The following is a 453650-nucleotide window of genomic DNA, read 5'->3' on the forward strand; positions in this document are numbered from 1 at the left end:
AACCGTCGCGTGTTGTTGACGGTCGCGGGGCAGGCGATCGTGCGGCAGGCCCGCGTGGTGCTGGGCGAGGCGCAGCGCCTGCTGGCGCTCGCCGTCGAGGGGCGCGGCTCGCCGCTGACCGGACGGCTGGTGCTGGCCGCGATCCAGACGCTCGGGCCCTACTATTTCCCCCTGGTCTTGCGGCTGCTGCGCCAGGAATTCCCCCTGCTGACGCTGGCACTCAGCGAGGCGCGCACCGCCGAGATCCTCGACGGGCTGCGCGACGGGCGCATCGATGCGGCCCTGGTGTCCCTGCCGGTCGCGGCCTCCGGGCTCACCGTCTCGCCGCTTTTCGTCGAGCCGTTCCGGCTCGCCTGCCCGGTGGACCACGCCTTCGCCCAGGGCGCCCCGCCGCGGGCGGAAAATCTGAACGGGCCGGACCTGCTGCTGCTCGATGAGGGCAATTGCCTGCGCGACCAGACCATCGCCGCCTGTGGCACCCTGCGCGGCGCGGGCCGCCACGCCACGAGCCTCGAGACCCTGCGCTCGATGGTGGCGGCGGGCGCCGGCTATACCCTGATCCCGGCGCTCGCAATTCCCTCCGGCCCCGATCCGACGGGGCTCACGGTGGTGCGCCACTTCGAGGGTGAGGGCCCCGGCCGCACCCTGGCCCTGGCATGGCGTTCCAGCGATCCGCGGGCGGCGGGTCTTGCGCATCTCGCGGCCTTCTTCCGGGCGCACGCCCCGCCCGGCACCGCCGCCTGCCGGGAGGATGAGGCCTATGGTGCGCTACCGTCCGGCGAGCGGGAACGGTGGACGGCCTGAGCTCGCCGCGAGGGCGACGTTTCTCAGGGCAGTAGCTCGAAGCCGCTTGGCGGCTTCGCGGCGCGAAGAGCGCCGCGCGGAGCGGGCCTTTCAGGATTGAGGTCCGGAAAGGCATCGAGCGGAGCGAAAGCCTGAGGCCGCGGAGGCGGCCGCCGGCACTTGAGGCCGAAATCGAAGACGACGGCGATCGCTTCAAGCGATCGCCGTGACAGTTCGGGGAAGAGCGTGTAGCGCGAGCCTCGCGCGATTCGTCTCCCTTCCCCCGCGCACCCAGCATCCAAGCCCGTGCCCGAGACCCGCACTCTCCTGCGCTGGGCGGCGCTCGTCGCCGTCTCGGCCGCTCTCGCTTACGGCTTGAGCCGCGCGCATTTCCCCGCCGCCTTCCTCCTCGGGCCGATGCTCGCCGCGATCGCCTTCGGGGTGCGCGGCGCCGGGCTCTCGCTCGGCCGACCGCTCTTCCTGGCGGCCCAAGCGGTGATCGGCTGCCTCGTCGCCCGCTCCGCGACTACCGAGATCGCCGCGACCCTGCGCGAGGACGGGCTCATCATCCTCGCGGTGGTCGGCGTGACGGTCGCGGCCGGGGCGCTCACCGGGCTGGCGCTCACGCGGCTGCGGGTCCTGCCCGGCACGACCGCGGCCTGGGGCTCCTCGCCGGGCGGGGCTGCGGCGATGGTGGCGATGGCGGAGGATTACGGCGCCGACCCGCGGCTGGTGGCGTTCATGCAATACGTGCGGGTCGCCGCCGTGGTGCTCTCGGCCTCGCTCGCCGCACGCCTTCTGGCCGACGTCGCCGGCCCGTCCGGTGCGAGCGCGCCCGGCGAGACGTGGAGCTGGTCCGGCCTCGCGGCGACGATCGCCGTCGCCGCCGCCGGGTTCGGCCTCGCCTCGCTGCTGCGGTTGCCCTCCGCCCCCCTGATCGGCCCGATGCTGCTCGGCGCGGGCCTGCATGCCGCCGGTCTCATCGACATTGCCTTGCCCGCGCCGGTGCTCGATGCGGCCTATGCGGCGATCGGCTGGTATGTCGGCCTGCGCTTCAACCGGCGCACCCTGGACGAGACGCTCCACGCGCTGCCGGGCGTGCTGACGGCGACCATCGGGATCATCCTGCTCTGCGGCGTCTGGGCCTGGGTGCTGACCCACTGGCTCCCGATCGATTTCCTCACCGCCTTCCTGGCCACCAGTCCCGGCGGGCTCGATTCGGTGGCGATCATCGCCGTCGGCTCGCGGGTCGACGTGTCCTTCGTGCTGGCGGTGCAGACCCTGCGCCTGTTCGTCGTGCTGGCGACCGGCCCGATCCTCGCCAAATGGATCGCCCGGGCGGTTCCGGGAGAGAGACCGTGACCGCGCTCTACCTCGCCTTCCTGAATTCCTGGCGCGGCCTCGTCCATGGCGGGCGCACCGAGCGGGCGGTCCGGCTCGAACTCGTCCTGCTGGCGCTCGGCCTGCCCGTAGCGCTCGCGCTCGGCGGCCACCTGTGGGTGCGGGTGGCGCTCATCGCCAGCCTGCTGCTGATGCTCGGGGCGGAACTCCTCAACACCGCAATCGAGAAGCTCTGCGACCACCTCCACCCCGGCCATCACGAGCGAATCGGCATCGTGAAGGATCTGGCCTCGGCGGGCGCGTTCCTGACGCAGGTCATCGCCGCCCTGATCTGGGGCGCCGCCGTGATCGACCGGTTCTAGAGCATCCTCCCGAAGTCAGCGGTCAGCCGTCTTCCTGCTCGCTCCAGACGGCCCAAGTGCCGGCAAACAGGGTGGCCGCGATCACGACCCACAGGCCGGTCCTGCCGACCTGATCGAGCAGCCACGCATGGACCGTGGAGAAGCCGAGATTCAAGGCGCAGTCGAGCACGCCGAGATAGAGCGACAGCGCCAGAAGCGCGACGGCGAAAGGGCGGCTCATCGATCCTCCGTCTCCTTCCAGAGGGCCCAGGCCCCCGCGAACACCATCATCCCGATCAGAAGGCGCATCCCCGTATGGCCGATCCGGTCGAGAAGCCACGCATGGGCGGCGGACAGGCTCAAGTCCAGCATCCATCCCCATGCCGTCAGGATCACGGCAATGGCGACGACAATGAGGATTTTTGTCCAGACCGGCATGGCTGCCGCGCTAGCACGTTTGTACAGGTCCGCCGAGCGACACAGGTGACACTTCGCCACAAGTCCTGTGAAAAATGGTGCGCATTTCGACACATCTGCCGCAATCAACGCTCCACTCGACTGGCTTCGGTCGGCAGATCGGCACCATTGTACCTTTTGTTATTGCTCGCGACGGGGACCCGACAGCGTCGGGCGCGTTGGGACCGGGGCCCTCGCGGAGCCGTCCGCGCCCTTTCGAGCCCATCGAGTTGTCTCACATTTCCGTGAAGAACGCATGGCAATCCTCTTCATCGCCGACACCCATTTCGGCGACGCCCGGCTCGTCGAGCGCCGGCGAACCGGCTTCGCTTCGGTGGAGGCCCATGACGAGGCGCTGATCACCCGCTGGAATGCGCGGGTCGGGCCAGAGGACGAGATCTGGCATCTCGGCGATTTTGCTGCCCATGCGAGCCGCGAGCACTGCGCCCGCGTCTTCGCCCGGCTCAACGGCATCAAGCGGCTGGTGCGCGGCAACCACGACAGCAACCGCGTGCTCGATCTCCCCTGGGCCGAGCCGCCGGTGGAGAGTGTCCGCATTTCGGCGCAGGACGAGGCGGGTCGGACATGGCGGCTGTTCCTGGCGCATTACGCCCACCGCGCCTGGCCCGGCCTGTGGCGCGAGACGCGCCACCTCTACGGCCACACCCACGCGACGCTTCCCGACACCACCCGCTCCTGCGATGTCGGCGTCGATGCCTGGGATTTTTCGCCGGTCGGTCTCACGGAGATCGTGGCGCGGCAGGATGCGGCGACGCTGGTGCCGGAGGAACTGGCGGCGTGGGCGATGCGCTGACGGCCGTTCTCAGTACCGCGTCAGCGGCATCGCCTCGATCACCGTCTCGGACAGACCTCGCCGCTCCAATGAGCGGCCGAGCGCCGGGTTGAGCCCGGCCCCGCCGGTGAACACGGCGCAGGCGGGCGGCGCGTCGAGCGCGTGCGCGGGCATCTCGCCGAGAAGCTGGATCACCCGGCGGGCGATGGCCGGAGCCGGGTCGATCCAGGTGACCGGCCAGGGCGCGAGGCTCTCGAAGCGGGGCAGCAGCAGCGGGTAGTGGGTGCAAGAAAGGCAGACCACATCGGTGCGCGCGCCGCCAGCGCCCTCCACGAAACAGGGCGCAATCTCGGCCAGGATCGCCGCGTCCGAGACCGGCTCGCCGGCCATCTCGGCCTCGGCGTAGCCCGCGAGGTTCTTGGAGCCCACCAGCGTCACGGCGCAATCGCCCGCGAAGTTTGCCACGAGATCGTGGGTATAGGCCCGCGCCACGGTGCCGGGGGTGGCGAGCAGGGAGATGAGGCGGCTGCGCGTCAGCGCGGCGGCCGGCTTGATCGGCGGCACCACGCCGACGAAGGGCGTGACGAAGCGCTGGCGCAGGGCCGGCAGCACCAGCGTCGAGGCGGTGTTGCAGGCGATGACCACGAGGTCGGGCGCGTGGCGCAGGAGCAGCCGCTCCATCACCGCGATCACCCGCGCCACCAGCCGTTCCTCGGTCAGGGCACCGTAGGGGAAAGCCGCGTCGTCGGCGGCGTAGACATAGGCCGCGTCCGGGCGGGCACGGCGCACCTGTTCCAGCACGGTCAGGCCGCCGAGGCCGGAATCGAAGACGAGGATGATCGGCTGCGCATTCTGCGCCGGCAACGCCGCCGAAAGGGTCGCCCCTGCCATCAGATCGATCCGCATCACCGCCGCCCGGGCTCGCGCATCCATGGAAACCGTGGGGCAGCGAGTGTCCGTCGGCGACGGTTAAGGACATCTCACTGCGGCTGCAAAAAGGCTGCGGCTCCGGCGAAGGCGGCGTCAGGTGCGACAAGGGGTGCGACGAACAGCTTGGCGGGCCTCTGCGTTGTCAGACGACATTCGGCGTCTATTTTCGGCGCATAACGGAGGAAGAGATTCCGACAATGGCAGCCGGCGCAGCACGTCTCACCCATCCTGAGCGCGGCGCGGCCTTCCCGCCGCCCCCGCTCGACGCCCGCCCGATCGACCGCGACGCCTGGATCGCGGCCTTCCGCACGGTCCGCGACGAGACCGAGCGGCGCGCCGCCCCGCTCTCGCCCGAGGATCAGCAGATCCAGTCGATGGAGGATGCGAGCCCGACCAAGTGGCACAGGGCGCACACGACGTGGTTCTTCGAGCAGTTCCTGCTGCGCGAGCACCTGCCGGGCTACGCCATCTACGACGAGCGCCTGCACTACCTGTTCAATTCCTATTACGTGCAGGCCGGCCCGCGGCAGCCGCGCTTCATGCGCGGGATGATCACCCGGCCGACCACAGTGGAGACCGCCGCCTACCGCATCCATGTGGATCGCGCGGTGACGGTGTGGCTGCGCGAAACCGCGGACGAGGCATTGGAGCGCGCGCTGCCGATCCTGGAGATCGGCCTCTATCATGAGCAGCAGCATCAGGAGCTGATGTTCACCGACATCCTGCACGCCTTCGCGCAGAACCCCCTCGATCCCGTCTACGACGCGGGCTGGTCGATGCCCAATGCGCAGGCAAGCGTGGGCAAGGTTGCCCTTGAAAGAGGCATCACCCAGATCGGCCATGACGGCCAGGGCTTCGCCTTCGACAACGAGAGCCCGCGCCACGATGTGCTGATGCTTGGCTCGACCGTCGACCGCGGCCTCGTGACGAACCGCGACTGGCTCGCCTTCATGGCGGATGGCGGATACGCGCGGCCCGAGCTGTGGCTCAACGAGGGCTGGCTCTGCGTGCAGCGCGAGGGCTGGGAGGCGCCGGGCTACTGGCGCCGGGATGACGAAAGCTGGTCGATGATGTCGCTCGCCGGCCGCAAGGCCGTCGATCCGGCCGCGCCCGTCACCCATGTCAGCTACTTCGAGGCCGACGCCTATGCCCGCTGGGCGGGCCGCGACCTGCCGACGGAAGCCGAGTGGGAGGTCGCCGCCCGCGACGGCCTCATCGACGACGCCTTCGGCCTCGTCTGGCAATGGACCCGCAGCGCCTACGGCCCCTATCCCGGCTACCGCCCGGTGGCGGGCGCGCTCGGCGAGTACAATGGCAAGTTCATGTCGAGCCAATACGTGCTGCGCGGCGCGTCGGTCGCGACGCCGGACGGGCATGCACGGGCCGGCTACCGCAACTTCTTCTACCCGCACCAACGCTGGCAGTTCACCGGCCTGCGACTCGCCGACGCGCGAGGCTGATGCTCCGCCTCGCCCCCCATCCTCCCGCGGTCCCGGAGTAAGCCTTTGACGATCGACCCCCGCCTGACGGCATCGAGCCCCGCCGCACCCATCTCCGAGAATGGCCTGTTCCTGGCCGATGTCTGGGACGGGCTCGGCGCGAGCCCGAAGGTGCTGCCGGCCAAGTATTTCTACGATGCCGCCGGCTCCGCGTTGTTCGAGCAGATCACCGTCCTGCCGGAATACTACCCGACCCGGACGGAGCTCGGCATCCTCGACGCGCGCGGCCCCGACATCGCCGCCCTGGTGCCGGAGGGCGCGGCCCTCGTCGAGTTCGGCAGCGGCTCGACCGCCAAGCTGCGGTGCCTGCTGCGGCACCTGCCGGGGCTCTCGGCCTATCTCCCCGTCGATGTTTCGGGCGAATTCCTGCGCGAACAGGCCGAGGCCTTGCGCGGGGACTTCCCCGGTCTCACCGTCGAGCCGGTGGTGGCCGACTTCACCCGAGCCTTCGCCCTGCCGGAAGGCTTCGGCGGGCGGGCGCTCGCCGGCTTCTTCCCCGGTTCGACCATCGGCAATTTCGAGCCCGGTGAGGCCGCCCGCCTGCTCGAGGTGTTCGGCCGCATCCTGGGCGCGGGCGCGACCCTCGTGCTCGGCGTCGATCTCGTGAAGGACCGGGCGGTGCTGGAAGCGGCCTATGACGACGCGGCCGGGGTCACGGCGGCGTTCAACCTCAACCTGATCACCCGCATCAACCGCGAACTCGACGGCGAAATCGATCCGGACAGCTTCACGCACCGGGCCTTCTTCAACGCGGCGGCCTCGCGCATCGAGATGCATCTCGTCAGCCGCCGGGCGCAGACCATGCGCGTGGCCGGACGCAGCTTCGCCTTCGCGGAGGGTGAGTCGATCCACACCGAGAACAGCTACAAGTACACCCTCGACAGCTTCCGGGCGCTCGCCGCCCGCGCCGGCTGGGCCTCGCTCGAAGCCTGGACCGACCCGGACGGATGGTTCTCGGTCCACGCCCTGCGGCGGGACGCCTAGGACGCCGTTCGACGAATCGGCCACCGGTTCGTCGGAAGAACGCGCGTCACAGCACAGGTTTGGAGGCGTGACCCGACCCCCCATGGTCGGGCACGTCTCTCGGCGCGGCCCGCCGGCCGCCGCGTCCGAGGCGGGGTCCGTGCGGCATTCCGACGTGCCGCACACGCACCGATCCCATCCCGGCCCGCGCCCGAGACGACCTCAGGCTGTAAAGCAAGATCGATAGAATCCGCGGTATCGAAACGATCAAAAATCAGTTTTTGCGTGGCGTTGTCGCCCCAGGGTTCGCCGCACGGTCCGCGGCATGCCAGGGGCAAGTCATGGTCGAAACCAGCACCTCCGAGAAGTCCGACAGCAGCTTGATCAATGCTGTACTCGCCCCCAACAAGTGGGACGCGAATACACTCAATTACGGCTTCCAAATTCAGGACATCGACCAGAACGGCATCTCGGACTTCAACGAAGGGCAGTGGCGCGGCTTCTACGAATCAATTTTCGACAACATTTCGAGTTTCACGAATCTGAATTTCCGTGAGACCTCGTTCGAGGAATCGACGCTCGGGCAAATCCTGACCGTTGGTGGCGGCGGGTCTTCGTTCGACCCGCATCAGGGAATGCCCCAGGGTAATACCCACACGTCGGTCGGGATCGGGGGCACCGTCGCAGGGGCCTCGGACGTGGTCTTCCGGGGGCAATGGTCGGAGGTCTGGTATCACGAGATCGGCCACAGCCTCGGCCTCGATCACCCGTTCGAGAGGCCGGGCGCTATCGCGGGCGTCCGATCGGATGCCGATCTGGGCACCAACTTCATCAACTCGTCGCTCTACACCGTCATGTCGTACAGCCCTTTCGCATGGGGCGAGGACAATCCGTGGACAACGGCCAAGGACGCCGGCAAGACCTTCCTGAACGCGTCGGTCGGCTCCTACATGCCCCTCGACATCGCCGCCCTGCAGCACCTGTACGGGGCCAAGGCAGCCAATACGGGCGACACCGTCTACACGTTCGGTGACGATCTCCGGACGAATGCCGGCTTCAACACCATCTGGGACACCGGCGGCGACGACACGATCCAGTATGTCGGCACGAGCCGCGCCAAGATCGATCTGCGCGCCGCGACCCTGCAGGACGAGATCGGCGGCGGCGGCTTCCTCTCCACCTCGGAGACGCTGACCGGCGGGTTCCTCGTCGCCAACGGCGTCGCGATCGAGGCGGCGATCGGCGGCGCGAAGGACGACATCCTGCACGGGCAGGAGCTGAACAACCTCCTGATCGGCAACGCCGGGAATGACAGGCTCTTCGGCCATGCCGGCGACGACCTGCTCGACGGCGGCACGGGCAGCGACCGGCTCGACGGCGGTGAGGGGAACGACCAAGCGCGCTTCTCGGGCGGGAGCCAGGACTACGCGATCGTCTACAACGCGAATGCGCATGAAGATGTCTTCACGATCAAGCACATCGCCTCGGGCGCGATCGACACCCTGACCTCGATCGAGTCCCTGGTCTTCAACGACACCGTGCTCGGTTCGCACGCTCTGTTCGCCAATCTCGAAGCCCAGTACGGGCCGATCGCGGCCGGCGATCCGTCGAGCCTTCAAGTGACGCTGTCGCCGGGTGCGGACGACCCGCTCCCCACCGACATCGGCGACATCGATGGCGCCTTCGCCGCCAGCGCGAAGGCCGTCTTCAACGATCTCGACGGCGGCTCCTGGCAGCGGGTGTTCGATTTCGGCAACGGCCCCGACAGCGACAACGTCTATCTCGGGCAGATCGACACCTCGAGCGACATGCAGTTCACGATCTTCAACGGCAACCAATTCGCCAGCATCATCGCCTACGGCGCGATCGAGGAAGGCCGGGAGGCCATCTGGGCCGTCGATGTCGATGCCGTCGGCTGGATGCGCCTGTTCAAGGACGGTGAACTCCTGGCGGAAGGCCAGGGCATCGTGCCGCGCGATATCGATCGGGCGAACGAATTCGTCGGCAAGTCCAACTGGGGGGCGGACACGCCGCTGATCGGCGAGGTCAGCGAACTGACGGTCACCTCGCACAACCCCATCCCGGAGATCGACGGCGCCTTCCAGGTCTCCGCAGACGTTCGGTTCGACGACCTCGGCAGCGGCTTCTATCAGCGCGTTTTCGACACCGGCAACGGCCCTGACAGCGACAACATCTGGCTCGGACAGGTCGATAACGGGGACGACATGGCGTTCGAGATCCTCACCGGCTCGACCAAGCACCGCATCACCGCTCTGGACACGATCGTCGAGGGCGAGACCGCGAAGTGGCAGGCCAGCGTCGACGAGGGCGGCATGATGCGCCTGTTCAAGAACGACCACCTCGTGGCCGAGGGGCAGGGGGCCGTCCCGCTCGATGTCGAGCGGACGAGTGATCTGGTCGGCCAGTCCAACTGGTGGTGGGACACGCAGCTCGCCGGCAAGGTCCGCGACCTGCTCTTCGCCTGATCCTCCGCGTCGGAACCAAGACCGAGAGCGGTGCGCGCCGCCCCGAGGCGATCTCCGGGGCGGCGCGCGGCTATCTTAAAGCCGGCAGGCGCCCGACAGCGCCTCGTTCTCGGCCTGCGTGAACAGCCGCGAGCGAACGTGGAAGCGCTTCTCGCGGCCGTTCTCGAGCGAGAACATACCGCCGCGGCCGGGCACCACGTCGAGCATGATGTGGGTGTGCTTCCAGACTTCGAACTGCGAGCGCGAGATGAAGAAGTCCGCGCCGCCGACTTGGCCGAGATGCACGTCGCCGTCGCTCGTGATGAAGTCGCCCACGGGGTAGCACATCGGCGAGGAGCCGTCGCAGCACCCGCCGGACTGGTGGAACATCACCGGGCCGTATTCGGCCTTGAGCTCCTCGATCAGCGCCAAAGCCGCGGGCGTCGCGGTGACCCGCAGGGGCGTGCCGGCATTGTCCGCCTGTTCGGCGGTGACGGGCTCGATCCGCTCGGACTGGGGGCTCGCGGACTCGCTCATAGCTTCCTCTCCTGATGGGTTTTGTCTGGTTATCTGAGGCCGGGCCAGCGGATATCCATGTGGCTGGACGTGCGGCCGAGGATAGCAGACGAAGCCCGGCCCGAACCGTCTGAGACGGCTTGGTCTCTCAGAGTGCCTCACAAAACGCTCGACCGCCGACCGTCGCCTTTCTGGGCACGGCGGCGCAGCGGGAGTTTTGTGAGAGACACTCACACACGCTCAGGTGGCGTGAGCGCGACCGGCCCGACTTTTGCGAACTCGGGCGAAACGTCCGTGTGGCGAAAAGATCCGCCGAGGATTCGCGATGTCTCAGCCCGCCCCCGATTGCGCCGCGCCCGCGGTGAAGACGACCTGCCCCTATTGCGGCGTCGGCTGCGGCGTCCTCGCGACCCCGGACGGACAGGGCGGCGTGGCGATCGCGGGCGATCCCGAGCATCCGGCGAATTTCGGCCGCCTCTGCTCCAAGGGTTCGGCGCTCGGCGAGACGGTCGATCTCGAGGACCGGCTGCTCGCCCCGACCGTCGATGGCCAGACCGTGACCTGGGAGGGCGCGCTCGGCACCGTGGCCGGGGGCCTGAGGCGGATCGCCGAGCAGCACGGGCCGGATGCGATCGCCTTCTACCTCTCGGGCCAGATCCTGACCGAGGATTACTACGTCGCCAACAAGCTGGCGAAGGGCTTCCTCGGCACGCCGCATGTCGACACCAATTCGCGGCTCTGCATGTCCTCGGCGGTCGCCGCCCACCGCCGCGCCTTCGGCTCCGACACGGTACCCGGCTGCTACGAGGATCTCGACGAGGCCGACCTGATCGTGCTCGTCGGCTCCAACGCGGCGTGGTGCCACCCGATCCTGTTCCGCCGCATGGTCGATGCGCGCACCAAGCGCGGCACCAAGATCGTCACCGTCGATCCGCGCCGCACGCAGACCGGCGAGGAGGCCGACCTGCATCTCGGCCTCCAGCCCGGCACCGATTCCGCGCTGTTCTCCGGCCTGCTCGCCTATCTGGCCGGACAGGCCAAGCTCGACGGGCGCTTCATCGAGGAGCACACCGCCGGCTTCGAGGGCGCCCTGGAGCGCGCCCGTCAGATCGCGCCGGACGTTGCCGCCACCGCCCGCGCCACGGGTTTGGCCGAGGCCGACGTGCAGGCCTTCTTCGAGCTGTTCGCCCGGACGAAGCGGGTCGTCACCGCCTTCAGCCAGGGGGCCAACCAGTCGGCGCAGGGCACCGACAAGGGCAACGCCATCATCAACTGCCATCTCGCCACCGGGCGGATCGGCCAGCCGGGCATGGGCCCGCTTTCGCTCACCGGCCAGCCCAACGCCATGGGCGGGCGCGAGGTCGGCGGCTTGGCCAACATGCTGGCCGCCCACATGCACTTCGCCCCCGAGGAGGTGGACCGGGTGCGCCGCTTCTGGAAGGCGCCCAACATCATCACCGGCGAGGGCATGAAGGCGGTCGCGCTGTTCGAGGCCATCGAGCGGGGGAAGATCAAGGCGCTGTGGGTGATCGGCACCAACCCGCTCGTCTCGATGCCGCGGGCCGACCGCATCCGCGAGGCGCTTCATGGGCTCGACCTCTATGTCGTCTCGGAAGCCGTCGCGAACAGCGACAGCGCCTGCGCGACGGGCAAAAAAACCGTGCTGCTGCCGGCCCTCGCTTGGGGCGAGAAGGACGGCACGGTGACGAATTCCGAGCGCCGCATCTCGCGCCAGCGCGCCTTCCTGAAGGCGCCGGGGCAGGCGCGGGCCGATTGGGCGATCCTCTGCGACGTCGCCCGCCGCCTCGGCCATGGCGAGGCCTTCGCCTACAATTCCGCCGTCGACATCTTCCGCGAGCACGCCGCGCTCTCGGCCTTCGAGAATGAGGGCACCCGCGACTTCGACCTCGGCGGCCTCGCCGAAATCGACCGGCGCGCCTACGACCTGCACCTGCCGATGCAGTGGCCGGTGCCGAAGCGCGGCCCGGATGCGAAGAAGGGCCGCGCCCGGCTCTTCGCCGATGGGCGCTTCTACACCTTCGATCAACGCGCCCGCTTCGTCGCCGTGCAGCCGCCCGCGCTGGCGCAGCCCGTGACCGCCGCACGCCCGCAGGTGCTCAACACCGGCCGCATCCGCGACCACTGGCACACCATGACCCGCACGGGCAAAAGCCAGCGCCTCTCGGCCCACCGCGCCGTACCTTTCGTCGAAATCCATCCCGACGACGCCGCCCGCTACCGCCTGAACGACGGGGGATTTGCCCGCGTCGCGACCGATCTCGGCAGCACGATCCTCGAAGTCATGGTGACGGACGCCGTTCTGCCGGGCTCGATCTTCGTGCCGATGCACTGGAGCGACATGACCGCCTCGGACGGGCGCGCGGCGGCGCTCGCCCGCGGCATCCCCGATCCGGTCTCGGGCCAGCCCGAACTGAAGGCGACCCCGGCCTCCGTCGAGGCCGTGGCCTACCGCTCCCGCGGCTACCTGCTGACGCGGGACGCCCAGGCGGCCTCGGCCGGCTGGTGGTGGGCGCGGGCGACCGTCTCCGGCGGCTCGGGCCTGATCTTCGCGACGCAGGAGGGCTCGCGGGAGATGGCTCTTTCCGTGCGCGGGATGTTCCCCGGCCACGAACTGGCCGAGTACGTCGATCACGCCCGCGGGCTCTACCGCTGCGCCGTCTATCGCGACGACCGCCTCGTTGCCGCGCTCGCTGTCGCGCCGGGCGACCGGCGGCCGGATTGGGAACTCGCCAAGGGGGTGTTTGCCGCCCCCGATATCGAGGCGATCGACCGGCGCACCCTGCTCTCGGGCCGGGCGGCGACCGCTTCGGCCGGTCCGGTGGTCTGCGCCTGCCACGGCGTCGGGCTCGACGTCATCACCGCGACCATCGCCGCCGGGGCCGGCTCGGTCGAGGCGGTGGGTGCGGCCTGCAAGGCAGGAACGAATTGCGGCTCATGCATCCCTGAGATCCGCAAGCTCCTGTCGCCGACGCTTGCGCGTAGCGCCGCGTAGGCGCAGTTTTCAGGTTCTCCGTCCCACTCTCGCCCCGTTCCTGAGGTGCTGCAAAGCAGCCTCGGCGGATGGGCGAGGCGGACCGGACCCCTGAGTCGAGTCGCACACAAAGACCATGAGCACGCCCCGCCAACCCCGCGAAACCCGCGCCGGCCTCGAGCCGCTGGCGGTGCTACCCGTGTTCGTGCCGCTCCAGGACAAGCGGGCGGTGCTCGCCGGCTCCAATGGCGGCGCGCCCTGGAAGGTGAAGCTGCTCGCCGCCGCCGGCGCGCGGGTCGATGTCTATGCCGAGGCGCCGAGCGAGGAGTTGCGCGGCGTGCCGGCCGAGATCGCCGCCGGCTCGGTGACCCTGCACGAGCGCCGCTGGACCCCGGAAGACCTACAGGGCGCGGCCTTCGCCATCGGCGCCATGGAGGACGAGGACGATTGCATCGCCTTCGTCGCGGCAGCACGCGCGGCCGGAGCCATCGTCAACGCCGTCGATCGGCCGCATCTGTGCGACGTGAAGTTCGGCGCCATCGTCAACCGCTCGCCGCTTGTCGTCGGCATCTCGACCGAAGGCGCCGCCCCGGTCTTCGGGCAGACGGTGCGCGCGCGCATCGAGGCGATGCTGCCGCGCGGCTTCAAGCACTGGGTCGCCGCCGCCCGCGACTGGCGCGAGGCGGTCTCGGCCCGCTTCCACGGCTTCTCCGAGCGGCGCGGCTTCTGGGAGCGCTTCACCGACCGCGCCTTCGCCGAACCGGACCGCACGCCGACGGAAGCCGACCTCGCCGACCTGATGGGTCAGGCCGAGGCGCTGCCGCTTGGCGGCGCGGTGACCCTGGTCGGGGCCGGGCCGGGCGATGCGGAACTCCTCACCCTCAAGGCCCTGCGGGCCCTGCGCAACGCCGACGTGATCCTCTACGACGACCTCGTCGCCCCCGAGATCCTCGATTATGCCCGCCGCGAGGCGCGGACCATGCTGGTCGGCAAGACCGGCCACGGCCCCTCCTGCCGCCAGGACGACATCAACGCGCTGATGGTCTCGCTGGCCAAATCCGGCAAGCAGGTGGTGCGGCTGAAATCCGGCGACCCGCTCGTCTTCGGCCGGGCCGGCGAGGAGATCGAGGCCTGCGAGGCCGCGGGCATTCCCTGCACCATCGTCCCCGGCGTCAGCGCGGCGCAGGGCGCGGCGGCGGCCCTCGGCGTCTCCCTGACCCATCGCGACGCGGCCCGGCGCCTGCAATTCGTCACCGGCCATGACCGGCGCGGCGCGCTGCCGGAGGATCTGAACTGGAGCGCGCTCGCCGACCGCAGCGTCACCACCGTGGTCTACATGCCCAAGCGCACGCTCCGCGTCTTGCTGGAGCGGGCGGTCGCCGAGGGGTTGGCGCCCGACACGCCGGCCCTCGTCGTGTTCAACGCGACCCGCGCCAAGCAGGCGACGGTGGCCGGCACCGCCGCCGACCTTGCGGAACGCGTCGAGGCCTCGGGGCTCGAAGGCCCGGCGCTCTTGATGGTCGGCGAAGCCCTACGCCGGCACAACGCCCGCGGCGCGGACCGGGCCGTCGAGATCCGGGCCGAAGCCTCCTGAACCGGCTGCAAAGGCTCCGCGCGACCGGTCGCCTTGCGGCGTCGCGCGGGCTTGCGGCACGCCCCGGCTCTGTGATGTGAGGGTGTTGCCCGACACGCTCGAACCGCCGCTTTCCCTTCGGCGATGCCATGGGTCGGGCCATTTCCACGCGGCCGCCGCGCCGGTCGGGCCGCCTCCACCGACACGCCTTCGAGGCCCTCATGCGTCCGTCCCGCAGCGTTCTCCTGCCGCTTGCCGCCTTCGTGGCCGGCCTCGTGGCGATCTCCGTCGCGCTGGTGATGACGCTGGTGCCGCAGCATCCGCAGAGCGGCCCGAGCGGCATCGGCGGTCCCTTCACCCTGGTGAACCAGGACGGCGCGACGGTCAGCGAGCGCGATTTTGCCGGCAAGCCCTACCTGATGTTCTTCGGCTTCACCCACTGCCCCGACGTCTGCCCGACCACATTGCAGCAGATCAGCGACGTGCTGGCGGCGCTCGGCCCCAAGGCGGACGCGCTGAAGGTCGCCTTCGTCAGCGTCGATCCTGAGCGCGATACGCCCGCCTCGCTCAAGACCTACCTGTCGAGCTTCGATCCGCGCATCACCGGCCTCACCGGCAGCCCCGAGCAGGTGGCGGCGACGGTCAAGACCTTCCGCGCCTACGCCAAGAAGGTGCCGAGTTCGAGCGGCGACTACACGATGGAGCACACCGCGCTCGTCTACCTGATGGACGCCCGCAACGGCTTCGTCGGCGCGGTCAACCTCAACCGGCCGGCAGCGGACACGGCGGCGGAGCTGTCGAAGCGGATCTGATGCCGCCGGCCGGGCGCCGCGCGAGCGCTCCCGTGCGGGAGGTGCGGGCCAGCCCGTGCTCGGTCTTGTTCCAGCGGTGCGGGTGCCGCGCCAGCTCGAACACGGCGAGCCACGCCGCGAGACTGCCGAGAAGGAAGTAGGCCGGCAACAGCAGCACGAGCGGTATGAGATCGAACCATCCGCGCCGGAGGCAGCCGACGAGGCCGGGTAGGTACATCGCCGCAAGCCCGCCGAGGAACACCGTCGCGGAGGCCGCCCGCTTGACGATGGCGAGGCTGTCGCCGTCCGCGGCCGGGATGATCAGGTCGGCAAGGCCGCCGAGCAGCATGAACGGATAGAACAGGGCCGAGATCACGGTGCCGGGCAGAAGCGCCAGCACGCACAGGCTCTCCGCCGCGCCGAGCCGGCGATAGAGGTCGAGCGGGCGCCGGCCGTGGGTGAAGCTGGTCTGCAAAAAACCCTTCATCCAGCGGGTGCGCTGGCGCAGCCACTTGCGCGGGTGGGCGAGCGCCTCCTCGAAGGTCGCGCTCGGCAGGTCGCCGACATGGTAGCCCGCGAGCGCCATGCGCAGGCCGAGATCGGCATCCTCGGTGACGTTCCAGGCATCCCAGCCGTGGAGCTTGCGCAGGACGCCGGTGCGGAAATGCGTCGAGGTGCCCCCGAGCGGCGTCGGCATCCGCCAGGCGGCCAGGGCCGGGCCGAGCACGTCGAACAGAGCCGCGTACTCGATGGCAAACAGGCGCGGCAGCCAGCCATCGCCGTGATTGTCGATCACGAGGCGGCCCTGGAGGCAGGCGGTCGTGGCCGGCGCGCGGGCGAACAGCGTCGCGGCGAGGCGAAGCTGTTCGGGCGAGATCACATCCTCCGCGTCGTAGACCACGAGGTGCTCGCCGCGGGCGAGCGGCAGGACCACGTTCAGCGCCCGCGGCTTGGTGCGCGGCATCCCCTCCGGCACGGTGACGATCTCGAAGCGGGCCGGGAGCGGGGTCGCGCGGAACGCCGCGGCGGTCTCGTGGTCGTCGGCCTCCAGCAGGAACTTGATGTCGAGCTTGGCCGCCGGATAGTCGAGCCGGCGCAAGGCTCCCAGAAGACGCGGCACCACCGGCGCCTCCCGGTAGAGCGCGACGAGGATCGTGTAGGTCGGCAGCGCGTCGTCCGTCAGTAGCACCGGTCTTGGCTCGGACACATCGGCGCGCACGATCTCGGCGGCTCCGATCGCGGCTGCGGCGAGGCGGAAGGTCAGCAGGGCCAGCATCAGACCCTGCACCAGCAGCAGCAGGACGAAGCCCGACGCCGTCGGGAGGCGGGCGAGCAGGACGACGAGGGCGAGCACGCCGCCGGCCAAAGCCAGGTCGACCGCCAGCGGACCGGGCCGGCAGGACCACTCGGGACGAAGACGCCCCAGAGTCTCCGAAGCGTCCTCGGCGATGGCAGCCCCGTTCCGGGCGAACAGGGCCTGCCGCAGGGCCGTCGGCGTCGTGATGGCCGGAGGCTGTGCCAGCCGGTCCGCCGCCGCGATCAGTCGCGCCACCGCGGCGCCGCGCGGTGCCGCGACGACGGTTTCGCCCCCCTCGGAGACCGCGAGCGGCGCGGCACCGGAGATGAGACAGCGTGCGTACGGAACGCCCTCGCCGATCGCGAGCGGCCCGTCGAGAAAGGTCGCTCCGAGCCGGCGGGCGAGCGCGCGGTAGAACGCCTCCTCGGAGAGAAGCCCCTCGTTGAGAAGGGTCGTGGCGGCGTCGGTGCCGCAGCGACGGGCGATGATCGCGGCCCGGCTCAGCGTCTCGAGGGGCACGCCCTCGGCGGCGAGGAAGCCGATTTCCGGCGGGAGCGGAGCGGCCCGGCTGCTCCGACGGCGGTCGAGGTCGGACAGGGCAACGGCTTCCCGCGGGCCCGCGCCGTGCTAGGGAGAGGCATGGGCCAGGACCTCTCCATGGACGTGTATTGTTCCGAACCGACAACCCAAGGGTCAATCCGCCACCACAGGATGCGGCGGGTAATGGCAGCAACCGTCATCGCTTTATTAACCAATGTTGCACAGGCACAACAGTCGTCCAACCCGGCGGCCCCGTCGGTCAGCATTCCGAATTTCTGGAATCCCCGGGCCCGCGGCGAGCGGGTCGAGGCGCCGCAGACGGGGCGGGCGATTCGGTTCATGACCGATGACGAGTTCCCGCCGCTCCATTTCGCGGGCCCCGACGGCGCGCCGACCGGCTTTGCCGTGGAACTCGCCCGCGCGGTCTGCGAGCGGCTGACGGTGATGTGCACGGTGCAGGCGCGCCGCTTCGACACGCTGCTCGATGCGCTCGCCGATAAGCAGGGCGACGTGGTGGCCGCCGCGGTGCCCCTGACGCCGGGGCTGCGCGCGCGATTCCTGGCGACGCGGCCCTATTTCCGCTGGCCGGCCCGGTTCATTGCCCGCAAGGACCGCAGCCTGCCCGACCCCTCGGCGACCACACTCGCGGGGCGGAGCGTCGGCCTCGTCGAGGGCAGCGCCCACGAGGCCTATCTGAAGGCGTTTTTCCCCAACGCCACGCGAAAGACCTTCACCGATCTCTCGGCGGCCCAAAGCGCGCTCAAGCGCGGCGAGGTCGAGTACCTGTTCGCCGACGGCTTGAGCCTCGCGCTCTGGCTGAACGGCCAGGAGGCCGAGAACTGCTGCGCCTATTCCGGCGGCAATTATCTCGAGAATCGCTATTTCGGCGAAGGCATCGGCTTCGTCACCCGCACCGAGGACGCGGCGTTGGCCCGCGCCCTCGACGACGCATTGCAGCGGGTGTGGGACGACGGGAAATATGCCGAGCTGTATCTTCGATTTTTTCCGGTCAGTCCGTTCTGACGCGGTCCCGATCGTGGCACCTGTCGCCAAGCGGTGCCGTTCTCTAGTTTGAGACGCGAATCGAACTCGAACGCAGGACCGAGGGGAGTGCCTGAATGCCGAAGCCGTACAGCACACCACCCGCGAAGGGGCGGCAGCAGATCGGGAACGCACACCATCTTCATCAGGGCAGCGAGCTGACCTCGGAGCGGCGACAGAAGCTCGCCCTCAACCGGTTCACCTATAGCGGCGGTTTCGACGGCTTCGAGGGCCGCATGATCCTGACCCGCATGGAGACGGACGGCTCGGACCGCAAGAAATAGCCGTCCGCGCCCGAGAGCCGTATCCGACCTGAGGGCATCAGGCCGGCGTCTCCAGGCCTTTGCTTCAACGCGCATTCTTTCGCCGAACCGGCATCCAGTTCGTCGGAAAGCGCTCGAGCGCTCGCGTCAGACGCGGCAGAGTTTTACGCGTGACCTCTCGCTCGCTCGTCCCAGCGGGCCGAGATGAGTGTCGTTGAAACCGCTGACGTATTTCAGCCCGTATCCCACGGCGCGGTCGAGCCCGATATGCGCCAGCCAGACGAGCGCCAGTCCGGCCGCCATCGCATTCCCGAGCCCTAATGAGGCTGCCAGCAGCAAAAGCGGGAATACGGTCGTGTGAGCGGCGTTGTAGCTCGCCGCGCCGATTCGGGGACCGGCCAGATACCCGATCATGCTGAGGTCGGGGAGCAGGATGAGGGCCGCCAGGAGCCACCAGGACTGCCCCGCCCAGGCATAGCCGGCGAGGGCACAGACGAGCAGCGCCGCCCCCTCGATCCTGAGAAGCCAACGTGGGGCCCCCGCACATCACCCGACATCGGAAGATCCTCGCTGGCGGCCATTCGTCCGCAGGGTAGGCCGCCGAGGAACGCTTGCCAATCGAAGCTTTACCGCTCCGATCAACCAGACGTTCAGCGCCGCCCGGCCACTCGCTTCATCCCGCCGCCGCGTGACGCGCCGGTGTTCTCCTCGAACAGCTCGGCGAGCTTTTCCGTCATCGCGCCGCCGAGTTCCTCGGCATCGATGATCGTCACGGCGCGGCGGTAGTAGCGCGTCACATCGTGGCCGATGCCGATGGCCAGAAGTTCGACCGGCGAGCGGGTCTCGATCTCCTCGATCATGTAGCGCAGGTGGCGCTCGAGGTAGTTTCCGGGATTGACCGAGAGCGTCGAGTCATCGACCGGCGCGCCGTCGGAGATCACCATCAGGATGCGGCGCTGCTCCGGCCGCGCCAGCAGGCGCTTGTGGGCCCAGTCCAGGGCCTCGCCGTCGATGTTCTCCTTCAGGAGCCCCTCGCGCATCATCAGCCCGAGGTTCTTGCGCGCACGGCGCCACGGGGCGTCGGCGGACTTGTAGATGATGTGGCGCAGGTCGTTGAGGCGGCCGGGGGCGGGCGGCTTGCCGCCGGCGAGCCACGCCTCGCGGGACTGGCCGCCCTTCCAGGCGCGGGTGGTGAAGCCGAGAATCTCGACCTTCACGCCGCAGCGCTCCAGCGTGCGCGCGAGGATGTCGGCGCAGGTCGCGGCCACAGTGATCGGGCGCCCGCGCATCGAGCCGGAATTGTCGAGCAGCAGCGTGACCACCGTGTCGCGGAAGTCGGTGTCCTTCTCCTGCTTGAAAGAGAGCGGCTGGAACGGGTCGGTGACGACGCGAACGAGGCGGGCCGGATCGAGCTGGCCCTCTTCGAGATCGAAGTCCCAGGCGCGGCTCTGCTGCGCCAGCAGGCGGCGCTGGAGGCGGTTGGCGAGGCGGCCGACGACGCCCTGAAGGTGGGCGAGCTGCTTGTCGAGATAGCTGCGCAGGCGCGCGAGTTCCTCGGCGTCACACAGATCCTCGGCCTCGACGGTCTCGTCGAAGCGCGGATTGTAGACCTTGTAGTCGGGGCCGGTGCGCTCATTGCCACGCTGGCTCGGGGGGCGCCAGGATTCGGAAGCCTCCTCCGATTCCGCATCCTCAGCCTCTTCCGGCAGCTCGCCGGAGGGGGCGTCCGCGGATTCGGTGGCGCCCTCGTCGAGTTCGTCGGTGGCCTCGTCGGTCACCTCGATCTCGGCACGGTCGCCCTGGCTCTGCTCCTCCGCCTCGCCCTCGCTCGGCTGCTGCGAGTCGTCCTGAGCCTGGTTCTCGTCCTCGTCGCTCTCGTCGTCCTGATCGAGGGGCGTCTCGTCGGCCATGTCGAGGGAGGAGAGCAGGTCGCGCACGGAGCGGGCGAAACTGCGCTGGTTCTCGAGCGAACCGAGCAATCCGTCGAGGTTCTTGCCGGCGCGTGCCTCGATATGCTCGCGCCACAGCTCGACGATCCGGGCGGCGGCGGGCGGCGGCTTCTGGCCGGTGAGGCGCTCGCGCACCATCAGCGCGACGGCATCCTCCATCGGCGCGTCGGCCCGGTCGGTGATGTTCTCGTACTTGCCGCCGCGGTGGTAGCGGTCCTCCAGCATCGCGGTGATGTTGGCGGCCACGCCGTCCAGGCGGCGCGAGCCGATCGCCTCGACGCGCGCCTGCTCGACCGCATCGTAGACCGCGCGGGCGGCCGCGTTGTCGGGGGCGAGGCGGCGGTGGACGCTGGTGTCATGGCAGCCGAGGCGCAAGGCCATGGAATCGGAATGCCCGCGCAAGATCGCCGCGTCCTCGGAGGTGATCCGCCGGGTCGGCTCCGGCAGGCGCGCCTTGTCGCCGATCAGCGCCGGCCGGTCGCTGGCATAGGTGACCTCGATGTCGGGCCGCTTGGCGATGGCGCGCAGGCAGCCGGCCACCGAGCGCTTCAGCGGCTCGGCGCCCGGTTCCTTGCGGTCGCCGGTCTTGGGGCGGTTGGTCAGGGCCATATCTTCGCGGACGCCACCGGATCGAGTTCGGAGGCCCGGCCGGGGGATCGCCCCCGGTCACGGGGAGAGGGGCGCCGTCCCCGCCACACGCCGCGCGTGGACGGGGACGCCACCGTCAGATCAGCTCAAGGCGACGTTGAGCGCGCTCTCGGGCAGCTCCTTGCCGAAGGCGCGCTGGTAGAACTCGGCCACCAGTGGCCGCTCCAGCTCGTCGCACTTGTTGAGGAACGTCACCCGGAAGGCGAAGCCGATATCGCGGAAGATGTCGGCGTTCTCGGCCCAGGTGATGACCGTGCGCGGGCTCATCACGGTCGAAAGGTCGCCGTTCATGAACGCGTTGCGGGTCAGATCGGCCACGCGCACCATCCGGCTCACCGTGTCGCGCCCGCTCTCGTTCTGGTAGTGCGGCGACTTCGAGAGCACGATGTCGACCTCACGGTCGTGCGGCAGGTAGTTCAGCGTCGTCACGATCGACCAGCGGTCCATCTGACCCTGGTTGATCTGCTGCGTGCCGTGATAGAGGCCGGACGTGTCGCCGAGGCCGACCGTGTTGGCGGTGGCGAACAGGCGGAAGCCCGGATGCGGGCGGATGACGCGCTTCTGGTCGAGCAGGGTCAGGCGGCCGGACAGCTCCAGCACGCGCTGGATCACGAACATCACGTCGGGGCGGCCGGCATCGTACTCGTCGAAGACGAGGGCGACGTTGTTCTGCAAGGCCCAGGGCAGGATGCCGTCCTGGAAGGCGGTGACCTGCTTGCCGTCCTTCAGGACGATGGCGTCCTTGCCGACGAGGTCGATGCGCGAGACGTGGCTGTCGAGGTTGATCCGGATGCAGGGCCAGTTCAGCCGTGCGGCGACCTGCTCGATATGCGTCGACTTGCCGGTGCCGTGATAGCCGGTGACCATCACGCGGCGGTTCCGGGCGAAGCCCGCCAGGATCGACAGCGTCGTCTCCCGGTCGAAGATGTAATCCGGATCGAGATCCGGCACATGCTCCTCGGGCTCGGAATAGGCCGGCACCTTCAGGTCGAGGTCGATGCCGAACACCTCGCGGACGGAAACCTGGCGGTCGGGCAGGGAAGCGGGCGTTTCGTCAGACAGCATACGGAACCTCATCGGGGCGGCCGGGAGCGGGCGTGAACCCGCGCGACCGCGCTTTCAATCGTCACTCACCTGCCGGGCGGCCCACAGGGAAGCGGGCGGATGTCTTCCTTAATCGCCGCCCCTCGGCATCGCCAAGGGGGCTCAGCCAGAAAGAAGCCTCGGCGAGAAGAACGGTTCATCCGGGGAAGCCGGCTTCACGAGGAAGCGGTCTCCGGGAAATATAGGGCACGCGCGGACATTTGCCGCCCCACCCGCCGCCGGGCGGACCGGCTTTCGGCGCATTGCCCGTTCGCGGCAGCGCCGTCGCCCCCTCGTAGCGGCATCCGTGACGGTCCGGGCGGGTCAGCACAGCCCGGCGGCGCGCAGCACGTCGTGGGCGCGGATGATGTCGCGCAGGCGCTCCTCGAAGGAGCGGTCGCCGCCATTGGCGTCCGGGTGGAAGCGCTTCACCAGCGTCTTGTACTGCGCCTTGATCGCCGCGGTATCGGCCGCCTCGTCGAGCCCCATCACGTCGAGCGCCTTGCGCACCGCCGCCGAATGGCGCGGACGCTGCGGCTCCGGCTCGGCCTGACGCCGGCCCGCCGCCCCGCCGCCGACGCCGTTCGCCCGCAGGATGCCCAGCGGGTCGGCATAGGCCCAATCCCGCTCGGCCTCGGGCTGGGCGCCCTTTGCCCCCTTTGCCTTGCCCTCGGCCGCGGCGGCGGCCGCGTTCATGCCCATCGACCATGTCGGCCGATGGCCGATGATCGCATCCTTCTGGTAGGCTTCGACCGCGGCGTCGTTCATGCCGTCGAAGTAGTTGTAGGAGGCGTTGTAGGCGCGCACGTGGTCGATGCAGAAGCGCCAGTACTGTCCCTCCTGCCGGCGGCCCTTGGGGGCGCGGTAGAGGCCGGGATGGGTGCAGCCCTCCGCCTCGCAGGACGCCTCGGCCGTGGCCGCACCGGCCTTCGCGCGCGCGCCGGCCTTCGCCCCCGTCTTCGCTCCCGGCTTGGGATCGTCACAGGTCGGCTTGATACGGATGCGGTCGAACAGCGGCGAGTTGAGATCCATGACGGGCCGATTATGAGGGGCGGAGGCGCCGACGAAAAGGCCGTCGGGCCTGATGCCGCATGCATCGATCCGGGGTTGACGCTTTTGTGCCGGGACCGCGCCGGGCAAACGCCTCCGACACAGGGCCGAAACACGGCCGTAGCGCGTCCCTTCACAGCGAGGACATGATGACCGGAACTCTCAAGGACTGGATCGCCGGGCGCCTGGAGGCCGAGTTGGCACCGACCGCGCTCGATGTCACCGACGAGTCGCACCTGCATGCCGGCCATTCCGGCGCCCGGCCGGAGGGCGAGACCCATTTCCGGCTCGATGTCGTCTCGGCGGCCTTCGAGGGGAAAAGCCGGGTCGACCGCCACCGGATCGTCAACGGGCTTCTCGACGAGGCCTTCCAGCGCGGACTGCACGCTCTCGCGGTGCGGGCCCGGACGCCGGGCGAGGCCGGTTGAGGGCCGACGGGCCGGTCAAGGAAGGGAACCCGCCGTGGCGCTTCAATGCACGCCGCAGATCGAGATCGACGAGGCCGAGCTCGAGGAGGCGTTCGTGCGCGCCTCGGGCCCGGGCGGACAGAACGTCAACAAGCTGTCCACGGCGGTGCAGCTGCGCTTCGACGTGCGCCGCTCCCGCAGCCTGCCCGATGCCGTGGCGGTGCGGCTGATGCGGCTCGCCGGCCGGCGCCTGACGGGGGAGGGCGTGCTCGTCATCAACGCCCAGCGGTTCCGCACGCAGGAGCGCAACCGGGCCGATGCCCGCGAACGGCTCGCGGCGCTGGTGGCGGAAGCGGCAGTGCCGCCGACGCCGCGCCGCGCCACCCGGCCGACGCTGGCCTCGAAGAAGCGGCGCCTCGACGAGAAGAGCCGCCGCAGCAGCGTCAAACGGCTGCGCGGCGGCCCTGGGGACGATTGACGGCTAGCCGAGCGTCAGCGCGCGGCGCGAACGGTCGCCGTCGGCCTTGCCTCCGGATGCGCGTCGGGCTGCGGGGCCGCGACGCCGGACACGTAGGGCGTGTCCTTGAGCAGGACCGTGAGCACCAGCGCGACCACCGCCAGCAGCGCCGCGAGTCCGGCCGGGAACAGGAAGGCCTTCTCGCCGTACCAGCCGTGCAGGAAGCCGCCCATCACCGCGCCCGTGCTGAGGGCGCCCCAGAGCGGCGCCTGCAGCCAGAACGAGGGGTTGGGCTTGTGCAGGATCAGGTTGGCGATGCCCGCGCCGAAGCGCACCACCGTTCCGGTGACGTAGGTGATGGCAAGGCTGCGGCCCGCCTCGTCCTGCAGCGTCGCGTTCTGGATGCCGAGCGCCAGCACGATCGGGTAGGCGTGGAGCGGGAAGGCCGTGGTGCCGAACGGGACGAACAGGCCGATCGCAAACAGCACCGCCTGTATGCTCAGCAGGACCGAGAGCCGGAACCGGCCGGACCAGGCTGCGATCAGCGTGCCGATGCAGGCGCCGAAGCAGAACAGCGCGATCACGCTGGCGAACCGGGTGGTGCCGTCCCAGTCGAAGCCCGAGACGGCCACGCCGAAGCGCGTGGTGTTGCCGCTCATGAACGACATGAAGAGCTGGGAGAATTCGAGGAAGCCGATCGAGTCGGCGGCACCTGCGGTGCCTGCGAGCATCAGCGCAATTGGGACACGTGTCACCGGACTTGCCGGAAAGGCCTTGTTCGACTCGTCAGCCATCGGTTCCTCTGATGTTGCTCCGCAGCACAACGGTATTACGGCTGTCCGGTTGCGTCCATTGCACCGGCGCGGATCAAGTGTTTGTGTAGGATTAAGATCCGCCCCGGCACGTTAGACTTCCTTTGGCACCGAATGGCCGCCGGGCGCATCTCGGCGATGTTCAGACGCGCCTGCGCGGCCGCCGCTCGCAGGTAGGTGTCGGCATGGGCGTAGCGCCCGTCGGCCCCGAGCACGACGCCCGATTCCTCCGGTTGCGGCGATTGGACGGTGAAGGCGGCCAGCCCGCCGGGCCGCAAGACGCGGGCTATTCCAGACAGCGCCGACGTCAAATCCCCCAGATAGATGAAGACGTCCGCGGCCACGACCAGGTCGGCGGAAGCCTCGGGCTCGGCGGCGAGGAACGTGACGAGGTCGGCCTCGGCGAGGCGCTCGTAGAGACCGGTGCGGCCGGCCAGCGCCAGCATGGCGGGGGAGAGGTCGCAGCCCGCCAGACGCCCGACCCGGCCCGACAGCGCCCGCCCCATCAGACCCGTGCCGCAGCCGAGATCGAGCCCGTTCGAGAAGTGTTGCGGCGCACCACGCGCGTTAGGCCGCGGCAGCGCGTCGAGGGCCGCGAGCATCAACGCCGGCCCGCAATAGCCGAGTTCGTCCACGAGATGCCGTTCGAAGCGCGGCGCGTAACCGTCGAACAGCGCCCGAACATAGGCCGGCGTGATCGCGGCGAGCGCATCGCCCCCGCCGAGCGCGGCGAGATGCAGGCGGCTGCCGAGCGTGTCCTCCGGGTCGAAGTCCAGCGCCCGCTCGAAAGCGGACAGCGCCGCCTGCCGGTCGGCCGCGTCGCGGCTCTGTCCGAACACGGTTTCGCGGGCACGCCCGAGCAGGAACCAAGCGGGCGCGTAGCCGGGCGCACGTTCCAGCACCTGCTCCGCCATCTCCGCCGCCCCGGCGGGGTCGTCCTCGGCGAGGCAGGCCTCGGCATAGGCGTAGCGGCGGTCGGCGAGCAGATCGCCGGAGGAAAGCTGTCGGGACATCGTGCGTTAGCGGCCTTGGGAAACCTCCGCCCTATATCCCGGCCGATGTCGCAGCGCGCCTCCGATCTCCTCACCCTGACCCGCGAGGGCCTCTACTGCCCGCTCGGGCGCTTTCACGTCGATCCGACGCATCCCGTCGAGCGGGCGCTGATCACCCACGGCCATGCCGACCACGCCCGCGCCGGCCACGGCACGGTGCTGGCCACGCCTGAGACCCTGCGGATCATGGCCGTGCGCTACGGCGAGGACTTTTGTGCCTCGCGCCAGGAGGCGCGGCTCGGCGAACGGATGCGGATCGGCGACGTCACCGTGTTCTTCGCCCCCGCCGGGCATGTGCTGGGATCGGCGCAGATCGCCATCGAGCGCGAGGGCAAGGGGCCGAGACAGCGCATCGTCGTCTCGGGCGATTACAAGCGCGCCCCCGATCCGACCTGCCTGCCGTTCGAAGTGGTGCCCTGCGACGTGTTCATCACCGAGGCCACCTTCGGCCTGCCGGTCTTCCGCCATCCCGACACGCGGGGCGAGGTGCGCAAGCTGATCGACTCGGTGACGCTGTTTCCCGAGCGCGCCCACATCGTCGGCGCCTATGCACTCGGCAAGGCGCAGCGGGTGATGGCGCTGCTGCGCGAGGAGGGCTGGGACCGGCCGATCCATCTGCACGGGGCGATGGAGAAGCTGACCGAACTCTACAAGCGAGAGGGTGTGCCACTCGGCGAGACGCCGAAGGTGGCGGCCGCCGACCGGAAGACCCTGCACGGCGCCATCGTGCTCTGTCCCCCTTCCTCGATTCAGGATCTGTGGTCGCGCAAATTCCCCGATCCGGTCACCGCCTTCGCCTCCGGCTGGATGCGGGTGCGCGCCCGCGCCCGGCAGAAGGGCGTCGAGCTGCCGCTCGTCATCTCCGACCATTCCGACTGGCCGGACCTGTGCCGGACGATCCTCGATACGGGGGCCGAGGAGGTCTGGGTGACGCACGGCCAGGAGGACGCGCTCGTGCATTGGTGCGGCACGCGCGGCATCCGCGCCAAGCCGCTGCATCTGCTCGGCTACGGCGACGACGGCGAGGCCGAGCCCGATCCGGGACATGATTCGAAGATGGAGGAAGCCTCGTCGTGAACGACTTCGCCCATCTTCTCGATCGCCTCGCCTACGAGCCGCGCCGCAACGCCAAGCTGCGCCTGCTCCAGGATTTCTTCGTCGGCACCCCGGACCCGGAGCGCGGCTGGGCGCTCGCCGCCATGACCGGCGGCCTCACCTTCCGCGAGGCCAAGCCGGCGCTGATCCGCGGGCTGGTGGAAGAGCGGGTCGATCCGGTGCTGTTCGCGCTCTCGCACAATTATGTGGGCGATCTCGCCGAGACCACGGCGCTGATCTGGCCTGGGCCGGGTGAAAACCCTCCCCCCTCTGCGGGGGAGGGTGCCCGCGGAGCGGGCGGGAGAGGGGCTGGCGCGGCCTTTCCAGAAGCGTCGCTCCCCTCACCCGCCCCCCTTCGGGGGCCACCCTCTCCCGCAGAGGGGAGAGGGAATGCCGTCGGCCCAGGCCACAACAACCCGCCGCCCTCCGTGCCCACCCTCGCCGAAGTCGTCGAAACCCTCGCCACCACCCCGAAGCGCGAACTGCCGCAGCATCTGGCCGGCTGGCTCGACGCCCTCGACGAGACCGGGCGCTGGGCGCTGCTCAAGCTCGTCACCGGAAACCTGCGCGTCGGCGTCTCGGCGCGCCTCGCCAAGACGGCGGTCGGCGTGCTCGGCGGGCACGAGGCGGATGCGGTCGAGGAGGTCTGGCACGGGCTCAAACCGCCCTACACCGAGCTGTTCGCCTGGGTGGAAGGGCGCGGCGAACGGCCGGAGAGCCGCAACCCGGCCCCGTTCCGCCCCCCGATGCTCTCGCATCCGGTCGAGGAGTTCGAAGACCTCGACAAGCTCGAGCCCGAAGCCTTCTCGGTGGAGTGGAAATGGGACGGCATCCGCGTCCAGCTCGCGGGCGGGCGCGATGGTCAGGGCCGGCAGGTCCAGAAGGTCTATTCGCGCACCGGCGAGGACATCTCCGACGCATTCCCCGACCTCGCCGAGGCGATCACCTTCGAGGGTGCGATCGATGGCGAGTTGCTGATCCTGCGTGAGGGGCGCGTCCAGAGCTTCAACGTGCTCCAGCAGCGGCTCAACCGAAAGGCGGTGACGGGCAAGCTCCTGGACGAGTTCCCTGCCCATATCCGCGCATACGACGTGCTCTCCGCCGAGGGCGAGGACTTGCGCCCGCTGCCTTTCGCCGAGCGCCGCCCCCGGCTGGAAGCCCTGGTGCAGCGGCTCGATCATGCCCGGATCGACCTCTCGCCGCTCGTCCCCTTCGCCACCTGGGACGAGGTCGCCGCCGCCCGCGCCGACCCGGCTTCGGCGGGGGCAGGCGCGGATGCCGACGCCATCGAGGGCGTGATGCTGAAGCGGCTCAACAGCCCCTACCTGCCCGGCCGCCCCAAGGGCCCGTGGTGGAAGTGGAAGCGCGAGCCCTACGTGGTCGATGCGGTGATGATGTACGCCCAGCGCGGCCACGGGAAGCGCTCGTCCTTCTATTCGGACTACACCTTCGGCTGCTGGCGCGAGGGGGCGGAGGGCGAGGAGCTGGTGCCCGTCGGCAAGGCCTATCACGGCTTCACCGATGCCGAGCTGCAAAAGCTCGACCGCTATGTCCGCAACCACACCACCAAGCGCTTCGGCCCGGTGCGCGAGGTCGCCTATGGGCGCGAGGCCGGGCTGGTGCTGGAGATCGCCTTCGAGGGCGTGCAGCGCTCGACCCGGCACAAATCGGGCGTGGCGATGCGCTTCCCCCGCGTCAGCCGCATCCGCTGGGATAAGCCGGCGGCGGAGGCCGACCGGGTCGATGTGCTGGAACGGATTCTGGCGCGCGGCGAACGCGAGGTCGCGCCGGGCGCGGCCATGGAGGCATCGGAATGAGGCAATCTGGAAAGATCGGGCCGCTCGAAGACTTCTCGGCCGGGGACGTGACGCGGCAGGCGAGTGCGCGGGTGACGGTCGCGACGCCCGGCCCCGGCTTCACGGAGATCACCGAGGCGGTGGCGGGTTTCGTCGCGGAGAGCGACCTCCGCTCCGGCCTCGTCAGCGTGTTCTGCCGGCACACCTCGGCCTCGCTGACGATCCAGGAGAACGCCGACCCGGATGTGCGCGTCGATCTGATGACCGCGCTGGACGGCTTCGCGCCCCGCCACGGGCAGTATGTCCACGGCATGGAGGGGCCGGACGACATGCCCGCCCATATCCGCACGATGGTGACCGATTCGGGCCTCACCATCCCCCTGCGCGACGGTCGCCTCGCCCTGGGCACGTGGCAGGGGATCTACCTGATCGAGCACCGCGACCGCGGCCATCGGCGGGAGATCGTGCTGCACGTCGTCGGTGCGTGAGAGGAAATTTTATTACATAAGTTGGGGCGGGAAGTCTTGATACTTGACGCCGAGCTTTTCTAGCATCAGAAGTTGTGGCGGGCTTTTATTTTAGAGAATTTGACATGAAACGTTTAATATTCTTGTTCGACGGGACGTGGAATTCTGCAGCAACCGGCCGATTTGTGGACATAACAAATATATTTCGCATGAACTTGGCAATAAGCCGAAGTGCCACTCCCGATATCCCACAAATAACATTTTATGCGCCCGGCCCTGGAAACAGAGGAGTATTTGACAAAGAAATGGGTGGATTATTTGGCCAGGGCCTAGATCAAATTATTCGGGAGGCATATGTAAATCTAAGCTCCAATTATGAAGATCATGACGAAATATTAATATTCGGATATTCTCGTGGAAGCATTGCTGCACGAGCTCTTACTTGTTTGATTGCGGAATCAGGACTGCTAAAGCCTCAGCAACTACATAGGCTTGCATCCGTGTGGAATCGGTTTATCGACATAAATTCCGGAAAGATTTCCTCTGAACATCCGTCTGAGGTTCACAGCCACGTACATCGCAACGTGCGCATCAAGTTCGTTGGCTTATTCGATAGTGTGCTCGGGCGCGGACACAAATCTCCAAATCGATTTTCCCAACTTGTTTTTAAAAACAATACGGTTAGCCCAATAGTCGACAGGGGAGTCCACATTCTTTCAATCGATGACAATAAAAAAATTTTCAAGCCGATGATTTGGGGTGCAAGAGAAAGCAAGCAGAAAATCGAGCAAATTTGGATGCCTGGCGTTCACAGCGACATAGGCGGCTATGGAGTTCCTAATTTGATTGGAATATCTTCACTCTTGACGATGATTTCCAAGGTAAAATCTACTGGTGTAGCTTTCAATCAACACTTTCTCGATGCAATGATACGAAAAATTGAAGAAGTCAACAATATGGAAATTAGATCAGAGCGTGAAGATATTTTCGGGAAAATCTTACGCTCAGCCTGTCGTACACCAGGCGACTCGCAACACTTGGAGAAGAAACACCCTTTACTAGATGCCATCTATAACAAAAAGTTCATAGTCAAACGCAGAAGAAGAGCATACAACCATAAATATCTCTCTCCGTTTTTAGAACTTGAGCCAGAGAAAAATGAGTATACAGATTTGATCATAAATAGTGTCGAGGCAGCAATAGCGCGCACATAGTTAGCTATATTGACATTTTGGCTTAAAAAAACTTAACAGTGCGGGCTGTGCCAATATTAGTGCGGCCCGAAAACCATCTGCCGAGTACATTTGCACGATAATAATCGATACAATCCCGATGATCGCTTGATATTTACAAAACAATATATGCATGAGTGTGGTCGAGCACGGTAACCGCGGCCATCGGCGGGAGATCGCGCTGCACGCCGTCGGCGCGTGATCCGTTTCAGCGCCGGATCAGGATCACGCCGCCGACGAGCAGGGCGACGCCGATCAGACGCGGACCGTCGAGAGGGCGCTGGGCGAGACCCATCCAGCCGAAATGATCGAAGGTGACCGAGGCGAACATCTGCCCGGCCACGAGCAGCGCGATGAAGGCCGCCGCACCGAGCTGCGGCACGAGGACGATGGCCAGGCCGATGAAGAGCGCGCCGAACAGGCCCCCGCTCCAGGCCCACCACGGCACCCGCGCCGCCACGCTCGCCGCAGGCAGGGGATCGCGCAGGGCCAGAGCGAGCAGCGCCATGCAGGCGAGGCCGGCGGCGTAGCTGGCAAAACCGGCCCAGGCCGCGGAGCCGAGATCGGCGCGCAGGCGGGCATTCAGCACCTGCTGGACGACGATGCTGACGCCCGCCGCGACGGCGAGGAGGGAAGGGAGCAGGAGACGGAGCATCGGTCTCGGCCTCTGGCAAACCTTCGATCGGCCGGGTCGCTGAGGCGACCCGGCTCACGGGATCGTCTGGAAGCCGAACAGGATGCTCAGCGCCGCTCGATCAGCGGATCAGCGGTCGCTCAGCAGCAGGTAGAGCGCGTGGATCGAGCCCGGTAGGTAGAACAGCAGGCAGAGCAGGATGTTGAAGAGGAATTGAATCCCGAATCCATGCGTCATCAGCACCGAGATCGGCGGCAGGAAGAACGCGATCAGGATCTTGATCAGGCTCGACAACGGGACACTCCGGTTCGCTGAGTACGGTCGGGCGGTGAACGAAAGCGGAGCGGTTCGGTTCCGCACGCGGCGCAGTCCTCCCCCCCAGGGGCTTGCCCTGAGGGGAGGGCGCAGGGCGCGTTACGCCGCCTGCTTCAGCGCATCGTAGAAGCGCCCCCCGGACTCGGCCATCGACACGAGGTTGTCCGGCGGGGTGAAGCGGGCGCCGTGCCGGGCTTCGAGCCCGCGGGCCAGTTCCACGAACGTCCCCGCGCCCATGAAGTCGATGTAGGAGAGCGCGCCCCCGGTGAACGGAGCGAAGCCGAAGCCGAGGATCGAGCCGACATCCGCCTCGCGCGGATCGGTCACCACACCTTCCTGCACCGTGCGGGCGGCTTCCAGCGCCTGCACCATGAGGAAGCGGTGCTTCAGCTCCGCCACGTCGATGCTGTCGGGGTCGAGCCGGTTCGGCTGGATCTCGGCGAGCCCCGGCCAGAGCGTCTTCTGGCCGCCCTCGGGATAGTCGTAGAAGCCGCGCTTGTTCTTGCGGCCGAGGCGGCCATGCGTCTCGACCATCGCGGTCAGGAGCCGCTTCTGATCCGGATCGACGGCGCCCTCGCCGAGCTGCGCCTCGGTCGCGCGCATGATCTTGAGGCCGAGATCGAGCGCCACCTCGTCGTTGAGCGAGAGCGGGCCGACCGGCATGCCGGCCATCCGCGCCACGTTCTCGATCATCGCCGGGGGCACGCCCTCGGCGAACATCTTGTGGCCCTCCTGGATGTAGGCGAGCACGCAGCGGTTGGCGAAGAAGCCGCGGGAATCGTTGACGACGATGCCGGTCTTCTTGATCGCACGCACGTAGTCGAGGGCGGTGGCCACGGCGCGGTCGCCGGTCTGGTTGCCGCGGATGATCTCCACGAGCAGCATCTTCTCCACCGGCGAGAAGAAATGGATGCCGACGAACTGCTCGGGCCGCTTCGAGGTCTGGGCGAGGCCGGAGATCGGCAGGGTCGAGGTGTTCGAGGCGAAGATCGCGTGCGCCGGCAGCGCGGCCTCGACCTTGGCGATCACCTCGGCCTTCACCCGCGGATCCTCGAACACCGCCTCGATCACGAGATCGCAATCGGACAGGGCGCCGTAATCGGGCGTGGCGGTGATGCGGGCGAGCAGGGCGTCACGGTCGGCGGTCTTGGCCTTGCCGCGGTTGATCTGCCCGGTGATGAGCTTGTGGCAATGCGCCTTGCCGGCGTCGGCCGCCTCTTGGTCGCGGTCGATCAGCACGACCTCCATCCCGGCCTGCGCCGTGACGTAGGCGATGCCCGCGCCCATGAAGCCGGCGCCGATGATGCCGACCCGACCGATCTTGCTCGGCTCGATATCCTTCGGGCGGCGGGCGCCCTTGTTGATCTCGCCCATGGAGATGAACAGGGTGCGGATCATCGCCTGCGCTTCCTTGGTGCGCAGGATATGGGCGAAGTAGCGGCTCTCGACCCTGAGGCCGAGATCCATCGGCAGTTGCAGGCCCTCGTAGACCGAGGCCAGGATCGCCTTGGCGGCGGGATAATTGTCGTGGGTCTCGCGGCGGTAGATCGCGTTGGCCGGTGGCCAGATCATCATGCCGGCGGGCGAGTAAACCTTGCCGGAGGGTGCCTTGAACTTCGGCACGTCCCAGGGGGCGACCGCCGAGCCGCCCTCGCGGATCCAGGCCTTGGCCCGCTCGACGATTTCCGCAGCCGGGGCGACGGCGTGGGCCAGCCCCATATTCTTGGCCATGAGCGCGCGGATCTGCTCGCCCTTGAACAGCATCTGCAACGCATCGCCGGTCTGCATCAGCCGGGCCACGCGCTGGGTGCCGCCGCCGCCGGGGAACAGGCCGACCTTGATCTCGGGCAGGCCGACGCGGGTCTTGTCGTCATCGGCGAGCACCCGGTGATGGCAGGACAGCGCCAGCTCGAAGGCCCCGCCGAGGCAGAGGCCGTGCACCGCCGCGGCGAACGGCTTGCCGCAGGTTTCGAGCTTGCGGAAGACGAGGCTGAGGCGGCGGGAGCCTTCGAAGAAGTGGTGCATGGCCACCTCCTCACCCTCGACCGCCTTGAGGCGCTCGTACTCGACGCCGAGGCCCTGGAGCATGGTGAGATCGGCGCCGCCGGAGAAGTTGTTCTTCCCCGAGACGATGACGCAGCCCTTGATAGCCTCGTCGGCGACGACCGCGTCGATGATGCGGTCCAACTCGTCCATCACCTCCATGGTGATGACGTTCATGGAACGGCCCGGCATGTCCCAGGTCGCCAGCGCGATGCCGTCGGCATCGGTCTCGAAGCGGAAATTCTCGGTGGCGGTCATCGCGGAACCTCGGAGGAAATTAGCTTGGCCGTATCGGAATCTTAAGGGGGCGAGGGCGTCATGGGGGATGCAACGGGTGCGCGATTGGCCCCGTCTCTCCACACCAGACCCCAGACGGATCATGAAGACGGACGCCCGACCGCGAACCGCCTGCCGAGCCTGCCGCGACGGTGCGGATCTCGACTTTTCCTTCACCATGGCCTTCCAGCCCATCGTCGACGTCGCCAATGCGCGCGTCTGGGGCTACGAGGCGCTGGTGCGCGGACCGGACGGCGAATCCGCCGGCTCGATCCTGTCGCGGGTCACCGACGAGACGCTCTACCGCTTCGATCAAGCGGCGCGGGTCAAGGCGATCGAACTCGCCGGCCGCCTGTTCCCGCCCGGCAGCGACACCAAGCTGTCGATCAACTTCATGCCGAACGCCGTCTACGAGCCGGCGGCCTGCATCCGCGCCTCGCTGGAGGCCGCCCGCCGCGTCGGCTTCGACAACGGGCGCCTCAATTTCGAATTCACCGAGAACGAGCGCTTCAACGACATCGCCCATGTCCAGCGCATCGTCACGGAGTACCGGCGGCAGGGCTTCTTCACGGCGCTCGATGATTTCGGCGCCGGCTATGCCGGTCTCGGCCTGCTGGCCAATTTCCGCCCGGACCTCATCAAGATCGATATGGAGCTCGTGCGCGGCATCGATGCGGATGCCGGGCGCCGGACCATCGTCGCGGGCATCAACCAGATCGCGCGGGCGCTCGGCGTCGCGGTGATCGCCGAGGGCATCGAAACCGCGGCCGAGGCCGAGGCGCTGCACGGCCTCGGCATCGACCTGCTGCAGGGCTACCACTTCGCCCGCCCGGCACTGGAAGCCCTGCCGCCGGTCGCCGGCTTCGCGGCCGACGGCGCGCCGGCGAAGCGCGTCGCCTGACGCTCTCCTTCCGAAGCTGTCCGTCGCACCGCTCATCCTCAAGCCTCCGCTCGCTGAGTTGACTGTTTACTTGGCGGGCGTCGGCATGCCGCCGGGCAGGCCGCCCGGTGCGCCGCCGGTCTGATCGCTGGCAGCCGCCAGCGTCAGCATGTTCAGGAGCCGGGTCACCACCGCCTGCGAGAGCAGGTTCACCTCCGACTTCGGGTCGGCGTTGACGGCCTGGAACTTCTGGTAGGTCTTGTCCTCGTAGATCTTGTCGAGTTCCTTCAGCTCGTCGAGGCTGAACTTGTCGGCATATTGCTTGGACAGACCTTCGAGCAGCTCCTTGCGCTGCTTGTCGAACTCGGCCTTGGCCTCCTTGCGCACCTTCTCGGCCTTGTCCTCGGGCATGGTCGAGACGGTCTTCTCGAGAGCGCCGCCGAAGCCGGTATCGAGGTTCTTCAGAACCGTCTTCTCGGTCAGCTTGGTGGCGACGGCGAGCTTGTCCGCGTTGTCGTCGGCCCGCGCCGCGAGCGGCAGGGCCAGCACGAGGGCGAGGCACAGGGCGGCTTTTGTCGACTTCATCGTGGCGTTTCTCCCATGGGTGTTCTGAGACCGCACCCGATCGAAAAGGGTGCGGCGTGGGAGGGCCTTAGAGCCGTTCCCGATCGCGTTGCAATCGGGAACGGCTTCAAGTCTTCGATGCCGCGCTCCCGTTCGCCAAACCGGCATCCACTTTGGCGAAGAGCGTTCCGGCAGCGATGGCAGGGCAGGGCGGCGGCGTGACGCCGCCCGCCGCGATCACACCCGCTCGATGATCGTCGCGGTGCCCATGCCGGCGCCGATGCAGAGGGTGACGAGCGCCCGTTCCTTGCCGGTGCGCTCCAACTCGTCGAGCACGGTGCCGAGGATCATCGCGCCCGTGGCACCCAGCGGATGGCCCATGGCGATCGCGCCGCCATTGACGTTCACCTTCGCCGGGTCGAGGTCGAAGGCCTGCTGGAAGCGCAGGACCACCGAGGCGAAGGCCTCGTTGATCTCGAACAGGTCGATGTCGGACAGGCTCATGCCGGCCCGCGCCAGCACCTTCCTCGTGACATCGACCGGGCCGGTCAGCATCAGCGCCGGATCGGAGCCGATATTGGCGAAGGCCCGGATGCGGGCGCGGGGCCGCAGGCCCGCGGCGTCGCCGGCCTCGCGCGAGCCGAGCAGCACCGCCGCCGCGCCGTCCACGATGCCCGACGAGTTGCCGGCGTGGTGGACGTGATTGACGGCCTCGACATCCGGGTGGGCATCGACGGCCACGGCGTCGAAGCCGCCCATCTGGCCCATCTGCACGAAGGAGGCCTTCAGGCTCGCCAGCGACTGCATGTCGGTGGTCGGCCGCATGTGTTCGTCGCGGTCGAGCAGGGTGATGCCGTTGATGTCCTTCACCGGCACGACCGAGTTCCGGAACAGGCCCTCGTCCCAGGATTTGGCCGAGCGCTTCTGCGACTCGACGGCGTAGGCGTCGCAATCGTCGCGGCTGAAGCCGTATTTGGTGGCGATGAGGTCGGCCGAGACGCCCTGCGGCATGAAGTAGGATTTGACCGCGATCGCCGGATCGACCGGCCAGGCGCCGCCCGAGGCACCGAGGCCGACGCGGCTCATCGATTCGACGCCGCCGCCGACGGTGAGGTCGTGCTGGCCGGCCATGACCTGCGCGGCGGCGAAGTTGATGGCGTCGAGGCCGGAGGCGCAGAAGCGGTTGATCTGCACGCCCGGCACGTGGTTGCCGTAATCGGCCACCAGGGCCGCCGCGCGGGCGATGTCGCCGCCGGCCTCGCCGACCGGATCGACGCAGCCGAGCACCACGTCGTCCACCTGCCGCGTGTCGAGCCCGTTGCGGTCCTTCAGGGCGCGAAGCGCCGTTTCCGCCAGGCGGAGCGCCGTCACCTCGTGCAGCGAGCCGTCCGGCTTGCCGCGGCCGCGAGGGGTGCGGACGTGATCGTAGATGTAGGCCTCGGGCATATGCGCTTCCTCGTGTCCTTCATCGCTGCCGCGGTCACCCTCTCCCGCCAAGGGAAGAGGGTTGGTGCCCGGCTTTAAAACGCCTCGGCCGGCAGGGCCATGGTGGTCTCGGCGCCGACCTTGATCCGCGCGAGGCGCAGGCTGGTCTCCGGCAGCATCCGCTCCATGAAGAAGCGGCCGAGCACGAGCTTGGCGTCCATCCGCTCGATGTCGCCCCCCTCGGCCTTCTTGGCGAGGGCCGCCTTGGCGATCTTGGCCCACATGTAACCCAGCACGACCTGACCCAGCAGGTGCATCAGGTCGGTGGCGGCGGCGCCCGCATTGTCGGGCTTCGAGAAGGCGTTCTGCATCAGCCACATCACCGCGGCCTGGAGGTCGTTGAGCGCCGGCTGGAGCGGGGCGACGAAGGGCTGCATCGCCTCGTCCTCGCCGTGGTCCTTGATGAAGCTCTGCACCTCGGTGAGGAAGGCCATCATCGCCCGGCCGCCGTCTTTCGGCAGCTTGCGGCCGATCAGGTCCATGGCCTGGATGCCGTTGGCGCCCTCGTAGATCATGGCGATGCGAGCATCGCGCACGAACTGCGACATGCCCCATTCCTCGACATAGCCGTGGCCGCCGAACATCTGCTGCGCCTCGACCGCGTTGGCAAAGCCCCAGTCGGTCAGCACGCCCTTCACCACCGGGGTCATCAGGCCGAGCATGTCCTCGGCCGCCTGCCGCTGGGCAGCGTCCTGCGAGCGGTGAGCGATGTCGGAATTGAGCGCCGTCCAGAGCATGAGGGCGCGCCCCGCCTCGTTGAAGGCGCGGATCTGCATCAGCGTGCGGCGCACGTCCGGGTGGACGATGATCGGGTCGGCAGCCTTGTCCGGCGCCTTCGCGCCGGTGAGTGCGCGGCCCTGGAGCCGCTCCTGCGCATAGGCGACCGCGTTCTGGTAGGCGGCCTCGGACTGGCCGAGCCCCTGGACGCCGACGGCGAGGCGGGCCTCGTTCATCATGACGAACATCGCGGCCAGGCCGCGGTTCTCCTGGCCCACGAGCCAGCCCTTCGCCCCGTCGTAGTTCATCACGCAGGTGGAATTGGCGTGGATGCCCATCTTGTGCTCGATCGAGCCGCAGGTCACCGCGTTGCGCTCGCCCACGGAGCCGTCCGCGTTCACGAGGAACTTCGGCACCACGAACAGCGAGATGCCCTTGGTGCCCGACGGCGCGCCGTCGATGCGGGCGATGACGAGGTGGACGATGTTCTCCGACAGGTCGTGCTCGCCCGCCGAGATGAAAATCTTGGTGCCGGTGAGGCTGTAGGAGCCGTCGCCGTTGGGCACCGCCTTGGTCTTCAGCAGCCCCAGATCCGTGCCGCAATGCGGCTCGGTGAGGTTCATGGTGCCGGTCCAGGTGCCCTCAACCATCTTGGGCAGGTAGGTCGTCTTCTGCTCCTGCGAGCCGTGGACGAGCAGAGCGGCGATCGCCCCCTGCGTCAGGCCGGGATACATGCTGAGCGCGAGGTTCGCGCCGGAGACGAATTCCTGCATCGCCGTGTTGAGCACGTGCGGCAGGCCCTGGCCGCCGAACTCCTCGGGGATCGACAGGCCCATCCAGCCGCCGGCGGCGTAGGCATCGTAGGCCGCCTTGAAGCCCTTCGGCGTCACGACGCTGCCGTCGTCGCGGCGAGTGCAGCCCTCCCGGTCGCCGGACAGGTTCAGCGGCGCGAACACTTCACCCGCGAGCTTGCCGCCTTCGCTGAGCACTGCCTGGGCCAGGTCGGCGGAGGCATCGGCGAAGCCGGGGAGATTGTCGTAGCGGTGGATCGCGAGAACGTCGTTGAGGAGGAACAGGGTGTCCTCAACCGGGGCCCGGTAGCTCGGCATCGCGTCAGCCTCCCGCATCATTTTTGAAGTGAGCCGCACCGGTTCGCCCGGCTCCGACCTTCGATAGTTCATATGTAAACTATCTCCGGACGGCTTCGCAAGGCCGGCACGATACGACCCGCCCAAGTTGTCTCGCCTGCGACCGAAGGACCACCGTCGCGCGCCATTCACGCGTGTCCCGGAAAAGCGAGGCCATTCCGTCGCGCGCTTAACCAAGCATTTACCAAGAATGGAAAAGGTCGTTCCAGTCCGATCCGCAGCCCGCCGTTTCACGCCTTGCGCGAAACGATGGTCCGCCGGGCACCGGAAGCCGCCGACTTCGGATCTCCGCGAGATGAAACAGACTGCCCCGATCAGCCTCGACAGCTTCGACCCGGAGGTACTCGCGGCTGCCCGCGAGGTCGCCCGGCGAGCGGGGGTGCCGCTGGAGAGCTGGATCGCCTCGGTGGCGACGCCCGACCCGGTCAAGCCGGGCCCGCGGCGGCGCCGTGCGGATGCGACGCCCCAGGCCCGGGAGACCGGCGCAGAGCCAGCCCGGCAGGTCGGAGGCCGGGCGCCGGAAAAGGCACCCGCTTCACGCAAGGACGGGCCGCAGCACAAGCGCCGGGAGGCCGGTCAGGGCGCTCCGGAGGCCGAGGCCCCGGAAACGAGGTCGCTCGAAGCTTCGATCGGCGCGATGATGCGGCGGCTCGACGCCCTCGACCGCTCGATCAGCCAGGAGCGCGAGGCGTCCAAGGCCGATGCCGCCCGGATGATCGGCGAGATCGAGGCGCGGCTGACCACGGCCCGCCCGCCCGCCGCACCGGAGATGATCGCCGGCCGCATCGCCGACATCGAACGCAAGATGGGCGAGATCGCCGGCCAGCTCGACACGCCGCGTCCGCTGGGTCGGCGCGGGCGCCCGCTCGCCACCGAGGTCCGCGATGCGGTCGCCGAGGTGCGCCGCCGCCAGCGCGAGCTGGAAGCCGGCATCGCCGAATGGAACGCCGCCAGCGCAGCCGCGCCGCAAGACGGCCCGGCCGCCCTTTCGGTGACGCAGGCCGAGGCCGAGTCCGGCCAGGAGCCGTCCCCGGCCATCGCCGAACTGCAACGCGAGACGAACCGGCTGCGCGACGCGCTCGGCGGCCTCGCCACCGGCCGCGACGTGAGCGAGCTGGAGCAGACCATGCAGACGGTCGCCAGCGACTTGCAGCGGGCCCGCGCGCCGCAGGAACTCGCCGCCATCGCTGCACCGGTCGAGCTGATGCGCCTCCAAGTGGAGCGGATCGCCGAAGACGTGGCGGACAACGTTCACGCCCGCATCGCGGGTGAGGTGGAGCGCCTGGCCGGGAAGGTCGATGCCGTCCTCTCCGGCGCTCTCTCCGGCCCGGCCGACCAGAGCGCCCTCGACGGCGTGTTCCGTGAACTCGACGAGATCCGCCGCCTCGTGGCCTCTCTGGCGGGGCCGGAGCGGATCCAAAGCCTCGCCCAGGGCGTGCAGGCGATCAGTGCCCAGATCACCCAGCTCCAGCGGGACGAGGATGCGGGCATCGCCACCCTCAAGCCGCTGCTGGAGGAGATCCGCGGCGAGCTGAAGGCGCCCGATTCCGCCCGCGAACTCCCCGGCGCGCTGCTCGGACGTTTCGAGGCGCTCGCCGAGCGGCTCGACGGGGCCGAGGCCGGCTCCGTCGGCGAGCTGATCGAGCGGCTCGAAGGCGTGGCCGAAAAGGTCGATCGTGTCAGCGCGGGCGGCAGCGGGCTCGATGCCCTGGAAAGCCATGTCCTCGCCCTGGCGAGCCGGCTCGAAACGCCGCGCGACACCGATCCGGCCGTGGCGCGCCTCGAGCGCTCCATGGGCGACCTGCTCTCCCAGGTCACGGCCCTGCGCAACGGAACCGATCTCGAGGCCACCGTCGCGCATGCGGTCCGTGAGGCCATCGCGGGCTCGGCCGCCCCGCTCGCGGCCGGCGGCGGGTTCGACCTGCTGCGAGCCGATCTCGCCGAAATGCGGGCGAACCAGAAGGGCGCGGACCAGCGCCTCCAATCGACGATGGAAGGCGTGCAGGCGGTGCTGATGCGGCTGAGCGAGCAGCTCGACCGCACCATGACCTCGTCCGCCGCACTCACCGCCGCCCAGGAGCGCGCGCCCGTCGTGCTGTCCTCGGCCGAGCGCGTCGATCCCGAGCGCGTCTCGCATGAGCGCCCGCCTGCCCCGAGGACGGCTGCCCAGCCATCGGTTCAGAACCTTGCACGCCCGAACCGCACCGCCTCCCCCGCCGAGGCCGGCGGGACGGAGGCGAACCGCGTGTCCGACGAGTTGCTGGAGCCCGGCGCGGGCCGGCCCGGCCCCAGCCGCCCGGCCGCGCCGGAGGCGAGCCCCACCGCGACGGGCGGCGCCGACATCAAGACGAGCTTCATCGCCGCCGCGCGCCGCGCGGCGCAGGCGGCCCAGGCCGAATCGACATCCGAGGCGCCGCTGACGGCGCGCCTGCGCGACAAGGTCGCCCCGGCCCGCGTGCCGGGCGCGGAGACGACGCCGCTCTCGCGGATCCGCGGTGCCCTCGACAGCCGCCGCCGCACGCTCCTGCTCGGCCTCGCCGCCGTGGTGCTGGCGCTCGGCGCCTACCAAGCCTTCCTCGCGGGCAAGGGCGCCCCGACCGCCGACGCGGCCGCGCCGGAGGCCCGTCCGGTGGCGAGCACCGCCCCGGCGGCCTCCGACACCACCGCGAGCCGCACCGAGACCACGGCCGAGCAAGGCGCCTCCACCGGGGCGCAGGCGTCACAGGCCCAAGCTTCGTCCGAGACGTCCCCTCAGGCCGGAACCTCCGCCCCGACGACGCCCGACCCGGCGACGACCCAATCCATCGCCGAGACGAAATCGGCGCCGGCCAAGCGCGGGCTGCCCCAGGTCGCGGGCATGAACACGCTCGGCCCCGATCTCGCCGGCCTGCCGCCGGCCCTGGCCAAGCTCAAGCAGGATGCGCTCGACGGCGACGGCGCTGCGGTCTGGGAGATCGCCTCCCGCGAGGCCGAGGGCCGGGGCATGACCCGCGACCTCGCGATCGCGGCCAAGCTCTACGAGCGGCTCGCGAATGCCGGCTACGCACCGGCGCAGTTCAAGGTCGGCAACGCCTACGAGAAGGGCTCGGGCGTGGTCCGGGACATCGAGAAGGCGAAGGCCTGGTACGGCCGTGCGGCGGATCAAGGCAATATCCGCGCGATGCACAACCTCGCCGTGTTGCATGCCGAGAACCCGGCGGCCAACGGCAAGGCGGATTTCGTCACCGCCGCGAACGCCTTCCGCCGGGCGGCGGAACACGGGGTACGCGACAGCCAGTACAACCTCGCCGTGCTCTACGCCCGCGGCCTCGGCGTCGGGCAGGATCTCGTCCAGTCCTATCTCTGGTTCTCGGCCGCTGCCATACAGGGGGACCAGGAAGCGGGCCGCAAGCGGGACGAAGTCGCCGCCAAGCTCTCGCCGAAGGATCTCACCGAGGCCAAGAGCCTCGCCGCGGGCTTCCGGGCGAAAACCGTCGATCCGGCCGCGAACGAGGCCCCGTCCCAGAAGGCCACCGCCGCCGCGGGGATGTCCCTGATGGGCGCGCCGTCACCGGGCATGCCGAACGCCACGCCCCCCTCGACGCCGAAGCGCTTCGGGGTCTGAGCGGCACCGAGCCCCCGTCGGCAGACACGGCATCACGGCTCTGAAAACAGGCCGCGTTCCCCAGGGGAGCGCGGCCTTTCTCGTTGTCGCCCCCGGCAATTGCCGGCATCCGCCATCGAAAGGGTTCGGCGGAGCCGCACGCGATTTCACAGGCTCCGGCTGCATCTTCGGCTCGCCGGGCGAGACCCAATCCCGCCCCGCCGCGAATGGCACTCCGGCAGAGATCAGGCCATCAGCCGTAAGCCGGACAGTCTGCTGAGCGCGTCAGCATTTCTATTATACGTCCGAGTAATGATTTTAATCCCTACAGAATAAATTATATTTCTATGGATTAAAATTTATCACATTATTGTGTTTTAACACACTTCCCCCCGTGGATTTGCATGGTAACTGTGCTCTTGCTTGGAAATTAAGCGGCAATTGAACACAAGAGGAGCACACCATGCTGCGCTTTGCATCATACGCCTCCGTCCTCCTGCTTGCGTTCGCGACCACGGTGACGCCGGTCGCGGCGCAGTCGGCTCGGGCGAAGAAGGGAACGTGGACCGCGCTGCCGTCGCAGGTTGTACCGCCGGCCCCGTCCTACATCGCCAATGGCGGCTTCGGCGCGCTTCCGCTCGCAGCGGGCAACCGGTCGGGCTACTGCGACATCGTGGTGAAGCGGGGCGGCGGGAATCCGACCCAGGACATGACCGGTTCGATCGGCCACGCGAAGAGCTACCAGGCCGGCGGCGGCGGCCCGGCCCGCCAGCGGGTCTGCTCGCGCTAAACGCCGCGATGCTTAGAATTAGGAAGAGAACGGCGCTCCTCGGTTCGAGGGGCGCCGTTTTGCGTCAGACCAGCGGTGCCATCTCCGCCTGACGCGCCGGCTTCTGCATCCCCGGCTTCTCGTAGGCCGCGACGTCGAAATCGTCGCTCGGGATGCGGACGAGGAAGCGCTCGGCCATCTCGAACATCAGGATGTCGGGGCGCACCCGCTCGACGTAACCCCAGTCGATGCTGGACGACCAGACGAAGTGCATCTCGCGGAACGTCTCGGCGAGGAAGCTGGTCAGCATGATCGGCGCGAAATGCGCGTAGGAATCCCCGAACAGCACCAGGGTCCGCGGGTCGGCCTGAGGGGAGAGGTTCCGGTAGATGACGTGGGCGCCGACATGGAGGTCGCCCGCCCGGCCCTCCGCCTCGTAGGACTCGACGAGCGGGCTCGCATAGGCGCGTGAGGCGTCGCGATGCACCGCCCAGTTCACCACCGTCTCCCGCGGCCGGTCGGGCAGCTTGTCGCCGAGATCCCACAACCCGTCATGGGGAAAGCGCGGCCGCTCGGCGATATCGGGCGGCGCCACGGCGCCGCAGGCCCGCAGCAGCGCCCGGCACGCGATCAGGCAGCCCTCATAGGTCCAGTGCGAATCGGTGCGGCGGTAGAGCGGTTCCGCCCCGTCGCGGGCGGCACGCAGGGGCGCGACGAGATCGACGAAACCGCTCATCCGGTCGAGCCGGCGGGCGAGCCGCCGGGCCGGCGACAGCCGCGCGTCGTAATCGAGGTCGAGGGTGCGGTCGTCGTAGACCGAGAGCTTTTCCGGCACGATGGTGTGGATGTAGCGGATGCCGAGCGCCTGGGCGCGGGCGGCGCGCGCCTCGATCAGCCGCGCCCAGCGGCGCAGATGCCACCATCCGGCGAGCGAGCGCCGGTATTGCAGGAGCACCCCGTTGGTGCCCCCGATCAGGAACAGCCATCCGTCGCGTCCCCGGTGGATGATCTCTCTCTTCCTGCGGGCCATGGCAGCTTCCTAGACGCAGCTCGACCGGCTGAACAGCGCAGCCACACCACAGCCCGCCCGCTGGATACGCGCTCCCGCCGCGCCATCTTGCTCGGACCCGCGCCGGACGCCCCGGCCTCGACCGAGAGTTCAAAGCGTTGCCCGAGCCCGCCCCCCTGATCCTGACCGTGCAGATGGACGAGGCGGCCTTCGCCACCTTCGACGGTTTGCGGCGGCGGCATTTTCCCGAAGCGCTGAACCACATTCCCGCCCATGCGACGCTGTTCCACCACCTGCCGGGAGAGGATACGGCGGGCGTGACCGAGACGGTGGCGGCACTCGCTCGCACGCAAGCCGCACCGGAGGTCGCGGTGACGGGGGTGCGCTTCACCGGGCGCGGCGTCGCCTACGCTCTGGAATCGGATGCGTTGTCCGCCTTCCGCCAGCGGGTCGCGGCGGCGTTCCGCGATCATCTCACGGCGCAGGATCGGCAGGGCTGGCGCCCGCACGTCACCGTGCAGAACAAGGTCGCCCCCGAGACCGCCCGCGCGCTGCATGCCGCCCTGGCCCAGGACTTCGAACCTTCGCACTTCCGTGCACCGGGCGTGCTGCTATGGCGTTATCTCGGCGGCCCGTGGGAGCGGGTCGCCACCATCGCATTCGGGGATGCGGCATGAGACTACCCGGTATCGCCCGCACCGGCGGGGGCGCCCTCTGGCGCGGATCGTCCGCCGTCTGGCTGCGGCTTCACCTCAACGAGGTCGGGCCGCTGGTCTCGCTGCTTCTCGTCAGCACCCTCGGCTACGGCTTCTTCGCGCTCGCCCGCGAGGTCGGCGAAGGCTCGACCGCCGCCCTCGACCGCAAGATCCTGCTCGGCTTGCGCAACCCCGCCGACCTGTCCGACCCGCTCGGGCCGGCGTGGCTGGAGGAGGCGATGCGCGACATCACCGGCTGGGGCAGCGTCGTCACCATCGTGTTCCTCACGGCGGCGGCGGTGATCTACCTCGCGCTCTCCGGCCGGCGGCGCGTCGCGGTGTTCGTGCTGGCCGCCGTCGGCGGCGGCGAGGCGGTCTCGACGGTGCTCAAGCTGTTCTACCACCGCCCCCGGCCCGACCTCGTGCCGCACGGCATGGACGTGTTCACGGCGAGCTTCCCGTCGGGCCACGCGATGATGTCGGCGATCGCTTACCTCACGCTCGCGACTTTGCTCGCCCGCGTCGAGCGGCGGCACAGCGTCAAGGCGCTGATGCTGGCGCTCGGCATCGGGATGACGGTGCTGGTCGGCTTCAGCCGGGTCTATCTCGGCGTGCATTGGCCGAGCGACGTGGTGGCGGGCTGGTGCGTCGGCGCCGCCTGGGCGGCCCTGTGCTGGTTCGTCGCGCTCCAACTCCAGCGCCGGGGCGAGGTGGAGGATCCCGATCCGACACCGGCCTCGACCGGCCCGGGCCAGCTTAAAGGAACCTCCGCGCCGGGCTGACGCGTTCCGGCCTCGTGCTCGCAAGGCACGTGATCAGCAAGGCCGGAATCCTGTCATGAGCGACGACCCCCACCTGTCCCGGCGCCTCCTTCTCGCGGGCGGCGCCGGCCTCACCGGCGCGGCCCTCGGCCTCGGCGGGGGCGCGCGGGCCGCCTCCGGTGCACCGGCACGCTCGGTGCCGGCCGATACCGGCGCGGTTCAGGGCGACCGGATCGTCTTCCCGAACTGGCGCGATTCCGGCGACGCGCCACCCCCGCCGCCGCCCGCGCCGATGCCGCCCTCCGAGCGGGTCGGCTTCGCCATCGTCGGGCTCGGGCGCCTGAGCCTGGAGGAAATCCTCCCGGCCTTCGGCGAGGCGAAGAAGGCGAAGGTCGTCGCGCTGATGTCGGGCTCGCCCGAGAAGGCGCGGCTCACGGCGGCGCAGTACGGCATCCCGGCCGAGGCGATCTACGGCTACGACCAGTGGGACCGGCTCAAGGCCAACCCCGCGGTCAAGGCGGTCTACATCGTCACGCCGAACGGCCTGCACCGGGACAACGTGCTGGCCGCCGCGAGCGCGGGCAAGCACGTGCTGTGCGAGAAGCCGATGGCGAACACGTCGGCCGAGGCGCAGGAGATGGTCGAGGCCTGCCACAAAGCCGGCGTCAAACTGATGATCGCCTATCGCTGCCAGTACGAGCCGTTCAACCGCGAGGTGGTGCGGCTCGCCCGCTCCGGGGAGTTCGGGCGCGTGAAGATGGTGGAGGCGTTCAACGGCCAGACCACGGCGCTGCCCGAGCAGTGGCGCCTGCGCAAGGCGCTCGCAGGCGGCGGGGCGCTGCCCGATATCGGCCTCTACTGCCTCAACGGGGTGCGGGCGCTGCTCGGCGAGGAGCCGGTCTCGATCCAGGCGCAGATCGTCACGCCCGAGAACGATCCGCGCTTCAAGGAGGTCGAGGAGAGCGTCGCCTTCACGCTCCGTTTCCCCTCCGGGGTGATCGCGCAATGCGGCACCAGCTACGGCGTCCACGAGAGCCGGTCGCTCCGGGTCCACACGACGGGCGGCTCGCTCGATCTGGCAAACGCCTTCGCCTATCGCGGCCAGCGCCTCACCATCGCCCACCGCGAGGGCAGCCACGTCCAGCGCGACGAGCCGGTGCTGACGCACAAGAACCAGTTCGCGCTCGAACTCGACCACATGGCCGCGTGCATCCTGGCCGATCGCCGCCCCCGCACCCCCGGCGAGGAGGGCTTGCAGGATATGATCCTGATGGAGGCGATCTACGCCGCCGCCCGCTCCGGCCAGCCCGTCACGGTCGGCCCGCTCGCGGGAACGGGGCAGGGGACCGATGCGACGCGGGGTCCGGCGCTGGAGGAGAAGTAACGCCGCGTCCGGTCTGTCGCTTCGGGGATAAGACGTCCCGAGGCGGCAGCGCCTGGAGCATCGTCCCGAAAGGTGGCTGCCGGCTTTCGGAAAAAGATGATGCAAAAACAAATGGCGAGAGCATCGTCCTGGATCCGATATCCAGGACGATGCTCTCGCGTTCAATCGCCCCAGCGCACGAACAGCCCGATGGCGATGATGACGAGGATGGCGAGCAGCCACGCCTCGCCCACGGTCAGCGCATAGGCGAGCAGGCCGAAAAAGCCGAGGGCGATGCCGAGCATGGTCGCGACGGCGACGGGGTTCATGGCGGGTGGTTTTTATCGCTGGGATCGGGGCCCGGCGCCTTTGGAGCGCCGGACTTCATAACGACCGAGATAAGGCGGTATCAGGCCGCCTGAAGGGCCGACGCGACGCGTGCGAGCGACGGCAAACCCTTCACCGGGCCGATCGCGGCGAGCGTCGGGGCGCCGCGCAGCAGGGCACGGCCGGCCGCGCGCACATGCTCGACCTCGACCGCATCGACCTTGGCGATCAGCTCCTGCGGCGGGATCACCCGACCCCAGGCGAGAAGCTGGCGGGCGTTGCGCTCGATGCGCCCGCCCGGCGTTTCCAGGGCGGTGAGCAGGGACACCTTGAGCTGGGCCTTGGCCCGGGCGAGTTCGGCCGCGTCGAGCCGCTCCGCCGCCTCGCGGGTGGTGGCGATGGTGACATCGACGAGTTCGGCCAGATCCGCGCCCGAGGTGCCGGCACCAATGCCGAATAGGCCGCAATCGTTGAAGGGCCAGTGGAAGGCCTGGATGTCGTAGGCGAGCCCGCGGGTCTCGCGCACCTCGTGCCAGAGCCGCGAAGTGAGGCCGCCGCCGAGCACCTGGGAGAACAGGTGGAGCGCGTAATAGCCATCGTCGCGGAAGGAGAGACCGGGCAGGCCAAGCACCAGGTTGGCCTGTTCGAGCCGCTTCTGCATCCGCCGCTCGCCGCCGCCGTAGACGCCGGCCACGGCCGGGGGCGCCGCCACGGGCTTCAGGGCGCCGAAATGGCGCTCGGCCGCCTCGACGATCTCGGCATGCTCCACCGCCCCGGCGGCGGCGAGCACCATGCGCTCGGGCACGTATTCGCGGGCGATATAGGCTTCGATCGCGGCGCGGTCGAAGCTCTGGATCGTCTCGGGCCGGCCCAGGATCGGCCGGCCGATCGGCTGATCGGGGAAGGCCGTCTCGATGAAGGCGTCATAGACGACGTCGTCGGGCGTATCCTCGACCGCCGCATATTCCTGAAGGATCACGCCCTTCTCGCGGGCGAGTTCGCCCGCCTCGAAAACGGAGCGGGTGAGGATGTCGCCGAGCACGTCGAGGGCCACACCCGCATCCTCGCCGAGCACCCGCGCGGTGTAGCTCGTGCTCTCGGTGCTCGTGGCCGCATTGATCTCGCCGCCGACATTCTCGATGTCCTCGGCGATCTTCCGGGCCGAGCGCGTCGCCGTGCCCTTGAACGCCATGTGCTCGATCATGTGGCTGAGCCCGTGCTCGTCCGGCCGTTCGTGCCGCGAGCCCGCCCCGACCCAGACGCCGAGCGTGGCGGTGGCAACACCGGGGATCGTCTCGGTGGCGACGGTCAGGCCGTTATCGAGCCGGCTGACGGTGAGGCCGGGCGAGGCGCCGAAGGTCGAGAAATGCTGGTTCATGCAAACTCCGATCGATCCCTGCGTGATGCGGAGATCGTCTCCGCTCGGATGCCGCGCAGGCTCGATGGGATCGCCCCGGCCCTGACGGTCCGGAACGGCCCCGTTGCGTATCAATGTCGCTCACGCAACTCCCGTTGCACTGCCACCGCCGGAACGGTCAGCAACCGGAAGCTGAGTGACGCGGTCTCAAGCGCCGCGCGTGATGCGGGCGTGGTCCGTGATGTAGCGCTCGATCACGGCCTGATCGTTGGCGAGGTTCGCCACCGTCTCGGGCCGGGTCATCAGTTCGGCGAGGTGGGGCGGCAGAACCGGGCGCCCGCCGCCGGTCGCCTGCGAGACCGCATCCGGGAATTTGGCGGGGTGCGCGGTGGCCAGCGCCACGACCGGGGTGGCCGGATCCTTCTCCAGCAGCCGGCGGCCGGCGCGCACGCCGATGGCGCTATGCGGATCGAGCACGAGGCCGGTCCGGCGGTAGGTGCCGGCGATCTCCTCCACCACGTCCGGCTCCCGCACGGCGGTCGCGTCGAACTCGTCGCGCACGGTTGCCAGCACCTCGGGGCTCAGCGAGAACCCGCCCGACTGCTTCAGACCGGCCATCAGGCGGCCGAGCGCGGAGGCATCACGGCCCAAAGCCTCGAACAGCAGCCGCTCGAAGTTCGAGGAGATCTGGATGTCCATAGAGGGCGAGGTCGTCGGCTGCACGCCGCGCGGCTCGTAGCTGCCGTGCTCCAGGGCGCGGGCCAGGATGTCGTTGGCGTTGGTGCCGATCATCAGCCGCTCGATCGGCAGGCCCATCCGCTTGGCGACCCAGCCGGCGAGGATGTCGCCGAAGTTGCCGGTCGGCACCGCGAAGGACACCTTTCGGTGCGGGGCGCCGAGCGCCACGGCGCTGGTGAAGTAGTAGACGGTCTGCGCGGCGACGCGGGCCCAGTTGATCGAGTTGACGCCCGAGAGCTTCACCGTGTCGGCGAAGTCGCCGTGCTGGAACATCGCCTTCACGATGTTCTGGCAATCGTCAAAATTGCCGTCGATGGCGAGGGCGTGGACGTTCGGCGCGTTCACCGTCGTCATCTGCCGGCGCTGCACCTCCGAGACGCGGCCGTGCGGAAACAGGATGAACACGTCGACCTGATCGAGCCCCTTGAAGGCCTCGACCGCGGCACTGCCCGTATCGCCCGAAGTCGCGCCGACGATGGTGGCGCGGCCACCCTTCTGGCGCAGCACGTAATCCATCAGCCGCCCGAGGAGCTGCATCGCCACGTCCTTGAACGCGAGCGTCGGCCCGTGAAACAGCTCCATCAGGAACAGGTTGTCGTCGATCTGGGTGAGCGGGCAGATCGCCGGATGGCGGAAGGTGGCGTAGGCCGCCTCGATCATTTCATCGAGCGCGTCGTCCGGAATCTCGCCGTCGATGAGCGGGCGCAGCACGCGCTTGGCCACCTCGGCGTAGCGCATGCCGGCAAAGCCCGCGATCTCGGCACGGCTGATCTGCGGCCAGCTCTCGGGCACGTAGAGACCGCCGTCGCGGGCGAGGCCGGCGAGCAGCGCATCGGAAAAGCTCAAGGGCGCAGCGGCGCCGCGGGTCGAGACGTGCAGCAAAGATGCCTCCGGGAAGGCGCTCCCTCTACACGATCGATTCGGCCGTGTCGAAGCGGGGCCGGATCGGTTTCTCACATCTGCAGCGTCAAACCTTCTCGCCCGGCGCCTTCTTCAAGTGACAGCCGGTGATGCGCCACTGGCCGTCGGCCTGACGCTGGAGCGTGTAGAGCGCGACCCAATCGATGCCGGCCTCGTCCTGAAGGCTCAGGCCTTGGGCCAGTTCGTCCTCGCCGGTCGTCTCGGTCGCCTCGAAGCGGTAGCTGCGCGGGCGCAGGACCGGGGCGTAGCCCTTCGCGACCATGGCGATGAAGGTTTCGGCCGAGGGAAACAGGTTGCGGACCTGCGGCGCGGCCTCGGCATAGGCCGCCGCGGCGTCGCTTCGGCGGAAGGCCTCGATCTGCCGCTCGATGGTGGCACGCGCCGCATCGCGGGCCGCATCGTCGGCCCGGACCGCGGCCGATGTCAGAAAAACCAATAGAAAGACGGCGACGGCACGCATCGGGAGCCCTCCGCATCTCTTTTCGCGAGTCTTAGCCGCGAGGGTCTGGTTGTCCCCGCAGGCTCACGATCGGAGCAACATGCGGGCCAACGCCGTCAACCGGCCTTCGGGTCCGCCGGATCGTACAAGCGCTTCCACGCGAACACCGAAAAGACGCCGATCAGGCAGGCGGCGATGCCGAACCATGTGAAGGCGTATTGCAGGTGGTTGTTCGGCAGATCGACGCGGAGCTGTCCGCCGCGGGGCCAGCCGCCGGGATTCGGCGTCGCGTCGGCCTCGATCAGGTAGGGGGCGACATTCGTGAGATGGCGGGCGGCGCTGATGCCGGGGATGTCGCGGGTGAACCATGCATCACGCTTCGGATCGGATTCCGGCACGAACAGCGTGCGGGTCTCGCTCGCGCGCAGCATGCCGGTCACCGTCGCCGCGCCCGCGACCTGACCGGCGGCGCGGTCCTCCGGGCGCTTCAACTCGGTCGGCACGAAGCCGCGGTTGATCAGGATGGTCGTCCCGTCGTCGCGCTGGAGCGGGGTGATGACATAGAAGCCCTGGAGCGCCCGGCCGGGCTCGCCCGGTGCCAACCCATGCACCAGGGTCTCCTTGTCGTGCAGGAAGGTGCCGCGCGTCTGCACCCGGCTGAACTCGTCGGCCTTCGCGTCCCATTCCCCGAAGGGGGGAGGGTCGGCCGGCGGCTCGGCCTGCGAGCGCTCGACGATGCGGGCGATCAGCGCCTCCTTCTCGCTCTTGCGGGCCAACTGCCAGGTCCCGAGACCGAGCAGGATCGCGAGGCAGACCAGGGCCGCGAGGCCCGGCGCCCACAGGCTGCGCAGGCGCGCGCTTCGCTCGGTCGAGGACAAGGCGGCCACTAGCGGAAGCGCCCCTGCGCGGCCTTGTTGGCGAATTGGACGGCGGCGAGCAGCCCCTTCAGCGGGCGCACCAGAGCCAAGCTCAGGCCGATGGCGAGGCTGCCGGCGACGAGGGCGTGGACCCAGACCGGCGGCTCGTAGGTGATCTCCATCCACAGGGCCATGCCGACGACGACGAAGCCGGTGATCGACATCACGAAGAAGGCCGGCCCGTCCGCGGAATCGAAGGCGGAGAAGTCCTGGCCGCAGACCTCGCAGGCCGGTTTGACGGCGAGGAAGCCCTTGAACAGGTGGCCCTCGCCGCAGGCGGGGCAGCGCCCCCGCAGGCCCGTCGCGATCGGGGAGGGGGGCGGATTCGTAGCGGTTCGGCTCAAGGGATGCTCCTCGCTGTCCGCCGGTATGGTGCAACGGACGGCACGCCGCACGTGAAAAAGGGCGGCTCGCGCCGCCCTTCAGGGTTGCCGCCCGAGCAGGGCGGCGGAGGCTGTCGGCTCGACCCGTTAGTGGGCCGCACCGCCGGCGCCCGCGCCCCAGACGTAGATGGCGGCGAACAGGAACAGCCACACCACGTCGACGAAGTGCCAGTACCAAGCGGCGAACTCGAAGCCGAGATGCTGCTTCGGGGTGAAGTCACCCTGGTAGGTGCGCAGCAGGCAGACGGCGAGGAAGATCGTGCCGATGATGACGTGGGCGCCGTGGAAGCCCGTCGCCATGAAGAAGGTCGCCGAGTAGATCGAGCCCGAGAAGCCGAAATGGGCGTGGGCGTACTCGTAGGCCTGGCAGGCGGTGAACAGCACACCGAGGATGATGGTCAGCCACAGGCCGTATTTCAGGCCCTTGCGGTCGCCATGCAGCAGGGCGTGGTGAGCCCAGGTCACGGTGGTGCCCGAGGTGAGCAGGATCAGGGTGTTGAGGAGCGGCAGGTGCCAGGGGTCGAACGCCTCGATGCCCTTCGGCGGCCACATGCCGCCGGTGAACTCGACACGCTGGGGCTGGATCGGGTCGGCGGTGTAGAGCGCGGCCTCGAAATAGGCCCAGAACCACGCCACGAAAAACATCACCTCGGAGGCGATGAACATGATCATGCCGTAGCGGTGGTGAAGCTGGACGACGCGGGTGTGGTCGCCGGAATTGGCCTCGTGCGTGACGTCGCGCCACCACGACAGCATCGTGTAGAGCACGCCGAGTGTGCCGGCGCCGAACACGTAGGGGCCGATGGCGAGGCCGCCCGCGGAGAGACCCTTCATCCAGAAGACGGCGCCGAACGCCATCAGGAACCCGGAGAACGCGCCCAGCAGCGGCCACGGGCTCGGGTTGATGATGTGGTAATCGTGGTTCTTGGCGTGCGCCCCGGCCATCGCAATGGTTCTCCCTCAGCCCTTGCCCGTCACCGCCTGACGGCCGGGCCCTGTTGCCTTGGAGGTCCGGCGGGACCGGACCTCGGTTGAAAACCCTCTACTGCGGCGGTCGCGCCATTGTCACGCTTGGCCGCCGCTTCGCCCCTCAAAAGTTGCGGGTGGCGGCGGGTTTGGCCGCCTCCGCCACCGGCGCACCGTTCTTCGAAGGGTAGTAGGTGTAGGACAGCGTCATCTCCGAGAGATCGCCGATATCCGGATCCTTGCGCAGGGCCGGATCGACGTAGAACACCAGCGGGAATTCCGCCGACTCGCCGGGCTGCAACGTGTGCTCGTCGAAGCAGAAGCACTGCACCTTGACGAAGTAGCTGCCCATCAGGTCGGGCTGCACGTTGAACACGGCGATGCCGGCCGCGGGTGCCGGGCCGGTATTCGTCACCTTGAAGAACACCGTCGCCGTCTGGCCGGGCACGGCCTCGACCCGCGACTGCTCCGGCTGGAAGCGCCAGGACAGGTTCTTCGAGACGTTGGTATCGAAGCGCACCGAGACCGGAGCCAGGGCCTCGCCGGTCGGAGCGGAGGGCGCGGCGCCGACGAGGGGCGTGCCGTTGAAGCCGGTCGCCTTGCAGAACATCGAATAGAGCGGCGCCGAGACGGCCGCGAGGCCGCCCATGCCGAGCACGACGCCCGCACAGGCGAGCACGGTCCAGCGCGTGCCGCGGGCCGCCTGTTTCTGCCTCTCGCCCATATTCGTCATCGGGTCACGCCTTCAGAGCGGCCGTTGCAGGATCTGCGGACCGAGCTTGGCAATCGTCAGCACGAAGAACAACAGCACCAGGGCGCCCAAAGTCAGGGCGATGGCGACCGAGCGCTTGCGGCGGGTCTTGGCCTCCTCCGGGGTCAGCGGACGGATCCCTTCGGGGAGATCGGACATGGCGGGCCTCACGCTGCGACCGCGCGGAACAATCCAAGTCCCTGCTCGGCGAGCAGCGCCGAGAAGAGCAGGAACAGGTAGAGGATCGAGAAGGCGAACAGGCCCATCGCCGCCTTGCGCTCGGGCTCGCCCTCACGCAGCCGGTAGACCTGGACCGCGCCGGCCAGCATGCCGAGGCCGCCGAGCACGCCGACGACGGCGTAGAGCCAGCCGCCGAAGCCGAGCCAGACCGGCACGAGGGCGAGCGGTGCGAGGACCAGGGAGTACCCAACGATCTGGCGGCGGGTGGAATCCGGGCCGGCGACGTTCGGCATCATCGGGATGCCGGCACGGGCGTATTCACCGCTCTTCACCAGCGCCAGCGCCCAGAAATGCGGCGGCGTCCAGATGAAGATGATCGCGAACAGGACCAGCGACTCGATGCCGACATGGCCGGTCACCGCCGCCTGGCCCACCACCGGGGGGAGGGCGCCGGCGGCACCGCCGATGACGATGTTCTGCGCGGTCGCCCGCTTCAGCCACATCGAGTAGATCACGGCGTAGAACACGATGGTGAAGGCGAGCAGCCCCGCGGCGAGCCAGTTCGAGGCCAGCCCGAGGATCAGCACCGAGCCGACCGACAGGACGATGCCGAAGGCCAGCGCCTCGTCGGGGCGGATGCGCCCGTCCGGGATCGGACGCTTGGCGGTGCGGGTCATCAGCGCGTCGATGTCTGCGTCCCACCACATGTTGAGGCAACCCGAGGCGCCGGCGCCCACGGCGATCATCAGCAGCGAGATCGCCGCGATCACCGGGTTTACGGTGGCATCCGAGACCACCATGCCGACGAGCGCGGTGAAGATGACGAGCACCATCACCCGCGGCTTCAGCAGGGCGAAGAAGTCGGAGACCTCGCCGCCGGCAGCGGGGGAGAACGACGCGGGGCCGGTGCCGGCGCTCAGGCTGTTCGACAGGCTCGTCATGGAAACCGTGCTCTGACGCTTGTTCTGATGTGTTCAAAGGTCTTCGGATCGCGCCGTTCGTGGCGCCGCCCTTTTCGGGAGGCCTCGCCCAAGGGGTGGGAGGCCTCCGGGAAAGAGCGAGGACCGCCGGGGCGGTCCTCGCGATCTTCGGTTTTCGTCCCGCCCTTAGTGGGCCGGCTCGTCGACGATCTTGGGGAGCGTCTCGAACTGGTGGAAGGGCGGGGGCGAGGAGAGGGTCCATTCCAGGGTGGTGGCACCCTCGCCCCACGGATTGTCCGCAGCACGGGTCTTGGAGCGGAAGGCCAGCACGATGCCGATCACGAAGACGATCATGCTGAGGGCGAAGACGTGACCGCCCAGGGTCGCGACCTTGTGCCAGCCGGCGAAGGCCTCCGGATAGTCGGCGTAGCGACGCGGCATACCGGCCAGACCCAGGAAGTGCATCGGGAAGAACAGGACGTTCGCGCCGATGAAGGCCAGCCAGAAGTGCAGCTTGCCGGCCCATTCCGGGATGACGTGGCCGGTCATTTTCGGGAACCAGTAGTAGATACCGGCGAAGATGATGAACACGGCGCCGAGCGAGAGCACGTAGTGGAAGTGCGCCACGACGTAGTAGGTGTCGTGCAGGTACTTATCGACCGAGGAGTTCGCGAGCACGACGCCGGTGACGCCGCCGACCGTGAACAGGAAGATGAAGCCCACTGCCCAGTGCATCGCCGCGGTGAAGCGGATCGAACCGCCCCACATCGTCGCGATCCAGGAGAAGATCTTCACGCCCGTGGGCACCGCGATCACCATGGTCGCGAAGACGAAGTAGGACTGCGTCTGGAGCGACAGGCCGACGGTGTACATGTGGTGGGCCCACACGACGAAGCCGACGACGCCGATGGCGACCATGGCGTAGGCCATGGCGAGGTAGCCGAAGACGGGCTTGCGCGAGAAGGTGGCGATGATGTGCGAGACGATGCCGAAGGCCGGCAGGATCATCACGTACACTTCGGGGTGGCCGAAGAACCAGAACAGGTGCTGGTAGAGCACCGGATCGCCGCCGCCCTCGGGGGCGAAGAAGGTGGTGCCGAAGTTACGGTCGGTGAGCAGCATCGTGATCGCACCGGCGAGAACCGGGAGCGACAGGAGCAGCAGGAAGGCGGTGACGAGTTCGGCCCAGGCGAAGAGCGGCATCTTGTGCAGCGTCATGCCGGGGGCGCGCATGTTGAGGATGGTGGTGATGAAGTTGATCGCGCCCAGGATCGAGCCCGCACCGGCGAGGTGGAGCGAGAAGATCGCGAAATCGACCGCCGGGCCGGGATGGCCGGCCGAGGAGGAGAGCGGCGGGTAGACGGTCCAGCCGGTGCCCGCGCCGGTCGCGCCGGGCGAACCCTCGACGAACAGCGAGCAGAGGAGGCAGGCGAAGCCCGACACCGTCAGCCAGAACGAGACGTTGTTCATCCGCGGGAAGGCCATGTCCGGCGCGCCGATCATCAGCGGGACGAACCAGTTGCCGAAGCCGCCGATGAGGGCGGGCATCACCATGAAGAACACCATGATGAGGCCGTGGCCGGTGACGAACACGTTGTAGGTCGCCGGGTTGGAGAAGTACTGGAGCCCCGGCTCCTCCATCTCCATGCGGATGCCGAAGGACAGGAACGCACCGATGATGCCCGCCATGAAGGCGAAGATCAGGTAGAGCGTGCCGATGTCCTTGTGGTTCGTCGAGAGGAACCAGCGGGAGAAGAAGGAGGGCTTATGGTCGTGGCGGGCGTCATGCCCGGCATGTGCTGTGGCGGTGGCCATCGATCCTTGCCTTAATCAGATGTCTGTCGCCTCTGGCGAAGGGAGATCCGGCCGGCGCGTGCCGGCCCGGAGAAGCGTCAGCGGGCGTCCGCGAGGCGCGCGCCGTTGTCGATCGCGGCGTACTTGGTCTTCGCCTCGGTCAGCCAGTCGGCGTAGGCCTGCTCGCTGACCACGCGCACGGTGATCGGCATGTAGGCGTGACGGGCGCCGCACAGCTCGGAGCACTGGCCGTGATAGGTGCCCTCGCGGTCGGCCTTGAACCACCACTGGTTCAGGCGTCCGGGGATCGCGTCGATCTTGCCGCCGAAGGAGGGGATCGCCCAGGAGTGGATGACGTCGTCGGAGGTGACTTGCACCTTCACGACCTTGCCGACGGGGATGACCATGTCGTTGTCGGTCGCGAGCAGCTTCGGCTGCTGCTCCTCATCGACGTTCGCGTCGAAGGTGAAGCCGCCCTTGTCGCCCTCGGCCGGGTAGACGTAGGACCAATACCACGCATGGCCGACGACCTTGACCACGAGGTCGGCCTTCGGGTCCGAGAGCTGCGTGCGCAGGGTGCGGAACGAGGGGATCGCCACCGCCACGAGGATCAGGACCGGGATGATGGTCCAGGCCACCTCGATCGCCGTGTTGTGCGTGGTGCGCGACGGCGTCGGGTTCGTCTTCTCGTTGAACTTGAAGATGCAGTAGAGAATGAGAACGAGAACGAAGACCGAGATCGCGAAGGCGATCCAGTGCAGCCCGTGCTCGAAGTTGAGGAGGTCAGCGGCCTCGGCCGTGACCGGTATCTGACGGCTCATCTGCCACGGCTCGGGCTGACCGATACCGGCCGCGAGAGCGGAGGAGGACGAACCGAGGAGAGCGCCGAACGCGGCGAGCCCCCACGATAACCGATGTTGCGCCTGCGTCGTCCGCATGTCCCCGCTTGGCTCCCCTGGTGCCTATGGTTTGTTTGCCCTTGAATTTGCCGACGAGCGTCGCAAATCCCAGAACTGCCCGATCGTATCGCGGGCCTTGCCGGTTCCGGCGTGACCGTGTCGCTGCCGGATGGGCGGTTGCGACGTAGAACCATACTGATCAAAAAACCGCAACCACAACAGCGCCCCCAAGCGTCGCTTGGACGCGGTATCAGGGTTGCGCAGCGGGCAATTTGGCTGCCTCTGGGGATACGGATGCAGGACGTCGGCGCAAAACCTGAGCAAGAAGCCGGAGATGACTTCGGCGCGGGCGGTCCCGCGACGTCGGTCAAGGTCGGAACACTCGTCGTTGCCTATGACGCGCCCGAGGCGCGGCCCGACTCCCGGGCGCTGGCCGTCGAGATGCCGGTCAACGTCGTCTACGGCACCGTCCCCTACGCGGTGATGATGCTGACCCCGGCCGATCTCGAAGATTTCGCCTACGGTTTCAGCCTCACCGAGGGCGTGATCGAGACGCCCGACGAGATCCGCGGCGTCACCGTGGAGCCCGGTGAGGGCGGGCTGAGGCTGCTGGTCGATCTCGCTCCGGGGCGGCTTCGCGAGCACCTCGCCCGCAAGCGCGCGATCAGCGGGCGCACCGGCTGCGGCGTCTGCGGCATCGAGGATCTCGCCGCCCTGCCGATTGCCCGGACCCGCTCCGGCAAGGGCCCGCAGGTGACGCTGGCGGCGATCCAGACGGCGCTGACCGCCCTCTCGGACCGTCAGAGACTGAACCGGGAGACGCGCGCGGTCCACGCGGCCGGATGGGCCGGCCTCGACGGTTCGCTACTGGCGGTGCGCGAGGATGTCGGCCGCCACAATGCTCTGGATAAGTGCATCGGCGCACTGCTGCGCCAGGGCGTGCGGGCGGACGAGGGTTTTCTCGTCATCACCAGCCGCTGCTCCTTCGAGATGGCGGAGAAGGCCGCAAGCCTCGGCGCCTCGGTGCTGGTGGCGATCTCCGCCCCGACCTCGCTCGCGATCGAGCGGGCGCGCTGCCACGACATGACGCTCTGCGCCATCGCCCGCTCGGACACCCTGACCGTATTCTCGGGGCGCGAGCGGCTGATCCTGGCCGGGGAGGGCGGCTGAGCCGCGCCATCCCGGACGACCCCCTTACTCGGCGCCGCTCGCCTCACCGGTGCCGCCGGGGACGATTGTCGCCCCGCCGATCACCCGCACGTTCTTGCGCGGACCGTCGGCCGGCGGATCCTGCCAGCCCTTGCCGGCGGCCGGCTTCGACTCGGCAGTCTTCGTGGCGTCCTTAGCGAGCTCCGGCTTTGCGGCCTCAGTCTTCGTGTCGGCCTTGCCGGTTTCGGGCCGGGGCTCGCTCAACTTCGGCTCGACCGCCTTGGCTTCCTTCGTCTCCGTCTTGTCCCGCTCGGTCTTAGCGGCGGGGGTCATCGCGGGCGAACCAGACCGGAGCGAGGGCTCCGGAGCCGTCGGGGCAATGCGGGCCTGGGACGGCAGCTTGGGGGTAGGGGCGGTCCGGGCCGCCGCGCGGCGAGGTTGCTCGGAGCGGGTCGCCACATCCGGATTGACGCCGAGGGGATTGGCGTCCGGCCGTGTGGCTGGGGGTACGCGCTCGGCCCGCACCGCGCTGCGCTCGCCGCCGGGCGGGGTCGCGCGCAGACCGGGAACGGAGGGGATGTCGGCGGGCGGCATGATGCGCTCGGCCTCGCGGACCGGACGGCGCGGACGCATGTCCTCCTCGGTCCAGCCGTAGCCGGGCGCCGCCGGGCGAACACGGTCGGACGGATAGTAGACGCCGCCGAGCGGTTCGCGCCCGATCACGTCGCCCTCGCGGGCATCGACCACGAGCCGCACGCGCTGGCCGCGCGGGCCCGTCGCCTCCACGCGGTAGTTCCGCCCGTCGTAACGGGGACGGCCGATCTCGGAGAAGCCGCGATCGCGCAGGTCATCGACGACCTCGCGCGACGGCAGCAGGCCGTCATCCTCGAGGTAGCCAACCCGTGGCGGCCCGTAGATCTCACGGTAGAAGCCCTGGGCGGCAGCAGCCTGCAGGCCGGCGCCGGACAGGAGCGCGGCAAGGAGGCCGAATCCGAGACCGCGACGCAAAGCCGCTCTCGTGGTTCGACCTTTGGCGTGACGGCTCGAAGCCATAGGGACCTCTCGAACCAAGCTGTGCAGAAGAAGAGGAAAGTCCCGGGAGCCCGCTGTTGATCGCGGGTCCCCCGGCGTCACGGCAGACGCATCCCCGCATTCCTTCCGTGCCGGCAAGGTTTTCTAAACGGTTGATTGGGGCGACATTGCGAACCGACCCGGAACCTGCCAGTGCCATTGTCGTGACGCAGTGCCGCCCGGCACGCGCCCTCCCATCTGGACCAGGCCGAGAGACGGGTGCGCTGCGCGTATCCGAGGCATGTTCAAAAGGTCAGCGACGGGGGTCAGCGGCCCCTTGCTGGAATGAATGAAATCTGGCAACGTCCACCTATAGGACAGCAAGACTGTCCCATTTGTCGTGCTTGGCCGTCGGGCCGGCTTTGGGGATCCATCACGTGGTCGACGTGACGTCCGAACGAGCTGAGAAACCGGTGACCGTCGAGGCGATCCGGGCGAGCGCCGGCTGAACAAGCCGGAGCTTCAGCCCGCGGGTTGGCGGGCGATTCCGGCAGGAAGAACCTGACCCCACCCGACTCGGTATAAAGTAGGCGGCAGCCCGGACACCGACGGTGTCACGGGCACGAAACATGCTCGCATGCGGGCAGGGTCGGAGATGTGCGGACGATGCGTGAAATCCCGTCTGAGCTGTCGTTGCCGGTCATGAACGGCGAGCAAGCCGCGCCGTCGCGCGCTGGCGCCACGCCGATGATCGTGCGCGACCCGGCCCTTCCTGCGGCCGAAGGCGCCTACAACCCCGCTCACGAGCGTGATGCCTGCGGCGTCGGCTTCGTTGCGGACATGCATGATCGGCGCAGCCACGCCATCGTCCAGCAGGGTCTCAAGATCCTCGAGAACATCGACCACCGCGGCGCGGTCGGTGCCGACCCGACCATGGGCGACGGCTGCGGCATCCTCACCCAGATCCCGCACGGCTTCTTCTCGGAGGAATGCTCGCGCCTCGGCTTCGAGCTGCCCCCCGCCGGCCAGTACGCCATCGGCCAGTTCTTCCTGCCGAAGGCGGAGGAGGCCCGCGCCAGCATCGAGGCGATCGTCGAGAAGACGCTGTCCGACGAGGGCCTGCCGCTGCTGGGCTGGCGCGACGTGCCCGTCGATTCCGCCGATCTCGGCAAGGCCGTGAAGGAGACCGAGCCGCATCACCGGCAGGTTTTCATCGGCTGCCCGGCCAGCGTCACCGATCAGGACGCCTTCGAGCGGCGCGTCTACATCGCCCGCAAGGTGATCTCGAACAAGGTCTACGGCCTCGAAGACGAGCGCGTGAAGGCGTTCTACCCCGTCTCCGTGTCGAGCCGGACCATCGTCTACAAGGGCATGGTGCTCGTGCACCAGCTCGGCCATTACTATCTCGACCTGAAGGATCCGCGCTTCGTCTCGGCGCTGGCGCTCGTCCACCAGCGCTTCGCCACCAACACCTTCCCGACCTGGCGCCTGTCGCACCCCTACCGGATGGTCGCGCATAACGGCGAGATCAACACGCTGCGCGGCAACGTGAACTGGATGGCCGCGCGCCAGGCCAGCGTCGATTCCGAATTGTTCGGCAACGACATCTCGAAGCTCTGGCCGATCTCCTACGAGGGCCAGTCCGACACCGCCTGTTTCGACAACGCCCTCGAATTCCTCGTGGCCGGCGGCTACTCGCTCGCCCACGCGATGATGATGCTGATCCCGGAAGCCTGGGCCGGCAACCCGCTGATGAGCGAGGAGCGGCGCGCCTTCTACGAGTACCACGCCGCCCTGATGGAGCCGTGGGACGGCCCGGCGGCGGTCGCCTTCACCGACGGACGCCAGATCGGCGCGACCCTCGACCGGAACGGCCTGCGCCCGGCCCGCTACATCGTCACCGATGACGGCCTCGTCGTGCTCGCCTCCGAGATGGGCGTGCTGCCGATCCCCGATGAGAAGATCGTCCAGTCCTGGCGCCTGCAGCCGGGCCGGATGCTGCTGATCGATCTGGAGAAGGGCCGCATCGTCTCCGACGAGGAGATCAAGGGCGAGCTGGCCTCCGCGCACCCCTATGCCGAGTGGGTGAAGAACACCCAGATCGTGCTGGAGGAGCTGCACCCGATCCAGCCGCGGGCCTCGCGCACGGACGTGTCCCTGCTCGATCGCCAGCAGGCCTTCGGCTACACCCAGGAAGACCTCAAGCTGCTCATGGCCCCCATGGCCGTGACCGGCCAGGAGGCGGTCGGCTCCATGGGTTCGGACACGCCGCTCTCGGCGCTCTCCGACAAGCCGAAGCTGCTCTACACCTATTTCAAGCAGAACTTCGCGCAGGTCACCAACCCGCCGATCGACCCGATCCGCGAGGAGGCCGTGATGAGCCTCGTCTCGTTCATCGGCCCGCGCCCGAACCTTCTGGACATGGAGGGCGCCTCCCGCCGCAAGCGGCTCGAGGTGCGCCAGCCGATCCTGACGAACGGCGACCTCGAGAAGATCCGCTCGATCTCGCATTTCGAGGACCGCTTCGACACCAAGACCCTCGACATCACCTTCGCGGCCGAATCCGGCGCGGCGGCGATGGAGGGCGCGCTCGATCGCCTGTGCGACCGGGCCGAGGTCGCGGTGCGCGGCGGCTACAACATCATCATCCTGTCGGACCGCATGGTCGGGCCGGACCGCATCCCGATCCCAGCGCTGCTCGCGACCGCGGCCGTGCACAACTACCTGATCCGCAAGGGGCTTCGCACCTCGGTCGGCCTCGTGGTCGAGTCGGGTGAGCCGCGCGAGGTGCACCACTTCGCCTGTCTCGCGGGCTACGGCGCGGAAGCCGTGAACCCCTACCTCGCCTTCGAGACGCTGATCGCGATGAAGGACGAGTTCCCGCCGGACCTGACCAACGACGAGATCGTCTACCGCTACATCAAGTCGATCGATAAGGGCCTGCTCAAGGTCATGTCCAAGATGGGCATTTCGACCTACCAGTCCTATTGCGGCGCGCAGATTTTCGACGCGATCGGCCTGAACTCGGACTTCGTGGCCAAGGACTTCTTCGGCACGGCGACGACGGTCGAGGGCATCGGCATGGGCGAGGTCGCCCAGGAGACGACCCTGCGCCATCAGGACGCCTTCGGCGACGCCCCGATCTACCGCAACGCCCTCGATGTCGGCGGCGAGTACGCCTACCGCCTGCGCGGTGAGACCCATACCTGGACGCCCGACACCGTGGCGACGCTGCAGCACGCGGTGCGTCTCGGCGCGGCCGATCGCTACCGCGAATACGCCCGGCTGGTGAACGAGCAGGAGAACCACCTCAAGACCCTGCGCGGCCTGTTCCGGATCAAGACCGCCGCCGATCTCGGTCGCGCGCCGGTCGACATCGCGGCGGTCGAGCCGGCCTCCGAGATCGTCAAGCGCTTCGCCACGGGCGCGATGTCCTACGGGTCGATCTCGAAGGAGGCGCACGAGACGCTGGCCATCGCCATGAACTCGTTCGGCGGTCGCTCGAACTCGGGCGAGGGCGGCGAGGAGCCGCGCCGGTTCATCACCGGACCGGACGGGCGCTCGCGCCGCTCGGCGATCAAGCAGGTGGCCTCGGGCCGTTTCGGCGTCACCACCGAGTATCTCGTCAACGCCGACATGATGCAGATCAAGGTCTCGCAGGGCGCCAAGCCCGGCGAGGGCGGTCAGCTGCCCGGTCACAAGGTCGATGCCAAGATCGCCAAGGTCCGCTACGCGACCCCGGGCGTGGGCCTGATCTCGCCGCCGCCGCATCACGACATCTACTCGATCGAGGATCTGGCCCAGCTCATCTTCGACCTGAAGAACGTGAACCCGGCCGCCGACGTCTCGGTGAAGCTGGTCTCCGAGGTCGGCGTCGGCACGGTCGCGGCGGGCGTCGCCAAGGCGCGCGCGGACCACATCACGATCTCGGGCTTCGATGGCGGGACGGGCGCAGCCCCGCTCACCTCGATCAAGCATGCGGGTGGTCCCTGGGAGACGGGTCTGGCCGAGACGCAGCAGACGCTCGTGATGAACGGCCTGCGCGGCCGGGTCGCGCTCCAGGCCGATGGCGGCATCCGCACCGGCAAGGACGTGATGATCGCCGTGCTGCTGGGGGCCGACCAGATCGGCTTCTCGACCGCGCCGTTGATCGCGGCCGGCTGCATCATGATGCGCAAGTGCCACCTCAACACCTGCCCCGTGGGTGTCGCCACCCAGGATCCGGTGCTGCGCAAGCGCTTCAAGGGAACGCCGGAACACGTCATCAACTACTTCTTCTTCGTGGCCGAAGAGCTGCGGGAGCTGATGGCGGGGATGGGCTTCACGAAGCTGGAGGATCTGATCGGCCGCTCCGACCTCCTCGACAAGCGCGAGGCGATCGAGCACTGGAAGGCCCGCGGCCTCGACTTCTCGAAGCTGTTCCACCGGCCGAATGTCGGGCCGGAGGTGGCGATCCGTCACGTCGAGACGCAGCACCACCCGATCGACACGGTGCTCGACCGTCGCCTGATCGCAGGCGCCGAGGGGGCCATCGAGACCGGCGAGCCGGTGACTTTGACCGACGTGATCCGCAACTCGGATCGCGCGGCGGGCGCCATGCTCTCCGGCGCGGTGGCCAAGCGCCACGGCCATGACGGGCTTCCCGACGACACCATCGTGGTCAAGCTCAACGGCACCGCCGGACAGAGCTTCGGCGCGTGGCTCGCCGCGGGCGTCACCCTCGACCTGACCGGCCACGGCAACGACTATGTCGGCAAGGGCCTGTCGGGCGGCAAGCTGATCATCCGTCCGAGCGACGCGCTGAAAGCGCCCCCCGCCCGCACGATCATGGCCGGCAACACCGTGCTCTACGGGGCGATCGCGGGCGAGTGCTACATCCGCGGTGCGGCGGGCGAGCGCTTCGCCGTGCGCAATTCCGGCGCCATCACCGTGGTCGAGGGCATGGGCGACCATGGCTGCGAGTACATGACCGGCGGCGTCGTGGTCTCCATCGGCGTGACGGGGCGCAACTTCGCAGCCGGCATGTCCGGCGGCATCGCCTATGTGCTCGACGAGGACGGTTCGTTCCGCGACCGCTGCAACTTGTCGATGGTCGATCTGGAGCCGGTGGAGGAGGAAGACGACCTCATGCGCCGCTTCCACCAGGACGGCGACCTGGAGACCAAGGGCCGGGTCGACATCCTCGCGGACATGTCGGGCCACGATGAGGAGCGCCTCTCCCAGCTCCTCACCAACCACATGAAGTATACGGGTTCGCCGAAGGCCAAGCAGATCCTCGACGAGTGGGCGGCCTTCCGCACCAAGTTCGTCAAGGTGATGCCGGTCGAGTACCGCCGGGCGCTGCGCGAGATGGAGATGGCGCGCATGCCGGTTGCGGCGGAGTAGGAGAGGCCATGGGCGACTTGACCGCACGCGTCCGCCTCGTCCGGACACCGGACGGACAGAGGCTCGATATCCCGCCCGGCTTCATGCTGGGCGGGAACGAAGCGGTGCTTCGCACGGAGGGGGGCCGCCTCGTCGTCGAGCCGGTCGCCGTCCCTTCTCTCCTATCGGTGCTCGGTGGCCTCGACGATCTCGATGAGGACTGGCCGGACATCGAGGATGGACCGCCGGACGACGTTCGGCTCTGAATGCGGTATCTGCTCGATACCAACATCCTCTCGGCGCTCGTCCGCTCGCCGAGGGGGCCGGTGACGGGGCAAATCGAGCGCGTTGGTGAGACGCGTGTTTATACGAGTGTCATCGTCGCGGCGGAACTTCGACTACGGCGCGTTACGAAAAGCCTCGGAGCGGCTGTCTCGGCAGATCGAGGCCGTGCTCGGATCAATCCCGATCGAACCCTGGCGCGAGCCGTTCGACCGGACCTACGCGGAACTGCGTCTCGGGCTGGAACGGGCCGGGACGCCGATCGGTGCGAATGATGGGCTCATCGGGGCTCAGGCGCTGGCGGATGGCAGCGTTCTTGTGACGGACAACACGAGGGAATTCGAACGGATCACCGGGCTGACGATCGAGAACTGGCTTCGGCCGTGACCGATCGGCTCGACACGGTGCGACGGACGCTCCTCGCGACAGGCAAAGCGGCGCGATTGGACTGATCGATGGGCAAGATCACCGGGTTTCTCGAATTCGACCGGCAGGAGCAGAAGTATCAGCTCGCCGCCGACCGCGTGCGGCACTTCCGCGAATTCACGCTGCCGCTCGATGAGCACGACCTGTCCAAACAGGCCGCGCGCTGCATGGATTGCGGCATCCCGTTCTGCCACGGGCCGACCGGCTGCCCGGTCCACAACCAGATTCCGGACTGGAACGACCTCGTCTACCAGTCGGACTGGGAGGAGGCCTCGCGCAACCTCCACTCGACCAACAACTTCCCCGAATTCACCGGCCGCATCTGCCCCGCGCCTTGCGAGGAAGCCTGCACGCTGAACCTCGAGAACCAGCCGGTCGCCATCAAGACGATCGAGCAGGCGATCGCGGACCGCGCCTGGAACATGGGCTGGGTGAAGCCCGAACCGTCGGCGCACCGCACCGGCAAGCGCGTGGCGGTGATCGGCTCCGGCCCGGCGGGCATGGCGGCGGCCCAGCAGCTCGCCCGCGTCGGACACGACGTGCATGTCTACGAGCGCGAGCCCAAGGCCGGCGGCCTGCTGCGCTACGGCATCCCCGACTTCAAGATGGAGAAGCGCCACATCGATCGGCGTGTGAAGCAGATGGAGGCCGAGGGCGTCGTCTTCCACTACAAGGCCAATATCGGGGTCAACGTGCCCCTGGAGGACCTGACGAGCCAGTTCGACGCTGTGCTGTTCTGCGGTGGTGCCGAGGATCCGCGGAACCCGCAGCTTCCGGGCCAGGAGCTCGACGGCGTGCACTACGCCATGCCCTTCCTCGTGCAGTCGAACCGCCGGGTCGGCGCCGAGCCGATGCCGGGCAACGGCGAATTGCCGATTCTCGCCGCCGGCAAGAACGTCGTCGTCATCGGCGGCGGCGACACGGCGTCCGACTGCGTCGGCACCTCGTTCCGCCAGGGCGCGCTCTCGGTCACCCAGCTCGATATCCGCCCGCGCCCGCCGGAGCGCGAGGACAAGCTGACGGTGTGGCCCTATTGGCCGACCAAGATGCGCACCTCGTCGAGCCAGGCGGAAGGCGCCGAGCGCGAGTTCCAGGCCGCGACCCTGCGGCTGGAGGGCAACCGCAAGGGCCAGCTCACCGGCGTGGTCTGCGCCCGCGTCGATGAGAAGCGCCAGCCGATCGAGGGCAGCGAGTTCGTGCTGCCGGCCGACCTCGTCTTCATGGCGATCGGCTTTGCCGGTTCGGTGCAGAAGGGGCTGGTCTCGGAATCGGGCGTGGCCGTGGACAAGCGCGGCAACGTCGCTGCCAACGATCAGGACTACCTGACCTCGAACCCGAAGATCTACGTCGCGGGCGACATGCGCCGGGGCCAGTCCCTGGTGGTCTGGGCGATCCGCGAGGGCCGTCAGGCCGCCCGTTCGATCGACGAGGCGCTGATGGGCGCGACCGTCCTGCCGCTCTGAACCGCGGCGCATCTGAACCGATCACGGGGGCATCGCCGGGAGGCGGTGCCCTTTTTTCCATCGCCGCCCCTCGACCGGTGCAAGCGCTCCGGCTTGCCGTCATCGCAGGCAATGCTATGACGGAAAGCGGGTCTGCAGATCACCCAGGCGTCACCGCCCCGACAGGGGAGCTAAACCTGCAATTTCCGTCCTGGGCATGACATCATTCCCGTGCCGCGTCGCAAGCCGGTGACCCTCGACCTCCGATCCGGAGAACGGCACTCGGAGAATGACCGTGCCGAGAGAGCTGATCCCCTACGCGACCGATGACGTGTCGGCGCTGGCCAAGTCCCTTCGCAGCCAGATGACGGCGCGAACGAAACCGCCGAGCCACGTCGAGATGCTCAACATGCTGGCCCGGGCGGCAGGGCACCGCAACTTCCAGCATCTTCGCGCGCTGGCGGCGGGTCTCGTGCCGCTGGAATCCGACGCCGTCGGAGCGCCCGCTCAAGCCGATGCCGCGCTCGTAGCTCGAGCCGCCCGCTGCTTCGACGAGCAGGGGCGGCTGACGAGTTGGCCGGCCCGCCGATCGGTTCAGGATCTCTGCTTGTGGGCGATCTGGTCGGCGCTTCCCCGCGACCGCCGGTTCGACGAGCGCGGCATCAGCGCGCTCCTCGGCACCCTGCATCTGTTCGGCGACCCGGCCATCCTTCGGCGCACGATGTGCCATCTCGGCCTGATGAGCCGGACCGTGGATGGCCGCGATTATTGCCGCATCGAGCGGGCGCCGACACCCGAAGCGGCGGCACTGATCCGGTTGCTTCGCGAGCGGGCGCGAGGCGTGGTCGGACCGCAGGGTCAGAGTGTGGCGCAGACCAGTTCGTAGCCCATGCCGGCCCGCTCGATCCGGCACCGGGTTGCGAGATGCATGCCCGTCACTGCCAGCCCCTCGCTGGCAGCCCGGTCGAAGATGCGGCGGCGGGTGGCGATCGCCTCCGCCGGGTCGACATCCCAGATCACGGTCCAGTCCGGATGCGGCACCTGCAGCAGGCGGGAATGGAGGATGTCGCCCCAGATCAGCAGCCGCTCCGGCCCGTCCTCGATCAGCACGCCCGCATGGCCGGGCGTATGTCCCGGCAGCGGCAGGAACGAGACGCCGGGGGCGAGGTCGGCCCCGCCGGAGACGCGGCGCACCCGACCGGCATAGGCAGCGAGCACGGCCTGCGCGGTGTCGAAGAACAGCCCCATCGTGGAGGGCGCGCGGGAGCGCGCACCGGCATCCGACCAGTAGGCAGCCTCGCGCTCCTGAAGCACCAGCTCGGCGTTGACGAAGCGGGCGCCGCCCTCGCCCGTGAGCAGGCCGCCCGCATGATCCGCATGGAGGTGGGTCAGCCATACGGTCTCGATCTGGTCGGGCCGCAGCTCTTCCGCGGCGAGAGCCGCCGTCACCCGGTCGAAGCCCGGCCCGAAGACCGTTCCGCAGCCGGCATCGAGCAATCCGTGCCGTGCGCCGCGCCGGATCAGGAAGGCGTTGACCGGTTCCGGCGAGGGGCCCTTCGGCGGTAAGCCGGCCTGCGCGAGCAGAGCCCGTCCGGCCTCGCTGTCGGCGCCGGGGATCATGGCGGGCTCCAACGGGAAAAGGCCGTCGCGCAGCGGCGTGACGGTGAAGGCGCCGACGCGATAGGCGGGGGCCGCGGCCCGCGCTTCGGGAAACCGAAGGATCGGCAGGCAGGCGCCCGCGGCAAGAACGGCTCGACGGGTCGGCAAAGCGGGCATCGGCGGCAATCCAGGTGAGGGGACGGGTCACCGAAATCCTGCGCCGCCTCGTCACCGCCGCCCAGGGAACGGCTCCCGCTTCCGCGCGGGCATTTTTCCCGACATCCCGCCGTCCCCCTTGCGCCCTGGGCAGCGGCCGGTGCCATCTCTGACGACGCTCCCCTGCACGGTCGCCCCGATGAGCCTGCCCGCGCATCTCGCCCTGCGCCTTCTGATCGTGACCCTGCTCTGTCTGGCGGGCGCCGTCGCCTGGACCCTGTGGGACGCGCGCAGCGCCCTGCGCGGCGAGGCGGCCGTGTCGGCGGAGCGGATCGCCGCAGCCCTTGCCCGGCAACCGGGGCTCGGCAGCGTCGGGCCGGCGGCGCTGCCGGTCGGCGAGCCCCAGGCCGAACCGACGATCCTGATGCTGTTGCCAGGCATCTGCGCCGAGATCCGCCTCGGCAGCGAGGTACCACGGCGGCTCTGCGGCGATTGGGATGGGCTGGGCACGGCCCCGGCTTGGCTCGCCGCCGTCCTGTCGGCGAGCGCCCTCGGCGATCCGGTCGTCCACGAGATCGTCTATCGCGGGCGGCGTCTCGGCACCGTCGCGGCTTGGCCGGATTCCAGCGCGGCCGCGGGCCGGGCGTGGCGGCAGGTGCGGTTCGCGAGCGGCCTCGCCCTCTCACTCGCCGGAGCTACGGCGATTCTCGGCTGGTTCGCCGCCGCCGGCCTCGTCGCGCCCGCAGGACGGATCGTGCGCCATCTGGACGGCTTCGAGGCCGGCGCGTCCCGTCCGCCCCTGCCGCGCTTCGGGGCGGCGGAGTTCGACCGGATCGCCACCGCCTTCGACGCGCTGGCCGGGCGCCTGGCCCGAACTGAAAGCGAGCGGACCGCGCTGATGCAGCGGCTCGTCCAAGTGCAGGAAGAGGAGCGGCAGAGCCTCGCCCGTGACCTGCACGATGCGTTCGGCCAATGCCTCGCTGCCGCAGGGGCGCTTGCCGCCGCGATCGAGGCCGGCGCGCCGACGGACCGTGCAGATCTGCGCGCCGATGCGCGGGGCATCGAGGCGGTCGTCGCCTCCATGCGCGAGAGCCTGCGCGGTGCCCTGGCCCAGCTCGAACTCCCGGACTTTGCCGGGATCGGCTTGGGCGACGGCATCCGCGGCCTCGTCTCGGACTGGCGGGCGCGGCTGCGGACCGGGCCGAGCCTGCATCTCGATGTGGAGGGCGACGGGTGGGACCTGTCCGACGAGGCGTCGGCGAGCCTCTATCGGATCACGCAGGAATTGCTGACCAACGCCCTGCGGCATGGACGGCCGAGCCATGTCTTCCTGCGGCTGCGGCGCACCGGAGCCGGGGGCCGGACCGTTACGCTGACCGTGGACGACGATGGCGGGGGTGACGCCGCCCGCGCGGCCCACGCATCCGGCCGCGGACTTCCCGGCATCCGGGCCCGGCTCGCCGCCCTCGGCGGCCAGCTCTCGCTCACCGGGAACGGCAGTGGCATCCGTGCCTGCGTCACCGTTCCGGTTCACGGTTGAGGCGGGCGATGACGACCATCCTCCTCGTTGATGATCATCCTGTCGTGCGGGAGGGCTATCGGCGCCTGTTCGAACGGCAACCGGGTTTCGCGGTCGTGGCCGAAGCCGCGACCGCGGCGGAGGCCTACCGCCTCTACAAGGCGCAGAGGCCGGACCTCGTGATCCTCGATCTGTCGCTGCCGGGGCCGAGCGGCATCGAGGCGATCCGGCATATCCGGCAATGGGACGGCGCGGCCCGCATCCTCGTCTTCAGCATGCGCACCGGCGCCGCCATCGCGCGCCAAGCCTTCGCGGCGGGGGCCAGCGGCTATGTCAGCAAGGCGAGCGCCCCACGCGAATTGCTGGAAGCGGCGGCGGGCGTGCTGCGCGGCGAGCGGGCCATGAGCGCCGACATCGCCCTGGCGATCGCGCAGGACGAGGTGGCCGGCGGGCGCAGCAGCCTCGACGAACTCAGCCCGCGCGAGGTCGAGATTCTCGGCATGACGGCGGCGGGCGCGACGGCGCAGACCATCGCCGAGGCGCTGTGCCTCAGCCTCAAGACGGTTCAGAACAATCTCTCGCTGATCCGGGCCAAGCTGGGCGCCCGCACGGACGCCCATCTGGTCTGGATCGCCGTCGGCGCCGGGCTCGTGGCGGCTCCGCATGGCCCACCGGCCGCCGAAAGCTGATCCATCTGATGGTCGAGGGACCTTATCCCGGAGGCCAGCGGAAATCGTCCGCTCGGCCCGGCTGGGGCAGGGGGGCGGCGCCGCGCTGTAAGCTGCGCTCGCGGGTGCCGGTGGCATCCCCCTCCTGCGGCCGGGCGGTGAGGAGCGTCCCGCCCGGCGAGGTCTCGGTGCGGCCGAGCGGCACCACCGGCCCCGCCGCGGGCTTGACCGGCAGGCTCGGGATGCCCGGGGGCTCGGGCAGGCTCGGCAGCATCGCGGTGATCTTGCGATCGATCGCGGCCGTGTCGTCAACGCCCAATCCGGCGCTGCCCTCACCGGGCGTGGCGGCGATCGCGGCGGCGGGCTGCTCGGAGGGCAGGCCGCCCTTCTCCCCCATCAGGCGCTTCAACTCCACATCGGCGAAGTGGGCGACCTTGCGCGAGCCGGCGGCGGTGAAGTGGATCCCATCCGAGGTGCGCAGCCGCGCCTCCTGGCCGTCCACGTCGGGCCCCGAGGTGGTGAAGCGGTTGCGGTCGTCCACGAAGCCCTGCCAGACCTCGGCATAGGATTGGCCGGCCCGCTGCACCCGCTCGCGCACGAGATCGTTGATGGCGGCGAAGTCGCGGCTCAGACTCTCGCTGCGGACCGGCGGCAGGCCGACCCAGATCAGCGGCACCTTGTGCTCGGCAAACACCTTGGCGACCTCATCGACCCGCGCGGCGTAGATCTCACGCCACTTGTCGGACAGGGCCTCGACGCTCTGATCGCCCTCCCGGATGGCCTGCCGGTCATTCAACCCGACCATCATCAGGGCGTAGGAGACCTTCGGCGTGGACTTGAGAAAATCCTCGGCGGTCTTGGCCCAATCCACCAGATCCTTGCGCACGAGCCCGCTATCGGCCTTCGAGCGGTCGAGCACGGCGATTTCGGCGTTCTCGGAGAAGGCGTCATCGACGCCCTTGGCGAGGTAGCTCGCGAGCGAGTCACCGAACACGGCGATCTGCGTCGTCGGCGCCGCCTTCGGCACCTTGGCCTTGGGCTGCGCCACCGCGGGGGCGGGGCTCGGCCGGCGGCGGCGGGCGGCCCGCTCCTCGTCCGAGCGGCCCGCTGTGGCGGGGGTGGGGGCGGCAGCGGGCGCACGCGGACGCGACGGCCGGGCATAGCCGGGCGAGGGCTGGGGCGGCGGGGTCGGCTGGGCGCGCGGCTGGTCCTCCCACGGCCAGTAGAACTGGCGCGGCGCCTCCTGCGGCGGCGCGGCCCGGCGGGCGGGGGGCCGGCCATAGCCGTACTCGTCGGCATAGGCGCCGCGGGCCCGGCGGCGCGGCGGCGGCGCGGCGTAGGGATCGGCCGCGGGCGCGTCGTAGCTGTCGCCCCACTGTGCCGCGGCCGGCTGCGGCAGGACGGACCACGCCGCCGCGAGCCAGAGGGCCGCGAGGAGGAGGCCGAGGATCGCAGGGGAGCGCGGGAACGCGGTGCGATCGGTCGGGCGGCGGTGCATGCGCGAAGCCTCGATCGAAGGGGAGGGGACGGCGCGGGGCCGACCTCACATCCCGTCAGGATAGCGCCTTGAGGGGCGCGCGTCTAAGCGTGCCTCGCAAAACGCCCGATCACCGATCGTGTCCCCTTCTGGCCTGCCGGCGCCGCGGGGGTTTTGTGAGAGACACTATGGCCGTCCCTCCAGGCGCTCCAGAAGCGCTGGCCGGGCGTAACCGTCGGCGGGCAGGCCCTCGCGGATCTGGTATTGCCGCACCGCCTCGCGCAGCTTCGGGCCGGCGCGCCCATCCTGTTCGCCGGCATAGAGACCTTTCGCGGCGAGTCCCGCCTGGAGACGCTTGAGACCCGGCCCATCGAGGCGGGCGGCGCCGTTGGGCCAGGGCGCGGCGAGCGCCGGGCCTCCCGCCAGCCGGTCGGCGAGGTGGCCGACCGCCAGGGCGTAGGAATCGCTGGTGTTGTAGCCGCGGATCACCTCGAAATTGTCGGTGATGAGGAAGACCGGACTCCCGAGCCCGCCCGGCAGGAACAGGCTCGCCTCGCCGCCCGTCGGCAGGGCTTTGCCGTCGGTGCGGCGTACCCCGCGGGCGGCGAAGCCGGCGAGGGGACCCCGGTAGCGGGTCAGGTCGAAATCCTTCGGCAGGCTGACCTCGTAGCCCCAGGACAGGCCGGGCTTCCAGCCGAGCGATTGCAGGTAATGTGCGATGGAGGCCAGCGAATCGGCCTCCGAGCGCCAGATGTCGCGGCGCCCGTCGCCGTCGAAATCGACCGCCTCCCGCAGATAGACCGAGGGCAGGAACTGCACCTGCCCCATGGCGCCGGCCCAGGAACCGACCATCCGCGCCGGCTCGATATCGCCATTCTCGAGGATCTGGAGAGCGGCCAGCAGCTCGTCGCGAAACAGGCTGCCGCGGTGGCGGGCGTAAGCCAAGCTTGCCAGCGCCCGGATCGTCGGCAGGGAGCCGGCGCTGGCGCCGAAATCCGACTCGACGCCCCAGAAAGCCAGCACGACCGAGCGCGGCACGCCGGTCTTGGCCTCGATGGCGGCAAGGGTGGCGGCAAGGCGCTTGCCCTGCGCCTGCCCCCTGGCGATGCGCGCGCCCGAGACCGCGCCGACGAGGTAGTCCCAGACCGGCCGGCTAAACTCGCTCTGGCGGCGGGTGCGGGCGACCACGTCCGGGTCCGGCCCCTGCATGCCGGCGAAGGCCGCGTCGAAGGTCTTCTGCGAGATGCCGCGGGCCGTGGCGTCGGGGCGCAGGGAGGCGACGAAGCCGGAGAAGTCGCCGTCCTGCGCCCGGACTGGCCCTGCCAGCATCGCCAGCGCGAGGATGACGGCAGCGCGGAGTGCACTCACCGCCGGTTCCGCTTCGCCAGGGTGTCCTCCCAGGCGAGCGCCTGGGCGACGATGGCGTCGAGGTCGTCGTGCTTCGGGGTCCAGCCGAGTTCGTTGCGGATGCGGTCGGCGCCCGCGATGATCTGGGCGGGGTCGCCCGGACGGCGGGGCGACAGGCGCACCTCGAAGTCGCGGCCGGAGATGCGCTTGACCACCTCCACGACCTCCAGCACCGAGTAGCCCCGGCCGTAGCCGCAATTGAGGGTCAGGCTCTCGCCGCCGCTGCGCAGATGGTCGAGCACGGTCAGATGCGCCGCGGCCAGATCCGAGACCTGGATGTAGTCGCGCAGGCACGAGCCGTCGGGCGTGGGATAGTCGGTGCCGTACACATCGAGATGCGTGCGCTGGCCGAGTGCGGCTTGCGTCGCGACCTTGATCAGATGGGTGGCGGCCGGCATCGATTGCCCGGAACGCCCGCGCGGATCGGCCCCGGCCACGTTGAAGTAGCGCAGCACCCCATAGGTGAAGCCGTGCGCGGCGGCGGCATCGCCCAGCATCCACTCGCTCATCAGCTTCGAGCGGCCATAGGGGTTGATCGGGTTCGTCGCCAGGGTCTCGGGCACCGGCACGATCTCGGGCTCGCCGTAGACGGCTGCCGTCGAGGAGAAGATGAAGTGCCGCACATTCGTGCGCGCAGCCGTTTCGATGAGCGCGCGCGTTTTCACGGTGTTGGCGAGGTAGTAGCCCAGCGGGTCGGAGACCGATTCCGGCACCACGATCTTGGCCGCGAAATGCGCGACCGCGTCGATCTGGTGACGCAGGATCGTCTCGGTGACGAGGGCTTGGTCGGCCACATCGCCGACGACGAGGCGCACTTCCGGAGGCAGAGCCCAATCGTAGCCGGTCGAAAGGTCGTCGAGGACCACCACCTCCTCATGGCCGGCATCGACCAGCGCCAGCACCATGTGGCTGCCGATATAGCCCGCGCCGCCCGTGACCAGAACCGCCATCACTCACCCCTGATCTGTCCTCGCCGTCCGTCGGCGAAAATTTCAGCCACGCTTTATGACGAAATCGTGCCAATCCTAACGCAAGCGGGGCTGTTAGCGGCGGCCTGCGTGCTATTTGATCCCCTGTCGATCAGGGCTCGCCCCGACACACGCAAAAACGGGTCCCGCCACATGAAACGAATTCGCAAGGCCGTCCTTCCCGTCGCGGGCCTCGGCACGCGCTTCCTCCCGGCCACCAAGGCCGTGCCGAAGGAGATGCTCACCGTCGTCGACCGCCCGGTCGTCCAACACGTCGTCGATGAGGCCCGCGAGGCCGGCATCGAGCACTTCATCTTCGTGACCGGCCGCGGCAAGGCGGTGATCGAGGATCATTTCGATATCGCGTTCGAATTGGACCACATGCTGCAGGAGCGCGGCAAGCAGGCGGCCTATGAGGAGCTGAAGAAGGACCTGCCCAAGGCCGGCCAGACCAGCTTCACCCGGCAGCAGGCGCCGCTCGGCCTCGGCCACGCCGTCTGGTGCGCCCGCGAGATCGTGGGCGACGAGCCCTTCGCGGTGCTGCTGCCCGACATGCTGAGCCGCGGCTGCATGGGCCAGATGCTGAAGGCCTACGAGCAGCATGGCGGCAACGTCATCGCCGTCGAGGAGGTGAAGCCCGAGGAGACGCACCAATACGGCATCGTCGCCGTCGGCGAGACCTTCGACCAGACCTTCGAGATCACCGGCATGGTCGAGAAGCCCAAACAGGGCACCGCCCCCTCGAACTACATCATATCCGGCCGCTACATCCTCCAGCCCGAGATCTTCTCGATCCTGGAGCGGGGCGAGACCGGCGCGGGCGGCGAGATCCAGCTCACCGATGCGATGATCCGGCTGGCCGAGGAGCAGAAGTTCTACGGCATGCGCTTCGACGGGCGCACCTACGACACCGGCTCCAAGATCGGCTTCCTGACCGCCAACCTAGCCTACGGCCTGGAGCGGCCAGAACTGGCCGATGCGCTGAAAGCAGAGATCCGCGCGCTGCTCGGCGAGGGCTAATCCCGTTCCATACATTCGCGTCGGGCAGATATGCGCGGCGCACATGTGGAAACGTTATCATCGCCCTTGCGATTTGTGCACCGCGATGCGATTTGTGCATTGCGAGATCGCGATGGCGTCGCGGTCCCGCAGCCCTTCTTGGGCGTTTCCTCCCTAGACTTCGGGCCGTCCTTCGGGGCGGCCTTTTTTTGTCTAAAGCGGATCGCCGGGCCGGCTGAAAGCCGCGTCTTGGTCCGGAAAGCTACTCGGCCGCGATGCGGTGGGACGGCAGTTCGACCGTCTCGGCGGCGACCCCGGCGATGACCTCGGCGAGATGGTCCGCAAGCGTCGCGAAGCCGGCCGTCAGCGCCAGCGACTGCTCATTCATGTAGAGCGCCCGGTTGATCTCGATCTGCAGCGCGTGCCGCCCGAGACCGGGTTCGCCGTAATGCTCGGTGATGAAGCCGCCGGCATAGGGCTTGTTGCGCACCACCTTGTAGCCGAGCGCCCGCAACCGGCTCTCGAACCCAGCGACCAGGGATGGCAGGCAGGCCGTGCCGAAGCGGTCGCCGAGCACGAAATCGGCCTGGGCGCTCTCGTCCCGCCCGAGGCTCGATGACGGCATCGAGTGGCAATCGATCAGGAAGGACCGGCCGAAGGTCCGTGCCGTGCGGTGAATCAGGCCGCGCAGGGTCCGGTGATACGGCTTGTAGAGCGTCTCGATGCGCCGCACCGCCTCTTCCACCGGCAGCCGCTCCCGGTAGATTTCCTGCCCGTCGGCGACGATGCGCGGCACCGTGCCCAGGCCCCCGGCCACCCGCATCGAGCGGGTGTTGGCGAAGGAGGGCAGGCGCCCGGCGAACATGCGGGGGTCGAGTTCGTAGGGCTCGCGGTTCACGTCGAGATAGGCGCGGGGGAAGTTCGCCCGCATCAACGGTGCGCCGAGTCCGACGACCGCGGAGAACAGCCGATCGACATGGGCATCCTCCGAACGGCGCAGGGCCAGCGCGTCGAGCCGGGAGGCCGCGAGGAACGAGGCGGGATAATGCGCGCCGGAATGCGGCGTGTTGAACACGAAGGGAATCGCGTGCTGCGCCGGCTCGTCCACGGCGAAGGGTGGATCGAACGCCTCGGGGCCGTCTGGCTGTGAAGGGCTCATCGCGACGCGGGGGCCTGAGCGTGGCACGGAAGGGACATTGCGCCACTTTGCGGCGCCTCGTCCGCCCTGTCCACCATGCGCCGCACCGAGCCGGGAGAGGAGCGGGACAGCGCCTTGCGATTGTCGGGTGCGTCGCGACACCGGGTGCGTTTAACGCTCTGTTTACCAAGCCGGCGCTTTATGAAATGAACACCCACCGAGCATCTCTCGCAAAGCGCCGACCGCGCTGTCATGCCCTCAAGCGGCATGCTAGCGACCGGCGTGACCTGAGACACTCCAAGGCGCATGGGCACCGGGACGCCGTTCGATGAAGATCCTGCTCGCGGAAGACGACAACGACATGCGTCGGTTTCTGGCCAAGGCGCTCCAGAACGCCGGCTACGACGTGCTGTCCTTCGACAACGGCCTGTCCGCCTATAATCGCCTGCGCGAGGAGCCGTTCGAGCTTCTCCTGACCGACATCGTCATGCCGGAGATGGACGGCATCGAGTTGGCGCGCCGCGCCACCGAACTCGATCCCGACATCAAGGTGATGTTCATCACCGGCTTTGCCGCGGTGGCGCTGAACCCGGATTCGAAGGCGCCGAAGGATGCGAAGGTGCTCTCGAAGCCCTTCCACCTGCGCGACCTCGTCAACGAAGTCGAGAAGCTGCTGGCGGCCTGAAGCCGCCCGAGCGGAGAGCCGGCGCAGCGATCTTCCGATTCTGTGGTCCGGCCGCAGTAGGAAGATCCTCGCGGCTCGCCTATATCCGTCGCCTCTATCCCTCTCGGGCACGCGACGGACCCATGCAGCCGGTCACGATCTACACCACCGCCTGGTGCCCCTATTGCTCGGCGGCCAAGAGCCTGCTGCGCGAAAAAGGCGTGTCCTTCAACGAGATCGACGTCGAGAAGACGTCGGGCACCCGCGCGACCATGGTCCAGCGGGCCGGCGGACGCACCTCGGTGCCGCAGATCTTCGTCGGCGACCGCCATGTCGGCGGCTGCGACGACCTCTACGCGCTCGAGCGGGCCGGCGACCTCGATCCGCTGCTCGCGGCATGACGGACCTGTCCGGCCACAAGCCCTTCCTCGCCGCCTGCGTGCAGATGCGCGGCGGCCGCGATCCGGCCGTCAACCGCGAGGCCGCCGTGCAGGCGGTGCGCGAGGCGGCCCGCCGGGGCGCGGCCTATGTGCAGACGCCCGAAACCACCTCGCTGATCGAGCGCGACCGCGCCGCCCTGTTCGAAAAGGTCGGACCGCAGGAGCGCGACGCCACGCTCGCCGCCCTCCGAGAGGTCGCGCGGGCGGAAAAGATCGTTCTCCAGATCGGATCGCTCGCGATCCGCGAGGGCGAGAAGATCGCCAACCGCGCCTTCCTCATCGACGCCGCGGGCGAGATCCAAGCGGCTTACGACAAGCTCCACCTCTACGACGTCGATCTGCCCAACGGCGAGAGCTGGCGCGAATCGGCGACCTATTCGGGCGGCGATTGCGCCGTGGTCGCGCAGACGCCGCTGGCCAGCCTTGGGCTGACGATCTGCTACGATATCCGCTTTCCCGCCCTCTACCGGGCGCTGGCCGAGGCCGGTGCCACGGTGATGACCGCGCCGGCCTGCTTCACCCGCCAGACCGGCGCGGCGCATTGGCATATCCTGCAGCGGGCGCGGGCCATCGAGACCGGCTCCTTCATGATCTCGGCGGCGCAAGGGGGCCGGCACGAGGACGGACGCGAGACCTTCGGCCACTCGCTCATCGTCGATCCCTGGGGCCGCATCCTCGCCGAGGCCGAGGGCGACGCGCCGGGCATCATCCTCGCCGAGATCGACCTCGCGCGGGTCGCGGATGCACGCGCCCGCATTCCCACCCTGTCCCACGCGCGCAGCTTCGGCGTGCGCCGCGCCTGAAGCCATCCCATCTCAAGCATCAACCCGAAAGGTGGTCTCCGGCTTTCGGAAAAGATGATGCAGAAATAAGAGGATAGAGCATCGTCCCGGATCCGGCATCCGGGACGATGCCCTAAGGGCCATGATCCTTTTCACGCTTGCCTGCGATTCGGGCCACCGGTTCGAGAGCTGGTTTCCCTCCAACGCGGCCTATGACGAGCAATCGGCCCGCGGCCTCGTCACCTGTCCGTTCTGCGACTCGGCCAGAGTCGCCAAGGCGCCGATGGCCCCGGCGGTGGCGCGCACCGACCGTGGCCGGGCCGAGGCGCCCGCGCCGCAGCTTCCGGTTCCGGCGGCGCCGGCCGAGGTGCCGGTGCCGATGCTCGCCGCCGAGCCGGAGCGGCAGTTGCGCGCCCTGCTGCGGGCCGTGCGCGAGCACGTCGTCTCGACCGCCGAGCATGTCGGCGACCGCTTCGCCGACGAGGCGCGGGCGATCCATTACGGCGATGCGGAAGGGCGCCCGATCTACGGCGAGGCGAGCCCGAAGGAGGCGCGGGCGCTGATCGAGGAGGGCATCGAGGTCATGCCCCTGCCGCCGGCACCCGACGACCGGCACTGACGACCGACACGGATGCCTGGACGGAAGGTGGGGCTCAGACCAAGTCTCAGTGAGCCTGCCCCATAGGTCCGTCTCACTGAGGTCCGGCGGACGACCGCCGCCGCGCCGTCGCGCGGGCAGACTTCGATGAGGCAGGCTCATCGAAGTCCGGTATCAGGCCCCGATGCGGTCGGCCGGGAGGCGGAGTTCGACGGCGGTGCCCGCCGGGTCGCGCGGGCGGACGCGGATCGCACCGCCGATCTGCCGGCTCAGAACCTCGATCAGCGTCGCCTCGAAGCTCCCGTCGCCCGCCGCGCTCAGACCGATTCCGTCATCCTCCACCGTCACCGTGACGTCGGCCCCGTCGCGGGTGATGCGAACGGTCAGCCGTCCGGCCCGGGATGGGAACGCGTGACGGATGGCGTTGGAGACAACCTCGTTGACGATGAGCGCGAGCGGTCCCGCCGCCTCGGGCCGGACGCGGAGCGGCGCGAGATCGAGCACGAGCGCGACGTCGCGCCGGCCCGAAGCCTCCACCAGGGTCTCGGCGATTTCGCCGACGAGATCGGCCAGATCGTGGCCCGCATTGTCCTCCGTCGGGGGAGGCTGGCGGTAGAGCGTGCTGAGGGCATCGATGCGCCCGAGCGCCTCGCCGAGCGCCGCACGAACCGCCGGATCGGGGCTGTTGCCGCTCTGAAGCGTCAACATGGCCGAGATCATCTGGAGATCGTTGCGGGCGCGGTGTCCGATCTCGCGCAGCAGCAGGGCGTTCGCGTCGAAGGCGGCCCGCGTCCGGTCGCGCTCGGCGGCGAGCGCGTGGCGCTCGCTCACGTCGAACTGCGAGGCGAAGTAGAACAGCAGCGTGCCGTCCTCGTCGTGGACGGGGCTGAGATACAGCGCGTTGTGGAAGGTCGAGCCGTCCTTGCGGTAGTTCAGGAGTTCTTCGTTCACGTCCCGCTCGGCATCGACCGCCGCACGGATCCGCGCCACCGCGTCGAGATCGGTGCCGGGCCCCTGCAGGAAGCGGCAATTGCGGCCCGTCACCTCCAGCCGCGTGTACCCGGTGAGCCGCAGGAACGCGTCGTTGGCATAGATGATCGGATTGTCGAGCCGGTGCGGATCGGTGATGATCATCGCCATGCGCGTGGCCCGCACGGCGCCCGCGAAGAGATCGCCCGTGCCGGAACGGATGCTGGCCCGAACCCGCTCCGTCAGCTGCCAGTCGCCGCCGGACTCCATCCGTTGCCGATTGCTCCTCAGGTGCGAATGGCGCGGCCGGAGCCGCAGAGGGCGCAGCCTCGCCTGACCCCGTCGCCAAAGCAGACGGCGATGACCATATCAAGCGAAATCGAGCGGAACGCAGACCGGCGCTCCGATCCGCGCCATACCCCGCCATCACCAGAGGAAACAGCGATGCTTCTGTTCCGCAAGCGGCCCGAAATGCCGGCCCCGTCCGAAGTGCTGCCCGGCCGGCCGCATCCCCTGCCGACCGCCGAGCGCCATTTCGTCAACGGCAATCCCTTGAAGGGCCCCTATCCGGAGGGCGTGGAGACGATCGTGCTCGGGCTCGGCTGCTTCTGGGGCGCCGAGCGCAAGTTCTGGGAATTGCCCCAGGGCGTCCACGTCACCGCCGTGGGCTATGCCGGGGGCACCACCCCCAACCCGACCTACGAGGAGGTCTGCTCCGGGCTCACGGGACACAACGAGGTCGTCCTGGTCGCCTATGACCCCGCCGTGCTGCCGCTGGAGGCCGTGCTCAAGACCTTCTTCGAGAGCCACAACCCGACGCAGGGGTACCGCCAGGGCAACGATGTCGGCACCCAGTACCGCTCCGGCATCTACACGGGCAGCGAGGCCCAGGCCGCTTCGGCACGGGCGGTGCGCGATGCCTATGCGCAGGCGCTCGACGCGCGGGGCTACGGGGCGATCACGACGGAGATCGTGCCGCTGGAGAGCTTCTACTTCGCGGAAGAGTACCACCAGCAATACCTCGCCAAGAATCCCGGCGGCTATTGCGGGCTCGGCGGCACCGGCGTGTCCTGCCCCGTCGGGGTCGGCGTCGCGGCGGCGTGATTCTCTGCCCGGCCCGGCAAGGGCGGTCCAAGCTTGACCGTCTTGCGGGGCCGGTGCGCCCATGCCAAATCCCGGCCCCTCGGATGGCCGGGATCGAGAGACAATGCTGGAACGTGGCTTCGAACGCTTTCTCTTCGCCTGCCGGTGGCTGCTGGCGCCGTTCTACGCCGCGCTGACGGTCGCCCTCGTCGTCCTGCTGGTCCGGCTGCTGCTGGAACTCGGCCACGTCGTCACGCATGCCTTCGAGTCCACCGAGTCGCAGACCATCCTCAGCGTTCTGGCATTGGTCGATCTGACCTTTACCGGCTCGCTGCTGATCATCGTGATCTTTTCGGGCTACGAGAACTTCGTCTCGAAGTTCGATCACACCGACCACAAGGACTGGCCCGCCTGGATGGGCACCATCGACTTCAGCGGGCTCAAGCTGAAGCTGATCTCCTCCATCGTCGCGATCTCGGCGATCCAGCTCCTGAAGTCGTTCCTCGATCTGAAGAACTACACCGACCGCGACCTGTACTGGCTGGTCGGCATCCACATGGTGTTCGTGGTGTCCGGCCTGCTGATGGCGCTGACCGACCGGCTCTCGGCCGGACACCACGAGAAGTAAGCAGGCTCTACCGCGCGTGCAGCACCGCGCGGCAGGCGTCCGGCAGGCCGGCGAGGGTCATCGGCGGGCGCGGCTTCGGCGGGGTTTTGGGCTTGGGCGGGTGCAGCACCGCCGCGCTGAACCAGTAATCGAGTTCGGAGCCGCAGCCGTCGCCGGGGGGCGGGGGGGCTTGGTCGTCGCAGGCGCCGTCACCGGCCGGGCAGGCGAGGCGGATATGGTAGTGGTAGTTGTGCCCGTACATCGGGCGCACCTTGGTGAGCCAGCCGCGATCCCCGCCCGCCTCGCGGCACAGGGCCTTCTTGATCGCCGCATTCACGAAGATCCGCGCCACCTCCGGCTGCTTGGCCGTCATGCGGATCAGCGCGGTGTGCTGGCGCGTCCAGACGTCGGGGTCGATGTCAAGCCGGTCCGAGCGCACCATGTCGGTGGCCGAGGTTTCCTCGCGCTCGGCCCGGGTCATGCGGTGCTCCGGCATCGGGGTGAGCCAGACATCCACGTCGAGGCCGAGCTGGTGCGAGGCGTGGCCGGTGAGCATCGGACCGCCGCGGGGCTGCGACATGTCGCCGACGAGAAGGCCGGGCCAGCCGGCTTGCGGCGCGCGGGCGGCCAGCCGCTCGATGAAGTCCACGAGATGGGGCGTGCCCCACATCCGGTTGCGCGAGGGCCGCATCACCTGCCAGGTCGCGCCGTCGAGGGCCAGCGCTTCACCGCCGGAGAAGCAGCCCTTGGCGTAGGAGCCGAATGGCCGCGCCGGCCCGCTGCTCGGCCCGGTGACGCGGCCGAACAGGGCCTTGGCCGGCGTCGAGGGATCGTTAGGGTTGGCGAGCGGCGGAAGCGGCTTCGGGTTGACGCTGCCGCGGTCCTGCGCCGCAGCCGGGCTCAGCAGCGCCGGGAGGGCAAGCGCGAGGGCAGGGAGTGTCAGGCGGGTCAGCGGCATGCGCGGTGGCTCGTCCGGGATGTCGGGGCAGGGTGGGGCAAGAGTGTAGGCAGAACTGGCCGGAACGTGCCCGGCCGCATGGGCGTTTTTTATGGCAAGCTGTAACAACGTTGCAGGATGATCGCCATGGATCCGGTTCCTTCCGACGCTGCGGCCCAAACGGCGCTCGCGCCCCGCAGCCTGATCGCCAGCGATCGCGTCATCGGCACCGAGGTGCGCCGGGCCGACGGAAGCAAGGTCGGCCGCATCGAGCGGCTGATGCTCGACAAGCGCTCGGGCCGCGTCGCCTACGCGGTGATGAGCTTCGGCGGCTTCCTCGGCATGGGCGAGGAGTATTACACGCTGCCCTGGGCGGTTTTGCGCTACGACCCCGGCCTCGACGCCTACGTCGTCGACATCACCGAAGAGCAGTTGCGCGACGCGCCCGCCCGCTCGCCGGAGGGCGGCGACCCGGAGGATGAGCGCGCCTGGGAGGAGCATGTCCACCGCTACTACAATGCGGCCCCGTATTGGGGGATTTGACGCCTAAGGCCGGGTCAGGAATCCGATCGGCTCCCGCGGCGGCTGGCCGAGCCAGACCAGCACTGCCCCGAGGCCGAGCCCGAACAGGGCCGCCGGAACGAGGCCGAGCGGGGTCAGCAGAACCGTATCCGCCCAGGGTGCCGCCTGCCGGATCGCGGTTCCCAGCGCAGTGATCCGCTCCTGCGGCAAGGATTGGATCAATTCGGCGAGGCTCGTGACGCGCAGACCGTTATTCGCGATGGAGCGGGCGCCGTCGTAGCAGAGCTGCACGAAGCCCGCCGCCATCACCACGAGCCCGAGCGCCCGGCTGAAGAACGGCAGTCCGAGGAAGCGGGAAACGGTTCGCAGCATGTTCACCCTCGCACGGGATGACGGGCCGGAGGACGGACCACCTGCCACCGCGACGCTTCCGGCCTGAGTAGGCCGAGGCCGGAGGTCAAGGCAAGCGGTCAGACCCGGCTCCGAGGTCCCGGCGCGGTTTCGCCTCCCGCGCGGTCGCCCGGGCGAGCAGCACGGCCCCGAACAGCGCCGAGAGCAGTGAGCCGCATAGGACGCCGAGCTTGGTCTCGGTCTCGTGCAGCCCATCCGTGAAGGCGAGCGCGCCGATGAACAGGCTCATGGTGAAGCCGATGCCGCAGAGGAGCGCAACGCCGTAGACCTGGACCCAGGTCGCCCCCGCCGGGCGGGACACGAGGCCGAGGGCGGCGGCGAGCCGCACGCTCGTGAAGATGCCGACCTGCTTGCCGATGAACAGGCCGAGCGCGACGCCGAGGGTCACGGGCTCGATCAACGCCCGCGCCGGCAGGCCGAGGAGCGTCACCCCGGCATTGGCGAAGCCGAAGATCGGCACGATCAGGAACGAGACCCAGGGCGTCAGGGCGTGCTCGAGACGGTGCAGGGGCGAGGTGACGTCCTCCGGTCGGCCCGGACTCGGGCGGATCGGCACGAACAGGGCGAGCAGCACCCCGGCCACGGTGGCGTGCACGCCGGAGCGCAGGACGAACACCCAGAGGACGAGGCCCGCGAGCATATAGGGCAGGAGCGCGCGCACACCGAGGCGGTTGAGGGCGAACAGCACGGCCAGCATCCCGGCCGAGGCCGCCAGCATCGTCGCGTCGAGCTGCCCCGTATAGAACAGCGCGATAATGACCACGGCGCCGAGATCGTCGACGATGGCCACCGCCGACAGGAAGATCTTGAGGGAGATGGGCACGCGCGAGCCGAGCAGAGCGAGGACGCCCAGCGCGAAGGCGATGTCGGTGGCGGCCGGGATCGCCCAGCCCCGCGCCGTGGACTGGCCGGCGTTGAAGGCGAGGTAGACCAGGGCCGGCACGGCCATGCCCGCCGCCGCGGCAAGCCCCGGCAGCACCCGGTCGGGCCAGGTGCGCAGGCGCCCGTCCAGCCCCTCCCGCTTGATCTCAAGGCCCACCAGCAGGAAGAACACGACCATCAGGCCGTCGTTGATCCAGTGCATCAGGCTCAGGGGCCCGAGATGGATGTGAAGCAGGTCGTGGTAGGCCGGCGCCAGGGGCGAATTGGCGACCACGAGCGCGGCGCCGGCCGCGACCATGAGCACGATGCCGCCGGCCGCCTCGTTCGTGAGGAAGCGGCGCGTCGCCGAATACGAGCGTTGCAGAGGGCGTGGGAGCGCACGGACGGCGGGAGGTGGCGGCTTCATGCCGTGACCCGTTGCCCGCCCCGGGCCGGCACCGCAACCCGGCTGCTGAGAAAAATCATGCGGCTTGGAGAATCAGGCGGCTTGGAAAATCAAGACGATTTCGCCAGCGCCGCCCGGATCAGCCGCTTGCCGTCCTCGCTCGACCATTCGGCCGGCCCCTTCATCACGCCGAGCGTGCAACCCTTGGCATCGATCAGCATCGTCGTCGGCAGCCCCGTGGAGCCGACCGCCGACTGGATCACCGGCAGCACCTTGCCCTCGGGGTCGCCGTAATAGGTCAGATGCGTGATGCCGTTGGCCTTGAACCATGCGGGCGGCTTGTCGAGGTTGCGCGTCTCGACATTGATCGCCACCACTTGGAAGGTGTCGCCGCCGAGTTCCGCCTGAAGGCGGTCGAGGGCCGGCATCTCCGCCTTGCAGGGGGCGCACCACGTCGCCCACAGGTTCACGAGGAGCAGCTTTCCGCGCAAGGCCGCCAGATCGGTCGGCGCGCCGTCCGGCCCCTTGAAAGCCACGGCGGGGGCCGGTTTCGGGGGAGCGGACGCGTCGAAAGCGGCGACGTCGCCGCGGGCCAGCGGCGCGAGCCGGGCCGCGACCGGGGCGGCTTCGGCGCAGGGGCCGGCGGCCGCGAGGTTGCCGAGGTTCGAGCCCGTCCCGTATAGGGCGAGGCCGCCGATCAGGACGGCGGCGAGTGCGCCGCCCGCGGCAAGGATTTTCGGGGTCGCCGTCACGGCCGAACCTCGTTTCGCGTGCGGAAGGTGGGATCAGCCATGAGCAACCGGATGTGGGGTGGACGCTTCGCCAGCGGCCCGGCCGAGATCATGGAGGAGATCAACGCCTCCATCGGGTTCGACAGGCGGCTCGCGTCCCAGGACATCCGCGGCTCGCTGGCGCATGTCGCGATGCTGGGCAAGCAAGGCATCCTGCCGGCCGAGGATGTGGCAGCCATCGAAGCCGGGCTCAAGTCCGTCGAGGCGGAGATCGCGCGCGGCGAATTCGTCTTCCGGCGCGAGTTGGAAGACATCCACATGGCGGTGGAGAGCCGCCTGACCGAGATCGTCGGCCCCGCCGCCGGGCGCCTGCACACCGCCCGCTCGCGCAACGATCAGGTCGCCACCGACATGCGGCTGTGGGTGCGCGACACCCTCGACGCCCTCGACGCGCAGGTCGCCGAACTCCAGCGGGCGCTGGCCGAGACGGCGGTGAAGCATGCCGGGACGGTGATGCCGGGCTTCACCCACCTGCAATCGGCCCAACCCGTCACCTTCGGCCATCACTGCCTCGCCTATGTCGAGATGCTGGCGCGCGACCGCGGCCGGTTCCGCGACGCGCGGGCGCGGCTCAACGAATGCCCGCTCGGCGCCGCCGCACTCGCCGGCACCTCCTTCCCCATCGACCGGCACGCCACGGCCGCCGCCCTCGGCTTCGACCGGCCGACCGCGAACTCGCTCGATTCCGTGGCCGACCGCGATTTCGCGCTGGAATCGCTCTCGGCGGCCTCGATCTGCGCGGTCCACCTCTCGCGCTTCGCCGAGGAGCTGGTCGTCTGGACCTCGGCCCAGTTCGGCTTCGTGCGGCTCTCCGACGGCTTCACCACCGGCTCGTCGATCATGCCGCAGAAGCGCAACCCCGACGCGGCCGAACTCGTGCGCGCCAAGGCGGGCCGCATCATCGGCGCGCTCACCGGCCTGCTCATCGTGATGAAGGGGCTGCCGCTCGCCTATTCGAAGGACATGCAGGAGGACAAGGAAGGCACCTTCGACGCCCTGCAATCGCTCTCGCTGTGCCTTGCCGCCATGGCCGGCATGGTGCGCGACCTCGAACCCGTGGCCGAGACGCTCAAGCGCGCGGCGGGCTCCGGTTACGCCACCGCGACCGATCTCGCCGATTGGCTGGTGCGCGAGTTGAACATGCCGTTCCGGCAGGCCCACCACGTCACGGGCCGCGTCGTCGCGGCGGCCTCCGAGCGCAGCATCGGGCTGGAGGAACTCTCCCTCGAAGACATGCGGGCGATCGAGCCGGGCATCACGGACGCGGTCTTCGCGGTCCTCGGCGTCGAGAATTCGGTGGCAAGCCGGACCAGCTATGGCGGCACCGCCCCGGACAACGTGCGCCGGCAGGCGGAGGGCTGGCTGGAGAAGCTCGGCCCTGTGGAGAAGTAGGGGCAACCCTGCGGGAACAGGCACGGAAAATGCGGCGTTCAGGATTCAGCTAACTGAGCTTGGCTATCCGACCGTCCGAACCCGCGGAGTGCCATCGATGAACGTTGAGAGTTGGATCACCGTCGAGGAGACGCCCGCCCTGGCCGCCCAGGCGATGGCGGTCATCGATGCTCGCCTCGCGCGGCTCACCGATGCGGAACGAGACGCCTTCTGGGCCTCGATCCGCAAGGCCTACAACACGCCCTACAACGATCCGGTGAAGCCAGCGCAGCCCAAGCCGGTCGAGCCGACGCCCGGCCCCGCTCCGTCGGCGGTCGAGATCCGGCTTCCCGCGATTGATCCGTCGATCGACCTGCCCGCGGCGGCACTCGCCTCGGCGACGCTCGCAGCGGAGATGCGGGCGGCCTGACACTGCATCCGGCCGGTTCAGGCGGCGTCGCCGGGTGTGGCGCATGGCCGTTTTCGGTTAATCGGAGCGGTCAGGGGTTTCCTGTTCCGCTGCGGCCCGTCATCCTGACCGTGCGTGAAGATGGCCGGCCCGGCCGTCCGTACACCCGAGTCATGATGCAGCGGCACCGCCTTTCGATCTCTCATCCCGCCTCTCGCCCCGGCCGCCCCCTCGCGGCCCTTATGCTGGCCGCCGCGGCGGCCGCGGCGCTGCCCGGCCCGTCCGGGGGCGCCCTGGCGCAGGAGGGCATACAGGGCGCGGAGATCATCCTCGCCCGGTCGAGCCGCCGCCAATCCAAGAGTTCGGCGCTGCCGCCGGGGATGCAGCAGGCGGTGCCGCTGGCGGTGTTCGGCGACTGGAACGTCTTCACCAACGGCGCCCAGGGCCGCGACAAGCTCTGCTACGTCATCGCCCAGCCGACGACCCGTAGCCCCAAGACGCTCGCGCGCGACACAGGCTACCTGTTCGTCACCTTCCCCAAGGGCGGCGCCCAGGGGGAGATCGCGGTAATGCTCGGCTTCAAGCCCAAGCCCGCCGCAGCGCAAGCCAAGCCCGGCGCGGCCGCCGCCCCGAGCGACCCCTACCTGACCGTCGGCAGCACCCGCTACGGCCTCGTGGCGAAGGACGAGAACGCCTGGATACAGAACCAGGCCGACGAGCCGCGCATCGTCGCGGAGATGAGCCGGACCCAGACCGCGACGGTCCGCACGACCTCCCAACGCGGCAAGCCGACTCAGGACGAGTATGCGCTGGGCGGCTTCGCCGACGCGCTCAAGCGCGCCCGCGAGGAGTGCAAGTAGGTCTTCGCCTCAGCAGGCCGCATCGCCGGCCTTCCGCGCAAGCAGGCTGAGCCGGGATCGCCGCGGTTTCGCAATCGACGACGCTTCTGAAGCAAACGCCCAAAAACAAGCCGGCGGCCCGAATCGGCGCCGCCGGCTGTTCTCATGCGGAATGTTGCGACGGATCACACCACCGCGCGCAGGCGCGGCTGGCGGCCTTTCTCGCGGGCCGCGCGGGCTGCTTGCTCCACGTTGCGGAACAGCGTGCCGTCGAGCCCATCGAAGCGGCGCTCGGACGAGAAGAAGCGGACACCGCCGCGCTCGGGCACGGCAATGCCGGCGGTGACGTCGCCGATCTCGATCACGCGGGCGGGGGTCGCGTCCGCGACGGAGAGGTCGAGCGCGTCATCGTCGAGGTAAGCGGTCTGGACACGGGTCATGACGGGGTGAACTCCTGCGGCCTTCGTCGGCCGGTTATCGGCAAGGCGTTCGTGGGCGCTGCTCTAGCCCACGGATGTGACTGTCTGCCGACAACATCCCCACACCCGGCCACGCCATCCGCCGGGCAATCTCGAATTCTTCCAAATAAAGACACCATTCACGGCCAGTCCTCCTCTCTCGCGAGGACCACGGCGCAAGTGCGTCGTGATGCATTAGCGTTTGATAACGCGGCGCAAGCTTGCCACTACAAATCACCGCGGCGCGAAGTCGTTCGCACGTCCTAAAGATGAGGTGTCCCACCTCAACCGTCAACGGAATGTTCTTTCGAAGTTCAGCTTGACAGGGAAAGATCGCGCCGCGATTCGCGTGATCCGCGGCGCGTCTCGCCTGTCGGGGACGGGCTTACGCCGAACCTAGCAAAGCCCGGGCCGAAACCGGCCTCAGGCCCCGGCGACGATGCGCCCGAGATCGGCATGCGCCGAGAACACCGCGTCGGCCCCGGCATCGAGGAGATCCCGTCCCGCCCGGTCGTGGCCCCAATGCCCGCCGCCGGTGAAGCCGACGACCCGCATGCCGGCCGCCCGCGCCGCCTGCACCCCCGGCACGCTGTCCTCGATCACGAGGCAGTGTTCCGGCGCGATGCCCATCCGCTCCGCCGCGAACAGGAACAGGTCCGGGAACGGCTTTCCGCGCGCCACCTGTGCGGAGGAGAAGACGCGCCCCTCGAACAACGGCAGCAGCCCGGTGAGCCCGAGCGAGCGGCGCAGCCGCACCGGATCGCTGCTGGAGGCGACGCAGAACGGCAGAGGCAGGAGGCCGAGCGCGTCGGCGATCCCGGCCATGGCGGCCAGTTCCGCCTCGAAGGCGGCGAGCGTCTCCGCCTTCACCCGCTCGACGAAGCCGTCCGGGGCCGTGACCCCGTCCTCGCGGGCGACGCGCTCCATGATCGAGGTCATGGAGGTTCCGGCAAACCGCTCCCGCACGCTGTCGAGGCTGATGGCGAGCCCGATCCCGTTGAGCCCACGCGTCAGGGTCGCGAGGCTGATCGGCTCGCTGTCGATCAGCACGCCGTCGCAGTCGAAGATCACGAGGGCGAGGGGAGGCGAGGCGGGGAAGGCATCCGTCATCGGCGGCTCGTCTCGCACGGCAGTTAGAGCACCGCAACGCAGTTGTCGGGTCCTCGCCCGGCGTGTAGCCCGGCAGCATGCGCACCTATCTCGGCCTCGCGACGACCTTCCACGATCCGGCGCTCGCCCTCGTCGGGCCGGACGGGACCGTGCTGTTCGCCGAGGCCGCCGAGCGCTACCTGCAATACAAGCGCGCCCCGAATTGCGAGCCCGATCCCGGCACCCGCATGGCGGGCCTGCTGAAGCGTCACGTGCCCGAGGGGACGGATCTCGTCATCGCCACCTCCTGGGGCGAGCAGTTCTCGGAGTTTCTCCAGGGGCAGGCGGCGTCGGGCGCCTTCGAGCTGCCGGCCTTGGCCGCGCACCCCTCCACCCTCAACCGCTCCTTCGTGCCGGAGCGGGCCGAGCGCGTCTTCATCGCCGACCTCCACGCCATGCAGGCGCGGGCCGGCAACGGCACGGTGTTGGCGCTCGACAACGAAACCCGCGGACTCAGCGGCAAGCCGCGGGCGACCATTGCCGGGCGGCGGCGCTACGCCCACCATTTGGCGCACGCCGCCTACGCCCTGTGGAGCAGCCCGTTCGAGGAGGCGACCGCGCTCATTGTCGACGGCATGGGCGAGACCGGCGCCGCGGCGATCTACCGCCTGACGAACGGGCGCATCGAGGAGGTGCGGCGTCACCGCGGGCGCGGCTCGGTCGGCTTCCTCTACGGGCTCGTCACGGATCTCGCCGGCTTCGACCAGATCAAGGGCGAGGAATGGAAGATCATGGGGCTCGCGCCCTATGGCCGGACCGACCCCGACCTGATGGCGCTGCTGCGCCGCCTGTTCTCGGTCGAAGAGGGCCGCCTGAAATTCGCCGACGAGGCCACCGTGCAGGCGGTGGCCGCCGAGATCCTGTCGCGGCGCCCGAAGGACGTCGGCGAGCAGGGCTGGGCCGACCTCGCCCGCTGCGGCCAGGACATTTTTTCGGAGCTGATGGACGTGCTGGTGGCCGAGGCTTGGCGGCTGGCGCCCGGCGAAAACCTCGTCATCGCCGGCGGCTGCGGGCTCAACTCCTCTTACAACGGGCGCGTGCTCGGGCGCTCGGGCTTCCGACATCTGCACGTGCCCTCGGCCCCGGCGGATGATGGTAACGCCATCGGCGCCGCGTGGCTGGCACTCGCCGAAGACGATCCCGACTGGAAGGGGCCGGCGCGCGCGACGCGCCCGCTCACGCCCTATCTCGGCTCGCTCGTTTCCACCGAGCCGCTGGAGCGGATGGCCGAGTGGGAGCCCCGTGCCCGCCGCCTCGGCCACGAGGGCGTGACGCGGGAGGCGGCGAAGATTCTGGCCGAGGGCGGGCTCGTCGGCTGGGTCCAGGGCCGGGCGGAGTTCGGCCCGCGTTCGCTCGGCAACCGCTCGATCCTCGCCGACCCGCGCCCGGCCCACGCCAAGGCGTCGCTCAACGCCAAGGTGAAGTACCGCGAGGCGTTCCGCCCCTTCGCGCCCTCGATCCTGGCCGAGGCCGGGCCGGACTGGTTCGAGGATTATGCCGACAGCCCCTACATGGAGCGCACGCTCGTGTGGCGCGAGGCGGTGCGGGATCAGGTGCCGGCGGTGGTCCATGCCGACGGCACCGGCCGGCTCCAGAGCGTGACGCGCGAGCGCAACCCGGCCTATGCGGCTCTGATCGAAGCGTTTGCTGATCTCACCGGCGTGCCGATCCTGCTCAACACGAGCTTCAACGTGATGGGCAAGCCGATCCTCCACACGGCGGAGGATGCGATCCTGATGTTCTATACCACCGGCCTCGATGCCATCGTGGTCGAGGACTGGATCCTGACGAAAAAGGCGCCCGCCTGAAGCGGACGCCCTTTATCCTTACGCATGATGCAGTCGCGAGAATTACTCGCAGACCTCGACCCGGCGGTAGGTGAACTCGACCTCGTCGAGCCACACCTTGCGGCGCTCGTAATGGCAGATCGGGCCCCGGCGCGGCGGCGGCGCCATGTAGACCGGCTCCTCCTCGACATAGACCCGGCGCGCGGGCGGCGGGGACGGAGGCGCGGCCCCGTTGAGGAGCGCGCCGACGGCGAGGCCGCCGATGACGCCGGCCGCGGCGCCACCGATCAGGGCCCCGTTGCGGCCGTCGCGAGCGGAGGCCGGAGCGGCGGAGAGAACCGCAGCGCCGAGAAGCGCGGCGCAGATGCCCTTGCGGGCGAGAACGGAGAGGGACAGGGCGGGCACGCGAACCGATCCTTTGGACAACCGGATTATTCAGGCACGTGAGCCCGAATTAATCCGGCCAAGCTTAAGGATTGGCGAACGCGCCGTTGCTGGTGGTTCAGAGTGCCTCGCAAAACGCCCGATCACCGATCGAGTCCCCTCTGGGCATGCCGGCGCAGCGGGCGTTTTGTGAGAAACACTCAGATCACCTCGTCGAGGCTCTTCACGACCGCGCGAGGCGGCTGGTCGGGGTACTCGTCGGGCTGTCCCTTCCGGTTCACCCACACCGCGTCCAAGCCGAAGGCGGTGGCCCCCGCGATGTCCCAGCGGTTCGAAGAGAAGAACGCCACGCGGTTCCGGTCGGTGGCGAGCTGATCCAGAACCATCTGGTAGGCGGCCGGCGCCGTCTTGAAGGTCCGGATGAGATCGACCGAGAGCACCGCGTCGAGCCGCTCGCCCAGGCCGGACGAGGCCACCGCGCGCTCCAACATCGCCGCGTCGCCGTTGGAGAACAGCGCGGTCTTCACGCCGCCCTCGCGCAGCCGCTCCAGAACGCCGGGCACCTCGGCATAGGCGTCGAGGTCGCGATAGGCATCGAGGAGCTTTTCGCGAAAATTCCGGTCGATCTCGGGGTGCTTCGCCAAGGCGAAATCGAGAGCACGCTGGGTCAAATCCCAGAAAGCGACGTAGCGGCCCATCAGGCCGTGCACCCAGGAATATTCGAGCTGCTTGGTGCGCCAGACCTCAGAGAGGCTGTCCGCCTGAGGCCCGAGCGCACCGGCATGGCGCGCGACCGCCGAATGCACGTCGAACAGCGTGCCGTAGGCGTCAAAAACGGCGTAGCTTTCGCCGGGGCGGAGATGAGGATGAGCCATACCGGGTGAGATGAGGCGCGGGCCCGATCCGGAAAGCCTACCTGCGGCGCAATCGCACGCCGAACGCGCCCATCACGGCAAGCAGCGTGCCGGCGTAAGCGAGCGCCCCGGCCAAGCCGAGGAGGGCGAGCACCGCGATCTCGCGCAAATGCGGCAGGGCGGGCACGATCCGCTCGGCGAAGGGCAGGCCGTAGACGGCGAGCACCGCCAGCACCGCACTCGCCACGATGACCGCGGCGACGGTGACGCCGAGCACCCGCCCCGGCGCGGTCCAGCCGCGGCGCAGCGCCAGCCCGTAGAGCAGAGCGAGGTTGATCCACTGGGCGATGGCGGTGGCGAGCGCGAGGCCCGCGACACCGTAGGGGCCGGTCAGCACGAGCTTCAGCGCGACGTTGACGGCGATCGCCGTGAGCGAGGCGTAGAGCGGCGTCGTCGTGTCCTGCCGGGCGTTGAAGCTCGCCACGGCCGAGCGCACCATCACCACGGCGGGCAGGGCCAGCCCGTAGGCCGCGAGCACGGAGGCGGCGCGGGCGGCATCCTCGGCGGTGAAGGCGCCGCGCTGGAACAGGGCCGCCATGATCAGCCCCGGCAGCGTCAGGAAGGCGATGGTGAAGGGGGCCGAGAGCGCCAGCGAGAAGCCCGCGGCCCGGTTCTGCGCCGCATGCGCGCCGGCCACGTCGCCCGCGGCGATGCGCCGGCTCATCTCGGGCAGGAGCACCGTGCCGGCGGCGATGGCGATGACGCCGAAGGGCAGTTGGTAGAGCCGGTCGGCGTAGTACAGCGCCGAGACCGCACCGGTCGGCAGGAAACTCGCGATGATGGTGTCGGCAAAGGTCGCGATCTGGAAGCCGGCCGAACCGATCACGGCGGGCCCCAGGATCTTGAAGAAGCGGATCATGTCGGGATCGCGCAGGGTCGGTTTGGTCAGCCGCGGCGCGTAAGCGCGTCGGCGCGCATCCCACCACACAAGCGCGAATTGCAGCACGCCCGAGACCGAGACGCCCCAGGCCGCGGCATAGGCCGCGTTCGGGAACAGGAAGGCCAGGGCGAGTGCCATCAGCATCGAAAGGTTGAGCAGCACCGGCGCGCCGGCCGCGGCGGCAAAGCGCCGATGCGCGTTGAGGATGCCGGAAAACAGCGTCACCAGCGTCATGAACAGCAGGTAGGGGAAGGTGATCCGCGTGAGGCTCACGGCCAGGGCGAACCGCTCCCCATCCTCCGAGAAGCCCGGCGCCAGCGCCCGCACGATCCAGGGCATCGCCGGAAGCGCGAGGGCGAGCAGCACCACCTGCACGATCAGCATCAGGGTGAAGACGCGGTCGGCGAAGCGCGCGGCCACACCCTCGGCACCCGCCTGCTCCAGATGGGTGTAGGCCGGCACGAAAGCGGTGTTGAACGCCCCCTCGCCGAAGATCGCACGGAAGTGGTTCGGCAGGCGGAAGGCGACGACGAAGGCATCGGCCATCGGCCCGGCCCCCATCACGGCGGCCGTGACCACGTCGCGGGCAAAGCCCGTGACCCGCGAGACCAGCGTCCAGCCGCCGACGGAGAGGATCGAGCGGATCATGTTTTGGCAGACGATCCCGTGCGAACGGCCGATCCCATTCAGGCCCTCATCCCGAGGTGCCGCGAAGCAGCCTCGAAGGATCTTCCAGGGATCGCGCGGGATCTGGAAGATCCTTCGAGGCCCGCTGACGCGGGCACCTCAGGATGAGGGCGCGGGTGGGATCGCCTTGCCTTGGCAGTAAGCCTCCGGGGCTAGGCGCGACAAGGACCGTTGAGTCACGGCGACGCCGAAAAGCTGCCGGCCGATCGGCTCAGGGCTCAAGGCCGAGCTGCCGCCGGAACTCCTCCAAAGGCACAGGTGGAGGCGACTCACGCGGTTCCTCGATCACGCTGGCCGCTGGCGGCTGCCATGAGCCATTCGCTTCCACGACCCATCGTCCCTTTCGCGAACTCGCAATCAGTCGGGAGCCGTCGGTGCCTTCGAAGACGACGCTCCAAATCGGACGATCCGACTTCCACAGGGAGCTGGCGGAGTCGTACATCGACGCGTTCGGGCCGGCATTGAGCACCAATTCGGGGATGATGGCCTCACTGGTCAACCGAGCGATCATCGTCATGCAGAGCCCTTCTCGGCAATCGTCCTCGACCCGCAGGAAGATCGTATCGCCCTCCCGCCATGAATCACCGAGGATCTTGGTGTTGGCCAGCGCCGCTTCCGCATCCCCTGGCCGTTCGACGCGAAGCATCGACGCCACCCGTTCCCTCAGGATCGCCGGGAGCGGAGTATCGATGGGAACGCGTGCCGACGCTGCATGAACGGCGCTTATGGCGGCGAAGCTCAGAATCGCGGTCGCGAAAGCCCCATAGCGCCACCTCATCCGAACTCTAGGCACGACGGAGACTCCTACAATGCTAGGCTACACCGAATCTCGACTGTATACAGCGGCTTGACGCATTTCAGCGAGACTGACGTCGCCTATCCGGGAGCACCGCCGGGCGCACGGCGCGTGAGTGTCTCACCCGTCGGATGCAGCCAAGGCGGACGACGCCCCATACGATCGCTTCGACCCCACAACCTTTCATCTCCGTCTTGATGAACCGCCCGAACGATCCCGCCCCCACCCTCCGTGCAATCTCCGAGAGCATGTCCCACCAAGCGGTGGCATAGGTCGATGCGCGGCTCGACGCAATCCGGGCCGAGCACGGGGTTGCACTGCCACTCGCCATCGAAAGCGGAAGCCGCGCCTGGGGCTACCCGTCGCTCGACAGCGATTACGATTGCCGCTTCGTCTTCGTGCGCCCGCTCGACGCCTACCTGACGCCTTGGCCGCTGCGCGACGTGATCGAGACACCGATCGAGGGTGACCTCAACGTGAACGGGTGGGATCTCGGCAAGGCCCTGACGCTGCTCCTCAAGGGCAACGCCGTCATCCTCGAGTGGCTGACCTCGCCCATCGTCTACCGGGGCGATGCGGCGTTTCGCGACGATTTCCTCCGGCTCGCCGCCGCGGTCGCGTCCCGTGCGGCGATCGGGCGGCACTATCTGCGCCTCGGCGAGCGGCAGAAGATTTTGGCCTTCTCGGAGGGCGAGGACGTTTCGCAGAAGAAGATTTTCTACATTCTGCGGCCCGCGGCGGCCCTGCGCTGGCTGCGCCTGCATCCAGAGGCGGCAGTCGCGCCGATGAACTTCTCGCAACTCATGGCAGCGTGCGCGCCACCGGCCGCGGTGCAAGCGATCTGCGACGACCTGCTGGCGCGCAAGGCGGTGACACGAGAATTCGGGCGGGCGCCGCTTCCGCCCGAACTGGCCGCTTTCGTGGAGGGTGAATTCGCCTGGGGCAACGAGACCTTCGACACCGCGGCAGTGCGCATCACGCCGGAGGCGCAAGATGCAGCGGAAAACTTCTTCCGACGCTGGGTGCGCCGGCTCGACCCGGCGCATTGAAGCGGGGCGGGCGGCGCGAACGCCGCCCGAGACGAGAGGCGAATTACTTCGCTTCGCCGTACAGCTTCTCGACGTACTCCCAGTTCACGAGGTTCTCGATGAACGCCTTGAGGTAGTCGGGGCGGCGGTTGCGGTAGTCGATGTAGTAGGAGTGCTCCCACACGTCGACGCCGAGGATCGGGGTCGCGCCGTGGACCAGCGGGTTCTCGCCGTTCGGGGTCTTCAGGATGGCGAGCTTGCCGTCCTTGACCGCAAGCCAGGCCCAGCCGGAGCCGAACTGGCCGACGCCGGCCTGGATGAAGTCCGCCTTGAACTTCTCGTAGCCGCCGAGATCCTCGTCGATCTTCTGAGCGAGCGCGGCCGGGGGCTGACCGCCGCCGTTTGGCTTCATCCAGTTCCAGAAGTGGAGGTGGTTGAAGTGCTGGCCGGCGTTGTTGAAGAGCGCCTGATTGGTGTTGTAACTCGCCTTGACGATCTCCTCGACGCTCTTGCCGGCGAGGTCGGTGCCTTCGAGCAGCTTGTTACCGGTGTCGACATAGGCCTTGTGGTGCTTGTCGTGGTGAAACTCGAGGGTTTCCTTCGACATGTAGGGCCCCAGCGCATCGTAGGCGTAGGGCAGCTCGGGCAGGGTGAACGTCATGCGTGTCTCCTGGGTTGTCCGGGTCTCGCGGGAAGCGAAGGCGAAGCGCGCAGGCCGTTTGAAGCGCGCGGCCGGCGAGGTGACGCGCGGGTAGGTAAGTCGGTGGACCGGGCTCGGCAACGCCAGCGGAGCCGTATCCGTGCGCATGTCACCGTTCCGGGCGGGGCATCCACCGTTTTGCGAAGGGCATCCGCCGCTGCCATCGCTCGATGCGGTGCGTGAGGACACCGCAAGGCGGGCACTCCCCTGTGCATGGAGCGACGGAAAGGCCGGTTTCCGCGCGGGGCGTGGCCGTGCGATTTTGCAATGAGCGGGCGGGGGGTTATCCTGTGGCCCTCACGCCGCCCGCGACAGTCAGTCGAGAGTACCATGGTCGTCGCGCTGCTCGCGCTCAGTTCCGTCATGATCCTCGGGGGCATCGCCGCCGTGGTCCAGGGCTTTCCCTATGTCCGGCTGGAGAGCGGGCTGGCGATGGTGATCGGCGGCTCGACCGCGGCGTCGGCCGGCGTCGTCCTGCTCGGCCTGACGGCCATCGTCTACCGCCTGCGCACGCTCCACGGCGCTGTCGAGAGCCTGCGCGAGGCATCTCCCCCGTTGAGCATCCCGGCCGCAACGCCGGCCGGAACGGTGCCCTGGGAGGCACCGGAAGCGCCGGCCTTCACGGCTCCCGAGGTTTCGCCGCCGGAGCGGCCCTCGTTCACCGGTCTGGGGATGGCCGGCGCGGGGGCGGCCGGTCTCGCGGGGCTGTCGATCGGCGCGTTGCGGCCGGGCGCGCGCGGCTCTGAGCCGGTTTTCGAGGATCCGACGCCCTCGGCCGAACCGCAGCCGAGCGCCGTCGAGCCGCTGCTGCCCAACCTGCTGCCGGAGGCCGCGCCGCGTGCGAGCGATGACGACCTGTTCCGCAGCCCCGAGCCCGCGCACGAACCCGAGCGGGCGCCGGCCTTCCCCGAACCCGAGCCGGTGACGCTTCCGAACCCGGTCGCCGAGGAGCGGGACGCGGCGCGGATCGCGGCCCAGACGCCCGCGGCCGAACCGATCGGCCTGCGCTCCTTCCTCGACGAGCCGGCGCCTGCACCTTTGCCGGAGGTGCAGCCCGAGCCGGAAGCCGTCGCGCCTGCGCCGCAAGAGGTCGTGGCGCACGAGACGGAGGCTCAGGAGCCGGAGGCGAATGCCCCGGAGGAGCGGCACGCGGTCGGTTCCTACGCGTCGGGCGCCAACACCTACGTGATGTTCTCCGACGGCTCGATCGAGGCGGATACGCCGCGCGGCCGCTTCACCTTCGCCTCGCTCGATGAGCTGAAGAGCTTCGTCAATGCCGGCGGCGAGGAGGCACGGGGCGCGGCCTGAGGCTGCGCATCCCGGCCGATCTCAAGACTTGTGAAATTTTATGCGCGTGAAGCCGGAGGAGGTCGCGGCCTCCTCCGATCCCATCGCGCGGCCCAACCACATCCTCTTCCCCACATGCCGGTCCGATGACGGGGCGCCTGCCCCTCACGCCAGCGGGTTGAGCGCCGGGTTTCGCGCGGGCAGGGGCGCGGCGAGCGTCAGGTGGAATCCCTCGGGCGCGTAATCGGTCGTGATCTGCGCCTGAACCTGTGCGGTCAGCACCCGTTGCAGCAGGCGTGAGCCGAAGCCCTGGCGGGTCGGCGGGGCGACGGGAGGACCACCGCTCTCGCGCCAATCGAGATGCAGCACACCGGCCTCGACGCTCCACGTGATCGCGACCCGTCCGCGGCCGGTGGAGAGCGCGCCGTACTTGGCGGCGTTGGTGGTCAATTCGTGGATCGCCATGCCGATCGGAACGGCGATCTCGGAGGGCAGGTCCACCGACGGGCCGTCGAGGACGATGCGCAGATCCGGCGAGGTCTCGGTCTCGCTCTCGGCATAGGGCATCAGTTCGGAGGCGAGCAGGTCGCGCAGGCTCGCCGTCTGCCATGTGGCCTCGGTGAGCACGCTGTGGGTGTGGGCGAGCGACTTGATGCGGCCGACGAAGGCCTCGTGGAAGCTGTCGATGCTGGTGGCGGTGCGCGCCGTCGAGCCGACGATGGCCTGGACGGTGGCCAGCGTGTTCTTCACCCGGTGGTGTAGCTCGCGGATCAGGAGGCTGCGGCGCTCCTCCGAGAGGTGGCGGTCAGTCACGTCGGCGACGACGCCGATCAGGCGCCGCGGCAGCCCGCCCGGCCGGGTCCGCTCGAACCGGCCGGCCATGTCGATGGTGCGCCAGAGGCCGTCGTCGTGGCGGCGGATGCGGCCGGTGGCGTGCAGGATCGTGTCCTCGCGCAGCGCCCGCAAGATCGCCTGCCGGAAGACCGGGCGATCCTCGGGATGGAGGATCTCATTGAGGAAGGCGGACTTGCCGATGCTGCCCTCTTCCGGCCGACGGCCGAAGATCGCGAACATCCGCTCGTTCTCCCAGGTCGCCCGGTCGTCGAGGACGTGCCACTCGAAAATGCCGAGGTCGGCGACCGTGGTGGCGACCCGCAGGCGCTCCTCGCGTTCGGCCAAGGCCTCCCGAGCCTCGACCCGAGTGGTGACGTCCTGCACCACGCCGACGATGCCGATGGGCGCGCCGTCGGCGGCAAGCAGCGCCTCGCCGCGGGCGCCGATCCAGATCTCGGCGCCGTCGGTGGCGCGTCGAAAGCGGGTCTGGAACGCATAGGGGCGACGCTCGGCGATCGCCGCGGCGACCGCGGCCTGGATCCGTTCGGCGTCTTCGGGATCGACCTGGCCGCGCATCCCCTCCCAGGTGACGGAGCGCCCCGGCGCATAGCCGAGGATCTGCGCTGCGCGGCGGGAAAACACCATCTGACCGGTGACGAGATCCCAGCGCCACTCGCCGAGCCCCGCAGCCGTCAGGGCGTCGCGGTTCTGCTCGGCCCGGACGAGATCGTCGGCATCGACGAGATTCACCACCGCGACCGTCTCGCTGCCATCCTCTCCGGACAGGGTCAGGCGCAGATCGAGGCTGGTGCCATCCGCCCGCAGCCAACGGCGGATGCCGGCCTTCAGACCGGGCGTCTCGCCGTCGAACGCGTCGCGGCCGATCACGTGGTCGATCGGGCGGCCATCGAGGGCACCCGAGGGGTAGCCGAGCCAGCGGTACAGGCAGGGATTGGCGGTGCGGATCGTGCGTCCATCGGGCGCGAAGACGGCGAGCCCCACCGGCGCGCGGTCGAAGGCCGCGCGGTACAAGGCGGGCGACAGGTCCGCCGGTCGAGAGCCCTTGTCCGCGCTGTCGTACACGATACTCCCCGTTCAGCCGCCCGCCGCGGGTGCAAGCGGGACCGTCCGGAGGGCGGCACCATGACGGAGGTCGCCGCGGACAACAAGATGCCCGAGCGAGGCAAGCCTCATCGACCGCTGCCGGTCAACAGGCGCGGCAGGGCTGCCATCAGCATAAACCCTGCGCGGATCACCGCACCGGCATCGCCGACCGCGCCGCGCACCAGCGCCCGGCCGAGGCGGACGGGCAGGTTCACGGCCAGGGCGGCAGCCAGGACGGCGAGCGACACCGCCCGGCCGTGATGCTTGTGGGCGTAGAGCGCCTGCGCCCGCAGGAAGTAGAACAGGCGACGGTCCTTCACCGCCTCGGTGGTGCCCTGGCCGCGGTGACGGATCTCGGCCCCTGCGACATGGCACACCGCAAAGCCGGCAGCGGCAGCGCGGGCGCAGAGGTCGGCATCCTCCCAGTAGACGAAGAAGCGCTCGTCGAACCCACCGAGCGCCGCGAAGAGCGGGCGCCGGATCATCAGGAACGCGCCCATCACCGCATCGACCGGCCGGGTCTCGGCGTGATCCCAATCGAGCAGGAAGTGCGGCGCCACGCGGCCGGGCAGCAGGCGGTCGAGGAACAGGGTGTGGGCGATCAGGCTCGCACCCGTCGGGTGGCGGGCGCAGGTGCGGTGCGTCTGCCCGGCGTCATCGACCAGCCGAGCGCCGACGATGCCGGTGCCGGGATCGGCCTCGAGCCGCGCGCGGGCGACGGCGATGCCGTCCCGGCTCACCTGCGTATCGGGGTTGAGAAACAGGATCGCCGCGGCCGTGCCTTGGGCCGCGCCCTGGTTGCAGGCACGGGCGAAGCCGCGATTGTCGTCGTTGCGCAGCACCGTGAGCGCGAGGCCCGGTTGATCCAGCCCCTCGGCAGAGCCGTCGGAGGAGGCGTTGTCGACGACGACGACGCGCAGATGTTCCGCTCTCTTGCTCGCGGCGAGGCTCGCGAGGCAGGCCCGGAGCTGGTCCCCGGCATTCCAATTGACGATGACGACGTCGAGAGCTGCCGTCACGGCGGCGCGTCCGCCGGCCGGCCGAGATGCCCGCCCAGCCCTTGCGCCAGGGCCGCGAGAAGGCGCGCGAGCACGCGGGGCGAGAACCGGTGACGGCTCCAGTAGAGCCCGATCTGGAGCGGCAGATAGGCGGCCTGTTTCAGCTTCCACCGGGCCGGCACGTGCGGCAGGCGCCAGCTATAGGCGGAGTTGCGCACGTATACGGCCATGCGGAACAGCGGCTGGTCGGGCATCGCCACCGGCAGGAATCGCATCCGGATCGTGCCGCGCCCGACGCTGTGCGGGATGGCGGTGCCAAAATCCATCCAGCAACTCCGGCCGCGCGCCCAGGCACGAAAGCACCATTCGAGATCGACGGCGTCGATGAAGAAATCCTCGCGGAATGGGCCGACCCTGTCGAAGGCCGCCAGATCCAGGAGCGAGCCGGAGGTCGCCAGGAACTCGACGGGTCGAAGGTTTTCGCGGCGCGGCATGCCGGGGCGCAGCGGATAGACCGGTGCCTTATGGCCGGGCTTCGGCGCCGGTGCCGGTCCGACAAGGGCCGGGGGCGGGTCTTCGCCTGCGGCCCGGTCGAGGGCATGGCCCAGCGCCTGCGCCGTCTCGACGGTGGCATCGGCATCCTGATCGAGCAGAAACAGGCGGCGGAACCCGGCGACCGTCGCCGCCTCGGCCAGCGCGTTCAGGGCGGTGGCGATGCCCTGGTTGCGGCCCTCACCGAGCCGGGTAAGCCCCGCCGCGCCCCGCAACTGCGCCAGCGCCTCGAGCGGGATGCCGCCATTGTCGTAGACGAGGACGGGCAGGCGCCCGGCAAAGCGCTCGACGATCCGCGCCACCTGTTCGGGCGAGGGACGGAAGAACACGACCGCGACGGCGGTGTCAGGGGGAGGTTCGGGGGGCGTCACGTCGGACCTGTTATCGCGGCCAAAGGCCTAGGCGTCGCCCTCACTCGACGACGAGCTTGTAGCTCAGACCGGGCTTCACCACCGCACCGCGTTGCAGGCTGTTGAGCACGAGGAAGCGATCGACGGCGCGGTCGGGCACGCTCATGCGGCGGGCCAGCCCCTCGACGGTGTCGCCCGGCGCGGCCGTGACGATCCGCAGATGCGCCGGCTTGAGGGAGGCGGTCTCCTCCGGCTCGATCGGGCGCAGGCTCTCCAGCCAGCGGCGGAAGGCCGGCTCGGGGTCGGTCGCGCCCTTGGCCGCCATGATCATGCGGTAGGTGGTCTCGCCCATGCGGATCGCCGCCAGCCGAAAGGTCCAGTCCTTGCCCCGCGACAAGGCAACAGCGGCCGAGCGCCCGCCGACGATGCGGTTCTCGACCGAGCCCGCCTCAATGGCGTCGTTCCAGGTCGCGCGCAGCACGTCTTCCAAGCTGCGGTCGCCGCTCGCTTCGACCTGATCGAACAGCAGGCGGCGGCTGCCCTCCGGCGTCGTGCCGAGCACGGCGTTGCGGGTGTTCTCGATGGCGAAGGCGTCCGGCACCTCGAAGGCGATGCTCAAGCCCGGATGCAGGAAGCGGCGACCGCGCACCAGCCCCTCGCCGGGATTGTCGCCATAGGCGAGCCCGTCGATCGCCGCGAGATAGCGGGCGCGGTCGTCGGCGCCGAGGCCGGGGGCGCCGATGCGCCGGGCCGCGCGGGTAACCAGCGCGATGCGCTCGGCGGTCGCCGGATGGGTCGCGAGCATGTCCGGCTCGGCCGCGCTGCCATTGCCGGCCTTGAGCGCCATGGTGCGCTGGAGCGCATCGAGGAAGCGGCCGGCACCGAACGCATCGTAGCCGGCCTGGGCCAGCACGCGCACACCGTTCGTGTCCGCCTCCAGCTCCTGTTCGCGGGAGAAGCGGGCGAGGGTGAACTTGGACTGGCTCTCGAGCTGCGCCCCGGTGACGGGATCGTTCAGCACATCGGCGACGACGCGGCTCACGAGTTGCGAGCGCAGGGCCATCTCGCTGCGGGCGGTGGCATGGCGCAAGGTCACGTGGGCGATCTCGTGCGCGAGCACCGCCGCGACCTCGGAGCTGTCGCCGGCAAGCGCCAGCAGGCCGCGGGTGACGTAGAGCCGTCCGCTCGGCAGGGCGAAGGCGTTGACGACGGGCGAGTCGAGCAGCGTGACCGCGTAGCTCTCCTCCGGCCGGTCGCTGGCGCGCACGAGCCGGTCGGTGATCTCGGTGATGAGCCGGTGCGCGGCGGGCGCGCGGTACTCTCCGCCGAAGGAGGCCACGAGCTTGGCGTGGTCCGCCTCATCGGAGCGCGTGCGCCCCGTCGTCTTCGGCGCCTGCTCGGGCACCGTGATGACCGCCGGCGTCAAGACGCTTCCGGTCTGGTCGGCGGCGCACGCCGCGAGCAGGCCCGCGAGCGCGGCCAGCATGCCGAGCCGCGCAAGTCCCTGACGGCCGACCCCGCATGTGCGCCGCCGCCTCAATATGTGCTGCCGATCCCCCGTCATGCCGTTCTAGCGCCGTAGCGCCCGCTCCCCCTCGACGACCTCGATGCCTTCGACGCCCGCCAGATCGATGAACGGCCCCCGACCGATCTCGACCATGCCGCGGATTCTCACGAGGCGACCCCTCAGCGTGGCCGCCGATAAACCCTGTTCGCTCAGAATCCGCCAAGAGCGTTTCTGCACGGTTACGGTCAAGCCTTGCCCGCCACGGCGCGCGAAGTCGAGATAGGTTCGGGCCGAGCGCTCGCCGACATGAAGGATGCGTCCCTCCACCACCGTGAAGCGCCCGGCGCGTGCGCTCAATGCCGCCGCATCGGTCGCGGCGAGCGGGCCACCGGCCCAGATGCCGAGCCCGGCCGCGCGTGGCGCCGACTCGAGGGTGCGGAGCGCCGGGCGGCAGAGCGTGTCGGCCTCGCCGGCATCGGCATAGGCAAGCCCGGCCGCGACCAATCCTCCGGCGAGATCGACCGGCTCCGCCTCGCCCGCGATCGCGTCGGCGCGACGGCGGCCCCAGCGGTCCTCGGCCCCGCGCTCGGTCAAAACGAGGGACGCGCCGCGATAGGCGTGCAGCCAGCCCCGCGCGGCCGCGTCAAACGCCGGCTCGTCGGGCCAGCGCAGCCCGGAGAGCACGGCCCGGCGGCCGGATGCGAGAAGCAGCTCGCCCCTGGGTCCGATCTCGGCAAGGCGGTCCGCCCGCGCGGCGGAAGCCCGGCATGCCTCCTCCACCCGTGGAGCGCCCGAGGCATCGCCCGGCGCGCCGCAGGCGGCCGCGAGCAACCAGACGAGAGCCGGGGCACCGCCTCGGCTCGTCCGGCTCCCCCGCGAGCCGATCTCGTGACCATCACCGGGCAACATCGCCACCGTTCGCGCTCGGTCTTTCGATTCAAGCGAGGATGCCGCGCGAAAAGTGCCCGGATCGCGGCACGCGCGAGCACCGCCCGCGCGCAATCGCGGATTGCCGGCGCGTGCGCTTCCCGGGCAACAGCGCGATGGTCGCGCGCTCCGGCTCATTCCTTACAACCGCTCCGGCCCGGAGCGGTTGGCGGTGCCGTGCGATGATGCTAAGCCGGTGGAGACGTCTCCGTAGCTCAGCTGGACAGAGCACAGGTTTCCTAAACTCCACAATTGGGCGCCGTGATGGGAAACCGCACGGCGGATCCACTCAAATTCGGGGAAAGCTTCCGGCGCCACGGCGCTCTGCCGATCCCGAGCCAAGCCCGAGGTCCGGTCACGGTCCACGGGAAGGTGTAGAGACTAGACGGGTGGCACCTAAAGGCTTCGTTCGAAGCCCACGGTGAAGGGATAGTCCAGACCACGAACGCGCGAACAGCGTGGCGGCGAAAGTCGAAGTGGTATGAAACCTGGGGTCGCAGGTTCGAGCCCTGCCGGGGACGCCAAACGTTTTCGCTGCCTCAGATTGCAAACAAACATTCGATACTTCCTTCGATCTGAGTGCGACGTCGCGCCGCAGCTATAACAAATGACATAACGTGTGTGTCGTTGCCATTGGCTCCTGGCGCGCCCTTGCACGAGGAAAGTTTTCGTTCGAAGCATCGCCCGAAAGAACTTGGGCAGAACGAAGATGGCAGGCCAGAAGACCGATGAGCGCGACGTCCTTCTCGGACGTCGCATTGCCGAGCAACGCAAACGCTCGAAGCTGACGCAGCGAGCGGTCGCCGACAGCTTCGGGATGTCTGCCGCGCAACTCCAGAAGTACGAAAAAGGCGTCAACCGGATCAGCGCGATTCATCTCGCGATCCTCAGTCGGCTTACCAATACTCCGGTTTCCGACTTCCTCGACGGCATTCCGCATCCGGACCCGGAAACGGAACGCGGTTTTTCAGACAATGGCCAGCACGCTTATGCTGTCGAGCCGTGGTCTGATCTCGCCCGCGCCTTCGCTCGCCAGTTCACCGAAACATTCACCGAGCAACAGCGCCGCGAACTCTCCGCCGCCGTCGAGATCCTCAGTCAGGAACTCAAGGGCTGACAGTCGCAGCCGCAGGCGGGAATCACAAGACGAGAGCGCACGCGGCAGCGTTCGTTAAAACGGACGATTTCGCCATTCCGGCTTGACCGTCCGTTACGGCGATGCGACAAGCCGCGCCTCTGGAGACCAGGGTAAGCGCCGTGACACACGAGGCGCGCCCGACAATCGGGGGTGCACACGATGCCTCGTTCCGACTACCTCTTCACCAGCGAATCCGTCTCCGAAGGCCACCCCGACAAGGTGAGCGACCGGATCTCGGACACCGTGGTCGATGCCTATCTCTCGGCCATGCCGGAGGCGCGTCTCGGCGTCGAGACGCTGACGACGACCAACCGCGTCGTGATCGCGGGTGAGGTGCGCGGCCCCGATTCCGTGACCTTCAAGGATCTGGAAGAGCTGACCCGTGAAGCCGTGCGCGACATCGGCTACGAGCAGTCGGGCTTCCACTGGAAGAACAACGACGTCGCCATCCACCTGCACGCGCAGTCGGCCGACATCGCGCAGGGCGTGGACGCCGCCGGCAACAAGGACGAGGGCGCGGGCGACCAGGGCATCATGTTCGGCTACGCCGCCGACGAGACCCCGGCACTGATGCCGGCCCCGATCTTCTACGCTCACAAGATCCTCAAGGACCTCGCCGACGCGCGTAAGGCCAAGCAGGGCGACGCTGCCAAGCTCGGCCCCGATGCCAAGAGCCAGGTCACCGTGCGCTACGCCAACGGCCGCCCGGTCGAGGTGACGCAGATCGTGCTCTCGACGCAGCATCTCGACGAGTCGCTCGACTCGGCCGACGTGCGCGCCATCGTCGAGCCCTACATCCTCGCAGCTCTGCCGCAGGGCTGGGTCAACGAAGGCACCGCCTGGCACGTCAACCCGACCGGCAAGTTCGTGATCGGCGGCCCCGATGGCGATGCCGGCCTCACCGGCCGCAAGATCATCGTCGACACCTACGGTGGCGCGGCGCCCCATGGCGGCGGTGCCTTCTCCGGCAAGGACCCGACCAAGGTCGATCGTTCGGCCGCCTATGCCGCCCGCTATCTGGCCAAGAACGTCGTCGCCGCCGGCCTTGCCCGTCGCGCCACGATCCAGCTCTCCTACGCCATCGGCGTGGCCAAGCCCCTGTCGATCTACGTCGATCTGCACGGCACCGGCACGGTGGACGAGGCGAAGCTCGAGACGGTCCTCATGGACGCCCTCGATCTCTCGCCCCGCGGCATCCGCACGGCGCTTCAGCTCAACAAGCCGATCTACGCCCGCACCTCGGCCTACGGCCATTTCGGCCGCGAGCCCGATGCCGATGGCGGCTTCTCCTGGGAGAAGACCGACCTCGCCGACAAGCTGAAGTCGGCGTTCTGAGCCCGAACCATGATGGGGAGGGATGACGACATCCCTCCCGAGACGGGCGGGACGGCGGAGACCGAGCGGGCCTTCTACGGGCGCCGAAAGGGCAAGCGCCTGCGTCCGGGCCAGGAGCAGCGCCTCGAAGGGGCGCTGCCGGGCTTACGCGTCGCGCTCCCCGAGCGCGGCGAGTTCCTCGATCCGCCGAGCCTGTTCCCGGTTGATGTCGACGAGGTCTGGCTGGAAATCGGCTTCGGCGGCGGCGAGCATCTCGCGGCGCAGGCCGAGGCTCACCGCCAAGCCGGCATCATCGGCTGCGAACCCTTCGTCAACGGCGTGGTCAAGCTGCTGCGCGCGGTGGACGATCGCGGCTTGCGCAACGTCCGCGTCTGGGACGAGGACGCGACCGCTCTGCTTGCCGCCCTGCCGGATGCGAGTCTCGCCCGCGTCTACCTGCTCTATCCCGATCCCTGGCCGAAACGCCGCCAGCGCAAGCGCCGCTTCGTGTCGGACGCCTCGCTCGCCGAGATCGCCCGGGTGCTGCGCCCCGGCGGCCATTTCCGCTTCGCCAGCGATATCGACGACTATGTCGGCTGGACCCTGGTCCGCGCCGCCCGTTGCCCGCAACTCCGCTGGAGCGCCGAGACCGCCGACGACTGGCGCAAGCCGTTCGCCGGCTGGCCGGGCACCCGCTACGAGGCCAAGGCCCTCGCGGCCGGCCGGCTGCCGAGCTACCTCACGTTCGAGCGGGTCGCCGCAGACTGATCCGGCGGCCGAACACGCCCTCATCGCCCAACGAAGCCGAAGCGATCCAGCGCGCCGCCTTTCTCTGAAAGGTCGCGCGGCTGGATCGCTTCGCTGTCGTTCGCGTTCGACGGCCGGCTGAACGATTTTTGGATGATGAGGACACGCGGCGAAATCGTGTGCGCGCCCTCGCGACCCGGATGCAGGCCGGATGTCGAGACGCCCCGACATCCGACGGAAGCAACCGCTTCCAGCGGGCCTCAGCCCGCCTTCGTCTTCGACGTAGCCTTCTTTGCAGCCGCCGGCTTGGCCGCAGCCTTCGTCGCCGGCGCCTTGGTGGTCGCCTTGGCCGCCGTCTTGCGCACGGCCGGCTTCTTTGCCTCGCCGGCCTCCGCCTTCTTCGCCGGCGCACGAGCGCGGGTCGCCGTCTTGCGAACCGGCTTCTTGCCGCCGCCGGAGGCGCGCTTGGCGTTCACGAGATCGATCGCCTGCTCCAGCGTCAGATTCTCGGCGGCCATCGTCTTCGGCAGCGTCGCGTTGACCGAGCCGTCGCTGACATAGGGGCCGTACTTGCCGGCCTTGACCACGAGGGCAGCGCCGTCCGGATGCTGGCCGAGGGCACGGCCGGGGTCAGAGGAGGGGCGGCCGCGCCCGCCGCCCTGCTCCTTGGCGACGATGAGATCGATGGCGCGGTTGCCGCCGATCTCCAGCACGTCGTCATCCTTGCCGAGATTGGCATAGGTCTTCCCGTGCTGCACGTAGGGGCCGAAGCGGCCGAGATTGGCTAGAATCGGCTCGCCGGTCTCCGGATGCTTGGCCACCTCGCGCGGCAGCGAGAGCAGGCGCAGCGCGATCTCCAATGTGACGCTGCCCGGCGTCATGCCCTTCGGGAGCGAGGAGCGCTTGGGCTTCTCCGCGCCCTTCTCGGCACTCGCCTCGCCGAGCTGCACGAACGGCCCGAAGCGCCCGTCGCGTAGGGTGACGGGCATACTGGTGGCCGGATCGTCGCCGAGCACACGCACGCCGGGCTGGCCGCCCTCGGCCGAGGAGCCGTCCCCCTCGCCCTCGACGCCGGAGGCCGAGAGCTGGCGGGTGTACTTGCACTCAGGATAATTCGAGCAGCCGATGAAGGCGCCGAACTTGCCGAGCTTGAGCGAGAGCTGGCCGGCCCCGCAGGTCGGGCAAGCGCGCGGATCGCCGCCATCCGCCTTCTCGGGGAAGATGTGGGGGCCGAGCAGGCCGTTGAGCGCCTCGAGAACCTCCGCGACGCGCAGCTCCTTGGTGCCGCCGATGGCCGCCGAGAAGTCGCGCCAGAAGTCGCGCAGGACCGAGCGCCAGTCGATCTCGGCATTCGAGACCCGGTCGAGCTGCTCTTCCAGGCTCGCGGTGAAATCGTACTCGACGTAGCGCTTGAAGAAGCTCTCGAGGAAGCCGGTAACGAGCCGCCCCTTGTCCTCCGGCTGAAGGCGCTTCTTCTCGATGCGGACATATTCGCGGTCGCGCAGAGTCTGCAGCACCGCGGCATAGGTCGAGGGCCGGCCGATGCCGAGTTCTTCCATCCGCTTGACGAGGCTGGCCTCGGAATAGCGCGGCGGCGGCTCCGTGAAGTGCTGGGTCGAGGCGATGCGCTCGCGCTTCAAGGCGTCGCCCGCCTTCATCGCCGGCAGGCGCTTGGCGTCCTCGTCCTCCTCGTCGTCCTTGCCTTCCTGATAGAGGGCGAGGAAGCCGTCGAACTTCACGACCTGACCGGTGGCGCGCAGATCGATCCGGCGCGGGCCGACATTCGCGCTCACCTCGACGGTGGTGCGCTCCAGCTCGGCCGATTCCATCTGGCTGGCGATGGTGCGGGTCCAGATCAGGTCGTAGAGCTTGGCCTGCTCCGGTTCGAGGTAGCGGGCGATCTGCTTCGGGAGCCGGCCCATATCGGTCGGGCGCACGGCCTCGTGGGCCTCCTGCGCGTTCTTGGCCTTCACCGAGTATTTGCGCGGCGCACCGGGGACGTAGGCGTCGCCGAACTCGCGGCCGATCACCCGGCGGGCGTCCTGGATCGCCTCCGGCGCCATGTCGACGCCGTCGGTTCGCATGTAAGTGATGATACCGACGGTCTCGCCGCCGACATCCACGCCCTCGTAGAGCCGCTGCGCGACCCGCATGGTCTGCGCCGGGGCCATCCCGAGCTTGCGGGACGCCTCCTGCTGCAGCGTGGAGGTGGTGAAGGGCGGCTGCGGGTGGCGCTTGGCGGGCTTGGCCTCGACGCTGGCGACTTGGAAGGTCGCGAGTTCGAGGTCGCGCTTGAAGGCGGCGGCCTCCTCGGCATTGCCGACATCGAGGCGCTGGATGCGCTTGCCATCCGCGCCGACGAGCCGGGCCTCGAACACGCCACCGGCTTCCGTCACCAGCGTCGCGATGATCGACCAGTACTCACGCGGCTTGAAGCGCTCGATCTCCATCTCGCGCTCGACCACGAGGCGGAGCGCCACCGACTGCACCCGGCCGGCCGAGCGGGCGCCGGGCAGCTTGCGCCACAACACCGGCGAGAGGTTGAAGCCGACGAGGTAATCGAGGGCACGGCGCGCGAGATAGGCATCGACCAGGGCCTGATCGATCTGGCGCGGCTTCTTCATCGCCGCGTCGACCGACGCTTTGGTGATGGCGTTGAAGGTCACCCGCTCGACGGGAATCCCCTTCAGCGCCTTGCGGGCGGTGAGCGCTTCGATGACGTGCCAGGAGATCGCCTCGCCCTCGCGATCCGGGTCGGTCGCGAGGATGAGCTTCTCAGCTCCCTTCACGGCGCGGGCGATCTCGGACACGCGCTTGGCGCCGCGATCCTCCACCTCCCAGATCATGGCGAAATCGGCCTCCGGATCGACCGAGCCGTCCTTGGCCGGCAGATCGCGGATATGGCCGAAAGAGGCCAGAACCTCGTAATCGCCCCCCAGGTACTTGTTGATCGTCTTGGCCTTGGCCGGCGACTCGACGACGACGACTTTCATGAACCTCTGCCTCTCGCCAGAGCCTCACCGCAGATACGGTTTTGGGAATGGCGCGGATGCGTACCGGTCGGAGGCCGGCTCTCGCGCCGCGCAGAAGTGGGTGAGCCGCGCGGCGTTGTCAAATCGGGTGAACGTGCCGGACGTCGCCTTAAATCCCCGCGTACCACTCGTAGCCGCGGTCCTCCCAGTAGCCGCCCTTGCCGTCGCCGATGCCGTTCAGGCCCTCGGTCACCTCGATCCGCATGACGTATTTCGCCTGCTTGTAGCCGAGTTGGCGCTCAACCCGAAGGCGTAAGGGGGCGCCGTTCGAGACCGGCAGCGCCTTCCCGTTCAGGTCGTAGGCCAGGATCGTCTGCGGGTGGTAGGCGTCGGTGAGATCGATGCTCTCGTAATAGCGCACCGGCGTGCCCTGGCTCTCTTCGTCCTCAGGCTTCGGTGCCTCCGCGCCTGCGGCCTGCGAATCACTCGCCTGATTCTCGGCCCCCTCCAGTCGCGTCTCCATGCTGGGATTGGCGGTCTTTTCCGGCTCCGCCTCTTCCTCTTCCTCCTCGCCGCTCATGGCGTATTCCATCGTGTCGGCGCAGTGGAACACGGCGTAGCGGGCCTTCGGCTTCAAGCCGGCCCGCTGAAGCACCTCCGCGAGCGGCACACCGGTCCATTTGCCGATGGCGCTCCAGCCCTCGACGCAATCGTGCCGGGTCGTCTGCGTGCGGGCGGGGAGGGCTCTGAGGTCGGATAGGCTGAGATCCTGCGGCCGCTCGACGAGGCCATCGACGCGCAGCTTGAACCCGTCGAAGCTCTTGGCGGCGAGCGCCTTATACGCCCGGTCCGGCGGCTCGATCGTGCCGTTCGGCTTGAACCACGGCGAGATCTCCGAATCCGGAAATTCCTTGGCGAGCGAAGCCGGCGTCAGCAGCAGGCGCTGCACGAACAGGTTGGCATCCTCGCCCGCCTTCAGCGCGCGCTGCCCGGTCGGGCTTGCGGCGAAGCGGTCGCAGCCGCCGAGCGCCGAGACACCGAGCAGGCCGGCCGCTGCCGTAAGGAAACCGCGGCGGTGGGGCAGGGCGATCGACGCGGGGATCCGGAGACGGCGGGGCGTGAGGCGCGGGGTCATGAGACGGGGTGTCATGGGGTCTCTCCCGGACCGGCGGGAAGCTTCTTGCGCTCGATCACGAACCAGCCGGTGATCATGCTGCGCATGTTGTTGGCCACGCCCGAGAGCAGCACGAGCAGGACGTGGACGATCACGAACAGCACCAGCAGGTTCGTGACGATGAAGTGGATCGTGCGGGCGGATTGCCGGCCGCCGAACAGGTCGGGCAGGGGCACCACGGCGTTGACGCCCGGCGACATGGCGAGCCCCGTCAGCAGCATCAGCGGCAGCAGCACCGCCACCACGACGAGGTAGGAGAGCTTCTGCAGCACGTTGTAGCGCTTGGCTTCCTCACCCTCGGGAAAGTGCAGGGTCAGGTGCTCGCGAATCGAGGAGCCGAACCCGCGCATCTGGTCGCCGTCGGGGATCAGGCGGCGGCGCAACTGCCCCGTGCCGAGCCCGTAGAGGAGGTAGATCAGCCCGTTGAGGACGAAGGCCCAGGCGAACAGGAAGTGCCAGCGCCGTCCCGTGGCGAGATCCTGATGCGCCGGCAGGGTCGCCCAGGCGGGGAAGGCGCGCCCCGCTTGCTGGCCGTTGAGGTTCGACAGGCCGAGCACGCCCGTGGTCTCGAAGGTGTGGCCGGCCACATAGACGATGCCGCGAGGCGTGCCGTCGTCCCGCTGGTCGTCGGTGATGGCGACGAAGGGCTTATCGAAGGTCGAGGCCGCGCCCCAGTAGAGCGCCGGATGGGCGTTGAAGATCTGCAAGCCGCTCATCAGCAGAATGGCGAGGCAGACCACGTTGAGCCAGTGCGCCAGCCGGATCACCAGCGGATGGCGAAACATCCAGCGCCGCCGCACCGTCTCGACGATGTCCGGCCCCGAGAGCGTCGATCCTGCGGCCACGGTGCGGCTGTTCCTTCGTTGCAGCGACCTGCGCCGGGAGGATGGACCGCGCGGCGCGGGAAGACTGAGAAGCTTCGTTCGACACGAAAAAGCCCGCCCGGTCTAACCGGGCGGGCCGTTGGTCGCCTAGATGGCGACCCGGTCACACTCGGGTGACGGGGGGATCACATCCCGCCCGCACCGGACTCCATGCCGGAGCCGGAATTCATACGCTTGGAGCGCATCGTCTTCTTGCTCTTCATCGGCTTTTTCATCTTCTTGGAGCTGCGCTTCATCGGGCGCTGCTCCTGGCCCATGTCGTCGCCCATGGCGCCCTGCTGCATTTGGCCGCCCATCTGGCCACCCATTTGCCCGCCGGTCTGGCCCCCCATGCCGGGCTCCATGCCGCCCCGCTGCATGCCCTGAGCGTAGGCGCCGGACGAGAGAGCGAGACCGAGCGAGAGCGCACCGGCGGTCAGGAGAAGTCGCGTATTCATGAGCTACCTTTCGTTTCCGGGTAGGCCAGCGAATACCGGGACAGGCATTCGGCGCACTCAAACCCCAACAGATGTTGAGAAAACGGAAGCGAGGCCGGTTCGTTCAAATTTTTCTCGATCACGGGCTCGCGATGATCAGGAAAATCTCTCATCCGCGACCGGGAGAGACCGTTTTTCCTCAGGCCATCACCCACGCCGGCCCACCGAGCGCCCCCGCGCCTTGCCGGGCCCCGCCGAGACACCTATAGCGCGGGGCCGACGCCAGAACCGCCGCATGACCGCTCAGACCGCATCCGCCTTCCCGCACCGGCACCTGCTCGGCATCGAAGGCCTGAGCCGGCCGGACATCGAATCGCTGCTGGAGCGTGCCGACGCCGCCGTCGCCCTGTCGCGGCAGGTCGAGAAGAAGCGCACCGTCCTGCGCGGCCGCACGCAGATCAACCTGTTCTTCGAGCCCTCGACCCGCACGCAATCCTCGTTCGAACTCGCGGGCAAGCGCCTCGGCGCCGACGTGATGAACATGTCGGTCGCCTCGTCCTCGGTGAAGAAGGGCGAGACGCTGATCGACACGGCCGCGACGCTCAACGCGATGCGACCCGACATCATCGTGGTGCGCCACCACGCGGCGGGCGCGGTGCATCTGCTCGCTCGCAAGGTCGATTGCGCCGTGGTCAATGCCGGCGACGGCGCCCACGAGCACCCGACCCAGGCGCTGCTCGACGCGCTCACCATCCGCCGCAACAAGGGCGGCATCGAGGGCCTTCAGGTCGCGATCTGCGGCGACGTCCTGCATTCGCGGGTCGCGCGCTCCAACATCATCCTGCTTCAGGCGCTCGGCGCCCGGGTGCGGGTGATCGGCCCCTCGACGCTGCTGCCCACCGGCATCGAGCGCTTCGGCGTCGAAGTGTTCACCGACATGCGCGCCGGGCTGAAGGGCTGCGACATCGTGATGATGCTGCGCCTCCAGCGCGAGCGCATGAACGGCTCCTTCGTGCCGTCCGTGAAGGAGTATTTCCGCTATTACGGCCTCGACGGCGACAAGCTGGCGCTCGCCAAGCCCGGCGCCCTGGTGATGCATCCGGGGCCCATGAACCGCGGCGTCGAGATCGCCTCCGACATCGCCGACGGGGCGCAGTCGCTGATCCGCGAGCAGGTCGAGATGGGCGTCGCCGTGCGCATGGCCGTGCTGGAAGCGCTGGCGACCCACTTGCCGAACGGGTGACACCAATGAGCGCGCTCGTCCTCTCCAACGCCCACCTCCTCGATCCGGCCACCGGTCGTGAGGGCCCCGGCGCCGTGCTCGTGCGCGACGGGCGCATCGCCGATGTCGCCTGGGGTGCCGCCCCCGGCGCGCCGGAGGGCGCTCAAACAATCGATTGCGGCGGTCTCACCCTCGCGCCGGGCCTGATCGACCTGCGCGCCTTCGTCGGCGAGCCCGGTGCGGAGCATCGCGAGACCCTGGCCTCGGCGAGCGCGGCGGCGGCGGCCGGCGGCGTGACGACGCTGGTCTGCATGCCCGACACCAACCCCGTCATCGACGGGCCGGCCATCGTCGATTTCGTGCTGCGCCGCGCCCGCGACACCGCCTGCGTCAACGTGCTGCCGGCCGCCGCCATCACCAAGGGGCTGGCCGGCCGGGAGATGACCGAGTTCGGCCTGCTGGCGGAAGCCGGCGCCGTCGCCTTCACCGATGGGCTGAAAGCCGTCACCAATGCGCAGGTGATGCGCCGCGCGCTGACCTACGCCCGCGATTTCGGCGCGCTGCTGATGCAGCATGTCGAGGAGCCGGACCTCGTCGGCGAAGGCGTGATGAACGAGGGCGAGATGGCCTCCCGCCTCGGCCTGATCGGCATCCCCCGCGAGGCCGAGACGGTGATGCTGGAGCGCGACATCCGCCTCGTGCGCCTCACCGGCGCGCGCTACCACGCGGCGATGATTTCCTGCGCCGATTCCGTCGAGATCGTGCGGCGGGCCAAGGAGGCGGGGCTGCCCGTGACCTGTGGCGTCTCGGTCAACAACCTCGTGCTCAACGAGGGCGACATCGGCCACTACCGCACCTTCTGCAAGCTCTCGCCGCCCCTGCGCCGCGAGGACGACCGGCAGGCGGTGATCGCCGCGCTGAATGACGGCGTGATCGATGTCATCGTGTCCGACCACAATCCGCAGGATGTGGAAACCAAGCGCCTGCCGTTCGCCGAGGCCGCCGACGGGGCGCTCGGCATCGAGACGCTGCTCGGGGCCGCCTTACGCCTGCTCCATACCGGCGACGTGACGCTGCCAACGCTGCTGAAGGCGCTTTCCGCGAACCCGGCGAACCTGCTCGGCCGCGAGGCGGGGCGGCTCGAAAAGGGCGCACCCGCGGATCTCGTCCTGATCGATCCCGATCTGCCCTACCTGCTCGACAAGCGGCAACTGAAGTCGCGCTCCAAGAACTCGCCCTTCGACGAGGCCCGGCTCCAGGGCGCGGCGGTGCTGACGCTGGTCGGCGGCCGGGTCGTTTACCGCTCCGACCTCTCGGCCCTGGCCGCATGACCCCGCTTCTCGCGGCCGGCTGGCCTATCCTCATCGCCGCCCTCGTCATCGGCTACGCCTGCGGCGCGATCCCCTTCGGGCTGATCCTCACGAAATTCGCCGGCCTCGGCGACGTGCGGGCGATCGGCTCGGGCAATATCGGCGCGACCAACGTGCTGCGCACCGGCCGCAAGGGCCTCGCCGCTGCGACCCTTCTCTGCGACGCGCTCAAGGGCACCCTGCCGGTGCTCGCGGCAAGCCAGTGGGGCGAGGGGCCGGCTTTGGCCGCGGGCCTCGGGGCCTTCCTCGGGCATCTCTTCCCGGTCTGGCTCGGCTTCAAGGGCGGCAAGGGCGTGGCGACCTTCATCGGCGTGCTGCTGGCGCTGAGCCCGCTGACGCTGGCCGCCTTCGCCGCGATCTGGCTCGGGCTCGCCTTTGCCCTGAAATACTCCTCGCTTGCCGCCCTCGCGGCCTCGGCCGCCACGCCGCTCATCCTGTGGGCGCTGGGACACGGAGCGGTTGCAGCACTCTTCCTCGTGCTCGCAGCTTTGCTATGGTGGAAGCACGCACCCAACATCCGCCGCCTCGCCGCCGGCACCGAGGGGCGGATCGGGAAGAAGGGGTGAGCGCCGCCCCCTTCCGGACGGAGGGGGACCGATGCAGCTCACCGACGCGCAACGCCTCGATTGGCTGCGCCTGATCCGCACCGACGGCGTCGGCCCGCGCACCTTCCGCGGCCTGATCAACCGTTTCGGCAGCGCATCGGCCGCCCTCGACGCTCTGCCGGACCTGACGAAGCGGGCGGGCAAGCGCGCCGTGCCGCCCACGAAGGCCGAGGCCGAGCGTGAGATGGCGGCCGCCGCCCGCCTCGGCATCCGCTTCCTCGCCATGGGGGAGGCGGCCTACCCGAAGGCGCTGCACGCCACCGACACCGCGCCGCCGCTGATCGCCGTTCGCGGCGATCCGGCCACATTTCTCAAGCCTTCGGTGGCCATCGTCGGCTCGCGCAACGCCTCGACCGCGGGCCTCGCCTTCACCGAGCGGCTCGCGCGGGGTTTCGGCGAGGTCGGTCTCGTCGTGGTCTCAGGGCTTGCCCGCGGCATCGATGCCCGCGCCCACAAGGCCACGCTGGTCACCGGCACCGTCGCGGTCCTCGCGGGCGGTCAGGACCGGATCTATCCGGAAAACCATGCCAATCTCGTCGAGGAGATCGTCGGGGCGGGCGGGGCGGTGGTCGCCGAGATGCCGATGGGCTGGGTGCCGCGCGGGCGCGACTTTCCCCGCCGCAACCGCATCATCTCCGGCCTCAGCCTCGGCACCGTCGTCGTGGAGGCCGCCCGCCGCTCCGGCTCGCTCATCACCGCCCGCTTCGCGCTGGAACAGGGCCGCGAGGTCTTCGCGGTCCCCGGCTCGCCGCTCGATCCGCGGGCGGAGGGCACCAACGATCTGATCCGCCAGGGGGCGACTTTGGTCTCGGAGGTCGAGCATGTCCTGTCGGTGCTCGATCCGCTGATCGCCGGGGACGCGCCGCAAGCGGAGGGCCTGAACGACCGCTTCGAGAGCTGGGGCACGCCCGATTACTGGGACGAGATCGATTTCGACGGCCGAGCCGAGATCGCCTTGCCGCTGTTTCCCGCTGCGGCGGAGCCGGTCGAGGCGCCCCCTGAGCCTAGCGACGACCGCGCGCGGCTGATCGCGTGCCTCAGCCCGACGCCGGTCGGAACCGACGAGCTTTCCCGCTCGACCGGCCTGCCGGTTCGGATCGTGCAGACGACGCTGCTCGAACTCGAACTCGATGGCCAAATCGAGCGGCACGGCAGTGGGACGGTCTCCTTGGTTTCGCGGGCGTAACGCAGTCGATCCGGCGGGTGAAGGCCAATGGCGCCGGGACAGGGCGGCGCCGTTGCAATGCTCAGTCGCCGATTCCAGGAGATCTTGCCGGCGTTGCCGTGCCGCTGCGGCTCACGCCCATCGCCACGCCGAGAGAGAACGGGCGCCCGGCAGACATCGGCATCGCGTCGAACGGCTGCGTTCTATGACCAACAATTCTTTGATCCGAAGCTTGCGCTTAAGAGTCCATCAAACACTGCGCATTGTCGTCGGGGCGAATCACGATTATTGAGCCGCAATCCCATCTCGGTTCGGCTAGAAGAATCGATATCGGATTTTCCGCGAAGCCCCCCAGTCGAGGCGGCCCGCGGGCGGGGGCTCGAACGGTGGAACGGCTTCTTCGTCAGGCTCGGATACGGACGGCCCCGACGGGACGTCCGCGGCGTCTCCTCGGCGCGACGGCGCTGATTCTGGCCCTCACCCTCTCCTCGACGGCGGTGCTCGCCTACACCGACCTGCTGCCGCAACACCTCGATCTCGGCTTCGACCTCGATCTCGGCCTGTTCGAGGATGCGACCCCGACCGGCCTTCCGCATGTCGCCCAGAAGATCGCGCTGGGCGGGCCGCTGAGCATCGTCGCCTTCGGCTCCTCCTCGACGGAGGGGATCGGCGCCTCGACACCCGCCGCCGCCTATCCCGCCCGCCTCGAAGCCGGGCTGCGGCGCGCCCTGCCGCATCTCGGCAGCAAGATCACGGTCGCCAACCGCGGCATCGGCGGCGAGGCGGTGGACGACATGCTGGCCCGGCTCGACCGGGACGTGATCGCGCCCCGGCCCGATCTCGTGATCTGGCAGACCGGCAGCAACGACCCCCTGCGCGGCGTCTCCCTCGACCATTTCCGCGAGGCGACCGAGGCGGCGCTGGAGCGCATCCGCGCGGCCGAGATCGACGTGGTTCTGATGGAGCCGCAATGGTGCCCGACGCTCGACGCCACCCCCGGCGCCGACCGGTTCCGCGACGCGGTGCGCACCCTCGGCGCCGATCTCGGCGTCCCGGTGATCCGCCGCTCCGACCTGATGCGCGACTGGATCGGGCAGGGGCGGCTGACCCGAACCGAATTGTTCGCCAGCGACGGCCTGCACATGGCCGATGGCGGCTACGCCCTGCTCGCCGAGGCCGCGCAGGACACGGTGCTCGACGGCGCCGAGGCGGCGCCGGTCGCCCTCGCCGAGACGGGGACCGATTGAGGCCATTCTCCGGGGCGGCCCCCATCGCCCGCGGGTTCGCGGTCGGCCTTGGGCTTGCGGCAGCGCCCGCCGGGGCGGTCGATCTGCGCCTGCTTCCCGAGAACCCGCGCTACGCCCGCAACCCGACCTGTGCGGACGTCACCGTGGTGGCGCCGGCCCGCCGGCCCGGCACGCATCCGCTCGACGACCGGATCAGCCCCAACCCGGCCCTGTCGCCGATGAGCCAGGGCGACAGCGCGATCTGCTTTGCCTACGCCACCGCGGACATGATCTCGCAGCGCGTCGGTACCACCGTCTCGGCGCTGGATGTCGCCACCCGCTACTACTTCGCCGACCCGTCAGGCCTCGAACGGAGCCGGGATCGCGCCTTGCGGAACTACCTGCGCCGGCATCCCGACCTTGCGGAAGAGATCGCCGAGAGCCGCAACGACACCGAGGCGAGCCGCGAGCGCAACCCCGGCCGCAAGCCGTATTTCGACAAGCTGGAGGACGGGCAGGAGGAGGCGGCGACCCTCCTCTATAACCTCGGCGGCCTATGCACGGACCGCGATCTGCCCTCCTTCGACGGCTACGGCCAGCACGCGCGCACCTTCGGTGCCCTGCGCTGGCGCAGCCGCGTCGCCGCCCCCAAAATCTCGTGGCGCAGCGTCGGCGGGACGGTGCCGCGGTTGCGCGATCCGGCGACCGACGCCTTCAACGCCGGCTGGATCGCCCATGTCGAGCGGCGCTGCCGCCGCAAACCCCTGCCGGTGCCGCTGATCCCGGTTTCGGATTCGATCGCCGACAACCAGCTCGACTTCATGGACAAGGCCGCCCGCAGCGAGCCCGGCCTCAAGGCCGGCACAGACCGGCTGATGGGGATGATCGACTACGCCCTCGACCGGGGCCGCCTGCCGGTGGTGGGCTATTCCTGGTACGTGCTGGAAGAGCGCCTGCCGAAGGATCCGGACCTCGCCGCCGACCATTCGAGCCCGATCATCGCCCGGCGCAAGGCGGGCGGGCGCTGCCAGTACCACCTTCAGGACAATACCGGCGAGTACTGCGCCCGGATGCGGCCGGGCATCCGCGAACGCTGCGACCTTGGCCGGGTCTGGCTCGACGAGGACGAGCTGCGCGCCTCGCTCTACAGCGTGATCTATCTGCGGTAGCCTTCTGTTCCTGCATCGTTTTTCCGAAAACCGGCGGCCTCGGGACGATGCTGTTAGTTTTTCGAGCGGAGAATTCGGGACCATGACGATCGAGATCGGCTTCCTCGTCTTTCCCCAGGTGCAGCAGCTCGACCTGACCGGGCCCTACGAGGTGCTGGCCATGGTGCCGGGCGCCCGCGTCCATCTCGTCGCCAAGGCGTTGGGGCCGGTCGCGAGCGCCACCGGCCTCGTGCTGACGCCCACGCTCACCTTCGCCGATTGCCCGGCCCTCGACGTGATCTGCGTGCCCGGCGGCACGGGGGTGAACCCGCTGCTGGAGGATGCCGAGACCCTCGACTTCCTGCGCCGTCAGGCGGCGAGGGCACGCTATGTCACCTCCGTCTGCACCGGTGCCCTGGTGCTCGGCGCGGCCGGACTTCTGCGAGGCAAGCGGGCCACCACGCACTGGGCGGCGCATGACCTGCTCGCGGCCTTCGGAGCAATCCCGACACAGGGACGCGTGGTGCGCGACGGCAACCTGATTACCGGCGGCGGCGTGACCGCGGGCATCGATTTCGGCCTGACGCTTGCCGCCGAACTGGCCGACGCGGCGACCGCGAAGGCGATCCAGCTCCACCAGGAATACGCCCCGGCTCCGCCCTTCGATGCCGGCCGCCCCGAAAGTGCCGGCCCCGAAATTCTCGCGGCGGCCCGCGAGCGGCTGTCGGCGACGCGCCGGGAGCGGGAGGTTATCGTGGCGCGGGTGACGGGTGCCGAAAGGCGGTGATCCCACCGACCACCTCATCCTGAGGCGCCGGCCTCATCGGGCTTCGACGGATCTTCCGGTGACCGCGCGATCCCTGGAGCACCCTTCGAGGCCGCCGCTTCGCTTCGGCACCTCAGGGTGAGGGAGGGGATCGGGCCAAGCCGCGCCTTTGCCTTCCCTCACTCGCGCTCTTGCGACCAATGGCGGTCCCTTGCGTCGTCCGCGTCCTCCCTCCCTCCCAGAAGCCCGCCCATGACGTCGAGGCAGCTTTGCAGGATGTAGGCGGCGGCGAGCTTGTCCACGAGTTCACCACGCCGTGCCCGCGACGCGTCGGCTTCGAGCAATGTGCGGGTGACGGCGGCGGTGGAGAGGCGTTCGTCGAAGAACAGGACCGGAAGCGGCAGGAGCGGCTTGAGGTTGCGGGCAAAGCTCCGGCTCGACTGCGCCCTCGGCCCTTCGGAGCCGTCCATGTTGAGCGGCATGCCGATCACGAGGCCGCCGACGGCGTGGGTCGCGCAGAGCGTCACGATCCGCGCCACGTCGGGCGTGAACTTCACCCGCCGGATCGTCTCGAGCGGCGAGGCGATCTGCCGGCCGACATCGGACAGGGCGATGCCGATGGTCTTGGTGCCGAGGTCGAGCCCGATCAGGCGCGGCGCGCCGGCCGAGGCTTCGGCGAAGGCCGCCATCTCCTCCCGGTTCACGAATCCGTCGCTCCGAGCTGTTCCAGGGCCGCCGCGTCGTCGCCCGCGAAGGTCGCGGGCAGCGGGCCTTCCCCGTCGCCGAGGATGTGCAGGATCTCGAGGCCCTGAAGCCCGCGCAGGAAGGTGGGCAGGTCGGCACCGCCGAAATGCACCGTCTCCAGATCGGCGCACAGCACCCAGATGTCGTATTCGGGAAAGCCCGGCGTCACGTCGAAGAACAGGAAATCGCCCCGCTCGGTCTGCCCGAAGAAGCAGGCCCGCTCCATCAACCCGGCATCGGCATCACCCTCGATGGTGAAGCGGTGCGGCTCGTCGCTGTCCTCGTCGCGCAAGCCGTCGAGGGCGAGCGCCACGCCATGCGAGATCAGGTGCGCGCGCGAAGGGAGATCCGCCGCCTCCACCGGAACCGGGGTGAAGATGCGCAGATGCCCGCCGATCCGCCCGGCGCCGCAGCTCTGCGCGAAGTTGCGGTAGCTCTGGGGGAGGGGAAAGCCGAGTTCCGCCTCAGCGCGGGCGAGATCCGCCTCGGTGGAGGTCAGCCCCGGACGCAGTTCCCGGAAGACGCTGTCCCACATGCTTCGTCCTCGCCGCAGCCTAGTAAGAAAGGGGCTTACGCCCGCCTGCGCGGACTTGTCCACCGCGCAGATTAACCATGGCGGGCAGTCCTCCCTCCCGGGATGGAGCGGAAAGCAAAAAGCGGTGTTAAGGTTTCGTTAACGACGCCGGAACCGCCCCGTGCCCCTCACGACGCCGCCGACGACCCCTCCCGCCTCTGCCCGATCCGGTCGCCTCATGCGGCGGCACATGCTGATGCTGGCGCTTGCCGTGGAGATCCTCTGCGTCGGGGCCTACAACGCCGACCGCTACCGCCGCCCCGGAATCACCGTGGACATGCCGGTGACGCGGGGCCACGTCATCGTCTGAGCCGCCGGTTCGATCGGGGATTACAGGCTCTGTGACACTCTCCGCCATCGGCGCGGCCCGGAGCGTTGCTCCTGCGCGAAGGCGGGTGCTATAGCCCGGCGGATCCCGGCGCGAGGTCGTTACCCGCGCTCACGGCAGGCGAGGCGACACGGGCGGCATGTCGGTCGACGAGACAACGGTACGGCGCATCGCGCATCTGGCCCGCATCGCGGTGACCGACGAGGACGTCGGCCCGCTGAAGGGGGAGCTCAACGCGATCCTCGCCTTCGTCGAGCAACTCGGCGCGGTGGATGTGGAGGGCGTCGAGCCGATGACCTCCGTCACCCCGATGCGCATGAAGAAGCGCGCCGACGTGGTGACCGATGGCGGCCGGGCGAGCGACGTGGTCGCCAACGCCCCCGAGACCGAGGACAATTATTTTCTCGTGCCGAAGGTCGTCGAGTAGTCCCCTCGGACGCGACGGAGCGGCTTTTCTGCCACCCGCGCGACGCCACGCGCCCGCGGGATCGGTGCGGATACCTGGCAGACACTTGGAACGGGCATGACGGCACTCAACGAACTCACCCTGGCCGAGGCTCGCGACGGGCTGAAGGCCAAAGACTTCTCGGCCCGCGAGATCGCGCAGGCGCATCTCGACGCCATCGACAAGGCGCAGGCGCTCAACGCCTACATCGTCGCGACGCCCGACCGGGCGCTGAAGATGGCGGAGGTCTCGGACCAGAAGATCGCCAAGGGCGAGGCGCGGCCCCTCGAAGGCCTGCCGCTCGGCATCAAGGATCTGTTCGCGACGCAAGGCGTCCACACCACCGCCGGCTCCAAGATCCTCGAAGGGTTCGAGCCGCATTACGAGTCGAACGTCTCGTCCCAGCTCTGGCGCGACGGCGCGGTGATGCTGGGCAAGCTCAACCTCGATGAGTTCGCCATGGGCTCGTCCAACGAGACCAGCGCCTACGGCAAGACCATCTCCCCCTGGCGCCGCCAGGGCTCGGACGCGCCGCTCGTGCCCGGCGGCTCGTCGGGCGGCTCGGCGGCGGCGGTGGCTGCCCATCTGTGCCTCGGCGCCACCGCGACCGATACCGGCGGCTCGATCCGCCAGCCCGCCGCCTTCACCGGCACCGTCGGCATCAAGCCGACCTACGGGCGCTGCTCGCGCTGGGGCATCATCGCCTACGCCTCCTCCCTCGATCAGGCAGGCCCGATCGCCCGCACGGTGCAGGATTGCGCGATCCTGCTCGGCTCCATGGCCGGCCACGACCCGCGCGACACGACCTCGGTCGATATGCCGGTGCCCGATTTCGAGGCCGCCATCTCGCGTGGCGTGAAGGGCCTCACCATCGGCATTCCGAAGGAGTACCGGGTCGAGGGCATGCCCGCCGAGATCCAGCGGCTCTGGGATCAGGGCGCGGACTGGCTGAGGGAGGCCGGCGCGACGATCAAGGAAATCTCGCTGCCGCACACGCAATACGCACTGCCGGCCTACTACATCGTGGCGCCGGCCGAGGCCTCCTCGAACCTCGCCCGCTACGACGGCGTCCGCTACGGCCTGCGCGTGCCGGGCAAGGACATCGCCGGGATGTACGAGAACACCCGCGCCGCCGGCTTCGGCCGCGAGGTGAAGCGGCGCATCATGATCGGCACCTACGTGCTCTCGGCGGGCTATTACGACGCCTATTACGTCCGGGCCCAGAAGATCCGCACGCTGATCAAGCGCGATTTCGAGGCGGCCTACGCCTCCGGCGTCGATGCGATCCTCACGCCCGCAACCCCGTCGGCCGCCTTCGGCATCGGCGAGATGGCGAGCGCCGACCCGGTCGAGATGTACCTCAACGACGTGTTCACGGTGACGGTGAACATGGCGGGCCTGCCCGGCATCGCGGTGCCGGCCGGCCTCGACGCGCAGGGGCTGCCGCTCGGCCTCCAGCTCATCGGGCGTCCCTTCGACGAGGAGACGCTGTTTGCCGCCGCGCAGACCATCGAGAATGCGGCCGGTCGGATCAGCCTGCCGAAGGCGTGGTGGGCGTGAACGCCGCCCCCATCGTCCCGGTCTATTCGTTCTCGGTCTGGATCCTCGCCGGGTTCGACCCGCTCCTGATCCTGATCGCCGTGTTCCTCGGCTGGAAGGCGGATCAGTTCGGCAAGGTCTTCATCGCGGCCATCGCCGCTTTGGGGGTCTCGGTGCTGTTCGCGTGGCTCGTCACGCGGATCGGCCTGCCCTGGCCGGCCCCCGTGGCCGCCGACCTGCCGACATTCTTTCCAGTACGGACGGTTTCGGCGTTTCTCTGGGCGGTGGCCGGATATGGTGCGCGGCGGGTGTTCGACCGGCGGCACTGATCGCCACGCCCGTACTTTACGGTTGCATCAGCTGAGCGACTCTGCACTCTTGCGTGCATGCTTGCGACGCCGATGCCGTGAAGACGCTTCTCTACACAGCCGCCGCCCTGAAAAGCCTCACCAAACTCCCCAAATCCGTGCAGGCTGACATCCTGGCGAAGCTGGAACGCTATGCGGCAACCGGATCGGGTTCGACGAAGTCCCTCGTCGGCCGGCCCGGCGTGCGGTTGCGGATCGGTGATTACCGCGCGGTCTTTACCGAGACCGCCGACACAATCTCGGTCTTTGCGATCGGTGACCGACGTGACATCTACACCTGAGAGGGTGCAGCAGCCATGAAGCCGCAAATCATCAGAACGGAAACGGGCGAGGAACTCGTCGTGCTGACGCGACGAGAGTACGATGCCCTTCTCGCCACCATCGACGGCGAAGATGCCGAGGATCGCGACACGGCACGGCTCACGGACGCGTACCTGATCGAGGAAGCAGCCGGGCAACCTGCTGCGATACCGCACTGGTTCGTGAAACTCGTGGTCGAACACGGCTCGCCCGTCGCGGCCGCCCGCGCTCACGGCGGCGGCACGCAGGCCGATCTCTCGAAAGCCACCGGCATCCCGCAAGACGCCATCATCCGGTTCGAGCGAGCGGAAGCCGATCCGGACGACGGGCAACGGCAGCGCATCGCAACCTACACCGGTGTCGCGCCGGATTGGCTTGGCTGAACCGGATTATGAGCGGGCACGGTTCCAACCGCGCCCGCTCCTGCGCTTGCTACTCCGCCGGCACCGAATGCCCGTGAGGAGCCGGAGCGGGCACCGCCTCGGCATTCTCGCCCGCGGCGACGTCCTTGCGCCGGAACAGGCGCATCACCACCACGAAGAACACCGGCACGAAGAACACCGCGAGCACGGTGGCCGAGATCATGCCGCCCATCACGCCGCTGCCGATCGCCTGCTGGCTCTTCGAGGAGGCACCGGTCGCGATGGCGAGCGGCACCACGCCGAAGATGAAGGCGAGCGAGGTCATCACGATCGGGCGGAAGCGGAGCGTCGCCGCCTGGATCGTCGCCTGGACGATGTTGGTGCCGGGCTTCCACAGATCCTTGGCAAACTCCACGATCAGGATCGCGTTCTTGGCCGAGAGGCCGATGATCGTGATGAGCCCGATCTTGAAGTAGACGTCGTTGGGCATGCCGCGCAGATACACCGCCGCCACCGAGCCGATGACGCCGAGCGGAATCACGAGCAGCACCGAGATCGGGATCGACCAGCTCTCGTAGAGCGCGGCCAGACACAGGAACACGATCAGCACCGAGAGCGCCAGCAGCAGCGAGGCCTGCGAGCCCGCCTCCTTCTCCTGGAGCGACTGGCCGGTCCAGGCGTAGCCGAAGCCCTTCGGCAGGAAGGTCATCAGCCGCTCCATCTCCTTGATGGTGTCGCCGGAGGTGTAGCCGGGGGCCGGATCGCCGGTGATGCGCACCGACTGGTAGCCGTTGAAGCCGATGATCTGGGCCGGGCCGACGCCCCATTTCAGGTCGGCGAAGGAGGACATCGGCACCATCGTCCCCTGCGCGTTCTTGACCGAGTAGTTGAGCAGGTCCGATGCGTGCAGGCGTTGGAGATCCTCGGACTGCACGATCACGCGCTGCATCTTGCCGCGATTCGGGAAGTCGTTGACGTAGACCGAGCCGAGATTGACCTGGATCGTGTTGTTGATGTCCTCGAAATCGACGCCGAGGGCGGCCGCCTTCTCGCGGTCGATGATGAGTTCGGCCTCCGGCGCGGGCGGCAGGCCCTCGACATAGACCTTCGTGAGCACGGGGCTCTTGCGGGCGAGCGAGAGCAGTTGCTCCTGCGCCGCCATCAGCGCCGAGTAGCCCTTCTGCGCCCGGTCCTGCAGGCGGAACGAGAAACCCGAGGCGTTGCCGAGATTGTCGATCGGCGGCGGCTCCAGCGCCTGGATCACCGCATCCTTGTAGCCCCCGAGCGCCTTGTTGGTGCCCTCGACCAGCCGCGCCGCGGAGTTCTCCACGTCGCGCTCGTCCCAGGGCTTGAGCGTCACGAAGGCCTGGCTCGTCATCTGGCCCTGGCCGGAGAACGAGAAGCCGTTGATGACGGTGACCGTCGCCACGCCCGGCTGGGCGAGGAGATGATCCTCGACCCGCTTCACCGCGGCCTCGGTGCGGTTGAAGGAGGAGCCCGGCGGGGTCTGGATATCGACGGTGAAGAAGCCCTGATCCTCGAGCGGCAGGAAGCCCTCGGGCAGGCGCATGAAGGCGTAGGCCACGCCCGCCACCAGCACAAGATAGATCAGCATCACCCGGCCGGACTTCCGGATGAACCATGCCACGCCGCGGCCGTATCGGGCGGTCTCGCGGTCGACGAACCGGTTGAACCATCCGAACACGCCGCCCTTGGCGTGGCCGTGCCCCTTCTCGATCGGCTTCAGCATCGTGGCGCAGAGCGCCGGGGTCAGCGAGAGGGCAAGCAGGGCCGAGAAGGCGATGGAGGTCACCATCGCGATCGAGAACTGCCGGTAGATGATGCCGACCGAGCCGGGGAAGAACGCCATCGGGATGAACACGGCGATCAGCACCAGGGTGATGCCGATGATCGCCCCCGTGATCTGGCTCATCGCCTTCCGAGTCGCCTCCTTCGGGGGCAGCCCTTCCTCGTTCATGATGCGCTCGACGTTCTCGACGACGACGATGGCGTCGTCGACGAGGATGCCGATGGCCAGCACCATGCCGAACATGGTCAGCACGTTCACGGAGAAGCCCGCGAGCAGCATGACGGTGCAGGTGCCGAACAGGGCGATCGGCACGACGATGGTCGGGATGAGGGTGTAGCGGATGTTCTGGAGGAACACGAACATCACGATGAAGACCAGCACCACCGCCTCGACCAGCGTGTGCAGCACCTTCTCGATCGAGGCGTCGACCGCGGGCGTAATGTCGTAGGGGATGTCCCACTTCACCGTGTCGGGGAAGAACTGCGACAGCTCGACCATCTTGGCGCGGATCGCCTTGGCGGTCTCGATGGCGTTGCCGTCGGGCGCCAGCGTCACGGAGATGCCCGCCGCCGGGCCGCCGTTGAGGCGGGTGGTGAACTTGTAGTCGTCGCCGCCGAGTTCGATCCGGGCGACGTCGCGCAGGCGCACGTTGGAGCCATCGGGGTTCGCCCGCAGCACGATGGCGCCGAACGCCTCCGGCTCGGTCATCTGCCCCTTGACGATGATCGGGAAGTTGACGGCGTGGCGTTCAGGCGACGGCTGCGCGCCGACCGCGCCGGAGGCGATCTGCACGTTCTGCCGGCCGATCGCCTTGGTCACGTCGGCGGCGTTGAGGGAGAGGCCGCGCAGCTTGTCCGGGTCGATCCAGATCCGCAGCGCCCGCTCGGTCGAGTAGAGGGTCGCGCGGCCGACGCCGGGGATGCGGCGGATCTCGTTGATCACGTTGCGGATCAGGAAGTCGCCCAACCCCACCTCGTCGGTCTTCCCATCGGTGGAGACCAGCGTGATGATGTTCAGCGTCGCGGCCGAGGCTTCCTCCACGAGGATGCCCTGTTGGCGCACTTCGGCCGGCAGGCGCGCCTCGACGCGCTTCAGGCGGTTCTGCACCTCGACGCCGGCATAGCCGGGATCGGTGCCGGGCTGGAAGCTCGCGGTGATCTCGACCACGCCGAACGAGTCGGAGGCGGATTCGAAGCTCAGGATGTTGGCCGCGCCGTTGAGCTCGTCCTCGATGAGGCGCGTCGTGCCGGTGTAGAGATTCTCCACCGAGGCGCCGGGATAGGAGGTCGAGAGCGCGATCGCAGGGGGCGCGATGATCGGGTACTGGGCGATCGGCAGTTGCGGGATCGAGAGCGCGCCGCCCAGCAGAATGAAGAGGGCGACGACCCAGGCGAAGACCGGCCGGTCGATGAAGAAGCGAGCCATGAGGCGCGTTGATGTCCTATGCCATCGGGCCGGCGGGGCGTCGGGACGCCCGCCGGCCGCGCGATGCTTGAAAAGAAATCAGTCGGCGAACTGGGCGACGGGCTGGGCGACCGGATCGGCCTTGGACGAACTCTTCTCGTTCGTCTCTTTGCCGCTCGTCTCTCGGCCGTCGGTGTCGTGACTGTCGGTGTCGATCGGCTTGCCCTCGTCGGCGGAAGCCTCCGTCTTCCACGGGACGGTCTTCACTTGGATGCCCGCGGAGATCTTCTGGAAGCCTTCGACGACGACCTTCTCGCCGCCCTCCAGGCCCTCGCGGATCAGCCAGTTGCCGCCGACCACGGGGCCGACCTCGACCGGCTGAAGCATGACCTTGCCGTCGGCCTTGACCACCCAGACCTCGGGCTTGCCGTCGCTGGTGCGCTGGATCGCCTGCTGCGGCACGGCGATGGCGTCCGAGTCGATGCCCTGCTTGATCCGGGCGCGGACATACATTCCGGGAAACAGCTCGTTGTGCGGGTTGGGGAACTGCACCCGCAGCGTCACCTGACCCGTGCTCGGGTCGGCGGTGACGTCGGAGAACAGCAGGCGCCCGGCCGAGCCGTAGAGCGTGCCGTCATCCATGATGAGGTGGACGTTGGCGGTGTCGGCGGCGAGCTTGGCGAGTTCGCCCGAGGCGATGTCGCGGCGCAGCTTGTTCAGCTCGCCCACCGATTGGGTGATGTCGACATAGATCGGGTCGAGCTGCTGGATCGTGGCGAGCACGCCTGTGATGCCGGACTCGATCAAGGTGCCTTCGGTGAGCAGCGCCCGGCCGATGCGGCCGGAGATCGGCGCGCGCACGTCGGTCCAGGACAGGTTGAGCCGCGCCCGGTCGCGGGCCGCCTTGGCGCCGGCGACTTCGGCCTCGGCCTGCTTCTTGGCGGCGAACGCCGTGTCGTACTGCGCCTGGCTCGCGGTGTTGCGGGCGAGCAGGGTCTCGAGGCGGTCGGCCTGCTGGTTGGCCAGCACCAGGGCGGCCTCGCGGTTGGCCAGCGTCGCCTCGGCGCTCGCGAGGTCCACCTGATAGGGGGCCGGGTCGATCTTGTAGAGGACGTCGCCCTCGTTGACGTGGCTGCCCTGCTCGAACAGGCGCCGGATCACCAGACCCGAGACGCGGGAGCGCACCTCGGCGATGCGCATCGGCGCGACGCGGCCGGGCAGGTCGCGGACGTAGGGGATCGGTTGCGGACGCACGCTGACGACGCTGACCTCGGGCGGCGGCAGGGGCACAGGCGCGGCCGCCTTCTGCTCGTTGCAGGCCGAGACGGCGACGAGGACGGCACCGACGAGAAGAGAGGCCGGCAGGGACCAGCGGGAGCGGCGGCTTCCGGCCTTGGCGGGGCCGGGGCTGCTGCCGGGCGACTGGGGAGACGGCGTCACGATGAGGTTACTCCTACGATGCTTTCGGCATTGGTTCTGACATCGTCCTTTTCCCGAAAGCCGGATGACCGGCGTTCGGGACGATGCGCTAATCTCTTGTTTTGGCATCGTCTTTTGCCGAAAGCCGACGGCCAGCATTCAGGACGATGCGTTGACGCGACCGGGATCTCCCGGACGAAGCACGTCACGGATGACGGGCGGCGACCGGATCGGCCGCACGCGCCGTTGCAATCACCGGGCCGCCGCGTCGATCGGAGATCGAAGGCCCAGGACGAGGATGCCGAAAGCATCGGGGATCGACTGTGCGGGACAGCCCAACGTGTTCGGAGTGCATCCTGCGGGCGAAGTTTGGCAATCCGACGACAGCGCGGATCAGCGCCACGCCATCGCTCAATCCCCTCGCAACGCCCGCACCATCGGGACGAGGCGCCGGTCAGACCCGGGGCGGACGCTCGGGCTGGCCGCGCTCGGCGGCGGCAGGATTCCGATCCGAGATCGGGCGCGGGAGGGACGATGCCGACGCGCGGTCGAGCCCCGGAATGATCGCGCTCATGCGCCCGAAGCTCGCCGCCTCGTCGAGATCGAGCACGGCATGGCCGATCCGCACGCCGGCGAGCGGGTCCGTGTCCGGGCGTTGCTCGAAGGTCACCACGCCGTGGGCCTGCGGGATCCCGCCGAGGGCCGAGCCATCGGCCGGCAGTCCGATGACGACGAGCAGGCTCAGCAGCCCGACGAGCATGGACAGGACGATGCGGGCCGGTCGGCCGGCATAGGCACGGCCTGTCGAGGCATGGCGAGTCATGATGATCACGATAGCATGATTGTGGTGGATGAAACGTTCCCGCGCAATCGACTGCGGCATTCTGGCAGATCCCCCGGGACGCCCCGCCGGCTTTTCATCCAGCCGAGCATGCCTGCGTGGTGAGCCGATGTGCCGGGCCGCACCGTGTTCCGGACGCGCCCGACGTTTCGGCGCGGGCGTTGCCGAGACCCCACACCCTTGCCTTCCTCCTGCCGTGACGGCCGGCCCTAAAGCGCTCGACCCGCCTGCTGCCGCCACCCGCGGCGCGGCCCCTTCGAGGAGGACACCCGTCTTGCCGACCCGATCCTGGCCGAACCGTTTCACGCTGCCGCGCCTGGCCGCAACGCTTGCCCTCGGTGGCGCCCTCGCGGCGGCGGCCCTCGTGCCGGCCCACGCCAACCCGCTCGACAGCGGGCCGCTGGCCGACTTCATCAACGTGTTCAAGACGCAGGCCATCCCACGCGACACGGTGGCCTATGCCGGCAAGGAGAAGCCCGGCACGATCGTGATCTCCACGAGCCAGCGCCGCCTCTACTACGTGCTCGGCGGCGGCGAGGCGATCCGCTACGGCGTCGGCGTCGGCCGGCGCGGCTTCTCGTGGTCGGGCACGAAGACGATCACGGGCAAGAAGGAATGGCCGGCCTGGCGCCCGCCGTCGCAGATGCTCGCCCGCCGCCCGGACCTGCCACGCTACATGGCCGGCGGCCAGGACAACCCGCTCGGCGCACGCGCGATGTATCTCGGCTCCTCGCTCTACCGCATCCACGGCTCCAACGAGCCGGAGACGATGGGCGCAGCAGTGTCGTCGGGCTGCATCCGCATGACCAACAAGGACGTGGTCGATCTCTACGACCGGGTGCGGGTTGGAACGAAGGTGATCGTGAAGGACTGACCGCGCGCATGCGGGCCATTTGTCCGCAGCAGCGTGCGATGTCTGCCGTGATCAAAGAATGACGCGGTGATCGCGGGCTTGGCCGCATGAGCCTCGAGCACCGTCGTATTCGACGGCGGGTCGAGGGGCCCATCGGCGTCGCCCTCAGGGTGTCGAACAGCACGCATATCTCCAAGAAAGAGGGGCCGACTATCCCTGTCGGCCCCTCTTTCTCCGAAATGACCGTCATTCAAGCCGGCTTATCGAACTGTCGGCGCTCATCGGTGAGACTGCACAGGCCTGTCCGCAGTGCCGCGGGTCTTCCTCCTCGCCCGTTTCCTGATCAACGGAGGCTGGAGCAAGGGCCGATCAGGTTCGGGCCATCTGCATCGTAGCCGGCGACTGCAAGAGAGTTGCGGCCCCCATCTGACTTGAAGCGCTTCAAGGTAGGCTGGATGTTGCTCCGGCGATCCGGGACGGTGCGGGCTACCTCAGCGCACAGGACAGCCTTGCTCGCGGTGAAGGCCACTTCGATCGCGTTGAAGTTGAGCGAGCGGGCCGACAGGTAAAGGGAGCCACGCCGACGGGCTCGCGTGGAAACCCTCGCCGCCTCAACCGGCTCGCACAGCGTTCACGCTTCGGAGTGAGAGCCTGCTGGGGGGCCAAGGTCGGTCGATCGGATCCTGTCGGCGGCCTGTTCCGGGCCCGAGATCATCGCGTGCAACTCATCGCAGGTGCCGCCTCCGGCTCGTGCCGACGCACGGCGACCTCCTGCTTCGCGCGCCCAATCGAGGAATGAAAGCCAATCCAGAGACCGGGCTGTCCTGTCCGATCAAGCAGCGCGCCGGGAAACTGTCACGGTGGAGCGTCGGCAGACGGGGAGCGCGGCAAGGGACGACCATGGACCGATTTTTCCCTCTGGTATGCGCCCTGTTTTTCGTTGTTGCACAGGGGCTGCCTGCCAAGGCCCAGCCGGCCGCACCCGCGGCGGTTCCGGTCGGGACAGTCAATGCCCAGCGCAAGGCCATCGACCAGACGCTCGATTTCGTCGGCCGTATCGAGGCGGTCGGTCGCGTCGAGGTCCGCGCGCGCGTCACGGGCTTTCTCGACGCCGTCCTGTTCAAGGAAGGCGAGCCGATCAAGGAAGGAAGCCCGCTCTATCGGATCGAGCCCGACCTCTTCCAAGCAGCGGTCAAGCAGGCCGAGGGCGCCCTGGAACGAACCAAGGCGGCATACACCCTTGCGGCCATCCAGTTGCAGCGGGCGCAAGACCTGCTCGATCGGAATTCCGGCACGGTCGTGGCCCGCGACCAGGCCCGCGCCGCCCTGGATCAGGCGAAGGGCGCCGTCATGGGCGACGAGGCGAGCCTCCAGACGGCGCGGATCAATCTCGGTTACACGCAGATCTTCGCGCCGATCTCCGGCCGAATCGGCCGCACCGGCGTCACGAAGGGCAATGTGGTCGGCCCCGATAGCGGCGTCCTGACCACCGTGGTCAGCCAGGATCCGATGTACCTCACCTTCCCGGTGAGCCAACGCGAGTTCCAGCGCTACGCTCAGAGCGGGGGACGCCCCGACCGCAGCAGGATCGCGGTGCGCATTCGCTTCTCGGACGGCTCGACCTATGGGGAGGTCGGCCAGATCAACTTCGTCAACGTCAGCGTCGATCGCGCCACCGACACGGTCGTGGTGCGGGCCACGATGCCGAACCCGGCGGGCGCGCTTCGCGACGGGCAGCTCGTGCGGGTCGATCTCCAGGCCGGAAAGCCGGAGCAGAAGGTCGTGATCCCGCAGGCGGCGCTCATTGCCGATCAGGGCGGCGTCTACGTGTTCGTCGTCGAAGACGGCCGGGCCGCGACACGACGCATCAAGCCGGAGCCCGGTGGCACCGGCCCGGACGCCGTCATCGCGGAGGGCCTGTCGGGCGGCGAACTCGTCATCGTCGATGGGCTGCAGCGTGTGCGGCCGGGGATCCTTGTTCAGGCCACCCCGGTCAGCCAGACGGCAAGCAGGATCTGAGCCGATGCTTTCCGCGATCTTCGTTGACCGCCCGCGGCTCGCAGTGGTCATCGCCATCGTCATCTCGATCGCGGGCGCGCTGGCTCTGCTGACCATCCCGGTCGCGCAGTATCCCGACATCGTGCCGCCCCAGGTCTCGGTCACGACGACCTATCCCGGCGCCGCTGCCGACGTCGTGGAGTCCACGGTCGCCCAGCCTATCGAGTCCCAAGTCGTGGGTGTCGATAAGATGCTCTACATGAAGAGCGTCAGCGGCAACGATGGCAGCTACACGCTCACCGGCTCGTTCGAGCTCGGAACCGATCCCGATATCAACGCCGTCAACGTCAACAACCGCGTTCAGATCGCCCTCGCCAAACTGCCCGAGGACGTCCGCAAGCAGGGCGTCACGGTCAAGAAAAAGTCCTCCGCGCTTCTTGGCGTGCTTGCCGTCTACTCGCCAAAGGCGACGCAGGACCCGCTCTTCATCTCCAACTACGTCACGATCAACCTGCTGGATCGCATCAAGAGCACGCCCGGCGTCGGCGACGCGACGCTGTGGGGACCGCAGGATTACGCCATGCGGGCCTGGGTGCGGACCGACCAGCTGACCGGTCTCAACCTGACCACCGGCGACGTCATCGGCGCGATCCAGAGTCAGAACGTCCAGGCGCCCGTGGGACGGATCGGCGCCCGCCCGATCTCGAACGAGCAACAGCTCCAGCTCAGCATCCAGACACAGGGACGCCTGACCTCGACGGACCAGTTTCGGAACATCGTGCTGCGCACGAACCCCGACGGTTCGGTGCTGCGCCTCGGTGACGTAGCCCGGATCGACCTCGGGGCGGCCAATCTCGACCGTGAAACGCGGCTGAACGGCAGCCCGGCGACCGTCATCGCGATCTACCAGTCGCCCGGCGCGAACGCTCTCTCGACCTTGAAAGAGGTCGAGAAGCGGGTTGGGGAGCTGGCGAAAGCCTTTCCCGAGGGCCTTGCCTGGAAGGTGACCTACGATCCAACCGCCTTCATCACCGAGACCGTCCACGAGGTCCAGAAGACCTTGGTCGAAGCCTTCGTGCTCGTCGTCATCGTGGTGTTCCTGTTCCTCGGCAGCCTCCGCGCGACGTTGATCCCGACGCTCGCCGTGCCGGTCAGCCTGATCGGCACCTTCATCGTCCTCAAGGCGGTCGGTTACTCGGCCAATTCCGTCTCGCTGCTCGCCCTCGTGCTGGCCATCGGAATCGTGGTCGACGACGCCATCGTGGTCGTCGAGAACGTCGAGCGCGTGATGGAGGAACACCCGGAACTGTCGCCTCGGGAGGCCACCAAGCAGGCCATGGCCGAGATCACGGCCCCGATCATCGCGATCACACTGGTCCTTCTCTCGGTCTTCGTGCCGGTGGCCTTCGTGCCGGGCATCTCGGGTGAACTCTTCCGCCAGTTCGCCGTCGCGGTGGCGGTCTCGATGTTCATCTCGGCCATCAACGCGCTGACCCTGTCGCCGGCCCTATGCGGCGTGCTGCTGCGGCCCCATCATGGTCCGCGCCGGGGCATCATGGGCGTCGTGATGCGCTCCATCGACCGCGTTCGCGACGGTTACGGTGCCGCCGTGGCCCGCATCGTGCGCTTCTCGATCCTCGGTCTCGTGCTGGCAGGCGCGGCGGCCTACGGCACGATCGAACTCGCCAAGCTCACCCCGACCGGCTTCCTGCCGGAGGACGACCAGGGCGCGTTCTTCGTCGTGGTGCAACTGCCCGAGGGCGCATCGGTCGGGCGGACCTCCGAGGTGGTGGCGCGGGCCGAGGAGATCCTGCGGCAGGAACATGCGGTCGCCGACACGACATCGGTGATCGGCCTGAACTTCATCGACAACTACTCTCAGGGCAACGCAGCCTTCCTCGTCGTGACTCTCAAGCCGTTCGAGGAGCGCAAGGGCGCCGCGGACGGGGCGGCGGCCCTGATCGCGCGCCTGGGCCAGCGGTTCCGGGAGGTCCCCGGAGGGACCGTCGTCCCGCTCGCGCCACCGCCGATCATCGGTCTCGGCACCGGCGGCGGCTTCAGTTACGTCCTGCAGGACCTGCGCGGCGGCGATCCGAAGGAGCTTGCCCAAGTCCTGCGCGGCCTGGTCGTGGCGGCGAACGAGGATCCGAAGCTCAACCGAGTCTTCAGCACCTTCTCGGCGACGAACCCCTCGGTGTTTCTCGATATCGACCGCGACAAGGCCCAGATTCTCGGGGTGCCCCTGAGCGCCGTGTTCCAAGCGCTGCAAGCTTCGCTCGGCGGCTACTATGTCAACGACATCAACCTGTTCGGCCGCACGTGGCAGGTTCAGGTTCAGGCGGAGGCCGCGGACCGGGCCAAGATCGACGACATCTACCGGATCAACGTGCGCAACAAGGACGGCGAGATGGTGCCGTTGCGCTCGCTCGCGGAGGTCCGGATCGTCGTGGGGCCGCCCGCGCTGATCCGCTACAACAACCTTCGCGCCGTCACGATCCAGGGCTCGCCCGCCCCGGGCGTCTCGTCCGGGCAGGCGCTCGCTGCCATGGACGGCGTTGCCGGCCGGACCCTGCCGGCGGGCTTCGGCGGCGAGTGGACCGACACGGCATTCCAGGAGAAGCGGGCAGAGGGCAAGACGGCCATTATCCTGGGCTTCGCGGTCCTGTTCGCGTTCCTGTTCCTGGTCGCGCTCTACGAAAGCTGGACCATCCCCATCCCGGTGCTGTTGTCGGTCACGGTCGGGATCGTCGGGGCTTACGCGGCCATGGTTTGGGGCCAGCTCACCCTCGATCTCTACGCGCAGATCGGCATGATCGTGCTCATCGGCTTGGCGGCCAAGAACGGCATCCTGATCGTCGAATTCGCCAAGGAGCAGCGGGACAAGGGCATTCCCCTGCAGGTGGCGGCCACAGAGGGCGCACGCCTGCGCTTTCGCCCGGTGATGATGACCTCTTTCGCCTTCATCTTGGGCCTGCTCCCGCTCGTGATCGCCGCCGGCGCGTCGCAACTCGCCCGGCGCAATGTCGGAACGCCGGTCTTCGGCGGCATGATCGCCGCCTCGTTCCTCGGCATCTTCGTGATCCCGCCTCTCTACGTCCTGTTCCAAGACCTGCGCGAGCGGGCTTGGCGGCTCGTCGGTGGGAAGGGGGCCAAACAGCGGGCGGAACCGCGGGCTGACGCCACAAGCGGCGTGCCAAAGCGCCTGCCGGCCGAGTGAGCCGGCCGACGCCGTCCAGGCGGAGAGGAAGGAGCACGACGATGCACGAGATCGAGCAGGTCATGCTGGCCGACAAGCCCGACGCGGATCCGCCCGATCCCGGGGCCGTCAAGAAGCTCAAGAGAAAGAACTACGAGCGGGAGTTGCGTAAGCTCCAGGTCAAGCTCTGCCACCTGCAGGATTGGGTCAAGCGGACCGGCGCTCGCATCATCATCGTGTTTGAGGGCCGCGATGCCGCCGGCAAGGGCGGCACGATCAAGGCCATCACGGAGCGCGTCAGCCCCCGCGTCTTCCGCGTCGTGGCGCTGCCGGCACCAACCGACCGCCAGAAGACCCAGATCTTCATCCAGCGCTACATCGAGCATTTCCCGGCGGCCGGCGAGATCGTGATCTTCGACCGCAGTTGGTACAACCGGGCGGGCGTCGAGCGTGTCATGGGCTTCTGCAACGAGACGGAGTATCGCCGGTTCCTCGATCTCTGCCCGCGGATCGAGCGCTTCATCGTCGATGGTGGAACCCAACTCATCAAATTCTGGCTGGAGGTCGGCAAGCAAGAGCAGAAGCGGCGCTTCCTGGCGCGTATCGAGGATCCCCTGCGGCAGTGGAAGTTGAGCGCAATGGATCTCGAATCCTACGGGCGCTGGTACGAGTTTTCAAAAGCCCGCGACGCGATGTTCGCGGCCACCGACACGGATGACGCGCCCTGGAACGTCGTCCGCTCGGACGATAAGCGTCGGGCTCGCCTCAACTGCATTGCACGCCTCATCCACCTCATCCCGTTCAAGGAGCAGAAACGCGAGGCGGTGATCTTGCCAAAGCGCAGCAAGGACAAAGCGTACGATGACGCGCTTCGGAAAAAGCACTTCGTTCCGGAACGCTACTGAAGACAGGTTCGCCCCGCAGAGCCGAGGGCGAAAGCGACATGGGAGCGGCGTCCCGGTTCCGCTTCTGTGTTGGGACAACGATTATCGGATCGTCAACCGCACACGAAAGATCATTCGGGCCCTTCCGGCACTCTGAGAAACGGCCGCCGGCGAAGTTTCGATCACGTCCCCCGGCCCCTGTTTGACGCCTGTCCTTGGACCGGCGGTCGGTGCCTGCTTTTGCGGTCAAGCTGCGGAGGGCGAGAATGTTGGCTCAACTGGCGGTCGGGGCAGGTGCCAGCATCTGCAGCATCACCGTCCACTCATTCATGATGGCGGCGGTCCTCAAGGTGGCCCGTTTTCATGCCGGCATCAGCAGGTACAGCAGCGCTTCACTTTCTTGGACCATGTCATCCGTGATGTGCGTCCTGATGGCAGCGCATACCCTGGAGGTCATGATCTGGGCCCTCATCTACACGATCATAGAGGTTGCCCCGGCTGGATCTAATCTCCTGTACTTTGCCTTCGTGAACTACACGACGCTGGGCTATGGCGACATTATGCCGGTCGAGAGCTGGCGCCTTCTGGGTCCCGTCGCAGCGATGAACGGCATCCTGCTGTTCGGCTGGTCGACGGCCGTCATCTTCGAAGTGCTCCGGCGCACCCTCATCCGCATGGACGAAATCGCGCATTGAAGGCGCCCCCGCGTGGCGAGCCGGTCGCGGAGGACCGCAGATGAAGGACTTGGTCTCGACGAGGGGCGGCTCCGGGAACGGTAAGCCGGTCGCGTTCGGCTTCGACCTCGTGGCAGGGCTCACCGCCGCGGCCGTCGTCCTGCCCAAGGCCATGGCCTATGCCGCGGTGGCCGGTCTACCGGTGGCCGTCGGCCTCTACACCGCCTTCGTTCCCTCGATCATCTATGGCTTGCTGGGCTCATCGCGCGTGCTGAGCGTCAGTTCGACCACGACGCTGGCCATCCTGACGGGGGCCGAACTCGGCAGCACGGTGCCGGATGGCGACCCGGCGAAGCTTCTCACCGCGACGGCAACGCTCACGGCCCTCGTCGGCGCGCTGCTCCTGACGGCGCGCCTCCTGAAACTCGGCTTCGTTGCCAGCCTCATCTCCGTGCCGGTCCTCACGGGATTCAAGGCGGGGATCGGCCTCGTGATCCTCCTGGATCAGGCGCCCAAGCTTCTCGGGCTCCACATCGCAAAGCAATCGTTCTTCGCCGACTTGGCCAGCCTCGTTCGACACCTCCCCGAGACCTCATGGCCGACCCTGGCTGTTGCGGGCATCACGCTGGCCATGCTCGTCGGCATGGAGCGTCTCAAACCTCATTCGCCGGCCCCGTTGGTCACGGTCGCGGTCGCCATCGCCGCTTCATGGCTTCTGAGCCTGGGCGCATGGGGAGTCTCGACCGTCGGGGCCATCCCACAGGGCCTTCCATCGCTGACCCTGCCCGAACCGACGCTCGTCCAGGCGCTGCTGCCCGGCGCCATCGGCATCGCCCTGATGAGCTTCACGGAGAGCATTGCGGCAGGCCGGGCCTTCGCGGCACCGGGAGACCCACCCATCAACGCCAATCGCGAATTGGTCGCGACAGGCGCGGCAAACCTGGGGGGAGCCCTGCTCGGATCCATGCCGGCTGGCGGCGGGACATCGCAGACCGGCGTCGTGCGCTCCGCCGGAGGCCGGAGCCAAGCGGCCTCGCTCGTGACGGCCGCGGCGGCTCTCGGCACGATGCTCTTCCTGGCCCCGGTGCTGAGTCTCCTGCCGCAAGCGACCCTTGCGGCCATCGTCATCGTCTACTCGGCCAGCCTCATCCAACCGGCCGAGTTCCGGGCCATCTACAAGGTGCGGCGGATGGAGTTCCGTTGGGCGGTCGTGGCGGCCGTCGGGGTGCTCGTCTTCGGGACGCTCCAAGGAATCGTCGTCGCCATCATCCTGTCGCTCCTCGGCCTTGCCCTCCAGACCGCGCGTCCCCGGGTCTCAGTGATCGTTCGCAAACCTGGGGCCGATGTCCTGCGTCCCCGCTCGTCCGAGCACCCGGACGACGAGATGTTCGACGGCCTCCTGATCCTCCGCCCCGAGGGGCGACTCTACTTCGCAAACGCTCAAAACGTGGCAGATCGGATCCAGGCCCTGATCGCCGAATACAAGCCGCGCGTCGTTGCACTCGATTTCAGCCGCGTACCCGATATCGAGTACTCGGCCCTGCAGATGCTCCAGGAGGCGGCCCGGCGCACGAGCGTGCCGTTCTGGCTGGTTGGGCTCAACCCGAGCGTACTCGATATGGTTCGGCGCGCAGGTCTGGACCAGGAACTTGGCGCGGACCGTCTTTTGTTCAACGCACGGGCTGCAATCGAGCGTTACAAGGCAATTCCGATACAATCTGATCAGAAATGAACCCATTTCGGCATATTTTATAAAACCCAATATTGCCAATTGCGAAATGCAGATGCTTCATATCTTATAAAAACGCTGAACATGGGTGGTGAGGGTTTTCATGTCCTCTTCTGCTGGATTGCGTATGGGCGTCCCCCCTGATTCATCGAAAACGGCTGAAATCCTCGGCTCTGAGATCCAGCAGCCTATCGGGTTGAGCCGGCCCGGAGTGGCGCGGACGGTCTACACGACCCTCATCGAACTCGGCGCCGATCCAGAGAAGCTGCTCTGCGAGCTTGGGCTCGATCCTGGGCTATTCGGCTGCGGCGCGCGCGTCCCATACGCCGCACTGGGCAAGCTGGTCGCCCATGGAGCGGACAGGACAGGTTGTCCGCATCTTGGGCTCCTGATCGGGCGGCGGGCCACCCTGGCCTCGCTCGGACGGCTCGGGCTGCTGATGCGCCACTCGGAGACAATGGGTGACGCCTTACGAGCGCTCGAAGCGCATTCCGGCACACAGAACTGGGGCGCGGTGATCGCACTCGCCGTCGATTGCGACATCGCCGTCTTGAGCTACTGCCCCTATGGCCCGGATGCCGCGGGCGCCCCCCTTCATTCGGAGCGGGCACTTGCCACAACGACCAGCATCCTTCGGATACTGGCGGGCCCCGGCTCTGCCTTGTTGGAGGTTCTGCTGCCCCGCTCGGTGCCGCGCGATGCGGCCCCCTACCGCGACTTCTTCCGGGCACCCGTCCGCTTCGACCAGGAAATGGCCGCTTTGGTGTTTCCCGCCCGGCTTCTCGCCCAACGCATCGAGGGCGCGGATCCCGCAATCCGCCGGAGAGTGGAAGATCGCATCCGCAGGCTCGAGGCCAAGCAATCCTCCAACCTCACGGATGAACTCCGTCAGTATCTGCGCGCCCACGTGACACGGCAGCGCTGCAAGGCGGAACAGGCGGCGCGCCTGAGGCTCGTCAGCCGACGCACCTTGAGCCGTCGCCTGAGATCGGAGGGAACGACGTTCCGGCAACTCGCCAACGAGGCGCAATGCCAAGTGGCGAAGCAACTCTTGACCGATACCACCATGACCATGGCCCAAGTTTCGGCCATACTGGACTTCTCCGAGCCGGCCGCCTTCAGCCATGCTTTCCGACGCTGGTTGGGCATGACACCGAGTGCTTGGCGGCGCGAAAACCAACCGCATATCGGCCTTCGTCAAATACAGGCCTGAGGTCGCGATTCGGGCCAGACACGGCGTCCACTCCCAAAGGACTGACGGAAGAGCCCGTGATGGGAGCGACGTTCCGCACGTGTCGTGATGCTCGGGCTGAAGCCTTGCAGTATCGGCGGGGGCAGCCATGCCCATCAGGTCGGCGGGCGTGTGTCCCAGTCGAGGAAGAAGCCCACGTCGCCCGGCATGCCGTTGGGCCAATCGACGATCATCGCCCGCAATCCATAGCCGGCGCCCTGCAAACGGTCCCGCCAGAACTCGTAGGCCTGGCGGGCCCGTCCGGTCAGGGTCTCCGGCCAATCCGTGTCGCAGTTGTTGATCGCCCGGCCGCCGTCGCTGCACATCGCGTTGGGAAACCGCATCACCAAGAGCTCTTTCTTGCCCTGCTCCGCCGCGATACGGAGCTTATGCAGAAGCAACTTCGTGATCTCCTGCATCCGATCGGCGGTGAGTTCGATGGGCTGGGACAGGGACTTCATGAGTTCGGCCCGCGCCTCGGCGGCACGGTCATCGCCCTGCATGTCCCGCATGGCCTGGGCAGCCCTCAACGCGGCTGCGTAACCGGCGAGTTCGGCGGCGGAGAGGAAGGTCTCGTCGCCGAGTTCGGTCGGCGGCTTTGTCCCAGGCGCTTCCATGATCGGCTCCCGTTGCTCAGAGGGCCACATCGGGCCAAGTCTCACCCAGCCCCTTCGCGCGGCTCCAAGATCGATGGCATCGATGAGGGCACGCGGACAGAGAACGACATCGCGCTAGAGCCGTATCCGACCTGATTGCATCAGGCCGGCGTCTCTAGATCTTTGTTTTGACGCGCTTTCTTTCGCCGAACCGGCGTCCACTTCGTCGGAAACTGAAGTTCAGTACGGGGTGCAGGCTCCGGTGTTCGGGTCGTAGTAGTGATACGATCCACAACTGCCGTAGGATCTGGCCCCGTAGGCAGCGGCGGCCCCAACGCCCAAGGCGGCTGCGCCGTAGGCATACGGACGGTACCCGTAGCCACCACGATAGCCGTAGCGCCCGTAGCCACCGCGATAGCCATAGCGCCCGTACCCGCCCCGGTAACCGCCCGCCACGGCACCGCGGTGTCCGTGATAGCCTCCGCGGTAACCGCCGACTCGGGCGCCGTGGAAGCCGCCCCCGCCACGGAAGCCACCACCGCCGAAGCCGCGCGCTTCCACCGTCACGCCGCTGGCCATCAGGACAAACACGGAGGCAAGGATCAGTCGCTTCATGGCGAAGGTCTCCTGTTCGTGTGACGCCGTCATGAGACGGGTCGCGCCCAGCGCGCTCTTTGGCCAGCGGCCACGTCAGACCTAATACCTCGGTGATATCGACGGATCCGAACGACTGCTTGATCAGACAGGACAGACGGCATTCCCGCGCCTGCGAACGCGCTGCTTGGTCGAAAATCTCGATCAACGACAGCGATGCGTGACACGCGAGGTTCCCGACAAAACGCCCCGCCTGCGCACAGACGCAGAACGCCCTCCACCCGGATCGGATGGAGGGCGCTCGGCCGCATGACGTGGCGCTTCAGCCTGTGGGGGCTCAGCGCGGATCGGGCGGGCCTTCGCCCTTGCCGACGAAGGGGATGCCCTCGATCGGGCATTCCTCGGTGCCGACGCTGGAGCGGGTGATGGCGCGCACCGCGTCGCGGGTGCCGTCGGGATCCTCGATCCAGCGGCGGTAGAAGTCGTAGGGGCATTCCGACATGCCGTGCCGGTTCTCCTTCGAGTTGATCATGCCCGTGTAGCCGCGGTGCAGCAGCTTGAAGAGGTGGTTCTCCGACTGGCCATGGGCGCGGAAGTCGCGGATCAGGAATTTCGAGAGCGCCGCGTACTGGATGCCCATCTCCTCCTCGCCGCACTCGCCCAGCGTGCGACCGTCGAAGCCGATGATCGCCGAGTGGCCGAAGTAGCTGTAGACGCCGTCGAAGCCGGCGGCGTTGGCGACCGCCACGTAGGTGTTGTTGGCGAATGCCATCGCCTTCGAGATCAGAACCTGCTGTTCCTTGGCCGGGTACATGTAGCCCTGGCAGCGGATGATCAGTTCGGCGCCGCGCATGGCGCAGTCGCGCCAGATCTCGGGGTAATTGCCATCGTCGCAGATGATGAGGCTGATCTTGAGGCCCTTGGGGCCATCCGAGACGTAGGTGCGGTCGCCCGGATACCAGCCCTCGATCGGGGTCCAGGGCATGATCTTACGGTACTTCTGCACGATCTCGCCCTGGTCGTTCATCAGGATGAGCGTGTTGTAGGGGGCTTTGCGCGGATGCTCCTCGTGGCGCTCGCCGGTGAGCGAGAACACGCCCCAGACCTTGGCCTTGCGGCAGGCGTCCGCGAAGATCTCGGTTTCCGCACCGGGAATGGAGGAGGCGGTCCCGTACATCTCGCCCGCATCGTACATGATGCCGTGGGTCGAGTATTCGGGGAAGATCACCAGATCGAGGCCCGGCAGACCGGCCTTCATCCCGATGATCATGTCGCCGATCTTCTTGGCGTTTTCCAGCACCTCGGCCTTCGTATGCAGCCGGGGCATCTTGTAGTTCACGACGGCGACGCCGACGCTGTCCTGACTCGACGAGATATCACCGTGCATCATGGCGATGTTTCCTCCGGTTGGTGTTGGGGGAGGGGCCCGTCGCGCGAGCCCCCTTTTCTTGGCTCGAGGGCTAGCCCGGAGCGAGGCCGAGCAGGGTGCCGAGCGGGACGACGAGGGTGGCACCGGCGTAGAAGCCGTCCTTGGCGCGCCGCGCGGTGAAGGGGTTCCAGAACGTGTTCGGGTTGACCACGTACTGAACCACCGGCTCGATGATCACGCCCGCGCCGACATCGAAATGNCTTGGCGCGCCGCGCGGTGAAGGGGTTCCAGAACGTGTTCGGGTTGACCACGTACTGAACCACCGGCTCGATGATCACGCCCGCGCCGACATCGAAATGCGCGTTGGCCTCGAATACGAACTTGTCGCGCGAATACGGGGCCCCCGAACCGCCCGAGATGAAGTTCGCATCCGCCAGGAACTGCGTGTAGTTCTCCGACAAACGCTGCCAGTTCATCTTCAGCCCGTAGCTGTCGTTGGGCCGGCTTTGGTCGGGCGCGTCGAGACGCACACCGACGAACGAGTTGAAGCGGATCGGCACCGTCGGGTCGAACGAATAGCCCGTGCCGGTGTAGAGCGAGATCGACGTCGGGTGCGGGTTGGCGACCAGGCTGCCATCGGCGCGCCAGACCGTCTGCGTGCCGGTGAGCACGATGCCGGACGTGCCCGATTTCTGCAGCACCGGAGCGCCGGGGTTCAGGCCCTTCGAGGTGCCGAACACCGTCTTGAAGTTGTCGTCGTGATCCGCGGTGTTGAAGAAGCCGGTGAGCGAGGCGCGGCCCGGATAGGCGGTCATGGTGTAGTCGGTCTTGGTGCCGATCTCGGTCATCACCAGCGCGCCCGAGAGCCGCTCGTAGCCGAAATCGTAGCCGGACAGCGCGTTGGTGCCGGGNCATGGTGTAGTCGGTCTTGGTGCCGATCTCGGTCATCACCAGCGCGCCCGAGAGCCGCTCGTAGCCGAAATCGTAGCCGGACAGCGCGTTGGTGCCGGGGTTCACCGAGAAGGCGCCGGCCTGGACGTAGCTCGTCGGCGAGAGTTGGTAGGCGGCGTTCGCACCCCAGACCGCGTAGAGCGGCGAGGTAAAGCCGGCATTGATGTAGAACAGATCCTGGAAGCAGGAATTGATCGAGTTGCACGGCGGCAGGCCGTAATACCGATCGGGATGGGTGCGGCCGACCTCGATGACGAGGCGGTCGTCGAGCAGCTTCTGCTGGTAGGTNGGATGTCGCGATCTCGTACCTGCCCGACGAGCAGTAGAACAGATCCTGGAAGCAGGAATTGATCGAGTTGCACGGCGGCAGGCCGTAATACCGATCGGGATGGGTGCGGCCGACCTCGATGACGAGGCGGTCGTCGAGCAGCTTCTGCTGGTAGGTGAGCAGCGAGAGGCGGTTGTTATTGGGGTTGAACGGCGGCTGGTAGCCGACCGTGGTGTCGCCGATATCGGCGGCCATGTTGAGGTTGCGGACGTTGCCGAAGAAGGTCTGCGTGAACTTGATGGTGCCGCCGGCGATATTGGCGATGCGCTGCATGTCGGCGGTCATGGAGAGGACGAAGTAGGTCGAGTTCGACTGCTCACCGGTGCGCAGGCCGGCCGAAGGGTTGGCTTGGTAGAAGTTGTAGATGTTGATGTCGAAGGTGAGCCCGCGCTCGGCCATATGGGTGGCCCAGGGGGCGAGCGGGCCGATGCGGACGGGATCGGCGGGTTTCTCGGCGATGCGCGGATCGGTGCGCGGCTGGGTCTGGTCGTTGAACTGACCCACCGGCGAGGCTTGCTGCGCGAAGGCGCCGGTCGCGGTGGTGAGGCCTGCCGCCAGCAGGGCGCCGGCTGTTCCGATCCCGACGCCGCGGCGGCGTCTGGCCCGTGTCTGTGTCACTCGCTCAAGCATCGTCAGTCCCCAACCCGTCCTCTGCACCGGCCTGCGCACTGGGTTCGTCCCGCTTGTCGTGTCGCGGCCGGCGGCTCCTCCACGGAGCTGTTCTTCGGTTCGATCCATCCTCCCGGAGGCGGAGCGGCGGGCACACCAGGGCGCCCGCCGCGGAGACGGCCCTTCGATCAGTGGCTGATCATCCAGGGCCGCGCGTTCGGGAAGCTCTTGGCCGCCGCGGGTGCGGCGGACGTCTTCTTCGGCGAGCAGCAGCCGCAGCCGGCCCCGTGGGCCCCGGAGCGGCGCGGCTCGTGGCGGCTGCGCTCGTTGGTGGCGTGGGCGGCCTTCAGGCCGGCATCCATGCCGGAGATCCGCGGGGCGGTGAGGAAGGCCCGCTGACATTCCCCGCCGCAATCCGGGCAGTCATGCGGGTCCTTGAACTGCGCCATCGGGCGCAGCACCGTGAACGGACCACAGCTCTCGCAGGCGTAATCGTAGACGGGCATCTCAAGCACTCTCAGGCGAAGTGTGTGCGGTTTGCCGCCCGGAGAGGGCGGCAAACCAAGAGATTCAGAGATCCGGCGAGAGCGGCATCTGGATCGAGCCGTCGAGGAACTTCGTCGGCCCGGCCTCGGACGGGTTGATGTCGAAGTCGAAGATGCCCGTCGGAATCCAGAGCGTGGCGCAGGCGTTCGGGATATCGACGACGCCGGAGATGTGGCCCTGGACCGGGGCAGTGCCGAGGATCGAGTAGGCCTGGGCGCCCGAATAGCCGAACTTCTTCAGGTACTCGATCGCGTTGAGGCAGGCTTGGCGGTAGGCGACGGTGACGTCGAGGTAGTGCTGCTTGCCGTACTCATCGACCGAGACGCCCTCGAAGATCAGGTGATCGTCGTATTTCGGCGTCATCGGCGACGGCTTGAAGATCGGGTTCTTGATCCCGTATTTGGCCATGCCATCCTTGATCAGGCTCACCTTGAGGTGGACCCAGCCCGCCATCTCGATGGCGCCGCAGAAGGTGATCTCGCCGTCGCCCTGGCTGAAATGCAGGTCGCCCATGGAGAGGCCGGCACCCGGCACGTAGACGGGGAAGTAGATCTTCGAGCCGCGCGACAGATCCTTGATGTCGCAATTGCCGCCATGCTCGCGCCCCGGCACCGTGCGGGCGCCCGTCGCCGCAGCGTTCTCCTTCGCGTCACCCTTCAGCCGGCCCATATGCGCGGTCGGGCCGAAGGGGAGGGTGGCGAGCGCCGGCACCCGGCTCGGATTGGTGTCGTAGAGCGCCTTCTCGCGGGTGTTCCAGGTCTCCAGCATCTTCGGATCGGGCAGGCAGCCGATCAGGCCGGGATGGATCAGGCCGGGGAAGCGCACGCCGGGCACGTGGCGCGACTTGGTGAACATGCCCTCGAAATCCCAGATCGACTTCTGGGCCTGGGGGAAGTGTTCGTCGAGGAAGCCGCCGCCATTGTTCTTCGAGAAGAAGCCGTTGAAGCCCCACTGGCTCTCGGCCTTGGCGCCGATATCGAGCAGATCGACCACGAGAAGGTCGCCGGGCTCGGCGCCCTCGACGCCGATCGGACCCGACAGGAAGTGGACGATCGACAGGTCGATATCGCGCACGTCGTCGGCGGAATCGTTGTTCTTGATGAAGCCGCCGGTCCAATCGTAGGTCTCGACGATGAAGTCGTCGCCGGGCTTCACGGTGGCGACCATCGGAATGTCCGGGTGCCAGCGGTTGTGCACCATGTCGTTGTCGTAGGCCGACTGCGTGAGATCGACCTTGATCAGGGTCTCGGGCATTTCCTTTTCTCCTTTACTGTCCGAATTTCAGGCAGCCGTCCCCGTTGCGTGTCCGGCATGAGTCCGGCCGCCTCGTGGATCGTTGTTGTCGTTCTTCGTTCATCCGGCGCGGGTCGGCGTCGGATCGGTTCGGGCGGGTCGCCGGGGCGTCCCGCGGATGGCTCAGCTCGCGAGCAGCTCCTTCAGGGCCGCATCCAGCACCTTGATGTCATCGGGGGAGGTGCCGGGGCCGCCGGCGAAGTGGCCCCAATAGGTCTCAACCGTGCGCAGTTCCGCGTTCGGCATGTGCTCGACCTCGATGGCGCTGTCTTCCGGCGGGAAATACAGGTCGGTCGAGGCCGGCATCACGAAGGCCTTGGCCGTGATCGCGCCGAGCGCCTTCTTGAGATCACCGCCGTAGAGGTCGTTGGCCGAGATGTCGCCGTTCTGCCACGTCCAGAGCATGGCGAGCAGGTTGTTGGCGTCCTTCTCCAAGAGCCAGCCTTCCCAGAAGCCGACGAGGAAGTCTTCAAGCGAGGCGTAGCCCATCTGTTGCAGGTCGGCCTCGACCCGGTAGAAGGTCTGCGAGAAGCCCCAGCCGGCATAGACGCGGGCGGCGGCGCGCAGGCCCTTCTGCGGTTGTTCGGCGTAGAACCCGTCGGCGAAGGCGGCATCCGCCTGGAGTGCGGCCTTGACGCCCTCCAGGAAGACGAAGTTGTGCCGCGAGCATTGGGCCGAGCCCTGGAAGGGCAGGATGCGCCCGACCATGTCAGGAAAGATCGCGCCCCAGTGGAAGGTCTGCAGCGCACCCATCGACCAGCCGGTGACGAGCTTGATCCGCTCGATGCCGAAGACTTCCGTGACCAGCCGGTGCTGCTGCACCACGTTGTCGTAGGCCGTGACCTTGGGAAAGCGCGGCCCGTTGAAGGGTGCCGGCGTGTTGCTCGGCGAGGACGACAACCCGTTGCCGAACAGGTTCGGCACGATGATGAAGTACCGGTCCGGATCGAGCGCCTTGCCCGGCCCGATCAGCCACTCGTTCTCGAGATGCGTGCCGGAATACCAGCACGGATAGACGATGACGTTGTCGCGTGCCGCGTTGAGCGTGCCGTAGGTCTTGTAGGCGAGCCGCGCGCCGCGGATCGTCTGCTTCGATTGCAGAACGACGTCGCCGAGCTCGAAGATCTCGTAATCGGCCATCGCAACAATCCTCAGACCGAGAGGAAGCGGGCGACCTGCGCCTCGTCGATGTCGGCACGCAGACTCTCGTGGACGATCGAGCCGTTCTCGATCACGAGAACCCGGTCGGCCACGTCCATGGCAAAGCTGAGCACTTGCTCCGAGACGACGATCGACAGACCGCGCTCGTCGCGAATCTTCTTCAGCGTACGCCCCATTTCGCGAATAATCGAGGGTTGAATACCCTCCGTCGGCTCGTCGAGAAGCAGAACCTTCGGGTTGCTGGCAAGCGCCCGGGCGATGGCGAGCTGCTGCTGCTGGCCGCCGGAGAGGTTGCCGCCGCGCCGGCCCTTCATCTCCAGCAGCACCGGGAACATCGTGTAGAGGTCCTGCGGCACCTTGCGCGAGCCGGTGACGGTGAGACCCGTCTCGATATTCTCCTGCACCGTCATGGTGGAGAAGATCATCCGGCCCTGCGGCACGTAGGCGAGGCCCTTGGCCACGCGGGCATGGCTCTTCAGGGCGGTGACGTCCGTGCCGTCGACGGTGATCGTGCCGGACTTCGTCGGCACGATGCCCATCAGCGTCTTCATGAGCGTCGACTTGCCCATGCCGTTGCGGCCCATCACGGCGACGATCTCGCCGGGCGCCACATAGAGGTCGATGCCGTGCAGAACCTCGCTCTGGCCGTAAGCCGAGTGGAGGTCGGAGATCGACAGAATGGCTTGCGTGCCGGGGACGACCGGCGGCACATGGGGGGAGGCGGAGGTCTGGAGCATGATCCGTTCGCCTTCAGTGACCGAGATAGACTTCGATGACCTTCGGGTCGTTCTTGACCCGCTCCATCGACCCTTCCGACAGCACCTTGCCCTGGTGGAGCACGGTGACGCGGTGGGCGATGTCCTCGACGAATTTCATGTCGTGCTCGATGACGAGCACCGAGCGGCCCTTGATGATCTGGTTCAGGAGTTCGGCGGTCTTGATGCGCTCGCCGACGCTCATGCCGGCCACCGGCTCGTCGAGCATCAACAGCTCCGGGTCCTGGATCAGCAGCATGCCGATCTCGAGCCACTGCTTCTGGCCGTGGCTCAGGAACTCGGCGCGCGCGTCGAGCTGATCCTTGAGGAAGATGGTGTGGGCGATCTCGTGGATGCGGTCGCGCACTTCGGCATCGCGCTTGAAGGTCAGCGCGCCGAACACCGAGCGGCCGCGGGGGAACGAAATCTCGAGATTCTCGAACACCGTCAGGTCGTCGTAGATCGAAGGCGTCTGGAACTTGCGCCCGACGCCGGCCTGGACGATCGCGCTCTCGGAGAGCTTCGTCAGCTCCTGGCCCTTGTACTTGATCGAGCCGGCGCTGGCCTTGGTCCGCCCGCAGATCAAGTCGAGCACCGTGGTCTTGCCGGCGCCGTTGGGGCCGATGATGACCCGGATCTCGTCCGGATCGACATAGAACGACACGTCGTTGACCGCCTTGAACCCATCGAAGGAGACGGTGAGCGCCTCGACCGCCAGCAGGAAGTCCTTCTCGCCGGCGGGCGTGCCGATCGGGGCAGTAGAGGGGAGGATGGCCGCGTTCATGGGTTTCGTCCTCACTCGGCCGGGGTGCCGTGGGGCAGGGCGGAGCCGGCGACGGGCGCCAGACCCTTGGCCTTGCGGAACAGGCGGGGTTCGATGTGCTCGCGCCAGATGCCGGCGAGACCGTTGGGGAAGATCAGCACCACGGCGATGAACAGGCCGCCGAGGCCGAACAGCCAGAGATCGGGGAAGGATTCCGAAAAGCTCGTTTTGGCCCAGTTGACCAGCAGCGTTCCCCAGACCGCGCCGAAGAGCGAGAGGCGCCCGCCGACCGCGGTGTAGATCACCATCTCGACCGAGGGTACGATGCCGACGAAAGAGGGCGACATGAACCCGACCTGCAGGGTGAACATCGCCCCGCCGATCGCCGCGAAGGCGGCCGCGAGGCAGTAGGCGAACACCTTGAAGCCCGCCACCGAGTAGCCCGAGAACCGGACCCGGTCCTCCTTCTCGCGCATGGCGACGAGGATGCGCCCGAGCTTCGACTTCTTCACGTACTGCGCCATCAGGATGCAGCCGATCAGCAGGCCGCCATTGACGAAGTAGAGGATGAACTTCGCGCTATCCTGGCGGATGTCCCAGCCGTGGAGGGTGCGCAGATCGGTGATGCCGTTGATGCCGCCGGTATAGCCCTGCTGGCCGACGATCAGGATCGTCAAAATCGCGGCGATGGCCTGGGTGATGATGGCGAAATAGGTGCCGCCGACGCGGCGCTTGAACATCGCCACCGAGATGAGGAAGGCGAAAGCCACCGGCACCGCGACAACAAGGAGCAGCGTCAGCGGCAGGCTCTGGAACGGGTGCCAGAACCAGGGAAGCTCCGTGATCTGGTTCCAATCCATGAAGTCGGGAATGCCCGGCGTCGACTGGATTTTCGTATTTTCGACACTCGAAGCCTCAAGCTTCAAGTACATCGCCATACAATAACCGCCCAATCCGAAAAAAACGCCCTGGCCAAGGGAGAGGATGCCGGCATAGCCCCAGCAGATGACGAGGCCCAGCGCGACGAAGGCGTAGGTGAGATACTTGCCGACGAGGTTGAGGCGGAAGCCGTCGAGCATGAGCGGCAGGACCACCAGGATCACGCCGGCCAGCAGCGCAAGGCTGACCCACTCGACCGGCTTCATGAAGGGGTTGTCGTTGACGGTGACCGCCTTCGACAGGGACTGAACGGGGCTCGTCTTTTGGTTCGTCATGGGGGCGCGCTCCTCAGCGACGGACCTTGAGGGTGAACAGGCCCTGCGGCCGCAGCATCAGGATTCCCACCACCGCGAGCAGGGTGAGCACCTTGGCCATCGAGCCGGAGAGGAAGAATTCGAGGGTGGATTGGGTCTGCGAGATCGAGAAGGCCGAGGCGATGGTGCCGAGCAGGCTCGCCGCGCCGCCGAAGACCACGATCAGGAAGGTATCGACGATGTAGAGCTGGCCCGAGGTCGGCCCGGTTGAGCCGATCATCGTGAAGGCCGAGCCGGCGATGCCGGCAATGCCGCAGCCAAGGCCGAAGGTGGTGCGATCGACCTTCTCGGTATCGATGCCGACGGCGCCCGCCATCGGGCGGTTGCCCATCACCGCGCGGATCTGCGCGCCGAAGCGCGAGCGGTACATCAGCACCGCGACGCCAAGCGTGATGACGGTGGTGACCGCGATCACGAACAGGCCGTTGATCTGCACCTCGATGGAATCGGTGACGGGGATCGAGCCCATCATCCACGAGGGCAGTTCGACGCCGACCTCGCGCGGGCCGAAGATCGTGCGGTAGGCCTGCTGCAGGATCAGCGAGAGGCCCCAGGTCGCGAGCAGCGTGTCGAGCGGGCGCTTGTAGAGGTGGCGGATCAGCGCCCATTCCACCAGCATCCCCATCGCCCCGGACGCCAGGAAGGCGAGCGCCATGGCGACGAAGAAGTACGCGCCGAACAGCGAGGGCAGGTAGGTCTGGAAGAAGGTCGAGCAGAGATAGGTGACGTAGGCGCCCAGGATCATGAACTCGCCGTGGGCCATGTTGATGACGCCCATCTGGCCGAAGATGATCGCCAGGCCCAAAGCCATCAGCACGTAGACGGAAAACAGGATCAGACCTGCGAAGCCCTGCATCACGAAGATCGAGCTGAGGTCTGCGAGCGAATAGTCGCCGAACATGGTGTGATCTCCGATCCGGCCCGGACAGGCCTTCACTCGGTCAATCCATCCAGATCACCTCATCCTGAGGTGCCGGAGCGTAGCGGAGGCCTCGAAGGAGGCCTCCGGCGTGCGCGAGATCCCTGGCCCCCTCCTCCGAGGGCCGCGGGCGCGGCCACCTCAGGATGAGGTCAGGGGAGGGGATCAGCCCTGCAAGACGTAGGCCGACTACTGGTAGCCCTTCGGGAAGGGGTTCGGCTCGATCAGCTCGGGGCTCTCGTAGACCACCTCGAACTGGCCGCTCGGCAGGGCCTTGGCGACGCGGGTCTTCGACCAGAGGTGATGGTTCGGGTGCACCTTCACGTAGCCTTCCGGCGCTTCCTTGAACTCGATATCGGCGGAGGCCGCGGCGACCTTGTCGACATCGAAGGAGCCGGCCTTCTCCACCGCCATCTTCCATAGGAACGGGCCGAGATAGGCGGCCTGGGTCACGTCGCCGATGACGGTCTTGTCGCCCCACATCTTCTTGAAGGCGGCCACGAACTTCTCGTTGTTCGGGTTCTTGAGCGACTGGAAGTACTTCATGCAGGAATAAGCGCCGGCGATGTTGTCGCCGCCGATGCCGTCGATCTCGTCCTCGGTCACCGAGATCGTCAGCAGGGTCTGCTTGTTGAGGTCGATGCCCGCCGCCTTGAGCTGCTTGTAGAAGGCCACGTTCGAGCCGCCGACCACGTCGGCGAAGATCACGTCCGGCTTCTTGAGCTTGATCTTGTTGATGACGGAATTGAACTGGGTGTGGCCGAGCGGGAAGTATTCCTCACCGGCAACCGTGCCCTTGAGCACGTTCTCGATGTGCTTGCGGGCGATCTTGTTCGAGGTGCGCGGCCAGATGTAATCCGAGCCGACCATGAAGAACGACTTGGCGCCCTTCTCCTTGGCCACCCAATCGAGCGAGGCGAGGATCTGCTGGGTCGCCTCCTGGCCGGTATAGATCACGTTCTTGGACTGCTCCAGGCCCTCGTAGAAGGTCGGGTAGTAGAGCAGGCCGTTATACTGTTCGAAGACCGGCAGCGCGGCTTTGCGCGAGGCGGAAGTCCAGCAGCCCATCACCGCGGCGCAATGGTCGTTGACGAGGAGCTTCTTGGCCTTCTCGGCGAAGGTCGGCCAATCGGAGGCGCCGTCCTCCTGGATCACCTTGATCTTGCGGCCGAGCACACCGCCCATCTCGTTGATCTGGGCGATGGCGAGCTTCTCGGCCTGGATCGAGCCGGTCTCGGAGATCGCCATGGTGCCGGTCGCCGAGTGCAGGATGCCGACCGTGACCTCCGTGTCGGTCACCGCGAGCCCGGTCGTGTTGACGGCCGAGGTCGGCGCGGCGGCAAACGCCATCCGTGGCATCATCGCCAGCGCGGGAAGCCCCGCGAGACCCATGAGAAGCTTGCGCCGCAGGGCCGAGTCCAGGCCCTTCTTGTCGTCCGCCATCGTGCCTCAACCCCTGATCTGGCTTCGGCACGGCTCTGCCGGTCGGCGGCCGTGCTCGAACGAGGGGAAGGCTAGGCTTGATGGCGGGCCACGGCCCATACGCTGTTTTGCGTATGTCCGCCCGGCAGACCGGGCCGTAGCGTGCCGCTCTCGATTCCGTGAGCGCCGACCGTTAGACCATCGTCCCGAAAGGTGGTCGCCGGCTTTCGGAAAGAGACGATGAAAAAACAGAAAGCCAGAGCATCGTCCTGGACCCGATTTCGGAGACGATGCTCTGGGGATGGAGCGTGCAGCGCCGTGACGGACCACTCGGGCGGCACATCCGTTGCAAGCCGGTGATCCGCCCATCGTGAGGACGGCCCCCTGAGCGCCCGGTCCATCATCCCGATCCGCCGGGACTACAACCGCCTCGTCGCCGACGAGACGCTGGAAGACTATGCGCTGCGCTTCACCGCGAAGAAGGCGCGGCGCTGGTCGTCCTTCCGCATCGCGCAGACGGCTTTGGGCTCGCTCTCGTTCCTGGCGCTCGAAGCCATCGGCGGCACGCTGGTGCTCGCCACGGGCTTCACCAACACCTTCGCCGCCGTGCTCGTCGTCGGGCTCATCATCTTCGCCACTGCCGCGCCGATCACGATCTACGCCGCGCGCTACGGGGTCGATATCGACCTCCTCACCCGCGGAGCGGGCTTCGGCTATCTCGGCTCGACGATCACCTCGCTGATCTATGCCGGCTTCACCTTCCTGTTCTTCGCCATCGAAGCGGCGATCATGGCGCTGGCGCTGCAGCTCTGCTTCGGCCTGCCGCTCTGGATCGGCTACATCGTCAGTGCGGGGGCGGTGATCCCGCTCGTGATCTACGGCATCCGCCTCATCAGCCGCTTCCAGCTCTGGACACAGCCGCTCTGGATCGGCCTCAACCTGCTGCCGCTCCTCTGCATCTGGTTCTCGGGGCCGGTGCCGTTCGAGGCCTTCACCGGCTATCCCGGCCTGGAAGCCGCGGGCGCCGGCTTCGATCTGCGCCTGTTTGGGCTCGCTTCCGGCATCCTGTTGGCGCTGCTGGCCCAGGTCGGCGAGCAGGTCGACTTTCTGCGGTTCATGCCGCCCCCCCAGGGGAGGGGTGATTGGCGCTGGTGGGTCGGGGTGCTCTCAGCCGGCGCCGGCTGGATCGTACCGGGGATGCTCAAGATCCTGCTCGGCGCCTTTCTCACGGTGCTGGCCCTCGGCCACGGCGTCTCGCCGGAGCGCGCCGCCGGGCCGACGCAGATGTACGCGGTCGCCTTCGGCTACGTCTCGAACTCGCCCGGCATCGCGCTGGCGCTGACCGGCCTGTTCGTGGTGATCTCGCAGCTCAAGATCAACGTGACCAACGCCTATGCCGGCTCGATCGCGTGGTCGAACTTCTTCTCGCGCCTCACCCATAGCCATCCGGGCCGGGTGGTCTGGCTCGTGTTCAACGTCGCCATCGCGCTGCTGCTGATGGAACTCGGCATCGACAAGACCATCGAGAGCACGCTGCCGCTCTATGCCTGCGTGGTCTCGGCCTGGGTCGGGGCGCTCGCCGCGGATCTGGCGGTCAACAAGCCGCTCGGGCTGTCGCCGCCGGGCATCGAGTTCAAGCGCGCGCATCTCTACGCCATCAACCCCGTCGGCACCGGGGCAATGGTGCTCTCGCTGCTCGCCGGCTGCCTCGTCCATGCCGGCCTGTTCGGCGACGCCCTGCAGCCCTTCGCGCCGATGCTGGCGCTCGCCACGGCGTTTGCCGCCGCACCCGCCATCGCCCTGGCGACCGGGGGCAAGCGCTACCTCGCCCGCGAACCGCAGGCGGCCTGGGACCGGGCGGAGATTACCTGCCGGGTCTGCGAGCACCCGTTCGAGGCCGAGGACATGGCCCAATGCCCGGCCTATTCAGGGCCGATCTGCTCGCTGTGCTGCTCGCTCGATGCCCGCTGCGGCGACCTGTGCAAGCCGCATGGGCGGCTGGAGGTGCAGGCCCACGACGCGCTCGCCCGCGTGCTGCCCGCCCGCACCGCTGCCTGGATCGGCGCGCCGCTCGGCCGCTACCTCGCGCTGATGCTGACCCTGATCACGGTGATCGGGCTGATCCTCGTCATCGTCCATGCGGGTGCGGCCGCCGCGCATCCGGAGCATGGCGAGACCCTGCGCGCGGCGCTCACCAGCCTGTTCTTCATCCTGATCGTCATTCTCGGCGTGGTCGCATGGCTGTTCGTGCTGGCCCAGGAGAGCCGCCGCGTCGCGCAGGAGGAGACCGCGCGCCAGACTGTCCTCTACGAGGCCGAAATCGCCGCCCACAAGATCACCGACGCCAAGCTGCAGCAGGCCAAGGAGACGGCGGAGGCCGCCAACCTTGCCAAAAGCCGCTACGTCGTCGGCATCAGCCACGAATTGCGCACGCCGCTCAACGCCGTGCTCGGCTACGCGCAATTGCTGGAGGGCGATCCCAGCATCCCGGAGCCGCGCCGCAACGGCATCCGGGTGATCCGCCGCAGCGCCCAGCATCTTTCCGGCCTGATCGACGGATTGCTCGATATCTCACGGATGGAGGCGGGGCGGCTCCAGACCCACCGCAACGAGATCCGGCTCGCCGACTTCCTCGCCCAGATCGTCGACATGGTGCGGCTCCAGGCCGAAGGCGCGGGCTTGCGTTTCCGCTTCACCCGGCCTGAAATCCTGCCGGCCGTGGTGGCGACCGACGAGAAGCGCCTGCGCCAGATCCTGCTCAACCTGCTGTCCAACGCGATCAAGTTCACGCCCGAGGGCGAGGTCGCGCTGGAGATGACCTATCGCGGGCAGGTCGCCGTCTTCACGATCCGCGACACCGGACTCGGCATTCCGGAGGCCGATCTCGGCCGGATCTTCGAGCCGTTCGAGCGCGGCTCGATGCCCGCCGCCCGCGCGGCGCCGGGCACGGGCCTCGGGCTCACCATCGCGCATCTGCTGGCGCAGGTGATGGGCGGCGAGATCACCGTCGAGAGCCGGGTCGGGGAGGGCACCTGTTTCCGGGTGCGGCTGATGCTGGCCTCGGTGAACCGCCCGGCACCCGCCGCGATGCCGCCGCCCGCCGCCTGGGCACGCCCGGCCCCGACGGAGGCCGGCCGCCTCGTTCTTGTCGCCGACGACGATCCCGCCCACCGCGCGCTGATGCGCGAGATCTTGGAGCCCTTGGGCTTCACGGTTGCCGAGGCGCCGGACGGCCCGGCCTGCCTCGCCCTGGCCAAGGCGCGCGAGCCGGCCCTGATCCTGCTCGACATCGCCATGCCGGGCCTCAGCGGCTGGGAGGTGGCCAAGACGTTGCGCGAGACCGGCTTCACCGCCCGGATCGCGATGATGTCGGCCAATGTCCACGAAATCAGCCCGAGCCGCGGGGCGGATGCGCCACACGACGACATCATCGCCAAGCCCTTCGACATGCAGGATTTCCTGGAGAGGATCACCGGCCTTCTGGGCACCACCCGCCCGCCGCCCGTCGCGCCCCCGGAGGGCCGCCCGATCATGCGGCCCGAGCGCCCGGCCGAGGTGCCGACGGGAGACGCCGCGCGTGGAGGCGCCGTGCCGGCCGAGCACGTCGCCGCGCTGCTGCGCCTTGGCCGCATCGGCCATGTCCGCGGCATCGAGGCCAAGCTCACCGAGTTGGAGACCGATGCCGCCGTGCCGCCCGCCTTCATCGCGCAGATGCGCGGGCTGGTGACGGCCTACGACATGCGCCGCTATGTCGGCGTTCTGGAGGGATTGGCCCGCGATGCCTGACACGCGGCGCGACATCGTCCTCGTCGTCGATGATTCCCCCGATACGCTCAGCTTCCTCACCGAGGCGATCGAGCGCTCCGGCGCCACCGTGCTGGTGGCGGTGGGCGGCGACCTCGCCCTCGACCTCGTCGAAGAAATCACCCCCGACATCATCCTGCTCGACGCGGTGATGCCGGGCCTGGACGGGTTCGAAACCTGTCGCCGGCTCAAGGCCAAGGGCCATCTCGCCCACGTGCCGGTCATCTTCATGACCGGGCTGTCGGAGACCGAGCACATCGTGAAGGGCCTGGGCGCGGGCGGGACCGACTACGTCACCAAGCCCATCGCCCCCGACGAGATCCTGGCGCGCATCCGCGTCCACCTCGCGAGCGCGCGGGCCGCGCAGAGCGCCCGGGCGGCGCTCGACACCGCCGGGCGCACCTTGTTCGCCGTCGATGCCGCGGGCGCAGTCCTGTGGTGTACGCCGCAGGCCGCACAGGTGCTCGCCGCGCTGGGAGCCAGCGAGCCCCTGAGCCTTCCCCCGAGCGGACGCGACTGGCTGGCCAAATGCCTCGCCGGCACCGCTTCACCACTCACGCTCACCGATGCGCAGGGGCGCATCCATACCTTAAGCTTTATCGGCCGCACCGGGCCGGAGATCCTGCTGCGCCTCTCCGGCGATCCCGCCGCCGCGGGGCTGGAACGGCTGCGCGAGCGGCTGCCCATCACCGGCCGCGAGGCGGAGGTGCTGCTCTGGCTCTCCCGCGGCAAGTCGAGCCGCGACATCGGCGAAATCCTGGGCCTCAGCCCCCGCACGGTGACGAAGCACCTCGAAGGCATCTACGCCAAGCTCGGCGTCGAAAACCGCACCGCCGCCTCCGCGGTCGCGGCGCGGCACCTGCGCGATCTGGATTGAGCCGTTCAAGCACCATCGCCATCGCGAGGTGGAGCCGAAGCGATCCAGGGTTCGTCCTCGTCCGGCTGGGGCATCGATCCGAAAGGTCCCCACCGGCTTTCGGACAAGACACCTCGCCGCAGAGCCCGAACACGACCGCTCGAGACGAAAAACCAGCCGAACGGCTCTTCAATCCGCACGCGGGCCGGGCATGCGACTTGAGGCGGCGGATGCAGGGGTGTAGGGCGCAGGCGTCATGCCTTCGCCGCATTCCAGGGGAAAGCAGGCCGCCGTCTCGTTCGGGTAGAAATCGTGCCGCGCCCGAGGCCGCATATGCCGATCCGGCGCACCGCCAAGACGGCCGCGCCTCGGACCGATCGGCCGGGCCTGCGGCCATCCCGCGGGGCCGCGGCGGACCGAGTGAGCACCGCGGCACGTATCTACGCGCCATTCGTTGAAGGGGTCATAACGCCGATGTTCCTTGCCAAGTTCTCCATGGCCAAGCCTTCCGCGCGCCCATTGCGCGTGGCCGCGATCCTCGCCATGGCGGGCCTGGGCGCCGGCCTGGGCGGAACCGCGTTCGCGCAGAAGAAGCCGGCCGCTCCGACCCCGGCCCCCGCGCAGGCCCAGCCGGCCGCGCCGGCCCAGCAGCAGGGTCAGGCTGCCGGCCCGCAGCTCATCAATGTGAAGTCCGAGCCGAGCCAGGCCGACTGGACCAAGGTCTGCGGCAAGGACCAGGGCTCGGGCACCGACGTCTGCTACACCACCCGCGACTTCGTGTCGGATAGCGGCCAGCCGGTGCTCGCCGTCGCGGTCTACGACATGAAGAACGCCGCGACGAAGCAGGAGGTGAAGGTCGTTCGCTTCCTTCTGCCGCTCGGCCTGATGCTGGCGCCCGGCATGCGCTTCGATGTCGATGGCAAGGAAGTGACCGGCGGCAAGTTCGCGGTCTGCTTCCCCAATGGCTGCTTCGCCGAGGCCGGCGGCGTCTCCAACGAGCTGATGAACGGCTTCAAGAAGGGCACGACGCTCAACGTCCGGGTCCAGAACCAGACCCAGCGCGAGGTCGTGTTCGCGGTGCCGCTCACCGGCTTCGGCAAGGCCTTCGACGGCCCGGCCATCGACCCGAAGGTGCTCGAGGAGCAGCAGAAGAAGCTCCAGGCCGAGATGGAGAAGCGCAGCGAAGACATGCGCAAGAAGCTGGAGCAGCAGGGCTCGGCCGGCGCCGCCCCGGCGCCCGCAGCCCCGGCCGCCAACGCCGCGCCGAAGTAAGCCGCGCCGTCCAACGGACTTCAAAAGGAAAGCCCCGCCGTGCTCGCCACGGCGGGGCTTTCTCGTTCTCGAAGCGGCCGGCTGTCGAAAGCGACGAGCGCAACGCAACCACAGGGGGCGTCAAGCGTTCGGCCTGTCCCAGATCAGCCGGGGAGCCACAGTCAATCGCCAAGTCGTCGTTAAGGATGTTTCGCCGAGCGGCCTCTGGGATAGCGGGAGCAATGGTGACGAAACGCACCGCGCAATCCCACTGCACAAGGTTAGGGGTTATTTAACGATCACGGCGGCCGCGAAGGAGCCGCAACGGAGTTCAGGCAATGAGCCAGCGCATCGACGACATCAAGTTCATGGCGACCATGACCTTCGTCACCCTGTTCGGCACCTGCCTCACGGCGCTGGTGGGCTGAGCCTCAGCCACTCCGAGCACCGTCCGATCCGGAGGCTCCCTTACTAGCCGGGATCCGTTAAGAAGCCGCTTCCCTCTCTCCCCTCGCGGGGATGTCGCCGGGACCAAGCCCGGCCGGAAGCGTGAACCGTGCGACACATCCACGTCATCGGCATCGGAACCGGCAACCCGGAGCACCTGACCATCCAGGGCCTCCAGGCGTTGAAGGCGACCGATGCGATCTTCGCCCTCGACAAGGGGGAAGCCAAAGCCGGCCTGCTCGGCGTGCGCCGCCAGATCTGCGACCGCTACATCCAGGGGCGGCCCTACCGCTTCGTCGAGGCCGCCGACCCCGAACGCGACCGCCGCCCGGCGGATTACGGCGTGGCGGTGGTCGACTGGCACGCGGCCCGCGCAGCCCTCTACGAGGATCTCATCGCCGAGCATCTGCGCGAGGACGAGCGAGGCGCCTTCCTCGTCTGGGGCGACTCGTCCCTCTACGACAGCACCCTGCGCATCCTGGAGCGCGTGCTTGTCCGCGGCCGCGTCGGTTTCACCTACGACGTGATCCCCGGCATCACCAGCGTGCAGGCGCTTGCCGCCGCCCATCGCATCCCGCTCCATCGCATCGGCGAACCGGTGCGGATCACCACCGGCCGGCGGCTTCGCGACGGCTTGGGTGCGGAACCCGGCGCCACCGTCGTGATGCTCGACGGCGACCCGCGCTTCGACGGGCTCGATCCCGATCTGACGATCCATTGGGGCGCCTATCTCGGCACGCCGGACGAGCTGCTCGTCGCCGGCCGGCTCGGTGACGTGGCGCCAGAAATCCGCCGGGTGCGCGCGGAGGCCCGCGCTCGCCACGGCTGGATCATGGACATCTATCTGCTGCTCAGACCCGCGCCCTGACGCCGCCGACGCGCCGGCTTCGCGCTGCGACATAGTGTCGAAGCGGGGAAGCGCCTGCCGCAAACCGGGCCGCACGAAACCGATTTCTTCCGCGCCTCCCATCCCCGGCGACAAGGGCCGCCTCCGGCCGTGTTTTCGCCCTGGCAAAGGCCTTGCTTCGCCGCTCTCGCGATGGACACTTTGCGGGTCGAACGAGAACCCGAACCATCCTGCGGGGGCGAATCATGGCGGCTGGCTCGCGGCGGGCCGTGCGCGGTGTTGCTTGCGTCTCGGCCGGGCTGGCAGGCGCCCTGATGGCGGGCCTTCTGCTCGCTGGCCCGGGCCGAACGACGAGCCCGCGCGGGGCGATCGATCCGGTCGGCGGCGGGCTCACGACCCACACCGTTGCGAGCGCGCCGGACGCGCCCGCGACCCGCATCACCCTTGGGCCCGACGGACGCGACATCCGGCTGTCCGGTGAACTGACCGAGGGAGCGGCCGAGCGGCTCGCCGGGCTGCTGGAGGCCCACGGCTCGGTCGAGCGCATCCATCTCACCAGCGAGGGCGGTCTGGTCGATGAGGGCGCGGCCATCGGTGCGCTGATTGCGGAGCACGGCCTCGTCACCTACGTGCCGGATTACTGCGTCTCGGCCTGCACCCTGGCCTTCGTGCGCGGGCGCGAGCGGCTGGTCCTGGCGGAGTCTCGGCTTGGCTTCCACGCGCCCTACGAGACCGGCCCGTTCGGCGTCGAGATCCCGGCCGACAGTGCGCCCGAGCGCGCCGCCTACCTCGCCGCCGGAATCAGCGCCGATTTCGTCGAGGCTGCCCTTCAAGTCCGGCCGGACGACCTGATGATCCCCGACACCGCCACCCTGATGAGGGCCGGCGTCGCCACCGGCCGGGTCGATCCCTACCGCTTTCCCGATTCCACCCTCGACGACAGCGCCGGCCCGGAGCGGGCCCGCACCGTGATCCTGCGCGACGTGCCGCTGCTGGACGCGGTGGAGGCCGATGCACCGGGGACGATCGCGCCGATCGCCGCGTGGTATCTCGACGGCTATCGCCGGGGCCGCTCGGAAGGGGACGCCGTCGATGGTGTCCGCCGGATGGCCGCGCAGGCCGTGGCGCGAAACCTCGCCGAGGCCGATCCGGCCGCTCTTACCGATCTCGGCCGGATGATCCTGCAGACGATGCAGCGTCCGAGCCCGGACCGAAGGCGGATCTGCGCATCGGCCGAGAACGGGGTGGGCGCGGTGCTGACGCGGCCACGCCTCGGCGCGGCGCAACTTTCTGAGGGACGGGCGATCCTGTCGCGGGCACTCGGGCTGAGGGCGACGGAGGCGGCGCCTCAGCCCCTCCACGAAGTTGCGGCGATCGCGGTGGCGACCTCACCGAAGCCGGCGCGCGGGCGCGGCTGCTCGGCCCTGCGAAAGGCGTTCGCCGCAGCTCTGGCCCGCCCGATGCCCGAGGCGGCGCAGGCCTTGCGCCCGCTGCTGTTCCCCGCGCCGCCGGCCCGCCCGCGCGCTGCGCTCGAAGCCTCCGCGCAACCGCGATAAATCCGGGCAGCCGCGCCCCTCAGTGCACCTGCCGTCCGGTGCCGCGGAGATGGCGGGCCAGCTCGTGGCCGACCTCGACGGCGACCTCGTCGACGAGGCGGGCCAGGGGTGGATTGCGCAGGCCCGCGACCAATCCCTTCATCGCCGCGGCATGTTCGGCGAGGCGGTTGGCCTGCCGCTGCGCCTGATGGACCTCCGACTCGACCGGCCGGCGCCCCTCGGTCAGGTCGAAGGCGAGCCCCTGGGTTGTGAGGGCCCCCGTTTCGGGATCGCGCGTGCTTTTGCCCATCAGGCGCAGCCAGCGCGGACCGTCGGGGCCGGGACGCGTGCGGAACTCGGCCTCGAAGGGGCGTCCGTCGTCACCCGCCGCCCGCAGCACGCTTTCCAGCCGGACGGCGTCCTCGGCCTCCACCGCCGACAGCGCCAGCGTCAGCGGCGCTCCGGCCGCCGAGGCTGCCGGCACGGCCAGGAGGCGGGCCAGGATCGGCGACAGGGCGAGCCGGTTGGAATTCGGATCATGGGCCCAGGCCCCGAGGCAGGCGGAGCCGGCGAAGGCAGAAGGAAGGTCAGGTTGGAAAGCCGTCATCTCAAGGCACCGGCATCACGACTCCAGGCACGCAAGACCGCAGGCCGGGACTCGTGGAGAGCCCCAGGACCGACCCGATGAGAGCAGGCTTCGCTGTCGGAACGGCGGAAGAACGCAATCTCAGGTAAATTATCTGCAGTCAAAATTGCCTTAGGTTATGATAGCGGAAGGCCACCGCTCTCGTAAAGCGCTCAGGTGGCGCGACGAACAAAACTCAACCTCAAGTCAACAAGACGCGGATGGAGAGCCGGCAACGGCCTTAACGGGCGGTTAACCATGTTGGGCGAAATCCGGGGTCTGGGCAGCCCCGGCATCACAGCACCGGCAGCCTGTCGAAACCGAGAACGGTGGGGTGGCCGGCATGAAAGCAATCACGTTCGTCACGCAGAAGGGAGGCAGCGGCAAGAGCACCCTGTGCATCTCGCTCGCGGTCGCCGCACAGGAAGCCGGGCACGCGGTCTGCATCCTCGAGATGGACCGGCAGGCCACGATCACCGACTGGCTCGATCACCGCACCGCCGACGGCCCCGAAGTGGCCCAGATCGACGCCACGCAGATCGACCTCGTGATGGAGCGGCTGGCGGAATCGTCCTACGACTACGTCTTCATCGATACTCCCGGCATCGATTCCAACGGCACGCTCTCGGCGATCCGCGCGGCGGATCTGTGCATCATCCCCTGCCGGCCGACCCCCGCCGACCTGCGCGCCTTCAAGCCGACGCTCGCCGCCGTCTACCGCCTGGAGAAGAAGTTCGCCTTCGTCCTGAACCAGACTCCGCCGCGCTCCTACCGCATCCGCGATGCCGCCGACGGGCTCGCGGTGCTCGGCATCCTGCCCGACGTCAACATCGTGGCGCGCAACGACCATCAGGACGCCATCGGCGTCGGCCAGGGCGTCACCGAATTCAATCCGAAGGGTCAGGCCGCGGGCGAAGTGCGCCGGCTGTGGAGCTGGATCGAGCGCCGCATGCAGGCGGCGGGACAGCGGACCCGCAAGGGAGCGGCCGCAGAGACGGCCAAGGATACGAGAAAGCATGTCAAGGCCGCCTAAGCTCGACCTCGCCTCGATCGTCGCCTCCGCCGGCCCGGCCGGCGGGTCGCGGAAGGGCGCAGCCCGTTCGGCCGCGAAGGCGAACAGCCCATCGGGAGCGGAAATCGTCAGGCTCGATCTGGCGGCCTCCGCCGCGCCCGCACGGGCCGGGACCCTCAAGGAGCGCGCCAAGCAGATGTCGGTCTATCTGGAGCCCCCGGTCTACGACCAGCTCCGGGATCTGGCCTATGCCGAGCGCACCAAGATGCACGCCCTGATGCTCGAAGCCCTCGACCTGCTGTTCAAGCAGCGCGGCGCCCGCTCGATCGAGCAGGTGCTGGGCGAGAACCCGCGCTGAGAGGGGCGGCGGCCCTTCGCCGTGATGGGCCCATGACCATGCGCCGCGCAGCGTTCCTCTCGAGTCCTTGAGACTTATCTGCGCGCAACGCCTCGGCGCTCCCGCGACCCGACCACCCGTTCAGCCTTCCTTTACCGCGTCCGGACGATCCTCTGGGGACGGCCGGACGTCTGTTCCGGCTCGGCGTAGCGTATCCCCTGAGGCCCAGCTTTCCGCGGCCTTGCGGGAACCTGTGGCGTAGGCGGGGAGCGGGCGAGCGACATGACTCATGTCATGCCACGGGATTTGGCATCGATCAGAACGGCCGCGGACGCTCCGACGCGGGGTGCGGCGGTGGTTCTGCGACCGGCTCTGCAGCTCCTGGCGGTCTGCGCGGTGGCGCTGACGACCGCCAACTGCGCCAACAATCCGGCCAAGTTCGCGGGCGGCGCGTCCTCGGGCAGCGAGATCGATCCGAAATACGGGGTGAAGGCGAGCCGCCGCCTCTACAACGAGGGCGACGTGATCCCGAAGGGGGGCGGACGGCGCTTCTCGGGCAAGCCCTACGTGGTGGCGGGCAAGACCTATGTGCCGCGCGAGGATGCCCGCGGCTATGTGCGTGAGGGCCTCGCCTCCTGGTACGGCAGCGCCTTCCATGGCCGCGTGACCGCCAACGGCGAAGTCTTCGACCGCCACTCCATCGCCGCCGCACATCCCACGCTGCCGCTGCCGAGCTATGTCCGGGTGACCAACCTCGACAACGGCCACTCGATGATCCTGCGCGTCAACGACCGTGGCCCCTACCATGCCGGCCGTCTCATGGACGTGTCGGAGGAAGCGGCCCGCGCGCTGGAATTCCACCGCAAGGGCACGGCGCGGGTGCGCGTCGAGTATGCCGGCAAGGCCTCGGTCGCCGGCAGCGACGATCGCAAGCTGCTCGCAACCCTGCGCACCGATGGTCGCCCCGCCGCCATCGGGCGCGCGCCGGTGATGATGGCCGATCTCGGTCCCTCCGAGCCCGAGGCCGCGCCCGAGCGGCTCGAACGCGCCTCCCGCGCACTCGCCTTCCGCCCGGCGGGCGAGCGCGATGACGACGCGCCGGAGACCGCGGCCCCGGTCACGCGCCCGGCCCGGACTGCGCCGGTCGTGCTGGCCAGCGCCGCCGTCGCCGTACCGGCGGCGTTGCAGCCGACCGCCGCCCGCGCCGCGCCGTTCCGCCCGGCTCCGGTGGCGCTCGCCGCCGCCCCGGCCAAGCCGGCGATCGAGCCGCGCCGCATGATGGCCGAAACCGGCCGCTCCGCGCAGGCGGCCCATGGCCGGCACAAGGATGCTACGGTTCCGGCCCCGACGCGCTTGGCCGCCGCTCCGGTGAAGGGCGCCTCCGTGCCGGTCCGTACCGCGCAAGCGGTGCCGATGAAGGCGGCCACCAAGACGCCGGTCCCGCAATTGGCCGCCGCCGGCCCCGTCAAGGGCGCGCCCAAGCCCACCGGCAAAGCCGCGGCGCCCGAACCCGCCTCGCGTATGGCGGCGATGCCGCCCACCTCGAAACAGGCGATCGCCAAGCTCGCCAGCACGGCCCCGAGCACCAAGCCCGCCGCCAAGACGGCCACCAAGACAGCCGTCGCCCAGGCGTCCGGCCCGTCCGGCAGCAAGGCGAAACGCTCCCAGGTGGCGGCAGCGAACTGACGCCGCCCCGCCTCAAGCGGCGAGGGTGAACACGCCGAGCCCGTCGCGGACCGCCTCCAGCGTGTCCGCGGTCAGGCGTCGCGCCCGTTTCGTCCCGTCGCGCAGGAGGTCGAGCACGTCATCCGGGCGCTGCGCCAACGCGGCCCGGAGCTGGCGAAGGGGCGTGAAGGAAGGCTTCCAGCCGCGCCTTGACCGCCGTGAGGGGAGACCTGCCGGAATGACGCTGCCTGCCGCTCCACGGCGGCAGGGTTCGTCTGTCATGACCGAACGATGCCGCTCCCTAGAGGGAGCGCCACCACAGCGAGACGGGCCGGTGCACAGCGTCGGTCATGCCGCCTCGTATCACCGGCTGAGGGATTCGACCAAGGCGGGAAACGTCACTCGGCCTTGGCGTTGACTTCAAGCTTGTCGAGGACCGCCGCCGGGGTCGGGGCGGTGCTGACATCGACCATGCCGAGGCCCTCGCCGCTCTTCGCCTTGGCGCTGATCGAGAGGGTGCCGGGCTTGGCGACGAACTTGCCCATCGCCGCGCCGATCGCCTTGGCGGCAGCCGAGTTGCCGAGGATCACCGGTACGCCGATCACGCTCGCGGTGACGTATTCCTTGCGCAGCTCGTCGGGCTTGAGGCTCAGCACCTTCGCCTGGGCGTCGATGAAGCGCTCGAACAGGCCGCCATTCTCCAGCGTCAGATCCAGCGCCTTAGCGGTGGCCGAGAGCATGGCGAAGCCCGAGACCGCGGCATCGGGATCGAACACCTCGGGGCCGATACCACCGAGCGTGGCGGCGAGGTGGAGGCGGCCCATATTCTTGCCGGAGAGCGACAGCCCCTTGAAGCTCAGCTCCCGCTTGTCCTCGCTCCACGTGGTGTCGGCCGTGGCGTCGAGATCGAGGTCGCGGTAGCCGTAGAGGCCGAGCGAGCCGAGACCGGGGACGCCCTCGACGGCGGAGGCCGGCATGGTGAGGCCGGTCAGGGTGAAGCGGGTCTCGGTCGGCACGCCGTCCTTGGGCGGCCCGAAGCTCATGCTGGCGCCGCGCAGGCCGATATGGAGCGGCGGAAGCGGGACCAGCTTCGCCGCCTTGAGCGGATCGCGCGGGGCGGCCGGGTTGGGGGCCACCGCCACCTGCGCGAGATCGAGCCCGAGATCGGACAGGGTCAGCGTGCCGATGACCGGCGTCAGGCGGCGCAGCTCCGCCTCCTGCAGGTCCGGCGCCGGAGCGTCCCCCTTGGCGAGATCGGTGCCGGCCGGGAGCGGTGCCTTCGCGAGACGGCGCAGAGCGGCGATGGTCGGCTCCAGGGAGAAGCCGGTGAGCGAGAGGCGGGCGATCTTGCCCTGTGCTTCCTTGGCGCCGAAGCCGATCTCGGCGAGGGTGATGCCGGCCTCAGCTCCGCCCGCATAGCTCATGCGGCCGATGCTGAAGGAAAACGGGTCGTCGCCCTTCACCTCCTTCACGGTCAGGTCCGTCGCCTCGAGGCTGCCGACCGAGACCGATTCGGCGAGATCCGCGAGCAGGCCGGCGGAGCGGGCGCGCTTGGCTCGGTCGTCCTCGGCCAAGCCGCCATCGCCCAACGCCTCCACGGCGCCGCGCCAGGTCGCCGGCGTCTGGCGTCCGGCGAGGTCGCGGCCGGTCAGGCGGGCGATCGACACCGTGGTGCCACGCTCGTCGATGAAGGCGATGTTTTCGACGGCGAGCGCCACACAGAGGCGCTGAAGCGGACTGCTCGCATCGCCGGCCTCGCTGTAGAGGCGGGCCAGCGCGGTGAGATCGACCTCCTCGGCGCGGATGCGGCCATAGCTGCCGCTGCCCGCCTGCGGCGCGCCCTCCACGGAGAGCGTCGCGCCGGCCGCGGTCAATTCGCTGATGCGCCCCGCCCGGATCGTGCGCGCGGCCACGTCGCGGTAGGTCACGACCTGCCGCCGGTCGCGGTCGCGGCGCTCCACGCGCAGCTCCGGCATGGTGAGGCTGCCGGCATCGAGACGCTGGAGCCGGGCGGGCCACAGATCTTTGGCCGGATCCTTCGCGTCCTTGGCGTCGGCCTTGAAGATCGCGAGCAGATCATCGCGGGAGAGGCGCGTGCCGCTCACCGTGACCTTCGGCGCGGTGACGAGCGTGTCGCCGAAGGCGAGGCTCACATTGTCGAGGACGAGATCCTGGACCGCGGACGCCGCCTCCTGGGCGACAGCCGGCGCCGAGGGCGCGGGCCCTGTCAGCAGCGCGACCGCGCAAGCCGAGGCAAGCAGTGCCCGCATGAGGACGGGACGGCGCGTCGATGACGTCATGGCTGGATCAGATCGCAGGCTGGCGGGAGATCGGGCGGGAAATCGAGAATGGGCCGTGTGACGTCCATCCCTGCCGGTTTTCCACAGGCGTGGCAATTGCGCCGGTGCCACGGCAGGGCCATCGCGCGAAGCCGCCTAGGCCGCTTCGCGGCGCGACAGCCCCACGAACCGAGACTGTCCGCGGAGGCGGCCGTCGGCGCTTGAGGCCGGAACAGCGATCGTGTTCGCCTCCGATGACCGGGTCGCGCCCTCAGATTGCGAAGGAGGTGCCGCAACCGCAGGAAGCGGTGGCGAGCGGGTTCTCGATCTTGAAGGATTGGCCGATCAGGTCGTTCACGAAGTCGATGGTCGCGCCGCCCATATATTCGAGCGAGACCGGATCGACGAGCACGGTGGCGCCGTCACGCTCGATCACCACGTCGTCGCCCTCACGGTCGCGGGTGATGTCGAAGGCGTAGGAAAAGCCCGAGCAGCCGCCGCCGTTCACGCTGATGCGCAGCGACGAGCCGGGGGGCTCGGCACCCATGATCTCGTTGATCCGCTTGGCGGCGCGGGCGGTGAGGTTGATGTCGGCCATCGTGGCGCGGCCCCGTTTCTCGAACCGGTGTCGTGAAGGTGAAGCCTGCGATTGTCGCGGGCTTCACCCGACCCAAGATATGGGGTGCGAGGGCCGGCCGCAACGCGGCTGCGAAAGGAAGGATTGTGCAGGTGCGGCAGAACGGCGAGCGCTGGCGGGCGCCCTACGCCACCGATCCGGCGGCGACCCGCGGGCGGCTGATCCCCGAGGCGTTCTCGCCGACGCGCAGCGACTTCCAGCGCGACCGTGACCGGATCATCCACTCCACCGCCTTCCGGCGCCTGAAGCACAAGACGCAGGTCTTCGTGCATCACGAGGGCGACCATTACCGCACCCGGCTCACCCACAGCCTGGAGGTGAGCCAGATCGCCCGGGCGCTCGCCCGCGCGCTCGGCCTCGACGAGGATCTCGCGGAGGCGCTAGCGCTGAGCCACGACCTCGGCCACACCTGCTTCGGCCATACCGGCGAGGACGCGCTGCACGCCTGCATGGCGGAGTACGGCGGCTTCGACCACAACGCTCAGGCGTTGCGCATCGTCACCCGGCTCGAGCGGCGCTATGCCGGATTCGACGGGCTCAACCTGACCTGGGAGACGCTGGAGGGGCTGGTCAAACATAACGGCCCGCTCCTCGACGCCTCCGGCGCGCCGGTCCGGCGCCACGCCGCCGACGGCATCCCGGCGGCGGTTCTGGAGTACAACGCCGGCAACGACCTCGAACTGTCGTGCTTCGCCGGCCCGGAGGCGCAGGGCGCGGCACTCGCCGACGACATCGCCTACGACGCGCACGACCTCGATGACGGCTTGCGGGCCGGGCTGTTCGATCTTTCCGACCTCACGACCGTGCCGTTCCTGGCCGGGTTGCTCGACGAGATCGACACCCTGCATCCCGGCCTGGAGCCGTCGCGAAAGATCCACGAGTTGGCGCGCCGGGTCATCACCCGCTTCGTCGAGGACGTGATCCGCGAGAGCGAGGCGCGCATCGCCGCGCTGGCGCCGGGCAGCGTCGGCGACATCCGCGCCGCGCACGAGCCGGTCATCGCCTTCTCGCCGGCCATCGCCACGGCGGATGCCGACATCAAGCGCTTCCTGTTCGCGCGGATGTACCGCCACCCCGAGGTGATGGCGGTGCGGGCCAAGGCCGCGACCATCGTCGACGACCTGTTCTCGGCCTTCCGGGCAGACCCCGCGCGGATGCCCGCCGAATGGTCGGAGGGGCTGGAGAATGCCAGCGAGGCCCGCATCGCCCGGCGCATCGCCGACTACATCGCCGGCATGACCGACACCTACGCGGTGCTGGAGCACGGCCGGCTGTTTGCTGCGACGCCCAACCTGCATTGGAGCCCGCCGAGCCGCGGCCTGCCGCTGACGGACCCGTGAGGCCCCGCCAGCGTCAGACTTACGCTCTTATTCGCAGATGCAGCCCGCGCCGTAGCCGGTGTTGTAGACCGGCGCGTAGCCGTGGCTGACGGGCGCGTAACCGTAGCCATAGGCCGGTGCCGCATAGCCGTAGGCGGGCGCGCCGTAGTCGTAGCCGTAACCACCCCAACCGGTGCCGCCGCTCAGCGCGCCGCCGGCGAGGCCGAGGCCCAGACCCAGCCCGGCGCCGGCCAGACCGATCCCGGCCCCCGCGAGGCCGAGGCCGGCACCCCGGCCGTAGCCGTAGCCGCGACCGTAGAAGCCGCGCGCGGCGTGGCCGCGATAGCCGAAGCCGTGATGGCCATAGCCGCGAGCCCCGAAGCCGCGATGCCCGAAGCCGCCGCGCGGGCCGGCAAACCCGCCGCGATAGCCACCGAAGCGGCCGGCATGATTGAAGCGGGCGCCGTAGCCGTGATGGCCGAGGCCGCCATGGTGGCGGCCGCCGCCGACATACCCGCCATGACCGCCGAAATCGCGGGCCCCGGCGGTTGCGGGCGCGAGGATCAGGGTGGCGAGGGCCGTGGCGGCGAGGGCGAAGGACTTCATCGAGGCAGTCTCCATGCAGGATCTTGCCTCGACAACGCCGCCGTTCGCGCCCTGCGTGCAACGCTGCATTCTACCGAGAGAGCTGCTTGTCCCCGCGCGAAAGGCGGCATGGGACACGCATGGGGCCAGATGACGGAGGATTGATTGAGCGCCGACCGCACCACCCCGCGCGAGACCCGCGCCGCCTATCCCCGGCTCGTGCCGCTGACGACGCGCTGGGGCGACAACGACGTCTACGGACACGTCAACAATGTCGTCTACTACGCCTTCTTCGACACGGCGGTGAACGGGATCCTGGTGGAAGCGGGCGCCCTCGACATCGCCCGCTCCCCCGTCATCGGCCTCGTGGCGGAGACGGGCTGCCGCTACTTCGCCCCGGTCGCCTTCCCCGATCGGATCACCGCCGGCGTGCGGGTGGCCCATCTCGGCCGCAGCAGCGTGCGCTACGAGATCGCGATCTTTCGCGAGGACGAAGGGGAGGCCGCCGCGCAGGGGCATTTCGTCCACGTGTATGTCGACCGGGAGACGCGCCGGCCGGTGCCTCTGCCGGAGCCGCTTCGGGCGGTGCTGACGGAACTCGCGGTCGGCCCGGCGGAGGCGCCGTGACACTCCCGCCCGCCATTGCTATGCCGCCCCGGACGGTTCCGGCCGCCCGACGCGCGGGTGGGCCGGCACGCGGTAACGACGAACACTGAGCCTCATGAACATCTTCGCCCTCTTCGAGACGCGCGTGCGCGAGGCGCTCGAATCCCTCACCCGCTCCGGCCGGCTGCCCGAGGGGCTCGACCTGTCGCGCGTCGTGGTCGAGCCGCCGCGCGACGCCTCGCATGGCGATCTCGCCACCAACGCCGCCCTGGTGCTGGCCAAGGAGGCCAAGCAGAATCCGAAGGCGCTCGGCGAGGCGCTGGCCGAAGAACTGCGCACCGATCCCCGGATCGTCGAGGCGAGCGTGGCGGGCCCCGGCTTCATCAACCTGCGGCTCGCGCCGGAGATTTTTCAGGACGTGATCCGTGCCGCGCTCCGCGAGGGCGAGGGGTTCGGGCGCGGACATATGCCGGGCGGGCCGGTCAACATCGAGTACGTCTCGGCCAACCCCACCGGGCCGATGCATGTCGGCCATGGGCGCGGCGCGGTGTTCGGCGACGCCCTCGCCAACCTGCTCGCCGCCGCCGGCCGGCCGGTGACGCGCGAATACTACATCAACGATGCCGGCGCGCAGGTCGATGTGCTCGCCCGCTCCGCCTATCTGCGCTACCGGGAAGCGCTGGGCGAGACGATCACGATCCCCGAGGGGCTCTATCCCGGCGACTACCTCAAGCCGGTAGGCATGAGCCTGGCGGAGACGCATGGCCGGGCACTCCTCGACCAGCCCGAGCAGGAATGGCTGCCGCAGGTGCGCCGCTTCGCCATCGACGCGATGATGGCGATGATCCGCGAGGATCTCGCGGCGATCGGCATCCGCCACGACGTGTTCTTCTCGGAAGCCACGCTTCAGGGCGAGAACGGCGGTAAGGTCGCGGAGCTGCTCGACGCGCTGCGGGAGAAGGGCCTCGTCTACGAGGGGCGCCTGCCGCCGCCCAAGGGCCAGTTGCCCGACGATTGGGAGGACCGGGAGCAGACCCTGTTCCGCTCATCCCAATTCGGCGACGACGTGGACCGGGCGCTGCTGAAGTCCGACGGCTCCTTCACCTACTTCGCTTCCGACATCGCCTATCACCGCGACAAGTGGCTGCGCGGCGCCAACGAGCTCATCGACGTACTCGGCGCCGACCATGGCGGCTACGTCAAGCGGATGCAGGCGGCGGTGAAGGCGGTCAGCGACGGGCAGGCCCGGCTCGACGTCAAGCTCTGCCAGCTCGTGCGGCTCTTGCGCGCAGGCGAGCCGGTGAAGATGTCAAAACGCGCGGGCGAGTTCGTGACCCTGCGCGACGTCATCGACGAGGTCGGCCGCGACGCGATCCGCTTCATGATGCTCTACCGCAAGAACGACGCGACGCTGGATTTCGACCTCGCCAAAGTGGTGGAGCAGTCGAAGGACAACCCGGTCTTCTACGTGCAGTACGGCCATGCCCGCCGCTTCTCGGTGCTGCGCCAGGCCCGCGAGGCGATGCCCGGCGAGGACTTCTCGCCCCAGGCGCTGCTGGCCGATGCGGACCTGTCGGTCCTCACCGATCCCGGCGAGATCGAGATGATGCGTCTGATTGCTCAGTATCCGCGGGTGCTCGAATCAGCGGCGGCAGCGCACGAACCGCATCGAATCGCGTTCTATCTCTATGAAACGGCAAGTTCGCTTCATAGTTTCTGGAATAAGGGCAAAGACTTGCCGCAATTACGGATTGTTAATCCAACCGACAGAAACTCCACCCGGGCTCGCTTAGCCCTCGTCGAGGCTTTGGGCGGCGTTCTCGCCTCCGGCCTTGCGGTTTTGGGTGTCTCCGCACCCGACGAGATGCGGTGACCGAGGACGGTTGTTGAGAGGATGAGGCCATGACGGGACACGCTTCGCGCGCGACGGTCGACTTCGATGCCTTCGAGCGTGAGCTGCGTCAGACGTCGCAGGAGGCGATCCGGGCGAAGGCGCCGCAGGCCGCCCCCAAGGGCGCACCCAAGGGCGACCCGCTCGCTGAGCTTGCCCGCATCGTCGGACAGGACGATCCCTTCCGCGCCCTTCTGGAAGCGCGGGAGAAGGGTGCCGCCCAGGAGGCGGCTCCGGTGATGCGTGCGTCTGAGACGGGCCGTCCGGCCCGCGTCGAGCCGACCTTCGTGGACGAGCCCGCCCACGACCCGGCCCGGAATCCGGCGCATGCCGACATGCAGGGTCAGCCGCATGGCCAGTCCCAGAGCCCGGCGGACGCCTTCGACCAGTATCTCGCCTCGGTCGAGCAGGGCATGTACGCCGACGGCACGACCGATCCGGCGGCCTTCGCCGAGGCCGACGAGACTTACCGGACGCGGCCTGCGGACCGTCCGCGCGGCCGCAACCGCCTCGTCCAGGTCGGCGCGGGCCTCGCCGTGGTCGCCGTCTGCGTCGGCGGTGCCCTGGCGTGGCGCGGCACCCATGGCGGTGGCAGCGGCGGCCCGATCACCGTGCTCGCCGACAAGACCCCGCTGAAGGTGCAGCCGGCAGCGACCGACGGCGTCGAGATTCCCGACCAGAACAAGCAGATCTACGACCGCAACGCAAAGGACGGTCAGATCAAGATCGTCAACCGCGAAGAGCAGCCGCTCGACGTCAACCAAGCCGCCCGCACCGCTGCCGCCCGCAATGACGGCGGCGAGCCGGGGCAGGGCGGCGCGACGCCCGGCAGCACGTTGTCCGACACGTTCGGTGAGCCGCGCCGGGTGCGCACCGTCTCGGTCAAGCCGGACACGCCGGTCCACCAGCCGCCGGCACCCGCGGCCGAGACCGCTCAGGCGCCTGTCTCGGCAATCCCGACCATGACGATGCCCGACAGCACCGCGACGCCGTCCCCGGAGCCCCGTCGCTCCGCGTCGCGCACCCTGGCCACGGCACCGGCGACCACGCCCGTCGCCGAGGCACCGCCGGAGGCGCCGGCCGCGCGTCCGAAGGCGCCGCAGCGCGTCGCCTCCGTCTCGCCCGAGACCACCGCCAGCACCTCCGAGCCGGCCACCACCTCCTCCGCCTCGCTCACGGCGCCGATCAGCGGCTACTCGGTCCAGCTCGGCGTGCGCGGCAGCGAGAGCGAGGCGCGGGCCGCCTTCCGTGAGATGCAGGGCAAGTACAGCCAGCTGTCCGGCAAGCCCGAGCTGATCCGGCAGGCCGAAGTGAACGGCAAGACCCTGTTCCGCGTCCGCGTCGGGCCGCTCGCCAAGAACGAGGCCTCCAGCCTGTGCAGCGCGCTGCAGGGTGCGGGCGGCCAGTGCTTCGTCGCCAAGAACTGAGGCGAGCCCCCGCCGCATCGGCCGGCTCAACGCCGATCGTCCCGTTCGATCCCTCATCCTGAGATGCCCGCGTCGGCGGGCCTCGAAGGCTCTTCCAGATCCCCCGCGATTCCTGGACGATCCTTCGAGGCCGCGTCGCGGCACCTCAGGATGAGGGCGTGAGCGGGGTCGAATCCGCGCTCGGCCTTTTTCCGATTGCTGCAAGCCCGCTCGCCCGTCTCGCCCGATTCCGAGGAACGCCGGCCCCATGACTTCTGCCAGCATGACCTCCGCCAGCACGCCCCGCGCCGTCATCCTCGGCTGTTCCGGTACGACGCTGACGCCCGAGGAGGCCGCCTTCTTCCGCGATTTGCGGCCCTGGGGCTTCATCCTGTTCAAGCGCAACATCGGCACGCCGGACGCGGTGCGTGCCCTGACCGCCGCCCTGCGCGAGACGGTCGGCCGGGCGGATGCGCCGATCCTGATCGATCAGGAGGGCGGGCGGGTGCAGCGCATGGGCCCGCCGCACTGGCCGAAATATCCCGCGGGCGGCCGCTTCGGCGGCCTCGGCGACAATGCCGCAACCATCGCCCGGCTCGGCGCCCGGCTGATGGCGCATGACCTCGCCTCGGTCGGCATCAATGTCGATTGCGCGCCGATGCTCGACGTCCCCGTCGCGGGCTCGGACAACATCATCGGCGACCGGGCCTATGGCGACACGCCGGAGCGGGTGATCGAACTCGGCCGCGCCGTGGCCGAGGGGCTGATGGCGGGCGGGGTGCTGCCGGTCATCAAGCATATTCCCGGTCACGGCCGGGCGACCTGCGACAGCCATCTCGACCTGCCGGTGGTCGAGGCCGACCGCGTGAGTCTGGGCGCGAGCGACTTCCGCCCGTTCCGGGCGCTCGCCGATTTGCCGCTCGCCATGAGCGCGCATGTGGTGTTCACCGCCCTCGACCCCGAGCAGCCCGCCACCCTGTCGGAGCGGGTGATCCGCGAGATCGTGCGCGGCGAGATCGGCTTCGACGGCCTCTTGATGACCGACGACCTGTCGATGCACGCGCTCCAGGGCCCGTTCCGCGAGCGGGCGCAAGCCGCCTACCGCGCCGGCATCGACGTGATTCTCCATTGCAACGGACGCATGGACGAGATGCGGGCCGTCGCCGAGGCCGCGACCGATCTCGCGGGGGAGGGCGCGCGCCGGGCCGAGGCCGCGCTCGCCCGCCTCACGCTTCCGGACGCCCTCGACGTCGCCGAGGCGCGCGCCCGCTTCGAAGAAGCCTTCGCGATCGCATAACGGCGCTCACGCTGCCTCTTTTCTGGCCTCGAACACCGGCAGCCGCCTTCACGGCCTCGGCGTCCGCTCCGCGGGGCGCTTTTCGCCTCCGACGGCCTGACGGGGCGCCCGGCCACGAGGCGGCGTGCGACAAAGAAGGGCAAGCCCTGCGCAGCCTTTGCCCGCCTGTGCGCCCTGCACTGCTTGTGTTCGCGCCACTCGATCCCTAGGTTCGCCCCAATTCAAGTGGAGGCGCCGCCGGAGTTGGTGCGGCGTAGGAGGTTGCCATGGGCAGCATGAGTGTCTGGCACTGGGTCATCGTGGCGGTCGTCGTCATGCTGCTGTTCGGCCGCGGCAAGGTGTCGGAGCTGATGGGCGACGTCGCCAAGGGCATCAAGGCCTTCAAGAAGGGCATGGCCGACGACGAGACCCAGCCGACGACGACGACCAGCGCTCCCCCGGTCGGCCCGAACGATCCGGTCCGCACGCTGCCGCATCAGGGCGCGCCGGGCACCGCCCCGCAGCCGCATGTGCCAGCGGGCGACCATAAGGCCGTCTGACCGACAGGCTCAACACGGGGCGCGCAAGGGCCGCGACGGCTTTCGGGTACGGTTGAAGATCGGCTCCGGGCAGGATAGCGCGGGCCGCGCGCCCGTCCTCGACAGGCGCGGCCTCGCGGGACGGACGACGCAATGCTGGACATGAGCTGGGGCGAGGTGATGCTGATCGGCGGCGTCGCCCTGATCGTCATCGGGCCGAAGGATCTGCCGAAAGCCCTGCGCACGCTGGGCCAGATCACCACCAAGGTCCGGCGCATGGCCGGCGAGTTCCAGTCGCAGTTCAACGAGGCGATCCGCGAGGCGGAGCTGGACGAGGTCCGCCGCGACGTCGAGGGCGTCAAGCGCACCGTCGATTCCGCGCGCCCGACCTTCAACCCCGTGGACACCATCCGCAACGAGATCCGCAGCGCGGTCGAGGGCCGTCCCGGCTCCGGCAGCAACAGCGCCGGCGCGAAAGACACGGGCAGCTTCGACGTGCCGCGCCCGACGCCCGGCCCGCAGGCCGACCCGATGCACGGGGCTCCGGCACAGGCCGTCGAGACCTCTCCCATCAAGCCCGAGACAGGCCCGACTCCATGAGCGACGAGCGCGATGAGGCCGAGATCGAGGCCTCGCGGGCACCCCTTCTGGAGCACCTGATCGAACTGCGCTCGCGACTGATCAAGTCGCTGATCGCGTTCATCGTGATGTTCTTCGCCTGCTTCTTCTTCTCGAAACAGATCTACAACATTCTCGTCTACCCCTACGTCTCGATCGTGGGGGCGCAGAATGCCGAGCTGATCGCGACCCACTTCCTCGAACAGGTCTTCACCAACATCAAACTCAGCGTGTTCGGCGCGGGTTTCCTGGCCTTCCCCGTCATCGCCACGCAGGTCTACGCCTTCGTCGCGCCGGGCCTCTACCGCAACGAGCGCCAGGCCTTCCTGCCCTATCTCGTCGCGACGCCGATCTTCTTCCTGCTCGGCGCGCTGGTCGTGTTCTTTCTGGCGATGCCGCTGCTGATCCAGTTCTCGGTCTCGCTGCAGCAGATCGGGCAGCCGGGCGAGGCGACGATCAAGCTCCTGCCGAAGGTCGACGAGTATCTCTCGCTGATCATGACGCTGATCTTCGCCTTCGGGCTCGCGTTCCAGATGCCGGTGATCCTCACGCTTCTGGGCCAGATCGGGGTGATCGACGCGGCCTTCCTGCGGGAGAAGCGGCGCTACGCCATCGTGCTGGTGTTCGTCGCCGCCGCGGTGCTGACGCCGCCGGACGTGATCTCGCAGCTCTCGCTGGCGATCCCGATGCTGCTTCTCTACGAGGCCTCCGTGTTCTCGGTCTCGCGCATGGAGAAGATCCGCGCCGCGCGGCGCCGGGCGCAAGGAATCGAAGACTGAGCGAGGACGGGGCGAGGGCGGATCGCCGCCCCGGCTGGCCCCGGCGCCTGTGGGCAAAATAAGTCAGATTGCGCATCACCATTTTGCGCGCAATCTTGAAAGGCTCCGGCGCCGCGCCACCCTTCTCTCCGAACTCAAACGGAGAGAATCTCATGTTCCATACGATGCGGACCGCCTTCGCGGTCGCCGCCCTGACGACGCTCGCGGGTGCCGCCCAGGCAGCCGAGCTTCAGCGGGTGCGCGGCACGATCGAAAAAAGCGACGCCGGCACGGTCACGATCAAGACCACGGACGGCACGTCGGAGACGGTGCAGGTCGGCGGCGCCAAGTTCGCCTGGGTGGTGAAGTCGAGCCTCGACCAGATCAAGGAGGGCACCTTCATCGGCACCGCCACCAAGGGCGAGAATCCGATGACGGCCCTCGAAGTGGTGCTGTTCCCCGAATCCATGCGCGGCACGGCTGAGGGCCATTACGGCTGGGACGCGATCCCCGACCATACGGCGGGCGGCAGCGGGCCGGTGGTGAAGAGCTCCATGACCAACGGCACAGTGAAGGCCGGCGGCGCTGCTGGCGGCGCGCCGAAGGTCAAGAGTTCGATGACCAACGCCACCGTGGCCAGCAGCAATACGGGCTCCGGCAGCGGCGGCGAGCGCACGCTCACCGTGACCTACGACAAGGACGGCTCGAAGACGATCGTGGTGCCGCCCAAGGCGCCGATCGTCGCCTTCGACCCCGCCGACAAGTCGATCCTGACGCCGGGCGCGAAGATCTTCGTGGTCGCGGCCAAGGACGGCGGCAAGCTCGAAGGCAAGCTCGTCGCCGTGGGCAAGGACGGCCTCACCCCGCCGATGTGATCCGACCCGTCCATTAGTGCCGTATCCGCTCTGATTGCATCAGGTCGGATACGGCACTAAATCTTTGTTTTGACGCGCTTTCTTTCGCCGAACCGGCGTCCACTTCGCCGGAAAGCACTCTTGCATCGCGTGCTCCAGGGCAGCGATGCCGGCCGTCACGACCGTCCCTGGCTCGCCGCCAGGGACGACCACAGGGGCCGCGCCACCGCCGTGGCGGCAAGGCCGAGCCCGAGGAGCGAGACGACGGCCGCCAGGGCCGGCAGCTCCGCATAGCCCGCGCCGAGCGTCAGGGCCGTGCCGCCGACCCACGCGCCCATGGCGTTGCCGAGATTGAACGCGCCCTGGTTCAGGGTCGAGGCGAGGTTCGGGGCGTCGCTGGCCGCCTCCACCACCCAGACCTGGAGCGGCGAGACCAGGGCGAAGGCGAGCCCGCTCCACAGCACCAGCACCGCCAGGGCCGGCCAGGTGAAGGGCGCCACCAGCGAGAACACGACGAGCACCGCGATCAGGCCCATGAAGCTGCCGAGCACCGTGCGCATCAGGCTGCGGTCGGCGAGCCAGCCGCCGGCGAGATTGCCGACGGTGAGGCCGACACCCGCTGCGAACAGCGCCCCCGTCACGCCGCCGGGCGTCAGATGCGTCACGGTGAGCAGGAACGGCGCGATGTAGGTGAAGACGGTGAAGAAGCTCACCGAGGACAGGGTCGAGACCAGCATCGGCCGCAGCACCGGCCAGCGCCCGAGCGCGCGGAACTCCTTTGCCAAGCCGCCGCGCGTGCCGGGCATCCCGCCGGGGAGGGCCAGCGCGATGGCCGCGCCTGCCAGGAGCCCGATGCCGACCACCGCCCAGAAGGTCGAGCGCCAGCCGAAGGCCTGACCGAGCGCGGTTCCGAGCGGCACGCCGAGAACGTTGGCGAGCGTCAGCCCGGCGAACATCAGCGAGACGGCCTGGGTGCGCTTCTCGCGCGGCACGAGGTTGCGCGCGACGATGGCGCCGATGCCGAAGAAGGCGCCGTGGGCGAAGGCGGTGGCGACCCGCGCGGCCATCAGCCATTCGTAGCTCGGCGCCAGGGCGCAGGCGAGGTTGCCGAGGGTGAACACCGCCATCAAAGCGAGCAAGGCCGCTTTGCGCGGCAGGCGCGCGGTCGCCATCGCCACGAGCGGCGCGCCGATCACCACACCGAGCGCGTAGCCGGACACGAGGTGGCCCGCCTGCGGGATCGTGACGTCGAAGTCGCGCGCCATCTCCGGCAGGAGACCCATGATGACGAACTCGGTGGTGCCGATGCCGAAGGAGGCGACGGCGAGCGCGAGGATCGGCAGGGATGCCATACAGAATGCTCCGGGCGGCGCCTGTGCTGCACTGCAATACGAGCGCCGCAACATGGTCATCCCGGCCGGACGCGACAGGCGCATGACCGGGAGGCAGCCCTGCGCCCAGGTCAGAACGGTCGCGCGCGAGGGCTCCAACCCCGACTCCGGCGATGCTCTCTCGGAGCGCCCGAGGCTGCGAAGGAGCGCAAAAAGAATCTCTCTGCCCCGCTGCGCGCAGCGAGAGAACTGTCCTCTACCTTAGAAAAACAACGCAAAAACAATCCGTTGATTTGCGCGGCTCCAAGTCTTTAAATCTCAGGACAACAACGCCCCAACAACGCTCCGCAGCCCTTCGAAGATTTGAGGCTAGAGACACTCCTTCAGGAGGTTTCCGGCACCGCTCTTCCCTGGCCGCGGCCTTGCCTCGGATCATTCGCGATGCCCGCACGGATCGTTGCCTTCTCCGGCAACACGCACCGCCCCTCCCGCACCCGCACCCTGGTCGAGGCGGTGGCCGCCGAATTGTCGCGCCAGCGCCCGATCGACCTGAAGGTCTACGATCTCGTCGATGCCGGCACCGGCATTGCGGTCGCGAGCCGTTCGGCCCTGCCGCTGCCGGCGGCGCGGATCGTGGAGGCGATCGAGACGGCCGACGCGCTGATCGTCGGCTCGCCGGTCTACAAGGGCAGCTATGCGGGGCTGTTCAAGCACCTGATCGATTTCGTCGCCCCCGAGGCGCTGATCGGCAAGCCGGTGGTGCTCACCGCGACCGGCGGCGGGCCGCGCCACGCGCTGGTGGTCGAGCACTCCTTGCGCCCGCTCTTCGGCTTCTTCTCGGCGCAGACGGCGCCGACCGCCGTCTATGCCGGCGACACCGAGATCGCCGAGGGCCGCGTCGCCGACGAGATCGTGCGGACCCGCGTGGCGCAGGCCGCGGCTGAACTCGCCCGGCTCCTCGACGTCGCGCACATCGCCTCCGTCCCGGCGCCGCTGGCGACGGCCGCAGCGCGCTGAGATGACGATGCTCGACCGTCGCCGCCTCCTCGCGGCCTGCCTCGCTTTGGCCGGCACCGCACTTCCGCTTCGCGATGCCCGCGCCAGCGAGCCGGGCGTGCTGCGCATCGGCTACCAGAAGAACGGCATCCTCGCGGTCGCCCGCGAGCAGGCCGCGATCGAGGCCGCGCTGAAGCCGCAGGGCGTGAGCGTGCGCTGGGTCGAGTTCTCGTTCGGGCCCCCGCTTCTCGAAGCGCTGAACCTCGGCGCGATCGATTTCGGCCAGACCGGCGACGCGCCGCCGATCTTCGCCCAGGCCGCGGGCGCAAATCTCGTCTACGCGGCAGCCCAGCCCCATGGCGGCTCGGGCTCGGCGATCCTCGTGCCGAAGGATTCGCCTCTCACCACGCTCGCCGAACTCAAGGGCAAGCGCGTCGCCTTCTCGAAGGGGTCGAGCGCGCACAACCTCACCGTCGCCGCCCTGGAAAAGGCGGGCCTCACCTACCGCGACATCACCCCGGTTCTGCTGGCCCCGGCCGACGGCGCGGCGGCGTTTGCCGGCGGCACGATCGACGCCTGGGCAGTGTGGGATCCCTATTTCGCCATCGCCGAGGAGGGACAGGGCGCGCGCGTCCTCGTGCGGGCCTCGGACATCACCCCCACAAATAACTTCTTCCTCGCGAACAAGGATTTCGCCGAGGCGCAGGCCGACGTCCTGACGACGGCCCTCGCCGCGCTCGGCGAGGTCGCGGTGTGGTGCGAGGGCAACCATGCCAGCGTCGCGGCGAGCCTGTCGAAGATCACCGGCGTGCCGCTCGCCGCCACGCGCCGCGCCGTCGAGCGCATCCGCTTCGTCATCGCGCCGATGGATGCCCCCGTGATCGCCGAGCAGCAGCGCATCGCCGACCGCTTCCACGCCATCGGCGTGATCCCCCGCCCGGTGCAGGTGTCCGACATCGTCTGGACGCCGCCCGAGACCGCCAACAAGACATAAGAACAACGGGTGAGCCGAACCATGGCCGATTCCGCCGCGATCCGATCGCTCCCCGGCCGCGCGCACCGCGCCGAGGCCGCCGCCCCCCTCCCGCGCCAACCCTCGCGTCTGCCGACGGCCCAGCTGCTGCCCTGGCTGCTGCCGACGCTCGTAATCCTCGGCTGGCAGGCGGCGGCCTCGTTCGGGCTCGTCTCGACCCGGTTCATGCCGGCGCCGCTGGATGTGGCCGCCGCGGGCTGGCGCCTCTCTCAGACCGGCGAGCTGTGGGAGAACCTGTGGGTGAGCTTTGCCCGCGCGGCGGCCGGCTTCCTCGTGGGCGGCGGCATCGGGCTGGCCTTCGGGCTCGCCAATGGCCTCTCGAACCTCTCGGAAAAGCTCACCGACACCACGCTGCAGATGGTGCGCAACGTGCCCCACCTGTCGCTGATCCCGCTGGTGATCCTGTGGTTCGGCATCGACGAGGGGGCCAAGCTGTTCCTCGTGGCGCTCGGCGTGTTCTTCCCCGTCTACGCCAACACCCTGCACGGGATCCGCTCGGTCGATCCGCAGCTCATCGAGATGGGCCGGGTCTACGGCATGAACCGGCGCGAATTGTTCTGGCGCGTGGTGCTGCCGGGCGCGCTGCCCTCGATCTTCGTCGGCGTGCGCTACGCGCTCGGCATCATGTGGCTGACGCTGATCGTCGCCGAGACGATCTCGGCCAATTCCGGCCTCGGCTACATGGCGATGCAGGCCCGCGAGTTCATGCTGGTCGATGTCGTGGTGCTGGCGATCCTGATCTACGCCGCCCTCGGCAAGCTGGCCGACAGCCTGACCCGGGCGCTGGAACGCAGCTGCCTCGCCTGGAACCCGGCCTACCGCAACGCCTGATCCGAACCGCGAGTGAGTTCCATGTCCGCTGCCACTGCCCTGCGCGTCGAGGACGCCGCCGCGCACCCGCGCGACGCCGGCCTCGCCATCACCCTGCGCGGCCTTTCCAAGACCTTCGACGGGGGCGCCCCCGTCATCCGTGGGCTCGACCTGCACGTGCCCGCCGGGCAGTTCGTCGCCGTGGTCGGCCGTTCCGGGTGCGGCAAGAGCACCCTGCTGCGCCTGATCCTCGGCCTCGAGGAACCGAGCGCCGGCCGGGTCAGCGTGAACGGCGGCGCAGGAAACGGCGCGGCCCAATCCAAAAAAATCATGTTCCAAGAGCCGCGACTACTGCCCTGGGCGCGGGTCGCCGACAACGTCGCCGTCGGGCTCGGGCGCGAGATCGGCCGGGCCGAGCGGCGCAAGCGGGCGCTCGCCGTCCTCGACGAGGTCGGGCTGGCGGAAAAGGCCGGCAACTGGCCCGCGACGCTCTCCGGCGGCCAGCGCCAGCGGGTGGCGCTCGCCCGCGCCCTGGTGAGCCGCCCGGCGCTGCTGGCCCTGGACGAGCCACTCGGGGCGCTGGACGCGCTCACCCGCATCGAGATGCAGGCGATGATCGAGCGGATCTGGGCGGACCAGGGCTTCACCGCGATCCTCGTCACCCACGATGTCGGCGAGGCGGTGGCAATGGCCGACCGCATCCTCGTGGTCGAGGAGGGCGCCATCGCGCTCGATGTCGCCGTGGACGTGCCCCGCCCCCGCCGCCGCGGCGACCCGGCTCTGGCCGAACTCGAAGGCCGCATCCTCGACCGGCTTCTCGGCCACCGCGCCTGACTTTTTAGCGATTTTTCGGAGCGTATTCCATGAGCGTACAGACCGACGGCAAGACCGACGTCCTCTGGTTCCTGCCCACCCATGGCGACGGCCGCTATCTCGGCGCCTCGGAAGGCGCCCGCGACGTCTCGCTGCCCTATCTCCGTCAGATCGCGCAGGCCGCGGACGATCTCGGCTATTACGGCGTGCTGCTGCCGACCGGGCGCTCCTGCGAGGATTCCTGGGTCGTCGCCTCGGCGCTCGCTCCCCTGACGCAGCGCCTGCGCTTCCTCGTCGCCGTGCGCCCCGGCTTGCAGGAGCCATCAGTGGCCGCCCGCATGGCCGCGACGCTGGACCGGATCTCGGACGGGCGCCTCCTCATCAATGTCGTCACCGGGGGCGATCCGGTGGAGCTGAAGGGCGACGGCGTCTTCCTCGACCACGATGAGCGCTACGCCGTCACCGACGAGTTCCTTCACATCTGGCGCGGGCTGATGGCCGGCGAGACCGTCAACTTCGAGGGCAAGCACCTGCGCTCCGAGAACGGCCGGGTGATCTTCCGGCCCGTCCAGGCGCCCTATCCGCCGCTCTATTTCGGCGGCTCCTCGCCCGCCGGGATCGAGGTCGCGGCCGAGCATTGCGAGGTCTACCTCACCTGGGGCGAGCCCCCGGCCGGTGTCGCCGAGAAAATCGCCAAGGCGCGCGAGGCCGCTGAGAAGAAAGGCAAAACATTCTCCTATGGCATCCGCCTGCATGTCATCGTGCGCGAAACCGAGGGCGAGGCCTGGGAGGCGGCCGAAAGGCTGATCTCGCGGCTCGACGACGACACGATCGCCCAGGCGCAGGCGACCCTGAAGCGCCAGGATTCCGTCGGCCAGAGCCGGATGATGGCGCTGCACGGCGGCGACCGGAACAAGCTCGTGGTCTCGCCCAACCTCTGGGCCGGCGTCGGCCTCGTGCGCGGCGGGGCGGGCACGGCTCTGGTCGGCTCGGCGGATCAGGTCGCCGACCGGATGAAGGAGTACATCGATCTCGGCATCGACCGCTTCATCCTCTCCGGCTACCCGCATCTGGAGGAGGCCTACCGCTTCGCCGAACTGGTCTTCCCCAAGCTCCCCTTGCGCGCGACCACCGGCACGGCGCCGAGCACGGCGCGCAACAACGGCCCGTTCGGCGAGGTCATCGCCAACGACATCGTGCCGACCCGCCGCGTCAGCGCCCACTGATCGGGGAGTTTTGTCAGATGCTTGCCCGCACCCGCCCCGTTCCCCCGTCCTTGCTGCTGCCGCGCCTGTGGCTGGCGCTCGCCGCGCTGATCTTCGCCAGCCTGTCGCTGGCCGCCCACGCGCAGGAGCGGGTGGTGCGGATCGGCTACCAGAAATACGGCACGCTGGTGCTGCTCAAGGGCCGCGGCACCCTGGAACCCAAGCTCAAGGCGCTCGGCTACCGGGTGCTCTGGTCGGAATTCCCCTCCGGCCCGCCGCTGATGGAGGCGCTGAACGCGGGGGCCGTCGATTTCGGCTCGGCCGGCGAGACTCCGCCGATCTTTGCCCAGGCCGCGAGCGACGCGCTGGCTTACGTCGCCCACGAGCCCGCCGCGCCCCAGGGCGAGGCGATCCTGGTGCGCAAGAGCAGTCCGGTCCGGTCGGTGGCGGATCTGCGGGGTAAGAAGGTCGCGCTGAACAAGGGCTCGAACGTGCACTACCTGCTGGTGCGCGCCATCGAGGCGGCGGGGCTGACGCTCGCCGACATCACCCCCGTCTACCTCGCGCCGGCCGATGCGCGGGCGGCGTTCGAGCGCGGCGCGGTCGATGCCTGGGCGATCTGGGATCCGTACTTCGCCGCCGCCGAAGCCGGCGGCAACGCGCGGGTGCTCACCGACGGCACCGGCCTCGTGCCGAACCACCAGTTCTATCTTTCCTCCAAGAGCTTCGCCGCCGAGAACGGCCCGGCGCTCGACGTCATCGTCGCGGCCATCGCCGAGGTCGATGCCTGGGCGCGGGACAACACAGACGCGGTGGCCAAGGAATTGAGCCCCTCCGTCGGCATCCCGGCGCCGATCCTGAGCGTCGCGCTCAAGCGCCAGAGCTACGGCATCCGCCCCCTCGACGCGGCGGTGACGGCCGAGCAGCAGCGCATCGCCGACACCTTCCACGGGCTCAAGCTCGTGCCGAAGACGGTCGAGATCACCGGGGCCGTGCGCAAGCCGGGAAGCTGACGGCTTCTCATCCCGCTCGCTCCGCCCCCGTCGCGGGGCGGGGAAACACCCGTCCCGTTCGCCTCCGATCGAAACAGAAAAGCCCCCATGAACCGCCGGTCCGCCGCCCGCTTCGTCCTCGCCGGCCTGACGCTGGGTCTCGTCCTCGATCGCAATCCGACCATGGCAGAGGAATCCACCCTGCGCATCGGCTACCAGCGCTCCTCGGCGCTGATTGCGCTGCTGCGCGAGGATGCCGCCCTGGAAACGGCCCTGAAGCCGCTCGGCGTCACGGTCTCCTGGCACGAATTCACCAGCGGCCTGCCGATCATGGAGGCGCTGAATGTCGGCCGCATCGACGTCTCGGCGGATGTCGCCGACACCGTGCCGGTCTTCGCGCAGGCGGCGAATGCCAAGATCACCTACATCGCCCAGGAAGCGGCCTCGCCGGAGGCGCAGGCGATCCTCGTGGCGGGCGATTCCCCGCTCAAGACGGTCGCCGACCTGAAGGGCCGCAAGGTCGCGGTCACCAAGGGCGCCGGCAGCCACTACCTGCTGCTCGCCGCGCTGAAGGCGGAGGGGTTGCCCTTCAAGAGCATCAATCCGGCCTACCTCACCCCGGCGGATGGGCGCAGCGCGCTGGCCGGCGGCAGCGTCGAGGCCTGGGTGGCCTGGGATCCGTTTCTCTCCGCCGCGCAGATTCAGGCCGGGGCGCGCATCCTGCGGGATGGCACCGGGCTCTCGGCCTACAAGCGCTACTATCTCGCCTCCGACGCCTACGCCGAAAAGCGCGCCGACGTGCTGACCCTGCTCGTCGCCAAGCTGCGCGAGGCCGGCGCCTGGGTGAAGGCCAACCCCGATGCCGCCGCCGCGCGGCTGGGCGCCCTGTGGAAGATCGAGCCCGAGATCGTCAAACGGGCCAATGCCCGCCGCTCCTACCGGGTCGAGCCGGTGACCCGCGCCGGGTTGGCGGAGCAGCAGACCATCGCCGACGCCTTCCGCGCCGAGGGGTTGCTGCCGCGGGCCGTGGATGCCGCCGCGCTCCCAGTCTGGGAAGCGCCGTCGCGATGATCGGGGGCGTTTCACGCAAGGGATCGAACACGATGACCCGTCCGGCAAGCCTGCCCCCCATCGCCGTGATCGGCGCGGGGTTCAGCGGCACCATGGCCGCGCTTCAGTCGCTCTCAACCCTGCCGCCGGAGCAGCCGGTGCTGCTGTGCGAGCGCGGGGGCAGCTTCGCGCGCGGGCTCGCCTACGGCACCGGCAACCCGGCCCACCTCCTCAACGTGCGCGCCGCCAATATGAGCGCCTTTCCCGACCGGCCGGGCCATTTCGAGGAATGGCTTGCCGGCACCGATTTCAAGGATGGCGTCGTGACGACGCCGGCCGGCACCTTCGTGGCACGGGGCCATTACGGCAGCTACCTCACCGACCTGCTGACCGTGGCCGTCACCGGGCCGGGGGCGCCGCGCCTGCGCCTCGTCCATGACGCGGTGGTCGATCTGGAGCCGCGGGCCGGCGGCTTGCTGCTGCGCACCGAGGGCGGGCAGGTCCACAGGGTCGCCGGCGCCGTGCTCGCCATGGGCAATCTGGCCTCGGCGGCACCCAAGAGCCGGCATAGCCTCGACCCCTGGGCCCCGGACAGCTTCGGCCGGCTTCACCCGCACGCGCCGGTCCTCATCGTCGGCACTGGCCTCACCATGCTCGACGCGGTGGCGAGTCTGCGGGCGCAGGGCTTTACCGGCGCGATCCTCGCCCTGTCGCGCCGCGGCCTGTTGCCGAACGCCCACGCCCCGGCCGACCTCTGGCCCACCCCGGATTTGAAGCCGGCCGATTTCGCCTCCCTAAGGCGGCTTCTTGCCCGCATTCGCACGGAAGTGGCGCGGGCCGCGGAGGCGGGCGTCGGCTGGCACGGCGTCATCGACGCCCTGCGTCCGCTCACCGACACGATCTGGCGCAGCCTGCCGCCGCGGGAGCAGGCTCGGTTCCAGCGCCATCTGCGCCCGTTCTGGGACGTGCACCGCCACCGCACCGCGCCGCCCGCCGCGCAAACCATCGCCGACGAGATCGCCCGCGGCGCCCTCACCGTGCGGGCCGGGCGCCTGATCGATGTCGAGGACGAGGCGTCGCAGGCGGTAGTGACTCTGCGCCTGCGCGGGGCCGAGCGTCCGGAGCGCCTTGCCGTCCAGGCGATGATCGACGCCACCGGCTTCGGTCATCTCAAGGAGAACCGCGATCCGCTGCTGCGGCGCCTGTTCGAGCGCGGGCTCGTGCGGCCCGGCCCGTTCGGGCTCGGCCTCGATGCGGGGGTGGATTACCGGGCGGTCCGTGACGCGGCCGGGGAGGGCGGGGGACCGCTCTGGATCCTCGGGCCGCTCCTGCGCGGCGTCCTGTGGGAATGCACCGCGGTGCCCGACATCCGCAACGAGGCGGCGGACCTCGCCAGTCTCGTCGCCGCCACCCTCGACCACGCCGTCGCGGCCTAGCGCGCCCTCATTCCAATCCTCCCACGCGTCGCCTCGAAGCGGCGGAGAACCGCGATTCTCCGCCGCTTCACGCATTCGTGAGCTAGCACGCGCTCCCCGTCCGACCGCCCGGCATTCGCCTTTTCAACCACAAACCCTTGGCCGGCCTGCGGTTTCACGCGGCGCGGACGCGACCTCTCTCATGCCGGCTCACAATTCGGAATCATTCTAAAGAGCTTGCTCCGAGTTTGGACTTGTTCTAATCAAGGGTGGTGACGGCGGGACATCCGGGGCCGAGCGGCCCCGAGGACAGACCCGCCAACGAGCAACGATCGAACGAAAACCGGAGAGAGAACATGGCCTCCTCGAGCAACGCCGCCTGCCAGAGCTGCCGCTTCTTCGACGACCACAAGACCAACGGTGCCCAGGCTGCGGGCGACCAGGGACTGTGCCGCTTCAACCCGCCGGTGAGCCAGCCCGACCCGCAGAGCCAGGGCCTGTGGCCGGTCGTCGCCTCCAAGGATTGGTGCGGCCACTTCACCGCCGATCTCGCCCCGGCCGAGTAAGTCGCGGTTCGACCGAAGTAATCCGAAAGGGCCGGTGCCATGCGCACCAGCCCTTTTCGCATGCCGCGTGCGAAGACCGGTCAATTGCGTCGCAACCGCCCCGCGGCGGTCATGATCCGGTCACCTTCCCATTCGATGGCTGCGGCGAAGGGGCAACGGTCCGTGCGCGGGCGGCCCAATCGTCAGGATAACGGCGCGGCCCGGACTCGCCGCCGCGCCCGAGTGGGGATGTTTGCATGATCTTCGGACCGATCGGTGCGCGCGCGCCTTTCCTCCGCACCGGCCGCGTTGCGGCCCTCGCCGCCGGCCTCGCCGTTCTGGGCGGCCTGTCGGTGCTGCCCGCCTCGGCCGCGGCGCCCCACCATGACCCGAGCGGCACGTGGCTGACGCAGGACGGCAAGGCGCGCATCCGCGTCGAGAAGTGCGGCCCGCAGGAGAAGAACCTCTGCGGCTACGCGGTGTGGCTGAAGACGCCGCTCAACGACGAGGGCAAGCCGCGGGTCGATTTCCGCAACCCCGATGCGAAGAAGCGCACCCGCGCCTCGCTCGGGCACCAGCTCATCCTCGGCCTCAAGCTGAACGAGGATGCCCATTACGAGGGCAAGATCTACAATGCCGAGGACGGCAAGTTCTACGACGTCACGGTCTGGTCGGACGAGCCGGAAGAACTGACGGTCAAGGGCTGCCTGATCGCCTTCCTGTGCCAGTCGCAGACCTGGAAGAAGGTGACCGACACCCAGCCCGGCCAGCTCACCGGCCCGACCAACGGCCCGAACGGGCCCCGCGCCGACGCCGAATGGGCACCCAAGCCCGCCCCCGGCACCGCCGCCAACGCGCCCGCCGCCACCGGCAGCGCCGGCCCGGCGACCAAGCCGGCGCCGAAGCCCGCCCCCAAAACCCCGGCGGCACCGGCCCCGGCGCAGTAACCCGTTCACGAGACCATTGCGGCCCGAAGGCCGGATGAGGCGAAAGCCTCATCCGGCCTTCGTCGTTTTGACGGATCACTTTCGGCCCCCGCGAAACCAAGTCAGTTCGTCGGGGTCGCCACACGCTGGCGCAACCCCGCGATCACCGCCTTCAGCATCTCGGCGCTCGCCTCCTCCGTGAAGCCGCCGGGGGCGCGGGCGGCGTAGATCCGCTCATGCACGAAGGCGAGCTTGGCGATCACCGACGGCGTCAGCGTGAACGGATAGAGCGGCGGCTGCCCCATGGAGCGGCTCAGCGAGTTCACCGCGTAGGTCAGCGGGATCCATGCCTCGACCACCCGCTCGAAATCCGGCGTCTCATAGGGATCGAAATCGATGCAGGTGGCCGGGGCCGCCGGCTCCGCCTTGGCCCGCAGCTTCGGCTTCAAGCGGATCTCGAAGGCGCTGGCGGTCTCCAGCGTATCGATGATGTGCAGGTAGTGAGCGAATGTCTCGGCGAAATCCTCCCACGGATGGGCGGTGGCGTAGGACGAGACGAACGACTCCTCCCAGTGCAGCGGCGGTCCCTTGGCGTGATGGCGCCGGAGCGCGGCCCCGTAATCGGCGCTCTCGTCGCCGAACAGGGCGCGAAAGGTCGGCAGGCTCGCGTCGAACCGCACCATCAGATTCCAGAAGTAATGCCCGATCTCGTGGCGGAAATGGCCGAGCAGGGTCCGGTAATACTCGCCGAAGAGCTTGCGGCGGCGCTCCCGCTCGACATCGTCGGCCTCGGCGATGGAGAGGGTGATGAGCCCGTCGAGATGGCCGGTCATCACCGGCGGTCCGGCGGATTCGGCGAGGAAATCGAAGGCGAGCCCGTCGGAATATTGCTCCCGCGTCACCAGCGGAAGGTCGAGGCGCAGGAGCGAGTAGAACAACCGGTGCTTGGCCGCCTCGATCCGGCGCCAACGGTCGAGATTGGTCCCGACGCCGAGATCCGGCACCATCCGGTTGTGGCGGCAGGCGACGCAGAAAGCCTCCTCGGATTCCTCTCCCACCATCCAGTTGCAGGCGTCATGGGCCGCGTTGGCGCAGAGGCGGTACTTGCGGCCGGGATGGGCATAGGCGCGAAACAGCGGCCCGCGCTCATCCTCTCCGCTGGGCTCCAGCGCCGAGATCTCGTGCCGATCGCAGACATAGCCGAGCCGCCGCTCGCAGCTCTCGCAGACGGTGCTCTCGAACGAGACCGGCTGGTCGCAGGCTTGGCACTGGAAGATTTTCATGGGAGGCCCCCGCTTCGGCCGTCGCGGGATCCCTACAAGAACCGGGCCGCTCGCGCGGCCTTCCGCATCAACCAAGGGTGTGGGGCGGACGAAGTTCCATGCAAGGCAACGGCCACTGCACGGTTCTTGCTAATCCGATTGCACCTACCGGCCGCCTGAACTGTAGTAAGGCATGCAACCGGCGGCCGAGCGCACCGCCCGCTCGTTCGAGACAATCGCAGAAGCCTTCGGAGCCTCCGTGTCGATCCAAGCCGCCCTGCACCACGTCACGCATTACCGCTACGACCGGCCGATCGCGCTGGGGCCGCAGACGATCCGGCTCCGCCCGGCGCCGCATGCGCGAACCCGGGTGCCGGCTTACGCGCTGAAGGTGACGCCGGAGAACCACTTCATCAACTGGCAGCAGGATCCGGCCGGCAATTGGCTCGCCCGGCTCGTCTTCCCGGAAAAGACCACGGAACTGCGCATCGAGGTCGATCTCACCGCCGACCTCGCGGTCATCAACCCGTTCGACTTCTTCGTTGAGCCCTATGCCGAGCGCCATCCCTTCGATTACGAGCCGGATCTGAAGGTCGCGCTCGCGCCCTACCTCGTCCTCGACGACGCGCACGGGCCGGAGATCGACGCCTTCCTCACGCGCATTCCCGAGGAGACCCACACGGTCACCTTCCTCGTGGCGCTCAACGCGCTGCTGCGGGCGGAAGTGAATTACGGCGTGCGCATGGAGCCCGGCGTGCAGACGCCCGCCGAGACGCTGAACCTGCAGAGCGGCTCGTGCCGCGATTCCGCGTGGCTGCTGGTGCAGGTGCTGCGCCGGCTCGGCTTTGCTGCCCGCTTTGTCTCGGGCTACCTGATCCAGCTCGTCCCCGACACCACCGCCGTGGATGGCCCGGCCGGCACCAAGACCGATTTCACCGATCTGCACGCCTGGGCCGAGGTCTACCTGCCGGGCGCCGGCTGGATCGGCTTCGACGCGACCTCCGGCCTGCTCACGGGCGAGGGGCATATCCCGCTCGTGGCCACCGCGCATTACAACGCCGCCGCACCGATCTCCGGGCTCGCCGAACCGGCCAAGGTCGAGTTCGCCTATGAGATGACGATCAGCCGCGTCGCCGAGGCGCCGCGCATCACCAAGCCGTTCTCGGACGAGGTCTGGACCTCGATGGACGCGCTCGGCGAGCGCATCGACGCCGATCTCGCCGAGCAGGACGTGCGCCTGACCATGGGCGGCGAGCCGACCTTCGTCTCGGTGGACGACTTCGAATCCCCCGAATGGAACGTCGCCGCCGTGGGGCCGACCAAGCGGGGCTTGGCCGACCAGCTGATCCGCCGCCTGCGGACCCGCTTCGCGCCCGGCGGCATGCTGCATTACGGCCAGGGCAAGTGGTATCCCGGCGAGAGCCTGCCGCGCTGGGCCTTCGCCCTCTACTGGCGCAAGGACGGCGTGCCGATCTGGAAGAACGACGCGCTGATCGCGCTCGAGGACGGGCCGAAGACCGCGACCGTCGCCGATGCCGAGCGGCTGATCGGCACGCTCGCCGAGCGGCTCGAACTCGCCCGCTTCGTCTTCCCGGCCTACGAGGACGCGGTCTACTGGCGGACCCGCGAGAGCGAGCTGCCGGTCAACGTCACGACCGCGGAACCGCGGACCGGCAGCCCGGAGACCGATGCCCGGTTCGCGCGCGTATTCGGGCGCGGCCTCGACAAGCCCGTCGGCTACGTGCTGCCGCTGGCCAACCTCGCTGCGGGGGAGGGCCGGGCCTGGATCTCGGAGACCTGGAAATTCCGCCGCGGCGGCGCCTACCTGAATCCCGGCGATTCGCCGTTGGGCTTCCGCCTGCCGCTCGGCTCGCTGCCCTACGTGCCGCCGGATTCCTACCCCTACTACCACCCGCAGGACCCGCTCGAAGCGCGCGGCGACCTGCCCGTCGAACCGGGCGGCCCCCGTGACGCCCCCCTGCCGAAGGGCGCCGACCGGGCCAACGGCGCCGGCATTGAGGGCGTGGCCGTGCGCACCGCGCTGTCGGTCGAGGCGCGCGACGGCGTGCTCTGCGTGTTCATGCCGCCCGTGGAGCGGGCCGACGACTACATCGACCTCGTCGGGCATCTCGAACGCGTCGCCGAGACCATCGGTCAGCCGATCCATATCGAGGGCTACGAGCCGCCCTACGATCCGCGTCTCTCGGTCATCAAGGTCACGCCCGATCCCGGCGTGATCGAGGTCAACGTCCACCCCGCCGGCTCCTGGCGCGAGGCGGTCGACATCACCCGCGGCCTCTACGAGGAGGCGCGCCAAACGCGCCTGGGCGCCGAGAAGTTCATGATCGACGGGCGCCACACCGGCACGGGCGGGGGCAACCACGTCGTGCTCGGCGGCGCCACCCCGTCCGACTCGCCGTTCCTGCGCCGGCCGGACCTCTTGAAGAGCCTCGTGCTGTTCTGGCAGCGGCATCCTTGCCTGTCCTACCTCTTCGCCGGGCTCTATGTCGGCCCGACGAGCCAGGCGCCGCGCATGGACGAGGCGCGCCATGACGGGCTCTACGAATTGGAGATCGCGCTGGCCCAGGTGCCGGAGCCGGATGGGGCCAACATCCCGCACTGGCTGGTGGACCGGCTGTTCCGCAACATCCTCGCCGACGTCACCGGCAACACCCATCGCGCCGAAATCTGCATCGACAAGCTGTTCTCGCCCGACGGCGCCACCGGCCGCCTCGGCCTGCTGGAATTCCGCTCCTTCGAGATGCCACCGGATGCGCGCATGAGCCTCGCCCAGCAGGTGCTGTTGCGGGCCATCGTGGCGTGGCTCTGGCGCGAGCCGCAGACCGGCGGCTGTGTCCGCTGGGGCACGGCCCTGCACGATCGCTTCATGCTGCCGCATTTCCTCTGGGCGGACTTCCTCTCCGTGCTGGAAGACCTGCGCGGCGGTGGCTACGACTTCGACCCTCAGGCCTTCGCGGCCCAAGCCGAGTTCCGCTTCCCCGTCTTCGGCCGGGTGGAGCAGGGCGGCGTCAGCCTCGAACTGCGCCAAGCGCTGGAGCCGTGGCACGTGCTGGGCGAAGAGGGGGCCGCCGGGGGAACCGTGCGCTTCGTGGACGCATCCGTCGAACGGCTTCAGGTGAAGGTCGAGGGCTTCGTCCCTGGCCGGCACGTGATCGCCTGCAATGGCCGACGCCTGCCGATGACGCCGACCGGCGCCAGCGGCGAGGCGGTCGCGGGCCTGCGCTTCAAGGCGTGGCAGCCCGCCTCCTCGATGCACCCGACGATCCCGCCGCACGGGCCGCTGACCTTCGACATCTTCGACGCCTGGAGCGGCCGCTCGGTCGGCGGCTGCCGCTACCATGTCAGCCATCCCGGCGGGCGCAACTACGACAGCTTCCCCGTCAACGCCTACGAGGCGGAGGGGCGCCGCCTCGCCCGGTTCGAGGCCATGGGCCACACCCCCGGCCGGATCGCGACGCCGGCCGAGGAGCGCACGGACGAGTTCCCCCTGACCCTCGACCTTCGCACGCCCGCACCCCAATGAGTGGATCGGCCGCCCTCGCGGACGGGCCGCCGCCCGACGCCTCCGCCTGGGCGGCCGACGACGCGGCCGCGCGCATGCGTCGCTGGACGGAGGGCTACGCGCCCCGCCCCGGCCTCGCCGACGAGCTGGTCGATGCGGAGGGCAACCTGCGCGGCGGCTGGCCGCGCTTTCTGGAGCGCCTCGCCCGGCTCGACGACCGCGAGGTCGCCGCCCGCTTCCTTTCCGCCGAGCGGCATATCCGCGACGCGGGCATCTCCTACCGGGTCTATGGCGACGGGCGCGAGCATCCCTGGCCGCTGGGTTCGCTGCCGCTGGTCATCGACGCCGCCGACTGGGCGGAGCTGTCCGCCGGGATTGTCCAGCGCGCCGGGCTGATGGAGCGCATCGTCGCCGACATCTACGGCGCGGGCCGGCTCGTCGCCGAAGGGTTTCTGCCCGCGGGCGTAGTCGCGGGGCATCCCGAATATCTCCGGCCCGTTCACGGCATCGCCCCGCCCGGCGGGCGCTGGCTGCCGATCTACGCCGCCGATGTCGGTCGCGGCCCCGATGGGCGCTGGCAGGTTCTGGCCGACCGCACTCAGGCGCCCTCCGGCCTCGGCTACGCGCTGGAGAACCGGATGGTGCTCGCCCGCGCCTTCCCGGACCTGTTCGCCGACCTCCATGTCGAGCGCCTGCCCGGCTTCTTCCAGGCGTTCCGCGCCGGGCTCGCCGCCTCCTGCGCCCGCAGCGATCCGCGCATCTGCCTGCTGACTTCGGGGCCCTACAGCAGCACCTATGTCGAGCAGGCCGCGCTCGCGCGCTATCTCGGCTTCCTGCTGGTGGAGGGCGACGACCTCGTCGTGCGTGACGGGCTCCTGCATGTCCGCACCATCGCCGGGCTGAAGCGCACCGACGCGGTCTGGCGCCGGATCGATGCCGACTATCTCGACCCGATGGAGCTGCGCTCGGATTCGCGCCTCGGCGTGCCCGGCATGCTCCAAGTGCTGCGCCGGGGCGGCGCCGTGGTCGGCAACATGCCGGGCTCCGGCGTGCTCGAATCGGCCGCCCTCGGGCCCTACCTGCCGGCCATCGCCCGGCGGCTCACCGGCGAGGAATTGCGGCTCACGGGGCCCCGCACCTGGTGGTGCGGCGATCCGGACGGCCTCGATCACGCCCTGGCCAATCTCGACCGCCTGACCCTGCGCGCCGCCGCGACCCCGGTGCGCGGCCCGGAGCGCGACGCGATGCTGGCCGGCCCGGCCCTCGACGCCGCCCGCGCCCGCGCCGTCGCGTCCCTGCGCGAGCGGCCGTTCGACTGGGTGGCGCAGGAGCCCGCGCCGCTCTCGACCATGCCCGCATGGCAGGATGGGCGGCTCGTGGCGCGCCCCTTCGTCATGCGCGTCTTCGCCGCCGCCACGCCCGACGGCTGGCGCGTGCTGCCGAGCGCCTTCTGCCGCGTCGCCGAGCACGAGGGCGGCGACCCGAGCGAGATGCGCGCCGGCATCCGCTCCGCCGACGTCTGGGTCCTGTCCGACACGCCCGTCGATACCCCGACCCTGGTGCACGCGAGCGCGCCGCGCATCCGCCGCATCGCCGGCCATCTGCCGTCGCGGGCGGCCGACAACCTGTTCTGGTTCGGGCGCTACCTCGAGCGGGCGGAGGCGGTGATCCGCCTCGTCCAGGCCCATCTTGGCGTGTTCAGCGCGGCGATCGCCGCCGACGCCTCCGGCGAGGAGGGCGCGCCGACGGCGCTCGCCATCCGCGCGCTGCTCAAGGATTGGGGCGCGGTGAGCGCGGTCGATCTTCCGCCCGCCTCCGTGGCCGCGGAGGCACTCTCCGGCAAGGCGCTCCCCGGCTCGGGCCTCGCCCATGTGCTGGAGGCCCGGCGCATCGCCGCCTCCTTGCGCGAGCGGCTGCCGGCCGAATCCTGGCGGGCTCTGGCCGACCTGCGCGACACTCTGGCCTATACCGAAGCCTGGGCGCCGACCGAGGCGCAGCTCTTCGGCAAGGCCGAGCGGGCGCTCGGTCATCTGGCCGCGCTCACCGGCCTGATGCACGAGAATATGGGCCATGCCGCCGGCTGGCGCTTCGCCGATATGGGCCGGCGCATCGAGCGGGCGATCAACACCTGCGGCTTCGCCCTCCGCTTCTGCAGCGAGGAGGCCGGCGCCGAGGATCTCGGCGTGATGCTCTCACTCGCCGATTCGCAGATCGCCTACGGCGCCCGCTACCTCGTCGGCGTGAGCCGCGACGCGGTCTGCGACATGGCGGTGCTCGACCCCCACAATCCCCGCTCCGTCGCCTACCAGCTTCAGGCGATGGTCGCCCATCTCGACGCCCTGCCGGCTTTGGCCGCCGACGGGCTGCCCGAGCCGCATCGCCGCCGGGCGCTGGCGCTCGCGGTCTCGCTCCAGACGGCAGAGGCCGCCGCGTTCGACGCCGAGACCCTGGAGCGGTTCGAGGCGGATCTGGAAGGCCTCGCCGACGGGATCGCCGGGCGCTACTTCCCCAATGGCCCCGATGCCCTGCGGCCGGAGAAGCTCACGGGTCTCGCTTGATCTACAGCCTGCGTCACCTGACGACCTATCGCTATGCGCGGGCCGTCCGCTTCGCGCGCTGCAACCTGCGCCTGCGCCCCCGCGACGGCGAAGGGCAGCGGGTGCTGGAGAGCGCGCTTCACGTCACGCCCACGCCGACCAGCCGTCTCGAGCGGCGCGACTTCTTCGGCCTCGAGACCCTGACCCTGACCCTCGACGAGTCCCACCGCGAATTCACGGTCGAGGCGGTCTCACGCGTCGCGGTGGAGCGGCCGGCCCCGCCGCCGCCCGAGGCGGGCCTGCCCTGGGAGGCCGTGCGTGCGGCCGCCCTCGCGCTGCCCTCGCTGGGGCCGGACGGGCCGGCGCATTTCCAGTTCCGCAGCCAGCGGGTGCCGCTCGAACCGGCGGTGACGAATTATGCCCGCGCCAGCTTCCCGCCGGGGCGCAGCGCCTATGGCGGCGCGGTCGAGCTGATGAATCGCATCCGCGAGGATTTCCGTTTCGACGCCAAGGCGACCACGGTCTCGACGCCGCTGGCGGAAGCCTTCGCCCTGAAGGCGGGCGTCTGCCAGGACTTCACCCACGTCATGATCGCCGGCCTGCGCGGGCTCGGCCTGCCGGCGGCCTATGTCAGCGGCTACCTGCGGACCCGGCCGCCGGCCGGGCGCCCACGCCTGCGCGGGGCGGATGCCAGCCACGCCTGGGTCGCCCTCTGGTGCGGACCCGAGACCGGCGCGGGGGCGGATGGCTGGATCGGCCTCGACCCGACCAATGCCTGCGTCGTGCGCGACGACCACATCGTCGTGGCGCGCGGGCGCGACTATGCCGACGTCGCCCCCATCGATGGCATGGTCGCCTCCGCGGGGGAGCAGAAGCTCACCGTCGAGGTCGATGTCATCCCCGAGGACGAGGCGGCCTGAGGGACGCCCGCCTCAGTCGGCGACCCTCGCGTCCCATCCCGCCATGGTCAGACGGGCGACCGCCTCCAACTCGGCCCGGCTCGCGCCGTCGCGGGCCTGAAGCGACAGGCCGCCCTGCACCGTCATGACGAAGCGGGCGAGGGCGGAGATATCGACCGACGCGTCGAACTCCCCCTCCGCCGCCGCGCGGCTCAGCCGCGCCACGACGCGTTCGAAGCCGAGGGCCCGCGCCGCCTGCACGCAGGCGCCGAGATCCGCATGGCCCTCGCCGCCGACGGCCGAGAGCGTCACCATGCAGCCGCGCGCCGCCTCGGGCGCGCAGACCTGCGTCAGGGCGACAGCCGTATCCGTCAGTAGCGCCTCGACGGCCGCGCGCGCGGTCGGGGCCGCGGCGAAGTTGCCCCAGACCTGCGCCTCGTATCGCTCGCGGTAGTGGCGCAGTGCCTCCGTATAGAGCTCCTCCTTCGAGCCGAACGCGGCATAGAGGCTGGGCGCGCCGATCCCCATCGCCGCGGTCAACTCGGAGATGGCGGTGGCGGCAAAGCCCTTGCGCCAGAACAGGTGCATCGCCTCGGTCAGGGCGGCCTCACGGTCGAAGGCCCGCGGCCGGCCGCGACCGCGGCGCGGCGGCGCGTTACCGGAGGCGGGGGCCGGCCCAGAATTCTGCATCGCTCATTCTATAATTCGCTTGACCCTGGCCGGCAACGCTCCTAGCCATTTCTGTATTGTTCGATACAGAAAGATCGAGTCATGAGTGAACTGGCAGGTCGACGCGCCCTGGTGACCGGCGCCTCCCGCGGGATCGGGGCCGCCATCGCGCTGGCGCTGGCGGAGCGGGGCGCGGATGTCGCGATCACCTACGAGCGCTCGGCCGAGCGGGCGGCCGAGGTGGTCCGCGCGATCGAGGCACGGGGCCGGCGGGGCGTCGCCATCCAGGCCGACAGCGCCGACGCCGCGGCGGTGAAGCACTCGGTCGATGCGGCCGTCGCGGAACTCGGCGGGCTCGACATCCTCGTCAACAATGCCGGCATCGCCCGCGGCGGTCCGGTCTCGGAGATGCCGCTCGCCGATATCGACGCGCTTCTCGCCGTCAACGTGCGCGCGGTGGTGCTGGCCTCGCAAGCGGCCATCCCGCATCTCGGGGAGGGCGGCCGGATCGTCTCGATCGGCTCGTCGCTCGGCGAGCGCGTGCCCTTTGCCGGCGTGACGGTCTACTCGATGACGAAATCCGCCCTGCTCTCGTTGACCCGCGGGCTCGCCCGCGAACTCGGGCCTCAGGGCATCACCGTGAACCTCGTGCAGCCGGGATCGACCGACACCGACATGAACCCCTCCGACGGGGCACAATCGGACACCCAGCGCGCGATGACCGCGCTCGGCCATTACGGCCGGCCCGAGGACATCGCCGCCGCCGTCGCCTTCCTGGCGAGCCCGGCCGCGCGGCAGATCACGGGCACCACGCTCACGGTCGATGGCGGCGCCAACGCCTGACCGGGGTCCGCGGCCCGGATGCGATCCGGGCCGCCAGCCGGTCTCAGCCGGAGGCGCCGGCGCGGTAGAGCCGGCCGTGCTCGGTCCAGGCCACGGTGAGCAAGGCCAGCGCGCCGAGGATGGCGTAGCCATAGGCCACCGGCATCACCGTGCCGTCGAAGGCATGCCCGATGACGAAGCCGCAGAAGGCGCCCAGGATCGTGGTGTAGAAGCCGAGGAACGACGAGGCCGTGCCGGCGATCGCGCCAAGGGGTTGCAGCGCCAGGGCGTTGAAGTTCGGCAGGGCGAAGCTGATCAGGAACTGGTTCAGCGCCAGCACCGAGAGGAACAGCACCAGCGGCGGATGCCCCTGATAGTGCAGGCCGATGCCGACCTGCACGAGGCCGACCGCGGTGAAGGCGGTCACGCCCGCATGGGACAAGGTCCGCATCCCGAGCCAGCGCACGACGCGGGAATTGATCAGCGTCGCCGCGCCCATGGCGCCGGCCACCACGCCGAAGGCGACGGGGAACAACCCGCCGAGATGATAGAGCCCGGTGTCGAACACCTGCTGGGCCGAGCCGACATAGCCCATGATGCAGCCCGTCAGCAGGCCGAGCGCCGTGGCGTAGCCGATCGCCGCGCGGGTGCGCAGCACCGTCAGCAGTGCCTGCCCCGTCGACCGCAGCGAGAGCGGGCGGCGGTACGCGGGGTGCAGCGTTTCGGGCATGCGCAGGGCGAACCACAGCGTGAGGATGCCGCCCAGCGCCAGCATCGACACGAACACCCAGATCCACGAGCCGAGCAGCAGCATGGTCGCTCCGATCGCCGGCCCGAGCATCGGCACGATCAGGAACACCATCATGATGAGCGACATCACGCTCGCCATCTCGCGACCGGAGAAGCGGTCGCGCACGATGGCGGTGGCGAGCACCCGGCCGCCCGCCGCGCCCATGCCCTGGATGATGCGGGAGGCGAGCAGCCATTCGAAGCTCGGCGCCAGCATCGAGAGGATGCAGCCCGCGGTGTAGATGCCGAGGCTGATCAGCAGCGTCGGCCGCCGCCCGAGCGCATCCGAGACCGGCCCGTAGACGATCTGCGCCACCCCGAAGCCGATCATGTAGACGTAGACGAGGAGTTGCAGGCTGTTGGGATCGGCGACCCCGAACCGCTCCTGAATCATCGGGAAGGCCGGCAGCAGGTTGTCGATCGACATGGCGGTGACCGCCATCATCAGCGCGACGATGCCGACGAACTCGGCAAAGCCGGGCCCGACCCAGGGGGAGGGGGTCGCCTCCGGCAAACCACCCGGCGAGGCCTCGGAGGCGGGGCTTCCGAGGGTGGGCCGAGGGGAGGATGTCACGGTTGCGGATGCTCTCAGGGGCAGCACCCGGCCGGAGACCGGGCGCAGCGGGATAAAGGATTGGCCTGTCGTAACGCGGGGAAAGCCGGCGCTATCCCTCCCCGTACGGGCGGGAGGGTTGTCCGTGGCGCAGCGCCTATTTCGGCTTCCCGTCGCCTTCGGCCATCGCCGCGCTGAGCCGGGCGTAGTTCTGGGTCACGAGGGCGATGTTGGCCAGCGACGGCTTTTCGGGCTCGCCCGCCGCGAGCGCCGCCTTGATCTCCTTGACCGCCTCGGCCTTTTCCTTGGCGGGCATCGCCTTATCGGCCTGGAGCGCCGCCAGTTGCTTCTTCAGCAACAGCGTTGCGCCGACATAGCTCTTCGTCTCGGGATCGATGCCGCCGAGCACCGCATCGACGGTGTCGCTGGCGTCCTGAAACTCTTCGAGGCTGGCAAAGCCGTTCCGCTTCACGATCGCCTCGGCCTGAGCCTGCGCCTGCGCCTCGGCCTTCGGATCGGGCTTGTCGGGCGCGGCGCCGGGCAGTGCCGCGAGTTCGGGCTGGGCGACGAGGAGGCCGTCGATCTGTCCCTGCGTCAGCGCGATCTCCTTGCCCGGCTCCGGCGCGGCGGCCGTGCTCTGGGGGGCGACGGCCGGCTTCGCCTGGGCGAGCGCGACGCCCGGAACCAGGGCGGTTCCGGCGAGGAGGGCGGAGAAGGACGCGGCGAACAGGCTGCGCGATAGGTTCGACATGATCGTCTGCCTCTGATGTCTCGTCTGCGGCGCCGAGGAAAACCCCGCAAGCGCTGGGGCTTTCGCCCGCGCCAGGAGTTTGTCGCAGCGGGTCGCGGCAAAAGCGTGATGGCATCCGGGACTGGCCCGCTCCGTGCGCGGCCGCATGCGCCACGCCGCAGCCGCAAAGCCGGCCTCTGCTTCGCGGCCAAGTTTGTTTCCAAGTCTGTCGCCGACCGTGAGGAGACAGGAGCCCGTGAGCGACACCCCTGTGAACCATGCCCCCGTGAACCCGCGCCGCGCGCGGCCCCTCCGTGCAGCCTGGCTCGTCGTCGCCCTCGCGCTGGCCGCCCTCAGCCCAGCGCGCGCGCAGGACGATGAGGCGGCGCGGGCGCGCAACCTCGTCGCCCCCTACGTCGAGGCGGGTCTGTTCTCCGGCGTCATCCTCGTGGCCCGGGATGGGCGGCCGGTCTTCCGCCAAGCCTACGGTCTCGCCGAGCGCGAGTGGGAGATCCCCAACACGCCCCAGACCCATTTCCGCATCGGCTCGCTGACCAAGGCCTTCACCGCCGCGGCCGTGCTGAAGCTCGCCGAGGCCGGCCGGCTCGGGCTCGACGATCCCCTCCGGCGCTGGGTTCCGTCCGTGCCGGAGGCCTGGGTGGGGGTGAGCCTGCGCCACCTGCTCCAGCACCGCTCCGGCATCATCAACTTCACGGCGCTGCCGAACTACTACGACCAGATCGCGCGGGTCGATCACACGCCCGCGCAGATCGTGGCGCTGACGGCGGGCGACCCGCTGCTGTTCCCGCCGGGGACACGCTTCGAGTACAGCAACACCAATTACGTGCTGCTCGGGATGGTGATCGAGGCCGCCTCGGGCCTCTCCTACGAAGGCTACCTGCGCGAAAACATCCTCACGCCGCTGGGGCTGAAGGCGACGGGCTACGACGACCTCACCGTGATCCTGCCGCGGCGGGCCGCCGGCTACCGGCGCGGGCGGGCGCAGTGGCGCAACGCCGTGCCGATGGCGGCGAGTTCGGCCTATGCCGCGGGCGCGCTCTATTCCACGGTCGATGACCTGCTCGCCTGGGACGAGGCGCTCGCCGGCCCGCGCCTTCTCTCCGAAGCCTCGCGCGCGGCGATGTTCGACGATCGCGGCACCGGCTACGGCCTCGGCTGGTTCGTCTCCCGCGCCTTTGGGAAACCCGGCGACAAGACGAGCGGCCACCGCGTCTTCGGCCATGCCGGGTCGATCCCCGGCTTCCTCTCGATCAACGACGTCTATCCCGACGACCGGCTCACGGTGATCGTCCTCTCGAACACCGAGACCGCCCCGGCCCAGAAGATCGCCCGCGACCTCGCCGCGCTCCATCTCGGCCATTACGCGGCGCCCGAAGAGATCGTGCTGGAGGACGTGATCCTCGATCGCTACCCCGGCACCTACCGCGTCGGCCCGCGCGCCTTCCTCACCGTCACCCGCGACGGCCGAGGCCTGACGGTGCGGACGGAAGGGCCGGGGCTGCGGGAGCCCGCCTTCCCCTTCGTGCCCGAGAGCGACCGCACCTTCGTCAGCCCCGTCACCGACATGCGCCTGACCTTCGAGACGGAGCCCGACGGCACGCCCACCGGGGTGATCCTGCATCGCGACGGCCGCGACCGGACCGGACCGCGCGTGACCGCGGAGGAGGCGCGGGCCGTGCTCGCCGCGCCGCCGCAAGAGCACCGCGAGGTCGCCATCGACCGCTCCGGCCTGGCGGCGCTCGCCGGCCGCTACGCCCTGGGGCCGGGCTCCGAGATCACCGTGACGGTCGAGGACGGGCGGATCTTCGCGCAAGCCACGCGGCAGCCGCGCAACGAACTCTTCCCCGAGGGCGAGCGCGCCTTCTTCCTGCGCGGGGTCGATGCGCAGATCCGCTTCACCGCTGACGAAACGGGCCGCGTCACCGGCCTGATTCTGCAGCGGAACGGCCTTGAGACCGATGCGCCCCGACGGCCCGACGAGGGCGCCACGCTCCCGCGTCTTGGACAAAGGGCGGGGTCGCCAGGGGACCCGAAAGGGTCTAACTAATGGAGCTGCAGCCGCCCCCGCGGCAGGCAAAACAAGTGCGAAGACAATCAAGTGAGCGGCCGCCAGAAGCCGCATTGGACAAAAGTCCAGCTTGATCGGACGGGGCGACTGCTCTTGTCTCCCGCGAAGACGCGGCAAGACCGGCGGCAAGAGCGGTCAACGCACAGGCGCATTGGAGGAAACGCGATGAACAAGCCTGAATTCCTGGCGGATGCCAAGACGAAGTCGCCGTTCTCGGCGCGCTACGACAACTTCATCGGCGGCCAGTGGGTCGCGCCGGCGAGCGGCCGCTACTTCGAGAACACCTCCCCCATCACCGGCAAGGTGATCTGCGAGGTCGCCCGCTCCGAGGCGCAGGATATCGAGCGGGCGCTCGACGCCGCGCACGCCGCCAAGGATGCCTGGGGTCGCACCGCGCCGGCCGAGCGCGCCCGCATCCTCAACAAGATCGCCGACCGGATGGAGGACAACCTCGATCTGATCGCGCTGGCGGAGACCTGGGACAACGGCAAGCCGATCCGCGAGACCACCGCCGCCGACATCCCGCTCGCCATCGACCATTGGCGCTACTTCGCGAGCTGCGTCCGCGCCCAGGAAGGCGGCATCTCCGAGATCGACCACGACACGGTGGCCTACCACTTCCACGAGCCGCTCGGCGTCGTCGGCCAGATCATCCCGTGGAACTTCCCGATCCTGATGGCGGTGTGGAAGCTGGCGCCCGCGATCGCCGCCGGCAACTGCGTCGTCCTGAAGCCCGCCGAACAGACCCCCGCCTCGATCCTCGTGGTGATGGAGCTGATCGGCGACCTGCTGCCGCCGGGCGTCATCAACGTCGTCAACGGCTTCGGCCTGGAGGCCGGCAAGCCGCTGGCCTCGAACCCGCGCATCGCCAAGATCGCCTTCACCGGTGAGACGACCACCGGCCGCCTCATCATGCAATACGCCTCGCAGAACCTGATCCCGGTGACGCTGGAGCTGGGCGGCAAGTCGCCGAACATCTTCTTCGGCGATGTCGCCAACGAGGACGACGACTTCTTCGACAAGGCGCTCGAAGGCTTCACCATGTTCGCCCTCAACCAGGGCGAAGTCTGCACCTGCCCGAGCCGCGCGCTCGTGCACGAATCGATCTACGACCGCTTCATCGAGCGCGCGATCAAGCGCGTCGAGGCGATCACCCAGGGCTCGCCCCTCGATCCGGCCACGATGATCGGCGCGCAGGCCTCCTCGGAGCAGCTCGAGAAGATCCTCAGCTACGTCGATATCGGCAAGCAGGAAGGCGCCGAGTGCCTTACGGGCGGCGCCCGCGGCACCCGCGAGGGCGATCTGGCCGACGGCTTCTACATGCAGCCGACGGTGTTCAAGGGCCATAACAAGATGCGGATCTTCCAAGAGGAGATCTTCGGGCCCGTCCTCTCGGTCACGACCTTCAAGGACGACGAGGACGCGCTCGCCATCGCCAACGACACGCTCTACGGCCTCGGCGCCGGCGTGTGGACCCGCGACGGAACCCGCGCCTATCGCTTCGGCCGCGCCATCCAGGCCGGCCGCGTCTGGACGAACTGCTACCACGCCTACCCGGCGCATGCGGCCTTCGGCGGCTACAAGCAGTCCGGCATCGGCCGTGAGACCCACAAGATGATGCTCGACCACTACCAGCAGACCAAGAACATGCTGGTCAGCTACTCGTCGAAGAAGCTCGGGTTCTTCTAAACCATCCAAAAGTTCGAGACCGACTTCAGCCCCGGCCGCAAGGCCGGGGTTTTTTGCTTTTCCGGCGCTCGCCCGGACGGAGGCCGTGGCTTCCCAGCGGTTGCGGGGTCGGGACGGGGCAGAATGCGGCTCGCCCGGTGTCAGGCGTCCCACCGCTGCGTTCCGATGAAATCGACGAAGGCGCGAAGCGGCGCGGGGACATAGCGGCGGCCGGGATAGTAGAGAAACGGGCCGGGAAAGGCCTGCCACCACGGTTTCAGCACGGGCTCCAGGGCGCCGCTGTCGAGATGCGGCTGCAGCCAATCCTCGAACAGGGTGAGGATCCCGACCCCGGCGACCGCGGCATCGACCGCGAGATCGGTGGCGGTGCCGACGCGCACGATGAGCGGGCCGCTCGGATCGATGCGCACGCTCTCCCCGTTCCGATCGAACTCCCAGGCCAGCCTCGTGCCGCTGGCGAAACGGCCGCCGATGCAGGCATGACCGAGAAGATCGCGCGGGTGCTCGGGCCGGCCGCATCGGTCGAGATAGGACGGCGCGGCGGCCGTGGCGTAGCGCTGCCGCCGCGGGCCGATCGGCACGGCGATCATATCCTGCTCGAGCCGCTCGTCGTAGCGGATGCCGGCATCGCAGCCCGCGGCCAGGACATCGACGAAGCTGTCCTCGGCGATCACGTCGAGACGAATCTCGGGATAGGCGGCCAGGAAAGGCGGCACGATCCTGGGGAGCACGAGCCGGGCGGCGCTGACCGGCACGTTGAGCCTGAGCGTGCCGGCCGGCCGGTCGCGAAAGCCGTTGACCACATCGAGAGCCGCCTCGACCTCGTTCAAGGCCGGCGTCAGGCGCTCCAAGAGACGGGTGCCCGCCTCGGTCGGCGCGACGCTGCGCGTCGTGCGGTTCAGGAGCCGCACACCGAGCCGTGTCTCCAGCCGGCGAACGGCCTCGCTCAGGCCGGAGGCGCTCAGGCCGCTGGCGCGCGCGCCGTCGCGAAAGCCGCCGGCCTTCGCCACGGCGACGAAGGCGGCCAAGTCACCGAGATCAGCCGCCACCCTTCGCCCCCTTGTTCGCCGATCCGCACACACTGTGCCGATTAAACCGTCTTATCGCGCAATCGGACGAACCTTAGAAAGGAGGGCATCACAAGGGAAAGACGTCATGAGCGACCTCAGCAAAGCCTGGACCTATGCCCTGGGCGAGCGTGCGGTGAAGCGCCTGGGCTACGGGGCGATGCAACTGGCCGGACCGCATGTGTTCGGCCCGCCGAAGGACCGGGACCGCGCCGTCGCTGTCCTGCGCGAAGCGGTCGCCATCGGCGTCGATCACATCGACACCAGCGATTTCTACGGCCCGCACGTCACCAACCAGATCATCCGGGAGGCGCTTCATCCCTACCCGGACGATCTCGTCATCGTCACCAAGATCGGCGCGAAACGGGGACCGGACGCGTCGTGGCAACCGGCCTTCTCGGCGGACGACCTCACGCGTGCGGTCCACGACAATCTGCACAACCTCGGCCTCGACGCGCTCGACGTCGTCAACCTGCGCATCATGTTCGACGCGCGCGGGCCGGCGGAGGGTTCCATCGCGGCCCCGCTCGCCGTCCTGGCGGATCTGCAGCGCCAGGGTCTGGTGCGGCAGATCGGGCTCAGCAACGTGACCGCCCGGCAGGTCGCGGAGGGACGTGGAATCGCACCGATCGTCTGCGTGCAGAACGCCTACAACCTCGCCCACCGGGAGGACGATGCCCTCGTCGATGAACTCGCCGCGGCCGGGATCGCCTATGTGCCGTTCTTTCCGCTCGGCGGCTTCAACCCGCTTCAGTCGATGACCCTCTCCCGGGTTGCCGAGCGGCTCGGCGCGACCCCGATGCAGGTGGCGCTGGCATGGCTTCTCCGCCGGTCGCCGAACATCCTGCTGATCCCCGGCACCTCGTCGGTCGAGCATCTGCGCGAGAACGTGGCGGCGGCCGACATCACGCTGCCGGATGACGCGATGGCGGAGCTGAACCGGATCACGACGGCGTCCGACGCCGATTGAGACGGCGCCTCCTTACCTCCGCCGCCGCGACGGCGATGCCGGGCCCGGCGCTCCCTTGCCCCTCCGTAGGGAGGGAGACGGGTGCGGGGCGAGGATCAGCCCCGCGCCCGGATCACCGCGGCTTCACCCCTGTCCACCAGCACCTCGGCCGGTGTCGGGTGGCTCAGGAATCCGGTCGGACTCGCGGTGAGCCCGTAGGCGCCCGATTGCAGCACCGCCACGAGATCGCCCTCGGCCAGCGGCGGCAGGGGGGCGGCGCGGGCCAGCATGTCGAGGGGCGTGCAGAGCGGGCCGACCACGGCGGTCGGCGCGGATGCACCACCCGCATCGGTCACCGCCGCGAGGGGAAAGTCGCGCTTGACGATCTGGCCGAGATTGCCGCTCGCGGCGAGGTGGTGGTGCATGCCGCCATCGGTGATGACGAAGCGGCTGCCGCGCGATTCCTTCACCGCCAGCACCCGCGCGACGTAAACGCCGGCCGGCCCGGTAAGATAGCGGCCGGGCTCCAGCACCACGCGGGCGCTCGCCAGCAGCGGGTCCGCCCGCAGGGTCGCGGTCAGGTCGGGCAGCCCGGCCCGGATCGCGCCGAGATCGAGGGCGGTGTCGCCGGAAAAGTACGGGATGCCGAGGCCGCCGCCAAGATCGATCGTCTCCAGCGGCCGCCCGATCCTCGTCGCGATCCGCGCCGCGAGTCCGAGCCCGTAGACCCATTGGCCGAGGAGGGTGTCCGCCTTCAGCCCTTGGGTGCCGGCGAACAGGTGGAGCCCGACGAGGCGAAGCGCGCCCTGCGCCTCCACCGCGTCGATCGCGGCGTCCAAGTCTTCCTCATCGAAGCCGAACGGCGAGGGCTTGCCGCCCATCCGCATCGCCCCGCCCTGCGCGGTCGCGCCGGGATTGATCCGCAGCGCCACCCGCACGCGCACGCCGTGGCGCTCGGCGGCGGCCGCGACGCGAACCATCTCCTCGCGGTTTTCGAGATGGATCTCGCCGATGCCGCCGCCGATCACCCGGTCGAGATCGGCCGCGCCCTTGCCCGGACCTGCGAACAGGATCTTTTCCGGCGGAACGCCCGCCCGGATCGCGGCGTCGAACTCGGCGCCGGAAGCGATCTCGGCCCCCGCGCCCTCCTCGGAGAACACGCGGATCACCGCCGGATTCGGGTTCGCCTTGACCGAAAAATCCACCGCCGCGAAGCCGGCGAGGGCCTCGCACAGGGCCCGGTAGGTCCGGCGCATCGTGTCCGCGTCGTAGACGAAGAGCGGCGTGCCGAATTCTCTTGCGAGATCGGTCAGCGGCAGGCCGCCGACCCGCAGCACGCCGCCCGCATCGCGGATAAAATTCTCGGCGATCAGCGCGGCGGCGAGGTCGGGAGTGTCAGCCATCGGCCCTAGATTTCCGCCGCCGCGCGCTCGGCGGTGAGGCGCTTGTAATCGACCTTGCCGTTGGGCGTGGTCGGCAGTGCGGCCACCGCCTCGATGGTGCGGGGCACGAGATGGGGCGCCAGCGCCGCGCGCAAGCGTTGCAGCACGTCCGCCGTCCCCGGCGCGCCCTCGGCGGGGACGGTCACGGCGTGGATGCGCTGGCCGAGGCTCGGATCGGGCAGGCCGATCACGGCGGCGGCGCGGAAGGCGCCCGTCTCCATCAAAGCCGCCTCGACCTCCGTCGGGCTGACGCGGAACCCTTGCGTCTTGATCATCGTGTCCTCGCGGCCGATGAACCGGAAGAAGCCGTCGTCATCCTCCACCACGAGATCGCCGGAGCGGCAGACGAGGCCCGGCGCGGAACTGGGCGGCGGGTAGGGGTCGGCCACCAGCATGCGGGCGGTGTCCTCGGGCCGCTTCCAGTAGCCCATCGAGACGGTCGGCCCGCGGTGATGCAGGATGCCAGGCTCGCCGGGACGGGCGCGGCGTCCGTCGAGGGTGACGGCAAAGATTTCGGTCTCGGGGATGGCGCGGCCGATCGAGTCCGGCCGCCGGTCGATCTCCTCCGGCGGCAGGTAGGTCGAGCGGAAGGCTTCCGTGAGACCGTACATCAGCACGACGGCCGTATGCGGCAGCCGCGCGCGCAGGCGCTCGATCGTCGGCAGGGCGAGGCTGCCACCGGAATTGGTGATCGCCCGCAGGGCCGAAAGGTCCGCCTTGGCCAGATGGGGTGCGGCCCGTGTCAGCAGCGTCCACAGCGTCGGCACGCCGGCCAGCACCGTGATGCGGTGGGCCTCCAGCGCCCGCACCACGTCGTCGCCGAGACGCGGGGTCAACAGCACGATGCGCGCGCCCTGCTCCACACTCGTGAGAAGCTGGTTGAGGCCGTAATCGAACGAGAACGGCAGCACCGAGAGCAGGCGGTCGCTCGGGCTGATGCCGAGATAGGTCCGCACGATGCGGGTGCCGGCGATTAGGTTGGCGTGGGAGAGCATCACGCCCTTGGGCAGGCCGGTCGAGCCCGAGGTGTAGAGGATCGCCGCCAGCCCCTCCGGGGCCGGCTCGCCGGGATGGAGGGCGGCGCCGTCGTCACCGGCTTCCCCATCGAGGATGCGCAGGTCCGCGAGGTCATCCAGCGCGCCGTCGAGCCCGGCCGCATGGGCGGCATCGGTCAGCAGAACCCGCGCGCCGCTATCGGCGACGATGTGGTGGACCTGACGCGGGCGTAAGGACGGATGGATCGGCACGAACACGCCGCCGGCCGCGCTGGCGGCGAAGATCGCGACGCATTCACGGATCGATTTCGGCAGCAGGATCGCGACCCGGTCGCCGGGCCGCAGGCCGAGACGCGCCAAGCGCTCCGCCAAAGCGGCGACGCGGGCCCGGAAGCCGCCATAGGTGAGGGTCTCGCCCCCCTCGATGATCGCGGGGGAATCGTCCGCGCCGGCTCCGTCGAGCAGGTGGTGCAGCAGCGTCGGGGCCATGGGAGGGGTCAGGCGCGGATCAGACGTCGGAACGCCGGTCGTCGATGAAATGGGCCAGCGTGTCGACGCTGGCGAAGTTCGCAAGGTCGAAGCTGTCCTCATCGACCTCGACGCCGAAGCGGTCGCCAAGATGCATCATCAGGTCGAGGATGCCGATCGAATCGAGCGCATCGCTGGTCACGAGGGAAGTCTCCCCGGTGACGGCGCCGGAGGGAAGGCCCGGGTTGCGGGCCGCGATGAAGGCGAAGATCGCCTCCCGCACGTCGGCCATCGACTGAACCACGGCTTGAATGCCCCTCGATCCGTCCTGTGCTGGTCTCGGGTTGCGGGCTTAAGCCCAACGCTCGGGCAAGTCCATGGTGGGTCCATGGTTCATGGACGATCCCCAGGCATCCGTCGCTTCGCCGGGTCGCCTTAACCGGCGATTCACGCTGGCCCCCGAGGCTTCCGGGCATTCCTCTTTCCCGGAGTCCTCGGCCCGTGTTCGGTTCAGCCCAGAACGGCGTCCTTCTCGCCGCCCGCCTCCTCATGGCCTCGGCCCTGCTGCCGACCGGCGTGGCGCGGGCCCTCAACGTCTCCGGCTTCGCGGTGACCTTGGCCGGCGCGGGCTGCCCCGCCCCCAACGCCATGGCGACGGCGGCGGTGATCGTGCAGGTGTTCGGGCCGCTCGCGGTGATCCTCGGCGTGATGCCGCGGCTCACCGGGCTGGCCATGGCCGGATTCGTCGCTGGCATGGCCGCCCTGCTGCACCCGTTCTGGCTCCATGCCGGGGCCGCCGCGGTGACCGAGCGCAGCTTCCTCCTCGCCGATCTCGGGCTGGCGGGCGCCTTCCTGATGTATGCGATGACCGGCCCCGGTGCCTGGAGCTGGCGCGGCCTCTTCGGCGCCGGCGAGGCTTCGGCGCCCGCACGCGCCCCCGCCAAGGTGGCGGCCAAGGCGCCCGCGCGGCCGAAATCCGGCAGCGTCAAGCGGACGGGCGGCCGGGCTCCGGCGCGGGCTGCGGCGTAACGGGAGCAAGGCTCTGGGGCGACCCGTCGGCGGGTCTCGGAACGCCCTCGGCGACCCGTCGCTGACCGGACACCTCCGCGCCCGCATCCGGCGCCAGCCGCCGGAACACGAAGAACGAACCCACCGAGACCACGGCCACCCCGAGGAAGGCGAGGGAGAAATCCCCCGCTTCGATCCGGGCATGGCCGTGCCAGGCGGCGGCGCCCTCCAGCGCCAGGGCGCCGATGGAGACGCCGAGGCTGAGGGACAATTGCTGCGCGACGCTGGCCAGACTCGTGGCCGCGCTCATCTCCCGCGATTCGAGGTCGGCATAGGCGATGGCGTTGACGCAGGTGAATTGCAGCGAGCGCACGCAGCCGCCGAGCAACAGCACGCAGATGATGATCCAGTGCGGCGTCTGCGCCGTAAACAACCCGTTGGCGGCGAGAAAGGCGGAGGCGACCAGCGCGTTCGTCACCATCACCCGGCGGAACCCGTAGGCGCGCAGGATGCGCGGGCCGACGATCTTGATGAGCAGGGCGCCGGCCGCCGCGGCGAAGGTGATGAGCCCGGAATGCAGCGGGTCGAGCCCGAACCCGATCTGCAGCATCAGCGGCAGCAGGAAGGGAATCGCGCCGGTCCCGATCCGGAACAGGCTTCCCCCCGTCACCGCCGCGCGGAAGGTGTCGTGCTTGAGGAGGTCGAGGCGGATCAGCGGATGCTCGGTGCGTGGGGCGTGGCGCAGGTAGAGCCCGACGAGCACGATCCCGCTCCCCATGCAGGCCCAGGACACGCCGTCCGGCAGGAGATGGCGCCCGGTCGCGGCAAAGCCGAGCATCAGCAGGGCGAGCCCGCCGCCCGAGAGCAGGAACCCCGTCACATCGAGCGGCGGGCGCGTCTCCTCGCGGATGTCGCCGAAATACAGGGTCGCGAGCACGATGCCGGCGAGCCCGATCGGGATGTTGATGAAGAAGATCCAGCGCCAATCGGCATAGGTGGTGATGAAGCCGCCGAGCGGCGGCCCGAGGATCGGGCCGATCAGCGCCGGGATGGTGAGGTAGGCCAGCGCCCCGACGAGTTCGGATTTCGGCACCGAGCGCAGGATCACGAGGCGCCCGACCGGCACCATCATCGCCCCGCCGATCCCCTGCACGAAGCGGGCGGCGACGAAGCCGGTGAGCGAACTCGCGGCGGCGCAGGCGAGCGAGCCCGCCATGAACACGCACAGGGCGGCGCGGAAGACGTTGCGGGCGCCGTAGCGGTCGGCGGCCCAGCCCGAGACGGGGATGAAGATCGCCAGACTCACGAGATAGGCGGTGAGCGCGAGCTTGAGCGCGATCGGATCGACGCCGAGGCTCGCCGCGATCGCCGGCAGAGCCGTGGCGATCACCGTCGAGTCGGTGTTCTCCATGAACAACGCGGTGGCGACGACGAGGGGGACGATCTGGGCAGGACGCATCGGCAGGGAGAAGTGCGCGAGGCGCCGAAGGTTGCGCAAGGGGGGCAACAGGCGCGGCGACGTTGCACGAAGGCGACGCTCGAACCCGACGTTGCATGGAGGTGGGATGAAACAACGTGGCTGAACGGTCACAGGCCCGCCGGATCCGCGCGCCGTCCCCCGTCGAATCCTTCCGGGACCGACGGCTTAAGGCTAGGCTTCCGCCCGAAAAGCGATGCTGTCCCGCCGGTCACGGCAGGATGCGCGTCCCCGAGCGTCCCCTGGCGCCGGCCTCCATCCCGCGAAAGAGCCTAATGCCCCTGCGGTCGAACCTTCGTCCCGGCGTTTCCCGTCTCGCGCTCGCCGCCACCCTGCTCGCCGGGTTGGCCGGCTGCGGCGACGTGGTGCTCACCGACGGCGGCGCCCTGTCGCGCCGCGACCAGTTCGTGGCCAGCGACGCCGTCGCCTCCGAATCCAAGCTGTTCATCGATCCCACCCTGCCGCAGACGGTGCGCACCGTGCGCATCGTCCCGACCGTGTTTTCCGAGACGGTCTCCGGCCCCGGCCTGTCGCCGGTGGAACGGCGCCTGATCGCCAACGCCGCCGACCGGGCGCTCTGCTACGACCTCTCGCTGCGCTACGATGTGGTGTCGTCGGGGCGCGCCGACCTCACCGTGCGCTCGGCGATCACGCGGGTCGATCTCACCAACATTCCGGCCTCCGGCGCGACGGTCGCGGCCACGACGGCAATCTCGGTGGCCGGCCAAGTCGGCATCGGCTTTGCCAACACCCTGGGCCGGGTGCCGGTGCCGCGGCTGCCGATCGGGCTCGGCAGCCTGACCATCGAATCCGAGGCGCTCGACACCCGCAACCGCCAGCGCGCGGCGATGATCTGGGCGGGTGCCGCCAACTCCTTCACCAACCAAGCCCGCTTCTCGGCCGCCAGCGACGCCTACGATCTGGCCGGCGAGTTCGGCCAGGATTTCGGCTCCTACCTCGCCACCGGCAAGGATCCGTTCAAGGGCGAGCTGCAGCTCCCGACCTACGACCGCATCCGCATCACCACGCTTGGCGAAGCGCCCCTCGACCCGGATTGCGAGGCCTTCGGCCGCGCCCCCGGCTTCGACGGCATCCTCGGCGACATGGTCGGCCTGCCGCCGGAATGGACCGACAAGGGACCGGGCGTCTCCGCCGCGCGCTGAGCCCCCGTTCGATCGCCTCGTTTAACGCGCATCCCCTCTCCCTGCCCAGCGGGGAGAGGGTCTCGGCGGAGCGCCTCGCTCAAGCCGCCTCGAACAGCGGCACCGGGCGCATCTCCGGCACCAGCACCACGCCCTTGTCGGTGATGCGGATCTGCGGGATCACCGCGAGCGGGATCAGGTTGAAGCCCATATAGGAGATGCTGCAGCCGGCCCGCTCCCAGGCGCGCTTGAGCGCCTTCACCTCGTCCGCCACCACGCCCACGCGCTTGTCGGAGAGGAGCCCGGCCACCGGCAGGGTCACCATCGCGACCACTTGGCCATCCTCGACGACGCAGACGCCGCCTTGATGCGCGGCGATGGCGTCGAGGGCCACCCGCATGTCGGCTTCGTTCAGCCCCGCGACGATGAGGTTGTGCGAATCGTGGCCGACGCTGCTCGCCACCGCGCCGCGCTTCAAGCCGAAGGCCGAGAGCAGCCCGTGGGCGACGCCGCCGGACCGGCCGTGCCGCTCGACCACCGCGACGTGGCAGAGATCGTGCGTGGCGAGCGTCGCCGCCCAATCCGCGCCGGGGGTGAGGGCGACGCGCTCATGCGTCAGCTCGATGCCCGGCAGCGTGGTGCGGATCGCGTTGACCGTGCAGGGCGCGGGCGGCAGCGCCGGAATCAGGGCCGGAACGGGATCGGGCAGGCGGACCGTGGCGTAGGCGGGGGCCGGGTAGCGATAGGGCCGGGCCAGCGCCTCTTCGAGACGCGGCGTCGGCCGGCGATCCTCCACCACCTGCTCGCCGCCATACCACGTCGCCTGCGGCACGAGATCGTCGTTCAGAAGCACGAGGTCGGCCCGGCGTCCGCCGCCGAGGCCACCGACTTCGCCGTCGAGGCCGTAGCGGGTGGCCCCATGCAGCGAGCCCATCGCCCAGGCGGCGGGTTTCGGGATGCCGCGCGCCACCGCCTCGCGCACCACCCAATCGAGGCCGAAAGCGAGAAGGTCGTCGGCGTCGCGGTCGTCTGTGCAGGCGCAGACCCGTTTCCAGGCGGCGCCGTACTCGGTCACGGTGCCGATGGCCTTCGGCAGGGAGTGCCAGGGCGTGGTCGGCGGGCCCCCGCGCAGAAAAATCCAGAGGCCGGCTTCCAAGAGATCGTCGGCGATGTCGGCATCCACGGCCTCGTGGGTGTCGGTGACGCCGCTCGCGGCGTAGGCCGCCACGAAGTCGCGGCCATAGACATGGCCGGAGACGGGGCGGCCCCGCTCCAGCGCGGCGCGGATGATGGCGTGTGCCCGCTCATCCCCGGCGGCGACCGCAACGAAATCCATCTTCTCGCCGAGCCCGATCGCCTCGGGCCAGGCATCGAACAGGGCGCCGATCTTCTCCGCCGTCAGGTCGCCGCCCGCGGTCTCGAGATCCGGCGTGGTGGCCGGCACCGTGCTCGGCACGGTCAGGAAGATGTTGAGGGGGGCTGCGCGGGCATCCTCGAGCATCCATTCCACGCCGTTCACGTCGAGCACGTTGCCGATCTCGTGGCTGTCGCAGACGATCGTGGTGGTGCCGTTGATGAGCGCGGCCTCGGCATAGGCGCAGGCCGTCACCATGCTGCTCTCAATGTGCAGGTGCGGATCGACCAGCCCCGGCGCGATCAGGCCGCCGCGCGTGTCGTAGCGCGGGGCGCCGCCGCGATGCTGGCCCGCCGGCTTCACCGCGGCGATGCGCCCGCCCGCGATCCAGATCTCGCGGTCGGGCAGGATGCGCTCGGAATAGGTCGAGAGCACCCGCGCGCCGGTGATGACCAGATCGGGCTCGGCGCGGCCTGCGGCGACATCGGCGAGGTGCCGGGTCATCCGGGCCAGCGGCGCGACGGCGAAGCGGGTGAGGGGTTGGGCGGTCATCGGGGCCTTCCTTACGTGGCTCTCGGGCACGACGCGCAGGCATCGTGCCATGAAAGGAAGGCCGGGCGCAGCCGCCGGTGACGGTTAGTCCTGTTCGTCCGCCGCGTCCTTCGCGCCGGCCTCGCCGCGAAAGCCCGTGGCCAGCACGTAGAGTTCGCTCGAATCCGCCCGGCTCGCCTGCGGCTTGACGTGGCGCACGACCGCGAAGTCGCGCTTCAGCTCGGTCAGCAGATCGCCCTCGGTGCCGCCCTGGAACACCTTGGCGAGGTAGGCGCCGCCCGGCGCCAGGATCTCGCGGGCGAAGACTGCGGCGGTCTCGGCGAGCCCGATGATGCGCAGGTGGTCGGTCTTCTTGTGGCCGGTGGTGTTGGCGGCCATGTCGGAGAGGACGAGGTCGGCCCGGCCACCCAGAAGCTCGGTCAGCCGCTCGGGCGCGGAGGGATCGAGGAAGTCGAGGGTGATGAAGGTCGCGCCCGGCATCGGCTCGATATCGAGCAGATCGATGCCGACGATGCGCCCGCTCTCGCCGAGGATCCGCGCCGCCACCTGCGACCAGCCGCCGGGGGCGGCGCCGAGATCGACGATCCGCTGACCCGGCTTCAAGAGCTTGAAGCGCTCGTCGATTTCGAGAAGCTTGAACGCCGCGCGGGAGCGGTAGCCCTCGCGCTTGGCGCGGGCGACGTAGGGATCGTTGAGCTGGCGTTCCAGCCAGCGCTTCTGGGAGAGGGTGCGCCCGCGCCCGGTCTTCACCCGCTGCTTCAGGTCGCCGCGCAGGCCGCTGGTCCCGCCTCGCCGGTCGCTCATGATCTCGATTCCTTCACGAGCCCGTCCCTATCCCGGTCCGTCCGGCCCGTGAAGTGCGTGGCGCTTTCTGTTTTCGTATCGTCTTGTCCGAAAGCCGGTGGCTACCTTTCGGGACGATGCTTTCGCCTGTTGTTCCGCATCGTCTTGTCCGAAAGCCGGTGGCCACCTTTCGGGACGATGCTCTAGCGATACCGCCCGCGGCGCCAAACGCCGTCCTCGCGCATCATGTTCATGAGCAGACCCTCGCGCAGGCCCCGGTCGGCGATGCGCAGGCGCTCGGACGGGAACACCCGGCGGATCGCCTCGAGAATGGCGCAGCCGGCGAGCACGAGGTCGGCCCGGTCGCGGCCGATGCAGGGGTTGTCGGCGCGCTGTTCGAGGCGGGTATCGAGCAGATCCTCGATCGCGTCGCCGACCTCGTCATCGCTCATCCAGAGCCCATCGACCCGGCGCCGTTCGTAGCGGGCAAGCCGCAGATGCATGGCGGCCAGCGTGGTCACGGTGCCCGAGGTGCCGAGCAGGTGGAAATAGGGGGCGGTGGCCGCCGCCGCGGCGCGGATCGCGAAGGGGGAGATCAGGTCGCCGACCTCCTCGACCATGCCCTCGAAGGTCCGCCGCGTCACCTCGGTGCCGCCGTGGCGCTCGGCCAGCGTCACCACGCCGACGGGCAGCGAATCCCAGGCGCGGATGCGCAAGGTCGGATCGGTCGAGGGGTTGGCCGCCGCGCCATCGAGCCACGCGATCTCGGTCGAGCCGCCGCCGATATCGAAGATGACGACCGATTCCGCCCGCGGGTCGGCGAGCGCGGCGCAGCCGGTGACGGCGAGATAGGCTTCCGTCTGCCGGTCCACGATCTCAAGGTCGAGCCCGACTTCGGCGCGCACCCGCGCCACGAACTCGGCGCCGTTGACGGCAAGCCGGCAGGCCTCGGTGGCGATCACCTTGGAGCGGGCGACCGCGCGGGACTTCATCTTGCCCCGGCAGATGCGCAGAGCCTCCACCGTGCGCTCGATCGCCGCCTCGGTGAGGTGGTTGGCATTGCCCAGCCCCTCGCCGAGGCGGACGATGCGGGAGAAGGCGTCGATCACCCGGAAGCCGTTGGGCGTCGGCTCGGCGACCAGCAGGCGGCAATTGTTGGTGCCGAGATCGAGCGCGGCATAGGCGTCGCGGCGGCCGTGACGACCGGTCTCGTAGCGGGGGGGAAAGCTCTCGATCGGGCGTCCGCCTGTGATCGTGCGGGAACCCTCCCGCGATGTCTGCGGGTCGGCGGTGGGGCGGGCCGACACGGCGGCGGCGCTCTCATCCCTCATCGACGCGACCGAACTTCCTGGCGATGCAGCCCGGCAACACGCCGGGCCGTCGTAGCACCAAGGCTACAGGCGTTATTCAGGAACTGCAAAGGCTGGATGGCCGGCCTTACACGATTTGCCGCATGGATTGTTTCGCCGAAACGCCCTCAACCCGGCTCCTGCCGCGGCTTGGCCGGCCCGCCGACCGCGTAGCTGCGGCCCTTCCAGACGGCCCGGCCGGCGCGGCGCGGGCGCAGCAGCACGTTCCACTGGATCGCCAAAGCCGTGCCGACGGTGGCCGGGTGCAGGAGGATCGTCGCGAGCGGTTCGGCAACCCTCAAGGTGATCGCCGCCCGCGTCGCGAGCGAGACGAGGACGGCGGCCCCGGCCAGAAGGGCGGGCGTGTCGGCGCCCAGCGCCAGGGCGGCGGCGAGGACGAGCCAGGATAGAATATGGCCGCCGAACAGCAGCACCGTCCAAACCGGGAGCGCTGCGGGCGTGGCCATGCCCTCATGCGCGTTCTTCGAGAAGCCGGCCCAGCTCTGCGGAAAATCCCGGTACATCCGGCAGGCGGCGAGCGCGTGGCCCGCAACGAGATCGGTGTGAAGGCCCTGCTCGCGGAACAGCCGCGGCAGGCGCACGCCGTCATGGAGCGAGGTGCGGATCGCGCCGTGCCCCCCGGTCCGCCGGTAGGCCTCGCGGGCGATCAGGATCATCTGCCCGCAGGCGGCGCCGAGCGCGGGGCGGGGCGAGCCGCGCATCAGGGCGATCGGCAGGTAGCCGAGCAGCAGGAAGTCGATCATCGGCACGGTCAGGCGCTCGCCCAGGGTCTCCATCACCTGCCGCGGCACGCCGCTGACGAGATCGGCGCCGCTCCTCACGGCATGCGCGGCCAGCGCCGCCGCGCCGTCCGGCGCCAGGGTCACGTCGGCGTCGAGGAACAGCAGGCGCTCGCCGCGCGCCGCCTCGGCCAGGGCGACGCAGGCGTGGTTCTTGCCGGTCCAGCCCTCGGGCAGGGCGGGCACGGAGATCAGCCGCAGGCGCGGATCGGTGCGGGCGACGCGCGCGACAATTTCGGCGGTCGCGTCGGTCGAGTGGTCGTCGCCGACGATCACCTCGACCGGGACGCCGCGGCTGGCGAGTGCGGCCCGCGCCGTGCCCTCGATCACTGCCGCCTCGTTGCGAGCGGGAATCAGGATCGAGACGAGGCCGTCGCTCGGCGTAGGCTCGGGGCTGCGCAGGATCGCGAGATTGACCGCCGCCAGCCCCGCCGGAAGCAGGGCGAGCGCGAGGGCGAGGATCGCGAGGACGAGGAGAGTGAGTGTCATCGGGTCCGCGTCTCCTCGGAATCGCCGTCCCGGTGCCCCGGCTCGAAGCGACGGCCGGTCAGCACGGCCGCGAACCGCCGCCACCCGTCATACACGCCGCCGACCCCGCGTCGTCCCGCCAGCAGCGTCTCGAACCGGGTGGGATCGCGGGCGATCACGTCGGCGGAGAGCCGGTCGAGGGTTGCGGTCAGCCTCGCCTCCATCCGGGCGAGACGCTCCGGGCGGGGCAGGGCGAGCAGTTCGGCGGCGGTCAGCGGCGCACCGAAGGCGAGGAAGGCTTCCGCCCCGCGCTCGTCCCAGAAGGTGTATTCCACGGCGAGCGGCAGGAAGGTCGCCTCGGGGGCGATCTCGGCCAGCCGCGCGACGCCGGGCTTCAGCCCGAGCGGGCGGGTCCGCACATCGGCAAAGCGGCCCTGTGCGGTGATCCAGATCGCGCGGTTCGGCGCGCCCAGGATCGCGCCGGAGGCGGACAGGAATTGCGCACCGCCCCGCGCGCTGTCGAGATCGACGGGGAAGGCGCCCAACTTCCGGAAGATGCCGTACTTTTCCAGCATCGCGGCATCGATCGGCGCAAAGCTCTCGCGCCCCGGAAACAGGCGGTCGGCCGCGACGATCAGGATCGCCGCATCCCACCATGCCGGATGATTGGCGTAGATCACCAGCGGGCCCACGCCCGTGATGTCGGCTGGAACGCCCCAGCGGGCGAGCCGCAGGGCGTTCAGGTGGCGCCGCACGAAGCGGTCGAAATAGGCGGCCATGAACCGCCAGAGCGGGGCCGAGCGCTCGGGCGGAAGCGGTTTGCCCCGCGCCATGTCGGATAGCTCAGGCGGTCTTGCGCAGATCCGGTTCCCCGCTTCCGCGCAGGTCCTGATCGAGGGCGTCGGCCGCGATCCAGCCGGACATCATCACCATCGGCATGCCCGGCCCCGGATGGGCGGCGCCGCCCGCGAGGTAGAGGCCGCGCACCTCCCGCGAGCGGTTGCCGGGCTTGAACGCGCCCATCATCCGCCCGTGCGAGGCGAGCCCGTAGATCGCACCGTTGAGCACCTTGTAGCGGTCGTGGATGTCCTGCGGGGTGAGGTGGCGCTCGACGACGATGCGCTCCTCCAAGTCCGGCATGCCGCCGGTGCGCTTGAGCTTCTCCAAGATGGTCCGGCGATAGGCCGGAAACATCTTCGACCAGTCGTGATGCGGCCGCAGATACGGCGTGTGGACGAGGACGTAGAGCGCCTCGCCGCCCTCGGGCGCCACGCTCGGATCGGTGGAGGAGGGGGCCGCGAGATAGGCGGTCGGGTCGGGGGCCGGCTCGCCCTTGCGGTAGATGAAGTCGAACTCCTCCTCCGGGTCGCGGGAGAAGACGAAGTCGTGGTGGTTCAGGTGCTCGTAGCGCTTGTTCAGGCCGAGATAGAGCACCACGCCGGAGCAGGCCGGCTCGAAGGACTTCTTCTCGTAAGACTTGCCGACCTCGCCGCCGACGAGTTCGCGGTAGGTGCGCACCGAATCCATGTTGGAGATCACGGCGTCGTAGGGCGTGATGCCGTCGCGGGTGCGCAGGCCACGAAGCCGGCCCGCGGCGATGTCGAGCCCCAAAACCTCGTCGGCGGGCTTCATGGTGGCGCCGAGTTCGGTCGCGAGCCGCATCAGCCCCTCAGCGACCGCGCGGGTGCCGCCCATCGGGTACCAGACCCCTTCGGCCGTCTGCATATGGGCGATGGCGCAGAGCACCGCCGGCGCGCCGTAGGGCGAGGAGCCGACATATTGCACGAAGTGGTCGAGCATCTGCGCGAGCCGCGCATCCTTCACCTTGCCGCGGATCGTGCTCGCGACGGTGGCGTGCATGCGCAGAGAGAGCACATCGCGGAGCGTACCGGGGTTCATGTTGGCGCGCAGGTCGATCGTGTCGAACAGATCCTGCACCGCCTTCCAGAAGAAGAACCGCTCCGAGACGCCGTGCAGATGCTCGGAGACCGCGATGAATTTCTTGTAGCCGTCGCCCACCCCTTGGCCGGGCGCGAACCGGTCCATGGAGGCGGCCATGGCGTCCACGTCCTCGATCAGATCGACGCGCGAGCCGTCATCGAAGAAGCAGCGCCATTGCGGGTCGAGGCGGCGCAAATCCATGTAATCGTGCACCGAGCGCCCGGCTTCGGTGAAGATGCGCTCCAGCACCCGCGGCACGGTGAGGATGGTCGGGCCCATATCGAAGCGGAAGCCGCCCTCGTGCAACACCGCGGCCTTGCCGCCCATCCAGTCGTTCTTGTCGTAGACCGTGACGCGATGGCCGCGCGCGGCCGCCACGCAGGCCGAGGCCAACCCACCGAGCCCGCTTCCGACGACCGCGACCGAAGAACCCTGGCTCATTGGAAACGTGTCTCCCGCGCGGCCTGACAAGAAGGCCGACAAGGCAAAGCTAGATGCGCAGCAGGGCGGGTCAACGTGCCACCCGGTCGCGCTCGGTCCATTCCACGCCGCGGGCTGTGGACAGGGACCCGAGAAAATTGCCGATTTCCCGGCGCCGCTGCCCGGATTCGAGCACGTCGGCGCCGATTCCGAGGCGCCACGCGCGGTGGCGGCGGGCGGCGCCCTCGCTCCCGTCGAGATCCGAAATCTCGTCCGCATAGGCCTCGACCGCGGCGTGATCGGCGGCCAGCCCCGCCGAGACGACCTCCCCGGCGCTCAGCCGCAGCATCGCGGCGAGTTCGTCGAGGTCGGTTTCCGGGTGGTACTGCGTGCCCCAGAACAGCCCGCTGCCGTAGCGGATCTCGATCGCCTGCACGTCGAGCACGGCATTCGCCGCGAGCACCCGCGCGCCGGACGGGGCGCCGACGACCGCATCGAGATGGATCGCGGGCGCGTCCCAGGCGGGGGCGCGACCGGCCAGCAGCGGGTGGGCGGCGCCGTCGCCCGTGGCGGTGAGGCGCCGGGCGAAACCGTATTCCGGCCCGCGCGGGTTCTCGCCGACATCCCCGCCCGCGATCGCCGCGGCGACCTGCATGCCCCAGCACGAGCCGAAGACCGGCAGGCCGGCCTCCAGCGCCGCGCGCATCAGATCGAGCTGGCGCCGCACCGCCGGCCCGCCATCGGCAAGCCGCAGGATGGAGCCGGTGAGCACCATCCCGTCGAACCCGGCGAGGTCGGAGTCGATTCCGGAATCGGCATCGGCGGGGTTTACCAGCGTGCAGGCCGCCTCGGGCGCGAGGTCGGCCACCACGGCGGCGAAGGCCTGCGAGGTGGTTCGGCCGACGGCGGCCTCGCGCTTCGCACGGCCGTCGCGGTCGTTGCCGTCGGCGATCAGCAGGCGCAGCATCGCATTCGTCATGGGGGTGGGGCGGCTCCGACAACATCCGGGCGAGACGGGCGAAAGGGCCTGCGGATGCGAACGAAGGCCCTGCCCGATCCGCCCGGCGCCGTCGCGGAGACGGGTCGCCACGGGTCAATCCGCCTCAGAGCGCTTCGCAGAACGCGCGACCTCGGACCGCTCTCTCTGGCGACGACGGCGCAACGGGCGTCTCGTGAGAGACCCTCAGACGGTTCTCCGGCCGACCACCCCGACCGCCACCGCCAGCCCCACGGCCGCCAGTCCCGCCAGCACACCCCAGGCCGGCAGCGCTGCCGCCGCGCCTTCGCCGAGGGCCGCTTGGTAAGCCTCGATCGCCCAGGCGTTGGGCGTCAGCCAGCCGGCCTGCTGCAGCCAGGGGGGCATGAGGAAACGGGGCACCATGCTGCCGCCGACCGCCGAGAGCAGCAGCACGCCGAAGGTCGCGGCCAGATGCGCCTGCTGGCGGGTCGCCGAGAGCGAGCAGGCGGCCAGCGCGAGGCCGGCCGCCATGGCGGAGACGAGGATCGAGGTGACGAGCCAGCCGATCCAGTGGCCGGAGACATCGACGCCGTGCAGCAAAGCGGCGGCGGAAAAGATCAGCCCGGCCTGGACCACGCCTTGGCCGAGCAGGAACAGGAATTTGCCCAGCACGATCACCGGCAGGCCGCCGGGTCCGGCGGCGAGGCGGTCGGCGAGGCCACCCTCGCGCTCGTCCACCAGGGAGAGCGCCCCCTGCATCGCGGCGAAGAGCAGGAACACGGCGGCGATGGCGCCCGCATAGTAGCTCACCCGCTCGTTGCCGCGCCCGCTCGCGGTGGTGCGGGTCTCGACGAGGCGGGTGAAGGAGAACGGCTCCTTCTTCGCCCGCTGCTCGGCGAAGGCCTCGTCGAGGAAGGCGCGCTCATCCGGCCCGATCTTGCCCGAGCGCTCCACGTCCGCGACGATGCGCGAGAGGATCACGTCGGGCAGGGCATCGTTGAGGGCGCGCTGAAGCTGGCCCAGCGCGATCGGCGTGGCGAGCGCCCGCGACGGGCTCTCGATCAGCAGCACCGGCTGGCTTGCCGCCGCGTTTGCCTTGTCGGGGCCTGTCGGCGCCGCGAGGTCGCTGCGCAGCACCAGGGCCACATCGACCTCGCCGCGGCGCACGGCGCGGATGGCCGCCGCCTCGTCGGTCACGTCCAGGCGCGCGATGCGCAAGGACGGCTCGGCCTCCAGCGCCGTGACGAGGCGCTGCGTGGTGGCGGTGCCCGCGAGATCGACGAGCCCGAGATGGATGCGGATGCGATCGCCGATCGCGCCCGAAAAGATCGCCGCGAAGATCGCGAAGATGACGGTGGGCAGCACGAAGGCCATGGTCAGCGCCGCGCGGTCGCGCACGAGCGAGAGCCACATCACCCGGAACGCCGCCGCGATCACGCCGCCGTCTCCAGGCCCGAACGGTCGGCGAGGCTGTCGCGGTAGAGGGTTTCCAGGCCGGGGCGGCGCACGCGGATCTCGGCCACCGGCACGCCGACTCCCCGCAGGGCGGCGAGGAGAGCCGCGCCGTCGAGCCCGCCGGCGGCACCGTGGTCGGCGCGCCAGAACCGCGGGTCGCCCGTGAGCGGCGAGAAGCCGGAGCGCCGCAAGGCCGCCTCGGCAGCGGCGTCCGGCGGGCTCTCCAGCACCGCCTCGTGCTCGGGCGGGGCGGCCTCGAGCGGGCGCATCAGCGCGGCCAGAGCGCCTTCGAGCCGGATCCGCCCATCGGCGAGGATGGCGACGCGGTCGGCCAGGCGCTCGGCCTCGGAGAAATCGTGGGTGCTGATGACGAGCCCGGCGCCACCCGCGCGCAGGCCCGCCAGCACGGTGTGGATCGATGCGCGCGCGTCGAGATCGACGCCCTGCGTCGGCTCGTCGAGCAGGATCAGGTCGGGTTCGCTGAGCAGGCTCACGGCGATGTTGACCCGGCGCTGGTAGCCGCCCGAGAGGGTGGCGACGAGGCGGCCCGCCACCTCGGCCAGCGCACAGCGCCCGATCGCCGCCGCAACCGCCCCGCGTCGCTGCCCGCGCTTCAGGCCGGCGAGCCGGGCGAACACGTCGAGATTCTCCGCGACGGTGAGGCGGGGATAGAGCGCGATCTCCTGCGGCACGAAGCCAATCTTCTTTCGCGTCGACCGGTCGGCATGGGGGTCGCCGCCGAGAATGCGGACGCTGCCGGCATCGGGCTTGAGCCGCCCGGCGAGCAGGCGGATCAGGCTGGTCTTGCCGGCCCCGTTCGGCCCGAGCAGGGCCAGCGTCGTGCCGCGGAGGAGGGTGAGGTCGAGCCCGCGCAGGGCCGGACGGCCGCGATAGGCGAGGGTGGCGCCCTCGACGGAGACGAGGGGCGGGGCCTCGATGTGCATCATTCGGCCGTCAGCGCCGCGGCAGGGGACGGGCGATGCGGATCCGCACGGCGGCGCCGGGTTCGCGCAGGGCGAAGCTCGCGCTAGCAAAGTCCGGCCGGGCCCGGCGCGCCACCGCGCCGGAGAAGCCGTAGGGCTCCAGCGGCAGGCCGAGCCCCGTCCGGTCGAGCCGGCCGTTGCCGTTCTCGTCCTGAAAGGCGGCGACCGCCCAGATGCCTGCGGGCACGTCGGTGAAGACGAAGCGCTCGGCGGTGCCACGGGCCGGGGCGCTCCGGCCAATCGGGCAGGCATTCTCGCTCAGCCCGCCCTGGCACAGGGTGACGTAGACCTCACCCAGCCCCGGCTCCGCCCCCTCGACGATCACCTCCAGGCCTGCCGCCCGCGCCGGACCCATCAGGGCGGCCAGCACGGCAAGGCCCGAGAGACAAGCCAACCGCATCAACTCGGATCGCCCTGCGTGGCAAGCGGCGACGTCGTCGGCAGGTCCGCCAGGATCGCGGGGGCCTTCTCCTTGGCGAGATCTTCGATCAGGAGCCGGGCCGAGATGCGCGCACCCTCGTAGATCACCGGAAGGCCCGAGCCCGGATGGGTGCCGCCGCCGACGAGGTAGAGCCCCGGCCCAAAGCGGTTATGGGGCCGGAACCACAGCATCTGCATGAGATCGTGGGCGAGGTTGAAGGTCGCGCCCTCGTGCACCGCGAACTCGTCGCGCCAGTCGCGGGGATCGACCACGCGCTCGTAGCGGATGCGGCTCTCGATGTCGGGAAGGCCGAGGAGCTTCAAGCGCTCCAGAATCAGCTTACGGTAGGTCGGGCCGACCGTCTCCCAATCGATACCCGCCTTCAGGTTCGGCACCGGCACCAGCACGTAGAGGGCGGTATGGCCGGGCGGCGCCATGCCGCCATCGGTGAAGCCGGCATGCTGCACGTAGATCGAAGGCTCCATCGGCAGCGTTCCGCCGGTGATCTCCTTGATGTTGCGCTCGTATTCCTTGGCCAGCAGGATGGTGTGGTGGCCCAGACTCTCGGGCATTTTGCCCTCGATGCCGAGGTAGAGCATGTAGGTCGAGCAGGAGAGGCGGGCCTTGCCGATCTTGGCGTCGCGCCAGCGCGGGCGCCGCTCCTCGGGCACCAGATCGCGGATGACCTTGGCGAAGTCGCCGTTCACGACCACCGCGTCGGCCTTCAGCGTCTCGCCGCCGACGACCACGCCGGTGGCGCGCTTGCCCTCGAACAGGATCCGCTCGACCGATTGCCCGAGGCGGATATCGACGCCCATGCGGCGGGCGAGCCCCGCCATCGCCTCCGAGACCGCGCCGCAGCCGCCGACCGGGTGATAGACCCCGTGCTCGTATTCGAGGAACGAGAGGATCGTGAACAGGCTCGGGCAGCGGAAAGGGCTCATCCCGAGATATTTGGTCTGGAACGAGAAGGCGAGGCGCACCCGCGGGTCGGCGAAGTAGCGCTTGAGATCCCGGTCCACGCTGCGGCCGGGATGGAGATGGGGGAGGGCGGCCAGCATGGCCGGGCTGGCCATCGACAGGATGTTGTCGAAGGGCTGCTCCAGCACCGGCTTGAAGTAGTTCAGCTTGGTCCGGTTCTCTTCGAAGAACTTCTCGACGTTCTCGGCATCGTCCGGGGCGAGGCGGGCGATTTCGGCCTTCAGCCGCGGCACGTCGCCAGTGGCGCGGATCTGCCCTGAAATGCCGCCCTCACCCTCGAAGACGAGGTTGTATTGCGGGTCGAGCCGCTCCAGCCGGACATGGTCTTCCAGGCGCTCGCCGCAGGATTCGAAGATGTCGGCGAGGATCTGCGGATAGAGGAAGAAGGTCGGGCCGATGTCGAAGCGGTAGCCGCCCGGCGCCTCCACGGTCTTGGTGCGCCCGCCGACTTGGGCGTCCTTCTCGATCAGCGTGACGTGCAATCCGGCCTTCGCCAGGAGCAGCGCCGTGGCCAGCCCGCCGGGGCCGGCCCCGACGACGATCGTGCGGCGGCCCGACAGGGTACGCAAACCTTCCCGCGACTGCAGCAACGCCCCAAGACTCCCAACCTGACATCGTCGGCGCAATCTTGGCCGGAAGCGGGCCAGGTGCAAGAGGCACGGATTGTCGCGTGCCGCCGGTTCTCAACAGGTTCTGGCCCTGTTACGGCCGGAAGCGGCCGGGTTCAGGGCCGGCGCCGACGCAGCGGGAGCACGGCGGCCGCGCCGATCTGCGGCCCGGTCTCGGCATCGAGATCGGGCACGGCGATGATCGGCGCCCCGCGCAGATCCCGGCGCATGACGATGGCGCCGCGCTCCTCCAAGTAGCCCAGCATGCGCCGGGCGCGCCCCGCCGAGGAGGTGCCGTAGGCTTCCGCGAGCGCCGCGTCGGACGGGCAGGGCGAGCCTTCGAGCGCCGTGCGGGCGATGAGCAGGAACAGCCCGGCGAGATCCTCCGGCAGGCCGGCGGCGATCTCCTGCGCCCGTTCCCAGCCGGGCCCTTCCGCGGTGGCACCCTGGACGCCGGCCCGCGCCACGGCGAGCCGCCGCTTGAACTCGGGCAGGCCCATCGCCTCGCCGCCGATCCGGCGGATGCGGCAGCGGACGGTGAAGTCCTGGTAGAGGGTGGCGGGCGTGCAGGCGGCGGCATCCGAATCCGCAAGCACCGAGGCGAGGATCTCGGCCATGGCCGCCTCGCGCTCGGCCGGGTCCATCGGCTCCTCTTCCGGCAGATCGTCGCGCACCGGCGGGCGGTAATTGGCGAGTTGGACCAGCACGTCGGGGCCGGGCGTGCGCACGGGCTTGGGCCGGGGGGTGGGGAGGGGCCGGGCCTCCTCCTCGGCCGAGGCCGTCATGATCAGGGCGCGCGCCTCCTCGCCCATGGTGGGCAGGGGGAGCAGGTCGGGGGCAGAGTTGCGGCTCTCGGTCACCGTCGGGCCGATGGCGATCGGCAGCGGGCGCTTCGAGAGCGCCGGGCCGAGGCCGACGAAATGGCCGCGGGCGAGGTCGCGGAACATCTCCGCCCCGCGGCGGTCGAGGCCGAGCAGGTCGGCGGCCCGCGCCATGTCGATGTCGAGGAAGGTGCGGCCCATCAGGAAGTTCGAGGCTTCCGCCGCGACGTTCTTGGCGAGCTTGGCCAGACGCTGGGTGGCGATGATGCCGGCCAGTCCGCGCTTTCGCCCGCGGCACATAAGATTGGTCATGGCGCCGAGCGAGAGGCGGCGGGCCTCGTCGGAGACTTCGCCCGCAGCGGCCGGGGCGAAGAGCTGCGCTTCGTCCACCACCACCAGCATCGGATACCAGAGCGAGCGGTCGGCATCGAACAGGCCGCCGAGGAAGGCGGCGGCGGCGCGCATCTGGTCCTCGGCGTCGAGCCCTTCCAGTGAGAGCACGACGGAGACCCGATGCTCGCGCACGCGAGCGGCGATGCGCAGGAGTTCGGCCTCGTTGCCGTCCGCCTCGACCACGACATGGCCGTAGCGCTCGGCCAGGGTGACGAAATCGCCCTCGGGATCGATGATCGCCTGCTGCACGAGGCCCGCGCTCTGTTCGAGCAGGCGCCGCAGCAGGTGCGACTTGCCTGAACCGGAATTGCCCTGGACGAGGAGGCGCGTCGCCAGCAGTTCGGTGAGGTCCATCATCCCGGGCTTGTCGCCGGCCCGACCCAGATCGATCTCGTAGCCCATCCCGTACCCCGCTGGCGCCCGCTGCTTCTAACATGCGCGGACCGGCCGGGGTCCGCGAGGGCTTCAGCCGTCCACAGGCGGGAAGCCGCAGCCCCCCGAGGGTTCCGCTTCAGCCCGCGAGCCGGCGTCCCGCCAGATGATGCAGCGCGATCGCGCCGGCCGTCGCCACGTTGAGCGAGTCGAAACCCGGCGCCATGGCGATGCGCACGCGGCGGGCGCGGGCCATCAGCGATTCAGGCAGGCCGGGCCCCTCGGTGCCGAGCAGCAGCAGCGTGCGGGCGGGCGGCTCCAGGGCATCGAGCGTCTCGCTCCCGCCGGGAGTGAGCGCCAGCGGCGTCAGGGCGTGGCGCTCCGCAAGGTCGAGTAGCGCCTTCCCGCTCGGCGCACGGGCGAAGGGCACGGTCAGCGCCGCGCCGGCCGAGACGCGGATCGCCTTGCGGTAGAGTGGATCGCAGGTCTCGGCGTCGAGCCAGACCGCGTCGGCGCCGAAGGCGGCGGCGTTGCGGAAGAGGCCGCCGACATTGTCGTGGTTGGTCAGCCCCACCAGTCCGACGACGAGGGCCGGGGCCGGAGCAGGCGGGATCAGGGATTCGGGTGGAGGCTCCTGGCCGCGCAGGCCCACGGCCAGCACGCCGCGATGGATCGGAAAGCCCGCGACCGCGCTCATCACGTCCTTGCCGGCGAGGTAGACCGGCGGCCCATCCCCGCTCAGCAGATCCGAAAAGCCCGGCCAGCGCTCGGGCGCCAGCAGCACCGATTCCGCGGCGAAGCGGGCGCTGCCCGAGAACAGCAGCCGCAGGGTCACCTCACCCTCGACGATGAAGCGGCCCTGCCGGCCCACGAGGTCGCGCTCGCGCACGGCCCGGTAGGCGCAGAGCCGCGGGTCGTCCGGATCCTCGATGGCGATCGGTGCGGGCAATGGAGGTCTTCCCTGCTATCGCATCGTCGTTCTCCGAAAGCCGGCAACCACCTTTCGGGACGATGCTTTAAGCCCGGCCGCCGCCCATGCGCATGGCGAGCGGGTCGGCCTCTTCCTTCTTCGGCACCTTCACCAGGGCCTCGCCGTCGAGCACCACCTCGTCGCCGACGGAGCAGGTGCAGGCGAGCCGGGCGCGGCGGCGCTCGGGGATCAGCTCGGCGACCTCGACCTTCACCTCGACGACATCGCCGATGCGCACCGGTGCGCGGAAGTTCAGGGTCTGCGAGATGTAGACCGCGCCCGGCCCCGGCAGGCGGGTGCCGAGCACCGCCGAGATCAGACCCGCGGTGTAGAGGCCGTGGGCGATGCGGGTGCCGAAGGGCGTGCGCGCGGCGAAGTGCTCGGAGAGGTGGATCGGGTTGCGGTCGCCGGTGATCTCGGCAAAGCCCACCACGTCGGAGGAGGAAATCTCCTTCCTGAGAATTTCCGTCAGTCCGACTTCGAGATCCTCGAAGTAGAGCACGCGCAGTTCGGGCAACATGGTCAACGCCTCCCCGGTCCGGATCGCCGCTCGATAGGCGGCTTGGCTGTCCTTTGGCAGATCTTTCGCCTTGCACAGCCGCGCGTGCAAATCCAGCCGGACAATGGGCCGAGAGGCCCGCCGCCGGGAAGGGCCTCGACAGGGCAGGGCGCCCCGGTCCATCACCGGCCCGCTTCGCCCCACCCTCGGGAACCCGCCGGTGCCTCGTCTGCCGCCCTCGCCAGGTCTGCGCCCGGTCGTCGCCCGCGTGGCGGCGCTAAATCTCGGCTATTTCGGCATCGAGATCGCGGTGGCACTCGCCATCGGCTCGGTGGCGCTCATCGCCGACAGCCTCGACTTTCTGGAAGACGCCGCGATCAACCTGCTGATCTTTGCAGGAATCGGCTGGAGCGTGCGCAACCGGGCGCGGCTCGGCACTCTGCTTGCCGGCATCCTGCTGGTGCCGGGCCTCGCCACGGCCTGGGCGGCCTACGAAAAATTCTCGGAATTCACCGCGCCGGCGCCCGTGCCGCTGACGCTGACCGGCCTCGGCGCGCTTCTCGTCAACCTCGCCTGCGCGCTGATGCTCGCCCGCCACCGCGACGGCCATGGCAGCCTCACCCGCGCGGCCTATCTCTCGGCCCGCAACGATGTCGCCGCCAACGTGGCGATCATCATGGCGGGGCTTGCCACCGCGCTGACCCAATCGCCCTGGCCCGATCTCGTGGCGGCCGGCGGCATCGCCGTCATCAACGCCGATTCCGCCTTCGACGTGCTCAAGGCCGCCCGCCGCGAATGGCGCGCCGCGGCCGAGGAGGCGGCGCAGGCCCGCGCCTGACGCCTTCCGACTTCTCTCTCGAACCGACGGACGCCGTGCTGCGCCTCTTTCCCCTCTCCGACCTGCATCTCGAACGCCGCCGCCCGGAGATGATCCCGCCGCCCGCGGGTGCCTTCGACGTGCTCGTCTGCGCCGGCGACCTGCACGAGGGCCAGCCCGAGGCCGGGCTCGCCACGGTGCTGGCGCTGGCGGGCGGGCGGCCGGTGGTGCTGGTGCCGGGCAACCACGAGCATTACGCGCCGACCGGCGACCCACGCACCGCGCCCGAACTCCTCGCCGCCCTCGAACGCGAAGTCGCCCGGCTGAACGGGCTCGGCAGCCGCATCCACCTGCTCCAGGACGGGCAGGCGGCGGTGATCGGCGGGGTGCGCTTCGTCGGCACCACGCTCTGGAGCGACTGGTCGCTCGCCGGGCGTTGGCTCACCGCCGACACGCCCGACCGGCCCGACGACCCGGTCGCCTATGCGGCGGCGCGGATGACCGATCCCGTCACCGGATCGCGGGAATATCGCGGCGCGATCCGCCGGGCAGACCGCGAGCCGTGGTCGCCCGCCGACGCGATGGAGGCCCATCTGCGCGAGCGGGCGGCTTTCCTCGAAACGCTGGCCCAACCGCATCCGGGCCCGACGGTGGCCGTCACGCATCACCCGCCGAGCCCGCTGGCCGCCGACGCGTTCCGCGACAGCCCCGGCGTGCCGTGGTGGGTGCCGGCCTTCTACGCCACCACGATCCTCGACGACCTGCCCGACGCGGACCGTCCCGATCTCTGGATCTCCGGCCATTTCCATGCCGGGCACGATCTGCGGATCGGGCGCACCCGCTGGCTCGCCAACCCGGTGGAGGGAAAGACGTTTCGCAACGATCTCATCGTCGCAGTGGGATAGCGTTCCGATGGGCGAAACCCGACGCCGGCTTCGTGCGTAAGGCTCCGGCTCGCCACATGCGGCAAAAGCCAACAAAAAAGCGGGAGATTCGCCATGAACGCCTTCATCGCCGTCGTGCTCGTCTGCGCCAACGGCATCCCGCAGCAGGATTGCACCGACGCGCGGGCGAGCGAGGTGCGCAAGGTCCGGGTCGCGAACGAACTCGGCTGCACCAACGGCTGGCAGGAGATCATCGCCCGCACCGATCTGCGCGACGAGGTCGGCAAGACGAGCTACCTCAAGACCGAGTGCCGCCGGGTGAAGGAACGCGAATAGCGCGGACCGTTGCCCCTCCGGCGTCGCCTCCGCGCCGGAATCTGCTATTCAGGCGCGGTCGAGCCCTGACATTTCACATGAGCGGAGGGGATCGGCACAGTGTTTCGCCGATCGTCGAGAGATTGATGCGCCCGAACTCCGGACTTGCCGCCCTGCGTTGGCCCGCCCTGGGCATGCTGGCCGCCCTGTCCGTGGCCGGGCCGGTCCTCGCCGCCGCGCCCCCGGCCCAGCCGACGGAGGGGCCGGGCGGCGTCGGCGACAAGGCCGCCACCATCACCAAACGCGCGGTCGGCAAGGCGAGCGCGGCGACCTACGCCTTCTACAAGGCGGGCCCCGCACCCGAGGGCGGGCGGCCGGTGGCGGTGTTCCTGCACGCCTGGGGTGCGCCGAACCCGCAGGCTTACGGCGCCTGGATCGACCACCTCGCCCGCCATGGCTGGCTCGTACTGTTTCCCCGCTTCCAGGAGGTGAACCGCACCCGGCCCTCCGACGCGCCGGCCATCGCCGCGCGCCTGCTCAAGGCGGCGCTGGCGGATCTTGCAGGCGACGCCGATGCGAAGCCGGACACCGGCCGCCTCGCCCTGATCGGGCATCTGGCGGGCGCCCCGCTCGCCGCTCATCTCGCGGCCCAAGCCACGCAGGACGGCCTGCCCGCGCCGAAGCTCGTCTACGTCGTGATGCCCGGCGGCATCGCTCGGGATGCCAAGTCCCGCGGCGTCCCGCTCGGCGAGCTCGACGGCATGTCGCCCCAGACCCTGCTGGTGACGGTGATCGGCGACCGCGACGCCCGCGCCGCCGACGCCGCCGCCCGGCGCATCCTGCGCGACGCCCATTCCGTGCCGCCGGAGCGCAAGCTGCTCGTGCGGGCACTCTCCGACGACCACGGCTTCCCGGCGCTGACCGCGACGCTCGCCTCGCCCGCCGGGCTCGACGCGGCCTATGATGGCGGCGCGATCAAGCTGCCGCCCGACCCGCCCGGAGAGAAGCCGCCGCCCTTCCGCTGGTCGGCCGACATGTCGCTCTCGGGCGAGCAGACCACGCTCGTCTCGCAGATCAACAACGCCCGCGCCGACAGCCTCGATTACCTCGCCTTCTGGCGCACCTTCGACATGGCGGCGGCCGCCGCCTTCGCCGGCAAGGACGCCCAGAGCCTGAAGAACGACCCCGCTTTCAGCGACATGCGCCGCTGGGGCGACGGCTGGCCGGTCAAGCGCCTCGGCGTCGAGACGCCGAAGGTGCCGACGACGCCCGCGGCCGTGCAGCGCTGACCGCTCGTTTTTCGCCTCGACCCGAAACCTCAAAGGATGCCGACAAGCCGATGAAGCTGTTCCACTCGCACAGCTCGCCCTTCGTGCGGAAGGTGATGGTGGTCGCCCACGAACTCGGCCTCGCCGAGCGACTGGAGCTGCTGCCGAGCGCCGTCCACCCGGTCAAGCGCGACCGCTCGGTGCTGGCGCAGCATCCGCTGGCCCAGGTGCCGACCTTGATCCTCGATAACGGCGAGGGCCTCGCCGACAGCCGGGTGATCGGCGAGTATCTCGACGCGCTCGGCGGTGGCCGGCTGTTCCCGGCCGGGGGCGACGCGCGCTGGCGGGCGCTCAACGAGCAATCCACCGCCGACGGCGTGCTCGATGCCGCCCTGCTGATCCGCTACGAGCTGACCGCGCGCCCCGAATCCGAGCGCTCGGCCGCCTGGATCGAGGGGCAGACCGCCAAGATCGAGAGCGCGCTGGCGTGGTTCGAGGAGCAGGCGGAGGCTTTGGGCGATCGCGTCGATATCGGCACCATCGCGCTCGCCTGCGCGCTCGGCTACCTCGACCTGCGCTTCTCGGACATCGCTTGGCGCGACGACGCGCCCCGGCTCGCCGCGTGGTTCGCGCGCTTCGAGGAGCGGCCTTCCATGATCGCGACGCGCCCACCCGCCGCGTAGCCTCTCCGAGGTCTTCCGGCTGGCTCGGCCCTTGCTACGCTTGGGCCGTCCCTGCCGGGAGGCCCACCATGCCTGACTTCGTCGCCGCCTCGCTCGCCTTCGCCGTCTTCTGCCTCGCGATCATCGCGCTCAATGCGCTGACCCGCCTCGCGCTTCAGACCCCGTTCGCGCCGGACGGGCTCGCCGAGAACGGCTTTCTCCAATACGGCGGCGCGCTGGCGCTCGCCGGGACGACCTACCGACGGGCGACGCGTCTGCCCGGACGCTATGTCGGCGGGTAAAAGCGTTTCGGCCGAAAGGCTTATCCTGAAACGCTACGCGTCTGGATCACATCGCTGACGGGAGAGATGCTCCGCACCGTCATCGCGAGCGCAGCCCCAGGCGATCCGGAAGCACGACAATCACCGAAACGAAAAGAGCCTGCCGCGAGGCATTCGCGACAGGCTCCGGATCGATAACGTGCCCCGCCCGCTTCCGGGCAGGTCCGTTTTTCTAGAAGTACGACTTCAGCACGCCGCGGCGGCGCACGTCGAGCGTGGCGCAGTGGAACGAGCCGCCGAACGGGCCGTAGGACAGGAACGGCGCCGGGATCGGGTCGAAGCCCCAATCCTTCAGGGCCTTGATCAGGGTCGGCTGGCTCTGATCGACGACGATCTTCTTCTCGTCGATGGCGAGCACGTTGATCGAGGTCCAGGGCGAGCACATCGAGATCTTGCTCATGAAGCCCTCGACCGGGTCGGGGCGCGGGGCGATCAGCACGTCCCACTTCTTGAGCACCGCCGGGAGCTTCTCGACGTCGATATAGTCGGGGTTGACCAGCACCTTGCCGGGCGCCAGCGGCATGAACGACGAATCGATGTGCATCGGCTGCGGGCAGCGGCTCTCGATCTCGTGAATGCGGAAGCCGGGGCCGAGATGGCGGCGCAGCCACTCGATGCCCATCAGGTTCGTCACGTTCGAGCGGGTCACGAACAGGTCGCGGCCGCAGCGCACGAAGTCGGCGGCGTCGAAGACCGGCTCGAACTCGTTGACCGTGAACTGCATCGGTTCGCCGGCCTTCAGGTTCGGCACCCGATAATCGTAGTTGTAGAGGTCGTCGGTGAGCTGAGGACGCGGCGCGGAGGTCCAGCGCGCGCCGGCCCGGAAGTATTCTTTGAACAGCGAGCGGTAGGCATCGCCCTCGAAGTAGCGCGAGCGCCAGCACATCGGGCTCTCGATGATCTCGTCACCGATCACGAGATACGGGTCGCGCGGACAGGCGACGCAGAAGCCGCGCGAGGTCCAGCGCGGCGCCTTGAACTTCTTCGAGAAGTCGATGCTGTCCGGACGGCGGATCTTCACGCCTTCGCCGGCCAGGATCGAGATGAAGTTGTCCAGCTCCTGCTGAGCCAGCTTCTTCATGAATTTCGGATACCGGAACCCGCTGGCGAAGCGGTAGAACGGCTGGGCCGCCCGCGGCAGGTTGAAGATCACGGTGAGGTGGTGGGTCGGGATCGTGGCGCCATCGAGCGAGCCGACGATCACCTCTTCCAGCGGATCCCACTCGTTCCAGGCCATCACCGGGCTGCGGGTGGCGGGAGACTGTCCGCCCCGCTCGTTACGGCCCTCGTAGCCCTGCGAAAAACCCGTCGACGAGGCGTCGTCGACCAAGGCGGAATCCGCCGTGATCTGCGGCTCGCGATCCATTTGAGGCTCCCTAGAAGCGGCATCTCGCGACAATCGTCGCCAGCGTCCACCGCGGGTGCCGCTTTGCTCCCCGGTGTGTCAATCGGGTGATAGACAGGGCAGATCAAAGCTGCAACCTGCCGGAACGCTTCCCACCACCGGCTAAGCTTCGATGGTCGCTTCGGGTGGGATTTCGACAACACAAGCCTTCGCCGATGATCGAAAGAGGCTGATGAAGCGTCTCACAACACTGGCATCGATCGTTGGACTGGGCACGGCGCTCGCGCTGTTCCTGTCTTCCGGCGTGTCCGATGTCACCGCCGCGGTCGTCAGCGCGGGTTGGGGGACGCTCGCCGTCGTGCTCGCCCGCTTCCTGGCGGTCGCCTGGGCGGGCCTCGGCTGGCACGCGGTGTTCCCCCGCGGCGCCGGGCCGAGCCTGCGCGACTGCATCTCGCTGCGCTTCGTGCGCGAGGGCATCAATACGCTTCTGCCGGTGGCGCAGGTCGGCGGCGACTTCATCGGCGCGCGCCTGCTCACCCGCACCGGCACGCCCGGCGGCATGGCCGGCGCCAGCATGTTCGTCGATCTGATGACCCAGGCGGTCACGCAGCTCGTCTTCACCATCGCCGGGCTTCTCCTGCTGATGCAGATCACCGGCGACGGGCCGATGGTCCGCACCGTCGCGGGCGGCGTGCTGGTCGCCATCCCGGCGCTGGCCGCCTTCTACGTCATCCAACGCCGCAGCGGTCACCGCCTGATCGAGGCGGCGCTGAGCCGCTTCGCCGCCGGCCGCGAGTGGCGCGCGCTCGGCGCGATCGACGTGCTCTATCAGAACCTGCGCCGCCTCTACGGCAACCGCGCCCGCGTCGGCGCGGCGCTGCTGATCCACCTCGTCGGCTGGGTCGCCGGCACCGTCGAGGTGTGGGTCGCCCTCAACGCGATGGGCTATTCCATCAGCTTCCTTGATGCCCTGGTGATCGAGAGCCTCGCCCAGGCCGTGCGCGGCGCCGCCTTCGTCGTGCCCGGCGCCATCGGTGCGCAGGAGGGCGGCCTGATCGCGCTCGGTGCGCTGTTCGGCATCCCGCCGGAGGCCGCGCTCGCCCTGTCGCTGGTCAAGCGCGTCGCCGACCTCGCCGTCGGCCTGCCGAGCCTCGCCCTGTGGAACCTCATGGAGCGCAACGGCGCGGGGCCTGCCGAAACCGACGGCACCGAGACGGTGCGCGAGGGCCTCGGAGCGATCCGGGCCCGGCTCGGCCACCGCTCGGCCGATGCCCCGCTCGCCCCGGCCTACGGCTTCTCCGCCGCCCGGAACCCCGCCCCCCTTTCCTCCGACAACGAAGCTGGAGCGCTCCAGAAGTGCGCCTGAACCGCCGCAGCCTCCTTGCCGCCGCCGTGGCGATGCTCGCCCTCACGGCGACACCGCACCCCGTCCGGGCCGCCGACGATCCGGCCGTGGCGCCGATCCAGCGCCTCTACGCCAAGTTCGAAGAGGCGCTGAAGAACGGCGCGGGCGATCTCAAGAGCCGGCTGGCGATCGTCGGCGAGACCCTGGCCGAGACCTTCGACACGCCCGCCATGGTGCGCACCGCCGTTGGCCCGAAATGGAAGACGTTCAAGCCCGAGCAGCAGGACGCGCTGACCGAGACCTTCAGCAAGTACTTCGTCACGCTCTACGCCAACCGCCTCTCGCAGGCGGCGGGCGGCAAGTTCCAGATCGAGCCGAAGAGCGAGGAGCGCGGGCCCAACCGCGTCGTCTCGACCCGCGTCTCGAACAAGGACGGCGACGATTCGGAAGTCGATTACGTCGTCAATGCCGGCAACAAGGTGCAGGACGTGCTGCTCAACGGCAATGTCAGCGAGGTCGCCTCGATGCGGGCGAGCTTCGCCGACCCGCTCAAGGGTGGTGCCGACAGCCTGCTGAAATTTATGCGCGAACGCACCGATGGGATGCTCGCCGCCAAAGTCTCGCCCAGAGAATAGGGCCAGAGACGAGGGATTGAGAAACACGCCGCCGGGCCGAACCCCCATCGATTCGGCCGGAACGAGATCACCGACAAGGCCTGGAGCCGACCGCGACCCGTTTGGGGCGGCGTCCAGGCCTCACCGTCTTCAGACCGCCGCCCGCGGCCCCGCCCCAAGACAGCAGCGAGCAACGCCGCGCCATGGATCTGAACGAGCTGCCGGCCTGGATCGCATCCGTGCTTCTGCTGATGGCCCTTGCCGGTTGCGTCTATGCCCTGCTCGCGGCGTGGCTCGTCGATCGTTTCGCCGCGCGCTCCTCGCCCGCGCTCGCGGCCGATGCACCGCGCCCCGGCGTGACGATCCTCAAGCCGCTCTGCGGCTTGGAGCCGGACCTGTTCGAGAACCTCGAAAGCTTCTGCCGTCAGGATTATGCCGGCCCGGTGCAGGTCGTGTTCGGCGTCCAGAGCGCCTCCGACCCGGCGATCGCCGTGGTGCAACGCCTGCGCGAAGCCCATCCCGCCTTAAGCCTCGACCTCGTGGTGGATGCGAGCCAGCACGGCTCGAACCGCAAGGTCTCCAACCTCATCAACATGTCGGAGCGGATCGCCCACGCCGTCGTGGTGCTGGCCGACAGCGACATGTCGGTGAAGCCCGACTATCTCGAGCGCGTCGTCGCCGCCCTGTCGCAGCCGGGTGTGGCCGGCGTGACCTGCCTCTATCACGGCGTGCCGGGCGACCGGGGGATGTGCGCCCAGCTCGCGGCCCTCGCCATCGACGTGCAGTTCGTGCCCAACGTCATCCTCGGCACCACCTTCGATCTCGCCCGGCCCTGCTTCGGCTCGACCATCGCGATGACGGCCGAATCGCTGGCCCGCATCGGCGGCTTCCGCGCCTTCAAGGACGATCTGGCCGACGATTACGCGATCGGCGAAGCCCTGCGCGCCGAGGGCGGCACGGTGGCGATTCCGGCCCTCACCATCGGGCACGCCTGCGTCGATACCGAGCTGTCCGGCCTGTGGCGGCACGAGCTGCGCTGGAACCGCACCATCCGCAACGTCGATCCGAAGGGTTATGCCGGCTCGGTCGTGACCCACGCCTTCCCGCTGGCGCTGCTCGCCGCGCTGATGCCTGGTGCCGGCTCCGGCGCGCTCGCGGTCGCCGCCCTGGCGCTCACCTGCCGCATCCTGCTGTGCCTGCGCATCGAGCGGGCCTTCGGGCTTGCCCCCCACGCCTACTGGCTGTTGCCGATTCGTGACATGCTCTCCTTCATCAACTTCACCTGGAGCTTCGTCTCGGGTGCGGTGACATGGAAAGGTCACGATTACCGTGTGGTTGCGGACGGTACGCTGATTCCGGAGCACGGCCTCGGTCGCGAGTCGCGCGCGACTTCGGTCTAAGCTTCAAACCATTCGCCCTTTACAAATCAACGCTCGAGCCTTGAGGCCTTGAACCCCATGCGCACGCTCTTCCTGCAGGCCCCCACCTTCGACGGCTTCGATGGCGGCGCCGGCTCGCGCTACCAGGCCAAGCGCGAGATCAAGTCGTTCTGGTACCCGACCTGGCTGGCCCAGCCGGCGGCTCTGGTGCCGAACTCGAAGCTGATCGACGCGCCGCCGCACAACATCAAGCTCGAAGAGATCGTGGCTCAGGCCAACGACTTCGACCTCGTGGTGCTCCACACCTCGGTCCCGTCCTTCAAGTCCGACGTGAAGACCGTCGAGGCGCTCAAGGCCGCCAACCCGCGGCTGATCGCCGGCCTGATCGGCGCCAAGGTGGCGGTGGATGCCGCCGGCTCCATGGCCCAGGCCCCCTGCATCGATTTCTGCGCCCGCAACGAGTTCGACTTCACCGTCAAGGAAGTCGCCGACGGCGTGCCGATGTCGGAGATCAAGGGTCTGTCCTATCGTGATGCCAACGGCGTCGTGGTCCATAACGAGGACCGCGAGATCATGACGGATATGGACCAGCTTCCCTTCGTCACGAGCGTGTACAAGCGCGATCTCGAGATGGAGAAGTATTTCATCGGATACCTCAAGCACCCCTACATCTCGTTCTATTCCGGCCGTGGCTGCAAGAGCCGCTGCACCTTCTGCCTCTGGCCGCAGACCGTGGGCGGGCATACCTACCGCACCCGTTCGGTCGCGCACGTCATCGAAGAGATCAAGTATTGCCTGAAGGAATTCCCTCAGACGAAGGAGTTCTTCTTCGACGACGACACCTTCACCGATAACCTCCCGCGCGCCGAAGAGATCGCCCGCGAGCTGGGCAAACTCGGCGTGACGTGGTCGTGCAACGCCAAGGCCAACGTGCCCTACGAGACCCTGAAGGTTCTCAAGGATAACGGCCTGCGCCTGCTGCTCGTCGGCTACGAGTCCGGCAACCAGCAGATCCTGAACAACATCAAGAAGGGCATGCGCGTCGAAGTCGCGGAGAAGTTCACCAAGAACTGCCACGAACTCGGCATCGCCATCCACGGCACCTTCATCGTCGGCCTGCCGGGCGAGACGAAGGAGACGATCCAGGAGACGATCGCCTTCGCCAAGCGCATCAACCCGCACACGATCCAGGTCTCGCTGGCCGCGCCCTATCCGGGCACCTTCCTCTACAAGCAGGCGGTGGAGAACGGCTGGCTCGACGTCGAGAACGCCGAACTCGTGGACGAGAACGGCGTGCAGATCGCGCCGCTGCACTACCCGCACCTGTCGCACTCGGAGATCTTCTCCGCGGTCGAGGAGTTCTACCGGAAGTTCTACTTCCGCGCCCCGAAGATCGCCTCGATCGTCAACGAGATGGTCCGCTCGCCCGAAATGATGAAGCGCCGCCTGCGCGAGGGCGTCGAGTTCTGGCACTTCCTCCGGGACCGCAAGGCCGCCGCGTAACGCTAGGCGCCACGCCATCAAAACAGGAAAGGCCGGGCACCCGCCCGGCCTTTCTTGCTTCCAGGGCTCGGCCCTGGACCCGCGAGAGGGCTCGTCCTCTCGACACCCCGTGACGAGAGAATTCCCGTGAAGCGACTGGTCGTCACCGCCGACGATTTCGGCCTCAGCCGTGAGGTCAACGAGGCCGTCGAGCAGGCCCATCGCGACGGCATCCTCACTGCGGCAAGCCTGATGGTGTCGGCGCCCGGCGCCGCCGACGCCATCGCCCGTGCGCGGCGGACGCCGTCCCTGCGAGTCGGGCTGCATCTCGTGCTGGTCGAGGCGTGGCCGACCCTGCCGCCCGCAGAGCTTCCCGATCTGACGGACGGGCAGGGGCTGATGCGGCGCGACATGGAGCGCCTCGGACTCGACCTCGCCCTGAAGGCGAGCGCCCGGCGGCAGCTCGCCGCTGAGATCCGGGCGCAGTTCGAGGCGTTCCGCGCGACCTGTCTGCCGCTCGATCACGTCAACGCGCACAAGCACTTCCACATCCACCCGCTCATCGCCGGAATGGTGCTGCGGATCGGCTGTGATTACGGGATGCGGGCGCTGCGGGTGCCACGCGAGCCGCGCGATCTGCTGCGGCGCGCCGAGCCCGGTTTCCAGCCCAAACCCGCCCTCGATACGGCGCCCTGGGCGGCCCTTCTCGCCGTGCGCGCCCGGCAGGCGGGCCTGCTGATCCCGACCCGGACGCTCGGCCTCGCATGGTCCGGCGCGATGACCCCGGAGCGCGTCACCGCCCTGCTGCGCCACCTGCCGGACGGCCTCACCGAACTCTACACCCACCCGGCAACCGCAGGCGGCTTCCCCGGCGAGGCTCCGGGCTACCTTTATGCCACCGAGCGGGACGCGCTGATCGCGCCGCAGGCGCGGGAGGCTGTCGAGCAGGGCGGAGCGATTCTGGGCGGCTTCTCGGATTTCCTGCCCTAGGAGTCCGCGCGAAGGGAGCGCCGATCTCACAGCGTGCAGGAGCCCGCATCCCCCCCATCGAGCGATCAGGCGATCGGATCAGCGTCAGGGGCAGCCGTTGAGCGCAGCCTGCCGGTTCACTGAGGCTGGCTCAGGCGCAATGGTGCCCCAACGCTGATCGAAATCAACGCCGGTCTATAGGTTGAAGGGCATCCTCCGAGGCGAGGCCTGAAGACTACCCGGAAACGTCCAAGCGGAGCAGGGGATCTGAGGCCGCCTCGATAGGGCCCGAACCGCGAGGAAGGGCCCCGCGCAGACTGCTTCAAAGCCGAGAGGAACGCGGATCCATGAGACGACGCGCCGCCCTCGTTTCCCTTGCCGTCGCAGCGGGCTTGGCGGGCACAGCCGCCTCGGCTGCCGGGCTGGATTGCGGCGCACCGTCGGCGCCGCACCCGGAGGCCGACGCCGTCCTGACCCAGGCGATCGTCTCGCCGCAACCTGAGACGAATGCCGGCACGGCGCTCGCATCCGCCATACAGCGGCTCAAGAGCCAGGGCGTGTCGCGCGCGATCATCGTCGATCGCGCCATCGCCGCCTACTGCCCGCTCGTCGCCCGGGATGAAAGCCTGACGCTCGACCGCCAACGCGAGGCGGTCCGGCGCTTCGCCTCGGCGCTGACGAGCCTCGTCTACGATCCCCCCGGCCCGAACGAGGGCGAGACCGCGTTCATCCTGAGCCTGCCGGTGAAGCCGGCCCTGTCGCTCCAGATCGATGCCGCAGCCGCCAAAGCGGGCAAGACCCGCGAGGCCTGGATCCTGGAGGCGATCCAGGCCCGGTTGGCGGGCGACTGATACGGTTTCCGCTTGATCAAAGCGGGAACCGTATCGGTCAGCCCGCGCGGCGCTTGAGCGAAGCCCAAATCCGCCATCCCGAAGGGATCAAACGGATTTGGTATGACTCCGAACCGCCAACCGGACGGATCCGGCTACTTCACCGTCGCGTGCTCGCGGGCGACCGTGCCCGGCGTGCGGCCGGCTTCCTTGCCCTCGGGGCGATCCGCATCCGGCTGCTTCGGCGGCGGCCCGAGGAAGGCCGGGACCACGAAGAAGGCCGCGATCAGCGTGAAGAACAGCGATAGCGCGAGCAGCTCGCCCATGCTGGCGGTGCCGGGATGGCTCGACAGCATCAGCGAACCGAAGGCCGTGCCGGTGGTCAGCGCCGAGAAGAAGATCGCCCGCGTCAGGCTGGAGGCCAGCATGTCGACGACGCCGGCGCGCCACGCGATCACGTAGTAGATGTGGAAGGCCACCCCCACCGCCAGCATCAGCGGCAGGGCGATGATGTTGGCAAAGTTCAGCGGCATGCCGATGACCTTGAGCGCCATCAGCGTCCACAGCGTCGCCAGCACCAGCGGCCCGAGCGTCATCGCCACGTCCCAGGGTTTGCGCAGCGCGACCGAGAGCAGGATGAAGATCAGCGCGAGCGCCGTCAGACCCGCCTGCACGAAGGCACCGAGGATGGTGTAGCTCGACTCGGTCGTGGCGATCGGCGCGCCCGTGGCGTGGGGATCGACCGTCTGCACCTCCTTGGCGAAGCGGCGCAGCACCTCGTCGTCGTTCGAGTCGCCCTTCGGGTGGACCTCAATGCGGGCGCGGCCGTCGCTCGTCACCCACTCGGCCTTCAGGGGCTTGGGCAGGTTGTCGAGGGTGATCTTCTTCGGATCGAGCAACCCGGACAGGCGGCTCATCAGCGTCTTGAGATCGGTGGTCAGCGCGACGCTGGCGGCCTCGCGCTTCTCCGCCGGGGCGGCGGCGAGGGTGTCGAGGGTGCCCGAGAGGCGGTCCGCCGCCTTGGCGCCGGCCGAATCGCCGCTCGCGATGGTCTTCAGCGCCGCGGCCGTGTCCTTGAGCGCCTTGACGTTCTCCGCATCCGTCGGCGGCGCCGGCTTGCGCGCCGGGTTGAGGGCCGGGCCGAGGAGCTGCGCCGTCTCTTGGATCGTGGCGAGCTTCTGGTCCTGGTCGCGGGGCACGAAGGTGTCGATCGAGATCACCTTGGCGACCGCGTCGAGCCCTTCCAGACGCTTCGACAGCGCCGGGACCGCATCGACATTCGGCGCCAGCACGTCGATCGAGTTCGGGCTGGTGGCCGGGTCCTTGATCAGGTCGAGATAGGTCGCGATCGACTCCACCTTCGGGCTGCGAAGGTGCATCGGGTTGGAATCGAAGGGCAGCTTCAACAGCAGCGGGATACCGGCGAGGGTGATCAGGCCGACGAAGATCAGCACCCACTTGCGATGCTCGATGATCCAGTGATCGACGCCCGCCATCCACGTCGTCTCGACCGCCCGCTTCTCGCCGCGCGGGTTGAACACCGCGATCAGGGCCGGGAGCAGGGTGAGCGAGAACAGGTAGGCCACGATCATGCCGACGCCGGCAATGAGGCCGAGTTCGGACACGCCGCGGAACTGCGTGGGCAGGAAGGCGAAGAAGCCGGCGAGCAGCGAGACCGCTGCGAGCGTCAGCGACCAGCCGACGCCGCGTGCCGCCCCCCGCAGCGCCGCATCGACGCTGCCGAGTTCGTAGCGGTCGGCCCGGTAGCGCACGGCGAACTGGATGCCGAAATCGATGCCGAGCCCCACGAACAGGGCGGCGAAGGCCACCGAGATCGGGTTCAGCTCGCCCACCATGATGAGGCCGAGGGCGGCCGTCACGACGAGACCCGCGAAGGTCGTGATCAGAACCGAGATGACGAGCGGGCCGGAGCGCAGCGCCAGCCACAGGAACAGGACGATGGCGGCGGTCGTCAGCGAGTAGTTGAGGAAAGCGTCGTCGGCGAGCGTCGCGAACTCGTCGTCGGCCACGGCCACCGGCCCGGTCAGGCGGATGCGCAGGCCGTGCGCCGCGTCGATGTTCTGCTCGGCGGCCAAGCGCCGGATCAGCTTGGTCGCCTCGCGACCCGGCTCCAGCGCGTTGTAGTCGAGCACCGGCTGGATCATCACGAACTTGCGGGTGTCCGTGGTCTCGCTGCGCCCGCCCGCGAGCAGGGTCTGCCACGACATCCGGGCGCGCTGCCCGTCGAGGGTCTTGCGCAGGGTCCCGTCGATCTGCTCCATCGGCTGGGCGAGGTCTTCGAGCTTGGCGTCGCCGCTCTTCACGCCCTTCACGCCGAGGGAGAGCACCCGCATCACGCCGCGCAGCGACGGGTCGGCCGCCAGCGGCCCGAGAAGGCCCTGCTGCTCGATCAGGCGCTGGGTGGTCTTCTCCAGCTCCTCCTGCGACATCAGCAGGAGGCCGTTGCGGTCGAAGAACGGGCCGCCATCGGGCCGGTACACCGTCTCGATCTCGGAGCGGTGCGCCTTGAGCGCTTCGGCAAAGCGTGCGGCGGCTTCCTCGGCGATCTCCGGCGTCTCGCCGTCGATCACCGCGGCCACGAGATTCGTGCGCTGCGGGAACGCCTTCTCGAAGGCGATCTCGTCCTTGCGCCAGGAGACACTCGGCTCGATCAGCCGCTCGACATCGGTATTGATGCGGAACAGGTGGGCGGCCGCGCCTGCGCCCGCGACCGTAAGGAGCGCCGCAGCCACCAGTACCAGCCAGCGGCGCCTGACGGAAAACGCGACGAGACGTTCGATCACGTAAAACCCTGTCTGCCTAACGATCCGACCTGTCCCCTCGTGACGACGGGCCGGGACGCTTGGGTCCCGTCCTCCCCGCGACACAGGACGCGGCGTCCTCAGCAGGCGGCGACGCGCCGAATCGATCCTCGTCTTGGCTCGCGGGCCGTGACCCTCGCGAGCGAGAAGCCGGGAGGGGCGCCGACGGCCGGCGACCCCTTTCCGTCGAGCACGGACCGCGCGAAGAGCTTGATAAAACTCCAGCCGATCATTCGTGTCGTTGGCGCGCTACCTACTTGTCCCGGCGGGGGAATGCAACGCGGCCCGGCAAACCGGTCCGATCCAGCGGCGGCGGTGCGATTGCGCACTGCAACCGGATTGCGCGACGATATCGCTTCGCACAAGCATTCTGGACGATGTCGGCTTCATGACGGGCGCGCGGACGCCGCACGAGAAATCGTGAACGTGTTTCGCACCCTTTCGCCCCCAACGGCTTGTCCGTGCAGAGGAACGGTCAAAAATCTGCCGCAGAATGCGGAAATCAGACGATCATTCCCGTTCTGGATCGCGCGGCCACGGGCTTCGTCCCCGAAGCCGGAGGCCGGCTGCGAGACCGGCACGACACACTCTCTCGAAATCGCGCTCACCGCGCGCCCTCTCGGAACAGTTCCAGCCTAATGCGCTGGAACTCCTGTCCTTCTCACGCTAAGCAGCCCGGCTAAGTCCGGAACCCGCGCATCTAAGGAGCCGCGTCTTGGGAATCCCCATACGGTACGTCGCGAAGATCGGCGGTTACATCCTCAAGCAGCACATCACGGGACGGAAGCGCTACCCGCTCGTCATGATGATGGAGCCGCTGTTCCGCTGCAATCTCGCTTGCGCCGGCTGCGGGAAGATCGATTACCCCGACGAGATCCTGAACAAGCGCCTCCCGGTGGACGAGGCGCTCGAATCCGTGCGCGAGTGCGGTGCACCGGTGGTCGTGATCGCCGGCGGCGAGCCGCTTCTCCACAAGGATCTACCGCAGATCGTGCAGGGCATCATCGCGCAGAAGAAGTTCGCGATCGTCTGCACCAACGCGCTGCTCCTTGAGAAGAAGATCAAGGACTACAAGCCGAGCCCCTACTTCACGTGGTCGATCCATCTCGACGGTGACAAGGAGATGCACGACGGCTCGGTCTGCCAGCGCGGCGTCTACGACAAGGCGGTGGCGGCGATCGCGAAGGCCAAGGAGATGGGCTTCCGCGTCACCATCAACTGCACCTTCTTCAACAATTCCTCGCCGGACAAGATCGCCGACTTCTTCGATTCGGTGACCCGCATGGGCATCGACGGCATCACCGTCTCGCCCGGCTACGCCTACGAGCGCGCACCGGACCAGAAGCACTTCCTCAACCGCAAGGCGACCAAGGATCTGTTCCGCGGCGTGTTCCGGCACGGCAAGGAGAAGGGCCGCGAGAAGTGGACCTTCCAGCAGTCGGGCCTGTTCCTCGACTTCCTGGCCGGCAACCAGACCTACCATTGCACCCCGTGGGGCAACCCGACCCGCACCGTGTTCGGCTGGCAGAAGCCCTGCTACCTGCTCGGCGAGGGCTACGCGGCGACCTTCAAGGAGCTGATGGAAGAGACCGACTGGGACGCCTACGGCACCGGCAACTACGAGAAGTGCGCCGACTGCATGGTCCACTCGGGCTATGAGGCCTCCTCGGTGGTCGATTCGGTCAAGAAGCCGTGGAAGCCGCTGATCCATGCGATCCGCGGCATCAAGACGGAAGGCGACATGGCCCCCGAGATCAACCTCGAGAACCAGCGCCCGGCCGAGTTCGTGTTCTCCCGCAACGTCGCCCAGAAGCTGTCCGAGATCAAAGCCTCGGGCGTCGACACCAAGCAGGAAGCCCGCAAGCGCACTGCCGCCTGAGCGACGCGCTTCTCCGCTTCTCATGAAAGACCCGCGCGGCACCGGCCGCGCGGGTCTTTTCGTTTGGGGCGTCGCGCTGGAAAGCGAGCGCGCCACGGCCATGCTGAGGGCTGAGCGCCCCTCGCGGAACGCCCGCTGCGGCCGTCACGGCAGAGGGGAGGCGACCGCGAACCTCGCAAGGCGGCCTTACAGCAGGCCGAGCCCCGGCCCGAGCCGGGCGCGGCAACGGGCGAGCGCCGCGAAGGCCGCCGAGGAATCGCGGCCAAGCCGAATCAGCTCACCGATCCGGGCGCGGCCGCGCAGCAGCGCGCCGAGCACCGCCCGGATGTCCGGCTCACCCTCCGGCGTCAGAGCCGAGGCCGCGAAGGCGGGCAGGGCGCGTCCTGCGGGGTCGCAGACCACCCGGATCGCCGCAAAGGGGAGGGCGTGGCGGGCGGCGTAGGCGGCGGCCACATGCGATTCCATATCGACGGCCAGGGCGCCGGTGCGCGCATGCAAAGCCGCCTTGTCAGCAACGGTCATGACCGCGACCGCGGAGCCGACGAGGCCGCCCGCGACGACGCGATCCGGCGCATCGGTCAGGCGCTCGGACAGGCGGCGGGCAAGCTCGGGATCGGCGGGGAAGCACTGGTCCGCGTCGAGATGCGTGCCGATGACGACGTCGCCCGGCCGCAGGGCGGGGTCGAGCCCCCCGGCGATTCCAAAGCTGACCACCGCACGCAGATCACCGGGAGACCGGCGGTCGAGCGCAGCCCGCAACCGCTCGGGATTGCCGCCGGCCTGGATCGTCTCGACGCCCGGCCCGGCGGCGATGCGGGCCTCGCGGGCCAATCCCGCGACCGCGAGGATTGCTCCACCCGTCACCGCGTCGGACACCACCGGGTCCTGGATAACACGCTCAGCACCTTGCCGAGCTCGGCGAACGGCGAACTCGACACGTAGACGAGGTCGCGGTTCCGCATGCGGAAGCTCTGGGTCAGGAACATGCCTTGCGCGTCGCGCAGGTTCACCCGATACACCACCGGCACCTGCGGCGAGGACAGCAGCGGCGAGTTCGGCCGCAGCCGCCGCACCACCGCCGCCGGCTCGTAGCGGAAGATGAACACGCCCGCCGGATCGGCCTGGATCTCGCGCAGGCCCGAGGCGCGCGCCAGCGCCTGCGACAGCGTCAGCCCATCGGCCGTGAACGGCACCTCGGTGGTGTTGCCGAGGGCACCCACCGCCAGGAAGGTCTGCGGATCGCGCACGAGGGTCAGCGTATCGTTCGGCCGCACGAAGATGTTCTCGCGCGGGTTGGCGACCACGGTCGTCATCGGAACGGTGACGGTGCGGTTGCCGCGCGAGAGCCGCACGAAGGTCTCGGAGACCGGGGTGCGCACGCCGCCGGCCTGGGCGATGACGTCGAGCAGGCGGTCGCCGCGGCCCGAGAGCGGCACGCGCATGCCCGTAGCCGCCTCACCGGTGACGGTGACGGATTGCGAGACCGGCTTGGTGACGGAGACGAGCACCTGCGGCTGGATCGCCTTGCCGGCGAGTTCGGTCTCGATCAGCGCCTGGACGTCCTGAGTGCGGCGTCCGACGACCTTGATGCGGCCGGCATAGGGAACGGTGATGCCGCCATCGGGTCCGACCACCTGTTCGGGAATCAGCGCGGACTTGGAGCCGGCCGAGAAGCGGTCGGAAACGAGCGGGCCGGAGAACAGGCCGCCGGAGCCGGCTTCCCAGACCTGAACCGCCACGTAGTCGCCGACGCCGATCACCGGTTCGAGCGCCGGGCGGCTGTCGCCGAAGGTGACGAGAAGGCTGTCGAGGGGGCGGGTGCGCAGGGCCTCGACGAGGGCCGGGGTGATGTCGATGATTTCGTAGCGGGCGAACAGACCTTCGGCGGTGGCGACGTCGGCGCCGCTCTCGATCGCCGAGGTGGTCGGCCCCGCGGCCGGCAGGATGGAGCACCCCGACACCGCCGTAGCGGTGAGGAGAGCGATGGCTAGAGCGCGCATTCAGGCCGCCTGACGGTTTTTCTCATCGGGGTGGGTAGCCGAAACCGGCCAAGCTGTCCGTGGCGAGGCCGCCACACCGGGCGGGCGAGCACCGAACCGGGCCGCCTTTCCCCGTAGCCCACACCTCTCCCGCCCTCATCGCAGGCGTGGCTCCATCGAATCGACGGCAGGAGGGGAAGGGGCGAAGGATGGTCCCGGCGCCGAACTCCGCTACCTGTCTGCCTCCGGCCAAGCCGGCGCCGCCCGATCCGCGACGGGGCCGGGCGTCCGGCGCAGGCCCACATCGCTCCTTCAAGGCGTTGGATGACCGTTCCCCGATCCTCCGCCCCGACCGTCCTTGTGGTGATGGGCGTCTCGGGCTCCGGCAAGAGCACGGTGGCCGCGCTGCTGGCCGAGCGGCTCGGCTGGACCTTCGCCGACGGCGACGATTTCCACACGCCCGACAGCATCGCCCGGATGCATGACGGGCTCCCGCTCGACGACGCGGCGCGTCAGCCCTGGCTCGGCCGCATCCGCGCCTGGATCGACGCGCGAATCGCGGCCGGAGAGAACGCCGTCGTCGCCTGCTCGGCCCTCAAGCAGGCCTACCGCCGGGCGTTGATCAGCGATCCCCGGCGGGTGCGCATCGTCTTCCTCGAAGGGAGCCGGGCGGTCATCCAGGACCGGATCCGGGCACGGCACGGCCATTTCATGCCGGCTTCGCTCCTCGACAGCCAGTTCGCCGCCCTCGAACCGCCTGGCCCGGAGGAAGATCCGATCACCGTCGGCATCGAGGAGGGGCCCGATGCCATCGTCGCGGCGGTCGCCACCCGTCTCGGCATCCCCGCGGGCGATATCTGCGGATAGGAGAGAGCATGGCCATCGCCCTCGTCGTCTCCGACGTCGACGGAACGCTCGTCACCGACGACAAGCGGCTCACGCCGGCTGCGATCGCGGCGGTGCGGCGGCTCGGCTCCGCCGGGATCGGCTTCACCCTGGCTTCCAGCCGCCCGCCGGCCGGCCTGCGCCACCTCGCCGAGGCGCTCGATCTGCGGCTGCCCCTGGGCGCCTTCAACGGCAGCACCGTCTGTACGCCCGATCTCCGGCCGATCTCGGAGCGGTTGATCCCCGAATCGGTCGCCCGCGAGGCGGCCGCGCGCTTCCTTGCGGCCGAGATCGACCTCTGGGTGTTCGCGGACGGCGCCTGGAACCTGCGCGACGACCAAGCGCCCTATACCGACCTCGAGCGCCGCACCTTGCAGACGGCGCCCCGCGTCGTTCCGGACCTGTCACCCCTGCTCGGCCGGGCGGCCAAGATCGTCGGCGTGAGCCGCGACCATGCCGGGCTGGCGCGGCTGGAAGAGGCGCTCGCGGCGGAACTGGATGGGCGGGCCGCCGTGCATTGCTCGCAGCCCTACTATCTCGACGTGACACCGCCCGGCATCGACAAGGGCAGCTTCGTCGCCGACCTCGGCCGCCAGCTCGGCATCCCGCGGCAGCGAATCGCCACGCTGGGCGATGCGGCCAACGACATCGCCCTGTTCCGGGAAAGCGGATTGTCGATCGCCATGGGCAACGCCGCCCCCGCGGTCCAACAGGCGGCCTCCGCGGTGACCTCCGGCAACAACGAGAACGGTTTCGCCCGCGCGATCAATCGGTTCGTGTTCGGGGATACCTGAAACCGGCGCCCGCGGCCGGGCGAACGACTGTGCCTCTTCGGCGACAGGGCCGGCGCCGCGGGTCTCGGCATCCTCAGGGATTTGCCCGGACTCCACGTTCCCGCCTCATTTGGCCCCGACCCAGGACAGACAAACTGAGCCGTAACGAGTGACCCTCGCCCGGCTTCCGCGGCACTCGCTCCCTCGAGGGGGAGCGCCGGCCAACGGGAGACGGAGCGAGGCACCGAAAACGACCGGGTCCCCCATGCGTCTTGTCCTCGCCGCCCTTCTTGCCGCCGCTCCGGCGTCGGCCTTCGCCCAGGAGGCGGCACGGGACAACATCGATGCGCTGATCGCCGAACAGGCCCGGGCCAACAAGGTGCCCGAGGCGTTCGTCCATCGCGTGGTCAAGCGGGAGAGCAACTACAACGCCCGCGCCAAGGGCGGCTCGGCGCTGGGCCTGATGCAGATCAAGCACGCCACCGCCCGCGGCCTCGGCTACACTGGCGACGCGGCCGGGCTCTACAATCCCGAGATCAACCTGAAATACGGCATCGCCTATCTCGCCGGCGCCTACCGCGCCGCCAAGGGCGATCTGGAACAGGCCTACCGCTACTACAACCGCGGCTATTACTACGCCGCCAAGCGCCTCGGCATCGACGCCACCCCGCCCGACGCCGAAAGCGCGACGACCGTCGCCTCGGCTACGTCCCCCGCCAATGCGAATGCCCGGTCCGCCAACGGCTTCGACGGTATGTTCGCCCTGCGCGGCAACGCGCCCGCCGCGGGCGCCCAGCAGGCGCTGGCCTACGCTGCGCCGGGCCCCGGCCCGACCGACGCCGTCGAGGTGCCGCTGCCGCCGCGCCGGCCGACCGCTCTCTCCGCCGAGTCCTTACAGGTCGCGAGCCTCGCGCAGCCCGCCGCTCCGCAGCCGCAGGCCTCGATCCAACCGCAAGCCGCGATCGCGCAAGCTGCCGCGGCGCAGGCAATGGCCGCCGTGGACGCCGTCGAGGTGCCGCTGCCGCCGCGTCGTCCCTCTGAGACCGTGCTCGCGGCGCTCCCGCGGCCGGCACTCGCCATCGCGGCGCGCAAACCCGCCGAGCCCGCCCCGATCCGGGAGGCTTCGGCCGCTCCCGTCACACCTTGAGGCGATGGTCTGTCCATAGAGAAACCGGCACTCTAGCCAGTCGCCGTTCCTGCGGTTATACAGCCCGCCTCGAATCTCCGTTACGCAACGCGGTGCCATCGGCGATCCTCAGACATGAGGATGCCTTGGGCGCCCTTTTTGCCTGAGGTACACTCCCATGGCCGTCCCGAAGCGAAAGACCTCCCCCTCCCGCCGCGGCATGCGCCGCTCCGCCGACGCCCTCAAGGCCCCGACCTATGTCGAGGACAAGGACTCGGGTGAGCTGCGCCGTCCGCACCATATCGACCTGAAGACCGGCATGTATCGCGGCCGTCAGGTGCTGAAGGTGAAGTCCGCCGAGGCGTAAGGCGACCGCCCGAGCGCCGACCGCCCGTCTCGGGCCGCGGCGCAACGGGTGCCCTGTCAGCGATGCGAAGAACCGGCCGTCAGGCCCGTTTTGCGAAGGCCGCATTCCGCGCGTAGAGCGCGGTTGCGGCCTTCGTGCGTTCCAGGCGCGCGGGACGCAAGGCGGGATCGGCGCTGACGATCAGTTGGGTCAGAAAACTCGCCATCGGGCGGCGGCCCCGGATGCGGGGACCGGTGCAGGTGCTCGCTTCGGCCACGAGTGCGCGCGAGGACATGTCCGGGCGGGCGTCATGGTCCTGATCGGCACAATCGGTCTCGAAACGGTCCATTCGCGTCACGCCTCCGGCCTCGCACGCATTCTCGTGCAAGGCCGGGGCCGACGTTAACCGGATCTTAACGATCTGTCTCGCGCCACCGTGCGCGAAAGAGCGCGCAGATTCGCACTCTCTCCCGCATCGTCCGACCGGACGCGCGGCAAGCGTCCTTCGGGACGAGGCCCTACTTGCGGGCGAGCGATTCGAGGCGGGCCTGCATCTCCGCCATCTGCTTCTTCAGCTCGTCGAGGTCGGCCGGCCCGGTGACGGCGGGGGTCGGAGCCGGGGCGGGGGGCGCGGCGGGCATCGTGCCCGGCGGCGGACCACCGGGGCCGAAGCCGCCGGTGAACATCTTCATCGCATCGCCGAAGAAAGTCATGTTGGCCCGCACCTGCTCCTGCAGCGCCTGCTGGAAGGCGGAGGGGCCGAAGCTCTGGGCCATCTTCTCGCGAAGGCCGTCCTGATCCTTGGCGAAGTTGGCCATGGAGAATTCAAGGAAGCTCGGCACCATCGTGCGCATGCTGTCGCCGTAGAAACGGATCAACTGCCGCAGGAAGGCCACCGGCAACAGGTTGTCGTCGCCGGCCTTGTTCTCCTGCTCGAAGATGATCTGGGTCAGCACCGAGCGGGTGATGTCGTCGCCCGAGCGTGCGTCGTAGACGATGAAGTCCTCGCCGTTCTGCACCATCGTCGCGAGATCTTCGAGCGTGACGTAGGTGGAGGTGCCGGTGTGATAGAGCCGGCGATTGGCGTATTTCTTGATGACGGTCTGATGCGCCCTGCCGGTCTCGGCCATCGTTGCGACACCTCCCGCTTCGCTCATGAGTCTGCGCAAAGCTCAACGCTCCGCCATGATCGGCTGCCCGCCTGCGCAGGCTAGGCTCTACATTCGTCGGAACCGACCTTAAGGCTTTCGCGGCGCGGCGAAAACAGCAATTTATCCCTGTCCCCGCAGAATCCGGTGCACTCGATCGCGGTCGTCTGCGCGACGTTCCGCCCATGTTGTCCGTAAGCCCGCTTGACTTCGAGAGGTGTGCGCTCTTCATCCGGTGAACGGCAGGTCGCGGCCCGGACATTCTGGTCTACCAAATATCGCACCGCCGAATGAGGAGAACGTCACGATGGCAGCCAGTGAAGATATCGTCATTGTCGGTGCGGCGCGTACGCCGGTCGGCTCGTTCGCCGGCGCCTTCGGTTCCGTGCCGGCCCACGAACTCGGCGCCACGGCGATCAAGGCCGCCCTGGAGCGCGCAGGCGTTTCGCCGGACGACGTGGACGAGGTGATCTTCGGCCAGGTGCTCACCGCTGCCGCCGGGCAGAACCCGGCCCGCCAGGCCGCCATCGCCGCCGGCATCCCCGAGAAGGCGACCGCGTGGGGCCTCAATCAGGTTTGCGGCTCGGGCCTGCGCACCGTCGCGGTCGGCATGCAGCAGATCGCCAACGGCGACGCCAAGGTGATCGTGGCCGGCGGCCAGGAATCGATGTCGCTGAGCCCGCACGCCCAGTACCTGCGCGGCGGCCAGAAGATGGGCGACCTCAAGCTCGTCGACACCATGATCAAGGACGGCCTGTGGGACGCCTTCAACGGCTACCACATGGGCCAGACCGCCGAGAACGTCGCCCAGGCCTTCCAGCTCACCCGCGAGCAGCAGGACCAGTTCGCGGTCCGCTCGCAGAACAAGGCCGAGGCCGCCCGCAAGGAAGGCCGCTTCAAGGAAGAGATCGTCCCCGTCACCGTGAAGGGCCGCAAGGGCGACACGATCGTCGACACCGACGAGTACATCCGTGACGGCGCCACCGTCGAGGCGATGGCCAAGCTCAAGCCCGCCTTCGCCAAGGACGGCACCGTGACCGCGGCCAACGCCTCGGGCCTCAACGACGGCGCCGCCGCGCTCGTGCTGATGTCGGCCTCCGAGGCCGAGCGCCGGGGCATCACGCCGCTTGCGCGGATCGTCTCCTGGGCGACCGCGGGCGTCGATCCCAAGGTGATGGGCACGGGCCCGATCCCGGCCTCGCGCAAGGCTCTCGAGAAGGCCGGCTGGAAGCCCTCCGACCTCGACCTGATCGAGGCGAACGAGGCCTTCGCAGCCCAGGCTCTGGCCGTGAACAAGGATATGGGCTGGGACGACGAGAAGGTGAACGTCAATGGCGGCGCCATCGCCATCGGCCACCCGATCGGAGCCTCCGGCGCCCGCGTCCTCATCACCCTGCTGCACGAGCTGAAGCGCCGCGACGCCAAGAAGGGCCTCGCCACGCTCTGCATCGGCGGCGGCATGGGTGTCGCCATGTGTGTCGAGCGGGTCTGAGCGATCGGCTCCAGGGGAGGGCGCTCGGCGCCCTCCCCACACCAAACCTCAAGCTGAATTTGACGAAACCAGCTTGAGGGTTTGTGAAATTTAAATGCGATGCGGGCTCGCGGTCGCCCGGATAAACAGGCGGGGATGACGCGCGGCGCCCCGCTCCTGCGAAGGCGGTGACAGGATCCTTGCCATGTCCGCCGCACGCCTAGCAGGTGTTTCGCGAACCGGCTTAACAACAACCCGATACGGGATCACGGAGGAAACTATGGCTCAGGAACGCGTCGCCCTCGTCACGGGCGGAACGCGCGGCATCGGCGCCGCGATCTCGAAGCGCCTGAAGGATAAGGGCTACAAGGTCGCCGCCAATTACGGCGGCAACGACGAGGCGGCCAACGCCTTCAAGGCCGAGACCGGCATCCCGGTGTTCAAGTTCGACGTCGGCGATCTCGCGAGCTGCGAGGCCGGCATCAAGGCGATCGAAGCCGAACTCGGCCCGATCGACGTCCTGGTGAACAACGCCGGCATCACCCGCGACGGCGCCTTCCACAAGATGACCTTCGAGAAGTGGCAGGCGGTGATCCGCACCAACCTCGACTCGATGTTCACCTGCACCCGTCCGCTGATCGAGGGAATGCGCTCGCGCAACTTCGGCCGCATCATCATCATCTCGTCGATCAACGGCCAGAAGGGCCAGGCCGGCCAGACCAACTACTCGGCGGCCAAGGCCGGCGTGATCGGCTTCGCCAAAGCGCTGGCGCAGGAGAGCGCCTCGAAGGGCGTCACCGTGAACGTCGTGGCCCCCGGCTACATCGCCACCGAGATGGTGATGGCGGTGCCGGAAGACATCCGTAACAAGATCATCTCGACGATCCCGACCGGCCGCCTCGGCGAAGCCGACGAGATCGCCCATGCGGTCGAGTACCTCGCCAGCGACGAGGCCGGCTTCGTCAACGGCTCGACGCTGACGATCAACGGCGGCCAGCACTTCGTCTGATCGACTCCTTTTCGCCAAGCCTTTCGGAGGCCGCCGGTCCGCTCGACGGGCCGGCGGCCTTCGCCGTTTCGCGGCAGGCATGCTCGCTTGCCCGGACAAAATACTTTATGCCGCCCTCCGAACATCCCCCGATGGCTCTCTCGATGAACCGGCTGTGCTGCGCCTTGCGCTGATCATGCGGCGGAACCTGCCCCGGCTGGCCGGTTTCGCCACCATCCCGCTGATCCGAGCGGTGTTTCTGCTCGCGCGGATGCTCGGCACCGACCGGGCGAGTGCGGCCGGCGGCCGGCTCGTTCGCCTCATCGGCCCGTTCCTGCCCTCGCACCGCACGGCGATGGACAACCTCCGCGCGGCCTATCCGAAGGAGGACGAGCGGCGGCTGCGGGCGATCGCGCTGGAGGCGTGGGACAATCTCGGGCGCACGGGCGCCGAATACGCCCATCTCGACACCATCTTCGATCACGACCCGGAGAACCTCGCGACCCAGCGCATGGACGTGCGCGGGCTCGAGCAGTTCTTCGCGATCCGCGACGATGGTCAGCCGGGGCTGATCTTCTCGGCCCATCTCGCCAACTGGGAATTGCCCGCGATCTGCGCGGAGAAGTTCGGGCTCGAGACCACCGCCGTGTTCCGGCCGCCGAACAATCCGGCCGCCGCACAGCTCGTGCAGGAAGTCCGCCGTAAGACCATGGGGGGGCTTGCCGCCTCCGGCCCCGGCGCCGTCTTCGCGATGCAGGGCGTGGTGGAGCGGGGCGGCCATCTCGGCCAGCTCATCGACCAGCATTTCACCCGCGGTGTGGTGGTGACGTTCTTCGGCCGGCCGGTGCTGGTCAACCCGCTGCTCGGCAAGCTCGCCCGGCACCACGATTGCCCGGTCCACGGCGCACGCGTGGTGCGCAAGGCGGGTGGGCGCTTCCTGCTCGAACTGACGCCGCCGCTCGACCTGCCCCGCGGCCCCGACGGGCAGATCGAGGTTCAGGGCGCGATGCAGGCGATGACGAGCGTCATCGAGGGATGGGTGCGCGAGCATCCCGGCCAATGGCTGTGGATGCACCGCCGCTGGCGGCCCAACATGCTCCCGAAGGGCACCCTGCCCACGCCGCCCGCCGGAGAAGCGCCGCGCGCTTGATCCGGGCGGACGACGCCTTGGCAAACCTCAGTCGGCCCACTCGCCGCGGCGCATCACCGGCACCGCCTCGCCCGCGGCGGTGATCCCGTCCACGTCGATCTCGGCCGAGCCGATCATCCAGTCGATATGGATCAGGCTGCGATTGGCGCCGCGCTCGGCGAGATCCGCCTCGCTCAAGCCCTCGCCACCGTTGCGGAAGCATTTCGAATAGGCCTGCCCCAGCGCGATGTGGCTCGCGGCGTTCTCGTCGTAGAGCGTGTTGTAGAACAACAGGCCCGAGGCCGAGATCGCCGAGGAGGCGGGCACCAGAGCCACCTCGCCGAGGCGAGCGGCGCCCTCGTCGGTGTCGAGCACCTTGGCGAGCACGTCGCTGCCGGTGCGCGCGTTCGCCTCGACGATGCGCCCCTCGGAGAAGCGCACGCGGATGTCGTCGATCAGGGTGCCCTGGTAGGAGAGTGGCTTGGTGCTGGCGACGTACCCGTCCACCCGCGCCCGGTGGGGCGTGGTGAACACCTCCTCGGTCGGGATGTTGGCGTTGCAGACGATGCCGTTCTTGGCCGTCGTCGCGCCGCCGCACCATTCGTGATCGTCGGCGAGCCCCACGGTGAGGTCGGTGCCGGGGCCGCGGAAGCGCAGGGCGGAGAAGCGGTCACCGTTGAGCCGCTCGGTGCGGCGGGCGAGATCGCGGTTATGCGCGCCCCAGGCCGCGACGGGATCGGGTCCGTCGATGCGCGAGGCGGAAAACACCGCATCCCACAGGCGCGCGACCGCCTCGTCCTCGGGCAGGTCGGGGAAGACCGTGCGCGCCCAGGGCTTGGTCGCGGCCGAGACGATGGTCCAGTTGGTGGAGAAGCCGGCGATCAGTTCCAGCGCCGGCACGTAGGCCTGCGAGCGCGAACGGTTGGCGCGGGCGACCTTGGACGGGTCCTGACCCGCCAGCAGGGACGGGTCGTCGCCCGAGATCGCGAGCCGGGCCGCGCCGTTCCGGTAGGCATCCGCCATGCCGGCATAGAGCCAGCCGGCGGCGCGGTCGAACGCCTCATCCGGCGCGTGGGCGAAGCGCGCCAGCGTCGCGGCGTCGTCCGCGTAGAAGGTGGTGACCAGCGCGGCGCCGGCCTTGTAGGCCTGCTCGGTGATGGCGCGGGCCAGCGGCACCGCTTCGAGCGGCGCCGTCATCACCAGTTCCTGGCCCGCTTGCAGCCCGAGGCCGACCCGCACGGCGACTTCCGCCAGCCGGTCGAGGCGCTCGGTGAAGGGGAGGGCGGCCGTGCCCGGCGTCTGGCTCATGGAATGGGTTCTCCAGGCTGTCTCGCCGCGCGCCGTCTTCCCGGCCCGGAACCGATCCCGTCAGACCGATCCGCGGCTCAGGCCGCGCGCGACCACGTGATGTCACCCAGATTTTCGCGGAAGGCAAAGCGCAGGAGGTGGTCGGAGACCACATTCTCCAGCCGTGTCAGGCCGGCGGGGTCGGGGGTGGCCACCTGCATCACCAGGGCGTCGGGGCTCGCCTCGAAGGTGCAGATCCGGTCCTCGCCGAACGGAACCCGGCCCTTGTCGCCGCTCTCCTCGACCGGGAACTTGTGGCTCCAATGGCGGCAGAGCTGCTTGAGGTAGCGGCTGGCTTCCGCGGTCGGCACCCGGGCCTGTGAGATGGGCATCAATGGTCTCCTTCAAAGTCGGTGCGGACGGGACGGCTCGGGACGCGGCCCGCAGGATGCGAGCCGGATGACGCGTCCCATCGCCCGCCGCTGCAGCGCGTCACCTTCGGGGAAAAGTGCACCGCACTGCGGTATGTGGGACGAGGGCCTAAAATCGTCATGCGACGAAACCGAGGCGGATCGCGTCGCCACCGGTTCCGGTAGAGGGCGATTGTCGGGGCGCAAGGGTTAACGATCTCATCATCCGGGCATCATTCCGGTTGCGCGCAAGGCTGATTCCCGGCCCTGTGACCCGGATCATGCAGCCATCTTGTGCGTTGCACAACAACCCGCCGACGCCACCGCGCGTTCCCGCGTGCGCCCCGTCACACCCGCTTTCAGACTGGGAGGGCCGGCGGCGGATCGTCCGAGAGCGCCACCACCTTGCCCGGATTGAGCCCGTCCTGCGGGTCGAGGGCAGCCTTCAACCGCCGCATCAGATCGAGGCCGACGGGGTCGGCGGTGCGGGCGAGTTCGTCACGCTTGATCAGGCCGATGCCGTGCTCGGCGGCGATCGATCCGTCCATGCGCTCGACGATGCCGTGGACGATGGCGTTGAAGCGGCCCCACTGGCTCAGGAACTCCGCCTTCTCCATGCCGACCGGCTGGGTCAGGTTGAAGTGGATGTTGCCGTCGCCGAAATGCCCGAACGGGCAGGGGCGCAGGCCCGGCATCGCCGCCTCGCAGGCGGCACTTGCCTCGTCCAGAAAGTCGGCGAGGCGCGAGAGCGGCAGCGAGACGTCGTGCTTGATCGAGCCGCCCTCCGCTTTCTGCACCTCGGGCAGCACCTCGCGCAGGCGCCACAGGGCGGCGTCCTGGGCCGCGCTGCCGCCGATTACCGCATCCTCCACCAATCCCGCCTCCATCGCCTCGGCGAGCAAGGCTTCCATCTTGGCGCGGGTGTCGGAGCCGGGCCGGGGTGAGGACAGCTCCACCAGGGCGTAGGCAGCATGGGAGCCGGAGAGCGGCGGGCGCACATCAATCCCGTGTCGCAGCACCATCTCCAGGCCGAAGCGGGGGATGTACTCGAAGGCCGTCAGCCCCCGGTCGGCACCGGCCCGGAGCCGCGCGAAGAGGGCGAGCGCCGCCTGCGCCGAGGCGAGGCCAACGAAGCCGACGCAGGTCGAGAGGGGCTTGGGGTACAGCTTCAGGGTCGCCGCGGTGATGATGCCGAGCGTGCCCTCCGAGCCGACGAAGAGGTGCTTGAGGTCGTAGCCGGCGTTGTTCTTGCGCAGCGCCTTGAGCCCGTTCCAGATCCGTCCATCGGCGAGCACCACTTCGAGCCCGAGCACGAGGTCGCGGGCATTGCCGTAGGCCAGTACCGCCAGACCCCCGGCATTGGTGGCGAGGCCGCCGCCGATCCGCGCCGTGCCCTCCGCCGCCCAGGAGAGCGGGAACAGCATCCCCGCCGCGTCGGCGGCGGCCTGCACGTCGGCGAGGATCATGCCGGCCTCCACCGTCATGCTGGCACCAAGGGGATCGATCGCCCGCAGCCGGTCGAGGCGATTGAGGGACAGCACGATCCCGCCGAAGGGCACGCCGCCGCCGACAAGCCCGGTATTGCCGCCCTGCGCCACCACCGGCACCCGCGCCTCGGCGCAGGCGCGCACCGTAAAGGCGACCTCCTCGGTCGTGCCCGGCGCCACGACGGCGAGCGCATGGCCGCGATAGAGCCCGCGCGACTCGACGAGATGCGGCGCGAGATCGGCCGGATCGGTGCGCACGTGCCGAAGGCCGAGCCGCTCGGAGAGCGTGGCGAGAAGGCGATCGTGGGAGAGGGGAGCGGTCATCGAGGGAGGGCTGAGGCGGGACGCACGACGGCGGCGTCCGGCTCAAATAGGCCGGGGGAACGGCATTTGCACCGAGGGGCGCGGATGCGGGGAAAGGCATGCGGGAAAATGGCACGCACCGGGCGCTGGCGGGTTTTCCTTCCGCAGCGGATCGCCGCCCGATCCGACCGTGTTTTCCGTCCCACCGAAGACGAGGCTTGAGGCGCCATGCTGTCCGTGATCCCGAACCCGCCGCGCACGGCGCTGCCGATCCATGGCAGTTCCGACCTGTTTCCGGTGCGCCGGGTCTATTGCGTGGGCCGCAACTACCGGGCCCATGCCCGCGAGATGGGCGCCGACGAGCGCGACCCGCCCTTCTTCTTCCTCAAGCCCGCCGACACGCTCCAGATCGTGCCGGAGGGCGCGACGATCGAGCATCCCTATCCGCCGCGCACCGAAAACTACCATTTCGAGGTGGAGCTGGTGGCGGCCCTCGGCCGGGGCGGGCGCGACATCCCGGTGGAGACCGCCGGCACCCATGTCTACGGCTACGCCGTCGGCCTCGACATGACCCGCCGCGACCTTCAGGACGAGGCCAAGCGGCAGGCGCGACCATGGGAGCTCGGCAAGGCGGCGGATTTCTCCGCCCCCATCGGCGCCCTGCGGCCGGCGGGCGTCATCGGTCATCCGCGCTCGGGCGCGATCACCCTGGACGTGGATGGCGCCGAGCGCCAGCGGGGCGACCTCTCCGAGATGATCTGGTCGGTGCCGGAGCAGGTCGCGCTGCTCTCCACCTATTTCGAGCTGCATCCCGGCGACCTGATCCTCACCGGCACGCCCGCGGGCGTCGGGGCGGTGCAACGCGGCCAGACCATGCGCGCGCGGATCGAGGGCGTGGGAGCGATCGCGCTCAAGGTCGTGTGAGCGCGCCGGGGCGCGACGAGCACGATGCCGCCGTCTAGAAGAGCCGGCATGATCCTCAATCTCGACCGCCCCTGGCTTCACCGCTTGTCCCTGCGGGTCGCGCTTATGACCCGCGGCATGACGCTGGGCGTGCGCGGCGTCGCCATCGACGGGCAGGGGCGGGTCTGCCTCGTGCGCCATACCTATGTCGGCGGCTGGCACCTGCCGGGGGGCGGGATCGATCCGGGCGAGAGCGGCCCCGCTGCGATGGCCCGCGAGTTCCGCGAGGAGGCCGAGATCGTGGTGACGCCCGACGGCAGCATGCGGCTGCACGGCTTCTTCCTGAACCCCGGCGCACAGCGCCGCGACCACATCGCCGTCTACATCGTCCCGGCTTTCACGGTGACGGGCCCGAAACGGCCCGACCGCGAGATCGCCGAGGCCGGCTTTTTCCCCCTCGACGCCCTGCCGGCCGACACCACCCGCGCCACCCGCGCCCGCCTCAACGAGATCCGCGGCGGCCAGCCACCGGCCGAGCTTTGGTGAGCCGCGCAAAAAAATCGACCTTGGCGCTTGCATCCCCGGCCGGGATAGTGTTTACCAGCGCCACCGACGGACGCGCCCACGGCGCCGGACGGACGGACAAGAGAGCGGGTGTAGCTCAGGGGTAGAGCACAACCTTGCCAAGGTTGGGGTCGAGGGTTCGAATCCCTTCGCCCGCTCCAGTTTCCCAACCATTCCAAGCCCTTAGGGCTATTTAGTGGCAGCCAGGCCGCGCACTAGATATGTTGAGGCCTCACCGAGGCCTCACGTTTCTGCATGTGGAAACGACGGCCAGAAGGTATCAGCCTAGCACCGCGATCCTTCGCCTCGGCATCTTTGGAAGCGTTGTGACGCTTTGAGCGGCACCGGTTTCCGAATGAGTTGATTCGCTCCAAAGATCATTTCTGTTCCTTGAGTCCTTCGCCAGGAAGGAATGAGCCGCCGCGTATCTTCCCACATAGTTGCCCCCGGCAGGCCGGACTTCCGCGGATGCCGCATGCCGTCGGGTCCACGTCGGATATGATCGAAGAGGCTGGCGACAATTTCGACCGACCTGATCGCGCTGACTGATCTGCTCCGGCTGCGGAAGTCGGTTCCAGGCGCGTCCTCTGGAGACAATCGGCGGCAAGTAGCCCTTCGGTGAGGCCCGCTTCAGCGCAGCAATTGCCGTTCGCAGGATCATGCGTATCGAGGTCACGATCTCGCCCCCCCCATCCTTCGGTACTCGACCGCAGCGATCCGTGAAGTGTGATGCTCTCGTGCATGGCGCTGCCCTGCAGGAAGCAATACCGCAACTTGAGCGGCAGCGATTCCCGGTTATCGCCTCGTCCTCGGCCTTGGAGCGACGAAGCTCCGGCTGAGTGTATTCGAGGCACACGACCGCTGGGCGCTCGCCATCAGGCATCTGCATGCAGATTGAGGAAATGAGGCCAGGATTGTCCGCCACGAAGTTTAGCGGCGCCGGCATCAGTTGGAACGGCACCGGGGCGGTATTGCCGTCGAGATGGCGCTGCTTGCACACCTCGGCCTGCGCCTCGAATCCGCTCAGCCCCTCGAGCGCGCAGTGGACTACGGGCCCGGCCTGCACTCGCCGGCCCTGGTCGATCCAGCCGAGTGCGACGTGCATCAGCAGGTCGAGACGAGGAAGCTCTTGCCGCACTTCGGCGCCCCCCAGAACTCAGCCAGCCCGAGGATTGGCAGCAAGGACTTTACGAGGAACCGCGGCACCGTAGAGAGCCGGATCCGGTCAAAGGGCACGAGCCGGAACCGGTCGGCGGGCGTGCTCGGATCGCCGGCGGAGCGGCCGCGGGCTTAGCACATGGACCACCCCCGTCGTTGGCGCGCATCGAGACCTCGGCCGCGTCAATCGCCATCATGCCGTCACGGCTCGCGCGGATGTAGGTGCACATGCACTGCACCGCGTACCGCAGGTAGGCGGAACCAGCGCTGGCGCAGATGCTCGCTACGATCGTGCAGGATGCGGCAGCGCTGGCAGAGCGCCTTCAAGTTCTTGGGGTCGTTGTCGCCCGGATCATAGTCGAGGTTGGCGCAGGCCGGGTAGACGCGGGTGGTTCCGATCACCATGCCCGCCGGCAGGCATTCCAGCGGCGCCAGCTTGAGCGGACGCCCCTTGCCGCTACGCCAAGTCTGCCCGACTGCATCCCACCAGCGACCATCCCCCAGGTGAAACACTAGCTGACCATGGGGCCGGCCACAGCCTTCGCAGCAGCCCTTGGCACGCCCGAACCGGATCACGTCGGACAGTTGCGCCCAGTCGATGGAATAGAAGAAGCGGTTTTCCGGGCGGATCGGCATCGGCTCAGCCCTGCGCCTGGCTGCGTGCGCGTGCCTGCGGAAAGTAGAGGTAGAAGGTCTTGCGGCTGACGCCGACGCGTTTGGCGATCTCGGCCACCGAGATGGTGCCGGCGGCGAGCATCGCGCGGCCCGCCTCTAGGTCGGCGTCGGTGATCTTGCGCGGACGACCGCCCTTGCGGCCCCGCGCGACCGCCGCCTTGAGCCCGGCCAGGGTGCGCTCACGGTTCAGGTCGAGGAAGTACTCGGCGATCGTGCCGAGGAAGTTGAACATCATCCGCCCGGTGGCGGTCTCAGTGTCCACCTGCTCGGTCAGCGACCGAAGCTTGACCCCGCGCTCCTGCAGCATGTGGGCGGTGTCGAGCATTTCGCGGAGGGAGCGGCCAAGACGGTCGATCCTCCAGACCACCAGCTGATCCTCGGCGCGCAGGAAGTCGAGGGCCGCCTCGAGGGCCGGGCGCTTGGTGCCGGCGCGCCCGCTCTCCTTCTCCTCGAATATCCGGATGCAGCCAGCGGCCCTCAGGGCATCGCGCTGCAGATCCAGGTTCCGGTCCTCGGTGGAAACGCGTACGTAGCCAATCAACATGTCACGATAGTCCCACAACAGCGTTTTCGTGATAATAGAAAAGCTTACATATTTAGGTGACAGAAACCGCCACGCTTGAGGGGGCCGGGAAGGAGTTCCGGCTGTATGTCACCTAAACATTCGTTTTTCTCACATGCATGATCGCACAACCAGAAGACCGCCTGGGGTGGAGGCTGTGTGAGAACGCGGAGTGTTGTGCCGGTTCGGAGCGGTGACGGTGCGCGGGGTGTCGCGTGCTGTCACGCCCGGAGGGCGCTGAGGAGCGGTCCAGTGCCGAGGATCGCCATCACCCGCTTCAGATTGTAGGCCAGGACCTGCAAGCTCATCTCGGTCGCTACGTTTCTCAACCGGCGCATCCGGAAGTGCGTCGCGCCCATCCAGCCCTTGAGCGTCCCAAACACGTGCTCGACCGTCTGGCGGCGCGTGCGCATCGCGTGAGGATCCGCGTCGAGCCGCCGCTGCACGGCTTCCAGGACCGCCTCGTGCTCCCACCGCGTCACGCGCCGCTCCTTGGCTGGCGTGCAGCGCACCTTGATTGCGCAGCCATGGCAAGCTGTTGTCCAGTAACGGCGTAGCGTTAGTCCGTCTTCCACATTGGTGTAGCGGTAGGAGAGCTGCTCGCCGGCTGGACACCGGTAGGCCTCCGCCTCCGCCTCCGCCTCGTAGACGAAGTCCTGCTTGCCGAAGCGCCCCTCCGCCTTGGCGCCCGAGGTCAGCGGCTTGGGCAGTGTCACCGCAATGCCGGCCTGATCACAGGCCAGGATCTCCTCGCCCGAGAAGTAGCCGCGATCCGCTAGCACGGTGAGCGCCTCATGCCCGGTTGCTGCTTGGCCCTGGCGGCTCATGTGCGCCAGCTGGGTGCGGTCGTGCCCGACGTTGGTGACCGCGTGGGCGACGATCAGATGATGCTCGGTGTCGACGACCGCCTGCACGTTGTAGCCGACGATCCCCGTTCCTTTGCCGCGCGTGGCCATCGCCCGCGCGTCCGGATCGGTCAGCGAGATCTGTCGATCAGGCGCAGCTTCGACGAGCGTCTCCATCGCCTGCAGTTCGCGCATCTGCGTCCGCAGGGCGTCCAGACGCTCGGCGATACGCGCCTTGCGCACGTGCGCGACCTCGTCCTCCTGGCGGTCGGCGGTGTCGAGGGCGGCCAAGTAGCGCGCGATGCTGGCCTCGACCTGCTCGATGCGGCGCTGGATCGCTGCCGGGGTGAAGTTGCGATCGCGCGCGTTCACCGCTTTGAAGCGGCTGCCGTCGAGAGCCACGACACCACCGGCTAGGAGGCCGAGTTGGCGGCACAGGACCACGAACTGGCGGCAGGCGGCCTGGATCGCTGGGCCGTTGTCGCGTCGGAAGTCGGCGATGGTCTTGAAGTCGGGGGCGAGGCGGCCGGTCAGCCACATCAGCTCGACGTTGCGGCCGGCCTCACGCTCCAGGCGGCGGCTGGAGGCGACTTGGTTGAGGTAGCCGTAGAGATAGAGCTTCAGCAGTGTCGCGGGATGATAGCCGGGTCGGCCCGTCGCGGCCGGCGTCACGCCAGCAAAACCAAGGGCTGCAAGATCGAGTTCATCCACGAACACATCGACGATGCGAACTGGATTGTCCTCAGACACATAGTCGTCCAGGCGATGCGGCAGAAGCGAGATCTGGTGACGATCTGCGCCACTAACGAACCGCATCATACAAGCCTCCACCGTCATGAAGAGACTATCAGAACCGCAGCGTTTTCACACAGCCTCGGTGGAAAGCCGCTGTTCAGCGTCCGCCCGCTGAACGACGGCTTCGCGCCACTTCCGGACCTTCGGCTACCGCTGCGGGTATGGCCGCTCGTCCCCCGATAGCTGCCATTGGCCGGAGATTCGCTCTGGCGGCCACAACGTCCTGACCTGATGGTCGCCCGTATGGCGTCTGCCACGGACCATACGGGCACCCGTAAGTGGTCAGGCTCCAAGGCAGAACTGGTTCACCCGAGGCGTGAGGGCGACGTCGGCTTCTATGCACGGCCGGCCGTAAGCACACCTTCTGAACTCGACCCAACCTCGCCGCTCAAGGCAAGTTGCGCTGGACCCGAAAGCGGCCTTCGTTGATCCCATGGGATTGACCGCAGGCATGTAACGGCAACATAAACCCTCGACGGTAATGGTGTCTGCCGGGCCTTGAGCCGAACCGCCGATCCCTGATGCGGCTGATGACTCCTACTTTTCGCAATTTTGCGAACGGGAGGAATCATGCGCGCGTCGTTCCGGAACCTGTTTCACGACCTGGATCTAGCCGGCTTCCTGCGGACACGCCGGTCTCACGCCATCTCGGTGGCGCGCTGGTCGGTCATCCTGTTGCCGATGGCTGTCGCCGTGGGCACGCTCTGCGCCGCCTTCCTGTGGAGCCTCGACGAGGCCACCCAGGCGCGCTTTGACCATCCCTGGTTCCTGTTCCTGCTCCCCGTCGGCGGCTTCGCCGTCGGTCTTCTCTACCTCCTGTTCGGGAAGAGCGTCGAGGGCGGCAACAACCTCATCGTCGAGGAGATCCACGAGCCGGACGGCGGGGTCCCTCTTCGGATGGCGCCTCTGATCTTCCTCGGCACCATCGTCACGCACCTGCTCGGCGGATCGGCCGGCCGCGAGGGTACCGCCGTGCAGATGGGCGGCAGTCTCGCCAGCGCGTTCGGTAGGATGTTCGGCGTCGATGCCACCGGAGTGCGGGTCCTCCTGATGGCTGGCATCGCCGCCGGCTTCGGCGCCGTCTTCGGCACCCCCATCGCCGGGGCGGTGTTCGCGTTGGAGGTCCTGGCGGTCGGGCGCATCGAGTACGCCGCGCTGGTGCCCTGCCTGCTGGCGGCGGTGGTCGGCGACTGGACCTGCCAGGCCTGGGGCATCCACCACGGACTCTACCGCGTCGACTTTCTCGCCGGTAGCGCCAAGACACTGACCGTGGAGCCGTTACTCCTGGCCAAGGTAGCCCTTGCCGGGGTCGCGTTCGGTATCGTCGGGCTTGTGTTCGCCGAGGCCAACCACGTCCTTGGGGGATGGCTCAAGCGTTGGGTCCCGTACGGACCGCTCCGGCCGTTGATCGGCGGCCTTGCCGTCATCGGCCTCGTCTACGCTTTCGGCACAAGGGACTACCTCGGGCTCGGCGTAACAGCCGCCAACTCCGGCGGGCTGACCATCACCGGTTTCTTCGGACCGGACGTCCATCCCTGGAGCTGGGCCCTCAAGATCCTCTTCACGGTCGTGACCCTGAGCGCGGGGTTCAAGGGCGGCGAGGTCACGCCGCTGTTCTTCATCGGGGCCGCCCTCGGGAACGCCCTGGCCGGGGTGCTCGGCGCGCCCGTGGATCTGTTCGCGGCCCTGGGGTTCGTCGCGGTGTTCGCCGGTGCCGCCAACACACCGCTCGCCTGCACGCTGATGGGTATCGAGCTGTTCGGCGCGACCCATGGGGTCTACCTCGCGGTGGCCTGCTTCCTAGCCTACCTCTGCTCGGGCCATAACGGGATCTACCTATCCCAGCGCATCGCCGTGCCGAAGGCGGCGACGGGCCTCGCCGGCGGCGCGACCCTGCGCGATGCCCGGACGGTCCGCGCGCCGGCCGTTCGGCCCCAGCCTACCTCCTAGCATTCCGGTCACTGAAGGAGCCGTCATGACCCCGTCGCATCGCGTCGTCGCCACCGAGGGCGACGTCGCCGCCTTCTTGTGGTTCGATGGCGGCATGTCCTGCGTCGTCACCGGTCGCACCGACGAGGCCCGGCTGCCAACCATCGCACAGGCGGTCGATGAGCAGGTCCGTGGCCTCGCGCCGGATCGGCGGCAGCCGTGACCCTCGACCAGCTTCGCATCTTCGTGGCGGTGGCCGAGCGGCAGCACGTGACCCGAGCCGCCGAGGCGCTGAACCTCGTCCAATCGGCGGTCAGCACGGCGATCGCCAATATCGAGGGGCGGCACGCGACGAAGCTGTTTCACCGGGTCGGCCGCGGGATCGAACTCACCGAGGCGGGGCGCGTATTCCTCATCGAGGCTCGCGCGGTGCTCGCCCGGGCGGAAGCCGCCGAACTGGTGCTCGCCGACCTCAGCGGCCTGCGACGGGGGACGCTGACGCTCTACGCCAGCCAGACCATCGCCAGCGACTGGCTGCCGCGCCACCTCGTCGCCTTCCGCCGGGCCTATCCCGAGATCGCCGTTCGCTTGGCCGTGGGCAATACCGCCGATGCCGCCGACGCGGTGCGCGCGGGGACGGCCGAACTCGGCTTCGTCGAGGGGGCGTTGGACGACCCGACGCTTGCGAGCACCACCATCGCGCGGGACCAACTCGTCCTCGTGGTCGCCCCAACACATCCCTTCGCAGGGGCGACCGCGCTCGAACCCGAGGACCTCGCCGGGGCCGATTGGGTGCTGCGCGAGGCGGGATCGGGAACCCGCTCAGCCTTCGAGGCAGCGCTCACGGAGACCGGTTTGGCCGTGGCTCGGCTCCGGGTCACGCTCGAACTGCCTTCCAACGAGGCGGTCCGCGCCGCCGTCGAGGCCGGGGGCGGGGCCGCAGTTCTGTCCGAGACCGTAGTGGCAGCTGCGCTTCGGGCCGGAACGCTGGTGCGGGCGGCGTTTGCCCTGCCGAGCCGTCCGTTCCGGGTGCTGCGCCACAAGGAGCGCTACCGCAGCCGGGCCGCCGACGCGCTGCTCGACCTGATCGAGGAGGCGGCTGCCGGATGAGGGAACCTGCGAAGCCCGTTCCCCCCGACGACCCGCGGGTCAGGCTCGCCGAGGACCGCACGGTGCTGGCAGCCGAGCGCACCTTCGTGGCGTGGCTTCGCACCGGGCTCGCCTTCCTCGGCGTCGGCCTGGCCGCGCAGCGCTTCCTGCGAGAGGTGCTGGCGGTCTGGCCACTGAAGGTGCTGTCGCTCACGCTGATCGCCTGTGCGCTCGCCTCGTTCGCCGGCGCCGCATGGCGGGACCGGGCGATCCGGGCGCGACTCGCCCATGCCGAGATCCCGATGATGCCGCGCATCCTCACCGTCGGGGTTGCGGCCCTGCTCATCGCGATCTCGGGCCTCGCGGCTACCGCCCTGCTCTGGGCATGACGGTCAGGCCACCGTTACCCGCACCCGGTGCCAGGCGGCGCCGAGGTAGCCCTTGTAGTTCCAGGTGTCGTCCGGCGCCGCAGGCTGGGTCTGGCCGGCGGAATCCCAGGCCCGCACCGCGAGTTCGTGCGCGCCGGTCGTCAGCTCGCGCTCGATCTCCCAGAACGTCCAGGCGTAGGGCGCGTCGGCGTCGCGGTCGATCCGGGCCTGCGCCCAGCTGCGACCGCCATCCGTCGAGACATCGACGCGGGCGACCGCGCGGTCACTGGCGATGGCGTAGCCGCGGATCGCGTGCCGGCCGGCCTTCAACGCTGCGCCGCGGGCGGGCTCGCAGATCGCGCTGTTGAGCGGCATCGCCTCGATGGTGATGCCGTGGACGGGGTCCGCGGTCTCGGCGGTCACGTCGGGAGGAAACAGCTTGTAGTCGTCGGCCTGCATCGGGTTGTTGGAGGGGTGATCCTGCACCGTGATGCGGGCGAGCCATTTCGGGCTGCGGATGCCGGCAAAGCCCGGCACCACCACGCGCAACGGATGGCCGTGCTCGGGGGCGAGAGGCTCGCCGTTCATCGCGAAGGCGAGCAGCGTCTCGGGGGCGAGAGCCTTGGCGAGCGGGATCGAGGCGCCGAAGCACGTGTCCGTATGGGCGATCCGGTCGTGGCTCTCGAAGGCGACGTGACGTGCGCCCCCCGCGTCGAGGCCGGCCGCGCGCAGCACGTCGGCGAGGCGCACGCCGGTCCATTCCGCGTTGCCGATGGCGCCGGCCGCCCACGGGTCGCCGGAGACCGGGGCCACCGCCAACATGTCCGCCCGGCGGTTGCCGGCGCATTGCATTACTGCCGTGACGGTGATGGGTGCGAACCGCGCCTTGAGGTCGGCGACGGACAGGTCGAGCGGCGTCGCGACCATCCCGTCGACGGTCAGGCGGTAGCCGTCGGCGTCGAGGTCCGGGATGTCGCCGTGGCTGCGGACGTAGAAGTCGGCCTGATCGGTGAGGAAGGCGGCGCGTAGGCGATCGAGCGGCGGCTCGGCGTTGTAGGGCGCCTTGCCGTGGACGATGAGGCGGTCCTTGCGCTGGAACAGGCCGAGCATGGGGTCTTTGTCCTGCGTTCGTGACGTGTCGACGACGAGAACGCGCCGGGGGCGATAAGGCCCCCGGCGCGCGTCGCCTCAGGGCTTCATCGTCGAGATGACCGCGTTCTTCGCCCGGTCCACCACGGCGACGCTGAGGTCGCGGTTGAGGACGTAGGCGTGGGCGTTGTCGGCCGAGAACGCGATCGCCTGGCGCGGCTCGTTCAGGCCGGTCACCGTGGCGACGACCTTGAGGGTGCCGGTGTCGATCACCGAGAGCGAGTTGTCCTTGAGGTTGCCCGAATAGACGAAGTGCCCGTCCGGGGTCAGCGCGGCGCCGTAGGGGTCCTTGCCCACTGCCACCTCGGAGGTGACCTTACGGGCGGCGACATCGACCACGCCGATGGTGTTGCGGCCGCTGTTGGCGGCAAACAGCGTCTTACCGTCCTTGGTGATCGAGATCGCGCGCAGCTTGTCGAACCCGGCGATCTCGCCGGTAATCTTGTTGGTGGCGGTATCGACCAACGTGATCTTGTCGCCGAGGAAGTTCGTCACGAACACGGTCTTGCCGTCCGGCGACAGCTTCACGCCCTGGCGCGGCTGCGCGAAGCCGGGGATCACAGCCTCGGCGAGCATGGTCTTGGTGTCGAACACGGTCAGCGTGCTCGCGGCCTCGTTATTGACGTAGAGCTTGCCCCCGTCGGCCGAGAGCACCGTACCGAACGAGCCGGGGCCCGCGGCGAGAACGCCGGCCTCCTTCCCGGTGGCGGTCTCGTAGACCGTGATCCGGCCGGTGCCGCTGTCGGAGACGTAGAAGCGGGCGCCGTCCGGCGCGAACACGATGTTGCGCGGCGTGACGAAGCCGTCGAGGCGGCGCAGCACCGTGCCCTTGGCGACGTCGTAGACGACGACGGCGCTCTCCTCGCTGTTCGACACAGCGGCGACGGTCCCGGCGGCGTTCAGCGCCAGCGCGTTGTTCTTGATCGCGCCGTCGAAGCCGGCGGCGAACCCGGGCTGGGCCTGGGCTAGGAGCAAGGCGGCTCCGGCGAGGAGGGTGCGGAGGCTGGTGCGGATATGGGTCATGAAGCGGGTCTCTCGGGCATGCGCGCTCGTTCGGCGGCCGGGGCCTGCCGTGAGGGCTGGTTCGAAATCGGAAATCCGTGGTGCAAGGCCGGGCCGGCCGTGCATCGCCCTGGGGAGACGCCGGAAGGCGCGGTCTATTCCCCGAGGCCGGCCAAAAAAGCGCGGCGGCCTCGGGATTCGGAGGTTCAGGGCGTCGGCTTCAACGCCGTGAGGTAGTCGACGATGGTCTGCACGTCGGCCTGATCGACGGGCGCCTTGTAGACGTGGACCATCTTGTTCACGGTCTCGGTCCACTGCGCCTTCGTGAGCTTAGGTTGGGTCAGCACCATCCCGGCCGAGTGGCAGGCGAGGCAGTTGTTGTTGACCGCCTCAGCCCCCGGCCCGTCCGGGAAGATCCGGTCGGAGGTCGGCATCGCGATGGATTGCGAGGTGAAGCGCATCGGCTCGGGGGCCGGGGCGGCAAGCGCCACCAGAGGAGACAAGGCGAGCGCGGCGATCAGGGCCGCCGGATAAATCGGGTTCATGGCTGGTCTCCTCAAGCGGCCTGAAAGGACACGGCCTCGATGCCGTTCTGCATGAAGCCGGCCCCGTTCCAGACCCGGCCCATGGGCTGCGCGACGCCGTTAGTGTTGGTGCAGCGGACCCTGACCGTGTGGGTGCCGGCGGCCAGCGCCGGCAGGCTGCCCTCGAAGCGGCGGAAGCTGTAGGGGCCCTCGTCGGCGCCGAGTTGCGCCGGAAACCACGTCGCTCCGCCGTCTCCGGAGAACTCGACCGCCTTTACCCCGCAATCGCCGCCGAAAGCGATGCCGCGGATGGCCACCGGCGTTCCAGCCGCCAACTTTGCACCTTCGGTCAAATTGGTGACGAAGGAGCGTGGCACCATCCTGTTGATCGGTACTGTCTTGAAACCGGTTTGGCCGGGCTTGATGTTGGCGCCCGGCACGTCCGGGATGCGGTAGGCGGTCTTCATCCAGTACCCGTCGTCGGGCTTGTCCAGCACCTCGATGTCGGACAGCATCTTGACCCAGTAGGTCGAGTACCAGCCCGGCACCACGAGGCGGAGCGGGAAACCGTTGAGCAGCGGGAGCTGCTCGCCGTTCATCGCGTAGGCGATCATCACCTCACCATTGTTGGCGTGGTCGAGATCGAGGGACTTCTTGAAGTCCGGCGCGTCGTCGACGACCGGCTCGTCGAGGCCGTTGAAGCGCACCTGCACGGCACCGGCCTTCACCCCGGCCTTTTCGAGCACGTCCTTGAGGCGCACCCCGGTCCAGCGGGCGTTGCCCATCGAGCCGTTGGCCCATTGCGCGCCGGGCACCCGCGGCTCGAACAGCCCGCGCGAATTGCCCGAGCACTGGTTCACCGCGGCGATCTCGAAGCGCGGCAGGCCGGCGATGGCGTCGAGCGAGAGCGAGAGTTCCTTATCGACGTGGCCGCGGACCTTAAGCCGGAAGGTGCCGGCATCGACTTCGGTCGGGATCGAGGCCCAGTGCCAACGGACGTAGAAGCGGTCGTTGGGGGTGAACACGCCCTCGTCGAACACCGAGAACGGCGTCTCCAGCAGCGGCGGATGAGTGCGTTGAAGGATCATCTCGCCCTTGCTCGGAAAGGCGGTGGTCAGCGCCCGCTCGTCCGGGCCGCCGGGCAGCGGAAGCTTCACCGAGCCTGCCGCCCAGGCCGGTATGGCCGCGCCGAGGCTTCCGAGCCCGAGTCCACCCAGCACGAGGCGGCGGTTCGTCGGTCTGTCCAGTCCGTGCATGGTTTCCCCTCTAAAGAATGTCGGCATCGATGCGTTCGAGGGCACCTGGCCGGTGGCAATTTCTTGCAACCAAGGAGATGCTACGGGATGAGATTTATTCACACCAACGATCTTTCGTGATGCGAACGATCTCTTAATCCGATGTTTCGGAGACTTTTGATCTCCCGTGCGTAGTTGGGCATTGAGATGGAAGCTCGGATAGGTGCCATCAGGCTCCCATGGGGGCCTCATCGGTTTCCCTGACTCCAACCAGCGCTGAGGCCGCACCATCGCGCATATCAGACGAGGGCTAGTACGTGGATCAGGCCGAGACTGACGGCGCCGAGTGCGAGCAGTGAGGCGACCACCGCCAGGGTCACCCGTGCTCCGGCCTTGGCGACGCTGCGCACATCGACCCCGAGGCCGAGCGCCGCCATTGAGACCACGGTCAGCATGTTGGCAGTCTCCGACATCGGCGCGAGCGCGACCTGCGGGACCAGCCCGGCCGAGCGAAGGGCCACGAGCGCCAGGAAGGCGAGGATGAACCACGGCACCAGGCGGTGGATCGCGCGACCGGCGCGAGCAGGGCGGTCGCCGGCGGTGACGCCGGGGGCGGCCTCGTCGGTCTCCTCGCGTAGCCGGCTTGCACCAAGCGAGAGCACCAGGACGACCGGCCCGAGCATCAGCACCCGGACGAGCTTCACCAAAGTTCCGACCTGGACGCTGAGCGCCGCGACCGGCGCGGTGGCGGCGAGGACCTGCGGAACAGCGTAGACGGTGAGGCCGGCGAGCACGCCGTACTGCATTGGCGACAGGCCGAGCAGTGGCACTAGCAGCGGCAGGCCGAGCACCACCAGCACGCCCAGCACCGCGGTGAAGGCGATGGAGGTGGCGACGTCCTCGCCGTCGGCGCCGATCACCGGGGCCGTGGCGGCGATCGCCGAGTTGCCGCAGATCGAGTTTCCGCAGGCCACGAGGATTGCCATGCGCGGATGCAGCCCGAGCGCTCGGCCGATGCCATAGCTCGACAGGATCGCGATCACGACGACGCCCGCGATGCCAAAAAGTAGACCCGGACCGGCGGCGAGGATCGTCGCGAGGCTGAGCGACGCGCCGAGCAGTACGACCGCGATCTCCAGTACAGTCTTGGCCCCGAAGGCGATGCCGGGAAAGAAACGCTGCGACGGGGTCCAAATCGTGCGGATCGCGCTGCCGAGCATGATCGCGAGCACCAGGGCTTCAAGCCAGGCACGACCGAAGAGGTGCGCCTCGGCGGCTTCGAAGCCGACCGCTGCGGCGGTGACCGCCACGCAGAGGCCCAGTCCCGGAAGGATGGCTCTCATGCCGGCCAGGGCACGCATCAATCGAGGGTGGGAGAAAAGTCTGGGCCTGGTCATGGATGGCTCCGATGTGATGCCGGAGAATCCCACGACGCTTTCATTCACTCCAACGGAACGATTAGATACTTCTAATCAATTAAATAGATGAAATGAGGGCCTCTTTGCAGCTTGCGGAGATCCATTGTGGTGGGCCGACAGGCGCCTTCACCTGTCGATCCAACGGGCCTTGATCGTCGTGTCCGCAGAAAGCTCATAGATCCTGACGGAGCCCGTCACGAGTTCGAGGTGCTCGACCTCCGCCGGGCTGAGATCTTCGAGCGCCATGACAAGCGCCCGCAGGCAATTGCCGTGGGCGACAACGAGCACGTCCCCGCACATGACCGCCGGCAGGATGGTTCGGAGGTAGGCGCGCAGTCCGACGCTCCCGCCGACGATCACGGCGATGAATATCAGGGAGAGCAAGAGCTTCCGCCCGTTTTCGGCATTCACGCCGACCCAGTCGATTCCGAGGAAATGCACGCGTTGGTCCTTCGTGTGGTCTAGGACGCGGTCGCGTCCGAGCCTGAATGTGACGGACCGCCATCGCGAAGTCCGGTCTACGGATGGGTGGGTGTCGTCGGCCGATCAGCTTGTCGGAGAGGGCGTCAGCGCGACCGCCTCCATGGCACCGGCGTCGGCGATGGCCAGCTTGCCGCGTACGGTCAGGTCGCTGACGAAGGCGAACTGGTCGCGCATGTCGAACGGGTAGGCGCGCAGCTTGTAGTGCGTGCCCCAGGGCTCCTCGTGCAGCACCACGCGGACCGATTTGCCGTAGTTCACGTAGGGGCTGGTCAACGCCACGTCCGTCAGCAAGGCGCACACGAGGGCTCCGTCATGCCGGGGCAGCAGGTAGAAGTCGGCGACGCACTGCAGGGTCCCGGCGCCGTCGTTCGCGTTGGTGATCCGGTCGGTCCAGATCGTCGAGTGCGGAACCGTGACCGCGTTGTCGTCGGGTGTCTGGAGCAGGATCGCACGCAGCCCGACGTTGCGCACCTCGCCGTAGTCGGAGCCGACCTTGACCCAATCTCCCGGCCGGTAGGGCCGCTCGACCAGGGCCACAACCCCGGCGATCAGGCTGCTGACGTAATCCTTGAAGGCGAAGCCGATGGCGACGCTGGCCGCACCGGCGATGACGAGGAAGTTCTGCAGCGTGATGTTGAAGACGATGGGCACGATCCATACGATGGCGAGCACCATCAGGACCAGCCGGGCGATGGGCACGGCCGCCAGGAGGTAGAGCCTCAATCGGCTCGAGCCGCGTTCGGCGAGGTAGGGGAAGGTGCTGCGCACAAGCCAGATCGCCGCCCATGTGCCGACGACGATGAGCCCGATCTCCCAGAATCGGATGTCCTGGAGGCTGTGGACGAGCTGTACGCCGCCGTCCTGGACGTCCTGTGCGGTGGCCATGTCGTTCAAACCCGTCCCACGGGAAATCCTGCCGCTTCGAGGCCGTCCCGGATCGCCGGGTAGGCCGCCGCCCGGCAGCCGAACCGGTCGCCCTTACGTTCCAGGAAGCCCGCCCTGAGCAGGACGGGCACGACGTTCGGGTCCGCCACGCCTGGGAGGACGAGCAGCAGTTCCTCGCGGGTCAACGGCCCGTGTATCAGCAGCGCGTGCAAGGCATGGAGGGTGGTGCCGTCGTCCGTAAATGGGAGAAGGTACTCGTCGAGGGCGGCCACCCAGAGGGTCTGCTCGCTGGCATCGCCATCCGACATCGCGGCCTTCGCGTCTTCGGCGACGTCACCCGTACGCAGGCTGCGCCGCCAGAGGTGCCAGGCGACCCAGGGTATGCCGAGGCTGCGCCCGGCCAACTTGCGCAGGTAGTCGTTGCGAAGCGTACCCGCCTCGTCGACCGCGAGCACGTCCTCGCCGTCGGCGAGCAGGCGGAACCGCATCGCCCCGGTGGCCTCGGAGGTCGAGAGCTGGACGAACCAGCCATGCAGGCGGACGGCGTCGAACGGCTTGATCGTCACGGCATCGGGCAGGAGGGCGTCGGCGCCGGCCGCCTTGGCGAGGAACGACCAGGCCCAGGCGTTGCAGCCGACGACCACCGGTCGATCCAGTCCGTCGATGGCCGCGAGGAGCGCGCGCACGGCCCTCAGGCCTTCCCGATGCCGCAGGAACCAGTCCTCCAGCCTGGGGATGACCAGGATCCCCGACCCGGTCATGTCCGGCAGAATGAGCTGATCGGCGGCGACGAGCGATTGCCGCGAGGGCGGCGCGAAGACTTGGTGTCCCGCCTCCAACGCCCAGGTCTCGATGACCGCGTTCTCGTCGCAGGGCGGCAGCACCACCGTCAGAATGTGCGACGCGCCGGGCTGACGATCCAGCCACCTGCCCACGGTCGCCCCGATCTCGGCGAGGACCGGGCCGCAGGCGGGGGGAGCAACGATCTCGTCGAGACGCTTCAGCGTCGCGCGGTGCAGCTTGTCGTCCGCGATGAAAGGCTCGGACTTTTCGCGGTGGAACAGGGCTATCAGCCGCCCGAGGTACCTCCGGGCGACTTCATCCCTGGGGACCGGTGGCGTCTGGGCATCGTCGAGTGGGATCAGGAACGCGGGGCCTTCAGTCTTCGACATCGGCGCGCGGCAGTCCACTCCAAGGTCGTCGACAACGTGAACCGCCCAGGTTCGTTGCCGGTGCCGCTGGCATTCACCGGTCACGAAGTAGGCACCTCCGGCCCGGAACTACGACCTGAAGGACGGCGAAGGGTAGGATGCTACCGAGAGCAAATGGCACATCCAACGCCCTTCTCGGGACTGGGTGCCCTCGACGCCGGGTCCCCGACTACGGGCGCTGCCGCTATCGACTGGTTGCCGGTGCATCCTCCGCTTGCAGGCCTCTAAGGGGAGCGTCGATGGTGCACATGACACCTGTCGCCGGATAGGAGAGATCCACCTCGCCGCCGAAGTTGCCGGCAAGTCCGCGCCCGATCAGCCTAGAACCGAAGCCGCTCCGTGTCGGCGCCTTCACGACGGGACCACCTTGCTCCAACCATCGCAGGGCGCAGTGCGGCTCGCCGCCATCCTCGCGAAGCGTCCACTCGACCGAGACCTTGCCCTGGGCGGTCGAAAGGGCCCCATACTTGGCCGCGTTGGTCGCGAGCTCATGCAGCATCAGCGAGAGGGACATTGCGGCCTTCGACCCGATGGTGAAGGTGGGTCCTTTGAGGACGAACCGCCCCGGATTGTCCCGGTGCGTCTGCAAGGCGCTCTCGATCAAAGTCTCGATAGGTGCCGACCCGATCTCTCCGCCAAGCAGGAGATCGTGCGACTTGCTGAGCGCGATCAGCCGACCGGCGAGGACGTCCTTGGCCGCATTCAGGTCGGTTGCCGTGCGCATGGTCTGGGTGGCGATGGACTGGACCATTGCCAGCATGTTCTTCATGCGGTGGCTCAGTTCGAGGTTGAGGGTTCGCTGACGTTCCTCCGCCTCGATCCGTGCCAAGGCCGCGCGGGTCCGGTCCGCGATGTTGTTGGCAAAACTAATCTCCTCGCCCGTCCAGGCGTATGGCTTGGCCTTCAACGCGAACAGCAGTGCGACGAACCGACCGTGCTCCATGAGCGGCAAGTTCAAAAGCGAACGCACGTGGATGGCTGCGAGGGCTTCCGCATCGTTTGCCGTCCGAACGTCGTTTGCGACGTCGTCGATGATCACGGCATGGCCGGACTTCAGGTTCTCGATGTACGAGCCGTAATCCCGGAACGAATGCACCCCGCCGATGCCCGGAATGCCCGGAGCGGTCCAGCCGTCACCGACGGCGATGGTTTCCCGGTCGTGGTCCACCGCCCCGTACCCCGCATGGGATAGCCCGAGGGTGCGGCCAAGGATCTCCGCAGCCACGCAGGCGATCTCCCCCGCATCGTCCGAATTGCGTAAGCGGTCGCCGAGCTCCGCCAGGGCCGCACGCCGGGTCTCGGCCTGCTTGCGGTCCGAGACGTCGATGAACATCGCGGCGAAACGATTCTCCGCTTCACGGTATGCGCGAACCTCAAACACGCGCCCGAGCTGCGGCACCGAAATCTCGAAGACCTCGGGAGTTCCAGTGTCGACCACCCGTGCGTAGGTCTCGATCAGCCAGTCGGGGATGTCGGGAATGGCCTCGCGCACGGTCCGGCCCACGGTCTCGACAGGGAGGCCAGACTGCGCGGCGAAGGCCGGGTTGATCTCAACGAACCGGTAGTCCGTGGCCTTCCCGTTCGCGTTGCGGATGATTTCGCCGCTGAAGAAGCCTTCCTGCATGCCCTCGAACAGGCCGCGCCAGCGCTTCTCGCTTTCGACGATGCGCTGCTCGGAGGCGCGCTGGGCGGTGACGTCGCGCGACACCACCAGAAGCCGCTCCGGCCGTCCATCAGCGCCGCGGATCGGTGTGACCTGCACGTCCCACCACTTCGCCGTGCCCTTGAGCGTTTCGGCCGGGGCCTGGAAATGGCCGGTGCCGCCGGCCAACGCCGCCCAGAATGCCGCCTTTGCGTCCATTTGGGCCTGTCCCTTCCAGAACCCGGTCCAGTCGCAACCCTTCACCTGGTTGAAGTCGTCGGCCTCCATGACGGCCAGCCCGCCCTCGTTCATGAATGTCAGCCTGGCATCGGGATCGAGCACCTTGATGCAGTCGGCCGAGGAGGACAGCACGCCGCGCATGAACGCGGCGTCCGCCTGCTCCTTGGCCGCGGCGTTCCGTTGCTCCGTGCGGTCGCGCAGGATCTTGAGGAAGCCCTCGTGTTGGCCTTGCTCGTCCCTGAGCGGCATCATCTCGCCGTTAGCCCAGAACCGACTGCCGTCCTTTCGAACATGCCAGCGCTCGTCTGCGCCGCGCCCGGACAACAAGGCAGAGGCCATCTCCTGCTCGGGGACGGCGTTCGCGACGTCCTCATCGGTGAAGAAGACGTGGGCGGGCTTGCCACGCATCTCCGCCTCGTCCCAACCGAGGATGCGTTCGGCGCCCGGCGACCAGCTCGTCACCATGCCGGCGAGATCCAGTGAGACGATGGCGTAGTCGAGGGCGCTCTCCAGAATCGCCGTGTTGCGCCGGTCGGTCTCACGACGTTGGCGCAGGGACCGGCGTAGCTCCAAGGTCGTCATGACCTGATGCGCGAGGGTGCGAAGCACGAACGCTTGGGAGGGCGTCAGCTTGTTGGGCTTGGTATCGAGCACGCACAGCGCCCCGAGGGCGACGCCGTCGGCAGTTCGCAGCGGAGCTCCCGCGTAGAAGCGGACTTCGGGTCCGCCGGTCACCAGGGGGTTGTCCGACGTACGCGCGTCGAGGGTCAGGTCTTCGATCTCGAACACGTCGTCCTGCTGCACGGTGTAGGCGCAGATCGATTGGGACAGCGGCGTCTCGTTCCGTCCGAAGCCGGTCTCGGCCTTGAACCATTGGCGTTCGCCGTCCAGGAGCGAGATCAGCGACACGGGCATGCCGCAAGTTTCCGACGCCACCCTGACGATGTCGTCGAACTCGGTCTCGGCGGGCGTGTCGAGGATGTCGTAGCTCGCCAGTTCGCGCCGGCGAAGTCCATCGACCTGTTTGTTGCCTCCCGCCATGGCCCTCCAGCCGACTTCCGATGCTGTTGCGGCCTACCGCCGAACGAAAAGCGGTCTGCCGTTAAACGCCTCACCGCACAATGGTATTTGAAGGTTCTAGAACGACTTCGGGCCACGACGGCCGGATCGTGCACTGGCCGTTCGGCAAGTCTGCCGCGCCCCCGTAAGTGGTGGTTCTCGTCGCCCGCCCAAGGCCACTGCTACTTCTTGAGGGACTCGGGGTGCTTTTCCGATGGCATCGTATTGCGAACGTGGTGCCGGACCACCGAGGGACTGAAGGGCTTCGCGATGAACGTCGCCCCGTCCGGAAGGTCTCCGAGTTCGGGCCGTACGTGGCCGGACGCCACAACGATGGCGATGTGCGGCCACAGCTCGGCGGTCCGACGCGCGAGGTCGAAACCGTCACCATCGCCCGGCATCTGCACGTCCGTGAACAGCAACTGCACCTTGCCGTGGTGCTCGTCGAGCACCCTGATCGCCTGGGCCACGTTCATCGCCTCCAGCACCGCGAAGCCCGCATCCTCCAGGATGTCGGTAGCATCCATCAGGATCAGGGCGTCGTCGTCGACCACGAGGGCGAAGGGCGCATCGGAAGGGCCAGGCAGGGTCATCAAGGGGTAAGGCCAACCTCGTCCAGAGGTTGCTGGGTAACATAAGTTTGTTTTGGCGGTGCTTGCCGATTCACGGCGCACTGTTGTTGGGACCGAAGCCTCAACATGCTGCGCGGATACGAGCGAGTGAACGACAGGGTTTATCCCGACGGTACGGCGCACGTCGGCGAAGGTCGCTTTCCTGCCTGCACGCTCAACGCACCGGCCAGGACCTATCAACTGAGATGCTCAAGGAGGGCAACTTATCGAGCTAACCTGTGTTGCGCTCTCATGTCGACGAAGCGCTCCATGAAAGCCACCGCCGTGCTCGTCGTCGAGGACGACGACCTCGTGCGCCTCTGCGCCGTCGAGATGCTTGAGGATGCGGGCTTCGTGATCGTCGAGGCACGCCATGCCGACGAGGCCTGGTTCATCCTTCACGAGCGTGCGGACATCGGAGCGCTCTTCACCGACGTCGACATGCCGGGCTCGATGTGCGGGGTGACCCTGGCCGGACGCGTACACGACGCCTGGCCCGACATCCGACTGGTCGTGACCTCGGGTCGGCACCGTCTGGCCCATGGGGATATCCCCGATCACGGCCTGTTCGTCCCCAAGCCCTACAGCGCGGACCAGGTCGTAGACGCGATCCACCAAGCTACCTGATGGGGTCAGCTTGACACGGTACCTTTTCGCGTTGGGCGAGATTGGACTTCTTTCGGGCTGACACGCGATGAATCGGCCAGATCGGCTCGGGGCGAAATCTCCCGGATCGTTCCGGTAATCCCATCCCGAAGCCTGCCCTAGGTCACCGCAAAAACAAGAGGGGCCCCGAAGGGCCCCATGGGATCACATGCGGTGATGGCGATGACCATGGCCGTGGCGCATCATGTGACCGCGGTGATGATGGTGACGCATCATGTGGCCGCGGTGGTGGTGGTGACGCATGTGATGACCGCGGTGGCCATGCATGTCGTCCATGCGAACGTCGACGATGTTGGTGGTGGCATCGACGGCGCCGATCATGCCGGGGGCGGCCGAGGCGGGTGCGGCGATGCCGATGGCGCCGAGCGCGGCCAAGGCTGCAGCGGCGATCAGGGATTTCTTCATGGGGGCTTCCTCGTGGGTTATTGGTGGCCTGGACCGGGTCGGGTACCCATCCGGCGTCATCGAGAAACGGCCATGCTTCCAGGACCGTTCCGCGGTGTGCGTACTCACAAGCCGGGCATGGATAAGGGAATGCCTTTCCGTGGAGCCGGCTCGGGAGGAAGCACGGCACGGCGTTGACGTAGGCACCCCGTGGCATTCCTCATGGCGGTCGCCGAGCGATTGCATCGTCGGCCATCCTTCATCCGGGCCGGGTGCACGCCGAAGCAAGCTTCCGAGGCGGTGCGGCGAACCGAGATCATGGCGCCCGCTAAATGACGTAGGTCACCACAATCGCGTCGTTGATGCAGGCGCTCATTGCGTTCGTCGAAGCGAGTTAATGGGACACAACATGCTGATGTCGTGGCCGCCCCGGTGAGGTCCGCTTCTCCGTTCGGAGCGGACATCTCAATTGGCCATGCACTAGGTCTGCAAGGGGTCGAAAGCGGCTGAATTCTATTGCAAGTAAAACCACCGTTTAGGTGACATAGGCAGGCTACCGCATCCGACCCAAAATGCGGATCGCGATGCCGCCGCAGACCGGTTTCGCCGTTGTCGTACCCCGGCGGCTCCTGGCGGAGGCCACGGAGGATGCCCACCGAACCGGCAGCTGACCAGGGCAATCCGTTTGACGGGAAGCCTATGTCGAGCTCTGACGCTACCTGAGCTCAGATCCGCCTAACTTCGACCAGGAAATCCTGCACCGCCCGCGTCACCTGCTCCATCTGTTGATCGAGGATCGCTGTGGCCGACAGAACCGACCGGGCCGAGCCGGCGGAGGTTTCGGCACTAGCAGCAACCTCCGCGATGCTGCCGCCGACGCGGCCAGTGCGCTCTGCCGCTTCGCGCGCACTGCGGCTGATCTCGTCCGCTGTCGCCGACTGCTCCTCGACCGCGGCGGCTATGGTGGTGGACCCCTCGTCGAGCCCCCGGATAACCCCGGATATCCGCTCGATTGCAATCGCTGTCTGTGAGGTCGCTCCCTGGATTAAGCCAATATGTTGCGCGATCTCGCTGGTCGCCTTAGCGGTCTGCCCGGCTAGCGCCTTGACCTCTGTTGCGACGACCGCGAAGCCCCTTCCTGCAGCACCCGCACGCGCCGCCTCAATCGTAGCATTCAAGGCTAGTAGGTTGGTCTGGCTGGCGATTGAGGAAATCAGCCCAACGACCTCGCCGATCCGCTGCGAGGTTTCGACCAGCGCCTTGACACTCTCCATGGCCCCACTTGCCTCGGTCACGGCCTCGCCGGTTGCCGTGCTGGAGCGGTTGACCTGCCGAGTGATCTCGGCATTCGAGGCCGTCAGTTCTTCTACAGCGGCAGCAACGTACTCGACGTTCATCGTTGTCTCAGTCGCGCCGGTCGCAGCGCTAGCTGCCGCATGAGAGGTTGCGCCAGTTGCCGTAAGGACACTGTCGGCTGCACCGCGCATTGCCGCCGTGGCGTCGCTGCTCTCGCCGAGTGCCGTGCGGATGGCAGCATCGAAGCTGGCGATCGACTCGGTAAACGGCGTGACGTCTGCCCATGACAGCACCGCCGCGACGTAGCGGCCATCCGCATCGTAGACTGGGGAGACGTGGAGATCGAGCGTCTTCGGCCCAAGCTTAATTTTCGTGCGCCAGGGCAGGCGGGCCGGATCGGCAACGATGCTGCGCTGGTGGGCCGGATTTTTATGGAACACGTCCATCGAGAGGCCAATCATGGCGTCCGGGTTCACGGATGCCGGCAGATGCTCGCGCAAGCTACGCAGCGTCTCGACGCTGCGCCGGTTCGCGAAGGTGATCGTAGCTTCAGTCGGGTGGAGGACGAGGACATTGACGGGTAGCGAATGGAGGATCGTTTCGAAATCAGCTGATTCAGCTGCAAGTACCTGGCGCAACCGACCTTCGAACGCAGGCGAGGCGTTTTTTTTCAAAGCGCGGAACATGAAGGCAGACCCACAAAACGGTAAATCGGAACATCTCAAGTTGTGATGCCCTCTTTTTAACATATGGTGGTTAGCAATTTATTAGCAGGGACATAGCCTTCGTCCGTAACCGGCGACGCCAGCTGCGTCATCAAATCATCAGTGCTAGAGCAGGCACCGAGCAGACTGAATCGCCTGGGTGTATTCTGATAGGTAAAAAACCGATCACGCGGTTGCGATCGGCTCGCCACCGCAATGGCGTGATTGGAGCTGGAATATTCAGGCGCGGCAGGAAGCGAAGTGCCGTTAACGTCCGTAGTCAGGTCCTGTTCGGGATCGGTGCGGCCGTTCAAGTCGGGTCGTGTTCAACGAAGTACCTCGAACCTCTGTGTTACGCCGCAAGATGAAGGGCGAGGCTCGGCGCTCCGCCTGCCGGATGCCCCGGGCCAGTTGCCGCCATGCCATTTGCGGGAGCGCACTCATCTCCTGCAGCACACGGCAGAGCGCCTGCGCCGCCGTGAAGGCGCTTCTCAGATCGAGGCGCTCCTCAGGGCGGGGAGGTCGGATCACACCATCCCGCACGAACGCGCTCCTGTCCTCGACATGATCGACGACGTTCGCCTTCTCCGCATAGCGACGCGCCTCAACGAACAGCCGCTCCCGTAGCTCGGCCACGCTCGGAGCGAGAGCGGGATCCGGCTGCCGCACCCGAACGGCCGCGGCCAGGCGCTCACGCTCGATCACCAGCCATGCCTCCTGCCGGTGCCGGGTCAGACCGACATAGAGCTCGCGCGCGTCCGCCGCCGTGAACCCGCAATAGACCGTCGCCTCGCAGGTCCGACGCTCCCCGGCACGAGAGCCGAGGCCGTGCCTTCATCTGGAACAGCCGTTCAAACGGTCAAACTTGGGTTTGGATCCGGGTCACCCAGGTTAATCGGCAAAGACATGTGCCGCCGCCCCTTTGCTCGCGTAGATATATGGCCCCTCGGGGTAGCAGCCCTGCCTTCTGATCAGAAAACGGTCGGACACTGTTGGCGAAGTCGAAGGCTATGCGGCGAGAGCGCTGAAGCGTGAGGTGTGCGCCGAAGCCAGGGGTCTGCGGGCTCAGCGCAGGCCGAAGCTGCGCACGCCCTGCGAGATCGTGCCCTCGATGCCCTGCCGTTGCTCGTACAGGCGTCGGCCCTGCTCGCTCTCGTGCTGCTTGCGCGCCGCGGCCAACGCCTCGTGCTCGGCACGCGGGTGTAGGGTCAGCCGGCGGCTCGTCGCCCGCGTACAGCGCGGCTTGGCCGGACAAGGACGGCAGTCGCCAGGGCTGAAGCTGGCTCGGATGAACGGGCGAGCGTTCGCCGCGTCCCGGTACTCGCCCCAGCTCGTGCTCTCATGGCCCTCCGGACATCGCGCCCGGCGGCGCTCCCAGTCGACGATGAAGTCCGCCACCTGGATCGCCTCGGCATTGCGCCGCTGCCAACTGTGATTGGACCGCGTTGGGCCGATCAGATCGATCCCGTACCGTGCAGTGGCCGCCACCAGTTGCTCGGCGCTCACGTACGCGGCATCGACCAGATGCTCGGACGGTGTCAAACCTGCCTCGGACAGCGCTTCGTGGATCGCGCCGGTGCGAACGGCTTCGTGCATGTTGGCCGGCGTGGTGTCGGTGTGGACGACCAACCGCGGCAGGCCGTGGTCGCAGGTCTCCGTCAGGTGGACCATGTACCCCGTCCAGTCGGTTCCGGACTTGGCCCGGAACCGGGCGTCGATGTCGTAGGGCGACTCGACACGGTCGCCTGGACCACGCCCCCGCACCTCGCGCAGCCGCACCCAGCCGGCCTCGCCGTCCGTGCCGCTCCCCCGCACGAAGTGGCGCGCCCACACCCGTCGCAGCACGGCGACCGCGGCCAAGGCCGCGGCCGGCGGCGGCGCATCCGCGTCGTCCAGGGCGTCGAGTAGGCGATAGCCATCGGCCCCGACCTGGAGGACGTAAGCCTCGCGCTTCGCGCCGGTCTCCGGCAGGCGCGTTTCCTCGATCCGAAGATCGTAGCGTGAGTGCCACTCGGGCGGAGCGAGAACACGCAGCCAAGCCGGGGCGACTATCGCGACAGCATTGAGGGCCGCGCGCAACGTCTCGGCCAGAAGCTCGACCCGATTGAGGTCGCGCACGGCTGCGAGCACGTGCGTGCTGTCGGTGCGCTGACGGCCCCGCGCCTTGAGCAGGCCTTGATCGCGCGCGGTATCAAGGATGCGGGCCAGCAAGCGTTCGCTGGCCGCGTGCTGCAGGAGGCGGCCCCGGAACTCGCACAGGAGGCTGTGGTCGAAGCCGGAATCGATGAGGTCGAGCGCCAGCAGGTACTTCCAGTCGATCCGCGCCCGGACGGCCTCGGCGGCCTGGCGATCACTCAGGCCTTCTCGGAATTGCATCAGCGTGACGAGGGCCAGACGCCAGGATGCGTAGGCGGGCTGGCCGCGCGCCGGATAGAGATCGGCAAAGGCCGTGTCGGCGAAAATGGGACCGAAGTGATCCCGCAGCAGCAGGTAGGGATTGCCGCGGCGGAACGCGGTTCGAGCGATCCGAGCCGTGTCCTCAGGCACCGGCGGGAGCGCGGATTGCGGGCGGAGCGACATGAGCGGCCTCCGGGCGGGACGGCCACCCTACACCCAGCCCACCACCACTCGGAATTCGCCAACAGGGTCCGTTCGTTTTTCAGACAAATGCGGTCGCACAACCAGAAGACGTTCAGGGTGGTCATCAGACGTTCGCGGTGTCAGAGTCGGTCGGTGATGCTGCAAATCGTCAACCGCCCACTCTCCGGCCTTGGGCAATCCTATGGACCACCGGGCGATGGACCTTTCCCCGCCGTGATGGTCCTCCACGGCTCGGAGGGAGCGTGGTCGGGCTATGGCTGGCAAGCACGGGTTAGGGCGGCCGACGATGAACAAGTGGTTCGAGCCCATCCCGCTGGCGGCCAGGATTTGCCTATCTGCTCTGGGGGGATGTCTGTCCGGCTGGCTGTTCTTCTCGTTCGCGTCAGTCAATTGGCGAGGTCCGACGTCGCACGTCTTTCATGATGTGTTCTTTGGTGGGCTGTTTTTCATACCAATCACCCTCATTCTGATTACGCCGTTGCTATTCGTGGCCCTCGTGCTGGGGGCGATCTTCCGCAGGCAGATCGCCAACAATACGGCCCTATGGACGCTCGCGGCATCCTTTGTGACCTGGATCACGGCGATCTCTGTCATGGTCTTAACCAGTAGCCAGAACGAATGGTGGATGACGCACTCGACCGCCGAACGGCTGACCCAAATGATTACCAGCGGGGATAGCAAGCTAATCCTTGCTGGCGCTTTGGGAGCGGGAGCGACGTTCTACCTAGTGGGACTGGTCCCCTTGGGTTCGGATCCCTGATTACCGTGGCGTTCGCCGCAAGAAGGATTCGATGAGCTGGACCCAGCCGCTGAGCATGATGGAACCAAGCGTCGCTGTCGTGACCAGTCCTACCACCGCCCAGCTGTCGAAACGGGCATTGAGCAACCAAGCGTACTTGTGCTGTATCGCGGTTGCCTGTTCGGGTGTCGTCTGGGAATAGAATGGATAGACCATGTGGTTAAGCTTCATCATGCTCATGTGCAGCCCGAGAGCTCCGAACCCTATCCAATAATTTCTTATGTAGGCCACCGTCGCCTTGATCGGATAGGTCTCGCGATTCTCGCTTCTGCTATAGTCCCAAAACAATAGAGGCAGGAACGCGGGCGCTCCAAAGCATATAATTGTATTTAGATAGACAGTGCTGATTCCCGATCGCTCGATTAGAAACTGCCGCATGTTCGTCAACTGAACCAGCAACGACCACGAGCTGGCCGCTTCAATCGCTTGCCGCTCGCCGACGGAGAATAGGTGCAACGAGATCGACGCGACAACGGCCGCACCCGCAAGCAGGCCTCCGATGACATTGGCCCGATGCTTTCGCAGGAGGCTGGGAAAGAGCCTGCAACAGATGAATACGATCAACCATGCGACCTCGAACCCGTAGGGAAAAGCCAGATAGGCGAAGGCGGTCGGTAGAGTTGCGAAAGCTGCAACGATGATTACGGATTGCAAGATGTACATCGTTTCCGGTCGCCGCTTCAGCCGAAATCTCCGTCCTGTTCTGGAAAGTACGCCCTTCTCAGAGGTGTCGAGCGAATGCATGTTCAATCGGCAAAGTTGGCGGAAAACTGGTGCAAGTCTCGAAAATCGACGAGAGCTTTTAGTTCGAGTTCATGGCTATGGGCATAGCTGTCTCGACTGCAGAGATCCCCACGCGGCTGAGGAAATCGCTCTCAGAATGGTCTTCCATGGTGAGTTCGAGGCCGCCGCCTGCGCCGAGAACGAGCACTTGCGCATCGTTCGGCGCACGCTCTGCCAGAAGTAGCCCTGCCATACGTTGTAGGTCGGCGTAGCCGGGTACCAGCCGCTGCGGATTTTCAACGTAGCGGGCTACAGTCTGCGGATCGGAGAATGCGTCCATGCGCAACGGTAAACCAATACACCGAAGACGAAGCGCTTCATAATCAGCTATGTAGCAGCACGCAGTTAACATGGTGCTTCGCAAAAACATGCAGCCAGGGCTGGGCCAGAACGAAGGAGATCTTTGACGAGCGGTCGCCCACATACCAGTTGCGCCAGTCGCCTTCAGGGGCGGCGGCCCAAGTCGCCTGCCGGCTCTTCCGCGCCGGCGTCACGGATCTGAGCCACAAGGAAGGCTTCGGCTCGCTGCCACGCCTCGTCGGTATCGCCGCGGAAGTTGAGATCGCGTGAGAAGACATCCCGGCCGGTGCGGGCATCCACGAGTCGGGCCCAGAGCTGCAGGATCAGCGTACTGCTCTTGTGCACGACGCCAACGAGAACCAACTCGGCTCCCTGCGCCCGGGATGCCCGCAGCAGGCACTGAGCGTCACCAGCGGGGCAGTCCTTCAGCAGGCGCTCGGCAGGCAGCAGCGTCGCTTGGTATCGTCCCGAGCGAGTGAGATCGGACGCCAGATCCTTGGCAAGGCGCTGCATCCGTTCCGCATGCTGCCGCGATTGGTCGACCGGCTCGCCCGAGGTGTCGAGGAGCTTGATCGGCAACACTGCCAGCCGGACCGGCTGCGCTTCTGCCGCGTCGGCCTGGGACATTCCGAGTGCCATCAGGTGAAGCGCGAGCGCGCCGACCCACACCGATCGGCGCGCATTCGAGACCCAAGCCTCCGCAATGAGCCTCATCCGCGCGCGTCGATCGATCGGGTTCAGGCGCGGGCGGTTCGCAAGGATCAGGCGGCGCATGATGACTGTGCCTCGTAGAGCGCCTTGAACTCCGGGATCCCGAAGGTCGCTACGACCTGGTGGTGCTCGTTGAGGATCTCGTAGACGGGGCCGTCGATATCGCGGTTCGTGAAGTAGACGATCACGTCCTGGTCGCCGCCGCCTTCGGTATGAGGCTCGCCTCCGGCTTTGCCCGCGACATAGCTCCCGACCGGTCGAACCTCTTTGAGCTCCCCGTTCGGCCGGTAAATCCGCAGCTCGCCCTGTAGGACGAGGGTCCGGTAGGCTGCTGCATGGCGATGCAGCGCGATCCGCTCGTTTGCGGCGAACTTGAACAGCAGGTCGACGATCCGGGCATCCTCATCGACACTCAGGATATGATAGGCGGCGTGATCGAAGCCCTCGACCGTCCGCCAGACGATGTTGCGATCATCGAATGCGAGCCTTGCCATGGCGTGCTCCTGATGGGTCCTCTCCGTGCCGACGCGCAGGACGCCTGAGAGCATCCCACCGCGACTGTGCCCCGCGGGCAGATCCAGGCCTAAGCGGATTGCAGCGCGCGCCCTTGCCATTCGGTGCCAACGCACCGACCCTGCAATGGGGAGACGCTCATGCCGGCATACGGTCTGACCCGGGCACGCACCATGGGACCGATCGCGGAGGCCATCACGGCGGCGGGTGGCTCGGTCGCGCGGGTGTTCGGCCGGGCCGGAATACCGCTGACGCTTCTCGACACGCCTGACCGCCTGATCCTGCTGCGTGATCAGCTCCGGCTCGTCGATGCGGCCATGCGCGAGATCGGCGACCCGGCCCTACCGGCCCGGCTCTCAATGCGCACCGGGATCACCGGACTGGGGCCTATCGGCCAACAGGTTCAATCTGCCGCCACGCTCGGGGCCGCCCTCGCACGTGTCGAGATCGTCACCCCGCTTCTCCTTCAGACCGCGACCTGGACAGGGCTGCGCCGACAGGATCGGAGCGCGTTCTACGGCTACGCCGTGGCCGAGCGGATCGACAGCGGGCGTCAGGCGAACGAGATCCTCGCGCTCGGCTACCTGCTTGGTACGGTGCGCCATTTCCTCGGCCCCGCATGGCGGCCGGAACGAGCCGTGGTAACCGGTGCGTGCTTGGCCGGCCGTTCCGAGATCGAGGCGCTGCTCGGCTGCGAGATAGTTCTTGGGGCTCGGGCCGGCCTGGTCTTCCCCGCCGACCATCTCGATGCCGGGAACCCGAAACGCTTTGATCCGACCCAGGCGCATGCGGCTGAGGACGAGCCGATCGGCGAGGACCTTGTGGCCTGCGTCACGCACCTGATCGAACTCGGGCTGGATGGGGCCCGCCCCACCATCGATGGCATTGCCGGCCGTCTCGGCCTCTCGCGCAGGACGCTGCAGCGCCGCCTGGAGGAGACCGGTATGCGGTATGCCGACCTTCAGCGCAGCGTGCTGATACGCCGGGCGAAGGCGCTCCTGTCAGACGGAACGCTGCCGATTGGTCGGATCGGCGTCGAACTCGGCTATGCGGATGCGGCCCATTTCAGCCGGGCCTTCCTGCACTGGACGGGTACGACCCCAAGCGACTGGCGACGCCGTACTCACATGCAGCTTCGTCCGCTCCTCACCGTTTGATTAGCAGGCACGCAAACCTTGCAGTGCGCGTAGCGGCGCACCGCGTCGTAGCCACCAGCATAGCCCTCCGTCCGTAGCCCCTCGAACAGGCGCATGAGGCTGAGACGCTCGCGTTTAGGCTTGGCCAACTCCTCGGACAGCAGGGCGTCCAGGCGCGCGATGTGCCCGTCGAGCTGGGGCCGGGGCTGGTGCTGGCGCTTGTAGGCGAAGGCGGTCTTGTCCGAGCGCAGCGCCTTGCGCACGACCTTGCGGGACAGGCGCAGCTCGCGCGAGATCTCCCGGATGCTCCGGGGCTCGCGAAACAAGCGCCGGATCTTGGCGATGGTCTCCACGATCAACATCCCCGGCTGGCTCCCTGACCGTGAGCGGTAGGGAGCAAGAGATGCACGGGGGCGGGGTGGGTCCCGATTGGGGTTCATCCGCACTTTCGATGCTTCGGGGTGTCTCGGGCGTTAATCCGCGTGGTGGCCCGAGGGCAGCGCGATGCCGATCTCGAACCCGTCGATGCCGTNGGTTCATCCGCACTTTCGATGCTTCGGGGTGTCTCGGGCGTTAATCCGCGTGGTGGCCCGAGGGCAGCGCGATGCCGATCTCGAACCCGTCGATGCCGTTGGTCCCGGACGGCCTGCACGTCGAGGATCTGACGCGGGATGGAACGGCGCTGCTGATCACCGCCCGGACCACGGCGGCCCAAGCCTCCTGTCGGGTCTGCGGGTGTGCTTCGACGCGGGTGCACAGCACGTATTGGCGGACGTTCGGGGACCTGCCCTGGCAGGACCGGGCGGTGACGTGGCGGGTACAGGTGCGCCGCTTCCGGTGCAGCCATTGCCCGGGTCGGATCTTCGCCGAACGCGCGCCGGGGCTGGGCGCGCGCAAGGCGCGCCGCAGCGACCGATTGGCCGAGGTGCAAACCGATATCGGCATGGTGCTGGGCGGGGAGCCCGGCGCTCGGTTGTCGCGGCGGCTGGCCATGCCGGTCAGCGGCCGAGGAAGTCGATGGCCATCGCCCGCTTCTCCCCCCTGAACACACGACGGCCTTCGATGTCCTCGCTCCCAGCGGCCAGGATGAAGAGCAGCCTAATCGCGTCCCGGTGGTGATGCCCCGGCATCGCCACCGATGAGGGAACCTTCGGATGGGACGTCGAAGTGGGAGCGGTTGTGCCCGCGGCCATCAATACCGACCTTGTGCGCGTAGAGCAGGGCGCGACAGGAACCAAAGCGCGTTTGACCAGCGGGGTTCCCGATAAGCTTGATCGGCTGATGTCGCTTCCCGGGACGTAGACGTCCGGCAGGCGGCAGATGCCCGCCAAAACGCTCGCGGAGGGGGTATCGGGAAGCGCTACCTGATACCCGACTGCGGAGGCGCGCTTCCACTCTCCCGGGGGCCAGCCCGCAGCGCCTACTTAACCTGGATCGGGCATGCTCCCCGTACCAAGAGGGGTTGCACATGCCGTACGAGTCCGCCGTCTTCGTCGTCGCTGATGCAATACTGGCCAAGGGCGAGCGGCCCAGCCTGCGCAAGGTGCGCGAAGCAATCCCCACCGGTGGCTCACCCCGTGAGGTCTGCACGCACCTGCGTGCCTGGCGGAAGAAGCGCGGCTACGACCCCAAGCCCGAACCCACTGACATGTCGAAGGCCATGAAGGAGGCCGGCCAGGCGCTCGCCTTGGACCTATGGAAGCAGGCCAAGCGCGAGGCGACCCAGACGTTCTCCCGCGAGCGCGAGGCCGCCGTGGCCATGGCCACGGACGACAAGCAGGACTGCGAGCATCTGCTCGGGATGGTCGAGACCCTGCAGGCGGAGAACACCGCGCTCGCCGCCCGGGCGGAGGCCGCCCGCGTCCAAGCCCGCCTCCACAAGGTCGAGAACCAGCTCGACCGCTTCCGCGCGCTGGAGTTCTGGGACCGCGTCATGCAGGAGATTTTCGAGATCATACCCCCCGGGGGAGCCATGACCCCGGCCGAGATCCTGCCCGAGCTCCGTTCCTGGACGATCCGCGGCGCCGCCCTCCACACTTCAGGCGCCGACGTAGGCCGCCATCTCATCTGGTGTGCCTCACGTGAACGCCTGCTTCAGGACGTCCGGGAATGCCGAGGCGTGGGCGCTGGGTGAGTGCGGGTATGCAGGACCCGGGAAGAGGCGGCTTGGCCGCCTCGATGTCGAAGTTTCCTAGGGACCCAGGTAGCCGTTCCACAACCGATGGACGGGGGACACGGGTCGCTGCGCGGGCACGGAGCAAATGAGGACGCCGAGGGTGTCGTTCGTACCCCCCTGGTCCAACTCGACGCTCGATGGAAAGGCGGCGACAGTCGGTCTCACATCGCAGGCTGTCTGGAGGCGGAAGGCGTCCCTCGCCACGCGTCATCGTCAATCTCGACCTCGTGCGGGCAGCCCGCGTCCGGGCTCGCCCACACGAGGTCATGAAGCGGGCAGGGATCTCCCAGCTTAGACCGCTTCTTGCACCTTGTCGGCAGGGACGGCCTTTGAGCGGCGTCCTGCAACGTTCGCTCGAACGGCCTTCTTCCCAGCGACGGGCTGCGCCGCCCCGACGATCTTGGCGACGCGATTCCTCTTGAGCGGCTGAAGGCGTACGGGCTCGCTTGGGCGCTTGGCCGCCCTGACGAAGCGAACATCCCCCTTGGCCTGCAACGACGCGATGCCTTCGAGGATCAACTCGCGCACGATCTCATTCTTACTCTGGTCTTCCCGAAAGGCGACGACCTTGAGTTCTTGGTCGAGCTCGCTCGGAAGGTACACGGTCCTCAGCACGAGGTTCCTGGCTTCGGCGTTCGCCATAGGGCATCTCCATGCGTATGCGTAAACATATGTACGCGTTTGCATGAAAGGCACAAGCCCGTCATCGATAATTCCGCAGGATCGCATCGGCCATGCCGCCGAGCGCCATCAGCGACATGTAGCCGGGAGCGACGATCTGCGAATGCATCGGCGCGTGTATCTTGGGCCATCCGGGAAGGTCGAAGGACAGGTCAGACTTCATGCCCTCCTCCAGTCCGAGCCTGGTCTCCGCCTGCATCTGGCCCTGGAGCGCAGCGGGCAGCAGACGCTCGAACCACCAACCGTCGAAACCGGTGGCGTCGACGACGATGTCGGCCTCATGTTTATGACTCAAACCCAGCTCGTTCCCGTACTCCACGACCAGCCTCTTGGCCTTTCCGGGCGCGAGGCTGACTTGGTTCGCGCGGCCCGGCACGAGAACGAGATCCTTCGCGTCGGTGAGGATGTCGGTGATGTTTTCCCACACCACACCGCGGTTCAATCGGTCGGTGAATTTTCGCCTGTCCGCGAAGGAAAGCGCCAGCCACGCGTTCTCGTTGTCGAACATGACGCTTTCGAAGAAGTTGACGGTCCTCGTGAACAGCGTGGCGCTATTGTTGATCATCGCGATGCTGTGATGGCCGTTGTTCGAACGAATGAACCAGGCCGCAATGGCTGCGGTCGTTCCGCCTCCACCGACGATCAAGACTTTCCGGGAACCTCTGCTCAACTGGGCTCGCACCCTGGAGAGGTTGTCCCAGAAATCCTCGCCGTTGTAGAGGCGATCGCTGCCGACATGGACCAGTTTCCCGGCTTTGGGCACCTTTCCCTGCGCCGGGCCCGGCCCGGTGAAGACGATGCCGTCGAAACCTTCGACGTCGTAGGCGTCGCCGCTCGCGGTCTCGGTGTAGTTCACCTTCCATCGCCCGTCCGCCCATTCCACCGAGGTTACCTCGCCGATGATGGGCGTGATGCCGGCCGTCTTGACGGCGTAGTCCAGGTAATTCGCGAACTCGCGATGGATGGGCGACTTCCTTCCGCGGCTTACCCATGTCGAGTAATTGTCCTGCAGGGCGGGTTCCGTCATCTGGAAGGCGTCCCAGGAATACTCCTGCTTCATGAGTGCCGAGACGCCGGGCTCAATCCCGTCCACGTACGGGAACCCGAGGTCGCGCTCCGCCGGCGTGCACAGCCGCTGCTCGCCATCGGTGTAACCGTTGCGGCCGTTCCAGGCGGCTCCGATCTGCGCCTTCTCGAAAATTTCGATCCTGATCTTGTTGTCACCGAAGCGGTTGAGGCAATCGGCCTTGGCGCACAGCGCCGCCGCTTTCGGTCCCCCGCCGATGACCGCGATGTTCTTCTCTGGCACGTTCCTCTCCCAATCGAGGGGGCGGACGGGACAAACGGATGGATTCCGCGTCCCGCGGCGCTTTGCCAGGCGCTCACGAAATGCGTTTCGGGCAAGGCGCCGATGTGCGGATGCCAGCACGGCGCTGCCGCGGCAACTCGGGCCCATGCGCCAAAGTCTCGAATGGACGCTTGCGCCTTGATGCCCGCACCCCTGGCGCAGGTCGCAGCAGCCTTGCCGATGGCCGGTTTTCTAGGGCGTCACAGCGCAAGCGAACGACGACGCCTCGTGCGACGGCGAAAAAACGTCCGCAGTCGATAGCAGGCGTCCCGCTCGACGCGACGGTCCGTCCCCTGGAACGACCTCCCCGCGCAAGACCGCGCGTCCCACCGGGACGCCTCGATGAACCATCGACCCGGGGTGACGGATGCCGAGCCGACCCGCCACCGTGGAGCGCCGTCGCGCCAGCGGTCGTCGCGGCCGTATGACCGGATTCGGGTGGCAGTTCTCAGCGGGAGACAACAGGAGTCTCCACACCCCGGTTCGGCATCCGGAGATCGGTCCAGCTCGGAATGAGCGAGCATTCCGAATGGGCGTCGCGCGATTTGCCGATGCTCACGCCATTCCGGTCGGACGCCGGTCGAATGGTACTTAAAGTCCGTCGCTTTCCTGTTGTCGCGCGACTTCGCTGCCGGCGTGAAACGGACTCATCCCGGCGCCCTCCGCGACATCCTCGCGACCAATCTCAGACGAATCCGGACTGAAAGGGGGCTCAGTCAGGAAGCCTTCGGCGATCTCTGCGGGCTGGACAGGAGCTATGTCGGTAGCGTCGAGCGCGGCCAGCGGAATATCTCGATCGATAATCTGGAGCGAATGGCAAAAGCTCTGAACCTGGAGCCTTGGCAACTCATAAGGAGGAACGACACCGGCCGCTAACGCGCGTATTCAAGACTACCCTGCTCTCATTATCCGCCCGCGCCCGCGCAACGCCATCCGGTGGGGTGGGGCATCGTTTTTCAGACGGCGCGTGAGCCTCCGGCTTCCTACTCGCATCGACGATGCTGATCGCACCACCGGGTTCGAACTTGAATTCGACTCCTGCGTTCCGGAAAGCATCCAGCAGAGCCTGCACCTTCCGCGGTTGCGATCGCCCCCGTCCAGTTTCGACAGCTACGATAGTCCGCCTCACGACTTTTGCACGCTGTGCGAGATGCTCCTGAGTCCAGTCGAGAAGAGCCCTGGCAGCCCGAAAATGCCTCGGGGCTAGCTCTGTAAATTTTTCACTTGCATGGCGCACTATGGGCATTATAGTAATCACCAAAGATCAGATGATTCGGCGCAAAAAATCTTGCGCCGAAAACGAACCTCTTCAGGCCGGCGGGATCGGATTAGTTCCGTGTCCTTGAAGATCGGCCCGTGATGCGGCATCGTCAAGTAGCACGATGCTCTCCGTTCCTTCGATGAAGGAACACGCATGTCAGACTGCATAGCGGTCTGCGTGGCGTAAATCTCGCGATGAGCCCACGCATGCGCGCGGCTGTCCTACGACAGTCGAGATCAAGTCTTCCGCATGTCTTCTCCCTCCCTTTCGCCCGGTTCCCGCGGCGTTCGGCACCGTACGCCACTCTCCTGGCGCACAACCCGTGGAATCAGGGTAGCAAAGCGCCTCGCCCTTGAGGCTTCCGCCGTGGCGGTCTCCCACGGGGCCATCTGCCTCGGCCCCGACGAGATCGCGCGGCGCTTCTTCGATCAGGTCGGCATCGGGCCCGAAGCAGTCGCAGTCGTACGCTTCCGCCATTCCGGTCAGTCCTGCACGATCGTAGTGCCGACTTTCCGTACTTGGGGTCGAAACGACCTACGCAGACGCACGGCGCATGCAGCCGACTCTGCCTTCGCCGCCGGTCGAAACGTTGTCGTTGAGGATCCCGGTGCCGTGGAGTTGCAACCACGCCTCCGCAATGCCGAACGCATGCTTAAATCAATGCGAGTACCCGCCATGGGGGATGCAGCAACTCTGTCGCGCCTCCTGTCTGCCCAGGGCGGTGAAGCCTCGCTTGCGGAGTGCGAGGCGGCGCTCGCGAGTCCGTTCGCGGACGGGCGCATCTTCGGGCTGATGGTCGGCGGTCGCGTCGAGATCGACCTTTCAGTTCCCCTTTGCGCCGATAGTCTAGTCCGCCTCCGGTCTCCAGGATGGCCGTTCGCGGAAGCTGGGTTCGGACGAACCGACACATACTCCCCCCAGAGCCTCGTACAGGAGCAGCCTACGGATCCCTAGGGGTCCGTCTTCGCACCGGCCGGGATGCAGAGAGCGGCTTCGTCGTCACCACGACGAATGCCATCAACGGAGGCAGCCATGACCGACCATGGTACCATCATCGAATTTCCCGGTGGCCGGAGGCGAACCGACGCTGTGGCTGTTGGGTCGCGAAGCGTCGCCGATCTGACAGAATCGCTCTCCAGGCAGGTGCGCGCTCGCCGCACGGCGATGGATGTAGATGCACAGCTATCGATCCGCCTCGCCGATCTAACGGGGGTCGCCGACCGGACGATCAGACGGCTCACTTTCCTCGTGCACGCAGGTTCGATCACCGCCGCTTCCGCTGCCCGCCTCGCCATGCGCCATGCCGACGAGGTGCGCGGCCGGCGGCGCGTTTTGGGCCCGGTAGGCGAGGAACATCCCGGCCGCTCCATGTTGGAGGTCACGCTCATCGGCGATCCATTCGGAAATTTCGCGCTTGGCTTTCGGCAGGGCGAAGCGTGGGTCGGATTTGCGCCATTCCATTCCCTGTCTCAGCTCTTCGAACTATGCCCGCCTGGACAAGGTCCCGTATGTCTGCTCGTCGGCTGCGATGCTTGCCGCCGAACCACCGTGCGATGCCTAGATTCACCCCACTGGCGGCAACGCTTATCGGCCCTCCGGTCGCCCCCTCGGCAGCATGCTGCTAGCCAAGTCATCGTTCTTGGCGGACTGCCCACATGCCGCACCAGTCGGGCCTCGGTGCTCCACGCTCTAGACGCTGCGGTTCGTCGGGGAACGGGGGGCGCGTTGATCCCTCCCATGCGGCATCCGCCACAAGTGCGAGGAATACAACCAAGCCGATCCGATTCGACCAGGATCCTCCTGATGCTGATCGAACTAGCTCGCCCTGGCCTCGTGGACGTCGAGCGGGCCGACGAGGAGCCGCTGCCATGACACGGTGGAAGGGAGAGCATACTGAGCATACGTCGACCGGGGTCGAGGATGAGCATCGTGGGCACAGAGCGAAGCCGGATCCAATCATCGCCGGACTGCTCGACCGGCTGGAACCGCGCTCTCCGGACAAAAGCCGTTCGCGGGACGGAGAATGCTGCGCCCCGCATGACAGACGGGGAGCGCCGCCTGTCGGCACCGTTCGCGGCGGCGAGCTCCGCCCGGACATGGTCGGTGCCGCAATCCTCCTCGGAACTGGGCTTCGCTCCGCTCCCGAGTTGCTCGAGAGATTAGATTCCGGCGCCCCCGTGGTGGTCGTCGAGGCAACCGCAGCCGATTGGATCGATCCGACAGCGAAAGCCGCTGCGGTCTGTTTCCGTCCGGTCGCGACAACAGGCTGGCGAGGAGACCGTCGCGACGCTGGGGGCGGGGACGTCGAACTCGAACGGGCGGGGGCAGTCGTCGTCGCCGCGCGGAACGGCTTCCGCTACTCCTCGGAATCTGACGTACAGACCGACGGGGCTTTCCGGGACCATAGGCCTTTGATCGGCATCACGACGTCGACGCGCGCCGGCCTACCTGCCGATCTCCTGAAGGCGTGCGAGGAGACGGTCGTCCTAGGTCGTTTTAATCCGGAAGCGATCAGACTGCTCGTCGAGCGGGTCGTCGGAGTGCCGCCAACCATGTCGGTGTCGGAGGCGATCGCAGCGGAGATCGAGCCTGCCGATCTCCGGATCTCCGTCCACCGGGCTCGGGGAGCGGACGGATCGATCGAACGGCTACGGACCCTCGTCGAGTCGCGCCTAGACCTCCGACGCAAATGCACGGGCACGCGGTTACAGGATTGCGTCGGCTACGGGCCGGCCGCCGAATGGGGCATCGCAGCTGCTCAGGATCTCGCCGCCTTCGCTAGAAACGAGCTTCCTTGGTGCCAATGTGAACCTGGAGTGCTGCTATCGGGCCCTCCGGGCACGGGTAAAACGATGTTCGCAGCGCTTCTTGCCGATCAGGCTGGCGTGGCCCTGCTCGCAGGTTCGCTCGCGCAGTGGCAGTCGTCGGGCGAGGCGCACCTCGGCACCACTCTGAAGGCTATGCGTCAGTTCTTCGAAACCGCAAAGCGCACAGCGCCTTGCGTCGCCCTCATTGACGAACTCGACTCCTTCGGCGACCGCCGACACTTCGCGCATCACAGCCGCGACTATTCCGTCCAAGTGGTCAACGGCTTCCTCGAATGTCTCGATGGCGATGGAGGCCGAGCGGGAGTCGTCCTGGTCGGAACCACCAATCATCCCGATAGGATCGATCCGGCCATCCTCCGCTCGGGGCGCTTCGACAGGCGTATCGACATCCCGCTACCTTCGATGACGGATCTCGCGGCGATCCTGCGCCAACACCTTGGCCGCGACCTCGCCGGGGCCGACCTCATGCTGGCTGCGCGCCATGCTTTGGGTAGCACCGGCGCCGACTGCGCAGCCTGGGTGCGCCGGGCTCGCGCTAAGGCCCGGCGCGAGTGTCGATCACTCGAACCGGGAGACCTCCTACACGAGATTGGTGCGTCTGCGCCTAAGACGGCGTACAGCCAAGATTGGAGGACCGCCGTCCACGAAAGTGGACACGCCATTGTGGCCCATTCGACAGGCCGGGAGGTATCGGAGATCGTACTCCGCTCTTCGATTTCGCAGGTCAGCGGCATGACATCCGTCGAAATCGATGGCATCGCCACCAAGAATGCCCTGCACGATCTCCTATCCGTAATCATGGCGGGGCGCGCGGCTGAGGTTCTCGTGTTCGGAGAACCGTCGGCTGGTGCTGCCTCCGATCTGATGCAGGCCACCGCAATCAGCAACGACCTTCATTGCCGATGGGGATTGGGAGATCGCTTGGCGACATGCGATCCGGAGCGACCTCCCTCGATTGTGCGAACAGCGGTGGAGGAGGACCTGCGCCGCGCGCTGGCCAACGCTGAAGCCATTCTGAAAGCGCGCCGTTCGGACTTGGTGCGTATCGCTGAGGCGCTGCAGAAACAACGATCTCTGACCCGCGACGAAGTTGCGGCACTACTCGAGCCGGGATCGCCATCGACAGCGCCTCCTTCGACAGCCGGACGACTCGGGCTGACGACCGGGCTGCCGGTGACGAGGGTCGTATCGACCTGAAGCCATAGCGCATACCAGCTCACGTCCGATGGTGCCGCCGCGACGGAGTGATCGATGTTCATCCTGAACAGAGAACCAAGTCCCTCCCTCTGTCTCGCAACGGCCGCTCACAAATACCGTGCGCTCGCTGACGACCTGGACGCGATCGCGCGAGGCGAGCATCCGTCCGCCGATCGGCTGCGGGATGCTCCGACGCTCTCGGGATGGAGGATCGTCATCGCGCCGGTGCCGCATCTGCTCGGGGTCGTCTCGGGACATCCCGATATCGCCGAAGGGCGTATCTGCCGCACGAGTGCAGTCTTCGTCTGCGATGAGGAGAAGGGCTATGCGCGCACCTATTCCAGATACTATCGTCTCGGTCCGCGGTGAGCCCCGGAATACGTCCGGAGTTCGAACCGGGCCTCAGTACCCTATGCGGGAACTCCCCTTACGGAGTTCGTGTCCCGCAAAGCCCGACGGACCGCCAATTTTGCTAAAGTGTAATCGCCTAGCATTTCGGATCTCAGAGTGTTCGCCCCCTGTTTCAAGCCAAGCCGGTCACGGGCGGCAGTAAGCCGCGATCGGTGTCGCCCGTCCGGTGGCTTCTTCAATCGCACGCGTGAGGAAGGCCCACAGCGTACCCAGCCCGATGTTCAGATCGCGCTCGGACAATAGCTGGGCGCGCGTCTTCTCCGGCAGATCTCAGAGTATAACCATAGATACACCGCAGCACGAGCGAAGGCGTTGCTGTCTAAACGGTGGGATGCTCTTGATAGGTCCTCTGATGCCCTTCTATGCAGAAGGGTGCCCGTCACCGAAGACATAGATGCGGAGCTACAAGGTAGCGATTGGCGGGTGTGAATCCGATGATGGTCGGTGAGGGAGCAAGGCCGTTCCGAGGCCTACTCGAGGGAAGCCGGAACGACGGAGTGATCTCGTTCGAGTTCGTCGGTTCGGATGCAACTGTTTTCGCCTGTCCTATTTGGTCAATCGATACGATGCTGGAGCAGCCGGCTCTACTCGGACCTGGTGTCTATATCCTGATGGGTCTCGCAGCCGCCGACGCCAAGCCTCAAGTCATCGTCGGCGAGGGAGGCATGCTGCAGGAAAGGCTTGGCGCTCACGCCAACGACGATGAACTCGACTTCGTATCGGACGTAGTGGCCGTTACCGGGCCTCGCGTGATGAGCGAAACGATCCGCCTGATCCTGCAACGGCGGTTCGTCGACGAGATCGTACAGGTTGGGAGCGCGCGCATAGCGAATGGCCATGATGCGGACCGCTACACTCGCAACCTTCATGACGTTGCCGCAGCGGATCGCATCATGGAGGACATCCGCCCATTCCTTTGCATGGTTTTGCCGGGGCTGTTCAGTCTCCTGCCCCCTGTGAAGCGCCCCATCAGTATGCGATGCGCCGGGTTCCCACGCGGCGTCGATGCAGAAGGCACCTCGTGGAGCCGACATGAGATGAGATTTCGAGGAGCGTATGCTTTGGCATCCATGCGCGGAAGAGAGACGGTACTGCTTCCTGGCTCGCATATACTTAACGGGGGCGATAGACCACTATGGATAGCCCGCAGAAGGACCGAACTCCTGAATCTCGGCGTTTTACGGCCGATCGACGACGGGAGTCTACTTGTCGTCACCACAATGGTAAGCTTCGAAACGGCCTACGAGGCGGCAACGTTCGTTGCAGCCGGAGCGTCGGTGTCCGCCCGGCTTCTTTGGACGCCTCTAGATCCATGAGACCAACATCGCAGACTGCCATTCTGATCGCAGCTCATCAACTATTTCGAAAACTCGGAGCGGGCACACGCCCGACACAGAGTGAATTCGATGCCGCACCTTGCATGCTTGGTGGATGGGTGCCTGCCGGCTCTCCCTGCGTGATGCGCGGCTTTGTCTACGGCCACCCGGAGATCAAGGATGGCAGCCTGTACGATATGACGCCGGTGGTCATGGACTCGAAGCGTACCTGGGCGTGGTCAGGCTCGATGTTCTGGCGCCTGATCATGCGAAGATGACACATACGCGGTTTCCTGAAGCACTTGCGTGCGGCTGCGTCTGTGCGGGCCACAGGAAAGACCTCGTGCGGGCCCTTCAGAAGCGCATAGGACCCGAACTCGCACGTCGCTCCACGGAGGCAGCCGAAAGATCCGCGTTCGCGCAACAGCCTAGCTAAGACTTTCAACTCGCCCAATCGGCTCCGAAGTCCTTTGATCGGAACGCGGAGCGAACCAAGCGCAAGGCTGAAGAGCGTGAGAAGCACGAAATCGACGCGATGTAGCAGCGTGCCTGTTAGGCAAACGCTGCACCCGCACCAGTACAACCGCTAACGCGTGGCCGATCATTTCCACTCAGACAGCCTACTTTTCGCGTTTTCGGACATCACTGCACCAAGAAAATCGCTACACCGTTCATGGTCGATTTCGCGCTTCTGAGCCTTGATCAAGTGGACGGCTCGAGGTGCAACATAGACATCCTCGATCAGGATCAGCCCAATGCCATGCTTGGAACACTCATCCATCACACGCGACTCTTGCGCAGGGTTATCTTTTCGCCAAGTTGCATGGTCAACAGGAAATACTGCATAAGCCTTAGTTGCCGCAGATGCATGCGACAGAGCCTCGAAGACCGCAATCACGTTGCAGCTATCAGGTCGTTTAATTTCAAAAGTTACGACGTCGAATTCACGGCCGATGGTCCACGGATATTTTTTATGAGAGATCAGCGTGAGGTCGGGACGCGTCCAAGGACCAACGATCTTCGAGTCTTTCCGAGAGGTGTTTTCGATGAAAAACTCATTGTCATGAAAATTTTCATCTTGCCAAAGCCTTTTCAACCCCGCCTCAGCTGCAGGATAAAAAGCATCCTCGGCAATGATAAAATCCTTTTTTACATTATACCAATTGCCTTCTGACCATATTAGGATCTTTTTTTCGCAACCGTGCTCGAGGGCATCAACTAGTTCTTTAGGATCCCTGCCCAATAGGCGGCTTATTTTTGTCTTCGTTAGCGACGCCCCATTCGAAGAAATCGTTTTTACAATCTGGTCGAGCAAATATAACGCTTCCAAAGCAACACTCATCAGAAATCCTCTTGAATCCCGTAAGCCGACCGGTGCACGGACGCACCTCTTCCGGCCCTCCGCGAAAGATTTTTATCTGAAGAAACGTAACGCTAGAGTTTATAGAGGAGGATGAGGGTTGGCAGGCGTGGTGGGGCGAGGCCGCATCCGACACGCGGTACGTCCAGTTTCCGGGAAAGGACAACGTGCCCTTCCACAGGGTGCGATTCCCCGCGAGGTTGATCGGGTCGGGCGAGCCCTCGCACACCGCCGACGTGATCGCGGGCTTCCACTGGCTGACCTTCAAGAGCAACAAACTCTCAACCAGCCAGGGGCGCGGGATCGACTGCGACGCCGCGCTCACGGCGCTCCCAGCCGATCTCTGGCGATGCAGGCTGGTCACCAACGCACCCCAGAGCAGCGACACTAACTTCCGAAGTGCCCGCTTCGTGGCGGAGGTGAACAGGGATCTTGCCGACGTGTTCGGCCAATCAGGCGCGCTTCAACTCTCTAGCAAGCTGCTGCAGAAGTAACGTTTGTCCAGCTGCAAAGAAATCTTGTCATTTGGGCGGGCATGTCTGGTCGGCGGATTGCCGCTTGATCGCTCCAGCCGCGGTCAGGGAGGGTCTGTGCCGGGATCAGGCCGCATGTGGTGCTAGCAGTCTGGGTGCGATCTAGATGTTGGTGTTTTTGTTCCGTGTTAGCCGGCAACTGACGTTCTTCGCGCCTGACTTCGGCATCGAGCCCTTTGAAAGGCCGCGGCCGACCCCGTCGAGGCACAGGAAGCCCTGGGAGCACATAAGCACAGGGATGAGGGGTCGAAGGGGCCGCCGCTGTTCCTAAACCAGCCCCGGGTTCGCCTCCGCCCAGACCAGCCGAACGGTCGTTCGGCTCACTTCGGCCTTCAGGGAGGTTAGGTCGCGCAACGCCTGCGCCATCCCGTAGAGGGCTGCCTTGCCCCATCCGTGGACCTGCATCTCCAGGGAAGCTTCCTTGCACCCTGCCATCTCGGCGGCCTCATTGACGATCCGCCCCAGGTTGGTATCCCGCGAAATCGGCCCCGGCATCCCGGCCGTAAAGCTTCACCGCGCGGAACAGGTCGTAGATGCCCGAGCTTCGATGCCGCTGCATGAAGCGGTTCTCCAGCGCCTTCACGTAGGCGCCTTGGACCTTGGCCTTGATCTCCTGCGGCGTCATGAACCCCCCCCGAACGTGTGGCCATTCGGCGAACGGTCGCCGAACACCGCGCCAGACTTCCCGACGCCGTATCGCTGGGCGGTACCTCGCCATTTACGTGTACACCACGGACCCGCACCATCGACGATCCGAAGCCTTGGCCGCGCGGGCGGGTCGCATCAGTCAGGCCGGCGCAACCTCGTCCGCCCATGCGAAGCGCACCTTCAAGTCGTTGAGGTGATTGAAGGGTACGGCGCGACGATGCTGCAGCATGCCGACCACGATGCCCGGATGCAGGCCGACCTCCTCGGCGAAGGCGGTAACCTCCTGCCTGGTCGAGGGACATGTCGTGGCAAAGGACTCGATCCGCTCCCGACCGACCAGCACCTCCTCGGCCCAGGCGTCGGCCTCGGCCTCCACCCCGTCGCCCTCGCCGTTCTGGTCGTCGACGAAATTCTTCCCGCGATGCAGGACGATGTGCGCGGCCTCGTGGAAGAAGGTCCACCAGAAATGGTCGTTGCTCTTCATGCGCAGCGACATCTGGATCAGCGGCCGCTCTTCGTTCATCCACCGCGCCGAACCGAAGACGCAGGTCTTGCTCAAGGGCTTCTGGAAAACCAGGGCGACGCCTGCCGAGTGGCAAAGCTCCAGCATGCGCGGCTCGAAGACGTCTGGACTGTGCACCGTCAGCGACCGGATCTCGGTGCAACTCCGCAGGAACCGTTCGCCGTCGTAGGCCGGAAGCTCGCGCTGTCGGGCCTGCTCCTCGCCGAGCATCAGCCAGCAGTACATGTGGTGCGGGGAAGCCGTCGCGGAACGCGCCCGGCGATGATGAACCGCCAGCGACCCGATCCTTGCATCGTAGGCCTGCGCGGTACCGATGCCGAGCATCGTCAGCATCTCGCCGAACAGGCTGCCGATGTCGCGCGTGTCGGGCAGCCGACCGCATGCCTTCAACTCTTTCACCGGGAACTGCTTCAGCCAGTCGGCCTGCCGCTTGGCGCTCTCCCGCTCCCGCTCTCGGGCCTGGAACAGGTCCCATTCCGCCTGAAGCCCCGTCCAGATGTAGGCCTTCAAGCCGAGGACGTGCTCAAGCCGAAGGGCCGTCTCCGGCGTGACCGGGTTCGTGCCGTTGATGATCGTGCTGACGAGCTTCGGCGTGAGGCCGGCCAGGCGCGCGAACTCGGCCTGCGACCAGCCGCGCTCCTCGATGTACTCGGCAAGGTGCTCGCCGGGGTGCGTCGCCCATTGCGGGACGAAGGCTTCCTTCCTCGTCATGTCCACGCCTCCAACGCTCACTTCCCGTGGTAGTCCACGACCTCGACGATCTCGACCGCTGTGACGCTCGCCACGTCGACGCCGCCGTCCGGCAGGGACGGGACCGGGTCGTGGTCGGGCACGAAGACGATGCGCCAGTTGTCCTTGATGGTGACGGAGAACTGGCCCTTCCGGTCACCCGTCAGCATGTGCCGGTAGTCCGGCGAGCCGGTCGGGACGTCCGACAGGCTTTTCGCTTGCCTCAGCACACCCAGCCGGAGCCGGATGTGCCGCGCGCGGTCACCGAAGGCCTTGGCCATCTCCTTCGGGTCGGTAAGCTGCTTGCACAGCCGCTTACCCCTGACGGTGAGATCCATAGGCCAAAACCGTTACCTGCAAGGTAATGTTCTCCGATTCATTACCCAATGGGTAACATGGTCGCAACGCCGGCGCCATGGCCTACGTTCCGTACCCCCTACCGATGAACAGCCTTGTTCGCACCCGTTTTGGTCTCTGGCGGCGACTGAGGCGAGAGGCCGTGGCCGGAACCTGGAGACAGCATTCGGCAGCGTGAGCGTCGCGACGTAAAGGAGGTCGCTGGAGACGCGCCAGATCTCGTCGCGCTCGGCCGTGCGCACCGCAACTTGGGCTTCGAGTTCCACGTTTTGAGAACGCAGCATGACCTCGGCTTGCCGCTGATCGGTCACGTCCTAGCAAAGCCGGTGGCGGCGCGCATGCATGCGCATCGGCGAACGCAGTATCATCGCCGGGGCAGGTAGCGGATGGGTTGATCGAGATCTTCTTCGGTCAGCATCGTTCGTCGAACAGTATTTGACATCCATCTGGTCAGGCGGCATCTGAGGTTGTCGATCTCGGTTTCGAGACCTGCGACCCTGACCTTTGCCTCGGCGATGATCCTGTCACGCTCCGTGAGCTGGGCTTGTAGCGAAGCTACCGTTGTTAGATCCTCGGCCGGTCGAAGCCGAAGGCGGCTTCGGTCGGAATCGATCTTCTTGGTATTCCGAGCTTCGTATGCAGCGACGATAGCCGGCTTCTTACTCAACGTCTGGCGGCTGTACGCCGTGCCGGTCTCACGCCGTGCGATCGCGCCGACGACCTCCCACGTCATGCGCCTTACCCGGCTGGCCGCGACGCCTGCCGCGATCCGCTCGACCTGCTCCTGGCCCAGATGCGGAACAGGAACGTAGACATGTTCGCGCCTTGGTCGGCGTCCCCGCTTGAGCGACGGATAGATAGGTTTTAACCCTCTCTTCATGCCGATGGCCCCGCAGCCGGATCGAAGAGCGTTCCGGAGGCGGCGGAAACAACTTGGATCAAGGTGCCGCTGGGCAGCGAGGAATCGTCGTGAATGGCGATGGTCTGCTGCAACGCCACGATCATCCTGCGGTGGTGGCGGGTATGGTTTGACATGTGGCCAGCCGATCCAGTGTCGCCTTCGGCAGCTGCGACCAGTGCCTGATGCGATCTCAGAGCCGCCTGTGCCGCCGAGCGCTGAGCAGAATCGCCCTTCAGGATGAAGTTGTGCGGGCATGCTCCACACGCAGCATGATTCTGGCAGGGCAGAATTGACCAGTCATGCAGACACAGACCAATGTCCGTCGAAACGAGCGTCGATATCGCGGCCTCGCGGAGTTCGGCACGCTCGATTTCAGGAGCATCGTCTATCGTCTGGGCTAAGGCGCCCATGAAGGCGCCTTCTCCCAATCTCCGTTGTAACTCCGCGCGCATCTCCTCGGTCGTGAGATGGATGTACGATCGATTGGCTGCGAGCCTTTCCCGACCGAGAAGCCCGTTCAAAACGAGGTAGCCACCGCCCCCTTTGATGATCGCCGTCGAGATGTCATGCCGAAACTGATGGGTCAGGATTCGCACCGGCATACCGCGGTCCGTCATCTCCGTGCCATCCGGATGTCGGGGGCGAAGCCGCTCGAACACGCTCTCGACGCCAGCGAGTCTCCTCGAGCGCTCAGGTGCCGCACCGTCCGGTCCTACTCGGCTTCCCCGACGTGCAAGTATCCCCGCTTCGACTTTGGGGGCATTCCGTCCGCATAGAAAATCCTGAACCTGGAATATCGACAGCAGTTCGACGGCGTACGGTTTGGGTTGGCGGCCAAGGCCTGTCCAGCAACTATGCCGGAGCATGATGCAGAGGTGTTCGTGGAGTGCGATGCTGCTGCCAGGGAGAGGTTTGTCCTGAAGCCGCAAGATGGCTGCATCAATATCAACGAGCTTCGCGAAGTCCCGTCGCCCCTTCCTGACTACCGGGATGCCGTTGTCGCTGAGCCATTTCCCACCCTGCCTGTCTTTGATCCGTAGCGGCGCGCAAATTTCCACGGCAGGAACAAGTGTATCCGAGGGGAGGTCGCGCCATGCTTCAGGGCGAGGCGCGCGTCCGGTCTCGGCGATGTAACGAGCAACCTCGCGCGCAGGCTCGGATATACGTCGGATCTCACAGATCGCATCCATCACGACGGGTACACCTGCAGCCGGTATCCTCTTCGTATGGTGGCGTTTCTCCTTGGAAAGGCGATAGTGCACCCATACCTCCGTGGGCGCCGGATCGACTTCGACCTGTTTTGCGGTCCTGGGATCGGGGCCGTCGAGGAACGTGCAGTCGGCCCCCATCGCCAGGATCTCGCCGATGCGCCATCCTCCGACGGCCATCAGTTCGACGACGGCCATGCGTAGGCGGTCTCCGTCACTGCCATCCCGGCGGATCATGCGGCGGACCTCGAAGAGCGCATCCCAGACGTCGGCGCTGATCGTCGCCCCGCGGAGTTTGTGCCCTTTTCCTTGATCCGCCTCCGTTCCTCCGGCGGAATCCTGAGAATCCGCACCGTCGGCGGCGAGGTCGCGCAGTTCTTCGACCATGTTCAGCCGATCGGTCGGCGGACGCACGATGGCTTCGACCTTCACAGGTCGCTCGACGATGCATGCCTGGTTGATCCACCTCGCGATCTGTCCGAGATTCTGCTGATACTGGTATTTCGATGCCTCCGAAATTCCTCTCATGCCAAGGATCGCTTTGCGGAAATGCCGAGTCTCGAGTTCGGTCGGCCGATGACCGACATCCTCGGCTGCGTCGTGGAGATGGCGTAGTGCGCTCATCAGATTGTGGTATTTCGAAGCGCCGGATCGGCTTCGACGTTCGCGCAGCACCACGATCGCCTTCGCGAATTCCCGGAACGGGGAGGTCAACAGCGGGCGTTGCAATGCGGCCTTCGGCCCACCTTCGCCAAGGCGACGGAAGTGGATCCGAGCCTCCCCGTGTATCGACCACACATCGGCATCGAAGTCGAAGTCCGCGCCGAAGACCCGAAGTCGTCGCGCTTCGGCCACGAGGCCAAGGAGGTTTTCCTCCGTTTGGCCTGCGCGCGGTTTGAAGCGGCCGAGCTCGAGGTCTGAGGTGCCTCGTACCGGCGCCGGACGCCCGTGAGAGTTCCAACGGCTCATGGAGATGCGGCCTCTTCCGTCGCTCGAGTGGCCGCGACTTCGTTTAGAAGATTGCGGATGGCGCGGGCCGCATCGGCATGAAGCCCGACAAGCCGACCTGTCGCTCCCGCCGCGCGCAGACGGTCGGCACGCGCATCGATGGCGGCGAGGACCCCGTCGTGCGGCGCGTGGAGCCAGGGACGGAAGTACCGGCAGGTATAGCAGGACACGGGGGGTGCGAGCCGACACTCTTCTTTCGAACCGCACGTGCCGACTGCCTCGATTCCGCGATCTCCCAGATCGGCATAAATGCGATCCGCGGCGGAGCCTCCTGCCGCGGCCTCGTCGCGGTGAAGCCGGCCCAGGAAGCCGTCGACCAGCCCGTTCATGTATTCGGCTAGGGCGGCATCCGTCCGCTCCTGCAGAACGCGCGCATTGTCCACGTAGATCGCGACCGTATTCAAACTGGAGTGGTCGAGACCTTCAGCGATTGCGAATGCCGGTACGCCCAGCAGAGCGAGGTTCGTCGCGAAGGTATGCCTCAGGCGGCGAGGCCTGACGTGCAGGAGCGCCCCTGTCCGCGGCGAAACTACCTTGAGCTTCGCGGCGGCTGATCGAACGAGTTCTGAAAACCCGGTCGACGTGAGATGCATAGTATACGCCTTGTTGTCGCCTTTTGAAAGCTGCTCGTTTGCGGACGGAGCTAGGAAGAGCGGCATGGCCCAGCTCGCACGGCGCATCGCCTCCGCTTCGCCTCTCTTTCGATTGCAATCCACGAGCTCTGCAACGAGACGCCCGACTACGGGCTCCAGCCGTCGCAGCTTGGAGGACTTGCGGGCATACTCGTCCTCCTGCTTCTTCTGCCGCGGAATGCGGAGGAAGTACGCCTCGGGAGCATGGGCAGGTCCCAGGCGCACGAGGTCGGACGATCTCAGAAGAGCGAGCGGACCGGCATTCGTACCCAGCGACAGACAGAGCCACAGAGCGACCCGCTCCCGCAGATCGAGCATCGCCGATTTGATCGTGTGGGAGAGCGCCGCCACGAGGGCCTGCAGTTCGACGTCGATCAGCGGTCCCTCGTAGGGATCGAAACGTAGAACCGCGAGCATCTCGCGTTTGTGGCGGCCCAGCGCGATCGCGTCGAGTTCCGCCGCGACTCTGCGGTCGAAGCCGCGGCGGGGTGGATGAATCGCGTCATCCATCCTCGCCGCCCATCTGTAGAAATAGCGCCAGCGGGTGATGCGGACCCGGTCAACGCCGCCGTCAATCATTTCGAGCACGATGTCCGTCCCGAGATGCGCGTCAGGGTCGCCGGCCATTGTTGCCATTGCAAGGGCGAAGGCGGCAGTGCCAGCGGCACACCGGATTGCTTGGAACTCTCCGTCGGCACTCGCGTACGAGCGCTCCTCAATCCGCAGGCGGACGAACTCCTTCGCTGCTTCCAGGATGGGGCCGGCGGGAATGCAGGTTGCGATCCAGTCGAGCCGGCGTATGCAAGCAGGATCTTCGAGGATCCAGACGTCTCCGGTCAGATCGTGTCTGGCGCCATCCCGTGCGTGGATGACGACATCGTTCTTCCAAGGAAGCTCGTCCCACGCATCACCGCTAGGCGTGGGGTTTCCGTCGTAGTTCATCGTCATTCGTGGTCGGCGTCCAGCAGCGATACGAGATCCTTCTGGAAGATCGCAGCGAAGTCGTCGGCTGCCTCACGAACTGCCCGTTGGGCGTAGGCCTCGGCCTGCCGCGACCCGGGGCGCCAACCCGCGGCATAGTTGATGACGTCGAGCACGAACGGATCCTGCGGGCCCTTGGCGCGCAGCCTCGACCAGAGGTGATCCATCCAGCTGTGGCGGAGACGATGGGCGGTCACATGCCCGGCTTCGGGGGGCAGTTCGTCGCGCAGTTGGCGGAAGATCTTGTCGGCACCGCCGAGGGTCAGTGGTCTCGGCCGCCGGTCAGCCTCGTTCCGAGGGATGGCGGCGAGGAACAGGAAAGGCGAGGCCTGTGCATCGCCGAAGCGGTCTCCATCGACGCGATGGACATCGCGCCAATCGAGGAGCGCCATCGCGGCGACATGGGGGAGGGTGAGCGTCCGCTCGAGTGTCTTCGCCTGTGGGCGGCGCCTGCGTGGATCCTGGTGATCGTCCGGTCGACGCCGGACGCGGATTCTCACTTGGTCGCCTTCGACGAGGACGTCGCCGAGTTTGAGGCCCAGCGCCTCCCCGATGCGCAGGCCGGTCGAGGCAAGAAGGAGAATGAGAGCGAAGTTGCGATGCCGCACGTCCTGGCGGAAGGCGCTGCGGCCGGCAGGAAGGGGAGGGGTCGTGGGTAGGATCGCGGCGAGGAGCAGCTTCTGCTGGTCGAGGCTCAGGCCCTCGCGGCGGACCTCGCGGGCACGCACACGGTGCCGCTCGAGACGCTCGGCGAAATCGACGAGGACGTGCACGATCGAGCGCCGCCGCACGGGATCGGGAAAGACGATGCGGGACAAGGTGTCGTCGAGCCAGCGCAGGTAGCTCGCGGCCACGCAGATGCGCTGGTTGAGGACGGGCTGGGACACGATGTCGGGCAGGAGTCGGATGGGTTCCTCACCGACCTCCCTGCGTCCCGCCGCAACGAGACGGTCTCGCTTGGCGATGGCATGGCGGCGCTGGCGCGATCCGGTAGGCGTGAGCCGACGCAGGTGGTCCCGCAGGTCCCGGGCTTCGCGGTCCTCGAACGGCTTCTGCATGCCCAACCGCTCCGTGCAGTCGATACCGCGCAGCGCGAACCAGTCCTCGAGGATGCAGGAAACGGCGGCGTAGGCGCCGAGGGTACCGGCCTGCAGGTCTTTCTCGCGCAAGTCGAGGTCGATCCAGAGCCAGGGCATGAGCGCAGGCACGCCGTCCGGTCTGAGGACGACGGGCATGTGCTCCCCGTTCTCGAGAAGGATGTCTGCACGCCGGTGTCTGGTGCGGCCGGGGAGGGGGGGAGTGGGTCTGTCGGGGATCGTCTGCATCGGGCGCGGCCTCCGTAGGCCATCCGATGGTGCAGCAATCTGCCGGGATCGCAAAAAGCCGAAAGGGGGCGGAATACCCGCCCCCAAACCCTTGTCGGTGCTGAACTATCAGCCTATCTTGGCGCAACCACAGGGAGATTCCCTGGGCGGCTCTACATCTTTTTTCACGCCTGTCGGTGTGAATGCCTGATAAGATACTAATAATGAATGAGAATTTCACCCGACCCTGTTAGTGCCAATTGCACCTCATACTGCACAGGCCAGCCCCAGCATTCCTCAACGCATCCTTCGCGATGGCTCGAAGGAAGCTGCCTTCACCTCCAAGCAGGCCGAGCCTGATCCAGGCGCTCGGTGAGGCCGCGGTGGATTGCTGGACTCCGGTACGTTCCGCATGCCCCGGCCTCCGGAAGACCTTCCTAGGCTCAGAACCTGACGAGCGCGTCGATCCGGCGGCGGATGTGCGCGACCGAGGGCAGCGTAGCGTCGAACAGGGCGGGATGGTGCGGGCTCGGGATGTCAGGCATGGCAACCCGCGCGATCGGTGCGTCGAGGTCTAGGAAGGCCTCGTCCGCGACGACGGCGGCGATCTCCGCCCCGAAGCCGGCGGTTTTCAGATCCTCGTGTACGATCAGGCAGCGCCGCGTGCGACGCACCGAGGCCAGCACTGCCTCCCGGTCCCATGGCATCAGCGTACGTAGGTCGATCACGTCGGCCGATTGATCCCGAGCGGCCTCCTCGCACCTCGGTACCATCGCGCCCCAGGTGACGATCGTGATGGCGTCGCCCGACACCGTCGTCCGCGCCCGGCCGAAGGGGAGCGCGTAGTCGTCGCCCGGATAGGGGCGCCGAGCCCAGGCCATGTTCAGCATCGCGCGATGTTCGAAGAACAGCACCGGATCGTTGCCGCGCAGCGCCGTCCTAAGCAGGCCAACGGCGTCGTCGGCGTTGGACGGCACCGCGACCTTCCAGCCAGGATTGTGGACGAACGCCACCTCGTTGGTCTGGCTGTGCCAGGGATCCCCGCACTTGAGGAAGCCACCCGGCACGCGCAGCACCATGGGCGCCGCGAAGCGGTTGTTCGTCCGCCATCGCATGGTGCCACAATCGTTAATCTGCTCCGTCGCGGGCTCGGCGTATTTGCGGAACTGGATCTCCGGCACCGGCATCAGTCCGGCGAGAGCCATGCCGACTGCGCGGCCGACGATGCCCTCCTCCGAAAGACTGGTATCGAACACCCGCCCGACGCCAAATTCCTCCTGAAGGCCGAGGGTCACCGCGTGGACGCCACCCTTGGGGCCGACGTCCTCGCCGAAAAGGACCACGCGGGGATTGATACCAAGCTCGTGATCGAGTGTGCGGCGGATCGCAGTGACCATGTTGATCCGCGGCCCCTCGGGGCGCGGGACATCCGTCGTAGGAGGTGGCATGTAGCCCTTGGTCCATTGGCCGCCTCCGATCTGGAGCGCACCCTCCTCGAAGAAGACGTTGCGCAGGATGGTCCCGGGATCGGCCGCGCCGCGCGCTTCGGCCCGCTCGCGAGCCGCCTCAGCCTCCGCTTTTGCGCGGTCCTGCGTCGCAGTCCACTCCTCCTCCTTGAGGAGCGCTGGAACGAGGTAGGACCTGAGCTTAGGGAGCGGATCACGTGCCCATTCCAAGGCAACAGTTTCGGGTGCTTTGTAAGTCTGATTGTCATGGAAGCTGTGGCCTTGGAGCCGCGGCACCTTGAGCCGCAGCAGCGCGGGCGCACGCTTGTCGCGGACATGCGTGACCGCTCGATCAATCAGAAGGGCTGCTTCGGCCGGGTCCGTTCCGTCGCCCGCAAAGATGGCGAGACCCGGCCAGCTCTTCAGGTTGGCTGCGATGTCTCCGCCCGGGGTCTGGAAGCGCGAAGGCACCGAAATTCCGAAGCCGTTGTCCTCGATATAGAACAGCATCGGCAGTGCTTGCGTGGTAGCAATCGTTAGCGCCGCCCAAAAGCCATTGCTCGCAACAGAGCCATCGCCACCGAGCGCCACCGCAATCCCTCTCTCGTAAGCGGGATCCCTGAGTACAGTGCGATGATACTCGATTGCCTGCGCCCACCCCGCGGCCGGGGTGTACTGGGCACCGACCCCGCCGCACATAGGCAGCGCCGAGGCGCCCCTACAGTTCGGATAGTTGAAAACCACACCGATGTCGCGGCCATCCGAGTAGCCGCCTGCGAGCCCCATCGCCGAACCAAGCGCATCCGCCACATCGACGCCTAGCGACAGCAAGAGCGGGCGAGAGCGATAATATCCGCAAATCGCATCCACAGGGTCACTGAGCTGACAGCCGAGCAGGATCTGCGCCATGTCATGCCCGCGAGCGGAGAACTGATAGAAAATCTTCTTCTCGGGAACGAGGCATGTCTCCTCCAGCGTGTCGATGGCGCGTGATAGCGCAACGAGATAGGCGACACGCGACCAGTCGATCGTCGGATCGAGGGAATTCCAGACGTCGGGTTTCTGAGCGGACGAGTCCATAGTGCTCTCCAGTCGGCCTGGCAGCGACGGAAACGAAGGCGCGCGAGACGATGAGCATCAGTATGAAACGAAGCGCCGGCTAGTGCATTGACGCTGACGGAGGATTCACGGGCGCACGGCGATGTGCGAGTCTGTGCGAATGGCTCAGACTGTCTGTGTGCTCCTCGATGAGGCGACCAAGGCGCGGCTGACTGGGATCTCCGGCGACCGCGCGCGTCCGCTCAAGCATATTCTTCGCGCCCGGATCGTGTTGCTGTCAGGCGAGCGCCTTACGGTGCAGGAGATCGCGCGGCAGGCTGGTGTGAGCCGTCCTGCGGTCTGGCGTTGGCAGCAGCGCTACGGCGAGGAAGGCGTGGAAGGGCTGCTGCACGACAAGACCCGGCCGCCCGGCAAGGAACCGCTGCCCACCGGGACCGTCGCCGAGGTGCTGGCCCTGACCTGCTCCGAGCCGCCCGGCGAGGTTACCCACTGGACCGGACGCGCCGTGGCCGAGGCGACCGGCATCGCGCTGCGCTCGGTGCAACGGATCTGGCAGGCCAACCGCCTCCAGCCGCACCGGACCCGCACCTTCAAGCGCTCGAACGACCCGGCCTTTGCTGAGAAGGTCGAGGACGTGGTCGGCCTCTACATGGACCCACCGGCCCATGCGGTGGTGCTCTCACTCGACGAGAAAAGCCAGATCTAGGCCCTGGAGCGCACGCGCCCCGATCTGCCGCTCGCCCCCGGGCATCCGGCCGCCCAGACCCACGACTACACCCGACACGGCACCACGACGCTGTTTGCCGCTCTCGACGTCCTCCACGGCACCGTGATCGGACGCTGCATGCAGCGCCACCGTCACAGCGAATTCATCCGTTTCCTCAACGCCGTCGAGGCCGCCGTGCCGGCCGGCAAGGTGATCCACGCGATCCTCGACAACTACGCCACTCACAAGCACCCGAAGGTGCGCGCTTGGCTGGCGCGACATCCGCGCTGGACCTTCCACTTCACGCCGACCTCGGCCTCCTGGCTCAACGCGGTCGAGGGCTTCTTCTCCGCCCTGACGCGACGACGCCTGCGGCGCGGCACCTTCACCGGCGTCGTCGATCTTCAAGCCGCCATCAAGCGCTACATCGCCGAGCACAACGACCGCGCCCGGCCCTTCACATGGACAAAGCCAGCCGCCCAGATCGTCAGCGCCGTCCGCAGACTTCCGTGAACTATCCGATTGCGTCAGTGCACTAGAGCGACGGGAGGATGTCAAAGACAGGAAACCGGTCGCTTCTGCCCTCATGGCGCAAAGTCACTCCGATTGAGGCCGTAACGCTGCATCTTCTCGTTCAGGGTGCGGCGGGGCAGGTCGAGCAGGCGCATCGCCTCGGCGACGCTGCCTTGAGCCTGCTGCAGGGCTTGGCGGATCAGATCGCGCTCGAACGCTTCGACGCGGGCCGCGAGCGACTGCGTGCCGTCCGCGCCGGGCTCCGGGGCGGCGGCGAGGCGCTCGAGGCCGAAGGCGTGGCGCTCGGCGGCGTTGCGCAATTCGCGCACGTTGCCGGGCCAAGCATGATCCAGGAGTTCTTGGACCAAGCGGGCGCTCAAGGGGCGCATCGCCCGCCCGTGCGCCTCAGCGGCGCGGTTCGCGAAATGCTCGAACAGCAGCGGGATGTCCTCGCGCCGCTCGCGCAGCGGCGGGATGCGCAGCTCCGCGACGCCGAGGCGGTAGTAGAGGTCGGCACGGAACCGCCCGGCCTCCGCCTCGGCGCGAAGGTCGACCTTGCTGGCGCAGACCGTGCGCAGGTCGGCGGGGACGGCCGCGTTCGAGCCGAGACGCTCCAGACTGCGCTCCTGCAACACGCGCAGGATCTTCACTTGGCCCGAGAGCGGCATCGCCTCGATCTCGTCGAGGAAGAGCGTGCCGCGGTGGGCGTATTCGAGCTTGCCGACCCGGCGCTTGACTGCCCCGGTGAAGGCGCCGGCCTCGTAGCCGAACAGCTCGCTCTCCACCATCGTGTCGGGGATGGCGCCGCAATTGACCGCGACGAAGCGGGCGTCGCGCCGCCCAGAGAAGGCGTGCAGGCACTGCGCCACCAGTTCCTTGCCCGAGCCGGTCTCGCCGTTGACGACAACGTTGACCGGGGTCGCGGCGAGATCGAGCACCTCGCGCCGCAGGGTCTCCATCGCCCGCGACGTGCCGACCAGGCGGCTCTCGATGCCGGGGGCGTCGGCGACCGCGTGGAGGCGGCGCAGGCGTAAGGTCAGGTGGCGCTTCTCGCAGGCCCGGCCGATGGCGCCGACGAGGCGCTCGGGCTCGAACGGCTTCTCGATGAAGTCGTAGGCGCCGTGCCGCATCGCCTCCACCGCCATCGCCACGTCGCCGTGGCCGGTGACGAGGAGGACCGGAAGGTCGGGGTCGCGCCGAAGCGCCTGTTCGAGCACGTCGAAACCATTCTTGCGCGGCATGCGCATGTCGGTGACGAGGATGCCGGGGAAACGCTCGTCGATCCGTCCGAGCGCCGCATCCGGGTCCTCGAAGGTCGTGGCGTCGTAGTCGGCCAGCGTCAGCCACTGGTGCAGCGCCTCCCGCACGGTCTCGTCGTCGTCGATGAACAGCACTTGGTTGGGGAGCGATGCCATCGCGCGTTAGGCCTCCACCGCAGGCAGGACGAGGGTGAGCACCGCGCCGTCAGTGCCGTTGCCGGCGGTGAGGCTGCCGCCGAAGTCGCGCACGATCAGCGCCGACAGCGAAAGGCCGAGCCCGAGGCCTTCGCCGGCCGCCTTCGTGGTGAAGAACGGATCGAACAGGTGCGGCATGTGCTCCTCGGAGATTCCGCTTCCGCTGTCGGCGACGCGGAGGCGCCAGGAAGAACTCTCCTCGCGCGAGGCCGTCAGGTCGAGCCGGCGCTCGGGGGTGTCGCGCATGGCGTCGAGGGCGTTGACCATCAGGTTCAAAATCACCTGCTCTAGGCGGATCGGCTCGGCCCGGACCGTGGCCTCGGGCGGGATCGTGCAGGTGACCTGAACCGATTCGGCGCGGATGCGGGAGGCGAGCAGATCGAGCGCCGCCGCCGCCGCGGTGCCGAGCCGCACCGGCTCCCAGTGCTCCGGTCCGGTCTTGCGGGCGAAAACTTTGAGATGGCGGATGATCTCGGCGATGCGCTGCGTCACCTCGGTCATGCGCTTGAGGTTCCGGCCGACGGTCGCGGTGTCGCCGCGCTCCAGGAAGATGGAGGAACTGGACAGGAAGGTGCGAAGTGCTGCCAGCGGCTGGTTGATTTCGTGGTTGATCGCCGTGGAGATCTGGCCGAGCGCGGCGAGGCGACCGGCATGGATCAGTTCGTCCTGCGTCGCCCGCAGGGCGGCGGTGGCGCGCTCCCGCTCGGCGATCTCATCGCGTAGGCGTGCATTGGCGGTACTGAGATCGGCAGTTCGCTCCGCCACACGGCGCTCCAGGGTGAGGCGCATGGCCTGCTCGCTGCGCAGCCGCTGCCGCCTCTGGCTCGCCGCCGCGAGGGCGAAAGCGAGCGCAAGGCTCGAGATGCCGGCGGCGAGCGCCGCAAGCAGGGCCTGCCGCAACGCGGCGTCGGTCTCGGCGATGTACCAGAGCGTCCAGCCGAGATCCGGCATCGCGGTCCGCTCGACGACCCCCGAGATGGTTCGCTCGCCCTCGGGGAGTTCGATCGTGCCCCCGTCGGCTTGTTCCGAGAGCAGGGGCCGCAGATCGCTATCGCCGTACTGACGCGCCTCTCGGATGCGGGCCGTGTCGGCCTCCGTCAGGGGACGGAACGGGCGGTACTTCCAGGCGGGCTCGCTGGCCAGGAAGACGACGCCCGAGGCGTCGGAGACGAGAACGTACTCGCCGGCCTGCCGCCACTCCCGCTGCAGCCCTTCGAGATCGACCTTGACCACCACGATCCCGGCGATGCCGCCGCCCGGCATCGGGACCGCCTTGCCGATGAACAGGCCGGGCCGGTTCGTGGTGGTGCCGACGCCGAAGTAGCGCGAGGCGCCCGTCGCGACCGCCTCGGTGAAATACGGCCGGTAGGCGTAGGAGGTCCCCACGAAGCTGAGTTCCTCGTTCCAGTTGCTGGCGCTGCGGGTCAGCCCGTCGCGGTCGAGCAGGTAGATGGCGGCGACGCCCGAAGCGCGGGCGATGGTCTCGAACTTCGTGTTGACGGCGGCGACCCGGACGGGATCGTCGACCGCATCGAGGAGGATGCGGACCTCGGTGTCGAGGGCGAGGACGCCGGGAAGGTACCGGTATCGCTCCACGGCCGAGCGCAGCACCGCCTCGCCGATGACGAGGCGCTGGCGCGCGGCGCGCCGCACCTGCTCGTGGCCGGCATCCAGGGTGAAGCCGAAGATCGCCAGCGTGACGATGGGCGTGAGCACGGCCAGCGTCCACCGCCACGTCGCCGAGGCGGCGTGGTGGCGGGTGATCCGTCGAATGGCCCGGATTGCGAGGCGCGGTATTCTCATCAGAAGTCGAGGCGGTTCTGGACGCGAAGCCGGACCGGGACGGATGGCGGTGATCGCAGCGGATCATCCGCGCCGGACAAGCCTTTGTCATCCGCTCCGGCCGCCGTGCCGCCGCCGCGGACGGGCGATCCGCACCCATGGGCCCGGCGCAACGCCCGGACCCGGCCGCACGGACAGGCCAGGTGCATCACGCGGCGCGCACGGCCGCAAGGAAGCGTCCCACCTCGCTAGTGAGGTGCACGGACTGGCGCGACAGTTCGGAGGAGGATGCCAGCACCTGGGCCGATGCTGCGGCGGTCGCTTCGGCTGCCCCCGCCACGCACGTGATGGTGGCGGTCACCTCCTCGGTGCCGGATGCCGCCTGGGCGACGTTGCGCACGATCCCCTGTGTCGCCGCCCCCTGTTCCTCGACCGCCGCGGCAATCGAGGCGGCGACGTCCGCGATCTCCCGGATTCGCGCACCGATGCCGTCGATCGCGTCCCTCTGCTCCTCTGGCGAGGCGATGAGCGCCCGGTACGCCTCGATCTTGGCATCTCGATCGCGGCGGAACTCCACCACCTTAGCCGCGCTCTCGGCCTTTGCGGCCTCGTTCTCGGCCGTCATGTAGCGGAACTGCCAGGGCCGCGTGCGGATGACGAGGGTGTTGATGACGTTCGCCTCGTTCATCGAGGGGATGGCGTTGTCGAGCAGCTCGGCCGTCCGCTGCGCCGTGCTGTCGAGCTTCATCTGCGTCAGGCCGCCCTGACCGAGACACAGCAAAAGCATGACTGGAAACAGGACTGTCAGGATGCGCTTGATTGTCATTGGTCTTTTTCAATGCTTGCCCGGCTGCGGCATCATGAGTTTCAGACATGGTTGATGATGTATAAAAATCCATTAAACAGGTTCCGGCATGGGCGCCTGCATTTTCGTCTGTAGCGACCCAATGGCACTGCTCCGGATGCTATAGGTTCTACTCCTGTGCTGTCATTTCTATGAGGCAGTGATTTTCAGACTGGAGGTGTAGACTTGCGATCCTAATAAATCACGCACCTGGACCGTGAAAGTTTGGCGATTGTCGTCCGTCAGGTTGTGTGTTGCCATTTCACACAAGGCCCGTTTTGCGAGCTTTTTCACTTCGAACAAACTCGCGCATTCGATACCGTCATCATCCTGCACGAGTAGATCCATAGAGATTGTGTTGAAGAAATACAGCGCCATGACTTCTCTCCGATTCAGGTGTTATTATTGCGTATATTTGATTCTACGAGATGCAACGGTCGGTATTTTTGGTGTCAATCGCCTTCTTCATGAAGCCCCGCTGTCCGGGGCTCCGATTGATCCATGGCGTTTGAATGTTCGGACGTTTCGTCGATGAAGCAGGGCCGGTGGTCCGGGATCAGGGCCTGCGTAGGACGATCATCTTTTCCTGCGTCATGTCGCGCATGGTGTAGGGGATGCCGCCGACGCCGTAGCCCGAGCTGCGCCGTCCAGCGAACGGCATCCAGTCGGTGCGGAACGCGGTCGTGTCGTTGATCATCACCGCCGAGGCATCGAGCCGCTCGGCGGCGCGCAGGGCGACGCCGACATCCTGCGCGAACACGCTAGCCTGGAAGGCGAAGGGCAGCGCGTTCGCCGTCGCGATGGCCGTGTCGAGGTCGTCGTAGCGGTACAGGCAGGTCACGGGCCCGAACACCTCCTCGCGCGAGACCCGCGCCTCGTTCGAGGGCGCGCGCAGCACCGCCGGGCTCAGCGTCGTCTCGGACAGGCGCGCGCCGCCGGTCAGCCCTGCGCCACCGCTGACCGCCTCGTCGATCCAGACCCGGACCCGGTCGGCCTCCCGCGGCTGGATCAGCGGGCCGACTTCCGTCTCCGGCAGGAGCGGGTCGCCGGTGCGCAGTTCCGCGACGCGGGCGAGGAAGCGCTCGGTGAAGGCCGCCTCGATCTCGGCATGGACGAAGATGCGCTGCGTCGACACGCAGACCTGACCGGCATGGTAGTAGCCGCCCTTCACCAGCGGCGCGACGATCGCGTCGAGGTCGGCGCTGCGATCGACGATGGCCGGGGCGACGCCGCCATGCTCCAGTGCCGAGCGCGTGCCCGGCGCAAGCCGGCTGTGCAGGTGCCAGCCGACGCGGCCCGAGCCGATGAAGCTGACGAAGGCGACGCGGGGATCGGTCGCCAGCGCCTCGGCGAGATCGTTCGTCGCCGGCAGGAAGGTCTGGCACCAAGCTTCGGGCAGGCCGGCTTCGTGGACGAGCCGCACGAAGTCGAAGCAGGAGAGCGGCGTCGCAGAGGCCGGCTTGACGATCACCGGGCAACCCGCCGCGATGGCCGGTGCGACCTGATGGACGATCAGGTTGAGCGGGTGGTTGAAGGCCGAGATTGCCGCGACGACGCCGATCGGCTCGCGGGTGGTGAAGGCCCAGCGCCCGTCGCTCGCCGGCGTGAGCCCCATCGGGATCTCGCGGCCGGAGAGGTCGCGCAGGGCCTCCGCCGCGTTGCGCACACCATCGACGGCGCGATCCACCTCGATTTGCGCGTCGGTGAGCGGCTTGCCGCCCTCGCGGGCGATCTGGCGGCTGAAATGGTCGCGCCGCTCGGCGATGCGGCGGGCGACCTCTTGGAGGATCGCGATCCGGACATGGGTCTTGGGCCGCGCGTCGCGGTCACGGAAGGCGCGCTCGGCGGCGGCGAGCTTGCGCTCCAGGGCCGCGGCGTCGTCGGTGGGCAACTCGGCGAAGGGCGTTCGGTCGTAGGCCTGGACAATCTGCAGCACGGGCAGCCTCCTGGCTCCGCCGCCCCGGTCGGGGCATGGAGCTGGCTCGAGGATTCGGGGTTTTTCGCGCCGGAGCGACGGCGATGGGACGCGGCCGCTCCGGTGCGGGCGCCGCGCTTACTCTGCGGCTTCGAGCACCAGATCCCTGACCTTGGTGCGCAGCTCATCGACGAGGACGCGGGTGTTTTCCGAATAGTCGATCGGCACCGCCACGAGGTGGACGCCGCCGGCCCGGAACGCCCGCTCCAGGGTCGGCACCAGATCGGAGACCGCCTCGACCCGGTGGCCGGTGGCACCGTAGGACTCGGCGTATTTCACGAAGTCCGGGTTGTTGAAGGTCATCCCGTAATCCTGGAACGCGTCCACCGCCTGCTTCCAGCGGATCATGCCGTAGGCCGAGTCGTCGAGGACCAGCACCACGAGGTTGAGGCGCAGGCGCACCGCGGTCTCCATCTCCTGGCTGTTCATCATGAAGCCGCCGTCGCCGCACACCGCCATGACGCGGCGCTCGGGGTGCAGCATTGCGGCCATCATCGCCGAGGGCAGCCCCGCCCCCATCGTGGCAAGCGCGTTGTCGAGCAGCAGCGTATTGGCGACGTAGGTGCGGTAGTTCCGGGCGAACCAGATCTTGTACATCCCGTTGTCGAGGCAGACGATGCCGTCCCCCGGGATGACGCTGCGCACGTCGCGCACGAGGCGCTGCGGCGTGACGGGGAAACGGTCTTCGTCGTTGCGGTCGGCGATGCGCGTCAGGATGTGCTCGCGCAAGGGGAGCAGCGCGCCCGCGTTCGGCAGGCCGTCCTCCAGCCGGTCGGCGATCAGCTTCAGGGTCGGCCCGAGATCGCCCACCACCTCGGCGTCGGGATAGTACACCTCCTCGACGTTGGCGGGCGTGTAGCTGATGTGCAGCACCTTCTGGCCGCGCTGGCCCATGAAGAAGGGCGGCTTCTCGACCGTGTCGTGGCCGATGGCGATGATCAGGTCGGCCGCATCGATCGCCTCGTGGACGTAGTCGCGCTCGGACAGGGCGGCGGTGCCCATGTAGAGGCGGGTGCCGTGGGCGACCGTGCCCTTGCCCATCTGCGTGGTGAAGAACGGGATGCCGGTGCGCTGCACGAAGCCGCCGAGGTCGCTCGTGGAACGCGGGCGGCTCGCCGCCGCGCCGAGCATGATCAGCGGGCGCTCGGCCGCCTGGATCATCCGGGCGGCGCGCTCGATCGAGGTCGGGTGGGCGACCGGGATGTCGATCGGATGGCTCGGCACCGTGTAGGCCTCGGCCTCGGCGGCGGCGATGTCCTCGGGCAGCTCCAGCAGGACCGGACCGGGACGCTCCTCGGCGGCGACACGGAAGGCGTCGCGCACGATGGTCGGGATCGACGAGGCGGAGACGATCTGCCGGGCCATCTTGGTGATCGGCTTCATCGAGGCGATCACGTCGACGATCTGGAACCGGGCTTGGCGAGCTTTGAGGATGCCCTTCTGGCCGGTGATGATGATCATCGGCATCGCGCCGAGATGCGCGTAGGCGGCCCCCGTCGAGAAGTTGAGCGCGCCCGGGCCCAACGTCGCGAGGCAGACGCCGGGCTTGCCGGTCAGCCGGCCGTAGGTCGCCGCCATGAAGGCCGCGGCTTGCTCGTGGCGGGTCAGGATCAGCTCGATCTTCGAGGTGCGCAGGCTCTCGACGATGTCGAGGTTCTCCTCGCCGGGAATGCCGAAGATGCGCTCGACGCCTTCGTTCTCGAGCGCCTGAATCAGTAGGTCGGATCCCTTGGGCACGATGCCCTCCTGTCGGTTGGTTCGGTTCAAGCCGGTCGCGCGCGTCCGGCCGCCGGGCGGGCGATGCCGCGCCGGCCGAGTTGGGTTCGAGGTGTGAGGGGAAGAAGCGTCCCGGACGGGGCCCGCCCGTCGGGAGGGCACGGTTCAGCCGCGCATCCGGCCGTTGCCGTCGAGGTAGCCGTACTTGCGGGTGTCGGGCATCCACAGCGAGGCCGCGAAGGCGACCGCGGCCATGGCGGCGACGTAGTAGAAGAACAGGCTCTCGTTGCCGTAGGACTTGAACGAGAGCGCCACGTATTCCGCCGTGCCGCCGAACATCGCGTTGGCGATGGCGTAGGGCAGCCCGACGCCGAGCGCGCGCACCTCAGCGGGGAACAGTTCGGCTTTCACCACGCCGCTGATCGAGGTGTAGAAGGTCGCGATGATCAGGCCGACCATGATCAGGCCGAAGGCGGCGTAGGGGCTCGTGACCAGCGACAGAGCCGACAGCAGCGGCACGGCGCCGACCGTCGCGATCCCGCTGAACAGGATCATGTTGTTGCGCCGGCCGATCCGGTCGGAGAGCAAACCGAATAGCGGCTGGAGCACCATGAACGCGATCAGCGCCAGGGTCATCACGGTCGAGACCGATTTGAGGTCGAGTTTGACCGTGTTGACCAGGAACTTCTGCATGTAAGTCGTCATGGTATAGAAGTAGAGCGAGCCGCCCATGGTGAAGGCGAGCGTGATCAGCAGCGCGCGCTTATGCTGCATCAGGGCGCGCAGCGAACCGGCCTCCTCGCGCTGCATCGTCTCGGTCGAGACGGATTCCTCTAGCGAGCCGCGCAGCATCATCGCGACGATGGCGGCGGCGGCGCCGATCAGGAACGGGATGCGCCAGCCCCAGGCCCGCATCTCCTCGCCGGTCAGCATGTGCTGGAGCGCGAACACGACGAGCACGGCGAGCAGCTGGCCGCCGATAAGGGTAACGTACTGGAACGAGGACAGGAAGCCGCGCCGGCCTTTTCCCGCGATCTCGCTCATATAGGTCGCCGCCGTGCCGTACTCGCCGCCGACTGAGAGACCTTGGGCGAGGCGCGCCACGAGGAGCAGGATGGGGGCCAGCACGCCGATCGACTCGTAGGTCGGAAGCAAGCCGATCATCAGCGAGCCGGCGCACATCAGGAGAACCGAGAACACCATCGAGGACTTGCGGCCGCGCCGATCCGCGATCCGTCCGAAGATCCAGCCGCCGAGCGGGCGCATGAAGAAGCCGACGGCGAAGATGCCGGCCGTCGCGAGCAATTGCCCGGTCGGGCTGCTCGACGGGAAGAAGGCGGAGGCGAAGTAGATCGAGGTGAAGGCGTAGGCGTAGAAGTCGTACCACTCGACGAGATTGCCGGACGAGGCGGCGACGATGGCCTTGATCTTCTGGCGGTCCGAGGCCTCGGCGCGCACGGGGACATCCCCGATTGCTGCGGGTACAGCCGTGTTCATGGGCGTTCTCCCTGTTTTAAGTCCTGGCCTCACCGAGATGCGGCCGTCCTCGCCCCGCTCCGCCGACCTGGGCCTTCGGCCTCTTCATCGTCGGCATCGACGGGACACGAGGGGAATGATGGCAATAGGGATGCCAAAGGCAGATGGCGCGTAAAAACGAATGTTTACAATTATTTGGGCAATATTCTCTCTGACTCGATAGGCCGAATTTCGCCGATCCGTGATCCACGCTCGGCGGAATATTGCCGATCGCAGCGGGGCCGTGCCTGTCTGCGGGGCCTGCTTCGACCCAGCAGCTGCACTCAGATTTCATGCAACACGTTGTTGGCCACGCTCAAAGCTGTCCACTTGGCGAACGAACTCGAGACAAATTCCAGGACATCCTCGGCTCGGATCGGAGCGCGGCCGCGCGGTGGCTGTGACGGTGATCGTGATCAAGCGGATCTATCGCGAGCAATGCCAGATCGACGTATTGCTTGAAGAATGCCTATGGCTCTAGCAACTGCTATAAGCTGCATGTCTGCTGCCGTCGTTTCAGTAAAATTCACAGAAATGCTGTGTAACGCCGTTAGCTAGACCGAGGGCTGACAACAAATCAAAGCAATTTTCGTCGGCACCTCGAAACAGGCGCCGATATAGATTGCTGGGTCGAGCCTCATGTTGATCAAGACCGGCAGAAGCTTGCCCTCGGCTTCGGCCTTCCACCGGAAGACCTCGATGTGACGGCCGGGGCAAAGCAAATCGGCGAGCAACGCCGCCCCCTCGGTGCTGGTCGTCTCCCCAGACATGAGGCGGCCCATCAGTACAGCGGCCGCACGGTGCCCGCGCCCATCGCCTCGGCGCGGTGCAGGACGGCGCGGGCGCAGGCGATATCGTCGATCGCCATCCCCATCGGGGTAGATCGTCGTGTGCGGGCCGTACGCGGAAGGCGTGTCCTGCCAGCGGCAGCCGATCTTCAACCGAGGCTCTGGACGCCTTGGTCCGGCTGCGGGGGCGGCCCAAGAGCCTGCGGGTGGACAATGGACCGGAGTTCGCCGGGCGCATGCTCGACTAGTGGGCCTACCTGAACGGAGGCGAGATCGACTTTTCACGACCGGGCAAGCCGACCGACAACGCCTACATCGAAGCGTTCAACGGGCGCCTACGGGCGGAATGCCTGAACGCCTCGTGGTTCCTGTCGCTGGCCGATGCCCGCGAGCGCATCAAGGACTGGAGGTGCCACTACAACGAAGATCGACCCCACACGGCCCTGGGCAGCTTGACGCCCCGAGCCTTCGCCAACCAAGCTGTCACAGCCCGAGAACTTGCACAGGCCGTGGACCACAAACCGGGGCAACTCCACTGGCTCGAAAGCCATACTAAAGGGCGGACCACTCCGCTGGGGGCGGATAAGATGGAGGCTCCTACAGTTACCCGGACCGGGCTCCTGCGAAGGTCTCCTGTTTCCGGACGGTCTATCGGCCCACGCTTCCATGCAGGCGGAGCGACCCGGTGTGGCTACATTCTTGGAGGGGATGCGCTCGGTCTCGAAGTCAACCCGAACTCTGCGGGGTCAACATCGATCTCTTCCAGACCTGCTTCCAGCGTCTCCTGGAGAACGTCGCGGTGCTCCGGCTGCATGTACGAGACGCCAGTCTCAAGTGCTTCGCGCCATGTAGGACCGCGTTCCCAAGCCTCAGTCCAAGCGAGTGCGAGGTCGGCGTGACGGCGTGACACCGCGAGCGCACCCGCCAGGGCTGCGGCCTGATGGAGATCCTTGGAGCTCTTCGCGTAGCCGGCTGCATCGCGCAGCCGGCGGGCTGCCACGATGACCTTGTGAACCGCAAATCGCTCCGGAGCAGGCACCGTCACGGGAACGCCGCTCTTGTGCAGCAGAACCGACTTGACCGGCTCGTGGATCAGGAAGTCGAGGAAGCGCAGAGGCTGGGCAGCGGCACCACCGAGCGCCGGCATGCGCGCAGGAGTGTCGCCATACTCGGCCTTCCCGTAGTTGCGCGTCAGGAACTCGACCTTGTAGCCGGTGTTCGAGGCGAACTGCGTCGAAGCTCGCCCGTCCGCGATGTGGGGTACGTCGCGGAACGTCGGATCGACCTCGTGGAGCAGTTCCAGCACAGGCGGGATGCTGTCGCCGACGGCGGCAGAGATCGAATGGAATTGGGCAAAGTCGGCATCCCCCGTCTGCAGCGAGGAGCGGATCGACGCCGCCCTGTCCCGGGCGGACGCGGCCCTCTACGCCGCCAAGAGAGCCGGCCGCAATCGCGTGTGTCTCGAACGGCCGCTGTCCCCGAAGTAGCCTGAGATGGAAGGCGCGGAATTTGGCTATCGGTGTGAGCGAAAGCGCCCCTCGCGTATGGCAATCGACGACGGTCGGGTCGATCGCGATGTGATCGTTACTCGCAGGGCCGAAACCCGCTGGGGTTCGAGGAACGCGGCGAGTAGGGCACGATCCCGAAGCAATGCGTCCAACAACTGCTATTGCCCGCGCGCCATCCATTTACCTATATGCCTATTCAAACACACCTCAGCAGAGCCCTCGTTATTGCCGCACCAAATAAAATCTGGCACCAACCCGGTCAAAACACTTGCAAAATAGCTCAAGATGACGAAAGCCCAAATGGCAAGAACTGCGCCTCGAAACTCGTCGCTTAGCCCTTCGATAAACACCAAACCGGTAAGAGAGATGGAAAATACGATAACGACGATGTTGACAGGATGTTCCATTGCGAAATACCCAAAGAACGCACTTAGGATCGACAAGACGAGGCTTGTTTTTTGGTATTGGGACGGAAGAACCCCGAGAATACCAAAAATCTGCGACATCCAATCCAGCACTAAGGCAACTCCTGTTCAGTCGGTTAAGCTGTAAGGGTATGGACTGCCCCCGGGGGCGCGACCCTGGTGGGGCGAGGGGGGTTGACCTGACCGGTATTTTGGACCGGGCCAGATGGGAGGCTACTGCATGGTAGTGGCCATGGGTAGCCGGCAGGCCCGATCCGGGAAGATGACAGGCGCGGGCGGCCGGTAGCCCAGCGACGAATGCGGCCGGACACGGTTGTATGTGTTCTGCCATAGGCCGATCACGACCTGTGCTTCTCTCAGCGATTAGAAGATCTCCTGGCGTAGGCACTCGTCGCGCAGCTCTGCTCGGAGATCTCCGCCTCCTTGCACGCCAAAGCCAAACTCTTGCCCTGGGCGGTCTGCACCTCGATCTGGCGCAGCTTCAGCACGACCTGCTCCGCGCTCGTCTTCTGTCCTCGACGCATGTCCGACTCCTTCGGTCCTAGCTGATCCTCGCAATCAGCCCGGTCCAAAGCCAGCCGGTCAGGTCAGTCGGGTGCTGGCCGGCGGAACAGGTGTAGCGGTCGACAGCATCGGCTTCCGACGTGGCATATGCGCCAGTCGGAAGCTCTGCTTCATTTGCTAGATGTAGCGGCCTGCACTGATGATTGCCCGGACGCGCAATAGAAGGGCGGTTTGGGCGCACGATGCGCGAGACGGCCGGGTGCGGCGGGCGCAGGTTGCGTGAGACGGGAACCACGCTCGTTGAGACGGACGCACGCTCGTGATCCGTCGGTGCGGGGAGGGTGCGACGCGCGGGACCTCAAGGCTAGGTGGGCAGGGGCGGGTGTCAGAGCGGCAAGCCGGCGGCCCGCATGTCGTCGGTGAGTTCGCGGGCTCGTGCGGGTTCGAGCCCGCCGCGCAGCATCCGGCGTTCCGGGTGACCCAAGATGCAGCTAGAGCGCGCTCTTGAGGTCGGTGTGGCCGAAGTCCCGGCCCTTGAAGAGGATCGGTTCGCGGTAGGCGCGGGCGCAGGCGTAGGACAGGCAGTCCGCGAGGTTGAGTTGTGCCGGGTGGCCCCGTCCCTTGCCGTATCGTTGGAACGCCTCGACGGCGATGCGGCCGATGCTGTCGCTGATCGATACGACGTTGATTCCGGCCTCGGTCAGGAACTCGTCAAAGTCGGCCTGGACATCGAGCGGATCGCGATCCAGGCGGCTCGCCAGAACCATGCAGGCTTCCAGGCGAACCATCGGCGAGGTCCAGCAGCGCTTCGCCCGCTCAATGCAGTTGGCAAAGATCCCGGCTTCAGGCTCCTTGCAGAAGATCGCCACAAAGGCGGACGTGTCGATGAACATCAGCGCGCCCACATCGCGTCGCGATCCGCTTCGGTGACAAGCTGGGGGTTGGGTCCGGCCTTCGCCAATGCTCGATCCGCGAGGGCTTCAAGCCGCTTGGCGAGGGGGGTTGAGGCCCGCTCGCGTTCTAGTTCATGTTCAAGGGCCTGGATGACGGCCTCAGTGATCCCGGTGTTGCGGCGCTGGGCCAGTTCGCGGGCCAACTCGTGCGCTCGCGGGTTGCGGACATTCAGAGTGGTCGTCATAGTAATTCCCTCTGTGCGGCTGTAATGAAGCGATCGTAAAGACGTGATGCACGGCATGTCAATCGGCATCCGCCGGGCGCGGCGCGCCCGGCGTGTCTGGCGGCTAAACGGGCCTCGATCATGCCGGATCGAGCTTCTGACCCTACACCCGCGTGCCGAGCACGAGGCGTTGGCCGCGGCGCGCAAGCAACACGAGAGCGAGCAGGGCCGACGCCTGTACGAGCAACGGCAGGGCATCGAGGGCACGATCTCGCAGGGCGTGCGCAGCTTCGGCCTGCGCTGAGCCCGCTCGATCGTCTCGCCGCTTGGTTCGGGCACAGACCCCTGGCTTCGGCGCACACCTCACGCTTCAGCGCTCTCGCCGCATAGCCTGGACCTACGCGATGCGCTTCGGTCGCCGGAACGTCTGGAAGGTTGGATATGCCCAGGATACCGCTGTCCGGCAGGCTGAGCTCAACCTCCACGTCCCGCACGAGGAACTCGGCGAGCGTTGGGAGCTTCGGCTGCGTCATCGCTGGCCGGACCCAGTGCAGGCATATGGGATGGAACAGCGGGTTCTTCGTTCCATGCAGGCGTTCCGGACCGAGGGCGAGCGCCTCCGCTGTTCCGAGACGCAAATGCAATCGGCTTGGTTTGCATCTCTCGTGACGTCACCATGAACCGTGCACGTTAATCATGCATCGCGCGTGATCAGGGGTTGGTCTCAGCACTTGCCAACGGCAAGGCAGCTTCGGCCTTCTTGATCTCCCCGGAAAGAGTGTGAATTGATAGCCAAAGGCCAGCGGGAAACTGGGCTCGTCCGACGATACAAAGCAGAAAGCCAGGAAGCTGGTGTCTTGATTCCCGTACGATGCCGGCGATGGTTGCCAAGTCTCTCGGTGACGGCCTCGGCTGCTCCTCAGGATGGGTATGCCAATCTCCGAGGTATGTTAGTCCACGAACGTGAAAAGCATTGATTTCCTGTTGCTCGGAGGCGCGGTCGGGCCAGAAGCCAAAGCGTGTTCGACGGTCCCCTTTCCGTGGTCCCGTTGCTTCTAAGACCGTCCATTTGCCAGAGCGAACGGTACCAAAAAGCTGCCCGCCTGCCTCTCGGTTGTAGAACCGCTTTTGTCGGTAAGCAGTGAAGGTCTGCAGAGCTTTGACGGTGACACGCAAGCGGAGGTTTCCAGCGAGGAAGTTCGCGGCTTCCATTTTCACGTCCACCACGGCCCGACTGCCATCTCTCCTAAGGAAGCGGGCTTACCACGTGCCGCAATCCAATCCTGTGTCCAGGAGCCCTCCGCGTCTTCGAGGGAGGTCGCATCGGCTAACCACGTGCGCCAGCTAGTGTCGACGCACTTACCCCGCAAAAAATCCAAGGCAAGGCGGCTCGTAAGCGTCTCGGCGTGCGCTAATTCGATAGCGCCGAATGGCGAGGTCGATCCTCCGCATTCGGCTGGAGCGGGTTTCTGAGTCTCGGACGCGGCCATGCGGGGGTGACCGGCAGCATCAAAACCTGCTCGGAACGATCCGCCAGGCATGATCAGCACGGCATGGGACGCTAGCGCGTGCGCTTCCATCCATGCGTACACGACGGTAGCGCCGCGGGCCTGCGACGATAGATGATGATCGAGCGCTGCGTTTGCTGCCCAGTCGGCGGTACAGGAGATGACGAGGTCAACATCCTTCAATGCAGTTGCATTGGACGCTAAGATAGCCTGGATGCTCATGTTGTGAGGCGTAGTCGACCCGATGTCAGGATTTTCCTGCGCGATAGCCTGAGCAAGCCCGGTCGCTTTCGCGCATCCAACGTAGTTAGCCCCGAGATGGTGGCGTCGGACATTCTCCCAGCCCAGCGTTTCAGCATCCACAAGGACGAGGTGTCCGATACCTGACTTTGCCAGCAGCCGTGCGACGCCCGACCCCAGGGCCCCACATCCGATAATGGCAACACGAGCCTCCGCGAGCTGTTTGCGCTCAACGTAGGGTAGACGACTATTCGCCGCGTCGAGAGCATCGCACCTGAGACGGGTCAACGTGTACTGACCACATAGTTCGCCAGCTGAGGCCTGACCGCGACCGCAGCCCTGTTCCAGCTCGCGGCGGCTCAGGGGCCTGCCCTTGGCATCAAGACGTCGAGTTAGAAATACAACGACTGCATGCCGGCGGCCGGACGGTGCCGCTCCAGTTAGCACGAGCGGAAAGCTCTTGGGCGTCTGCAGGAGCATCTCCCCGAGAACCGCAAGCCCATTCTCCGACCTCTGCTCGACGAGGCTCCACAACTCGTCGGCCGTCGACGGATAATTTTCGGGATGAGGCAGGCTCATCAGTTCGATTGTCGCGGTCCGCCGCACCTTGGTGAGGTCTGTGCCGTGACGATGCCTCCACCACCGGCGCGCCTCGGAGGCCGCTGCGAACACATAAATCGCATTCTCAGCTCTAAACCAAGCTCCGTGGGAGGTACCCCGATTTCCGGGAAGTAGGACACGAGCTCTTTGGCTAGCGGATGCATCCTGAGCCCAATAGAGGCCGAAATCCTCTTGGAAATCGTCCTCCTCCCTGCCTGCCGCGATATCACGCAGTAGTTGTCGTGCCTCACCCAAAGCGGAGGCTACCGCAGTCACCGGATCTGAAGGCACCGCCGGATTCCGAAGGCAGAGCTTCCCAGCATGTTCGACATGCGGCAGCCGGTCGGTCACGTCGCAAAGGTAGACGCTCGGTCGCGAGAACGGGAACGCTTGGTCGACGACTGTGACGAGTTCTCGTCCAAGCGTTCGAAGTCGCCAGCCGACCGACGCCGGTTTCCCGCGCAGGAGCATGTCGTCCGGCGCGATGCGGCCGATGTACCTAGGTCCCAGGTCTTGGAACCAAGCCTCGACCGCATCGAGCGGTTGGACTGCTACCGGCGAGATGTGGATGGTCACGCGTAACCGTGCCCGCCGGACTTGATGACCGCAGGGCCGCTTGTCTTCCGGTCGAGGTCCTTCTCGTCCTCGGGATCAGGCTGCATCGAGAAGTAGTCGGAGTAGAAGAAATCGTCCCAGGCCTTCATTCCCTCCTCGTGGGTGCAGTCGGGGTCGTCCAACACATCGAGGTGGGCGAGCTTGTCGATCAGCTTCTTCCGGAGGAAGGCAGTCTTGGAATCCCCGGCTTCGACGATCCGCTCGTTTAGGGTCGGGTGATCAACCGCGCTGTTCCAGCCCAAGCGGTCACGGATCGCGCGGAGGACATCCCGCAGCGCCTCGTCGTCCCGACCCTCACGCTCAACGAAATGGTCACTGACTAACCGGGACAGCGCGAAGCCGCTCGCGATCTTGCCCCTCCAGTGCGAGCGACTGCGGGCGAAGGCCTTGACCAATCGCACGACCCTGACGAACTGACCGCGGTCACCATTGGCTGAGGCGTCACCACAGAGGTCTTTGTTGCGCTGCTTGAACCACTTGGTGACGCTTAGGGCGTCGGAGGCCTTCCAGGTTGCGCTCGCGAGCTCGTAAGTCAGGGTAACGGTTCCGGTCCAGGGATCCGTCGTGCGGATACGCCGGTAAACGGGCACGTCCACGTGGTAGCCGGCGCTGTAGTAAACCCGAACGCAGTTCTTGCGCACCTCGGGCTTGTCCTTGAAGAGGTCGTCCTGAAGCGCCTGACAGACCATGTTGCGCGCATCAAGGGCAGACATGTCGCCGCCGCGTGCGCCGATGAGATCCCCCTTCTCGAAGTAGCAGCCGTCATCGATGTCGAAGTCCCCGTCGCCATCCTGGATCATCGTTCGCATGGCGTAGGAGCCCTGGGTCTGTGATCCGAATGGGGCAGGCTTATCGTCCCGCTCCAGGCCTTTGCGCAGCCGCTTTCGGTTGGCCTTCGCCTTTGACAGGATGTCCGCCCTACCGTCGTCGTTCATCCGCACGCGCTCTTTATGGAAGCCGCGGACTTGGTCGTTGGTGTCTCTCATCGTGTGCTCTCCCAGGTTATGCCGCCGGCTGGCATCACCGGAAGGTCCATCATGAGGGACTTGACCATCCGGCCTTCCTCACTGCGGGGGTCGTCGCAGGAGCTTTTGGTGATATCCGCATCTGAGCAGGCCTGTTGAACCAGACGGTCCATGGCGCCCTTTCGAGCATCATCAAGCGCGAGAAACTTCAGCATCTCAGCAGGCACGTCCTTCTTCGGAAAGCGCAAGGTGCGCACGGGCCTACCGAGGTCTGTGAGGGTGTTCGATAGAAGTCGTGCCATGTTGTCGTAGGCGAACTCCTGGGCGGAGATGCTCAGAGGTGCGACGTCAGCCCCGAGCTTCCATTCGAGCATGGAGCGGTGGGCCTTTCGCCCTTCGATGTGCTCACCCTCCGGCCTTGAGCAGGTTCCCAGAGAGAAGATCTCAATCGGCTGATCCCGGTCGGCCACCATCAACGCGTCGACCAGCCCAACCAAAATCGGATTGTTCGCCCAGAGACCACCGTCCGCAAAGACCTGCTTTTGTCCGTGTGTCGCCATCGGGTCGCTGATCGCAGCCAGCGAACGGTAAATCGGCGCGGCGCTTGAGGCGAGGCAGACGTCCACCAACGGATAGAGGTCGTCCCGGACACCGCTCTTGGGCGTTTTCTTGAAGACCCAGGCGCGATGGGTTTTCATCAGCACTGTGGGGATCGATAGTGAGATGTGGCGCCGCTCGTAGACATCGAGCATGGTCACATCACCGAGGACGCCCCCAAGCGCTTCCCGTAACGCTCGGTCGCCGGCCCGGACATAGGACCGCCCTCTCAGAGCACGGTAGATCGCGCTTGCCGTGCCCTTGATCCGATGTGGGAAGATGTCAGGCCCATGCTGCTCGTAGAGCGCCACCACGTCGCTCAGCGGCTTACCCACCGCCAGGGCCGCGGCAACTATAGCGCCCGTGCTCGTGCCGGTGATGAGGTCGAAACCTTTGCCGAGGTCCAGAGCCTCTTCCCCGCGAGAGCGGGCGAAGTACGTGACCAACCGGTCCAGAAAGGCGGCGGTGTAGATGCCCCGCATCCCCCCGCCGTCCAAGCTGAGCACGCGGTAGGGCCGCGACTTCTTCTCGGCCGGTGTCTCTGCGCTCTCCATCGACCCCTCATGCCAATCCGCTAATACGCTGATTAGCATAGTTTTGGCTTGTGCGATGTCAAGTACGTTGAGGCGAGCCTAGCCGAACAGCGTCGGTGCAGGCGGGCGCGCTACGACGTATCCGAGCTTTAGAAGCCGGATCTGCGCGGCGTCTCGGGAAACCGCAAACCGGCTCACTACCTCATCGACCAGGGACCGTGCCAACGGGTCGGCGACGTAGAAGGGCGGCAGGGCGGCGGCGGCATCGATGCGGGGCCGAAGGAGGTCCTTCACGGCTGACCGAGGCATCAGGTAAGCCCCTGAGGCATACCCAGCCTGCCACTCCATCCAGTCCGTCACTGGGGCATCCAGGATCGTGTCCCGCTTGCAAACGATCTTCGCTCTACCGGCCTCGACGAGCAGGTCGCCGGACGAGAAGTGGGCCTGGAAGAGGCCATCATGCAACCTGACGTGGCCGAGTTCATGGGCCAGCGTGGTGCGGTACCGGTTGGCGCGCCGGTCATTCGTAGACAAGGACTCCGTGATCTCTACGACCGGAGGCTTCCCGACCTCGATGCGCGTAACCCCTTCAACGTCTGCTCCATCCGCGGACAGATCCGAGTAGACATCGAGGTAGGCGACGTGCTGCTCGACGAGAAGACAAAGGTCATCGGTGCAGATTGGGTACTCGACCTTCCCGCGATGCTTCAGCAGGAAGGCAGCCGTCAGAGCCTCGCACTCCCGGTCGATCTCCACCGGCTCGTAATGAGGCCTCTTCGAGAAGCGCCTTGTCGCGTCCGGCACCCACTGCACCATGCTCACCTCGTGCTTTTCCGAAAGGCGTTGAAGAATTGAACAACCTCCTCGGGCTTGGCCCCTGCCGCGCGGACGTCATGAGGTAGAGTACCAGCGAGATAGAAGAGGTACTCCGCCTGAACGTTGAGGGCGGACGCGAACTGCTCGATCAGGTGGTCAGAGGTGGGATTTCGGCGGTCACGCTCGATATCGTTCAGGTACTGCGGCGAAATTGGCTTGCCATCTTCCTCCCGCAGGATCTTCGAAGCTAACTCCTTTTGACTAATGCACTTTTCTTTCCTTGTGCGAAGAATGAACGAGCCAAATGTCTCAGGCATGGAGCGCCCCTGGCAAGCTAATACGCGGATTAGCGTAGCACGGTTCCGTTTCGCTGTCCGAGCCGCACGTCGTCTCACCGCCGTTTTGGTTAAGGCCTCTTGCGGCCTTTACGACCGTAGTGGTCGCCCGGAAGGCCGTGTCATCGAAGCGAAGGTACCAGGCCACCTGGACCTGTTCTTTCGAGGACTTCCGGGTGAGGATAGGCCTTATTCTGCCCCGATACGTGCGACTTCGAGCCGGAGGTGCCGCACCTCCTGCTCCTGCGCGGCGTAGTCGATCTGCATGTCACTCATAGCCTCTTCGAAAGCTTCAACCCGGGACGTGGCCGACAGGATCTCCTTGCGCAGAGCCGTCCCCTCCTTGTCCAGGAGGCGCTGGACAACGCGCGAGCAACGGATCGCCTCTCGGTACTGAGTTCGCGTCACCCCAAAAATGGCAGCTTGGTAAGAGCGCCATTGGCGGCCAGGATCGAGCACGTAACGGGGGGCATCTCGGAACGTCACGATCTTTCCAATGCCGGTCTTGACCGTGTGATCGAGCATGTAGCCGAGAGACTCCCCGAACCGGGTGGTCGTCACAGGAAGGTACAGTTCGACCTTGTGACCATCGTGCTTGGGCGAGAATCGAGACCACTTTGCAATCTCGAACTCCTCACCTTCGTGCTCCGCGAGGATCGAGACATATTCGGTTCGATCAGTGTCACGCGCGAGGGCGCGGGTGCTTTTCCAATCTTTCGTGAACGTACTCGGCGACATGAGGACCTCCCTGATGCGAGGCGCTCTGATACGCGGCCCAAAACATCGAGTCAATTTTAAATCGCATAAATCCGATTTCAAATTTTGCCGGTGGGAGGCCAGGTACGAGTGCTCACCTTGTGAGGGTGGTCGCCCGAATGCGCACTTGATGATGCAATTCCTCAACGACCACCTTCCTGTCATCAGGATGATATCGCGTAGGTGGTCACACCTGTCGGTCCTGGAAGCCAGCCCTGCCCCTGACGGAAGTCTATGCCCAACATCAAATGGGCCACTCCCTGTCGGAAGCGGCCCACTTTTAACTTCAAGTTGATTTCAAACGCAACTTTGGCCTTGAAGGCGGAACATTGCGCCAGAGATCAGCTTCCCATAAGCGGACATTCGTCGGTCGTCCGGCTATTTCGGATCGGGGTGGGGAGCGGGCTTTGGAGCTGCGGCCGAAACCGGACGTTCAAGCCGGTAGAGATCGGTCCAATTCGAATGTACCTCAAACAGACTGTCAGTGAGCCTTGGTCTTGCTGCATGCACGCTGGTGGCTCACTGGAAAGATACGGTGGCTCGGCGCGTTCACCTACGACGCCGGAGGCGTCCACCGGCGTAGGTCAGTTTGCTCGCGATAGGGCTGCGGGTGCGGGTAGGTGATGAACTCGATAAGTGGCCCGAACGGCATCTGGGCGTAGCAGAACTGGTTGCCGGGACCCGCTTCCTGCGGCGGCAATGAGTGTGGCCTCGATAGCACAGTGCCGCCCGCCTGGGCAAACCGAACCAGGGCCGCGTCGATGTCGTCCGTGTACAGCGCGATGTGCTGCCAGCCCAGATCGCTCGACCGCGCAGGCCCGTGCTGGTCGTCCGCCTCCACCTGAAAAAGCTCGATGCCCGGCCCATTCGCGAGGTGCATCATACGGATGGCGACGATCCGTGCGCCCGACGCCAGGCCCAGCCGGCTTTCGGCATCGTGCCCTTCCTGCGGATCGGCCCCTAATGGAAGGGTGTCGTAGATCACCCGCGCGCCGATAGCTGCCTCCAAGAAGGCTGTGGCCGCTGCTATGTCCCGCACGACAAGGCCAATATGATCGACGCCGCGAATCCCAGTTCCGAGCGAGGCAGCCTTCGCCACCGCACGCGGCACGATCCAGGCCAAGGCCGCCATCGTGGCCGTGAGCAGAAGACGACGGGAGAATCTTGGCATCGTCATGCCCCCTACGCCTTGTCGAGCAGGTGATGCACCTGCTCCAGGGCAAGTCGATAGCCATTGGTGCCGCAGCCGTTGATCTGGGCGGTCGCGACCTGAGCGGCGTAGTCGGTGTGCCGGTAGGCCTCGCGCTTGAAGGTGTTGGTCAGGTGTACCTCGATGATCGGAAGCTCACAGGCGTGCAGAGCATCCTGCAGGGCTACCGAGGTATGCGCATAGGCAGCCGGATTGATGACGATGGCCGCAGCCTTCTCGCGAGCCTCGTGCACGTGGTCCACGAGGCCGCCTTCGCTGTTCGTCTGGCGGAACTCGATGCCAAGGCCAAGTCTATTGCCCGTCTCGCGGCACAGTCGCTCCACGTCCTGCAGGGAATCACGCCCATAGAGGTCGGGCTGGCGCTTGCCGAGCAGGTCCAGGTTTGGCCCATTCAGGATGTAGACCGGTTTGCCACTCGGTGCAGCAGCTGAGCTTCGGTGAGGAACGGTGAAGCCCGCCAAAGCGAGGATAGGCAGCAAGTGGCGACGCGCCAGTCTCATTGTACGGTCCCTAGTCCTAGTGCGGTGCAACAATGGCTCTGAACGAGAGTCGTTCCGACCTTCAAGCGGGCTCCACTTGACCTGACTGGCTGGCTTTGGACCGGGCTGATTGAGAGGATCAGCCTGGATCAGAGGAGTTGGGGATGAAGCGAGGACAGAGGCCGAGCGCGGACCAGGTCGTGCTGATGCTGCGCCAGATCGAGGTACAGACGGCGCAAGGCAAGAGCATCGCCGTCGCGTGCAAGGAGGCGGATGTCTCGGAGCAAAGCTACGTGACGAGTGCCTACGCCAGGAGATCTTCTACTCGCTGAGAGAAGCACAGGTCGTGATTGGCCTATGGCAGAACACATACAAACGTGTCCGGCCGCATTCGTCGCTGCGCTACCGGCCGCCCGCGCCTGTCAGCTTCCCGGATCTGGCCTACCGGCTACCCATGGCCACTACCATGCAGTAGCCTCGCACCTGGCCCGGTCCAAAATACCGGTCAGGTCACTGCACCTCGATCTGTCGCAGCTTCAGCACCACCTGCTCCGCGCTCGTCTTCTGTCCTCGTCGCATGTCCGACTCCTTCAGTCCCGGCTGATCCTCCCAATCAGCCCGGTCCAAAGCCAGCCGGTCAGGTCAGTCCGGCTCAAGAACAAAACGAAGTTCAGACCTTGTCAGTAAAAGAGGCAAGTCGAGTGTGGCCCCGCAGTCCCGCTCGGCAAGTTTCCGCCGATCCCAGTAGTCAGATCGGCGGAAACTTGCCGAGCGAGGTTAAGGCAATTCCACGCAACTAATTGAAATATTTTGCTCTTTAGCGCCGCGCCGTTCTGGCATCCTTGTTGCCAATACTCTGCGCAGGTCCGTCGATAGTGACCATAAGAGGCTGAAGGCCCGGGTTACACGGAAGGCCAGTCAAGGCCGCGCTTTGGTGTGGCTGAAGTCCAGAGCAGGGAGAACGCCCATGAACACAGCTGTGCCCGTGGCAATCGGGGAGATTCCCGTGCGCGCCGAAGTGTCGGATCGCCAGAAGATCAAGGCCATCGTCGCCGCCTCGTCCGGCAACTTGGTTGAATGGTACGACTTCTACGCCTACGCCTTCACCTCGATCTATTTTGCCTCCGCGTTCTTCCCGTCAAGCAGCCCGACTGGGCAGTTGCTCGCCACCGCTGGCATCTTCGCGGTCGGCTTCTTCATGCGCCCGCTCGGCGGCTGGATCTTCGGGCGGATCGCTGACCGGCGCGGACGCAAGTCCTCGATGGTGTTCTCGGTGCTCCTGATGTGCGCAGGCTCGCTGATGATCGGCCTTTTGCCGACCTACGAGAGCATCGGCGTGCTTGCCCCCGTGCTGCTCCTCGTGGCGCGTCTCGCACAAGGCCTCTCGGTCGGCGGCGAGTACGGCACAGTGGCGACCTACATGAGCGAGATCGCCGGCAAGGGCCGGCGCGGCTTCCTGTCATCGTTCCAGTACGTCACCCTGATCGGCGGCCAGCTGCTCGCCGTGCTCGTGGTGTTCGCCCTCCAGCACATCCTCACCGGCGAGGAGATGCGGGCCTGGGGCTGGCGTATCCCCTTCCTCATCGGCGCCGCCGCCGCCATCGTCGCGATGATGCTGCGCGGCTCGCTAGAGGAATCGGTCTCGACCGAGACGCTACAGCGCGAGGAGGCCGGTTCGCTACGGGCGCTGATGCAGCACAAGCGCGCGGTGTTGATCACGCTTGCCTTCACCATGGGCGGTTCGCTCTACTTCTACACGATGACGACCTACATGCAGAAGTTCCTGGTCAACACGGTCAAATTGGACCTCAAGTCGGTATCGACCGTGATGACCTTGGCGCTGGTCGTGTTTATGGTGCTGCAGCCGCTGTTCGGCCTGCTCTCGGACCGGATCGGTCGACGCAATAACATGATCCTGTTCAGCGGGCTCGCGATGGTCGGCGCCGTGCCGCTGCTCTCGACGCTCTCGGCGGTGAGCAGCCCCTACGCTGCCTTCGGCCTAATCATGGTGGGCCTAATAATCGCGACCTTCTACACCTCGATCAGCGGCGTGGTGAAAGCCGAGCTATTCCCCGCCGAGGTGCGGGCGCTGGGCGTCGGGCTTCCCTACGCCATCGCCAACGCGATGTTCGGCGGCACTGCAGAATACGTGGCGCTTTCGTTCAGGAACTACGGCAACGACAGCCTGTTCTTTTACTACGTTGCGTCCATGGCGGCGGTGGCCTTCGCGGCCTCGCTCTGGATGCCGGACACCCGTAAGTACGGCTACCTCGACGGCAACGGCCAGATAAGCGGCTGAGCCCCTTACGCCCGGCCGCCTGAGCCGGGCGCCTCGCGAAAGCGCCCCCCTCACCCCCCGAACCCACTCGGCAGGCGAAGCACCCGCCCGGCCGGCGGTCGGTCCCTCACGTGACCGATTGAGGCGAAACGACCAACAGGAGGAAATCATGCCCAAAGGATCCGATCTTCTAGTTCGGGCCCTCGAGAACGAAGGCGTCGAGCGCATCTTCGGCATCCCCGGCGAGGAGAACCTCGACATCGTCGAGAGCCTGCGCACCTCGAACATCGAGCTAATCCTGACCCGCCACGAGCAGGCCGCGGCCTTCATGGCCGCTACCTACGGACGCCTGACGGGCAAGCCCGGCGTCTGTCTCGCGACGCTCGGGCCGGGCGCGCTGAATTTCACAACGGGCGCGGCCTACGCGCATCTCGGCGCCATGCCGATGATTATCATCACCGGCCAGAAGGGCATCCTTAAGGCCCGGCAAGCCCGCTTCCAGATCGTCGACGTGATTGCTTCGATGAAGCCGATCACCAAGATGGCCCGACAGATCGTCTCCGCCTCCTCGATCCCGACCATCGTGCGCGACGCCTTCCGCGTCGCTTCCGAGGAACGGCCGGGCCCCGTCCTCCTGGAACTGCCCGAGGACATCGCGGCCGAGGAGGCCGAGGCCTACACCGTGCCGAGCCACCCGATCGACATCCCGGTTGCCCACCCGACCTCGATCGAGCGCGCCGCCCAGATGATCCGGGCGGCCAAACGTCCGCTGATCATGCTCGGCGCCGCTGCGAGCCGCCCACGCTCCACGAGCGACCTCGGCGGCTTCGTGCAGCGCACCGGCATCCCGTTCTTCACCACGCAGATGGGCAAGGGCACAGTCGCCCACGGCACCCGCCTCTACATGGGCACCGCCGCCCTGTCGGAGCGCGACTACGTGCACGAGGCGATCGACGCGGCCGACCTGATCATTGCCATCGGCCACGACACCGTCGAGAAGCCGCCCTTCTTCATGGGACAGTTGGGGCAGAAGGTGCTGCATATCAGCTACACGCCTGCCCATGTCGAAGAGGTGTACTATCCCGACGCCGAGGTAGTGGGCGATCTCGGCCCCACCCTGAAGCTGATCGCCGACCGGCTGGAGGAAGGGCTGCCGAACGCGGGTGCGCTGCTCTATTTGCGCGAGCACATCCTGACGCGCATCGCCGACCGCAACGACGAGGACCGCTTCCCCGTCACGCCCCAGCGTCTCGTGCGCGACGTGCGTAGCGTCATCCCGGGGGACGGCATCGTCTGCCTCGACAATGGGATGTACAAGATCTGGTTCGCGCGGAACTATCGCACCTACGTCGCCAATACGCTGCTGCTCGACAACGCGCTCGCCACGATGGGCGCGGGGCTTCCCTCAGCGATGATGGCCGCAATGCTCCATCCCAACCGCCGCGTCATGGCGGTGTGTGGCGACGGCGGCTTCATGATGAACAGCCAGGAGATGGAGACCGCTGTGCGCCTCGGCCTTAACCTCGTGGTGCTGGTCCTCGACGACTCGGCCTACGGGATGATCCGCTGGAAGCAGGCGGTGGACGAATTTCCGGATTACGGAATGACCTTCAAGAACCCGGACTTCGTGAAATACGCCGAGTCCTACGGCGCCGCCGGCCACCGGGTCGGCGCGGTGGAGGATCTGGTGTCGACCCTAGAGCGGGCCTTCCAGGCCGGCGGCGTCCACCTCGTGGCGGTGCCGATCGACTACTCGGAGAACACCCGCGTCCTCGTCGACGAGCTGCGCACCAAGGTCGAGGATTTGGTGCTCGAACCGGCCGAATGACCCGAACCGGCGCCGCCCCCGCCCCCGCCGGAGCGGCGCCGATCCCATACGCGAACCCGCCCCGAAAACCCGAACCGGCTCCGCGCCCCCAAAGAAGGCCGTGGAGTGAGGAGTATGCCCGTGCTTCAAATTGTCCAGGCTTACGACCGCGCGCCGTTCGCCGAGTTGCCCACCGACGACGCGTCGGCCCTTGAGCGCAAGCTCGTCGCCGCTGAGCGCGCCTTCCGCGACCGCGGGGCGTGGCTGAAGCCGCATGTACGGATCGCCATCCTGCAAGAGGTCGCCCGCCGCATCGCCGAGCTGCGCGACCATTTCAGCCGTCAGATCTCCCGCGAGGGCGGCAAGCCGCTCACCGACGCACGAATCGAGGTGGACCGCGCCGTCGATGGCGTGCGCAACGCGGCGGAAGCCCTGCGCGACCTCTCCGGCCGCGAGATCCCGATGGGGCTCACCCCCGCGAGCGAAGGGCGCTGGGCCTTCACGACGCGCGAGCCGATTGGCGTCGTCGCAGCGATCTCTGCCTTTAACCATCCGCTCAACCTGATCGTCCATCAGGTGGCGCCCGCCATCGCCGTCGGCTGCCCGGTAATCGTCAAGCCGGCGTCCTCTACGCCATTGTCCTGCTTCGACTTCGTGCAGCTCGTCCACGAGGCCGGCCTGCCCGAGCCGTGGTGTCAGACCTTCCTGCCGGCGACGAACGACCTCGCCGAGGCGATGGCGACCGACCCGCGCGTCGCTTTCGTCAGCTTCATCGGCTCGGCCCGCGTCGGATGGCACCTGCACGGCCGCCTCGCGCCGGGCACGCGCTCAGCTTTGGAGCACGGCGGCGTCGCCCCGGCCATCGTCGATCACAGCGCCGACCTCGACGCGATCATCGCGCCGCTGGTGAAGGGCGGCTACTACCACGCCGGTCAGGTCTGCGTATCGACGCAGCGCATCTTCGTCCATGCCGAGATCGAGGCGGCCTTCACCGAGCGCTTCCTGGGCCGGGTCGCGGAACTCCGGACCGGCGACCCACTCCTCCCCGGGACGGAGGTCGGCCCGCTGATCCAGCCGCGCGAGGCCGACCGCGTCCGCGCCTGGATCGACGAGGCGGTGAGTGGCGGCGCGCTTTTGAGCGGGGGCGAGCGCCTCTCCGAGACGACGCTGAGCCCCGCCGTGCTGCGCGCTCCTTCAAGCGAGGCACGGCTCTCGCGCGAGGAGGTGTTCGGCCCGGTCACCTGCCTGTACCCCTACGACAACCTCGACGCCGCCATCGCGACGGCGAACGCGCTGCCCTCCGCCTTCCAAGCGAGCGTATTTGCGCAGGATGTCGGCGTTGCCCTGAGGGCCGCCGAGCGGCTCGACGCATCGGCGGTGATGATCAATGAAGCGACCGCGTTCCGCACCGACTGGATGCCGTTCGCAGGGCGGCGCAACTCGGGCTACGGGATCGGCGGCATCCCTTACACCATGCGCGACATGACCCAGGAGAAGATGATCGTCCTGCGGCGACCCTAAAAGGCGGAGACAATCACCTGAAGTTGCGGCAAATGATTTGAGATCAATTCCGATCGCCGCACCCGATAGCAGTAGCAATGTGGAAGGCTATTTATGCGATTTTAATGACCACCAAATATGGCTTAATATCACGGCCATATATTTTAAATTGACTCCGAAAGCCGCCCGATGACGATAAAGCGCATCCTTACAGCCCTGTTCTCGATTCTGCTGCTCCTGTGTCTAGGCCAGGGCGCCTTGACGCTGATGAAGCTCGACAGCACGGCAGAGCGGACGAACGACCTGCTCGATAACGCCATACCGTCGATGAACGAGGCACACACGATCAACGCGCTCGTTATCCGGACGCGGCTCTGGCAGTTCCGCTACATGACCGCCGAAAGCGAGACTGCGAAGGTCGAGAGCGCGGCGAAGGCGGTGGAATTCAGTCGCGACCGGAATACCAAGCTCGAAGGATACCGGGCGCTGATCACTTCGCCCGAGGAGCAGAAGGTCTACGACGATCTCGTCGTCAAGCTGAGCCGGTCGAGCCTCGACTGGGACCAGTTGCACGGCTTCCCGGCAGAGCGTCGCGACGAGGCGATGGCGTTCTTCCGCGGTCCGATGAACGCGAACTACCTCGCTGTGTCGAGCGCGACACGGGCGCTCGTCGACATCAACGTTGCGGCCAGCAAGGCTGCGGGTCAGCTGATCCGCGCGGAGCAGGCCTCCGCTGTGCAGGCAACGCTCGTCATGCTTTGTGTCTCCACCCTGATCGCGCTAGGTGCCCTGGCCTTCTGCTTCCTCGGCATCTCGCGCCCGATCGAGCGCATGACCAAGGCCATGCTCCGGCTGGCTGGTGGAGAGGCCGGGATCGAGATTCCCAGCGCAGGACGCCGGGACGAGCTCGGCGCGATGGCCGGTGCCGTCCAGGTGTTTCGCGACAATCTCATCCGCACCCGGCAACTGGAGGAGGAGACGGCGCTCGCCCGTGCCTCGGCCGAGGAACAACGCAAGGCCGGGATGCGCCAGATGGCCGACGGCTTTGAGCACGCGATCGGCGCCATCGTCGGTATGGTCTCGGCTGCGGCGAGCGAGTTACAGGCGACGGCCCAGAGCCTGAGCGCCACCGCCAGTCAGACTGCCGACCAATCCGTCAGCGTCGCCGCGGCGGCCGAGGAGGCTTCCACCAACGTTACCACCGTGGCGGCCGCCGCCGAGGAACTCGGTTCCTCCGTCGACGAGATCGGCCGACAGGTCTCGGGTTCGGCCGCGCTCGCGCAGGCGGCCGTGGTCGAAGCAAGCGGAACCGCCAGTCTGGTTCAGGATCTGGCACAGGCGGCGAGCCGCATCGGCGACGTGGTGGCGCTGATCTCGCAGATCGCGGGCCAGACTAACCTGCTCGCCCTCAATGCCACGATCGAGGCGGCACGAGCCGGCGAGGCCGGCCGGGGCTTCGCGGTGGTGGCCGCGGAGGTGAAGGAACTCGCCAACCAGACGGCGCGGGCAACCGAGGAGATCGGGCGGCAGATTGGCCAGATCCAGGGCTCAACGGATCAGGCCGTGCAAGCGATCGACGGCATCGGTGGGCGCATCCGAGAGATCGCGAACGTGGCCGCCTCGATCGCCGCGGCGGTGGAAGAACAGGGGGCGGCGACGCAGGAGATCGTGCGCAACGTTGCCCAGGCGGCGTCCGGCACCGGAGAGGTGACGGCTAACATTGCGGGCGTGGCGAGTGCGGCCGAAGAGACCGGTTCGGCGTCAGCCCAGGTGCTCGCCTCGTCCTCCGAACTGTCGCGCCAATCCGAGCATCTCACGGCGGAAGTCGCACGCTTCCTCGCGACGGTGCGCGCCGCATGATGTGCCGCCTCGGCCCGCGTCGCCGAACGAGTACCGCGCGCACGGCCGGTGTGCACGGCACGCCCGCCCGCCGCCAGGGGAAGGTGGCGGACCCTGATGACAGGGGAACGTTCCGCGAGGATGATCCGCTCCGGTCGCTGCCTCCCGTGACGGGCCGGCAACGGGATCGGAGCGGACTTCGCATCGGATGAGAGCGCTGCGCCTCGTGACCTGTGCCGTGCGGCGGCGGATCACCCGCAACCGCGCCGTCCTTTCGACGTGGCGTTGGGCATTGGCGTCGTTCACCTTCGTGGCCACGCTTGCGGTGTTCGGCGTCACCTTGGATGCCGGCCACGAGCAGGTTCGGCGCGCTGCGCGCCAGCGCCTCGTCATCGGCGAGGCGGTGCTGCGCTCGGCCGTCGAGCGCTATCAGTATCTTCCCAGCGTCCTTGCCCTTGATACCGAGGTACGCAGCCTTCTCAATGCGGTCGGCGATCCCCATCGGGTCGCGGCGGTCAACGCAAGGTTCGAGGCCATCGCCCGCGTGTCGAGCGTCGCCGCCATCTACCTGCTCGACCGGGACGGGCTGACCCGCAGCGCCAGCAACTGGAACCAAGCACTCAGCTTCGTCGGGATTTCCTACGCCTATCGACCCTACTTCACCGAGGCCGTCGCGACCGGCGCCTCGCGCTATTTTGGTGTTGGCAACACTACGAATCGGCCTGGCCTGTTCATCGGCAAGGCGGTGCCGGCGCCGGAGGGCAGCATCGCCGGGGTCGTGGTGGTCAAGGTTGATCTCGAAGGATTGCAGCGGGAGTGGCGGCAGGCCGATGAGCACGTCCTCGTCTCCGACGCGTCGGGTGTCGTCTTCTTGGCGAGCGAGCCCTCCTGGAAGTACCGCCCGCTCCGCCCTCTCGCCCCATCCGACACGGCCCGCATCCGCGCGGCACGCCAGTACGGCGATAGCGACCTGCGCGCCCTGCTGGCGGGCGACGCCGACGGTGGCACGATTAAACTCCCTCAGGGCGCGAGCGCCGTGTAAGGGATCGTCGAGCGGACCGTGATGCCGGATCTCGGCTGGACGCTTCTGTACGTCGCCGAGACCGACGCCACCCTGCGTTACGCTTTGCTCGCGGCGCTTGCCGCCGGCATCTCGTGCCTCGCTCTCGCGTTGGCCCTCGCCGCGGCGCAAGAAAGGCGGCAGCGGCTACGCAGCGAACGCGCCATGCGCCTCACGCTGGAGCGGCGCGTGGCGGAGCGGACCGCCGATCTCAGCGCCGCCAACACCCGGCTGCGCGGCGAGATCACCGAGAGGGAACGTGCCACCGCCGCCTTGCGAGCGACGCAAGACGAGTTGATCCATGCCGGCCGGCTCGCTGCGCTCGGGCAGATCTCCATGGCAATCAACCACGAGATCAACCAGCCGCTGGCGGCGCTTCGCACCTTCCTGTCCAGCTCATCCGTCTTCCTGGAGCGCGGCGACACCGCCACCGTCGGGCGCAACCTCAAGCGTATGACCGAGGTGACGCAGCGCATCGGCGAGATCATTCGCCATCTCAAAGTCTTCGCTCGCAAGACCGGGCCGGAGCATTGGGAGCCGGTGCGGCTCGGCGTTGCCGCTGCGGCAGCCCTCGACCTGCTCGCGGCCCGCATCCGCGCCGAATCCGTTCAAGTGAGCTGTGCGATCCCACCCGACGCCATGGTGCGGGCCGAGCTGGTGCGGCTGGAGCAGGTGATTCTGAACCTGATGGTCAACGCCCTCGACTCCATGCGCAACACGCCCGAGCGCCGGCTCGACCTGACCGCTGCGCGCGAGGAGGCGTCCTCCTGGCAGCTGCGCGTTGCCGACAGCGGGAGCGGAATTCCCGAGGAGCACATGCCGCACGTCTTCGATCCCTTCTTCACAACGAAGGCAGCCGGCGAAGGCCTTGGTCTCGGCCTGTCGCTGTCGTCGCTGATCGTGCGCGACTTCGGCGGCAGCCTCGCCGCCGGCAATGGGACGCACGGCGCCGTTTTCACCCTCGTCCTTCCCGCGGCGGAGGCTTGAGCGCGATGGCGAAGCTATCGAACCGAGTCTTCTTCATCGACGACGAGGAGACGGTGCGGGAGGCGCTTCACCAGTGGCTGACGCTCGCCGACTACGACGTCGAGACCTTCGAGGACCCGGATGCGGCGCTCGGCCAGATCGACGAGCGCTTCCCCGGCATCCTCGTAACCGACATGCGCATGCCGCGCATGAGCGGCCTCGACGTTCTGGAGCAGGCACTGCGGCGAGATCCGGACCTGCCGGTCCTCCTTGTCACCGGCCACGGCGACGTGACGATGGCGGTGGAGGCAATGCGGCGTGGCGCCTACGACTTCATTGAGAAGCCCTTCGAGCCCGAGCGCCTCGTAAGCGCGATCGGCCGCGCCTGCGAGAAACGCCACCTCACCCTGCGGCTGCGACGCCTCCACGCAGTCGCGGACACCCCCTGCATAGATGTAGCGGCCTGCACTGATGATTGCCCGGACGCGCAATCATCAGTGCAGGCCTACAGCTAGGAGCCGGCTTCGAACACGTTAGTCCGGCATTGCTCCAGATAATTCACGAGATCGGCCTTCGAATAAAGGATCCGCCTGCCAAGCCTATGGAATGGCGGCCCCTGTTCACACACACGAATCTTGTTGAGCTGACTCACGGACAAATTCACGAAGGCGGCGGCCTGCCGCACGTTCATCATGAATCCGTCGGGAACGCCCGAGGTCTCGCGCGGAGCAGATGAACTCGCACCCTCGACCTGCGGCCTCTGTTTCGCTCGGCTGGAGCGGGCTGCCGCAGCCGGTTCCGCAGCGACCCTGCGGACGCGCACAGAGAAGTAGACATGTCCGTCAGGCGTCCTAGCCACGCCAGGGCCCCAGTCGATCTTCGACGATGCCCACAGATCGGCAGGCACCGATCTGAAACCATGGCTCGGCGACGGTTGCGGTCCCCCTCTCGCGTGAACCTCGACGATTCCTTCCGCGACCAGTTCAGCGAAGCGTTTGACCAGGATTCCCCAGAACGCCTCCACGGCCCCGGACAGGACATCCGCTGCTTCGGGATCGAAGCTGCGACGGGCGGCTTCCCGAAACTCCAAAGGGTGCGACGACGCACTCCTGATGTACTCCTCGTCCTCGGCATCACAGCATTCGGGAGCGATGTCAGGAACGGAAGCGCAGAGGATGCCAGCATCCCATTCGACCCATATGCTTGAGGGAAAACTCGGCAATGTGACCAGCCAGTGCATCAGATCGGCATCGCGTTGCATATCGGCTTCGGAAGGCTCAACATTCCGACCGAGAACGAACGGCGCGAGCCGAAGCTCGACCCATTCGGAAGGAGCGGCAGTTGGAACGCTCACAGGTTCGATTCCTTGCGGGAGGAGGGCGTAGTCTGCTCCGGCGGGCTTGCCGCGGGGTGAACGAACTGCCGCGGCCGAACAAGGGGAGGGGGCGGGCCGACAGCGGTCGTACTGCACGGCATGGCATCCGACTTGAAAGAGACAAGGGCGCAGGCGATGCTCGAAGCGACCGGAGCGGCAGCGTCCAACGCAGCCTTATCCTGCACGTGGGCGTAGACGAGCGTCGAACGGGGATTCTTGTGTCCGAGGATCGCTCCGATCAGCCGCAGGCTGAGGCCGGCGGACACGGCGCTCGAGCCGAGGGTGTGCCGCAGCAGATGCGGAAAGAGTTCGTCGAGACCCGCGAGGCGTTTGAGTAGCGGCAGAATACGCTTGGTGCCGGTGTAGTGGCCAATGCCGTGCTCTGCAGGGAAGACGTACATGGAGGCCGGTCTTCCACGGACCTTCGGAGTTTTCTTCCAGATTTCCATGAGAAGCTTGAGTGCCTCGGGGGTCAGAGGGCGCTCCGGTATGCTCTTCGAGCGCTTGAGCACGATCTGGTTCCTTTCAAAGTCCACCTCGTCCCAGAGCAGACCGGCCCCCTCGTCGCGCCTCAGGCCGGTCAGCAGCCAAAGCCGGATCTGGTCAGGGCCTTTGGGATTGACCCCATGCAACTGCTCTGCATCGTCCAGCGCTTTGCCTAGCCGCTCGATCATGGCCAGGGTCAGATAGCTCTTTCTCTCACCGTCGACCTTGAAAACCTTCGCAGTCCGCACCGGGTTGGACGCCATGAATCCGCGCTCGACCGCGAAGCTACAGACCGACGAGAAGTCGCGGATGACCTTCCTGGCGGCGCCCACCCCCCCGCAGACCTCAGACCGCCTGCCGGCGGAGTCTCCCCCACCCGCCTTGCGCTCACCTCCTTCGGGCCCGGTGCTCCTCTTCCCGGCCTTGCCCTTTTTGTCACGCTTGCGGTCCTTCCCAACCCCGGTCGCAGTTGCGCCTTCGGACACCTTTTTGAAGAGCGTCTCGACATCCTTCTCGGTCAGATTGCAGAGATTCAGCTTCCCGAGGATGGGGACTACGTGGTTGCGAAGGCGGCCCATCGTGTAGCACTTAGTCTTCTCGCCGAAGGGCTGCCCCTGCCGCTTACCTGTCCGGCAGTACAATCCTTCATTCTCATAAAGATCGATCAGTTCCGATACGAGCGACGAGTTCCGGAGCTCCCGACGTTCCTTCGCCGGGTCTTTTCCGTCCGCTGCGAGCCCACGCTTGATCCTGGCCTCGTTCCGAGCGTCTTCGACACGCATGGTCCCGGCATCGCCAAGCTTGAGCTTGTCGAGCTTTGCGGTTCGACCTCGTCCCACACGATACTGGACGTAGAAGGCCTTCACGCCCGAAGGCTGGACGCGCAGTCCGAAGCCCGGCTGATCCAGATCCCAGACGAAGTAGCTCGAAGGCCGCGCCTTGGCCTTGTCGACGACGGCTCTTGTCAGCCGCACTGAGTTCCCACGCTTCATCCGCATGCTCCTCGGGCTGCACCCAGGCTTCACGCTTTCTGAAACGCGGGGCCATGCAATGAAAGCCCATGCAACTATTTTGTCAACTCAATCAATAAGTTAGGTCACGCAATGGCACGCAGTGACACACCGGGAAACGCAATGAAACGGAATGCCCCAACCTTGCCAAGGTTGGGGTCGAGGGTTCGAATCCCTTCGCCCGCTCCAGTTTCTTCAAAAGAACTGACCGACCAACGAAAAGCCGCCGCAAGGCGGCTTTCGTCGTTCTAGGCTTGCCGCCTGAGGCCGTCGCGGCGGCGTTAACGATCTGTTAGCCAAACAATTCCTAACGTCCGGCGGGGGCAGGAAAGCCGGGCATGCTCGAACATCGTACAACGCGCACGGTCGGGCGGGCGTCCGGGAAGGCATCCGCCATGGAGCCGGTCGAGCGCTACCTCGCCAAGGCCGCGACCCACCGGGCGTCCGGCCGCTTCGACAAGGCGCGCCGCAATCTCCAGCTCGCGCTCGAGGCCGCGCCCGGCCATGCCGCGGCGCATTTTGAACTCGGGGTATTCACCAGCCGGATCGAAGCGCCCGCCTCGGCGGTGCCGCACTTCGTCGCCGCCCTCAGGGCCGCGCCCGAACGGCCGGCCTACTGGCTCGCCCTCGCCAGCACGCTGCTGACGCTGAACCGGGTGGGCGAGGCGCGCACGCTGATGGAGCGCTTCCGCGACCAGGGCCTGCCCGACGACGAGACCCGCAAGGTCCTCAAGGACTTCGTTGACCAAGCCTTCAACCTGGGTCACGTGCACTACGACGCGAACGATCTGCCGACCGCCGAGACCCTGTTCGACCTCGTGATCGGCCTGGACGACACCCACGCCAAAGCGACCCATCTCGCGGGTGCCGCCGCCGCCCGGAGCGGCCGTCACCAGCAGGCCTACGACCTGTTCAGCATCGCGATCTACCGCGAGCCCGACAACGCCGCCTTCTTCAGCAGCCTCGGCGCACTCCTCATCACGCAGGGCGATCACCCGGCCGCAATCTCGGCGCTGGAAAAGGCGATCGAACTCGATCCAAACCTCGCCATCGCGCATTCAAATCTGGCCGGCGCATTCCAGCGCGTGAGCCATCACGCCTTGGCCGTGAGCCACGCCCAGCGCTCGATCGAGCTCAATCCGAACTTCTCCGGCGCCCACATCAATCTCGGATGTGGCTTGAAGAGCCTCGGGCGCCTGCCGGAGGCGATCGCAAGCTTCGACCGGGCTCTGGCCCTCGATCCGCGCAACGTCGCGGCCCATTCCAATCGGCTCTTCTCCAAGCTCTACGCCGAGGGCATCCCCCCAACGGAATACGCCGCCGACGCCCGGAGCTTCGGGACGCGCCTCGCCGATCCGCTCCTGCGTCGACGCCCCTTCGCCAACGACCGCGATCCCGACCGGCGCCTGCGGATCGGGTTCGTCTCGGCCGACCTCTGCACCCACGCCGTCGCCCGGTTCATCGAGCCGTTCCTGCGCCACTTCGACCGGACCGGATTCGAGACGCGCGCTTACATGGCCCAGGCCGGCGAAGACGGCGTCTCGGCGCGCCTGCGCCTGCACTTCGACGAGTGGCACAACATCGCCGCCCTGGACGACGATGCGGCCGCCAACCTGATCGAGGCGCACGCCATCGACATCCTGGTCGATCTCTCGGGCCACAGCGCCGGCCACCGGCTGCTCGTCTTCGCCCGCAAGCCGGCGCCGGTTCAGGTCACGTGGATCGGCCACCCTGCCACCACCGGCCTGCGCGCCATGGATTACCGCCTGACCGATTTCGGCCACGACGAGCCCGGCCTGTCGGACACGTTACACACCGAGACCCTGTGGCGGCTGCCCGGCGTGTCGGCCACCTACGAGGCGCCCGGCGACATCCCGCCGGTGCGCGAGCGTGCCCCGTTCGAGGATAACGGCTTCGTCACCTTCGGTACGATGAACCGCTTCGAGAAGATCGGCGACCGGGCGCTGGAAGCCTGGGCCGAAATCCTGAGCGCACTGCCCGATGCGCGCCTGTTCATGGTCGCCGCCGACGTGAATACGCCGGAGATCCGGACGCAGGTCGAGGCACGCCTGTCACGGGCCGGATTGCCGCTCGACCGGGTGCGCCTGCACCCGCGCGTCACCAGCGGCTACCATGCGCTCTACCACGAGATCGACATCGCCCTGGATTCCTTCCCCTATAACGGCGGTACGACGAGCTGCGACACGCTCGCCATGGGCGTGCCTTTGATCGCCCTGGCCGGCACGCACGCCGCCGCGCGCACGGGCATCGCCGTCTTGCGAGCGGTCGGGCTCGAGGAACTCGCGGCGGCGACGCCGGAGGATTACGCGGCCCGCGCCGTCGCCCTGGCCAGCGATCGTGATCGCCTGCGCACCATCCGCTCGGGGCTTCGCGAACGCGTCTTCGCCAGCGCGCTGATGGACCACGCACGCTTCGCCGGGGAGGTCGGTGACGCTTTCCGCGCCATGTGGAGGCGCTGGATCGATGCGAACCGCGCCGCTTGATCCGACTCCCGAGGCAGACCGCCTCCCGTCGCTCGCCCCTCAGGGTGAGCTTCCCGTGCAGGCGGTCCTGCGCCGGCTTGAGCAGGAATTCGCACAGGTTCTCGACGCCGCCTCAGAGGCATCCCCGCAAGCGGAGGGCGCCGCCGATCCGGTCTACGTCACACGTCCCTTCTTGCCGCCGTTCGAAGAGTTCGAACCGCTCCTGCGGCAGATCTGGCAGACGCGGATCCTGACCAATGGCGGCCCGTTCCACCAAGAGTTGGAAGCACGCCTGAGCGACCATCTCGGCGTGCCGCAGGTCGCCCTGTTCAACAATGCGACGACGGCGCTGATCATGGCCCTGCGGGCGCTCGACCTGACGGGCGAGGTGATCACGACGCCGTATTCCTTCGTCGCGACCTCGCACGCCCTACTCTGGAGCGGCCTCACCCCCGTCTTCGTCGACATCGACCCGGAGACCCTCAACCTCGACCCCGCCCGGATCGAGGCCGCGATCACCCCGCGCACCAGCGCGATCCTGCCGGTCCACTGCTACGGTCAGCCCTGCGACGTCGAGGCAATTGCGGACATCGCCGCCCGGCACGGGCTCAAGGTGATCTACGACGCGGCGCACGCCTTCGGCGTGCGCCATGGCGGGCACAGCGTGCTGAACCACGGCGACCTGTCGGTCCTGAGCTTCCACGCCACCAAGGTGTTCAACACCTTCGAGGGCGGCGCCATCGTCTGCGCCGATCCGGCGATGAAGGACCGGATCGACAAGCTCAAGAACTTCGGCCACGACGGCGAGACGTCGGTGCCCGATGTCGGCCTCAACGGAAAGATGAGCGAGTTGAACGCGGCGCTCGGCCTCGTCCAACTCCGGCATATCGGCACGGCGCTGGCGAGCCGGCAGGCGATCGATGCAGCCTATCGAGAGGGATTGCGGGGCATCCCCGGCATTCGCTGCCTGGACTTCGCCGGGGAGGGCGCGGCCAACTACGCCTATTTCCCGATCTTGGTCGGCCCCGACTATCCGATCGGCCGCGACGCACTCTACGACGCGTTCAAGCGCGACGGCATCCACCCGCGGCGCTACTTCCATCCCCTGATCTCCGACCACCCGATGTACCGGACGCTGCCGAGCGCTCAGCGGAAAGATCTGCCCGTGGCGGCTCAGGCCGCCGACCGGGTGCTGTGCCTGCCGATCTATCCCGATCTCGATCCCGCCACCGTGGCCCGGATCGTCCGGCGGATCGCCCGGCCATGACCACGCCCGCCACGGTCGCGATCATGCAGCCGTATCTCTTTCCCTATATCGGTTACTTCCAGCTCATCGCGGCGGTCGATCAGTTCGTGATCTACGACACGGCAAAGTACACCAAGAAGGGCTGGATCAACCGAAACCGCTTTCTGCGCGACGGCGAGCCGGTGACCTTCACGCTGCCGCTGGAGAAGGACTCGGACCATCTCGACATCCGCGAGCGGCGCGTCGCAGCGGGGTTCGAGCCGGACCGACTCTGCGCCCAGATCGCCCAGGCCTATCGCCACGCGCCGCATCGGCGCGAGACCATGCCCCTCGTCGAGGATGTTCTGGGCTATCAGAGCGCCGACCTGTTCGACCATTTGCGGCACGGATTGCTGCGGACCTGCGCGCATCTCTCCATCGCCACGCCGATCCGCACCGCCTCCGCGATCGAGGGCGTGACGGACCTGAAGCGGCAAGACCGGGTGATCGATCTCTGCGAACGGCTCGGAGCCGCGACCTACGTCAACCCGATCGGCGGCACGACCCTCTACGATCCGGCCGCCTTCGCGCAGCGGGGGATCGCTTTGCGCTTCCTGCGGGCCCGGCCCTTCGATTATGCGCAAGGTCCGCATCCCTTCGTGCCCTGGCTGTCGATCCTCGACGTGCTGATGTTCAACCCGCGATCCGCGCTCCCGGCCCTGCTGGCCGGCGGCTACGATCTCATCGAGGGGAGGATGCCCCGTGCCCCGCTGGCGTAAGCTCGGCCGCGTCTTCGATCCCGCGAGCGTCGGCGGCCGCCCCTGGCTGAAGTCCTTCGCGCAGGCACCCGCCGCCTTGATCTGCGACGACGTGGTACGGATGTACTTCTCGTGCCGTCCGGACGCCGACACCAACGGCCAGTACGTCAGCTACAGCGCCTACGTCGATCTCGACCGCCAGGACCTGTTCAAGGTTCGCGCGGTCGCCGAGGAGCCGATTCTGCCGCTCGGCGGCACCGGCACCTTCGACGAATTCGGGGTCTATCCGGTCTCTGTGATCCGCACGGGTGAGGCGGTGCGCGCCTACTACGCCGGCTGGACGCGCTGCATCTCGGTTCCCTTCAACACGGCGATCGGCTGCGCGGTGAGCCGCGACGGCGGGCGCCGCTTCGAGCGGCTGGGGCCGGGACCGATCCTACCCTACTCGCCGGACGAGCCCTTCGTGATGAGCGGCCCCAAGGTCCGGCGCTTCGGCGAGACGTGGTATCTGTTCTACATCGCCGGAAGTGCCTGGAAGCGGGTCGAGGGCCGGGCCGAGCCGGTCTACCGCATCCGCATGGCAATCTCGCCGGACGGCCTCACCTGGACCAAGGCGAATCGCGACCTGATCCCACCGCGGATCGAGGCGGACGAGGCCCAGGCGAGCCCCGACGTGTTCGAGGCCGGCGGGCGCTACCACATGCATTTCTGCTACCGCTACAGCACCGGCTTCCGCAGCCGCGAGCGCGGCTACCGCATCGGCTACGCCTGGAGCACCGACCTCCTGAACTGGACCCGCGACGACGCGCGCTGCGGCATCGACGTGTCGGAGGAGGGCTGGGACGCGCAGATGGTCAGCTATCCCCACGTCTTTACCGTCGATGGCCGGACCTATCTGGCCTATCTCGGCAACGAGGTCGGCCGCGGCGGCTTCGGCCTCGCCGCGCTCGACGGCGCCCTCGATTGACCGGCCGGAACGCCATGCGGTGGAACAAGCTCGGCCTCGTCTTCGATCTGCGGGCGAACCCGCTTCCTTTCGGGAGCGGAGACTTCGCGCAATCGCCTCAGGCGCTCGTCCTCGACGACCGGGTGCGGATCTTCTTCTCGACCCGCAGCCGCGAGCCGGACGGGCAGTATCTCAGCCACGTTGCCTTCGTGGACATGCGCAAGGATCTGAGTGCAGTGCTCGGTGTGGCTCAGCGGCCGGTCATCGCCGCGGGCGACCTCGGCACCTTCGACGAGCACGGCATCTTTCCGATGAACGTGCTGCGCCACGACGACGCCGTCTATGGCTACACGACGGGCTGGAGCCGGCGCGTCTCGGTGCCGGTGGAGACCGGCATCGGGCTCGCCGTCAGCCGGGACGATGGCCTGACCTTCGAGCGGTTCGGAGCAGGCCCGGTCCTCGGTGCCACGCTCAACGAGCCGTTCCTCGTCGCCGACGCCTTCGTGCGCGTGATCGATGGCCTGTTCCACATGTGGTACATTTTCGGCACGGCCTGGAGCGTGGCGGAAGCCGGGGCGGCACCGGAGCGGGTCTACAAGATCGGGCACGCCACTTCGGCGGACGGCATCCAGTGGACGAAGGAGGAGGGGCGCCGGATCGTCGCCGACCGTCTGGGCCCGGACGAGGCCCAGGCGCTTCCCTGCGTGTTCGACCGCGGCACCCGTCGGCACATGGTGTTCTGCTATCGGGATCAGGTCGGCTTCCGCACCGAGCCCGGCCGCGGCTACCGGATCGGCCACGCATGGTCCGACGACCTCATGGACTGGACGCGGGACGACACGGCACTGACCGTTGCCGGAACAGCCGGTGAATGGGACGCGGACATGCAGTGCTACCCCCACGTGTTCACCTGCGAGGGGGCGACCTACCTCCTCTACAACGGCAACGCCTTCGGCCGCTTCGGCTTCGGCGCGGCGCGGCTCGAATTGTGACGACGCTGTCCTTCACGCAGAACCGCTCCCGCATGGAAGATGTGCGCACTCATCTGACACTCTGTGCGCATGCCTTCTCGCCGCCGCTCGATCGGCGTGTGACGATTCCCGACTACGCCGCCAAGCTCGCCACACGCGCCGAGCGGTTCGAGGCCTGGGACGGTTCGGCCCTGATCGGTCTGGTGGCGGTCTATTGCAACGATCCGGCGCGCGACGCAGCCTACGTGACGAGCGTCAGCGTCGTGCCAGAGCGGACCCGAGCCGGCATCGGGCACCGCCTGCTCTCGGCGGCGATTGCCCATGCCCGCGGCCTCGGCTTCAAGCGGATCGCCCTCGATGTGGATCGCGAGGCTCCGGCGCTCGCCCTGTATCGCAGGCTCGGTTTCGCCGACGAGGCGCAGGACGATGCGACGCTGCACCTCTCCCTCGATCTGACGGCACGGCGCCCCGGCGTGGGAGAGAACGCGACTTCACAGGACCGAGACAGGGAGGCCCGACCATGAGCACGGCGCGCGACTTCGACCGTGAGACGCAGGACGTGGAGGGCCGCCGCTACGCCTACGATTTCGACCTCGACGTGATGCACAAGTACATGGTGCGTGCCTTCGAGCCGTTCTTCCGCCCCGGCCGCCTGCTCGAACTCGGCAGCTTCCGCGGCGATTTCACCCGGCGCCTGACGCCGTTCTTCGACGACATCACCTGCGTCGAGGCCTCGGGTGAAGCCATCGATACGGCGCGCGGGCGGTTCGGCGAGAGCGTGCGGTTCGTCCATGCGACCTTCGAAACGGTCGCGCTGCCCACCCGCTACGATACGATCGTCCTCACCCACGTGCTCGAGCACCTCGACGACCCGGTTGGGGTGCTGAGGCGTATCAATGCCGAATGGCTCTCGGAGGGCGGGCGCTTACTGCTGGCCTGCCCGAACGCCAACGCGCCGTCTCGGCAGATCGCGGTGAAGATGGGCCTGATCTCCCACAACGCCGCCGTCACCGAGGCCGAGCGGCAGCACGGCCACCGCTGCACCTACAGCCTCGACACGCTGGAACGGGACGCCCACGCTGCGGGCCTCAGCGTGATCCATCGCTCCGGCGTCTTCTTCAAGGCGCTGGCGAACTTCCAATGGGACGCCTTACTGAAGACCGACATCGTCTCGCCGGCCTATCTCGACGGCTGCTACGCCCTGGGGCAACTCTACCCGGATCTCTGCGCAAGCATCTATCTCGTCTGCGAGCGGGGCCCGCAAGACGGTTAGCGTACCCCACGAAACGCACGGTCACCGATCGTATCTCCGCTGGGCGCAGCACCGATCAGCCCATGCTGGCAAGGCGCTTCTCGATCCGCGTTACCTGCATCGGGTACCAGCGGCGTCCCCGCGCGGAGGGAATGCCCAGGGCGTTGAGGGCGTTGGCGACCTGCTCCAGCGTGAGCGCACCCGCGGCGCGGATCTCGCTGAGAATAGGCGCCATCTCCTCCGCCCGCTCCCGACTCCGGGGGAGGGCCTCGCCCCGCCCCAGACTCTCCGCCAGAGGGCGTGGCTCGGCGGCGGCCGGGCCGGCCCTGTCGGCCGGTGCCCGTGCGCGGCGCTCGGCGGTGAAGCGCGCCTAGAACGCGCGGAGCCGGTACAACGCCTCGGGGGTTTCGCCCCGGTGGCGGCGCCGTTCCGACACAGGGCCCTGATCAGAGAATTCCGGCTGTGAACGACAGTTACGACGCCATCAATATGATTCAGACTTCCGATGACGCGGTCATTTCCGTTGTTCTTGGCTTGGGCGGCACGATCCGGATCGGCGAGAATGCTCTCACGGTGTCCGACCTGACGGTAATGTTCGACGCGATCACGCGGACCGGCTCGGTGCAGGGCTTTGCCGACGCCCTCGGCCTGTCCTACCGCGCGGCCTGGGCACGCCTTCAGGCTTACGAGACGGCGCTCGGTCGGCCCCTGGTGCGCAAGACGCGCGGCCACGGCACCGCCCTGACGGCGTTCGGGGCTGCCTTGGCGGACGCCTTCACCGCCGCCGCCACGACATTGGAAGCCGGCCTCGACCGCGAGACCCGCGCCGTCGAGCATCGCCTGCGCCGTCTCATGAGCGGCGAGGCCGGGGCACTGACACTGGCCGCGAGCCACGATCCGTTGCTGGTCGAGGTTCTGACCGAGGCGATGAGTGCAGAACCGGGTGCAGGGGCGGCGGTCGAACTTTCCGTGACGGGCAGCAGCGCGGCGGTGCAGCGCCTTCTCGACGGCGGAGCCGATGCGGCGGGCTTCCATTGTGGGGCTCTGGCGCCGGAAGCGGCGGGCGCTCCGTTCGCCTCGATCAATGCCGGGGCCGGCCTCGTGCTGCATCCCCTGTTCGAGCGCGAGCAGGGCCTGCTGCTGGCCCCCGGCAACCCGCGCGGCATCCGCACGGTGGCCGACCTGACCGCGCCCGGCCTGCGCTACGTCAACCGCCAGAAGGGATCGGGCACGCGGGACTGGTTCGACCGGATCCTGGCGCAGGCCGGCCTGCCGGCTGCCGCGATCCACGGCTATACGGTCGAGGAGTTCACCCATCAGGCGGTCGCGGCGGTCATCGCCTGCGGCGCGGCGGATGCCGGCCTCGCGGTACGGGCGGCCGCCGATCGGCTCGGCCTCGACTTCCTCTCGGTCGGCTGGGAGACCTATTATCTCGCCGCCAGCCGCTCCCTCGCCAGCCCGGCGCTCGATGCCCTCGTCACCGCGGCGAGACGGCGCGCGAGGAGCACCCCCGGCTACCGTGCCGCGGATCTCTGACAGGCGACGGAGTACTTCGCCGGCAAGACGACGACCTATGTCATTTCGACTGAGATGGATTTCGGTAGCATTCAATATTGGAATACAAAATACGACAAGTAAAATGTGTTTCCATTTACGAAACAGCTCCTCGACGGGCACCGCATTGTCGGGAATCGCACCGAAGGCGGCACCCGGCTTACATGGCGATGGGCTGCCCCCTAGTATGACAACTCCAACGATCCTCACGGCCGCTGAGCGCTCCACGTTTCGAGAACGAGCATGAACCGGAATCCCGCTCGGGCAGCGCTCGATCTCGCGATGGTGAACCATGATGGCGCGCGACGGGCGCGGCCCCTTCACCGCGGCGGCGTTCCGATGACGGGTGAACGGGCCGCGCGGGTGGGACGAGCCGGATGAAGGTCTTAGCGGGCAGCGGAACGGCGGCGAGCGGGCCCTTGCTGCGCAAGCTGCAAGGGCTCAGCAAGCTGGAGGAAGCCGACGCGGCCGCCCTGGCGATCGTCGAGGCGGGGACACGGCTGATTCCGGCCGGCACGGACCTGATCTGCGAGGGCGATCGCCCCGAGGGCATGATCGTGATCACGGAAGGCTTCGCCTGCCGCTACAAGCTGCGGGCGAACGGCGCGCGTCAGATCACGGCCTACCTCATCCCGGGCGATATCTGCGACCTCGATAGCTCGGTCCTGAACCGGATCGATCACACCATCGGCACGCTCTCCACCTGCCGCATCGCGCGGATCGGCCCTGAGGCTGGGCGGGAGTTGCGTCAACGGCCCGCTCTCGCCCGCAGCCTGCGCAAGGTGGCCCTCATCGACGAGGCGACCCTGCGCGAGTGGCTGATGAATATCGGCCGCCGCTCGGCCGTGGAGCGCCTCGCGCACCTGCTCTGCGAGTTGCTCGTACGCCTGCGGGCGGTGGGGCTGACGAGCGGCAACAGCTTCGACCTGCCGATCACGCAAATCGATCTGGCCGACACCACCGGCATGACCAGCGTGCACGTGAACCGCTCGCTGGGCGAACTCAAGCGCGCAGGGTTGATCGAGCGCAAGGGCAAGCGCGTAACGCTCTGTGACCTGCCCCGCCTCGTCGAGCTGGCCGAGTTCCGGTCGAATTACCTGAATTGGGAGACGCAAACCGCCGCGTAAGGTCGGATAGAAACCGAGAACCGCTCCCGCAGCATGCCGCGAACGGTTCTCGGCGTCCATGAAACGGGGATGCTCAGCGGTCGCGCATCTTCGTGGTCCGCGAATCTTGGTTCTTGTTGCCCTCCGCGGCAGGGGACGCCCCCGGCACGCCCGTATTGCCCGAGCCGCCGCCCATCTCTCCCGCCTTCATCGCGTCACCCTTCTGCATCGCGCCCGCCGTCCCGGCTCGGGATGTGCCGGTGGACGTCGATGGCGTGGATGCGCCCTGGCCCGAGGTTTCCTGCGCGGGCGCGGCACCCAGGCTCCCGATCAGCAGAAGCGATGCGAAGCAAGCGTTGTGAAGTTTCGACATGGATGACCTCCCGATAGAGACGTCGTCGTAAACTTCCACAGACCATGATGTTCCGAAATATTTTATTGTACTATTTTAATATAATATTATTCTTACAATCCTCGAAGCAACGAGGCGCTTTGCCCTACTTCATCAGGGCAGGGGACCGTTGCGCGCTGAATCTCGGAAACGCATCCGGTCGTCTCAGAGGCGAGAGGGCGCCGAACGGTCATCGAGCCGGCCGGCCTGCGGGCCCACGGAACGAGCCGTCCGCTTATGGCGTTCACCGTCGGACCTTAGCCGAGCATGGATGCCCGGCCGGCATGAGACAGGAGACGTTCGATGGTGAAGATCGGAACCCGCACGATGCTGGCTCTGATCGCCTTCTCGGCTGCCGGCACTGCCAGCGCGCGGGCCGGCGAGGAGGAGCAGGCTGCGCTCTGCCGCGACGATGTCATGCGGCTGTGCCTGACATCGATCCCCGATCGCGGCCGCATCGTGAGTTGCATGAAGGCGCAACGGGCAAGCCTGAGCCCCGGATGCCGGGCCGCCTTCGACGAGGGGACTGCCGCCTCGGTCAACCGGCACTCAGCGAGCCTTCGCTGAGGGTCGGGGAGCGCCGGTCGATCACCGGCTCTCCCACTTCAGCCTGGCCGTCAGGCACGCGTGACGGCCGAACGGCGTTGGGACGAACCCCTGCGCCGACTTTCGATCCACGACCGGAGTACGGCTCCCGATGAACCGTTCGCTTCTCCCCCTTCTTCTGGCCACCGCCCTGACGGTGCCCGCCTTCAGCCAGACCGCTTCAGCGGTCGAGGGCTCGCCGATGCTGTTGCACGGCAATTACTGCGGGCCCGGCAACAACGGGCCTGTGGCACCGGTCGATGCGCTGGACGCGGCCTGCGCCCGCCACGACGCCTGCACGCCGGACGGTGCGCTGGCCCCGAAGGCCTGCAACCTGCGGCTCCAAGCGGATGCCGAGCGCGTGGCCGACGATCCGCGCCAGCCGCCCGATCTGCGGATGATGGCCGGGCTGGTCGCCTCGGGCGCGGCGATGATGCCCTCCGCCCCCTCATCCCGACTGCGCGCCCCGGCCGTCGTCGCGCCCGAGCCCGTCGAGATCGAGAGCGCGCCCGACGCGGACCTGCTCCCGGAATAGGATGCGCCACCTCGGCGGGATTCTCGGCTCGCCGCTGACGAAACCTTTTCTCGCGACCCGCACGGATTCCGTCGTGATGGTGCTTCATTGAGAGTTGCGACCGTAGCGGGGGTCGTGGGTCTGCAGGCGAGGGCTCTGCGCCGGGACCAGCGGATGTCGGCGAACCAGCCTGGCCCCGGCATCCGTTCCCGAAGGCGAAGCCGAGACACACAGTGTTCATGTCGAAGACGAGCGGTTCCGCGCCGGGCGAGGGAACGGACGAGCGAGCCGCCCGCCCCGGCGCCTTCGAGCCGCTCCCGCCGGAGCCGGCGCAATTCGAGCGCTTCCTCCCCGAGATCGCGCACCGCACCAGCGGCGAGATCCTGACCCATCCCGACTTCGCGCGGATGCGCCAACGCTACGTCAGCCGCACGATGGCGTGCTACGAACTCGCGACCTTCCCCGGAGGATGGCAGAGCGCCGCCTACCGGGTCGCCGCCCTCGGCGCGATCGTCTGCCTTCATGCGGCCGAGGTTCCGGCGGATCGGACGACGTGGCCGACGCTGGCACGGCTCAAGGACTCGGTCGCGACCTTGGGGCTTTCGAGTGCGCGGCAGATCGACGATCTCGTCGCGCGCCTCGTCGCGACCGATTACATCGTGCTGGAGCAGCCCGCCGCCGACGGCCGGCTGCGGCTGGTGCGTCCGACGGATCGGCTCCTGGCCTGGGACCGAGCGGTGATGTCGTCCTATTACGATGTGTTGCAGGAGCTTTATCCGGATCCCGGATACGGCCTCGCCGTGGCCCGCGACCCGGCCTTCCATCTGGCCCAGCGCCGGGGGGCGGTCGAGATGTTCGACGTCGTCGCCCGCTTCATGGCGGCGAACCGCGACCTCATCCCCCTGCTCCAAATGTATCAGGGCTTCCACGTCCTGATGCGGGTCATCCAAATGAGGGAGGCGGATGCGCAGGCCGAGCTCCGCGACAGCGATTTTTCCGACATCGTCACGCGGTTCGGGGTGTCCCGCTCGCATATCCGCAACATCCTGGCGACGGCCGAGGCCGGCGGCCTCCTGGCGGCGGACGGCCGGGGCCGGAAGCAGCTCGCGCCGACGCCCCGCGGCCTCGCGGCCGTGGACCGCTTCATCGCCGATACCCTCGCCTCCAGTGACATGACCTACCGCATGGCGCTCGCGCGGCTGGAAACGGAGCCGGCCCGGCCGACGGACGCGCCCTCCTGATCCGGCCGGACCGGTCGGCGGCCCGCCGCAGAGCCCTGCACCGACCATGCGAAACGGGCCGGCTCCCCGAGGAAGCCGGCCCGTCCCTGTCGCCTCAATGCGCGCCGGGCGCGGATCGCGTTACCGCAGGAGCTGCAGGATGCCCTGCTGCGACTGGTTGGCCAGCGACAGCGCCGAGATCGCCAGCGAGTTGCGGGTCGAGAGCGCCTGGGAGTTGGCCGCCTCCTCGTTGAGGTCGGCGCTGGTCAGGTTGGCCGCACCGGTATCGAGCACGTTGATGATCTGCTTGGTGAAGTCCTGCCGGTTCTGCACCACCGCGAGGTTCGAGCCGAGCGCGGCCGCGCGCGACTGGAGCTGGCTGCCGGCGCTGTTGATCTGATCGACGATCTTCTTGATGGCGCTGGTTTCCTGGAAGTTGGTCTGGCCCACCGCCGAGAGGCCGAGGCTGGCCGCGTTGGTGGAGCTGCCCTGAACCTTGAGCGAGGACGTGCCCTTCTCGTTGAAGTTGATCGTGAGGTTGTCGCCGGAGAGCAGGTTCACACCGTTGAACCCGGCATCCGAGGCAAGCTGGTCCATCTGCTTGAGCAGATCGTTGTAGGTCTGCACGAGGTTGTTGCGGGCGTTGAGGCCGTCACCGCCGAGATTGGCCGCCGCCGTGCCGGTGGTGAACGGGTTGCCGGCGCCGTTGGCGATGATCGACAGGTTCTGGGCGCCGACATCGTTGGAGGTGACGATCGAGATCTTGCCGGTCAGCGAGTCGATCGTCGCCTGGGCGTTGGCGGGGGCCAGCGCCTCGTTGAGCTGGGACAGCGTCGAGACCTGCCCCGGCGCGTTTCCGAAGGTGATGGTGGCCGTGTTCATGGCCGCGCCGCTGCCGACCTGAACGGTCAGCGACTTGCCCGCGAGCGCGGACTGCGAGCCCGGCTTCCCGGCGCCCGCCGCGAAGTTCGTGGCGGTGTAGCCGAGATTGGCGACCTTCGAGGTGGCGGTGGAGCCGTCCCCGAGCTGCACCGCGGTGTTCGAATCGGCGGCGGTGAAGCTGAACTTGTTGGTCGCCGCGTCGTAGCTCGCGGTCACCGAGCCGTTGGTCGCCGCGCCGACCTTCTGGACGAGCGAGCCGATGGTGTCGGTCGCCGACAGGTTCACGGTCTGGCCGTTGACCGAGAAGCTGTCGCCCCCCTGGAAGCCGAGGGTCGAGATCAGCGTGGTCTGGCCGGGATCGAAGGTGCCGGCAACCGAGGCTTCCGTGCTGGCGAGCCCCAGCGTGTTGAACTCCGAGCCCTTGATCGTGAAGCCGAAGCCGTCGGCGCTGCCCTTGAACGTCAGCTTGGTGCCGGCCGTGTCCTTGTCCGCCGTGACCCCGGTGATCGAACTCTTGGCGTTGATGGTGGCGATCGCCTCGTCGAGCGTGGCCGAAGCCGCGATCTCGATGGCGGTGCCGTTCACCGTCACGGTCTGCGCCGCGCCCTGGTTGTTGTTGACCCGCTGCGTGATGCCCGAGAACCCGGAGGAGGCGGCGTTGCTCGACTGTACGGTGAAGACGGAGCCGTCGGCCTTGCCGGTGAGCTTGATCTTGCCGGCATTGTCGGGATCGATGCTGGCGCTGACGCCGGTGGCCGTGGCACCGGTATTGGCGGCGTTGATGACATTGATCGCCGCCGTCTGGTCCGCGCCGGCCGCGATGGTGATGGGCTTGCCGTTGATCGTCAGCGTCTGTTCGGTGGGCGCCACGCCGTTTTCCACGGTCTGCTTATTGGTCGAGAAGCCGAGCGTGTTGTTCGCGCCGCCCTGCACCGTGAAGGCCGCGCCCGTGTTCGCGCCTTTGAGTACGATCTTGCCGTCGGTTGAGCTGGAGGCGGTGACGCCGGTGGTCGACGACTGATCGTTGATCGCCTTGAGGGCGCCGGCCAGCACCGAGGCCGGACTGTCGCCGGCGTTTCCGCCGCTGATGGTGATGCTGGTCGTGCTGGTGGTACTGGGGCTCCCGATGGTCAGCGTCTGCGTCTTCGCCTCCGTCCGGGCTGCGGTCAGGGCCGTTGCCGAGAAGCCTGCACCGTCGCCGGTGATGCTCAGCGCATCGCCGTTGCTCTTGCCGGTGATCTTGATCTTGTTCGTCGAGTCGATCGAGGCCGTGATCCCGGCCGCGCTGCCCGCGGTGTTGATCTTCGAGATCGCCGTCTCGAGCGTGTCGTTCGCGGCGAGGCTGACCGAGATGTTCGTCGTCGTGCTGCCCGTGGAAGCGATCGTGATCGACACGGCGGAGGTCGACGGTGCGTAAACAGCCCCCGTCACGGTACCGGCGACCGCGTTGGCCGGGCCGGTGAAGGCGCTGGCGCCGGTCGCCGCGGCGGGCGTTCCCGTCGGCGTATAGGCGCCGCTCACCGTCGCCGCGAGGCTGGTGCTCGTCGGCGTCGCCGAGAAGCCGCTGGAGGCCGGGTTGGAGGAGGCGACGGTGAAGGCCGAGCCTTCGGACTTGCCGGTGAGCTGCAGGCGGGTGGCGTCGGCGGGATCCTTGGCCGCACTCACGCCGGTGGTGCCGGTCTGGCGGTTGATCGCCGTGACGGCATCGTCGATGGAGCCGCCGCCCGCGATGGTGATCTGCGTGCCGCCGATCGTCAGCGTCTGGCTTGCCGCCGCGGCGCCGTTCGCCGTCGTCGTCGGAGCCGAAGCGAAGCCGAGGGTGTTGCCGGCCTCGCCGGTCACCGTGAAGTTCGAGCCGTCGGCCTTGCCCGTCAGCGCCAGCCGCGAGGTGCTGCCCACCGTCTCGATGCTGGCGGTGACACCGGTCGCGGTGGTTTTGGCGTTGATCGCGTCAACGGCGGCCTTGGTCACGTCGGCAGCCGTCGCGCCGGCACTCCCCCCCGCGATGGTGATCAGCTCGCCGTTGATCGTCAGCTTCTGGCTCGCCGCCGCGATGTTGCCGCTCGCCGCGGCGCTCGTGCCCGTGGTGAAGCCGGTCTCCGAGGTTCCCTGCGCCGTGGTCTTGACCGAGAAGGCGGAGCCGTCGGCCTTGCCGGTGAACGAGAGCTTGCCGCTATCGTTCTTGGCCGTGATCCCAAGGCTGCCAAGCTGGCCATTGAGCTTGGTCACGGCGGCGTCGACGGTGTCGCCGACCGCCAGGCTGATGCTGGTGGTGGTGGTGCTCGTGGGGCTGGTGGCGTAGGTCACCTCGATCGTCGCGGCCGAGGTGAGCGTCGTGAAAGCCGCGCCCGTCACCGTACCGGCGACGCCGTTGGCCGGCGGCGAGAAGGTCGAGGCGCCCGTCGCCTTGGCGAGGCTCGGCGTGGTCGCGGCGAAGGTCGCGCCGCGCATCGTCGCCGGGGTGGCGGTCGGCTTGTAATCGACGCTACCGGTCGTCGTCGCCGGCACCGCGGCGCTCGGCTGACCATTGGTGAGGGTGCCGATCGCCTTGTCGGAAAGCGCCGCGGTCGGGCCCGTGGAGAGCAGATTGGCGGCACTCGCCCCTGGGAGGCCCGTCGAGACCGAGGCGGCCTTCGAGGTGAAGGCGCTGGTGGCGGCGAGCGCCTGCTGGGCCGTCGACTTGAGCTGGCTCGTGAGATTCTGGAGCTTGGAAAGACCCGTATTGGCCGCCTGGATCGTCTGGACGCCGTTCGAGATCCCGTCGAGCAGCGACGATAGATCGGTCGAGCGCGACGACAGGTTACTGGCGGTGAAGAAGTTGATCGGGTTGTCGAGCGCCGAGTTGACCTTCTTGCCCGTCGAGAGGCGGCTCTGCGTCGTCGCGAGCAGGCTCGCGGTGTCCTGAAGCGAGAGCAGGTTCTGCCGCGTCGCGGCCGAGAGCGTGATGCTGGAAGACATGGGGCGACTCGATCCTCAAAGAGCCGACGGGTCGGCGGTGAGGGGATGAAGCGCCCGGCACGATTGATGAGGGTCTAAGTATTTTCGCCAGATACCGCCGATTAAGTCTCACAAAATCTCAGGATAGTCTCTATTCGTCTCAAAGATATATTGAGTATCAAAGAATATCTCAAATGTCGCATTCCGTCTCAAATGCAGGATCGAATCCGCCATTCGGCATTTGCCGGCCGTGACGCGCTCTTGCACATCGATAAGGGCGGTCGAGGGGATAGACCCGGTTGGCGCGCCGAGTGCGGCGGCCCGTGTCTTCCCGAGCCGAAAACCGGAGCTTCCGAGATCGTCGCGAAATTTGACATCACGGCCCGATTGTCCGTTTTCGGGACAGGCGGTACTTCCAGAACAATTGGATGAAGGCGGCCGGAATGACCTGGAAAAAAGCAAGCACCGACGATTGATGCAGCTTATTTTGCAATACCGGGATTAATCTCGGCACTCGCGAAATATGCCCACCTTCGATACCCGTATCGAAGCTCATTCCGATGATGACACCGAAGATGTAGCCGGCAGCCAACTTGAGGGCTGCCACGAGCCGCGGCTTCCTTTCTTAGAGACCGGTCGGACATGTCGACGATACTTCGAAGCTGCTTCGATCCGCCGACGGATCCTGTCGCTTTACGCGAAGCCTGGATCGCGGCGATGTCCCCGATCTTCCAGGCCACCCTGCCGAGCGGACTCCTGCTGTCCGGTCCGATCGCGATGGACAACTACCATCTCGGCGATCTGCTCGTCGGTGAGGTTCGGGCGCCGGCTCAGATCCTGGAGCGGACGCCGCGCATGGTGGCGCAGCAGGGTCTCGACCATCTGTTGCTTCAGTTCCACCATTCCGGAACCGCCCGCGTCGAAGTGGCGTGGGGCGAAACCGATGTCACCCGGAACACCTGCGTCCTGTTCGACCTCGCCCAGCCGGTGACCGTGGTCGCCGAGCCGGTCCACGCGACCACGCTCCTCCTCCCGCGCGCCCTCGTCGCCGGGAAGGTGCCGCATATCGAGACGTTGCACGGCCGGGCCTTCGATTACGCGACGGATCGCATCAGCCGTCTGTTCTTCACCTGCGTGCGCGAACTCGTGGACTGCGTCGATGTTCTCGACGTCCACCAGCTTCCGCATGTGAGCCAAGCCGTAGCGATGCTCGGCAGCGCCTGCCTGCGCGGGCAGGTTACGGACCGACCGGCGAGCGAAGTGCAGCTCAGCATCTCGATCCGGCAATACATCGAGAAGGAACTGGCCTCGCCCGGCCTCGGTGCCGAGACGCTCGCGAACCAATTCGGCCTCTCCCGCGCCACCCTCTACCGGCAATTCGTCTCGGAGGGCGGCGTGCAGCGCTTCATCCGCGAACGGCGCCTGCTGCGGGCGATGAAGATGCTGACGCAGCCCGGCCCGGCGGGGCGCCCGCGGGTCTCCACGGTCGCCTATGCCACCGGCTTCGCCGACGAGAAGACCTTCAGCCGGGCCTTCAAGCGCCGGTTCGGCTTCCTGCCGCGACAGACCGAGATCGGCTCCAGCGTCTGGGGCCGCACGATCGACACGCAGCCGGTTTTCCAATCGTGGCTCAAGGAACTCGCGGCGTGAGATCCCGCCGGTGACGGCTCGACGTCACCGCTGCCACGGCGGGCGACTCGCCCTCGGGGCGGTCCTCTCGACGTTAGCGATGAGCAGGACCCCAACAGGGCCGCCGCCCGCTTGATCCATCTCAACGCCGAGCCTGCGCCCGGACGGCACTCTCTCCCGAACGGCCGACCAGCCGCATGACGGGAGATGATCCATGAATCTCAAATCGCTCCTCACCCTCGGCAGCCACAGCCACGCGCCCTCGACCGATGCGGGCGCCGCGGCGCGGCCCCTGCAGCGCGTGGCGGAGCAGATGTTCGGCGATCTGCGCTTCGGCCTTCCGTTCTTCCAGGGCGGCGCGGCCCCGCGCATGGATGTCGTCGAGAAGGACGGTCGGGTCGAAATCACCGCGGAGCTGCCCGGCCTCGCGCGCGACGACGTCCGGATCGAACTCGCCGACGACACCCTGGTCATCAGCGGCGAGAAGCGGCAGGAGCGGGAGGAGACCGAAGGCGCCCGCAAGGTCACGGAGCGCGCCTACGGCGCCTTCGTGCGCGCCCTGGAACTGCCCGCCGGCATCAAGGCCGAGGACATCCAGGCGAGCATGGACAAGGGCATCCTGACGGTGACGCTGCCCAAGGCGGCCCTCACGCCGACGGAAGCCAAGCGCATCGACATCAAGTCGCCTTGAGGACGGCTCGGATGCAGTCGATGACCCCACTGGCGTGGCTCGTCCGGCGGCTGGACGAGGCCGCCCTGCTCGACGGGGCGGCGCGTCGGGCCCTCCTCACCCTCGCGCCGCAGGAACGGCTGGTGCCGGCCCGAACCGGCATCCGCGACGGACGGAAATCGGGCGGCGCGCACCTGATCCTGCAGGGCGTCGCCTGCCGCACCGCGATGCTGCCCGACGGCACGCGCCGGATCCTCGCCCTGTACTTTCCCGGCGACCTCTGCACCGCGGAATGCGGCGCGGCGGACCAGTTGCCGGGCGCCATCGAAGCGCTCTCCCCCTGCACCGTCGCCGACATCCCGTCCGGCACGATCGACAGCCTGATCCGGAGCCATCCCGGCATCGAGCGGGCGCTGTGGTGGCTGACGCTCGTCGAACTCGGCATCGCGCAGCAATGGCTGATCAATGCCGGCTGGGAGGCGGAGCGGCGGATCGCCCACCTCGTCTGCGAGGTGCGGGCACGGTCGCAGGCCGCCGGCGGGGACATCGAGGAGTGCTTCGCGAGCGGCGTCCGGCAGGGGGTCGTCGCCGACATCGCCGCGCTCTCCACGGTGCATGTCAGCCGGGTGCTGCATGCGCTCCAGGCCGCGCGGCTGATCACCCTGAACCGGGGTGCCGCGGCCGTTCCCCAACCCGCTCCGCTCATCGCCTTCGCAGGGTTCGACCCCGGCTACCTGCACCTCCCCGATCACACCGCGCGGGCCAAGCCGGAGTCCAGCGCCGGAATACGACACGACCCGGCTCCCTGGGCCGGATCGAACAGGGATCTCGGACACGAATCGCGAACCTGACCGCGCTTGCTGCGAACTCGCTCTCGGCACGATGCCGCGCTCCCGCCCGTCACCCTCGTCCGGCAGGAACTCTCTCATGACCTATGCCAGCATCATGGTAGCCGTCGATCTCGGGGCGGAGGCGCGCGACCGCGTGCGCCTCGCCGGCCATCTCGCCGACGACTTCCGCGCCCGGCTGATCGGCGTGGCGGCGGAAGAAGCCTCCTACGCCGTCCCACCCATCGGCCCGGTGCCGGCAAGCGCCTACGCGCTGGCCGCCAACAGCGAACTCATCCTGAACGATCTCAAGCGGGCCCATGCCGTCTTCGAGGAGGCGGCAGGCACCCGCAGCCGCGTCGAGTGGCGCTCGAATCTCGATTTCCCGCTGCCGTTCCTGATCGGGCAGGCCGCGGCGGCCGATCTCGTCGTGGTCGGCCGCAAGCCGGCATCCGGCCCGCTGCTGTGCTCGGTCGATCCGGGCGATCTCGTCATGCATCTCGGCCGCCCGGTCCTGGTGGTGCCGCCGGACCTCGACCATCTCGACGTCCGGCGGGTCGCGGTCGGGTGGAAGAACACCCGCGAAGCCCGCCGCGCGGTCAGGGACGCGCTGCCGTTCCTGACGCGGGCCTCCCGCGTCGTCGTGGTCGCGATCGACGACGGGGAGGGCGCGGACGACACGGCTGACGTCGTCGGGTTCCTGCAGGCGCATAACATCGAGGCCACCGCGATCCGCACGGAGACCGGCGGCAGCGCGACCGCCCTGGCCCTGGTCGACGCGGCCGCCGAGCAGGCCGCGGACCTGATCGTCACGGGCGCCTACGGCCATGGCCGCCTGCGCGAATGGGTTTTTGGCGGCGTTACCCGCGACCTTCTGGCCGGCGCGCCCGTCTGCTGCCTGATGAGCCACTGAACGTCGCATCCGGCCAGAGCCGCCCACCCGGAGCCGCCCGATGACCGAGACACCCAATCTCAAGATCCCCCATGGGGGATACATCCTCGTCGGCGATGGCCGCCGGGCTCTGGTGCTGCGCAACGAGGGCCACGCGCTGCACCTCGCCCTTCACGTGCAGCATCTCTTCGAGGCGCCCCCCAACCCGCCGACGCGCGCGCAGGGCACGGACCGGCCGCCCCGCGTCCGGCAGGGGGAGCGCCGCAGCGCCATCGAACAGACGGATTGGCACGCGATGGCCGAGGACCGCTTCGCGGAAGAGGTCGCGGCCGCGCTGGACCGCATCGCCGACGCGATCCCCGCCCTGATCGTCGTCGCCCCGCCGCGCACGCTCGCCGCGTTGCGGCAGGCTTTGTCCGAGCGCCTCAAGCGCGTCGTCATCGCCGAGATCGACAAGGATCTGACCAAGCTCTCGATCGAGGAGATCGGACGCCGCCTCACCGATGCGTGACGCAGCCGTCCCCCCTTCAGGTCCGATCAGGCGAATGTCGGCTGATCCGCGACGGCGGACAGGCCGGGAACCGACCACGGCGCAGGCTCGCATTGGGTGCGGCGGTCGGGCGGTGTCGCGTCGCCGCTGCGGGACGTGGCCGGGTAATGCACCTCGATCTGCTCGACCACGGCGCGGACGCCGCGAACCCGCAGCACGATCCGCTCGGCGATCCCCTTCTCGGCGCAGTTCCGCACATGCCCGCGGAGCGTCACGACCCCGCTCTCGACGGTGACGCCGATCTGCGCCGCATCGATCATGGGTGCGAGTCCCAGCGCCGCAAGCACGTGCCGGCGCACGGTGATGTCGTCCATCTCCCGCCTCCTCGCTTCAAGCTTTCCGGCGTTCAGACGGCCCACAAGAACAGCGCGATCGTCACCACCGAGGCAGTGGCGGCCAAACTCAGCGCCTGCAGGCTGCCGATGGTCCGGTAGCGGGCGATGTTCCGGACGACGCCCGCGGTCGCCGTCTCGGCGCGCGGCACCGGCCCGGCCGGCGCCCGGATGTAGGCGACCGTCTCGATTTCGATGGATCGAAGCACCACACTCATCGCTCGCTCCCGTCTTCGTCCGACGGTCGCCATCCTGCCGCGCCGGTGGCACGACGCCTTGATTCACCTCAAGGCCACCGCAGCCGGACCCGTCATCATCGCCTCGCGGGAGAGCTGGGCGAGGCCTGCAAGGCGTGCCCGTCGCCCGGAGCGCCGAAACCGGATCTCCTCCGACGGGATCACCCCGGCATTGTTGCGCTGGATCAAAGCGGATGCGGGTCGCTGCGTCACTCTCCCGGCGGTGTTCGCCACCGGAGCAGACCATGCCCAAACCGCCGCCCGTCGCCCTCACGGGCCTCCGCGACATCCTCGTCGGCCTGACCGAGGAGGGCCGGGGGGACGAGACCGCGAGCGCACTCGGCATCGGCCTATCGCTTGCGGGGATGGCCGGCGCCCATCTCACCGTCCAGTCGGCGGCCCGCCGCCTGACCATGGTCGGCGGATCGGGCTGGGGATTCGTCAACGACCTCGTCGCGCAGGAGAACCGGCGTCTGAGCGCCCGCGCACGCGCCATCGCCGAACGCGCCGCGACGGAGGCCACGCTCGAAGGTGTGAGCTGCTCGATCGAGGCGCCCGCACTCGCCTATCCCGAACTCGTCGGCCGGCTGACCGCCCGGGCCCGGCTCGCGGACCTTACCGTTCTGGACGCCGAAGCACGGGAGGTCGATCTCGATCGCGACGTGATCGACGGGGTCCTGTTCGGAAGCGGGCGGCCGCTCCTCGTGGTGCCGCCGGGCTGCGACACGTTCTCGGCACGGCGGATTGTCATCGCCTGGGATGGCAGCGCCCAGGCCGCGCGGGCCGCCAACGACGCGCTGCCGTTCCTGCGCGCGGCCGAGGCGGTGGAGATCGTCTCGGTGGTCGGCGAGAAGGATCTCTCGACCTCGGTCGCGGGCGCCGAATTCGCCCCGCACCTCGCCCGCCACGGTGTGAACGTCTCGGTGACGAACGTCCCGGTCGACGGCGACGCCGCAGAGACGCTGAGACGGCAGGTCGGTCGTCTCGGCGCGGAGATGCTGGTGATCGGCGCCTACCGGCATTCACGCCTGAAGGAATGGTTCCTCGGCGGCGTCACGCACGCACTCCTGACACGCTCTCCGGTGCCGCTGTTCCTCGCCCATTGATCGCCGAACCGGCGTTCGAGGCGTGGCGATGCGTCCTCGGCGCGGGACAACCGTCTCAATCCTCGACCACGTGGCGGAGGCGGGCGCGGTGAAGCGTGATCTGCCGGCTGCCGGAGCGCCGCAGCGCCCCGTTCTCCTCGAGCTGCGAGAAGGTGCGCGAGACGGTCTCGATGGTGAGGCCGAGATAGTCGGCGATATCGCGCCGGGTCATCGGCAGGGCGAGCGTCCCGGTGCCGCCGAAGCGCCCATCGACCTCGATGAGAAAGGCGGCGACGCGCTCCTGGGCGGAACGGCGGCCGAGCAGGAGCATGAGATCCTGGGCGTCGCGCAGGCTGGTCGTCGCCATGCCCCAGAGCTGGCAGGCGACCTCGGCGCTGCGGGTGGCGGCCCGCTCGATCTGTCGGCGGTGGAAAATCAGCACCCGCGTGTCCGAGAGCGCCTCCGCCGTGTGCCAATGGGTGTCGCCCTGCTCGAACCCGAACAGGTTGCCGGCCAAGTGGAAACCGGTGATCTGGCGCCGGCCGTCGCTGAGGATCTTGTGGGAGCGCACCGCCCCCTCGACGACGCGGTAGACGAACTCGGCGTCCTCGCCCTCGCCGTAGACCTCCTCCTCACGGGCATACGAGAACGGGGTGCCGACAAGATCGGGGCAATCAGCGAAGAGGCCGCATTCGTGGATGCTCCGGCGCGGCGCGCGCGCACCCGGAGCGACAGGAACGGATCTCGGCGTCGGCTTCGTGCCCATCGGTTCGCTCCTCATCCGTTTGGATGAGGCGAGAGTGGTCGCGCGACGGCACCGGCGAAATTCCGGATACTCTCTTAAGTAGTCCCGCTTAAGGAAAACTACGTAGGGATGCGATCCCTCTCGTCGCTTCGCGAGCAGTTGCAGAAACGGGTCGGACCTGAAGCCGGGGCGATCCCGTCTGCCGTCGGCAAACGTCCCGTAGGCGAGGGCCGTGCAGCGATTCCCTGTATCATCGAAGATCGATTGCGCAAGATCAACGCCGTCGGGCACGCAGGCTGTCAGGCTCTGCAATCAGCCGGAGCAGGGAAGGCGCACGCCGTGTCCCCTCACGTTGCGCCCTGGGCCGATCCGCGCAAGCCGCCGCGCCCGCGAAGTCCCGCGGCGGGCTGTCCCTCGCGCCCCTGGATGCAGGGCGGCGGGAGCCCGCATGCGAATGGCTGGCTCAAGGTGATCAGGACGGCGGGGACGCCATCTCGTGATCGAGCGCGAGCCGGCCTCACGCGAAGCCGGCGAGCACGGCCCAGCGCACCAGTTCCTGCAGGTTGCCCGCCCGCGTCTTGGCCATGACCTTGGCCCGGTAGATCTCGACGGTCCGCGGGCTGATCCGGAGCCTTCGCCCGATCTCCTTGCTGGTGCCCCCGGTCACCAGATGATCGAGCACTTGGCGCTCGCGCTCGCTCAGGGTCGTCAACCGCCGCATGAAGTCCTGCAGGATCGGGTCGGCCGCCGCGTTCTGCCCGCTCTGATCCAGGGCGGCCTGCAGCGCGCGAAGGAGCGCCTCGCCATCGAACGGCTTCTCGATGAAGTCGCAGGCCCCGAGCTTCATCGCCTCCACCGCCAGCGGCACGTCGCCGTGCCCCGTCATCATCACGACGGGAAGCGTGTGACCGGCCGAGCGGAGGGAGCGGAACAGGGCCAACCCGTCGAGGTCGGGCATGCGGATATCGGTCAGGATGCAGCCCCGGACCGGCCGCGTGAGCCGCGCCAGCAGGGCCGTTCCCGCCTCGTAGAGCCGCACGTCGAAGCCGGCGGTGTCGAGGAGGAAGGCGACCGAGTCGCGCATGGCGGGGTCGTCGTCCACGACATGCACCAGGGCCGGGGCCACGGGCTAACGCCCTCTCTCGGGTGCGGTCGGCAACGTCAGCCGGAAGGTCGCCCCGCCCGCGGCGTTGGGCTCGACCCAGAGGCGGCCGCCATGGGCCTCGATGATGGTGCGGCAGATCGAGAGCCCGACGCCCATCCCGGCATCCTTGGTGGTGACGAAGGGCTGGAACAGCCGGTCGGCCACCTCCTCGGCGATCCCGGGGCCGGTATCCGACACCGCGACCTCGGCCAAATCCGGCGAAACCCGCCGCGTGGCGACAGTCAGCTCGCGCCGGCTGCTGCGCTGCATCGCCTCGCAGGCGTTACGCATCAGGTTGACCAGAACCTGCTGGACCTGAACCCGGTCGACCAGCACCGATCCGACCTGCGGATCCGGCACGACGCGGGCCGTGATGCCCTGCTCGCCGGCCGCCGCCAGGGTCAGAGCACCGGCCTCCTCGATCATCGTCGCGACCGGCTCGACCCGCTTCTCCGTCTCGCCGCGGGCGACGAACTCCCGCAGGCGGGCGATGATCTGCCGGGCCCGGAGCGCCTGCGCGGCCGCCTTGTCGAGAACCTCCTGGGCCCGGGCGATGGTCTCGGGGTCGGGATGGGCGAGGAGGCGGCGGCAGCCATTGGTGTAGTTGGTGATGGCGCCGAGCGGCTGATTCAGCTCGTGGGCCAGCGTCGTCGCCATCTCGCCCATGGCGCTCAAGCGCGAGACATGCCCCAGCTCGGACTGGAGTTCCTGAAGCCGCGCCTCGGTCCGCCGCTGCGCGGTGAGGTCGTTGATGAAGCCGGTGAAGAAGGTGCGCTCGCCCGAATGCATCTCGCCGATGGCAAGCTCCATCGGAAAGGTCGAGCCGTCCTGCCGCCGGCCCGTCACACACCGCGTGGTGCCGATGACGTGGCGCTGGCGCGTCTGCCGATAGCGATCGAGGTCGGCGGCGTGCCCGTCCTGCATCGGCTCCGGCATCAGGATGCGGACATCCTGCCCGATCGCCGCGTCGGCCGCGTAGCCGAAGAGGCGTTCGGCCGCCGGGTTGAACGAGTGGATCAGCCCCGCCTCGTCGATGACCACCATCGCCTCCGGCATCGTGTCGAGGATCGAGCGGAGATGGGCTTCGCGGGCGCGCAGCTCCGCCTCCACCTGCTTCTGCTCTTCGATGCTGAAGACGACCCCGCGGTGCCGACGGGGCCGGCCCTCGGCGTCGAGATGCACCTGCCCCCGCGAGCGCAGCCAGCCGCCCGGCCCATTCGGCGGCACGACGCGGTAATCGATCTCGTAGCTGCCGCCGTCCCGCAGCACGCTCTCGATGGCGTCCGCGCGGGCTTGGCGGTCGTCCGGGTGCACCAGATCCTGGGTCGCGGCAAAGCTGGTCAACCGTTCGGAGGGGATGCCGAAGAGGCTGCTGCAGGCCTGCGAAGCGCTGACGCGGCCGGTGGGAATGTCCAGCGACCAGATGCAGACGCCGACCTCGTGGAGGGTCTGCCGGAAGTCCTCGGCCATGAGCGCTTCGCCGCCCCCCGGAATTGCTTCGGCTACGGCCATGGAAAGCGTCATCGATTCCATTCCGGAGTCTCTTCTTCGGATGTGGTGACAATTTTTGCATAAATTCAGCATAAATTATGTCATTTGATAAATCGTATTCCAATCACTCAACTCTCACCAGAAGATATCGATCTATTTCTTGGGCATACCGCAATTTGTGCCTGTATGAATAGTCACAACGAGAAACGAATTCGCTGGTTCCTCAATGCCGAGACGACTTCACACAACCTTCCGCCGCCGGAACGGCATCACCGCCGGTGGCGGTATCCCCCGTTTGATCCGGGGGAGTGAAGGCTTTTGCGCTGAATCAAGGCCGGCGGGCGCCCGCCGCTCCAACGATGGAGCGGTTCAGACCGGAGTCCCGCCATGTCCCAACCTGCCGCAGCCGCGCTTACCAGCCTCCGCGACATCCTCATCGGGATTGCCGTCGAGAACGAGAGCGACAGGGATTCGCCGGCCATCGGCTACGGCCTGTCGCTGGCGAAGGCCGCAGGCGCCCACCTGACGCTTCAGTCGGCCTCCTGGCGCCTCTCGGGCGACCATCGCTGGATCAGCGCTTTCGACGACGGGAGCGTCGCGGATATCGATCGGCGCCTCGATGCGCTGGCCCGCGCCATCGCCGACCGTACCGCGGGCGATGCGGCGCGGGCGGGCGTCGTATGCACGACGGAGACGCCGAGCCTGCACTATCCGGCCATCATCCACCGGCTGGCGGCCCAGGCGCGGCTGCACGATCTGGCGATTCTGGATGCCGAGGTCTGGACCTGCGACCTCGACCGCGAGGCGATCGAGACGACCCTGTTCAAGAGCGGACGCCCGGTCATCGCGGTGCCGCCGGGGCATGCGGGCTTTTCCGGCCGCCGGATCATCGTCGCCTGGGACGGAAGCGCCCAGGCGGCGCGGGCCGCCAACGACGCGATGCCGTTCCTGCGCGCGGCCGAGGCGGTCGAGATCGTCTCGATCGGCGACGCGGCGGAGCTCCGCGATTCGGTGCCCGGAGCCGAGTTCGCGCCCCACCTCGCGCGGCACGGGGTGAACGTCACCGTCAACGACCTGCCCGTCTCCGGCTCCATCGGCGACACCCTGCGGAGCCAAGCGGGCCTGTTCCGGGCTGAGATGATCGTGATGGGCGCCTACCGCCATTCCCGCGCGCGCCAGCTCTTCTTCGGCGGCGTGACGCGCGCGCTGCTGCGAAGCTGCCCCGTTCCGCTGTTCCTGTCCCGCTGAAGCCCCTTCGAGCGGGCCATGCCCGGCACCGGGTTCGCGCACCACACCAAGCATTTGCTAACGCTCATGCAGGTTGCGGTGACCGCATCGGCGGAGAACCGGGGCCGGTTTCACCTTTCGGCAACGGACGGGGGCGTTAGTGGGCGCGTCCACCATAAGGGTTGCCGTCGGAGCACCCGGCTGGGCAAGGGGGGCCGACAGGCCTGGGACAACGCTCGATGCTCGCTCTCGTCCTCGACGATGCCGAGATGAACAACCTGGTGATGGTCGCTTCCTTGCGGCCGCTCGCCGGATGCACGCCGCAGGCCTTCACCGTGCCGGCCGAGGCGCTCGCCTTCGCCGAGATGCGGGCCTCCGAGATCGGCGTCGTCATCACCGATTACGAGATGCCGGGCATGAACGGCGTCGCGTTCATCCGGGCGGTGCGGCGCATTCCCGGCCTCACCAACGTCCCCACAGTCATGGTGACGAGCCACGACCAGCGCAGCCTGCGCCGCGAGGCGCTGGAGGCGGGGGCGACCGACTTCCTCACCAAGCCCGCCGACGCGGTCGAGATCCGCGCCCGCGTCACGAACCTGCTCGCCCTCTCCGAGGCCCACCGGGCACAGCGCGACCATGCCGCGCAGCTCGCCCGCGAGGTCGCGGCGGCGGTGGCCCTGGTCGAGGAGCGCGAGCGCGAGATCGTCTCGACCCTCATGCGCGCCGCCGAGCACCGGGATTCCGACACCGGCGATCACATCGCACGGGTCTCCGCCTATGTCGGGCTGATCGCCGAGGCGATGCGGATGTCCCCCTCCGACGCCCGGCAGCTCTGTCTGGCCGCGACCATGCACGATGTCGGCAAGATCGCCGTGCCGGACGCGATCCTGCTCAAGCCGGGCGCGCTCACCCCCGAGGAGCGCCGGGAGATGGAGCAGCATGCCGACCGGGGACGGCGCATCCTGGGCGGCAGCGACTCGCCGGTCATGCGGCTCGCCGCCGAGATCGCAGGAAGCCACCACGAGCGCTGGGACGGGACCGGCTACCCGTATCGCCTGAAGGGCGAGGCCATCCCCCTGTCCGGCCGCATCGTCGCGGTGGCCGACGTCTTCGACGCGCTGACGACCAAACGTCCCTACAAGCAGGCTTGGTCACCGGAGCGGGCGCAGGCTTTTCTTCAGGAGAACGCCGGCTCCCACTTCGACCCGACCATCGTCGCGGCGTTCCTGAGCCGCTGGGCCGAAGTGCAGTCCTTCCTCGATCTCGGCCGCGACACCGCATCCGCCGCTGCCTGATCCGGTTTTTCGCGCGATCGAAGCGGAGGGCCGTCTCAGCGAGCCTGCTCGGCCCAGCGCCGCGAGCCTCGTTTTTTCCGAGAGCCGGTGACCATCCGGGCGGTGCTCTCATCTGCACAGGCTCATCCGCCTCTCAGCCGACCGCGCGCTGCCCACCGATCGCGTCAGCCCTCTCGCCCTCGGCGCTCCCGGTCGGCACATCGAGACGGAGATGGAGCGCGCCGACGGTGCGGTTGAGCAGGCCGTCCAGGCCGGACGCCGCGTCGGCGAGGCGGGTCAGGTCGCCGTCGCGCGCCATGCGCTCGATGGCGCCCGCGCGATCCTTCACCTGCGCCGCGCCGATATTGGCGCTCATCGATTTGAGGCCGTGGGCGGCGCGGGACACGGCCGGGGCATCGCCGCCGGCGAGGGCGGCTTCGAGTTCCAGAAGCGCCTGAGGCGCCTGAGCGATGTAGAGCTGGAGGATGCGCGCGAGGAAGTCGCGGTCGCCGAGTTCTTCCAGATTGGCGATCGTCGGTTCGTCGAGCAGCCCATCGTCCGAAATCCTCGGCGCCGGCGCCTCAGAGGTGATGATCTCCGCCGGATCGCTGAGAGGCGCGGCCCGCAGATGCTGCGCCAGCAGGCCGCCGAGCTGCGCCAGGGTGAACGGCTTGGCGAGCATGCCGTCCATCCCCGCCGCCTGCCAGGATTCGGCGCCGTCGCCGACGACATGGGCGGTGAGGGCCACGATCGGCACGCGCTCCGCCCCGTCCAGTGCTTCGCGGGCGCGGATGGCGACGGCCGCGCTGAACCCGTCCAGCACCGGCATGCTGCCATCCATCAGGACGAGATCGAAGCGGTTCGCGGCGACCGCCTCCACCGCGGCCCGGCCATCCTCGACCGAAACGATGTCGTGGACGCCGAAGCGGCCGAGCGCTTCGGCCGCAACCTCGCGATTGACGGCGCTGTCGTCGGCAATGAGCACCCGCACGCCGACAAAGGAGGGCAGGGCGGCCGCAGCCTTCTCGTCGTCTGCCGGCGCCTCGACGGCGAGGGCCGTGCCGTCGGCGAGGGCGGCCAGCAGCGGGCGCCACTCGGCCTGGGCGAGGGGACGGCGCAACACGGCATCGGCGAGGCCCGCCCGCATGAGTTCGGGCCCGGAGGTGTCGCCGATCGGCACGAGGGCGATGACCCGCCCGGCGCCCTCCGGGCGGCGACCGCTCGCCAGAAGCTCCGCCGCCTCGACGATCCAGTGCCCCGCCCCGGACTCGGCCGGATGGAAGCCCGCGGCCTGAAGATCGGCCGTCAGCGCGGCGCGCGTCGCACCGCCGAGCGCACCGAAGCGGACAGCGGCGGGCAAAGCGGGCGCGCGGCGGAGCACGAGCTCGGCACCCTCCGCGCCCTCGACCGGGATGCGCGCCCAGAACGTCGAGCCCTCGCCGAGGCGGCTCTCGACGCCGACGCGGCCGCCCATGGCGACGATGAGACGCTCGGCGATCGACAGCCCGAGCCCAGTGCCGCCGAACCGGCGCGCGATCGACTGGTCGGCTTGGGTGAAGGCGGTGAAGATCCCCGCCAGACGGTCTTGCGGGATGCCGATGCCGGTGTCGGACACGGCGATGCGCAGGACCGGACCGGACGCCTCCTGCTCCATTTCCATCCGCACCAGGACATGGCCGGTGGCGGTGAACTTGAGCGCGTTCGAGACGAAGTTGCCGAGCACCTGCCCGAGGCGCACCGGATCGCCGAGGAGAGCGCGCGGCACGTCGCCGTCGATCTGTGCCGCCAGATCGAGCCCCGCCGAACGGGCGCGTTCGGCGAACAGGGTCACGACGGTGTCGGCAACGTCGCGCGGGCTCAGCGGGATCCGCTCCACCTCCAGGCGGCCGGCCTCCACCTTCGCGAAATCGAGGATGTCGTTGATGATGGCGAGCAGGGACTGGCCGGAGCGGGCGATGACCTTGGCGTAGCGCTGCTGGCGCGGCGGCAGGTCGGCCGAGGCCAGGAGTTCGGCCATCACCAGCATGCCGTTCATCGGCGTGCGGATTTCGTGGCTCATGGTGGCGAGGAACACGGACTTGGCCGCGTTGGCCTCGTCGGCGGATTGCTTGGCCTCGATCAGGTCGTGGGTCCGCAGCCGGATCTCCTCTTCCAGGCCCGCACTGTAGCGCGCGATCGCCCGGTCGCGCTCGTTCACGGCGCGCAAGAGGTCGTTGAAGCTCTCGGCCAGCGCGCCGACTTCGCCGCTGCCGGCCTCCGCCCGCCGGGAATAGTCATGGCCGAGGCGCACCCCGTCCATGGTCCGGGCGAGCGCCGCGAGCGGCCGGGTGACGCTGCGCTGCAGGCCCATCGAGACGGCAAGCCCGAGCGCCAGGGCGAGCAGCCCGGCCAACCCCGCCGTGAGGCCGACTTCGGCGACGCGCTCGGCCAGATCGCGGTTATCCGAGACCAGGACGACGCGGCCGATGGGGCGGGCGTTCTCCACGATCGGAACCGAGACGCGCAAGGTCCGCGTCGTCATGAGATCGAGCGGCGAGACGGGGCCCTGATCGAGATCGATGTCGTTCGAGAGGCGCAATCCGATGCCCTGCTCGGCGAGGATGTCCCCGTCGCCCCGCTCGACCGACGCGTAGACCAGGGCCTCCCCATGGGCGATCGCCCGCAGGGTGCTCTGCGCCGCCGCCTCGTCGCCCTGGGCGGTCGCCTGCGCGGCGCTCGCGGCCAGGATCTGCGCCGTCATCCGGAGCAGATCCCGCTTGGCCGCGGCGTAGCGCTCGACCTCGCGCCAGGTCGACAGACCGGTCAGGAGAAGCAGGGCAATGGCGACCGCGCTGGCCACTGCCAGGGCCAGCCGGCCGGACAGCGAGCGGATCGGGTTCGAGAGGGGCGCACGCACGGGTTCTGTCTCGCGGCAAAGGTCTCGCGACGGGGCGGATCGGTGCTCCGGCACGGATCGCGATGGCTAGCGTCTTGTTTTGCATCGTCTTCTTCCGAAAGCCGGGGGCCGCCTTTCGGGACGATGCTCTATTGGCTGATGACGAGCCGCCCCGAGATCGGGCCGACCCCCTTGGGGAGCGGGACGCTCGAACGGTTGTAATCCGCGTTGAGATAGAGGTTCGGGCCCTCGTAGAGATTGATCTGCTGGGCCACGACGACGGTATAGGCGGAGAGATCCGCCACGGGCCGCTGTGAGTCGATCACGAGGCGGCCGGCGGGCAGGTAGATGGTCCCGAGCATGGTGCGGGTGTTGTCGCTGATGATGCGGTAGGTCCGCATCGGCCGGCTCGCGCCGAGCGGCGGGGGCGTCGGCGTGATGATGTCGCCGAGAAGCGTATCGACGGCCAGCACCGGATCGATCGGCAGGGTGACGGAGGGATCTTCCGCCATCAGGAGGCCCGCCATCGCACCCGTCGTCGGCGCCGACAGATCGACGGTCGTCTTCTTGTCGAAGAGGAGGCCGCTGTTGTTGCCGATGAAGTAGAAGCCGACATCCTTGCCCGTCATCGTCGCCTTCTTGTCGACGATGAGCGGGCCGTCCTTCATGACGTAGATGCCAGGCCGCAGCGTGACGACGGCATTCTTCGTGATGTGCAGGCCGCCGCAATAGGTGCCGGGATCGAGGGTGATCGGCTCCGCGATGACGTTTTTGCCTTTGCTCTTGCCGGTCAGAATATCGGCAAGGCGGAGGATCTCGGGCAGGTTCACGCAACTTCCGACCGGTGGGGCCGGCCGGTTGCGGAGCGGATCCTCGATGACGGGACAGCTCGTCTGCGGGTTGGGCGTGAAGTTCGCCCGGTCGTCCCGGAAGCCCCCCGCGGAGCAGATCGTCTGCGCCCGGGCGAGCGCGCCGTCGCGACCGACCATCCCCGAGCGGCTGACGGAGTTCGAGTAGAGGGCGCAATCATAGGCCGTGACCTGCGCGTTGCGCTCCAGGTTGAACGCACCCGCCGCCGCGGGATCGAGCGCCAGCATGCACAGACGCATCCGCCCCACGACGCTCGCCCGGGCGCGCGCCGAGATCGGGATCGGGGCGATGCCGACGAGGCCCCCGAAGGTGAGCTTGATCACCTGTTGGGCGCGCGCCTCGACGCTCGTCTTGTCGGCGGCGACGGTGACTTGGATGGAGAGCGGGGCGTCGGGGACGGCTTTCGCCTCGGCCTGGATCGTCTGCGTCGTCAGGCCGACGATGGACTCGCTGCTCGAGACGACCAGCTTGAGGGCGTTGCCGCCGGCCAGCACGCCGGCATCGACCGCGCTTTGCAGATTGGTGCGCGCGGAGGCGAACCGCGCGTAATCGATCGCTCCTCCGACCAGGCCGATCAGGGTGGAGGCCGCCAGCCCGAAGATCACGGCGACCGAGCCGTCGCTCTCCCGGCACAGGCGCGCGAAGGGCTGTCTCCAGCGGATCGTGCGCTTCGACCCTCCGTTTACGTCCCGCGCCACCATCGTGACTGTTGCCCCGTTTCTGGCTGCGTCCCTCTCCGAAGGGATAATTCTCCCGCGTTAATAGGATCTATTGCGCAAGCACGGGGCAATGCTCGTACGGTTTACGCACCATTCACGACGAGAAGCCTCGCCTTCCGCGTCACGGAAGGCGGGATTACCAGTCGGCCGAACAACGCGATCGGATAATGCGGTCCGGATCAGGGCGCACATGGCTTTCCCCCCGGCAAGACGACCTCAGCCTGTCCATTGGTGGCGATCCCGTCGCGCACTGGCCAGACGGCCTTGCCCGTGAAGGTCAAGGTGTTGAGAACCGGAAAGAAGGAAAACAGCGGTCGGTAGGGCAACCGCGTTTCGGCCATGACGAAGCGGTCGCCTTTCGAGGCCGTCCCCGCCGGCGGCGGCCCGAGATCGGACCCGACGACGCGCGCCTTGTCCCCCAGCTGGACGCTGGAGCAGACCCTGGCCACGAAGTCGTTGCCCACCTTGTAGACGCCACCCGCGGTCAGCACGATGCCGGTTCCGGCCAAGCTGTAGGGCGCAGCCACGACCTGCGCAGCCGCGAACACGTCGTTGATGTCAGCGTAATCGTTCTTGGAGGCCAGATCGGCCATCGCGATCGTGGCCTGGGCCAGACGGTTGTTGGTCGCGATCGCCCGTGGAATCTCGATCGCGGCAATGAACAGGAGCACGAGGATCGGCGCGATGAAGGCGAATTCGATGGCACTCGCGCCGCCTTCGGCCCGACCGAAACCGGACGGGCCCCGCTCAAGCCTCCGTGGGGTCGCCGCGGCGCGCCGTCCGGTCCAGGGGTATCTGCAAGGGCTCATGCACACGGCTTGTCCGCATAATCCTCCGTACGGAAGACCGCCGTCGCCGTGAGGAGCTGCTTGCCGCCGGGCATGCGCTGGCCGGTGAAATCGAGAAAGCTGAAGGGCCGCAGGATCGGCACGGCAGCCCGCAGGACATGGATGCCGCCGCCCGACGGACAGGTGAACTGTGTGCCGAACCCAGCTGCCCAATCGCCGCGGCTGACATCGTAGGCCGGCGCGATCTGCTTGATGGCGAAGGCGGCGGTGCGCACGAGATCGACCCGCATCTCATCGCATTGGTAGAGCCGGAGGCCCGAGCCGCAGAGCACACCCCGCAGGTACAGCGCCGGGTCGGCGCCGTTCGCCTCGTCCTGGAACGTCCCCGTGCGGAGGAGGCGTGCCGCCCGCTGAACCGAGAGATCGAACTGCTGCTGGGCGAACACGAAGATCGAGGCTTCCGCGATCACCATCACCAGGATGAAGAGCGGCAGGATCACGAGCGAGAGCTCGACCGCAGCGACACCACCCACATCGTCGATGAACCGCGACCTCACTGTGCCCGGCGCTTGATGGGTTCGATGTTGCGGAACAGGTCCGGAGGGTTTCAATAACGTCGTCTTCGTTGATGCCGCCCCTGTACAGCCCCGACACCGTCGTGAAACATCTGGGCAGAGGTTACGCTCGTCTGACAACGATATGACAGGACGCGTTTACGCTCCGTGAATGCGGGCAGGAGGATTGCGCAAACCCGTCAACACAACCACCTGGCCTGTTCCGGACTCTCTATCGCTCCAGAGCGTCGAACGGCGACTGACTTCAGAGGTGGGGATCAGAAGAGGCCTACAGCGAACCAATCGCGCTCAGCGTTGGTCGCGACCATGCCCGATCGATCCAGGGCTGCCGTGTATGCTGCCAAATCCGGCTCTCAGTCATCGACAGGATGGATTGGTGGGCCCGGCAGAAGGAAAATAAAATAGCAATATCAACGCCACTCGGCATAGGTGCGGGAGAAAGGGCCCGTTGATCGAAAACGGTTATTTTCAGCCGCCCCCGCACCTCGATTACGCAGCCGCACCTCGAACGAATACTTGCGAACTCCTGTCCACAGGCCAAGTTGGTCGCCGTCCGCATATCGGCTTAGCCCGTCAAGGTTGACGCAAGGGCAAGCAGGCACAGGACATCAGGACGGTCGCGCCCAGCGGCCCAGATAAATCGATTCCCTCGCCAAAATGCGCGGCCTGCTCCTGTTCGCGCAGGACCTCGGCCTGGACGAAGAGACCGTGCGCGAAATTTACGAGGCCGTCGCGCAGGAGATCGCCCCCACGGAAGCGAACCGGGAAGAGCGGTTGGCCGTGGTGCGGCGGCGGTTGATCGCGGTAGCGGAGGGCGAGGAAGAGCGGCCGTGGTGCGTGATACGGCGGCGGGAACGCGCGGTGGCTGAAACGAAAAAGCCCCGCGCGGCGGGTGCCGGCGGGGCTGATGTAGTGCGTCGGCGCTTTGAGCGCTCACGAGGACAGCGACGGCTGCCCTTCCATGATCTCTGCAACGCTCGCCAGCGTGGCCCGCGCGGTCTCTGCGCGCTCGTGCGAAGCCGAGTCGAACCCCCAGGTATCGTGCGCCTCAATGCTACCGTGACGGGGATAGATCGGATCGGCGGCAGGCCTTTCGTCGCGGATGATCTCAAGGCCGGCAATGGCCTCGGCCAGGGCGCGTCTGCACCGATCATGGGGTTCTTGGGCGTGGTGCCCTTCGATTGGTGCGGAATGGCTCATAAGCTGGCTCTGGCAAGATAAAGATGCGGCGCGCCGTCCATGCCCACCCGCTAAGGTTGCATGATGCGCCACGACCCAGCCTTATTGGAAGGTAACATTTGTAAGTTTCCCCGGTCATCCGGGCGATGACCCGCCCGACCCGAGAGCCCCCGTTCCCCACCAATCCCCGATGTAAGGCCGCGTGTGCTCGATCGCGGGACCGATGTCTCCAGATGGTGGGCGGCCAGCATTGTACAGGAAGACCGCGATGGGCTGGAGCGAAGTTGGAAGCGGACCTTCACAACTCGTTGGACTCAGCGGTTTGAGCCTGTCCGTCCGCTTGCTACTACTTCCAGTATCCTAACAGGAGCGTGCGTCGATGCACGAGCACGGCGGCAAAAAGCCGAATCTCGAAAGGCTTCCACCAGTATGAACAGCCCCGAGTGCACTGCGCTGGATTGGAATGATCACCTGAACCTGACTGGAATCAACCCAGCATTTCCTCGCATTGTACTATAATTTTTCCCATTTCAACTCATTTCCAGGTTTCGTATATTAGCACACAGAAAGAATTAACCTATAAAATTTACGCAAGCTCATCCGCCGCGGCATAGAAGTGTGGCCGATGAGGATGCCCCAGATGCTCAAGCTCGCCGACAAAGTTCCGCTCAAGCGTCAGATCAGCCTGTTGGCCGGAGCCATCGGGCTCACGATCGTGGGCGTGACGACGGTCGGATCCGCCTTGCTGGCGCGCGGGCAGGCTACCGACATGGCTCAGGACACCCTCCTGCAGGTCACGCGCTCCGTAGCCGACCGTCTCGACCAAGACATGGCCGAACGCCTGCGCGAGATCAGCAACATTGCAGCCCTCGAACCCCTGCGGCCCCACTGGCTCGAGAACACCGGCAGTCTGCGCAGCGTGCTCGATACGATGCAGAGGACACTACCGGACTACGCCTGGATCGGGTTCGCCGCTCTCGATGGCCGAGTACGCGCGGCCACCGGTGGGATCCTCGAAGGGGCGAGTGTCGGAAGTCGCCCGTGGTTCCTAAACGGCGTCCGGCAGGCCGCTGTCGAGGACGTTCACGCGGCGGTCCTGCTGGAGCCCCTACTCAAACCGCACGCCGACGGTACGCCGTTCCGCTTCGTCGATGTGGCCACCCCGGTCAGCGACGGCTCAGGCCGGGTCGTCGGCGTGCTCGGAGCCCATCTCAGCTGGCGCTGGGCTGATGTTGTTCGGCGTGAGGTGCTGTCATCCCGACGGCCGGAATTGAGAGAAGACATTATCGTCCTCGATCGGTCTGGCAGAGTCTTGCTCGGGCCGGGTCTTGGGTCGGTCCCCTACACGGCCGCGCAACTCACCGCCGGTCACTTCATCGACCGCCGGGCGGACGGAGACCGGCTCGTGGCTGTCTCCCCCACCCGCGGCCGAGGCGATTATGCGGGCCTCGGCTGGATCGTTGTCGCTCTGCAGCCCCTAGATACGGCGCTTGCAGGCGCCGACCGTCTAACTGGACTGATCCTGCTGCTTGGCCTTAGCGCCGCCGTGCTGGGCGTGGTTGGGATTGGGCTGGTCGCGGGGCGTCTAAGCCGGCCCCTGACACAGCTGACAGAGGCCGTCGACCGCATCGGCCGGCAGACGAATGCGCGGATGACGAACCGCGTTCACGGCTCTCCCGAGGTTCTGCGCCTGTCCACCGCACTCCGGTCGCTACTCAGACGTATCGGCACGGCCGAGGAAGATGCGCGGCAAATCCGGGCCGAGTCGTCGGACGCTGTGCATGCCGCGGAGGACCGTGTCCGGAGACTCGGCGCCGATCTGCACGCCATGCAGGTCCTGGCTGACACGGACGGGCTCACAGGTCTCCTCAACCGGCGGGCGTTCCTGCCGCTGGCCAACGACGCGATGAGCTACTTCAAGCGCTACCGGCGCGGCATCTGCGTCCTGATGATCGACATCGATCACTTCAAGCGCGTCAACGACCTATACGGCCACGCGGCAGGCGACGAAGTCATCCGCCAGGTCAGCCGAATCATCAGAGATGCGATCCGAACAACCGACAAGGCAGCGCGGTTCGGCGGCGAGGAGTTTGTGGTACTGCTCCGAGAAACCGATGTGCAGGGTGCAGCGATCTTCGCGGACCGCATCCGGCAGACCGTCGCAGGCACCGTGTTCGAGCCGGATGGTCAGTGCCTCAGGGCGACGATCAGCATCGGCATGGCCGGTGCTGAGGTGACAGACGATGATATCGACCGCACGATTGAGCGTGCGGACCGCGCCCTCTACGCGGCTAAATCGGCCGGGCGCAATTGCGTACGCACGTTCGACGGAAGACCGTCCCACAGCCTGCGGACAGCCGCCTAACTTTTCGGTCCCAGCCATTGTGCACCGAGTAACCACCGGGCTGATGCGTGTGCTCGGCCCGATGTAGAGATAGGCGCGGGCGTCCTTGGCCGGCTTCCCGCTCGCGAGCAGGCCGGCCAGGGTGACGGCGACGAAGCAGGGGCTCATGGCTTCTGCTCGATCTTGAACCGCACCACGGTCTGCGCCCAGGTAATTGGCCAGTAGTGCCGCTGCAGCGGGTTGCAGTGATACTCTGGGGCCGCATGGTACTCGCCCGCGCCCGGCCCGAACTCGTCGGGCACGGTGATCGTGAAGGTAATGGTGCGCGGGCCCAGCCCCTGTGGTGGCCGCTCGTACCGAACCGCCGGCAGGATCACTCGATGGGTGTGCGCGTCGAATAGCGCCCGATCGACGTAAGCGCTGCAGTTGCGCAGGTAGTCCAGTCGCTGCCGGATCACGAGTTTTCCGCCTGGACGCACCACGGGCGTCAGCACCGTCGTGTCCCTCACCTCGACTGGCAGGCCGCGGTCCGCGATGAACCACGCCAGCACCCCGGCCGTCGCCAAGATCGCGGCGGTGATGATGGTGAGGCAGGCGTAGCCGAAGAGGCGCAATCCCGTCATCGGCCACCCCGCATCATCGCGAACAGATCGATGCCGTTCTTGGCCAGTGCCGTGACGCCGCCGACGAAGGCCACGGCAAAGCCCCCGACCCACATCAGCACCTTGGCAGCCGTCCGCGAGGAACTGACGAACTCGACCACCCCGTCGAGGTTCTTCAGCTCGCGCGGGTTCTTCTCCGCGATCCAGTCGATCGTGTCCTTGCGTAGCGCGAGCAGGGCGAGCAGCTTTTCCGCCTCGCCCTCGTCGATCGATCGGAACAGCTTTCGCATGTGCAGCGGAAACGACATGACACGGCGGTCGTCATCATCGTCGTCCAGATCGCGCGCCCGGCGCACAGCATCCTCGCCGAGGCCGCGCGCCGGGAGAGGAACCGATTCCCGCAAGAGGCCGCCCGCGCCGATCGCCGTTCCTCGCCGCGCCTGCCGCAGCTCTTCTTCCGGCAGTTCCGACCCCGGCATGATCTCTCCGTGTCCGCATGGATGATGTCAGCGGGCGGCGGGCACATCGCACACCGCCCGCCACTTCGCGTTCAGGCCCCGGAGCTGCCGGCGAGTCTCCGCCGTATCCTGGGCCGAGTAGAGGACCGGCGCCGTCATCGTCCGGCAGAACCGGGCGGCGGGCGGCGTCGGATCGGGGCTCTGGCAGGCGAACACGAAGAAGCCCGCCACGGCGCAGGTGATCAGCACGGCTCAGTCCTTCCGCAGGTCTTGGGGATCGTCGGCGCCGTCCTCAGCCGCGGCGCCTGCGCGGGCGGCCGCCACCTCCTGACGCTCGGCCTCAGCGCGAGCGGTGTTCGCCTGCGTCGCCGCGCCGAGGTCGCGCATCACCTGCTCCGCGCGCCGGCGGGCCGCCCAATCGTTCACAGCCCGCACGAGGAAGGTGATGAGCGCGGACGCCCACCACGGGAGGGTGAAGGGCATCAGCGCACCGTCACCTTGGCGTCGTCCACGCGATTGACGAGCCGGGGGGCGGCCTTGATCTCGGAGACCTCGGGCAGCTTCGCAGCCAACGCGACGAGGCCAGCCGGGCGGCGGAGCCAGACGCCGTAGCCGGCTGCCACGACGGCCGCGACGCCACCGACGATGGCGGTCAGCATGGTGACGTCGCTGAGGAAGTCGACCTGCTCCTGCGTCGCCAGCCCGCGGTTCACGGCGATGCCGCCGAGGAAGACGATGAGGATCCGCGCGGCAGCCGCGACCTGTGCTGTGTTCATCATGGTGGTGGTCCTGATGGTGGGGATGCGCGGCTGGCCCGGCCGGCTCGGTACCTCGCCCCCAGGTCAAACTTTGGGGTGCGACTTGCGCGTCCTTGGGATGAGGCGCACGAATGACTGCGTCTGCAGGGCTATATTGTCTCATCGGGCCCGCGGACGGCGGGTCGGTGCGCGGGGGGGCTGCAGCACCGGCCCGCTACTTTCGGGGAGCGCTTGCGCGTGGCCATGTTAGGAACTCGATTGAGGTAAACCGCACTCGCAGCTTGAGCGCGCCCTGGTCGCGTTCCATGATTCGATGTCGTTGCGCCGTGGCCTCCCCCGACACCCGCGGTAAACGGCCAGCGGGTCGGTGCGGCTCCCCCTCTTCAGCGCCGACCCGCTGTTCTACGCCTCGCTCACACCCGAGCGCGCCCCGGCGATCGTCGTCGGCAGCGTGTGCGGCGCCGGCAGCGGCACGTCGGCCGGCCAGCGGAAGGCGGTGAACTCCTTGCGCGGGAAGGCCGCGACGGACCACGCATCGCCCTGGTTGCCGCCGAGCAGGAAGATCCGGCTCGCGTTGGCGCCGACGACGAAGCCGACATGACCCTGCCAGGACGAGTTGCCCCGCTTCTTCGTGGCGATGGCGCCCAGCGCCGGCTCCTTCAGCCCGATGCCCCAGCTTTCGTAGGACCGGGCCGCGAGGCTGCCGGAGGGCGCGTGGCCGGCTCGCTTCAGCATGGCGCCGACGGCCGCCGCGCACCAAGCGACCGAGTCCTGCTTGATGCCGGAGAAGCCCGCATCGGCGAAGAGCTTCACGACGCGCGGGTTGTTGGCCGCGCCCGCGCCCTCGCGGACGCCGAGTTCGCCTTCCGCCAGCACGAGCCAGCCCGGCTTCTCCGGTGCCTCGCGCCGCTCGCTGATGTCGGCCTTCTGCAGGGCGGCCTGCGTCTTCGGCCCGGCGATGCCGTCGGCCACCAGCCCGGCCGAGCGCTGGAACGCGGTCACGGCGGCGATGGTGCGGGGGCCAGCATCGCCGTCCGCTCCCGAGGGTCCGAGGTCATACCCGCGCGCGAGGAGAGCGCGCTGAATCGCAGCGACGTCCATGATGGTGTTCTCCGATGTGAAGGGTGGTCGTCTCAGGCTCGGGCCGGGTGGCGCAGCGAGCGGGTCGGGTCAGAGGCGCGAGAAGGACGTGCTGTCGAAGTGGATCAGGTATCCGCTGTTCGCGCTCTGCACGTACACGCCCCCGTCCTTGTCGATGATAAACACTGCTCTGCCCCAACTATTGGGGCTCCCAATGACGAGCATGTCGGCTCCGATGCGGACGGACTTCGAGGGGCGATAGGCCGGGGGAAGCGTGGCGACCAGGGTGCCGACCGGCTGCGGCGTTCCTGGGGTGCTGAACACGACCGACCCACGCAAGGCGACGGAGTTGTCGGGCAGAAGCTGGACGGAGAGCCCTTGGTTGTAGTCGGGATCGGTCGCGGCAGACCACGCTCCGTTCAGTGTCAATTGCTGGAAGGCACCGATCGTCGGGTGCGATGTCGCGTCGACAGAGTTCACGGTGCGGGTGCGCGGCGCGAAATTGAAGCCATCATCCGCCTCTCCGGGGCCGTTCGGGGTCCGGGTAAAGTCGGTGTCGGATCGCTGACGCGCGATGGTGTTGCCGGGAGAGCCGACGACGCGCGTCATGACTTTCCCGGCGGCCGTGCTGTAGGTCACGGTGTTGTCGCCGACGGTGTTCCCACTTGCCCCGTTTACGAGGCGGACAACATCAACCCGGTCGTAGGCGTTGGCGTTGTTCTCTTCGATGACACCGTCATGGGAGCCGTCGAGGGTGATTAGCGCGCCATAGGTGCCCGTGTAGGTGTGAAACCCTTCGGTCTGGTTGCTGATGATTTTCGGCTGGATCGTATTGCGAATAACAAACGCCCCGCCATACGACGTGATGTTGTTGCCGAAAAAGAGGTGCGTAGCCGCGCCACCAATCCCCTCATATTCCACTCCGGTATTGTTGCCTGCAATAATGTTGTGAAGAACATTATTGCTGTCACCTGTCTTGTAGAACCGCATTCCCCCGAAGAAATCGGAGTTTGAGAAGGTGCCGCCAAACAGGCCACCCGTGATGTTGCCCGTCGCCGGATCGGGGTTGTTGATATGGTGGATGGCATACTTGCCAGGGCCGGCATCGGCGATGCTGACGTTGTTGACCAGCGGCTTGGCGATGAAGCCGTTGAGGTTGGTCGTGTCGAAGCGGATGCCGTCGCCACCGATGCGGGTGGCGAGATAGCCGATGGAGAAGTCTCGCAGCGTGAGGCCGCGGATGCCGCCCGCGTTGATGCCGGGCTTGACCAGAATGACGGCCCGGTCGCCGGCATTAGCGCACGGGAGGATGCGTGAGTTTCGACCCTGCCCGGACAGGTTCATGGGCCGCTCGATGCGGAGCAGGGCATCTGGGTCCGCGCCGGCACACACGTTCATGTCGAAGTCGGGCAGCAGAAGGTTCGACCCCAGCTCCTGCGCTCGCGCGAATGCCGTTCGGAGCGCAGGCCCGTTGTCGGCTGCGCCTGGGAGCACCCCAAAGTTCACAGCGTAGAGCTGATTGGAGAAGAGGGCGGCCAGCGTGCGGCCGACGGGCGCGCCGGCCGGCCGAACGCTCATGGTCGAGACCTCACCGGTCGAGCCGGGTCCGAGGATCTGGAGCGAGTCGGGCGTGATGATCGTCTTTCCGGCCTTCCGCGCGATCGGCGGCGGCGAGCGCTGCAGTCGTTTTGTCCACCACAAGGTTTGCCGCCTGTGACACCTCACCCGCAAGAACCCCGATCCCGACCCCGACTTCTGCGACGTCCGACAGCGCGGGGACGAAGTTCACGACGTTGCCGCCGCGCCGGAGGCCGCCGGGGTTATCGACCGGGTCGTAGGGCCGCTGTCCCTCGTAGAAGCTCTTGAGGCGGTCGGCCGCCGCATCGAACATCTGCTTCACCTGTCCGGACAGGGGCATCACAGCGCCTCTTTGATTTTGAAGCTGGTGGCGATGCGCCGAAACGTCGATCGGCGCAGCGAGGGGAGTGCGCCGATCGTGCCGATGAAGACGTCCCGCTGGACGCTCTCTGTGTCGGTGGGATCGGGGATGACGACGACTTGGTTGTGGATGCCCGACGTCGTCACGATGCGGTAGATTTCCCGCAACGCTGCCTGTAGTTTCTTGATCTCGGGTTCGGCCTGCCGGTAGGCCTCCTTGTAGGCCTCCAACTGCTCGCGGATCTTCTTCTCGGCCGCCTTCTTCGCCTGGGACTTGCCCAACAGGCCGCCGATCAGGCCGGCGCCCGCACCGATGACAGCGCCCCACGGTCCCATGACCAGCGCCTGCGCCCGCTCGACCTGCTGCTGAGCGCGAAACGCCTGATCGTTGGAGGCGGCGAAGCGCTCAAGCGCGCGCTGCACGCTGATGACCTTCCGCTCCTGCCGCTCGCTGGACGCGGCAACCTTGTCGGTTGCCCCGGCGAGACCTTCGGCGGCGGCCTTGGCCTGATCGACGCCAACGGTTTTGGCCTCGAGCCGGTACTCGTCGCGGATCTGGTTGACGGCAACCATGACGTCTCCACGCGAAAGCGCCGCGCGAAGCACGGCGACGTTTCAACGGAGGGCTGGTGTGGGATCGAGCCAGTCGCAACTTGACCGGCACGTATATACCAAAACCACTTGCTCTACTCTTGAGTTTAGGTATATACCGAAACCATGATCTTCACCTTCGACGAACCGAAGCGGCGAGCGAACATCGCAAAGCACGGCTTCGACTTCGCCGAGTTCGAGGATGCGTTCAGTTTCGACCGGTTCCTCAGCCTGCCGACCAAGCCCAGCGCGACCGGCCGCGAGCGCTTCAAGCTCCTCGGCGCATGGCGCAGCGAGACCGTCGTCGTGGTGATCGTCTCTCCTCTCGGCACGGAGGCTGTTGACGTCGTCAGCGTCCGCCGTGCCAACCCGAAGGAAAGGGCTGCCTATGACCGCTCCTAAGACCGCCCCCGACTACGTGCCGAACCCGAGCTACACCCAGGCCGATTGGGACGAGGTGTCCGACAATCCCGATCTCACCGACGACGAGTTGGCCCGGATGCGTCCCGGCCCCGAGGGGCTTCCCGATGCGATGGCTGCTGCCTTCAAGAGCCGCGGTGGGCGCCCGCGTTCGGAGACCAAGCGCGTGCCCGTGTCGCTGCGGATCGATCCCGACGTGCTGGACGCCTTCAAGGCGACCGGTGCGGGCTGGCAGACCCGGATGAACGATGCCTTGGCCGAGGCCGCCAAGAAACTGACCCCGGCTTAGGAGCCTATTTCCCGCCCTTCGCCTTCGCTGCCTCCGCCGCGTGTTCCAGATAAGCTCGGTCCTGAACCCGGATCAGCTTCTGGAACCGCTCGAACTCGTCGGGATCTTCGATGCCGTGCCGCGCGGCGTATTGGTCCAGGGCGGTCCACGGGATCGCGCCGACGCCACCGAGAGCGCCGAGCGGCCGGTCCGTGGAGAGTGCGGAAAACGCCTCGCTATGGAACACGAGGTGCGGCCAGAGATCCGGCCGCTCCAACATGAAGGCGGGGAGGAAGCTCGGATCGGCCTCCATCTCCGCCTCTGCCCAGGCGATGTGATCGCTCCACCGGAGCGACCACTTCAGGCAGCCTGCGAGTTTCCCGCGTCGTCCTCGTCGGCGGCGGCGCGCTCCTCACCGACCTGCGAGGCCGCCCAGATCACGGCCTCACGGAAGCGCCGGAACTCGGGCTTGGTCAGAAGCTCGGTTGCGAGATCCTTGGAGTAGGCCACCGGCTGGCCGTCCTCGCCTTCGAGACCGCGCCAATCGAGCAGCACCGTCGCGTTGAGGCAGGAGGCCGTGATGCGGTCCTGCTCGTCGGGGTCGAGGCGACCGCCCTGACGCTTGGCCCGCGGCACGGCGTCGATGAGCGTCGTCTGCAAGCGGCGATACTTGGCGTTGTTGAGGCCGCGGACGCGGACTTCGAGATCGCCCATCTCGGGGATGTTGCCGATCCATTCGCCGTCCTCGATGGCGACGGCATCGACCTTCAGGCTGGAAAGCTTCACGCGTTGTCGTCCTTCTTCTCGGGCTCGGCGGCGGGTGCCAGCGCGGCCTTGGTGGTGGCCGAGAGCACGTCATGAGCTTCGGCCGGGGTCATGCGAGAGATCTCGGCATCGGATTTGCCAAGGGTTCTGAGCTGCGCGCGCTGCGCCTTCGTGATCACGAAGGGGACGCTGGCGACGGTGCCAGAGGCGGGCGATGGAGCCGTCTTCTCGGGATCTTGAGTGGTCGGCGCCGGTGCGGGCTTGGCCGCCTTGGCCTCCTTCGCGAGGCCCTTGCCGACGAGCAGATCGGCGTGCTCGTTCGAAAGTTCGGCTTCCTCGCCCGTCTTCCAGACGCGTTCGTCCTTCCCGTTGGGGTAGGACGAGAAATCGGAGAGGATGGTGACGGTCTTCATGGGCGCGCCTCCCTGCGCGTGCGAGGCCGCAGCGCGGGCGCGCCACGGATCGGTCGGTGGCGACGTCAGGCGACGGCGCGTGTAATTTGTATGCTGGCCTGCGTGGCGTCGTCGTAGATCCCGCGGAAGGGGAGCGAGAGCATCGCGTCGTCGGTGTTGCCACCTGGGTTGCGCGCACCGTCGAGGAACCGGGCCTTCGGGACCAGGATCGTGTATTTCTTGTTCGCCTCGACGCCGACGGTGAACGAGATCGCGCCAGAGCCGTGGTCGAGCACGGCCTGATATTGGTCGTTGCCCTCGAAGTAGCATTCGAGCGTGCCGGTGACGTTGGACCGGCCGGCGCCGAACTCAGCCGAGAACATGGTGCCGACGGCATCGCGCACCCGCAGCTCGTTGTTCACCTCCAACGACAGCGACTTGACCCGGAACGGGGTCGCGGTGCCGCCGACGTTGACCGTGCCGACATTCGCCGAGGCCGTCGCCGGCTGGTTCACGTTGGCCGCCGCATAGGTCGCACCGGTGACGATGGCGTCCTCGATCGATTCCTGCGCACCCATCAGGCCGAACGAGCCCGTCACCTTCTGCCGCGAGGGCAGATTCAGCGACATGGTGTTCACCGCCACGCCGCGGAAGCGGGAGAACGAGTTCGTGCCGCCGAAGTTGATGGTTTCCTCGACGGTGAAGGAAGGCCGCAGGATGCCGTTCTTCAGGACATTCGCCGTCCAGCCGCCGCGCAAAGCCGCCGCGATGAAGTCGTCGAAGGTCTCCCCGCTCAGCTCGAAATCATAGGAGCCGGTCACGTCCTGGCTCACCATCAGCTCGTCGCGGACGTTGCGATCGGCTTGGATCTCATCGGAGGTGACAGTGCCTTTGGTCGTGCGCAGCGAGCCGCCGGTGATGCGCAGCGCCTTGAAGGACGGGGTTGCCGGGGTCTCCCCGAACACGGTCTCGGCGACGTAGGCGGTACGCCGCTCGCTGCCATTGGCGAAAGCCATGGTGTTTCTCCTGAGGGTGGTAGCGGAAGGGCGCGACGCGGCGCGCGAAAGGCCTCTCCATCAGGGGAGAGGAGGCGACACGGCCCTGCGGCCGGATCAGGCGAAGAGATCGAACTCGAAGGGGACGGCGAAACTCAAGCTGAACCACTTCCCGTCGGCGTTGCGATCGTCGAGCGTCGGCATGGACGGCGCGAAGGTGCGGACCCCGTCGAAGACCTTGCCACGGAACAGGGCGGCCAGTTCATCGACCCAGGCGGCGCCGTCCTTCACGCCCTTGCCGGTGCGGATGTTCAGGACGAAGCGAATCGCCCCTTCGGTCCGCCACACGTTCCGGCCGGGCGTGCCGGTGCTGATCTGCTCCGAGGTCGAAACCGGAAACTGGATTTCCAGATACGGCTTGCTGTCCAGCGGCGTGTTGCCGGAGGCCTCATTCAGCCCGCGCACCGGGCACCGATTCCATTGCGCGGCGAGCCGGGCCTCGACGGCGGCGGAGATGGCCGACAGCGACATGGTCAGTTCATCGCCACGATGATGGCCGGCTGGCGCGTCTCGCGCTCGCGCTTGACGATCTCGGATGCACCGCGCCGGCCGAGATCCCGGCGCAGCGCAGACACCTCGGCATTCGTGACCATGGCTCCATCCTGAAACGAGCGGAAGCCGAAGCGGATGCGGGCGACGTTGCCGAAGCGGCGCGCCGCCATCGCCGCGACCGCTTCATAGACCCCATCGGGCGCTTGGCTCGACTGCCCGCGCTCGATCTTCCGGGCGTAGGGCTGCGCGTTCAGGAAGATGTAGACGTCGGCCGGGGGCGGCTCGGCGGCGTCCGCCTGCCGGTCGTCGGCGAACAGGATGTGCGACCGCGCATAGCGTTCCGTCAGCACCGGCGAGTGAAGGATCAGCATCGCCTCGATCCAGGCGAGAAGGTCTTGCGCCAGTTGGAAGCGGAACACGATCACGCCCCGATCCGGGTTGACGCTTTCCAGCATGGCGCCGGCCCGGCCATCGACGAAGGTGTCATGCACTGGCACGTGGCCGAGCGCCGCCCGGTTGATGTCCTGGCTCTCGCGCAGGCCTTCGCGGGCGCGGGCGGCAATCAGCGCGCGACGGCTTTCGGGCGAGAGCGACGCCTCCACGGCGAGGCGAACATCGAGGCCGGAGGTCTTGAAACGGGCGACCGCCACGTCAGCCCCGCACCGTCAGGTTCATGCGGGCCAGCGTGCCGGCCACGCGGACCGGCTCGACGAACTCGATGTTGCGGAGCCGGCCGTCGATGCGGATGATCGACGCGGCCGACGCGGCGTAGCCCATCACCTTGATCGTGACCGGCTGCGGGTGCTCGCGCAGCACGTTGAAGATCGCGATGCCCTCGAACATGTCCCCGCCGGGGCTGTTGATGTGGACCTCGACGGGCCGGTCGCCGATCGCGCGGAGCTGCGAAGTGACCTTCTTCGCGGTGATGCCGCCACCGGTCCAGAAGTCCTCCCCGATCACGTCGAACATGGTGATGACGTTGTCGTCGTAGGCCACGGCCCGCACGCCCGCCGCGTCGGCCGACCACCGGTCGAACACGGGCGCGGGCGTGAAGGCGTGCACGTCCTGGCGGATCGGCAGCGGCATCGCGCCGGGGCGTGCCTTCGCGTTCACCCGCGGCGTGCGGGTGCCCGGTGCGCGCACGACGCCGCGGGGCGGGGCCTTCACCGGACCCTTCACGACGGCGTTGCTGCCCTTCGCCTTACTGTCCGCCATTGCCGTTCTCCGATTCCTCCGCGTTCGGCGCGGCGCCGGCCGCCTTCGCGGTGCCCATGCTGATGGTGTCGTGGCCGGTCCGCGCCGGCAGGTCCGCAAGGTCGCGGATCTCGTTCTGATCCATCCATCCCGGCGCGCCGCCGGAGCCGAGCGCCTTGGCGTAGAAGTCGGCCTGATCCTTGGTCGAACCGCGCAGCAACGCCCCCGGATTGAACTTGATCGTGAGGGTGTCCTTCTCGGCCGTCGTCAGCAGCGAGCGTTCGCCGGCCTGCTGCCACGCCTCGAACCAGGGGCCGAGCGCGTACTGAACGAAGAACCGGCCCAGGGCCTCAATGCCGGAGCCCCACGAGGTTTCATCGACCATCAGCAGCGGGCGCGGCACACCGGTGACGCGGGCGATTTCCTCGACCTGAAGCTTGCGCAGCTCGGTCATCTGCGCGTCGCGCGCCGAGACCGCCATCGTCATCCATTCGAGGCCTTCCTCGAAGATCAGGGTCTTGCCGGCGTTGTCGGCGCCCTCCTTCTCGGCGATGCTGGCGGCCAGCCGCTCGTAGGCCGGCGCGGACAGCTTGCCGGGATGCTTGAGCCCGCCGCCGGCCATGACGCCGTGCTTGAACAGGCGAGCCGCGGCGCGCTCCGCCGCGAGCGCGAGGCCGATCGCTTCGGCGGCCTGCCGAACGAGCGAGAGACCGTTCAGCCCGTCCATCGTCAGCCCGCGCAGATGGAAGATGTCCCGCGCGCCGTAGGTTCGGGCCCCGCCCTGCGGCGGCTGATAGCGGTACTCGACCGTCCAATTCGCCTCGTTGAGCTTCACCGTCATGCGGGTCGGGTCGAGTGGGATCAGCTTCGTGATCCGCTCGCCGCCCGCGCGCAGGTCGCGAGACCGCACGATGAGCGCGAAGGCATTGCCCCTGACCAGGGCGCGCATTTGCATTTGAACCCGGAAGTCGAAGGCCGTCTGAAAGTCGTTCGGCTCGCGATGGAGAAGCCGGTAGAGCGGATGGTTCGACGCCTTCCGCTTGGTTTCTTCTTCGATCAACTGCAACGGCAGCATGCCGATCGCATAGGAAATCAGGCTGACCGCCCGGAACATCGACGGGTTCTTGAGCGCCCGCTCGACGTCGATATGCATGCCGGTCGCGGTCTCGGTCCCGCTGCCGACCCGCAGGAAGTCGATCAGGCGCGGGTCGTCCAGCGAGACGTAGCCGCCAGCGTCGGCGCGAACCGGCGCGTGCGTGGAGCCCCCCGACGGCGCCTCGGCGGGCATGCCGCCGAGCGGGATGCGGGGAACAACCTGCATTCGTCACACCATCAGGAGACCGCGGGATTCGTAGACGGACGGGCCGGCATCGGGGGCCTCGTTCATCGTCGCCGCGCCCACCGCCATGGCGTTCGTGACGATGCCGTCGATTCGGCCGCGCGAGCGGTTCTTGTCGAAGGCGCGGTTGCTCTGCCCGTCGTGCGTCAGGTGCGCGTTGGCCGCGCAGGCATAGGTGACGGGCGAGGCCGCGATCGTGATGGCCTTGCGCAGGATGCGATCCTCAAGCCGCTCGATCGACCGCGGCATGCAGAGCTGCCGGTCCTCGAACACGACCCGCGTGCCCTGTGCGTGCGCGACGAGCTTCAGGCCGGAGCCCTCGGGCTTGTCCGGCCCCATCCACCGCCAGACCGGAAGCCCGACCTGCTCGCAGGCCGCGATGAAATCGGCGATGCCGGCGACGTCGAAGGCGAGGAACTGGACGTTGTGCTCGGCGACGAGGTCCGCGACCTTGGCGGCCACGAACGTCTTGTCGATGACCGCGCCGGGAACCGCCGTCAGGTGCTCGGCCTCGACCCATTGGTCATAGGGCGTTTGGTCCCGGCGGGACCGGTCCGCGAGGCCATCGCTCACCGTCCAGTACCACGTGAAGGCGTAGAGGTGCCCATCCTCGCCGATCCACACCGCCGTCAGGGCGGTCAGGTCGTTCTTCTTCGACAGGTCGAGGGAGAGCCAACACGGCCGCCCCTTCATCTCCTCCGGATCGACCGCGCCCTGGACGGCGAGCCACGCCTCCTCCGCGATCCAGAAATCCGTCGAGCCGACCGGGATACCGAAGTAGAGCCGCTTCACCGACATCGCAGTCGAGAGCAACTGCCGAGCGGTGTTCACCTCACCGCGGATGTTCTCGATGGGGAAGGTGACACCGAGCGCCGGCAGCGCCTTCGGCCAACACGCCTCGTTCTCGAACACGGTCTCGCGGTCGGCCTTATCGACGCGGGCGATGAAGGTGAACGCCTCGTCGTCGGTGATCTCGCCGCGGGCGACCTTCTGATAGAACTCCGAGTAATCCGTGCCGACGATCTGCGTGCTGGCCGGGGTGTTCGTCCCGAGCAGCATGATCGCGTCGCCCGGCATCTTCGCGATGGCGCGCTTCCACGTCTCGATGGAGCCGTTCGCCTTGAACTCGTGGATCTCGTCGGCGAGCACCGCCGTCGGCCGCGGGCCGGACACCGCCTCGCCGTTCGCGAGCGCCCGGAACATCGATTGCGTCTCGGGGTGCTCGACCTTCCAGGCGTTGTCGCCTTCGCCGCGGATGATGACGTCGCCGCGGTTCTCAAGGGTCTCTTCGTCGCCCTCGTCGCTGCCGGGGATCGGCGCCCGGCACATGGCCACCGCGTCGCCGAACAGCACGTTCGCCGTCGCCTTGTCCTGGCCGATGGCATAGATCTGCGAGCGCCGGATACCGGCCCACCCCATCAGGTACAGGCCGATCGCCGCCATGAGCGGGCTTTTCGCCTGACCCTTCCCGGTTTCGAGCCAGCCCGCCCGGAACCGCATCCGGCCGCTCGACTTCCGCCAGCCGAATATCGAGCCGATCACGAACCCATGCCAGGGCAGCGGGTTGAACGGCTCGCCGACCTTCGCGCCGGCCGTGATGCTCAGCACCGCCGGGAAGAACGCAAGTGGGTGGGCCGCCTTCTCCGGCCGCCAGTGCAGCCCGCGCCCCGACGCGTCGCGCAAGTCGCGCAGATGCCGCTCGGCGGCGTGCTTGACCAACTCGCCAGCGACGATGCGGCCGGAGACGACGTCCCGCGCCCAGGCGGTCGTCGGGTCAGCCACCGGCGGCAGGCTTGAGGAAGGTGTCAGCCGCACGGGCCTGCCTTGCCTTGCGCTCGACCTTCTCGGCCTTCCCGCGGCGGACCGGTGCGAGGCCGAGTTCGGCCTCCAGCACGCGGATCACTTCCTCGGCCTTCGTCATCACCGACCAGTAGGGGTTCCACTGCCCGGTCTTGGCCCGCTTTGCCGGCAAGATCGCACCGTTCTCGGCGACGTGCCGCGAGGCCCGTTCGAACTGAACGCGGAACTGCACGAGGCGCCCGATGGCATGCCCGTTCGCCACCGACAGGATGCCGCGGCCGGACATCTCGCGGACGATGGAGCCCCACTGCTCCGACGCGAACGCGAGGTCCATCTCGTCGGTATAGATCTGTGACCAATCCGGCTCGGGCGGGGTGCCGTCTCCTCCCTGAATCGCCGTTACCGTCATGGCCCATCACCGCAGGGGATCTCGACATCCCCCCCTTCCAAATTTGCTCTCGGTGCGACGGCAGGACCCCTGTCGGTCGCCGATCCCCTACCCACCAGACTTTGACCGCCCCCTACCTCGCGCGGTTCCAGGGATGATCCGGGTCGAGGGGCCGTCCACTCGCGTCGGACCCGATCACGTGGCCCCGGATCTCCTCCGCCTTGATGAGGCCGTCGTGGCACTCGGCGCAGGTGCTCTCCAAGTTCTCAGGGTCGGCGAAGAGCGTCCGATCACCCTTGTGCGGCACCTTGTGGTGAACCGTGTCGGCCGGGACGACGAGGCCGCGCTTCAGGTGGCGCTCGCACAACGGCTGCTTGGCCAACTGCTGAGCCCGCAGCCCGGTCTTCGGACGGCGCCAGATCGCGAGGCTGTAGAGCCGGTGCCACGTCTGCGCTTCAGGGGAGCGCTGATCCTGTCTGCGTCCGCTCTTCACGCGCGCCTTGGCTATCCATCAGGAGGTGGGGCGGCGATCGGCTTCGAACCGACAACCGGCGAGCATGAGCTTAACCGAGTGCCGTAGCCTTCCAACGCTGCCGCTAGTGGCTGGGCCAGCCGCGTGGCATACAGGTGCCATGACGAACGAAGTACCGCACCCCTATTCCATCACCATCGAGCCGCTGAAGAAGCCCGAAGGCCAGTTCGGATGGGCGCTCAGGAAGCACGGCAAGCTGACCGAGCGATCCGACCGCTCCTTCCCCAGCGAGGCCAAGGCCTATGAGAGCGCCTTGAAGGCCATCGAGCGCGAACAGACTGGCTTCGGAAGCCGGTAGCTGCAGTTGTCCTGAAGTCGTGCCCTCTGAGGGCACGGCCATGAGGACCAGCCTCCAAAGTGGAGAAGCGGTTCTGCCCGTCTCCGTCGCGGCTCCACATCGATCCCATCAGGGAGAGTTAAGCGGGGACATTACCAGACTACCAGCCACCTCCACCCGAAGCAACCATAGCCCCACTAATATGCTCGGATCCGGTTGTGAACTGCGGGTTAGCTTCGAAGCTATTTCGGCAACTGGCGCTTGATGGTCTGAGCTACAACAACCAATTTTGGCCCAGCTGGCTCCCGAGCGCCAACCAAGTCCGGCTCTTCCGTTGCAAAATGAGCATTTGCGCGAATCTTCAAATCTAGTTGGAAGAGAACGTGCCCTGAAATGTCACAGACCGATAGCGACCACGCCTTGTCGGGCCGAATTTCGAGCTTCGTTTCTTTGAGCAGACAGCCGGCATAGTGGACAGCCTCTCTCATCGCGGCTGCGAAATTTTCGAGCTCCATGCCTTCGTCGTCGTCAAACCCTTTTCCATCATTCACCAGGAAATAATATCTAGGCATACCCGTATCTTAGTAGTCGAAGCGCCACAGCACTAGTCTCTAATAAGTCCATGTTTATCAAAATAAATTTTGTTAAAAACCAGGGAACACAAATCGCCCAATCATCAATGTGATATATTATTCAATGAGCACAAAATGCTCATCTACGTTTTGGAATGTGATCTCCTTGTTTGAGGGCAGGCGTCTGACATTTTCAGATGATCGTCACCTGTGCGATGTCCAGCATGACAGGCGAGGTTCGTCCGAAGATGCTTAGGGCTACTCGAAGGCGGTCATTCGGAAGGATCGCCTCCACGATTGCCGGGAAGCTCGCAAACGGGCCATCTCGGACAATGACGCTCTGCCCTTCCTTGATGCCCAGCGGTTGGGCGACCTCTCCTTTAGCGATGGCATCCACAAAGTTCTGAAGCTCGGCCGGATCGAGCCGGGCAGGGCGCATGACCAGGGACTCGATGTTGCCCTCGGGGCCATCCTCCGGCTCCGGATGCGAGACGATCTCCGCCACGCCGGCCTGTGAGCGAGCCTCGGCGAGATGATCCGCATCCCGCACGCCGATGAAGACGGTGCGCATCAGCAGGGGCGTGGAGCGCACCACGCGACGCCCGCGGCGCACGACGACCTCGGACGTGCGGGGCAGGTACCAATCGACCTGTGATTCCTCCAGCGCCTTGAGCGCCCTCGTGCCCATGCGTGGCAATGTGCGGGCGATGTGCCAGGACAGGACCGGGTCGATCCGTACCGCCGCAGCGCCAAGCACAGGCGCTGTGACGTTGGCCTTGGCCGTAGGAGTGCCCGCAGCCTTGCGCTCGGCCCTGCGCTGCTTCCGTGCCCGCTCGCGCTGCTTCTTGCCTACTCGGTTCATGCTGTTCTCCCGGCTCGTTCTCAGGCCATGATCTCAAGCCGGCGCGCCCTCTTGGCGCTCCGTTCGCCTTCCAAGACATCGGCCCAATCGCTTCCGACCCGCGGCGGAAGCTCGACGCGGACGGTCCGGTCCCTGACCGCGAGACGGTGCGCGAGGGCGTAGGCCGCAGCCTGTCCGCCGAAGGCTGCATCGGCATCGCCGAACACCACGACCTCCCGCACCCCATCCGGCGGCTGCCACTTCGCCAGCATGGTCGAGTTTGTGGCCGCCCAGACCGGCATGTTGAATAGCCGGGCAGCCGCGAGTGCCGTTTCGATGCCTTCCGCGATCCCGAGCCTCTCAGCCGGCGGGAACAGGCGGATTGCGGACCCGTCCGGCACCTTGCCCGGCATCAGGCGGCGGGGAACCTCGACTGCTGCCTTGCGGCCGTCGTGGCTCAGGTAGGTTCGGTGCAGCGTGGCAGCCTCACCATCGGGGCCTGACACCTTCGCGACCATCGCCGGGTGGTAGGACGGGTAGTCGTCCTGATAGCGCAGGCGCTCCACGGTCCGCAGGCAGCGCGGGAACGTGGTCAGTCCGAGCCGAGCCGTCAGATAGCGTGCGACCGGATCGTCAGGCTGGATCAGGCGGGCCTCGGACCATAGGCGGTTCATGGAGGCCCGGCACTCCTCCGGCGAACGCTCATCCGGGGCTGTCCTCATAGGGGCATCACCGATGAGCGGCTCCAGTTGCTCGGCCAACTCGCGGAAATCGATGCGGAGAACCCGCATGGCGAGGTCGGGCCCATCTCCGGCGCCGCAATGGTTGCAGATCCAGGTGCCCCGACCTTCCTTGTCGTCGAAGCGGAAGCGGGTCTTGCCACCACACATCGGGCAAGGGCCATTCTTGCGACCGTCCAGGAAGCGGCTATCGACGCCGATCATAGGCAGCAGGCTCACCCACCGGCCACGAGCGCGGTCTCTCAACGGCACGAGCATGCTCAGGCGGTCCTCCGTTTGGCCGAGGCGATTTGGCGGGACTTCAGCCAATTAAGGATGAACCGTTCGGGCTCGCGCTCGGGAGCATGCTGGTGCCGGTTCGGCCAATGACCCGTGAGTTCCTTGAATTGGTGCGCGGCCCAGCCCGGAGCGTAGCCGCGGCGACGCCCGTACAGCCGGAGTTGGCCGAACAGTGCGATCCTCTCGTCGGCCTTGGCCCGCGCACGCTCGCGCTTCAGCTCGACGAGGTTGCCGTCCTCGCATCGGATCTCGCTCTGCTTTTCCGGCTTGAAGCCGCAGGCCGGACAGATCGGGGTCTTGGCAGGCTTCAGGAACGAGCACGACGGGCACTTCTTCGGCAGAGCCTCAGGACGGGCCTGTCGCTCCTGCTTCTGCCGCTCGCGTCCCGTGTCGAGGGCATCGTGGTGGATGTCGGTGACGAAGCCGAGCCGCAGATGCGTGTCGCTGTGGTCCAAAATCTTGCAGTCGGCTTTCGGACCGTAGACCGGGTGCGGCTCCGGCATCCGCAGGCCGCGTCCGATGATCTGCACGAACAGCATCTCGGACTTCGTCGGCCGAGCCAGAACGATGCAGCGCACGTCGAGATCGACCCCCGTGGTGAGACAGCCAACGCTGGCGATCACCCTCAGGTCCCCAGCCGTGAAGCGGCCAAACAGCGCCTCGCGCTCGTCGGGCGTCGTGTAGGCGTCGATGTAGCCGCAGGCGATGCCGGCCCCCTCGAACTCGGTCTGCAAGCGCTTGGCGTGAGCCCGATCGACGGCGAACACGAAGGTCGGTCGGTCCTCCCCCTGTTGGCGCCACGTCGTCACGACGTCGGCCACCAGTTCGGGCTTGTTCATCGCTTGGCTGAGATCGCCCTCGTGGTAGTCGCCAGCCACGGTGCGGACGCCGGCCAGATCGGGATGCGAAGGCGCGTAAACCCGTTGGCGCTGATGGGCGCGACCCATCTCTTGGCGCCTGCGCAAGAGCATGTGCTCACCCCCACCGAGATCGGCCGCGAACTCGGCGGACGCTCCGGCATCGCGGCCAACCAGCTTCTCGCCGAGCGCGGCCTCCAGATCGGCAAGCGGGACGCGAAGGACCGCGCCTACTGGCAGCCGACGGAAGCCGGCATGGCCTTCGCCCGGCTCTACGACACCGGCAAGAAGCACGGTGACGGCACGCCGGTCATGCAGGTGAAGTGGCGCTCATCGGTTCTCGACACGCTGCGCAGCGCGGCGGAGGCTTGAGCGATGGCATGCGCGATCCGCTCCCACCGTCTCGTATCGTCACGCCGCCCGCGGCACGGGCGTGATCCGCTCCAGTTCCGGGCCGATCTCGGCGAGCAAGGTCTCGCGCTCGAAGCTGGTCTGCAGGTTCATCCAGAGCTGCGGCGTGCTGCCGAACAGCTTGGCCAGCCGCAGGGCCGTGTCGGTGGAGATACCGATCTCCTCCCGCACGATGCGCTCGATGCGCGAGCGGGGCAGGCCGAGCGCCTTGGCGACCTGACCGGCCGACAGGCCGAGCGGCACCATGAACTCCTCGCGCAGGATTTCGCCGGGATGGACCGGCGGGGAGACCTCGGCGCAGGCGGCCGGGTCGAAGCTCGCGCGCAGGGCCTCGAGATCGAACGTGTCGGACATCGCAGCCTCGCCGTGCCGTGCCGCCGAAACAGGCTATTCGGCCGGGCCCTGGCGGCCTTGCCGAAGCGACCGCGCGTTGGCGCGCATGGCGAGGTAGCCGAGCGCCACGACCAGCACCGGCAGCGCGACGTAGGCGTAGATCCAGAGACCGGTCATCGCAGCCCTCCGAGCGTGTGGCGCGCCATCCCGTGCAGTGCGGCCGCGGCGATCAGCCAGAACAGGCTTCCCGCCACGAACAGGAACCCGAGCGTACCACCGTTCGTGCCGCCGATTCCATATAGGGTCGCGACCGTCGGACCGAGCACTCCCACCGTCAGGCAGGCGGTCGAGGCGCGATCCAGGGCGTTGGCGGTCAGCTTCGTGCGCTCGTTCGCGATCAGGCTCATCGCGGCGCCCTATCACGAGCGGGGACGATTCGCGCGCACCCCTTCGAGCTTTCCGGTCGGCTCCCGCCGGTCCGGCCTGAGGACGGCCATGCCCTGAGCACGCCGCCCTGAACGCAAGCGGCCCCCGTCGGTCTGGACCACCGACGGAGGCCTGTAGCCCCACCCCATACGCACTGGAGATACGTCATGCTGCAGGACCAGTCCCGCAATCGCACCCCCATGCCCGCTTCGCAACCGCCGGCCGGTGCGGTCCGACCCAAGCCGCGACGTGCGCGAGCCGAGGCCGGGATCGCTCGGATGGCTAGGCCGGTCGCTTGAGAGCGTCATCGGCGAACTCATTCCCGAGGGATCGTCGATTGGAAGCAGCCAGGATCAGCGCCACGCCGCTGTAGCGAACAGCATCGATGCCCTGGTGAACGACCGGCTGCGCTTCACCGTCGTGCCGGATTGCCTCACCCCACCACGCAGCCGAGAGGAGGACGATCGTGGCTGAGCCCTCTCCCCTAGGTGCCGCTACGGCCGATCCGGTCTTTGCTGCCATCGCTGCCGCGGACGAGGCCCAGCGCACGCACCATGCCGCGCTCAACGAACTGGACGAGGACGACGATGCCCAGATGCGCCGGGCCAACTCCGCAGCGGATGCGGAAACGGAAGCCTTCGCCCGCCTGACGCAGGTCATGCCAACGACGCTGGCCGGCCTGCGGGCACTGGCAGAGCGTTACGCCGTCGAAGCCGAGGCGACCGAGCGCTGGTCCGCAGGAGGCAGCTACCTGCGCCACATCGCCCGAGTGCTAGCATGTAAATCGGAACGCCCTTTTTGGCCCGCGGAACGGCAATTTCTTGAAGCACATCAAGATGTTGTCCGACTGATTCCGGATCGTGTTGGAGGGCCGCTATGACGATCCCCACCATCACCGACGTTGCCGCGGCATGGCACAGCCTTCCGCCCGAAAAACGCGACTTCATCGGCATCTTGGTCATCGACATGGTGCTGCAGGGCTTCATCTCGGGCGAGGCCTACATCGTTGGCGAGCAGCCCGAGGATCTAGCCGTGCTCGACGAGGACATCCGTGGGAACGCCAAGTGCGCCGAGGACGAACTGCTCACCACCCTAACGCAGGTGGTCGAGGCCGCACTGCCGGACCTGTTCGGCGCTCCCAACGAAAACCCGATGTGGTGCGAAAATCCGGGGCCGCGCCCAGGGGTCGGGCATGCCCCGTAGGCCCGCCGCCATCACCCAAGCCGATGTCGCCCGAGCGATCCGCGCCGTCCAAGCCGCCGGCCTGCCGGTGCTGCGCGTCGTGGTGCGGCCTGACGGCGTGGCGGTCGAGACGACCGAGCGACCGCGTGACGTCACCGACGCCCTCTACGAACCGCTTGCCGAGGACCGCCCGCCGGTGATCCTATGACCGACGCCATGCCTCGCCCACGCCCGCCGCATCTCGTCCGTGAGACCACCCGCCACGGAACGGTGGTGTGGTACGTGAGGGTGGGGCAGGGGCCTCGAACCCGGATGCGGGAGCCCTTCGGCACGGAAGGGTTCTGGCGCGACTATCGCCTCGCGGTGGAGGGCAAGCCGCTGCCGGCGAAGACCGGTCCGGCGCCGGGCACGCTGTCATGGCTGATCGCGCGCCACATGGCCTCCGCCGAATGGGCGGATCTCAGCCCGGCCACCCGGAAGCAGCGCAGCGGCTTCTACAAGGCGGCGGAAGAGACGGCCGGCGCGGTCCCCGTCTCGCAGATCGATCGCCGCGCCATCCTGAACGGACGCGACCGGCGGCGGGATCGCCCCTTCGCGGCCAACAATTTCCTCAAGTCCATGCGCGCTCTGTTCAAGTGGGCGCTCGCGGCCGACTACGTGAAGGCGGACCCGACGCACGGCATCAAGCTCCTGTCGTCCGGGGTCGATGACGGCGGCTTTCATGCCTGGACGGAGGAAGAGGTCGAGCGATTCGAGGCACACTGGCCGCTCGGCTCACGCGAACGCCTCGCCTTCGACCTCCTGCTCTACACCGGCCTGCGCCGTGGCGATGTCGTCCGCCTGGGGCGCCCGCATGTCCGCGACGGCGAGTTCACGATCCGCACCGAGAAGACGGGCATGGTCGTGGTCGCGCCGATCCTGCCGGCGCTCGCCGCCTCGATCGCCGCCAGCCCAACGGGCGAGCTGACGTTCCTGGCCACCGAGAGGGGGCGTCCGTTCGTCAAGGAGTCGTTCGGGAACTGGTTCGGCAAGGCCTGCCGCGAGGCGGGATGCCCCGGCTCGGCGCATGGCCTGCGCAAGGCTGGAGCGCGGCGCGCAGCGGAGGAGGGCGCCACCGAGGCGCAGCTCAACGCGCTGTTCGGATGGGCTGATGGAAGCCGGGAGAGCGCGGTCTACACGCGGACCGCTAACCGCGCGAAACTGGCCCGCGAAGCCCGCAGAAATCCCGCACCCGTCGTTTCGGTACGGGATCGGACGCGAAAAGCTTCTATATCTCAGACAGTTGCTAAGTCTGTGGTGGGCCCGGCAGGACAGGAACCTACCCGAAAAATTATAATGTAAAACAACGCTTTAGCGACGCTGCGACAGGTCTTTGTGTAGCAGCCGCGTGGCGCACTGTGAAGCCGTAACAAGGCCGGTGAAACACTTTGCACCGGCGACCACCCTTCGAGCTGTGAGAGATTTTTCGCCTACATATGCAACTTCAGGCTCTCGGCGTTCCCAGCGAAGGTCGTGCTCCCGTCTATGGGTGCGAGTCCTGACGGTCCGGCACGGCGTAGATGCGCGCGAATCGCTCGCGGCGGCCTTCACGCTCTCCGCGCACGAAGAGCAGGATCTGGTCGCCGCGCGCCGAGAAGGTGGTCTTCGCGTCCGGGGCCTCGCCGCTGGGCTTGGCGACGGCCGGGGCGGTGCGGACGGTCAGGACGGCGGCTGCGAGTGTGCGGGTGCTGATCATAATTGGTCTCCCAGGGGGTGGCGGTAGAGGCCGATCACCGGTCGCTCGGCAGGCGCCAGGGCTCGCCCGGATTGCGGTTTGGCCGCCACCCGGCCTTCCCGCTCGAAGCTCTCCTGCCAGAGCATGGCGCTGGCGGGACTGACCCCAAACCGCTCGGCCGCCTGACGGCAAGAGGCGCCCTCGGCCACAGTCCACTGCTCCTACGGGCGCCGGGCGAAACCGTCCCATCGACGGAAAACGACTGGCCGGGCACCGTGCGCCGCCGGCCCCTACCACAGACGGCTGTGCGGAGCGTCGCCACGCTCTCTCGCCCAGCGTCCGATCGGGCAAGGCGTCGGCGTGGTCGTGACGGCAGTGGACAATCCTGAAGTTGCGCTTCAGTCAAACGACTTTATCGGCTTCGATCGCTCGCCGCAAAGGCCGGCACCGGCTATCTCGATTCCCACCGTCGCAACGTGCGGTGTCGGGGCAGCGGCATCGACCCGTTTTTCATGCATCGAACCGTGGCAGTATGACGAGAGGCAGATCGAAGGTTCGTTTCATGGGACGCGGTCGACGCGGGGGCGACGTGGGTAACGTGCCGAAGCGCCTTTCCGAGTGGACCGCCGCTCGCCGTGCCGCCCGGATCGCGGCCGCCGGCCAACACGCGGCGCGGGTGAGCGGCGGGGCTGGGGGTGAGGCATCGCGGCGCTTCGCTATCGTCGCTGTCGACCTGTTCTGCGGCGCCGGGGGGCTGACCCACGGCCTGAAGAAGGCGGGCATCGACGTCCGGCTCGGCGTAGACCTCGACGCACGCTGCACGTACGCGTTCGAGCACAACAACGGCACGGAGTTCAAAGCCGTCTCGGTCTCGGACCTGACTGGGGACGACCTAATGGTGGCCTTCGGCCGGAAAGGCTTCAAGCTGCTGGCGGGCTGCGCACCATGCCAACCCTTCTCGACTTACAGCCAGGCCCGTAAGGCGTCCGAGGACGAGCGATGGAACTTGCTGGGCGAGTTCGGACGGCTCGTCCGCGAGGTCGAGCCGGACTTCGTGACGATGGAGAACGTGCCGAAGCTAGTGCGCGAAACGGTGTTCGACGACTTCGTGTCGCTGCTGAGGAACACGGGGTACGAGGTCTGGTTCGACGTCATCGAATGCGTAGACTACGGCATTCCCCAATCCCGCAGGCGGTTGGTCCTGCTTGCCTCGAAGCACGGGCCCGTCGCGTTGGTCCCCGAGCTCCCGGGAGGTTACCGCACCGTGCACGAAGCCATCGGCGACATGGCGCGGCTCAACGCCGGCGGCCGGGACCAGGACGACCGCTTCCACCTCGCCGCGAGGCTGTCCCCCAAGAACCTCGCGCGCATCAAGGCTTCCGTCCCGGGCGGCACGTGGCGCGATTGGCCCGCGGAGCTCGTCGCAGACTGCCACAACAAGGCGACCGGAAGGACCTATCCCGGCGTCTACGGGCGGATGACCTGGGAGGATCCCTCCCCCACGATCACGACGCAACACTTCGGCTTCGGGAGCGGGAGGTTTGGCCATCCGGAGCAGGATCGGGGCATCTCGCTCCGTGAGGGCGCGATCCTCCAGAGCTTCCCCCCGGACTATGAATTCCTGCCTCCAGATGCCCCCGTCGAGATGTCCGTCGTCGGGCGCATGATCGGGAACGCTGTGCCGGTCCGCCTCGGCGAAGCCATCGGCGTCAGCCTGGTCCGGCACGCAGCCACCATCCCGGCAACATGACTCCACCCCGCAGGTCCCCTTACTGGGAATGGGAACTGGCGCTCACTCGGCAATAACTCGGGACCGACGGTCCGGAAGGTTCCTCGCCGCTGGAGTTCATCGACGCCTAGCCAAGACGGTTCGCCCAGGCGATCGGCTTGCCACCCGACGAGGAGGATCTCGCAAGGAGGCAGTTCGTCTCGATCTTTCAGCGGCAAGGGATCGTCGAGGCGTTCTCCGAGCCTCCTCGTCGATAGCGGTTGGATTGAGGAGAGGGTCTAGCCGATCTGGCGCGCCCGCAAGTGGTTCCTGCCCCCCCGCGCATCGTTGCCTTCGACGACGGGAAGACGGTCGTGTTGGAGGGGGCCGCCGGCGAAAGCACGCGGAACCGCTTCGTCGAGACGGCTCGATCCATGGCCGGGAATGCGGTGGTCCGCACCGCGGAGCGAGGTTGGTGCGTACCGCATTGAAGTCGTCTAGCCGATTCCATGTCGAGTTTGGGAGCATGCAGTTGCCGGGCATCGCCGAGCGAACGCCGGCGGGAGTGCTGTGACACTACCAGATGGTGCCCCCCCTTTGGAGCATCGCGTCCGAGGACAGGGTACACGGCCCGCTCGCGGAGGCGGTGGCCGAGGTGCCGGGCGAGATCTATTTCGTAGACACTTTCGATGCGAGCCGGCGTCCCGTGCAGGCGCTCGACGCGGCCCGTGACTACCACCTGCTCCAAAGGGGCTGAACGGGACGGTCCTGGATGGATCACGTGCACGCCACGAAGCGCTCCGAGATGATGCGGAGCGTCGGGCAGAAGAACACAAAGCCGGAAGTCCTTCTGCGGTCGGCGTTACATTTAAGGGGATTGCGTTTCAGACTGCACCGTAAGGACCTGAAAGGCCGACCGGACATCGTCTTCCCGAAGTACCGGACGTGCATGTTCGTGCACGGCTGCTTCTGGCATCGCCACGGCTGTTCCAGGAGCACCACACCGAAGTCGAACTCCAGCTTCTGGCACGACAAGTTCAGAGCCAATGTCGCCAGGGACAGGAGGGCGGTCGACGAATTGCTGGCGGCTGGCTGGCGGGTGCTGACTGTCTGGGAATGCGGGATCCTCGGGAAAGGACGAGCCGAGGAAGCGGCAGCCTTCGTTCGGGAATGGCTGAAGACCGACAAGCGAGAGGGGGAATACCCCTTCCCGCAAGCTTCCATTCGATCCTCCACCATGTGACCGAGTCGAAAAAACGGCCCAATGAACAGGAAAAGCATGAAAACGCATGAGTGTTACAGCACATTTAACCGAAAAGGTGAGATATATCACCCACATCGGTACAATGACGGTAAGTTCAGGGCAATTCGTTACGTGTCGGGAAACCCTCAATGGAAGGCGGCGGACAAGGTCTTCTCATTCACGGATACGGGGCTGCCCGCCATAATGGCGGACCCTGAATTGTACGTCCGGATGTCACCCGCTCATGATCCGCGCAGTCCAGCGCTTTTCAGGACGGTGAACATCACGAAGCCGCCGTGACAAGTTCCAACGGTGCGTTCGCGGGCGAACCGTTCGCGCCACTCACGACCATATGCTTGCCGGTGCTCAACTCTGCCGCGATGGCGGTGTTGCTTTGCTTGTTGGCGGCCAACAGCACGATCCTGGCACGCAGGGCGAGCCCCCTCAGCTGTTTTGCTGCGGCGAGCCTAGCTCTCAAGCTCGGCTCGTTCCTCGGCGCTGAGCTCAAGGCTGGTGGGCACGCGGTAGGGCATCAGCACCTTCCTGCAGCCTCACCACTTTGCCACAAACTTCAGGCGCAGGACCCTAGGGCGCCGATCACTGCGTCTCTGGCGGCTTGTCCTTTTCGGCCCGCTGTGTTGTCCGCGAGCTCCGTCCAGTCGCGCATATGGTTGAAGCCCTGCCCGCCGAAATGAACAATGTGGACCCAGGTCACCCGGCCGTCGCCGTAGGCCACTTCGTTGATCTTGCGGGTCCCAGGATGAAGCCTCGTGATCCGAGCGCGGCAGTTCTCCACGTAGGTATCGTCATTCGAGAGCATGATGACGATCTGGAGCCGGGCCGGTAGCCGCGAGAGATAGAGGTCGGTGCAGCGGTCTCGCCACTCCTCGTAGCTTCGAGCAGTCGCCGAAGCTGATATGACGGTACCTGACTTCTTGCCGTCCTTAGCCAGAGAGCAACGGACAACGGAGCCAAAAGCCCAATCCGGCTCGTCAACCTTGATGTGATTGTCCACGGTGTCACCCTCCTCCAGAAGGGTGAGCATTCTCAGACCGGCTGCGAGGCGAGGTCGGAAGCCGTCAAAGGGTATCGCGTCGTGATCCTTCGCCAGGATGTTCCGCGACTGCCTTTCGCCCTTTGAGAACCCGAGCACGAGGAAACGAGGGTTCCGAGCGCCCCAGGCGCACGGGTTGTTTTCCAGGCTCCAACCGTCCTCGGACAGTATCCTTGTCTCCCCCCAATTTGCCCTCTGAGGAAAGCAGGCCGTGCAAGTCATCCGGTCGTGCGGAGGCAGTAGGAGCTCTGGCGTCATTCGCTGCATCGCTGGTGAGAGGGGAGTCTCTCTTGCCGGTCGAACCTTAACGTCACGCCTGTCCGACTTTGAACCTGATATTTGTTGCACGCGACGTTAACCTGCGCGTCATCGTCCGTGATCGGCCCCCACGCGGTGGTCCAAGTTCTAAGTTAGTGGAGGGTCGGCCTTTGCTCCACGGGTCGCTTGGCCGGCGGAGCCGACCGGGTGAGCGCAGCCGGCCAAGCGGTGAAGGCCGGCACGAACACCTCCGGGGCCGGTGGTCGGTAGCCGAGCGAGGCGTGCGGGCGCACGCTGTTGTAGTGTAGACGCCAACTCTCGATCACGATCTGCGCCTCCTTGAGCGTGTAGAAGATCTCACCGTTCAAAAGCTCGTCCCGTAGTCGTGCGTTGAAGCTCTCGACGTAACCGTTCTCCCATGGCGAGCCGGGTGCGATGTAGGCTGTTCTGGCGCCGACACCGGTGATCCAGGCCTGCACGGACTTGGCGATGAACTCCGGACCGTTGTCCGAGCGGATATGGCCGGGCACGCCGCGCAGGATGAACAGGTCGGACAGCACGTCGATCACGTCCGCCGCCTTCAGCTTGCGTGCGACGCGGATCGCCAGGCACTCCCGCGTGAACTCATCGACCACGTTCAGCATCCGGAACTTGCGGCCCTCGTGCGTGCGGGCTTCGACAAAGTCGTAGGACCAGACGTGATCGCGACGCTCCGCCCGCAATCGCAGGCAGGAACCATCCCCGTCCCAGATGCGGCCGCGCTTGGGCTGCCGAGACGGGACCTTCAGCCCCTCGCGCCGCCAGATCCGTTCGACCCGCTTGTCGTTGACGAACCAGCCCGCCGCCTTCAGCAATGCACCGATCTTCCGGTAGCCGTAGCGCCCGTACTGGCGAGCCAGTTCCACGAGGTCGGCTGTCAGCGCGGCCTCATCCTCTCTTCCCCGCGGCACCTTGCGCTGCGTCGAGCGATGCTGCCCGAGCGCCCGACAGGCGCGGCGCTCGGAGACGTCTAGGACGTTCATGACATGCGCGATGCAGGCGCGTCGGCGCGCGGGGCTGGTCAGTTTCCCCGAGCGGCCTCCTGCAGGATCAGCTTGTCGAGGGTGAGATCCGCAATCGCCTTGCGCAGCCGCTGGTTCTCAACCTCCAAGTCCTTCATCCGTCGAACCTGATCGCTCTTCAGGCCGCCGTACTCCTTGCGCCAGCGGTAGTAGGTCACTTCCGTCACGCCGATGGCCCGGATCGCCTCCGCCACGCTCTGGCCCTGCGAGACCAGAACATCCACCTGCCGCAGCTTGGCGACCACGTCTTCCGGCTTGTGCCGCTTCGTTCCCATCTGTCCGTCCTCATCTGGCTCAAAAGCCATACCTCAGGGCGGACCACTTCAGTGGGGGCGGATCATCCGCAGCACCGACGTCTGATAACTCATGTCGGCACGCTCCTCAGCCGGCTTCGCAGGTGCAGGTGCAGCTCCATTAATGCGTCCTGCCGGCCTTCTTTGTGCAACTTGTTGCACGAGAATATTGCTTGTGAAACTGCGACCCAAACCCAGTCAGCCTGACTTGGCGGAAGGTCGGTGCATCGGGCGACCGGAAGTTGGCCTATAACACAGAAGCGGAACTACGGGTTTGCGCCCATAATTGCCGTTCAACCGGACGCGATCGCAGCGATGATGTTAGCTAGTTCTAAGCCCAGGCGGCCAATGCCCTCGTTCCTGAGCCCAGACGACCTCGTTGAACGATTCGTTCATCATCTCGCCGACCCACGTGTAGATCCACTCAGGATCTGTCGTGGCTGAAAAGCCGCTTAGCTTTTGACGGATCAGATGACGGGTCTCGGGCTTCACGCGACCTGCCGCCGCCGCAGCCTCGGCAGCTCGACAGCAGGTCACGATGATGTCGTTGTATCCCCGCTGATTGGGAATAATTGCAACTTCGCCTTCAAGATCGCGCTCGAAAGCATAGCCGAGGAACCCGATGCCTGCGTCGAGGCTGTCAATGGCTATCTTGTCTAGGGTGAACGGACCCGCAGGGTGCTCCGCGAAGTAGCGGATGAGCATCGGTTCAATTCGCCGGCATTCCTCCTCCGTACGCGCCGCGACCAACACGTTGTCGGCGTATAGATACGGTGCGCATCCAGGGGGTAGGACGTCTGATAGCCCGGCGAGGGCGATCGCGAGGATGAGGTTTGATGCCGGGAAGCCTGCAAGAAGCCCGGTTGGCCCGTTCACCTGAGTCGGTACCGACAGGTATGTCCCTCGTATGGATAGAGGACCACACGGAGCAGAGGAGACCTGCGCCTTGTCTCGTGTTGGGTCGTGCCGAAGGCGGAGGTTGCGATAATCCAGCATGTGCCGGATGACCGCGGCGGGCAGCGGCAGGATGTCGTAGAGCGAATCAACATCGACGTTCGAGAACGCTTCTCGGATGTCCCCCTGAATCGCGTATCCCCGACCCTGTTCCATGGCAGCCCGTAGGCTTCGAGCTAACTCGTCGCGTCCTCTCCCTTTCACGCCATAAAGATGATGCCCGGGACGAAACTGCGCCTGCAGCACGTCCAGGATGATCAGGTGCGCGGCGCGAACCTCGCTCGGCAACTGGCATACGATCCGAGACCCTGTGGTCCGCTTCGGAATCCGCCACCACGTCACGGCACGTTCACAAGGCTGGAACAAGTCGATCCGGCCAGCCAGCTCCGCGGCTTCTTCAAACGATACAGCTTCGCCCAGCACCCTAAACGCTGCGTCGAGCTTGACGGTGTCCGCCCAAAGGAAGCGCCGCACAAGAATGCTTGCTTTCCGCCGGCCGCCAGCTGCGCTGACAGTAGCGATACGGTCCAGCTGGCGGCACACAGTTTGCCGTGCTTGATCACGAGTTTGTTTAAGCAACCGACGCTCCTTGGCAGCGCGTCTCGATCGGGGCTGCAGACGAAGTAAATACCTCAGAGCGGAGCTGCAAGTCAATATTTTGGATTCAGCGGCGGAAATCGCATCTACACATGTAGGCGATAATACAGAGCGCCGGGATAAGCCTCGAAATTGGGTAGTTTCCAAGGCGTTTGTGCCAGATGGACGACCGCCAGGGTTGGCGCCGTGCAACACGTTTCACCAGCGCTCTGAACGCCTCTTGCTCAGCACGACGCCGTCCTATGACGGGTCGCAACCGCTCTCCTCGACCCGCCTGACCCAGGCGATGCGCTCCGAGCAAGGCCGCGAGGGCATGGTTGATTACCGCTCGATCCGCATCGGCCCACGCTCGCGCAATCGCGTCGAGCCGAAGACATCCCCGCCCTGCACCGTCCCAATCGGGATTTATTTCGACGCCACCCTCGCCACCCCTCATGGTGGCCCGACCCGCACGGCCTACTGCGCTGGTGCAACGCCTTCGACCTGCGCGACCATGCTAGGAGGACGGGCTGATGGGCGTAGTGCAACGTGTTGCACGGGACGGATCAGGTTTTCGGATTCAGCGTGCCGTGGACGGCTCCGTTGCCAAAGCCGAGACGGGCCGCAATTGCACTCTAAGATGCTTTGGTGCAACTCGTCGCACGGCGGATCATTCCTTCATCATCTTGCGGGACGTGCCGCCTGAGTGGAGCTGCCGGGTCATCACGTCGGCTTCCTCCACCTGGATCGCGGCCTGGGACTCGGCGCCCGTCCGCTTGACTGGGAACACGAGTCGGTCGACGAGGCCGGGGAACGCATCGCCGAGGTCGTCGTGGACCGCGCGAAGACGGAGCGGCGGAGATGACGACCATCGCGCATCGAACAATTCCCGAGCCGGGGCAGTTGGTCGAGGTCCGGCGGCGCCAGTGGCTCGTCTCAGACATCGACGCCGCCGCCATTTCGCCCGACCTACCCAAGCGTCATTTCGTCCGGCTCGCCTCCATCGACGAGGATGCGCTCGGTGAGGAGATTGAGGTCCTGTGGGAGCTCGAACCCGGCGCGCACGTCATTGAGCGCGGCGGGCTGCCGCGCATTACTGGCGTGGATCCGGACGCGACACTGCAGGCCTTCCTCGACGCCGTGCGCTGGGGCGCCGCCACCAATGCCGACCGTGGCTACCTTCAAGCGCCGTTCCGGAGCGGCGTCAGCATTGAGGACTATCAGCTCGATCCCCTGGTCCGTGCCATCGACATGGCGCGTACCAGTCTCCTGATCGCCGACGACGTCGGTCTAGGGAAGACCATCGAAGCCGGCCTCGTCCTGCAGGAGATGCTGCTCCGGCACCGAGCCCGTACCGCGCTCGTCCTCTGCCCCGCTTCCCTCCAAGAGAAGTGGCGAAGCGAGATGCAGGAGAAGTTCGGCCTCGAATTCCGCATCGTCGACACGGAGTACGTTCGCCTGCTTCGCCGCGAACGTGGGCTGAACGCCAATCCGTGGAGTTCCTTCCCCCGTCTGATCGCCTCCATCGATTGGGCGAAACAGGGCGAGGGCCTTCGCCTGCTGCGGGACGCCTTGCCGGGCCGCATCGAACATCCGCGTAGGTTCGACCTCCTCATCGTCGACGAGGCACACAACGTCGCTCCGACGGTCGGCCGCTACGCGGTCGAGAGCCTGCGCACGCGCCTCGTGCGCCTGATCGCCCCACATTTCCAACACAAGCTCTTCCTGACGGCGACGCCGCACGACGGCTATACAGAGTCCTTCACGGCGCTCCTCGAACTCCTGGACGATCAACGTTTCGCACGTGGTGTGATGCCCAGTGAGGCGCAGCTCGCGCGCGTCATGGTGCGGCGCCTCAAGAGCGAGCTTTTGGATGCCGACGGGCGAGCCATCTACCCCAAGCGCCGTCTCGAGCCGCTACCGGTCCATCATGACGACGGAGAAGCTGGGATCCGCGAGGTGCTCGACGAGTACGTAACTTCGCGAGAAGGCGGCACCGAAGGCGCGCGTGCGGTCGATCGCTTCGTCCATCAACTACTGCGCAAGCGCCTGGCCTCGTCGCCTGCGGCCTTCGCCTCGACGCTAGAACGACACGTCGCGACGATCGAGGGTCACGGTGCCGCGCGTGGCGGTCCCGATCGCATGGACGAACGCATCTTGCGACGCGCGATCGCCAGGACCGAAGAGGATTATGCGGACGACGCCACGAAGGAGGCGGCAGAGGCCGACGCACTCGAAGAGGCCGGACGCCAGGCACGCGCACCTTCGGATGGCGAGCGTCGAATGCTGAGCCGGTTGCGGGCCTGGGCAGGATCCGCAGCACGCAAGGAGGATGCTAAGGCGCGCGCCGTGATCGCGTGGCTACGTAGTAGCCTCCTGAAGGACGGGCGCTGGACCGACGAGCGCGTCATCCTCTTCACCGAATACCGCACGACCCAGGTCTGGATGCACGAGATCCTGGCGGCGCACGGCCTGGCCGGCGAGCGTCTGGCGCTGATCTATGGCGGTATGGATCCGGACGAGCGCGAGACGGTGAAAGCGGCGTTCCAGGCCGACCCCGCCCAATCGCCGGTCCGGATCCTCCTCGCGACCGATGCGGCGTCGGAGGGCATCGACCTCCAGAACCATTGCCACCGCCTGATCCACCTCGAGATCCCCTACAATCCCAACGTGATGGAACAGCGCAACGGCCGCATCGACCGTCACGGGCAGCGCGCGAGCGAAGTCGTCATCTGGCATCCGGTGGACGAGCGTGGCGGACGGGGCGAGGACATCCTCCGCGCCCTGCGCAAGCTGGACGCGATGCGTGCCGACATGGGGAGCGTGAACCCCGTGATCGCTCCGCAGTTGCCTGAACTGCTCGAAGGCCGACGCCGGGAGCTCGATACAAGGAACGCGGAGGCGCGCATGGAGCGCGCTCGGCGCGTGTACAAAGTAGAGCGCGACCTGCGTGAGCGCATCGGCCGCTTGCACGATCGCCTGTCGCAGACGCGCCGGGAGCAGGGTCTGGCACCCAGCCACATCGAACGTGCCGTCCGTACGGCGCTCCGCATCGCCGACAAGCCCGATCTCGAACCCGTCACGCTGGCAGGGTCACCAGACGGCACGGTCTTCCGAATGCCGGAACTCTCGGGATCCTGGGCCAGATGCCTTGAGGGGCTGGAGCATCCCTTCACCCGTGCGGTCCGCCCGATCACTTTCGATCACGAGGTTGCCCGCCTGCGGGACGACGTCGTCCTCGTCCATCTCAACCATCGGCTCGTGCAGATGAGCCTCCGGCTGCTGCGCGCCGAGATCTGGGAGCGCGACGACGCCAAGAAGCTGCACCGTGTGACCATCCGCGCCCTACCGGACGATCGCTTGGAAGGGCCAGCCGTCGTCGTGGCATCTCGCCTCGTTGTGACGGGTGGCAATCACCATCGTCTCCACGAAGAGCTAACCGAGGCGGGAGGTCACCTGCGCGATGGATCCTTCCGTCGCGAGGAGCGGGTGACCGAAGTACGAGATTGGCTCGACGCCTCGACCCCCGCCACCCTCGCACCGGGCACCTTCGACGCCCTGCGCACCCGCTTCGAGAAGCATCGCGGCGCGATCCTTAGCGCGGTAGAGGCGCGCTCGAAGGATCGGCTTCGGTCGCTCGGGAACACACTCGACACACGCCGGCGCGCCGAGATCGACGACGTACGGCAGGTCCTCGACGATCTCGAACGCACCCTGAATGCGGAGCTGATCGCCCAGCGGCAGCCCGAGCAATTGTCGCTGTTCTCTGAGGACGAGCGCCTGCAGCTGCGGCGCGACCGCGTGGCGCTCGAAGCTCGATTGGCGCGGATCCCGCTCGAACGCGAGCAGGAGGCCCGTGCGATCGAGGATCGGCATGCGAACGTCGCCGAGCACACGTTCCCGGTGGCCGTGATCCTCCTGATGCCACGCTCCCTCTGCACGATGGAGGGACGTTGACGCACGGTTACGCTTCAACTCTGCGGGAATTTATCACGGCCGACGAGGATGCCATCGTCGGGCGCCTCGTCGATGGGGTCGCCGCGACCGGGATCGACCGGCACCGCAACACACAGATCGACGCGTGGCGCCGAGAGGTCCGTCTCCTGAAGGCGGCCTTGGGCGCGCCCGGATTCCGAGAGTGGTTCATCGTCCTCGAATACGAGCTCCCACGGCGTGCTCGCCGGCCCGACTGTATCCTGCTGAGCCCGCACACCATCTTCGTCATCGAGTTCAAGGTCGGCGCCGATGCATTCGACGCTGCATCGTGCTGGCAGACGAGCGCCTATGCGCTCGACATCCGTGATTTCCATGCCCAGTCCCACGGGCGCCGGATCGTGCCGATCCTATGCGCAACGGAGGCGCCGGATACGTCGACCTCGCGAATGTTCGATCCCATCCGCACGAACGGACGCGACCTCGCCGCGATCGTCACGGTCGAGGACGAACGTGCGCCGTCCGTCGATGCGTTGCCGATCGATCCGATTGCTTGGATGGGTTCCGCCTATCGCCCGACACCCACCGTCGTCGAGGCCGCCGTCCGTCTCTACGAGGGTCACGGGGTACGAGAGCTCTCGCACCGTCACGCCCACAATCTCGATCGCACTGTCACGCTCATCGCGGAAGCGATCGACCAGGCCCGCACGAACAGCCTGCACCTCGTCTGTTTCGTGACGGGGATCCCCGGCGCAGGAAAGACCCTCACGGGGCTCGACGTGGTCCATGATCCGAGTGTGCGCGGGTCCGAAGGTTACACGGGTATCTTCCTCTCTGGTAACGGCCCGCTGGTGAAGATCGTGCGTGAGGCCCTCGTGATGAACCGTGTCGCGAAGGGCGATCGGCGGCGCGACTGCGAGCGTGAGATCACGACGTTCATCCAGAACGTTCACCAGTTCCTGCGCTTCCACCGGGAGAACCCGGCCGAACGTCCGCACGAACACGTGGTCGTCTTCGACGAGGCCCAACGAGCCTGGGACCGCGCACAGATGAAGCGCAAGCAGGCCGTCGATGCCTCCGAGGCCGAACTGCTCCTCGGCGTGATGGAGCGTCTGCCGGACTGGGCGGTGATCGTCGCGCTGGTGGGCGGTGGCCAAGAGATCTATCTCGGTGAGGCCGGGCTCGCTGAGTGGGGCAACGCCCTCGCCACGCGCGAACGACCCTGGCGCGTCATCGCATCGCCCGAAGTGCTGGCGGGTGGGTCCAGCGTCGCGGGTCATCGTCTCTTCGAAGGCGATCCGCCACCGAACGTATCGGTCCGTGCCGAACCCGACGCGCATCTCGCCGTGGGCGTTCGGAGCCACCGGGCCGAACGTTGGGCCGAATGGGTGGACCGCCTGCTGGATCTGGACGTCGAGGCTGCGCGCGTGGCTTTCCCACCGGGCGCCGCCTTCCCCTGCCATTTCACACGTGATCTCGGGCAGGCGAAGGCGTGGCTGCGCGCCCAGAAGGCACTCGATCCGGACCTCCGCATCGGCCTCGTCTCGACGTCGGAAGATCTGCGTCTCCGCGCCCATGGCATCGAAGCGTCGAGCGCATTCCGAATGGATTACGCTTTCGACAAGTGGTTCCTTGCCCTGGACGAGGACGTACGCGCCAGCGGAAGGCTCGAAGTCGCGGCCTCGGAGTTCGAATGCCAGGGGCTCGAACTCGACTGGGTCTGTCTGTGCTGGGGCGCTGATCTGACACCCACCCCCGCGCGGAACGTCTGGGAGCCTCGGAAATTCCGCGGATCGAAGTGGCAGAACGTGTATGGCGACGCGGAGCGCCGCTACGTCGCGAACCGGTATCGTGTCCTGCTCACGCGCGCGCGTCGCGGGATGATCATCTGGGTCCCTCCCGGCGATTCGACCGATCCCACCCGCGATCCGGATCGTTTCGACCGGGTCGCATTGATGCTGTACGAGGCGGGCGTGCCTGAATTGTCCGAGGTAGTGACATGACGAGATCGCGTCACGAATGGCTCGGCCTCATCGAGGTCTCCGGCCCGTTCCTGGCCGCTCCGGTGCTCGACGACGTCTTCCCGCAAGGGCTGGACGCCCTCGAACAGGGAAAGCCACAGCGCCTCCGTGCGACCTACGAGGAATGGCGCGATGCCGTCGACGTGGACGATCCTGATCTGAAAGCTCTGCACGCTGCCTGGATCGACGAGGTCCTCGCCACGGCGCTCGAGTTGGACCCTCAGGTCGTGCGAATAGGAAGCGCGGTTCCGGCGGCCATCTCCGCCACGCTCCCCGAGCATGGCGTCACCTTCGGTCCCGACATCGCGGTCGTGGAACCAGGATCCGACGCGCTCCTACTGGCGATCCACGTCTTCGCACCCGACGTCGACCTCGACGCCACGCGAGGGTTCGACGGCTGGGCGACCACACCGAAGGACCGCATGGTCGCACTGCTCCGCGCGATCGGCTGTGCGTTGGGTCTAGTCACGAATGGCGAACGCTGGCTCCTGGTCCACGTCCCGGCCGACGGGGTGACGGGGTTCGCCAGCTGGTATGCGCGCCTTTGGGCACAGGAGCCGGACACGCTGCGCGCTTTCGCCAGCCTCCTGGGGATCCGCCGGTTCTTCGGGCACTCCGACGCCAAGCTCACCAAGCTCTACGAGCGGTCACTCACGCATCAAGACAAGGTGACGGACGCCCTTGGCGACCAGGTGTGCCAGGCCGTCGAGGTTCTCGTCCAGGCACTCGACCGAGCGAACCAGGATCGCAACGGAGAACTTCTACGCGACGTCGAGCCTCGCACCCTCTACGAAGCGGGCCTCACCGTGATGATGCGGCTCGTCTTCCTGCTCGCGGCGGAAGAGCGCGGTCTGCTGCTCCTCGGAGAGGAGCGCTACGATCGCTTCTATGCGCTCTCGACGCTGCGGATGCAGCTTCGCGCGGATTCCGAAGAGATACTTGAGCGACGCCGTTCCGCCTGGTCGAGGCTGCTGGCCCTGTTCCGCGCCGTCTATGGCGGCATCGAACATCCGATCCTTCGCCTCCCTGCACTTGGTGGCTCGCTCTTCGATCCCGATCGCTACGTGTTCCTGGAAGGCCGCGCGACAGATACGAGCTGGCGGACCGATTCAGCGGAGCCGCTCCCGATCGACGATCGGACTGTCCTCCTCCTCTTAGAGGCCATCCAGACCTTCGAAGGCCGCACGCTCTCCTACCGCGCCCTGGACGTCGAGCAGATCGGCCACGTCTACGAAGGCCTGCTCGAACGCACCGTCGTACGGGTCGACGACGTAACGTTGGAACTCGAAGCTTCCGTGGGCGCTCGCACGCCGAGGGTCGGGCTGGGGGAGCTGGAGTCCGCCCGGCTAGTTGGCCAAGCCAAGGTAGTCGCCCTCATCAAGGAGCGCAGCGGCCGTTCCGAGCTTGCGATCCGGAACGGTATCGGCCGCCCGGTGTCGGACGGCGTGGTCGCCCGTCTCCTCACGGTATGCCGAGGCGACGTCGTACTTCGTGACAGGATCCTACCCTATGCCTCACTCCTTCGATCGGACCCATGGGATTATCCACTCGTCCTGCATCCCGGCTCGTTCGTGGTCGCATTGGGCTCCGACCGCCGTGATAGCGGTACGCACTACACGCCAAAGAGCCTGACCGATAGAATCGTCCGCGCAACGCTGACACCACTTGCCTACGAAGGCCCTAGCGAGGGCAAGCCAGAAGCGGAATGGCGCCTCAAGACGCCGGAGCAACTGCTGGATCTGAAGATCTGCGATCCGGCGATGGGTTCTGGAGCTTTCCTAGTCGCAGTATGCCGCTGGTTGTCCGAAAGGCTCGTGGAAGCATGGTCGAACCACGAGGCCACTGCCGGTTACGTCGATGATCAGGTTTCAACGGATCAGTCATCCGCCCATCTCTCGAACTCCCTTGAGGAACGCGCAATTATCGCTCGGCAACTGATTGCGGAGAAATGTATTTACGGTGTCGATCAAAACCCGATTGCAGTCGAACTGGCCAAGCTCTCCCTCTGGTTGACCACACTATCCAAGTTTCGTCCGTTTGGATTTCTCGATCATAACTTGCGCTTTGGAGATAGTATATTCGGCATAACCGATATTAAACAGCTCTTGACGTTGAGCGACGATCCTAGAAATCAAATACAACATACCCTTTTTGGAAAAACGATCGAAGCGTGTGTGGAGCGAGCCATTGCTGGACGCTCGAACTTGCGTTTGATCGCGGTAAGAGACATCAAAGATGTTGAAGCGATATCAGCCTTGGATCGGCAGAGTCGAATCGACATTGCGCTTCCCACAATTATCGCGAACGCGATTTGTGGGATTGCGCTGAAGGAAGCAAACAAGTCAAATTACATCCAAAGGATGGGCCATTTAGCCATTCAAGCCGATTCTGCGACCATCGGGGATCCTGCTACTATCAATCGACTGATATTATCTTCTGATTCCGACCTGACTACAGACATGAACTCTAATTCCGGTAGAAAGCCATTTCATTGGCCTTTGGAATTTCCTGAGGTTTTCAGTCGCGACCGCCCTGGATTCGATGCCGTTGTGGGCAACCCTCCATTCCTTGGCGGTCGAAAAATATCTTCCACGTTTGGCAGTAGATACGAGCGAGCAATAAAAGAATTTGGGCTGAATGGCACCAAAGGAACATTGAATCTTGTCATCTATTTTTTCTTAAGAGCATCTGCTATTTGCCGCAAATCCGGTGCATTTGGAATGCTCAGTACGGATTCAATAACCGAGAACGAAACCCGAGACATTGGCCTGACTCGGCTGTTCGAACAGGCCACTCCAATACATGCTCAATCCTCCTTTCCTTGGCCCGGCGCTGCTGGAGTTCGAGTAGCCATCATTTGCTGTTGGGTGAGTGATAGCTGGAGTGGAGAGCGTCTGTTGGATGGAAGACGAGTCAGTGCCATCACGACAATGCTTACAGAGGGCGCCGAGATTGAGCGCCCGGATAAACTGCCCTGCAACAAAGGAGTGTGCTCAGATGGGGTGAAGGTGCAAGGAATCGGCTTCGTAATAGGGCATGCAGAGGCCCAGAGTCTGATCTCTGCAAACCCCGAAAATAGTGAAGTTGTCGTCAGATACATTGTCGGCGACGACATTAACAGCGCCCTGGACCAGAAAGGTGATCGGTGGGTCGTTAACTTTTGGGACCGAAATGAATCAGAAGCTCGAATGTATGAGGCCTGCTGGCGATTACTGGAAGAGCGCGTCAAGCCGTATCGATCTAAGCTTACCAAACAGGTACATGAAGCCTGCTTTTGGAAATTCTGGGATCGGAGAGAGGCATTTTTCAATCGAGTCAGACAGCTGGACCGGCATTTGGTGTGCTGCAAACTTTCAAAACATCTGGCTTTCGCATTCGGCGATACCACCGATATATACTCGGAGAAAGCCAAGGTATTCGACATAGATTCATACAGTGCGTTCGGCGTTCTGCAATCATCGCTTCACCTGTGGTGGGCTTTGCAATGGGGTTCCACTACTGGTGTCACACCTTCATATGTCGGCTCTAGCTGTTTTGATACTTTTCCGTTTCCAGCGTCGTTGAGAGCTGGGGGTGTACTAAACGGCTCTCTTGAAACCGACGGTCTGAAGACCGCCGCAGAAAATTACTACTCTCTTCGACGCAGAATTGTGGCGGAAGATAATATTTCTTTCACGAAAATCTACAATGCGGTCCACAATAAGGACTATCGTCAAAACAAAATAGATGATTTCAGAGGTGCTGTTGTGGCCTTAGACACTGCCGTCGCGCGCGAATACGGATGGACGGATCTAAATCTGAATCACGATTTTGAAGAGACGCGCCACGGCATCCGCTTTCTGCCTAATGAAATTGCGCGAGCTGAAATCGTCCGTAGATTGCTCGTATTGAACAAACAGATCATCCGACTTTCAGCCACAGAAATACCAAACGCCGCACGTCCAAATTCACGACGTGGCGCACATGATAGGCAGATGGATCTTGCATTGGATCGCAGTTGCGACGGGTAGTTGCGTGACAGCGCTCAGATCGTGAGCCTTCTGGCGGGAAAGCCAGACGGGCTGTCTAAACAACTTATTATCGGCGCGACTGGAATGAGCAATTCAAACTTCACTGCAGTGCTGCAACTTCTACTGACGAGTGGTGCGATTGCAGTATTTGAACGAGTTCGGTCGAAGAAGTACGCGCTGGCTAGGGAGTGACCACCAATGAATGAAGAAAAAGCGAAAGGAAACAGAAATTCCTGGCTAGTCAAAGGCAGGGTATCTACAAGCCGCGTTATTTCTGTCGAAACTTCAGATTTAGTTGCCGGAAACGCCTTGCTAGTTGGGGATTTCATCGTCGTTAACGCAAACGACAGTGACATCACGATCATCGGAAGGATCATGCGTGTCATTACAAGAAGCGGCGCAACTGACATCCTTTGCGACCAGGCTCTTACCTTGGCACCGCCAATATCATTGCCCGACCTCGGGCTAGCAGCATTCAAATCGTCGATTCAACGACTCGCCTGGAACGACTTCCTCTCCACCCTCTCTAAAGTGGGCATCTCCGCACCTGATCAGATTCCTCTCATACAGGACGCCAACTACGTCCGTTCCCTCCTCGAACTCGCCGTCCGTGATGATCTATTAGGGCCGGCAGGCGGTCCCAAAGAACTGATCAAGGACATGAGTGTCCGCGATCGCTATCTCGTGGGGAAGATAGCTCCGCGACAGCCCGTCGACGACACGGTCACTCGGATCGAGCCCGCTGCGGCGGCCGACGAAGTCGGCGACCTTGAGGATGAACGCCGGGCGCCGACGCACGAGCCCGGGGCGGAGTTTCCGAGCACGACGGGACGCGTGGTCCCGGAGGACGATGGGCTCGACGAGATCGACACTTCGAACAACCAATCCCTGATCCCGTCGAGTGTCGGTATGACCTTCTGTGTCGCGCCCGACGTGCCCGCTCTTTCCATCGACGTTCGATGGGGGCGTTACGAACGCGTCCCTGGTCGCGAGCACGATTTTACGAAGACGCGAAGGAACCGACAGACGCGTGTCGAGGAAGAGACCAAGGTCAAGGTCTGGCGGCGCGTGCCGTCGGGCGGCCCGCTCTCCCTCCCGCTGGTCGACGGCCCGATCCGGCCGCTCCATCCGGATCCCGACCGCCCGGAAGTGGTTCTGCAGGGCACAACGCGCACCAACGCCCAGGGCGAACGGCTGGTTACGCTTTTCCTCGTCAACGGCCAAATCGAGCCGGACGAGAACAAGGACGAGGCCTGGCTCTTTCAGCCCGAGATCGCCGTTCGTGCGTCGAAGGGCCACGGCGACGCGATCTTTCGACGCCGGCCCGCGGCCGAACAGGTGGTCGCAGACGACGAACGTGATCGGCTCTCGTTGATCTATCGTGCACGGGTCGAATTCTCGGTAGGGCACGGCATCTCCGTCCACGCAACCGTCGACGACGAGGATCCGACGAAGGCCCGCGCCATCCGCACGGAAGTGATGCCCGCCTACGAGGTCGCCGCGACGGAGACACCCGGGGAGCGGCCTCTGGACCGTGAGGCCATGCGCCGGATGGTCGAGCGCGGCTGGCTCGACATGTCCCGTCTGGCCAGCATGACCGAGGACGAATTACGCGAGGCACTGTCGTGCCTGGTCGACGACTACGCGGCCTGGATCGCCGATCAGCGCGCGAGGGTGCCGGCCGACGTCGCCGGCTACGAGACCGCTGCGAAGGACGTGCTGGATCGGTGCGACGAGACGCTGAAGCGCCTTCGCGAGGGTATGTCCGTGCTCCTGGCCGGGCCGAAGGCGCTGGAGGCGTTTCGTTTCGCCAACAGCGCGATGGCCTCACAGCGTGTGCGCAGCATCTACGCCTTGAAGCGTCGTCGTGGTCACCCGGCCGATCTCGCAACAGAGGACGTGCCGCGCAATCGTTCCTGGCGGCCGTTCCAGCTCGCATTCCTGCTGCTCTCGATCCCGTCCCTGACAGATCCCAGGCACCCGGACCGCACGTCGCCGGCCGAAGCCTTCGCGGACCTACTCTGGTTCCCGACCGGCGGCGGTAAGACCGAAGCGTATCTCGGCGTTGCGGCTTTCGCGATGGGTATGCGCCGGCTGGATCCCATGCTGGGAGACATGGACGGATCGCGCGGCCTGTCCGTGATCATGCGCTACACGCTGCGCCTGCTGACGCTGCAGCAGTTCCAACGTGCCACGACGCTGCTCTGCGCGATGGAGGTCATCCGCCGCGCGGATGCGACGCGCTGGGGGGCCGAGCCCTTCTCGTTGGGTCTCTGGGTTGGCAACAAGGTGACGCCCGGCCGTACCGAGGACGCGCATGCCGCCGTGGAGGCCCTGCGCAGCAGGGACCGTAACCCGGGCGGCGTCGCCTCACCCGCGCAACTGACGAGCTGTCCCTGGTGTGGATCCGGGATCCTGCCGGGACGCGACATCCATGTCGACAAGACCGTCGGCCGGACGTCGATCTTCTGTGGTGATCCGCTGGGTCAGTGCGATTTCACGCGGGCCAAGTCGGCGTCTAACGCCCTCCCGGGCCTGCCGGTGAAGGTCGTCGACGAAGAGATCTACCATCGTCCGCCGACCATGATGATCGCGACCGTCGACAAGTTCGCGATGATGGCCTGGCGTCCGGAGGTCCGGAACCTGTTTGGCCGCGCCGATCAGGAATGCGAGCGGCACGGTCTGCTGTGGCCAGGGCACGAGTGCGGCACAGGTCATACGGCTCGGCAAAGCCATCCGCGGGCCCGCGTCGTCACGGCACGTGCGATCCGTCCACCGGATCTGGTCGTCCAGGACGAATTCCATCTCATCAGCGGCCCCCTCGGCACGATGGTTGGCCTCTACGAGACCGCCGTGGACGCACTCAGCGCGTGGCGGATCGGCGCGAAGACGGTGCGCCCGAAGGTGATCGCTTCGACGGCCACCGTGCGGCGCGCGGAGGATCAGGTCCGCAACGTCTTCATGCGGCGGATCTCGGTGTTCCCGCCATCCGGCCTCGACGTCGAGGACAATTTCTTCTCGGTACAGCGGTCGATCGCCGAGCGCCCCGGCCGTCGGTATCTGGGTATCTGCGCCCCGGGCAGTTCACGCCCGGCGGTACTGATCCGGACCTACACGGCGTTCCTCACGGCGTCGCAGTCGCTCTTCAATCTGTTCGGTCCGATTGCCGATCCGTACATGACGCTGGTCGGCTACTTCAATTCGCTGCGTGAACTCGGTGGTATGAAGCGCCTGGCCGAGGACGACGTGCAGACGCGTTCCTTCCGTGTCGAGATGAGCCTCGTCGACCGTCCCGGGCTCGCACAGCGCCGTATCGGGGACATAGGCGAGCTCACCTCGCGCGTCTCGAGCCAGGAAATCCCGAAACGTCTCGATCAGCTTGAGATCCCCTTCGGCGGCACGTTCGACGCCGCCAAGGATCGCTGGGTCCAGAACCGGCAACAAGGCGATCCGATCCCGGTCGACGTGGTGCTCGCGACCAACATGCTCTCGGTGGGCGTCGACGTGAATCGCCTCGGCGTGATGGTAGTGAATGGGCAGCCCAAGGGCACGGCGGAATACATCCAGGCGACGAGCCGTGTGGGCCGTGCCTTCCCGGGCCTCGTGGCGACGGTGCTGACCTGGGCGCGTCCGCGCGACCTCTCGCACTACGAGTCTTTCGAGCACTTTCACGCGACCTTCTATCAGCACGTGGAAGCGCAATCGGTGACGCCCTTCTCCCCGCGTGCGCTCGATCGGGGTCTGACGGGCACGATGCTGTCCATCATGCGCCATGCCTACCGGCCCTTCGCACCGAACGACGGCGCCGGCCAGATGAACAGCCCGACCCGCACCGAGATGTTGGAGACGGCGCACGCCATCGGCGAGCGGACCTGGGAGGTCACCGAAGACCCCGTCAAGAAGACTCTGGCGGAGGACGAGATGAAGAGCCGTGCGGACGACTGGGCCGATCAATCGGGCGTCATCGGCCGCACGCTGGTCTATCAACGGTACGGCGCCGGCCCGACGGCCTATCCGCTCCTGACGGCCCCGGGCGTGGCGGCATGGACCGATTGGACGGTGCCAATGTCGATGCGCGAGGTCGAGCCCGGGGTCCGCCTCGTGATGGAGGACGATCGCAGCACCTTCGATCCACCCTGGCGCCCGCGCGTCACGGTCCAGGAGGATCGGACGTGAGCAAGACACCCGTCGGAGAAGTCCGCCCCAGCCAGCTGCTCTGGACCTATGGTCCCGGAGCGCTCGTCGATCTCCCCAACCTCTCGGTCGTGACCATGGGCATTGACCGGTGGGAGAAGGATCGTTGTCAGCCAATCCAAGAGGCGCGCCTGCTGGCGAACGTCCGTAGCGTCATGGGCCCCCAAGTGGAGTCCTTGCGTATGCCGCCGATCGGCGCGCGCGACGTCGTCGACCCATTCTCTGCCGAGGCCTTCGTGGGCGTGCCCGTGAAGCCGTTCCCGCGCTGGCTGCGCTGCGTAAAATGCGGCCTCCTCTCGCCCTACGATGCAGGCCTCTTCTCGCTCAAGGGAGACGCTCGCCGTCCCGAGAGGACGCGTTTCGTGCACATAGGCTGCCGGGGGTCCAACAACGATCTTCCGCCCAGGGACGCCGACGCGGTACCCGCCCGTTTCCTCATGGCCTGTCGCGCCGGCCATCTAGACGACTTCCCATGGCACTGGTTCGTGCACTCGGGCCCAAGCGCCTGCACGGGTCATCTGCGCTTCTACGAGAGCGGCGCCTCGCTGCAGACCGAGAACCTCTGGGTCAAATGCGACGGGTGCGGCGTCTCGCGGAACATGGCGCAGGCCTTCGGCAAGGCCGGCCAGGAGAACCTTCCCGGCTGCCGCGGGCGGCATCCGCACGTCGATCGGTTTGCCGACGATTGCACGCAGGATCCGCGCGCCATCCTGTTGGGTGCGACCAATGGCTGGTTCCCCGTCACGCTCTCGGTGCTCGCGATCCCCCAGACCAGTAGCCCCGTGACGCAGCTGGTGGCAGATGGGTGGACGTTCTTCGAAGAAGCCGCATCAGAGCTTGAGGCCGGCATCGTCGCGAAGACGCTCAAGAAATCGGGGCAACTCCCCGGCATTGATGGAGTCACCAGCCAGGAACTATGGAAGGCGATCGAGGATCATCGCAACGGGCGAGTGGAGGTCGCGCAGAGCGATCTCAAGGGTCCGGAGTGGGAAGTGCTGACGGCAGCCCATCCCCCGACCGACTATCCGCACTTCATGAGCAAGGAGGTGGCGGCACCGACCGGTTTTGCGGCTCTGACTCGCGTCCTGCTGCTGGAGCGGCTACGCGAGGTAAATGCGCTGTTGGGCTTCACACGTGTGGAATCGCCGGACGAAGGCGGTGACGCGGGCCCCACCATCAAAGCACCCCTCGGACGCGAAGCACCGAGCTGGATCCCGGCGACCCAGGTCCATGGCGAAGGGATCTTCCTACGCTTCGACACCGCTTCTCTGACGGCCTGGGCGAACCAGGACGCTGTCAAAGCGATCGACGCGCGTCTCCGTCAGGGTCATGCGGGCTGGCGCATCAAGCGAAAACTGGATCCCGCGCAAGGCTATCCCGGAGTCCGATACGTCATGCTCCATACTCTAGCGCACCTGCTGATACGCGAGCTGGCACTCGAATGCGGCTACAACGCCGCTAGTATCCGTGAGCGCATATATGCCGACGTCGAGGACGATCGCAATCAGGCCGGTTTCTTGATCTACACGGCGGCGGCGGATTCCGACGGGACGTTAGGCGGTCTTGTCGAACTGGGTCGTCCCGAGAATCTGGGTCGGCTCCTCCGACAAGCGCTGCATCGCGCGCGCGTCTGTGCGTCCGATCCTCTCTGCTCCGAGCACGACCCAAGCAAGGACCAGTCACTACACGGCGCTTCATGTCACGCCTGCTCGTTCGTATCCGAGACCTCGTGTGAGCGCGGCAATCGCCATCTCGATCGCTCGCTCGTCGTACCGACGCTCGAAAACGCACACGCAGCCTTCTTTGTGGATATCGAATGAAGGAGCTCTTGGATGTCGCTAGCGCGCTCGCCGTCCTGCTCCCCGCCAGGCGCATTGAGCTGATCGCGGAACGCATCGTCTCGTCTAAGGCGTATGGCAGTGATGTCGACCTCCGTTCATTGGTGGTGACCGCCCCGGCACGTGCCGTCCTCGACCACCTATTGGCGGAATGGGCGACGGCCGACGTATCGGGAGAGATGGTCGCAGGCATCCTGCGCGGCGCTTGTCACGGTCACGCCAAGGCTAGGAACGAATCCTCGTTCGATCTGGTGTGGACGGGCCCGACGACGTCGTTCGTCGCGATGCGGCGGACCGAGCAGGTCTTGCTCGATCTCATTCGCCGCGCTGAGATGGATCTCTTCATGGTGAGTTTCGTGGCCTACGACGTCAAATCGGTCGTGGCAGAGCTGAACGCGGCGGTAGGTCGGGGGATCGACGTCAAGATTTTGGTGGAATCCTCATCGGCCCACGGTGGCAGCCTGAACGTCGATCCGGTGGCGACGATGCGCACCCACGTCCCCGGAGCCGTCCTGTATGCCTGGCTCGAACGGGGGCATCCGTTCCAAGATGGGCGCGTCCACGCCAAGGTCGCAGTCGCCGATGGGCGAGCGGCCTTCATCACCAGTGCTAATCTGACGGGGCATGCCCTTGAGAAGAACATGGAGGCGGGGGTGGTGATCGAAGGTGGCCGCATCCCATCGATCCTCCGTTCCCATCTTCACGCCTTGGTCGACACGAAGATCCTACGCCGGGTTTGAGGGATCTCCGGAGTGCCGGAAGGGGCCTCAACTCCTGTTCAACCCGAACGCGCCGCGTGTCACCAGAACCTATTTCCAGTAATTCTCTCGCTTGATGATGTAGTCGTCCAGCGCACGCGGCAGGTGATAATTTAGGAGCGCGAACCGAAAATTGGCTTGGCAATAGTCCAGGTTCGCTTCCGGGACGAGGAGACGCAGCTCTGCATTGCCACCATGACCCGACTGGACGCATCCCATCTAACGTGACCAGATGACCTGCTCCCCATAAGCGGAACCGACGTGGCGTTTGTGCGTGAGCGTGTCGGTGATGAGGTAGACGCCTTTCGCACTGATGATTGTGGTCGCCCGGCGGCGGATGACGCGCAGGAGCGTGTCGCGACTGACGGGCAGGCTGAGGCGCTGGGCGAGGCTCGCACTGGGCCGACCACCGAGTGCGAGTCCGAGGTGATGGACGATCTGCTCCAGCCGCGAGGTGCGTCGCGCGAAGGCGGGCAGGACGTCATCGGGAGAGCGCTCGGCGAAGATCTTGCGCCCGCAGGCAGCCGCGCCACACCAAAAACGTCGTACGACAACCAGGAGCTCGACGCGCCGGCCGCCGAGCGGCAGGTCGGCGGCACGGCGCCGGTAGCGGCTTTGGATGCGACGCGAAGGCGCTCTACAATCTGGGCAGGTCGCCACCGCGGCTCCCGATCTCACGACCAGACCGATTCGGTCGGCGTCGCTATCGAGATGATCGACGACGAAAGCAGCGGGTACGAGGCTCGACGACCGGAAGCAGGGGCGCATGCTGCGGCTCCATCGTGGATGTCCGCAAACTCAACGCCGCTGGTACCAGCGAGTGAGTCAGAGCCCCTTTTGGACGCCGATCCTGGGTCCCTATTGGGGTTCATCCGCACTTTCGTTGCTTTTGAGCTATCGTTTGCCGAAGCTCTGTCGGTCTCGGTTCATGCGACATGCAGGACGCGCTGGCGCAGAAGATCGAACTTGGCTCGGCCGTACATGCTGCGCTTGATCAGTTTGAGGCGGTTGACCTGCCCCTCGACCGGGCCGTTGCTCCAGGGTTCGACGATGGCTGCGCGCACGGCTGCCTCGTCCTGCCGGAGCCCGGCGACGAAACCGCCGAGATCGGTTGCGGCTGCAGCTTCCAGCCATGGCGTCAGTCCGGTGGGATCGTTTTGGCGCAGGAGGTCGGCGAAGGCGCGTACATCCTCGGCGGCTTGCTTCAGCTTCGGCGCGGCGATGCAGAGCGCGTCGGCGAAGGCGCGATCCTCCCGTGACAGCGTGGTCGGGTCGCAGGTGAGCCAGTGGGTGATGCGGCGCGTCGAGGGGATCCGGGCGGCCGGCGGTCGGGCCGGCGCACCCTGCCTCCGTCGCGCAGCCCAGCGTCGGACGATGTCGTAGCTGCCGATGAAGCCCTGCGCGCGCAACTCGCGGTGAAGGACGGTGGCGCTGTGCTGGCCCTCCTGCCAGCGCGTCTCGACGAAGGGGAGATGGCAGTCGAGCCGGCTCGGACCTAAGGCTCGACGGTAGGGCATGAACCGGCCCGCCCGGAGCCAGCGGCGCACAGCGTTGCGGGACGCACCGATACGGCGAGCGATCTCCTTGGTCGACAGACCTTCGCCGTGGAGGCACAGGGCTGTCTCGCAGCGGTCGCGTCGCCGGCTGTTTACCTCTGGCGTGGGTGCGGTCTCCGTCAGGTCAGGGGAGGCAGAGCGATCGTGCATGCCGCGGTGGACCACGTCCCGGATCTGAGGCTGGTGCCGTTCGACGATACCGCGCAACGCCTCGGACGCGTTGACGAGCAGATGCCAGCGATCCGCGACCTGCGTCGCCGCCGGCGCTCCCGTGCGCGCGGCCTCGGCGTAGGGGCCCGAGCGGTCACGGCTGATGACGGTCACGCTCGGATGGGCGGCGAGCCAGTCCCGCACCGGCGCCGATGAGCGGCCGGGCAACAGGTCGATGACGCGCTGCCGTTCCAGGTCGCACACGATGGTGCCGTAAGACCGGCCGCGCCGCCAGGCCCAGTCGTCGATGCCGACTACGCGCGGCGGCGCGGACGGCACGGTCCCGCGGCGGCGGATCAGGCGCAGGACCGTGTCGCCGCTGACCGGCATGGCCAGCCGCCGCGACAACCGAGCGCCGGGCTCCCCGCCCAGCACCATGCCGATATCGGTTTGCGCCTCGGCCAATCGGTCGCTGCGGCGCGCCTTGCGCGCGCCCAGCCCCGGCACGCGTTCGGCGAAGATCCGACCCGGGCAATGGCTGCAGCGGAAGCGGCGCACCTGTACCCGCCACGTCACCGCCCGGTCCTGCCAGGGCAAGTCCTCGAACGTCCGCCAATACGTGCTGTGCACCCGCGTCGAAGCACGCCCGCAGACCCGACAGGAGGCTTGGGCCGCCGTGGTCCGGGCGGTAATCAGCAGCGCCGTTCCATCCAGCGTCAGATCCTCGACGTGCAGGCCGTCCGGGACCGACGGCATCGACGGGTTCGAGATCGGCATCGCGCTGCCCTCGGGCCACCACGCGGATTAACGCCCGAGACACCCCGAAGCATCGAAAGTGCGGATGAACCCCTNGCATCGACGGGTTCGAGATCGGCATCGCGCTGCCCTCGGGCCACCACGCGGATTAACGCCCGAGACACCCCGAAGCATCGAAAGTGCGGATGAACCCCTATTGGACGCCGATTGACACTTGCACCGTGCAACGCGTTTCACCACCGCTCCACATGCCTCTCGAACAGCACGGCGCTGTCGTATGTGTTCACCAGGATGTCGACGGGGCTCTAAGTTTCCCCGGCCGGAGAAACGAGCGCTTTCGTGTCGGCGGGGTCGGGGATCTCGGTGAGCCCATACACCCGTTGTGGGACTGGCCTCATTAAAACCGGCGACGTCTTCCCACATTCGCACTTCAGCCAGAGGACCTCACCGCCCACACCTGTCTCAACCTGCGCCTGTCGACCGAGGTTGTGTGAAAACGCAAGAGCGGTAGAAGAATCTCCCCTCGAACAGCCTGCGCAGCACCGGGATAGGCACGCCGGATGCTTACGGACCGCCGCCCAGGAGGCTTGGATGCCTGCCATGCAGATAATTGTTCTAAAATTTTGGGGCGTTCCTGCGTTTCCACACAGCCTGGACCCAAGGCGGTCTCTACGCCTGGGAGTTAGAGAAGGAGGGGCGCGAGTTGCGGGTTTGGGTTGAAGGACAGTCGGTGTTCAACACCGAGACCCTGCTTCTCCCCTTCGCGCTGAACGGCTTCGGCTATCTCTTCGAAAACGGCGTCCGGGCGCACTCGGTGTATTCCGGCGGCCCCAGACAAAGGCATGCTTGACCGCTGCTATGGGTGGAAAAACGGAGTCGACCCATTACCAAAAACCGCACATTGAGCTCGGCGCGCATTCTGGCTGCTTAGAGTTAATACTCGTCGAGGCCAGAAGGTTGGCTTAGGCTGGGTTGGTGAATGGGCCGCGTTCGCAAAAGTAAATGGTCGGGCGTTATTAGGGGTCAGTGGATCAAGGTGCCCGCTCGGGCCGGGAGATCGCAGCTAGGTTTATGGCGAGGTCACGCGGATTCCTCTGATCTGCGCCGACTCGCTTCAGCATGTTCATGAACGACTCCGGATCGGGCTGACCGAGGGCGAGTCTGTAGTAGAGCAGCTCCTGGAGCATCTCCTTCTTTCGCTTCGAGCGAAGGCTGAAGCGCCAGTCGAAGCTGACGCTGACAGGGCGCCCTTGTTCCGGAAGCCACCACCGCTCAAGCCCCGTCCGGCCGGATGGCTGCTCACCCGCGACCTCAAGGAGCGCGAGGAAGGGGCTACACGCTCCCGCCCGGACGAGCGCCTCCTCGCCATGCAGTCTTCCTAGCGACTGCCGCACCGCAAGGCTCGCGTACCGGGCGATCCTGCCTTCGCGCTGCTCGAAGTCCACCGGATCGCTCGGAAGATCCCAGTGGACGATGCGACGACACCATTGATGGAAGTCGAGCCCCTCCTGACCGACCGACGTGGTGCACAGCACGTGCGGCCAGAACGGCGAATTGAACGCTCGCCGCAGGGTATCGCTGCGGAGCCGCCCGCTCTTCTTCTTTCCGACCTTACGCTGCTCGCCTCCTGCGAAGGGGGTTACCGCCTGGACCGGTATCCTCAGCTTGACGTTCTTCCCGCGCCGGAACTGGACCAGGCTGGGGCGGTCGAGCAAGCAGTTGCCGAGCTGCTCAAGGATGGCCAGACCCTTTGCGTCGCCCAGCCGCCCGAGCAACACCATCTGCTCGTCGAGCACGGCTTCGAAGCCGCCCTTAAGCAGCGCATCCCGGAGCGCGTTGGTGTATCTCCGATGCCTGGATGCGCCGAGGATCACTTCCGCGAACAGGCGATGTCCAAGATACCCGCGGAGCCGATTCCACGAGAAGTCGAACACTCGTTCCACCTGCCGCTTCTCCGCCATAGGAATCCCGTGCCGCCGCGCGCAACGGGCAACGATGGCACCGGGAGCCGAGAGCAGGTAGTCAGCGAGCGCCTTCAGTTCGGCGCGCGAGATGGAGGAGATCGCGTCGGAGGAGCGCCAATCCTTAGACTTCGACCTTCCGCGCGCATCGGACGCGATGGCTGCGACCTGATTGTAGCCGCGCTTGGAGATGTGCCGCTCGATACCACAGGCCAGTAGCCAATTCGCGCGCTTCTCCCTTCCATCCACCCGAACGCCTGCGTCGCGAAGGAAGGCGTTGAGCTGACCTTCCGCGTCTCTGCGCACCGCCGCAAGGGTGCATGCCTTTCGCTTCGAGGGCTCAACCGCGTGTGACAGGTGCGGCCAGGGCATGAACAGCGCGATCAGCGCTCCACTCTCGGTGCCGCCCGGCCGCAGGTAGGCAGGCGGCGCCTTAGTGCCTGCCGGCCTGATGCCGCCGAGGAGCTCGATCGAGAGCAGCGCGGCGATTGAGGTGGGCGCGCCGCGCCACTTGCTGAAGAGCAGCGTCTTGCCCGGCTGCGGCCTCCTCGCCGACCAAGGCCCTTCGAGCTTCCACCACCCGAGCGTCGGCGGCTGCCACGGCAGGCTCAACTCGGGTGGCCCACCGGTCATCTTCTGAAGCGCGCGCAACTGTGGGTGGGCCGGCTTGCCGCGTCCGGACCCGGCCTCGAACGGCGGAGGCTTGGCTGCGCACAGCGACTTCCAGACCTTGTAGCCGTGGAGCGTCTGCGCCGGGTAGGGGATGGAGCTCCACATCTGCGGCGCCCACCCCACGAACTCGGACCCGCCGCTCTCCGCCAAGTGGCGGAACAGCTTGAGGTCGTCGGCCTCAATGTCGATCTTCGGGGCCTCGCGTTCGAAGAGGTCCTCTTCATGGACCAGGGCTCGTTCAGTACGGGCCATCAGCGGTGCGAGAAGCGCTTCGAGTCGGGATTTCGCCCCGAGCACTGCATCGCGGATCTCGCCGGGCTGACCGGGCGTCTTCAGGGCGTCGTGGTAGGCGCGCATCGCCGCTTCCACCTCGACGCTTTTAGCGGAGTCGTTAGCCAGGAAACCGGCGAGGTCGACCAGCGCCCTGTAGTGCTCGACGGGATGCATCTCCTCGCCGTTCAGCCGCCTCAGCCGATAGGGGGTGGCGGACAGGAGGAGGACCGCAGGCGGCTGATCCCCAGCGAGGAGTGCATCGACGAGAAGCCGGTGGACGTGGGCACGCTCAGTTTTGAGCGGGTTGGCGTCGACCTCCGTCTTCGGGATGATAAGGTCGGCGTAGCGGTGGAACTCGTCCAGCACGACCAAGTCGGGCTGCACGTTCTTCGACCTAAGCGCCGCCAGCGCCAGGATGGAGCGGAAACGGCCGACGAACTCCCCGATGTCGACGTGCTTGCACCCAAGCCAGTCGACGATTACAGCCTCGATACTGCCAGTCGGGCAAAGGAACACGTCGCGCATCGCCTGATCGATGCCGACGAAAGTGTAGCCGTCGAGGTCGGGCGCTTTCTCGTTGAGTAGCCTGCGCCCGTCGCCGACATGCTCCCGGTCCATGCGCTCGACGACCATCCTGATCCGGTCGTAACGGTCGAGCAGACGCATGATCAGCGCCCGTTCGGCCTTCCGGCCCGTCCTCGGACCCGGCTTCCACCCCGGCAGGCTCGTCTCAGGTGTGAAGGTGTGGATCCGGAAGCCCAGTCCCTCGTCGGGCGGCGAACCTGGAACCAGTGCTAGGCGGTCCTCCCCTGGACGGTAGAGCTTCTCCTCGATACCAGTCAGGGACACGAACTTCAGCCGGTTCTGCCCGACGATCTCAAGGCTGGGGCACAGATACATCACGTTGAGCCTGCGGCGGTTCCTTCGCAGGCCCTCCGCCACCGAGCGCGCGATGATCGTCTTGCCGAGCCCGACCTCGTCGGCGACGAGGAAGCGTCTGGGACCGTCCGCCTCAAGGCGTTCGAGCGCGACCTGCACGGTCCTGCGCTGGAACTCAGCGAGTGTCGTCATTGGCCGGGACCGATCGCGTCATGAACCGCCTGAAGGAAGGGCCTGACCTCCTCCACGTCGGCGAGGGCGGCAGCGCGCTCTTTCCCGTGAGGGAGCGTCGCGAACATCTCTTGGAACGAGTCGAGCATTCCCATCATTCCTTTGACACGGTCCTCGAACGCCTCGTGGTCGCGCGCCCAGGCAGCGAGCATCGTCTCGAGCGTGAAGATCTGCGCTAGCTGGCTCTCGGGGTCACGCTGGCCCCGCCCGCCAATCGGATCCGTCCAGCGCTGACCGCCTGTGCCGTCGACTCCGTCCAGGAGGGATCGAAGCCAGTCACGGAACCTGCTTGCGCCGACGTAACGCGCCAACAGGGCGCGATCCCTCCGATCGACGTCGACGCCGTCGACGTCCAGAGCCTGGATCCACGTCCTGCTTACGTCCGGACTGGCGAGGCTGGTGGCGCGGAAGTTCACGAGCGAGGTCTGCTCGCTGACGATTGGCGGGTTCGAGAGCAGGCGCAGGGACCGCGTGTCCAGGCTGATCGCAGCCCAGGTATCGGGATCGAGGAATGGCGACACGTCGAACCGGGCGAGGCGCAGCGTCGTGGCCGCGTCCTCGGCGACCAGCAGGTACAAGCCGTCCGCGCGATGGGATAGCCTGCACCTGACCTCAAGAAACCCGCTGATCACGTCGTCGAGTTCGCGCTTCGCGCGCTCCTCCTCCTGCTCTTCAGTCGTGTCGACGCTCAGCGACGCCAGCTCGACGCCGCTCTCCACAAAATCATAAAGCGACAGCGTCAGCGCCGGATCCGCGACGTCGAGTATCGCAACGGCCTCTGCATTGGGGCCGATCAGGCCGCGTCGCGTGAGATTCGCGCTGCCCAGCATGAGGGCTGTGCGGTTGCCCTTTGTCACGGCCACGAGCTTAGCGTGGATCCCCGTTGAGGGGGGGTCGTTGAACTCGCCGACCGCCTCTTCCTGCTGCTGCTCGACCGAGACCGGCACCGCTGGCTCGGGCGAGGCGTCGACGCGGCAGCGCACGCCTTCGAAAGCACCGCAACCAGTGCCCGCGACTTCGGTCGTCAGCAGCGAGAGCTCGGGAGCACCCGCCTTCAACACCTCCGCGAGGCCGCTGCGATCGACGAACGGGCTCACGGCGCAACCCCGCTCCGCCCGCGCCATCAGCGGGGTCTCAAGAAATCGCCGCGTACGCCCGTTACGGCGCCAGAGCAGTTTCCGAACCGCCACGCCCGGAGGTGCCAGCCACTTCGCGCTCCTTAGCTCGGTCAGCTCTTCCCCGTTGAGCCTCGCTTCGGCAAGCAGGTCCTCCGCCAGTCCGGAGATGTCCGGGACGGGCCGCGCCGCCTTATCCTTCGACGTGACGAGCACCAGTCCGGCGTCGCGATCAGTCGCGCCCGTGAGGTTCCGGCTGCCGATCCAGAACCGCCACTGCGCGCTTGCCCCGGCCGCGTATCTGACAAGCGCGGTTTTCGGGTGCCAGCTCGCTCGCCGCTCGTTCGCGCCGACGGCGTGCACCATCGTGTCGAGCAGAGGAAGCACCGACCTGTGGGCGCTGGGCGCCACCACGCGGCCGAGCTGGTGCAGCACGAGGAGCTTGCCGCGCATCCTGTCAAATGCCTTGACGAGCCCGAGCGGCGAGGCCTCGAACTCGCTTTCGGCGTCGGCACCCAGCGCGAGCACGAGGCCGAGCATGGCGACGAGGTCGAGCGAATAGGTCGTGACGACCGCGCGCGTCACTACCTGCCCGACGCCGGGCCGGAGGGCGCCGAGAACCGACATGCGATCGTCGCGGCGTCCGAACGTCACGACGCTTCCCTGACTCGCGCGATCATTTCCCGCACGACTGGCCACCTGTAATCGAGCGGGGTAGCGATCGCCTTCCCCCAGTCGCGGCGCCGCCGCTCGTTCACGAGATAGGCCCGCGCGCCCTTCAGTTCGCGCTCCCGTAGGGTCAGTGCGGCGGAGATAGCGTTGAGCGGGCTTCGCTCGCGCACCCACTCCATCACGGTCCTTATGAAGAGTTCGAGCCCCCGGTCTATGTGGGTTTCTGCCCGCAGAGCGGAAACGTCGAGGTCAAGCGCCATGTCCTGATGCTCCTCGATCAGCGTGCGCAGAGCGTCGGCGTGGCGATGGTCTTCGGTTCCTCGGTCGTCGTTGCGCCTTCGCTCGATGAGCGCAGAGTGCGCGGCTCGGGCAATGCAGACAACGGAGGCCGCCCTCTCCGCCAACGCGAGGGCGTCTCGATCTGACTGGGTCGCGGCGTCGCGGATCGTCTCGGACCAGAGCGACTCCACCGTCACGCCTTGCTCGGTCAGTCTGCTGAGGAGCGGCTGTGTTCCACCTCTTCCCGCGCTTCGCCAGAGCGTCCGCAGGTAGCTCGCCTCGTGCGAGCGGAGAGCGAAGTCTAGCTTTCCGGTCTTGTTACGCCAGCTAGGTGGGGGTGCCGGCAGGCTCTCGAATAGGTCGACCACCTTGGACTGGCCTTGGTCGCCGTCCTCCCTCGTCTCTAGGCGCGGCCAGACGCTTCGGAGCTGCGTCTCGGTGGGGGCGTCCGCGAGACCGCCCACCGGGGCCACCATTCGCCACGAGCGAAGCGCGGTCCAGTAGATCGTGCTCGCTCGAACGACGGGCCTCTCGTTAGCTCGGTATTTCATCCAGCCCGAGATGCCGGACCCCTCCAGCGTCTCGGCGGACCTAATCAGGCGCTCGGAATAGCGCCGCTCGATCTCGAAGAGTTCGTCGATCGAGAAGCGTTTGCCCACCGTGCTGGCCAGCAGCTCCTGATACGACCAGGCGACGAAGAACACGTATCGAAGTTGGGCGTGCTGGACTGAGGTCCCCGGAAAGAAGCGATCGGCGAAGGCAAAGTGAATGGGAGCGAACCCGAGCTCGTCGCGCGTGCCGTCCGACGCGGCGCCGGAAAGCAGCCTGTTGGCCGCTGCCCGGTCGGCTTCGGACAGCATAAACCATCCAATCGCCGGCTCGCCGCTACGCATGACGAGGACGCGCGAACCAAACTCGCATAGACCAAGTGGTCGGATTGGCGAGGTGTTGAATTAGAATGAAGTACTTCTTGCTCAAGACTGATCCCGCAGTTACTTACGCATTGTGAGCAGAAATAAGTTGCGCAGTTGACTTGTCCGCTCATGAAATGGAACGTTGACTGGAAGAACCGTAAGCGATCAAGCGGAGGAACTGTCGTGCCAGCAAGTTTCGACACAGACGGATCAGGCACTCTTGCGGAGCGCTTCCGCTTGGCTGATCTTCGCTTTCGATACAACGAAAAAAGGCATTGCAGCAAGGTGGGGGAAAGTCAGCCTTTTGTGGCTGGCAACTCTACTGCCACTGCGCAAGCGGCCACGCTCGGTCGCTCACAGCCGAATCGGACTGCCAACAATCAGTCATGCTGAAGGGCAGAGATGGGTCAGAAGCGGTGATGTTCCAGCACGACTGCTCCGCTCGGCAAAGGCCCTAATGGAACGCGTGCGGATCTTCGGGAAGGTCCGTGATGCTTCCCGCCCCCATGCGTACCGCTTCAAGCTCGGCACGCGCGGCCTCAATCTCCGCGTGTTCCCCGGTCATCTGCGCGAGCAATAAGCGCTCCAGGGCAACAATTGGATCGCGAGGCACCTCCTCCTCCCGCCAGCCGGGATGCTGCCGAAGCTTTTCGGGGCTGACGAGTGCATGAAATTGAAGGATGCCGCGCAGCTCCCGCAGTGCCCGTACAGCAGAGGACCAATCGCCTGCCGTAGCCGCCGCGGCGTAGACGTGAGCGAGACCGTCGGTTACGAGAGCAGCATGCTCTTGCAACGACCGCGTGTTGACTGCGGCCCGCGCGAAGAGCCGGTCGAGTTCGGCGGAGCTATCTAGCGGCGCGGAACCTTCGGCATGAGCTGCGCCAGGGAGCTGAGCTGATATAACCGGCAGCGTGAATGAGACGGCTCGTCCAAGGTGACTGGCTCGATGCCGTTGAAGTGCGGACCGGGAGGAGAGCGCAAACTGGACAACCACATCATCAAGCGAAGCGCCGCCCTGAAGGGCAACGTCGATCTCAGCGCGTTGCGGATGTGCGCAGATAGTGCATGGGCGGCCCATCGCGCGCTCCCGTTGTTCGGTTTAGTTTGATTTCGTTTCGTTTGATTTCGATATGCCCATCAGACGCCGCGCAACTCGGGCGGCAGCAGAGCATCCATTGCGATAATCTGCGCACGCATGCGGCCCATCTCGGCCTCAACGTACTCAGGATCATCTCCCAGAGCGTATGTCGGCTGAAGGCGTTCGAAGATTCGCCCGGCGAACTGCATGCCGAACATCGCGAGCGCCACCGGGTGTAGTCTCTGGGCCTTTGCTACCTCTTCGAGGCTCTTCCCATCCCGGAAGAGGGCCAAGACAAGCTTGACGCCTACAGAGTCTACGATGTCGTCGGCCTCGGCCTGTAAAGTTTTTTTTCTCGTGGACATGGTGCACTCCTCAATGTGCGCGGGGGCATCCGGGCCGTTCGCCGCGATCTGCGCGAGGACAACCGCCTCCACACCCGGCCCCCTGGTCCAGACCCCGCGGAGGACGCCGCTCTCGTGACCAGCGCGAGCAGTGGCACCTTATGAGCCGAAAATAGTCACCGGAGCAAGCACTTTTCCGCGGATCGCATTATAAAATCAATAATCTCTGACGAACGATCGTGTATAGGGTAGGACATCCCCGCGCATTCATCCTCCTAAATAGGGCACAGCTGCGGAACTGCTTGACAAGGACCTCGTTGACCAGGGCGCCGACATGAGAGCGCGCCTCACGGGCCATCATCTTGGTGTGCTCCTGATCCTGCTGTGCGTTGCCGGAAGAGCCCTGTGTCTTGATGTTGATGTCTCCGAAGGAAAAGGAGCTGCTCCCGCCGCCTTCGGTGAAACCCGTTGCACGGATACCGAAATTGCTGTCCGATATCCGGACCGTAGAGAAAATGGCCTCCTCGTCCTTGGCAATGATCGCGCGTTCACGGCTCTTGAGCCCGCCGACGATGCCGCCGGCGTTAAACTTTGCGGCCTTGCCCCAGAGGGACGTGTCGGCCTGATGGGATACGCCGCCCCCGCAACCTATGACGCCGCCCGTGTGCATCCAGTTGGGCAGCTTGCCAGCGCTGAGATCGAAGCCGTCCCTAGCCCAGCCCTTGCCGATGTCGATCAGCCCCCGACCCCCTTCGTTATCGAGCCTGCGATCCTGCTCGCCATCTCCTGCAAGGCGTAAAAGAGGTCGTTGCTGAACTTCGAGATGTCAGTTGGTACCTCGGTGAGCGCGTTGCCCGGAGCGATGCAGCGGACCTTGGCGTTAAAGTCTTTCTCGCTGGTGTCGGTCGCGACCATTGCGTCGACCTGTACGCACTTCTGGATGAGGCGGTCCTACTCGCCCTCGTTCGGCCCAGGTGTGCCGGGCGTCTCCGCGCTGAGCCCGACCACGACAGCGGGTAGGAAGCGGTGCGGGATAGGGTGTGGTCGGGACCGATGTCTTCCGCCGTCAGGACGCGCTTGACCGGCCCGCCGAGGCGGGTCTCAAGGTGTGCCACGACGGCGTCTTCACGCTGGGTCAGGCAGTCGGCGGTCTAGGACAACTGGGGCTCTCGCTACGTGCGAGACGGAGCGTCCCGTGCTTCCCGTGACCAATGTCAGGCCACGCCCGCTTACACTAGGCATGCCGAAGAGGGACAAGAGGCAGGATGAGCAAGCCGGGTTACGTGTATGCCCTGATCAACCCGAGCATGCCCGGCCTAGTGAAGGTTGGTCGGACGGAGCGGGACCCAACCGTTCGAGTGTCAGAGCTCTCAGGCGTGACCGGGGTCGCTACACCGTTCATCCTGGTCTTCCATCAGGCGTTCGAGGACTGCGAGCTTGCGGAGCGGCATGCGCATGCTGCCCTGGAACGGGTTGGCCGACGCTTCGCTGCGAACCGGGAGTTTTTCGAGACGCAACCGACCACCGCCATCCATGCGATCCTGGAGGCACCAGGCGCTACCGCGCGGGTGCCTGAGGCTGCCGGGCGTGAACAAGCAACACCCCAGGCGAGCCTGTTGGACGAGATGCTTACTCGTGCTTACGGGTACCTGCACGGGAGTGGGGACCAGCCGAAGGACGTGAAGGAGGGTATCAGGCTCTACCTTAAAGCTGGAAAGCTCGGCTCCGCTGATGCCTACCTAGAACTTGGCGAAATCTACTACAACAATTGGCTCGTAAAGAAGAATGAGTCCAAAGCGTTCGAATACTACCGACTGTCCTGCGAGCTGCATCACGCGCCCGCCTGGGCCAAGGTCGCAACCATTCGAGCAGGTGAGGGCAATCAGTCCGGCGAGGCACGTGCTTGGCGGCGTTTTTTCGAACTGGCTCTTGCAAACAAGGATCAAGATGCGAACGAGAGGCTTGTACTTGCCGGCATTAGTTTCCTCGACCCCCGACCGTCGCTGAACCTGACTTACTTCCCTTGCGAAGCCATGGTCGGTGGCGAACCCATCAAGGACGCGGTCAAGTTCTTCCGCCCTCATACGGAGTACATGGAAGACTGCTTGCTGCGGTGGATATCGGATATCCAGAAGGACGAGTACGGGCTGTACAACGACTTTCGTGGAGACACCCGTCCCGCCCGGATAGCTGCGCAGGAGGCGGTCCTGAAATGGCTTCGTGAGCTTTGACTGTTGGCCTCGGCGTCGAAGAACCGCGCCGGGCTGATGTTGGAAAGGGTCGCCGACAGAATGCCCTCGTGCATGCCGAGCTGCACCTTAAGGGTGAGCCCGTCAGTGTTCTGGGTTTGGGCGGCCAGCGGCACGCGTGGTCTCACCGTGTTCTGGAGAGAGTGTCCGGCCGGGGGAGTGGCCAATGCCAGTTCCATGCCCTTGCGCGCGGCAGCCGGCACGTTAAAAGTGAGCCATGTTAGATGCAGTCGTCACACTGCCCGCCTACATCTGGAATGCAGGATAACGCTTCCCACTCCTGCAGCGATGGTTAATAGCCTTGAAGAGCAGCCAGCGAGCGGACGCTCCTTGGCCAGACAGAGGTTCAGAGCTCCATCCGCCAAATTGCCGGCCATATGCCAAAACATCGAACTGGAGATCCGAAGGAAACCTAAAACAATTCTGAAGCCTCATTTATGTAAAAACGATAGATCAAGCCCACGATATCTTACCTTCGAAATGTCCTCAGCTAACATTCTGGTCGGGAAGCCTCTGCCGTAACCAGCATCCACGCCTGTGCCGGCCCAGCCCCCTAACGCTCGACGCCTATCCTCTGGAACACCTGCCTCGCGGAGACGATCCGCCCAGCCATGGCGGAAGGAATGGAAGCTGACACCACGCTGGGTAACGCCAAGGCCGTCGAGGAACCGGGCGAACCACTTCTGGAAGGCATCACTGAAGTAGCCGCGCGCGTCTTGTTTGAGTTCCGGAAACAGGCGCTCGTCCCCACGCCGCCGGGCGTTAGCGACGAAATCAAGAAAGCCGCACGCGATGGTCTCAGGATGGAGGGGGACAATCCGCGTGCCGGCCTTACTCTTCACACGCTGGCCAGCCTCGGCAGCCTGAACAAGCATCACTGGCATCCCATCTCTCTCGACGATATCGCCGACCCGGAGCTGGCACACCTCGTTCAAGCGCATCCCATGGAACAGCGAGAGTAGGGGAACCCAGAACCTTGCTCGGCGGGGCCGCAGAGGGCCGGGCTTCGCATAGCCGGCGGCGTCATTCTGGCACCCGGTGTACAATGGGGCAGAGAAAATGGCTTTGAGCTGCGCCGGGCTGAAGGGCTCGCGCACTGTCTTTGGCACTTCCTCTATAGACAGCCCCGTGGCCGGGTTTTTGGCAATCCACTCCTCCCGAACGGCCCAGTTGAAGAGGGTCGCCATCTTGGTGAGGTGCGAGTTGACCGTTTGAGTGTTGAGGGGTGGCAAGCCCTTCTCCACCGCGATCTCGGCCGCAACCACGAGGGTTTTTCCGGGAAAGCGCTTCGTCGCGTTCGGAGGAAGGGTCCGGAATAGCTCTCGCACCCGGCGGGCATGATCACGGGTGATCCTGTGGACTTCGGTGTCGCCACCGATCACTTCGCGCAGGGCGAGGAAGACCATGCCGTAGTCCGCATTGGTTTTCCCAGTCCGGCTTCCCCGGCCAGGATCCTCGACAAAGGCTCCGATTAACTCGTCCAGCGTCCGCCGGTGCTCCGCTACACCAAGGGCCACTGGCGCCTGCAACGAGCCGGGGACACTCCCGCCCGCACCTCCAGTGATCTGCGCCGCTTGATCGCGGTTCAGTGCGATCAAGCCCCGGCGCACGAGGGTGGCAAGCTGGGAATATTGAGCCGTGGACTGGTCGATCTGTGGGCGTCGAACACGACGCTGAATGCGCCCGCGGATCGGTTCCGGCGGGGCTCCGGCGGCAAGAAGGAGTTCGTCCACCGTTCGATAGACCGTCGGCTCGTAGTCCTCCGGGTCCAGGCTGGTGAGGACCGCCCCCTCGGCTTTCAGCTCCTCTAGGATGGCTTCCCAGTCAGCGAACCGGGTTTCGAGCGTTTCGCGCGAAGTACGTGCAACGCGTTGCACGGCGTGCTCGAACCATCGGAGCGCAAGCCCCTCGATATCCCCCGGAGCCAGCTTCTCCAAACGCCCGGACGCAAGCGAACGCCGAAGCGTTGCTGTCTCCGTCGCCTGCTGACGCGCTGCCTCGAACTGTCGCTCGACCGTGGCCTGCTCCAGTCGGAAGCGTGCCAGGGCGACGCGGCGCTCCTTCGTCTTGAGGCTCACGACGATGTGGGTCCGGCCGACTGCATCCACCACGTCGAGCGGCACACGCATCCGAAGATAGAACGTGCCGTTCCGCTGGGTCAGGTTCGGTTGATGCACCACGTTTCCATCCACCATGTGTCACAGCCCTGTGTCACAGATGCGCCTGGAAACTCGTTATATCTGAAAAGCTTGTGGCGCCAGCGCCACTTAGAAGGAATGTGGTGGGCCCGGCAGGACTCGAACCTGCAACCAGACCGTTATGAGCGGTCGGCTCTAACCATTGAGCTACAGGCCCGCGCTCTTTACTGCCCATGACGGACGCTCAACACTGGCTCTCGACGACAGGTTAGGCGGCAGAAACGACGGCAGAAACGCCGCTTTTGAGTAGCCGGGCAGGGGGCTTCGGGCAAGCCCTCCACGCACGGCCGATGGCCACCGCAACCGAACCGCGGCTCGGTCGGACCTGGCTGATCCGAGCCTTACCATCGGCGAACGCTTCGAGGCCGACCGCGCGGGCGCAGAGCGCGCGAATCCGGGCGGCCGGTCAGCCTGAGGCAACCGGGCGCCCCTATGCCGTCGGCCCCACCATCAGCCGGCAGCCCGAATGCTCCTTCCCGAACTCGCGCCCGACACGCTCCCGCCCCAAGCCGCCGAATGGCGCAAAGCCTTCGGCGCGCTCCGTCCGACTGCACCGCCCTGCCGGTATCTCGGCACCACGGCCTGGGCGAACATCCACGAGGCCTGCACCGACTTCATCGAGCGCTTCGGCGCCGAGGCCGTGCGCTTCGGGTGGACTGCGCCGCAAATCTTCGGCGTCCATCCCGAGCACGGGACGTTGCGCGTGGATTGGTGCGGGGTGATGATCACCGGAGGGCATAAGGCGATCGGCATCGAGCCGAACCGGATCCTGTTCGGCAATGTGAGCGGCTACCGGAACACGCCCGGCGTACCGACCGGCCTACCAATCTGGGAATTCGCGGCCCGTCGCGGCGGGAAATGACCGACGCCGCACCAGACGCGCTCAGAGCGCATTCCGACGAAGTGGCGACCGGTTCGCCGCAAGAAGGCGCGTCACAACAAAGACCGAGAGACGCCGGCCCGATGCGATCAGGTCGGAGACGGCCCTCGTCGAGCGCAGCATCGCGACCGGTGAAGAGCGACGGATGCCCGCGATGCGCGACCGCCGCTCCACGTCCAGGGAGCGGCGATCGGCTATCGTGTGGCCGCTCCGGAGGTCACGTGCGGCACCGCGGAGCGATACTTCGAACTCGCACTCGGCTCGGCGGTATGGGGACAGGCACCGGCCTGCGCGCCCCGTTCGCAGTCCGTCTTCGGCTCGGCATGACCGAGGCGCGTTGTGGCCGCCGCACTCGACAGAACGAGGACGACCGCAACGAGCAGGCGGTAGAGTGGAAGACCGATCATCGTCGTGGCTCGGGCGGGGGCGCGGATAACGGGATCAGCGCGGCTGCGGGGCGGGCACGGGGATCGTGACCATCTGGCCGCTGATCGGATCGAAGACGGTGATGGTCATGGCGGGTGCTCGTGAACGGGGCGGGATCGACGTGTCCGGCTAACGCCTTTGTCCGCGATGGTTTCCGCGCCCTGTTCGGATGTAGTTAGCCATCCGTTAAGGCTGATCCGTCGGGGAGCGCCGCCGCCTCACCAAGGCAGGAAGCGATCGGACGCCGGTCGCCCGGCCACCATGAAGGCGATCGCACCGATGACGCCTGCGAGCACGACAAAAACCTCGGTCCCGAACATGCTTTCCCCCCTCGGCCCGGCTTGGGCGAGGTGCGTCTGGCGCGCGGTTGAGGCGGCAACGCGGCCTGCGGAGCGTCCTCATGGTCGCAGTCGGGGTGGCGGTGGAAAGAACCGCTCGCGTCGCCTGATCCCCGAACGTAGGTTGCGGAATGCCTGCTGCCCGCTGCGTCCACTATATCGGCTTCAAGGACGACCGCTATTGGAACGCCTTCCGGATCTGGGGCGGGCCCACGATGATCCATCGGCGTTGGGACCGCATCGCCAAGCACGACATCGGCCCGGACGATGTGGCGATCTTCGCCGAAGGCGATGAGCACCAGCCCTTGGCGGACTACAACGCGACCGACATCGACGAGCGATGGCTATGACGAACATCATCCGCCCCAACTTCGGTGGCCGCGACCGCGACGCTGAGTCTGCCATCGCGGCGGATGCCGTCGAGGCGTACGAGCCGCTCCATGTCTACGGGACCGCTGCGGGCTATCTCGTGGCCCTGCTGGAGGACGCGCGGGGGCCCGAAGGGCGATGCCTCAAGGCCGTCATCGGCTCCGTCGGCGGAAACGTGTTCGAGACCGTCGCCGTGACGCCGGCCACGGACGAGGGGCGCGTCGATGCCGATATGGCCGCCATGGCGGTTCTGCGCGCGCTGGAGATTGTCGAGCAAGGCAGCGCGCCGGCCTCTGCCTAGAGCCGTCTCCGACCGGATGGCATCGGGCCGGCGTCTCTCGGTCTTTGTTGTGATGCGCGTTCTTTCGCGGAACCGGCACCCGCTTCGAACACATCGCCCTATGCGTGCGGGCCTCTCGAACCGGCCGTCGTCGATGGGCTGGGGCCGGCGAACGCTCTCCCCATCACCGCACCGCCTCAATGGCCTTCTCGGCATCCCGATGATCCTGCGCGGAGGCTTCGGGCGCATCGTGTTGTGCCGGGGCGTGCGGCGCCCGGCATAAGTCGACCCAAATCGGAAAATGATCAGACCCGACATCGTTCAGGCGCTGCATGTCGCTCAAGAGAAAATGCTCGCTGAAGAAAATGTGGTCGAGGGGCCAGCGCGCGAACGGATACTGCGCATGAAAGGTCGAAAACAGGCCGCGCCCCTGGCGGGGATCGAGAAGGCCGCTGATGTTTTGGAAGAGCCGATTGGTGTGTGACCACGCCACGTCGTTGAGGTCACCGGCGACGATGGTCGAATCCTTCGTTTTCGCGACCTCTCGGGCGACCACGACGAGCTCGGCATCGCGCGGGGCGCTGCTATGGCCCGGATGGGGTGGCCGCGGATGGAGCCCGTAGAACGTGATCGGTTCGCCGCTGGGCAGGACCACCGTGGTGCGTAACGACGGAACGTCCTCCTGCAGCAGAAACCGGATCGTCGGATCGCGCAGGGGAAGGTGGGAGTAGAACAGCAGGCCGTAGGTGTTGTCCTGCGGATGCTCGACGCGATGCGGATAATGCGCGCGCAGCGGCGCCATCGCCGCCTGCCATCCCGCATCGGTCTCGAGCAGCAACACCAGATCGGGCGCCTTGGCAGCGATGAGATCGAGGGCCGCCCTGTAAT

General features: G+C 67.6%; 416 protein-coding genes, 2 tRNA genes, 15 pseudogenes and 1 riboswitch (2 of these 434 cut by a window edge). Of the genes and pseudogenes, 198 read left to right on the forward strand and 235 right to left on the reverse strand.

Going from position 1 to position 453650, the window contains the following annotated elements; genetic code table 11:
- From ASF53_RS19915 to ASF53_RS19925, 3 genes are all read left to right on the forward strand, one after another.
- Positions 1–804, forward strand: partial view of a LysR substrate-binding domain-containing protein gene (locus ASF53_RS19915; RefSeq protein WP_056202717.1) — the 3' portion only. 168 nt of this gene lie to the left of the window's left edge; the window shows 804 of its 972 coding nt (coding positions 169–972); its start codon lies beyond the left edge, outside the window; its stop codon occupies positions 802–804.
- A 285-nt stretch (positions 805–1089) separates the two neighbouring features.
- Positions 1090–2145: an AbrB family transcriptional regulator gene (locus tag ASF53_RS19920; protein ID WP_056202719.1), complete on the forward strand. Its 1056-nt coding sequence runs from the start codon at positions 1090–1092 to the stop codon at positions 2143–2145.
- Positions 2142–2486, forward strand: coding sequence for a diacylglycerol kinase (locus ASF53_RS19925; RefSeq protein ID WP_056202723.1), 345 nt, complete (start codon positions 2142–2144; stop codon positions 2484–2486). Before ASF53_RS19920 ends, ASF53_RS19925 begins: the two co-directional genes overlap by 4 nt.
- A 22-nt stretch (positions 2487–2508) precedes the next feature.
- On the opposite strand, the gene ASF53_RS19930 is transcribed toward ASF53_RS19925, so the two are convergent.
- Both ASF53_RS19930 and ASF53_RS19935 read right to left on the reverse strand, forming a co-directional pair.
- Entirely contained in the window at positions 2509–2706 is a 198-nt protein-coding gene (locus ASF53_RS19930; protein WP_056202725.1) for a hypothetical protein, read from the reverse strand.
- Positions 2703–2903, reverse strand: a complete 201-nt coding sequence (locus ASF53_RS19935; protein WP_003600970.1) for a hypothetical protein — start codon at positions 2901–2903, stop codon at positions 2703–2705. The genes ASF53_RS19930 and ASF53_RS19935 overlap by 4 nt, the downstream gene beginning before the upstream one ends.
- Before the next feature lie 274 nt (positions 2904–3177).
- On the opposite strand from ASF53_RS19935, the gene ASF53_RS19940 reads away from it, so the two are divergent.
- On the forward strand, positions 3178–3735 hold the full coding sequence (locus ASF53_RS19940) for a metallophosphoesterase (RefSeq protein ID WP_056202730.1): 558 nt from the start codon (positions 3178–3180) through the stop codon (positions 3733–3735).
- A gap of 9 nt (positions 3736–3744) precedes the next feature.
- Here the strand turns inward: ASF53_RS19940 and murI are convergent, their stop codons facing one another.
- Positions 3745–4620: a glutamate racemase gene (murI, locus tag ASF53_RS19945; RefSeq protein ID WP_056203834.1), complete on the reverse strand. Its 876-nt coding sequence runs from the start codon at positions 4618–4620 to the stop codon at positions 3745–3747.
- A 221-nt stretch (positions 4621–4841) separates the two neighbouring features.
- Between murI and egtB the strand changes: the two genes are divergently transcribed.
- The 3 genes from egtB (at position 4842) to ASF53_RS19960 (ending at position 9592) form a co-directional block, all read left to right on the forward strand.
- Positions 4842–6104 carry an ergothioneine biosynthesis protein EgtB gene (gene egtB, locus ASF53_RS19950; protein ID WP_056202733.1) on the forward strand — a complete coding sequence of 421 codons (1263 nt, stop codon included), beginning with the start codon at positions 4842–4844 and terminating at the stop codon, positions 6102–6104.
- 45 nt (positions 6105–6149) lie between these two features.
- A complete protein-coding gene (gene egtD / locus ASF53_RS19955) occupies positions 6150–7127 on the forward strand; it encodes an L-histidine N(alpha)-methyltransferase (protein WP_056202736.1) in 978 nt (325 codons plus the stop codon).
- Positions 7128–7447: 320 nt separating this feature from the next.
- A complete protein-coding gene (locus tag ASF53_RS19960) occupies positions 7448–9592 on the forward strand; it encodes a M10 family metallopeptidase C-terminal domain-containing protein (RefSeq protein WP_056202740.1) in 2145 nt (714 codons plus the stop codon).
- A 75-nt stretch (positions 9593–9667) separates the two neighbouring features.
- Here the strand turns inward: ASF53_RS19960 and ASF53_RS19965 are convergent, their stop codons facing one another.
- A complete protein-coding gene (locus ASF53_RS19965; RefSeq protein WP_056202744.1) occupies positions 9668–10108 on the reverse strand; it encodes a DUF779 domain-containing protein in 441 nt (146 codons plus the stop codon).
- Positions 10109–10412: 304 nt separating this feature from the next.
- Here ASF53_RS19965 and ASF53_RS19970 point away from each other — a divergent pair, with 304 nt between their 5' ends.
- The 3 genes from ASF53_RS19970 (at position 10413) to ASF53_RS19980 (ending at position 15464) form a co-directional block, all read left to right on the forward strand.
- Entirely contained in the window at positions 10413–13100 is a 2688-nt protein-coding gene (locus ASF53_RS19970) for a nitrate reductase (RefSeq protein ID WP_056202749.1), read from the forward strand.
- Positions 13101–13215: 115 nt separating this feature from the next.
- Positions 13216–14673 (forward strand): siroheme synthase CysG, encoded by a 1458-nt coding sequence (gene cysG / locus ASF53_RS19975; protein WP_056202752.1) that lies wholly within the window; start codon positions 13216–13218, stop codon positions 14671–14673.
- A gap of 200 nt (positions 14674–14873) precedes the next feature.
- Positions 14874–15464, forward strand: coding sequence for an SCO family protein (locus ASF53_RS19980; RefSeq protein ID WP_056203837.1), 591 nt, complete (start codon positions 14874–14876; stop codon positions 15462–15464).
- Here the strand turns inward: ASF53_RS19980 and ASF53_RS19985 are convergent.
- The gene (locus ASF53_RS19985; protein WP_056202753.1) at positions 15415–17259 is read right to left on the reverse strand and encodes a glycosyltransferase family 2 protein; all 1845 of its coding nucleotides are present in this window, start codon (positions 17257–17259) and stop codon (positions 15415–15417) included. The genes ASF53_RS19980 and ASF53_RS19985 overlap by 50 nt on opposite strands.
- Positions 17260–17379: 120 nt before the next feature.
- On the opposite strand from ASF53_RS19985, the gene ASF53_RS19990 reads away from it, so the two are divergent.
- Positions 17380–18303 (forward strand): transporter substrate-binding domain-containing protein, encoded by a 924-nt coding sequence (locus ASF53_RS19990; RefSeq protein ID WP_056202755.1) that lies wholly within the window; start codon positions 17380–17382, stop codon positions 18301–18303.
- A 95-nt stretch (positions 18304–18398) separates the two neighbouring features.
- Complete coding sequence (locus ASF53_RS19995; protein ID WP_056202757.1) at positions 18399–18605, forward strand: hypothetical protein; 207 nt, start codon at positions 18399–18401, stop codon at positions 18603–18605.
- Between the two features lie 126 nt (positions 18606–18731).
- Here ASF53_RS19995 and ASF53_RS25295 read toward each other — a convergent pair whose 3' ends face one another.
- The 4 genes from ASF53_RS25295 to ASF53_RS20010 all read right to left on the reverse strand — a co-directional run bounded on the left by ASF53_RS25295 (position 18732) and on the right by ASF53_RS20010 (position 23296).
- Complete coding sequence (locus ASF53_RS25295; protein WP_156635706.1) at positions 18732–19100, reverse strand: DUF4260 family protein; 369 nt, start codon at positions 19098–19100, stop codon at positions 18732–18734.
- A 134-nt stretch (positions 19101–19234) separates the two neighbouring features.
- Positions 19235–21142 (reverse strand): cobaltochelatase subunit CobT, encoded by a 1908-nt coding sequence (cobT, locus tag ASF53_RS20000; protein WP_056202759.1) that lies wholly within the window; start codon positions 21140–21142, stop codon positions 19235–19237.
- A gap of 120 nt (positions 21143–21262) precedes the next feature.
- Positions 21263–22246 carry a cobaltochelatase subunit CobS gene (gene cobS, locus ASF53_RS20005; protein WP_056202761.1) on the reverse strand — a complete coding sequence of 328 codons (984 nt, stop codon included), beginning with the start codon at positions 22244–22246 and terminating at the stop codon, positions 21263–21265.
- Positions 22247–22588: 342 nt separating this feature from the next.
- A complete protein-coding gene (locus ASF53_RS20010) occupies positions 22589–23296 on the reverse strand; it encodes a J domain-containing protein (protein ID WP_056202764.1) in 708 nt (235 codons plus the stop codon).
- A 167-nt stretch (positions 23297–23463) separates the two neighbouring features.
- Here ASF53_RS20010 and ASF53_RS20015 point away from each other — a divergent pair, with 167 nt between their 5' ends.
- On the forward strand, positions 23464–23742 hold the full coding sequence (locus ASF53_RS20015; RefSeq protein WP_056203840.1) for a BolA family protein: 279 nt from the start codon (positions 23464–23466) through the stop codon (positions 23740–23742).
- 34 nt (positions 23743–23776) lie between these two features.
- On the forward strand, positions 23777–24199 hold the full coding sequence (arfB, locus tag ASF53_RS20020; protein WP_012254510.1) for an alternative ribosome rescue aminoacyl-tRNA hydrolase ArfB: 423 nt from the start codon (positions 23777–23779) through the stop codon (positions 24197–24199).
- A 14-nt stretch (positions 24200–24213) separates the two neighbouring features.
- Here arfB and ASF53_RS20025 read toward each other — a convergent pair whose 3' ends face one another.
- Together ASF53_RS20025 and ASF53_RS20030 are read right to left on the reverse strand one after the other, a co-directional pair.
- Positions 24214–24972 carry a YoaK family protein gene (locus ASF53_RS20025; protein WP_056202767.1) on the reverse strand — a complete coding sequence of 253 codons (759 nt, stop codon included), beginning with the start codon at positions 24970–24972 and terminating at the stop codon, positions 24214–24216.
- Between the two features lie 35 nt (positions 24973–25007).
- Positions 25008–26003 carry a class I SAM-dependent methyltransferase gene (locus ASF53_RS20030; RefSeq protein ID WP_056202771.1) on the reverse strand — a complete coding sequence of 332 codons (996 nt, stop codon included), beginning with the start codon at positions 26001–26003 and terminating at the stop codon, positions 25008–25010.
- A 45-nt stretch (positions 26004–26048) separates the two neighbouring features.
- Between ASF53_RS20030 and ASF53_RS20035 the strand changes: the two genes are divergently transcribed.
- The 4 genes from ASF53_RS20035 to ASF53_RS25300 all read left to right on the forward strand — a co-directional run bounded on the left by ASF53_RS20035 (position 26049) and on the right by ASF53_RS25300 (position 30614).
- Positions 26049–27119 (forward strand): ligase-associated DNA damage response exonuclease, encoded by a 1071-nt coding sequence (locus ASF53_RS20035; protein WP_056202775.1) that lies wholly within the window; start codon positions 26049–26051, stop codon positions 27117–27119.
- Positions 27116–28954 (forward strand): cisplatin damage response ATP-dependent DNA ligase, encoded by a 1839-nt coding sequence (locus ASF53_RS20040; protein WP_056202778.1) that lies wholly within the window; start codon positions 27116–27118, stop codon positions 28952–28954. Before ASF53_RS20035 ends, ASF53_RS20040 begins: the two co-directional genes overlap by 4 nt.
- Positions 28951–29421: a secondary thiamine-phosphate synthase enzyme YjbQ gene (locus ASF53_RS20045; protein WP_056202779.1), complete on the forward strand. Its 471-nt coding sequence runs from the start codon at positions 28951–28953 to the stop codon at positions 29419–29421. The genes ASF53_RS20040 and ASF53_RS20045 overlap by 4 nt, the downstream gene beginning before the upstream one ends.
- Before the next feature lie 104 nt (positions 29422–29525).
- Positions 29526–30614 carry a phospholipase effector Tle1 domain-containing protein gene (locus ASF53_RS25300; protein ID WP_082482874.1) on the forward strand — a complete coding sequence of 363 codons (1089 nt, stop codon included), beginning with the start codon at positions 29526–29528 and terminating at the stop codon, positions 30612–30614.
- A 226-nt stretch (positions 30615–30840) separates the two neighbouring features.
- Here the strand turns inward: ASF53_RS25300 and ASF53_RS20050 are convergent, their stop codons facing one another.
- The 3 genes from ASF53_RS20050 to ASF53_RS20055 all read right to left on the reverse strand — a co-directional run bounded on the left by ASF53_RS20050 (position 30841) and on the right by ASF53_RS20055 (position 33882).
- On the reverse strand, positions 30841–31287 hold the full coding sequence (locus tag ASF53_RS20050; RefSeq protein WP_056202782.1) for a DMT family transporter: 447 nt from the start codon (positions 31285–31287) through the stop codon (positions 30841–30843).
- Positions 31288–31395: 108 nt separating this feature from the next.
- Positions 31396–31560, reverse strand: a complete 165-nt coding sequence (locus ASF53_RS25305; protein WP_082482875.1) for a YqaE/Pmp3 family membrane protein — start codon at positions 31558–31560, stop codon at positions 31396–31398.
- A gap of 120 nt (positions 31561–31680) precedes the next feature.
- Positions 31681–33882 carry an FAD-dependent oxidoreductase gene (locus ASF53_RS20055; protein ID WP_056202785.1) on the reverse strand — a complete coding sequence of 734 codons (2202 nt, stop codon included), beginning with the start codon at positions 33880–33882 and terminating at the stop codon, positions 31681–31683.
- A gap of 121 nt (positions 33883–34003) precedes the next feature.
- On the opposite strand from ASF53_RS20055, the gene ASF53_RS20060 reads away from it, so the two are divergent.
- A complete protein-coding gene (locus tag ASF53_RS20060) occupies positions 34004–34801 on the forward strand; it encodes an EAL domain-containing protein (protein WP_056202787.1) in 798 nt (265 codons plus the stop codon).
- 66 nt (positions 34802–34867) lie between these two features.
- Here the strand turns inward: ASF53_RS20060 and ASF53_RS20065 are convergent, their stop codons facing one another.
- From ASF53_RS20065 to ASF53_RS20075, 3 genes are all read right to left on the reverse strand, one after another.
- Positions 34868–35365, reverse strand: coding sequence for a hypothetical protein (locus tag ASF53_RS20065; RefSeq protein WP_056202790.1), 498 nt, complete (start codon positions 35363–35365; stop codon positions 34868–34870).
- 216 nt (positions 35366–35581) lie between these two features.
- Entirely contained in the window at positions 35582–36790 is a 1209-nt protein-coding gene (locus ASF53_RS20070; RefSeq protein ID WP_056202794.1) for an acetyl-CoA C-acetyltransferase, read from the reverse strand.
- A gap of 74 nt (positions 36791–36864) precedes the next feature.
- Entirely contained in the window at positions 36865–38655 is a 1791-nt protein-coding gene (locus ASF53_RS20075) for an acyl-CoA dehydrogenase C-terminal domain-containing protein (protein WP_056203844.1), read from the reverse strand.
- A 334-nt stretch (positions 38656–38989) separates the two neighbouring features.
- Here ASF53_RS20075 and ASF53_RS20080 point away from each other — a divergent pair, with 334 nt between their 5' ends.
- On the forward strand, positions 38990–42298 hold the full coding sequence (locus ASF53_RS20080; RefSeq protein WP_056202796.1) for a tetratricopeptide repeat protein: 3309 nt from the start codon (positions 38990–38992) through the stop codon (positions 42296–42298).
- A gap of 442 nt (positions 42299–42740) precedes the next feature.
- Entirely contained in the window at positions 42741–43067 is a 327-nt protein-coding gene (locus tag ASF53_RS20085) for a hypothetical protein (protein WP_056202799.1), read from the forward strand.
- Between the two features lie 64 nt (positions 43068–43131).
- Here ASF53_RS20085 and ASF53_RS20090 read toward each other — a convergent pair whose 3' ends face one another.
- On the reverse strand, positions 43132–44076 hold the full coding sequence (locus tag ASF53_RS20090) for an alginate O-acetyltransferase AlgX-related protein (RefSeq protein ID WP_056202802.1): 945 nt from the start codon (positions 44074–44076) through the stop codon (positions 43132–43134).
- Positions 44077–44213: 137 nt separating this feature from the next.
- On the opposite strand from ASF53_RS20090, the gene ASF53_RS20095 reads away from it, so the two are divergent.
- From ASF53_RS20095 to ASF53_RS20105, 3 genes are read left to right on the forward strand one after another with little or no spacing between them, the layout of a single operon-like run.
- On the forward strand, positions 44214–44732 hold the full coding sequence (locus tag ASF53_RS20095) for a 2'-5' RNA ligase family protein (protein WP_056202805.1): 519 nt from the start codon (positions 44214–44216) through the stop codon (positions 44730–44732).
- A complete protein-coding gene (locus ASF53_RS20100; protein WP_056202809.1) occupies positions 44729–45532 on the forward strand; it encodes a phosphatase PAP2 family protein in 804 nt (267 codons plus the stop codon). Before ASF53_RS20095 ends, ASF53_RS20100 begins: the two co-directional genes overlap by 4 nt.
- A 55-nt stretch (positions 45533–45587) precedes the next feature.
- On the forward strand, positions 45588–46895 hold the full coding sequence (locus ASF53_RS20105) for a Gfo/Idh/MocA family protein (RefSeq protein WP_056202812.1): 1308 nt from the start codon (positions 45588–45590) through the stop codon (positions 46893–46895).
- Positions 46896–47056: 161 nt separating this feature from the next.
- Here the strand turns inward: ASF53_RS20105 and ASF53_RS26365 are convergent, their stop codons facing one another.
- From ASF53_RS26365 to coxB, 12 genes are all read right to left on the reverse strand, one after another.
- On the reverse strand, positions 47057–47203 hold the full coding sequence (locus tag ASF53_RS26365) for a hypothetical protein (protein WP_200943283.1): 147 nt from the start codon (positions 47201–47203) through the stop codon (positions 47057–47059).
- 80 nt (positions 47204–47283) lie between these two features.
- Positions 47284–48579, reverse strand: a complete 1296-nt coding sequence (locus ASF53_RS20110; RefSeq protein WP_056202815.1) for a M16 family metallopeptidase — start codon at positions 48577–48579, stop codon at positions 47284–47286.
- 186 nt (positions 48580–48765) lie between these two features.
- The gene (thrC, locus tag ASF53_RS20115) at positions 48766–50178 is read right to left on the reverse strand and encodes a threonine synthase (protein ID WP_056202818.1); all 1413 of its coding nucleotides are present in this window, start codon (positions 50176–50178) and stop codon (positions 48766–48768) included.
- An 85-nt stretch (positions 50179–50263) separates the two neighbouring features.
- Entirely contained in the window at positions 50264–50677 is a 414-nt protein-coding gene (locus ASF53_RS20120) for a DUF4864 domain-containing protein (protein ID WP_056202821.1), read from the reverse strand.
- 95 nt (positions 50678–50772) lie between these two features.
- Complete coding sequence (locus ASF53_RS20125; protein ID WP_056202825.1) at positions 50773–51543, reverse strand: SURF1 family protein; 771 nt, start codon at positions 51541–51543, stop codon at positions 50773–50775.
- Positions 51543–51917, reverse strand: coding sequence for a DUF983 domain-containing protein (locus tag ASF53_RS20130; RefSeq protein WP_004446931.1), 375 nt, complete (start codon positions 51915–51917; stop codon positions 51543–51545). Before ASF53_RS20130 ends, ASF53_RS20125 begins: the two co-directional genes overlap by 1 nt.
- A 126-nt stretch (positions 51918–52043) precedes the next feature.
- Positions 52044–52901: a cytochrome c oxidase subunit 3 gene (locus ASF53_RS20135; RefSeq protein ID WP_004446930.1), complete on the reverse strand. Its 858-nt coding sequence runs from the start codon at positions 52899–52901 to the stop codon at positions 52044–52046.
- 145 nt (positions 52902–53046) lie between these two features.
- Positions 53047–53655: a cytochrome c oxidase assembly protein gene (locus ASF53_RS20140; RefSeq protein ID WP_056202827.1), complete on the reverse strand. Its 609-nt coding sequence runs from the start codon at positions 53653–53655 to the stop codon at positions 53047–53049.
- 12 nt (positions 53656–53667) lie between these two features.
- A complete protein-coding gene (locus tag ASF53_RS26370) occupies positions 53668–53832 on the reverse strand; it encodes a cytochrome c oxidase system small membrane protein (protein WP_056202830.1) in 165 nt (54 codons plus the stop codon).
- An 8-nt stretch (positions 53833–53840) separates the two neighbouring features.
- Positions 53841–54794 carry a heme o synthase gene (locus tag ASF53_RS20150; protein ID WP_056202832.1) on the reverse strand — a complete coding sequence of 318 codons (954 nt, stop codon included), beginning with the start codon at positions 54792–54794 and terminating at the stop codon, positions 53841–53843.
- Between the two features lie 165 nt (positions 54795–54959).
- A complete protein-coding gene (ctaD, locus tag ASF53_RS20155; protein WP_056202835.1) occupies positions 54960–56588 on the reverse strand; it encodes a cytochrome c oxidase subunit I in 1629 nt (542 codons plus the stop codon).
- Between the two features lie 77 nt (positions 56589–56665).
- The gene (gene coxB / locus ASF53_RS20160; protein ID WP_056202838.1) at positions 56666–57505 is read right to left on the reverse strand and encodes a cytochrome c oxidase subunit II; all 840 of its coding nucleotides are present in this window, start codon (positions 57503–57505) and stop codon (positions 56666–56668) included.
- Positions 57506–57760: 255 nt separating this feature from the next.
- Here coxB and fdhD point away from each other — a divergent pair, with 255 nt between their 5' ends.
- The gene (gene fdhD, locus ASF53_RS20165; protein WP_056202841.1) at positions 57761–58636 is read left to right on the forward strand and encodes a formate dehydrogenase accessory sulfurtransferase FdhD; all 876 of its coding nucleotides are present in this window, start codon (positions 57761–57763) and stop codon (positions 58634–58636) included.
- Between the two features lie 24 nt (positions 58637–58660).
- Here fdhD and ASF53_RS20170 read toward each other — a convergent pair whose 3' ends face one another.
- Entirely contained in the window at positions 58661–59668 is a 1008-nt protein-coding gene (locus ASF53_RS20170) for a hypothetical protein (protein ID WP_056202844.1), read from the reverse strand.
- Between the two features lie 624 nt (positions 59669–60292).
- Between ASF53_RS20170 and gltB the strand changes: the two genes are divergently transcribed.
- The 5 genes from gltB (at position 60293) to ASF53_RS20195 (ending at position 68026) form a co-directional block, all read left to right on the forward strand.
- Positions 60293–65011, forward strand: coding sequence for a glutamate synthase large subunit (gene gltB / locus ASF53_RS20175; RefSeq protein WP_056203848.1), 4719 nt, complete (start codon positions 60293–60295; stop codon positions 65009–65011).
- 8 nt (positions 65012–65019) lie between these two features.
- Positions 65020–65256, forward strand: a complete 237-nt coding sequence (locus ASF53_RS20180; RefSeq protein ID WP_056202846.1) for a hypothetical protein — start codon at positions 65020–65022, stop codon at positions 65254–65256.
- A 184-nt stretch (positions 65257–65440) separates the two neighbouring features.
- The gene (locus ASF53_RS27035; protein ID WP_353652184.1) at positions 65441–65659 is read left to right on the forward strand and encodes a PIN domain-containing protein; all 219 of its coding nucleotides are present in this window, start codon (positions 65441–65443) and stop codon (positions 65657–65659) included.
- A 68-nt stretch (positions 65660–65727) separates the two neighbouring features.
- The gene (locus tag ASF53_RS20190; RefSeq protein ID WP_056202849.1) at positions 65728–67161 is read left to right on the forward strand and encodes a glutamate synthase subunit beta; all 1434 of its coding nucleotides are present in this window, start codon (positions 65728–65730) and stop codon (positions 67159–67161) included.
- Positions 67162–67429: 268 nt separating this feature from the next.
- A complete protein-coding gene (locus ASF53_RS20195; protein WP_056202851.1) occupies positions 67430–68026 on the forward strand; it encodes a DUF2087 domain-containing protein in 597 nt (198 codons plus the stop codon).
- Here ASF53_RS20195 and ASF53_RS20200 read toward each other — a convergent pair.
- Complete coding sequence (locus ASF53_RS20200; RefSeq protein ID WP_056202854.1) at positions 67999–68916, reverse strand: MBL fold metallo-hydrolase; 918 nt, start codon at positions 68914–68916, stop codon at positions 67999–68001. The genes ASF53_RS20195 and ASF53_RS20200 overlap by 28 nt on opposite strands.
- 178 nt (positions 68917–69094) lie before the next feature.
- On the opposite strand from ASF53_RS20200, the gene ASF53_RS20205 reads away from it, so the two are divergent.
- Together ASF53_RS20205 and ASF53_RS20210 are read left to right on the forward strand one after the other, a co-directional pair.
- Positions 69095–70435, forward strand: coding sequence for a sensor histidine kinase (locus ASF53_RS20205; RefSeq protein WP_056202857.1), 1341 nt, complete (start codon positions 69095–69097; stop codon positions 70433–70435).
- Between the two features lie 8 nt (positions 70436–70443).
- Positions 70444–71103: a response regulator gene (locus tag ASF53_RS20210; protein ID WP_056202860.1), complete on the forward strand. Its 660-nt coding sequence runs from the start codon at positions 70444–70446 to the stop codon at positions 71101–71103.
- Between the two features lie 22 nt (positions 71104–71125).
- On the opposite strand, the gene ASF53_RS20215 is transcribed toward ASF53_RS20210, so the two are convergent.
- From ASF53_RS20215 to galE, 3 genes are all read right to left on the reverse strand, one after another.
- Complete coding sequence (locus tag ASF53_RS20215) at positions 71126–72580, reverse strand: SGNH/GDSL hydrolase family protein (RefSeq protein ID WP_056202863.1); 1455 nt, start codon at positions 72578–72580, stop codon at positions 71126–71128.
- A gap of 165 nt (positions 72581–72745) precedes the next feature.
- A complete protein-coding gene (locus ASF53_RS20220; RefSeq protein WP_056202866.1) occupies positions 72746–73927 on the reverse strand; it encodes a lytic murein transglycosylase in 1182 nt (393 codons plus the stop codon).
- A complete protein-coding gene (gene galE / locus ASF53_RS20225) occupies positions 73924–74916 on the reverse strand; it encodes a UDP-glucose 4-epimerase GalE (RefSeq protein WP_056202869.1) in 993 nt (330 codons plus the stop codon). The genes ASF53_RS20220 and galE overlap by 4 nt, the downstream gene beginning before the upstream one ends.
- A 171-nt stretch (positions 74917–75087) precedes the next feature.
- Between galE and galU the strand changes: the two genes are divergently transcribed.
- Positions 75088–75954 carry a UTP--glucose-1-phosphate uridylyltransferase GalU gene (gene galU, locus ASF53_RS20230; RefSeq protein WP_056202873.1) on the forward strand — a complete coding sequence of 289 codons (867 nt, stop codon included), beginning with the start codon at positions 75088–75090 and terminating at the stop codon, positions 75952–75954.
- Between the two features lie 241 nt (positions 75955–76195).
- On the opposite strand, the gene ASF53_RS20235 is transcribed toward galU, so the two are convergent.
- Complete coding sequence (locus ASF53_RS20235; RefSeq protein ID WP_056202876.1) at positions 76196–77092, reverse strand: N-formylglutamate amidohydrolase; 897 nt, start codon at positions 77090–77092, stop codon at positions 76196–76198.
- Between the two features lie 307 nt (positions 77093–77399).
- Between ASF53_RS20235 and cpdR the strand changes: the two genes are divergently transcribed.
- The 4 genes from cpdR to ASF53_RS20255 all read left to right on the forward strand — a co-directional run bounded on the left by cpdR (position 77400) and on the right by ASF53_RS20255 (position 79576).
- On the forward strand, positions 77400–77756 hold the full coding sequence (gene cpdR, locus ASF53_RS20240) for a cell cycle two-component system response regulator CpdR (protein ID WP_003603128.1): 357 nt from the start codon (positions 77400–77402) through the stop codon (positions 77754–77756).
- A gap of 122 nt (positions 77757–77878) precedes the next feature.
- The gene (gene grxC / locus ASF53_RS20245; protein WP_056202879.1) at positions 77879–78136 is read left to right on the forward strand and encodes a glutaredoxin 3; all 258 of its coding nucleotides are present in this window, start codon (positions 77879–77881) and stop codon (positions 78134–78136) included.
- Positions 78133–78978, forward strand: a complete 846-nt coding sequence (locus ASF53_RS20250) for a carbon-nitrogen hydrolase family protein (protein ID WP_056202882.1) — start codon at positions 78133–78135, stop codon at positions 78976–78978. The genes grxC and ASF53_RS20250 overlap by 4 nt, the downstream gene beginning before the upstream one ends.
- A gap of 121 nt (positions 78979–79099) precedes the next feature.
- Positions 79100–79576 carry a DUF1178 family protein gene (locus ASF53_RS20255; RefSeq protein ID WP_056202888.1) on the forward strand — a complete coding sequence of 159 codons (477 nt, stop codon included), beginning with the start codon at positions 79100–79102 and terminating at the stop codon, positions 79574–79576.
- 153 nt (positions 79577–79729) lie between these two features.
- On the opposite strand, the gene ASF53_RS20260 is transcribed toward ASF53_RS20255, so the two are convergent.
- On the reverse strand, positions 79730–80794 hold the full coding sequence (locus ASF53_RS20260) for a PAS domain-containing protein (protein ID WP_056202891.1): 1065 nt from the start codon (positions 80792–80794) through the stop codon (positions 79730–79732).
- A gap of 174 nt (positions 80795–80968) precedes the next feature.
- On the opposite strand from ASF53_RS20260, the gene msrA reads away from it, so the two are divergent.
- Together msrA and ASF53_RS20270 are read left to right on the forward strand one after the other, a co-directional pair.
- Complete coding sequence (gene msrA, locus ASF53_RS20265) at positions 80969–81628, forward strand: peptide-methionine (S)-S-oxide reductase MsrA (protein ID WP_056202894.1); 660 nt, start codon at positions 80969–80971, stop codon at positions 81626–81628.
- 103 nt (positions 81629–81731) lie between these two features.
- The gene (locus ASF53_RS20270; RefSeq protein ID WP_056202897.1) at positions 81732–82235 is read left to right on the forward strand and encodes a TIGR00645 family protein; all 504 of its coding nucleotides are present in this window, start codon (positions 81732–81734) and stop codon (positions 82233–82235) included.
- A 7-nt stretch (positions 82236–82242) separates the two neighbouring features.
- Here ASF53_RS20270 and mepA read toward each other — a convergent pair whose 3' ends face one another.
- On the reverse strand, positions 82243–83172 hold the full coding sequence (gene mepA / locus ASF53_RS20275) for a penicillin-insensitive murein endopeptidase (protein WP_056202900.1): 930 nt from the start codon (positions 83170–83172) through the stop codon (positions 82243–82245).
- 126 nt (positions 83173–83298) lie between these two features.
- On the opposite strand from mepA, the gene ASF53_RS20280 reads away from it, so the two are divergent.
- Positions 83299–83694: a PRC-barrel domain-containing protein gene (locus tag ASF53_RS20280; protein WP_056202903.1), complete on the forward strand. Its 396-nt coding sequence runs from the start codon at positions 83299–83301 to the stop codon at positions 83692–83694.
- Between the two features lie 3 nt (positions 83695–83697).
- Here the strand turns inward: ASF53_RS20280 and ASF53_RS20285 are convergent, their stop codons facing one another.
- The 3 genes from ASF53_RS20285 to tlpA form a co-directional block, all read right to left on the reverse strand.
- Positions 83698–84045, reverse strand: a complete 348-nt coding sequence (locus tag ASF53_RS20285) for a hypothetical protein (RefSeq protein WP_056202906.1) — start codon at positions 84043–84045, stop codon at positions 83698–83700.
- A gap of 85 nt (positions 84046–84130) precedes the next feature.
- On the reverse strand, positions 84131–85372 hold the full coding sequence (gene nhaA, locus ASF53_RS20290; protein WP_056202909.1) for a Na+/H+ antiporter NhaA: 1242 nt from the start codon (positions 85370–85372) through the stop codon (positions 84131–84133).
- A gap of 89 nt (positions 85373–85461) precedes the next feature.
- Complete coding sequence (gene tlpA, locus ASF53_RS20295) at positions 85462–86103, reverse strand: thiol:disulfide interchange protein TlpA (protein WP_056202913.1); 642 nt, start codon at positions 86101–86103, stop codon at positions 85462–85464.
- Positions 86104–86142: 39 nt separating this feature from the next.
- Here tlpA and argH point away from each other — a divergent pair, with 39 nt between their 5' ends.
- From argH to ASF53_RS20310, 3 genes are all read left to right on the forward strand, one after another.
- The gene (argH, locus tag ASF53_RS20300) at positions 86143–87534 is read left to right on the forward strand and encodes an argininosuccinate lyase (RefSeq protein ID WP_056202916.1); all 1392 of its coding nucleotides are present in this window, start codon (positions 86143–86145) and stop codon (positions 87532–87534) included.
- Between the two features lie 97 nt (positions 87535–87631).
- Entirely contained in the window at positions 87632–87943 is a 312-nt protein-coding gene (locus ASF53_RS20305; protein ID WP_056202918.1) for a hypothetical protein, read from the forward strand.
- A 155-nt stretch (positions 87944–88098) separates the two neighbouring features.
- Positions 88099–88782 (forward strand): invasion associated locus B family protein, encoded by a 684-nt coding sequence (locus tag ASF53_RS20310; RefSeq protein WP_056203851.1) that lies wholly within the window; start codon positions 88099–88101, stop codon positions 88780–88782.
- A 164-nt stretch (positions 88783–88946) separates the two neighbouring features.
- On the opposite strand, the gene ASF53_RS20315 is transcribed toward ASF53_RS20310, so the two are convergent.
- Together ASF53_RS20315 and ASF53_RS20320 are read right to left on the reverse strand one after the other, a co-directional pair.
- A complete protein-coding gene (locus ASF53_RS20315) occupies positions 88947–89201 on the reverse strand; it encodes a hypothetical protein (protein WP_056202922.1) in 255 nt (84 codons plus the stop codon).
- A gap of 441 nt (positions 89202–89642) precedes the next feature.
- Positions 89643–90329, reverse strand: a complete 687-nt coding sequence (locus tag ASF53_RS20320; protein ID WP_056202925.1) for an HAD family hydrolase — start codon at positions 90327–90329, stop codon at positions 89643–89645.
- 77 nt (positions 90330–90406) lie between these two features.
- Here ASF53_RS20320 and ASF53_RS20325 point away from each other — a divergent pair, with 77 nt between their 5' ends.
- Positions 90407–92176, forward strand: a complete 1770-nt coding sequence (locus ASF53_RS20325; protein ID WP_056202928.1) for a carbamoyltransferase family protein — start codon at positions 90407–90409, stop codon at positions 92174–92176.
- A gap of 42 nt (positions 92177–92218) precedes the next feature.
- Here the strand turns inward: ASF53_RS20325 and ASF53_RS20330 are convergent, their stop codons facing one another.
- The 4 genes from ASF53_RS20330 to ASF53_RS20345 all read right to left on the reverse strand — a co-directional run bounded on the left by ASF53_RS20330 (position 92219) and on the right by ASF53_RS20345 (position 95798).
- The gene (locus tag ASF53_RS20330) at positions 92219–92560 is read right to left on the reverse strand and encodes a hypothetical protein (protein ID WP_056202930.1); all 342 of its coding nucleotides are present in this window, start codon (positions 92558–92560) and stop codon (positions 92219–92221) included.
- Between the two features lie 179 nt (positions 92561–92739).
- Positions 92740–93414: a haloacid dehalogenase type II gene (locus ASF53_RS20335; RefSeq protein ID WP_056202933.1), complete on the reverse strand. Its 675-nt coding sequence runs from the start codon at positions 93412–93414 to the stop codon at positions 92740–92742.
- 37 nt (positions 93415–93451) lie between these two features.
- Complete coding sequence (gene murJ, locus ASF53_RS20340; RefSeq protein WP_056202936.1) at positions 93452–94981, reverse strand: murein biosynthesis integral membrane protein MurJ; 1530 nt, start codon at positions 94979–94981, stop codon at positions 93452–93454.
- A gap of 250 nt (positions 94982–95231) precedes the next feature.
- Positions 95232–95798, reverse strand: coding sequence for a hypothetical protein (locus ASF53_RS20345; RefSeq protein WP_156635710.1), 567 nt, complete (start codon positions 95796–95798; stop codon positions 95232–95234).
- A 305-nt stretch (positions 95799–96103) separates the two neighbouring features.
- Here ASF53_RS20345 and ASF53_RS20350 point away from each other — a divergent pair.
- Positions 96104–96865 (forward strand): annotated as a pseudogene (locus ASF53_RS20350) (nucleotidyltransferase domain-containing protein); the annotation flags it as partial.
- A 43-nt stretch (positions 96866–96908) separates the two neighbouring features.
- Here ASF53_RS20350 and ASF53_RS20355 read toward each other — a convergent pair.
- Positions 96909–97505 carry a superoxide dismutase gene (locus ASF53_RS20355; protein ID WP_056203854.1) on the reverse strand — a complete coding sequence of 199 codons (597 nt, stop codon included), beginning with the start codon at positions 97503–97505 and terminating at the stop codon, positions 96909–96911.
- Between the two features lie 369 nt (positions 97506–97874).
- Between ASF53_RS20355 and ASF53_RS20360 the strand changes: the two genes are divergently transcribed.
- A complete protein-coding gene (locus ASF53_RS20360; RefSeq protein ID WP_056202945.1) occupies positions 97875–98852 on the forward strand; it encodes a hypothetical protein in 978 nt (325 codons plus the stop codon).
- A gap of 144 nt (positions 98853–98996) precedes the next feature.
- On the opposite strand, the gene ASF53_RS20365 is transcribed toward ASF53_RS20360, so the two are convergent.
- From ASF53_RS20365 to ASF53_RS20385, 5 genes are all read right to left on the reverse strand, one after another.
- Entirely contained in the window at positions 98997–100748 is a 1752-nt protein-coding gene (locus ASF53_RS20365; protein WP_056202948.1) for a sensor histidine kinase, read from the reverse strand.
- 107 nt (positions 100749–100855) lie between these two features.
- Positions 100856–101788, reverse strand: a complete 933-nt coding sequence (locus tag ASF53_RS20370) for a glycosyltransferase family 2 protein (RefSeq protein ID WP_056202952.1) — start codon at positions 101786–101788, stop codon at positions 100856–100858.
- Positions 101785–102690 (reverse strand): glycosyltransferase family protein, encoded by a 906-nt coding sequence (locus tag ASF53_RS20375; protein ID WP_056202955.1) that lies wholly within the window; start codon positions 102688–102690, stop codon positions 101785–101787. Before ASF53_RS20375 ends, ASF53_RS20370 begins: the two co-directional genes overlap by 4 nt.
- Before the next feature lie 40 nt (positions 102691–102730).
- Positions 102731–104233, reverse strand: a complete 1503-nt coding sequence (locus ASF53_RS20380; RefSeq protein ID WP_056202958.1) for a M48 family metalloprotease — start codon at positions 104231–104233, stop codon at positions 102731–102733.
- A 6-nt stretch (positions 104234–104239) separates the two neighbouring features.
- Complete coding sequence (locus ASF53_RS20385) at positions 104240–105085, reverse strand: hypothetical protein (RefSeq protein WP_056202961.1); 846 nt, start codon at positions 105083–105085, stop codon at positions 104240–104242.
- Between the two features lie 727 nt (positions 105086–105812).
- Between ASF53_RS20385 and ASF53_RS20390 the strand changes: the two genes are divergently transcribed.
- From ASF53_RS20390 to trmB, 3 genes are all read left to right on the forward strand, one after another.
- Positions 105813–106220, forward strand: a complete 408-nt coding sequence (locus ASF53_RS20390; protein ID WP_003599335.1) for a helix-turn-helix domain-containing protein — start codon at positions 105813–105815, stop codon at positions 106218–106220.
- Positions 106221–106400: 180 nt separating this feature from the next.
- A complete protein-coding gene (gene metK / locus ASF53_RS20395) occupies positions 106401–107576 on the forward strand; it encodes a methionine adenosyltransferase (RefSeq protein WP_056203857.1) in 1176 nt (391 codons plus the stop codon).
- Between the two features lie 9 nt (positions 107577–107585).
- Entirely contained in the window at positions 107586–108323 is a 738-nt protein-coding gene (trmB, locus tag ASF53_RS20400; protein WP_056202964.1) for a tRNA (guanine(46)-N(7))-methyltransferase TrmB, read from the forward strand.
- A gap of 239 nt (positions 108324–108562) precedes the next feature.
- Here the strand turns inward: trmB and topA are convergent, their stop codons facing one another.
- From topA to ASF53_RS20420, 4 genes are all read right to left on the reverse strand, one after another.
- Positions 108563–111295, reverse strand: coding sequence for a type I DNA topoisomerase (gene topA, locus ASF53_RS20405; protein ID WP_056202967.1), 2733 nt, complete (start codon positions 111293–111295; stop codon positions 108563–108565).
- A gap of 148 nt (positions 111296–111443) precedes the next feature.
- Positions 111444–112424: a molybdopterin-dependent oxidoreductase gene (locus tag ASF53_RS20410; RefSeq protein WP_082482877.1), complete on the reverse strand. Its 981-nt coding sequence runs from the start codon at positions 112422–112424 to the stop codon at positions 111444–111446.
- Positions 112421–113293, reverse strand: a complete 873-nt coding sequence (locus tag ASF53_RS20415; protein WP_056202971.1) for a cytochrome b/b6 domain-containing protein — start codon at positions 113291–113293, stop codon at positions 112421–112423. The genes ASF53_RS20410 and ASF53_RS20415 overlap by 4 nt, the downstream gene beginning before the upstream one ends.
- 164 nt (positions 113294–113457) lie before the next feature.
- Positions 113458–113769: a hypothetical protein gene (locus ASF53_RS20420; protein ID WP_056202974.1), complete on the reverse strand. Its 312-nt coding sequence runs from the start codon at positions 113767–113769 to the stop codon at positions 113458–113460.
- A 274-nt stretch (positions 113770–114043) separates the two neighbouring features.
- Between ASF53_RS20420 and ASF53_RS20425 the strand changes: the two genes are divergently transcribed.
- The 7 genes from ASF53_RS20425 (at position 114044) to ASF53_RS20455 (ending at position 121271) form a co-directional block, all read left to right on the forward strand.
- Entirely contained in the window at positions 114044–114991 is a 948-nt protein-coding gene (locus tag ASF53_RS20425) for an aspartate carbamoyltransferase catalytic subunit (protein ID WP_056202977.1), read from the forward strand.
- A gap of 5 nt (positions 114992–114996) precedes the next feature.
- Positions 114997–116301, forward strand: a complete 1305-nt coding sequence (locus tag ASF53_RS20430) for a dihydroorotase (RefSeq protein ID WP_056202981.1) — start codon at positions 114997–114999, stop codon at positions 116299–116301.
- The gene (plsY, locus tag ASF53_RS20435; RefSeq protein ID WP_056202984.1) at positions 116298–116906 is read left to right on the forward strand and encodes a glycerol-3-phosphate 1-O-acyltransferase PlsY; all 609 of its coding nucleotides are present in this window, start codon (positions 116298–116300) and stop codon (positions 116904–116906) included. Before ASF53_RS20430 ends, plsY begins: the two co-directional genes overlap by 4 nt.
- Positions 116907–116937: 31 nt before the next feature.
- Complete coding sequence (gene dprA / locus ASF53_RS20440; RefSeq protein ID WP_056202987.1) at positions 116938–118131, forward strand: DNA-processing protein DprA; 1194 nt, start codon at positions 116938–116940, stop codon at positions 118129–118131.
- A 392-nt stretch (positions 118132–118523) separates the two neighbouring features.
- Positions 118524–119357, forward strand: a complete 834-nt coding sequence (locus ASF53_RS20445; RefSeq protein WP_056203859.1) for an SGNH/GDSL hydrolase family protein — start codon at positions 118524–118526, stop codon at positions 119355–119357.
- On the forward strand, positions 119354–120505 hold the full coding sequence (locus tag ASF53_RS20450) for a hypothetical protein (protein ID WP_056202990.1): 1152 nt from the start codon (positions 119354–119356) through the stop codon (positions 120503–120505). The genes ASF53_RS20445 and ASF53_RS20450 overlap by 4 nt, the downstream gene beginning before the upstream one ends.
- Before the next feature lie 82 nt (positions 120506–120587).
- Complete coding sequence (locus ASF53_RS20455; RefSeq protein WP_056202994.1) at positions 120588–121271, forward strand: DJ-1/PfpI family protein; 684 nt, start codon at positions 120588–120590, stop codon at positions 121269–121271.
- Between the two features lie 158 nt (positions 121272–121429).
- On the opposite strand, the gene ruvX is transcribed toward ASF53_RS20455, so the two are convergent.
- Positions 121430–121954: a Holliday junction resolvase RuvX gene (gene ruvX / locus ASF53_RS20460; protein ID WP_056202998.1), complete on the reverse strand. Its 525-nt coding sequence runs from the start codon at positions 121952–121954 to the stop codon at positions 121430–121432.
- Positions 121951–122529, reverse strand: coding sequence for an SMI1/KNR4 family protein (locus ASF53_RS20465; RefSeq protein ID WP_056203001.1), 579 nt, complete (start codon positions 122527–122529; stop codon positions 121951–121953). Before ASF53_RS20465 ends, ruvX begins: the two co-directional genes overlap by 4 nt.
- Positions 122530–122746: 217 nt before the next feature.
- Between ASF53_RS20465 and ASF53_RS20470 the strand changes: the two genes are divergently transcribed.
- The 6 genes from ASF53_RS20470 to ASF53_RS20495 all read left to right on the forward strand — a co-directional run bounded on the left by ASF53_RS20470 (position 122747) and on the right by ASF53_RS20495 (position 125931).
- On the forward strand, positions 122747–122878 hold the full coding sequence (locus tag ASF53_RS20470) for a hypothetical protein (protein WP_286134582.1): 132 nt from the start codon (positions 122747–122749) through the stop codon (positions 122876–122878).
- 157 nt (positions 122879–123035) lie between these two features.
- A complete protein-coding gene (gene gatC / locus ASF53_RS20475; protein WP_056203006.1) occupies positions 123036–123323 on the forward strand; it encodes an Asp-tRNA(Asn)/Glu-tRNA(Gln) amidotransferase subunit GatC in 288 nt (95 codons plus the stop codon).
- A gap of 96 nt (positions 123324–123419) precedes the next feature.
- Positions 123420–124901, forward strand: a complete 1482-nt coding sequence (gene gatA, locus ASF53_RS20480; protein WP_056203008.1) for an Asp-tRNA(Asn)/Glu-tRNA(Gln) amidotransferase subunit GatA — start codon at positions 123420–123422, stop codon at positions 124899–124901.
- The gene (locus tag ASF53_RS20485; protein WP_056203861.1) at positions 124898–125209 is read left to right on the forward strand and encodes a hypothetical protein; all 312 of its coding nucleotides are present in this window, start codon (positions 124898–124900) and stop codon (positions 125207–125209) included. Before gatA ends, ASF53_RS20485 begins: the two co-directional genes overlap by 4 nt.
- A gap of 77 nt (positions 125210–125286) precedes the next feature.
- Positions 125287–125529, forward strand: coding sequence for a type II toxin-antitoxin system RelE family toxin (locus ASF53_RS20490; protein ID WP_056203864.1), 243 nt, complete (start codon positions 125287–125289; stop codon positions 125527–125529).
- A 15-nt stretch (positions 125530–125544) separates the two neighbouring features.
- On the forward strand, positions 125545–125931 hold the full coding sequence (locus tag ASF53_RS20495; RefSeq protein ID WP_056203013.1) for a helix-turn-helix domain-containing protein: 387 nt from the start codon (positions 125545–125547) through the stop codon (positions 125929–125931).
- 49 nt (positions 125932–125980) lie between these two features.
- Here ASF53_RS20495 and ASF53_RS20500 read toward each other — a convergent pair whose 3' ends face one another.
- The 3 genes from ASF53_RS20500 to ASF53_RS20510 form a co-directional block, all read right to left on the reverse strand.
- Positions 125981–129145: a multidrug efflux RND transporter permease subunit gene (locus ASF53_RS20500; RefSeq protein WP_056203015.1), complete on the reverse strand. Its 3165-nt coding sequence runs from the start codon at positions 129143–129145 to the stop codon at positions 125981–125983.
- 78 nt (positions 129146–129223) lie between these two features.
- Complete coding sequence (locus ASF53_RS20505; protein ID WP_056203018.1) at positions 129224–130564, reverse strand: efflux RND transporter periplasmic adaptor subunit; 1341 nt, start codon at positions 130562–130564, stop codon at positions 129224–129226.
- A 433-nt stretch (positions 130565–130997) separates the two neighbouring features.
- Positions 130998–131366 carry a hypothetical protein gene (locus ASF53_RS20510; RefSeq protein WP_286134631.1) on the reverse strand — a complete coding sequence of 123 codons (369 nt, stop codon included), beginning with the start codon at positions 131364–131366 and terminating at the stop codon, positions 130998–131000.
- 292 nt (positions 131367–131658) lie between these two features.
- Here ASF53_RS20510 and ASF53_RS20515 point away from each other — a divergent pair, with 292 nt between their 5' ends.
- The 7 genes from ASF53_RS20515 (at position 131659) to ASF53_RS20545 (ending at position 141931) form a co-directional block, all read left to right on the forward strand.
- A complete protein-coding gene (locus ASF53_RS20515) occupies positions 131659–132258 on the forward strand; it encodes a L,D-transpeptidase (protein ID WP_056203025.1) in 600 nt (199 codons plus the stop codon).
- An 879-nt stretch (positions 132259–133137) separates the two neighbouring features.
- Positions 133138–134256, forward strand: coding sequence for an efflux RND transporter periplasmic adaptor subunit (locus tag ASF53_RS20520; protein ID WP_056203028.1), 1119 nt, complete (start codon positions 133138–133140; stop codon positions 134254–134256).
- 4 nt (positions 134257–134260) lie between these two features.
- Complete coding sequence (locus ASF53_RS20525; protein ID WP_056203032.1) at positions 134261–137452, forward strand: efflux RND transporter permease subunit; 3192 nt, start codon at positions 134261–134263, stop codon at positions 137450–137452.
- Positions 137453–137493: 41 nt separating this feature from the next.
- Positions 137494–138336: a polyphosphate kinase 2 gene (gene ppk2 / locus ASF53_RS20530; RefSeq protein WP_056203035.1), complete on the forward strand. Its 843-nt coding sequence runs from the start codon at positions 137494–137496 to the stop codon at positions 138334–138336.
- A gap of 245 nt (positions 138337–138581) precedes the next feature.
- Positions 138582–139010 carry a potassium channel family protein gene (locus ASF53_RS20535; protein ID WP_056203038.1) on the forward strand — a complete coding sequence of 143 codons (429 nt, stop codon included), beginning with the start codon at positions 138582–138584 and terminating at the stop codon, positions 139008–139010.
- 40 nt (positions 139011–139050) lie between these two features.
- Positions 139051–140721, forward strand: coding sequence for a SulP family inorganic anion transporter (locus ASF53_RS20540; RefSeq protein ID WP_056203041.1), 1671 nt, complete (start codon positions 139051–139053; stop codon positions 140719–140721).
- A 100-nt stretch (positions 140722–140821) separates the two neighbouring features.
- Positions 140822–141931, forward strand: a complete 1110-nt coding sequence (locus ASF53_RS20545; protein ID WP_082482926.1) for an AraC family transcriptional regulator — start codon at positions 140822–140824, stop codon at positions 141929–141931.
- Between the two features lie 134 nt (positions 141932–142065).
- Here the strand turns inward: ASF53_RS20545 and ASF53_RS20550 are convergent, their stop codons facing one another.
- The 15 genes and pseudogenes from ASF53_RS20550 to urtA all read right to left on the reverse strand — a co-directional run bounded on the left by ASF53_RS20550 (position 142066) and on the right by urtA (position 154529).
- A complete protein-coding gene (locus ASF53_RS20550) occupies positions 142066–142566 on the reverse strand; it encodes a hypothetical protein (protein WP_056203047.1) in 501 nt (166 codons plus the stop codon).
- A gap of 219 nt (positions 142567–142785) precedes the next feature.
- Positions 142786–143160, reverse strand: coding sequence for a hypothetical protein (locus tag ASF53_RS25310; protein WP_082482927.1), 375 nt, complete (start codon positions 143158–143160; stop codon positions 142786–142788).
- 316 nt (positions 143161–143476) lie between these two features.
- On the reverse strand, positions 143477–144529 hold the full coding sequence (locus ASF53_RS20555) for an aliphatic amidase (protein ID WP_056203051.1): 1053 nt from the start codon (positions 144527–144529) through the stop codon (positions 143477–143479).
- 70 nt (positions 144530–144599) lie between these two features.
- Positions 144600–144767, reverse strand: a pseudogene (locus tag ASF53_RS26875) (carbohydrate porin); the annotation flags it as partial.
- 1 nt (position 144768) lies between these two features.
- Positions 144769–145338: pseudogene (locus ASF53_RS26880) on the reverse strand (carbohydrate porin); the annotation flags it as partial.
- Positions 145339–145420: 82 nt separating this feature from the next.
- Positions 145421–145747: pseudogene (locus ASF53_RS26885) on the reverse strand (carbohydrate porin); the annotation flags it as partial.
- Position 145748: 1 nt separating this feature from the next.
- Positions 145749–146417: pseudogene (locus ASF53_RS26890) on the reverse strand (carbohydrate porin); the annotation flags it as partial.
- Between the two features lie 167 nt (positions 146418–146584).
- Positions 146585–146902, reverse strand: a complete 318-nt coding sequence (locus tag ASF53_RS20570) for an FmdB family zinc ribbon protein (protein WP_004446576.1) — start codon at positions 146900–146902, stop codon at positions 146585–146587.
- Between the two features lie 64 nt (positions 146903–146966).
- A complete protein-coding gene (fmdA, locus tag ASF53_RS20575) occupies positions 146967–148196 on the reverse strand; it encodes a formamidase (RefSeq protein WP_056203054.1) in 1230 nt (409 codons plus the stop codon).
- A gap of 162 nt (positions 148197–148358) precedes the next feature.
- A complete protein-coding gene (locus ASF53_RS20580; RefSeq protein WP_056203057.1) occupies positions 148359–149375 on the reverse strand; it encodes an alpha/beta fold hydrolase in 1017 nt (338 codons plus the stop codon).
- An 11-nt stretch (positions 149376–149386) separates the two neighbouring features.
- Positions 149387–150076, reverse strand: coding sequence for an urea ABC transporter ATP-binding subunit UrtE (urtE, locus tag ASF53_RS20585; protein WP_200943310.1), 690 nt, complete (start codon positions 150074–150076; stop codon positions 149387–149389).
- A 70-nt stretch (positions 150077–150146) separates the two neighbouring features.
- A complete protein-coding gene (gene urtD / locus ASF53_RS20590; protein ID WP_056203063.1) occupies positions 150147–150935 on the reverse strand; it encodes an urea ABC transporter ATP-binding protein UrtD in 789 nt (262 codons plus the stop codon).
- Positions 150936–150946: 11 nt separating this feature from the next.
- Positions 150947–152128 carry an urea ABC transporter permease subunit UrtC gene (urtC, locus tag ASF53_RS20595; protein WP_056203065.1) on the reverse strand — a complete coding sequence of 394 codons (1182 nt, stop codon included), beginning with the start codon at positions 152126–152128 and terminating at the stop codon, positions 150947–150949.
- 13 nt (positions 152129–152141) lie between these two features.
- A complete protein-coding gene (gene urtB, locus ASF53_RS20600; protein ID WP_056203068.1) occupies positions 152142–153068 on the reverse strand; it encodes an urea ABC transporter permease subunit UrtB in 927 nt (308 codons plus the stop codon).
- A gap of 207 nt (positions 153069–153275) precedes the next feature.
- Positions 153276–154529: an urea ABC transporter substrate-binding protein gene (urtA, locus tag ASF53_RS20605; protein ID WP_012254636.1), complete on the reverse strand. Its 1254-nt coding sequence runs from the start codon at positions 154527–154529 to the stop codon at positions 153276–153278.
- 549 nt (positions 154530–155078) lie between these two features.
- On the opposite strand from urtA, the gene ASF53_RS20610 reads away from it, so the two are divergent.
- The 5 genes from ASF53_RS20610 to ASF53_RS20630 all read left to right on the forward strand — a co-directional run bounded on the left by ASF53_RS20610 (position 155079) and on the right by ASF53_RS20630 (position 163269).
- Complete coding sequence (locus tag ASF53_RS20610; protein WP_056203867.1) at positions 155079–158294, forward strand: hybrid sensor histidine kinase/response regulator; 3216 nt, start codon at positions 155079–155081, stop codon at positions 158292–158294.
- Entirely contained in the window at positions 158287–159189 is a 903-nt protein-coding gene (locus ASF53_RS20615; RefSeq protein WP_056203072.1) for a response regulator transcription factor, read from the forward strand. The genes ASF53_RS20610 and ASF53_RS20615 overlap by 8 nt, the downstream gene beginning before the upstream one ends.
- Before the next feature lie 453 nt (positions 159190–159642).
- Entirely contained in the window at positions 159643–160440 is a 798-nt protein-coding gene (locus ASF53_RS20620) for an invasion associated locus B family protein (RefSeq protein ID WP_056203076.1), read from the forward strand.
- A 535-nt stretch (positions 160441–160975) separates the two neighbouring features.
- A complete protein-coding gene (gene cobF, locus ASF53_RS20625; RefSeq protein WP_056203079.1) occupies positions 160976–161734 on the forward strand; it encodes a precorrin-6A synthase (deacetylating) in 759 nt (252 codons plus the stop codon).
- A gap of 224 nt (positions 161735–161958) precedes the next feature.
- The gene (locus ASF53_RS20630) at positions 161959–163269 is read left to right on the forward strand and encodes a COG3904 family protein (protein ID WP_056203081.1); all 1311 of its coding nucleotides are present in this window, start codon (positions 161959–161961) and stop codon (positions 163267–163269) included.
- 19 nt (positions 163270–163288) lie between these two features.
- Here the strand turns inward: ASF53_RS20630 and ASF53_RS20635 are convergent, their stop codons facing one another.
- Positions 163289–163855, reverse strand: a complete 567-nt coding sequence (locus ASF53_RS20635; RefSeq protein WP_056203084.1) for a hypothetical protein — start codon at positions 163853–163855, stop codon at positions 163289–163291.
- Between the two features lie 361 nt (positions 163856–164216).
- On the opposite strand from ASF53_RS20635, the gene ASF53_RS20640 reads away from it, so the two are divergent.
- The 3 genes from ASF53_RS20640 to ASF53_RS20650 all read left to right on the forward strand — a co-directional run bounded on the left by ASF53_RS20640 (position 164217) and on the right by ASF53_RS20650 (position 166908).
- Entirely contained in the window at positions 164217–164906 is a 690-nt protein-coding gene (locus ASF53_RS20640; RefSeq protein ID WP_056203870.1) for a division plane positioning ATPase MipZ, read from the forward strand.
- Positions 164890–165243, forward strand: coding sequence for a ribbon-helix-helix domain-containing protein (locus ASF53_RS20645; protein WP_056203087.1), 354 nt, complete (start codon positions 164890–164892; stop codon positions 165241–165243). The genes ASF53_RS20640 and ASF53_RS20645 overlap by 17 nt, the downstream gene beginning before the upstream one ends.
- 261 nt (positions 165244–165504) lie before the next feature.
- Positions 165505–166908: a septal ring lytic transglycosylase RlpA family protein gene (locus ASF53_RS20650; RefSeq protein ID WP_056203088.1), complete on the forward strand. Its 1404-nt coding sequence runs from the start codon at positions 165505–165507 to the stop codon at positions 166906–166908.
- 12 nt (positions 166909–166920) lie between these two features.
- Here the strand turns inward: ASF53_RS20650 and ASF53_RS26895 are convergent, their stop codons facing one another.
- The 3 genes from ASF53_RS26895 to ASF53_RS20660 all read right to left on the reverse strand — a co-directional run bounded on the left by ASF53_RS26895 (position 166921) and on the right by ASF53_RS20660 (position 169764).
- Positions 166921–167046: a hypothetical protein gene (locus ASF53_RS26895; protein ID WP_286134584.1), complete on the reverse strand. Its 126-nt coding sequence runs from the start codon at positions 167044–167046 to the stop codon at positions 166921–166923.
- A gap of 239 nt (positions 167047–167285) precedes the next feature.
- Positions 167286–169187, reverse strand: a complete 1902-nt coding sequence (locus ASF53_RS20655; protein ID WP_200943285.1) for an aq_1923 C-terminal domain — start codon at positions 169185–169187, stop codon at positions 167286–167288.
- Between the two features lie 250 nt (positions 169188–169437).
- On the reverse strand, positions 169438–169764 hold the full coding sequence (locus ASF53_RS20660) for a HesB/IscA family protein (RefSeq protein WP_056203093.1): 327 nt from the start codon (positions 169762–169764) through the stop codon (positions 169438–169440).
- A gap of 125 nt (positions 169765–169889) precedes the next feature.
- Here ASF53_RS20660 and ASF53_RS20665 point away from each other — a divergent pair, with 125 nt between their 5' ends.
- Positions 169890–171143 (forward strand): deoxyguanosinetriphosphate triphosphohydrolase, encoded by a 1254-nt coding sequence (locus ASF53_RS20665; RefSeq protein WP_056203095.1) that lies wholly within the window; start codon positions 169890–169892, stop codon positions 171141–171143.
- A gap of 27 nt (positions 171144–171170) precedes the next feature.
- Here the strand turns inward: ASF53_RS20665 and ASF53_RS20670 are convergent, their stop codons facing one another.
- A complete protein-coding gene (locus ASF53_RS20670; protein ID WP_056203873.1) occupies positions 171171–171728 on the reverse strand; it encodes a hypothetical protein in 558 nt (185 codons plus the stop codon).
- Between the two features lie 144 nt (positions 171729–171872).
- Here ASF53_RS20670 and ASF53_RS20675 point away from each other — a divergent pair, with 144 nt between their 5' ends.
- The 8 genes from ASF53_RS20675 (at position 171873) to ASF53_RS20710 (ending at position 179676) form a co-directional block, all read left to right on the forward strand.
- Positions 171873–172334 carry an acyl-CoA thioesterase gene (locus ASF53_RS20675; RefSeq protein WP_056203098.1) on the forward strand — a complete coding sequence of 154 codons (462 nt, stop codon included), beginning with the start codon at positions 171873–171875 and terminating at the stop codon, positions 172332–172334.
- A gap of 94 nt (positions 172335–172428) precedes the next feature.
- Entirely contained in the window at positions 172429–174186 is a 1758-nt protein-coding gene (argS, locus tag ASF53_RS20680; protein ID WP_056203101.1) for an arginine--tRNA ligase, read from the forward strand.
- Between the two features lie 29 nt (positions 174187–174215).
- Positions 174216–175631 (forward strand): SPOR domain-containing protein, encoded by a 1416-nt coding sequence (locus ASF53_RS20685; protein WP_056203103.1) that lies wholly within the window; start codon positions 174216–174218, stop codon positions 175629–175631.
- 247 nt (positions 175632–175878) lie between these two features.
- Complete coding sequence (gene nagZ / locus ASF53_RS20690; protein ID WP_056203106.1) at positions 175879–176907, forward strand: beta-N-acetylhexosaminidase; 1029 nt, start codon at positions 175879–175881, stop codon at positions 176905–176907.
- A gap of 266 nt (positions 176908–177173) precedes the next feature.
- Complete coding sequence (locus tag ASF53_RS20695) at positions 177174–177446, forward strand: twin-arginine translocase TatA/TatE family subunit (protein WP_056203111.1); 273 nt, start codon at positions 177174–177176, stop codon at positions 177444–177446.
- A gap of 132 nt (positions 177447–177578) precedes the next feature.
- Positions 177579–178025: a Sec-independent protein translocase protein TatB gene (gene tatB / locus ASF53_RS20700; protein ID WP_056203114.1), complete on the forward strand. Its 447-nt coding sequence runs from the start codon at positions 177579–177581 to the stop codon at positions 178023–178025.
- Positions 178022–178822: a twin-arginine translocase subunit TatC gene (gene tatC, locus ASF53_RS20705; RefSeq protein ID WP_056203117.1), complete on the forward strand. Its 801-nt coding sequence runs from the start codon at positions 178022–178024 to the stop codon at positions 178820–178822. Before tatB ends, tatC begins: the two co-directional genes overlap by 4 nt.
- Before the next feature lie 152 nt (positions 178823–178974).
- Complete coding sequence (locus ASF53_RS20710) at positions 178975–179676, forward strand: hypothetical protein (protein ID WP_056203121.1); 702 nt, start codon at positions 178975–178977, stop codon at positions 179674–179676.
- Positions 179677–179831: 155 nt separating this feature from the next.
- Here the strand turns inward: ASF53_RS20710 and ASF53_RS20715 are convergent, their stop codons facing one another.
- On the reverse strand, positions 179832–181007 hold the full coding sequence (locus ASF53_RS20715; RefSeq protein ID WP_056203123.1) for an MFS transporter: 1176 nt from the start codon (positions 181005–181007) through the stop codon (positions 179832–179834).
- Positions 181008–181427: 420 nt separating this feature from the next.
- Between ASF53_RS20715 and msuE the strand changes: the two genes are divergently transcribed.
- The 10 genes from msuE (at position 181428) to ASF53_RS20765 (ending at position 190792) form a co-directional block, all read left to right on the forward strand.
- Positions 181428–182003 carry an FMN reductase gene (msuE, locus tag ASF53_RS20720; RefSeq protein WP_056203126.1) on the forward strand — a complete coding sequence of 192 codons (576 nt, stop codon included), beginning with the start codon at positions 181428–181430 and terminating at the stop codon, positions 182001–182003.
- Between the two features lie 7 nt (positions 182004–182010).
- Entirely contained in the window at positions 182011–182976 is a 966-nt protein-coding gene (locus tag ASF53_RS20725) for an aliphatic sulfonate ABC transporter substrate-binding protein (RefSeq protein WP_502690594.1), read from the forward strand.
- Positions 182977–182997: 21 nt separating this feature from the next.
- Complete coding sequence (locus ASF53_RS20730; RefSeq protein WP_056203131.1) at positions 182998–183846, forward strand: ABC transporter permease subunit; 849 nt, start codon at positions 182998–183000, stop codon at positions 183844–183846.
- Between the two features lie 21 nt (positions 183847–183867).
- Positions 183868–184659, forward strand: a complete 792-nt coding sequence (locus ASF53_RS20735) for an ATP-binding cassette domain-containing protein (RefSeq protein ID WP_056203134.1) — start codon at positions 183868–183870, stop codon at positions 184657–184659.
- Positions 184660–184688: 29 nt separating this feature from the next.
- Positions 184689–185864: an FMNH2-dependent alkanesulfonate monooxygenase gene (ssuD, locus tag ASF53_RS20740; protein ID WP_056203137.1), complete on the forward strand. Its 1176-nt coding sequence runs from the start codon at positions 184689–184691 to the stop codon at positions 185862–185864.
- 17 nt (positions 185865–185881) lie between these two features.
- Positions 185882–186856 carry a sulfonate ABC transporter substrate-binding protein gene (locus ASF53_RS20745; RefSeq protein WP_056203140.1) on the forward strand — a complete coding sequence of 325 codons (975 nt, stop codon included), beginning with the start codon at positions 185882–185884 and terminating at the stop codon, positions 186854–186856.
- 87 nt (positions 186857–186943) lie between these two features.
- Positions 186944–187906 carry an aliphatic sulfonate ABC transporter substrate-binding protein gene (locus ASF53_RS20750; RefSeq protein ID WP_056203142.1) on the forward strand — a complete coding sequence of 321 codons (963 nt, stop codon included), beginning with the start codon at positions 186944–186946 and terminating at the stop codon, positions 187904–187906.
- Between the two features lie 32 nt (positions 187907–187938).
- Positions 187939–189321, forward strand: a complete 1383-nt coding sequence (locus tag ASF53_RS20755; RefSeq protein WP_056203875.1) for an FAD/NAD(P)-binding protein — start codon at positions 187939–187941, stop codon at positions 189319–189321.
- Positions 189322–189656: 335 nt separating this feature from the next.
- The gene (locus ASF53_RS20760; protein ID WP_056203147.1) at positions 189657–189866 is read left to right on the forward strand and encodes a hypothetical protein; all 210 of its coding nucleotides are present in this window, start codon (positions 189657–189659) and stop codon (positions 189864–189866) included.
- A gap of 236 nt (positions 189867–190102) precedes the next feature.
- Positions 190103–190792 (forward strand): DUF2147 domain-containing protein, encoded by a 690-nt coding sequence (locus ASF53_RS20765; protein ID WP_056203150.1) that lies wholly within the window; start codon positions 190103–190105, stop codon positions 190790–190792.
- 101 nt (positions 190793–190893) lie between these two features.
- Here the strand turns inward: ASF53_RS20765 and ASF53_RS20770 are convergent, their stop codons facing one another.
- Positions 190894–192054 (reverse strand): zinc-binding metallopeptidase family protein, encoded by a 1161-nt coding sequence (locus ASF53_RS20770; RefSeq protein ID WP_056203153.1) that lies wholly within the window; start codon positions 192052–192054, stop codon positions 190894–190896.
- A 238-nt stretch (positions 192055–192292) separates the two neighbouring features.
- On the opposite strand from ASF53_RS20770, the gene ASF53_RS20775 reads away from it, so the two are divergent.
- From ASF53_RS20775 to ASF53_RS20785, 3 genes are read left to right on the forward strand one after another with little or no spacing between them, the layout of a single operon-like run.
- Positions 192293–195577 carry a transglutaminase family protein gene (locus tag ASF53_RS20775; protein WP_056203878.1) on the forward strand — a complete coding sequence of 1095 codons (3285 nt, stop codon included), beginning with the start codon at positions 192293–192295 and terminating at the stop codon, positions 195575–195577.
- Complete coding sequence (locus ASF53_RS20780) at positions 195574–198114, forward strand: circularly permuted type 2 ATP-grasp protein (protein ID WP_056203156.1); 2541 nt, start codon at positions 195574–195576, stop codon at positions 198112–198114. The genes ASF53_RS20775 and ASF53_RS20780 overlap by 4 nt, the downstream gene beginning before the upstream one ends.
- Entirely contained in the window at positions 198111–199013 is a 903-nt protein-coding gene (locus ASF53_RS20785) for a transglutaminase family protein (RefSeq protein WP_056203157.1), read from the forward strand. Before ASF53_RS20780 ends, ASF53_RS20785 begins: the two co-directional genes overlap by 4 nt.
- Positions 199014–199025: 12 nt before the next feature.
- Here the strand turns inward: ASF53_RS20785 and ASF53_RS20790 are convergent, their stop codons facing one another.
- On the reverse strand, positions 199026–199682 hold the full coding sequence (locus tag ASF53_RS20790; protein WP_200943287.1) for a TetR/AcrR family transcriptional regulator: 657 nt from the start codon (positions 199680–199682) through the stop codon (positions 199026–199028).
- A gap of 81 nt (positions 199683–199763) precedes the next feature.
- On the opposite strand from ASF53_RS20790, the gene ASF53_RS20795 reads away from it, so the two are divergent.
- The gene (locus ASF53_RS20795; protein ID WP_056203160.1) at positions 199764–200504 is read left to right on the forward strand and encodes an SDR family NAD(P)-dependent oxidoreductase; all 741 of its coding nucleotides are present in this window, start codon (positions 199764–199766) and stop codon (positions 200502–200504) included.
- A 43-nt stretch (positions 200505–200547) separates the two neighbouring features.
- Here ASF53_RS20795 and ASF53_RS20800 read toward each other — a convergent pair whose 3' ends face one another.
- Positions 200548–201786 (reverse strand): multidrug effflux MFS transporter, encoded by a 1239-nt coding sequence (locus ASF53_RS20800; protein ID WP_156635774.1) that lies wholly within the window; start codon positions 201784–201786, stop codon positions 200548–200550.
- A gap of 196 nt (positions 201787–201982) precedes the next feature.
- Entirely contained in the window at positions 201983–202576 is a 594-nt protein-coding gene (locus ASF53_RS20805; protein WP_056203163.1) for a hypothetical protein, read from the reverse strand.
- Between the two features lie 235 nt (positions 202577–202811).
- On the opposite strand from ASF53_RS20805, the gene ASF53_RS20810 reads away from it, so the two are divergent.
- Both ASF53_RS20810 and adh read left to right on the forward strand, forming a co-directional pair.
- Positions 202812–204623 carry a serine hydrolase gene (locus ASF53_RS20810; RefSeq protein ID WP_056203166.1) on the forward strand — a complete coding sequence of 604 codons (1812 nt, stop codon included), beginning with the start codon at positions 202812–202814 and terminating at the stop codon, positions 204621–204623.
- Positions 204624–204809: 186 nt separating this feature from the next.
- Positions 204810–206333 (forward strand): aldehyde dehydrogenase, encoded by a 1524-nt coding sequence (gene adh, locus ASF53_RS20815; protein ID WP_056203169.1) that lies wholly within the window; start codon positions 204810–204812, stop codon positions 206331–206333.
- Between the two features lie 140 nt (positions 206334–206473).
- Here the strand turns inward: adh and ASF53_RS20820 are convergent, their stop codons facing one another.
- Entirely contained in the window at positions 206474–207382 is a 909-nt protein-coding gene (locus ASF53_RS20820; RefSeq protein WP_056203172.1) for a LysR family transcriptional regulator, read from the reverse strand.
- Between the two features lie 106 nt (positions 207383–207488).
- On the opposite strand from ASF53_RS20820, the gene ASF53_RS20825 reads away from it, so the two are divergent.
- Positions 207489–208370: an aldo/keto reductase family oxidoreductase gene (locus tag ASF53_RS20825; RefSeq protein ID WP_056203178.1), complete on the forward strand. Its 882-nt coding sequence runs from the start codon at positions 207489–207491 to the stop codon at positions 208368–208370.
- Between the two features lie 95 nt (positions 208371–208465).
- On the opposite strand, the gene ASF53_RS20830 is transcribed toward ASF53_RS20825, so the two are convergent.
- Genes ASF53_RS20830 through ASF53_RS20840 form a run of 3 tightly spaced genes read right to left on the reverse strand, consistent with a single transcriptional unit; the run spans position 208466 to position 211546 of the window.
- On the reverse strand, positions 208466–209752 hold the full coding sequence (locus ASF53_RS20830; protein ID WP_056203181.1) for a type III PLP-dependent enzyme: 1287 nt from the start codon (positions 209750–209752) through the stop codon (positions 208466–208468).
- Between the two features lie 5 nt (positions 209753–209757).
- Positions 209758–211275 carry an AMP-binding protein gene (locus tag ASF53_RS20835; RefSeq protein ID WP_056203185.1) on the reverse strand — a complete coding sequence of 506 codons (1518 nt, stop codon included), beginning with the start codon at positions 211273–211275 and terminating at the stop codon, positions 209758–209760.
- Positions 211276–211294: 19 nt separating this feature from the next.
- Positions 211295–211546: an acyl carrier protein gene (locus ASF53_RS20840; protein ID WP_003602486.1), complete on the reverse strand. Its 252-nt coding sequence runs from the start codon at positions 211544–211546 to the stop codon at positions 211295–211297.
- 209 nt (positions 211547–211755) lie between these two features.
- Here ASF53_RS20840 and ASF53_RS20845 point away from each other — a divergent pair, with 209 nt between their 5' ends.
- Positions 211756–212283, forward strand: coding sequence for a DoxX family protein (locus ASF53_RS20845; RefSeq protein ID WP_056203190.1), 528 nt, complete (start codon positions 211756–211758; stop codon positions 212281–212283).
- Here the strand turns inward: ASF53_RS20845 and ASF53_RS20850 are convergent.
- Positions 212240–213721 carry an MFS transporter gene (locus ASF53_RS20850; protein WP_056203887.1) on the reverse strand — a complete coding sequence of 494 codons (1482 nt, stop codon included), beginning with the start codon at positions 213719–213721 and terminating at the stop codon, positions 212240–212242. The two genes, ASF53_RS20845 and ASF53_RS20850, sit on opposite strands and share 44 nt — an antisense overlap.
- Positions 213722–214014: 293 nt before the next feature.
- Here ASF53_RS20850 and ASF53_RS20855 point away from each other — a divergent pair, with 293 nt between their 5' ends.
- Positions 214015–214902, forward strand: a complete 888-nt coding sequence (locus ASF53_RS20855; protein ID WP_056203193.1) for a DUF3313 domain-containing protein — start codon at positions 214015–214017, stop codon at positions 214900–214902.
- A gap of 79 nt (positions 214903–214981) precedes the next feature.
- Here ASF53_RS20855 and ASF53_RS20860 read toward each other — a convergent pair whose 3' ends face one another.
- The 14 genes from ASF53_RS20860 to croR form a co-directional block, all read right to left on the reverse strand.
- The gene (locus ASF53_RS20860; RefSeq protein ID WP_056203197.1) at positions 214982–216787 is read right to left on the reverse strand and encodes an adenine deaminase C-terminal domain-containing protein; all 1806 of its coding nucleotides are present in this window, start codon (positions 216785–216787) and stop codon (positions 214982–214984) included.
- Between the two features lie 84 nt (positions 216788–216871).
- A complete protein-coding gene (locus ASF53_RS20865) occupies positions 216872–217591 on the reverse strand; it encodes an RlmE family RNA methyltransferase (protein ID WP_056203200.1) in 720 nt (239 codons plus the stop codon).
- Between the two features lie 182 nt (positions 217592–217773).
- Positions 217774–218901 (reverse strand): Ppx/GppA phosphatase family protein, encoded by a 1128-nt coding sequence (locus tag ASF53_RS20870; RefSeq protein ID WP_056203202.1) that lies wholly within the window; start codon positions 218899–218901, stop codon positions 217774–217776.
- A 146-nt stretch (positions 218902–219047) separates the two neighbouring features.
- Positions 219048–220208, reverse strand: coding sequence for a glycosyltransferase family 2 protein (locus tag ASF53_RS20875; RefSeq protein ID WP_056203205.1), 1161 nt, complete (start codon positions 220206–220208; stop codon positions 219048–219050).
- Positions 220205–221020 carry a lysophospholipid acyltransferase family protein gene (locus ASF53_RS20880; RefSeq protein ID WP_056203208.1) on the reverse strand — a complete coding sequence of 272 codons (816 nt, stop codon included), beginning with the start codon at positions 221018–221020 and terminating at the stop codon, positions 220205–220207. Before ASF53_RS20880 ends, ASF53_RS20875 begins: the two co-directional genes overlap by 4 nt.
- Positions 221021–221030: 10 nt before the next feature.
- On the reverse strand, positions 221031–222569 hold the full coding sequence (locus tag ASF53_RS20885) for a phytoene desaturase family protein (RefSeq protein WP_056203211.1): 1539 nt from the start codon (positions 222567–222569) through the stop codon (positions 221031–221033).
- A 70-nt stretch (positions 222570–222639) separates the two neighbouring features.
- Positions 222640–223527 (reverse strand): type 1 glutamine amidotransferase, encoded by an 888-nt coding sequence (locus tag ASF53_RS20890; RefSeq protein WP_056203214.1) that lies wholly within the window; start codon positions 223525–223527, stop codon positions 222640–222642.
- Between the two features lie 204 nt (positions 223528–223731).
- Positions 223732–224943: an ABC transporter permease gene (locus tag ASF53_RS20895; protein ID WP_056203218.1), complete on the reverse strand. Its 1212-nt coding sequence runs from the start codon at positions 224941–224943 to the stop codon at positions 223732–223734.
- Positions 224940–225908 carry an ABC transporter ATP-binding protein gene (locus ASF53_RS20900; protein ID WP_056203221.1) on the reverse strand — a complete coding sequence of 323 codons (969 nt, stop codon included), beginning with the start codon at positions 225906–225908 and terminating at the stop codon, positions 224940–224942. The genes ASF53_RS20895 and ASF53_RS20900 overlap by 4 nt, the downstream gene beginning before the upstream one ends.
- Positions 225909–225915: 7 nt before the next feature.
- Positions 225916–226344, reverse strand: a complete 429-nt coding sequence (locus ASF53_RS20905; protein WP_056203224.1) for a DUF2141 domain-containing protein — start codon at positions 226342–226344, stop codon at positions 225916–225918.
- Positions 226344–227936: a phytoene desaturase family protein gene (crtI, locus tag ASF53_RS20910; RefSeq protein WP_056203226.1), complete on the reverse strand. Its 1593-nt coding sequence runs from the start codon at positions 227934–227936 to the stop codon at positions 226344–226346. The genes ASF53_RS20905 and crtI overlap by 1 nt, the downstream gene beginning before the upstream one ends.
- Positions 227937–228070: 134 nt before the next feature.
- Positions 228071–229570 carry a helicase HerA domain-containing protein gene (locus tag ASF53_RS20915; protein ID WP_056203229.1) on the reverse strand — a complete coding sequence of 500 codons (1500 nt, stop codon included), beginning with the start codon at positions 229568–229570 and terminating at the stop codon, positions 228071–228073.
- Between the two features lie 109 nt (positions 229571–229679).
- Positions 229680–230489 carry a TrmH family RNA methyltransferase gene (locus tag ASF53_RS20920; protein ID WP_056203232.1) on the reverse strand — a complete coding sequence of 270 codons (810 nt, stop codon included), beginning with the start codon at positions 230487–230489 and terminating at the stop codon, positions 229680–229682.
- Between the two features lie 67 nt (positions 230490–230556).
- The gene (gene croR / locus ASF53_RS20925; RefSeq protein WP_056203233.1) at positions 230557–231030 is read right to left on the reverse strand and encodes a 3-hydroxybutyryl-CoA dehydratase; all 474 of its coding nucleotides are present in this window, start codon (positions 231028–231030) and stop codon (positions 230557–230559) included.
- Between the two features lie 199 nt (positions 231031–231229).
- On the opposite strand from croR, the gene ASF53_RS20930 reads away from it, so the two are divergent.
- The 6 genes from ASF53_RS20930 (at position 231230) to ASF53_RS20955 (ending at position 235257) form a co-directional block, all read left to right on the forward strand.
- The gene (locus tag ASF53_RS20930) at positions 231230–231847 is read left to right on the forward strand and encodes a cation efflux transmembrane domain-containing protein (RefSeq protein WP_056203237.1); all 618 of its coding nucleotides are present in this window, start codon (positions 231230–231232) and stop codon (positions 231845–231847) included.
- A 35-nt stretch (positions 231848–231882) separates the two neighbouring features.
- Positions 231883–232731, forward strand: a complete 849-nt coding sequence (locus ASF53_RS20935) for a metallophosphoesterase (protein WP_056203890.1) — start codon at positions 231883–231885, stop codon at positions 232729–232731.
- Positions 232732–232824: 93 nt separating this feature from the next.
- Positions 232825–233046, forward strand: a complete 222-nt coding sequence (locus tag ASF53_RS20940) for a hypothetical protein (RefSeq protein ID WP_056203239.1) — start codon at positions 232825–232827, stop codon at positions 233044–233046.
- Between the two features lie 125 nt (positions 233047–233171).
- On the forward strand, positions 233172–234314 hold the full coding sequence (locus ASF53_RS20945; RefSeq protein WP_056203242.1) for a dienelactone hydrolase family protein: 1143 nt from the start codon (positions 233172–233174) through the stop codon (positions 234312–234314).
- Between the two features lie 50 nt (positions 234315–234364).
- On the forward strand, positions 234365–234976 hold the full coding sequence (locus ASF53_RS20950) for a glutathione S-transferase (protein ID WP_056203244.1): 612 nt from the start codon (positions 234365–234367) through the stop codon (positions 234974–234976).
- A 68-nt stretch (positions 234977–235044) separates the two neighbouring features.
- Positions 235045–235257 carry a hypothetical protein gene (locus ASF53_RS20955; protein ID WP_056203247.1) on the forward strand — a complete coding sequence of 71 codons (213 nt, stop codon included), beginning with the start codon at positions 235045–235047 and terminating at the stop codon, positions 235255–235257.
- A gap of 211 nt (positions 235258–235468) precedes the next feature.
- Here ASF53_RS20955 and ASF53_RS20960 read toward each other — a convergent pair whose 3' ends face one another.
- On the reverse strand, positions 235469–236662 hold the full coding sequence (locus tag ASF53_RS20960; RefSeq protein WP_056203252.1) for a hypothetical protein: 1194 nt from the start codon (positions 236660–236662) through the stop codon (positions 235469–235471).
- Positions 236663–236873: 211 nt separating this feature from the next.
- Here ASF53_RS20960 and ASF53_RS20965 point away from each other — a divergent pair, with 211 nt between their 5' ends.
- The 6 genes from ASF53_RS20965 (at position 236874) to ASF53_RS20990 (ending at position 243281) form a co-directional block, all read left to right on the forward strand.
- Positions 236874–238007 (forward strand): HpnL family protein, encoded by a 1134-nt coding sequence (locus ASF53_RS20965; RefSeq protein ID WP_056203255.1) that lies wholly within the window; start codon positions 236874–236876, stop codon positions 238005–238007.
- Positions 237998–238621, forward strand: a complete 624-nt coding sequence (locus ASF53_RS20970; protein ID WP_056203258.1) for an MlaC/ttg2D family ABC transporter substrate-binding protein — start codon at positions 237998–238000, stop codon at positions 238619–238621. The genes ASF53_RS20965 and ASF53_RS20970 overlap by 10 nt, the downstream gene beginning before the upstream one ends.
- A 182-nt stretch (positions 238622–238803) precedes the next feature.
- Positions 238804–240000, forward strand: coding sequence for a bacteriohopanetetrol glucosamine biosynthesis glycosyltransferase HpnI (gene hpnI, locus ASF53_RS20975; RefSeq protein ID WP_056203262.1), 1197 nt, complete (start codon positions 238804–238806; stop codon positions 239998–240000).
- A 57-nt stretch (positions 240001–240057) separates the two neighbouring features.
- Positions 240058–241482, forward strand: coding sequence for a hopanoid biosynthesis associated radical SAM protein HpnJ (hpnJ, locus tag ASF53_RS20980; protein ID WP_003601712.1), 1425 nt, complete (start codon positions 240058–240060; stop codon positions 241480–241482).
- Positions 241483–241608: 126 nt separating this feature from the next.
- Positions 241609–242451 carry a hopanoid biosynthesis-associated protein HpnK gene (gene hpnK, locus ASF53_RS20985; protein WP_056203266.1) on the forward strand — a complete coding sequence of 281 codons (843 nt, stop codon included), beginning with the start codon at positions 241609–241611 and terminating at the stop codon, positions 242449–242451.
- A 326-nt stretch (positions 242452–242777) separates the two neighbouring features.
- Positions 242778–243281: a hypothetical protein gene (locus tag ASF53_RS20990; RefSeq protein ID WP_056203267.1), complete on the forward strand. Its 504-nt coding sequence runs from the start codon at positions 242778–242780 to the stop codon at positions 243279–243281.
- A gap of 134 nt (positions 243282–243415) precedes the next feature.
- Here ASF53_RS20990 and ASF53_RS20995 read toward each other — a convergent pair whose 3' ends face one another.
- Positions 243416–246064, reverse strand: a complete 2649-nt coding sequence (locus ASF53_RS20995; protein WP_056203271.1) for an MMPL family transporter — start codon at positions 246062–246064, stop codon at positions 243416–243418.
- Between the two features lie 733 nt (positions 246065–246797).
- Here ASF53_RS20995 and hpnH point away from each other — a divergent pair.
- Positions 246798–247961, forward strand: a complete 1164-nt coding sequence (gene hpnH / locus ASF53_RS21000) for an adenosyl-hopene transferase HpnH (RefSeq protein ID WP_056203274.1) — start codon at positions 246798–246800, stop codon at positions 247959–247961.
- Positions 247962–248147: 186 nt separating this feature from the next.
- On the opposite strand, the gene ASF53_RS21005 is transcribed toward hpnH, so the two are convergent.
- Both ASF53_RS21005 and ASF53_RS21010 read right to left on the reverse strand, forming a co-directional pair.
- Positions 248148–248840, reverse strand: a complete 693-nt coding sequence (locus ASF53_RS21005; protein WP_056203277.1) for a phosphorylase — start codon at positions 248838–248840, stop codon at positions 248148–248150.
- A complete protein-coding gene (locus ASF53_RS21010) occupies positions 248822–249961 on the reverse strand; it encodes a polysaccharide biosynthesis/export family protein (protein WP_056203280.1) in 1140 nt (379 codons plus the stop codon). The genes ASF53_RS21005 and ASF53_RS21010 overlap by 19 nt, the downstream gene beginning before the upstream one ends.
- 303 nt (positions 249962–250264) lie before the next feature.
- Between ASF53_RS21010 and ASF53_RS21015 the strand changes: the two genes are divergently transcribed.
- From ASF53_RS21015 to rpmF, 4 genes are all read left to right on the forward strand, one after another.
- Positions 250265–250807, forward strand: a complete 543-nt coding sequence (locus tag ASF53_RS21015; protein ID WP_056203283.1) for a gluconokinase — start codon at positions 250265–250267, stop codon at positions 250805–250807.
- 8 nt (positions 250808–250815) lie between these two features.
- On the forward strand, positions 250816–251619 hold the full coding sequence (locus tag ASF53_RS21020; protein ID WP_056203285.1) for a Cof-type HAD-IIB family hydrolase: 804 nt from the start codon (positions 250816–250818) through the stop codon (positions 251617–251619).
- Between the two features lie 244 nt (positions 251620–251863).
- Entirely contained in the window at positions 251864–252745 is an 882-nt protein-coding gene (locus ASF53_RS21025; protein ID WP_056203288.1) for a transglycosylase SLT domain-containing protein, read from the forward strand.
- Between the two features lie 157 nt (positions 252746–252902).
- Positions 252903–253091 carry a 50S ribosomal protein L32 gene (gene rpmF / locus ASF53_RS21030; protein WP_003601373.1) on the forward strand — a complete coding sequence of 63 codons (189 nt, stop codon included), beginning with the start codon at positions 252903–252905 and terminating at the stop codon, positions 253089–253091.
- A 79-nt stretch (positions 253092–253170) separates the two neighbouring features.
- Here rpmF and ASF53_RS21035 read toward each other — a convergent pair whose 3' ends face one another.
- Positions 253171–253419: a hypothetical protein gene (locus ASF53_RS21035; protein WP_056203293.1), complete on the reverse strand. Its 249-nt coding sequence runs from the start codon at positions 253417–253419 to the stop codon at positions 253171–253173.
- 169 nt (positions 253420–253588) lie between these two features.
- The gene (gene phaR / locus ASF53_RS21040) at positions 253589–254200 is read right to left on the reverse strand and encodes a polyhydroxyalkanoate synthesis repressor PhaR (protein ID WP_056203296.1); all 612 of its coding nucleotides are present in this window, start codon (positions 254198–254200) and stop codon (positions 253589–253591) included.
- Between the two features lie 325 nt (positions 254201–254525).
- Here phaR and ASF53_RS21045 point away from each other — a divergent pair, with 325 nt between their 5' ends.
- The 3 genes from ASF53_RS21045 to ASF53_RS21055 all read left to right on the forward strand — a co-directional run bounded on the left by ASF53_RS21045 (position 254526) and on the right by ASF53_RS21055 (position 257827).
- Positions 254526–255710, forward strand: coding sequence for an acetyl-CoA C-acetyltransferase (locus ASF53_RS21045; protein WP_056203299.1), 1185 nt, complete (start codon positions 254526–254528; stop codon positions 255708–255710).
- Between the two features lie 259 nt (positions 255711–255969).
- Positions 255970–256698 carry an acetoacetyl-CoA reductase gene (gene phbB / locus ASF53_RS21050; RefSeq protein WP_012254708.1) on the forward strand — a complete coding sequence of 243 codons (729 nt, stop codon included), beginning with the start codon at positions 255970–255972 and terminating at the stop codon, positions 256696–256698.
- Between the two features lie 154 nt (positions 256699–256852).
- Complete coding sequence (locus ASF53_RS21055; RefSeq protein WP_056203302.1) at positions 256853–257827, forward strand: lipid A biosynthesis lauroyl acyltransferase; 975 nt, start codon at positions 256853–256855, stop codon at positions 257825–257827.
- Between the two features lie 27 nt (positions 257828–257854).
- Here ASF53_RS21055 and ASF53_RS21060 read toward each other — a convergent pair whose 3' ends face one another.
- The 3 genes from ASF53_RS21060 to ASF53_RS21070 form a co-directional block, all read right to left on the reverse strand.
- Positions 257855–259114, reverse strand: coding sequence for an aminopeptidase (locus tag ASF53_RS21060; RefSeq protein ID WP_056203305.1), 1260 nt, complete (start codon positions 259112–259114; stop codon positions 257855–257857).
- A 77-nt stretch (positions 259115–259191) separates the two neighbouring features.
- On the reverse strand, positions 259192–259485 hold the full coding sequence (locus tag ASF53_RS21065) for a DUF2218 domain-containing protein (protein ID WP_056203309.1): 294 nt from the start codon (positions 259483–259485) through the stop codon (positions 259192–259194).
- A 377-nt stretch (positions 259486–259862) separates the two neighbouring features.
- Positions 259863–261314, reverse strand: coding sequence for an FAD-binding oxidoreductase (locus ASF53_RS21070; protein ID WP_056203311.1), 1452 nt, complete (start codon positions 261312–261314; stop codon positions 259863–259865).
- 207 nt (positions 261315–261521) lie between these two features.
- Here ASF53_RS21070 and ASF53_RS21075 point away from each other — a divergent pair, with 207 nt between their 5' ends.
- The 3 genes from ASF53_RS21075 to ASF53_RS21085 all read left to right on the forward strand — a co-directional run bounded on the left by ASF53_RS21075 (position 261522) and on the right by ASF53_RS21085 (position 262921).
- Positions 261522–262217 carry a fumarylacetoacetate hydrolase family protein gene (locus tag ASF53_RS21075; protein WP_056203313.1) on the forward strand — a complete coding sequence of 232 codons (696 nt, stop codon included), beginning with the start codon at positions 261522–261524 and terminating at the stop codon, positions 262215–262217.
- 48 nt (positions 262218–262265) lie between these two features.
- A complete protein-coding gene (locus ASF53_RS21080; RefSeq protein WP_056203315.1) occupies positions 262266–262742 on the forward strand; it encodes an NUDIX domain-containing protein in 477 nt (158 codons plus the stop codon).
- A gap of 104 nt (positions 262743–262846) precedes the next feature.
- Positions 262847–262921, forward strand: a tRNA-Gly gene (locus ASF53_RS21085).
- Positions 262922–264119: 1198 nt separating this feature from the next.
- Here ASF53_RS21085 and ASF53_RS21095 read toward each other — a convergent pair.
- From ASF53_RS21095 to ASF53_RS21105, 3 genes are all read right to left on the reverse strand, one after another.
- Positions 264120–264554 carry a hypothetical protein gene (locus ASF53_RS21095; protein WP_056203322.1) on the reverse strand — a complete coding sequence of 145 codons (435 nt, stop codon included), beginning with the start codon at positions 264552–264554 and terminating at the stop codon, positions 264120–264122.
- A 4-nt stretch (positions 264555–264558) separates the two neighbouring features.
- Positions 264559–265137: a recombinase family protein gene (locus tag ASF53_RS21100; RefSeq protein ID WP_056203325.1), complete on the reverse strand. Its 579-nt coding sequence runs from the start codon at positions 265135–265137 to the stop codon at positions 264559–264561.
- Positions 265138–265376: 239 nt separating this feature from the next.
- Entirely contained in the window at positions 265377–266819 is a 1443-nt protein-coding gene (locus ASF53_RS21105) for an IS1182 family transposase (RefSeq protein WP_056203328.1), read from the reverse strand.
- A gap of 444 nt (positions 266820–267263) precedes the next feature.
- Positions 267264–267342, forward strand: a riboswitch (Fluoride riboswitch).
- Positions 267343–267365: 23 nt separating this feature from the next.
- Between ASF53_RS21105 and ASF53_RS21110 the strand changes: the two genes are divergently transcribed.
- From ASF53_RS21110 to ASF53_RS21120, 4 genes are read left to right on the forward strand one after another with little or no spacing between them, the layout of a single operon-like run.
- The gene (locus tag ASF53_RS21110) at positions 267366–268745 is read left to right on the forward strand and encodes a voltage-gated chloride channel family protein (RefSeq protein ID WP_056203332.1); all 1380 of its coding nucleotides are present in this window, start codon (positions 267366–267368) and stop codon (positions 268743–268745) included.
- A gap of 25 nt (positions 268746–268770) precedes the next feature.
- On the forward strand, positions 268771–268947 hold the full coding sequence (locus ASF53_RS25320) for a hypothetical protein (protein ID WP_286134593.1): 177 nt from the start codon (positions 268771–268773) through the stop codon (positions 268945–268947).
- The gene (locus tag ASF53_RS21115; protein ID WP_056203335.1) at positions 268944–269834 is read left to right on the forward strand and encodes a LysR family transcriptional regulator; all 891 of its coding nucleotides are present in this window, start codon (positions 268944–268946) and stop codon (positions 269832–269834) included. Before ASF53_RS25320 ends, ASF53_RS21115 begins: the two co-directional genes overlap by 4 nt.
- Positions 269831–270202, forward strand: coding sequence for a YidH family protein (locus ASF53_RS21120; RefSeq protein ID WP_056203338.1), 372 nt, complete (start codon positions 269831–269833; stop codon positions 270200–270202). The genes ASF53_RS21115 and ASF53_RS21120 overlap by 4 nt, the downstream gene beginning before the upstream one ends.
- A gap of 3 nt (positions 270203–270205) precedes the next feature.
- On the opposite strand, the gene ASF53_RS21125 is transcribed toward ASF53_RS21120, so the two are convergent.
- The 10 genes from ASF53_RS21125 to ASF53_RS21170 form a co-directional block, all read right to left on the reverse strand.
- Complete coding sequence (locus ASF53_RS21125; protein ID WP_056203341.1) at positions 270206–271291, reverse strand: sulfite oxidase; 1086 nt, start codon at positions 271289–271291, stop codon at positions 270206–270208.
- A gap of 78 nt (positions 271292–271369) precedes the next feature.
- Entirely contained in the window at positions 271370–272353 is a 984-nt protein-coding gene (locus ASF53_RS21130) for a beta-propeller fold lactonase family protein (RefSeq protein ID WP_056203345.1), read from the reverse strand.
- 185 nt (positions 272354–272538) lie between these two features.
- Complete coding sequence (locus ASF53_RS21135) at positions 272539–272877, reverse strand: c-type cytochrome (protein ID WP_056203347.1); 339 nt, start codon at positions 272875–272877, stop codon at positions 272539–272541.
- 11 nt (positions 272878–272888) lie between these two features.
- Positions 272889–274112 carry a molybdopterin-dependent oxidoreductase gene (locus tag ASF53_RS21140; RefSeq protein WP_056203351.1) on the reverse strand — a complete coding sequence of 408 codons (1224 nt, stop codon included), beginning with the start codon at positions 274110–274112 and terminating at the stop codon, positions 272889–272891.
- A 278-nt stretch (positions 274113–274390) separates the two neighbouring features.
- The gene (locus ASF53_RS21145) at positions 274391–275452 is read right to left on the reverse strand and encodes a YeiH family protein (RefSeq protein ID WP_056203354.1); all 1062 of its coding nucleotides are present in this window, start codon (positions 275450–275452) and stop codon (positions 274391–274393) included.
- Positions 275453–275635: 183 nt separating this feature from the next.
- A complete protein-coding gene (locus tag ASF53_RS26900; RefSeq protein WP_082482881.1) occupies positions 275636–275950 on the reverse strand; it encodes a histidine phosphatase family protein in 315 nt (104 codons plus the stop codon).
- A gap of 105 nt (positions 275951–276055) precedes the next feature.
- A complete protein-coding gene (locus ASF53_RS21155; RefSeq protein ID WP_056203359.1) occupies positions 276056–276877 on the reverse strand; it encodes a mechanosensitive ion channel family protein in 822 nt (273 codons plus the stop codon).
- Between the two features lie 5 nt (positions 276878–276882).
- Complete coding sequence (locus ASF53_RS21160; RefSeq protein WP_156635712.1) at positions 276883–278133, reverse strand: hypothetical protein; 1251 nt, start codon at positions 278131–278133, stop codon at positions 276883–276885.
- A gap of 139 nt (positions 278134–278272) precedes the next feature.
- The gene (locus ASF53_RS21165) at positions 278273–281011 is read right to left on the reverse strand and encodes a PAS domain-containing protein (RefSeq protein ID WP_056203364.1); all 2739 of its coding nucleotides are present in this window, start codon (positions 281009–281011) and stop codon (positions 278273–278275) included.
- 200 nt (positions 281012–281211) lie between these two features.
- Positions 281212–281622: a response regulator gene (locus tag ASF53_RS21170; protein WP_056203367.1), complete on the reverse strand. Its 411-nt coding sequence runs from the start codon at positions 281620–281622 to the stop codon at positions 281212–281214.
- Positions 281623–281892: 270 nt separating this feature from the next.
- Between ASF53_RS21170 and ASF53_RS21175 the strand changes: the two genes are divergently transcribed.
- The gene (locus tag ASF53_RS21175) at positions 281893–282267 is read left to right on the forward strand and encodes a response regulator (RefSeq protein WP_056203371.1); all 375 of its coding nucleotides are present in this window, start codon (positions 281893–281895) and stop codon (positions 282265–282267) included.
- Between the two features lie 183 nt (positions 282268–282450).
- Here ASF53_RS21175 and ASF53_RS21180 read toward each other — a convergent pair whose 3' ends face one another.
- The 4 genes and pseudogenes from ASF53_RS21180 to ASF53_RS21195 form a co-directional block, all read right to left on the reverse strand.
- On the reverse strand, positions 282451–282711 hold the full coding sequence (locus tag ASF53_RS21180) for a hypothetical protein (RefSeq protein WP_056203375.1): 261 nt from the start codon (positions 282709–282711) through the stop codon (positions 282451–282453).
- A 704-nt stretch (positions 282712–283415) separates the two neighbouring features.
- A complete protein-coding gene (locus ASF53_RS21185) occupies positions 283416–284672 on the reverse strand; it encodes a methyl-accepting chemotaxis protein (RefSeq protein WP_056203377.1) in 1257 nt (418 codons plus the stop codon).
- A 285-nt stretch (positions 284673–284957) separates the two neighbouring features.
- The gene (locus ASF53_RS25965) at positions 284958–285395 is read right to left on the reverse strand and encodes a hypothetical protein (RefSeq protein ID WP_156635714.1); all 438 of its coding nucleotides are present in this window, start codon (positions 285393–285395) and stop codon (positions 284958–284960) included.
- A gap of 363 nt (positions 285396–285758) precedes the next feature.
- A pseudogene (locus ASF53_RS21195) lies at positions 285759–287270 on the reverse strand (IS1182 family transposase); the annotation flags it as partial.
- A 307-nt stretch (positions 287271–287577) separates the two neighbouring features.
- On the opposite strand from ASF53_RS21195, the gene ASF53_RS21200 reads away from it, so the two are divergent.
- A complete protein-coding gene (locus ASF53_RS21200; protein ID WP_156635716.1) occupies positions 287578–288051 on the forward strand; it encodes a hypothetical protein in 474 nt (157 codons plus the stop codon).
- Here the strand turns inward: ASF53_RS21200 and ASF53_RS21205 are convergent, their stop codons facing one another.
- The 4 genes and pseudogenes from ASF53_RS21205 to ASF53_RS21215 form a co-directional block, all read right to left on the reverse strand.
- Positions 288052–288753 carry a hypothetical protein gene (locus tag ASF53_RS21205; RefSeq protein WP_056203383.1) on the reverse strand — a complete coding sequence of 234 codons (702 nt, stop codon included), beginning with the start codon at positions 288751–288753 and terminating at the stop codon, positions 288052–288054.
- Positions 288754–288985: 232 nt separating this feature from the next.
- Positions 288986–289153 (reverse strand): annotated as a pseudogene (locus tag ASF53_RS25335) (methyltransferase); the annotation flags it as partial.
- Between the two features lie 164 nt (positions 289154–289317).
- Positions 289318–289947 carry a DUF2380 domain-containing protein gene (locus tag ASF53_RS21210; protein ID WP_286134596.1) on the reverse strand — a complete coding sequence of 210 codons (630 nt, stop codon included), beginning with the start codon at positions 289945–289947 and terminating at the stop codon, positions 289318–289320.
- Entirely contained in the window at positions 289935–290378 is a 444-nt protein-coding gene (locus ASF53_RS21215) for a cupin domain-containing protein (RefSeq protein ID WP_056203896.1), read from the reverse strand. The genes ASF53_RS21210 and ASF53_RS21215 overlap by 13 nt, the downstream gene beginning before the upstream one ends.
- 159 nt (positions 290379–290537) lie before the next feature.
- On the opposite strand from ASF53_RS21215, the gene ASF53_RS21220 reads away from it, so the two are divergent.
- Complete coding sequence (locus ASF53_RS21220; RefSeq protein WP_056203386.1) at positions 290538–291554, forward strand: AraC family transcriptional regulator; 1017 nt, start codon at positions 290538–290540, stop codon at positions 291552–291554.
- Here ASF53_RS21220 and ASF53_RS21225 read toward each other — a convergent pair.
- Positions 291521–291895 carry a hypothetical protein gene (locus tag ASF53_RS21225; protein ID WP_056203389.1) on the reverse strand — a complete coding sequence of 125 codons (375 nt, stop codon included), beginning with the start codon at positions 291893–291895 and terminating at the stop codon, positions 291521–291523. The two genes, ASF53_RS21220 and ASF53_RS21225, sit on opposite strands and share 34 nt — an antisense overlap.
- Positions 291896–292158: 263 nt before the next feature.
- On the opposite strand from ASF53_RS21225, the pseudogene ASF53_RS25340 reads away from it, so the two are divergent.
- Together ASF53_RS25340 and ASF53_RS21235 are read left to right on the forward strand one after the other, a co-directional pair.
- Positions 292159–292539: pseudogene (locus ASF53_RS25340) on the forward strand (transposase family protein); the annotation flags it as partial.
- Between the two features lie 462 nt (positions 292540–293001).
- Positions 293002–293667 carry a DNA-binding protein gene (locus ASF53_RS21235; protein ID WP_056203396.1) on the forward strand — a complete coding sequence of 222 codons (666 nt, stop codon included), beginning with the start codon at positions 293002–293004 and terminating at the stop codon, positions 293665–293667.
- 333 nt (positions 293668–294000) lie between these two features.
- On the opposite strand, the gene ASF53_RS21240 is transcribed toward ASF53_RS21235, so the two are convergent.
- Positions 294001–294351 carry a hypothetical protein gene (locus ASF53_RS21240; protein ID WP_056203401.1) on the reverse strand — a complete coding sequence of 117 codons (351 nt, stop codon included), beginning with the start codon at positions 294349–294351 and terminating at the stop codon, positions 294001–294003.
- Between the two features lie 61 nt (positions 294352–294412).
- Entirely contained in the window at positions 294413–295699 is a 1287-nt protein-coding gene (locus ASF53_RS21245; protein ID WP_056203404.1) for an NAD(P)/FAD-dependent oxidoreductase, read from the reverse strand.
- Between the two features lie 651 nt (positions 295700–296350).
- On the opposite strand from ASF53_RS21245, the gene ASF53_RS25345 reads away from it, so the two are divergent.
- Entirely contained in the window at positions 296351–296614 is a 264-nt protein-coding gene (locus tag ASF53_RS25345) for a helix-turn-helix domain-containing protein (RefSeq protein ID WP_286134599.1), read from the forward strand.
- Here ASF53_RS25345 and ASF53_RS27040 read toward each other — a convergent pair.
- Positions 296586–296984 (reverse strand): helix-turn-helix transcriptional regulator, encoded by a 399-nt coding sequence (locus tag ASF53_RS27040; RefSeq protein WP_082482887.1) that lies wholly within the window; start codon positions 296982–296984, stop codon positions 296586–296588. The genes ASF53_RS25345 and ASF53_RS27040 overlap by 29 nt on opposite strands.
- A 1218-nt stretch (positions 296985–298202) precedes the next feature.
- Positions 298203–298355: a hypothetical protein gene (locus ASF53_RS26460; RefSeq protein ID WP_210168542.1), complete on the reverse strand. Its 153-nt coding sequence runs from the start codon at positions 298353–298355 to the stop codon at positions 298203–298205.
- An 824-nt stretch (positions 298356–299179) separates the two neighbouring features.
- Here ASF53_RS26460 and ASF53_RS21255 point away from each other — a divergent pair.
- The 3 genes from ASF53_RS21255 (at position 299180) to ASF53_RS25970 (ending at position 302751) form a co-directional block, all read left to right on the forward strand.
- Entirely contained in the window at positions 299180–301024 is a 1845-nt protein-coding gene (locus tag ASF53_RS21255; RefSeq protein ID WP_162242243.1) for an AAA family ATPase, read from the forward strand.
- Between the two features lie 54 nt (positions 301025–301078).
- Positions 301079–301393, forward strand: coding sequence for a DUF6634 family protein (locus ASF53_RS21260; RefSeq protein WP_056203413.1), 315 nt, complete (start codon positions 301079–301081; stop codon positions 301391–301393).
- A gap of 539 nt (positions 301394–301932) precedes the next feature.
- Positions 301933–302751 (forward strand): GIY-YIG nuclease family protein, encoded by an 819-nt coding sequence (locus ASF53_RS25970; RefSeq protein WP_156635719.1) that lies wholly within the window; start codon positions 301933–301935, stop codon positions 302749–302751.
- 601 nt (positions 302752–303352) lie between these two features.
- On the opposite strand, the gene ASF53_RS25975 is transcribed toward ASF53_RS25970, so the two are convergent.
- Positions 303353–304093 (reverse strand): hypothetical protein, encoded by a 741-nt coding sequence (locus ASF53_RS25975; protein ID WP_156635722.1) that lies wholly within the window; start codon positions 304091–304093, stop codon positions 303353–303355.
- A gap of 101 nt (positions 304094–304194) precedes the next feature.
- Between ASF53_RS25975 and ASF53_RS21270 the strand changes: the two genes are divergently transcribed.
- Positions 304195–304605, forward strand: coding sequence for a class I tRNA ligase family protein (locus tag ASF53_RS21270; protein ID WP_082482891.1), 411 nt, complete (start codon positions 304195–304197; stop codon positions 304603–304605).
- Positions 304606–304911: 306 nt separating this feature from the next.
- Here the strand turns inward: ASF53_RS21270 and ASF53_RS25980 are convergent, their stop codons facing one another.
- The 9 genes from ASF53_RS25980 to ASF53_RS21315 all read right to left on the reverse strand — a co-directional run bounded on the left by ASF53_RS25980 (position 304912) and on the right by ASF53_RS21315 (position 315460).
- Complete coding sequence (locus ASF53_RS25980) at positions 304912–305049, reverse strand: hypothetical protein (protein ID WP_162242244.1); 138 nt, start codon at positions 305047–305049, stop codon at positions 304912–304914.
- A 40-nt stretch (positions 305050–305089) separates the two neighbouring features.
- On the reverse strand, positions 305090–305269 hold the full coding sequence (locus ASF53_RS21275) for a hypothetical protein (protein ID WP_056203420.1): 180 nt from the start codon (positions 305267–305269) through the stop codon (positions 305090–305092).
- 162 nt (positions 305270–305431) lie between these two features.
- Entirely contained in the window at positions 305432–306526 is a 1095-nt protein-coding gene (locus tag ASF53_RS21280; RefSeq protein ID WP_056203422.1) for a HigA family addiction module antitoxin, read from the reverse strand.
- A gap of 17 nt (positions 306527–306543) precedes the next feature.
- Positions 306544–306882 (reverse strand): type II toxin-antitoxin system RelE/ParE family toxin, encoded by a 339-nt coding sequence (locus tag ASF53_RS21285; RefSeq protein WP_056203425.1) that lies wholly within the window; start codon positions 306880–306882, stop codon positions 306544–306546.
- Positions 306883–307265: 383 nt separating this feature from the next.
- Positions 307266–307781 carry a hypothetical protein gene (locus ASF53_RS25985; RefSeq protein ID WP_156635726.1) on the reverse strand — a complete coding sequence of 172 codons (516 nt, stop codon included), beginning with the start codon at positions 307779–307781 and terminating at the stop codon, positions 307266–307268.
- Positions 307778–309979: a hypothetical protein gene (locus ASF53_RS25990; RefSeq protein WP_156635727.1), complete on the reverse strand. Its 2202-nt coding sequence runs from the start codon at positions 309977–309979 to the stop codon at positions 307778–307780. The genes ASF53_RS25985 and ASF53_RS25990 overlap by 4 nt, the downstream gene beginning before the upstream one ends.
- The gene (locus tag ASF53_RS21305) at positions 309976–311598 is read right to left on the reverse strand and encodes a tyrosine-type recombinase/integrase (RefSeq protein ID WP_056203436.1); all 1623 of its coding nucleotides are present in this window, start codon (positions 311596–311598) and stop codon (positions 309976–309978) included. Before ASF53_RS21305 ends, ASF53_RS25990 begins: the two co-directional genes overlap by 4 nt.
- Positions 311595–312866, reverse strand: a complete 1272-nt coding sequence (locus ASF53_RS21310; protein ID WP_056203438.1) for a tyrosine-type recombinase/integrase — start codon at positions 312864–312866, stop codon at positions 311595–311597. The genes ASF53_RS21305 and ASF53_RS21310 overlap by 4 nt, the downstream gene beginning before the upstream one ends.
- Before the next feature lie 512 nt (positions 312867–313378).
- Complete coding sequence (locus tag ASF53_RS21315) at positions 313379–315460, reverse strand: transketolase C-terminal domain-containing protein (protein WP_056203440.1); 2082 nt, start codon at positions 315458–315460, stop codon at positions 313379–313381.
- A gap of 139 nt (positions 315461–315599) precedes the next feature.
- Here ASF53_RS21315 and ASF53_RS25355 point away from each other — a divergent pair.
- A pseudogene (locus tag ASF53_RS25355) lies at positions 315600–316658 on the forward strand (IS630 family transposase).
- Positions 316659–316729: 71 nt separating this feature from the next.
- Here the strand turns inward: ASF53_RS25355 and ASF53_RS21330 are convergent.
- The 8 genes and pseudogenes from ASF53_RS21330 to ASF53_RS26380 all read right to left on the reverse strand — a co-directional run bounded on the left by ASF53_RS21330 (position 316730) and on the right by ASF53_RS26380 (position 326885).
- The gene (locus ASF53_RS21330) at positions 316730–318073 is read right to left on the reverse strand and encodes a sigma-54-dependent transcriptional regulator (RefSeq protein WP_056203449.1); all 1344 of its coding nucleotides are present in this window, start codon (positions 318071–318073) and stop codon (positions 316730–316732) included.
- 6 nt (positions 318074–318079) lie between these two features.
- Positions 318080–319915 (reverse strand): sensor histidine kinase, encoded by a 1836-nt coding sequence (locus tag ASF53_RS21335; protein WP_082482893.1) that lies wholly within the window; start codon positions 319913–319915, stop codon positions 318080–318082.
- A gap of 187 nt (positions 319916–320102) precedes the next feature.
- Positions 320103–320393 (reverse strand): annotated as a pseudogene (locus ASF53_RS27105) (methyl-accepting chemotaxis protein); the annotation flags it as partial.
- Between the two features lie 495 nt (positions 320394–320888).
- Positions 320889–321116 carry a DUF6894 family protein gene (locus ASF53_RS25995; RefSeq protein ID WP_156635731.1) on the reverse strand — a complete coding sequence of 76 codons (228 nt, stop codon included), beginning with the start codon at positions 321114–321116 and terminating at the stop codon, positions 320889–320891.
- Positions 321117–321294: 178 nt separating this feature from the next.
- Positions 321295–322674, reverse strand: a complete 1380-nt coding sequence (locus tag ASF53_RS21345) for an aldehyde dehydrogenase family protein (protein WP_056203459.1) — start codon at positions 322672–322674, stop codon at positions 321295–321297.
- Between the two features lie 117 nt (positions 322675–322791).
- Positions 322792–324450, reverse strand: coding sequence for an acetolactate synthase large subunit (locus tag ASF53_RS21350; RefSeq protein WP_056203899.1), 1659 nt, complete (start codon positions 324448–324450; stop codon positions 322792–322794).
- Between the two features lie 144 nt (positions 324451–324594).
- Positions 324595–325926 carry an MFS family transporter gene (locus ASF53_RS21355; protein WP_056203462.1) on the reverse strand — a complete coding sequence of 444 codons (1332 nt, stop codon included), beginning with the start codon at positions 325924–325926 and terminating at the stop codon, positions 324595–324597.
- A gap of 572 nt (positions 325927–326498) precedes the next feature.
- Positions 326499–326885, reverse strand: coding sequence for a hypothetical protein (locus tag ASF53_RS26380; protein ID WP_200943312.1), 387 nt, complete (start codon positions 326883–326885; stop codon positions 326499–326501).
- A gap of 2 nt (positions 326886–326887) precedes the next feature.
- On the opposite strand from ASF53_RS26380, the pseudogene ASF53_RS25360 reads away from it, so the two are divergent.
- Positions 326888–327211 (forward strand): annotated as a pseudogene (locus ASF53_RS25360) (integrase core domain-containing protein); the annotation flags it as partial.
- A gap of 212 nt (positions 327212–327423) precedes the next feature.
- On the opposite strand, the gene ASF53_RS21365 reads toward ASF53_RS25360, so the two are convergent.
- The 6 genes and pseudogenes from ASF53_RS21365 to ASF53_RS21380 all read right to left on the reverse strand — a co-directional run bounded on the left by ASF53_RS21365 (position 327424) and on the right by ASF53_RS21380 (position 330307).
- Positions 327424–328122: a GSU2403 family nucleotidyltransferase fold protein gene (locus ASF53_RS21365; protein WP_082482895.1), complete on the reverse strand. Its 699-nt coding sequence runs from the start codon at positions 328120–328122 to the stop codon at positions 327424–327426.
- Positions 328123–328398: 276 nt separating this feature from the next.
- Complete coding sequence (locus ASF53_RS26005) at positions 328399–328758, reverse strand: hypothetical protein (RefSeq protein ID WP_156635737.1); 360 nt, start codon at positions 328756–328758, stop codon at positions 328399–328401.
- Between the two features lie 120 nt (positions 328759–328878).
- Positions 328879–329067: pseudogene (locus tag ASF53_RS25365) on the reverse strand (integrase core domain-containing protein); the annotation flags it as partial.
- Positions 329022–329189, reverse strand: coding sequence for a hypothetical protein (locus tag ASF53_RS26175; RefSeq protein WP_056203472.1), 168 nt, complete (start codon positions 329187–329189; stop codon positions 329022–329024). The pseudogene ASF53_RS25365 and the gene ASF53_RS26175, both read right to left, overlap by 46 nt.
- 471 nt (positions 329190–329660) lie before the next feature.
- A complete protein-coding gene (locus ASF53_RS21375; RefSeq protein WP_056203902.1) occupies positions 329661–330062 on the reverse strand; it encodes a type II toxin-antitoxin system VapC family toxin in 402 nt (133 codons plus the stop codon).
- Complete coding sequence (locus ASF53_RS21380) at positions 330062–330307, reverse strand: type II toxin-antitoxin system VapB family antitoxin (RefSeq protein ID WP_056203476.1); 246 nt, start codon at positions 330305–330307, stop codon at positions 330062–330064. Before ASF53_RS21380 ends, ASF53_RS21375 begins: the two co-directional genes overlap by 1 nt.
- 136 nt (positions 330308–330443) lie before the next feature.
- Here ASF53_RS21380 and ASF53_RS25370 point away from each other — a divergent pair.
- Positions 330444–330676: pseudogene (locus ASF53_RS25370) on the forward strand (transposase); the annotation flags it as partial.
- A 321-nt stretch (positions 330677–330997) separates the two neighbouring features.
- Here ASF53_RS25370 and ASF53_RS27045 read toward each other — a convergent pair.
- The 9 genes from ASF53_RS27045 to ASF53_RS21415 form a co-directional block, all read right to left on the reverse strand.
- Entirely contained in the window at positions 330998–331498 is a 501-nt protein-coding gene (locus ASF53_RS27045) for a Mov34/MPN/PAD-1 family protein (RefSeq protein ID WP_082482899.1), read from the reverse strand.
- 2 nt (positions 331499–331500) lie between these two features.
- Positions 331501–333210 (reverse strand): ThiF family adenylyltransferase, encoded by a 1710-nt coding sequence (locus ASF53_RS25380; RefSeq protein ID WP_082482900.1) that lies wholly within the window; start codon positions 333208–333210, stop codon positions 331501–331503.
- Positions 333207–334235, reverse strand: a complete 1029-nt coding sequence (locus tag ASF53_RS21385) for a cyclic GMP-AMP synthase DncV-like nucleotidyltransferase (protein ID WP_056203479.1) — start codon at positions 334233–334235, stop codon at positions 333207–333209. The genes ASF53_RS25380 and ASF53_RS21385 overlap by 4 nt, the downstream gene beginning before the upstream one ends.
- Entirely contained in the window at positions 334232–335365 is a 1134-nt protein-coding gene (locus ASF53_RS21390) for a patatin-like phospholipase family protein (RefSeq protein ID WP_082482902.1), read from the reverse strand. Before ASF53_RS21390 ends, ASF53_RS21385 begins: the two co-directional genes overlap by 4 nt.
- Before the next feature lie 78 nt (positions 335366–335443).
- The gene (locus ASF53_RS21395) at positions 335444–336160 is read right to left on the reverse strand and encodes an ImmA/IrrE family metallo-endopeptidase (protein WP_056203483.1); all 717 of its coding nucleotides are present in this window, start codon (positions 336158–336160) and stop codon (positions 335444–335446) included.
- 2 nt (positions 336161–336162) lie between these two features.
- Positions 336163–336477, reverse strand: coding sequence for a helix-turn-helix domain-containing protein (locus tag ASF53_RS21400; protein ID WP_056203486.1), 315 nt, complete (start codon positions 336475–336477; stop codon positions 336163–336165).
- A gap of 207 nt (positions 336478–336684) precedes the next feature.
- Complete coding sequence (locus tag ASF53_RS21405; protein ID WP_056203489.1) at positions 336685–337233, reverse strand: hypothetical protein; 549 nt, start codon at positions 337231–337233, stop codon at positions 336685–336687.
- A gap of 571 nt (positions 337234–337804) precedes the next feature.
- The gene (locus ASF53_RS21410; RefSeq protein WP_200943291.1) at positions 337805–338374 is read right to left on the reverse strand and encodes a VOC family protein; all 570 of its coding nucleotides are present in this window, start codon (positions 338372–338374) and stop codon (positions 337805–337807) included.
- A gap of 59 nt (positions 338375–338433) precedes the next feature.
- Positions 338434–338961, reverse strand: coding sequence for a type II 3-dehydroquinate dehydratase (locus ASF53_RS21415; protein WP_082482904.1), 528 nt, complete (start codon positions 338959–338961; stop codon positions 338434–338436).
- Positions 338962–339104: 143 nt separating this feature from the next.
- Between ASF53_RS21415 and ASF53_RS26180 the strand changes: the two genes are divergently transcribed.
- From ASF53_RS26180 to ASF53_RS21455, 9 genes and pseudogenes are all read left to right on the forward strand, one after another.
- Positions 339105–339272, forward strand: a complete 168-nt coding sequence (locus ASF53_RS26180) for a hypothetical protein (RefSeq protein WP_056203495.1) — start codon at positions 339105–339107, stop codon at positions 339270–339272.
- Positions 339230–339415, forward strand: a pseudogene (locus ASF53_RS25385) (integrase core domain-containing protein); the annotation flags it as partial. The gene ASF53_RS26180 and the pseudogene ASF53_RS25385, both read left to right, overlap by 43 nt.
- 492 nt (positions 339416–339907) lie before the next feature.
- Complete coding sequence (locus ASF53_RS21425; protein ID WP_056203497.1) at positions 339908–341239, forward strand: MFS family transporter; 1332 nt, start codon at positions 339908–339910, stop codon at positions 341237–341239.
- 148 nt (positions 341240–341387) lie between these two features.
- A complete protein-coding gene (locus tag ASF53_RS21430) occupies positions 341388–343046 on the forward strand; it encodes an acetolactate synthase large subunit (protein WP_056203501.1) in 1659 nt (552 codons plus the stop codon).
- A gap of 114 nt (positions 343047–343160) precedes the next feature.
- On the forward strand, positions 343161–344546 hold the full coding sequence (locus tag ASF53_RS21435; protein ID WP_200943293.1) for an aldehyde dehydrogenase family protein: 1386 nt from the start codon (positions 343161–343163) through the stop codon (positions 344544–344546).
- Between the two features lie 168 nt (positions 344547–344714).
- Positions 344715–346385, forward strand: a complete 1671-nt coding sequence (locus ASF53_RS21440; RefSeq protein WP_056203504.1) for a methyl-accepting chemotaxis protein — start codon at positions 344715–344717, stop codon at positions 346383–346385.
- Positions 346386–346572: 187 nt separating this feature from the next.
- Complete coding sequence (locus tag ASF53_RS21445; RefSeq protein ID WP_056203506.1) at positions 346573–347406, forward strand: cache domain-containing protein; 834 nt, start codon at positions 346573–346575, stop codon at positions 347404–347406.
- Between the two features lie 21 nt (positions 347407–347427).
- Positions 347428–348411, forward strand: a complete 984-nt coding sequence (locus tag ASF53_RS21450) for a sensor histidine kinase (RefSeq protein ID WP_056203508.1) — start codon at positions 347428–347430, stop codon at positions 348409–348411.
- A 5-nt stretch (positions 348412–348416) separates the two neighbouring features.
- Complete coding sequence (locus ASF53_RS21455) at positions 348417–348905, forward strand: sigma-54-dependent Fis family transcriptional regulator (RefSeq protein WP_056203510.1); 489 nt, start codon at positions 348417–348419, stop codon at positions 348903–348905.
- Here ASF53_RS21455 and ASF53_RS26015 read toward each other — a convergent pair.
- Positions 348902–349744, reverse strand: coding sequence for a helix-turn-helix domain-containing protein (locus ASF53_RS26015; protein ID WP_156635741.1), 843 nt, complete (start codon positions 349742–349744; stop codon positions 348902–348904). The genes ASF53_RS21455 and ASF53_RS26015 overlap by 4 nt on opposite strands.
- On the reverse strand, positions 349741–351243 hold the full coding sequence (locus ASF53_RS21465; protein WP_056203915.1) for a tyrosine-type recombinase/integrase: 1503 nt from the start codon (positions 351241–351243) through the stop codon (positions 349741–349743). Before ASF53_RS21465 ends, ASF53_RS26015 begins: the two co-directional genes overlap by 4 nt.
- A gap of 356 nt (positions 351244–351599) precedes the next feature.
- Here ASF53_RS21465 and ASF53_RS21475 point away from each other — a divergent pair, with 356 nt between their 5' ends.
- The 7 genes from ASF53_RS21475 to ASF53_RS21505 are packed head-to-tail and all read left to right on the forward strand — an operon-like array spanning position 351600 to position 358917.
- Positions 351600–353765 (forward strand): tetratricopeptide repeat protein, encoded by a 2166-nt coding sequence (locus ASF53_RS21475; RefSeq protein WP_056203514.1) that lies wholly within the window; start codon positions 351600–351602, stop codon positions 353763–353765.
- Complete coding sequence (locus ASF53_RS21480) at positions 353746–355011, forward strand: DegT/DnrJ/EryC1/StrS family aminotransferase (protein WP_082482907.1); 1266 nt, start codon at positions 353746–353748, stop codon at positions 355009–355011. Before ASF53_RS21475 ends, ASF53_RS21480 begins: the two co-directional genes overlap by 20 nt.
- Positions 355008–355748 carry a WbqC family protein gene (locus tag ASF53_RS21485; protein WP_200943295.1) on the forward strand — a complete coding sequence of 247 codons (741 nt, stop codon included), beginning with the start codon at positions 355008–355010 and terminating at the stop codon, positions 355746–355748. Before ASF53_RS21480 ends, ASF53_RS21485 begins: the two co-directional genes overlap by 4 nt.
- Positions 355732–356694 (forward strand): glycoside hydrolase family protein, encoded by a 963-nt coding sequence (locus ASF53_RS21490; protein ID WP_056203517.1) that lies wholly within the window; start codon positions 355732–355734, stop codon positions 356692–356694. The genes ASF53_RS21485 and ASF53_RS21490 overlap by 17 nt, the downstream gene beginning before the upstream one ends.
- Before the next feature lie 14 nt (positions 356695–356708).
- Positions 356709–357665, forward strand: coding sequence for a glycoside hydrolase family protein (locus ASF53_RS21495; protein ID WP_056203522.1), 957 nt, complete (start codon positions 356709–356711; stop codon positions 357663–357665).
- The gene (locus tag ASF53_RS21500; protein ID WP_162242246.1) at positions 357662–358168 is read left to right on the forward strand and encodes a GNAT family N-acetyltransferase; all 507 of its coding nucleotides are present in this window, start codon (positions 357662–357664) and stop codon (positions 358166–358168) included. The genes ASF53_RS21495 and ASF53_RS21500 overlap by 4 nt, the downstream gene beginning before the upstream one ends.
- On the forward strand, positions 358165–358917 hold the full coding sequence (locus ASF53_RS21505; protein WP_056203528.1) for a class I SAM-dependent methyltransferase: 753 nt from the start codon (positions 358165–358167) through the stop codon (positions 358915–358917). Before ASF53_RS21500 ends, ASF53_RS21505 begins: the two co-directional genes overlap by 4 nt.
- Positions 358918–358972: 55 nt before the next feature.
- Here the strand turns inward: ASF53_RS21505 and ASF53_RS26905 are convergent, their stop codons facing one another.
- On the reverse strand, positions 358973–359131 hold the full coding sequence (locus ASF53_RS26905) for a recombinase family protein (RefSeq protein ID WP_286134606.1): 159 nt from the start codon (positions 359129–359131) through the stop codon (positions 358973–358975).
- Between the two features lie 254 nt (positions 359132–359385).
- Here ASF53_RS26905 and ASF53_RS21515 point away from each other — a divergent pair, with 254 nt between their 5' ends.
- A complete protein-coding gene (locus ASF53_RS21515; protein WP_200943297.1) occupies positions 359386–360432 on the forward strand; it encodes a substrate-binding domain-containing protein in 1047 nt (348 codons plus the stop codon).
- Between the two features lie 395 nt (positions 360433–360827).
- Entirely contained in the window at positions 360828–361577 is a 750-nt protein-coding gene (locus ASF53_RS21520; protein WP_056203533.1) for a Crp/Fnr family transcriptional regulator, read from the forward strand.
- A 73-nt stretch (positions 361578–361650) separates the two neighbouring features.
- Here the strand turns inward: ASF53_RS21520 and ASF53_RS21525 are convergent, their stop codons facing one another.
- Positions 361651–361929, reverse strand: a complete 279-nt coding sequence (locus tag ASF53_RS21525; protein WP_056203536.1) for a hypothetical protein — start codon at positions 361927–361929, stop codon at positions 361651–361653.
- 321 nt (positions 361930–362250) lie between these two features.
- Here ASF53_RS21525 and ASF53_RS21530 point away from each other — a divergent pair, with 321 nt between their 5' ends.
- The 3 genes from ASF53_RS21530 (at position 362251) to ASF53_RS26910 (ending at position 364287) form a co-directional block, all read left to right on the forward strand.
- On the forward strand, positions 362251–362514 hold the full coding sequence (locus tag ASF53_RS21530) for a hypothetical protein (protein ID WP_056203539.1): 264 nt from the start codon (positions 362251–362253) through the stop codon (positions 362512–362514).
- Between the two features lie 130 nt (positions 362515–362644).
- Positions 362645–363067, forward strand: a complete 423-nt coding sequence (locus ASF53_RS21535) for a phospholipase A2 family protein (RefSeq protein WP_056203542.1) — start codon at positions 362645–362647, stop codon at positions 363065–363067.
- 218 nt (positions 363068–363285) lie between these two features.
- On the forward strand, positions 363286–364287 hold the full coding sequence (locus tag ASF53_RS26910) for a hypothetical protein (protein WP_286134608.1): 1002 nt from the start codon (positions 363286–363288) through the stop codon (positions 364285–364287).
- A 120-nt stretch (positions 364288–364407) separates the two neighbouring features.
- Here ASF53_RS26910 and ASF53_RS21545 read toward each other — a convergent pair whose 3' ends face one another.
- Positions 364408–368106 carry a flagellin hook IN motif-containing protein gene (locus ASF53_RS21545; protein WP_056203545.1) on the reverse strand — a complete coding sequence of 1233 codons (3699 nt, stop codon included), beginning with the start codon at positions 368104–368106 and terminating at the stop codon, positions 364408–364410.
- Positions 368107–368461: 355 nt separating this feature from the next.
- Positions 368462–368692: a hypothetical protein gene (locus tag ASF53_RS26020; protein ID WP_156635745.1), complete on the reverse strand. Its 231-nt coding sequence runs from the start codon at positions 368690–368692 to the stop codon at positions 368462–368464.
- Between the two features lie 110 nt (positions 368693–368802).
- On the opposite strand from ASF53_RS26020, the gene ASF53_RS21550 reads away from it, so the two are divergent.
- From ASF53_RS21550 to ASF53_RS21570, 5 genes are all read left to right on the forward strand, one after another.
- Positions 368803–369735 carry a helix-turn-helix domain-containing protein gene (locus ASF53_RS21550; RefSeq protein WP_162242247.1) on the forward strand — a complete coding sequence of 311 codons (933 nt, stop codon included), beginning with the start codon at positions 368803–368805 and terminating at the stop codon, positions 369733–369735.
- Between the two features lie 193 nt (positions 369736–369928).
- On the forward strand, positions 369929–370405 hold the full coding sequence (locus ASF53_RS21555) for an Hsp20/alpha crystallin family protein (protein ID WP_056203550.1): 477 nt from the start codon (positions 369929–369931) through the stop codon (positions 370403–370405).
- A 20-nt stretch (positions 370406–370425) separates the two neighbouring features.
- Complete coding sequence (locus ASF53_RS21560; protein WP_286134610.1) at positions 370426–371235, forward strand: Crp/Fnr family transcriptional regulator; 810 nt, start codon at positions 370426–370428, stop codon at positions 371233–371235.
- A 76-nt stretch (positions 371236–371311) separates the two neighbouring features.
- Entirely contained in the window at positions 371312–372124 is an 813-nt protein-coding gene (locus tag ASF53_RS21565; protein WP_056203556.1) for a universal stress protein, read from the forward strand.
- Between the two features lie 40 nt (positions 372125–372164).
- The gene (locus tag ASF53_RS21570) at positions 372165–372614 is read left to right on the forward strand and encodes a host attachment protein (RefSeq protein WP_056203559.1); all 450 of its coding nucleotides are present in this window, start codon (positions 372165–372167) and stop codon (positions 372612–372614) included.
- A 26-nt stretch (positions 372615–372640) separates the two neighbouring features.
- On the opposite strand, the gene ASF53_RS21575 is transcribed toward ASF53_RS21570, so the two are convergent.
- On the reverse strand, positions 372641–372967 hold the full coding sequence (locus ASF53_RS21575) for a BON domain-containing protein (RefSeq protein ID WP_056203562.1): 327 nt from the start codon (positions 372965–372967) through the stop codon (positions 372641–372643).
- A 32-nt stretch (positions 372968–372999) separates the two neighbouring features.
- Positions 373000–373203, reverse strand: a complete 204-nt coding sequence (locus ASF53_RS21580) for a hypothetical protein (RefSeq protein ID WP_056203564.1) — start codon at positions 373201–373203, stop codon at positions 373000–373002.
- A gap of 263 nt (positions 373204–373466) precedes the next feature.
- On the opposite strand from ASF53_RS21580, the gene ASF53_RS21585 reads away from it, so the two are divergent.
- Positions 373467–374327 (forward strand): universal stress protein, encoded by an 861-nt coding sequence (locus ASF53_RS21585; protein WP_056203567.1) that lies wholly within the window; start codon positions 373467–373469, stop codon positions 374325–374327.
- Between the two features lie 55 nt (positions 374328–374382).
- On the opposite strand, the gene ASF53_RS21590 is transcribed toward ASF53_RS21585, so the two are convergent.
- From ASF53_RS21590 to ASF53_RS21600, 3 genes are all read right to left on the reverse strand, one after another.
- Positions 374383–375072 (reverse strand): helix-turn-helix domain-containing protein, encoded by a 690-nt coding sequence (locus ASF53_RS21590; protein WP_056203571.1) that lies wholly within the window; start codon positions 375070–375072, stop codon positions 374383–374385.
- A gap of 496 nt (positions 375073–375568) precedes the next feature.
- Entirely contained in the window at positions 375569–376177 is a 609-nt protein-coding gene (gene fixJ / locus ASF53_RS21595) for a response regulator FixJ (RefSeq protein ID WP_056203575.1), read from the reverse strand.
- Between the two features lie 3 nt (positions 376178–376180).
- Positions 376181–377728: a sensor histidine kinase gene (locus ASF53_RS21600; RefSeq protein WP_056203578.1), complete on the reverse strand. Its 1548-nt coding sequence runs from the start codon at positions 377726–377728 to the stop codon at positions 376181–376183.
- 345 nt (positions 377729–378073) lie between these two features.
- Here ASF53_RS21600 and ASF53_RS21605 point away from each other — a divergent pair, with 345 nt between their 5' ends.
- Positions 378074–378934, forward strand: coding sequence for a universal stress protein (locus tag ASF53_RS21605; protein ID WP_056203581.1), 861 nt, complete (start codon positions 378074–378076; stop codon positions 378932–378934).
- A 218-nt stretch (positions 378935–379152) separates the two neighbouring features.
- Positions 379153–380208: an HD-GYP domain-containing protein gene (locus ASF53_RS21610; RefSeq protein WP_056203583.1), complete on the forward strand. Its 1056-nt coding sequence runs from the start codon at positions 379153–379155 to the stop codon at positions 380206–380208.
- 133 nt (positions 380209–380341) lie between these two features.
- Here the strand turns inward: ASF53_RS21610 and ASF53_RS21615 are convergent, their stop codons facing one another.
- The 4 genes from ASF53_RS21615 to ASF53_RS21630 all read right to left on the reverse strand — a co-directional run bounded on the left by ASF53_RS21615 (position 380342) and on the right by ASF53_RS21630 (position 385996).
- Entirely contained in the window at positions 380342–383083 is a 2742-nt protein-coding gene (locus tag ASF53_RS21615; protein ID WP_056203586.1) for an ATP-binding protein, read from the reverse strand.
- Positions 383084–383211: 128 nt separating this feature from the next.
- Entirely contained in the window at positions 383212–384633 is a 1422-nt protein-coding gene (locus ASF53_RS21620) for a TadE/TadG family type IV pilus assembly protein (RefSeq protein WP_082482909.1), read from the reverse strand.
- Between the two features lie 197 nt (positions 384634–384830).
- Positions 384831–385352 (reverse strand): TadE/TadG family type IV pilus assembly protein, encoded by a 522-nt coding sequence (locus tag ASF53_RS21625; RefSeq protein WP_286134636.1) that lies wholly within the window; start codon positions 385350–385352, stop codon positions 384831–384833.
- A 104-nt stretch (positions 385353–385456) separates the two neighbouring features.
- Positions 385457–385996 (reverse strand): TadE/TadG family type IV pilus assembly protein, encoded by a 540-nt coding sequence (locus ASF53_RS21630; protein WP_200943299.1) that lies wholly within the window; start codon positions 385994–385996, stop codon positions 385457–385459.
- Positions 385997–386671: 675 nt separating this feature from the next.
- On the opposite strand from ASF53_RS21630, the gene ASF53_RS21635 reads away from it, so the two are divergent.
- Entirely contained in the window at positions 386672–387235 is a 564-nt protein-coding gene (locus ASF53_RS21635) for a hypothetical protein (protein ID WP_056203590.1), read from the forward strand.
- A 598-nt stretch (positions 387236–387833) separates the two neighbouring features.
- Positions 387834–389558 carry a sensor domain-containing diguanylate cyclase gene (locus tag ASF53_RS21640; protein WP_056203930.1) on the forward strand — a complete coding sequence of 575 codons (1725 nt, stop codon included), beginning with the start codon at positions 387834–387836 and terminating at the stop codon, positions 389556–389558.
- A 143-nt stretch (positions 389559–389701) separates the two neighbouring features.
- Here ASF53_RS21640 and ASF53_RS21645 read toward each other — a convergent pair whose 3' ends face one another.
- From ASF53_RS21645 to ASF53_RS21685, 9 genes are all read right to left on the reverse strand, one after another.
- On the reverse strand, positions 389702–390160 hold the full coding sequence (locus ASF53_RS21645) for a hypothetical protein (protein WP_056203592.1): 459 nt from the start codon (positions 390158–390160) through the stop codon (positions 389702–389704).
- Positions 390157–390618: a hypothetical protein gene (locus ASF53_RS21650; RefSeq protein ID WP_056203595.1), complete on the reverse strand. Its 462-nt coding sequence runs from the start codon at positions 390616–390618 to the stop codon at positions 390157–390159. The genes ASF53_RS21645 and ASF53_RS21650 overlap by 4 nt, the downstream gene beginning before the upstream one ends.
- A gap of 27 nt (positions 390619–390645) precedes the next feature.
- Positions 390646–390846 carry a hypothetical protein gene (locus ASF53_RS21655; protein WP_056203597.1) on the reverse strand — a complete coding sequence of 67 codons (201 nt, stop codon included), beginning with the start codon at positions 390844–390846 and terminating at the stop codon, positions 390646–390648.
- A 3-nt stretch (positions 390847–390849) separates the two neighbouring features.
- The gene (locus ASF53_RS21660) at positions 390850–391080 is read right to left on the reverse strand and encodes a hypothetical protein (protein WP_056203599.1); all 231 of its coding nucleotides are present in this window, start codon (positions 391078–391080) and stop codon (positions 390850–390852) included.
- On the reverse strand, positions 391080–391376 hold the full coding sequence (locus tag ASF53_RS21665; protein WP_056203601.1) for a Pam3-gp28 family putative phage holin: 297 nt from the start codon (positions 391374–391376) through the stop codon (positions 391080–391082). The genes ASF53_RS21660 and ASF53_RS21665 overlap by 1 nt, the downstream gene beginning before the upstream one ends.
- 381 nt (positions 391377–391757) lie before the next feature.
- On the reverse strand, positions 391758–392456 hold the full coding sequence (locus ASF53_RS21670) for an NlpC/P60 family protein (protein WP_056203604.1): 699 nt from the start codon (positions 392454–392456) through the stop codon (positions 391758–391760).
- A gap of 69 nt (positions 392457–392525) precedes the next feature.
- Complete coding sequence (locus ASF53_RS21675) at positions 392526–394013, reverse strand: hypothetical protein (RefSeq protein WP_056203607.1); 1488 nt, start codon at positions 394011–394013, stop codon at positions 392526–392528.
- 10 nt (positions 394014–394023) lie between these two features.
- Positions 394024–394353 carry a hypothetical protein gene (locus ASF53_RS26185; RefSeq protein WP_056203612.1) on the reverse strand — a complete coding sequence of 110 codons (330 nt, stop codon included), beginning with the start codon at positions 394351–394353 and terminating at the stop codon, positions 394024–394026.
- Complete coding sequence (locus tag ASF53_RS21685) at positions 394353–394946, reverse strand: hypothetical protein (protein WP_056203614.1); 594 nt, start codon at positions 394944–394946, stop codon at positions 394353–394355. The genes ASF53_RS26185 and ASF53_RS21685 overlap by 1 nt, the downstream gene beginning before the upstream one ends.
- Positions 394947–395090: 144 nt before the next feature.
- Between ASF53_RS21685 and ASF53_RS21690 the strand changes: the two genes are divergently transcribed.
- Positions 395091–395366, forward strand: a complete 276-nt coding sequence (locus tag ASF53_RS21690; RefSeq protein ID WP_056203618.1) for a BrnT family toxin — start codon at positions 395091–395093, stop codon at positions 395364–395366.
- Positions 395353–395673 (forward strand): BrnA antitoxin family protein, encoded by a 321-nt coding sequence (locus ASF53_RS21695; RefSeq protein ID WP_056203621.1) that lies wholly within the window; start codon positions 395353–395355, stop codon positions 395671–395673. Before ASF53_RS21690 ends, ASF53_RS21695 begins: the two co-directional genes overlap by 14 nt.
- Before the next feature lie 4 nt (positions 395674–395677).
- Here ASF53_RS21695 and ASF53_RS21700 read toward each other — a convergent pair whose 3' ends face one another.
- The 11 genes from ASF53_RS21700 to ASF53_RS21750 form a co-directional block, all read right to left on the reverse strand.
- On the reverse strand, positions 395678–395965 hold the full coding sequence (locus ASF53_RS21700) for a phage tail assembly chaperone (RefSeq protein ID WP_056203626.1): 288 nt from the start codon (positions 395963–395965) through the stop codon (positions 395678–395680).
- A gap of 47 nt (positions 395966–396012) precedes the next feature.
- Positions 396013–396438 (reverse strand): phage-derived protein YdaY family protein, encoded by a 426-nt coding sequence (locus tag ASF53_RS21705; RefSeq protein WP_056203629.1) that lies wholly within the window; start codon positions 396436–396438, stop codon positions 396013–396015.
- Positions 396435–396830 (reverse strand): hypothetical protein, encoded by a 396-nt coding sequence (locus tag ASF53_RS21710; RefSeq protein ID WP_056203632.1) that lies wholly within the window; start codon positions 396828–396830, stop codon positions 396435–396437. The genes ASF53_RS21705 and ASF53_RS21710 overlap by 4 nt, the downstream gene beginning before the upstream one ends.
- A gap of 65 nt (positions 396831–396895) precedes the next feature.
- The gene (locus tag ASF53_RS21715) at positions 396896–397825 is read right to left on the reverse strand and encodes a phage tail tube protein (protein WP_056203635.1); all 930 of its coding nucleotides are present in this window, start codon (positions 397823–397825) and stop codon (positions 396896–396898) included.
- Positions 397826–397921: 96 nt separating this feature from the next.
- Positions 397922–398335 carry a phage tail terminator-like protein gene (locus tag ASF53_RS21720; RefSeq protein WP_056203637.1) on the reverse strand — a complete coding sequence of 138 codons (414 nt, stop codon included), beginning with the start codon at positions 398333–398335 and terminating at the stop codon, positions 397922–397924.
- 2 nt (positions 398336–398337) lie between these two features.
- Positions 398338–399006 (reverse strand): hypothetical protein, encoded by a 669-nt coding sequence (locus ASF53_RS21725; protein WP_056203640.1) that lies wholly within the window; start codon positions 399004–399006, stop codon positions 398338–398340.
- Between the two features lies 1 nt (position 399007).
- On the reverse strand, positions 399008–399571 hold the full coding sequence (locus tag ASF53_RS27110; protein WP_502690595.1) for an ATP-dependent Clp protease proteolytic subunit: 564 nt from the start codon (positions 399569–399571) through the stop codon (positions 399008–399010).
- Positions 399558–400871: a phage portal protein gene (locus tag ASF53_RS21735; protein ID WP_082482910.1), complete on the reverse strand. Its 1314-nt coding sequence runs from the start codon at positions 400869–400871 to the stop codon at positions 399558–399560. Before ASF53_RS21735 ends, ASF53_RS27110 begins: the two co-directional genes overlap by 14 nt.
- A 3-nt stretch (positions 400872–400874) precedes the next feature.
- Complete coding sequence (locus ASF53_RS21740) at positions 400875–402671, reverse strand: terminase large subunit (RefSeq protein WP_056203643.1); 1797 nt, start codon at positions 402669–402671, stop codon at positions 400875–400877.
- Entirely contained in the window at positions 402664–403098 is a 435-nt protein-coding gene (locus ASF53_RS21745; RefSeq protein ID WP_056203646.1) for a P27 family phage terminase small subunit, read from the reverse strand. Before ASF53_RS21745 ends, ASF53_RS21740 begins: the two co-directional genes overlap by 8 nt.
- A gap of 112 nt (positions 403099–403210) precedes the next feature.
- Complete coding sequence (locus ASF53_RS21750) at positions 403211–403570, reverse strand: HNH endonuclease (protein WP_200943301.1); 360 nt, start codon at positions 403568–403570, stop codon at positions 403211–403213.
- Between the two features lie 139 nt (positions 403571–403709).
- On the opposite strand from ASF53_RS21750, the gene ASF53_RS21755 reads away from it, so the two are divergent.
- Complete coding sequence (locus tag ASF53_RS21755; protein WP_056203650.1) at positions 403710–403907, forward strand: hypothetical protein; 198 nt, start codon at positions 403710–403712, stop codon at positions 403905–403907.
- A gap of 221 nt (positions 403908–404128) precedes the next feature.
- Here the strand turns inward: ASF53_RS21755 and ASF53_RS26025 are convergent, their stop codons facing one another.
- The 4 genes from ASF53_RS26025 to ASF53_RS21770 all read right to left on the reverse strand — a co-directional run bounded on the left by ASF53_RS26025 (position 404129) and on the right by ASF53_RS21770 (position 407265).
- Positions 404129–404458, reverse strand: coding sequence for a DUF6894 family protein (locus ASF53_RS26025; RefSeq protein WP_156635749.1), 330 nt, complete (start codon positions 404456–404458; stop codon positions 404129–404131).
- A gap of 193 nt (positions 404459–404651) precedes the next feature.
- A complete protein-coding gene (gene nusG / locus ASF53_RS21760; RefSeq protein ID WP_156635751.1) occupies positions 404652–405320 on the reverse strand; it encodes a transcription termination/antitermination protein NusG in 669 nt (222 codons plus the stop codon).
- Positions 405321–405340: 20 nt separating this feature from the next.
- Positions 405341–406258, reverse strand: a complete 918-nt coding sequence (locus tag ASF53_RS21765) for a DUF7146 domain-containing protein (RefSeq protein WP_286134619.1) — start codon at positions 406256–406258, stop codon at positions 405341–405343.
- A gap of 41 nt (positions 406259–406299) precedes the next feature.
- Positions 406300–407265 carry a DEAD/DEAH box helicase gene (locus ASF53_RS21770; RefSeq protein ID WP_056203658.1) on the reverse strand — a complete coding sequence of 322 codons (966 nt, stop codon included), beginning with the start codon at positions 407263–407265 and terminating at the stop codon, positions 406300–406302.
- A gap of 24 nt (positions 407266–407289) precedes the next feature.
- On the opposite strand from ASF53_RS21770, the gene ASF53_RS21775 reads away from it, so the two are divergent.
- Complete coding sequence (locus tag ASF53_RS21775) at positions 407290–407547, forward strand: hypothetical protein (protein WP_082482916.1); 258 nt, start codon at positions 407290–407292, stop codon at positions 407545–407547.
- A 39-nt stretch (positions 407548–407586) separates the two neighbouring features.
- Here the strand turns inward: ASF53_RS21775 and ASF53_RS21780 are convergent, their stop codons facing one another.
- From ASF53_RS21780 to ASF53_RS21785, 3 genes are read right to left on the reverse strand one after another with little or no spacing between them, the layout of a single operon-like run.
- Positions 407587–407940 (reverse strand): HigA family addiction module antitoxin, encoded by a 354-nt coding sequence (locus ASF53_RS21780; protein WP_056203664.1) that lies wholly within the window; start codon positions 407938–407940, stop codon positions 407587–407589.
- 33 nt (positions 407941–407973) lie between these two features.
- Positions 407974–408096 carry a hypothetical protein gene (locus tag ASF53_RS26915; protein ID WP_286134620.1) on the reverse strand — a complete coding sequence of 41 codons (123 nt, stop codon included), beginning with the start codon at positions 408094–408096 and terminating at the stop codon, positions 407974–407976.
- On the reverse strand, positions 408093–408326 hold the full coding sequence (locus ASF53_RS21785) for a hypothetical protein (RefSeq protein ID WP_056203667.1): 234 nt from the start codon (positions 408324–408326) through the stop codon (positions 408093–408095). Before ASF53_RS21785 ends, ASF53_RS26915 begins: the two co-directional genes overlap by 4 nt.
- A gap of 268 nt (positions 408327–408594) precedes the next feature.
- On the opposite strand from ASF53_RS21785, the gene ASF53_RS26030 reads away from it, so the two are divergent.
- From ASF53_RS26030 to ASF53_RS21805, 5 genes are read left to right on the forward strand one after another with little or no spacing between them, the layout of a single operon-like run.
- Positions 408595–408819: a hypothetical protein gene (locus tag ASF53_RS26030; protein ID WP_156635753.1), complete on the forward strand. Its 225-nt coding sequence runs from the start codon at positions 408595–408597 to the stop codon at positions 408817–408819.
- Entirely contained in the window at positions 408812–409225 is a 414-nt protein-coding gene (locus ASF53_RS26035; protein WP_156635755.1) for a hypothetical protein, read from the forward strand. Before ASF53_RS26030 ends, ASF53_RS26035 begins: the two co-directional genes overlap by 8 nt.
- A complete protein-coding gene (locus ASF53_RS21795) occupies positions 409222–409548 on the forward strand; it encodes a hypothetical protein (protein ID WP_056203672.1) in 327 nt (108 codons plus the stop codon). The genes ASF53_RS26035 and ASF53_RS21795 overlap by 4 nt, the downstream gene beginning before the upstream one ends.
- A complete protein-coding gene (locus tag ASF53_RS21800) occupies positions 409538–409735 on the forward strand; it encodes a hypothetical protein (protein WP_056203675.1) in 198 nt (65 codons plus the stop codon). The genes ASF53_RS21795 and ASF53_RS21800 overlap by 11 nt, the downstream gene beginning before the upstream one ends.
- A gap of 8 nt (positions 409736–409743) precedes the next feature.
- Complete coding sequence (locus tag ASF53_RS21805; RefSeq protein WP_082482931.1) at positions 409744–410868, forward strand: tyrosine-type recombinase/integrase; 1125 nt, start codon at positions 409744–409746, stop codon at positions 410866–410868.
- Positions 410869–411049: 181 nt separating this feature from the next.
- Here ASF53_RS21805 and ASF53_RS21810 read toward each other — a convergent pair whose 3' ends face one another.
- Together ASF53_RS21810 and ASF53_RS27115 are read right to left on the reverse strand one after the other, a co-directional pair.
- Positions 411050–411262: a hypothetical protein gene (locus ASF53_RS21810; protein ID WP_056203679.1), complete on the reverse strand. Its 213-nt coding sequence runs from the start codon at positions 411260–411262 to the stop codon at positions 411050–411052.
- Positions 411259–411450 carry a helix-turn-helix domain-containing protein gene (locus tag ASF53_RS27115; protein WP_156635757.1) on the reverse strand — a complete coding sequence of 64 codons (192 nt, stop codon included), beginning with the start codon at positions 411448–411450 and terminating at the stop codon, positions 411259–411261. Before ASF53_RS27115 ends, ASF53_RS21810 begins: the two co-directional genes overlap by 4 nt.
- Positions 411451–411830: 380 nt before the next feature.
- On the opposite strand from ASF53_RS27115, the gene ASF53_RS21815 reads away from it, so the two are divergent.
- The 3 genes from ASF53_RS21815 to ASF53_RS21820 all read left to right on the forward strand — a co-directional run bounded on the left by ASF53_RS21815 (position 411831) and on the right by ASF53_RS21820 (position 414192).
- Positions 411831–412991 carry a DNA cytosine methyltransferase gene (locus ASF53_RS21815; RefSeq protein WP_286134622.1) on the forward strand — a complete coding sequence of 387 codons (1161 nt, stop codon included), beginning with the start codon at positions 411831–411833 and terminating at the stop codon, positions 412989–412991.
- Positions 412992–413532: 541 nt separating this feature from the next.
- A complete protein-coding gene (locus tag ASF53_RS26045; protein WP_156635759.1) occupies positions 413533–413706 on the forward strand; it encodes a hypothetical protein in 174 nt (57 codons plus the stop codon).
- 15 nt (positions 413707–413721) lie between these two features.
- The gene (locus ASF53_RS21820) at positions 413722–414192 is read left to right on the forward strand and encodes a very short patch repair endonuclease (protein ID WP_056203682.1); all 471 of its coding nucleotides are present in this window, start codon (positions 413722–413724) and stop codon (positions 414190–414192) included.
- Between the two features lie 283 nt (positions 414193–414475).
- Here the strand turns inward: ASF53_RS21820 and ASF53_RS26925 are convergent, their stop codons facing one another.
- The 4 genes from ASF53_RS26925 to ASF53_RS21840 all read right to left on the reverse strand — a co-directional run bounded on the left by ASF53_RS26925 (position 414476) and on the right by ASF53_RS21840 (position 418286).
- Positions 414476–414604 carry a hypothetical protein gene (locus ASF53_RS26925; RefSeq protein WP_286134623.1) on the reverse strand — a complete coding sequence of 43 codons (129 nt, stop codon included), beginning with the start codon at positions 414602–414604 and terminating at the stop codon, positions 414476–414478.
- Between the two features lie 159 nt (positions 414605–414763).
- Positions 414764–415237: a hypothetical protein gene (locus ASF53_RS21825; protein ID WP_156635761.1), complete on the reverse strand. Its 474-nt coding sequence runs from the start codon at positions 415235–415237 to the stop codon at positions 414764–414766.
- Positions 415238–415656: 419 nt separating this feature from the next.
- Positions 415657–416840 (reverse strand): IS3-like element ISMex5 family transposase gene (locus ASF53_RS21830; protein WP_085985476.1). Its coding sequence is split into 2 segments (ribosomal slippage): positions 415657–416576 and positions 416576–416840, totalling 1185 coding nucleotides; the frame shifts between segments, so codons are not numbered across the junction.
- A gap of 339 nt (positions 416841–417179) precedes the next feature.
- Positions 417180–418286, reverse strand: coding sequence for an RNA-dependent RNA polymerase family protein (locus tag ASF53_RS21840; protein WP_056203689.1), 1107 nt, complete (start codon positions 418284–418286; stop codon positions 417180–417182).
- Between the two features lie 963 nt (positions 418287–419249).
- Between ASF53_RS21840 and drmD the strand changes: the two genes are divergently transcribed.
- The 6 genes from drmD to drmC all read left to right on the forward strand — a co-directional run bounded on the left by drmD (position 419250) and on the right by drmC (position 435124).
- The gene (gene drmD / locus ASF53_RS21845; RefSeq protein ID WP_056203691.1) at positions 419250–422345 is read left to right on the forward strand and encodes a DISARM system SNF2-like helicase DrmD; all 3096 of its coding nucleotides are present in this window, start codon (positions 419250–419252) and stop codon (positions 422343–422345) included.
- Positions 422342–424324: a DUF2075 domain-containing protein gene (locus ASF53_RS21850; protein WP_056203694.1), complete on the forward strand. Its 1983-nt coding sequence runs from the start codon at positions 422342–422344 to the stop codon at positions 424322–424324. Before drmD ends, ASF53_RS21850 begins: the two co-directional genes overlap by 4 nt.
- On the forward strand, positions 424321–428352 hold the full coding sequence (locus tag ASF53_RS26050; RefSeq protein ID WP_156635763.1) for an Eco57I restriction-modification methylase domain-containing protein: 4032 nt from the start codon (positions 424321–424323) through the stop codon (positions 428350–428352). The genes ASF53_RS21850 and ASF53_RS26050 overlap by 4 nt, the downstream gene beginning before the upstream one ends.
- Before the next feature lie 309 nt (positions 428353–428661).
- A complete protein-coding gene (gene drmA, locus ASF53_RS21860; RefSeq protein ID WP_286134625.1) occupies positions 428662–432528 on the forward strand; it encodes a DISARM system helicase DrmA in 3867 nt (1288 codons plus the stop codon).
- The gene (gene drmB / locus ASF53_RS21865) at positions 432525–434366 is read left to right on the forward strand and encodes an MrfA Zn-binding domain-containing protein (protein ID WP_056203703.1); all 1842 of its coding nucleotides are present in this window, start codon (positions 432525–432527) and stop codon (positions 434364–434366) included. Before drmA ends, drmB begins: the two co-directional genes overlap by 4 nt.
- Positions 434363–435124 carry a DISARM system phospholipase D-like protein DrmC gene (gene drmC, locus ASF53_RS21870; RefSeq protein WP_056203706.1) on the forward strand — a complete coding sequence of 254 codons (762 nt, stop codon included), beginning with the start codon at positions 434363–434365 and terminating at the stop codon, positions 435122–435124. Before drmB ends, drmC begins: the two co-directional genes overlap by 4 nt.
- Positions 435125–435403: 279 nt before the next feature.
- On the opposite strand, the pseudogene ASF53_RS25395 reads toward drmC, so the two are convergent.
- The 9 genes and pseudogenes from ASF53_RS25395 to ASF53_RS21920 form a co-directional block, all read right to left on the reverse strand.
- Positions 435404–435910: pseudogene (locus tag ASF53_RS25395) on the reverse strand (transposase family protein); the annotation flags it as partial.
- Between the two features lie 158 nt (positions 435911–436068).
- On the reverse strand, positions 436069–437604 hold the full coding sequence (locus ASF53_RS25400) for an ISL3 family transposase (protein ID WP_082482932.1): 1536 nt from the start codon (positions 437602–437604) through the stop codon (positions 436069–436071).
- 1031 nt (positions 437605–438635) lie between these two features.
- Positions 438636–441581, reverse strand: a complete 2946-nt coding sequence (locus tag ASF53_RS21890) for a C-terminal helicase domain-containing protein (protein ID WP_056203710.1) — start codon at positions 441579–441581, stop codon at positions 438636–438638.
- The gene (locus ASF53_RS21895) at positions 441578–443389 is read right to left on the reverse strand and encodes a phospholipase D family protein (protein WP_056203714.1); all 1812 of its coding nucleotides are present in this window, start codon (positions 443387–443389) and stop codon (positions 441578–441580) included. The genes ASF53_RS21890 and ASF53_RS21895 overlap by 4 nt, the downstream gene beginning before the upstream one ends.
- Positions 443386–444546 (reverse strand): DUF6361 family protein, encoded by a 1161-nt coding sequence (locus ASF53_RS21900; protein WP_056203716.1) that lies wholly within the window; start codon positions 444544–444546, stop codon positions 443386–443388. Before ASF53_RS21900 ends, ASF53_RS21895 begins: the two co-directional genes overlap by 4 nt.
- Positions 444547–445054: 508 nt before the next feature.
- Entirely contained in the window at positions 445055–445678 is a 624-nt protein-coding gene (locus ASF53_RS26055; RefSeq protein ID WP_156635766.1) for a hypothetical protein, read from the reverse strand.
- A gap of 59 nt (positions 445679–445737) precedes the next feature.
- On the reverse strand, positions 445738–446115 hold the full coding sequence (locus ASF53_RS21910) for a hypothetical protein (protein WP_056203722.1): 378 nt from the start codon (positions 446113–446115) through the stop codon (positions 445738–445740).
- Positions 446116–446230: 115 nt separating this feature from the next.
- The gene (locus ASF53_RS21915; protein ID WP_056203725.1) at positions 446231–446692 is read right to left on the reverse strand and encodes a hypothetical protein; all 462 of its coding nucleotides are present in this window, start codon (positions 446690–446692) and stop codon (positions 446231–446233) included.
- A gap of 65 nt (positions 446693–446757) precedes the next feature.
- Positions 446758–446937 carry a hypothetical protein gene (locus tag ASF53_RS21920; RefSeq protein WP_056203728.1) on the reverse strand — a complete coding sequence of 60 codons (180 nt, stop codon included), beginning with the start codon at positions 446935–446937 and terminating at the stop codon, positions 446758–446760.
- 350 nt (positions 446938–447287) lie between these two features.
- Here ASF53_RS21920 and ASF53_RS21925 point away from each other — a divergent pair, with 350 nt between their 5' ends.
- Positions 447288–448253: a GIY-YIG nuclease family protein gene (locus tag ASF53_RS21925; protein ID WP_056203731.1), complete on the forward strand. Its 966-nt coding sequence runs from the start codon at positions 447288–447290 to the stop codon at positions 448251–448253.
- 449 nt (positions 448254–448702) lie between these two features.
- Here the strand turns inward: ASF53_RS21925 and ASF53_RS21930 are convergent, their stop codons facing one another.
- Together ASF53_RS21930 and ASF53_RS21935 are read right to left on the reverse strand one after the other, a co-directional pair.
- A complete protein-coding gene (locus tag ASF53_RS21930) occupies positions 448703–450466 on the reverse strand; it encodes a site-specific integrase (RefSeq protein WP_056203734.1) in 1764 nt (587 codons plus the stop codon).
- A gap of 84 nt (positions 450467–450550) precedes the next feature.
- Positions 450551–450626, reverse strand: a tRNA-Ile gene (locus tag ASF53_RS21935).
- A gap of 309 nt (positions 450627–450935) precedes the next feature.
- On the opposite strand from ASF53_RS21935, the gene ASF53_RS21940 reads away from it, so the two are divergent.
- A complete protein-coding gene (locus ASF53_RS21940) occupies positions 450936–451331 on the forward strand; it encodes a hypothetical protein (RefSeq protein WP_056203737.1) in 396 nt (131 codons plus the stop codon).
- A gap of 212 nt (positions 451332–451543) precedes the next feature.
- On the opposite strand, the gene ASF53_RS21945 is transcribed toward ASF53_RS21940, so the two are convergent.
- Positions 451544–451756: a hypothetical protein gene (locus ASF53_RS21945; protein WP_056203740.1), complete on the reverse strand. Its 213-nt coding sequence runs from the start codon at positions 451754–451756 to the stop codon at positions 451544–451546.
- A 488-nt stretch (positions 451757–452244) separates the two neighbouring features.
- Between ASF53_RS21945 and ASF53_RS21950 the strand changes: the two genes are divergently transcribed.
- On the forward strand, positions 452245–452463 hold the full coding sequence (locus tag ASF53_RS21950) for a hypothetical protein (protein ID WP_056203743.1): 219 nt from the start codon (positions 452245–452247) through the stop codon (positions 452461–452463).
- Positions 452460–452783, forward strand: a complete 324-nt coding sequence (locus tag ASF53_RS21955) for a hypothetical protein (RefSeq protein WP_056203746.1) — start codon at positions 452460–452462, stop codon at positions 452781–452783. Before ASF53_RS21950 ends, ASF53_RS21955 begins: the two co-directional genes overlap by 4 nt.
- Before the next feature lie 163 nt (positions 452784–452946).
- On the opposite strand, the gene ASF53_RS21960 is transcribed toward ASF53_RS21955, so the two are convergent.
- On the reverse strand, positions 452947–453650 hold the 3' portion of the coding sequence (locus ASF53_RS21960) for an endonuclease/exonuclease/phosphatase family protein (protein WP_200943302.1). It continues 343 nt past the right edge of the window; 704 of the gene's 1047 nt are visible here — the last part of the coding sequence; the start codon falls outside the window, past its right edge; its stop codon occupies positions 452947–452949.

It is taken from the genome of Methylobacterium sp. Leaf123, from assembly GCF_001423405.1.
Classification (GTDB): Bacteria; Pseudomonadota; Alphaproteobacteria; order Rhizobiales; family Beijerinckiaceae; genus Methylobacterium.

Coding starts and splice junctions, on each gene's coding strand:
- ASF53_RS20770 (WP_056203153.1), bottom strand. CDS start 192,054: ATGAAAATCTTCCAGTGCCAAGCCTGCGACCAGCCGGTCTCGTTCGAG.
- ASF53_RS25975 (WP_156635722.1), bottom strand. CDS start 304,093: ATGAGTGTTGCTTTGGAAGCGTTATATTTGCTCGACCAGATTGTAAAA.
- ASF53_RS20945 (WP_056203242.1), top strand. CDS start 233,172: ATGCGCCCGAACTCCGGACTTGCCGCCCTGCGTTGGCCCGCCCTGGGC.
- ASF53_RS20860 (WP_056203197.1), bottom strand. CDS start 216,787: ATGACCGCCCAACCCCTCACCCGCTTCGCCGTCGCGCCGCTGGCCCGG.
- ASF53_RS21580 (WP_056203564.1), bottom strand. CDS start 373,203: ATGAGTGTGGTGCTTCGATCCATCGAAATCGAGACGGTCGCCTACATC.
- ASF53_RS21520 (WP_056203533.1), top strand. CDS start 360,828: ATGAAGGTCTTAGCGGGCAGCGGAACGGCGGCGAGCGGGCCCTTGCTG.
- ASF53_RS20255 (WP_056202888.1), top strand. CDS start 79,100: ATGATCCTTTTCACGCTTGCCTGCGATTCGGGCCACCGGTTCGAGAGC.
- ASF53_RS21065 (WP_056203309.1), bottom strand. CDS start 259,485: ATGCCCATCTCACAGGCCCGGGTGCCGACCGCGGAAGCCAGCCGCTAC.
- ASF53_RS20765 (WP_056203150.1), top strand. CDS start 190,103: ATGATCTTCGGACCGATCGGTGCGCGCGCGCCTTTCCTCCGCACCGGC.
- ASF53_RS20830 (WP_056203181.1), bottom strand. CDS start 209,752: ATGGCTGACACTCCCGACCTCGCCGCCGCGCTGATCGCCGAGAATTTT.
- ASF53_RS21685 (WP_056203614.1), bottom strand. CDS start 394,946: ATGGTTGCCGTCAACCAGATCCGCGACGAGTACCGGCTCGAGGCCAAA.
- urtC (WP_056203065.1), bottom strand. CDS start 152,128: ATGACGAACCAAAAGACGAGCCCCGTTCAGTCCCTGTCGAAGGCGGTC.
- tatB (WP_056203114.1), top strand. CDS start 177,579: ATGCTGGACATGAGCTGGGGCGAGGTGATGCTGATCGGCGGCGTCGCC.
- ASF53_RS20085 (WP_056202799.1), top strand. CDS start 42,741: ATGCTGCGCTTTGCATCATACGCCTCCGTCCTCCTGCTTGCGTTCGCG.
- trmB (WP_056202964.1), top strand. CDS start 107,586: ATGATGGGGAGGGATGACGACATCCCTCCCGAGACGGGCGGGACGGCG.
- ASF53_RS20465 (WP_056203001.1), bottom strand. CDS start 122,529: ATGTGGGACAGCGTCTTCCGGGAACTGCGTCCGGGGCTGACCTCCACC.
- urtA (WP_012254636.1), bottom strand. CDS start 154,529: ATGGCGGACGACAAGAAGGGCCTGGACTCGGCCCTGCGGCGCAAGCTT.
- ASF53_RS20360 (WP_056202945.1), top strand. CDS start 97,875: ATGGTCGTCGCGCTGCTCGCGCTCAGTTCCGTCATGATCCTCGGGGGC.
- ASF53_RS20880 (WP_056203208.1), bottom strand. CDS start 221,020: ATGGCGCGGGGCAAACCGCTTCCGCCCGAGCGCTCGGCCCCGCTCTGG.
- ASF53_RS20940 (WP_056203239.1), top strand. CDS start 232,825: ATGAACGCCTTCATCGCCGTCGTGCTCGTCTGCGCCAACGGCATCCCG.
- ASF53_RS20790 (WP_200943287.1), bottom strand. CDS start 199,682: ATGCAGAATTCTGGGCCGGCCCCCGCCTCCGGTAACGCGCCGCCGCGC.
- rpmF (WP_003601373.1), top strand. CDS start 252,903: ATGGCCGTCCCGAAGCGAAAGACCTCCCCCTCCCGCCGCGGCATGCGC.
- ASF53_RS21025 (WP_056203288.1), top strand. CDS start 251,864: ATGCGTCTTGTCCTCGCCGCCCTTCTTGCCGCCGCTCCGGCGTCGGCC.
- ASF53_RS19940 (WP_056202730.1), top strand. CDS start 3,178: ATGGCAATCCTCTTCATCGCCGACACCCATTTCGGCGACGCCCGGCTC.
- ASF53_RS21275 (WP_056203420.1), bottom strand. CDS start 305,269: ATGACGCCGCAGGAGATCAAGGCCAAGGTCCAAGGCGCCTACGTGAAG.
- ASF53_RS20780 (WP_056203156.1), top strand. CDS start 195,574: ATGAGTGGATCGGCCGCCCTCGCGGACGGGCCGCCGCCCGACGCCTCC.
- ASF53_RS20630 (WP_056203081.1), top strand. CDS start 161,959: ATGGCGGCTGGCTCGCGGCGGGCCGTGCGCGGTGTTGCTTGCGTCTCG.
- ASF53_RS21635 (WP_056203590.1), top strand. CDS start 386,672: ATGCGCGGCCTGCTCCTGTTCGCGCAGGACCTCGGCCTGGACGAAGAG.
- ASF53_RS21900 (WP_056203716.1), bottom strand. CDS start 444,546: ATGCTGTCCGAAGCCGACCGGGCAGCGGCCAACAGGCTGCTTTCCGGC.
- ASF53_RS20550 (WP_056203047.1), bottom strand. CDS start 142,566: ATGGAAGCGCCTGGGACAAAGCCGCCGACCGAACTCGGCGACGAGACC.
- ASF53_RS20045 (WP_056202779.1), top strand. CDS start 28,951: ATGAGGCAATCTGGAAAGATCGGGCCGCTCGAAGACTTCTCGGCCGGG.
- ASF53_RS21920 (WP_056203728.1), bottom strand. CDS start 446,937: ATGGTCGCGACCGACACCAGCGAGAAAGACTTTAACGCCAAGGTCCGC.
- ASF53_RS20620 (WP_056203076.1), top strand. CDS start 159,643: ATGTTCCTTGCCAAGTTCTCCATGGCCAAGCCTTCCGCGCGCCCATTG.
- ASF53_RS21200 (WP_156635716.1), top strand. CDS start 287,578: ATGAACAAGTGGTTCGAGCCCATCCCGCTGGCGGCCAGGATTTGCCTA.
- ASF53_RS21650 (WP_056203595.1), bottom strand. CDS start 390,618: ATGCCGGGGTCGGAACTGCCGGAAGAAGAGCTGCGGCAGGCGCGGCGA.
- ASF53_RS21465 (WP_056203915.1), bottom strand. CDS start 351,243: ATGAAGCGTGGGAACTCAGTGCGGCTGACAAGAGCCGTCGTCGACAAG.
- ASF53_RS20685 (WP_056203103.1), top strand. CDS start 174,216: ATGACGGGACACGCTTCGCGCGCGACGGTCGACTTCGATGCCTTCGAG.
- ASF53_RS21605 (WP_056203581.1), top strand. CDS start 378,074: ATGTCCCAACCTGCCGCAGCCGCGCTTACCAGCCTCCGCGACATCCTC.
- ASF53_RS20735 (WP_056203134.1), top strand. CDS start 183,868: ATGTCCGCTGCCACTGCCCTGCGCGTCGAGGACGCCGCCGCGCACCCG.
- ASF53_RS20695 (WP_056203111.1), top strand. CDS start 177,174: ATGGGCAGCATGAGTGTCTGGCACTGGGTCATCGTGGCGGTCGTCGTC.
- ASF53_RS21155 (WP_056203359.1), bottom strand. CDS start 276,877: ATGGCCACCGCACAGGACGTCCAGGACGGCGGCGTACAGCTCGTCCAC.
- ASF53_RS21380 (WP_056203476.1), bottom strand. CDS start 330,307: ATGACGACCACTCTGAATGTCCGCAACCCGCGAGCGCACGAGTTGGCC.
- ASF53_RS20235 (WP_056202876.1), bottom strand. CDS start 77,092: ATGAGCCCTTCACAGCCAGACGGCCCCGAGGCGTTCGATCCACCCTTC.
- ASF53_RS21690 (WP_056203618.1), top strand. CDS start 395,091: ATGATCTTCACCTTCGACGAACCGAAGCGGCGAGCGAACATCGCAAAG.
- ASF53_RS21020 (WP_056203285.1), top strand. CDS start 250,816: ATGGCCATCGCCCTCGTCGTCTCCGACGTCGACGGAACGCTCGTCACC.
- ASF53_RS20135 (WP_004446930.1), bottom strand. CDS start 52,901: ATGGCCGGGGCGCACGCCAAGAACCACGATTACCACATCATCAACCCG.
- ASF53_RS21430 (WP_056203501.1), top strand. CDS start 341,388: ATGCCCAAAGGATCCGATCTTCTAGTTCGGGCCCTCGAGAACGAAGGC.
- ASF53_RS21805 (WP_082482931.1), top strand. CDS start 409,744: ATGCCTCGCCCACGCCCGCCGCATCTCGTCCGTGAGACCACCCGCCAC.
- fdhD (WP_056202841.1), top strand. CDS start 57,761: ATGCAGGACGTCGGCGCAAAACCTGAGCAAGAAGCCGGAGATGACTTC.
- fmdA (WP_056203054.1), bottom strand. CDS start 148,196: ATGCCCGAGACCCTGATCAAGGTCGATCTCACGCAGTCGGCCTACGAC.
- ASF53_RS20065 (WP_056202790.1), bottom strand. CDS start 35,365: ATGAAGTCGACAAAAGCCGCCCTGTGCCTCGCCCTCGTGCTGGCCCTG.
- ASF53_RS21385 (WP_056203479.1), bottom strand. CDS start 334,235: ATGAGAGACACCAACGACCAAGTCCGCGGCTTCCATAAAGAGCGCGTG.
- cobT (WP_056202759.1), bottom strand. CDS start 21,142: ATGGCCCTGACCAACCGCCCCAAGACCGGCGACCGCAAGGAACCGGGC.
- ASF53_RS27040 (WP_082482887.1), bottom strand. CDS start 296,984: ATGCCCATAGTGCGCCATGCAAGTGAAAAATTTACAGAGCTAGCCCCG.
- ASF53_RS21445 (WP_056203506.1), top strand. CDS start 346,573: ATGAGAGCGCTGCGCCTCGTGACCTGTGCCGTGCGGCGGCGGATCACC.
- ASF53_RS21665 (WP_056203601.1), bottom strand. CDS start 391,376: ATGATGAACACAGCACAGGTCGCGGCTGCCGCGCGGATCCTCATCGTC.
- ASF53_RS20425 (WP_056202977.1), top strand. CDS start 114,044: ATGACCGCTCAGACCGCATCCGCCTTCCCGCACCGGCACCTGCTCGGC.
- ASF53_RS26050 (WP_156635763.1), top strand. CDS start 424,321: ATGACGAGATCGCGTCACGAATGGCTCGGCCTCATCGAGGTCTCCGGC.
- ASF53_RS19970 (WP_056202749.1), top strand. CDS start 10,413: ATGTCTCAGCCCGCCCCCGATTGCGCCGCGCCCGCGGTGAAGACGACC.
- ASF53_RS21455 (WP_056203510.1), top strand. CDS start 348,417: ATGGCGAAGCTATCGAACCGAGTCTTCTTCATCGACGACGAGGAGACG.
- ASF53_RS21315 (WP_056203440.1), bottom strand. CDS start 315,460: ATGGACTCGTCCGCTCAGAAACCCGACGTCTGGAATTCCCTCGATCCG.
- ASF53_RS20670 (WP_056203873.1), bottom strand. CDS start 171,728: ATGAAGTCCTTCGCCCTCGCCGCCACGGCCCTCGCCACCCTGATCCTC.
- ASF53_RS26915 (WP_286134620.1), bottom strand. CDS start 408,096: ATGACCGGTCTCTGGATCTACGCCTACGTCGCGCTGCCGGTGCTGGTC.
- ASF53_RS20900 (WP_056203221.1), bottom strand. CDS start 225,908: ATGATGCACATCGAGGCCCCGCCCCTCGTCTCCGTCGAGGGCGCCACC.
- ASF53_RS20850 (WP_056203887.1), bottom strand. CDS start 213,721: ATGCGTCCTGCCCAGATCGTCCCCCTCGTCGTCGCCACCGCGTTGTTC.
- ASF53_RS21535 (WP_056203542.1), top strand. CDS start 362,645: ATGAACCGTTCGCTTCTCCCCCTTCTTCTGGCCACCGCCCTGACGGTG.
- ASF53_RS20315 (WP_056202922.1), bottom strand. CDS start 89,201: ATGACCCGTGTCCAGACCGCTTACCTCGACGATGACGCGCTCGACCTC.
- ASF53_RS21810 (WP_056203679.1), bottom strand. CDS start 411,262: ATGATCAGCACCCGCACACTCGCAGCCGCCGTCCTGACCGTCCGCACC.
- ASF53_RS26370 (WP_056202830.1), bottom strand. CDS start 53,832: ATGTCCGATCTCCCCGAAGGGATCCGTCCGCTGACCCCGGAGGAGGCC.
- ASF53_RS21620 (WP_082482909.1), bottom strand. CDS start 384,633: ATGGTGGCGCGGGACGTAAACGGAGGGTCGAAGCGCACGATCCGCTGG.
- ASF53_RS21575 (WP_056203562.1), bottom strand. CDS start 372,967: ATGGACGACATCACCGTGCGCCGGCACGTGCTTGCGGCGCTGGGACTC.
- ASF53_RS21640 (WP_056203930.1), top strand. CDS start 387,834: ATGCTCAAGCTCGCCGACAAAGTTCCGCTCAAGCGTCAGATCAGCCTG.
- ASF53_RS20170 (WP_056202844.1), bottom strand. CDS start 59,668: ATGGCTTCGAGCCGTCACGCCAAAGGTCGAACCACGAGAGCGGCTTTG.
- ASF53_RS20250 (WP_056202882.1), top strand. CDS start 78,133: ATGACGGACCTGTCCGGCCACAAGCCCTTCCTCGCCGCCTGCGTGCAG.
- ASF53_RS20355 (WP_056203854.1), bottom strand. CDS start 97,505: ATGACGTTCACCCTGCCCGAGCTGCCCTACGCCTACGATGCGCTGGGG.
- ASF53_RS20055 (WP_056202785.1), bottom strand. CDS start 33,882: ATGACCGCCACCGAGAATTTCCGCTTCGAGACCGATGCCGACGGCATC.
- ASF53_RS19965 (WP_056202744.1), bottom strand. CDS start 10,108: ATGAGCGAGTCCGCGAGCCCCCAGTCCGAGCGGATCGAGCCCGTCACC.
- galU (WP_056202873.1), top strand. CDS start 75,088: ATGAAACGAATTCGCAAGGCCGTCCTTCCCGTCGCGGGCCTCGGCACG.
- ASF53_RS21035 (WP_056203293.1), bottom strand. CDS start 253,419: ATGGACCGTTTCGAGACCGATTGTGCCGATCAGGACCATGACGCCCGC.
- ASF53_RS20060 (WP_056202787.1), top strand. CDS start 34,004: ATGAAGACGGACGCCCGACCGCGAACCGCCTGCCGAGCCTGCCGCGAC.
- ASF53_RS20410 (WP_082482877.1), bottom strand. CDS start 112,424: ATGACACCCCGTCTCATGACCCCGCGCCTCACGCCCCGCCGTCTCCGG.
- gatA (WP_056203008.1), top strand. CDS start 123,420: ATGACGGCACTCAACGAACTCACCCTGGCCGAGGCTCGCGACGGGCTG.
- ASF53_RS26185 (WP_056203612.1), bottom strand. CDS start 394,353: ATGCCCCTGTCCGGACAGGTGAAGCAGATGTTCGATGCGGCGGCCGAC.
- ASF53_RS20190 (WP_056202849.1), top strand. CDS start 65,728: ATGGGCAAGATCACCGGGTTTCTCGAATTCGACCGGCAGGAGCAGAAG.
- ASF53_RS20510 (WP_286134631.1), bottom strand. CDS start 131,366: ATGACTCGCCATGCCTCGACAGGCCGTGCCTATGCCGGCCGACCGGCC.
- cysG (WP_056202752.1), top strand. CDS start 13,216: ATGAGCACGCCCCGCCAACCCCGCGAAACCCGCGCCGGCCTCGAGCCG.
- ASF53_RS25990 (WP_156635727.1), bottom strand. CDS start 309,979: ATGAGCCGTTGGAACTCTCACGGGCGTCCGGCGCCGGTACGAGGCACC.
- ASF53_RS21505 (WP_056203528.1), top strand. CDS start 358,165: ATGAGCACGGCGCGCGACTTCGACCGTGAGACGCAGGACGTGGAGGGC.
- ASF53_RS21495 (WP_056203522.1), top strand. CDS start 356,709: ATGCGGTGGAACAAGCTCGGCCTCGTCTTCGATCTGCGGGCGAACCCG.
- phaR (WP_056203296.1), bottom strand. CDS start 254,200: ATGGCCGAGACCGGCAGGGCGCATCAGACCGTCATCAAGAAATACGCC.
- ASF53_RS20755 (WP_056203875.1), top strand. CDS start 187,939: ATGACCCGTCCGGCAAGCCTGCCCCCCATCGCCGTGATCGGCGCGGGG.
- ASF53_RS20025 (WP_056202767.1), bottom strand. CDS start 24,972: ATGGCTGACGAGTCGAACAAGGCCTTTCCGGCAAGTCCGGTGACACGT.
- ASF53_RS21045 (WP_056203299.1), top strand. CDS start 254,526: ATGGCAGCCAGTGAAGATATCGTCATTGTCGGTGCGGCGCGTACGCCG.
- ASF53_RS19990 (WP_056202755.1), top strand. CDS start 17,380: ATGGGCCAGGACCTCTCCATGGACGTGTATTGTTCCGAACCGACAACC.
- drmD (WP_056203691.1), top strand. CDS start 419,250: ATGACGACCATCGCGCATCGAACAATTCCCGAGCCGGGGCAGTTGGTC.
- ctaD (WP_056202835.1), bottom strand. CDS start 56,588: ATGGCCACCGCCACAGCACATGCCGGGCATGACGCCCGCCACGACCAT.
- ASF53_RS21945 (WP_056203740.1), bottom strand. CDS start 451,756: ATGATCGGTCTTCCACTCTACCGCCTGCTCGTTGCGGTCGTCCTCGTT.
- ASF53_RS20725 (WP_502690594.1), top strand. CDS start 182,011: ATGCTCGACCGTCGCCGCCTCCTCGCGGCCTGCCTCGCTTTGGCCGGC.
- urtB (WP_056203068.1), bottom strand. CDS start 153,068: ATGTTCGGCGACTATTCGCTCGCAGACCTCAGCTCGATCTTCGTGATG.
- ASF53_RS21530 (WP_056203539.1), top strand. CDS start 362,251: ATGGTGAAGATCGGAACCCGCACGATGCTGGCTCTGATCGCCTTCTCG.
- ASF53_RS20345 (WP_156635710.1), bottom strand. CDS start 95,798: ATGAGGTGGCGCTATGGGGCTTTCGCGACCGCGATTCTGAGCTTCGCC.
- ASF53_RS20015 (WP_056203840.1), top strand. CDS start 23,464: ATGACCGGAACTCTCAAGGACTGGATCGCCGGGCGCCTGGAGGCCGAG.
- ASF53_RS20210 (WP_056202860.1), top strand. CDS start 70,444: ATGACGACCATCCTCCTCGTTGATGATCATCCTGTCGTGCGGGAGGGC.
- ASF53_RS20305 (WP_056202918.1), top strand. CDS start 87,632: ATGAACGTTGAGAGTTGGATCACCGTCGAGGAGACGCCCGCCCTGGCC.
- ASF53_RS20795 (WP_056203160.1), top strand. CDS start 199,764: ATGAGTGAACTGGCAGGTCGACGCGCCCTGGTGACCGGCGCCTCCCGC.
- ASF53_RS21795 (WP_056203672.1), top strand. CDS start 409,222: ATGACGATCCCCACCATCACCGACGTTGCCGCGGCATGGCACAGCCTT.
- hpnI (WP_056203262.1), top strand. CDS start 238,804: ATGGATCTGAACGAGCTGCCGGCCTGGATCGCATCCGTGCTTCTGCTG.
- ppk2 (WP_056203035.1), top strand. CDS start 137,494: ATGCACGAGATCGAGCAGGTCATGCTGGCCGACAAGCCCGACGCGGAT.
- ASF53_RS20420 (WP_056202974.1), bottom strand. CDS start 113,769: ATGAATACGCGACTTCTCCTGACCGCCGGTGCGCTCTCGCTCGGTCTC.
- ASF53_RS21695 (WP_056203621.1), top strand. CDS start 395,353: ATGACCGCTCCTAAGACCGCCCCCGACTACGTGCCGAACCCGAGCTAC.
- ASF53_RS20385 (WP_056202961.1), bottom strand. CDS start 105,085: ATGTTGCCCGGTGATGGTCACGAGATCGGCTCGCGGGGGAGCCGGACG.
- ASF53_RS20050 (WP_056202782.1), bottom strand. CDS start 31,287: ATGCTCCGTCTCCTGCTCCCTTCCCTCCTCGCCGTCGCGGCGGGCGTC.
- ASF53_RS20990 (WP_056203267.1), top strand. CDS start 242,778: ATGAGACGACGCGCCGCCCTCGTTTCCCTTGCCGTCGCAGCGGGCTTG.
- ASF53_RS20140 (WP_056202827.1), bottom strand. CDS start 53,655: ATGACGAATATGGGCGAGAGGCAGAAACAGGCGGCCCGCGGCACGCGC.
- coxB (WP_056202838.1), bottom strand. CDS start 57,505: ATGCGGACGACGCAGGCGCAACATCGGTTATCGTGGGGGCTCGCCGCG.
- tatC (WP_056203117.1), top strand. CDS start 178,022: ATGAGCGACGAGCGCGATGAGGCCGAGATCGAGGCCTCGCGGGCACCC.
- ASF53_RS21220 (WP_056203386.1), top strand. CDS start 290,538: ATGCCGGCATACGGTCTGACCCGGGCACGCACCATGGGACCGATCGCG.
- ASF53_RS20285 (WP_056202906.1), bottom strand. CDS start 84,045: ATGCTGCGAACCGTTTCCCGCTTCCTCGGACTGCCGTTCTTCAGCCGG.
- ASF53_RS21225 (WP_056203389.1), bottom strand. CDS start 291,895: ATGTTGATCGTGGAGACCATCGCCAAGATCCGGCGCTTGTTTCGCGAG.
- ASF53_RS25985 (WP_156635726.1), bottom strand. CDS start 307,781: ATGAAGAGAGGGTTAAAACCTATCTATCCGTCGCTCAAGCGGGGACGC.
- ASF53_RS25310 (WP_082482927.1), bottom strand. CDS start 143,160: ATGAAGCGACTGATCCTTGCCTCCGTGTTTGTCCTGATGGCCAGCGGC.
- ASF53_RS21120 (WP_056203338.1), top strand. CDS start 269,831: ATGAGGGAACCTGCGAAGCCCGTTCCCCCCGACGACCCGCGGGTCAGG.
- murI (WP_056203834.1), bottom strand. CDS start 4,620: ATGCGGATCGATCTGATGGCAGGGGCGACCCTTTCGGCGGCGTTGCCG.
- ASF53_RS21585 (WP_056203567.1), top strand. CDS start 373,467: ATGCCCAAACCGCCGCCCGTCGCCCTCACGGGCCTCCGCGACATCCTC.
- ASF53_RS20715 (WP_056203123.1), bottom strand. CDS start 181,007: ATGGCATCCCTGCCGATCCTCGCGCTCGCCGTCGCCTCCTTCGGCATC.
- ASF53_RS21375 (WP_056203902.1), bottom strand. CDS start 330,062: ATGTTCATCGACACGTCCGCCTTTGTGGCGATCTTCTGCAAGGAGCCT.
- ASF53_RS20650 (WP_056203088.1), top strand. CDS start 165,505: ATGACTCATGTCATGCCACGGGATTTGGCATCGATCAGAACGGCCGCG.
- ASF53_RS21955 (WP_056203746.1), top strand. CDS start 452,460: ATGACGAACATCATCCGCCCCAACTTCGGTGGCCGCGACCGCGACGCT.
- ASF53_RS20730 (WP_056203131.1), top strand. CDS start 182,998: ATGGCCGATTCCGCCGCGATCCGATCGCTCCCCGGCCGCGCGCACCGC.
- ASF53_RS20310 (WP_056203851.1), top strand. CDS start 88,099: ATGCAGCGGCACCGCCTTTCGATCTCTCATCCCGCCTCTCGCCCCGGC.
- ASF53_RS20080 (WP_056202796.1), top strand. CDS start 38,990: ATGAAACAGACTGCCCCGATCAGCCTCGACAGCTTCGACCCGGAGGTA.
- ASF53_RS20745 (WP_056203140.1), top strand. CDS start 185,882: ATGCTTGCCCGCACCCGCCCCGTTCCCCCGTCCTTGCTGCTGCCGCGC.
- metK (WP_056203857.1), top strand. CDS start 106,401: ATGCCTCGTTCCGACTACCTCTTCACCAGCGAATCCGTCTCCGAAGGC.
- ASF53_RS20760 (WP_056203147.1), top strand. CDS start 189,657: ATGGCCTCCTCGAGCAACGCCGCCTGCCAGAGCTGCCGCTTCTTCGAC.
- ASF53_RS26055 (WP_156635766.1), bottom strand. CDS start 445,678: ATGGGCCGCCCATGCACTATCTGCGCACATCCGCAACGCGCTGAGATC.
- ASF53_RS26045 (WP_156635759.1), top strand. CDS start 413,533: ATGGTGCCCCCCCTTTGGAGCATCGCGTCCGAGGACAGGGTACACGGC.
- ASF53_RS20150 (WP_056202832.1), bottom strand. CDS start 54,794: ATGACGAGCCTGTCGAACAGCCTGAGCGCCGGCACCGGCCCCGCGTCG.
- ASF53_RS21400 (WP_056203486.1), bottom strand. CDS start 336,477: ATGCCTGAGACATTTGGCTCGTTCATTCTTCGCACAAGGAAAGAAAAG.
- ASF53_RS21415 (WP_082482904.1), bottom strand. CDS start 338,961: ATGAGACTGGCGCGTCGCCACTTGCTGCCTATCCTCGCTTTGGCGGGC.
- ASF53_RS20905 (WP_056203224.1), bottom strand. CDS start 226,344: ATGCGGTTGGCTTGTCTCTCGGGCCTTGCCGTGCTGGCCGCCCTGATG.
- ASF53_RS21355 (WP_056203462.1), bottom strand. CDS start 325,926: ATGAACACGGCTGTACCCGCAGCAATCGGGGATGTCCCCGTGCGCGCC.
- ssuD (WP_056203137.1), top strand. CDS start 184,689: ATGAGCGTACAGACCGACGGCAAGACCGACGTCCTCTGGTTCCTGCCC.
- ASF53_RS21175 (WP_056203371.1), top strand. CDS start 281,893: ATGTCGACGAAGCGCTCCATGAAAGCCACCGCCGTGCTCGTCGTCGAG.
- ASF53_RS20030 (WP_056202771.1), bottom strand. CDS start 26,003: ATGTCCCGACAGCTTTCCTCCGGCGATCTGCTCGCCGACCGCCGCTAC.
- ASF53_RS21590 (WP_056203571.1), bottom strand. CDS start 375,072: ATGGGCACGAAGCCGACGCCGAGATCCGTTCCTGTCGCTCCGGGTGCG.
- ASF53_RS27045 (WP_082482899.1), bottom strand. CDS start 331,498: ATGGAAGCCGCGAACTTCCTCGCTGGAAACCTCCGCTTGCGTGTCACC.
- ASF53_RS20635 (WP_056203084.1), bottom strand. CDS start 163,855: ATGACGGCTTTCCAACCTGACCTTCCTTCTGCCTTCGCCGGCTCCGCC.
- ASF53_RS21715 (WP_056203635.1), bottom strand. CDS start 397,825: ATGGCTTTCGCCAATGGCAGCGAGCGGCGTACCGCCTACGTCGCCGAG.
- ASF53_RS21425 (WP_056203497.1), top strand. CDS start 339,908: ATGAACACAGCTGTGCCCGTGGCAATCGGGGAGATTCCCGTGCGCGCC.
- ASF53_RS20540 (WP_056203041.1), top strand. CDS start 139,051: ATGAAGGACTTGGTCTCGACGAGGGGCGGCTCCGGGAACGGTAAGCCG.
- ASF53_RS21950 (WP_056203743.1), top strand. CDS start 452,245: ATGCCTGCTGCCCGCTGCGTCCACTATATCGGCTTCAAGGACGACCGC.
- ASF53_RS20205 (WP_056202857.1), top strand. CDS start 69,095: ATGAGCCTGCCCGCGCATCTCGCCCTGCGCCTTCTGATCGTGACCCTG.
- ASF53_RS21075 (WP_056203313.1), top strand. CDS start 261,522: ATGCTGTCCGTGATCCCGAACCCGCCGCGCACGGCGCTGCCGATCCAT.
- ASF53_RS26175 (WP_056203472.1), bottom strand. CDS start 329,189: ATGCGTCGAGGACAGAAGACGAGCGCGGAGCAGGTCGTGCTGAAGCTG.
- ASF53_RS20110 (WP_056202815.1), bottom strand. CDS start 48,579: ATGAACCAGCATTTCTCGACCTTCGGCGCCTCGCCCGGCCTCACCGTC.
- ASF53_RS20320 (WP_056202925.1), bottom strand. CDS start 90,329: ATGACGGATGCCTTCCCCGCCTCGCCTCCCCTCGCCCTCGTGATCTTC.
- ASF53_RS19930 (WP_056202725.1), bottom strand. CDS start 2,706: ATGAGCCGCCCTTTCGCCGTCGCGCTTCTGGCGCTGTCGCTCTATCTC.
- ASF53_RS21235 (WP_056203396.1), top strand. CDS start 293,002: ATGCCGTACGAGTCCGCCGTCTTCGTCGTCGCTGATGCAATACTGGCC.
- ASF53_RS20075 (WP_056203844.1), bottom strand. CDS start 38,655: ATGCCGAGCTACCGGGCCCCGGTTGAGGACACCCTGTTCCTCCTCAAC.
- ASF53_RS20455 (WP_056202994.1), top strand. CDS start 120,588: ATGACGATCGAGATCGGCTTCCTCGTCTTTCCCCAGGTGCAGCAGCTC.
- ASF53_RS20535 (WP_056203038.1), top strand. CDS start 138,582: ATGTTGGCTCAACTGGCGGTCGGGGCAGGTGCCAGCATCTGCAGCATC.
- ASF53_RS20010 (WP_056202764.1), bottom strand. CDS start 23,296: ATGGATCTCAACTCGCCGCTGTTCGACCGCATCCGTATCAAGCCGACC.
- ASF53_RS20260 (WP_056202891.1), bottom strand. CDS start 80,794: ATGGAGTCCGGCGGCGACTGGCAGCTGACGGAGCGGGTTCGGGCCAGC.
- ASF53_RS20280 (WP_056202903.1), top strand. CDS start 83,299: ATGGATCCGGTTCCTTCCGACGCTGCGGCCCAAACGGCGCTCGCGCCC.
- ASF53_RS21015 (WP_056203283.1), top strand. CDS start 250,265: ATGACCGTTCCCCGATCCTCCGCCCCGACCGTCCTTGTGGTGATGGGC.
- ASF53_RS21105 (WP_056203328.1), bottom strand. CDS start 266,819: ATGATGCGGTTCGTTAGTGGCGCAGATCGTCACCAGATCTCGCTTCTG.
- ASF53_RS21485 (WP_200943295.1), top strand. CDS start 355,008: ATGACCACGCCCGCCACGGTCGCGATCATGCAGCCGTATCTCTTTCCC.
- ASF53_RS19980 (WP_056203837.1), top strand. CDS start 14,874: ATGCGTCCGTCCCGCAGCGTTCTCCTGCCGCTTGCCGCCTTCGTGGCC.
- ASF53_RS25995 (WP_156635731.1), bottom strand. CDS start 321,116: ATGGCGCTGTATTTCTTCAACACAATCTCTATGGATCTACTCGTGCAG.
- ASF53_RS20180 (WP_056202846.1), top strand. CDS start 65,020: ATGGGCGACTTGACCGCACGCGTCCGCCTCGTCCGGACACCGGACGGA.
- ASF53_RS20495 (WP_056203013.1), top strand. CDS start 125,545: ATGAAGCCGCAAATCATCAGAACGGAAACGGGCGAGGAACTCGTCGTG.
- ASF53_RS20825 (WP_056203178.1), top strand. CDS start 207,489: ATGAGCGACCTCAGCAAAGCCTGGACCTATGCCCTGGGCGAGCGTGCG.
- ASF53_RS20885 (WP_056203211.1), bottom strand. CDS start 222,569: ATGAGCCAGGGTTCTTCGGTCGCGGTCGTCGGAAGCGGGCTCGGTGGG.
- ASF53_RS20470 (WP_286134582.1), top strand. CDS start 122,747: ATGCGGCGGCACATGCTGATGCTGGCGCTTGCCGTGGAGATCCTCTGC.
- ASF53_RS21525 (WP_056203536.1), bottom strand. CDS start 361,929: ATGTCGAAACTTCACAACGCTTGCTTCGCATCGCTTCTGCTGATCGGG.
- ASF53_RS21395 (WP_056203483.1), bottom strand. CDS start 336,160: ATGGTGCAGTGGGTGCCGGACGCGACAAGGCGCTTCTCGAAGAGGCCT.
- ASF53_RS21930 (WP_056203734.1), bottom strand. CDS start 450,466: ATGGTGGATGGAAACGTGGTGCATCAACCGAACCTGACCCAGCGGAAC.
- ASF53_RS20120 (WP_056202821.1), bottom strand. CDS start 50,677: ATGCGTGCCGTCGCCGTCTTTCTATTGGTTTTTCTGACATCGGCCGCG.
- ASF53_RS25300 (WP_082482874.1), top strand. CDS start 29,526: ATGAAACGTTTAATATTCTTGTTCGACGGGACGTGGAATTCTGCAGCA.
- ASF53_RS20100 (WP_056202809.1), top strand. CDS start 44,729: ATGAGACTACCCGGTATCGCCCGCACCGGCGGGGGCGCCCTCTGGCGC.
- ASF53_RS20750 (WP_056203142.1), top strand. CDS start 186,944: ATGAACCGCCGGTCCGCCGCCCGCTTCGTCCTCGCCGGCCTGACGCTG.
- ASF53_RS21330 (WP_056203449.1), bottom strand. CDS start 318,073: ATGGCATCGCTCCCCAACCAAGTGCTGTTCATCGACGACGACGAGACC.
- ASF53_RS21185 (WP_056203377.1), bottom strand. CDS start 284,672: ATGTTCCGCGCTTTGAAAAAAAACGCCTCGCCTGCGTTCGAAGGTCGG.
- msuE (WP_056203126.1), top strand. CDS start 181,428: ATGCCCGCACGGATCGTTGCCTTCTCCGGCAACACGCACCGCCCCTCC.
- ASF53_RS21735 (WP_082482910.1), bottom strand. CDS start 400,871: ATGCAGGTTGTTCCCCGCATCCCGCTCGGCGGCATGCCCGCCGAGGCG.
- ASF53_RS20835 (WP_056203185.1), bottom strand. CDS start 211,275: ATGGCCCCGACGCTGCTGCACCACCTGCTCGACGGAGCCGGCGCGGAC.
- ASF53_RS20390 (WP_003599335.1), top strand. CDS start 105,813: ATGGCAGGCCAGAAGACCGATGAGCGCGACGTCCTTCTCGGACGTCGC.
- ASF53_RS20950 (WP_056203244.1), top strand. CDS start 234,365: ATGAAGCTGTTCCACTCGCACAGCTCGCCCTTCGTGCGGAAGGTGATG.
- ASF53_RS20090 (WP_056202802.1), bottom strand. CDS start 44,076: ATGGCCCGCAGGAAGAGAGAGATCATCCACCGGGGACGCGACGGATGG.
- ASF53_RS21550 (WP_162242247.1), top strand. CDS start 368,803: ATGTCCCCGATCTTCCAGGCCACCCTGCCGAGCGGACTCCTGCTGTCC.
- ASF53_RS20645 (WP_056203087.1), top strand. CDS start 164,890: ATGTCAAGGCCGCCTAAGCTCGACCTCGCCTCGATCGTCGCCTCCGCC.
- ASF53_RS21135 (WP_056203347.1), bottom strand. CDS start 272,877: ATGAACCCGATTTATCCGGCGGCCCTGATCGCCGCGCTCGCCTTGTCT.
- ASF53_RS20215 (WP_056202863.1), bottom strand. CDS start 72,580: ATGCACCGCCGCCCGACCGATCGCACCGCGTTCCCGCGCTCCCCTGCG.
- ASF53_RS21110 (WP_056203332.1), top strand. CDS start 267,366: ATGCGCGCGTCGTTCCGGAACCTGTTTCACGACCTGGATCTAGCCGGC.
- ASF53_RS21670 (WP_056203604.1), bottom strand. CDS start 392,456: ATGGACGTCGCTGCGATTCAGCGCGCTCTCCTCGCGCGCGGGTATGAC.
- phbB (WP_012254708.1), top strand. CDS start 255,970: ATGGCTCAGGAACGCGTCGCCCTCGTCACGGGCGGAACGCGCGGCATC.
- ASF53_RS21100 (WP_056203325.1), bottom strand. CDS start 265,137: ATGTTGATTGGCTACGTACGCGTTTCCACCGAGGACCGGAACCTGGAT.
- ASF53_RS20270 (WP_056202897.1), top strand. CDS start 81,732: ATGCTGGAACGTGGCTTCGAACGCTTTCTCTTCGCCTGCCGGTGGCTG.
- ASF53_RS20965 (WP_056203255.1), top strand. CDS start 236,874: ATGAAGCGTCTCACAACACTGGCATCGATCGTTGGACTGGGCACGGCG.
- ASF53_RS20570 (WP_004446576.1), bottom strand. CDS start 146,902: ATGCCCGTCTACGATTACGCCTGCGAGAGCTGTGGTCCGTTCACGGTG.
- ASF53_RS21755 (WP_056203650.1), top strand. CDS start 403,710: ATGACGAACGAAGTACCGCACCCCTATTCCATCACCATCGAGCCGCTG.
- ASF53_RS21770 (WP_056203658.1), bottom strand. CDS start 407,265: ATGGGTCGCGCCCATCAGCGCCAACGGGTTTACGCGCCTTCGCATCCC.
- ASF53_RS20805 (WP_056203163.1), bottom strand. CDS start 202,576: ATGTCGAACCTATCGCGCAGCCTGTTCGCCGCGTCCTTCTCCGCCCTC.
- ASF53_RS21165 (WP_056203364.1), bottom strand. CDS start 281,011: ATGGCGGGAGGCAACAAACAGGTCGATGGACTTCGCCGGCGCGAACTG.
- ASF53_RS20615 (WP_056203072.1), top strand. CDS start 158,287: ATGCCTGACACGCGGCGCGACATCGTCCTCGTCGTCGATGATTCCCCC.
- ASF53_RS25400 (WP_082482932.1), bottom strand. CDS start 437,604: ATGCCGTCGGTCCCGGACGGCCTGCACGTCGAGGATCTGACGCTGGAT.
- ASF53_RS21440 (WP_056203504.1), top strand. CDS start 344,715: ATGACGATAAAGCGCATCCTTACAGCCCTGTTCTCGATTCTGCTGCTC.
- cpdR (WP_003603128.1), top strand. CDS start 77,400: ATGAAGATCCTGCTCGCGGAAGACGACAACGACATGCGTCGGTTTCTG.
- ASF53_RS26460 (WP_210168542.1), bottom strand. CDS start 298,355: ATGTTCCTCGCCTACCGGGCCCAAAACGCGCCGCCGGCCGCGCACCTC.
- adh (WP_056203169.1), top strand. CDS start 204,810: ATGAACAAGCCTGAATTCCTGGCGGATGCCAAGACGAAGTCGCCGTTC.
- hpnJ (WP_003601712.1), top strand. CDS start 240,058: ATGCGCACGCTCTTCCTGCAGGCCCCCACCTTCGACGGCTTCGATGGC.
- topA (WP_056202967.1), bottom strand. CDS start 111,295: ATGAAAGTCGTCGTCGTCGAGTCGCCGGCCAAGGCCAAGACGATCAAC.
- murJ (WP_056202936.1), bottom strand. CDS start 94,981: ATGATCCGCTCGATCCTCTCCGTCGGCGGCTGGACGCTGGTCTCGCGG.
- ASF53_RS21940 (WP_056203737.1), top strand. CDS start 450,936: ATGCTCCTTCCCGAACTCGCGCCCGACACGCTCCCGCCCCAAGCCGCC.
- ASF53_RS21555 (WP_056203550.1), top strand. CDS start 369,929: ATGAATCTCAAATCGCTCCTCACCCTCGGCAGCCACAGCCACGCGCCC.
- ASF53_RS21450 (WP_056203508.1), top strand. CDS start 347,428: ATGCCGGATCTCGGCTGGACGCTTCTGTACGTCGCCGAGACCGACGCC.
- ASF53_RS21475 (WP_056203514.1), top strand. CDS start 351,600: ATGCTCGAACATCGTACAACGCGCACGGTCGGGCGGGCGTCCGGGAAG.
- croR (WP_056203233.1), bottom strand. CDS start 231,030: ATGTTGCCCGAACTGCGCGTGCTCTACTTCGAGGATCTCGAAGTCGGA.
- ASF53_RS21915 (WP_056203725.1), bottom strand. CDS start 446,692: ATGCACACGGGCGGCGTCATAGGTTGCGGGGGCGGCGTATCCCATCAG.
- ASF53_RS19995 (WP_056202757.1), top strand. CDS start 18,399: ATGCCGAAGCCGTACAGCACACCACCCGCGAAGGGGCGGCAGCAGATC.
- ASF53_RS20655 (WP_200943285.1), bottom strand. CDS start 169,187: ATGACGTCATCGACGCGCCGTCCCGTCCTCATGCGGGCACTGCTTGCC.
- ASF53_RS21145 (WP_056203354.1), bottom strand. CDS start 275,452: ATGCGTGCCCTGGCCGGCATGAGAGCCATCCTTCCGGGACTGGGCCTC.
- egtB (WP_056202733.1), top strand. CDS start 4,842: ATGGCAGCCGGCGCAGCACGTCTCACCCATCCTGAGCGCGGCGCGGCC.
- ASF53_RS20640 (WP_056203870.1), top strand. CDS start 164,217: ATGAAAGCAATCACGTTCGTCACGCAGAAGGGAGGCAGCGGCAAGAGC.
- ASF53_RS26025 (WP_156635749.1), bottom strand. CDS start 404,458: ATGCCTAGATATTATTTCCTGGTGAATGATGGAAAAGGGTTTGACGAC.
- cobS (WP_056202761.1), bottom strand. CDS start 22,246: ATGCTGTCTGACGAAACGCCCGCTTCCCTGCCCGACCGCCAGGTTTCC.
- ASF53_RS20875 (WP_056203205.1), bottom strand. CDS start 220,208: ATGACACTCACTCTCCTCGTCCTCGCGATCCTCGCCCTCGCGCTCGCC.
- ASF53_RS21675 (WP_056203607.1), bottom strand. CDS start 394,013: ATGAGCGTTCGGCCGGCCGGCGCGCCCGTCGGCCGCACGCTGGCCGCC.
- ASF53_RS21070 (WP_056203311.1), bottom strand. CDS start 261,314: ATGACCGCTCCCCTCTCCCACGATCGCCTTCTCGCCACGCTCTCCGAG.
- ASF53_RS21570 (WP_056203559.1), top strand. CDS start 372,165: ATGACCGAGACACCCAATCTCAAGATCCCCCATGGGGGATACATCCTC.
- ASF53_RS20555 (WP_056203051.1), bottom strand. CDS start 144,529: ATGATGCACGGTGATATCTCGTCGAGTCAGGACAGCGTCGGCGTCGCC.
- ASF53_RS27110 (WP_502690595.1), bottom strand. CDS start 399,571: ATGGCGGACAGTAAGGCGAAGGGCAGCAACGCCGTCGTGAAGGGTCCG.
- argH (WP_056202916.1), top strand. CDS start 86,143: ATGAGCAACCGGATGTGGGGTGGACGCTTCGCCAGCGGCCCGGCCGAG.
- ASF53_RS21205 (WP_056203383.1), bottom strand. CDS start 288,753: ATGTACATCTTGCAATCCGTAATCATCGTTGCAGCTTTCGCAACTCTA.
- ASF53_RS20870 (WP_056203202.1), bottom strand. CDS start 218,901: ATGAGGGATGAGAGCGCCGCCGCCGTGTCGGCCCGCCCCACCGCCGAC.
- ASF53_RS20070 (WP_056202794.1), bottom strand. CDS start 36,790: ATGCCCGAGGCCTACATCTACGATCACGTCCGCACCCCTCGCGGCCGC.
- ASF53_RS21285 (WP_056203425.1), bottom strand. CDS start 306,882: ATGGATCTCACCGTCAGGGGTAAGCGGCTGTGCAAGCAGCTTACCGAC.
- ASF53_RS21660 (WP_056203599.1), bottom strand. CDS start 391,080: ATGCCCTTCACCCTCCCGTGGTGGGCGTCCGCGCTCATCACCTTCCTC.
- ASF53_RS20195 (WP_056202851.1), top strand. CDS start 67,430: ATGACCGTGCCGAGAGAGCTGATCCCCTACGCGACCGATGACGTGTCG.
- ASF53_RS20960 (WP_056203252.1), bottom strand. CDS start 236,662: ATGGATCGCGAGCCGCAGATCACGGCGGATTCCGCCTTGGTCGACGAC.
- ASF53_RS26365 (WP_200943283.1), bottom strand. CDS start 47,203: ATGAACCCCGTCGCCGTCGCGACCATGCTCGGCATCGCCCTCGGCTTT.
- ASF53_RS21170 (WP_056203367.1), bottom strand. CDS start 281,622: ATGACCCTGCCTGGCCCTTCCGATGCGCCCTTCGCCCTCGTGGTCGAC.
- ASF53_RS25320 (WP_286134593.1), top strand. CDS start 268,771: ATGACCCCGTCGCATCGCGTCGTCGCCACCGAGGGCGACGTCGCCGCC.
- ASF53_RS20525 (WP_056203032.1), top strand. CDS start 134,261: ATGCTTTCCGCGATCTTCGTTGACCGCCCGCGGCTCGCAGTGGTCATC.
- ASF53_RS21180 (WP_056203375.1), bottom strand. CDS start 282,711: ATGAAGAAATCCCTGATCGCCGCTGCAGCCTTGGCCGCGCTCGGCGCC.
- ASF53_RS21080 (WP_056203315.1), top strand. CDS start 262,266: ATGATCCTCAATCTCGACCGCCCCTGGCTTCACCGCTTGTCCCTGCGG.
- ASF53_RS21745 (WP_056203646.1), bottom strand. CDS start 403,098: ATGACGGTAACGGCGATTCAGGGAGGAGACGGCACCCCGCCCGAGCCG.
- ASF53_RS21060 (WP_056203305.1), bottom strand. CDS start 259,114: ATGAGCCAGACGCCGGGCACGGCCGCCCTCCCCTTCACCGAGCGCCTC.
- ASF53_RS21405 (WP_056203489.1), bottom strand. CDS start 337,233: ATGTCGCCGAGTACGTTCACGAAAGATTGGAAAAGCACCCGCGCCCTC.
- ASF53_RS21125 (WP_056203341.1), bottom strand. CDS start 271,291: ATGCTCGGCCTGTTCCAGCGCAAGGACCGCCTCATCGTCCACGGCAAG.
- ASF53_RS21785 (WP_056203667.1), bottom strand. CDS start 408,326: ATGAGCCTGATCGCGAACGAGCGCACGAAGCTGACCGCCAACGCCCTG.
- msrA (WP_056202894.1), top strand. CDS start 80,969: ATGCTTCTGTTCCGCAAGCGGCCCGAAATGCCGGCCCCGTCCGAAGTG.
- ASF53_RS21130 (WP_056203345.1), bottom strand. CDS start 272,353: ATGACCCATATCCGCACCAGCCTCCGCACCCTCCTCGCCGGAGCCGCC.
- ASF53_RS20855 (WP_056203193.1), top strand. CDS start 214,015: ATGCCCCTGCGGTCGAACCTTCGTCCCGGCGTTTCCCGTCTCGCGCTC.
- nusG (WP_156635751.1), bottom strand. CDS start 405,320: ATGAACCGAGTAGGCAAGAAGCAGCGCGAGCGGGCACGGAAGCAGCGC.
- ASF53_RS19935 (WP_003600970.1), bottom strand. CDS start 2,903: ATGCCGGTCTGGACAAAAATCCTCATTGTCGTCGCCATTGCCGTGATC.
- ASF53_RS26180 (WP_056203495.1), top strand. CDS start 339,105: ATGAAGCGAGGACAGAGGCCGAGCGCGGACCAGGTCGTGCTGATGCTG.
- grxC (WP_056202879.1), top strand. CDS start 77,879: ATGCAGCCGGTCACGATCTACACCACCGCCTGGTGCCCCTATTGCTCG.
- ASF53_RS21780 (WP_056203664.1), bottom strand. CDS start 407,940: ATGTCCGACACGTTCGATCTCGAGGCCCTGCGCGCGAGCTTCGACCCG.
- nagZ (WP_056203106.1), top strand. CDS start 175,879: ATGACTTCTGCCAGCATGACCTCCGCCAGCACGCCCCGCGCCGTCATC.
- mepA (WP_056202900.1), bottom strand. CDS start 83,172: ATGCCGCTGACCCGCCTGACACTCCCTGCCCTCGCGCTTGCCCTCCCG.
- ASF53_RS21310 (WP_056203438.1), bottom strand. CDS start 312,866: ATGCCCGTCGTCCTCAGACCGGACGGCGTGCCTGCGCTCATGCCCTGG.
- ASF53_RS19960 (WP_056202740.1), top strand. CDS start 7,448: ATGGTCGAAACCAGCACCTCCGAGAAGTCCGACAGCAGCTTGATCAAT.
- ASF53_RS20865 (WP_056203200.1), bottom strand. CDS start 217,591: ATGAGCGACCGGCGAGGCGGGACCAGCGGCCTGCGCGGCGACCTGAAG.
- ASF53_RS20035 (WP_056202775.1), top strand. CDS start 26,049: ATGTCGCAGCGCGCCTCCGATCTCCTCACCCTGACCCGCGAGGGCCTC.
- ASF53_RS21240 (WP_056203401.1), bottom strand. CDS start 294,351: ATGGCGAACGCCGAAGCCAGGAACCTCGTGCTGAGGACCGTGTACCTT.
- ASF53_RS21800 (WP_056203675.1), top strand. CDS start 409,538: ATGCCCCGTAGGCCCGCCGCCATCACCCAAGCCGATGTCGCCCGAGCG.
- ASF53_RS20580 (WP_056203057.1), bottom strand. CDS start 149,375: ATGGCCGATTACGAGATCTTCGAGCTCGGCGACGTCGTTCTGCAATCG.
- gatC (WP_056203006.1), top strand. CDS start 123,036: ATGTCGGTCGACGAGACAACGGTACGGCGCATCGCGCATCTGGCCCGC.
- drmC (WP_056203706.1), top strand. CDS start 434,363: ATGAAGGAGCTCTTGGATGTCGCTAGCGCGCTCGCCGTCCTGCTCCCC.
- ASF53_RS21890 (WP_056203710.1), bottom strand. CDS start 441,581: ATGACGACACTCGCTGAGTTCCAGCGCAGGACCGTGCAGGTCGCGCTC.
- ASF53_RS21435 (WP_200943293.1), top strand. CDS start 343,161: ATGCCCGTGCTTCAAATTGTCCAGGCTTACGACCGCGCGCCGTTCGCC.
- ASF53_RS20200 (WP_056202854.1), bottom strand. CDS start 68,916: ATGCCCGCTTTGCCGACCCGTCGAGCCGTTCTTGCCGCGGGCGCCTGC.
- ASF53_RS20840 (WP_003602486.1), bottom strand. CDS start 211,546: ATGGCCGACGTGCGGGAGGCGATCTTCGCCTTCATCGCGGCCCGCAAC.
- dprA (WP_056202987.1), top strand. CDS start 116,938: ATGCAGCTCACCGACGCGCAACGCCTCGATTGGCTGCGCCTGATCCGC.
- ASF53_RS20335 (WP_056202933.1), bottom strand. CDS start 93,414: ATGGCTCATCCTCATCTCCGCCCCGGCGAAAGCTACGCCGTTTTTGAC.
- ASF53_RS21560 (WP_286134610.1), top strand. CDS start 370,426: ATGACCCCACTGGCGTGGCTCGTCCGGCGGCTGGACGAGGCCGCCCTG.
- ASF53_RS21710 (WP_056203632.1), bottom strand. CDS start 396,830: ATGAAGACCGTCACCATCCTCTCCGATTTCTCGTCCTACCCCAACGGG.
- argS (WP_056203101.1), top strand. CDS start 172,429: ATGAACATCTTCGCCCTCTTCGAGACGCGCGTGCGCGAGGCGCTCGAA.
- ASF53_RS20500 (WP_056203015.1), bottom strand. CDS start 129,145: ATGGCTCGCTTCTTCATCGACCGGCCGGTCTTCGCCTGGGTCGTCGCC.
- ASF53_RS20105 (WP_056202812.1), top strand. CDS start 45,588: ATGAGCGACGACCCCCACCTGTCCCGGCGCCTCCTTCTCGCGGGCGGC.
- gltB (WP_056203848.1), top strand. CDS start 60,293: ATGCGTGAAATCCCGTCTGAGCTGTCGTTGCCGGTCATGAACGGCGAG.
- ASF53_RS20380 (WP_056202958.1), bottom strand. CDS start 104,233: ATGACGGGGGATCGGCAGCACATATTGAGGCGGCGGCGCACATGCGGG.
- ASF53_RS20915 (WP_056203229.1), bottom strand. CDS start 229,570: ATGGGCTACGAGATCGATCTGGGTCGGGCCGGCGACAAGCCCGGGATG.
- ASF53_RS21010 (WP_056203280.1), bottom strand. CDS start 249,961: ATGCGCGCTCTAGCCATCGCTCTCCTCACCGCTACGGCGGTGTCGGGG.
- ASF53_RS21215 (WP_056203896.1), bottom strand. CDS start 290,378: ATGGCAAGGCTCGCATTCGATGATCGCAACATCGTCTGGCGGACGGTC.
- ASF53_RS21600 (WP_056203578.1), bottom strand. CDS start 377,728: ATGGAATCGATGACGCTTTCCATGGCCGTAGCCGAAGCAATTCCGGGG.
- ASF53_RS21390 (WP_082482902.1), bottom strand. CDS start 335,365: ATGGAGAGCGCAGAGACACCGGCCGAGAAGAAGTCGCGGCCCTACCGC.
- ASF53_RS20955 (WP_056203247.1), top strand. CDS start 235,045: ATGCCTGACTTCGTCGCCGCCTCGCTCGCCTTCGCCGTCTTCTGCCTC.
- ASF53_RS21140 (WP_056203351.1), bottom strand. CDS start 274,112: ATGCACGGACTGGACAGACCGACGAACCGCCGCCTCGTGCTGGGTGGA.
- ASF53_RS21700 (WP_056203626.1), bottom strand. CDS start 395,965: ATGGAGGCCGATCCGAGCTTCCTCCCCGCCTTCATGTTGGAGCGGCCG.
- ASF53_RS20520 (WP_056203028.1), top strand. CDS start 133,138: ATGGACCGATTTTTCCCTCTGGTATGCGCCCTGTTTTTCGTTGTTGCA.
- ASF53_RS20710 (WP_056203121.1), top strand. CDS start 178,975: ATGTTCCATACGATGCGGACCGCCTTCGCGGTCGCCGCCCTGACGACG.
- galE (WP_056202869.1), bottom strand. CDS start 74,916: ATGGCGGTTCTGGTCACGGGCGGCGCGGGCTATATCGGCAGCCACATG.
- ASF53_RS21515 (WP_200943297.1), top strand. CDS start 359,386: ATGATTCAGACTTCCGATGACGCGGTCATTTCCGTTGTTCTTGGCTTG.
- ASF53_RS21610 (WP_056203583.1), top strand. CDS start 379,153: ATGCTCGCTCTCGTCCTCGACGATGCCGAGATGAACAACCTGGTGATG.
- ASF53_RS21925 (WP_056203731.1), top strand. CDS start 447,288: ATGAGCAAGCCGGGTTACGTGTATGCCCTGATCAACCCGAGCATGCCC.
- ASF53_RS21305 (WP_056203436.1), bottom strand. CDS start 311,598: ATGACGATGAACTACGACGGAAACCCCACGCCTAGCGGTGATGCGTGG.
- ASF53_RS21095 (WP_056203322.1), bottom strand. CDS start 264,554: ATGCCGATCCGCCCGGAAAACCGCTTCTTCTATTCCATCGACTGGGCG.
- ASF53_RS25980 (WP_162242244.1), bottom strand. CDS start 305,049: ATGCAGGTCCACGGATGGGGCAAGGCAGCCCTCTACGGGATGGCGCAG.
- ASF53_RS20545 (WP_082482926.1), top strand. CDS start 140,822: ATGTCCTCTTCTGCTGGATTGCGTATGGGCGTCCCCCCTGATTCATCG.
- ASF53_RS20430 (WP_056202981.1), top strand. CDS start 114,997: ATGAGCGCGCTCGTCCTCTCCAACGCCCACCTCCTCGATCCGGCCACC.
- plsY (WP_056202984.1), top strand. CDS start 116,298: ATGACCCCGCTTCTCGCGGCCGGCTGGCCTATCCTCATCGCCGCCCTC.
- ASF53_RS21335 (WP_082482893.1), bottom strand. CDS start 319,915: ATGAGAATACCGCGCCTCGCAATCCGGGCCATTCGACGGATCACCCGC.
- nhaA (WP_056202909.1), bottom strand. CDS start 85,372: ATGAAGCCGCCACCTCCCGCCGTCCGTGCGCTCCCACGCCCTCTGCAA.
- ASF53_RS21260 (WP_056203413.1), top strand. CDS start 301,079: ATGTTCATCCTGAACAGAGAACCAAGTCCCTCCCTCTGTCTCGCAACG.
- urtD (WP_056203063.1), bottom strand. CDS start 150,935: ATGAACGCGGCCATCCTCCCCTCTACTGCCCCGATCGGCACGCCCGCC.
- ASF53_RS21645 (WP_056203592.1), bottom strand. CDS start 390,160: ATGACGGGATTGCGCCTCTTCGGCTACGCCTGCCTCACCATCATCACC.
- ASF53_RS20660 (WP_056203093.1), bottom strand. CDS start 169,764: ATGGCCGACATCAACCTCACCGCCCGCGCCGCCAAGCGGATCAACGAG.
- ASF53_RS21825 (WP_156635761.1), bottom strand. CDS start 415,237: ATGCTCACCCTTCTGGAGGAGGGTGACACCGTGGACAATCACATCAAG.
- ASF53_RS26905 (WP_286134606.1), bottom strand. CDS start 359,131: ATGGCGCCTATTCTCAGCGAGATCCGCGCCGCGGGTGCGCTCACGCTG.
- ASF53_RS21545 (WP_056203545.1), bottom strand. CDS start 368,106: ATGTCTTCCAGCATCACGCTCTCGGCCGCGACGCGGCAGAACCTGCTC.
- ASF53_RS20325 (WP_056202928.1), top strand. CDS start 90,407: ATGCGCACCTATCTCGGCCTCGCGACGACCTTCCACGATCCGGCGCTC.
- ASF53_RS21210 (WP_286134596.1), bottom strand. CDS start 289,947: ATGCGCCGCCTGATCCTTGCGAACCGCCCGCGCCTGAACCCGATCGAT.
- ASF53_RS26910 (WP_286134608.1), top strand. CDS start 363,286: ATGTCGAAGACGAGCGGTTCCGCGCCGGGCGAGGGAACGGACGAGCGA.
- ASF53_RS21480 (WP_082482907.1), top strand. CDS start 353,746: ATGCGAACCGCGCCGCTTGATCCGACTCCCGAGGCAGACCGCCTCCCG.
- ASF53_RS21280 (WP_056203422.1), bottom strand. CDS start 306,526: ATGACGAGGAAGGAAGCCTTCGTCCCGCAATGGGCGACGCACCCCGGC.
- ASF53_RS20890 (WP_056203214.1), bottom strand. CDS start 223,527: ATGACGAATGCGATGCTGCGCCTGCTGATCGCCGACGGCAACGACCGC.
- ASF53_RS21565 (WP_056203556.1), top strand. CDS start 371,312: ATGACCTATGCCAGCATCATGGTAGCCGTCGATCTCGGGGCGGAGGCG.
- ASF53_RS21820 (WP_056203682.1), top strand. CDS start 413,722: ATGGATCACGTGCACGCCACGAAGCGCTCCGAGATGATGCGGAGCGTC.
- ASF53_RS21720 (WP_056203637.1), bottom strand. CDS start 398,335: ATGTCGCTGTCGGCCATCTCCGCCGCCGTCGAGGCCCGGCTCGCCGCG.